This is a genomic window from Streptomyces sp. NBC_00354, assembly GCF_036106915.1.
Lineage (GTDB): Bacteria > Actinomycetota > Actinomycetes > Streptomycetales > Streptomycetaceae > Streptomyces.
The window spans coordinates 4,763,387-5,187,500 of the sequence record NZ_CP107983.1 but is presented as its reverse complement, the minus strand read 5'-3'; the positions used below and the strand labels follow the sequence as shown (position 1 = coordinate 5,187,500).

Here is a 424,114-nt window from a genome sequence, read left to right as displayed (position 1 = left end):
CGCGACCAGCTCGTCCGCCTCGGCGCCCGTCAGTCGGCGGCCGCGGCCCAGCAGCTGTTCGAGGCGGTCCCATTCCGCCCGGTGGGCCGTCACGAAGACGTCGAGATCCATCCGGTTACCGCTCCCCTGCCCCAGGACCCTGCTTCTGCTTACTCCTACCGTGGTCAGCTTGGCAGACTGGACGACCAAGGGGCGGGTCCGGTCACGGGAAAGGTGTGCAGGGTGAGCGATCTGGTGACGGGGGACGCGGTCGTCCTGGGTTTGCGGCCGGCGAGGCTGCCGAGCCGGGCGCTGGCGATCTTCCTCGACCTGCTCCTGTACCTCACCGGGTACCTGATCATCTCGATCGGGCTGACCTTCGCGACCGCCTCGCTGGACGTGGCCGCACAGGCCGCGGTGTCGGTGGCGAGCTTCGTCCTGGTGCTGGTCGGCGTACCGATCGCGGTGGAGACGCTGTCCCACGGGCGCTCGCTCGGCAAGCTCGCCTGCGGGCTGCGGGTGGTGCGCGACGACGGCGGGCCGATCCGCTTCCGGCATGCGCTGGTGCGCGGGGCGATGGGGGTCGTGGAACTACTGGGGACCTTCGGGGCCGTGGCCTGTATCGCGTCGCTGGTGTCGGCGCGGGGACGGCGGCTCGGGGACGTGTTCGCGGGGGCGCTGGTTGTCCGGGAGCGGGTGGCGGGGGCGCCGGTGATGCCCATGCCTCCGCCGCCGCCCTGGCTGGCCGGACGGTTCTCCGGACTGGATCTGTCGGCCGTGCCGGACGGGCTGTGGCTGGCGATACGGCAGTACCTGACGCGGATGAACCAGCTGGACCCGCAGGTGGGCGCCGCGATGGCGGCGAAGCTCGCGGACGATCTGGTCGCGCGTACGGGGACGCCGCCGCCGGTGGGCGTGCCGGCTGCAGCGTTCCTGATGGCGGTGGTGCACGAGCGGCAGACCCGGGACGCGGCCCGCGCCTTCGGCACCGGTCCCGGGGCGGTGGCGGGCCTGCCCGGGATGCCCCCGGGGATGCCGCCCGCGTGGGGGCACCCGGCTCCCGGGGCGTCCGTACCCCAGGCCGTACCTCAGGCCGTACCGCACGCGGGTCAGCCGTTCTTGGCCCCGGTCCCGGGCAGGGCACCCGCAGTGCCTGCCGCCCCGGTGGTGGCGCCCGCTCCGGCGGCTCCCGTGCCACCGCGGCCCGCGACCGGGTTCGCTCCCCCGGCGTGATCGCCTGGCCTGCGCAGCACTTCCCGGTCTCCGTCAGCCGCGCCCGCCTGTGGTGCCCGGAGTTCGAGAAGTCCCTCGCCTGGTACGCGAAGGAGGCCGCGCCTTCGGCGACGTGCGCGGTCGAGTGGAGCCACCCGGACGAGGATCACTGACGCGGGGCCGGGCCACGGAGCCGGGCCGGGGAGTGCCGGGCGGCTTCAGTCCTCGGGGAAGGCCGAGGGCGGGGTCTCCAGGTGTTCGAGCTCGATGCCCGGGGCCGCGAGGACCACGTCCCCGGCCAGGTGGACCGTGTGGACCTCGCCGGTGTCCAGAGCCGTGACCCGGTACTCGTCCACCACCAGCGGCCCGCTGTCCGTCGCGTGCTCGGCGCGCCCCAGCAGCGCCCAGGCCTGGTCGACCGTACGGGGTGCCAGCACCGGGTCGGTGAGTGCGACGAGCCGGACCCGGGTGGCGGGTGCGCCGGGGGTCAGGCGCAGCAGGCGGGCCGTCGCGACGAGGAAGGCCGGCGAGGTGCCGGTGAAACCCGCGGCGGGGACGTTGCCCTCGGTGGCCTCGGTGCCGGTGGGGTCCGAGCGCACCCAGGTGACTCCGTCGATGGCGGCGCCGCGGACCTGCCAGCTGGAGGCGTTCACCTCGAGGCGGATGGGGCGGCCGAGTTCGTCGACCGCCAGGTCGACCGAGCCGCGGTGGTCGCCGTCCGGGCCGGTGAGCTGGGAGACGTAGCGCCAGCCGGAGGGGCCGGGGGCGCAGTGGAAGTGCTCCTCGCCGAGGGGGGTGTGGTCGTGCGGGTCGTGGAGCGAGTAGCGGCCGCGGGGCATCGTGTCGGTCCTTGCCTGAGTACGGGGCAGGCCCCCGGCATCTCCGCCGGGGGCCTGCGTGACGTGCTGTCGCTACTGCCGTGTGGGGATCAGTAGCGGTAGTGGTCCGGCTTGTACGGGCCCTCGATCTTGACGCCGATGTAGTCGGCCTGCTCCGGGCGGAGCGTCGTGAGCCTGACGCCGAGGGCGTCGAGGTGGAGGCGGGCGACCTTCTCGTCGAGGTGCTTGGGCAGCACGTAGACGTCGGTCGGGTACTCCTGCGGCTTGGTGAAGAGCTCGATCTGCGCCAGGGTCTGGTCCGCGAACGAGTTCGACATCACGAACGACGGGTGACCGGTCGCGTTGCCCAGGTTCAGCAGACGGCCCTCGGAGAGCACGATCAGGACCTTGCCGTCGGGGAACTTCCAGGTGTGGACCTGCGGCTTGACCTCGTCCTTGACGATGCCCTCGATCTTGGCCAGGCCGGCCATGTCGATCTCGTTGTCGAAGTGGCCGATGTTGCCCACGATCGCCTGGTGCTTCATCTTGGCCATGTCCGAGGCCATGATGATGTCCTTGTTGCCCGTGGTCGTGATGAAGATGTCCGCCGTCTCGACGACGTCGTCCAGCGTCGCGACCTGGAATCCGTCCATCGCCGCCTGCAGCGCGCAGATCGGGTCGATCTCGGTGACGATGACGCGCGCGCCCTGGCCGCGAAGGGACTCGGCGCAGCCCTTGCCGACGTCGCCGTAGCCGAACACGACCGCGACCTTGCCGCCGATGAGGACGTCGGTGGCGCGGTTGATGCCGTCGATGAGCGAGTGGCGGCAGCCGTACTTGTTGTCGAACTTCGACTTCGTCACGGCGTCGTTGACGTTGATCGCCGGGAACAGCAGCGCGCCCTCGGCCATCATCTCGTACAGGCGGTGGACACCGGTGGTGGTCTCCTCGGTGACACCGCGGATCTCGGACGCGAGCTGCGTCCACTTCTGCGGGGTCTCGCCGAGGGTGCGGTTCAGCAGGGTGAGGATGTAGCCGTACTCCTCGGAGTCCGCCGTGGACGGGTCCGGGGCGGAGCCGACCTTCTCGAACTCGACGCCCTTGTGGACGAGGAGGGTGGCGTCACCACCGTCGTCGAGGATCATGTTCGGGCCGCCGGTGGGGGTGTTCGGCCAGGTCAGCGCCTGCTCCGTGCACCACCAGTACTCCTCCAGCGTCTCGCCCTTCCAGGCGAAGACGGGGACGCCCTGCGGGTTCTCCGGGGTGCCGTTCGGGCCGACGGCGATGGCGGCGGCCGCGTGGTCCTGGGTGGAGAAGATGTTGCAGGAGGCCCAGCGGACGTCGGCGCCGAGGGCGACCAGGGTCTCGATCAGGACGGCCGTCTGAACGGTCATGTGCAGGGAGCCGGTGATGCGGGCGCCGGCCAGCGGCTGGGCCTCGGCGTACTCGCGGCGGATCGACATCAGGCCGGGCATCTCGTGCTCGGCCAGGGTGATCTCCTTGCGGCCGAAGGCGGCAAGGGAAAGGTCTGCGACCTTGAAGTCCATGGGTGCTGCTCCTCATGGTTCGAGAGGGTGGGTACGGCTGAGCCGCGCATCGCCTGTGGGGACGGTGCACGGAGCACTCAGTCCGTCGGGGGCCCTCTCTCCCCTCGGCCGGTCGCGAGGACCGCCCGACCGCCATCAGCAGCGACGCCTGACACTGATGACGAATCTACACCGATCGGCGGAGCGCGCCCCAGTGGGCAGGGGAAGAAGTCGCTGCCCGGGCGGCCGCATCGACGGCCGGACGAACAGCCGCGCGAACAGGGGCCGTCCGGCGGGCGATATTCAGGTCATTCGGTCTTTTGAACCGCCTCCACCCTGTTGGACGATGCCGGAGGATCACTCGTATGCGCGTGGACGTGAAGGAGATTTCAGTGACCACTCCCGCCGACTCTCACCGCGAGATCGACTGGTAGCGCGTGCTCGCCCCGTCCGTACGCGGGAAGGCCCCCGCGGCGCATCTGCGCCGCGGGGGCCTTCCCGCGTACGGGGGCCGCGTCAGGCCTTGGCGGAGGTGTCCGACTCCGCGCGGTAGATGTCCGGCTCCAGGTAGATCACGCGGGCGATCGGGACCGCCTCGCGGATCCGGGCCTCGGCGGCGTTGATGGCGTCCGCCACCTGCGTCGCGGTGTCGTTGCCCTCGACCGCGATCTTCGCGGCGACCAGGAGCTCCTCCGGGCCGAGGTGGAGGGTGCGCATGTGGATGACGCGGGTGACGACGTCGCCGTCGACGAGAGCGGCCTTGATCTTCTCGACGTCCTCCGTGCCCGCGGCCTCGCCGAGCAGCAGGGACTTGGTCTCGGCGGCCAGCACGACCGCGATGACGAGCAGCAGGGTGCCGATGCAGAGGGTGCCGATGCCGTCCCAGACGCCGTCGCCGGTCGCGAGCGCGAGGCCGACGCCGCCGAGGGCCAGGACCAGGCCGACGAGCGCGCCGAAGTCCTCCAGCAGGACCACCGGAAGCTCGGGGGCCTTGGCGCGCCTGATGAACTGGGTCCACGTCAGCGTGCCGCGGATCTCGTTCGACTCCTTGATCGCCGTACGGAAGGAGAAGCTCTCGGCGATGATGGCGAAGACGAGCACGCCGATCGGCCAGTACCAGGCCTCGATCGGGTGCGGGTGCTGGACCTTCTCGACGCCCTCGTAGATGGCGAACATGCCGCCGACGGTGAAGAGCACGATGGAGACGAGGAAGGCGTAGATGTAGCGTTCGCGCCCGTACCCGAAGGGGTGTTGCGGCGTCGCCTCGCGCTGGGCCTTCTTTCCGCCGAGGAGCAGCAGCCCCTGGTTCCCGGAGTCGGCCAGCGAGTGGACGCTTTCCGCGAGCATCGACGACGAGCCGCTGAAGACGAAGGCCACGAACTTGGCTACAGCGATGGCGAGATTGGCGGCGAGTGCCGCCACGATCGCCCTGGTACCGCCCGACGCGCTCATGGGTTTCCGGAGTCCCTTCCTCTGTACGGCGCCCCTGCCCGGGGCGCCGCGCTACGGCGGCACATTGTTGCAGCAGTAGCCCCGGACGCCACGTCAGAGGGCGACGGTGGCGCGGAAGATCGTGCCGATTCCGGATAGTTCGACCTTTTCGCCTGCCGGGACGAAGACCGACTCTCCAGGGGACAACGTCACTTCGCCGGCCCTCGGGCGGCCGGCCGTGCAGAGCAGGATCTGCGGGGCGTCGTCCGGGAGGGTGTGCGGGGCGGCGCCGGCGGCCAGGGCGAAGCGGGAGAGCCGGAATTCGTCGATGGGGCACTCGTAGACCTCCTCGCCGTTGCCCTCCGGGCGCTGCACGGCCGGGTCACCGGGATCGAACCGCACGATCTTCAGGAGCTCGGGCACGTCCACGTGTTTGGGGGTGAGTCCGGCGCGCAGCACGTTGTCGGAGTTGGCCAGCAGTTCCACGCCGAGGCCGTCGAGGTAGGCGTGCGGGACGCCCGCCCCGAGGAACATGGCCTCGCCGGGCTGGAGTCGGACGTGGTTGAGGAGCATGGCCGCGATCACGCCCGGGTCGCCCGGGAAGTGGTGCACGAGCGAGGCGTACGGCGCGTACGGGCCCCCGAGGCGTTCGATCGCGGCGCCCGCCTCGGCCACCGTACGGGCCATCTCGGCGCGGTCCGCGGTCAGTACGGCGGTGAGCATCTCGCGCAGGGCCGCCTCCTCCGGGTGGGCCCGGAGCAGGTCGACGTACGGCACGAGGGAGTTGACGCCGAGGCCCGCGAGCAGGTCGGCGGCCTCCAGCGGCGGGCGGAAGCCGCACAGGCCGTCGAAGTGGGTGAGCGCGCAGATCATCTCGGGCTTGTGGTTGGGGTCCTTGTAGTTGCGGTGGGCCGCATCGACGTGGATCCCGCGGCGCTCCTCGTCGGCGTAGCCCTCCTTCGCCTGCGCGAGGTCGGGGTGGACCTGGAGGGAGAGCGGGGCCCCGGCCGCGAGGATCTTGAGGAGGAAGGGCAGCCGGGGGCCGAACCTGGCGACGGCGGCCGCGCCGAGCTCGCGCTCGGGGTCGGCGGCGATGACGTCCGCGAGGGTGGTCTCGCCGGCGCCGCGGTCGAGGCGGGACGGGGCGCCCGGGTGCGCGCCCATCCACATCTCGGCCTGGGGCTCCCCGGTGGGTGCGACGCCGAGGAGCTCGGGGATCGCGGTGGTCGATCCCCAGGCGTAGGGGCGGATCGTGTTCGTCAGGCGGTCCATCTTCGTCCGTCTTCCTGGATGAAGGGCCGGCACGGTGGTGTGCTCAGCCGTGTCCCCTGGTCGCCAGCGCCAGGTAGGCGGTGGCGAAATCCGTGACGGCGAGGAGTTCGGCGAGCTGTTCCAGTTCGCTGCCTTCCTCTGGTTCGAGCTCGCTGATGGCCGTGTCGTGGCTGAGGGCGAGCTCGCGCGCGGCCGGGGCGGCGGTGAGGCCGCCCGTGGGCCGGTCGCGCAGCAGGACGATGCGGGCACGGAGGGCCTGGGGCTCCTCCACCCGGTCACGGAAGAAGTCTTCGGGATCGGCGCCGGCGGCGAAGGAGCCGGCGAGCAGGACCCCGTGGGCGGGCAGCGCCTCGGGGAGGTCGGCGGCCAGTGCGGGGCGGCCGGCGAGTTCGGCGAGCGTGGCGGCGAAGCGGCGGCCGGCCGGGCCCGCGCCGGCGCCCTCGCTCCAGATGAGCGGGAGGGTGTCGGCGAGCTCGGCGGCGAGGGTCTTGGCCGGGTTGGAGTACGTGGCGATGGCCGGTCCGCAGCGCTCGGCGGTGCGGTCGAGCCGGTCGGCGACGCCCTGGAGGGTGTCCGGGGCGGCGGTGATCAGCCCGACCTTGTCGAGGAGCACGAGCAGCGGGGTCAGCAGGGCCCACAGGGCGCCGGGTCCGGCCGCGGCGGATTCGTCGTACTCCTGGTACGGGGCCTTGGCCATCGGTACGAGGAGCCCGTGCGCGCCGTCCACGGCCTCGCTCAGCGGGGAGCGCTCGGGCGCGACGGCGACGACGGTGCAGCCGCGCCGGTAGGCCTGCTCGGCGAGGACGGCGAGCCCTGGTTCGGTGCCGTCGGTGGTGGCGAGGAGCAGCAGGTCGACGGAGCCGGCCCAGCCGGGCAGCGCCCAGCGCAGGGCGCCGGCGGCGTGTGCGACGCCGGTGGGGTGCAGGCGGGTGACGGGTGCGGAGGCTCCGGCGAGGGCGCCGAGCAGGTCGGCGACGCCGGTGGCGGCGGTGCCGGGGCCTGCGATGAGGACGGCGCGCGGCCGACCGTCGGGGCGCAGGTCGGCGAGGCCCGCGTCGGTCGCGTGCCGGGCTGCGGTACGGACTCTGGCCCCGGCCTCGGCGGCGCCGCGGAGCAGGCCGCGGCGGTCGGCGCGGGCGAGTTCGTCCGGTGCGTCGAGGAGCGACTCGTCGAGCATTGCGGCCTCCGGCTGACAGCTGGTTCAGAAGGGCGGGCGACTCGGTTGCTCGGGCGCCCGGCGCTGCGACGGGCGCCCCGTGGTGCCTGTGCGGTGCCCGCGCGGCCTGGGGCTGGACGCCCCGGGTGCCGGGCGGCGGCTCAGGCGGGGCGGCGGGCCTCGTCGATGAGGAGGACCGGGATGCCGTCGCGGACCGGGTAGGCGAGGCCGCAGTCCCGGCCGGTGCAGATCAGCTCGGGAGCCGCTTCGTCGGCCGACTTGTCCTCGAGGGGCGAGTGGCAGGCGGGGCAGGCGAGGATCTCCAGAAGGCCGGCTTCGAGCGGCATGGGGCGGTTCCCTTCGAACATGCGGATTGGGCGAGGTCAGCGTACCGCCGGGCCGCACGTCGCGCGGCCCGGCGGTGACACGGTGTTGTGAGAGGCGACCTAGGGAGCGTCGTCAAAGTGGCGTCGGCCGCCCGAAGGGCGGGGCTGGCGGGGCCTGGTGCGTGCGATCGCAAGGCGGAGGAGGGAATCGACGCGGAGCGTCGGTGACCGACGACAACGCGGCGAGCGTGCGTGCCAGGCCCCGCCAGCCAGACGCGACTTTGACGACACGACCTAGGCGCGGACGAGGGCGAGGACCTCGTCGCGGACCTTGACGAGGGTCGCGGGGTCGCGGGCTTCGACGTTGAGGCGCAGCAGCGGCTCGGTGTTGGAGGCGCGCAGGTTGAACCACCAGTCGGCGGAGCTGGCGGTCAGGCCGTCGAGCTCGTCGAGGGTGATGCCCTCGGCGGTGCCGTACGCGGCCTTGACGGCGGCGAGCCGGCCGGCCTGGTCGGCGACGGTGGAGTTGATCTCGCCGGAGCCCTCGTAGCGGTCGTAGGAGGCGACCAGGTCGGAGAGCGGGCCGTCCTGGCCGCCGAGGGCCGCGAGGACGTGGAGCGCGGCGAGCATGCCGGTGTCCGCGTTCCAGAAGTCCTTGAAGTAGTAGTGCGCGGAGTGCTCGCCGCCGAAGATGGCGCCGGACCTGGCCATCTCCTCCTTGATGAAGGAGTGGCCGACGCGGGTGCGGACGGGGGTGCCGCCGTGCTCGCGGACGACCTCCGGGACGGACCAGGAGGTGATCAGGTTGTGGATCACGGTGCCGGTGCCGCCGTTGCGGGCCAGCTCGCGGGCCGCGACCAGGGCGGTGACGGCGGACGGGGAGACGCCCTCGCCGCGCTCGTCGACGACGAAGCAGCGGTCGGCGTCGCCGTCGAAGGCGAGGCCGAGGTCGGCGCCCTCGGCCTTCACGCGGGCCTGGAGGTCGACGATGTTCTTCGGGTCGAGGGGGTTGGCCTCGTGGTTCGGGAAGGTGCCGTCCAGCTCGAAGTACATCGGGACGACGTCGAGGGGCAGGCCCTCGAAGACGGTCGGGACGGTGTGGCCGCCCATCCCGTTGCCGGCGTCCACGACCACCTTCAGCGGGCGGATGCTGCTGAGGTCGACGAGGGACTTGAGGTGCTCGGCGTACCCGGCGAGGGTGTCCTGCTCGGTGACCGTGCCCGGGAGGGTGCCGTCGGCGACGGCCGGTGCGCCCTGGTCGGACCACTTCTCGACGAGCTCGCGGATGGCGGAGAGGCCGGTGTCCTGGCCGACGGGGGCGGCTCCGGCCCGGCAGAGCTTGATGCCGTTGTAGCGGGCCGGGTTGTGCGAGGCCGTGAACATCGCGCCGGGCAGGTCCAGCGTGCCGGAGGCGTAGTACAGCTGGTCGGTGGAGCACAGCCCGATCAGGGTGACGTCGATGCCGCGGGCGGCGGCGCCGCGGGCGAAGGCGCCGGACAGGGCGGGCGAGGAGGGCCGCATGTCGTGGCCGACGACGATCGCAGTGGCGCCGGTGACCTCGACGAAGGCGGCACCGAACAGCTCGGCCAGCGACTCGTCCCACTCGTCCGGTACGACACCACGTACGTCGTACGCCTTGACGATGTTCGAAAGATCTGCGGCCACTGCCTGCCCTCCTGAGGTGCTGTGCGTGGGGCAAACCTACCCTGCACGGAGAGCGACTTTTCAGACCATGTGTATGTCAGGAGTCGGGCGAACGCAGGACGCGCAGGTGTCCTCGGCGGGTCTCCCCGGTGTTGCCGCCGCCGCTGCCCTGCCGGGTTCCGCCGGCCTCGGCGGCGCGGTCGTGGGGGCGGGCCGCTTCGCGGACGGCGTTGGCCAGGGCTTCGAGGTCGTCGCCGCTCGGGCGGGACGGCGCGGAGCCGTCGGTGAGGCGCACGACGTCCCAGCCGCGCGGGGCGGTCAGGCGCTCGGAGTGCTCGGCGCACAGGTCGTAGCAGTGGGGTTCCGCATAGGTGGCGAGCGGGCCGAGAACTGCGGTCGAATCGGCGTAGACGTACGTCAGTGTCGCGACGGCAGGGCGGCCGCACGCAGTGCGCGAACAGCGACGTACAAGGCTCACGACGTTGGACGGTACCGCACTCTTGACCGGGCCGCGACGACTCTCCCGCGGGCCACTCCCCGTGTCGTGCCTGCGGCGGGGCGCGGCGGGTCCGGAAACCCCCGGGTGGGAGGGGTTGCGGGGGCTACGCTGCGGGGGTGACGGACAGCCCCCTGCCTCCCGGCCCGCCCCGCCCTGCCGAGCCTCCCGCCGAGCCGCGGCCCCGCCGTCGCGACCGGCACGGGCGCGGGATGCGCGGGCCGCTGGCCCCGCCGCAGGTGCCCCTGTCGGCGAGCCGGGCGGAGCTGTTCGGGGACCTCGTACGGGACTCGGTCGAGCGGCTGGAGCGGCGCTGGCCGCAGCTGGCGGAGGTGGAGTTCGTGGTCGCGGACGTCCCCGGGCCGCCGGGCGGTCCGGACGCCGGCTGGAACGACGAGGCGGTGCCGCTCGGGGCGCTGTCGGAGGCGGCGGGGACGGGGCGGCCGGCGCGGGTCGTGGTGTTCCGGCGGCCGGTGGAGATCCGCACGAAGAGCCGGGACGAACGGGCGCTGCTCGTGCACGAGATCGTGGTGGAGCAGGTGGCTGAGCTGCTGGGGCTGTCCCCGGAGACGGTGGACCCGCGGTACGGCCAGGACTGACGGGCCGTACCGCGGGCGCGAACTGCGAAGGAGACGACCTAGTCGGTCAGGACCGTGAGGTCCTGGGTGGCCTTGGGGACCGAGACCATCGCGTGGTCGTCCGACAGCGGCTGGATCGTGAACATCGGGGTGCCCTCGTGGGGCAGGGTCAGGGTGCGGGCCGCGTACACGGGGCCGCCGGAGACGGTCTCCACCGTCAGCGCGTAGGCGCCCTTGGCCCCGGCTGGGGCCAGTGACACCGTCTGCGTCGTGCCCGCCTTGACCGTGACCTCCTTCGAGGCCGGCTCCCCTGCCTCGGTGCCCGGCGAGGCCGTCACCTTCACCTTCGCGTCGGTTCCGCCCGCCGCCGTCAGCGAGAGCACCGTCGCGTTCTCGTCGGCCCGGTTGTCGGCGACCGTGGCGCGCGTCCCCACGGGCCCGGTCGCCGGGACGAAGCCCAGTTCCTGCTTGGCGCCGCTGCCGCGGACCACGCGGAGGGCCGCCACCACCGGCACGGCCTTCTTGTCGTTCGCCGGGGCCAGCAGGAGCGAGCCCGCCTCACCGCGGGTCACGTCCTTCAGGTCGAGGGTCGTCGTCATGCCGCCCTTGAGGTGCAGCTGCTCGTTGCCCGCCGGGCTGATCGAGCCGTTCGGCCCGGCCAGCTTGACGGTGAGGTCCGCGTCCTCCTCGCCCGGCGCGAAGGCGACCAGCCGTACGGAGGTGGCGTCCGCCGGAATCCCGGGCAGCACCAGCGAGCCCGCCGGGTCGGTGGAGGCCGGCAGCCAGTCGGCGCCCACCCCCTCCTCGCCGACCTGCACGGAGGCGCCGACCCGGCCCGCCCGGGTCGTCACATGGGCGGTGACGTCCGCGAGCTGGGCGCCGGGGGCGAGGGAGGCAAGCGAGACGGACTTGGTGGACTTGGGGTCGATCCGGATGTTCTCGCCGGTGCCGCCCTCGGACTTGACCGCCCCGTCCGGGCCGAACATCTTGATGTCGATCACGGCCGCGGTGTCGTCCGGGTTGGTGAGGTGCACGTAGTCCTCGCGCCCCTTGGCCGTACTCGCGCCGGGGAACCAGAAGTCGGTGCCGGGCGCGGTGCAGCTGACGCCGAGGACGCCGCGCGCCCGGCCGACCGAGACCTTCGTGGTCTGCTGCGCGGTCCAGCCGGGGGCCAGGATCCCGTCGGCGACACCCACCAGTGCGGGCGCCTCCGCGCCGGAGGCGGCGGCCCCGGCCGGCTTGCCGCGCTCCTTGAGCTCGAGCACCGGCTTGGCCTCCTTGGTCGCGCCGAGGAGGCGGGCCGTGCCCTTGCCGCCCCCGGCGGCGCCGGGGGTGATCGCCGTGTACGTGGTCTCCGCGATGTCCGAGGAGCTGGGCGCCGGGCAGACCAGCGCGGACCGCTCCACCGGCATCCGGGCCGCGGCCGCCGTCCGGTCGTCGGCGGCCGGGGCGGCGGGGGCGGTGAGGTATCCGACGCCGGTGACGGCCGCCAGGGCCGCGGCCACCGCCGCCAGCGTCAGGGGTGCGCGCTGCTTCACTGCTGGGGGCTCCCGTCCGGACGCGGGTCGTGCTGTCCGTAGGTGTCGTACGGCTGCTCGTACGGCGGGTAGGGGTACGGCGGCTGCTGAGGCTGCTGCGGGTAACCCTGCGGGTCGTCGTAGCCCTGCTGCGGGTAGGGGTACTGCTCGTACTCCGGGGCCTGGGCGGGCGCCGGCACGTACGGCTGCTGGGGCTGCTGGGGCTGCTGGTCGTACGCGTAGCCCTGGTCGCCGTAGGCCTGGTACGCGTACGTCTCCTCCCCGTACACCGGCTGCGCCGGGATCTCCGCGTACGGATCGGCGACCGCGCCCGAGGGCTCCTCGGCGGCGGCCTTCGCGGCAGCCGCGGACTCCGCCCCGGCACGCAGCCGGCGGGCCCGGCGGCCCTCTCCGGCCTCGCCCGCGGCGGACCCGTCGGCGGCCTCCGCCTCCTCCTCGGGCAGGTCGTCGTCGAGGCTCGCCCGGCGGCCGGGCAGGGCCATCACGAGCAGCACCAGCGCGAGCAGGCCCTGGGCCCAGTGCCAGGCGGTCCGGGTCAGCGCGTCCTCGTGGACGAGGTCGAGGCGGCCGCCGGCGGCGGGCAGTTCGAAGCCCTGCGCCCAGCCGTCGAGGGTCTTGGGCTTGAGGGACTTGCCGTCGAGGGTGGCCTGCCAGCCGGGGGCGGCCCGGTCGGCGATGCGCAGCACTCGACCGGCACCGCCCGCCTCGCCCGCCGGGATCTTGGTGTGGGCCTCGACGGGGCCGGAGGCGACCGGGATGGGGGCCTCGCCCGGCTTGCCGGAGACGATGGCGGCGCGGGCGACCTGGCGGTCCACGCGCCACAGGGCGCTGCCGTCGAGCTGGCTGAGGCGGCTGAGGCCAGGGGTGGCGTCGAGGACCTTGCGCATCTGCTGCGGGGCCCCGTCGCGGACCAGGATGTAGCGGATGGCGAAGCCGCTGAGCTGGTCGGTCTGGTCGGCGCCGGAGCCGGCGACGAGGCTGGAGACGACCTTGTCGAGCTGGGGGCTGCTGCCGGCCGCGGCAGCGAGTTCGGCGTCGCCGAGGCGGCCGCCGGAGCCGCGGACCAGGGTGTAGGAGACGGTGGCGGGCGAGGTGCCGCCGAGGACGAGGGTGCGGGCCTGGTCGCGGGTGCCGCTCTCCTCGGCGACGAACGCGGGGACCTGGACCGGGTCGCGCCGCTCCAGCGGGCCGTCGGCGCCGCTGATCATCCAGCCGGCGGCGCCGAGCAGCGGGCCGGCGACGGCGCCGAGCGCGATCAGCGCGGCCAGCGGCTGGCGCCAGCCGAAGCTGCTGGCGGCGACGCGTTCCTTGGCCCCCTCGGCGCCGACGGCGGCGGCCGCGAGGAGGGCCAGTCCGTAGACGAGGGTGGCGGGCCCGGCCCAGCCGGTGCGGTTGACGACGACGGCCAGGAGCAGGGCGGCCAGGGCGGCGGCCCAGGCGGTGCGGACGGCGAACCGGCGCTCGGCGCGCAGCAGGGCGGCCAGGGCGGCGAGGACGATGCCGATGAGCAGCAGGCCGCCGGCGGTACGGGGGCCGCCGGGGCTGATGCCGAGGAGGTCCAGGGCGGTGGCCGAGCCGGATCCGTACGGCAGGCCGGCCTCGTGCAGGAGCCGGCCGGGGTGCATGAGCAGGGTCAGGGACCAGGGGGCGAGCACGAGGAGCGGGACGGCGAGGGTGACCGGCAGCCGCAGGCCGTACGTCTTCCACTCGGCGCGGCGCAGCACGAGGGCGGCGGTGCCGAGGACGGCGGCCAGCAGCCACACGACGGGGGTGAAGGCGGTGGCCAGGGTCAGCAGGAGGGTGTACGTCCACACCGGGCGCCGGCTGCCCCGGTCGCCTTCGGCTCCTCCGAACCCGAACGCGGCGACCGCCGAGCGGGCGATGAGCGGGAGCAGGATCGCGAGGACGGCGGTGCCGAGGCGGCCGCCGGCGAGGGCGCCGGTGACGGCGGGCAGGAAGGCGTAGGCGACGGCGGCCCAGGCGCGCAGCAGCCGGGAGTCGACGAGCGGCCGGGAGGCGAAGTAGGCGGTGAGCCCGGCGAGCGGGACCGAGCAGACCAGCAGCAGGGTCAGCGCCGCGCTGGTGGAGCCGAACAGCAGGGTGGCGAAGGCGCCGAGGACGGCGAGGTACGGGGGCGCCCCGGCGGTGGAGCCGGCGGCGACGGGCTGCCAGTCGTCGGTGTAGCTGCGCCAGAGGGCGAGCCCGCTGTCGGGGGCGGGCAGCAGGGCGCCGCCCATGAGGGAGCCGCCGCCGAGCAGGGCGCGGCAGGCGATGACGGAGACGAGCAGGAGGAGGGCGAAGAGGACGGGCGCGGGGTTGCGGGCGATCCGCTTGAGGCGCGCGAACTGTTCGATCTCGAGGTAGTCGGCGTCGTCGCCGCCGGGGCCGGACTCGACGGCTCCGCCGTGCCGGCCGATGGCGGCCGTGTCGGTGTCGCGGTCGCCGCCGAAGTACCCGGCGAGCTGTTCGGCGTTGGCCCGCAGGCTCGCGCCGGGCGGCGGGAACAGGGGGCGCAGTTCCTTGGCGGGGACGGCGGGGCGGCCCCGTCTGCGGCGGGCGCCGAGGATCCGGCCGGGGCGCAGCAGGGTGGCGAGGAGGCCGGTGATCTCGTCGACGGCCTGCCCGGGGGCCTTGCCGACGAGGTAGGCGAGGGTGCGGAGCACGGTGCCGACGAGGAGGCGCAGCAGGACGTACGGCAGGGCGCGGCCGGAGCTGTTGGCGAGCACCGTGTAGACAGCGCCGGCCTTGTCCACGCGGTGCGGGCTGGCGCTCGTACGTCCGGCGCAGTCGACGGTGCGGCGTTCGCGGGCGGAGGCCTCGGCGTGCCGCAGGACGGCGTCGGGGGCGACGAGGACGGTGTGACCGGCGCTCTGGGCGCGCCAGCAGAGGTCGACGTCGTCGCGCATGAGGGGCAGGCGGCGGTCGAAGCCTCCGAGGGCCTCGTACACGTCGCGGCGCACGAGCATGCCGGCGGTGGAGACGGACAGGACGGGGCGGACCTGGTCGTGCTGGCCCTGGTCCTGTTCGCGGCGGTCGAGGCCGGTCCAGCGGCGGCCGCTGCGGGCGATGGTGACGCCGGCCTCGAGGAGCTGCTTCTTGTCGTACCAGCCGCGCAGCTTGGGGCCGATGACTGCGGCGTCGGGGTTGTCCTCGGCGACGCGCAGCAGTTCGGTGAGGGCGTCGGGCTCGGGGGCGCTGTCGTCGTGGAGCAGCCAGAGCCACTGGACGGGTTCGCCGTGGGGAAGTTCGGGGAGGTCGTAGGCGTCGTCGTGCCAGGTGCGGCTGACGGGGTCCCAGCCGCTGGGGCGCTTGAGGTACGGGAGGTCCTCGGGGCTCAGGGTGCCCGCGGTGCGGGCGGCTTCGTCGACGGCGGCGCCGAAGCCGGTGCGGCGGGCGAGGTGGAGGACGCGGTCCTCGCCGAGGGCCTCGCCGAGCAGGCGCGCGGATTCGTCGGCGCTGCCGGTGTCGGCGGCGACATGGCTCTGCGCGGGGCGTTCCTGGCCGAGGAGGCCGGCGAGCGTCCTGGGCAGCCAGCGGGCGCCGTCGTGGGTGACGAGGACCGCGGTGACCACGTGCCGGGGGAACTCGGGTGTGGCGGCAGCCTGGTGGGAGGCCGTCGACTGGCTGTGCAGGGACATCGCTCTACTGGCCCTCCGGCCTGGGGGTCCCCCCGGACGCGGTCCGGGGAGTGGGTCCGGGGGTGGTTGTGCTCCCGGAGGCTGCTGGACAGCGCCCCACACTAACGGCTGGGAACACAGCGGTCCGCCTCCTGCGGGGAAGGTGCAGGAGGCGGACCGTTTGCTCTGCTCATTGCTTTGTTCCGAAGCTTTGTTCCGGAGCTTGTTCTGCGTACCGACCGGTGTTGCCCAGCGTTGCGCTGTGTTGCTCCGTGTTGCGCTGCGTACTCAGACGGCTGCTTTTTTCAGCCGTCGGCGTTCGCGCTCGGACAGGCCGCCCCAGATGCCGAATCGCTCGTCGTTGGCGAGGGCGTACTCGAGGCATTCGGAGCGGACTTCGCAGGCGAGGCAGACCTTCTTGGCCTCGCGGGTGGAGCCGCCCTTCTCGGGAAAGAAGGACTCGGGGTCGGTCTGGGCGCAAAGAGCACGCTCCTGCCATCCGAGCTCTTCGTCCGCCTCCTCGACCAGCAGTTCCTGAAACAGCTCGGTCATGTGCGCCCCTCGCTCTGTCTGTGCGTCCCCGTGGTGGTGCCGTTACTGATCGCTACGTAACGACACGAGTGAAATTACAAGTGGGCCGCTCCAGCGCAGTCAAGCCGAGATCTGCTATTGGGCCCCTTATTCACTCTGCGGAACCAAGCGTATGCAGAAAGTGTTCATATCGCCAAAAATCGTGACACATGCCTCTGGCGTCCCACTGTGCCCCTGTTCACCCGCAATCGACGTGCCACTCCGCGGCGTGGTTGCGATCAAGCCAAAGAAGCGGCACAGATCACATTCCGGTCACGGAGCGGCGTGTCGTTGTCCGGGCGGTTCGGTGGGCTCCGGCGTGACGTGGAGCGCCACCTCCCCTGCATCGGTATGCACAAACCTTTCTCCGAGCACAGCAACCGGATCAGATGAAACTTTCGCGACAAACGAGGCATTGGGTTGACAGTCCGGCCCCCGACCCGGTCTCCTTGTCCCCATGTCAGTGACCTCAGCAGCCACCCGGACCCCCATTCGTGGGTTCCTGTGCGCTGCCCAGGTTCGCTGTTGCTGTTGCTGCTGTTGATGCCTTCGGAGCCCCGGCTCCCCTGAGCTCCGGCCACCCCCACAGCGACCGCCAGCACGACTGACATCCATCGAGGACTCCCCGATGAACACCACTCCCGTATCCGTCGAGAGCGACCTCCAGATCGCCGGCGACATCCTCTCCGTCCAGCACCTCCTGCAGCCCGCCCGCGAGCACCCGGCCACCGTCGCCGAGTTCGTCGGCCTCGCGCGCACCATCGCCGCGAACCGCGCCGAGTGGGAGCACCTGGTCGAGTACGACGCCACCACCCGCTGGTACCACCGGCTGCGCACCGGCCCCGGCTACGAGGTCTGGCTGCTCAGCTGGGTCCCCGGCCAGGGCAGCGGCCTGCACGACCACGGCTCCTCCTCCGGCGTCCTGACCGTCCTCGACGGCGAGCTCACCGAGCACGGCCCGCGCGGACCGCTCGCCCTCGGCGCCGGCTCCCAGCGCGTCTTCGCCCCCGGGTACGCCCACGACGTCGTCAACGACGGCCTCGACGGAGCGGTCAGCCTGCACGTCTACTTCCCGGGCCTGACCGAGATGCCGATGCACAACTGCTCCCCGGCCCACTCCGAGGCCCTTTCCGTCTGACGCGACCGGACCACGTCCGACCTGGCCGGGCCGCGCCTGACAGACTGCGCTGCATGCGCATTGTTGTTCTGGCCGGCGGCATCGGCGGCGCCCGTTTCCTCCGCGGACTCAAGTCGGCGGTTCCCGACGCGGACATCACGGTCATCGGCAACACCGGTGACGACATTCACCTGTTCGGGCTGAAGGTGTGCCCCGATCTGGACACGGTGATGTACACCCTCGGCGGTGGCATCAACGAGGACCAGGGCTGGGGCCGCACCGACGAGTCCTTCACCGTCAAGGAGGAGCTCGCGGCGTACGGGGTCGGACCCACCTGGTTCGGCCTCGGCGACCGCGACTTCGCCACCCACATCGTCCGTACGCAGATGCTCGGCGCGGGCTACCCGCTGAGCGCCGTCACCGAGGCGCTCTGCGACCGCTGGCAGCCCGGGGTCCGGCTGCTGCCCATGTCCGACGACCGCGTCGAGACCCACGTCGCCGTGAACGACCCCGACACCGGCGAACGCCGCGTCATCCACTTCCAGGAGTACTGGGTCCGGCTGCGCGCCTCGCTCGACGCCGAGGCCGTCGTACCCGTCGGCGCCGAGCAGGCCAAGCCCGCTCCCGGCGTGCTCGAGGCCGTCGCGGCCGCCGACCTGATCGTCCTCCCGCCGTCCAACCCGGTCGTCTCGGTCGGCACCATCCTCGCCGTGCCCGGCATCCGCGAGGCCGTGGCCGCCGCCGGGGCGCCCGTCGTCGGCCTCTCCCCCATCGTCGGGGGCGCGCCCGTGCGCGGGATGGCCGACAAGGTGCTCGCCGCCGTCGGCGTCGAGTCCACCGCCGCGGCCGTCGCCCTGCACTACGGGAGCGACCTGCTCGACGGCTGGCTCGTGGACACCTCCGACGCGGACGCGGTCGCCGAGGTGGAGGCCGCCGGGATCGCCTGCCGCGCGGTGCCGCTGATGATGACCGACCTGGCCGCCACCGCCGCGATGGCCCGCGCCGCGCTGGAGCTCGCGGAGGCCTCCCGGTGAGTCCCCCCTCCGTTCCCTCGTACGAGGTGCGTGCCGTCGCCGGGATCCCGGAGGTCCGCCCCGGCGACGACCTCGCGCGGCTCATTGCTGCGGCCGGGCCGGGGCTGCGGGACGGGGACGTCCTGCTGGTCACCTCGAAGATCGTCTCCAAGGCGGAGGGCCGGATCGTCCGCGCCGATTCCCGCGAGGACGTCATAGACGCGGAGACCGTACGGGTCGTCGCGCGCCGGGGCCCGCTGCGGATCGTCGAGAACCGGCAGGGGCTGGTCATGGCGGCGGCCGGCGTCGACGCCTCGAACACCGAGCCGGGCACGGTGCTGCTGCTGCCCGAGGACCCCGACGCCTCGGCCGCCGCGATCCGCGTCGGCCTGCGCGAGCTGCTGTCCGTCGACGTGGGCGTCATCGTGACCGACACCTTCGGGCGGCCGTGGCGCACCGGGCTCACGGACGTGGCGATCGGCTCGGCCGGGGTGCGGGTCCTGGACGACCTGCGCGGCGGTACGGACGCCCACGGCAATCCGCTGAGCGCGACGATAGTGGCCACGGCGGACGAGCTGGCCGCGGCCGGAGACCTGGTCAAGGGCAAGGCGGCCGGGCTGCCGGTGGCGGTCGTACGCGGGCTGGGGCACGTACTGGGCGAGGGTTCGACGGCGGCCGACCTGGTGCGCTCGCCGGCCGACGACATGTTCCGGCTGGGCACCTCGGAGGCGGTACGGGAAGCCGTGACGCAGCGCCGTACGGTACGGGCCTTCACGGCGGAGCCGGTGGACCCCGGCGCGGTCCGCCGGGCGGTGGCGGCGGCCGTGACGGCCCCGGCGCCGCACCACACGACGCCGTGGCGGTTCGTCCTGCTCGAGTCGGCGGCGGCGCGGCTGGAGCTGCTGGACGCGATGCGGGACGCGTGGGTCGAGGACCTGCGGCGGGACGGCAAGTCCGAGGAGTCCATCGCCAAGCGGGTGCGGCGCGGGGACGTGCTGCGCCAGGCCCCGTACCTGGTGGTGCCGTGCATGGTGACGGACGGCGCGCACGACTACGGGCACGCCCGGCGCGATGCGGCGGAGCGGGAGATGTTCGTGGTCGCGATGGGCGCGGGCGTGCAGAACTTCCTGGTCGCGCTGGCCGGGGAGCGGCTGGGCTCGGCGTGGGTGTCCTCGACGATGTTCTGCCGGGACGTGGTGCGCAAGGTGCTCGGGCTGCCGCAGGGCTGGGACCCGATGGGCGCGGTGGCCGTGGGCCACGCGGCCGAGGCCCCCCGGGAGCGGCCGGCGCGGTCGGCGGACGACTTCATCGAGGTCCGGTAGCGGGCGGCCGGTCAGAGCTTCCCGATGTCCGTCTTCCGCATCCTCGGGGCGCGGCGGGGCGGCGCGTGGCCCGCGAGGAGGATCAGGCGGGCCGCACGGTGGCGCTGGCCGGCGTACGGGGCGAGCAGCTCCAGCATGGCGGCGTCGTCCGCGTCCCGGTTCCCGGCGAGGGCGTAGCCGATGATGCCGGGCAGGTGCAGGTCACCGGTGGTGACCGCGTCGGCGGCGCCGTTGCTGCGCTGGAGGGTCTCGGCGGAGGTCCACGGGCCGATGCCGGGTACGGCCTCCAGCCGGGCGGCGGCCTGCGGGAGCTCCATCGCGGCGGCCTCCTCCAGCCGGTTCGCCACACGGGCGCAGCGGACGATCGCGGCAGAGCGCTTGGCGTCGACGCCGGCCTTGTGCCAGTCCCAGGACGGGATCAGCGCCCAGGTCCGGGCGTCGGGCATGACGTACAGGCCCTGCGGGCCGTGCTCGGGGCCGGGAGCGGGCTCCCCGTACTGGCACACCAGGCGCCGCCAGGCGCGGTACGCCTCGTCGGCGGTGACCTTCTGCTCCAGGACGGTCGGGATCAGGGACTCCAGGACCAGTCCGGTACGGGTGAGGCGGAGGCCGGGGCGGCGGCGGTGGCTGGCGTGCAGGAGGCGGTGGCGGGGGACGAAGGCGGCGGGGTCGTCGCCGTCGCCGAGGAGGGCGGGGAGGCCGTCGAGCATCCACTCGGCGCCGGGGCCCCAGGCCTCTGCTTCGGCGGTACCGGTGCCTCGGCTCAGTGCCACGCGGAGGGTGGCCGGGCCCTGGGGGGTGCGGGTGGTCTTCCAGACGGAGCCGTCGGGGGTGGTGCGGAAGGTGGGGTCGCCGGGGCCGCGTCTGAGCGGGCCGAGCGTGAGCCCGAGGTCGACGACGCCCTCGGGGGTCCAGGTTCGGGCCAGGGGCCGGGCCCCGGTCGTGGCGGGCCCGCTTTCGGCGCCGGGCCCGGCGGTGGCTGCGGGCACGGTGGTGCGGCCGCCGCGGACGGCGGTGCGGGTGAGGGGGTCGAAGCGGCCGGCCATGCCATTGAGCGTAGCCCTGCGGGGCCGGTCCCCTATCCGCCCTTCCACCTTTCCCCGGGCTCCGCCCGGACCCCGCACGGCTGCGGCGCCGCTCCTGGGGGCTCTGCCCCCGGAGCCTCCTCCAGCTACCGCTGGGGGGGATCCCCAGCGCCTCGATCGCCGGCGGGGCCGGATCTTGCTAGGGCCGGCCTTGGAGCTTGGCCGATGAGGTGCGGGTGGGGGGGAGTTGGCCGTACAGGAGCTTGCCCGGGCATTCCGTGGCGAAGCCGTCGCGGTGGCCCGAGATGACGTTCAGCTTCACGTTCGTGCCCTTCGCGAAGAGGTTGCCGCCGCCCGACTTCAGGGTGGTCTTCGCCCGCGGGTCCCGGTTGAACAGCCCGAGCTTCCACGCCGTCAGCTGGGCCACCGCCTTCACCGCGGCAGCGGGCGGCGTGGTGGTCGTGTACGTGCCGATCACCGCGATGCCCATGCTGTCCGTGTTGAAGCCCATGGTGTGCGCGCCTTGCACCGCCTTGGCGACGCCGCCCGCCCGGCCCTCGTACACCGTGCCGCACTTGTCGACGGCGAAGTTGTAGCCGATGTCGCGCCAGCCGCTGCTGACCACGTGGTAGCGGTACAGGCTGCGCAGCACCTTCGGGGCGTCCTTGCAGGTGTAGTTGTTGCCCGAGGCGCTGTGGTGGACGAAGGCCGCCTTGACCGTGCTCGTGTAGACGAACCCCGCCTCGCGCAGGGATTCGTCCGCGCCCCAGCCCAGCCGCGTGACGATCCGCGGCCGCGGGCCGATGTACGGGCGGGCCGCCGCGCTGAGGGCGCCGTCGCTGGCGAGGACCGCGTCGGCGGTGGAGTCCGCCTTGTTGAGCTCGGCGATCTCCTTCGCGCCGAGCGGGGCCAGCGGGACGTTCGCGGAGGAGGACTCCGCCGTCTCCATGGTCATGCCCGGCAGGGCCTCCACGTCGCCCTTGTCGTCGCCCTCGGGCTCGTCGGACGTGCCCGAGGTGCCGTTCTTGGCGTCGACCACCGTCACCGGGTCCGTCGCGCCCGGGTCGACGAGTTCGATCCGCATGCCGGACGGGAGCCGGGCCGCCGCGCGGGGGGCCGGGGCTCCGGGTTCCGCCTGGACGCGGACCTCGACCCCGTCGGAGTCGCCGACCCACAGCGGGGCCGTGCTGCCGCGGACCCGGCCGGTGCCGCTCTCCGCGGTGCCGAGGTCGGGGGCGTGTTCGCTGTTGTGGGTCTCGATGTCCTGCCAGTGGGACCAGGTCCCGGTCGCCACCGCGCGGGTGCGGACCTGGACCCGGCCGAACAACTGGGTGCTCGCGTCGTCCCAGACGACGCCGACCAGCGAGAACCTCTTGACCTCGCGCGGCGGCAGACCCTGGGTCTCGGGCAGCCGCGGCGAGGCGCTCATGCCGGGGGCGCCGGGGGACCGGTCGGCCGCGGGCCCCAGCGGGGCGAGCGGCAGCGACTGGGTGGACCCGGCTGGGGCCACGGGGGCGGCCGCGCTCATGGACGGCGCGGCCAGGGCCGGAGTGGAGAGCGCGAGCGGCAGGGCCAGGGCTGCGGCCGTCGCGACACCGATCGAGGAAGCAAGGAATCCATGCATGAAAGCGATGCTGAGCACACTCACCACGAAGCGCCATCGGAGAACTGACGGCCCGTCCGATCCGGGGCGCGTGTCCCTCGTCCGTACGGAGGACCCGGTTCCCGCCGTACGGGCGAGGGCCCGCGCGTAGGCTGGGGCGGGTGAACGCCACTGACCGCACCCCTGCCGACCTGCTGCGATCCGCGCTCGCCGCCGATCCGGGCCGCCCTCTCGTCACCTTCTACGACGACGCCACGGGCGAGCGCGTCGAATTGTCCGTCGCCACCTTCGCCAATTGGGTGGCCAAGACCGCCAATCTGCTCCAGGGCGACCTGGGCGCCGAGCCCGGTGACCGGCTCGCGCTGCTGCTCCCCGCGCACTGGCAGAGCGCCGTGTGGCTGCTCGCCTGCGCCTCGGTCGGGGTCGTCGCCGAGGTGGGCGGGGATCCGGCCGGCGCCGATCTGGTGGTGAGCGGGCCCGACACCCTGGAGGAGGCCGCGGCCTGCTCCGGCGAGCGGGTGGCGCTCGCGCTGCGGCCGCTGGGCGGGCGCTTCCCGCAGCCGCCCGCCGGGTTCGCGGACTACGCGGTGGAGGTGCCGGGACAGGGCGACCGGTTCGCCCCGTTCGTCCCCGTGGACGCGAACGGCCCGGGGCTGGTGGTCGGCGGCGAGGAGCTCTCGTACGTACGGATCGTCGAGCGCGCCCGCGAGGACGCGGCGAAGCTCGGGCTCGGCGAGGGTTCGCGGCTGCTGTCGGGACTCGGCTACGACAGCTGGGACGGGCTGTCGGCGGGGCTGTTCGCCGCGCTGGCGGCGGGCGGGTCCGTGGTGCTGTGCCGGAACCTGGACCGGTTGCCGGCGGACGGCCTGGCGCAGCGGATCGAGAGCGAGCGCGTCACCCACACCGCCGCCTGACGAGGTCCTGTCGCGGGGCTGCGCCGTCACCCACTCCGCCCAACGGCAGAGCCGGGCGATCTGTCACCCGCATGGCCCTAGACAGGGGCCTGCCCCCGGGCCGCCCCGACGGGCCGGGGGCACGATCGGCAGAGGCCGTGCATCCACCCGTACGGCCCGCACGTGTGACCGGCACAGCCGGTGCGGCGAGGGGACGGAACGCGAGTGACGGACAGCGCAGGCATACCGGGCGGCACCCGGGCCGGCGGAGGCTCCTCGAAGCCTCCGCGCGGCCGCCGGCGCCGTCTGCTGCGCTGGATCGGGCTCGGGCTGGCCCTGCTGGTCCTGGCCGGGGCGGCCACCGGCTGGTGGCTCTACCGCAAGCTCGACGCGAACATCACCGAGGACACGTCCGCGGCTGCCGAGCTCGAGCGCTACGAGCGGGAGCGCCCCACGCACCTCGTGGGCGACGCGCAGAACATCCTGCTGATCGGCTCGGACTCGCGCTCCGGCGAGGAGAACGCCCGGTACGGGCAGGACCGGGGCACCGAGCGCTCGGACACCGCGATCCTGCTGCACCTGCCCGCGGACCGCAGGAGCGCGACGGCGGTCTCGATACCCCGGGACCTGATGACGCGGATCCCCGCCTGCCTGACGGAGGGCGGGATCCGGACCACCGAGCGGCTCGCGCAGTTCAACTGGGCGTTCCAGTGGGGCGGGGCCGCCTGCACGATCCGTACGGTGGAGAAGTTCACCGGAATCCGGATCGACCACCACATGGTGGTGGATTTCGGCGGCTTCAAGAAGATGGTCGACTCGGTCGGCGGGGTGGAGGTCTGCCTCAAGCAGCCGATGAACGACCCCGAGGCGAAGCTGAAGCTCCCGGCCGGCCTGCAGACCCTGCACGGGGAGCAGGCCCTCGGCTTCGTGCGCGCCCGCCACAGCCTGGGCGACGGCAGCGACACCGAACGGATGGAGCGCCAGCAGCAGTTCCTCGGCTCGCTGGTCAAGAAGGTGCAGAGCAACGGGGTCCTGCTGAACCCGGGCCGGCTGTACCCCCTGCTGGACGCGGCGACCTCCTCGGTGACCACGGACCCGGGGCTGGCCTCACTCCGCGACCTGTACGAACTGGTTCGGGGCATCCGGGACATACCGGCCGAGCAGGTCAAGTTCCTGACGGTGCCCCGCCGCCCGTACGCCGCCGACCCGAACCGGGACGAGCTGGTGCAGCCGGACGCAGACCGACTCTTCGAGCAGCTGCGGACGGACAGGCCGCTGACGGTGACCCCGCCGACGGCCGAAACCGAACGGCTCCGGGAGACCGCCCGCGCCGCCGAACCCGAGGCCTCCGCACCCCCGTCGGGAACCGGCTCCGCCCCGGCTCCCGTCCCCACCTTCACGGGAACCACGGCGGGCACGGCCGATTGCCGGTAAAGCAATCCCCAAAGGCAGTGCCCGAACAGAAGGGGTTGGGGGGTTTGGCCCGTTATAAGGGGAGTGGAATTTGTCACCACCATGGTTTGCAGTTGACCTGGCCGGATAAGGTGAGCGATCCGGTGCCCCGGCCAGCAAAGAGGCCGTGCACCAGCAGCCGGATCGTTGACCGGGCGTCTTGGGGGAGGCGCGTCGCGAGGCACCGACGGAGGATTCGAGCAACCGTGGATGCGCAAAGCCGTGGGCGGGCGGACGAGATCGACCCCGCAGACCAGTGGGTGCTCAATCCCCGCACAGGCAACTACGAACTGCGACTGGACCGCTCCGCTGCGCAGCAGCAGCCCTCGGTCGCAGCGCCCCGCAGATCGTCCTCGGCCCGCCCCGGAGCGCCGGCAGCCCCCAAGGCCCCGTCCCCGGCGGTGCCCTCGCCGCGGCGCGGCGAGGGTCCGCCCGGGCGGCGCGGCGGACGTCCGCGCAAGGGCGGCGGAGGTGGTGGCCGGCGCAAGAAGATCCTGGTCGTCACCGGCGGCACCCTGGCCTTCCTGCTGGTCTGCGGTTCGGTGGGCGGGTACCTCTACTACGACCACCTGAACAACAACCTCAAGGTCACCGACGTCGGCGATGCGGGCACGGGCGGGTTCAAGAAGGACCAGCCCATCAACATCCTGGTCATCGGCACCGACAAGCGCAGCGGCGCGGGCAACGAGGGCTACGGGGACGCGGAGAGCGTCGGCCACGCCGACACCACGATCCTGTTCCACGTCGCCAAGGACCGCAGCAACGCCACCGCGCTGTCCATCCCGCGCGACCTGATCACGAACATCCCGGCGTGCCCGACGAAGCAGCCCGACGGTACGACGAAGACCATCCCCGGTGAGAAGGGGACCCGGTTCAACATCAGCCTCGGCCAGGAGGGCCGCGACCCGGGCTGCACCATGCGTACGGTGAAGGAGATCACCGGGGTCGCCATCGACCACTTCATGATGGTCGACTTCAACGCGGTGAAGGTGCTGAGCACGGCGGTCGGCGGCGTTCCGGTCTGCCTGGCGAAGGCCGTGGACGACAAGGACTCCAAGCTGAAGCTGGACGCCGGCGAGCACCGGCTGCAGGGCGAGCAGGCCCTGGCCTTCGTACGGACCCGGCACTCGTTCGGCAACCACGGCGACCTCGACCGGATCAAGACCCAGCAGCAGTTCCTGGGCTCGATGATGCGCGAGATGAAGTCGAAGGAGACGCTGACCAGTCCGAAGAAGTTCTTCTCCCTCGCGGAGGCGGCCACCAAGTCGCTGAACGTGGACTCGGGCATAGGGTCCATCGACAAACTCACCAACCTCGCCGGTGAGTTGAAGGACATGGACCTGAAGAACATCACCTTCACCACGCTCCCGGTGCTCGACAACCCGGCCGAGCCCGAGGGCAAGAAGGCGACCGTCGTCGTCGACCAGCGCCTGGCCGATCCGCTGCTGAAGATGATTCAGGGCGACGTCTCGCTGACGGAGGTCGAGAAGAAGGAGCAGGCGGCGAAGGACGCGGCCGACGCGGAGGCGAAGAGCAAGGCGGACGCCCTGCTCCAGGGCAACCGCGCACCCGCGGGCGACGTACGGGTGGACATCTACAACGGCGGCGGCCCCGGGGGCTCGGCCTCCACCACCCTGGGCTGGCTGCAGAACAGCAAGGGCGTGAACAAGGCCAGCAACCGCGGTAATGCGCCCGCGAAGGTCGACACGACCCAGCTGGAGTACGCGCCCAACCAGGCCGACCAGGCCCGGGCGCTGGCCGACATGATGGGCCTGCCGGCCACGGCACTGAAGATGGGCTCGGCGGACGCCGCGCCCAAGACCCCGATGAAGCTGACGCTCGGCGCGGACTACAAGGGGGCGGGGGTCTCGCTGACGGCGCCGCAGAAGGCGCCGGAGGACATTCAGCGGGTCGAGGCCGACAAGGCGGTCTGCGCCAAGTAGGCCGAGCAGGGCAAGAAGGCCGGACAGCCCGGACCGGCTGTCCGGCCGGGGCCGGCCTGTGCCGGTGGACCGGCACACCACGACACTAAGTGAATCTTGAGGGGGACGTGTGAGGCACAGCAGCGTGCGAGGGGAGGGGGCGCCCGCCCAACCCGGCGGTGACATATCCGGCGGCGGATCCGGCAGCAGCGGCCACAAGCGGCGGGGCCGTCGGCGCGTGGTGCGCTGGGTGTCCTCCGTGCTGTCGTTCCTCATACTCGCGACGGCGGCGGGCGGCTACCTCTACTACCGCCACCTCAACGGCAGCATCAAGACCGACGCCCTGAACCTCGGCGAAACCAAGCTGGGCGGCTCCAAGCCCAACGCCTTCGGGCAGACCCCGCTGAACATCCTCCTCATCGGCTCCGACGCCCGTGACGACGCAGCCAACCAGGCCCTCGGCGGGGCCAGGGACACCTTCGACGGCCCGCCCCTCGCGGACGTGCAGATGCTGCTGCACCTGTCGGCGGACCGCAGCAACATGTCGGTCGTGTCGATGCCGCGCGACACGATGCTGATGATGCCGAAGTGCACCGAGCCGGGCGGCAAGGTCCACCAGGCCAGCAAGGGCCTCGTCCAGACCAACGAGTCCCTCAGCCGAGGCGGGCCCGGCTGCACGGTCGCCGCCTGGCAGGAGCTCACGCACATACCGATCGACCACTTCATGATGATCGACTTCAAGGGCGTGGTGACGATGGCGGACGCCATCGGCGGCGTCCCGGTCTGCGTCCAGCAGAACGTGGAGTCGCGCACCAGGGACGGCAAGGGCTCCGGCCTGAAGCTCCCCGCCGGGACGAACACCATCCAGGGCGAGCAGGCCCTGCAGTGGCTGCGCACCCGCTACGGCTTCGAGGACGGCACCGACCTCGGCCGCACCCACGCCCAGCACATGTACATGAACTCGATGGCCCGCGAGTTCCGCAAGAACGCCAAGCTCAGCAACCCGGTGAAGCTCAACAGCCTGGCGCAGGCGGCCATCAAGGCCATGGTCGTGGACCCCGGCCTCAACAAGATCGACAAGCTGTACGACCTCAGCATGGAGCTCAAGAAGGTCCCCACCGGGCGGATCACCATGACCACCATGCCGTGGGTATACAGCACCCGCGAGGAGGGCCGGGTCGAGCCCAAGCCGGTCGAGGCCGAGGGCCTGTTCCAGATGGTCCGCGAGGACATCGCGCTCGACGGCAAGGGGTCCGGGAACCCGGCCGCCACCCCGGAGGGGCCGGCCGCCTCCGGATCTCCCGCCGCCTCCGGCTCCCCCGCGGCCCCGTCCCAGCCGGCCGCCGACCCGGCCGCACCTGCGGCGAAGATCCCGGTCACCGTGCGCAACGCGACCGGCGGCAAGGACGGCGCCCAGACCCGGGTCAAGGGCCGGGCCGACGACGTCGCCGCCATCCTGGCCGGCAAGGGCTTCACCAAGGCCCTCGCCACCACGCAGACCGCGGCCGAGGACACCACCGTGATCCGCTTCTCGAGCCCGGACCAGGCGGGTGACGCGGCGGCCGTGGCCACCGCGCTCGGCCTGCCGGCGAGCTCCGTGGAGAAGTCCGACGACGTCACCGGGATCGTCCTGTTCGTCGGCAAGGACTGGCGGACCGGCAACGCGCCGACCCCGCCGCCGCCGGCCCCGACCAAGGCCCCGGACTCGGCCCGCCCGTTCAACGGCGACGACGACAAGGAGTGCATGGCGATCCAGCCGGGCTTCACCTGGTAGCGCCTGCACGTGAAGGGGCCCGGGGTGCTGTCGGCCGACAGCACCCCGGGCCCTTTCGTGTCCTACGTACGCGGCTGTCGCCGGCCTGCTCAGACCTCGCTGGCGAGGTCGCGGCGCACCGCCGGGCGGCGGCTCGCGATGACCTTGGCCGCGAGCGAGCGCGGGCTGGTCAGGAAGCCGAAGCCCCAGGACATGTGCATGGTGGCCATGGCCACCGGGATCTGCGCCCGCGCCTTCAGGGACAGGCCCTTGCCGGCCGGGATCGAGCCGACGGTGATCGCCGCGAGGTAGCCGGCCGGGACCACGAAGCCCCACGGGCTGACGACCGCACCGGCCACGACACCGGCGGCGATGGCGCACAGGGCGGTCGGCGAGGCCAGGTAGCGCAGGTTGATCGAGCCCGAGTGGTAGCGGGCCACCACGTGCCGCCAGCGGCCGTAGTCCTTGTACTGCTTGGCGAGCGCCCGTACGGACGGCCGCGGGCGGTACTGGACCTTCAGCTCGGGCGAGAACCAGATGAGCCCGCCGGCCTCGCGGATGCGGAAGTTCAGCTCCCAGTCCTGGGCGCGGATGAACTCCTCGTTGTATCCGCCGGCCAGCTCCAGCGCCTCGCGGCGGAAGACACCCAGGTAGACGGTGTCGGCCGGGCCGGCCTTGCCCCCGGTGTGGAAGGCCGCGTTGCCGACGCCGATCTTCGAGGTCATCGCGGCGGCGACGGCGTCCTCCCAGGCGTTCTCGCCCTCGGCGTGCATGATGCCGCCGACGTTCTGCGCACCGGTCTCCTCCAGGAGGCGGACCGCGGTGGCGATGTAGTTCGGCGAGAGCATGCCGTGGCCGTCGACGCGTACCACGATGGGATGGCGCGAGGCCTTGATGGCGGCGTTGAGGGCGGCCGGGGTGCGGCCGGAGGGGTTCGGAACGGTGACGACGCGGGGGTCCTCGCGTACGAGCTCGGCGGCGATCTCGTCGGTGCGGTCCTTGGACGGCCCCAGCGCGATCACCACCTCCATCTCACCGGCGTACTCCTGTCCGAGGATGTGGCGGACGGAGTCACGCAGATGGCGCTCCTCGTTGAGCACCGGCATGATCACCGAGACTGCGGGCTGCTGGGCGGGCATGTGGTCCTTCACGGTCGGGTATCGGTGTCACGTTACCGCGTACGGGGGAAACGGGTGCGCGCCGCCTGATCGGTAGGGACAGAGGCTGATCGTATGGGCCTACTGTTCTGACGATCTGCCCGCTGTGTCTGGTTCGTTCCTGCCGGCCCCTGCTGCCCCGCGGAGGTGTCCCCCGTGCCCCAGCCGCACCGCCCCACCCGACCCGCCCGGCCCCCGCAGCCGCAGCGCGCGCGGCGCGGCGGTGGTCCGGCCCGGCACCGGACGGACCGGCCCCGGTGGGGGGTACGGCTGGCGGCCGGACTGGCCGTGGCGGTGCTGGGCTCCGGGGCGATCGGGCACGCGGTGATGACCGGCGTGGACACCGGGATCGAGCGGGTGGACCCCTTCAAGGACATGAAGAACCGGCCGCAGGCCGGGCACGGCCTGAACTTCCTGCTGGTCGGCACCGACGGCCGGGACAAGATCACCCCGCAGGACAAGCGCGAGTACCGCCTCGGCGGCGCCCCCTGCCACTGCACCGACACCGTCATGCTGGTCCACCTCTCCGCGAACCGGCAGCGGGCCAGCGTCGTCAGCCTGCCCCGCGACAGCTACGCCGAGCTGCCCGCGCACCGGGACGAGTCCAGCGGGAAGCAGCACGGGCCGCACGCCGTGAAACTCAACGCGGCGTACGCGGAGGGCGGGCCGCAGCTGACCGTGCGGACCGTCGAGAACATGACCCGGGTGAAGATCGACCACTACCTGGAGGTCGACTTCACCAGCTTCATGAAGACCGTCGACGCGATGGGCGGCGTGGAGGTCTGCACCGCCAAGGCCCTGCACGACCAGAACACCGGCCTGGACCTGCTGCCCGGCACCCACCGGCTCAGCGGCGGACATGCCCTGCAGTACGTGCGCTCGCGCCATGTGGACGGGGCCGCCGACCTCGGCCGCATGCAGCGCCAGCAGCGGTTCGTCGCCGCCCTGGTCAAGCAGGCGACCGGCGGCGGGGTACTGCTGAACCCGGTGAAGTTCAAGGAGGTCAGCTCCACGCTGCTGGGCTCGGTCCGGGCCGACCGGGGCTTCGGATCGGAACAGATGCTGGCCCTGGGCCAGGCCCTGCGCGATTTCACCCCGGCCTCCTCGGAGTTCGCCTCGGTGCCGATCGGGAACCCCTCGTACCCCGTCAAGGGCATCGGCTCGACGGTGAAATGGGACGGGCCGAAGGCCGCGAAGCTCTTCGAGGCGCTGCGCCTGGACCGGCCGCTGGCCCCCGCCGCACCGGGGCCGGGGCGGGGACAGGCGAAGACGCAGGGCGAAGGGCAGTCCGGGCGCGCGGTGCAGCAGCAGCCGGCGGTTCCGGTGGACGTGCCGCCGCAGCAGATCCGGGTGCAGGTGGAGAACGGGACCCGGATCGACGGGCTGGGCGGGCGGGTGGACACGGCACTGCGCGCCACCGGCTTCGACACCACCCGGGCCCCGGTGGGCGGCGCGAGCCGCGACGTCAAGCGCACGGTGATCGCGTACGACCCGCGCTGGGACCGCTCGGCCCGTACGGTCTCGACCGCGCTGCCCGGCAGCGAGCTGCGGGCGGTGGCGGGCCAGGGCCGGACGGTCCTGGTGATCGCCGGAGCGGACTACCGGAAGGTGGTGCCGGTCCGGCCGGAGGACCCCAACCAGGGCCAGTTCGGGGTGGTCACGGGCGACCAGGTGGTCTGCGGCGGGTAGCCCGACCGGGGGCCGGGCTCAGTCGTGGTCGAAGCCCTGGGCCGCGCGCTCCTCGCGCAGCGCCATGATCGCCCGGCGGCGGGCGAGCCGGTGCGTGCGGCGGATCTGGGCCTCCTGGTTGCGGCGCCGGTCCTGGTCGGTCTCGGGGAGCACCGGCGGGACCGTACGCGGCTTGCCTTCGGCGTCCACGGCGGTGAAGACGAGGTAGGCGCTGCCGACCTGGGTGGCGGGGGTCGACTCGTTCCACCGCTCGGCCAGGACCCGTACGCCGATCTCCATGGAGGAGCGGCCGGTCCAGTTGCACTGGGCCTTCACGTGGACCAGGTCGCCGACGCGGACCGGTGCGAGGAAGGCCATCTCGTCCATGGACGCGGTGACGGCGGGCCCGCCGGAGTGGCGCCCGGCGACGGCGCCGGCCGCGTCGTCCACCAGCTTCATGATCACACCGCCGTGCACCGTGCCGAGGAGGTTGGTGTCGTTGGCCGTCATGATGTGGCTGAGGGTGGTCCGCGAGGCCGAGATCGGCTTGCCCTGCAGGTCGCCAGCCGTCTCGCCCGGTATCTCTGTCATACGGACACCTTAAAGCCGACGCCGAGGCATCAGCTCTGCAACAGCACCGGAACGAAGCTCCGCCCGGACTGTCGTGCACCCCGTCCGGCCAGGCATCCTAGGCGGCATGAGTGAGTGGCCCCAGGGGCGCAACGACAGCGGCGACGACCGGTACGGACACGGCAGCGCACAGGCGCAGCCGGAGGGTGCCCGGCGGATGCCGCATGTCCAGCGCCGGCAGCAGCGGCCGGTGCCGCCGCAGCAGCAACCGCAGCGACCGGCGCAGCCGCCGGCCCGGCCCGGGCAGCCGCCCGCGTACGGGGTACCTCCGCAGCAGGCCCCGGGCCACGACACGTACGGCGGCTACGACAGCGGCTACAACACCGGCCAGGTCTACGGGAGCCCGCAGACCAGCCCGGCGGGTCCGGGCGGCCCTGGTGCTCCGAGCGGGCCCGGTGGCCCCGGCGGTCCCGGCGGGCCGGGCCGCCGGCCGGCCGGCCCGGCCCCGGACTGGCGCAGGCGGATCAAGATCGGCTCCATCGTGCTGGTCACGGCGCTGCTGGCGACCACCATCGGCACCTACTTCTGGGCCGACTCCAAGGTGCGCCGAGAGGTCGACCTCTCCAAGGTCATCGAGCGCCCGAAGGAGGGCGACTGCACCACGTACCTGATCGTGGGCTCCGACAGCCGCGAGGGCCTGTCCGACGAGGACAAGAAGAAGCTCCACACCGGCTCGGCCGAGGGCAAGCGCACCGACTCGATGATGATCCTGGCGGCCTGCTCCAGCGGGAACACCATGATCTCGCTGCCGCGCGACTCCGACGTGGAGATCCCCTCCTTCGTCGGCTCCCAGTCGGGCAAGAAGTTCCCGGCGCAGGGCAGGCACACCAAGCTCAACGCGGCGTACGCGGAGGACGGCCCGGAGCTGCTGGTGCGCACCGTGGAGCACAACACGGGGCTGCGCATCGACCACTACGCGGAGATCGGCTTCGCCGGTTTCGCGAACATCGTGGACGCGCTCGGCGGTGTCGACATGAACATCGAGAAGGGCTTCAAGGACGAGAAGTCGGGCGCCGACTTCAAGGCCGGCGAGCAGACGCTCAACGGCGAGCAGGCCCTCGCCTTCGTCCGGACCCGGTACGCGTTCGCCGAGTCGGACCTGGCGCGCACGAAGAACCAGCAGAAGTTCCTGGCGACGCTGGCCAACCAGGCGGCCACGCCGGGCACGATCCTCAACCCGTTCAAGCTGTACCCGGTACTGGGCGCGGGCCTGGACACGCTGGTCGTGGACAAGGACATGTCGCTGTGGGACATGGCCGACATGTTCTTCGCGATGAAGGGCATCAGCGGCGGCGAGGGCGTGTCGATGAACATGCCGATCGCGGGCGAGCGCGGCGGCAACCTGCTCTGGGACAAGGCGAAGGTGCAGCAGCTCGTCAAGCAGATCCAGAACGACGAGAAGGTCACCGTCACGGCCAACTAGCCGGACACGAAGATGCCGCCGACCTCACGTGGTCGGCGGCATCTTCGTGTGCTGTCAGCGGTCGGAGGAGAAGCGGACGGCGGCGGAGGGCAGTTCGGCCCCGCACCACACCCGCGCGCCCGCGCGCAGTTCGTTGTCGGAGCCGACGACGGCCCCGTCCCCGAGGACCGCGCCGTCCAGTACGGTGCGCGTTCCCACCGAGGCGCCGACGCCGATCAGGCTGGCGCGGACCTGGGTGTCCGGGCCGATGACCGCGCCGTCGAGCACGATGGAGCCCTCGACGACCGCGCCCGCGGCGATACGGGCCCCGGCGCCCACGACGGTGCCTCCGGAGAGCTTGGCTCCGGCCGCCACCTCTGCGCCCGGGAGCACCAGGGACTCACCGCGCGGACCCGGGACGGCCGGGGAGGGGACGACCCCGCGTACGAGGTCGGCCGAGGCCTGGACGAAGGACTCGGGCTTGCCGAGGTCCAGCCAGTACGTGTTCTCGGTGACCCCGTGGAGCCTGGCCCCGGAGGCGAGCAGGCCGGGGAAGGTCTCCCGCTCGACGGAGACGGGACGCCCGGCCGGAATCGAGTCGATGACGCTCCGCCGGAACACGTAGCAGCCGGCGTTGATCTGGTCGGTGATGATCTCCTCGGGGGTCTGCGGCTTCTCGGTGAAGGCCAGCACCCGCCCCTCGGAGTCGGTGGGGACCAGGCCGAAGGCCCGCGGGTCCTCCACCCGCACCAAGTGCAGCGAGACGTCGGCGGCGGCCGCCCGGTGCGAGTCGACGAGCCCGGCGATGTCCAGGCCCGTGAGGATGTCGCCGTTGAAGACGAGGACGGAGGAGTCCGGTCCGCCGGTCAGCCGCTGCGCGGCGTTGCGGATGGCTCCGCCGGTGCCGAGCGGCTCGTCCTCGACGACGTACTCGAGCGAGACGCCGAAGGCGGAGCCGTCACCGAAGTACGGCTCGAAGACCTCGGCGAGGTAGCAGGTGGCCATCACGATGTGCGTGACACCTGCGGCGGCGGCCCTGGCTATCTGGTGGGCGAGGAACGGAACCCCGGCCGCGCGCACCATCGGCTTGGGGGTGTTGACCGTGACGGGGCGCAGACGCGTCCCCTGCCCCCCGACCAGCAGGATGGCTTCCAAAATTGTTTTCTCCCCACCCGGTTCGGGCCCTATGTGGGTCCCAAGTTAGCCCATCCGCGTACACGGCCGCCTCGGAGCCGAACGAGAGCAGACGTGGCGGGACGGCTGGACGCGCGCGACAGATGCTTCCCAGTCGCTGCAAGTGGCTTCGGCCGCCCTCGTCGTACCCGAGCCCGCCTGGAGCAGCGTCCGGCCCGTGGTCACACGGACCGGCAGGCGGACGCGAACGACCCCCGGCAGGGTGCCGGGGGCCGGTCGTGGGGCTGCGGGGCAGGCCGGGCTACGGCAGGTTGCGCGCCATGACGATCCGCTGGACCTGGTTCGTGCCTTCATAAATCTGGGTGATCTTCGCGTCGCGCATCATGCGCTCGACCGGGTAGTCGCGGGTGTAGCCGTAGCCGCCGAGGAGCTGGACGGCGTCCGTGGTGACCTCCATGGCCGCGTCCGAGGCGAAGCACTTCGCCGCCGCGCCGAGGAAGGTGAGGTCGGCGTCGCCGCGCTCCGAGGCGGCGGCCGCCTGGTAGGTCAGCGCGCGGGCGGCGGCGATCTTCATCGCCATGTCCGCGAGCATGAACTGCACGCCCTGGAAGTCGCCGATCGGCTTGCCGAACTGCTTGCGCTCCTGGACGTAGCCCTTGGCGTAGTCCAGGGCGCCCTGGGCGATGCCGAGCGCCTGGGCGGCGATGGTGATGCGGGTGTGGTCGAGGGTCTTCATCGCGGTGGCGAAGCCGGTGCCCTCGGCGCCGATCATGCGGTCGGCGGGGATCCGCACGTTGTCGAGGTAGACCTCGCGGGTCGGGGAGCCCTTGATGCCGAGCTTCTTCTCGGGGGCGCCGAAGGAGACGCCCTCGTCGGACTTCTCGACGACGAAGGCGCTGATGCCCTTCGACCGCTTCTCGGGGTCCGTCACGGCCATGACCGTGTAGTACTCGGAGACGCCCGCGTTGGTGATCCAGCGCTTGACGCCGTTGAGGACCCAGAAGTCCCCGTCGCGCACGGCGCGGGTCTTCATGCCGGCGGCGTCGGAGCCCGCTTCGGGCTCGGAGAGGCAGTACGAGAACATGCCGTCGCCCTTGGCCAGCGGGCCGAGGTACTTCTTCTTGAGGTCCTCGGAGCCGGAGAGGATCACCGGGAGCGAGCCGAGCTTGTTCACGGCCGGGATCAGGGAGGAGGAGGCGCAGACGCGGGCCACCTCCTCGATCACGATCACGGTGGCGAGGGCGTCGGCGCCGGCGCCGCCGTAGATCTCGGGGACGTGGACGGCGTGCAGGTCGCTGGCGACGAGCGCGTCGTGGGCCTCCTGCGGGAAGCGGGCCTCCTCGTCGACCGCGGCTGCGAACGGCAGGATCTTCGCCTCGGCGAGCGAGCGGACGGACTCGCGGAGCATGTCGTGCTCCTCGGCCGGGCGGTACAGGTCGAAGTCGGCAGAACCCGCCAAGACTCTCACTCCCCAAGTGTGATGCGCGTGCGATGCGTGTGCACTGCGTGATGCTAACTACCGTTAAGTAACCCAAATCTTAGTGTCCGGCGTCATGGCAGCGATATGTACGAGGTACGTGAGCTGCGTGACAGCCGTGTCTCCTGGGGAACGTCCCCGCGGACCGGCCCGACTATGCTCAGTGGCCGCAAACGGCCCCGCACCTCTGGAGCACCCATGGCCCCCCTCAGGATCACTGTGATCGGCACCGGCTACCTCGGCGCGACCCATGCCGCGGCGATGGCGGAGCTGGGCTTCGAGGTGCTCGGGCTGGACGTGGTGCCGGAGAAGATCGAGATGCTGGCCGCGGGCCGGGTGCCGATGTACGAGCCCGGGCTCGAGGAACTCCTCGCCAAGCACGTCGAGGGCCTGCCGGGCTCCACCGGGCGGCTGCGCTTCACCCAGTCCTGGGAGGAGGTCGGCGCCTTCGGCGACGTCCACTTCGTCTGCGTGAACACTCCGCAGAAGCACGGCGAGTACGCGTGCGACATGTCGTACGTCGACTCCGCGATGCAGTCGCTGGCCCCGCACCTGACCCGGCCGGTGCTGGTCGTCGGCAAGTCCACCGTGCCGGTGGGCTCGGCGGAGCGGCTCGCTGCGAAGCTGGCCGAGCTGGCCCCGGCGGGCGCCGAAGTCGAGCTGGCGTGGAACCCGGAGTTCCTGCGGGAGGGCTTCGCCGTGCAGGACACCCTGCACCCCGACCGGATCGTGATCGGCGTCCAGGGCGACCGCGCCGAGAAGCTGCTGCGCGAGGTGTACGAGACGCCGATGGCGGAGGGCACCCCGCTGGTGGTGACCGACTTCCCGACGGCCGAGCTCGTCAAGACCGCCGCCAACTCCTTCCTCGCCACGAAGATCTCCTTCATCAACGCGATGGCGGAGGTCTGCGAGGCCGCCGGCGGCGACGTGGTCAAGCTGGCCGAGGCCATCGGTCACGACGAGCGGATCGGCGCGAAGTTCCTGCGCGCCGGCATCGGCTTCGGCGGCGGCTGCCTGCCCAAGGACATCCGGGCGTTCATGGCACGCGCCGGCGAGCTCGGCGCGGACCAGGCGCTGACCTTCCTGCGCGAGGTCGACTCCATCAACATGCGCCGGCGCGGCCACATGGTCGAGCTGGCGCGCGAGGCCGTGGGCGGGTCCTTCCTCGGCAAGCGCGTCGCGGTCCTCGGTGCCACCTTCAAGCCGGACTCGGACGACGTCCGCGACTCCCCCGCCCTGAACGTGGCCGGGCAGATCCACCTCCAGGGCGGCCAGGTCACCGTCTACGACCCGAAGGGCATGGACAACGCCCGCCGCGTCTTCCCGACGCTCGGGTACGCGGACTCGGCGCTGGAGGCGGCCCGCGGCGCGGAGGTCGTCCTGCACCTCACCGAATGGCGCGAGTTCCGCGACCTCGACCCGGTGGAGCTGGGCGAGGTCGTCACCGACCGCCTGATCCTCGACGGCCGCAACGCCCTCGACACCGACCGCTGGCGCGCGGCCGGCTGGACGTACCGCGCGATGGGCCGCCCGCGCGCCTAGGTTCTGCCGGCTTGCGCCGCCTGCGCCGCACCGAGCCGCCCTACGCCGGTCTGCGGTGCTGGGCGGCGCGGGCCGTGAATTCCACGTCGCGCAGCACCCGTTGGGCGTTGTCCCAGGTCAGCAGGGCCAAGTCGGTCTCCGACCAGCCCCGCTCGAGCAGTTCCGCGATCAGCCGCGGATAGCCCGAGGGGTCGGTCAGGCCGGCCGGCCGGGGGGTGCCCTGCTCGGAGCCGAAGGTGGCGCCGAGGCCCACGCAGTGCGGGCCCGCGACGGCCCGTACGTGTTCCACGTGATCGGCGACGGCGTGCAGCGAGTCCCCGGTCTGTTCGGCGTCGAAGGTCACCATCGCCAGACCGTTCGCCGCCCGCAGGGCCAGCAGCACCTCGTCGGTCACGTTCCCCGGATGTGGGTTCAGGGCCGCCGCCGCGGTGTGCGAGACGATCACCGGGGCCTTGGAGGCCCCCGCGAGCTGGCAGGCCACCTCCGGCGTACAGCCGGTCAGGTCCACCAGCATCGCCAGCCGGTTCATCTCCCGGACCACCTCGTGGCCGAAGGGCGTCAGGTCATGGTGGGCCCAGGGCGCTCCCGCGGGCGCGAGGACCCGTACGCCCAGGGCGTGGAACGCACGCAGGGCGCCCAGCGAATCGGTCAGCGTACGGCCGGACACGGGGCCCAGGAACGAGGCGATCCGGCCCCGGTTGCGGGCATCGGCCATGTCGTCCGCGGTCAGCGCGAGGCACAGGCCGTCGGGATAAAGGCGCATCAGGGTGAGCGCGACGTCGATCTGTTCGAGGGTGTCGGACACCATCTGGTCGGCGGCCGCGGCCGCGGCCGCGGCCTCGCGCGGCAGCAGCAGCGACCAGAACTGGGCGCCGACCCCGCCGGCGCGCAGCCGCGGGATGTCGGTGTCGACACCGCTGTCCGGGGTGTCGATGTCGTGGTACGGGCTCTGGCGCAGGGTCCAGACCAGTGTGTTGTGCCCGTCGGCGACGGGATGCACGGACAGCAGGGCGACGGCCCGCTCCAGGGCGCTGCCCGGTACCGCGGCGGGCAGGTCCTCGGCTCCGGCGGAGCCGGGGCCCGCGGGGGCCGTATCGGCGGTGTAAGCGGTGTGCGCGGTGTACGCGGCGTTCTGTTCATCCTGCAGGTCGGCCATGGCGTTCGCTCCGGTCTCGGCGGCAGCAGGGAGGGATGCTGCCACCGTGACACGCCGGACGGCCGGATCGCCCGGCGGATGTGGCGTTCGGGTGTAACCCGCAGGTCACACCCCTCGCCACAGCCGCCGGGCGGCGGCTACAGGACCGCGTTGGAGGGGCCGCGGGACGCGGAGAGCTCGCGCGCCACCGCCTCGGCGTCGCGCAGCGCCCGTACCGCATTGGACCAGGTCAGCTTGGCCAGGTCTGCGTGCGACCAGCCGCGTGTGAGCAGCTCCGCGATCAGGTTCGGGTAGCCCGCCACGTCGTCCAGCCCGGCCGGGGTGAAGGCCGTGCCGTCGTAGTCGCCGCCGATGCCGATGTGGTCGACGCCCGCCACCTCGCGCATGTGGTCGAGGTGGTCGGCCACCGTGGCGGCCGTGGCCACCGGGCGCGGACGCTCCGCCTCGAAGGCGCGGTGCAGGGCCATCGCCTCGGGCGAGGTGTCCAGGTGGTGGAAGCCGTGCGCCCGCAGGTTCTCGTCCGCGGCCAGGGTCCACTCGACCGCGGCCGGGAGGATGAACTTCGGTACGAACGTGGCCATCGCGACGCCGCCGTTGGCCGGCAGCTGCGCCAGCACGTCGTCCGGGATGTTGCGCGGGTGGTCGCACATCGCCAGCGAGGACGAGTGCGAGAAGATCACCGGCGCGGCCGAGACGGCGAGTGCGTCGCGCATCGTCGTCGCGGCGACGTGCGAGAGGTCGACGAGCATGCCGATGCGGTTCATCTCGCGGACGACCTCGCGGCCGAAGTCGCTCAGGCCGCCGTGGCGCGGCTCGTCGGTCGCCGAATCCGCCCAGTCGATCGTGTCGTTGTGCGTGAGCGTCATGTACCGCACGCCCAGCTGGTGCAGGGCGCGCAGCGTGGCGAGCGAGTTGTTGATGGAGTGGCCGCCCTCGGCGCCCATCAGCGAGGCGATCCGGCCGTCGGCGCGGGCCGCCTCCATGTCGTCCGCCGTCAGCGCCCGCACCAGGTCCGCCGGGTAACGGTCGATCAGCTGGGCGACGGCGTCGATCTGCTCCAGGGTGGCGCTGACCGCCTCGTCGCCGGCGAAGTCGGAGCGGACGTAGACCGACCAGAACTGCGCGCCGACGCCGCCGGCGCGCAGCCGCGGGATGTCGGTGTGCAGCAGGCCGCGCTGGTCGCCGGCGATGTCGCGCTGCGCCAGGTCGTAGCGGACCTGCTCGCGCAGGGCCCACGGCAGGTCGTTGTGCCCGTCGACCACCGGGTGCTCGGCGAGCAGTTCGCGGGCCTCGGCGAGGCGGTCCGCCGCCACGGACGTGTGCGCCGCGCTCACTTGCCGAACCCGAAGGACTCCGCGTTCGCGACCTTCGTCCGCAGCCGCTTGCCCTTCTCCGTGGCCTGGTCGTTGAGCTCCTGCTGGAAGTCCTTCATCCGGGCGAGGAGGTCCTTGTCGTGGGCGGCCAGCATCCGTACGGCCAGCAGCCCGGCGTTGCGCGCCCCGGCGACGGAGACGGTGGCGACGGGAACCCCTGCGGGCATCTGGACGATCGACAGCAGGGAGTCCATGCCGTCGAGGTACTTCAGCGGCACGGGGACGCCGATGACGGGCAGCGGGGTCACCGAGGCGAGCATGCCGGGCAGGTGGGCGGCCCCGCCGGCGCCGGCGATGATCGCCTTCAGGCCGCGCTCGGCGGCCTGCTCCCCGTACGCGACCATCTCGCGCGGCATCCGGTGCGCGGAGACGACGTCGACCTCATAGGGGATCTCGAACTCGTCCAGGGCCTGGGCGGCGGCCTCCATGACGGGCCAGTCGGAGTCCGAGCCCATGACGATGCCGATGACGGGACCTGCGATGGAGGTGCTCATGCCGTGATCGTTCCTCTGAGGTAGCCGGCTGCGTGGCGTGCGCGTTCCAGCACATCGTCCAGGTCGTCGCCGTAGGTGTTGACGTGGCCGACCTTGCGGCCGTGTTTCACGTCCTTGCCGTACATGTGGATCTTGAGCTGCGGGTCGTGGGCCATGCAGTGCAGGTACGCCGCGTACATGTCGGGGTAGTCACCGCCGAGCACGTTCGCCATGACCGTCCAGCGGGCCCGGGGGCGGGGGTCGCCCAGGGGGAGGTCCAGGACCGCGCGGACGTGGTTGGCGAACTGGGAGGTGATCGCGCCGTCCTGGGTCCAGTGGCCGCTGTTGTGCGGGCGCATCGCCAGTTCGTTGACGAGGATCCGGCCGTCGGTGGTCTCGAACAGCTCGACGGCCAGGTGGCCGGTCACGCCGAGCTCCTTGGCGATGCGCAGGGCGAGGGCCTGGGCCTCGCCCGCGAGCGCCTCGGACAGGTTCGGGGCGGGGGCGATCACCGTGTCGCACACGCCGTCCACCTGGACGGACTCGACGACGGGGTAGGCCACGGCCTGGCCGTGCGGGGAGCGGACGATGTTGGCCGCGAGCTCGCGGACGAAGTCGACCTTCTCTTCCGCGAGGACCGGGACGCCCGCCTTGAAGGGGGCCTCCGCGTCCTCGGGGGTGCGCACGAACCACACGCCCTTGCCGTCGTAGCCGCCGCGCACGGTCTTGAGGATGACCGGGAAGCCGCCCACCTCGTCGGCGAAGGCCGCCGCGTCCGCCGGATCGCTCACGATCCGGTGCCGGGGGCTCGGGGCGCCGATCTCGTCGAGCTTCGCGCGCATCACCCCCTTGTCGGCGGCGTGCATCAACGCGTCGGGCCCCGGGCGGACGGGAATGCCGTCCGCTTCCAGGGCCCGCAGGTGCTCGATGGGCACGTGCTCGTGGTCGAAAGTGATCACATCGCAGCCGCGCGCGAAGGCGCGCAACGTCTCCAGGTCGCGATAGTCGCCGATGACGACATCGCTCACGACCTGGGCCGCCGAGTCCTGTGGGGTGTCACTGAGGAGCTTGAATCTGATGCCGAGGGGGATACCCGCCTCGTGGGTCATGCGGGCGAGCTGTCCGCCGCCGACCATGCCGACTACCGGGAACGTCACCTCTCCAGGGTATCCGCCGGTATTCCGCCATCCGGACGTGACCCTGGCCCGTTCTGGTCGACGCGCGTAGCATTCCCGCCCCCGTGTGCCGTGCGTCGCACGGTGTGCGAAGGCACAGACGGGCCCGTGGGGCGACACTTAGCATGGCCGGGTTGACCGAAGGCGGCAGACGCCTCCGCGGACGCCCCCGAGCGGGGCGGTGACGACAGGACTGATCCATCACATGAGTACGCCGCAGCAGGGTTCCGCGCTCGAACGCGTACGGGGCCTCGCCCGCGAGGTCGCGAAGTTCGGGGCCGTCGGCGGCATCGGTGTACTCGTCAACCTGGGCGTCTTCAACCTGATCCGCCACACGACCGACCTCCAGGTCGTCCGGGCGAGCGTCATAGCCACCATCGTGGCCATCGTCACCAACTACATCGGCTTCCGGTACTTCACCTACCGCGACCGCGCCCGCACCGGGAGCTCCCGCGAGCTGCCGCTGTTCGCGGCCTTCAGCGTGATCGGCCTGGTGATCGAGAACGGCGTGCTGTACACCGCCACCTACGGGTTCGACTGGGACGGCCCGCTCGCCACGAACGTGTTCAAGTTCATCGGCATCGGCACGGCCACCGTGTTCCGCTTCTGGTCGTACCGGACCTGGGTCTTCAAGGCCCTGCCGGAACCCGCGCCGACTGCGGCCCAGGCTCCGGCCCCGGCCTCGGTGGTCGCCACGCCGCGCGGGGGGGCCGAGAGCGGCCCGAGCGCCGCACGCGCCCCCGAGCCCGCCGGCAAGTAGGCCGTACGCGCCCCTGCGGGCGCCCGGCCGGCTCGGCGCACCGCCCGCCGGCTCAGCGAACCGTCTGCTCCGGCTCCGGCCGCTCCGGCGCCGTCCGGCTCAGGAACAGCGCGAACACCGGCGGCTGCGTCTGCAGCAGCTCCAGGCGACCCCCGTCGGCCTCCGCGAGGTCCCGGGCCACCGCCAGACCGATCCCGGTGGAATTGCGCCCGCTGATCGCCCGCTCGAAGATCCGGTTGCCCAGGTCCGGCGGGACCCCCGGCCCCTCGTCCGTGACCTCCAGCACCGCCTGGTTCCCGATCACCCGGGTACGCAGCGCGACCGTGCCGCCCCCGTGCATCAGCGCGTTCTCCACGAGCGTGGCCAGCACCTGCGAGACCGCGCCCGGGGTGCCGACGGCCCGCATGCCCGTCTTGCCGGAGCGCACGATGGCCCGGCCCGCGCTGCGGTAGGCCGGCCGCCACTCCTCCACCTGCTGCTTGACGACCTCGTCCAGGTCGAAGGGGACCGCCGAGCCCGTCCGCGGGTCCCGCGAGTTCGTCAGCAGCCGCTCGACCACGTCCGTGAGCCGCTCCACCTGGGTGAGGGCGATGGTCGCCTCCTCCCGTACGGTCTCCAGGTCCTCGGTGACCGTGATCTCCTCCAGCCGCATCGACAGGGCCGTGAGGGGGGTGCGCAGCTGGTGCGAGGCGTCCGCGGCGAGCCGCCGCTCGGCGGTCAGCATCCGGCCGATCCGCTCGGCGCTGGAGTCCAGCACGTCCGCGACCCGGTCCAGCTCGGGGACCCCGTACCGCTTGTGCCGGGGCCGCGGGTCGCCCGATCCCAGCCGCTCGGCGGTCTCGGCCAGGTCGGTGAGCGGGGAGGCCAGCCGGTTGGCCTGCCGTACGGCGAGCAGGACGGCCGCCACGACGGCGAGCAGCGCCACCGCGCCGACCACGGCCAGGGTCCGTCCGACCTCGCGGGTCACCGTGGAGCGGGACTCCTCGACGACGACGATCTCGCCCTGCTCGCCCTTGGCGGTGCCGCGGATGACGCTGTCGGGGATCCGGTCGCCGACGTCCACGGGCGGCTGCCCGGGGACGGTGATCCGGGCGTAGCGGCCCATGTCCAGCTGCTCGGCGAGGGCCTGGGCGTCGATGGGCTTGTGCTCCAGGACGCTCGACTCGACGATGCCGACCAGCCGCAGCGCCTCGGACTCGATGCGGTCCTGGGCGCTGCTGGTGATCGTCCGGGTCTCCACGATCACGAGGGAGACCCCGAAGACGGCGATGACGACGAGCACCACGGCGAGCGTGGAGTTGATCAGACGGCGGCGCATGCTCCGGTGCCGCTAGCTCTTCTCGAAGCGGAAGCCGACGCCCCGGACGGTGGCGATGTAGCGCGGGTTCGCGGCGTCGTCGCCCAGCTTCTTGCGGAGCCAGGAGATGTGCATGTCGAGGGTCTTGGTGGAGGACCACCAGGTGGTGTCCCACACCTCGCGCATCAGCTGGTCGCGGGTGACGACCCGGCCGGCGTCGCGGACCAGGACCCGCAGCAGGTCGAACTCCTTGGCCGTGAGCTGGAGCTCCTCCTCGCCCATCCAGGCGCGGTGCGACTCGACGTCGATCCGTACGCCGTGGGTGGCGGGGGCCTGGGTGGCGTCGTTGGCGCCACGCCGCAGCAGGGCCCGGACCCGGGCCAGCAGCTCGGCGAGGCGGAAGGGCTTGGTCACGTAGTCGTCGGCGCCGGCGTCCAGGCCGACGACCGTGTCGACCTCGTCCGCCCGGGCGGTGAGCACCAGGATGGGGAAGCCGTGGCCCTCGGCGCGCAGCCGGCGGGCGACCTCGAGGCCGTCCATGCCGGGCAGGCCCAGATCCAGGACGACGAGATCGACGCCGCCCTGCAGTCCCGCGTCCAGGGCGGTGGGGCCGTCCTCCCGGACCTCGACCTCGTACCCTTCCCGGCGCAGGGCGCGGGCCAGGGGCTCCGAGATGGATGCGTCGTCCTCGGCGAGCAGTACACGCGTCATGTGGGTGATGGTAGTCCGCGGGGGCGATGTGGAGGGGCGCACCTGCACACCCCTGCCGATCTGGTCTTATGTCTGAGGGCGGCCTTCGAATGTGGCCAAACGGTTCCCTGCCTGCCTGTGATCCATCTCTCAAGTCCTTTCATATGCCGCAGTGTCGTGTCGTATGGTGGCGAGACGCCTGATGCACTACCTCTGAGACCTTTGCGCCGAAAAGCGAGCCGAAGGTCTCGATTCTGTCCGGATCGATCAGGGGGTCTTGACGACCTTCCTCTTCGACTTCGGTGACAGTGAATGACCTGTGGGCCGGGCCCCGCGCGCGAAGGATGCGCCTGGGGCGTGGATCCCGGTTACGGACATCCCGCTGCCCCCCTCCTCATGGGACGGGGGCAGACCCCTGGGCGTGGGGTGGGACACCCGTCGCCGGTGCCGGCCACCCCCCACCGGGCGCTGTTCCGCTCACGAAGCGAAGCGTCCCGACCAAGCAAGGATCGACGATGGCTTCCAGCCTGACGAGGGACTCGGCCGCTGCCGGCGAGAAGACCTTCCTCGGCCACCCCACCGGCCTGGCCTTCCTCTTCATGACCGAGATGTGGGAGCGCTACAGCTTCTACGGCATGCGCGCGCTGCTCGTGCTCTACCTGGCCACGAACGTGGCCGACGGTGGGCTCGGGATGAACGACGCGACCGCGGTCGCGATCTACTCCGTCTACAACGCGATGGTCTACCTGCTCGCCCTCCCGGGCGGCTGGCTGGGCGACCGCGTCTGGGGTGCCCGCAAGGCTGTGGCTGTCGCGGGTGTCGTCATCATGACGGGCCACTTCCTGCTGGCGGTGCCGGCGACCGTCTCGTTCTTCATCGGCCTGGCGCTCATCGCGGCCGGTTCCGGCGTGCTGAAGGCCAACATCTCCACGATGGTCGGCCAGCTGTACCGGGACGAGAACGACCCGCGCCGTGACGGCGGCTTCACGATCTTCTACATGGGCATCAACCTCGGTGCCTTCGTCGCCCCGCTGACCATCGGCTGGGTCGGCCAGGAGGTCAACTGGCACATCGGCTTCGCCATGGCCGGTGTCGGTATGGCCCTGGGTCTGCTGTTCTACTTCATCGGCTTCCGCCACCTGAACCCGGTCTCGAACCAGGTTCCGAGCCCGCTGAGCGCCGAGGAGAAGTCCTCGGTCGTCAAGAAGGGCCTGATCTGGCTGGGCGTCGCCGCCGCTGCCTACGCGATCATCGGCCTGGCCGGCATCTTCACGATCAACTACGCCCTGTGGCCGCTGACCATCGCCGGTCTCATCCTCCCGGCGTGGGCGATCCTGCGGATCAAGCGCGACAAGGACCTCTCGGTGGTCGAGCGGTCCCGCATGTCGGCGTACGTCTGGTTCTTCGCCGCCGCCGCGATCTTCTGGGCGATCTACGACCAGACCGGCTCCACGCTGGCCCTGTTCGCGAAGGACAGCACGGACAGCACGCTGTTCGGCTTCTCGTTCCCGGAGAGCTGGTTCCAGTCGCTGAACCCGCTGTTCGTGATGGCGCTCGCGCCGGTCTTCGCCTGGCTGTGGGTTGCCCTCGCCCGTCGCTCCAAGGAGCCGACCACCCTCGCGAAGTTCTCCTTCGCGCTGGTCATGATCGGTGCCTCCTTCGGCGTCATGATGGTCGCCCAGGGCCTGGCCGGCGGCGACGCGAAGGTCAGCCCGATGTGGCTGGTCGGCGTCTACTTCATCCAGACCGTCGGCGAGCTCACCCTCTCCCCCGTCGGCCTGTCGCTGACCACCAAGCTGGCGCCGCAGAAGTACGCCTCCCAGATGATGGGTGTCTTCTTCCTCGCGGTCACCGCCGGTGACTCGACCATCGCGCTGCTCCAGCTGCTCGGCGCCCCGACGGACACCCAGGGCTGGTTCGCCACCCAGGGCGTGCTCGCCGTCCTCGCCGGCATCGCGATCTACATGTACCGCAAGAAGGTCCAGCCCCTCATGGGCGGCGTGCACTGACGCACCCCCCGTACGCGCGCCGGCGGCCCGGCACACCTCCTGGTGTGCCGGGCCGCCGGCGTTGTACGGCGGGAGCCGATTCAGGCGCCCTTCACCTCGGAGGTGAACCCGACGGGGAACGACTTGAAGCCGCACCCGACCTTGGCCTTCGATCCCGTCGAGGTCCATCCGCTGTGGTACGTGCGGCGGACCACGTGTTCCCGCACACCCTGCACCGTGTCGCACGTGATCACGGCGCGATGCACCGCACCGGAGGTAGCCGTGCGCGCCACACCCGTACGGGGGACGTGCACGGCTTCGGCCGCTCGCGGCGATGCGGCTACCGCGTGCCGCGCAGGCGGCGCCACGGGGTGAAGGTGAAGACCGCGCCGCCGAGCAGGATCACCGTGCCCGCGACCAGGGCGAGGGCCTTGATGCCGCCCTCGTCCTCGGCGCCCGTCTCGGCGAGACCGCCCGAGGCGGTGGTGGAGCCGGTGGTGGCCGGCGAGCCGGAGCCGCCCTCCTGGGCCGTGGTGTCGAGCTCCAGCGAGACGCCGCTGCTGGCCGCCTTGCAGGGCACGTTGATCGGTGTGGCCCCCGGTGCCATCGTGACGTCGATCGTCAGCTGGTCCGGGCTCAGCGTGACCTTGCCGGTCTTGCCGGGCTTGTAGGTGCCGGTCATGTCGCTGAGGCTGACCGGGGCCTTGTCCGGGATCGGCTCCGCGTTGGCCGGGCCGGAGACCTTGACCATGCCGCTGTCGGCGCCGCCGAGCTTGACGTTCATCGAGGGCTTGAGGGCCCCCGCCGGCAGGGCCATCGGGCTGGCCATCGCGCCCTTGGCGGTCTTGACGGTCAGGTCGTAGCTGCCGCCGTTCTTCTTGGCGTTGATCGTGACCGGGGTCTTGATGCCGCCGGGGACGACCGGACCGCAGTCGAAGGCGACCTCGACGGGCTTGCCCGGGAAGTCGGTCTGGCCCCCGCCGCCACCGCTGGTGGACCCGCCACTGGTGGATCCACCGCTGGTCGATCCGCCGCTCGTGGATCCGCCGCTCGTGGACCCGCCGTTCGTCGTGCCGCCGCTGGTGCCGGCCGCCACGTCGATGGTGGCCCCGACGCCCACGTCACCCGTGGGTGCGCACTTGGTGACGAAGGTGCCGAAGGAGAAGGTGACCGCGACGTCGTACTTGCCGGGGGTCAGCGTGATCTTGCCCGGTTTGGTGAGCTTCAGCTTCCCCTTCATCGTGGACATCTGCATCGGGGCCTTCTTGGGGATCGGCGGGTTCTTCTTCTCCCCGACGACCTTCAGCTCGCCGCCCCCGCCGCCCACCGTGATCCAGCCGGTGGGCTGGACCGAGTCCTGCGGGATGTCCATCAGGTCCGTGTTGTTCGAGGCCGGCTTCACGGTCTCCCAGGACACGTCGACCTCGTCACCGACCTTCGCCGAGGCCGGAGCGCTGACCTTGGCGGTGGTCTCGCCCTCCACCGGGTCGCCGCCGCCTGCCGGCGGCACGCACTTGACGTTGAACTTGGTCTCGGCCGCCTGGGCAGGAGTGGCCCCGATGGCTATACCGGCGCCGCCGAGCAGCAGCGCGATCACGGCCGCGCTCACCCTCCGTTGGGTCTTCACAAATGTCCTTTCGTCGTCGGACTGTTCTCAGACGGTGCGGACGCCTGTGGTGCGTGTGGGGATCTCGGCCCCGGCGCGCTGTCCGGGGTGAACCACGGCAGGACCGCCGTGGGGGTCTGGGGGGATTCCGGCGCAGCAGCAGGAGCCGCCGGCCCGGACTCTGCGGCCGGGAGCGGCGCCTGCGCACCCCGGTGGCGGCCGCCGGCCGGCGCAGTACGCGGCCGGACCCTGTCCACGACGGCCATGCCGATACGGAAGACCGCGGCCGGGATCACCAGCAGGAGCAGGCCCCAGAACAGCAGCACCCCGTACGGGCGGTCCACGCCCCAGGGCTGGGTGGCCACGACCGTGTCGCCGTACTTGAGGGAGACGGTGTAGTCCCCGTGGGCCCCCGCCGCGAGGCTGACGTCCAGCCGGACCTCCGCCTTGCCGCCCGGCGGGATCGTGCCCTTCCACCGGACCTCGTCCCACAGCGGTGCGAACACCCCGTGGGCGGTGCCGAGCTGGAAGACCGGGTCCTTGACCGGGGCCGAGCCGAGGTTGCCGACGGTGACCGTGAACTTCCGGCCGGGCGGGGCGCCGAACCAGGTCAGCACCCCGTCCTCGCCCTCGAGCCGGACCCCGGTGAGCATCGCCAGGCGCGGCGTGCCGGACTCGGCCGGCAGCTCGGCCACCGGGTGGTCGGTGATCTTCAGGGGGGCGGCGACGGTGGACAGGTCCCCGTTGACGGAGGTGACGTTCACGACGCAGGGGCAGGGCTTGGGCGGTGCCACCACGGGCAGCCGGGCGGTGAAGTGCCCGTCGTCGCCGACCGAGACCGCGGTTCCGTCGGCGTTGGCGCAGCTGTTGGTGCCGCCGATCATGTTCTGCCCGCAGAGCAGCAGCATCACCAGGGTCTTGGCCCGCCAGCCGGTGCCGGTGACGGTGATCTCCGTGCCCTTGGCGGCCTCCTGGAGCGAGAGCGCCACGGCGGGCTTGCCCTCGGCGGCCACCGCGGCCGGGGCCGGGAACAGGACCAGGGCGCACAGCGCCAGCCCCGCCGCGAGGAGGGTCCCGACCCTGCCGCCGACCGTTCCGCCGACCTTGGCGCTCACCTGGATGCTCCCGTCAGCTCGTGTTCCGGTGCCCGGTTCCCCGCGGGTACGGGTTCCTCGTACGCCGCCGGCTTCCTGCGGCTGCGCCGGTTCCGTACGAGGAGCAGCGCGGCCGCGGTGACCCCGCCGAGGCCGAGCAGCCCGGCGCCGGTCCGGGCCGCGATCCCCCAGGGCACGAACCGCGCCGAGGCGGTGGCGGTGGCCGGGGCGGCGCCGGGGGCGGTGACCGTGAGGGTGAGGTCGACGTCGTCGAGGACCGGGGCTCCTGGCCAGGGCTCGGTCAGCGACACCCGCTGCCCGGGGAGCAGCTCCACCGGCAGGGCGCGGGCGGTCCGGCCCGGGACCGCGCCGAACAGGCCCTCGGCGCGAAGGGCCAGTTCGGGGGCGAGGGCCACGTTGCCGCGGTTGACCAGGGTGTACGCGACCACCGCGCGGGCGCCCTTGCCGCGTACGGAGACGTCCTCGACCGTGAGGGCGGCCAGCGTCGGGCCGCCGACGCGCAGGTCGACCCGTACGCCCACCTCGCGACCGTCCCCGGTGGCGACCACGGCGGCCGGGTGGTCGCCGGGGAGGGCGGCGGGCGGCAGGGTGACGGTGAAGGGGACCACCGCGCGGGTGCGGGGCGGGATCTTCACGGTGGCGGCGGCCCCGAAGCTGATCCAGGACCCGGCGCCGGCCGATTCGAGCACGGGGCGCACGGCGAAGGCGCCGCCGGCCGTGTTGTAGGCGTCGGCCCCGCGCAAGGTGACGGTGTGCTCCCGGTCGGAGGTGTTGGTCAGGGCCAGCCGGTCCTCGAGGACGGTGCCGGCGGGGCCCGCGAGGTAGAAGGACGGCCGGGCCGCTGCGGCGCTGCCCGCGGCGGGCTCGGCGGTCCAGCCGGGCTCGTCCGCGGCGGCGGCGCCCGGGGCCCCGAGCAGCAGGGCCGCGGCGAGCAGTGCGAAGCACAGGCGCCGGACGGAACCGATGGTGTGGAGCACGGGCATGGCCGGGGGTGCTCCGTTCAGGACCGGGCCCGCTGGCCGCGCCGGGTCAGCCAGAGCACGCCGGCGGCGCCGGTGAGCAGCACGGTGCCGCCGAGGGTGCCGAGGGCGAGGGCGGAGTCGATGGGTCCCGTCTGCGGGAGGGTGTCTTCCGGGGTGCCGCCGGACTGCGGACCCGCCGTCACCTCCAGCTCCAGGGAGGGCTTGGGGCTGTTGCCGGGGGTGCATGTGGTGGTGGTCCCCAGCGCCTTGATGGTGAGCACGCCCGCGGTGAAGGTGACCTTGCCGCTCTTCTTGGGGGTGTAGGTGCCCGAGAGGTCGGTGATCTTGATGGGGGTGTTGGCGGGCACGGCCTCGGGGTTGGGCGGTCCCGACACCGGCACGGACGCCTTCTCCGCCCCGTCGGCCATGATGACGGCGCTGGGGCTCATCGCGCCCTTGCCGAGTTCGACGGGGCTGGACGAGACGCCCTTCTGGAAGGACATCGTCAGCTTGTAGCCGTCGCCCTCCTTGACGGCCTTGATGTCGATGGGCGACACCGCCGATTTGTCCCCGATGGGGGTCTTGCAGTCGTACGCGACATCGACGACGTCGGCGTGGGCTGCGGGGGCGGCCAGCAGGACCGCCGTTCCGGCCAGCGCGGAGGCCAGCGCAAGCGCGGTGGAGCGTTTCCGGTCGGACACCTTCGTCTTCCCCTCGGGCCATAAGTTACTGACGACACATCAGATTGGTGGCTCAAGGTACGCCGGGGACCTTACGGAGGGAAGACACAGGACAGGCCTGGATCCACGGCCTTTCGGCCGCCTGGATTCAGGCCATGTCCGGGCGTACCGGCGGTCGTTCAGACGTCGTTCAGGCGGCTCGGACGCCTCGCTGCCAGACGGCGGAGACGAGCGGGACACCGGGGCGGTACGCCAGGTGGACGTGGCTCGGAGCCTCCAGGAGGGCCAGGTCGGCGCGGGCTCCGGGGGCGATCCGGCCGATGTCGGTGCGGCGCAGCGCCCGCGCACCGCCGGCGGTGGCCGCCCACAGCGCCTCGTCCGGGGTCATCCGCATGTCCCGGACCGCGAGCGCGATGCAGAACGGCATGGAACTCGTGTACGAGGAACCCGGGTTGCAGTCGGTGGACAGCGCGACGGTGGCGCCCGCGTCGATGAGGCGGCGGGCGTCGGGCCACTGGGCGCGGGTGGAGAACTCGGCGCCGGGCAGCAGCGTCGCAACGGTGGTGTCCGCAGCCTGTACGAGCGCGTCGACGTCGGCGTCGGTGAGGTGGGTGCAGTGGTCGGCGGAGGCCGCCTCCAGCTCGACGGCGAGCTGCACGCCGGGGCCGTAGGACAGCTGGTTGGCGTGGACGCGTGGGATCAGCCCGGCGGCGGCGCCGGCGGTGAGGATCGCGCGGGCCTGGTCGCCGTCGAAGGCGCCCTTCTCGCAGAACACGTCCACCCAGCGGGCGTACGGGGCGCAGGCCGCCAGCATCTCGCCGGTGACGAGGTCGACGTAGCCGGCCGGGTCCTCGGCGTAGTCGGGGGACACGATGTGCGCGCCGAGGTAGGTGACCTCCTCGGTGTGCGCGGCGGCGATGCGCAGGGCGCGGGCCTCGTCCTCGACCGTGAGGCCGTAGCCGGACTTGGTCTCGAACGTGGTGGTGCCCTGGCGGCGCGCCTCGTCGAGGTGGCGCAGCAGGTTGGCCTCCAGCTCGGCGTCGGTGGCGGCGCGGGTGGCGGCGACGGTGGTGCGGATGCCGCCGGCGGAGTAGCTGCGCCCGGACATCCGGGCGTTGAACTCGGCGGTGCGGTCACCGGCGAAGACGAGGTGCGAGTGGGAGTCGACGAACCCGGGGATGAGGGCCCGGCCCTGCGCGTCGAACGCGGAGTCGGCGGCAGGCGCGCTGCCGGCGGGGCCGACCCAGGCGATGGTCTCGCCGTCGATGACGACCGCCGCGTCCTGGACCAGGCCGAGGGGGCTGCCGTCGCCGAGGGCGGGGTCGTTGGTGACGAGGCTGCCGATGTTGGTGACGAGGGTGGTGGTCATGGTTCCTCTCGAGGTTTCTCTCCCCGCCCCGCCCTTTCTCCGAGCCCGGTTTCGGGAAGGGGCGGGGTGGGGGACGGCAACGTCAGCCGCGGAGGGCGGCGATGGACTCGGACAGGGCCGACGGGACATCCGGGACCAGGATGTGCGACCCGTCGCGGACGATGTGGCGGCCGCCCACCACCGTGTGCCGGACATCGGCGGCCGTGGCCGCGAAGACGGCCGTCTCCGCGCCGAGCCTCGGCAGCGGCCCCGCCGTACGGACGGAGTCCAGGGCGATCGTGGTGAAGTCCGCGAGCGCACCCGCCTCCAGGCGCCCCGCGTCGGCCAGACCAAGGGCCGCATGGCCATCGGCGGTGGCCGCCGTCAGCAGCGCGTTCGCCGTCCAGTGGCCCCGGGTCCGGCTGCGCAGGCGCTCGTTGAGCTCCATCGCCCGCGCCTCCTCCAGCAGGTCGATCACCGCATGGCTGTCGCTGCCCAGCGAGAGCGGGCTGCCCGCGTGCTGGAGCCGCCGGGCCGGGCCGATGCCGTCGGCGAGGTCCCGCTCCGTCGTGGGGCACATGCACGTACCGGTCGTGCTGCCGCCCAGCAGCGCGATGTCCCCGTCCGTCAGGTGCGTGTTGTGGACGCCGGTGGTCCGCGGGCCGAGCACCCCGTGGTCGGCCAGGAGCTGGGTCGGGGTACGCCCGTGCGCGGCCTGGCAGGCCTCGTTCTCGGCGGTCTGCTCGGAGAGGTGGACGTGCAGCGGGGCCTGCCGCTCCTCGGCCCAGCGGGCGACGGTGGCGAGCTGCCCGGCCGGTACGGCGCGCACGGAGTGGATCGCCGCCCCGATCAGGGCGTGCTCGCGGGGCTTGAGCGCCGAGACCCGCTCGGCCCAGGCGTCTGCCGTCCCGTCGGAGAACCGCAGCTGGTGCGGGTTCGGCGCCTCGCCGAAGCCGGACGACAGGTACGCCGTGTCGAGCAGCGTGATCCGGATGCCCGCCTCGGCGGCCGCCTCGATCAGTGCCTCGCCCATGGCGTTCGGGTCCGCGTACGGGACGCCGCCGGGCGCGTGGTGGACGTAGTGGAACTCGCCGACGTTGGTGATGCCGGCCAGCGCCATCTCCGCGTACACCGCCCGCGCGAGCGCGAAGTACGTGTCGGGGGTGAGGTTCTGGGCGACCTGGTACATGAACTCGCGCCAGGTCCAGAAGGTCCCGGAGCCCACCTGCACCAGGGAGCGCAGCGCCCGGTGGAAGGCATGACTGTGCGCGTTGGCCAGCCCGGGGACGGTCAGGCCGCGCAGCACCTCGGCGCCCGGCGGCGGGGTCTCGACCCCGCCGCGCAGGGCGGCGATCCGCCCGTCGGCGCCGACCTCGAGGGCCACGCCCGGCTCGACGTGGGTGCCGAGCCAGGCGTGTTCCAACCAGTACGTCTTCAGCGGCACGCGAGACCTTCCAGTACGTCGGCGAGGGCGAGGACGCCGGCCACGCAGTCGTCCTCGGGGGCGAACTCCTTCGGCGAGTGGGAGACGCCGGTCGGGTTCCGTACGAACAGCATCGCGGTCGGGACGGCGGCGGAGAGGATTCCGGCGTCGTGTCCCGCCCCGGTGCCGAGGACGGGGACGGAGCCGCCGAGGATCCGGTTCATCTCGTCGCGCAGGGCGTGCTCGAACTCGACGACCGGGGTGAAGGACTCCCGGACGATGGCCAGGTCGATGCCGTCCTGGTCGGCGCGCTCGCGGGCGGCCTTCTCGACGGCGGTGACCACCGCGTCGAGGGTGGCCTGGTCGGCGGCGCGGGAGTCGAGCCAGCCACGGACGAGCGACGGGATGGCGTTGACCCCGTTCGGCTCGACGGCGATCTTGCCGAAGGTCGCGACGGCGCCGGCGAGGGAGGCCTCGGTACGGGCGGCCAGGACGGTCGCCGCGTACGTGAGCATCGGGTCGCGCCGGTCCACGAGGCGGGTGGTGCCGGCGTGGTTGGCCTCGCCGTGGAAGTCGAACCGCCAGCGGCCGTGCGGCCAGATCGCGGACGCGATGCCGACGGCGTCGCCGGACAGGTCCAGGGCCCGGCCCTGCTCCACGTGGAGCTCGACGAACGCGCCGATGCGGGCGAGGCGCTCCGGGTCGGCCCCGATGGTGTCGGGGTCGTACCCGGCGGCCTCCATGGCCCGGGGCAGGCTGATCCCGTCGGCGTCGCGGAGCTCGTACGCCTTCTCCTTGGTCAGCTGCCCGGCGGCGAGCCGGGAGCCGACGCAGGCGAGGCCGAAGCGGGCCCCTTCCTCGTCGCCGAAGTTGGTGATGGCGAGGGGCCTGGCGAACTCCACGCCCCTCCTGCGGAGTTCGTCCAGGGCCGCGAAGGAGGACACCACGCCGAGGGGGCCGTCGAAGGCGCCGCCGTCGGGCACGGAGTCCAGGTGGGAGCCGGTGACGACGGCGTCACCGGCGAGGGGGTCGCCGAGCCAGGCCCACTGGTTGCCGTTGCGGTCGGTCTCGTAAGTGAGGCCGCGGGCCTCCGCCTGGGCCTGGAACCAGGTCCGGCAGTCGGCGTCGGCACCGGTCCACGCGTAGCGGCGGTACCCGCCGGAGTCGGCGTGCCGGCCGATGGGGGCGAGCTCGTTCCACATGCTGTGGAACGAGGCCGCCCCTGCGGGGTTGTCGCTCACGCGTCGTCGCCCTCGCGCATGGGGACGCGGACGCCGCGCTCGTCGGCCACCGACTCGGCGATGTCGTAGCCCGCGTCGACGTGGCGGATGACGCCCATGCCGGGGTCGTTGGTGAGGACGCGGCGGATCTTCTCGCCCGCGAGCTTCGTGCCGTCGGCGACGGTGACCTGGCCGGCGTGGATCGAGCGGCCCATGCCGACGCCGCCGCCGTGGTGGATCGAGACCCAGGAGGCGCCGGAGGCGACGTTGACCATGGCGTTGAGCAGCGGCCAGTCGGCGATCGCGTCGGAGCCGTCGAGCATGGCCTCGGTCTCGCGGTACGGGGAGGCCACCGAACCGCAGTCGAGGTGGTCGCGGCCGATGGCCAGCGGGGCGGCGAGGGTGCCGTCGGCCACCATCTCGTTGAAGCGCTCGCCGGCCTTGTCGCGCTCGCCGTAGCCGAGCCAGCAGATGCGCGCCGGCAGGCCCTGGAAGTGGACGCGCTCGCCGGCCATCTTGATCCAGCGGTGCAGCGACTCGTTCTCCGGGAAGAGCTCCAGCATCGCCTTGTCGGTCTTGTGGATGTCCGAGGCCTCGCCGGACAGGGCCGCCCAGCGGAACGGGCCCTTGCCCTCGCAGAACAGCGGGCGGATGTACGCCGGGACGAAGCCGGGGAAGGCGAACGCGCGGTCGTAGCCGGCCAGCTGGGCCTCGCCGCGGATGGAGTTGCCGTAGTCGAAGACCTCGGAGCCGGCGTCCATGAAGCCGACCATGGCCTCGACGTGCTTGGCCATCGACTCGCGGGCCCGCGTGGTGAAGCCGGCCGGGTCCTTGGCCGCGTACGCCGCCATGTCGTCGAAGTCGACGCCTACGGGGAGGTACGCGAGCGGGTCGTGCGCGGAGGTCTGGTCCGTCACGATGTCGATCGGGGCGCCCTCGGCGAGCATCTGCGGGAGGAGCTCGGCGGCGTTGCCGAGCAGGCCGATGGAGAGGGGCTTGCGGGCGTCGCGCGCCTCGACCGCGAGCTGCAGCGCGTGCCGCAGGTTGTCGGCCTTCACGTCCAGGTAGCGGTGCTCGATGCGGCGCTCGATGGCGCGCGGGTCGACGTCGATGCAGATCGCGACGCCGTCGTTCATCGTCACGGCCAGCGGCTGGGCGCCGCCCATGCCGCCGAGGCCGGCGGTGAGGGTGATGGTGCCGGCCAGGGTGCCGTTGAACTTCTTGGCGGCGACGGCCGCGAAGGTCTCGTACGTGCCCTGCAGGATGCCCTGGGTGCCGATGTAGATCCACGAGCCGGCCGTCATCTGGCCGTACATGGTCAGGCCCAGCTGCTCCAAGCGGCGGAACTCCTCCCAGTTGGCCCAGTCGCCGACCAGGTTGGAGTTGGCGAGCAGGACGCGCGGCGCCCACTCGTGGGTCTGCATCACGCCGACCGGGCGGCCGGACTGCACGAGCATCGTCTCGTCCTGCTTGAGGGTCCGCAGGGTGCGGACCATCGCGTCGTACGAGCGCCAGTCGCGCGCCGCCTTGCCGGTGCCGCCGTAGACGACGAGCTTGTCGGGGTGCTCGGCGACCTCGGGGTCGAGGTTGTTCTGCAGCATCCGGAGGGCGGCTTCCTGCTGCCATCCCAGGGTGCTGAGCTCGGTGCCTCGCGCAGCACGTACGGGGCGGGGTCCTGACATGGCGGTGCCTCCTCCGATGTTGGTCAATCTATTCACATCCTGACTTCCTGAATAGATTCAGTCAACAGCTGCGGGCCGACCCGCCGGATGATTGGCTGACGGACATGGCTGTCGAGACGCACACGGCGGCGGGCGCGGCGGACGCCGCGGCGCGCCGGGACCTGGCCGTACGGGCCGCGGTCGAGCAGGGTCTGGTGGGCGGGGCGGACGCCGCGGAGCCCCTGGTCTGCCTGCTGGACGTGACCGGGATCCGATCCTCCGCCGCCGCCCTGACCAGCGCCTTCGCGGCCGCGCTGGCGCCCGGCACCCCTGTCCTGCACGCCTTCGCGGTGAAGGCGTGCCCGCTCGTGCCGGTGCTGCGGCTGCTCGCGGACTGCGGCCTCGGCTGCGAGGTCGCGAGCCCCGGCGAGCTGGCGCTGGCCCGGGCGGCCGGGGTGGAGCCGGGGCGGACCGTGCTGGACTCCCCCGCCAAGACCGTGGCCGAGCTGCGCGAGGCGCTGGCGCTCGGGATCGCCGTCAACGCCGACAACCGGCAGGAACTGGAACGCCTGGACGCGCTGGTCGCCGAAGCTCCCACGGCGGCCCCTCTGGGGATCCGGATCAACCCGCAGACGGGCGCGGGCGCGATCGACGCCCTCTCCACGGCCACCGCGACCTCGAAGTTCGGGATCGCGCTGCGGGATCCCGGGGCGCGCGAGTGGCTCGTACGGGCCTTCCTGGACCGGCCGTGGCTGACCCGGCTGCACACCCACTCGGGCTCCCAGGGCGTGCCCCTCCCCCTGATCGCGGAAGGGGTCCGCGCCCTCCACACCCTGGCGGAGGAGATCAACGCGGCGGCCGGCCGCCGCCAGGTCGACACCCTCGACATCGGCGGGGGCCTGCCGGTGAACTTCGCATCGGACGCCGAGACCCCGACGTACGCGCAGTACGTGGCGGCCCTCCGCGAGGCCGCCCCGGCCCTCTTCTCCGGCCGCTACGGCCTGGTGACGGAGTTCGGCAGGTCCCTGCTGGCCAAGCACGGGCTGGTGCTCTCCCGGGTCGAGTACACGAAGACCACCGGGGGCCGCCCGATCGCGCTCACGCACGCCGGGGTCCAGCTGGCGACCCGTACGGTCTACGCACCGGCTGCGTGGCCGCTGCGGATCCTGCCGTACGACGCGAAGGGCACCCCGAAGACGGGCCCGCCCGTCGCCCAGGACATCGCGGGCCCGGCGTGCTTCGCGGGCGACCTGCTGGCCACGGCCCGGGAACTGCCGGAACTGGCTCCGGGGGACCTGATCGCGATCCCGGACACGGGTGCGTACTTCTTCACGGCCCACTACGGCTACAACAGCCTCCCGCGCCCGCCGGTCCACGGCTTCACGACGACCCCCGGGGGCACGGTCCACTTCACCCCGGCCCGCCCGGCCCAGTCGGCGGCAGAGATCGTGGCGGAGGCGGGGGGCGGTTTGCGGGACGGGCTGGTGTGACCGGGGTGACGGAAACCGCTGATCGGCATCGGGGATGCGGGGCGGTGCGGTGCGGCCGCCGCCCCTGCGGCACGGGCGACGCCGGCAGCCGGCAGCCAGGCGCTTCACTGACCGGGCTCCGGGGGCGGTAGCCGGTGGGCCGGCGCGGGGAATGCGGGTCGGCGCCTTCGGGGGTCGGCGGCCAACTCATCAGGATCAGAGAGGGGTTGGGGGTTTCCCGCCAGTCCCATAGTCCTTCCGGTGCGGGCCGGTCCCTCAAGGGCGCTCCTTCGTCGCGTCGCTACGCGATGGCCTGCGGCCACCCTTGACCGACCGTCCCACCCCGGAAAGACAAGGACTGCCGGGAAGCCCCCAAAAAGGCGGTCACCTGGGACAGGTGGACACACGGGCCCATCAGCGATGCAAGGGCCCGACTCCGGGTAGCCGGACCCCCACACGGGGCCCATAGGCAGGCCTTTCCGAGTCAAGGGCCGGTCTACCCGCACCAGACAGCGACGAGAAAGGCACCGGGCGCGGCCAGACGCGTCAGATCGCTACGCGCTCCTCAAATCTCGGCGTCCGGCGGCCGTCTTGGGCGTTGCTTCCCAGAAGGGCGGCGGGGCTTCCTCTTTACGGATTCGGGGAACCATGGCCGCAGGTCAGGGCCGTGTGAAAACCTGTGGTTCCGTTGGTTCACGGCTTATGTCCAGCCCAAGACGGGCCGCAGACGCTGAGATGGGGAAGCGCGTAGCGATCTGACGCGCCTCCCGGCCGCTGAGGGGCTTCTGGTCGCCGTTTGGTGCGGGTTGGCCGGGCCCCGACCCGGAAGGGGCCTGCTTATGGGCCCCGCGTGGGGATCCGGACAGCCGGGACCAGGTCCCTGCATCCCTGATGGACCCGGATGTCGATCTGTCCCAGGTGACCGTTCCTTTGGGGGCTTCCCGGCAGTCCTTGTCTTTCCGGGGTGGGACGGTCGGTCAAGGGTGGCCGCAGGCCATCGCGTAGCGACGCGACGAAGGAGCGCCCTTGAGGGACCGGCCCGCACCGGAAGGACTATGGGACTGGCGGGAAACCCCCAATCCCTCCCTGATCCTGACGAGTTGGCCGCCGATCCTCGAAGCCACCGGCGCTCCCGGGGGATCCGGGCTGACGGAACCCCTCTTCGGCTCCCGCCCCGCGGCACGCCGCGGCCCCGCGTCACCTCCGGGGGGCGGCGGGTGGGCAACCGCCGCCGTGGGGTGGGGGTGAGAAGGGGGTGAAGGCCCCGCCCCGGCAAAGCCCCTACTCCACGAACAGCCCCCGCGCCGCCGCCCGCGCGTCGAAGGCCTCCAGGCGGGCCTGGGCGTCCGGGAGGGCGTCGGCCATCGCCTCCAGCAGGACCCGGCCCAGCAGCATCGGCGCGCACGCCGTGTCGAAGGCCAGTCCCGTCCCGACGGGCGCCGGGATCAGCAGGTCCGAGGAGCGGGCCACCGGGGCGAACGCCGAGTCCGCGACCGTCACGACCTTCAGCCCGGCCGCCCGCGCGTGGTCCAGGGCCTCCGCCACCTCCCGCGGATGCCGCGGCAGCGCGAAGCACAGCAGCGCCGAGGCCCCGGCCCCGGCCGCCGCGTCGATCCGGTCGGCGAGCATCGAGCCGCCCTCGTCGAGGAGCCGTACGTCCGGGTGCACCTTGGCGGCGAAGTACGCGAACCCGCGCGCCTGCGAGGACGCCGCCCTCAGCCCGAGCACGGGCAGCGGCCTGGACGCGGCGAGCACCCGGCCCGCCTCCTCGACCGGTGAGGGGTCGGCGAGCATCGCCGACAGCTGCCGCAGGTTCTCGATCTCACCCTGGACGGCCTGCTGGTACTCGTTGTACGCGTCCTCCTGCGCGGCCTCGGCGCGCTCGGCGGGAGCCACCTCGCGCAGGTGCCGGCGCAGCGCCGGATACCCGTCGAAGCCGAGCGCCACTGCGAAGCGGGTCACCGAGGGCTGGCTCACCCCGGCCAGCTCGGCGAGCTCCACGCTCGACAGGAACGGCACGTCCGCCGCACCCCGGACCATGCAGTGGGCGATTCGCCGCTGGGTGGGCGTCAGCCGGTGCCCCTCGAACAGCTTCTGCAGCCGCGCTGCCGGGCTGTCGCTCATCCCGACCCCTCCGTCCCCATGAATATTCAGTCACCGAGCACTCTGCATGCGGTTATGCAGCACGGCAAGCCGCGGACCGCTCCGCGAGACAGCCGGGGCGAGGACGGCCCCGGGATACGGGGGCTACCCCCAGTGCCGGGGCCGGCGCCCGTTCCTACGCTGGGCGCATGGAGTCCCAGGAGCTGAAGAAGGAACTCGACGCGACGTTGGACGCCCGGCGCGAGCTGGGGCCGGACTACGAGGCCGCGCTCGTGGACTCCTTCGTGGAGAAGGTCGACACCCAGGTCCGCCGCCGGCTGGCCGAGGAGCGCCTGGCCGCCGTCCGCGGGGGCCAGGGCAGCGGCGCGCTGTCACCGCTGGACGGCAACTTCGGCGAACGCTTCGGCTTCGCGATCATCACGCTGGTCCTGGCGATCCCGCTGTCGGCCATCGGCGCCACGCAGGCGGGGTTCAAGGGCCTGCTGGTCGCCTGGGCGGGCGTCGTCGGCGTGAACTTCATCCACGCGACGAAACGCCTCCGCCACCGCTCCTGACCGCTGCACGGGCGAGCCGAGCCCGAAAAGAGGTGTGCGCGGGGACCGCCGCACCCTCGCGAGCGCGAGGGGCGGGACGACGGCGGTCCCCGCGAAGGACACGGGCCGGGTCAGGGCCGGCCGCGTCCATGGCGTCCACGCGGTCCGGGAGCCGCTCCGGAATCACGCCAACGCCGTTCGGTGGTGCCGGCCGGGGCGTTTGCGCTCCTGCCGACAACCACCACTGTGCCGGAGCCGTGTTAAGCCGGTGCTGCCGTCACATGACGGGCCCGTACCTTTTGCACGACATGCCGACACGGCGTCATCCAGCCACCGCGAGCGGCTACTTCGCGCCCTTCGCGAGGAACGCCAGCAGGTCCTGGCGGCTGACCACACCGGTCGGCTTGCCCTCGACCAGCACGATCGCCGCGTCCGCCTCGCCCAGTACGGACATCAGCTCCGACACCGGCTCGCCCGAGCCGACCTGCGGCAGCGGCCTGCTCATGTGCTTCTCCAGCGGGTCGGACAGCGAGGCCTGCTTCGCGAACAGCGCCGCCAGCAGCTCCTTCTCCACGACCGAGCCGATGACCTCGGCGGCCATCACGTCCGGGTGGCCGGCGCCGGGCTTGACGATCGGCATCTGCGAGACGCCGTACTCGCGCAGCACCTCGATGGCCTCGCCCACGGTCTCCTCGGGGTGCATGTGGACCAGGGACGGCATGGCGCCCTCCTTGTCCGCCAGCACGTCGCCGATGCGCGCCGCGGGGCCCGCCTCCTCGAGGAAGCCGTGACCGGCCATCCACTCGTCGCTGAAGATCTTGCTGAGGTAGCCGCGGCCGCTGTCCGGCAGCAGGACGACGACCACGTCGTCCGGGCCGAGCCCCTCGGCGGCCTTCAGCGCCGCGACGACCGCCATTCCGCAGGAGCCGCCGACGAGCAGGCCCTCCTCCTTGGCGAGGCGGCGGGTCATCTGGAAGGAGTCCTTGTCGGACACCGCGATGATCTCGTCCGTCACGTTCGGGTCGTAGGCGGTCGGCCAGAAGTCCTCGCCGACGCCCTCGACCAGGTACGGGCGGCCCGAGCCGCCGGAGTAGACCGAGCCCTCGGGGTCGGCGCCGATGACCTTGACCTTGCCGCCGGACACCTCCTTGAGGTAGTTGCCCGTACCCGAGATCGTGCCGCCCGTGCCGACGCCCGCGACGAAGTGGGTGATCTTCCCGTCCGTCTGCTCCCACAGCTCGGGACCGGTGGTCTCGTAGTGCGAACGGGGGTTGTTCGGGTTGCTGTACTGGTCGGGCTTCCAGGCGCCGGGCTCGCGCGCGAGGCGGTCGGACACGTTGTAGTACGAGTCCGGGTGCTCAGGGTCGACGGCGGTCGGGCAGACCACAACCTCGGCGCCGTACGCGCGCATCACGTTGATCTTGTCCATGGACACCTTGTCAGGGCAGACGAAGATGCACTTGTAGCCCTTCTGCTGGGCCACGATGGCGAGTCCTACGCCCGTGTTGCCGCTCGTCGGCTCCACGATGGTGCCTCCGGGCTTGAGGGCACCGCTCTGCTCGGCGGCCTCGATCATCCGGACGGCGATCCGGTCCTTCACGGATCCGCCGGGATTGAAGTACTCGACCTTGGCAAGGACGGTGGCCTGCAGGCCTTCGGTCACACGGTTGAGCTTCACCAGCGGGGTGTTGCCGACGAGGCTGATCATCGAGTCGTGGAATTGCACCATGTTCTCCAGGGAGGGGACTCCACGGGTTCTCCGGGAGGTCCGGCCAGAGTATGCGGAAAGGGATTGGCCGACCGGCAGTACGGGGCAGGTAGGTCATCGAGGCCAGGCAGCAAAGCGAGGTGGTTCAAGAGGTGTCCAGGGCGAGGACGGCCCGCCGGATCGCGGCGGGCGCGGCGTACGGCGGCGGCGGGCTCGGGCTGGTCGGAGCCGCCGCCGTGGGGCTGGTGCTGGCGGAGGTCCAGTTCGCCAAGCGGACGGTGGGCACCGGGCTGGGCGAACCGCCGCGGGCGGACGGGCTGTACGGAAGCGAGTTCGCCAGACCGGAGGCCGGCCCCGGGCTGGAACCGGGCACCGTCCCGCTGCGGCTCGCCATGCTGGGCGACTCCACGGCCGCCGGGCTCGGTGTGCGCCGGGCCAGACAGACCCCGGCCGCGCTGATGGCCTCGGGGCTGGCGGCGGTGGCCGAGCGCCCGGTGGAGCTGCGCAACGTGGCCGTCTCCGGGGCCATGTCCGACGACCTCGACCGCCAGGCGGGCCTGCTCCTGGACGGCGAGCTGCCGCCGCCGGACGTGTGCGTGATCATGATCGGCGCGAACGACGTGACGCGGCGCATGCCGCCGACGCAGTCGGTGCGCCACCTCACCTCGGCCGTACGCCGACTGCGGCTCGCGGGCTCCGAAGTGGTGGTCGGAACCTGCCCCGACCTGGGCACCATCGAGCCGGTGTACCAGCCGCTGCGGTGGCTGGCCCGCCGGGTCTCGCGCCAGCTGGCTGCCGCGCAGACCATAGGGGTCGTCGCCCTGGGGGCCCGTACGGTCTCGATGGGAGACCTGCTGGGCCCGGAATTCGCGGCGAACCCCCGCGAGATGTTCGGCCCGGACTCGTACCACCCGTCGGCGGAGGGGTACGCGACCGCCGCCATGGCCGTCCTCCCCACGCTGTGCGCGGCGCTCTCACTGTGGCCGGAGTCGGACCGCCTGGAGCTGGCGCGGAACGAGGACATGCTGCCGGTGGCCAAGGCCGCGTCTGCCGCTGCCGGGCAGGCGGGCACCGAGGTCACGGCCGCCCGCGGGCCGTGGGCCCTCCTCAAGCACCGTCGCCGCCGCCGGGTCCCGGCCGAGGACGTGTCCGCACCCCCAACCAACCCGGACCCCGTCCCGGGCCCCCAGGTGGCAGGCACGTAAGGGGGCGGAACAGGGCGCTGGGCGGGGGCGTTGCACCTGCGGAGCGACCGGCATCACATGCCGAAGCCGGTGACCTCGACCGTACGGGGCGGTAACTTCGCATGCGGTCCCGCAACGACGCACCCCTTGGAGTCCCGATGCCCGAAGCCGTCATCGTTTCCACCGCCCGCTCTCCCATCGGGCGCGCCGGCAAGGGATCCCTCAAGGACGTCCGCCCGGACGACCTGACCGCCACGATCATCCAGGCCGCCCTCGCCAAGATCCCCGAGCTGGACCCGCGCCAGATCGACGACCTGATGCTTGGCTGCGGCCTCCCCGGCGGCGAGCAGGGCCACAACCTGGCCCGCATCGTGGCCGTGCAGATGGGCATGGACTACCTGCCCGGCACCACGATCACCCGCTACTGCTCCTCCTCGCTCCAGACCTCCCGCATGGCGCTGCACGCCATCAAGGCCGGCGAGGGCGACGTCTTCATCTCCGCGGGCGTCGAGACGGTCTCCCGGTTCGCGAAGGGCTCCTCGGACGGCCTGCCGGACACGCACAACCCGCTCTTCGCCGACGCGGAGGCCCGTACGGGCGCCGTCGCGCAGAGCGAGGGCTCCTCCTGGCGCGACCCCCGCGAGGACGGCCTGATCCCGGACGCCTACATCTCCATGGGGCAGACCGCGGAGAACCTGGCCCGGCTCAAGGGCGTGACCCGCCAGGACATGGACGAGTTCGGCGTCCGCTCCCAGAACCTGGCCGAGGAAGCCATCAAGAACGGCTTCTGGGCCCGCGAGATCACCCCGGTCACCACCCCCGACGGCACCGTGGTCAGCACTGACGACGGCCCGCGCGCCGGCGTCACCCTGGAGGGCGTCTCGGGCCTCAAGCCCGTCTTCCGCCCCGACGGGCTGGTCACGGCCGCCAACTGCTGCCCGCTCAACGACGGCGCCGCCGCGCTGGTCATCATGAGCGACACCAAGGCACGCGAGCTGGGCCTGACCCCGCTCGCCCGGATCGTCTCCACCGGCGTCACCGGCCTGTCCCCCGAGATCATGGGCCTCGGCCCGGTCGAGGCGTCGAAGCAGGCCCTGAAGCGCGCCGGCCTGACCGTCGGCGACATCGACCTGTTCGAGATCAACGAGGCCTTCGCGGCCCAGGTCATCCCCTCCTACCGGGACCTGGAGATCCCGCTGGAGAAGCTGAACGTCAACGGTGGGGCCATCGCCGTCGGCCACCCGTTCGGGATGACCGGTGCCCGCATCACCGGCACTCTGATCAACAGCCTGCAGTTCCACGACAAGCAGTTCGGCCTCGAGACCATGTGCGTGGGCGGCGGCCAGGGCATGGCCATGGTCATCGAGCGCCTGAGCTGAGCCGGAGCGGAGGGTAGGGGTCGCTGCGAGGAACGAGCAGCGGCACCTGCCCGCAGCGGTGGCGAAGATCAGCGCGACCACAAGAGGCGAGCGCCTGAGCCAGGTACCGTCCAGGCGCCGCAAGGGATCTGCTTGATCCCTTGCGGCGTACTGACGCCGAATCTAATCCCGTCGCGGCCGACCTGTGACCGAATCTCCCCCAGGATGTGACCTTTGTCCTGGGGGTTTGCCATTTCCCCAGGTCAGGGCATATTCGCCAGCCCCCGGTGTGACCAAAGCCCTGTCCAATTCGTGACGTAATGCACTGCACGCCATTCCCAGGTCGGGACACTCTGATGTAGGAAGTCGGGGGATCGAATCAACCAGGAGTTAGTCAGTGAGCGCCATGTCTCTTGCCCTACTGCTGACCACGGCCGCCGCCGCGGCCGTGGGCGCTGCTGCGCTGCACGCTGTACACGGCCTGCGCAAGCAGGTGGCGGCCCTCCGCGGTGAGCTGGCCACGCCGGCCCACGCCCGCGGCGGTGCGGCCGTCCCGCACGCCCGCAGTGCCGTGCATTCCCCCGCCGCCGAGATACGAGCCGCCGTGGCCGAGGCCCTGGCCGAGGAGCGCGAGCGCGAGCTCGCCGAGGCGCGGGCCTTCTGGGCCGCGCAGGAGGCCCGCGACGCCGCCGACGCTTCCCCCCTCTTCGCCGGGGAGAGCCCCACCTCCCTGCTGGGCGGCCTGCCCGGGCTCGGTGAGGACGGCCCGGCCGTCTTCCTGCCCCGCCAGGCGGACCTGGTGGGTCTGGAGCCGGTGCTCGGCGACGAGGCGGCCGGAGGCACCTCCCGGCCGGAGGCCGGCGGAGACTACCCCGAGGATTCCGCCGAGCTGGCCGCCGCGCGCCGGCGCCACCCCTCGCACCCCGACTTCGTACCGGTCCAGGCCTCGGCCCCCGGCGCCGACCACGAGCGCACGGTCAGCCGCCTGGAGGAGCTCGCGGAGGCCCGTACGGCCCTCGCCGACGTCCGGCCGGGCCCGCTGGGCACGCTCGACGTGTACGTCTTCACCGACGGCACCACGCTGTGCATGACCCCGGGCCACCGGGAGACGGCGGAGCGCCTCGCCGAGGCCCTGCGCTCCGGCACCGCGCCGGTCCTGCTGGGCGGCTCGGGCATCTCGGGCGCCTATGCGCTGACCTTCTCCTGCGGTGACTCCCAGGACCCTGACAACAACGTCTACATCCTCGCGGACCGCGTCATCGCGTCGCTCTGACTTCCGCCTGCTCCACCAGCCGTAGGGCCTCGTCCAGCATCTCGGACGGGGCCTTCGCGGTTTCCGCGGGCTCCTCGGCAGCGGCGGCGCGCAGCGCCTCGGCGAGGTCCAGCCCGGCCACCGCGACCTGGTCCCCGACCACGAAGACCCCCGCGTCGGGCATGTTCCGCGCCGGAGCCGCCCCCTCGGCCTGCTCCGGCGCCTCCAGCGCCTGGGCCCGTACGGAGAGCTCCCGGGCCAGCTCCAGCGCCTCGGCGGCGGCCCCCTGCTGGAGACGGCTCTGCGGCATGGCCCGCAGCCGGTCGGCGAAACGTTCCACGGCGGCGGTCAGGGGCGAAGTATCAAGCACCCGGCCGACCTTACGCGCCGCCGCGGCACCATTGCCAACGGGCGAACTCTCCGGCACGGTGGCGTGAAGAGAACAGCACAGCACGGCGATACCTCCGGAGGCGCCCATGTCCGTAGAGTTCTCCGAGCAGACCCACCGGAACATGATCGACAGAATCCCCCTGACCACCGGTCGTGAACTCTCCGACTGGCTCCGCACCGTGGACGACGGCCCCTCCCTCGTCCGGTTCGAGGAGAAGGTCAGCTGGCTGCGCGGCGCGCACGAGCTCTCGTACGGCCAGGCCAAGGCGATCATCCACGAGTACGACCTGCGCAGGGCGGCCCGCAAGTTCGGCTGAGCCCTCCCCGTCCCGATCCCTTCGATCCCTCGTTCCCTGTTCCCCCGTTCCCGAGACATCGCTCCCGTCCCCGATCCCTGCCCCCGACCCCGTACCCCCTCCGAGACGCGGGAAGGCCCCGCGAGCGGTGAGCTCGCGGGGCCTTCCCCCTGCCGGTGACGGGCGCAGGTACCCGGTACGACTACGGGTACGACTAGTCGTCGCCGGAGAGGATCGAGAAGATCCGCAGCAGCTGCATGTAGATCCACACCAGGGTCACGGTCAGGCCGAAGGCCGCGAGCCAGGCCTCGTCGCGCGGCGCGCCGTACGCGATGCCGTCCTCGACCTGCTTGAAGTCCAGGGCGAGGAAGCAGGCGCCGAGGACGACGCCGATGACGCCGAACAGGATGCCGAGGCCGCCGCTGCGGAAGCCGAGGCCGTCGCCGCCCGCGAAGACCGAGAACAGCAGGTTCGCGACAATGAGCAGCATGAAGCCCATGGCGGCCGCCATCACGAAGCCGTAGAAGCGGCGGGTGACGCGGATCCATCCCATCTTGTACGCGAACAGCACGGCGGCGAACACGCACATCGTGCCGAGCACGGCCTGGATGACCACGCCGGCACTGAGCAGGGTGCTGGTGGCCGAGCTGAGGACGCCGAGGAAGAAGCCCTCGAAGGCCGCGTAGCCCAGGATGATCGCCGGGGAGGCCTTGCGCTTGAAGCTCTGTACGAGTGCGAGGACCATCGCGACGAGGCCGGCGCCGATGGCGATGACGTACGACTTCCCGACGTTCGCCGGGTCGACGGGCATGGCGATCCACGCGATCGTCGCCGTGAGGATGACCGTACCGAGTGTCATGGCCGTACGGCTCACGACGTCGTCCATCGTCATGACGTCGGCGCGCGCGGGCGCCTGCGGCATGCCGGTGGTCACGTCGGTGGCGTAAGGATTCGTCGCGTACGGGTTGGTCCCGGCCTGCTGGTGCTGCGCGTCAAAGCCCGCGTAGCCCCCGCTGTCGCGGCTGAACCCCCGTCGCGAGAAGACCGGGTTGCTGCTCCTCATCTCACTCCTCCATGGCCACCGTGCGCGGCCTTGCAACAAGAGTAATGCGCTCGCAAAGAAAGCACCCTACTGCTCGAGGAGGATCTTAGGAGAAGGCACGGCGAAGCGCCGGAGATATTCAGGAGGGTGCGGGAGTGCCCGGAGCCGGACTTGAACCGGCACGGCCTAAGGCCAGCGAGGTTTAAGCTCGCCGTGTCTGCATTCCACCATCCGGGCAGGGCGTAGCGGCTCCCGTACAAAAGCACTGAACGCTGCGCCGAGCCTATCCGGAACGCCCAGGTCGCCAGCGGGGTCTCTATCCGATGTTGTCTGATTTTATTGGCGCTTGAGGGGTCGTCAGGCGCGAGAACACACGGTGGGCCCGTTACGGGCGGCGATCACGCCCGAAACGGGAATGACGGGATTTCGATGGCTCGCGCCACCCTGCCCGCCACCCTTCCCGCCACCCCGGGCCACCCCGGGCCACCCCGGGCCACCCCGGGCACCCGCCCCGCCCCCGAGCAGCGCCGGGCATCCGGTCCGCCCCTGAGGACCGCCCGGCCGGCTGTCATACCAGAGGAGGAGGCGGGCCGCCCCGCGATCAGACTCCAGTGGGCCAGGGAACGGGCACCTCGGCTGATCCCCGGCGCGACCGGTGCGGCGACGATGGAAGAGTCCCGCCGATCAGCAGACCGCACCCCGGTCCGCAGCCCGAGGAGTCGCTTCCGTGACCACCATGAACTACGCCCCCCGCACCACCCAGGCCGTGGCCGCCCGGGCCACCGGCCTCTCCAAGGTGTACGGCCAGGGCGAGACCCAGGTGGTCGCCCTCGACAACGTCTCCGTGGACTTCGGGCAGGGACAGTTCACCGCGATCATGGGACCCTCGGGCTCCGGCAAGTCCACCCTGATGCACTGCGTCGCCGGCCTGGACACCTTCTCCGCCGGCTCCGTCCGCATCGGCGACACCGAGCTCGGCACCCTCAAGGACAAGCAGCTGACCCAGCTGCGCCGGGACAAGATCGGCTTCATCTTCCAGGCGTTCAACCTGCTGCCGACCCTGACGGCGCTGGAGAACATCACCCTGCCGATGGACATCGCGGGCCGCAAGCCCGACAAGCAGTGGCTGGACAACGTGATCGGCATGGTCGGCCTCTCCGACCGGCTCGGCCACCGCCCCACCCAGCTCTCCGGCGGCCAGCAGCAGCGCGTGGCCGTGGCCCGCGCCCTGGCCTCCCGCCCCGAGATCATCTTCGGTGACGAGCCCACCGGAAACCTGGACTCCCGCTCCGGCGCCGAGGTCCTCGGCTTCCTGCGCAACTCCGTCCGCGAGCTCGGCCAGACGGTCGTCATGGTCACCCATGACCCGGTGGCCGCCTCCTACGCGGACCGCGTCATCTTCCTCGCCGACGGCCGCATCGTCGACGAGATGCTCAGCCCCACCGCCGACGGGGTGCTCGACCGCATGAAGGCCTTCGACGCCAAGGGCCGCACCAGCTGAGGGACTGCCCCTCCGCCAGTCCTCCTCCGCTGACCCCCGACATCCTGGACTCCTCCGCCATGTTCCGTACCGCCCTGCGCAACGTCCTTGCGCACAAGGCCCGGCTGCTGATGACGGTGCTCGCCGTCACCCTCGGCGTCGCCTTCGTCTCCGGCACCCTCGTCTTCACCGACACCCTCAAGAAGTCCCTCTCCAACCAGTCCGCCAAGAGCTACGAGGGCGTGGCCGTCTCCGTCACCTCGTACGGCCAGGGCCGCAACCAGGCAGGCGAGAAGGAGGGCGAGCCCGGCCTCAGCCAGCAGACCCTCGACAAGGTCAAGGCGCTCCCGGGCGTCGGCTCCGTCTCGGGGCGCGTCGCCGGCTTCGCCGGCGTCGGCGACGAGAACGGCAAGCTGATCGGCTCGGGCTGGTCCAACCAGGGCGCCAACTACACGCCCGTCAAGGACGGCAAGGACCCGCGCTACTCCTTCACCCAGGGCGCCGGCCCGGCCAAGGCCGACGAGATCGCGCTCGACAGGGCAACCGCGGACAAGGGCAAGTACAAGGTCGGCGACAAGGTCCGCGTCGCCACCAACGGCCCGGTCAAGGAGTACTCCCTCGCCGGTGTCTTCACCACCGAGGACGGTGCCGTCCAGGCCGGCGGCAGCCTGGTGCTCTTCGAGACCAAGGTCGCCCAGGAGCTCTACCTCAAGCCCGGCTACTTCCAGGAGATGTCGGTCGGCGCCAAGGACGGCACCTCCGCCGACAAGCTGCTGGCCGACATCAAGCCACTGGTCGACAGCAAGAGCACCAAGGCTCAGACGGGTGCGGCGCTCGCCAAGGAGCAGGCCAAGGAGATCGAGAAGGGCCTGGGCCAGATGGGCACCATGCTGCTCGTCTTCGCCGGCATCTCGCTCTTCGTCGGCATCTTCCTGATCTACAACACCTTCACCATGCTGGTCACCCAGCGCACCAAGGAGCTGGCCCTGCTGCGCGCCGTCGGCGCCAACCGCGGCCAGGTCATGCGCTCGGTGCTCGCCGAGGCCCTGGTCGTCGGCGCCGTGTCGGCCGCCGTCGGCCTGATCAGCGGTGTCGGCCTGGCGGTCGGCATGCGCTCCCTGATCGGCTCCTTCGGCGCCAAGCTCCCGGGCGGTGACCTCGTGATCGCCCCGGGCACCGTCGTCGCTGCCCTGGTCATCGGCATCCTGGTCACGACGATCGCCGCGGTGCTGCCGGCCTGGCGCACCGGCCGGATCGCGCCGGTCGCCGCCATGGGCAGCGCCCACCTGCCGGCCACCGCGAAGTCCCTGGTCCTGCGCAACGTCATCGGTTCCGTCATCAGCGTCCTCGGCGTCGGCCTGGTCATGCTCGGCGTGTCCACGGGCGGCGACGACGGCCGCATGACCATCGGCGCGGGCGCCTTCTTCATGCTCATCGGCATGATCGTGCTGCTGCCGCTGCTCTCCAAGCCGGTCATCGGGGCCGTCCGCCCGCTGCTGCAGAAGGTGTTCGGGATCCCCGGCAAGCTGGCCTCCCAGAATGCCGTCCGCAACCCGCGCCGCACCGCCGTCACCGCCGCGTCCCTGGCGATCGGCCTGACCCTGGTCACCACCCTGTCGGTGCTCGGCATCACCGTGGGCAAGGTCGTCGACCGCATGAGCACCGAAAAGCTCAAGGCGGACTACAAGGTCTCCATGGCCGACGACATGGGCAGCCTCGACAAGTCGGTGGCCGAGACCCTGGCCAAGGCCCCCGGCATCAAGGCCGTCTCCCCGCAGACGAGTGGCTTCTTCAAGGTCGGCGAGGACTTCCGGTCGGCCTCCGGTGTCAACCCGGCCGCCATCGGCCAGCTGCTGAACATCGAGACCGTCAGCGGCTCGGTGGACTCCCTCGGCAAGGGCGAGATCATGGTCGCCGAGAAGACCGCGAAGAAGCAGAACCTCACCGTCGGCTCCACGCTCAAGGTGAAGTACGACGACGGCCAGGAGGGCACCCTCAAGGTCGGCTCGGTCTACAAGGACATGGAGGGCCTGCTCTCCCCGTACGTCATCGACAACAAGATCCTCAGTGAGCACAGCGAGGAACAGTACGTCCGCGAGGTGTACGTCAACGTCGACGGCGGGGCGTCCAAGGCCGGCCAGCAGAAGGTCGTCGACGCCCTGGGCAAGAACCCGGCCATCACCGTCGCCACCCAGCAGGACATGCGCAACGAGATGGGCGGCATGATCAACACCATGCTGAACGTCATGTACGGCCTGCTCGGCATGGCGCTGATCATCTCGGTGCTCGGTGTGGTCAACACCCTGGCGATGTCCGTCTTCGAGCGGACCCAGGAGATCGGCATGCTGCGGGCGATCGGCCTCGACCGGGGCCGGGTCAAGAACATGATCCGCCTGGAGGCCGTCGTGATCTCGCTCTTCGGAGCGACCCTGGGCGTCGGCATCGGCGTCTTCCTCGCCTGGGCGGTCGGCACCACGATGGCGAAGGCCATGCCGAACTACGAACTGATCCTCCCGTGGGACCGGATCGGCATCTTCCTCCTGCTGGCCGCCGTGGTCGGCGTCCTGGCCGCCATGTGGCCGGCCCGCAGCGCCGCCCGGCTGAACATGCTGACCGCCATCAAGACGGAGTAACCATCGCGAGGGCGAGGGACACGGAAGGGCCCCGGGGCGCGCCCCGGGGCCCTTCCCCCGTTTGCACGGAGGCCTGCCGTACGAGGTCTGCCGTACGGGGTCACGCGCCCCAGGTGCGCAGCCGCAGCGGCAGGCCCGAGCGGCCGGCCGCCGCGGACTTCACCGCGAGGACCTGGTTGACGCCGAGCCGGCCGTGCTCGAAGCCGAGCGCCGAGGCCGCCATGTACAGCAGCCAGACCCGGGCCCGCCCGGGCGAGGTCAGCCGTACGGCCGCCTCCCAGTGCTCCTCCAGCCGGGCCACCCAGGCGCGCAGGGTCAGCCCGTAGTGCTCGCGCAGCGCCTCCACGTCGCGGACCTCGAACCCGGCCCGCTCCAGCTCGCCCACCGTCGAGCCCAGCGGGGAGAGCTCGCCGTCGGGGAAGACGTAGGCGTCGATGAACTCGTCGACGCGGTACGCCTCTTCGTCCGGCTCCGGCGGGCGCGCGATCTGGTGGTTCAGCAGCCGGCCGCCGGGGGCCAGCAGGGCGTGCAGGGTGCGGGCGTATTCGCGGTAGCGGTCGGCGCCGACGTGCTCGGCCATGCCGATGGACGAAATGGCGTCGTACGGGCCGTCCTTGACGTCCCGGTAGTCCTGGATCCGGATGTCGACCCGGTCGGCCAGCCCCTCCTCCGCGGCCCGCTTGCGGGCGTACACGGCCTGCTCGCGCGAGAGGGTGATGCCGGTGACGCGGACCCCGTACTCCCGGGCCGCGTGCAGGGCCATGGAGCCCCAGCCGCAGCCGACGTCGAGGAGCCGCAGGCCGGGCTCGAGGCCCAGCTTCCGGCAGACCAGGTCGAGCTTGTCCCGCTGGGCCTCCTCCAGGGTGGAGCCGGGGCTCCAGTAGGCGCAGGAGTACACCATCGAGGGGCCGAGGACGTGCTCGTAGAACTCGTTGCCGACGTCGTAGTGGTGGCTGATCGCCTGCCGGTCGCGGCTCCTGGTGTGCAGCGGGCCGCCGCGGCGGGGCGCCTCCTCGGGCGGCGGCGCGGGCGCCGGCCACGGCCGGGCCAGGGCGACGAGTTCGCGCAGGGCGGCCCGGGCGGCCGGGTCGCGCAGCAGCGCGGCGGTCCCGGCGGCGCCCGCCGCGGCCCGCCCGGGCAGGTGGGGCAGGTGCGGGCGCAGGGCGGCGAGTTTGCCGAGCCCGGAGCGGCGGACCGCCGGCGGGGCCTCGGGTGCGGCGGCGGGATCCCGCTCCCAGAGCAGTCCGGCCACCCGGTCCAGCAGTTCGAACAGGTCACCCTCGACGGTGATGTCGCCGGCGACCCAGGCACGGGCCAGGCCCAGTTCACCCGGTCGCCACAGGACGCGCCGCAGGGCGCGCCGGTTGGCCAGCACCAGGGTGGGGCCGGTGGGCGGTCCGGCCTCGCTGCCGTCCCAGGCGCGAATCCGGACGGGCACGGGGGCGCCCAGCAGTGTCTCGGCAAGAGTGGCCAGCCGCGGCGCGGCGTCGGTCATCGTAGGCACCTCCAGAACGATCCGACCGAACGGCCTACCCATTTCCGGGGCCCGTCAATCGGACACCCCTCCATCGGACACCCCTCCATCGGGCGGACCGCCGGAGGGGCAGCCGGAGGGGCCGGCCGAAGGTCCGCCCCAGCGGCTGCCGGGAACGCCGAAGGGGCCGCCCGCACCACGGATGGCGGGCAGCCCCTTCGGGGACGTGCTGGAGAGTTGCCGGTCAGACCCGGGTCAGGAGGCCTTGGCCTTCGCGGCGGGGGCTGCCGCGGCGGCCGGAGCCGGCGCCGGCTTGGCGGCCTCGTAGAACTCCTCGCGCGGGGTCTCGAGCGCACCGAGGGAGACGACCTCGCGCTTGAGGAACATGGCGAGGGTCCAGTCGGCGAAGACGCGGATCTTGCGGTTCCAGGTCGGCATGGCCATGCCGTGGTAGCCACGGTGCATGTACCAGGCGAGCCGGCCCTTGAGCTTGATCTTCATCTTGCCCATGACGATCATCGCGACGCCCTTGTGGAGGCCGAGGCCCGCCACCGCACCCTTGTTGGAGTGGGCGTACTCGTGCTGCGGGAAGCCCCGCATGCCCGAGATGACGTTGTCGCCGAGGACCTTGGCCTGGCGCAGCGCGTGCTGGGCGTTCGGCGGGCACCAGGCGTTCTCGACGCCGGCCTTGCGGGCGGCCATGTCCGGGACCTGGGCGTTGTCGCCCGCGGCCCAGATGTAGTCGGTGCCCTGGACCTGGAGGGTCGGGGCGGTGTCGACGTGGCCGCGCGGGCCGAGCGGCAGGCCGTAGCGGGCCAGCGCCGGGTTCGGCTTGACGCCTGCGGTCCACACGATGGTGTTGGAGTCGACCTCGAGGCCGTTCTTCAGCACCACGTGACCGTCCACGCAGGAGTCCATGGAGGTGTTGAGGTAGATCTCGATGCCGCGCGACTCAAGGTGCTCCTTGCCCCAGGTGCCGAGCTTGGGCCCGACCTCGGGGAGGATCTTGTCGGCCGCGTCCACCAGGATGAAGCGCATGTCCTCGCGCTTGATGGTGGTGTAGTACTTCGCGGCGTCGCGGGCCATGTCCTCGACCTCGCCGATCGTCTCGGCACCGGCGAAGCCGCCGCCGACGAAGACGAAGGTGAGGGCCTTGCGGCGGACGTTCTCGTCCGTCGTGGACTCGGCCTTGTCGAGCTGCTCGAGGACGTGGTTGCGCAGGCCGATGCCCTCTTCGACGCCCTTCATACCGATGCCCTGTTCGGCGAGGCCGGGGATCGGGAAGGTGCGGGAGACGGCGCCGAGCGCGATCACCAGGTAGTCGAAGGGCAGCTCGTACGCCTCGCCGACGAGCGGCGTGACGACGGCGACCTTGCGGTCCTGGTCGATGCTGGTGACCCGGCCGGTGAGAACCTCTGCCTTGGGCAGCACGCGTCGCAGCGGGACGACGACGTGCCGAGGCGAGATGCTGCCTGCGGCCACTTCGGGGAGGAAGGGCTGGTAGGTCATGTACGACCGCGGGTCGACGACCGTGACGGTCGCCTCGCCATAGCGCATCTTCTTCATGATCCGCTTGGCCGCGTACAGGCCTACGTACCCACCTCCTACAACGAGGATCCTGGGACGCTCCGTGGTGCTCATGCAACGAGTATCCAGCACCCAAAGGGGTGTCGCTCGTGAGCCCCTTCACAAGGTGTCGGAAGGCCTCTGTTACACTGCGCGGCCCACGTGACGGAGGTCATGGCGCCGAACGGGAACCAGGGTGTAACGGGAGTCGTTGTTCACCCGTCCTGAACTGGCCTCCAAGCCCATAAGCGGAGTAGACCACCGGGTTGGTGGATACCTACCGACGAGGCGGGACCGCACCCTCGAAACGCACGAACGCACACGAAAAAGAGGCCTGCGAGCCCCGGGAGCCCCCCAAAGAGACCTTCCCGCGGCCCATCAGGCCCCTTTTCCTTGTGAAGAACTTCACGAACTTTCTGTGGAGGGTGGGACCTAAGGCCCCCGTAAGGGCCCCCAGAGGTCCCCGGCAGGCCCCCCGCGACCCTCGCGCGAGCCCCGCACAAGCCCCCCGCGACCCACCCGTCAGGCGACGGACCAGGCGATTCCGTCGAGGATGTCGTGCTCCGAGACCACGACTTCCGAGGCGCCGATGCGCTCCATGATCGCGAGCAGCACCAGGGTGCCCGCGCCGATGACGTCCACCCGGCCCGGGTGCAGGACCGGGATCGCCGCGCGTTCGGCGTGCACCGACGTCAGCATGCGCTCGGTGATCTCACGGACCTGCTCGTACGAGATCCGGGCGTGGTGGATCGCCGAGGAGATGTACTCCGGCAGCCCGAGGGCGATCCCGGCGACCGTGGTCACCGAGCCGGCCAGGCCCACCAGCGTGCGCGCCTCGGACAGCGGGACCGTCTGCTCCACGAGGTCCAGCGCCGCCTCGATGTCGGCCCGTATGGCGGCGATCTGCTGTGCGGTCGGCGGGTCGGTGACCGCGCCGTCCACCACCAGGTGGCGCTCGGTCATGCGGACGCAGCCCACGTCGACCGAAAGGGCCGCCCGTACGTGCTCCTCGCCGACCACGAACTCGGTCGAACCGCCGCCGATGTCCACCACCAGGAACGGCTTCTCCAGGTGGGTGGTGCCCGTCAGCTCCTTGGTGGCGCCGATGAAGGAGAACTCCGCCTCCTGGCCGCCGGAGATCACCTCGGGCTCGACGCCCAGGATGCCGAGGACCCCCTGGACGAACTCGTCCCGGTTCTCGGCGTCGCGGGAGGCCGAGGTCGCCACGAAGCGCAGCCGCTGCGCACCCAGCTCCTTGATGACCGCCGCGTACTCGCGGCAGGCCGCGAAGGTGCGCTCCAGCGCCTCCGGGGCCAGCCGGCCCGTCTTGTCCACGCCCTGGCCGAGGCGGACGATCGTCATCCGCCGGTCCAGCTCCACCAGCTCGCCGGTCTCCGGGTTGCAGTCCGCGACGAGCAGGCGGATGGAGTTCGTACCGCAGTCGATTCCGGCGACGCGGGTCACGCGTCCGACTCCTTCTGCTCCGCCTTCTCCGCGTTCTCCGCCTTCTCCGCCTTCTCAGCGCACGGGGTGACGCAGGCGCCCTTGGCCCACCACTCCGGCAGCATCGCCAGCGCCTCGTCGCCGAACGGGTTCACCCCGGGCCCGGCGGCCAGCGAGTGGCCGACCAGCACGTGCAGGCACTTCACCCGGTCCGGCATCCCGCCGGCGCTCGGGAAGCCCTGGAGCACCTCGATGGCGTCGCGGCGCCGGATGTAGTCCTCGTGCGCGGCCTGGTAGGCGGCGGCCAGCTCGGGGTCCTCGGCGAGCCGGGCCTGCATCTCCTTCATCACGCCGTTCGCCTCGAGCGTGCCGATCGCGGAGGCCGCGCGCGGGCAGGTGAGGTAGTACGTCGTCGGGAAGGGCGTGCCGTCGGGGAGGCGCGGGGCGGTCTCCACCACGTCCGGCTGGCCGCAGGGGCAGCGGTGGGCGATGGCGCGCAGCCCGCGCGGCGGGCGGCCGAGCTGCTGCTCGAACGCCTCGATGTCCGCGTCGGTCGGCTCGGTCCGGTCGGTCTGGGGCGGGGGCGTCTGCATGCCTGGAGGAAGTCTCTTCGTTCTCGTGGATGGGTGCGGTGCTCGGGTGCGGTACTCGGAGTGCCGTTGCTCGTCACTCGCCGGGGCGGTCGGCCTTGTCGACGCCGTCCCAGACGTTCGAGTACCAGGGCCGGTCAGATCCGGCCGTTCCGGTGCGGTGCCGATCGGCGGCCCCGGCCCCGGGGTCGGTCATGATGTAGCTGATCTCGCCCGGGCGGACGAAGTGCAGGTGCTTGCGCGCCTGCTGCTCCGCGTACGCGTTGTCCTGCCAGCGGGCCTTCTCGTCGCGGAGGCGTTCGAGGCGCCGGCTCGCGGCCTCGGCGGCCCGCTGCTGCTTCGCGATCTCCGAACGCTGGGAGACGTACTGGCGCATCGGATACGCGAGGGCGACGACCAGCGTACAGAGGACGAGCACCAGGAGCGCGGCCCGGCCGGTGAGCCGGCTGCGGCGGACCTGACGGCGCGTCTGCGAGCGGTAGACGTGGGCGGCGGTCCGCTCGCCGAGCTGCTTGAGCCTGGTCGCGGTGGAGAAGGTGGAGAACCGATCCCGGTTCCCGGCCATTGATCCCGCCTCCCCTTGTACGCGGTACGCACTACGCAATACGTCCCCGCACACGGTACGGGACCGAGTGCGGGGACGTACGGAGGCAAGAGCGTGGTTATCCCCTAGCCCTCAGCCCTCAGCCCTCAGCCCTTGAAGCGCGGGAAGGCGGAGCGGCCCGCGTACACCGCGGCGTCGTCGAGGATCTCCTCGATGCGCAGCAGCTGGTTGTACTTGGCGACGCGGTCCGAGCGGGCCGGGGCGCCGGTCTTGATCTGACCGCAGTTCACGGCGACGGCGAGGTCGGCGATGGTGACGTCCTCGGTCTCACCGGAGCGGTGCGACATCATGCACTTGAAGCCGTTGCGCTGGGCCATCTCGACGGCGTCGAGGGTCTCGGTCAGCGAACCGATCTGGTTCACCTTGACGAGCAGGGCGTTGGCGGAGCCCTCCTCGATACCGCGGGCCAGGCGCTCCGGGTTGGTGACGAAGAGGTCGTCGCCGACGATCTGGACCTTGGTGCCCAGCTTGTCGGTGAGGGTCTTCCAGCCGGCCCAGTCGTCCTCGTACAGCGGGTCCTCGATGGAGACCATCGGGTACGCGGAGACGAGCTCCTCGTAGTACTCGGTCATCTCGGCGGCCGAGCGGGACTGGCCCTCGAACTCGTACTTGCCGTCCTTGTAGAACTCGGACGCGGCGACGTCGAGCGCGAGCGCGATGTCCTTGCCGGGGACGTAGCCGGCCTGCTTGATGGCCTCGACGATGAGGTCGAGCGCGGCGCGGTTGGACTCCAGGTTCGGGGCGAAGCCGCCCTCGTCGCCCAGGCCGGTGGAGAGGCCCTTGGTGTGCAGGACCTTCTTGAGGGTGTGGTAGACCTCGGCACCCCAGCGCAGGGCCTCGGAGAAGGACTCCGCGCCGATCGGGGCGATCATGAACTCCTGGATGTCCACGTTGGAGTCGGCGTGCGACCCACCGTTGAGGATGTTCATCATCGGAACGGGCAGCAGGTGCGCGTTCGGACCGCCGAGGTAGCGGAAGAGCGGGAGGTCCGAGGCCTCGGACGCGGCGTGCGCGACGGCGAGGGACACGCCGAGGATGGCGTTGGCGCCGAGCGAGCCCTTGTTGTCGGTGGCGTCCAGGTCGAACATGGCCTGGTCGATCAGACGCTGCTCGGTGGCGTCGTAGCCGACGAGCTCCGGGCCGATCTGCTCGATGACGGCCAGGACGGCCTTCTCGACGCCCTTGCCGAAGTAACGGTTGGGGTCACCGTCACGGAGCTCGATGGCCTCGAATGCACCGGTGGAGGCGCCGGACGGAACTGCAGCACGGCCGGTGCTGCCATCGTCGAGGCCCACCTCGACCTCGACCGTGGGGTTGCCTCGGGAGTCCAGGATTTCCCGGGCTACGACGACGTCGATGGACGGCACGAGCATCTCCTTCTGGGATGTGACGCTGGGTGTGCGGTGGCATGTCAGGCCGTGGGATGGCCCCGCCGACTAGAGCCTAACCGGCTCCGGGCACTCGGCCAGCCGACCGCCCGCCTCCTGGGACGAAAAAGGGCCCGAATACCCGCCTTCCGGTACATAGGACTCTTGACCAAGGGGGGTCCCGGCCCGGTCCGGGGCGGGACCGGGAGGGGAACAGGAGGGGCTCGGGCCGGACAAACGCCGCCGCCCGGCGCGTGGGGGGAGACGCGCCGGGCGGTGGGGATGCTGCGTGTTGTGCTCGCTGCCGCAGTTGTTACGGCAGGGTTCAGCTGAGCTTCAGCTTCTGACCCGGGAAGATCAGGTCGGCGTCCGAGACGATGTCCTTGTTGAGCTCGAAGAGCTTCTCCCAGCCGCCCTTGACGCCGTTGGCCTCGGCGATGGTGCCCAGGGTGTCGCCGGGCTTGACCTCGTACGAGCCGTTGCCGGTCTTCGGGGCCGGGGCCTCGGAGCGCTCGGAGCGGGTCGTCGGAGCCTCGGAGCGCTTCGTCTCCTTCTTCGGCTCGGTCTTCTTCGGCTGGGTCTTCTTGGTCTCGGTCTTCTGCTCCGTCTTCTTCGGGGTGTCGGTCGTACCACCGCCGGTGTAGGAGGAGTTGGAGAGGCCGACGCCGCAGGACGGCCACGCGCCCTTGCCCTGGCCCTTGAGGACCTTCTCGGCTATGGCTATCTGCTGCGACTTGGAGGCCTGGTTGGCCTGCGCGGCGTACGCCTTGCCGCCGTACGCGGCCCAGGTGGAGGACGAGAACTGCAGGCCGCCGTAGTAGCCGTTGCCCGTGTTGATGGACCAGTTGCCGCCGGACTCGCACTGCGCGACGCGGTCCCACTCCGTGGAGGTGGCGGCGGAGGCCGAGCCGGCCGCCATGAGCGGGGCGGCGACGGCGACACCGGCGACGCCGGCGAGCGTGACGATGCGGGTGGTCCGCTGAATGGCCGTGGCGCGGCGGTGCTTGCCCTTGCCGGAAAGCAGCATGGAGTTCTCCTCACCGACGCCTGCGAGGTGAGCTGTCGGGTTCGGGCTGATGAGTGCCCGGCCGTGCGACGAGGCGCACGACTTAACCCCTAGCCGTTTCCGTGACCGTCTCTCAACGGCCGGTCCCGGCGCCTACCTTGGTTCCCCCGCTCCTGCCTTCGGCGCTTTACGCGACGACTGTTCCCTCCGGCCGCCGGCAGGATTCGGCGATGCGGTCGAAGGAGCCCGCGGTGGCGGGCGACTCAGAAGGTAGGCAGGTCTCTCCCCGATGTTCAACGAGGAACACCGGGGAGAAACGGCCCCTACTTGCGCTCCCTTTACGGCCGTTTGCGCAGGTGAGGACGGGGTTTGCGGAAGGCTCCAGGCGGGACACGCCAGTTGACCGGAAGAGACACATGTCTCACTTGCGGATAACGGACATTCAGCTCTTTATGGGTGTCCGAAGTGCCGCTATTCCTAGCTTAGATCCAGGTTCTGGCCGGGCTTGATCAGATCGGCGTCATCGCCGATGACCTGCTCGTTGGCGTGGTAGAGCGCGTTCCAGCCGCCCTTGAGCTTCTTGGCAGACGCGATGGTGGCCAGGCTGTCGCCCGCCTGGACCGTGTACGAGGGCGCCGACGCCCCCTCAGATGCGACGGGCAGCTCGAGGGCGGGCGTACCACGGTGCTTGCCGTTGCCGGAGGTGTCCGGGATGGCGCTCGGGTCGGTGGAGGCGCCCGGGGCACCCGGGGCCGCGGGGGCGCTGGGGTCGGCCGGGACGCCCGGAGCCTTCGGGTCCGCCGGGTTCCCCGGGGTCGTCGGCGCGGTGGGCGTCGTCGGGGCCGTGGGGGTACCCGGGTTCGCGGTCGGGTCGCCCGGGAGCACCGGGGCGGTCGGCGACGTGGACGGCACGTCCGGGTCGGGCATGACGGGCAGTCCGCTGTTCGGCGCGAGCGGCGCCGGCGGGAGCGTGAAGTCCGGGGCCGGAGTCGGGGTCGGGGCGCCGAAGTCCAGTGCCTTCGCTCCGGAGCCGCCCTTCGGGACCGAGTGGTCCGGGCGCGAGGGGCTCGGGGCGACGGGGCCGAGCGTGCCGGGCAGGCCCGGGTCCACGGTCGCGGCGGGGGCCTGCTGGGTCAGCCCGGCAGACTCCGAGCACTGCCCCCACGCCTGGGGGCCCTGGGTGCCCAGCACCCGCTCGGCGACGGCGATCTGCTGCGAACGGCTGGCGAGGTCGGGGCGCTCGGCGAAGTCGAGGCCGCCCGAGGAGTTCCACTGCTCCTGCGTGAACGAAAGTCCGCCGTACGACCCGCTGCCGGAGTTGGCGCTCCAGGAGCCGCCGCTCTCGCACTCGGCGACCTTGTCCCACGTGGAGGTGTCCGCCGCGCTCGCGCCGGTGGCGGCGAGCAGCGGCAGGGCCAAGGCGGAACCGGTGACTCCGGCGGTGACGACTATCGCGGGTACCTGGCGGGGGCGTCTGTGGCGGCCGTTCCCGGAACGCATGAGCTGCACCTTTCGCATAACGGCTGGGTAACGGCAGAACCTAGCCGTCTTAGCACGCTAGTAACAACTCTTGACGGGGGCTGACTTACGGTCAGGCGCCCTTCAGATGTTTCGGGCTGTGAACCTGACGGGAAGAGTGCGCAGGCCACGCATGATCAGACCCCCGCGCCAGCGAAGCTCGTTGGACGGAACAGCAAGTTCCAGATCCGGCAGACGCTTCAGCAAAGTCGCAAGCGCGGTCTGCCCCTCAAGTCGTGCGAGCGGAGCACCCAGGCAGTAGTGGATGCCGTGCCCGTAACCGAGGTGCTGGTTGTCGGTGCGGGAGAGGTCGAGGGTGTCCGGATCGACGAACCGCTCGGGGTCCCGGTCGGCCGCGGCGAGGACGACGAGCACCGGATCGCCGGCTGCGATGTCCTGGCCCCCGAGGGTCAGCGGCTCGGTGGCGAAGCGCCAGGTGGCCAGCTCCACGGGGCCGTCGTAGCGGAGCAGCTCCTCGATGCCGGTCTCCAGCAGGCCGCTCTCACCGGCGGCGAGGGAGTCCTGGAGACGGGTGCGCTGATCCGGGTTCATGAAAAGGGCATGTACCCCATTACCGATCAGATTGACCGTGGTTTCGAAACCCGCGAACAGGAGGATGAAGGCCATCGCCGTGGCCTCGGCCTCCGTCAGGTGGTCCCCGTGGTCGCTCGCGCGGATCAGGTCGGAGATGAGGTCATTGCCCAGATCATCCCTTTTGCGGTGGATGAGTTCACCGAGATAGGTCCGCATCTGCTTCACGGAGCGGGCGACCCCGCCGCGCGGGCCGCCGCCGTGGCGGATCATCATCCCGGCCCAGTCGCGGAAGTCGTCCTGGTCCTCGCGCGGTACGCCGAGCATCTCGCAGATGGCGTAGATGGGGAGCGGGAAGGCGAACTCGTGGATGAGATCCGCTTCCCCCTTGCTCACGAACTGGTCGATGAGGTGATCGGTCAGCTCCTGCACCCGCGGGGTGAACTCGGCCACCCTGCGCGGGGTGAACGCCTTCGACACCAGCCGCCGCAGCCGGGTGTGGTCCGGCGGGTCGATGTTGAGCAGATGCGTCATCAGCTCCGCCTTGCGCTCCCCCGGGATCCCGGTCTTGCCCTTGGCGTGGGCCGGCTCCGCGTGGTGCGCCGGGTTCTTGCTGAGCCGCTGGTCCGCGAGGGCCTGGCGGGCGTCGGCGTACCGGGTGACCAGCCAGGCCTCGACCCCGCTGGGAAGCTTGGTGCGGTGCACCGGGGAGTGCTCGCGCAGCCAGGCGTACGCCGGGTACGGATCGGTCGCGAACTCCCAGTCGAACAGGGTCGGACCCTGGGGAGGAGTGCTGTCTTCGGGGGCTGCGGAGGTCGGCTCGTGCACCCGCTGACCGTATCCCGCGGGCCGGCCGCCATCCCATATGGGTCGTTCGCCGCGGCTGTCCGTAGATCCGCCATCGCTTGACCTCGGGTTCCCCGGCCCTCCTACTTTCGGTTCTGTGGATGCGAGGATCTTGAAGAGCAGTTTCGCGGTGGTGGAGAGAAGGGCCGAGCACGCGGTCAAGTACTTCTACTCCCACCTCTTCTGGCACAACCCCGGGATCCGTGAGCTCTTCCCGGCCTCCGCCGAGGACATGGAACGCCAGCGCGACCGGCTCTTCGCCGCGCTGACCCACGTGGTCGCCCACATGGACGACGAGGGCCTCCTCCCCTATCTCCACGACTATCTCCACGACCTCGGCCGCGACCACCGCAAGTTCCTCGCCAGGCCCGAGCACTACGCGGCCGTCGGCTCCAGCCTGCTCGCCGCGCTCGCCCGGACCTCCGGCGAGGCCTGGACCCCGGGCGTGGAGAAGACCTGGTCCGAGGCGTACCAGGTGGTCGCCGACGCCATGATGGAAGGAGCCGCCGCGAGCGAGGACCCGCCGTGGTGGGACGCCGAGATCGTCCGCCACCTCCAGTACGGGGAGGACATAGGGGTGCTGACGCTGCGCCCGCACGCCCCGTTCCCCTATCTCCCCGGCCAGTACGTGAGCGTGAGCAGCGAGCGGGTCCCGACGACCTGGCGCACGTACTCCATAGGGAACGCCCCGCGCCCGGACGGCACCCTCGACCTGCACGTCAGCCGCATCGAGCACGGCCGGCTCAGCACCGCCCTGGTCCGCGAGGCCCGGCCCGGCGAGATGCTGCGGCTCGGCGCCGCCGGCGGGCAGCTGACCTTCCGCCGCGCCGACCGGCCGGTCAGCTTCATCGCGGCGGGCACCGGCTGGGCACCGATCCGGGCCATGCTGGAGGAGCTCGCCGGGCAGCCCCCCGACCAGGACGTACGGCTCTTCGTCGTCGCGCGGGACGCCGCCCACCTCTACGACCGGCCGCTGATCGACGAGTACGCCGCCGCCTTCGGCTGGCTCGGCGTCACCTACATCACGCCCGCCCCCGGGCAGCACCGCAACGAGGCCACCGGGCGGCTCGCGACCGCGCTCGGCCACCGGGCGCTCTGGCCCGACCAGGACGTCTACCTCAGCGGCCCGCCGCCGTTCATCGACGAGACCGCGTACCTGCTCCGGGAACTCGGCGCCCTCCCCGGCCGGATCTTGCACGACTCCGTACCCGCCGCCGGCACGGGCCACGGCCCGAACGGCCGGCCCCTGGGCTTCGGGGAGTGGTTCCTGAGCCGCCCCGCCCCGCACTGGCACAACCCGTCGGGCCGCGCGCCCCGGTAGGGCCCGTCTTCTGCCGCGGGCTACTCGCCGACGTCCTCGCCAATGCCCTCGCCGATGCCCTCGGCGGCGCGGATCGCGTCCCGGTAGACGCGGGCCGCGGCGCGCAGCGCGGTCTCCGGGTCGACGCCCGCCGCCTCGGCGCGCGCCGCCAGTTCCAGCAGTTCGTACCCGATGCCCTCGCCGCGGGGAAGCTCCACGGCCACGCCGCCCGTGCGGACCCGGCCGGCGAGCTTGGCCGCGAGCGCGAGACCGGGCTGGCCCAGCGGGATCCCGTCGGTGACCGACTCCCGCTGCTTCTCGACCGCCTTGGTGCGCTGCCAGTGCGCGCTGACGTCCTCCGGGGTCTGCGCGTCCGCGTCCCCGAAGACGTGCGGGTGCCGGTGGATCAGCTTCTCGACGAGGCTGCCGGCCACGTCGTCGATGGAGAACGGCTCGGCCCCGTCGCCGGGACGGCCTTCCTCGGCGATGCGCGCATGGAAGACGACCTGCAGGAGTACGTCGCCGAGCTCCTCGCGCAGCGCCTCCCGGTCCCCGTCCTCGATGGCCTCGACCAGCTCGTACGCCTCCTCCGTGGCGTACTTGACCAGTCCCTCGTGGGTCTGGCGCGAGGTCCAGGGGCATTCCCGGCGGACCCGGTCCATCACCTGGACGAGGTCGAGCAGGCGGGCGCCGGGCAGATCGTAGGAGCCGGGCAGCAGCTCGAGGTCGGGCATGTCGACGCGGCCGGAGCCGGCGAGCCGGGCCAGTCCGTCGGTGAGCCGCTGGTCGCCCTCGCCGCCCGGGATCACCACGACCGTGCGGCCCCCGGCGCAGGCCTCGACCAGCGCGTGCGCGTCCGGGGTCTCGTGCGCGACCTCGACGCCCGCCTCGCGCAGGTACGGCAGCTGCGGGTGGCCCGGGTCGGCGCACAGCACCCGGTCCGCGGCGTGCAGGGTCTGCCAGGCCGGCCAGGACAGCAGGCCGGGGGCGACCCGGTGGCTGGCGGTCAGCAGGACGATCCGGCCGGCGCCGGTGTCGTCGGCAGCGGCAGGATCGGCGGCGGGCACGGCGGGGGCGGGTTCGGCGGCGTGGTCATTCACCCTCCGAACCTACCTCCGGACGGGCGGCTCAGGCTCCGGCGGGGGCCTGCTCGGGCCGGGTCCGCTGGACGATCCACGGGGTGTCCTGGTCGCCGAGCACGATCTGCTGCGCGTCCCAGACGCCGTAGCGCGGGTTCACCTCGATGTGCAGCGCCTTCGCGGCGGACGCGAGCTTCTCGACCGCCTTGTCCTGGCTGCCGTAGTGGTCGAAGAGCTTGTCGCGCAGCAGCTTGAAGCGGGCGTCGGCGTCGAGCTGGCCGGGTGCCAGCTGGGCCTGCTCGAGGGCGGCCGCGGCGAGCTTCTCGCTGCCGCCGGCCTTCTCCAGCTGGGCCTTGCGGAAGTCCTGGACCTCCTTCTCGCCGACGCTCACGCCCGCCTCCTTCGCGGCGCGCTCCAGGACGACGGTCTGGATCATCTTGTTGAGCTTGACGCGCTCCAGGCCGGGTGAGGCCTGGATGAGCTGCGCGGCGGTCGGCCCGGACTCGTTCTGCGCCGCGCGGACGTCGCCCACCTGGGCCTGGAGCGCGGAGGTGGTGATCCGTTCGCCGCCGACGACGGCCGCGGTGCCGGGGCGGGCCTGACCCGAGCAGGCGGACAGCAGGGGGGCCGCCGCGAGCAGGGCGGCGGAGACGGAGAGCGCTGTGCGACGGTGCAAAGGAGCCTCCAGGGCCGGGAGATTGTGCGTCGGTGCACAAGGGCCGTGCGGTGATCGATGGTATGCAGTCAAGCTGATCCGAGCCACCGGTTCGACCAACGATTCCCGGGGTGTCGGGGTGCGCATCTGTTGATGTCACAGCCACCCGGCGGCAACCCTTTGGTCCACCGGCGCTGCCAAAGTCGGCCCACCATGTCGACACCGCACCGCTCGCCGCGCCGTCGGAGCCTGCACGGCTCGGCCCTCGCCGCCCTGATCACGGCGGTGGCCGTGTGCGCCGGGGACGCGGCCGCCCGCGTGTTCCCGTACGGGCACCGCCACCGCAGCATCAACGACCTCGGGAACCAGTTCGTCCCCTTCCACGCCCACCTGTGGGACCTCCTGCACGGGCGCGCGGAGGGCGGGCTGCTGCTCAACTGGCAGTCCGGCTACGGCACGAGCTTCCTGCCCGACGTCGGCACCTACCTCTCGAGCCCGTTCGCGGTGCTCGTCGCCCTGTTCCCGCGCGAGGACATCGACCTCGCCGTGTACGTGGTCACCGTGCTCAAGATGGCCGCCGCGGCGGCGGCGATGGCCTGGCTGCTGCGCACGCTGCACCGCGGGCCGTGGTGGGCGGCGGGGCTGCTGGCGGCCTCGTACGCGCTGTGCGGCTGGTCGGTGATCGAGGCCTCGTACAACCCGATGTGGCTGGACGGGCTGATCGCGTTCCCGCTCCTGTGTCTGACGGGTGAATGGGCGCTGCGGGGGCGCCGGCCGGCGGTCGCCGTCCTCGTGGTGGCGCTGTGCTGGACGGCGAACTTCTACACGGCCTACATGGCGACGCTGGGTGCCGCGCTGGTGCTCCTGTTGCAGGTGGTGCTGACCCGCCGGGGGGTACGGGACCGGCTGCGGGTGCTCGTCCGTGGCGCGGGGACGACCCTGCTGGGCATCGCGGTGTCCGCCCCGGTGCTGCTCCCCCTCTTCCTGAGCTCGAAGCAGGCGTACCCGGGGTGGACGCGGCAGTTCGCGCCGGTGTCCTGGCCGGACCTGTTCGCGCGGGTCCTGCCCGCGACGTACTCCTTCTCCTCGCCGGCGCTCTTCGTGGGTACGGGGACGCTGCTGCTGGTGGCGGCCCTGCCGTTCCACCGGGCGGTGCCGACGCCCGCCCGCCTGGGGTGGGCGGGGCTGACGGCGGCCGTCCTGCTCTCCTTCCAGTGGACGCCGACGCACCTGGCCTGGCACGTGTTCGCGACCCCGAACGGCAGCCCGTACCGGCAGACGTTCGTGCTGGCCGGCGTGGCCGTGATCGCCGCGTGGACCGGGCTGGCGACGGCCGGGCCGCCGGGGCCGCGGGCGCTGGCGGCGGGGGCGGCGGTGCTGGCCGCGGCGGCCGTGGCGGCGAGCGGCAGCACGCTGGCGACGACGTGGGGGTTCGCTCTGTTCTGTGGCGGGCTGGCGCTCGCGGCGGGGGCCTGGTGGTGTCTGCGCCACCGCAGGCTGGTCCTCCCGGCGGCCGGGGTGCTGGCGCTGGTGCTGGTCGGCCAGGCCGCGGCGACGACTGCGTTCGGGCACAAGGGCAAGCTGGGCGGCCTGGACGACTACCCCTCGTGGGGGGCGGCGCACACGGCGCGCGCCGAGGCCCTGGCCGGCGCCGAGGGCTGGCCGGCGTACCGCACGGACCCGAGCCGGCCGGCGCTGTCGGGCAACGATCCGCTGCTGCTGGGCGGGGAGGGCGGCGCGTACTACAGCAGCCACACCCCGGACGTGTTCACGCGGACGATGGTGGCCCTCGGGGCGGGCTGGACCTCGCGCGGACGCAACGTGCAGAGCATCGACAACCCGGTGACGGACGCGGTGTTCTCGGTCGGCGCCCGCCTGCAGCCGGACGGCACGATCGGCCGCGCGCAGGTGCCCCCGCTGATCACCATCCGTCCGCCGGGGCCCACGCCGTCGTACGCCGACGACGACGGGCCCCCGTTCGCCAACCAGGAACTCCTGCTGGGCGCCAGGGTGTACGAGGACCCCCTCTCCCCCGGGGTGTGCCGGGCGGGCACCGAGGCCTACCTCTGGGCTCCGGAGTACAACGCGACGGCCCGCCTCGCAGACGGCCCCGCCTTCCGGCTGAACGGCAACGCCCCCCGCAACCGGGCGGCCCTCCAGCCGCTGGGCGCCTCCCGGGGGGCCGCCTCGGCGCTGGTCTTCGACGCCGCCGCGCCCCCGCGCTGGGCCCTGTCCTGCCTGGACCGCGCCCACCTGGACCCGGCGGTGGCCGCGCTCCGCGCGACGGCGCCGACGTCCCTGCGGGTCGGCTCGTCGACCGTGCGCGCCACCGTCCCGGCGGGCACCACGGGCACGGCGGTCCTCTCGTCCCCGGCGATCGCGGGCTGGACCTGCAACGACCGCCCGGCCACGCCGTACCTGGGCCTGGTCTCCGTCCCCATGACCCCGGGCACCACGACGATCACCTGTACGTTCCGCCCCCCGGGCCTCCTCCCGGGCACGGCCGTCGCGGCAACGGCCCTCCTGCTGCTGGGCGCATTCCTCGCGGCGCAGCGGCGCCGCAGGCCCCGGACCGGCAGGCCGGACGTGCCGGGCGCCCGGGAGGCCGACGCCTGCGCGGAGCCCGCCGCGACCCGGGCCTGAGCCGCGGGCGTCAGCGGACCTGGCTCAGCCAGTGCAGGGTGCGGCGGACCTCCGTCGAGAAGGGGTGCGCCGGGCCGTGGACGCGCTCCGCGTCGAACAGGAGGCGGGCCAGGGTGTCGTGGGCCGCGGGGCGGTCGCCCATGGAGAGCAGCAGCTGGGCTATCCGGCGGCGGACCTCCAGCGGGAGGCCGGGGTCCGGGTTGGCGTAGTGGTTCTCGAACAGCGGGAGCAGGGAGCGGTATTCGGCCAGGGCCGCCCCGGGGGCGCCGAGCTGCTCCAGGCACTGGGCCGCGTCGTAGCGGAAGCGCAGGGACTGGGGGTCGCCGGCCGGGAACTCGTCGGCGAGGCGGCGCAGTTCGGGCAGGGCGCGGCGGTACTGGCCGTCGTCCATCAGCGTGGCGGCGTACTGCTTGCGCAGGGAGCGGACCACCGGTGAGTGCTCGCCGTGCTCGGCCGCCGCGGCCGGGAGGATCCCGCCGAGGATGTCCACGGCCTGGGTGAGGCGGCCCTGGTCCAGGAGGCTGCGGGCCTCGTCCACCGCGGCGGGGATGTCCGGCTTCCGGGGCGGCGTCGGCGGTGCGGTCGGCTGCGGCGGGATGGTGGAGGCGCGGTCCGGCCAGGGGGCGTGGGGGCGCAGGAAGGGGCGGGTCGGGTCGAGCGTGCCGGCCGGCGTGCCCTCCTTGGGCAGCAGCGATGCGAGGGCCTCGTACACGTGCTGTGCGGAGGCGGGCCGGTCCTGCGGGTCCTTCGCGAGGAGGTGGAGCAGGACCGCCTCGAGCTGGTGCGGGATCTCGGGGCGCATCCTGCGGACCGGGACCGGCGGCTCGTACAGGTGGCGGTGCAGTACGCCGAGTGCGGTGGACCCGGCGAAGGGAACGTTGCCGCTGAGGAGTTCGTACAGCAGCACGCCCAGGGCGTAGAGGTCGGTGTGGGGGCCCACCGCGCCGCCCATCGCCTGCTCGGGCGCCATGTACGCCGGGCTGCCGATCGGTGTGCCGGTGCTGGTGAGGCGGGTGGTGTCGGTGTCCATCACCGAGGCGACGCCGAGGTCGAGGACCAGCACGGTGCCGTCCGGGCGGATCATCACATTGCGTGGCTTCAGGTCGCGGTGCACGATCGGCACCGCGTGCACGGCCGACAGCACCCCGCACAGCTGGGCTACCACGGCGACCGCCCACGGCCAGGGGTACGGGTCGTGCTGGGCGAGGTGGTCGGCGAGGTCGGTGCCCTCGACGTAGCCCATGACGAGGAACAGCTCGTCGCCGTCACTGCCCGCGTCGTGGACCGTGACCAGGCCCGGGTGGTCCACCTGCGCCGTGACCCGGCATTCGCGCACGAAGCGGCGGCGCAGCTCGTCGGCGACGGAGCCGGGGCCCGCCACCTTGTCGGGGCGCAGCAGCTTGACGGCGACGCGGCGGTCCAGCCGCTGGTCGTACGCCGTCCAGACCTGGCCCATGCCGCCCTGTCCCAGGATGGAGGCGAGCTGGTAGCGCTCGCCGATGATCCGGTCGTCGTCCGTCACCGGGCCGGGCCCTCACCCTCGTTGCCGGGCGTGTTCGGGTTCGCCTGCGGGTTCGGGTGCGGGTGCGGGGTCTGCTTGCGCAGCAGTTCGCTCAGCTCGTCGAGCTCGGCGCGCACCTGTCCGATCCGCGGCGGGGTGGCCGGTGCGGGGGCCGGTGCCGGAGTCGGGGTGGGGATCGGCGTGTGCTGCTGGGCCGGCGGGTATCCGTACGCCGGCCGGGCCTGCTGCTGCGGCGGAACGTATGGCGCGGGCTGCGCCGGGTACCAGGGGGCGGTCGGGGCCGCCGCGCGGGCTCCGTAGTGCCGGATGTCGGCGACGAGGAAGTACACGCAGGTCAGGAAGCCGGTGATGATGATGCCGAAGGCGCCGGTGTTGCCCTGCCAGCCGTCGGTGTCGGGCGTCGGGTCGGCGCCGATCAACGCAATCCAGGCGACGGTGAGCGCGCAGTTGACGGCCAGCAGCCACCAGTCCCGGGGCTTGCGGGTGACGACCGCGAGCCGCAGCATCGTGCCCCAGCCCAGGAAGCCGCAGCTCAGGACGGGCAGCAGGGCGAACAGCACGCGCAGTGCCACGATTCCCCCGGTACTGGGCTGGGGGCCTTGCTGCGGCGGGAGGCCGGGGCCGTGCATCGCTGCTCCTGACGGACCGTGTCGACGAAGTTTCGGGTCTGAGCGTATACAGCGTTTCCGGCCGCCAGTGAGGGGATGCGCGCAACCGTTGCAGGGTCGCCGCACACCTCCGGCCGCCGCGGGCCGCGCCGCCCGGGCGGAAATCGTCGAGGCCCCCTGACCGGCGGCGACTACCCTCGGCAGTCGAGTTGTTGTTCCAAGGGGGAATCCACATGCGGAGCCGGACCATCGGCGTGTCGGTACTGGCCACGACGGCCCTGTTCGGGCTGACGACGGCCTGCCTGCCGGGGGGCGGGGGCAAGGCCGCCGACGTCGGCAGGGCGGCCCGCGCCGCCGAGCAGGCCTCGAACGGGGCCACGCCTTCGCCGACGGCCAAGAACAAGGACAAGAGCACGGGCGTGCTCTCCGACCTGTCGGGCGCCGAGATCCTGAGCCAGTCGTACGAGGCCATGCGCAAGGTCGAGTCGGCCCACGTCGTCGCGAAGGTGCGCGAGGAGGGCAAGCCGATGGAGTTCGAGCTGTCCCTCGACAAGAAGGGCAGCTGCAACGGCGTGATCCGGTACGAGGGCATGGGCAGGATGAACCTCGTCAAGTCCACCGACCTCATCCACTTCAAGGGCGACGAGGACTACTGGCGGGGCGCGGCTGCGCAGAAGCACACCCCGAAGAAGCAGGTGGACGCGATGGTCGCGATGCTCGCCGACCGCTGGCTGAAGGTGCCGCTCTCCGATCCCCGTGCCGCCTCGATGGCCCACGTGTGCGACCTGGGCAAGCTGACGGGCGGCAGCGGCCGGGCCAACCCGCTGGCCCGCAAGGGCGAGACGGTCACCATCGACGGCAAGCAGGCGCTGGCGATCACGACGGCGGCCAAGGAGGGTACGGAGACCGATTACATAGCCACGCAGGGCACCCCGTACATGCTCAAGTCCACCGTCTCCGGGGACGAGACCGGGGAGATCCTCTTCTCCGCGTTCGGTACGCCCGTCGACACGGCCCTGCCGGACGGCGCGGACGTCCTGGACCTGTCGAAGCTGGGCGGCGGCGTCCCCGGCGAGTCGGTCTGAGGCCGACCTCGGCGGGCGGATCCCCGGAAACGCGCGTAGCGTCGCAAAAGGGATACGGAAGGGAGCTCTCGCATGGGGATCTTCGACAGGGCCAAGGAAATGCTGCACGGCCACAGCAAGCAGGCGAAGCAGGCGTCCGACGCCGCGGAGCAGCAGATCAACCAGCGCACCGGCGGCACGTACGAAAAGCAGGTCGACCAGGGCCAGCAGCAGGTCGAGAAGCAGCTGGGCATCGACGACGACCCGAACAGGTAGCCCGCGCCCGAGCAGCCCGCGGCGCGGCCGGAGACCCGCAGGTCACCGGCCGCGCGCCTGGCCGTACGAAGACGCTTACGACCCGAGGATCGTGGTGAGGAACTCCCCGGTCCAGGCCAGCAGTTCCCGCCCGACCAGCGGCTTCCCGCCCACCCGGGCGGTCTTCGGCCGCGGGATCAGCACCTGCGAGGTGGCCGGCTTGAGCACCGCGCCCGGGTAGAGCCGCTTGAGGCGCAGCTCCTGCGATTCGCGCAACTCCACCGGCCCGAAGCGGATGTTGGGCCCCTGGAGGGTGATGTCACCGACCCCGCAGGCCCGCGCCAGCATCCGCAGCCCGGCCACCAGCAGCAGGTTCTCCACCGGCTCCGGCAGCTTGCCGTAGCGGTCGTGGAGCTCCTCGCGTACGGCCTTGACGTCCGCCTCGGAGTTCGCCGACGCGATGGACCGGTACGCCTGGAGGCGCAGCCGCTCGCCGGGCGCGTAGTCGTGCGGGACGTGTGCGTCGACCGGCAGCTCGATCTTGACCTCGAGCGGCGGCTCCTCCTCCACCCCACCCTCGACGGCCGCCCGGTAGTCGGCCACGGCCTCGCCGACCATGCGGATGTAGAGGTCGAAGCCGACGCCCGCGATGTGCCCGGACTGCTCGCCGCCGAGCAGGTTGCCCGCACCGCGGATCTCCAGGTCCTTCATCGCCACGTACATGCCGGCGCCCATCTCGGTGTGCTGGGCGATCGTCGCGAGCCGCTCGTGCGCGGTCTCGGTCAGCGGCTTCTCCGGCGGGTAGAGGAAGTACGCGTACCCGCGCTCGCGCCCTCGGCCCACGCGGCCGCGCAGCTGGTGCAGCTGGGAGAGGCCGAAGTTGTCGCCGCGCTCCACGATGAGGGTGTTGGCGTTGGAGATGTCGATGCCGGACTCGACGATCGTCGTCGAGACGAGCACGTCGAACTTCTTCTCCCAGAAGTCCACGACGACCTGTTCCAGGGACTGTTCGGACATCTGCCCGTGCGCGGTCGCGATCCGCGCCTCGGGGACGATCTCGCGCAGCTTGGCGGCCGCCCGGTCGATGGACTCGACCCGGTTGTGGATGTAGAAGCACTGGCCCTCGCGCAGCAGTTCGCGCCGGATGGCCGCGCCGATCTGCTTCTCCTCGTACGGGCCGACGAACGTGAGCACCGGGTGGCGCTCCTCGGGCGGGGTGGTGATGGTCGACATCTCGCGGATGCCGGTCACCGCCATCTCCAGGGTGCGCGGGATCGGGGTCGCGGACATGGTCAGCACGTCGACGTTGGCGCGCAGCTTCTTCAGCTGCTCCTTGTGCTCGACGCCGAAGCGCTGCTCCTCGTCGACGATGACCAGGCCCAGGTCCTTGAACTTGGTCTCCTGCGAGAAGAGCCGGTGCGTGCCGATGACGATGTCGACGGAGCCCTCGCGCAGGCCCTCCAGGGTGGCCTTGGACTCGGTGTCGCTCTGGAAGCGGGAGAGTGCCTTCACGTTGACCGGGAACTGGCTGTAGCGCTCGGAGAAGGTCCCGAAGTGCTGCTGAACCAGCAGTGTGGTGGGGACGAGGACGGCGACCTGCTTGCCGTCCTGGACCGCCTTGAAGGCGGCGCGGACTGCGATCTCGGTCTTGCCGTAGCCGACGTCGCCGCAGATCAGCCGGTCCATGGGGACGGACTTCTCCATGTCCTCCTTGACCTCGGCGATGGTGGTGAGCTGGTCGGGGGTCTCCGCGTACGGGAAGGCGTCCTCCAGCTCGCGCTGCCAGGGGGTGTCGGGGCCGAAGGTGTGGCCGGGGGCCGCCATGCGCGCGCTGTACAGCTTGATCAGGTCGGCGGCGATCTCCTTGACCGCCTTCTTGGCGCGCGCCTTGGTCTTGGTCCAGTCGGCGCCGCCGAGCCGGTGCAGGGTCGGGGCCTCGCCGCCGACGTACTTGGTGACCTGCTCCAGCTGGTCGGTCGGGATGTAGAGGCGGTCGCCGGGCTGGCCGCGCTTGGCGGGGGCGTACTCGACGAGGAGGTACTCGCGGGTGGCGCCCTGCACGGTGCGCTGGACCATCTCGATGTAGCGGCCGACGCCGTGCTGCTCGTGGACGATGTAGTCGCCGACGCCCAGGGTGAGGGGGTCGATGGACTTGCGGCGCCGGGTCGGCATCCGGCCCAGGTCCTTGGTGGCGGTGCGCTGGCCGGTCAGGTCCGTCTCGGTGAGGACGGCGATCTTGAGCGCGGGGTCGACGAACCCGTTGTCGAGGGAGCCGCACGCGACGTGGACGATCGACGGCTCCAGGCTGCGCAGATCGGCCTCGAGCCGGGCCGCGATGCCCTCGCCGCCGAGCACCTCGACGGTGCGTGCGGCCGGGCCGTGGCCCTCGGTGAGGTAGACGGTGTGCCAGCCCCCGGCGATCCAGCCCTTGGTGTCGGCGAGCGCCCGGGCCGTGTCGCCGCGGTAGGCCTCGGGGGCGTGCATGCCGAGCTTCAGAACCGCCGGCTCGTCGGCTGTTGTCGCTGTGCCGCCGGCCGCCTCGTCGGCGGCGAAGGGGGACACCGACCACCACATCATGCCCAGTTCGCGCGCGTGCTCCCGGACGTCCGCGATCCCGCGCAGCGAGGCCGCACCGACGTCGATGGGGGCCGCGCCGCCGCCGGCGGTGGCCGCCCAGGAGGCCATCAGGAACTCCTGCGAGGTCGCCACCAGGTCGGCGGCCCGGGTGCGCACCCGCTCCGGGTCGCACACCACGGCCATGGACCCGGCCGGCAGGACGTCGATCAGCAGTTCCATGTCGTCGACGAGGACCGGGGCGAGGGACTCCATGCCCTCCACCGCGATCCCTTCGGCGATCTTGTTCAGCAGTTCGCCGAGCTCGGGGTGCTCCTCGGCAAGGGCCGCGGCCCGCTCCCGTACCTCGCCGGTCAGCAGCAGCTCCCGGCAGGGCGGGGCCCACAGGCCGTGCTCGGCAACCTCCAGGGACCGCTGGTCGGCGACCTTGAAGTAGCGGATCTCCTCGACCTCGTCGCCCCAGAACTCCACGCGCAGCGGGTGCTCCTCGGTGGGCGGGAACACGTCGAGGATGCCGCCGCGCACGGCGAACTCCCCGCGCTTCTCGACGAGCTCGACGCGGGAGTACGCGGCCGCGGCCAGCGCCTCGGTGATCTCCCCCAGATCGGCGCTCACGCCCTGGCGCAGGCTCACCGGGACCAGGTCTCCGAGCCCCTTGACCTGCGGCTGGAGCACGGACCGGATCGGCGCGACGACGACGGAGACGGGCCCTGCGGCCGGGTCGTCCTTGCTCGGGTGCACGAGGCGGCGCAGTACGGCGAGCCGCCGGCCCACGGTGTCGCTGCGCGGCGAGAGCCGCTCGTGCGGAAGGGTCTCCCAGGACGGGTACTCGGCCACCTCGTCGGGCGGCAGGAACGAGCGCAGCGCCGCGGCCAGGTCCTCGGCCTCCCGCCCGGTGGCGGTGACCGCGAGCACGGTCCGCTCGGTCCTGGCGGCCAGCGCGGCGATGACGAAGGGCCGTGCGGCCGGCGGTCCGACGAGGTCCACGTGCATGCGGTTGCCGTCGCCGGCCGCGGTGACCGCCTCGGCGAGGGCCGGGTCCCGGGTGACGGCGTCGAGCAGTCCGTGCAGGCTCATGAAAGGAGACTTCCGTCCGGTGAAGGGGCAACGCGAAGGGCCCGACACGTCTCACGGGCCGGGGCTTCCCACCCTACGACGCCGCCCCCTCGCCCGCGCGAGGGATTGCGGTCACTCCGGGGAGTGACGCAGTGACCGCCGACGGCCCCGGCCGGCCCGGATGGGCTGACCGGGGCCGTCGGCCCCCCGTACGACCGCGCAGCTACTCGCTCGCGATCGCGTTCAGTACGTTCATCCGCCCTGCCCGGAAGGCCGGGACCAGTGCGGCGAACAGGCCCACGAAGGCCGACCCGGCGAAGACGCCGATGATCGTCGGCCAGGGGATCTCCAGCACCTTCAGGCCCTGGAGGGCGAGCAGCTGCTGCGCGGTGGCTCCCCAGCCCATGCCCAGGCCGAGGCCGAGGAGGGCGCCGAAGAGGGCGATGACCACCGACTCCAGGCGGATCATGCGGCGCAGCTGGCGGCGGGAGAGGCCGATGGCGCGCATCAGGCCGATCTCGCGGGTCCGCTCGACCACCGAGAGGGCGAGGGTGTTCACGACACCCAGGACTGCCACGATGATCGCGAGGGCGAGGAGCCCGTAGACCATGTTCAGCAGCTGGCCGACCTGGTCCTGGAGGGCCTTCTTGTAGTCGGTCTGGTTGCGCACGTCGTACTGCGGGTACTCCGCCAGGGCGGCCTTGACGGCCGCGTACGCGGCGTCGGGCTTGCCGTCGGCCTTGGCCAGCAGCATGAAGGGCAGCGGCATCCGGTCGGCCGGCACGAACTCCTGGGCCGTCGCGGTGCTGATGTACATCACGCCCTTGTCGATGTTGCCCTCGTCGGCGGTGATCGCGGCGACCTTCAGCTTCGCCGTCCGCCCCTCGGTGAAGGCGACCGTCAGCTCGTCGCCGACCTTGACGTGGTGCTCGTTCGCGTAGATCGAGCCGACGGACATCGCGCCCTTGCCGTACGCCGCCGCGTGCTCGCCGGCCACCATCTTGCGCCGTACGTCCTGGACGTAGGTGGGGTCGGTGACGCTGAGGCCGTCATCCTTGACGGAGCCGTCGGGCGCGGTGATCTTCGCCGCCACCTGCCGGTACGCGGTGACGTGGTCGAGGCCCTTGGTGGCGCGCAGCGCCTGCTCGGCCTGCGGTACGACCGGCTGCTGGGCCTGCGACTGGACGATGTAGTCCGCGCCGACCGACTTGTCGAGCTCGTCGGTGGCGGAGGCCACCATGGAGGAGCCGACCACCGAGAGGCAGGCGACCAGGGCCAGTCCGATCATCAGCGCGGCGGCGGTGGCCCCGGTGCGGCGCGGGTTGCGCAGCGCGTTGCGCTCGGCGAGGCGGCCGACGGACCCGAAGGGGCGCAGCACGACCCCGGAGAGCAGCCGGACCACGACGCCGGCGAGCAACGGGCCGATCACGATGAAGCCGATGAGGGTGAACAGCACGCCCAGGGCCAGCCAGAGCGAGCCGGGCGCGGCCTTGTCGGCGCCCGCGGCGAGGAACAGGCCCGCTCCGCCGATGCCGGTGAGGACCAGGCCCACGACGGCCCGGATGCGGCCGGCCTTCTTGTCGCCGGGGGTGCCGGCGTCGCGCAGGGCGGCCATCGGGGAGACCTTGCCGGCCCGGCGGGCCGGGATGAAGGCCGAGACGACGGTGACGATGATGCCGAGCACCAGGCCGACGACCGGCGTGGTCCAGGCGATCGTCAGGTCATCGGTGGACAGGTGCATGCCCATCTGGCCCATGAGCTTCATCAGGCCGATGGCCAGCCCCACACCGGCGCCGACGCCGAGGATCGAGCCGACGAGACCGAGCAGGAAGGCCTCGACGACCACGGACTTGAGCACCTGGCCGCTGTCGGCACCGATGGCGCGCATCAGACCGATCTCGCGGGTGCGCTGGGCGACCAGCATCGAGAAGGTGTTGAAGATCAGGAAGATGCCGACGAGGAAGGCGATCCCGGCGAAGCCGAGCATCACGTACTTCATGACGTTGAGGAAGGAGCCGACGCTCTTGCGGTTGGCGTCCGCGGCCTCCTTCGCGGTCTGCAGCTTGTACGTGTCCGCGCCGACGGCCTTCGCGATGTTCTGCTTCAGCTGGTCGTCACTGACCCCGTCCTTGGCGGTGACGTTGACGTGCGTGAAGAGGCCGGGGGCGCCGAGCAGCTTCTCCTGCGCGGTCGCGGTGTCGAAGTAGACGATCGCGGCACCCGGGTTGGTCACGGTGAACGTGGCGATACCGCTGATCCGGGCGCGGATGTCGCCGGTGACGGCGATGGTGCGCAGCTCGTCGCCCAGCTTCAGGTGGTGCTTCTCGGCGGTGTCTGCGTCGACCATCGTCTCGGTCGGGCCGCGCGGGGCCCGGCCGGAGGTGATCTTCATCGACTTGAGCTCGTTGTCGCTCCAGTTGCCCGCGATGGTCGGGGCACCGGTCGTCGAGCCCATGTTCTCGTTCTTGGCGTTGACCACCGTGACGGACAGGGAGACGACGCCGCCCTCGGCGCCCTTGACGCCGTCGGCCTTCTTGACCTGCTCGACGGCCGAGGCGGGCAGCACCTCGGGCTTGCCGCGGTCCGGGACGTCCTCGCCGCTCCCGGCCGCCTTCGGGGTGACCGTGACGTCGGAGTTGGTGACGGCGAACAGCTTGTCGAAAGTGGTGTTCATGGTGTCCGTGAACACCAGGGTGCCGCAGACGAACGCGACGGAGAGCATGACGGCGACGGCGGAGAGGGCCATCCGCCCCTTGTGCGCGACGAAGTTGCGCCGCGAGGTCTTCAGGACGGTGTTGCTCACGAGGTCCGCCCGCGCGCGTCGAAGTCCTTCATGCGGTCGAGGACCTGGTCGGCGGTGGGCCCGTACATCTCGTCCACGATCCGGCCGTCGGCCAGGAAGATCACGCGGTCCGCGTACGAGGCGGCCACCGGGTCGTGCGTGACCATCACGATGGTCTGGCCGAGCTCGTCCACCGAGCGGCGCAGGAAGCCGAGGACCTCGGCGCCGGCCCGGGAGTCCAGGTTTCCGGTGGGTTCGTCGCCGAAGATGATCTGCGGGCGGGCCGCGAGGGCGCGGGCGACGGCCACGCGCTGCTGCTGGCCGCCGGAGAGCTCGGTCGGGCGGTGCTTGAGGCGACCGGCGAGGCCGACGGTCTCCACGACCCGGTTCAGCCACTCGGCGTCGGGCTTGCGGCCCGCTATGTCCATGGGGAGCGTGATGTTCTCCAGGGCGTTGAGCGTCGGCAGCAGGTTGAACGCCTGGAAGATGAAGCCGATCCGGTCGCGGCGCAGCTGCGTGAGCTTCTTGTCCTTCAGGCCGGTGATCTCGGTGTCGTCCAGGTGGATCTGCCCGCTGGTCACCGTGTCGAGACCGGCGAGGCAGTGCATCAGCGTGGACTTGCCGGAGCCGGAGGGGCCCATGATCGCCGTGAACTGGCCGCGCTTGATGTCCACGTCCACGTCGTCGAGGGCGACCACGCGGGTCTCCCCGGAGCCGTAGGCCTTGACGACCTTGCGTGCCCGGGCCGCGACGGCTTCATGCCCTCCAGTACCCCCGTGCCTGGTTTCGGTCATAGCCGTTGTCACGGTGCTTCCCCTCGTTCGTTGCGTTGCTGCGCGTGTGGCCGGTTCCGGCGAGCCGGCCGGATCCTGCGTGTGGTGCCGTCGTGAAGTCTGCGGGGCGGAGGCGGCCGGCGCGCTGGTGCCCATCGCCGTATCCACCGGGGGGTTAACCCCACCCCCGCTCGTATGAACCAGTTAAGGACCTCCCGGGGCCGTCTTCCTCCTCCGCCGGGACGAAAGGCCCCTGGACCCTTGTGAGGAGCAACCCCTAGGGGTTCTCCACCCTTTGGGGGATCAGCTCTGGGGGATACCGCCGGATACGCCGTGATGAGAGGGTGTTCCCCGCAGGTACGTGCACGGTGAAAGGATCTTGGTGGGCGCGGAGGAGAGCACGGGAGAGCGCACCGGGGACGCCGCCGGAGCGGGAGCCGGGGCGGGAGCCGGGGCCCCGGCGGCACCCGGGAGCGGCACCCGGCAGCCACGCACCGCGCTCGTCGCCGCCCTCATGCTGAGCATGGCCCTCGTCGCCGTCGACAACGCCATCGTCTCCACCGCCGTCCCCCAGATCGTCGGCGACCTCGGCGGGTTCTCCGTCTTCTCCTGGCTCTTCGCCGGCTACCTGCTCGCCATCACCGTCACCCTCCCCGTCTACGGGAAGCTCTCCGACACCCTCGGCCGCAAGCCCGTCCTGCTCTTCGGCATAGCCCTGTTCATCGTCGGCTCGCTGCTGTGCGCGCTCGCCTGGAACATGGCCGCCCTCATCGCCTTCCGCATCGTCCAGGGGCTGGGCGGCGGCGCCCTCCAGGGCACCGTGCAGACCCTGGCCGCCGACCTGTACCCGCTCAAGGACCGCCCGCGGATCCAGGCCAGGATGTCCTCCGTCTGGGCCGTCTCCGCCGTGGCCGGCCCCGCGCTCGGCGGACTCATCGCCTCGTACGCCGACTGGCGCTGGATCTTCCTCATCAACCTGCCGCTGGGCGGCCTCGCCCTGTGGATGCTCGCCCGCCACCTCGTCGAGCCCGTACGGTCCCCCGGGCGCCGCGGCCCGATCGACTGGGCGGGCGCCCTCGGCGTCTTCGCCTGCGGCGGACTGCTGCTCTTCGCGCTGGTGCAGGGCGGGGTCGCCTGGCCCTGGCTGTCCGCGCCCTCCCTCGGGCTGCTGGGCGCGAGCGCGGTGCTGGCGGCCGTGGTCGTCAGGATCGAACGCCGGGCCGAGGAACCGATTCTCCCCGGATGGGTCTGGCGCCGGCGCACCATCGCCGCCGTGAACCTGGCCCTCGGCGCACTCGGCGTGCTCATGGTCGCCCCGATGGTCTTCGTGCCGACGTACGCCCAGTCGGTCCTCGGCCTCGGACCCACGAGCGCCGGGCTCGTCATGTCCGCGATGACCCTCACCTGGCCCTTGTCCGCCGCCTTCAGCCAGCACGTCTACCGGCGCATCGGCTTCCGCAACTCCGCCGCCGTCGGGATCTCGCTGGCCGCCGTGATCCTGTTCTCGTTCACGCTCCTGCCGTATCCCGCCCGGCCCTGGCAGCCCACGCTGATCATGCTGCTGCTGGGCGCCGCCCTCGGCCTCTTCCAGCTGCCGCTGATCATCGGGGTCCAGTCCACCGTGGGCTGGTCCGAGCGGGGTACGGCGACGGCCTCGGTGCTGTTCTGCCGCCAGGTCGGCCAAAGTCTCGGGGCCGCCCTGCTCGGGGCCGTCGCCAACGCGACCATCGCCGCCCGGCTGGCCGACGCCCCGATGCCCGGACTGCCGGACCACCTCGACGACGTCTCCAAGGCCCTCGACCGGCCCGGGCTGCTCCCGCAGGCCGCCGCCGACTACCTGCGCGCGTCGGTGGCCGCCGCCGTGGACCACATCTTCCTCGGCGCGACCGCCGCCGCCGTGGCGGCCCTGCTGGTCCTGCTCCTGGTGGCTCCGCGGCGGTTCCCGATACTGGCGGAGCATCAGGAGAAGTAGCGGCGCGCCCGGCTTCCGCTTGTCATGACCCCGGTCAACGGAGTACACCTCGAAGTCCGAATCCGAGATCCGTTCCGGGGGGACGACATGGTTTCCGCACTCTTCGCACTGGCCTTACTTGCCGCCGTGGCCGGGCCGATCGGCCTGCGGCTGCGCCGCAGGCCGGGCTTCGTCACGGGCCGCGACGGCCGGCTCTCCACCTCCACCACCCTGGCGCTGGCCTGGACGGTGATCCTGGTCTGGCTCCTGCTCACGATCCTCGCGTACGGGCTCACGGCCGGCGGCGGCGCCGACTGGTTCGCCGGGGAGCACGGCCCGCTGTCCTCGCTGACCACCGTGTACCTGCCGCTGCTCGGGGGCCCGTACGTGGCCCTGATCGCGGCGAAGACGGTCGTCGGCATCCGCCTCGAGAACGGCAGCATGGCCAAACCCGCCCCCAAGCCGACGGACTCCGGGAAGCGGCCGCTGCGCGAGCTGATCGCGAACGACAGCGGGCGCACCGACCTGGTGGACCTCCAGTACGTGGCGCTGAGCGCGGTCACGATGCTGTACGTGGTGCTGTTCTTCCTCTCCGACGTGGGCGGCGGGCTCCCCCACCTCCCCGCCGAGATCTGGGCGCTGACGGGCGCACCGGCCGGGGCGTACCTGGTGAACAAGATGGCCACGCGCGCGAACCCGGTGATCACGGACGTGGCGGTGCGGGACGCCGCCCTGGTGGTGGAGGGCGGCGGCTTCGGCCCCGAAGCCCGGGTGGAGCTCGACTCCACCGCCCTGGCGACCGGGTACGACCCGGCGACGGGCACCCTGACGGCGCAGCTGCCGGCCGCCGCGCCCCCCGCCTTCACGGTGGTGGTCACCTCCCGCGGCCTGCGCAGCGACCCGTACCGCCACGCACCGGCGGCTGCGGGCTCGGGACCGGCTCCGGCTCCGGCTCCGGCTCCGGCTCCGGCCCAGCGGGCGGCGGGCTAGTACGCCCGCGTCGGGGGCGGGTCAGGTCAGATCAGGTCAGGTCAGGTCAGGTCAGGTCAGGTCAGGTCAGGTCAGGTCACGGGAGCTTCGCGAGGAACTCCCCGATCAGCGGGGCGATCTCCGCGAGGTGGGTCTCCAGTGCGAAGTGCCCCGCCCCCTCGAAGACGTGCACCTCGGCATCCGGCGCATCGCGCAGGTACGCCTTCGCCCCCGCCGGGGTGAAGAACGGGTCCCCCTCGCCCCAGACGACCAGGACCGGCACCCGGGCGGCGCGCAGCCAGGCCTGCCAGGCGGGGTAGTGGGCGAAGTTCGACGCGTAGTCGAAGGCCAGGTCGGCCTGCGCGTCGGCGCGCCCCGGCAGCCCGAGGTAGTGCACGTCGAGCGTCCGGCCGTCCGGGGAGATCAGGCTCGTGTCGGCGACGCCGGTCTCGTACTGGAAGCGGGTGCCCTCCGGGGTGAACAGCCCCCGCACGCGCTCCTCGTCGCCCGGCGTCTCCCGCCGCAGTCCGGCGAACTCGCGGGCCGCGTCGGAGAGTCCCTCCTCGTACGCGTTGCCGTTCTGCACGATCAGGCCCGTCACCCGTTCGGGCCGCCGCGCGGCGAGCCGCAGCCCGACGGGGGCGCCGAAGTCGAAGACGTACAGCGCGAAACGGTCCAGTCCGAGGGCGTCGGTGAAGCCCTCCACGATGTCGGCGAGCCGGTCGAAGGTGTACGTGAACCCGTCCGGGGCCTCGGTCCGGCCGAAGCCGGGGTAGTCGGGGGCGATCAGCCGGTACGGGGTGTCGCCGAGCGCGTCCATCAGCCGGGCGAACTGGTGCGACGAGGTGGGGAATCCGTGCAGGAGCAGCAGGACCGGGCCGTCGGCGGGGCCGCTCTCGCGGTAGGCGACGCGGACCCCGTGCACCTCGGCGGTGCGGTGGTGGACGAGCTGCATCACATGCCTCCAATGGCTTGGTTTCCATTAGTCTCACCGGAGATCACTAATGGGTCAAGTGCTTCACGTACCATTAGACCCATGATGTTTCCGCTCACCGGAGAGCCCCTCGCCCTGGACCTCCTCAACACCCGGCCCGCCGGCGCAGGCGACCTGATCGCCGGCCCGGAGGGACTCGCGGCCTGGCTGGCCGTCCAGGAAGGCCGGCTCGGGCCGGCCGGGAAGGTGGGCCCGGCCGAGGTGGCAGCCGTGCACGCCGTACGGGAGGCGGCCGGCGCGGCACTCACGGCCGCACGGCGCGGCGAGCAGCCCCCGGCCGGTGCGCTGCACGCGCTGAACGAGGCCTCGGCGGGCGCCCCGGCCCACCGCGCGCTCGCGTGGACACCGGACACCGGCCTGACGGCCGCCCCGCACCGCACGGGCACCCCGGCCCGGCGGCTCGCGGCGCAGCTGGCGGACGCGGCGGCCGACCTCCTGACGGACCCCCGGGTGCAGGACGTACGGGAGTGCGAGGGGGCCGACTGCGTGCTGCTGTTCCTGCCGGCGCACCCGAGGCGGCGCTGGTGCGTGGCCTCGACCTGCGGCAACCGCGCCAGGGTCGCCCGCTACTACGCCCGCCACACATCCTGACCGGGCGGCCGGGGCCGGGCACCGGGGCCAGGCTCAGGACGCAGGGCTCAGGCCCTGCCCCGGGATCCGCCCCGCCGGGTCAGCCCTCCGCCGGGGCGCGGCCCGTCAGGGCGGCAAGGCTCGAGCGCACATGGTTCATGTGCGCCCGCATCTCGTCCTGCGCCTCCGCGTGCTCCCGCAGGATCCGGTCCGTCTCACGGCTGGTGCGCTCCTCCCGTACCCGGGCCTCCGCCAGCAGCTCCGCGGCCCGCGCCTCCGCGTCCTCCTGCCCGTGCCGCGCCGACTCCTCCGCCTCCGCGTAACCGCGCCGCGCCTCCGCCAGCCGGCCCTCCGCGTACTGCTCGAGCTCCGCCTGGCGCGCCTCCAGATCGGCCTCCCGGGCCGCCAGCTCCCGGTCCGCCGCGTCCCACCGCTCCACGTGCTCCTGCTCGCGGTCCGCCAGCAGCGCATCCGACCGGCGCCGCATCTCCGCCAGCGCCGTCTGCGCCTGCGAGCGCCACTCCGCCGCATCGTCCCTGGCCTCCGCCCGGACCGCGTCGGCCTCCCGCCCCGCCTGCAGCAGCCCCTGCCGCGCCCGGACCTCCGTCTGCTCGCGCACCGCGTCCGCGTCCTGCCGTGCCAGCTCCGCCACCCGGTCGGCGTACGCCTCGGCCGCGCCCGTCGCGTCCACCGCGTCCGCCCGCGCGTCCCGGCGCACGGCGTCCGCCTCCTCCTCCACCAGCAGCAGGATCCGCCGGGCCCGCTCGCTCAGCTCGTCGTACGTCTGCGGGGCCAGCTCCGCCACCGCCTCGCGCAGCCGCCCCGCCTCCGCCTCCATCCGCTTCGCCAGGACGGTCAGCCGCGCCACCCGCTCCCACGCCTCGTCCCGGCTGCCGGAGAGCCGGGCGAGATACCGGTCGACCTCTTCCGTGCGGTAGCCGCGACCTCGTACGGTCGCGAAACCCGGTCCGTGAGGTGACATGGGTGCAGTCATCCTGGAAGCGCCTCTCTCGGGGGGATTCCTGTCAAGGATGCGCCATTTGCTCTCAGAAGCCGGAATGGCCGGGCCGAGACCCTGTACGAGGGTCCCGGCCCGGCCACTCAACTGATCATCCGATCAGAGCAATCCGTCCCACATCTGCTCCAACAGCACCGACCACCAGCTCTCCGGCGACGCCAGCGCCGCACTGTCGAGCCCGGCCAGATTCGTCTGGAAATCGGCGGTCCAGTGCCCCGCCTGCTCCGGCGTCAGATGCTGGCGCAGACGCCACATGTGACCCAGCATCGCCAGCGAACGCGCGAACTGCGGCAGGCTCGAATTCACGAACTGCGGCGGCACCGGCGCACCGCCCGGACCGGCCTCAACCGGAACCGCCACTATGTGCGCCGTCCCGTACTGCACACACAGCGCCTTGCCGAAGTCACTGCCCACGACCAGGTACGAACCCGCATCCGACGCCGGCTGCACCTGCCGTTGCGCGGCCAGCTCCGCCAGCGTCGGCACCGGCTGGCCCGGCACCGCCTGCGCCCAGAAGAACGGCCCGAAGTCCGTCGGCAGACCCGCCCACACCAGCGTCTGCGCCACGATCTCCGGCACACCCTGGCGGGACACCGCCCGCTGGTCGAAGCGGAACACACCCTGCGGACCGAACGCCCCGGCCAGCTCCGCGCCGATGGCGTCCAGCGGAATCGCCGGCTGGAGCGGCACCTGCTGCAGCGGCGCGCGTACCGGCGCGGGGCGCGCCGGGCCGTCCGCCACCTGGTGCAGCTCACCCTGATGGGTCAGCAGATGCCGCATGCCCTGCTGACGGCCCGCATGGTCCTTGCCGTACGGGGCCACGCTCGTGATCCGGACCTGCGGCCAGGTCTCCCGGATCATCCGCGCGCAGTAACCGCCGGGCAGCTCGCACGACTCCAGCTCGGTGTGCAGTTCCAGCACCTGCTGCGGAGGCACGTTCATCGCACGCAGCTCGTGCAGGATCTGCCACTCCGGGTGCGGCGTACCCGGAGCGGAACGGCGGATGAGCTGCTGCTCGGAGCCGTCGGGCGCACGGTAGCGGAGCACCGCCTGGTAGCCCGGGCCGACCGTGGGCACACCGGCGGGCGCCGGGGGCTGCGCCGCGGGACCGCCCTGCGGCTGGGCGGGCGGGCCGGGAGGCGCGGGCGGCCGGCCCGTGACGGCCGGACCGGCCAGCATCGTCGCGGCATGGTCGAGCCCGCCCCCGGGGGCACCGGGAGCACCGGGAGCCCCCGGCGGACCGGGAGGCTGGGGTACGCCGGGACCCGCGAGCATGGTGGCGGCCTGATGGGCCGAGCCACCGGGGGCCCCGGGCGGACCGGGAGGCGCAGGCGGCTGACCGGCACCGGGCGCCCCGGGCGGGCCGGGAGGCGCAGGCTGACCCGTCACGGCCGGACCGGCCAGCATCGTCGCGGCATGATCCAGCCCACGCCCCAGCGAACCCGGAGCACCGGGCGGACCGGGAGGCGCAGGCGGCTGACCCGCACCGGGAGCACCGGGCGCCCCGGGCGGACCCGGAGGGGCAGGCTGACCCGTCACGGCCGGACCGGCCAGCATCGTCGCGGCATGATCCAGCCCACGCCCCAGCGAACCCGGAGCACCGGGCGGACCGGGAGGCGCAGGCGGCTGACCGGCACCGGGAGCACCGGGCGCCCCGGGCGGGCCGGGAGGCGCAGGCTGACCCGTCACGGCCGGACCGGCCAGCATCGTCGCGGCATGATCCAGCCCGCCGCCAGGCGCACCGGGAGCGCCGGGGGTGCCGGGAGCGCCGGGCGCCCCAGGCGGACCGGGCGGCGTCACCGGCTGCGCGCCCGGCCGGGAGACCTGGGCCTTGCTCGTCGGCGCATCGGCGATGGACCCGGAATCCGGGCCCGCGTCGGCCCCGAGGCGCAGCGCCGGCGCGATCGCCGTCTTCGGGAGCTGGCTGCCCCCGGCCATCAGGGTGGTCTTCGCCTCCGAGGCCCCGCCGGACGGCGGCGCCATGTCCTCCAGGTCCGACCCCGACAGCGGCGGCGCGAACACCGTCGCGGGCAGCGGCACGGACACGTCGTCCGCACCCGGGTTCACATCGGTCCCGGCCCACGGCGTGGCCCCGACGGGCACCCCGTCGTTGGCCGTCGGCTCGTACGGCACCTCGCGGCGCAGCGGCACCGCCTCCACCGGCCCGGGCGCGGACGCCTGAACGGGTTCCGGCGCAGGCGCCGGAACCGGAGCTGCCGGAATCGCAGACTCCGCAGCAGGGCCGGCGGCAGGGGCCGGCGCCGGCGGAATCCCCGCCCGGTCCGCCGCCTCCTGCAGCCACTCCGGCGGACTCAGCATGAACGAGGTCTGCTCCGAGTCGATCCGCGGCGAGGGCACCGACGCCTCCGCCACCGGCGCGGCCGCAGCCCCGTACTCCTCCTCGTACCGGCGGATCACCTCACCCACCGGCAGCCCGGGCCACAGCGTCACCTCACCGCTGTCCCGCGCGATGACCAGCCTCTGCCGGCCGCCACCGGACACCGGACCGGCCGCGCGGTCCTCCGCCCACACCACGAACCCGAGCCCGAACTCCCGTACGCGCACCTCCCGGTGCTGGTACGCGGGCACGTCCCCGTTGATCCACTCCTCGGCGCGCTCCTGCGCCTGCGCAAACGTCACCATCGCGCCGTCACCCCTCCACCGGTGCCGCACCCGGCCCGGCAACCGACCCGGACACGGGAACCGAGCGTGCGAATCCGCCGTCCACCATCAGACCGGCCACCGTCTCCAACTCCGGCGGGTTCCCCGCCAACCGCTCGAGGAAGGCATCGAAATCGGCACCGCACGGCAGCAACAACCGCTCCACGCGCTCCTGCACCGACCAGCCGTCCCGGTCGCGGGCGTCGTCGTACGGAGAGAACCACACCGAGCCGATCGCCTCGCCCTTCACCTTCACCGCGAGCAGACCCCCCTGGACGAAGGCCACGCACAGGTAGTCCTTCGTCAGGTGGTCCCGCAGACACTTGTTGACGTAGACGAGATCGTTGACCGCCGCCTCCTCACGCACCGTGAAGAAGGGCTGGTCCACCAGCAGACCGAGCTCCACGTCGAGCCCCACGCCCACCGGCGCACAGCCGCCCGCAGCCTTCAGGAACGCGCGGTACGCCTCCGGCAGCCGGTAGCCGAGGTCCTCCTCGACGCCCTGCACCGCCTCCTCGGACACCGACACCACCGACTTCGGCAGCCCCAGGTGCACCGGACGCACCTCCTGCAACGGCCGCGTCCCACGCTTCCCGTGGTCGACCGGTGCCGTCGCCAGCCCCGCGTGATGCCGCAGCAGCGCCTTCACCTCGACCGGGACCAGCTCCATCCGCCGCGTCTTCGCCACGTGGTGCCAGGTCCAGCCGTGCGGGGTCGCCACCGGTCCGACGGTGTCCCACAGCGCATGGCCGGCCGCACGCATCGCCGCGTTCGCGGACACGCAGTCCGTCAGCCGCAGCTCGTCCACCCCGAAGCCCTCCGGCGGCTCGGCGATCTCCACCGCCGCACGCGCATACGGGGAGAGGTCGGGATGTCCGTCCCCATCAATCCGCACACCGTGGGGATGCCGAGCGGCCCGGACCGGGTCCGGGAAATGCACGACCTGCCCCGAGTAAGCGGCGTTGGGTGGCGCGGCCTGCTGCCCGAGCCGACCTGTCGTCATGGCGGTAGCCCCCTGCTGGATCTGGCTGGTTCACCACAGCCTATGTGCTCCGGCAAGAGCGTCACCCGCCCGCAACCCCCGCGCCCGCGCGAGGGCCAGGAACATCCGAATTGATACGAATATTCGACCCCGCTTCCACACGACAGGTGACATTTGACAGGCTGTCCCCTCAGCACGGGGGCGTGCGCGACAGCGGCCACCACCGCCGCCACGGGAGGGAAGACGCGACCATGCAGAACACCGCCACACGCACAGACACGGCCGACGGCGCCTCAGGAACGGGCGAACAGGCCGCACAGGACGGACAGACGGCCGGACCCACGGGCGGTCCGGCCGGCGACCCGCGCCTGCGCTGGAGCAGCAGCGACGGCCGGCCCACCGCCCCCGTCCTGCGCTTCCGCCGCGACGGCATCCTCCCCACCGTCGCCGCAGCCCTCTCCGTACGCGGCGAAACCCTCACCGGCACCGCCGGCAAGGCCGACCAGCCACCCGCGCTCCACCCCCTCGTCCAGGACTTCCTCGACACCCTCACCAGCGGCCAGCGGGAACGCTTCACCGGCCGCTGCCCCGAGGCGATCCTGCTCTCCCGCCACCTCACCGCCACCGAAGGCGCCCGCAGCCGCCGCGCCTCCCGCAAACCCCTCACCGCGAACGAAGCCCGCCGCTCCCTCAAACACTCCAAGATCACCGCCCGCCACATCCGCGAAGACGGCGACCCGCTCCACGGCAGCTACGCACCCCCCTGCCGCTCCTGCGAAGCCCTCCTCGCCCACTTCGGCGTACGCGCCGTCGACCTCACCCCCGCGTCAGAGAAGGCCTGACCCCCGACACCATGACCACCTCCTCCGCCTCCTACGACCGCTCCTCGGCCACCCGCTTCCCCGCCGCCGTGGACACCGCCCTGCGCACCGCCGGCTGGGAGCCCGGCCGCTGGGACATCAAGCAGGCCGAGTTCTGGGCCGACGCCCTCCGGGACCACACCACCCCCGCCGGACACCGACACACCGTCTTCCCGGCCGCCGTCGAGGCCTGGGCCGAATTCGGCGGGCTCACCGTCACCGCCCCCGGCACGGGCCGCCAGATAGCGCCCGTCCCCGTGCGCCTGAACCCCCTCACCGGACTCCACCTCGCACGCACCTTCGCCGACCTCGGCCGCGCCCTCTCCACCGAGCTCTGCCCCCTCGGCGTCGACGCCGACGCCGGCTCCCACCTCGCCATCGACCGCGAAGGCCGCGTCTACGGCATCGACCACACCGGCGACTGGTACCTCGGCGGCGCCGTGGACGAAGCCCTGACCCTCCTCCTGACCGGCCTGCAACCCACCCGCCTCACAACGGCCCACTGACCCCCGCCCTGCCCGGGGCCCGGCCACGGAACGGGCGGCCGCCCCAGGGGCGGGCCTACGCCTGCCTCGCGCCGCCCGGCAGGACCGCCGACACCTTGAAGCCACCCTCGTCCGTCGGGCCGGACACGAACACCCCGCCCAGCCCGAGCACCCGCTCACGCATCCCGACCAGCCCGTTCCCGCCACTCGGCAGCCCCGGCTGCACCACGTCCGCCCCACACGGCCCGTTCTCCACCTGCATGGCCACCTCGCCCTCCCGGTGAGCCAGCCGCACCACGACCCGCGCGCCCGGCGCATGCTTGTGGCAGTTGGTCAGCGCCTCCTGCACCACCCGGTACGCCGTCTGCTCCACCTCCGCCGGATACCCCGCCCCCGCACCCCGGACATCCAGCTCCACGACCATCCCGGCCGCCCGCGACTGCCCGACCAACGCCTCCAGCTCACCCAGCGAGGGCCCGGGCCCGTCCTCGAGACCCCCCACCAGCGCAGCCACCGGCACCACCGCAGGGGCCCGCTTCGGCGACTCGGCCGCCCGCAGCACCCCCAACATCTCCCGCAGCTCCGTCAAGGCCTGCCGCCCCATGTCACCCACGAGCGCCGCATTCTTCGCCGCCCGCGCCGGATCCTTGGCCGCCACCGCCTCCAGCGCCGCCGCATGCACCACCATCAGCGACACCCGGTGCGCCACCACGTCGTGCATCTCCCGCGCGATCCGCGTCCGCTCCTCCGTACGGGCCCACTCGGCCCGCTCCTCCGCCCGGTCCGCGAGCAGCGACAGCTCCCGCTCCAGCGAGTCCGCCCGCTCCTGCAGGCTCTCCATCAGCCGCCGCCGCGCCCCTATGTACAGGCCCAGCAGCACCGGCGGCACGGTCAGCGCCACCGCCACGAACACCGACAGCACGATGACGAGCGAACGCGAGGCCCCCTGGTCCCCGCTGGTCCGCACGTACATCACCACGAAGGTCGCGGCCAGCGACAGCGAGGCCAGCGTCGCGGTGATCCGCCGCGGCACCTCGCAGGCGGCCAGCGTGTACAGCCCCACCACCCCGAGCAGGAACCCCATCGCGGCCGGCGACACGGCGATCCCCACCAGCACCACCGCGATCGGCCAGCGCCGGCGCAGCACGAGCGTGGACCCCACCAGGAGCCCGAACAGCACCCCGACCGCCACCGGCACCCCGGCCTCGCGCGCGAAGGGCACCCCCTCGACGGCGCACTCGACGGCGGACACCGCCGCCAGCCCCACATCGAGCACGGCCCCCCGCCGCCGCTCCCACCACAACGGCCCGTCGCGCCCGGCCCCGCCCTGCTCTTCCCCCGAAATGGTCATGCCGTCCAGCGTACGCAGGACCCCCAGCACACAGGCGAACGGAATTCCGGCGAACCCCGAGCATTCGCACGTCCGACTGAATCGTCCGCTCAGCGAGACCTGAATCCCGCATTCCGGACGACATTGGCGACATGACCGAAATCCGACGTCGCCCCGGCGACGGCACAGGCGGCCTCCGCACGGGCGCCGCGACCTTCGAGGACCTCCGCGAACAGGCGGTGGCCCTGCGCCGCGAAGGCCTCAGCCGCCGCCAGATCCGCGACCGCCTGGCCGTCCACAACAACGACATCCTGGGCCGCCTGTTGGACGGCGAACCGGCCCCCGAATGGACGAAGCGCCCCAACGCGAAGGACGACCTCCGCGACCGCGCCCGCGAACTCCGCCTCCAGGGCATGACCTACGACCAGATCCAGGTCGAGCTGGGCTGCTCGAAGAGCTCGATCTCCCTCTGGGTCCGCGACCTCCCGAGGCCGGCTCCGAAACGGACCCCTGGCGAGCAGGCGACGCTCGCCTCCCGTAAGCGCTGGGAACGGGAGCACGCGGTCCGGGACAAGCAGCGGACGGACGCAAAATCCGCAGCGCGCTCCGAGATCGGGAAACTCGACGACAAGGAGCTCTTCGCCGCAGGAGTCGCCCTGTATTGGGCGGAAGGAGCCAAGGACAAGTCGTACGACCGCCGAGAGAAGGTGCATTTCATCAACAGTGACCCGGGGGTCATCCGGGTGTTCATCGCCTGGCTCGATCTCATCGGCGTCGAGCGGGAGCGCATCCGCTATCGCGTGGCGATCCACGAATCGGCCGACGTGGCCGCGGCCGAGCTGTACTGGGCCGACCTCGTAGGCGTGGACGTGGCACTGTTCGCCAAGACCACCCTCAAGCGGCACAACCCCAAGACGACCCGCAAGAACGTCGGAGAGAACTATCGCGGCTGCTTGATTCTGTACGTCAGCCAAAGCGCCGACCTTTACCGTCGCATCGAGGGCTGGTGGTGCGGCATAGTAGATGCCGTCGACTCGACCGACGAAGATCAATGTCCGGTTTAGTCCAAAATAGTCCCCTGTGGTGTAATTGGCAGCACTGAGGCTTTTGGTGCCTTATGTCCGGGTTCGAGTCCTGGCGGGGGAGCTTTACAGGTTCGGGTCCTGCACCGGTCGGTCGGGGCCCGCCCTCGTTTGGGGCCCGTAACGCCCCGGTATCCTTCACGGGTCCACCACCCGAAGCCGAAGGGCACACCCGTGAGCGCCAACCGCCCGGCAGCCGTCGTCGTACTCGCAGCGGGTGAAGGCACCCGCATGAAGTCGGCCACTCCCAAGGTTCTGCACGAGATCTGCGGGCGCTCGCTCGTGGGCCACGTCGTCGCCGCCTCGCGCGAGCTGGACCCCGCACACCTCGTGGTCGTCGTCGGCCACGCCCGCGAGCAGGTCACCGCGCACCTCGCCGAGATCGACGCCGGCGTCCGCACCGCCGTCCAGTACGAGCAGAACGGCACCGGGCACGCCGTCCGCATGGCCCTCGAAGAGCTCGGCGGGACCGTCGACGGGACCGTCATCGTCGTCTGCGGCGACACGCCCCTGCTCACCGGGGAGACGCTGCAGCAGCTCGCGGCCACGCACGAGGCCGACGGCAACGCCGTCACCGTGCTCACCGCCGAGGTGCCGGACTCCACCGGTTACGGCCGCATCGTCCGGGACGGCGCCGGGGCCGTCACCGCCATCGTCGAGCACAAGGACGCCACCGACTCCCAGCGCGCGATCCGGGAGATCAACTCCGGGGTCTTCGCCTTCGACGGGGCCCTGCTCGCGGACGCCCTCGGCAAGGTGCGTACGGACAACAGCCAGGGCGAGGAGTACCTCACCGACGTCCTCGGCATCCTGCGCGAGGCGGGTCACCGTGTCGGCGCGGCGGTCGGCGCCGACCACCGCCAGATCCTGGGGATCAACAACCGCGTGCAGCTCGCCGAGGCCCGCGCGCTGCTGAACGCGCGTCTGCTGGAGCAGGCGATGCTCGCGGGCGTGACGGTGGTCGACCCGGCGAGCACGTTCGTGGACGTGACGGTGACGTTCGGGCAGGACGCGCTGATCCACCCGGGTACGCAGCTGCTCGGCGCGACGCATGTCGCCGAGGGGGCCGAGGTCGGTCCGAACACGCGGCTCAAGGACACGCAGGTGGGTGCGCGGGCGCGGGTGGACAACACGGTGGCGGACACGGCGGTGATCGGCGAGTCGGCGTCCGTCGGCCCGTACGCGTACCTGCGTCCCGGTACGAACCTGGGCGTGAAGGCGAAGGCCGGTACCTACGTCGAGATGAAGAACGCGACGATCGGTGAGGGCACGAAGGTGCCGCACCTGTCGTACGTGGGTGACGCGACGATCGGCGAGTACACGAACATCGGCGCGGCGAGCGTGTTCGTGAACTACGACGGTGAGCACAAGCACCACACCACGGTCGGCTCACATTGCAAGACGGGCTCGGACAACATGTTTGTGGCGCCCGTCACCATCGGGGACGGCGCGTACACGGCTGCCGGATCGGTGATCACGAAGGATGTGCCGCCGGGTGCGCTGGCGGTGGCCCGTGGCCAGCAGCGGAATATCGAGGGCTGGGTGGCTCGTAAGCGTCCGGGCAGCGCTGCGGCGACGGCGGCCCAGTCGGCGGTCCAGGAGGACTCCGACCCCCGTTGAGGCCTCGTTGAGGTGAACTGACCGGAAACAGGTACGCCCTGGACGGCGTACCGTGATAGGTGCACGCAATTCGGCTGGCTCACCGTGTGCGGGACGGACGCACACGGGGGCGAGCAGCTTTCAACACGTCTGAGGAGACTGTGCTGTGACCGGGATCAAGACGACCGGCGAGAAGAAGCTGATGCTCTTCTCCGGCCGCGCCCACCCCGAGCTGGCCGAGGAGGTTGCGCATCAGCTGGGCGTTGCCCTCGTGCCGACCAAGGCTTTCGACTTCGCGAACGGTGAGATCTACGTCCGCTTCCAGGAGTCGGCTCGTGGCGCGGACTGCTTCCTGATCCAGAGCCACACGGCTCCGATCAACAAGTGGATCATGGAGCAGCTGATCATGATCGACGCGCTGAAGCGCGCGTCGGCTCGCTCCATCACCGTGATCATCCCGTCCTACGGGTACGCCCGCCAGGACAAGAAGCACAAGGGCCGCGAGCCGATCTCGGCCCGCCTGGTCGCCGATCTGCTGAAGACCGCCGGTGCGGACCGCATCCTGACGGTCGACCTGCACACGGACCAGATCCAGGGCTTCTTCGACGGCCCGGTGGACCACCTTTCGGCGCTGCCGGTCCTCGCGGACTACGTGGGCGCGAAGGTGGACCGCACCAAGCTGACGATCGTCTCCCCGGACGCCGGCCGCGTGCGCGTCGCCGACCGCTGGTGCGACCGCCTGGATGCGCCGCTGGCGATCGTGCACAAGCGCCGTGACAAGGACGTCGCGAACCAGGTGACGGTCCACGAGGTCGTCGGTGAGGTCCGGGGCCGCGTCTGTGTCCTGGTCGACGACATGATCGACACGGGTGGCACGATCTGCGCCGCTGCCGATGCGCTGTTCGCGCACGGTGCGGAGGACGTGATCGTGACGGCCACGCACGGCATCCTGTCGGGGCCGGCTGCGGACCGTCTGAAGAACTCGAAGGTCAGCGAGTTCATCTTCACGAACACCCTGCCGGACCCGTCCGACCTGGAGCTCGACAAGATCACCGTCCTGTCGATCGCCCCGATGGTCGCGCGTGCGGTGCGCGAGGTCTTCGAGGACGGTTCGGTCACGAGCCTGTTCGAAGAGCAGCAGTAACCACCGGTCAAAAGATCCTTTTGGGTGCGGCCTCCGCGCCGGGTAGACTCTACGAGTTGCTCGGCGAGGGAGGCCGCACCTTTTGGTGTCGGCGCTCCGTTATCGACGCGCTCTTCGTAGCAGGCCGTTCAGGCCGGGTGACCGTTGTCCCTTTCCGTCACCCCACGAGGAGTGCGCATGTCCGAGGTCAAGATTTCCGCCCAGCTCCGCAACACCTTCGGCAAGGGCTCTGCCCGCCAGGCCCGTCGCGACGCCATGGTTCCCGGCGTCATCTACGGCCACGGCAACGAGCCGAAGCACGTCAACGTCGAGGGCCACGCCCTGGCGCTGGCGCTGCGTACCCCGAACGTCCTGCTCTCCCTGGACATCGCGGGCGAAGGTACCGAGCTGGTCATCCCGAAGGCCGTGCAGAAGCACCCCCTGAAGCGCTCGATCTCCCACGTCGACTTCCTGATCGTCAAGAAGGGCGAGAAGGTCACCGTCGAGGTCGCCGTCGTCACCGAGGGCGAGCTGGCCGCCGGCAACAACATGCTGGAGACCCTCCTCAACACGATCACGGTCGAGGCCGAGGCCACCCACATCCCGACCGAGGTCACCGTCTCCATCGCGGGCCTCGAGGCCGGTGCCTCCATCCACGCCAAGGACCTGGTCCTGCCGGCCGGCACCACGCTGGCCGTCGACGGTGACACCGCCGTCCTGCAGGTCGTCGCCCCGCAGGCCGAGGAGCCGGCCGCCGAGGCCGCCACCGAGGGCGCCGAGGCCTGAGCCTCGCTTTCCCACCTCAGCACTTGCTGAACGACCGCCGTCCGGCTCCACTGGGAGCGGGACGGCGGTCGTCCTCGTTAAGGAGCATGGATGTCGGACGACGCGGCGCCGTGGCTGATCGTCGGCCTCGGTAACCCCGGGGCGGAGTACGCGGGCAACCGCCACAACATCGGGTTCATGGTGGTGGACCTGCTGGCCGAGCGGATGCGCGGGAAGTTCAAGGCGCACAAGGCGCGGGCGCAGGTGGTGGAGGGCCGGATGGGTCCTCCGGGGCCGGCGAACCGCCGGGTGGTGCTGGCGAAGCCCATGTCGTTCATGAATCTGTCGGGCGGGCCGGTGACGGCGCTGCGTGACTTCTACAAGGTGCCGGTGGACCGGATCGTGGCGGTCCATGACGAGCTGGACATCGACTATCCGACGCTGCGGCTGAAGCTGGGCGGCGGGGACAACGGGCACAACGGCCTGAAGTCGATGACGAAGTCGATGGGGGCGGAGTACCACCGGGTGCGGTGCGGTATCGGCCGTCCGCCGGGCCGGATGCAGGTCGCGGACTTCGTGCTGAAGGACTTCTCGTCGACGGAGCGCAAGGAGCTGGACTGGTTCGTGGACCGGGCCGCGGACTCCGTGGAGTGCCTGATCGCGGAGGGCCTGGAGCGGGCCCAGTCCGCGTACAACTCCTGACGGGCTACAGCAGCTCGTCGACCCGGGTCAGGTCGATCTCCATGCGGAAGGGGACGTCGGTCGTGACCACGCCCCGCTGGGCACCCGTGTGCGCGAGGCCGGGGCCAGTGCTGTCCCATGGTGCGATCCTCGTCGCTGCCGGCTGCGGCGGAGCCCGGTATCCGCCTCCGTCATCACAAAGGGTGACGGACACGGATACCGGCGCGCGGTGTCAGCCGGTGTTGCGCAGGCCTGCGGCGACACCGTTGACGGTGAGCAGCAGGGCTCGGGCGAGCAGCGGGTCGGGGTCTTCGCCGCGGGCCGCGGCCGCGCGCTGACGGGCGAGCAGCGAGACCTGGAGGTAGGAGATCGGGTCCAGGTAGGCGTCGCGGACGGCGAAGGTCTGCTGGAGCACCGGGTTGGAGTCCAGGAGCTTCTGGCCGCCGGTGATGCGCAGGACCTCGCGGACGGTGAGCTCGTGCTCGGCTTCGATGCGGGCGAAGACGTGCTTGAGGTCGTCGGGTACGAGGGTGTCGACGTAGTGGCGGGCGATCCGCAGGTCCGTCTTGGCCAGCGTCATCTCGACGTTGGAGAGGAAGTTGCGGAAGAAGTGCCAGCGCTCGCCCATCTCGGCGAGGGCGCCTTCGCCGCCGGCTTCGCGCAGGGCCTTGAGGCCGGAGCCGACGCCGTACCAGCCGGGGACGATCTGGCGGGACTGGGTCCAGCCGAAGACCCAGGGGATGGCGCGCAGGCCGTCGAGGCCGGCGCCGGAGTCGGGGCGGCGTGAGGGCCGGGAGCCGAGGTGGAGGTCGGCGAGCTGGTCGACGGGGGTGGCGGCGAAGAAGTACGACGGCAGGTCCGGGTCCTCGACGAGTTCGCGGTACGCGGTGTGTGCGGCGTCGGAGACGGTGTCCATGGCCGCGTCCCAGCGGGCGAGGGCGTCCTCGGACTGGCGGGGGGCGGTGTGCAGGGCGGAGGCCTGCAGGGTCGCCGCGACGGTCAGTTCGAGGTTCTCGCGGGCCAGGGACGGTACGAGGTACTTGTCGGAGATGACCTCGCCCTGCTCGGTGACCTTGATCTCGCCTTCGAGGGTGCCCCAGGGCTGCGCGAGGATCGCGTCGTGGGAGGGGCCGCCGCCGCGGCCGACGGTGCCGCCGCGGCCGTGGAAGAGGCGCAGGCGCACCCCGTAGCGGTGGGCGACGTCGCGCAGGCGGCGCTGGGCGCGGTGGATCTCCCACTGGCTGGTGGTGATGCCGCCGAACTTGCTGGAGTCGGAGTAGCCGAGCATGACCTCCTGGACGTCGCCGCGCAGGGAGACGAGGCGCCGGTAGGAGGGGTCGGCGAGCATGGCGTCGAGGATGACGTCGGCGGCCTTGAGCTCGTCGGTGGTCTCCAGGAGCGGGACGATGCCGATCTTGGCCCAGCCGGCGTGGAGGTCGACGAGGCCGGCTTCGCGGGCCAGCACCGCGGCGGCGAAGACGTCGTCGGCGCCCTGGCACATCGAGATGATGTAGGACTCGATGACTTCGGGGCCGAACTTCTCGAAGGCGTCCTTGATGGCGGAGAAGACGCCGAGGGTCTTCTGGCCGGCGGCGTCGAGCGGCGCCGGGGTGGGCGCCAGCGGGCGGCGGGAGCGCAGCTCCTTGGCGAGGAGCTTCTGCCGGTAGTCGCGCGGCATGTCGGCGTAGCGCCACGACTCCTCGCCGAGGCGGTCGAAGAGCTGGCCGAGGGCGTGGTGGTGGGCGTCGGCGTGTTCGCGGACGTCCATGGTGGCGAGCTGGAGGCCGAAGGCGGCCAGCGTGCGGATGGTGCGGTCCATGCGGCCGTCGGCGAAGAGCGCGCCGCGGTGTTCGCGCAGGGAGGTCTGGATGAGGGTGAGGTCGGTGAGGAGCTCGGCGGTGCCGAGGTAGTCGCGGCCTTCCTCGTGGGCGGTGCCCTTGGCGAGGCGTTCGCGGGTGTTGACGAGCTTCTGGCGGATGCAGGTGGCCTTGAGGCGGTACGGCTCCTCGGCGTTCAGCCGCTTGTAGCGCGGGCTGATCTCGGGGAGGCGTTCGAGGTCGGCCTGGAGGGAGGAGAGGAGTTCCTCGGTGGCGCCGGTGTAGCGGATGGAGTTCGACAGCAGTCCGCGCAGGAAGTCGACGAGTTCGAGGGCGTCGGTGATGCCGTGCTCGTGCTGGAGGATCAGTACGTCGCGGGTGACGTCGGGGGTGACGTTGGGGTTGCCGTCGCGGTCACCGCCGATCCAGGTGCCGAACGTGAGGGGGCGGGTGCCTGCGGGCAGCTCGACGCCGACGCGCTGGAGTTCCGCGGCGAGGTCCTCGAGTACGTCCCCTACGGCGCCGGCGTGCAGCTCGTCGAGGTAGTAGATGGCGTTGCGGGCCTCGTCGGCGGGTTCGGGGCGCACGACGCGGAGCTCGTCGGTCTGCCAGACGAGGTCGATGTTCTCGGCGAGCCGCAGGTCGTGGCGGCGGCGCTCGCCGGCGCCGGAGACGGGCTCTTCGAGGAGGGCGGCGATGCGGCGCAGCTTGTTGAGGACGCTGCGGCGGGCTGCCTCGGTGGGGTGTGCGGTGAAGACGGGTCGGACGTTGAGGTTCCGGACCGTCTCGCGCAGGTGTTCGGGGTCGGCGTCCTTGAGCATGTCGGCGGTGCGGGCGAGGAGCCCGCCTTCGGCGGCTCGGTGGGCGCGCAGTTCCTTGCCGCGGTGTACCTGTTCGGTGACGTTGGCCAGGTGGAAGTAGGTGGAGAAGGCCCGTACGAGCTTGGCGGCGGTCTCCAGGTCGGTGTCGCCGAGCAGTGCGGCGGCGGCTTCGCCGTCGGTGCGCGTCAGGGCGCGCACTTGTTCGACGAGGTCGAGGAGGTCTTGGCCTTCCTGGCGGACGAGGGTCTCGCCGAGGAGGTCACCGAGGCGGCGGATGTCCGCCCGCAGCTCTGCGTTGGCGGCGACGGCGGTGGCCTGGGCCTTGGCCGGGGTGGAGGAGGCCTGGTCAGCACTGCTCACAGGTGCGGCTCCTTGCAGTGTTCGAGCGCTACTGGGAGGTGGGCTCCGGGGTGCGCGGGGGTGTGCGTCCCGGAATTCCTCCCCAGCCATGGCTGGGAGGGGCCCCGGGGGTCTCCCCCACCTGATGCGCAGCTCGGCTGCCCGTGCGGACCGCGCTGTCCGACGACACCAGGATAGGTGTCATCGGCTCGCGCCCCGCTAAACGTCTCACCAGGCGGCGCGCGGGGCGGGGCGGGCGCCGTCTCGAGCGCCCCGGGCCCGGCCGTGCTCCCCTTGCCCCGGGCTGTGGCTTTGCCATACTTACGATGCCGTAGGTTACGCGTCCGTAGCCGGGGCAGCCGCCCAGGGCGCCTGCCGATTCCTCACCCCCCAGGGGACCCTCATGACCACCAGTCCCGAGCTGATCGAGGACGCCTCGGCGGCCTCCGATTCCGATTCCCCCGCGCCCTCCGCGACCCTCGGAGGCGAGAGCAAACGGTCCGTCGAGCAGATCGCGCTGCTGCTGTTCATCGTCGTTCCCTTCCTGGCGCTGCTGGCGGCGATTCCGCTGGTCTGGGGCTGGGGGGTGAGCTGGCTGGATCTCGGCCTGATGGTGTTCATGTACTTCCTGGCCTGCCACGGGATCACCATCGGCTTCCACCGGTACTTCACGCACGGTTCCTTCAAGGCGAAGCGGCCGCTGCGGATCGCGCTGGCCGTGATGGGTTCGATGGCGGTGGAGGGGCCGCTGGTGCGCTGGGTGGCCGACCACCGCAAGCACCACAAGTTCTCCGACCACGAGGGCGACCCGCATTCGCCGTGGCGGTTCGGGGAGACGGTCCCGGCGCTGATGAAGGGGCTGTGGTGGGCGCACATCGGGTGGCTCTTCGACGAGGAGCAGACCAATCAGCAGAAGTACGCCCCTGACCTGGTCAAGGACCCGGCGATCCGGCGGATCTCGCGTGACTTCGTCCTGTGGACGATCGTCTCGCTGGCGATCCCGCCGCTGGTCGGCGGCCTGGTGACGATGTCGTGGTGGGGTGCGTTCACTGCGTTCTTCTGGGGCTCCCTCGTGCGCGTGGCGCTGCTGCACCACGTGACGTGGTCGATCAATTCGATCTGCCACGCGGTGGGCAAGCGCCCGTTCAAGTCGCGGGACCGCTCCGGCAATGTGTGGTGGCTGGCGGTGCTCTCGTGCGGGGAGTCCTGGCACAACCTGCACCACGCGGACCCGACGTCGGCCCGGCACGGCGTACTGCGCGGCCAGGTCGACTCCAGTGCCCGGCTGATCCGCTGGTTCGAGCTGGCGGGCTGGGCGACGGACGTGCGCTGGCCGTCCAAGGACCGCGTCGATGCCCGGCGCAGGGAAAACGCGTCGAACGCGGCATGATGGGGGACGTGGCGATCGACGGCAGCAGTTCCAGCAGCGACAAGCCCCGGCGCGGCCGCCGGGTCCGGATGACGGGCGCCGAACGGCGTCAGCAACTGCTGGACATCGGCCGCGCCTTGTTCGCCGAGAAGGGCTTCGAAGGCACGTCGGTGGAGGAGATCGCGGCGAAGGCCGGGGTGTCCAAGCCGGTGGTGTACGAGCACTTCGGGGGCAAGGAGGGCCTGTACGCGGTCGTCGTGGACCGGGAGATGCGCCAGCTGCTGGACGGGGTGACGGGCGCGCTGACGGCCGGGCATCCGCGGGAGCTGCTGGAGCAGGCCGCGTTCGCGCTGCTGGACTACATCGAGTCGTACACGGACGGCTTCCGGATCCTCGTCCGGGACTCCCCGGTCGCCCAGTCGACGGGTACGTTCGCCTCGCTGATCAGCGACATCGCCACGCAGGTCGAGGACATCCTGGGGCTGGAGTTCAAGGCGCGCGGGTTCGACCCGAAGCTGGCCCCGCTGTACGCGCAGGCGCTGGTCGGGATGGTCGCGCTGACCGGGCAGTGGTGGCTGGACGTGCGCCGGCCGAAGAAGGCGGAGGTCGCGGCGCACCTGGTCAACCTGGCCTGGCACGGGCTGGACGGCCTGGAGTCGAAGCCGCGGCTGGTGGGCCACCGCAAGAGCTGAGCCCGCGGCGGCGGTGTGTTCGACGCGACGGCGCCCCGTCACCGGCTCTCCGGTGCCGGGGCGCCGTCGCGTTGCACAGCGCTGTCGCGCAGCCAGGCGGTCGGGCAGTCAGGCAAGGGGCTCCAGGCTGTGCTCTTCCAAGAACTCGATCCGGTTGCCGACGGGGTCCTCCGAGTAGAAGCGGCGGTACCCCGGCAGGTTGTCGTCCCAGACGACCTCGGCGCCGCGCTGCGCCAGTCTGTCCGCGTACGCCTCGATCCCGGTCACCCGCAGCCCCGGGTGCGCCTTGCGGGCGGGCCGGAAGTCCTCCTCGACGCCCAGGTGCAGCTGCACCGGCCCGGCCGCGAACCAGCAGCCGCCGCGGGCGGCGAGGACGGGCGGTTTGGCCACCTCGGTCATGCCGAGGACGTGCGTGTAGTAAGCGCGGAGCCGGTCCTCCGAGCCGGGCGGCGCGGCGAGTTGGACGTGATCGACTGCGGTCAGCACGGTCAGAGCTCCTTGCGGGCGACGGCGAAGATGCGGCGGAACGGGAAGACCGTGCCGCGCGGGCCGGGCGGGTAGGCCTCGCGCAGCAGGTCACGGTACTCGGCGAGGAAGGCGTCCACGGCGCCCCGGTCCTCCCCGAGGGCGGTCAGGACGGGCCGCAGGGCGGTTCCCTTGACCCAGTCGAGCACCGGGTCCGGGCCGGCCAGCAGCTGGTGGTACGTCGTCTCCCAGGTGTCGACGGCGCAGCCCAGCTCGGTGAACCGGGCCAGGTACTCGGCGGGTTCGAGGAGGTGGATGTAGCGGGCGCCGTGTCCGGAGAGCCGGCCCCGCCAGCGCGGGGTGTCGCAGAGCTCGGCGAGCAGGGCGTGGCTGGGGGCGGAGAAGTTGCCGGGGATCTGGAAAGCGAAGGTGCCGCCGGGGCGCAGCCCGTTGATCCAGGCGGCGAAGGAGCCGGGGTGGCTCGGGACCCACTGGAGGGCGGCGTTGGAGACGATCAGGTCGTACGGCTCCTCGGGGAGCCAGCTCGCGAGGTCTCCGTGGTGGAAGTCGAGGCTGCCGCCGCCGGTGGTCTTGCCCGCGTACTCGCCGGTGGCGCGCCGGAGCATTTCGGGGGAGAGGTCGAAGCCGGTGATGTGGGCCTCGGGCCAGCGTTCGGCGAGCAGCGCGGTGACGTTGCCGGGGCCGCAGCCGAGGTCGGCGATCCGGGCGGGGCGGGTGGGGAGTTCGGGTATCCGGTTCAGGAGGTCGAGGAAGGGACGGGTTCGGTGTCCGGCGTGCCGGAGGTATTGCTGGGGGTCCCAGGTGGGCGCGGCGTGGGTGGTGGCTGTGGGGATCCTTGCCGGCGCGATATCGGAATGCATGTTCGAGCCTCCCTACTGGCGGGGCGGGCGGAAGCGGAAGCTGTTCCGGCCCCCTCCATGCCCATCGTCGCCCAAAATATATCTTGATGTCAAGATTCCCGATATCAAGATATCTATGGCCGAGATCCTCGATTTGAAGAGACTTCACGTCGACAGACCCCTTACACTGATCGGCATGGAGGACGAGGTCGACCGATTGGTTGCGGCATGGCGGCGGGAGCGCCCTGACCTCGACGTGGAGCCGCTCGAAGTACTGAGCCGCGTCAGCAGGCTCGCCCGTCACCTCGACCGCGCCCGCAGGCTGGCCTTCTCCGAGCACGGCCTGGAGCCATGGGAGTTCGACGTCCTGACGTCGCTGCGCCGGGCCGGCGCGCCCTACCAGCTCTCCCCCGGCCAGCTGCTGACGCAGACGCTGGTCACCTCCGGCACCATGACCAATCGCATCGACCGGCTCGCGAAGAAGGGCCTCGTCGAGCGGCTGCCCGACCCCAACGACCGGCGGGGGGTACTGGTCCGCCTCACGCCGGAGGGCCGCGACCGCGCCGACCAGGCCCTGGCCGGCCTGCTGGCCCAGGAGCGGGCGATCCTCGCCCAGCTCTCCCAGGCCCAGCGCGGCGACCTCGCGGCGCTGCTACGCCAGTTGACCGCTCCGTTCGACAACATCCCCGGCTAGGTCGGCCGGCCGCACCCCGGCCCGCCGGGCCAGTGCCACCGCCGCGAGCGTGGAGTGCACCCCGAGCTTGCCCAGCACGTTCTGCATGTGCGTGCGGACGGTGTGCGGGGACAGGAACAGCCGCGCCGCCACGTCCTTGCGGCCCAGCCCCGCCACCATGCAGCGCAGTACCTCGTGCTCCCGCGGCGTGAGGGACTCGACGAGCCGCTCGCTGTCCGTACGGTGCTTGCGCGCAGCGGTCAGTTCGCGGAGTACTCCGGTGAGCAGCGCGGGCGGGAGGTGGGTCTCCTCGCGCAGGACCCCGCGGATGACGGCCAGCAGCCGCGAGAGCGAGCAGTCCTTCGCCACCCAGCCGGAAGCCCCTGCCTGCAGGGCGAGTGCGGCCCGGCGCGGGTCGTCGCGTTCGGCGAGCACGACGGTACGGACCCCGGGGTGGGACACCCGCACCCCGGCGACCAGCGCGATCCCGTCCGCGCCGGGCGGTGGCCCGGAGCCCGGGCCGCGCTGGGCGGGCACGGCCCCGGCGGCGGCGCCGAGATCGGCGTCGACCAGCAGGACGTCGAAGCGGCGGCCCTCGGCCACCGCCCGTTCGAGGCAGCGCAGCGCGGCGGGGCCGCTGCCGGCCGCGGACACGTCCACGTCGGGCTCGGCCGCGAGCGCGGCTGCGAGCGATTCGGCGAAGATGCGGTGATCGTCGACCACGAGAACCCGGATGCGAACCACAAAACCCCCAAGGGTCGGGGAACGGACGACTGCGGGTACGGCGCCCGGACCGGGTGATCCGCAGCTGCCGCGGCCGCCGCCGAGACATCTCTGCACTACCCCGGACCGGACGCCGTACCCGGCGTGTCTCGACCCCTGAATCAACACCGGCCCCCACCGGTGTCACGCTTCAGCGTAGAACGGGTCGCGGCTCACGGTTGGCCGAATAGCAGAAGTTTTCCGAGCGATTTTCCGGCTGGGCTGTGACGAACGCGGTGCGGGGTGGCTTGAATTGGACGGTACGGAAGGTCTGGAAGGCGGTTTCCGACCGGCGCGTGCCACGGGCAGTTGCACGGAGGGCATTTCACCCGGCGTGTGCACGCCGGGCGCCCGCGCACCGCGCCCGCCCACGGCGCTGAGCCGCTCGCACGCGCTCCCTTCGCACTCCGCCGCACGCGCCGCGCCCCCCGCACCGTCGGGTGCGGGGGGCGCGGTGAGCGGGTGCGGCAAGGAGTCAGGAACGGTGCTTGCGCGTGAAGTTCCAGGCGTCCGTGATGATGCCGGTGAGGTCCGAGCGGGCCGGGGTCCAGCCGAGCTTCTCGTGAGCGGCGCGCGCGGAGGCGACGAGCACCGCCGGGTCGCCGGCCCGGCGCGGGGCGACGACCTCGGGGATCTCCGCGCCCGTGACCTTGCGGACCGTCTCGACGACCTCACGGACCGAGAAGCCGTTGCCGTTGCCGAGGTTGCAGATGAGGTGCTCGCCCTCGGTGGCGGCCTCGAGGGCGGCCAGGTGGGCCTCCGCCAGGTCGGCCACGTGGATGTAGTCGCGGACGCAGGTCCCGTCCGGGGTCGGGTAGTCCTCGCCGAACACCGAGATCGACTCGCGCTCGCCCAGGGCGACCTGGAGCACCAGCGGGATCAGGTGGGTCTCGGGGTCGTGGCGCTCGCCGAACTCCCCGTACGCGCCCGCCACGTTGAAGTAGCGCAGCGAGACCGCCGCGACGCCGTGCGCCGCGCACTCCCCCGCGATCATGTGGTCGACGGCCAGCTTCGAGGCGCCGTACGGGTTGGTGGGCTTGGTGACCGATTCCTCGGTGAGCAGGCCCTCGGTGGGCTCGCCGTAGGTGGCGGCGGTGGAGGAGAACACCAGCTTGCGCACCCCGGCCCCGCGCATCGCGGCGAGCAGGGCGAGCGTGCCGCCGACGTTGTTCTCCCAGTACTTGCCCGGATTGACGACGGACTCGCCGACCTGCGAGGACGCCGCGAAGTGCAGCACCGCGTCGTAGGAAGCGTCCAGGTAGCGGTCGGCGTCCTGGATCCGGCCCTCGATGAAGGCCGCGCCCGCCGGGACGCCCTCGCGGAAGCCGGTGGAGAGGTCGTCGAGGACCGTGACCTCGTGCCCGGCCTCCAGAAGGTGCGCCGCGACGACGCTGCCGACGTATCCGGCGCCGCCGGTGACCATGTACTTAGATGACGCCGTCTTGCTCACTCGCCTACTGCCTCTCGCAGGGGGATGCACGCGGGGTGCGTGCACATGCCGGTCACTGGCTTACCGGATTACGGGCCTCCGGGGAAATCGGCGGCCACCGGCACCGGCCCCGCCCGGTCCAGCAGACCGGTCCGGGCGGCCAGCGCTGCCGCCTCCAGCCGGGAGCCGACGCCCAGTTTCATCAGCACCCGCTGGACGTGCGTACGGGCGGTGCTCGGTGCGATCTCCATGCCGGCGGCGATGAGCCGGGTGTCCTCGCCCTCGGCGACCCGGACCAGCACCTCCACCTCGCGCGGGGTCAGCAGCCGCAGCAGCCGGCTGCCCTCGTCGTCGGGCTGGGCGGCGGGGTTGAGCAGCTCCGCGAAGGCCCCCTGGAGCAGCTGCGGGGAGATCGCGACCTCCCCGGCCCGTGCCTTGGCCAGCGCCCGCTCCACGCCTTCGATCCGCTCGTCGTGGCGTACGTACCCCGAGGCGCCCGCGGCGAAGGCGGCCGCGATCCCGCGCGGGCTCGGCACCGGGCCGAGGACGACGACGGCGATCTGCGGCCGCTCCCGCTTGATGCGGACGACCGGCTCGAACACCCCGGGCTCGGCGGGCGTGGCGGTGCCCAGCAAGCAGACCTCCGGCGCCCGGCTGATGACCAGTTCGGCGGCGCCCGCGGCCGGAGCGGCCGCGGCCAGCACCCGGTGCCCGCGCAGCTTGAGAGCCGAGGCCAGCGCCTCGGCCAGCAGCCGGTGCTCGTCGAGCACCATGACCCGTACGCCCATCGCGCACCCACCCCCGACCCTTCTGCCCCGGCAAGCTACACGCTTGTTCGACGGTGCGCGGCGGTTACCGCGCAGAAGCCCCCGGAAGGCGGACCTTCCGGGGGCTCGAGCCGTCTGCGGGGACCGGCCGGGATCGGCCGGGGATCAGCTGGCGCTGAAGGAGACGAACAGGTACTCGGGGTCGCCCTTGTCGGAGTACGGCTTCCTGGCCGTGGTCCGGGAGATGAAGAGCTTGCCGTTGTGGTAGCGGTATTCGGAGTAGTCGGGCGAGAAACCGGTCTCGGCGGTCCGGCTGGCCTTCTCGGCCGGGTTCTCCATGAGGACGGTCTCCTTCATCGTCGTACCGTCGATGCTGACGATCTGGCCGCCCTTGTCGTACGGGGGCTCCTTGTACGCGATGACGTTCGACCCGTCCATGCGGAGCGGGAACATGGTGTACCGCTCGCCCGCGTCGGCGCGGTCGGTGGTCTGCTTGCCGGTCTCCAGGTCGAAGGAGAGCAGCTCGTTGGTACGGCCGGCCGACGCCTGGCCCTGGTGCTCGATCGAGGGCAGGTAGAGCTTGCCGTTGCCGACCACGAATCCGGAGCACTTCTCGATCTCGGTGCCGCCGCACTTGCCGCCGAAGTTGCCGGAGGCGAGCGAGATGCGCGCCTTCAGCTCGCCCTTGGGGTCGACGACGAAGAGGTCGCTGACGCCGGTGGCGTTCTTGGCGGTCTTGCCGACGTCGGCGGCGACGATGAGGGGCTTCGTGGAGACGATGGACGCCCACTCGATGCCCGGGGAGAGCTTGTACGAGGCCGTCTGCGCGCCGGTGGCCGGATCCAGGGTCTGGGCGTACAGGGTGATGGCGTCACCGCGGCCGCACTTGCGGATCACGCCGAGGGCCTCGCCGCCGGCGTAGCCGCTGTCGTAGCAGCCCTCGCCGTCGACCTTGGGCGTCCACAGGGACTTGCCGTCGGCGAGGTTCCAGGCGGCGCCGCCGCTGGTGCCGCCCGCGGCGACGGTCTGGCCGCTGAGCGTGACCTCGTAGTAGGAGGCCGGCTTGTCACCGGTGGTGGCGCCCTTGGCGTTGGCGGACCAGAGGAGTTTGCCGGCGTTCAGGTCGATGACGCCGACCTCGGTGCACGCCGGGTACTTGGCCTCGGGCGTGGACTGCGCCGGCCGGAAGAGGACGGCCGTCTTGTTGTCGCTGACGTGCTTGGTCGCTCCGCAGATCTCGCCCGGGAACGGGATCTCCCACTTCTTGGCGCCGTCGACGGTGTTGTAGCCGACGACCTTCGACACGTCGGACTTGACGTAGGTGGAGTCGGTGAGCCAGGAGCCGGCGACGCTGACGACGTCTTCCGGGGTCGGGCTCGGCTGGTTGAACAGCGGCTTCGACTTGACGTTGGCGGGCACCTTCTCCGAACCGGGGGTGCCGGCCGCGGGCTTGCCGCTGGGGCTGCCGTCCGCGGTGGGCTGCTTGTCGTCGCCGCCGCCGTCGCCGGAGACGTACCAGAAGCCGCCCGCGATGATCAGGACGATGGCCAGCAGGGCCGCGCCGACGATCATCAGCTGGGTGCGCTTGTCGTTTCCGCCGCGCGGGCCGCCCGGGCCCGTGGGCTGGGCGGCCTGCATCGGGGCCGTGGGCGCGCCGAACTGGGGCGGGGCGCCGGCACCGGGGGCCGGCTGCTGCTGCGGGTAGCCGTATCCCTGCTGCGGCTGCGGATAGCCGTACGCCGGCTGCCCCTGCGGGGGCACGGCCGGCGCGGCCGGCACGGTCGGCGGTACGGGCGGCTGCTGCGGGGCCGCCGGCGGTACGGGCGGCACCGGCGGCGCGCCGAAGCCTCCGGTCGGCGGGACCTGCGGCGCGCCGAACCCCTGGGGCGGGGGATCCTGCGGCGCTCCGAAGCCGCCGGCGGGCGGCTGGTTGGGGGGCGGCGGGGTACTCATCGCTTGCTACTGCCTCTCGGTGGGCGGCTCGGTGGACTCGTTCACTTGCCGAAGACCATCAGGAGCTTCTCGTCCGTGCCCTTGGCGAGAAGGCGGGTTTGGGAGATGAAGAGCCGGCCGTCCACGTAGTCGATCTTCGACATGTAGAAGCCGTTCTCGATGGGAGCGGAGGGTCCCGACGGGTTGCGCAGCAGCGCGGTGGGCGTGCCGCCGGCGGCCGGGATCGAGACGACCTCGCCGCCCTGGTCGGAGGTGGCCTTGCGGTAGGCGAGCAGCTGGCCGTTCGCGGCCCCGATCGGGGTGATGGTGCGGCCGTCGCCGGCGGGGGTGCGCCACTTGACCTTGCCGGTGCCCAGGTCGAAGGCGACGATCTCGTTGGCCTTGCCGGACTCCGCGACGGTCGGCATGTAGAGGGTGTTCGCGTCCACGGCGGTGGTGGAGCAGACCGCGACGGAGACGAAGAGGCCGTTGTCGCACTCGGTGGCGAACCCACCCTCGCCGTTGACGGTGGCACGCTGCTTCCCGTCGGGTCCGAGGACCACGATGGCGCGTTCCTTCTTGTCCTGGTTGCCGATGTCGAGGACGACGGGGTCCAGCGAGTAGACGGCGGCGACCTTGTACTTCGCGGGCAGCTTGAAGGTCCAGCTCTTCTTGCCCGTGACGGGGTCGGCGCCCGACACCTCGTTGGAGAGCTCCTCGTCGTAACAGGCGGAGAGGGCGATCATCTTGCCGTTGTCCACGGTGTACGAGCCGGGCTTGCAGCCCTCGGCGGTGGCGCTGCCGAAGAGCTTGTCGCCGGTGCTGACCTTGAAGGCGCTGGCGGTGCCGCTGCGGCTGACGGCGACGGTGTCGCCGGTGATGCCCAGGCTGGGGAAGGTCATGATGTCGAAGAGGCCCTCCGAGGGGACCTCCTTCGTCCAGCCTTCCTTGCCCGCCTTGAGGTCGACCTGCTTCATCTGGTTGCAGGTGGCGTTGTCTCCGTCGCCGTCCTTGAACATGACGACGGTCTTGCTCTCGGCGGTGGTCTGCCGGGTGACGGAGCAGATGGGATTGGGGAACGCGAGCGTCCACTTCTCCTTGCCGTCGGTGACCCCGTAGGCGGTGAGGTTCTTCCAGACGCTCTTGACGACGGTGTCGCCGACGATCCACTGGCCGGCGGACTCCACACCCATGCCGGGGCCGTCGATCTTGGCGGTCCTGAGCCAGAGGGCCTTGTCCTCGCCCTGCTTGCGGCCGGCGTTGAGGTCCTCGCCCGCCTTGGACCCGTTGCCGCTGCCGTCGCCCTTGTCCACCTCGCCGGAGGGCTTGGCGTCGGCCGGGGCGGAGCTCTGCGCGACGGGCTTCTTCGGGTCCCCGTCGCTGCCGCCGGCGAAGGCGAAGTAGCCGCCGGCGGCGAGGACGAGTACGCCGGCGACGGCTGCGGCGATGAGCACGGCCGTCTTCTTCTTGGGCGGCATGCCCCCGGCCTGCTGCATCGCGGCGGTCGGCGCGCCGGGCGGCGGCGGGAGGTAGCCCTGCTGCGGCATCGGCGGCGCGGGCTGCGCCGGGTGCATCGGCTGCGTCGGGGGCTGCTGGGCGTACGGGTTCTCGCCCTGCTGCGGGTAGCCTCCCCCAGCTACCGCTGGGTGGTGCCCCCATCCGGGCTGCGGCGGGCCGGGCAGGTGACCGTAACCGGAAGGTGTGGGCGGCTGGTTCGGCGGCTTGGGCGGCTCGGTCATCAGCGCATACCTTCGGCGTCGGGTGGCGTAGGGGGATCACCTTTCTATCACTGACAGCGCTCGTACAACGGGCCGGTCCAGCCCCTGTTCCCAAGGGAGGACCGGCCCGTGACAACGCCGTTATCAGGCCAGTTGACGCCGACGGGTGTCGGGATCTAGGCCTCCTCGGCCAGCTCGAGCCAGCGCATCTCCAACTCGTCCCGGTCCGAGATGAGTTCGCGCAGCTCCGCGTCGAGCTTCGCGACCTTGTCGAAATCGGTGGCGTTCTCGGCGATCTGGGCGTGCAGATTCGTCTCGCGGTCCGCCATCTTGTTGAGCTGGCGCTCGATCTTCGCGAGCTCCTTCTTCGCCGCGCGCGAGTCGCCCGAGGCGCTCGACTTGGCGGCGGCGGCCGGGGCGGGCGCCGGGGCGGCCGCCTCGATCATCTTCTGCCGGCGCTCCAGGTACTCGTCGAGGCCGCGCGGCAGCATCCGCAGGCTGGCGTCGCCCAGCAGCGCCATCACCGTGTCGGTGGTGCGCTCGATGAAGAACCGGTCGTGGGAGATCACGATCATCGAGCCCGGCCAGCCGTCGAGGAGGTCCTCGAGCTGGGTGAGGGTCTCGATGTCGAGGTCGTTGGTGGGCTCGTCGAGGAAGAGCACGTTGGGCTCGTCCATCAGCAGCCGCAGGATCTGCAGTCGGCGCCGCTCACCGCCGGAGAGGTCTCCGACGGGCGTCCACTGCTTCTCCTTGGTGAAACCGAACTGCTCGCACAGCTGACCGGCAGTCATCTCGCGGCCCTTGCCGAGGTCCACGCGGTCGCGTACGCGCTGCACCGCCTCCAGGACCCGCAAGGACGGGTCGAGTTCACCGACCTCCTGGGAGAGGTACGCCAGCTTCACCGTCTTGCCGACGGTGACGCTGCCGGCGGCCGGCTGTACGTCGCCCTGGGTACGGGCCGCCTCGGCGAGCGCGCGCAGCAGGGAGGTCTTGCCGGCGCCGTTGACGCCGACGAGGCCGACGCGGTCGCCGGGGCCGAGGTGCCAGGTGAGGCCCTTGAGCAGGGTCTTCGGCCCGGCCTGGACGGTGACGTTCTCCAGGTCGAAGACGGTCTTGCCGAGGCGGGCGTTGGCGAACTTCATCAGCTCGGACTTGTCGCGCGGCGGCGGCACGTCCGCGATGAGCTCGTTCGCGGCCTCGATGCGGTAGCGCGGCTTGGAGGTCCGGGCGGGGGCGCCGCGGCGCAGCCAGGCCAGCTCCTTGCGCATCAGGTTCTGCCGCTTGGACTCCTCCGTGGCGGCGATGCGGTCGCGCTCGGCGCGGGCGAAGACGTAGTCGCTGTAGCCGCCCTCGTACTCGAACACGGAGCCGCGCTGCACGTCCCACATGCGGGTGCAGACCTGGTCGAGGAACCAGCGGTCGTGGGTGACGCAGACGAGCGCGGAGCGTCGTTCCTGGAGGTGCTTGGCCAGCCAGGAGATGCCCTCGACGTCGAGGTGGTTGGTGGGCTCGTCGAGGACGAGCAGGTCCTGGTCGGCGATGAGCAGCTTGGCGAGCGCGATGCGGCGGCGCTCACCGCCGGAGAGCGGGCCGATGACGGTGTCGAGGCCCTGGCCGAAGCCGGGGAGGTCGAGGCCGCCGAAGAGTCCGGTCAGCACGTCGCGGATCTTGGCGTTGCCGGCCCACTCGTGGTCGGCCATGTCCCGGATGATCTCGTGGCGGATGGTCGCCGCGGGGTCGAGGGAGTCGTGCTGGGTGAGCACGCCCATGCGCAGGCCGCCGCTCTGGGTGACCCGGCCGGTGTCGGGCTCCTCGAGCTTGGCGAGCATGCGGATGAGGGTGGTCTTGCCGTCGCCGTTGCGGCCCACGACACCGATCCGGTCCCCCTCGGACACGCCGAGGGAGATGCCGTCGAGCAGGGCACGGGTTCCGTACACCTTGCCGACTGCCTCGACATTGACCAGATTGACGGCCATCAGGAGCGCTCCAGGTGGGGGTCCCCCCGGACGGGTCCCGGGGGAGGGTGTGGATCAGCCCCCCAGCCTAACCCTCCGGGCCGCTCCGGAACGTTCCACCAGGAGCCAGCCGCCCAGTGCCATGGCGATCGCGGCGGGCGCCGTGACCGGAAGGGCGATCAAGGTGGCGCTGTGGCCTTCGAGGAGGCCGCCGAGCCCGGTCGTGGACAGGCCGAGGATGCCGAACAGGCACAGGGTGGTGCCGAGGGCGGCCAGCGGCCCGCTGCCCGGCTCGGCAGCGGTGCGCGCCGGGGCTTCGAACCTGCGGAAGAGGGCGACGAGTACGGCGGTCAGCCCGGCGGCGGCGAGCAGCCGCAGCGGCACCTGGGCCCACCAGGCGGCGGAGGCGGGTGCGGGGAGCGCGACGCCGAGCGCGAGCTGGGCCGCGTACACGGCGAGCATGGCGGTGAGGTGCCAGAGGAAGGCGGTCATGGCGATGCCGTTGGCGGCGACGACCGTGCGCCAGACCCGGGGGCGGGCGAGCCAGGCGGTGGCCGGGGCCGCGAGCAGCTGCACGGCGCCGACGAGCCACATCCCGTGCGCCAGCAGGGCGAGGGTGGGCGGGGCCATGTTGGAGACCTTCTCGCCGGGCATCCCGACCATGGACAGCGGGTACGGGCCGTACGCGACGAGCAGCACCGCGCCGGTGAGCCCGGCGGCGGCGAGCAGGCCGGGGCGGGTGATCCGGCCGTCGGCGCGCAGGAAGCCGAGCTGGTGGACGGCGAGCCAGACGAAGGCGAAGTTCAGGAACTCGACGTACGGGACGCCGAGCGCGAAGCGGAGCACGTCGACGGCGGCCGCGGACCCGGCGAGGAGGGCGAACGCCCCCCAGCCCCAGCGCTGGTGGAGCGTCAGCAGGGCCGGGGTGAAGGCGACCATGGCGAGGTAGATCCCGATGAACCACAGCGGCTGGGTGACCAGCCGCAGGGCGGCCCCGGTCAGCCGCCCGTCCCCGCCGCCGGCGAGCTGCACGGCCAGCGCCCCGGCGGTCCAGACGAGGACGAACACGAGGGTGGGGCGCAGCAGCCGCTGGAGCCGGGCCCGCAGGAAGGCGGCGTAGACGGGCCGCCCTTCGGCCTTCCTGGCGAGGGACCGGTACGACAGGGCGTGCGAGAACCCCCCGACGAAGAAGAACACCGGCATGATCTGCAGGCCCCAGGTGAGCACCTGGAGCGCGGGGACGAGGGCGAGCAGGTTCCCTATGCCGTCGCTGCTGACGGCGGCCATCAGCCAGTGCCCGAAGAGCACGGTCCCGAGCGAGGCGACCCGCAGCAGGTCGACGTACCGGTCGCGGTCGGCGGGGGTGGCGTCGGCCATGGCCCGTGCGGTGGTGGCTGTCATGGAGCTACGGTCGCCGCCGCGGGCCGTCTCCCGACAGGGCGCGGGTACTCAACTCCTGTATGAGTACCCGGCGCGGCACGGCAGCCGGCCCTGCGGGGTCAGGACGGCAGGACCGTGGCTCCGGGGGCCGGGCTGGACGCCACGCGCGTGGCCCGGCACGTGCCGGACGCGGACAGGCCCGCCGCCACCTTCTCGGCGGACTCGGCGTCCCGGCACAGGAAGGCCGTCGTGGGCCCCGAGCCCGAGACGAGCGCGGCGAGCGCACCACCGTCGGTGCCCGCCGCCAGTGTCCCGGCCAGCTGCGGGCGCAGCGAGAGCGCCGCGGGCTGGAGGTCGTTGGCCAGTGTGGCCGCCAGCGCGTCCGCGTCGCCCGAGGCGAGGGCCGCCAGGAGCGCCGGGGAGGCATCGGGCTCCGGGATCTCCGTACCCTCCGCGAGGCGGTCGAACTCCCGGAACACCGCCGGGGTGGACAGGCCGCCGTCGGCGACCGCGAACACCCAGTGGAAGGTGCCCGCCTCTACCGGGGTCAGCAGCTCACCGCGGCCGGTGCCGAGCGCGGCTCCGCCGACCAGGCTGAAGGGGACGTCGCTGCCGAGCTCCGCGCAGATGTCGAGGAGCTGCGCGTGCGGGGTGTTCAGACCCCACAGGGTGTCGCAGGCCAGCAGGGCCGCCGCGCCGTCCGCGCTGCCGCCCGCCATGCCTCCCGCGACCGGGATGTTCTTCGCGATGTGGAGGTGGACGGCGGGTTCGATCCCGGCCCGGGCCGCGAGGATCTCGGCGGCGCGCGCCGCCAGGTTCGTCCGGTCCAGCGGGACCTGGTCGGCGTCGGGTCCGGTGCAGGTGACGGTCAGGACATCGGCCGGGGTGACCGTCACCTCGTCGTACAGCGACACGGCGAGGAAGACGTTGGCCAGGTCGTGGAAGCCGTCCGGCCGCGCCGCGCCCACCGCCAGCTGGACGTTGACCTTCGCGGGGACCCGTACGGTCACTCTCGTGGTCGCGGTCACAGCGCGGGCCTCTCCTGCGCGGGCTTGTGCTCGGCGATCGCCGCGAACTCCTCCACCGTCAGCGACTCGCCGCGTGCCTGCGGGGAGATCCCGGCGGCGACCAGCGCCGCCTCGGCGCCCGCAGCCGAGCCGGCCCAGCCGGCCAGCGCGGCACGCAGCGTCTTGCGGCGCTGTGCGAAGGCCGCGTCCACGACGGCGAAGACCTCCGCCTTCGTGGCGGTCGTCTTGATCGGCTCGGCCCGCCGCACCAGCGACACCAGGCCCGAGTCCACGTTCGGCGCCGGCCAGAAGACCTTGCGGCCGATGGACCCGGCGCGCTTGACGTGCGCGTACCAGTTCGCCTTGACGGAGGGCACCCCGTACACCTTGTTGCCCGGCTCGGCGGCCAGCCGGTCGGCGACCTCCGCCTGGACCATCACCAGCGTGCGCTCGATGGTCGGGAAGCGGTCCAGCATGGTCAGCAGCACCGGCACGGCCACGTTGTACGGCAGGTTCGCGACGAGCGCGGTCGGCGCCGGACCCGGCAGTTCCGTCACGAGCATCGCGTCGGAGTGCACGAGCGCGAAGCGGTCCTTGCGCTGCGGCATCCGCGCCTCGATGGTGGCGGGCAGCGCCGCGGCCAGGACGTCGTCGATCTCGACGGCGGTGACCCGGTCGGCGGCCTCCAGCAGCGCGAGCGTCAGCGATCCCAGCCCCGGCCCGACCTCGACGACCACGTCGTCGGGCCGCACCTCGGCGGTGCGCACGATCCGGCGCACCGTGTTGGCGTCGATGACGAAGTTCTGCCCCTTCTGCTTCGTCGGCCGTACGCCGAGTACGGCGGCCAGTTCCCGGATCTCTGCCGGTCCGAGAAGGGCGTCGGGGGGCGTGCTGGTCGAAGGCTCGGGCTGCTGCTCTGCGGTGCTCACCGGTAAAGCGTCTCAGATCGGCCCGGGTTTCCTGCATGCGCTCCTCGCGTTGCGAGATCGCCTGGGAAGTGACTCGTCCGCCTCGTGGCCGCGCCCAGGCCGGTCTTGCGCCGCATCAGCCGCGGTAGAGCCGGCGGCCGCAGTGGGGCCACGGAGTCGCGCCCCGTTGTACGTAGAGCTTCTTCGCCCGGTACGTCTGTTCCGGGCCCGGGGCGTCCTGGGGGCGTCCGGAGCCGCCGAGGCTCTGCCAGGTGCGGACGTCGAACTGGTACAGGCCGCCGTAGGTGCCCGAGGCGTCGGTGGCTGCCGGGCGGCCGCCGGACTCGCACTGGGCCAGTGCCCCCCAGTCGAGGCCGTCCGCCCCGGAGACGGAGGTCGGCAGCGGCTTCGTGCCGACCGTGACCAGCTGGGTGACGGGCTCGCGGACGATCTCCTCGGCGACCTTGCGGGGCTTCTGCCGGACCCCGTTGACGGTGCGCAGGGCGTAGGTGACCCGGCGCGCTCCGGGGCGGCCCGCCCGCTCGACGACCTCGGTGCCGGCGAACAGGTCGTCGTCCTCGGTCCTCTCGGTCTCGTACGGGATGCGCTCCTCGCGGACCTCGCGGGTGCCGGTGATGCGGAGCACGGTGACGGTCTGGCCGTCGCGCGGGAAGGAGGCGGGCGGGACGGAGGTGGTGTCCTGGCCCTGGAGGGTGATCCCGGCCTGGCCGAGGGCCTCCTGGACGGTGGCGGCGTTGGTGCGGATGGTGCTCTCGCGGCCGTCCGCCATGAAGGTGACGCTGCGTTCGGTGCGGACGGCGAGGGTGAGGCCGGCGCGGGGCACGGGGGCGGTGCGCGGGGCGGAGAGGGAGGCGCCCTCGACGCGGATGCCGAACTGGCGCAGCGCGCCCTCGACGGTGCCGGCGGTGGTCCACACCTGACGGCTCTGTCCGTCGAGGGTCAGGCGCACGGGGCGGCCGTAGCGGACGACGATCTCGTCGCCGTCGTCGAGGGCCTCGCCCCGGGCGGGGGCGACGAGGTCGTGGGGGCCGACGCCGACCCCTTCGGCGGCGAGGAGTTCGTCGACGTCGTCGGCGAAGGTGTGCAGCGTCCTGGGCTCCCCGTCCACGGTGAGGCGTACCGACTTGTCGGCGGCGACGAAGGCCGTGGTGCCGCCGGCCAGGAAGGCGACGACGAGCGCCTGGGGGACGATCCGCCGCCAGGCGTCCCGGCCCGCGGCCGTCTCGGCGGGGGTGGTACGGCGACGCCGTCCGGTCCCGGCGGGGACGGAGTGGACGCCGGTGCCGGCGCCGAGGGCGGGGCCTTGTCCGGGGCCGGTGGCTGCGCCGGGGCCCCGGGGGCCGGGGTCCGGGCTGCGGCGGCGCCCGGTGCCGGGTCCGGCGGGCGCCGCGAGGTCCGCGCCCGCGGCGGGCGCGGCCCGGCGCCGCCCGGTCGGGGCGGGCGGTACTGCGGGTGCGGGGCCGGCCTCGGCGCTCCTGCGGCGCCGGGCGGCCCGCCGGTCGCCGGTGCGCGGGGCGGGTACCACGGCCGGCTCCGGGTCCGGGGCGGCCTCGTCCCCGTACAACCCGGTGAAAGGACTCTCGCTCACGACGCTCGCTCCACTGGTCCGGCCCCATCGGTTCGGGCACGGCACCCTAGCGGACGTCCGTCACTCACCAAAGTCGAGCGGCTACCCAGCGTGTCGGCTGTCTCTGCGGGCCGGGTGGTCCTCAGTAGTCGAAGGCGCGCGCCGTGTTCGCCGCCAGGGCGGTGGCCATCGCGTCCTCGTCGATCCCCCGTACCGCCGCCATCGCCCGTACGGTCAGCGGAATGAGGTACGGCGCGTTGGGCCGTCCGCGGTACGGCGCGGGGGTGAGGTACGGGGCGTCGGTCTCGACGAGCACCAGCTCCGGCGGGGCCACGGCGAGGGCCTCGCGCAGCGGCCGGGCGTTCTTGAACGTCACGGTCCCGGCGAACGACATGTAGTACCCGGCGGCGGCGCACTCGCGGGCCATCTCGGCGTCCCCGGAGTAGCAGTGGAAGACGGTGCGCTCGGGTGCGCCCTCCTCGCGCAGGATGCGCAGGACGTCCGCGTGGGCCTCGCGGTCATGGATGACCAGGGCCTTGCCCTGCCGCTTCGCGATCTCGATGTGCGCGCGGAAGGAACGCTCCTGCGCGGCCATGCCCTCGGGCCCGGTGCGGAAGTAGTCCAGCCCGGTCTCACCGACGGCCTTCACGTGGGCGAGCTTCGCCAGCTCCTCGATCTCGGCCAGCGCCTCGTCGAGCGCGGCCTCGCCGCCCCCGTCCCGCGCGCCCTGCCGGGACCAGCCGTCGGGATCCCCGTGGACGATGCGGGGGGCTTCGTTCGGGTGAAGGGCCACGGCAGCGTGGACGTTCTCGTACGCGGCGGCGGTCTCGGCCGCCCAGCGGGAGCCCTTCACGTCGCAGCCCACCTGGACGACGGTGGTCACCCCGACCGAGGCGGCCTTGGCGAGGCCTTCCTCGACGGTGCCGGCCTGCATGTCCAGATGGGTGTGGGAGTCCGCGACCGCCACCCGCAGGGGTTCGGGCAGCGGCGGCGGGGTGTCCTTCGAGGCGTCCTTGGCGGCAGTGCTCATACGGCCGATCTTATGACCGGTCTCCTGACCGCGACCCGGCGCTCATGGCCGTGACCGGGCCCCTATGACCGGCGGAAGATCCTCATCAGGCGGGAGAGCCAGCCCCCGCGCTCCTCGGCGTCGTCCACCGGGACGGGCCCGGGGGCGTCGTGCAGCGGGATCCTGCGCTGCTTCGGGGCCCGCGGGACGTTCGCGCCGGCCGGCACCGGGCCGGCGATCCCGGGCGAGATGCGGTGGTGGTAGAGCTTGTCGATCGTGCCGAGCACCGACGACACCTGGCCTTCCCGCATGATCCGCACCACGTGCCCGCCGCAGTTGTGGCAGGTCGGGTTCGACAGCGGGGAGGGCACCCGCTCGCCCTTGACCGTATAGATGATGAAGGGCTGGCCATTGCCGTCGACGTGGTGCTCGATCTCGTAGCCCTGCTCCCAGGCGTACCCGCACTTCATGCACGCGAACGAGTAGGCCTCGTGCACGGTGTGCACACCGGGCCTCGGCACGGAGGCGGGTGCTGCCGGGGCGGGTACGGGGGCGGGGACGGGTACCGAGGTGTCTGCGATCTCACTCATGCCAGCTCCTCTTGTTCCACTGGTGCCATTGCCAGTGGACGCCTCTTCAGGCGGGAGCGCATCAGGCCCTGTCTACTGTTGGACGGCCTTTGGGCGACTCATGTCCCAAAGCGCCCGGTGCGCGGTCTGAGCTTTGCTTTTCAGGTTAGCTCTTTACCGTCTTACAGCACCTTTTGAGCCGCATTCTTTGCCGCGACCACTGCGTCGAAGACCTCCCGCTTGGGTACTCCGGCCTCGGCCGCGACCGCCGCGATGGCCTCCTTGCGCCGCTCCCCGGCCTCCTCGCGCACCCGTACCCTGCGCACCAGCTCCTCGGCGTCCACGTCTCCGGGCCCGGCCGCCGGGGCGCCCTCCACGACGACGGTGATCTCCCCGCGCACGCCCTCCGCGGCCCAGGCCGCCAGCTCGCCGAGCCCGCCGCGCTTGACCTCCTCGTACGTCTTGGTCAGCTCGCGGCACACGGCGGCGCGCCGGCCGGCACCGAAGACCTCGGCCATCGCGGCGAGGGTGTCGTCGAGCCGGTGCGGGGCCTCGAAGTAGACGAGCGTGCGCCTCTCGCCCTCGACCTCGCGGAGCTTGCCGAGGCGCTCGCCCGCCTTGCGCGGCAGGAATCCCTCGAAGCAGAAACGGTCCACCGGCAGCCCCGACAGGGCGAGCGCGGTGAGCACCGCGGACGGCCCGGGCACGGCGGTGACCTTGATGTCCTTCTCCACGGCGGCGGCGACCAGCCGGTAGCCGGGGTCGGAGACGGACGGCATGCCGGCGTCGGTCACCAGCAACACCCGCTTGCCGTCCTCCAGTGCCTCGACCAGCTCCGGGGTGCGCGCCGACTCGTTGCCCTCGAAGTACGAGACGACCCGCCCGGTGGTGTGCACGCCGAGCCCCTGGGTCAGCCGGCGCAGCCGCCGGGTGTCCTCGGCGGCGACCACGTCGGCCCGCTCGAGCTCGGCGGCGAGCCGGGGCGGGGCGTCGGCGAGATCGCCGATCGGGGTGCCGGCGAGCACGAGCACGCCTGCGGTGGAGGAGGTCGAAGAGGAGGTTCCGGAGCCGGAGGGCTGGTCAGTCGTCACCGGTCCATCCTCTCAGCCGTCCCACCCGGCACACGTCAGCCTCCCACCCGGCACACGCTCCGAGGGTCCCCGGCGCTGGGGTTCGCACAGGTGCGTTCCCTACGATGACCCGGTGACCAGTACCGCGACGCCGCCGCCCAGCCCCGCGGGGGCTCCGCCCGCCCTTCCGGCGGGGCGCGAAGAACAGCCGTCCACCTGGCTGCGCCGCCTGCGCGGCTTCGGCTACGCGCCGCCCGCCGACGCGCGGCGGCGCCCGGACGTCCGCACCCGCCTGGTGCCCCCGTACGCCCGGCCCTCCGAGCAGTTGTGGACGGCGCTCGGGATCCCGCTCTCCGCGGTGGGCGCCTGGCAGCGCGTGCTGGCGTGGGCGGGGCCGGTGCTGGTGGCGCTGGTGGCCGGGGTGCTGCGCTTCGCGCACCTGGGCAGCCCGAAGGCGGTGATATTCGACGAGACGTACTACGCCAAGGACGCCTGGGCCACGATCCGGCAGGGCTACGAGGCGAGTTGGCCCAAGGACATCGACAAGTCGATCCTCGCCAACCCCGAGGGGGTCGCCCTCCCGCTGGACCCCGGCTACGTCGTGCACCCGCCGGTCGGCAAGTGGGTCATCGGGCTCGGCGAGTGGATGTTCGGCTTCACGCCGTTCGGCTGGCGGTTCATGACGGCCGTGCTCGGCACCCTCTCGGTGCTGATGCTGTGCCGGATCGGGCGCCGCCTGTTCCGCTCCACCTTCCTGGGCTGCCTCGCGGGCGCGCTGCTCGCGGTCGACGGCCTGCACCTGGTGATGAGCCGGACCGCGCTGCTCGACCTGGTGCTGATGTTCTTCGTGCTGGCCGCGTTCGGGGCACTGCTCGTCGACCGGGACCGGACCCGGGCCAGACTCGCGGACGCGCTCCCGGTGGACGAGGAGGGGCGCACCCTCCCGGACGTCGCCGTCGCCGAGACGCTGCGCCTGGGCTGGCGCCCGTACCGGATCCTGGCGGGCGTGTGCCTGGGCCTGGCCTTCGGCACGAAGTGGAACGGCCTGATCGTGCTGGCGTTCTTCGGTGTGCTGACCGTCCTGTGGGACGCGGCCGCGCGCCGCACCGCGGGCGCGGGCGCCCCGTACGCGGCGATGCTGCGCCGCGACGCGCTGCCGGGCTTCCTCTCGACGGTGCCGGTGGCCATCGCGGTGTACCTGGCGTCGTGGACCGGCTGGATCCTGTCCCCCGACAACGGCAAGGGCGGTTACTTCCGCGACTGGGCCGCCAAGAACGACCAGGGCAGTTCGCTGTCGTTCCTGCCGGAGTGGCTGCGCAGCCTGTGGCATTACGAGACCGAGGTCTACAAGTTCCACGTCGGCCTGACCTCGGGTCACACGTACGAGTCGAACCCGTGGAGCTGGCTGGTCCTGGGCCGTCCCGTCTCCTACTTCTACGAATCCCCCGACCCGGGTGCGGACGGCTGCCCGGCGACGGAGGCGGGCAAGTGCGCGCGCGAGGTGCTGGCCCTGGGCACGCCGATGCTGTGGTGGGCGGGCTGCTTCGCGCTGCTGTACGTGCTGTGGCGGTGGTTCTTCCGGCGCGACTGGCGGGCGGGCGCGATCGCCTGCGCGCTGGCTGCGGGCCTGCTGCCCTGGTTCAACTACCAGGAGCGGACCATCTTCTTCTTCTACGCGGTGGTCTTCGTCCCGTACCTGTGCCTGGCGGTCGCGATGATGATCGGCGCCCTGCTGGGCCCGTCGGGCTCGACGGAACGCAGACGCGCGCTGGGCGCGATCGCGGCGGGCGTGCTGGTCCTCCTCATCATCTGGAACTTCATCTATTTCTGGCCGATCTACACGGGCCAGACCCTCCCGATGGACTCCTGGCGCGGCCGGATGTGGATGGACAGCTGGGTCTAGCGGCCACGACGACGGGCCCGGCACCTCCTGGTGCCGGGCCCGTCGTGGTCGTTGTCGGTGTCAGTTCTGCCTGACGAGGATCCCGGTGTTGGCGAAGGCGATGAGACCGGGCCGTGACGAGTTGGTGTCGCAGCCACGGAACACAGAGCTGAAGGTCCGCGTCACGCCGCCGATGACGATGGTGATCGTCAGGTTGTCCGCCGTGACCTGGGTCATGCCGCTGCCCTTCCCCTTGCCGTGAGGGAAGGGGAAGGGGCCGTCCTGCGCATTGGCCGGAACGGCCAGTGCCACGCTCGCCACCACGGCGGTGAGCAGCGATGTGGACAGGGCCCGAAGGCCAACGGGGTGACCATCCGTCAGACTGCACCCTGACCCTCGGCCATCTCGTGGTGTCCCGGCTCCCCCTGGCGCCACCGGTCGCAGGCGTGGCGGCCGGTGCCCATGCTGAAAGGAGGACGCCCTTGGCTTCAGAAACCGGTCGTGCTGTGGAGCCCGGGCCAGGGGCACCGGAGAGGTGGTGCGTCATGCGCATACGACGACTGCTCGGCCTCGCCCTCGCCACGGCGGCCCTGGCCGGCGTGAGTGCCCTCGGCGCCGCTACGGCCCAGGCCGCGGCAACCCCGACCGTCACGTCCGCGGAGTGCACGGATCAGGGCGGAACGGTCAGGACCATCCCCTACGACGGATCCGTGTGCGTGCTCCCCGACGGGAGCAGGGTGACGGTCACCTGACCGGCCGCGGTGTTCCGGTCTGGTAACAAACCGTACGTGTCCCGTTTGCACAGAGTAAGGTCCGCACCAGAGCTTCTTTGAACGTGTTCAGAGAAAACGGGGATCTGGGGAGGAACGTACGTGAACGGGGCGGCGAAGGGGGCCATCGTCGGCGGGGTGTTTCTCGCGATGGTCGGCGGGGCTGGGTACGGGGTGTACGCGCTGGTCGGGGACGCCGGCGACAAGGAAGGCGACAAGGGCGGCGGCACCGCCGTCCAGGCAGAGAAGGGCAGCGGGCCGGTCACCGACAAGGAGGCCGCGCAGACCGCGAAGGCCTTCTTCGCCGCCTGGGCGGCCGGGGACGCGCGCGCGGCCGCCGAGCTGACGAACAACGTGCAGGCCGCGCAGACCGCCGTGGCCGACTACCGGGCGAAGGCCTACGTGTCCAAGGCCGTGATCACTCCGGGGGCGCAGACGGGTACGACCATCCCGTTCAGCGTCGCCGCGGAGGTCACGTACCAGGGCGCCGGCAAGCCTCTCGCCTACGAGTCCAAACTGACCGTCGTGCGCGGCGTGACCAGCGGGAAGCCGCTCGTCGACTGGCAGGCCTCGGTGATCCACCCGCAGCTGCAGAAGGACGAGAAGCTGCGCGCGGGCGCTCCCGCGGCTCCGCCGGTCAAGGCCGTGGACCGCAATGGCGAGGAGCTCAGTGCGGAGAAGTACCCCTCGCTGCGGCCGGTCCTCGACCAGCTGCGCCAGACGTACGGCGGCAAGGTGGGCGGCAAGTCCGGGGCCGAGCTGTGGATCGAGCCGGCCGCCCAGGACGCGCCGAAGCGGACCCTGCTGACGCTGGTGGAGGGCGAGCCGAGCACGCTGAAGACGTACCTGGACGCCAAGGTGCAGGCGGCGGCCGAGAAGGCGGTCGCCAAGTACCCGGAGTCCTCGGTGGTCGCCGTCCAGACGGGCAACGGACACATCCTGGCCGTCGCCAACAACCGCAAGGACGGTTTCAACGCGGCGATGGAGGGGCGGCGGGCGCCCGGCTCGACGATGAAGATCGTGACGGCGGCGATGCTGATCGACCGGGGCAAGGCTGCGGCCGACCAGCCCGCGGAATGCACCAAGGACGCCATGTGGGGCGGCCGCACCTTCCACAACCTGAACAACTTCGAACTGCCCGGCGCGAACTTCGCGACCAGCTTCGCCAAGTCCTGCAACACCGCCTTCATCAAGCAGATCGACAGCGTCGACGACGACGCGGCGCTGGCGAAGGAGGCCCGGGAGGTCTTCGGCCTCGGCCTGGACAACTGGAAGACGGGCATCCGCTCGACCGACGGCCAGGTGCCGGAGGCGAAGGGCGCGGAGGCGGCCGCCGAGTACATCGGGCAGGGCCGGATCACCATGAACCCGCTGAACGTCGCCTCCTTCACCGCCACCGCGCGCAGCGGGTCCTTCCACCAGCCGCTGCTCGTCTCGCCGGAACTCGACGGGCGGCCCGTCGCGCAGGCCGCGCGGCAGATGAAGCCGTCGGTGCAGCAGCAGCTGGTGCGGATGATGAAGCTGACGGCGACCAGCGGCACGGCCCAGCAGACGATGGGCTCGGTGGGCGGCTCCGACAAGGGAGCCAAGACCGGCTCCGCGGAGGTCGACGGCGCGGGCAGCCCGGACAGCTGGTTCACGGGCTTCAGCGGGGACGTGGCCGCGGCGGCGATGGTCGAGGCCGGCGGCCACGGCAGCGACGCGGCGGGCCCGATCGTGGCGACGGTCCTGAACGCCTCCTGACGCCCCGGCGTTGCGGGGGCTGCACCGGAAAGGGCGTCGCGGGGGTGGCGTGCGGGGCGTTAGCGTGCCCGCATGACGACCGGCACCCATCCCCGTTTCGCGGAAGCCCTGGCCGAGCTGGGGCTCGACGTGACCGTACGCACTTTCCCGGACGGCACCCGGACCGCCGCCGACGCGGCAGCCGCGATCGGCTGTGAGCTCGGACAGATCGCGAAGTCGCTGATCTTCGCGGCGGACGGGGTGCCCGTGGTGGTCCTGATGGACGGGGCCTCGCGGGTGGACGTGGAGGCGGTACGCCGGGAGCTCGGCGCCCGGCAGGTCACCCGGGCGGATGCGGCGCTGGTCCGGGAGATCACGGGCTACGCGATCGGCGGCGTCCCGCCCTTCGGGCACCGGATCCGGACCCGGGTCCTGGCGGACCGGTCGCTGCTGGCCCACGAGGTGGTCTGGGCGGCGGCGGGAACCCCGCACTCGGTGTTCCCGATGGCCCCGCAGGACCTGATCACCCACGCAGGCGCCACCCTGACCGACGTCCGCGAGCCCTGACCCGCGCAGCGGCGCCCGGACAGGGCCGCGGCCGACGGGTCAGAGTGCGGACTGGACGGCTCTGACCAGGGACTGGGCCCGGGGGTCGGCGGTGACCGACTTGGCGTGGGCGTTCGTCACGTAGCCGAACCCGATCCCCGCCTCCGGATCCGCGAAGCCCAGTGAGCCGCCCCGCCCCGGGTGGCCGAACGATGCCGGGGACATCAGCGGCGAGGCCGGGCTGTGCAGCATGTAGCCCGGGCCGAAGCGCGTGTTGACCACCAGGACCCGGTCGGGCCCGGACGAGAGCTCCGTACCCGCCAGCCGGGCCGTCTCCGGGGTGAACAGCCGCGTGCCGTCCTCCGTGTCGCCCAGCAGGGCCGCGTACAGGCCGGCCAGGCCACGCGCCGTGCCGATGCCCGCCGACGCCGGGAGTTCGGCCGCCCGGAACTCGGGGTCGTTCTCGTCCGCGAGCGGCGTGATGGCCGCGAACGCCCGCCGGGTCAGCGAGGACGGGTCCGCCCAGGCCTCCGAAACGTTTCGCCTGGGTCGCGTCCGAAGACCCGCCGCCGTCTGCGGCGGCGGGTCCACCGGGCCCACCCGGCCGACGCGCGCCGTCTCCGCCTCCGGCAGGCCGATCCAGAATTCCAGCCCCCGCGGGCCCGTGACCTCCTGCGCCAGCCACTGACCGATCGACGCCCCGGTCACCCGCAGCACCAGCTCCGACAGCAGCCAGCTGTACGTCTGCGCGTGGTAGCCGTGCGCGGAGCCCGGCTCCCAGAAGGCCTGCTGCCCGGCGACCGCACGCGCCCCCGCGAGCCCGTCCGCCGCCTCGGCGGGGGTCAGCGGAACGTCCAGCGCCGGAACCCCGGCCCGGTGCGCCAGCAGGTCCCGGACCAGCGCCCGCTCCTTGCCGCCCGCCTTGAACTCCGGCCAGTACGCCCCCACGGGCGCGTCCAGGTCCAGCAGCCCGCGCTGGTGCAGCAGCAGCGGTACGACGGCGGCCACGCCCTTGGTGGCCGAGCGCACCACCTGCGCGGTCCCGGCCGCCCACGGCTCGCCGCCGGCACCGCCCTCGACGTCCTTGGTGCCCGCCCACAGGTCCACGACCTTCCGGCCGTCCCGGTACACGGCCACCGCCGCGCCCCGGTCGCCGAGCACCTCGAAATTGCGTACGAAGGCGTCCCGGACGGCCTCGAAGCCCTCCGCCACCTCACCCTGGATGTTCACGAGCGGTCCAACAATCACCTGGTCGGACTTATGCCACCGACACCGAGCGCGGGTCGAAGCCGAAGGGGAGCTCCAGCCGGTGGGCCCGCATCAGCTCCTCGTCGCACAGCAGGTCCTGCGTGCGCCCGTCGGCCGCGATGACGCCCTCGCTGAGGATCACCGAGCGCGGGCACAGCTCCAGCGCGTACGGCAGGTCGTGGGTCACCATCAGCACCGTCACGTCCAGCGAGCGCAGGATGTCCGCGAGCTCGCGCCGCGACGCCGGGTCCAGGTTGGAGGAGGGCTCGTCCAGGACCAGGATCTCCGGCCGCATGGCCAGTACGGTCGCCACCGCGACCCGGCGTCGCTGCCCGAAGGACAGGTGGTGCGGAGGCCGGTCCGCGAACGCCTCCATGCCGACCTGCTCCAGCGCCTCGCGGACCCGCGTCTCCAGTTCCGCACCCCGCATCCCGGCGGCCGCCGGCCCGAAGGCCACGTCCTCGCGCACGGTCGGCATGAACAACTGGTCGTCCGGGTCCTGGAAGACGATGCCGACCCGGCGCCGGATCTCGGCGAAGTTCCGCTTCTCGACCGGCAGCCCGGCCACCGCCACCGTGCCGACCCCGCCGCCGAGGATGCCGTTGAGGTGCAGCACCAGCGTGGTCTTGCCGGCGCCGTTCGGGCCGAGCAGGGCCACCCGCTCGCCCTGTCCGACGGTCAGGTCCACCCCGAAGAGGGCCTGGTGCCCGTCCGGGTAGGCGTACGCGAGGCCGGAGACCTCGAGGGAAGGCCCATCGGTCACAGGAGTCACAGCGGTCACAGGGTCCATCCGATCAGGCAGACGGCGAGCGCCGCCGCCGGGAGTACGGCCGCGTACGCCCACTGGGCGCGGGTGGCCACGACTTCGTCGATCACCGGCATCGAGCCGGCGTAGCCGCGGCTGACCATTGCGAGGTGGACCCGCTCGCCGCGTTCGTAGGAGCGGATGAACAGGGCTCCGGCGGTCTTGGCCAGTACCCCCCAGTGCCGGATGCCGCGGGCCTCGAAGCCGCGCGAGCGCCGTGCGATCGACATCCGCCGCAGCTCGTCGGTGATCACGTCGCCGTACCGGATCATGAAGGAGGCGATCTGCACCAGCAGCGGCGGCAGCTTCAGCTGCTGGAGCCCGAGCAGCAGCGCCCGCAGTTCGGTGGTCGAGGCGAGCAGGACGGATGCGGCCACCCCGAGCGTGCCCTTGGCCAGCACGTTCCAGGCGCCCCATAGTCCGGAGACGCTGAGCGACATGCCGAGTCCGCCGATGCTGACGCTGACCCGCTCGCCCTGTGCCACGAACGGCATGAGCACGGCGAAGGCCACGAACGGGATCTCGATCAGCAGCCGCCGCAGCAGGAGGCCGGCCGGGATCCGGGCCGCGGTCGCGACCGCCGCGATCAGGACGGCATACAGCCCGAAGGCCCACACCGCCTCGCGCGGGGTGGACACGACGACCACGACGAAGGCGAAGGCCGCGGCCAGCTTGCAGTGCGGCGGCAGCGCGTGGACCGGCGAGTGCCCGTGCCGGTAGAGCTTGTGGGCGTGGCCCGCGCCCATCTCAGACCGCCGAGGTCGAGGCGGCCCCGGCGGCCGTCAGGTCTTCCGCGCGGCGGCGGCGCACGGTCCAGAAGATCCCGGTGCCGACGGCGACGGTCGCGCCGACGCCGATGACGCCGGCGAGGCCGCCGGAGAGGCGGGCGTCGTCGACGTCCTTGAGGCTGTAGTCGGCGAGCGGGGAGTCGGCGGCGGCGTGCTCCTTCACGTTCTGGTCGATGCCCTTGTCGGCGGCGACCTTCTCGAGGCCGTCGGGGCTGGCGGAGGCGTAGAAGGAGACGAAGCCGGCCAGTACGAGGGCGGTGACCAGGCCGGTGATCCACACGGGCTTCGTCGACCGGGCGGCCACGGCCGCGGGCACCGCAGCCGGAGCAGCGGCCGGCGCGTCGACCAGCACGCCGCCGACGCGCAGCTTCAGCGGCGCGGCCAGCCCGCGCGCGCCGTGCACCAGGTCCGGCCGTACGGCCAGTACGGCGCCCACGGTCGCGGCGGTGATGACGGCCTCGCCGATGCCGATCAGCACGTGCACGCCGACCATGGCGGTGAACACCTTGCCGAGCGGGACGTCGGTGGTCCCGCCGAGGGCGTAGAGGAGGGTGAACATGACGGCCGCGCCGGGCACCGAGAGCAGTGCTCCGGCGAAGGCGGCGACGGTGACCGAGCGGCGGGTGTCCGGCAGGAGCTTCAGCAGCCCGCGGAAGACGGCGTAGGCGACGACCACGGTCACGACGCCCATGGTCATGACGTTGACGCCGAGGGCGGTCAGCCCGCCGTCGGCGAACAGGACGCCCTGCATGAGCAGCACCACGGACACGCACAGCACACCCGTGTAGGGGCCGACGAGGATCGCGGCGAGCGCCCCGCCCAGCAGGTGTCCGCTGGTGCCCGCGGCGACCGGGAAGTTCAGCATCTGGACGGCGAAGATGAACGCGGCGACGAGTCCGGCGAGCGGCGCCGCCCGCTCGTCGAGCTCTCGGCGGGCGCCGCGGAGGCTGACGGCCACCGCGCCCGCGGCGGCGACACCTGCGGCGATGGAGACGGGGGCGTCGATGAAGCCGTCGGGCACATGCATGGGGCTGCTCCGCTTCCTGCGGTCTTTGAGCTGACAAAATCTTTAGCCGCTCAAGAATAGTGCCTAATTGCAAACCCTTGGCAAGAGCGTCCGGATCACAAATACGGCCTCGCAGATTCGTGGGAATGTGCGAGGCTGGGGGCAATACGGACTCATATGTTCCGATTAGAGGAGTCTTGTCGTGTCAGCCACCGCCGAGAATCCCCCCACGGCCTCAGTCGCCACCGCCACCGCCGTCGCCACCGCCGTCGCCGCCGTCGAGGAGCGCGTCACCGCCCGCGTGATCACCGACGACCCGCTCTACCGGAAGATCCCGGTCGCCCTGCGCTTCGCCCCCGCCGAGCCGCTCGCCGTACGGATCGTCTTCCCCGCCGGGCTCTCCCCCGAGGGCACCGACAACGAGTGGGTCTTCCCCCGGGCCCTCCTCGAGGCGGGCCTCCAGGCCCCGACCGGCACCGGCGACGTACGCGTCTGGCCCTGCGGCCGTGTCCAGGCGGTCGTCGAGTTCCACTCCCCCGAGGGCGTCGCGGTGATCCAGTTCGACATCGCCGTGCTGCGCCGCTTCCTGCGCCGTACGAACGCCGCCGTCACCCGGCAGGCGTAACCGGCCCGGACGGAACGGGGCCGGCCGGAACGGGCCCGGCCCCGCACCTGGGATCAGGTGCGGGGCCGGGCCGATGTGCGTCAGGGTCAGGCGTTGACCAGCTCGCGGTCCTTGTCCGGGCCCTCCGGGGAATCGGCGGAACCTTCGAGGTGCTTGCGCAGGCTCTCGCCCTCCACGTCCACGTTGGGCAGCAGCCGGTCCAGCCAGCGCGGCAGCCACCAGGCCTTGTGGCCGAGCAGGGCGAGCACCGCCGGGACGATCGCCATGCGGACGACGAAGGCGTCGAAGAGGACGGCGATGGCGAGGCCGAAGCCGATCATCTTGATCATCTGCTCGCTGGCGCCGATGAAGCCCGAGAACACCGCGATCATGATGACGGCGGCCGCCACGACCACCCGCGCGCTGTACTGGAAGCCGGTCACGATGGCCTGGCCCGGGCGCTCGCCGTGGACGTACGCCTCACGCATGCGGGTGACGAGGAAGACCTCGTAGTCCATGGCCAGACCGAAGACGACGCCCACCATGAAGATCGGCATCATGCTCATGATCGGACCGGTCTGCTCCACCCCGAAGAGCGAGCCGAGCCAGCCCCACTGGAACACCGCGACGACCGCGCCGAGGGCTGCGACCACGGAGAGCAGGAAGCCGAGGGCCGCCTTGAGCGGAACCAGGACGGAGCGGAAGACCACCATCAGCAGCAGGAACGCGAGGCCGACCACGAGCGCCAGGTAGGGCAGCAGCGCGTCGTTCATCTTCTGCGAGAAGTCGATGTTCATCGCGGTCGCGCCGGTGACCATGACGTCCTCACCGCTGCCGTCGCGGATCGTGTGGACCAGGTCCTCGGTCTGCGTGGAGGACGGACGGTCCTTCGGGATGACGGTGATCATCGAGGCGTCGCCGGCCTCGTTGGGCATCGGCGGCATGACCGCGGCCACGCCCTCCAGGCCCTTGATCCGGGCCTCGGTCTCGTCGGCGAGCTTCTTGTCGCCGTCGACGACCACCATCAGCGGGCCGTTGAAGCCCGGGCCGAAGCCGTCGGAGAGCAGGTCGTACGCCTTGCGCTGGGTGGTGGAGACCGGCTGGGCGCCGTCGTCCGGCAGGCCCATCTCCAGCTTGCTCGCCGGGATCGCGATGGCGCCGAGGCCGATCACGCCGACGAGCAGCACCATGACCGGGCGGCGCAGCACGAAGCGGGCCCAGCGGGTGCCGCCGTTGGCCTTGGGCTCGGCTCCGGCGGGCTTGCCCTTGCCGAACAGCCTGCTCTTCTTGCCCGCCGGCAGGACCTTCTTGCCCGCGAAGCCCAGGATGGCCGGGACCAGCGTCAGGGCGACGAGGACGGCGATGACCACGGTGCCCGCGGCCGCGAAGCCCATCTTGGTCAGCATCGGGATGTTGACGACGGCCAGGCCCACGAGGGCGATGACCACGGTGAGACCGGCGAAGACGACGGCGGAGCCGGCGGTTCCGGCGGCCCGGCCCGCGGCCTCGTCCCGCTCCCGGCCCTCGGCGAGCTCCACGCGGTAGCGGGAGACGATGAAGAGCGCGTAGTCGATGCCGACCGCGAGGCCGATCATCATCGCGAGGGTGGAGGTGGTGGAGCCGAGGTCCAGCACGTTGGCGAGCGCGGTGATGGAGGAGACGCCGATGCCCACGCCGATCAGCGCGGTCAGCAGCGGCAGCCCGGCCGCGATCAGCGAGCCGAAGGTGATGACCAGCACGATCGCCGCGATCGCGATGCCGACGATCTCGCCGGAGCCCGTCTCGGGGGCCGTCATCAGGGCGTCGCCGCCGATCTCGACGGTGAGCCCGGCGCTCTGGGCCGCGGCACCGGAGTCCTTGAGCGCGTCGCGCGTGTCGTCCTTCAGCTCCATGCCGCTGACGGTGTACTTGACGCTGACGTACGCGGTGGAGCCGTCCTGGCTCACCGCCTGGGCCTGGTACGGGTCGGTGACCGAGGCGACCTCGGCTTTGCCCGGGCCGCCCTTCAGGCCGGAGACGATCTTCTCGACCTCGGTCTTGTACTTCGGGTCGTTGACCGAGGCGCCCGCGGGCGCCTTGACGACAATACGGGCGGTGGCGCCGTCGGCGGCCATGCCCGGGAACTTCTCGTCCAGCACGTCGAAGGCCTTCTGGGCCTCCGTGCCGGGTATGGAGAACGATCCGGAGGTGGGTGCGGACGCCGTCGCCGCGCCGAAGCCGGCGGCGAACAGCAGTGCCACCCAGACGAGGGCGACGAGGCCGCGGCGCCGGAAGGCGCCCCTGCCGAGTCGGTAGAGGAAGGTAGCCACGGAGGCGGTTCTCCCGTTCAGGTCGTGGGATGGATCCTGGATGGATCAGGGCGTGGAAAGCCGGCCCGACGACGAGAGCGGCGTGTCAGGAGCAGCAGGAAGGAGTGCGGGCGGACTCAGACGCCGAGGGCGGGGAAGACCACGGAGTCGATGAAGTCGGCGAGGAACGCCTGGTCCACCGATCGGTCCTCCATCAGCGGCAACGCGATGAAGGCGCCGATCAGCATGTGCGGCACGAAACGGATTGCGGGGCAGTCCGGGGCGACCTCGCCCCGGTCCACGGCCCGCCGCAGGATCTCGTCGAGGCCGGAGATCTCCGGCTCCATGAGCAGCCTGCGCAAGGCCTGGTGGAGTTCGGGACTCGTGTGGACGGCGTGGGCGAGCCCCCGCAGGAGCGCGGTGTCCTTCGCCATCTGCGCGTTGTCGGAGTGCTCGACCATGCGGTGGAAGTCGCCGCGCAGCGTGCCCGTGTCGATCTCCCGGAGGGAGGCCGGCTGGGTGCAGCGCAGCGCCCTGGCGACCAGCTCGGGCTTGCTCCCCCACTGGCGGTAGAGGGTGGCCTTGCTGGACTTCGTGCGGGCGGCGACCGCATCCATGGTCAGCGCCTCGTAGCCGACCTCGCGGAGGAGGTCGAGGACCGCCTCGTGGAGTTCGGCTTCCCGCTCGGGGGTGATCCGGCTGCGCCGCGACGGTACTTCTTCGGACATCTCCGGCACCTCCCTTCCGAACGAAACTGTTTCGTACACCGATGACGATACCCCGGTCGCGAACGAAACGAAACCGTTCCGTTTCGCTGAAGGGAGTGGCGTGGATCACCTGTACGAGTTGCCAGGCCCCCCTGGCGCGGAAAGCATTGTGGGGTGAGTCACGACGGCGCGTACCTCCGCTTCCCGCACCTCCACGACGATCTGCTGTGCTTCGCCACCGAGGACGACCTCTGGGTCGCCCCGCTCGTTCCCGAGGGCGAACCCCCCGGCCGGGCCTGGCGGATCACCGTCGACCGGACCAGAGTCGGCCACCCCCGATTCTCCCCCGACGGACGCCACATCGCCTTCACCACCTGGCGCAGCCTCGACCCCGAGGTCCACCTCGCCCCGGTGGACGGCGGCCCGGCCCGCCGGCTCAGCTACTGGGGCGCCACCGACACCCGCGTCTGCGGATGGACCCCGCCCGACAAGGACGGCCACAGCGACATCCTGGCCGTGTCCTCGCACGGCCAGCCCTTCTCGTACTACGCCTGGGCCTACAGCCTGCCGACCGACGGCTCACCCGGAGGCAGGCTCCCCTGGGGCCCGGTCTCCGACATCGCCGTCCACGAGGAGCCGAACGGAGAGCGGCGCACCCTGCTGCTGACCGGCAAGCCCCCGCACGAGCCCGCCGCCTGGAAGCGCTACCGCGGCGGCGCCACCGGCCGGCTCTGGCTGCACGGCAAGCAGCTGCTGGAGCACGTCGAGGGGCACCTCGACGCCCCGATGTTCGTGGACGGCCGGATCGCCTTCCTCTCCGACCACGAGGGCATCGGCAACCTGTACTCCTGCCTGCCCGACGGCACCGACCTGCGCCGGCACACCGACCACGAGGAGTTCTACGCCCGGCACGCCTCCAGCGACGGCTCCCGGGTCGTCTACCAGTGCGCCGGGGACCTCTGGCTCGTCGACTCGCTGTCCCCCGGCGCCGCCGCGCGCAGGCTCGACGTCCGCCTCGGCGGGCCCCGCGCGGGCCGCCGTACGTACCAGGTCCCGGCCGCCAGCCACGTCGACTCGCTCTCCGTCGACGCCACCGGCCGGGCCAGCGCAGTCGTCATCCGCGGCAGCCTGTACTGGCTCACCCACCGCGACGGGCCCGCCCGGACCATCGCCGACACCCCGGGCGTGCGGGTGCGGCTGCCGGAGATGCTCGGCAGCAGCGGGCAGGTCGCGTACGTGACGGACGCGGAGGGCGAGGACGCGATCGAGATCGCCTACCTCCCGCGGGCCTCCGGGGACCGGGAGCCGCGCCGGCTGGCCTCCGGCGAGCTGGGCCGCGTACTGGAACTGCTGTCCGACCCGGACGGGGAGCGGCTCGCCATCTCCTCCAACGACGGGCGGCTGCTCCTGATCGATGCGAGCGAGGAGTCCAACGGGGAAGTCACCGAGCTGATCCGGTCCATCAACGGGCCCGTCACCGACCTGGCGTTCTCGCCCGACGGGGCCTGGCTGACCTGGTCGCACCCGGGCATCGGGCGCTCGCTGCGCCAGATCAAGATGGCCCGGATCTCCGGCCCCGGCCCGCGCTCGATCGTGGACGTCACCAACGGCCGCTTCGAGGACGACCACCCGGTCTTCACCCGCGACGGCCGCTACCTGGCCTTCCTGTCCTGGCGCGGTTTCGACCCGGTGTACGACGTGCACACCGGCGACCTGTCGTTCCCGCTGGGCTGCCGCCCGTACCTGGTGCCGCTGTCCTCGGCGACGCCCTCGCCGTTCGCTTTCACCCCCGACGGCCGCCCGGCGGCGGGCGGGCTCGACCCGGGCGAGGGAGAGGCCGCCGAGGCCACCGAGGGGGACGGCGCGGTCATGGTGGAGGTGGAGGGGCTGGAGAGCCGGGTCACCCCGTTCCCGGTGACGGCGTCGAAGTACTCGGCCCTGTACCCGGTGCACGGCGGCGGACTGGTGTGGCTGCGCTGGCCGATCTCGGGCGCGCTCGGCGAGACGTTCGCCAACCCGACCGACACCAGCGGCAAGCCCACGCTGGAGCACTTCGAGATCACCAAGGCGCGCAAGACCGAACTGGCCTCCGGGCTGGACTGGTTCGCGGTCAGCGGCGACGGCACCCGGCTCGTCGTCAACGACGACGGCGACCTGCGCGCGGTCCCCTCTACCGAGTCCGGCGACAGCGACTCCACCGTCTACCTGGACCTGCGGCGCATCCTGCACGAGGTGGACCCGGCCGCCGAGTGGCGCCAGGCCTTCGAGGAGGCCGGGCGGCTGATCCGCGCGTACTTCTGGGAGCCGGACATGTGCAACATCGACTGGGACGGGGTGCTGCGCCAGTACCGCCCCCTGGTCGAACGGGTCGCCTCGCCCGACGAGTTCGCCGACCTGCTGCGCGAGGTGCTCGGCGAGCTCGGCACCTCGCACGCGTACGTCTCCCCCGCGCGCCGCAACGAAGGCCCGCCGCACTACCAGCGTCCCATCGGGCTGCTCGGCGCCAACTTCGTGCCCCGCGAGGAGGGGTGGGTGCTCGCGCGGATCCTGCCGGGCGAGTCCTCCGACTCCAAGGCCCGCTCCCCGCTCGCCGGCACCGGCATCCGGGAGGGCGCCGTGCTCACCCACGTCGACGGCCGGCCGGTGGACCCGGTGACCGGGCCCTATCCGCTGCTCTCGGCGGCCGGGGGCACCACGGTCGAGCTGACCTTCAAGCCCGCGGAAGGCGAGGGCCGGGCCCGGCGGGTGGCGATCGTGCCGCTGATCGACGAGCGGCCGCTGCGCTACCAGGACTGGGTTTCCAAGCGGCGCGCGGTGGTCCGCGAGGTCAGCGGCGGCAAGTGCGGCTACCTGCACATCCCCGACATGGGCGGCTCGGGCTGGGCGCAGTTCAACCGGGACCTGCGGATGGAGATGTCCCGGCCCGCGCTGATCGTGGACGTGCGCGGCAACGCGGGCGGGCACATCAGCGAGCTGGTGGTGGAGAAGCTGACCCGCTCGATCCTCGGCTGGGACCTGACGCGGGGCGCCCAGCCGGTGTCGTACGCCTCCAACGCGCCCCGGGGTCCGATCGTGGCGCTGGCCGACGAGGCGACCTCTTCGGACGGCGACATGATCACGGCGGCCTTCAAACTGCTCGGGCTCGGCCCGGTGGTCGGCCAGCGCACCTGGGGCGGAGTGGTCGGCATGACCGGCCGGCACACCCTGGGCGACAGCACGGTCATCACGGTGCCGATGAACGCCGCCTGGTTCCCTGAGTACGGGTGGTCGGTGGAGAACCACGGCGTGGAGCCCGACCTGGCGGTCCTGCGCACCCCGCTCGACTGGGCGGAGGGGCGGCACGCCCAGCTGGACGACGCCGTGTACCTGGCGCTGGAGCTGCTGGAGCAGGAGCCGGCGGCGGTGCCGCCCGGCTACGCGGACGTACCGGACCTGCGGCGTCCGAAGCTGCCGCCGAGGCCGTAGGGGCCGTGGGGGCCGTGGGCATGCGGAAGGGGCGCGACCCGTCGTCGAATGCGACGGGCCGCGCCCCTTCCGGCGTACGGGCGTACGGGCGTCCGGGCGTCAGAAGTCCCAGTTGTCGTCGAGCTCGTCGTGGACCTTTTCCTTCTTCTTCTTGGCCGGCTCGGAGGCTTGCGTCCCGCGCTCGGACGCCTCGTCCTTCGCGCTCCTCCCGGCCTCCTCGGCCTTGTCCTTGAGCTGTTGCGCCTTGTCCTGGAACTGGTCCTTGATGCCCATGCTGTTCACTCCTGGAGGGGTGTGGGGGACGGGGGCTCGACCAGATTTGCACGACCGGACAAAGCTCGCATTTCGATCAATGGCGCCCGGTGCCCTGCGTGCGCTCCTTCTCGTCGGCAGCCCCTCCGGCCCCCACAAGTCCCCTGGAGACACTCGTCAGCCTGGGTTCGAAGCGCTTCATCTCCCGCTGCCCGACGGTCGCGATGATCCCGGGCAGGTAGCCGCGCACGCCCTGCATCCCGCGCAGCCACCACTGCGCGTACACGTGCGGCGAGCGCCGCTCGATGCCGGCCACGATCCGGTCCACGGCCGGGCCCAGCGGGTACGTCCGGTTCGACGGCCAGGGCAGCCGCCGGCGCAGCTCCCGCATGACCTCGTCCTGGTCGGCGCCGCGCACCATGTCGGTGTCGGTCCAGGAGAGGTAGCCCACGCCCACCTTGACGCCCTTGTAGCCCACTTCGGCGCGCAGGCAGTGCGCGAAGGCCTCGACGCCGGACTTGGAGGCGCAGTACGCCGTCATCATCGGCGCCGGCGTGATCGCGGCGAGCGAGGCGATCTGCAGGAAGTAGCCGCGGCTCTCGGTGAGTACGGGGAGGAAGGCGCGGGCGGTGACGGCCCCGCCGATCAGGTTGACCTCGATCACCCGGCGCCAGGCGTCGGGGTCGGAGTCGGCGAACGGCCCGCCGGCGGCCACGCCCGCGTTGGCGACGACGATGTCGACCTTGCCGAAGCGCTCCTTGACCTCCTGCGCGACCCGGGCCATGGCCTCGTGGTCGGTGACGTCGGCGTGCCAGTGGTCGCTGTCGGTGTGCAGCCGTTCGGAGACCTCCTTGAGGGTCTCCGGCTCCAGGCCCACCAGCGCCACCTTCGCGCCGCGTGCGGACAGCTTGCGGGCGAGCAGCTCGCCGACCCCGCGTGCGGCGCCGGTGACGACGGCGACCTGGCCTTCCAGACTCCTGCGCGCACTCACTGCGTGACCTCCTTCAAGAAGTGCGCGCTCAGCTCGCGCACGGCGTTCGTGACGGCCTCGGGGGCCTCGATCGGGGTCATGTGCCCCATGCCGGTCAGCTCGGTCAGCCCCACGCAGTGCGGCAGCGCGGCGGCGAGCCCCCTGGCGTGCACGATCGGGGTGAGCCGGTCGTTCTTGCCGCCGATGACGGCGGTGGGCACGGTGAGCCCGGCCAGGTTCGCCTCGAGGTCCAGTCCGGCCAGCACCTCGGACCAGGCGTACCGGACCCCGGTGGGGCAGGCGTGCACGATACGGGCGCAGGCCTCGACCCTGTCGGGCGCGGACCCGGGGCCCATGGTGGCGTACTTCAGCACCCGTTTGGCGACCGGCGTGACGGGCCCGAGCGGGGCGCGCGCGCCGAGTACCGCGCCGGTGATACGGGTCCGCACGCGCCCGGGGCGCATCGGCACGACCAGCGCCTCCGCGACCAGTCGGGCGCTGCCGGTGCTGCACAGCAGCGCGGCCGCCGTGTGCTCGGTGAACTCCGGCCGCCCGGCGGCGGCCATGATCGTCATCCCGCCCATGGAGTGGCCGGCGACGACCGCCCGCCGGCCGGGGGCCAGGGTGGCCCGCAGGACGGCGACCAGGTCGTCGGCGAGGGCGGTGGTGTCGTAGCGGGAGGCGGCGGGGCTGCGCCCGTGCCCGCGCTGGTCGTACGCGATGACCCGGTGGTCCTTCGAGAGCTCCCGGATCTGCGCGGCCCAGAAGGCGGTGGAGCAGGTCCAGCCGTGCGCCAGCACCACGGCCGGCGCGCCCTCGTCCCCGTGCTCCTCCACGTGCAGCCGGGCCCCGTCGACGGAGACCGCGACCAGTTCGCGCCGGGCGGCGGGGGGTGCGTACGGCCCGGAGGTGACGTGCGCCGGCCGGCTCATGCGGCGCCCTCCCCGGCGCCGGCCTGCGCCGCCCGGGCCGGGACGGGCTCGCGCTCGGCGTCCCGGAGGCGGATGACCTCGTACTCGGACAGATCCACGCTCCGCGTCTCCTTCCGGAACTCGCCGGTCGTGCCCGGCCAGACCGTCGTGTTGCGCCCCTGCGCGTCCAGGTACCAGCTGGTGCAGCCGCCGGTGTTCCACACGGTCCGCTCCATGCGGGTCTGGACCTGCCGGTTCCACTGGTTCACGGCGGAGGGCCGGGCCGCGAGCGCGACCTGCCCGCCGAGCACATGGAGCTGGCGCAGGTAGTCCGCCATGTAGTTCAGCTGCGACTCGATCATCAGGATCATCGAGCTGTTCCCGAGCCCGGTGTTCGGCCCGATGATCGTCATCCAGTTCGGGAAGCCGGCCGCCGTCGCCCCGCGCAGCGACTGCATCCCGTCCTTCCAGTGGTCCGCGAGGGTCCGCCCCTCCGCGCCCACCACCCGGTCGGCGATCGGCATGTCCGTGACGTGGAAGCCGGTGCCGAAGACGATCGCGTCGGCCTCGGTCTCGGTCCCGTCGGCCGCGATCAGGGTGTTGCCGCGGATCTCCTCGAGCCCGGAGGCGACCAGGTCCACGTTCGGCCGGGCGAGCGCCGGGTAGTACTCGCTGGACAGCAGGATCCGCTTGCAGCCGATCCGGTACGAGGGCGTCAGCCTGGCCAGCAGCGCCGGGTCCTTGATCGAGCGCGCCATGTTGGCCTTGGCCAGCGACTCGATGAGCCCGAGCTGGTTCGGCCGCTTGGTGAACGCGCTGACCTGGAGCTCCCGGATCCCCCACAGCAGCCCGCGGCGGGCGGCCCGGGTGAACGGCAGCTGGCGGTGCAGCCAGCGCTCCACGCTGCTGATGGCCCGGTCGGTGCGCGGCATCACCCACGGCGGGGTCCGCTGGAACAGCGTGAGCCGCTCCACGTCCGGCGCGATGGCCGGCACGATCTGGATGGCCGAGGCGCCGGTGCCGATCATGGCGACCCGCTTGCCGCGCAGGTCGTAGTCGTGGTCCCAGCGCGCGGAGTGGAAGACCTTGCCCGGGAACTCGGCGAGCCCGGGGACCTCCGGCATCTTCGGGTCGGACAGCGGCCCGGTGGCGGAGACGACGACATCGGCGGTGAGCTCCCCGGCCGACGTCTCGATCTCCCACCTCAGCCCGTCGGCGTCCCAGCGCATCATCCGGACCTCGGTGTTCAGCCGGATGTGCGGGCGCAGCCCGAAGGTGTCGGCGACGTGCTCCAGGTACGCCCGGATGGCCGGCTGCCCGGAGAAGGTCCGCGGCCAGTCGGGGTTGGGAGCGAACGAGAACGAGTACAGGTGGGAGGGCACGTCGCACGCACACCCGGGATAGCTGTTGTCGCGCCAGGTCCCGCCGACGGAGTCGGCCCGTTCCAGTACGACGAAGTCCGTGATTCCCTCGCGCCGCAGCCGTACGGCCGCACCCAGCCCGCCGAACCCGGACCCGATCACTGCCACTCGTACGTGTTTGCGCTCGCCCATGCCACCCATGCCCCGCCGCCTTCCGCATCCGCACCTGCAACACTGCCAGCAATCACTGGCACAATCGCGAGAGTAGAGCAGCCCCGTACTCGTGGGTAGGGGTCACGCCCGGAAAGTTACCGGCGGTCTCACGCGAAGACTCCGGCTTCGGGCTGGGATTGGAGCGCGCGGGCGCGAGGTGCCATGAATAGGCACTTCCGATCATTTCTGACGTTTGACTCCATCGCGACAAGATGCGGTCGTACGGTCTTGCGTGTGCAGCTCCGCTACAACTACCGGGTATATCCGGACGCCCGACAGGGCTCCGCATTGGCGCAGGCGTTCGGGTGTGCTCGTGTGGTGTGGAACGACTGTCTGCGTGACCGGAGGGAAGCGTATTCGGCGGGGCTGCCGTATGTACCGTCGGGGGAACTTTCGAAGGTGCGGATCACGCAGGCCAAACGCACCGAGGAACGGGCATGGCTGGCAGAAGTCTCGGCGGTGGTGCTCCAGCAGTCCCTGCGGGATCTGGATGCCGCCTTCAAGAACTTCTTCGACTCGCTCAAGGGCAAGCGCAGGGGCCCGAAGGCCTCCCCGCCCCGGTTCAAGTCGAAGAAGGACACCCGGCAGTCCATCCGGCTGAACGCCAACGCCTTCTCCCTTCAGGAGAACGGCACGGTCTACGTCGCGAAGGTCGGCCGGCTCAAGGTGAAGTGGTCGAGGCCGCTGCCGGCTGCACCCACTTCTCTGACGATCGTCAAGGACTCGGCCGGCCGATACTTTGCGAGCTTCGTCGTGGACACCTCCCCCGACGTCCTGCCCGAGCTGGACAGCGAGGTCGGCATCGATCTCGGCCTCACGACGTTCGCCGTCCTCTCCGACGGCACGAAGATCTCCTCCCCAAAGTTCCTACGACGAGCGGAGAAGAAACTCAAACGCCTCCAACGCGATCTGTCGCGGAAGGCGAAGGGGAGCAAGAACCGGGCGAAGGCCCGGATAAAGGTCGCTCGGCAGCATGCCCGGGTGGCCGACCGGCGCAGGGACTGGCACCACAAGGCTTCTACGCAGATCATCCGCGACAACCAAGCGGTGTACGTGGAAGACCTCTCGGTATCCGGCCTCGCACGTACCCGCCTGGCCAAATCCGTTCACGACGCGGGATGGATGCAGTTCATCAACATGCTGGAGTACAAGGCGGCCAAGCACGGTCGGCACTTCGGGAAGATCGGCCGGTTCGAACCGACCTCCCAGGTCTGCTCAACCTGCGGGATCAAGGACGGCCCCAAACCCCTCCACATCCGGGAATGGACCTGTAAGGGGTGCGGAACGCTCCACGACCGCGACGAGAACGCAGCACACAACACCCTGGCCGCCGGACGGGCGGACAGGCTAAACGCCTCGCGGAGCGCAGGTAAGACCAGGATGAAAGTCCCGGCACCGCGCGTTGAAGCAGGAAGCCACCCAGACGGCCGCCCAGCCGTGGCAGGAATCCCCGGCCTTGCGGCCGGAGAGCACGTCAATGCCGGTACGCCATAGGCTGCGGCTGTGGCGAAGGAAGCGACGGAAGCGAAGACAGTGCGCGAGTACCGTACGGAGGAACTGGCCGAGGCGGCCGGCATCCCCGTCCGCACCTTGCGCTTCTACCGCGAGCGCAAGCTCCTCCCGCCACCGCGCCGCGAGGGCAGGATCGCCTGGTACGACGACCACCACCTGGCCCGGCTGCGCACCATCGCCGCCCTGCTGGAGCGCGGCCACACCCTCGGCGGCATCGCCGAGCTGACCGCGGCCTTCGAGAACGGCCGCGACGTCGGCCAGCTCGGCGAGCTGCTCGGCATCGGCTGGTCCGAGGAGACCCCGGTACGCCTGACGCCGGAGGCCCTCGCCGACTACTTCGAGGGCGAGGTCACCCCGGAGAACCTGGCGGCCTCCCTCGACCTCGGCTACCTCGCCACCGACGGCGACGCGATCGTCCACGTCAGCCGCCGCCTGCTGGACGTCTCCTCGGCGCTGGTCCGCGAGGGGGTCCCGCTCTCCGCGGTCCTGGAGACGGGCCGCCGGGTCCGCGAGCACGCGGACGCCATGGCGGCCCTGTTCACGGAGCTGATCTCCACGCACCTCACGGAGGAGGCCCTGCCGCGCCTGCGCCCGCTCGCCAAGAGCGTCGTCGAGGCGGAGCTCACCATGGCGATGAACCGCCTGCAGGCGTCAGCGGCTCAGGACCCCAGCTCGTAGACCACGGTCACGGGCGCGTGGTCGGACCAGCGCTCCGGATGCGTCTCGGCCCGCTCGACGAACGCCTTCACCGCCCGGGCGGCCAGCCCCGGGGTCGCGACCTGGAGGTCGATGCGCCACCCGGCGTCGTTGTCGAAGGCCCGCCCGCGGTAGGACCACCAGGAGTACGGCCCCTCGGTGTCGGGGTGCAGGCTCCGTACGACGTCCACGTACCCGGCGGTGTCGTACACCTCCCCGAGCCACTCCCGCTCCTCGGGCAGGAAGCCGGCGTTCTTCCGGTTGGTCTTCCAGTTCTTGAGGTCGACTTCGTTGTGACAGATGTTCCAGTCACCACAGACGACAACCTCCCGCCCCTCCCCGGCGGCCCGCGCCTTCAAGTCGCTCAGATAGGGCAGAAACTCCCCCATGAACCGGTACTTCTCGTCCTGCTTCTCGGTACCGGCCTCGCCGGAGGGCAGGTAGAGGCTGGCGACGGTCACACCCGGAAGATCCACCTCCAGGTAGCGCCCGCTCGTGTCGAACTCGTCACTCCCGAATCCCACCTGCACCCGCTCGGGCTCGCGGCGCGTGTACAGCGCGACCCCGGCCCGCCCCTTGGCGGCGGCCGGCGCGAAGACGGTGTGCCAGCCCTCGGGCTTGCGGACCTCCTCCGGAATCTGCCCCTCCTCGGCCCGCACCTCCTGGAGGCAGACCACATCGGCATCCGACCCGGCCAGCCACGGGGAGAACCCCTTCTTGGCGGCGGCGCGGATCCCATTCACATTCACGGAGGTCACAGTGAGCATCCGAGCACCATAACGGGAGCGTTCCGTACGATGTTCGGATGTCTCACGGGATCCAGCTCCGCGCCGTGCCGTACGACCACCCGGACGCGGTCAAACTCAACGACCAGGTCCAGCTCGAGTACCAGGCGCGCTACGGCGGTGAGGGGGACGTCACACCCCTCGACCCGGCGATGTTCGCCCCGCCGAACGGCCTGTACCTGCTGGCGTACGACGCCTCGGACACGCCGATGGCCAGCGGCGGCTGGCGCAGCCAGGACGAGAACGACGAGGGCTACGCGGACGGCGACGCCGAGCTCAAGCGCATGTACGTCGTCCCCGAGGCCCGCGGCCTGGGCCTGGCCCGCCGCATCCTGGCCGAGCTGGAGGCCGACGCCCACGCGGCGGGCCGCACCCGCATGGCCCTGGAAACGGGCGACCAGCAGCCGGAGGCGATAGCCCTCTACCTCTCGTCGGGCTACACCCTCTCGGCAAAGTTCGGCCACTACCGCTCCTACGACTCGAGCCGCTGCATGACGAAGCCGCTGCTTCCCTGACCAGCCGGCCGCCCGCCCGTCCCAGCCCCGCCGGCGTTCGAGGCGCGGGCGTCCGGGACGGAGCCCCGGGATACGGAGAAAGGGCGGGGCTGGGAGAAGAGCCGCGCGCAGCGGCCCGGCGGGGCTACCGCGGGAGCCACTCCGCCCGGTCCGTCCCCCACCGGGACGGCCCACGCCCCCACTCCCCGAACGGCAGCGGCGACCCCGCATACCGCAGCACCCCGTACCCCGAGTCCACCTCCCGCAGCCACGGCTCCGCCGCATACGCCTTCCCCGAGGAACCGGCAGGGCCGTCCGCCGGAACCTCCCGTACGAGCCACGAGGCCGTCCCCGCCAGCGAGAACCGCAGGGCCCGGCCACCCCCCGCGGCCAGCGCCCTCAGCACGCCCGCCGCCACCAGATACCCGGTCCCGTGATCCAGCGCCTGCGCCGGCAGCACCCCCGGCGCCCCCGACACCCCACCCGCCCCGTCCCCGTACGCCGCGGCCACCCCGTACCCCGCCTGCACCAGCGAGTCGAACCCCCGCCGCCCCGCCCACGGCCCCTGCCACCCCCACGCGCACAGCTGCGCCACCACCAGCCCCGGCCACCGCTCCAGCAGCTCGTCCGCGCCGAGCCCGTACCGCTCCAGCGCCCCCGGCCGGTACCCGGTCACCACCACGTCGGCCTCGGCCAGCAGCCCCTCGAAGACGGCCAGCTCCCCCGCATCCGCCAGGTCCAGCAGCGCCGAGCGCTTCCCGAACCCCGTGTCCGCGTACGCGTCGTCCGACTCCGGCAGCCGCGGCGAGTCGATCCGGAGCACGTCCGCCCCCAGCAGCCCGAGCGTCCGCGTCGCGACCGGCCCCGCGATGACCCGGGTCAGGTCCAGCACCCGCACCCCGGCCGCGGGCAGCGAGGGGAGCGCCCCCGGCCCGAGCTCCCGCCCCGCGCCCCCGGACTCCCGTACCTCCACCAGCGGCTGCGGATCCCCGTATCCGCCCGCCACGGCGACGGCCAGCCCGCCCTCCCCGTACACCAGCTCCTGCACCTCGACGGCCCCGCGCCCCGCCACCGCGTCCCGCAGCGCCTCGGGCTTCGCGGACGGCAGTCCCAACGCCCGTACCAGGGCGGCCCGGTGATGCGGATAGTTGGCGTGCGTCCGCACCCACCCGTCCGCCGCCCGCCAGAACCCCGAGAGCGGCGCGAAGTTCACCAACTCGCGCCCCGCCACCCGCAGGTGCCGCTCGCTGACGAACGCGGTGGCCACGGCCCCCTCGTCCACCACCGGCGGCTCCACCTCGTCCGCCGCGCCCCCGGCCCGTACCGCGGCCAGCTCCGTCGCGGCCAGCGCGCACACGCCCACGGCGGCCCGCGCCAGCTCCCGTACGGGCAGCGGCCCCTCCCCCAGCCCCGGCGCCCCGCGGTACCGCACCCGCCCGGCGAGCTCCGGTGCCCCGCCGAGCGCACCCCACGCCTGCGCCGTCGCGCCATCCTGCTCACCCGTGATCGTCATGGGCCCATTCTCATGCCGCTCTTGGGATGGACAGGTCTCGTACTCCCCCGCTGCTCGCGGGCGGTTACGTCCGCGACGACAACTGATCCCGCCGCCCACGGCCGAGGGGCCCGCCCGATCGTGAGATCGGACGGGCCCCTCGGTGTTCGCACAGGTCCGTCAGGAGGTGAACCAGCCGTTCAGGTCGGCGATCACATCGGCGGAACCGGTGTTGGTACGGCAAGCAGCAGGGCACCGGAGGCAACCGCCCCCGCGGCCTCTCCCCCGTCTTCCCCGCACTCTTCTGCCGATCGGCAGCAAACTCATGAACCCCCCAGGTCAAACGGCCCGACCCGGATGACCACCACACGGGTTACGGGCAGGCGGAGTTTAACCGCCGCTTACAGGGGAGACTCAAAGGGATTAACGAACCCGGGAAGCACGAAGATCCCGCCCGATCTTGCGATCGGACGGGATCTTCATCGTCTGTGGACCTGTGGGGATTTGAACCCCAGACCCCCTCGATGCGAACGAGGTGCGCTACCAGACTGCGCCACAGGCCCTTGCGACGTGTGAAACATTAGCATCCCCGCGCGGGTGCTCCAAAACCGATACCGGGGAGCGTCCGCGCAGGTCCGGTCATTCGTTCGCAGCGCGCGGGCGGTCGTCGCTCTCGTACTGGTCGAACAGCGGTGTGCGGCCGCGGCCCTGGCCGCGCGGGCGGGCGTTCGGCTGGTGTTTCTGGTCCGGCTTCGGCTCGGCCTTCGGGGCCGGCGACGGCTGGGCGCGCAGGCGGGGGTCCGTCGGCTCGGCCGTGCTGGAGCGGGTCGCGCTCCAGGCGTCCGGGGTCGCCGGGCCGGTGGCGCGCGGGGCGACCGGGGCCGTCACGTACGTCGGCAGCGGGACCGGGACCGGCTCCCAGCTGTCACCGCGGGCGGGGCCGCGCTCGCGCTCGCGCTGCTGGTCCACCCACTCGGCGTGGTCGGTCTGCTCGACGAGCGCGCGCCGTCCGGCCTCCTGCGGGGAGACGGGTGGCGCAGGGTCCGGTTCGGATCCCGCCGCGGCCTCCGGCTCACGGCGGCGCGGGCGGTTCTCGCGCAGCTGCCGGGCGGCGGCCTCGGCGCGCCGCCGGTCCATGGTGAACTCGTAGCGGCGCCGCTCCTGGACCCGCAGGTGCACGATGTACGCGCTCAGCAGCAGGGCCGGCACGGCGGGCGCCCAGAGGTAGCCCAGGCCGCCGACCGCCGCGACGATCGCACCGAGCGTGAAGATCAGGAAGAGGAGCGCGGTGGTGCGCCGGCGGCGTGCGAGCACCTGCAGGCGCTGCTCGCGCCGGTGCCGCTCCGCCACGGCCGACCTCGACTCCGCCCTGGTCGGGGGCACGACGACGGGCCGGGCGTCGGCGTCCACGGAATTCACCGTTTCCGTCGCGGCGTCCGGGTCCGCGCGGTGCGCGGGCTCTGCCTCCTGGTCGCCGCGTTCACGCAGCCCCTTGGCGTAACGGCGCTCCATTCCCGCCCGGCCGGAAAGCAGCCGAATGGCGGTGGAGAAGCGTTCCGTCGGACGGGCTTCGTTCAGCTCGTCCTGCCTCCGGAGCCACATGGGCACCAAGTAGGCGGCCCAGGCCCCGACAATGACTGCGTAGATGAGGCCGCTGCTGCTCACACCTCACACCGTAGAGGGGCGCGGCCGGGCGGATCCGCCAATTGGACCGGTGTGTCGCACGAACTGGCTGATATCACGGACTTTTTTTGTGATTCTTCGGATCAGGTTATGGGCGAATCGGTTCCGCGACCCGATAATTCGAACAGTTATTCGTTTACCAGTCTCCCGGACCACGCTGCTACGCCGACGAGGTGCCCTGCCTGTGTCCGCGGTGCCAGCGGCGCAGCAGCCCCTCCGGGACCTCCTCCGCCGTCAGCGCGTACACGAGGTGGTCGCGCCAGGCGCCGTCGATGTGGAGGTAGCGCGGCCGCAGCCCCTCCTCGCGGAAGCCCAGCTTCTCCACCACCCGCCGGCTCGGCCCGTTCTCCGGGCGGATGCACACCTCGATCCGGTGCAGCCCGACCTTCGCGAAGCAGTGGTCCACGGCGAGCGCGACGGCCGTCGGCATCACGCCCCGGCCCGCCACCTCGCGGTCGACCCAGTAGCCGACGTGGCCCGCGCACATCGAGCCCCAGGTGATCCCGGCGACCGTCAGCTGGCCGACGAGGCGGCCCTGGTACTCGATGACGAACGGCAGCATCCGCCCCGCGTTCGCCTCGGCCCGCAGATGGCGGACCATCTGCCGGTACGTCGGCCGGTGGATCACCGGCCCCCACGGCGCGGGCGGCGGAATCGTCGCCTCCCACGGCCTGAGCCAGTCGCGATTGCGCCGGTTGACCTCGCGCCAGGCACCCTGGTCCCGCAGCTTTATCGGCCGGAGCGTGACGTCGCCGTCGGTCAGCACCACCGGCCAGGAGGGTCCGTTCAGCTCGGGCTCCCGGAGGATCTGCCCGGGGGCACGGGGTGGTCGCCGCCCCGGATCTGGTCCACGGCGTGCGGCAGGATCCGCGTGAGGACCGCGAGGCCGTCGCGGACGCCCCCGGTCGAGCCGGGCAGGTTCACGATCAAGGTGCGGCCCGCCACGCCCGCCAGGCCCCGGGACAGGGCCGCGGTCGGCACGGTCGCCAGGCCCTCGGCCCGGATGGCCTGCGGGATGCCCGGGATCTCGTAGTCCAGCACCCGCGCGGTGGCGTCCGGGGTGCGGTCGGTCGGCGAGATGCCGGTGCCGCCGGTGGTGAGGATGACGTCGTACCCGGCGGCCACGCCCGCGCGCAGCGCCTGCTCGACGGGATCCCCGTCGGGGACGACCCGCGGGCCGTCCACCGTGAAGCCGAGCTTCTCGAGCCCCTCGGCCAGCAGCGGTCCGCCACGGTCGGCGTACACGCCCGCCGAGGCACGGTTCGAGGCGGTGACCACGAGCCCGCGCAAAGCGCGCTCGGGCTCCCGGGCCGCGCCCGCGGCATCCGGTTCGGCCGCCCGGGTCCCGCCCGCCGCCGGCGGCACGGGTACGGGGACATGGCTGAAGGCGTCGCCGCCGCGCGGGGCGTTCACGCGCGCGTCCAGTCGCCGGACTTGCCGCCGGTCTTCTCCTCCACCCGGACGTCCGTGATGACGGCGCCCTTGTCGACGGCCTTCACCATGTCGATGACGGTGAGCCCGGCGACCGCCACGGCGGTCAGCGCCTCCATCTCGACGCCCGTGCGGTCGGTGGTCTTGACGGTGGCGAGGATCTCGACGGCGTCGTCGGCGACCGAGAGGTCCACCTTCACGCCCGATACGGCCAGCGGGTGGCAGAGCGGGATCAGGTCGGGGGTCTTCTTCGCGCCCATGATCCCGGCGATCCGCGCGGTGGCGAGGGCGTCGCCCTTGGGCACGCCCTCGCCACGGAGCAGTTCGATCACCTGGGCGGAGACGAGCACGCGCCCGCTGGCCCGTGCCGTCCGCGTCGTGACGTTCTTCTCCGAGACGTCCACCATCCGGGCCGCGCCGGCCTCGTCGATGTGCGTCAGCCTGCTGTGCTCAGGGGGTCCGGGGGTCGCCCCCCGGGAAAACGCTGCCATAGGTTCGTGCCGCTCCCGCTCCGGGCCCCGCAAGGGCCTGTGTGGTGCAACACGCTACCCGCACCGGCCGGACTTCAGCCGAGCAGGACCACTTCCAGCTCGGCCCCCGGCTCCACCGAGGTGACGTCCTCCGGTACGACCATCAGCGAGTCGGCGTGGGCCAGGGCCGCGATCAGGTGGGACCCCGATCCGCCGACCGGGCTGACCGTGCCGCTCTCCGCGTCGTACTTGCCGCGCAGGAACTGGCGGCGGCCCGCCGGGGAGCCCAGCGCCTCGTCGGCCTTCAGGACCGCCCGCACGCTGGGCCGGTTGACGTCCGCCAGGCCCATGAGCGCGCGGATCGCAGGGCGCACGAACAGCTCGAAGGAGACGTACGAGGACACCGGGTTGCCGGGCAGGGCCAGCAGGGGGGTGTGGTCCGGGCCGACGGTGCCGAAGCCCTGCGGCTTGCCGGGCTGCATCGCGAGCTTGCGGAAGTCCATCCGCCCGCCGTCGGGCTCGTCCTCGGCCGTGCCCACCGAGGACAGCGCCTCCTTGACCACGTCGTACGCGCCGACGCTGACGCCGCCCGTGGTGACCAGCAGGTCCGCCCGGATCAGCTGGTCCTCGATGGTGGAGCGCAGGGTCTCGGCGTCGTCGGCGACGGCCCCGACCCGGTAGGAGATCGCCCCGGCGTCGCGCGCGGCGGCGGCCAGCGCGAAGCTGTTCGAGTCGTAGATCGTCCCCGCGGCCAGCGACTCACCCGGCTGGACCAGCTCGCTGCCGGTGGACAGCACGACCACGCGCGGGCGCGGCCGCACCCGTACGGTGCCCCGCCCGATGGCGGCGAGCAGCGCGATCTGCGGCGGGCCGAGCACCGTGCCGGCGGCCAGGGCGAGGTCCCCGGCCTGGACGTCGCTGCCGCGCGAGCGTACGTGCGCCCGCGCCTCGGCGGCCCGGTGCACGCGCACCTCGCCGCCCGCGCCCTCGGGGGCCGCGCTGGCCGGGGTCATGCCGGCGGCCGCGCCGCCGCCGCTGCCGCCGTCGGTCCACTCGACCGGTACGACGGCCTCGGCCCCCGGAGGCAGCGGGGCGCCCGTCATGATGCGGGCGGTCTGGCCGGGGCCGACGGTGGGCAGCTCGCCGCTGCCCGCCGCCACGTCCCCGATGACCGTCAGCACCGCGGGGAACTCCTCGCTCGCGCCCTGGACATCGGCCGTGCGGACGGCGTACCCGTCCATGGAGCTGTTGTCGAAGGGCGGGAGGGCGACGGGCACGGTGACGTCCTCGACCAGGACACAGCCCTGGGCGTCGAGCAGCTGGAGCTCGATGGGCTCCAGCGGCCGGATGGCGGCGAGGACGTCCGCGAGGTGCTCGTCGACCGACCACAGGCGCTGGGCGCCGTGGCCGGTGTCCTGCGGTGCGCGGCTGCTCAAGGTGCTACATCTCCTCCGTGACGTAACGGTGAAGCCAGGTGCGGAACTCCGGGCCCAGGTCCTCACGCTCGCACGCGAGGCGGACGATGGCCCGCAGGTAGTCGCCGCGGTCTCCGGTGTCGTAGCGGCGGCCCCGGAAGACCACGCCGTGCACCGGGCCGCCCACGGTCTCGTCGGCGGCAAGCTTCTGCAGGCCGTCGGTGAGCTGGATCTCCCCGCCGCGGCCCGGCTCGGTCTCCCGCAGTATGTCGAAGATCGCGGGGTGGAGGACATAGCGTCCGATGACCGCGTAATTGCTGGGCGCGTCCGCCGGGTCCGGCTTCTCGACGAGGCCGGTGATCCGGACGACGTCCTCCTCGTCCGTGGCCTCGACGGCGGCGCAGCCGTAGAGGTGGACGTTGGCGGGGTCGACCTCCATGAGGGCGATGACGGTGCCGCCGGTGCGGGCGTGGACGTCGGTCATCTGGCGCAGCAGCGGGTCGCGGGGGTCGATCAGGTCGTCGCCGAGGAGGACGGCGAAGGGCTCGTCGCCGACGTGCGGCTCGGCGCACAGGACGGCGTGGCCGAGGCCGCGCGGGTCGCCCTGGCGGACGTAGTGCATGGTGGCGAGGTCGCTGGACTCCTGGACCTTCTTGAGCCGGTCGTCGTCACCCTTGGCGATGAGGGCCGATTCCAGCTCGTAGTTGCGGTCGAAGTGGTCCTCGAGTGCGCGCTTGTTACGCCCCGTGATCATGAGAACGTCGTCCAGGCCGGCCGAGACGGCCTCCTCGACGACGTACTGGATGGCCGGCTTGTCCACGACGGGGAGCATTTCCTTGGGCGTCGCCTTCGTCGCCGGAAGGAAGCGGGTGCCGAGACCTGCGGCCGGGATCACGGCCTTCTTGATCACAGGGTGCAACTGAGTCATGGGCAGAACGATAGTGGGTCGCAGAGACCACTCCGGGTTTGATTCCGGTAAATAGATCCCACTTCGCCCCGATTTGAAAGGAAATCAGAGTCAGCTGTGGTATGGAACCCGCCGAACCCTTCCGAAAAGGCCGGGCTGCGCCGAGAACTCCTGGCCGCCCGACGCGCCTTGTCCCCCGAATTCCTGCGTACGTCGGCCCTCGCGCTCTCCCGCTCCGCTCTTGAACTGCCCGAACTGGCCGATGCGCACACCGTGGCCGCGTACGTCTCCGTCGGCGCCGAACCCGGCACCCGCGATCTGCTGGACGCCCTGCGCGCGGCCGGGAAGCGGGTGCTGCTGCCCGTCCTGCTGCCCGACAACGACCTCGACTGGGCGGCTTACGAAGGCCCGGGCAGCCTCGCCGAGGCCGCCCACCCCGGCAAGATGCGGCTGCTGGAGCCGGCCGGGCCCCGGCTCGGGCCGGACGCGGTCGCCGGCGCCGACGCCGTCCTGCTGCCGGGGCTGGCCGTGGACGGCCGCGGGATGCGCCTCGGGCGCGGCGGGGGCTCGTACGACCGGGTGCTGGCGCGCCTGGCGCGCGCCGGGGCGCATCCCGCGCTGGTCGTGCTCCTCTACGACGAAGAGGTGGTCGCGCGGGTCCCGGAGGAACCGCACGACCACCCCGTTCAGGCGGTGGCCACCCCGTCGGGGGTGATCAGATTCACGGCTTGAGCGTCAGCGTCTCCGCGGTCGCCTTGTCCACGGCGTCCTTGCCGAAGGCCCAGTCCAGCAGCTCGCCCTTGGCCCACATGTCCGTCTGGTCGTAGTAGTTGTCGTGGTACGCGTGGCCCGAGGCGCCGGTCAGGTTGATCCAGCGGGACTTGTCCAGGTCACTGAGGTTCACGATCATGCGCATCGAGGGGACCCAGGTGACCCCGTACCCGCTGGAGGCGTTCCAGCCGGTCGCGTTCACGGTGGCCTCGCCGCCGCCCAGGTTCCACGGGCCGCGGTTGAGGAGCCACTGCATGAAGCCGGGGCCCTCGGTGCCGATGGTCTGGTTCTTCAGCGTCAGCTGGTGCAGGCGGCCCCAGCTCCAGGTGGACTGGTCCTTGCCGAGCTTGGCGGTCAGCTCCCAGCGGGCGTCCTTCATGGCCCGCGCGAACAGCTGGTCGCGGGTGGCGGTCGCCGGCTGGTTGCGGGCGGCGGGCGTCTGCCACCAGGCCGACTTCTCGTCCTTGACCAGGCGGCGGACCACCTCGAACCAGCGGTCGCCGCCGTCCGGCTGCGCCGAGTCGGAGTCGCGGGTACCGCACTCGCGGACCGTCTTGGCCAGGTCGTCGACCGGACCGCTGCTCTCCTCCCGGACGTTCATGCAGCTGCCCTCGATCCGCAGCTCCTTCGGCATCTTCTCGCCGAAGGACAGCTTGAGGATGTTGCGCCAGACCGCGTTGAAGTACGCGGCCGCCGCCGAGTCGGGCTCCTGCGTGTAGTTCCAGCCCTCCAGCAGCTTCTGCGCGGAGCGCACGTCGGGGTCCGAGACCTCGATCTTGGCCAGCATCGGGGTGAGCAGCGCGGCGATCTCGCTGCTGTTGTCCATCTGCATGGTGCGCATGTCGTCGGTGGAGATCTTGCCGTTGTCCTTGATCTTCGCCTCGATGAGGTCGTTGATCCGCTGGCTGCGGGCGCCGTAGCCCCAGTCGGTGGTCAGGACGTACGGGTACTTGCCCGCGCCGGTCCCGCTCTCCACGACGGCCTGGTTCGCGGTGACGATGTAGCCGCGACCCGGGTTGTAGTCGTACGGCATCTCGTCCTGCGGGATGTAGCCAGCGTTCCCGTCCTTGCCGCCCTTCCAGGCGTACTTGGAGTCCCAGCCCGGGGCCGGCATGCGGCCGTCGCCGGCGCCGCGCATCGGGATGCGGCCCGGGGCCTGGTAGCCGATGTTGCCCTTGGTGTCGGCGTAGATCAGGTTCTGGGACGGCACCTCGAAGTCGCGGGCGGCGGCGCGGAAGCCGGCGAAGTCCTTGGCCCGGTCGAGGTTGAAGACGGCGTCCATCGACTTGCCCGCGTCCAGGGCGGTCCAGCGCAGGGCGACGGCGTAGCCGTTGCCGCGGTCGGGGGCCGAACTGGAGACGGGGGCGCGGTTGCCGACCGTGCCGAGCTCGTCGCTGCGGTCGGAGATCAGCGGGCCGTTGTTGGTGGTGCGGACAGTGATCTTCTTGCTGGTGCCGCCCGCGATCTTGATGACCTCTTCACGGGTCGTGAAGGGGACCACCTTGTTGTCGTAGACGTAGCCCTCGGGCTTGACCTGCTCGAGGTAGAGGTCGGTGACGTCGGCGCCGAGGTTGGTCATGCCCCAGGCGATGTCGGCGTTGTGGCCGATGACCACGCCGGGCATGCCGGAGAAGGTGTAGCCGGCGACGTCGTACTTGCACTGGTTCGAGACCGCGCGGCAGTGCAGGCCCATCTGGTACCAGACCGAGGGCAGCTGCGGGGACAGGTGCGGGTCGTTGGCGAGCAGCGGCTTGCCGGTGGTCGTGTACTTGCCTGCGACGACCCAGGAGTTCGATCCGATGCCGCTGCCGTTGGGGCCGAGGATCGCGGGGATCTTGTCCAGGGTGGCGGCGAGCGAGGTGAGGGAGATGCGCAGGCCCGCGGTCGCGCCCTGGGCGCTCGCGTTGTCGGCGAGGCCGCTCGTGCCGGAGGCGCCGGGGGCGGAGGCCGCCGAGGCCTGGGAGCCGGAGCCCGTGCCCGTGGAGCCGGCGGCCGCGCCGCCGCCCTGCGGCGCGTACTTCCCGCCGTCGATCTTGCCGCCGTCGACGATCGCCTTGTTCCGGTCGAAGGGGTACGGCGGGTAGAGCTCGTCGATCTGCGCCTGGGTGAGCTTGTTGGACATCAGTGCGCGGTCGATCTCGTCCTGCATGTTGCCGCGCAGGTCCCACGCCATCGCCTTGAGCCAGGCCACCGAGTCCACCGGGGTCCACTGCTCGGGCTGGTAGTCGTCGCTGAGCTTGAGGGCGGCGTGCTCGACGGAGAGGTCCTTGCCGGACTTCCCCTTCAGGTACGCGTTGACCCCGTCGGCGTAGGCCTGCAGGTACTTCTTCGTCTCGGCCGAGAGCTTCGTCTCGTACTCCGCCTGCGCGACCTGGCGCCAGCCGAGCGTGCGCAGGAAGGCGTCGGTCTCGACCTGGCCGGGCCCGAACATCTCGGAGAGCCGGCCGGAGGTCATGTGGCGGCGGACGTCCATCTCCCAGAAGCGGTCCTGGGCGTGGACGAAGCCCTGCGCACGGAAGAGGTCGTCGTCGTTGTCCGCGTAGAGCTGGGGAATGCCGTGGGAGTCGCGTTTGACCTCCACGGTCCCGGTCAGGCCGGGCACCTTGAGGGTGCCGGTGGCCTGGGGGAACGAGGCGCGGACGTTGTCCATGCTCCAGTACGTCCCGTACCCGAAGCCCGCGAGGAGCGCCAGGACCAGCACGAGCACGATCAGACGGGCGCGTCGTCCCTTCTTTTTGACGGAAGGGGCGGTTTCGTTGGCGGGCATCGCTGTCCTTAGAGGGGCAGGGTGGTCCTGGGAGTGCTGGGAGCAACCATAGGCGCAGGACCGAGTCCGTTGATCCGCCAGGGGTCGAGGTGACGAGGACAGGGCCGATCAGGCGTTTCACAATGTGGTTATCGCGTAAAGGGCGCGTCAAATATTAGGTAAGGTAACGAAGTACCTGCCGATCTTGCCGGACTTGTCGCCTGGAGGAACGTTCCGCCTGGCGCCTTGAGGGAAAGGGCCGCCCGCTGACCGTCCACACGCTCAATGAGCTCCTGCTGGTCTGCTCGCTCGTGCTGCTCGTCGCCGTCGCGGCGGTACGCATCTCTTCACGCAGCGGCCTCCCCAGCCTGCTCATCTACCTCGGCATAGGCATCGCGATAGGCCAGGACGGCATCGGCAACGTCGTCTTCGACAACGCCGAACTGACTCAGGTCATCGGTTATGCCGCGCTCGTCGTGATCCTCGCCGAGGGTGGTCTGGGCACCAAGTGGAAACAGATCAAGCCCGCTCTGCCGGCCGCCATCGTCCTGTCTCTGGTCGGCGTCGCGATCAGCGTCGGCGTCACGGCGGCCGGCGCGCACTACCTGGTCGGACTGGACTGGCGCCAGGCCCTGCTGATCGGCGCGGTCGTCTCCTCGACCGACGCGGCGGCCGTCTTCTCCGTCCTGCGCAAGGTGCCACTGCCCGCGCGGATCACGGGTGTGCTGGAGGCCGAGTCGGGCTTCAACGACGCCCCCGTCGTCATCCTGGTCGTCGCCTTCGCTTCCGTCGGCCCGGTGGACCAGTGGTACGTCCTGCTCGGCAAGATCGCCCTCGAGCTGGCGATCGGCGTCGCGATCGGCCTGTCGGTGGGCTTCATGGGGGCGTACGGCCTTCGGCACGTGGCCCTGCCCGCCTCCGGCCTCTACCCGATCGCCGTGATGGCGATCGCCGTGACGGCGTATGCGGCCGGCGCGATGGCGCACGGCTCCGGCTTCCTCGCCGTCTACCTGGCGGCCATGGTGCTCGGGAACGCGAAGCTCCCGCACTGGCCGGCGACCCGGGGGTTCGCGGACGGGCTCGGCTGGATCGCCCAGATCGGCATGTTCGTCCTGCTGGGCCTGCTGGTCACCCCGCACGAGCTGGCCCAGGACTTCTGGCCCGCCGTGGTCATCGGACTGGTCCTGACGATGGTGGCGCGCCCGCTGGAGGTCTTCGTCAGCCTCCTGCCGTTCCGGCTGCCCTGGCAGGAGCAGGCGCTGATGTCGTGGGCGGGGCTGCGCGGTGCCGTGCCCATCATCCTGGCGACCATCCCGATGGTGACCGGGATCGAGGGCAGCGACCGCGTCTTCAACATCGTCTTCGTGCTGGTCGTCGTCTACACCCTGGTCCAGGGACCGACCCTGCCGTGGCTCGCGCGCAAGCTGGAGCTCGGCGCCGGCGACGAGGGCGCCGCCGACCTGGGGATCGAGTCGGCGCCGCTGGAGAAGCTGCGCGGACACCTGCTGTCCTTCGCCATCCCGGACGCCTCGCGCATGCACGGCGTCGAGGTGAGCGAGCTGCGGCTGCCGCCGGGGGCTTCGGTGACGCTGGTGGTCCGGGACGCGAAGAGCTTCGTACCGCTGCCGTCGACCGTGCTGCGGCGCGGGGACGAGCTGCTGGTGGTGGCCACGGATCCGGTACGGGACGCAGCGGAGGCCCGGCTGCGGGCCGTGGCCCGGGGCGGCAAGCTGGCCGGATGGCTCGGCACGGGCTCGAACGGGGCTTGAGCGGGGCCGGTCCCGGACTTGAACAGAGAGTTAGAGCGCCGTTCTAATTCTGTGTTTTCGGGGGTTTGCGGGCCGTTTTGCCAGGCTTTACCTCCCACGGAATGCGAACTTCCAGTTAATCGCAGGTGAAGACACACCCTGTCGCCGGAATCACAGGACACACGCCCGGTCTGCCTGTACGATAAAGGCACACCACATCGAACCAACTCTGCCTGACGCAGAGCTGGCGCGACCGCAAAGCGGCCGTGGCTCCCTCCCGCAGTGGGCGCCCAGGTATCACTCGGTTCTGCGCAAGAGGACAGCTCTCGGGGCTCCCACATGTACGGGTGCGGTCGCTCACGAGGCGGCACACCGTCCGCAGACGGGGACGCTCTACCAGGCAGCGGAAAGGCCAGGCCGTGACATCCGCGGTCACGACCGACAAGTCCGCACGCCCCGGTTACGGGCAGCTCCTGCGCACGCCCGGCGCCATCGGCTTCGTTCTCCCGGGATTCGCCGCCCGGCTCCCGTTCGGCATGCTGACCATCAGCATCCTGCTGCTCGTGCAGCACACCACCGGTTCCTACGGCAGCGCCGGCATCGTCGCCGCCGTCACCGGTGTCTCGATGGCGCTGTCCGCCCCGGTGATGGGCAAGCTCACCGACCGCCGCGGCCAGAGCGCCGTTCTGGTCCCCGTCGTCCTCATGCACTCCGCCGCCGTCAGCACCCTCGTGGCGCTCGCGCTGCTGGGCGCTCCCGTATGGGCGCTGGCCCTGGCCGCCGTCCCGGCCGGCGCCTCCGTCCCGCAGGTCGGACCGATGGTCCGGGCCCGCTGGGCGGCCAGGCTAGAGGGCTCCCCGCTGCTGCCGACGGCCGCCGCGTTCGAGTCCGTCACCGACGAGTTCACCTTCGTCGTCGGCCCGGTGCTGGCGACCGCCCTGTGCACCGGCGTCCACCCGGCCGCCGGTCTGATCACCGAGGCCGCGCTGACGCTGGCCGGCGGTCTGGTCTTCGCCACCCAGCGCGCCACCCAGCCGAAGGTGCACGCCGCCGCGGCCGGGGGCCAGAAGCACGCCTCCGCGCTGTCTTTCCCGGGCCTGCGCATCCTGATCGTGGCCTTCCTCGGCATCGGCGCCGTCTTCGGCGGCATGCAGGTGTCGCTGGCCGCCTTCTCGAACGAGATCGGCAACCCCGGTGCGAACGGCCTGCTCTACGGCGTCTTCGCGGCCGGCAACATGACGGCGGGCATCGCCTGCGGCGCCATCGCCTGGAAGATCGGCCCGCGCCGCCGGCTGCTGCTCGGCTACGCCGGCCTCACCGTGGCCGCCTCGGTCCTGTGGACCGCCCACTCGATGATTCTGCTGGGCGCGCTCGGCCTGGTCGTCGGCCTGTGCATCGCCCCGGCCCTGATCACCGGCTACACGATGATCGAGTCGCTGATCCCGGCGAACGCCCGGACCGAGGCCTTCACCTGGCTGACCGGTGCGGTCGCCTTCGGTCAGGCCACCGCCGTGACCCTGGCCGGCCGTCTGACGGACGCGCACGGGTCCTCGTACGGCTTCCTGGTGCCCATGGCGGGCACCGTGCTGGCGCTGGCGACCCTGCTCGCGCTGCGGTCGAGCCTGGCTCCGAAGGCCCCGAGCCGGATCATCAGCTCGTCGCCGGGATCGCCTGCGACTGCTGTTGCGGAGGCCCCTGGTGCGCGGGTGAACGAGCGTGGTCTCGGTCACCGCGTGCCGGTGACGGTGGACTGATCGGCCGGAATACGTCACCATGGAACGTCGTTAGCACTCATCGAGTCAGAGTGCCAGGAGGAAATTCGTGCCGACCTACCAGTACCAGTGCACCGAGTGCGGTGAGGGCCTTGAGGCCGTGCAGAAGTTCACCGATGACGCACTGACCGAGTGCCCGAACTGCCACGGACGCCTGAAGAAGGTGTTCTCCGCGGTCGGCATCGTCTTCAAGGGATCCGGTTTCTACCGGAACGACAGCCGTGGCGCTTCGTCGAGCAGCACCCCTGCCTCGAAGCCGTCGACGCCTGCCGCCCCGGCCGCTTCGTCGACGTCCAGCACGTCTTCGACGTCGAGCTCGAGCAGCAGCTCCACGTCGGCTGCCTGATCTCTGATCTCGTCCGTTCTTCACAAGGCCCCGCCGCCCCTTCCGGGCGGCGGGGCCTTGTGCATGCCCGGTTAGGGTGGCGCCATGGCTAACGCAGAGATCGGTGTCATCGGCGGCTCGGGCTTCTACTCCTTCCTGGAGGACGTCTCCGAGGTCCAGGTGGACACCCCGTACGGGCCCCCGAGCGACTCCCTCTTCTTCGGCGAGCTGGCCGGGCGGCAGATCGCCTTCCTCCCGCGCCACGGCCGCAGCCACAAGGTCCCGCCCCACAAGATCAACTACCGGGCCAACCTGTGGGCGCTGCGTTCGGTGGGCGTGCGCCAGGTGCTCGGCCCGTGCGCGGTCGGCGGGCTGCGCACCGAGTACGGCCCGGGCACGCTGCTCGTTCCCGACCAGCTGGTCGACCGTACGAAGTCCCGGGCGCAGACCTTCTTCGACGGGGAGCCGCTGCCCGACGGCACTGTGCCCAACGTCGTGCACACCACCTTCGCCGACCCGTACTGCCCGGTGGGCCGCTCGGTGGCGCTGGCGGCGGCGCGGGGCCGTGCGTGGGAGCCGGTGGACGGCGGCACGATGGTCGTGATCGAGGGCCCCCGGTTCTCGACGCGCGCCGAATCGAAGTGGCACGCGGCGATGGGCTGGTCGGTCGTCGGCATGACGGGCCACCCGGAGGCGGTCCTCGCGCGCGAGCTGGGGCTCTGCTACACCTCGATGGCGCTGGTCACCGACCTGGACGCGGGCGCGGAGACGGGTGAGGGCGTGTCTCACACGGAGGTCCTGAAGGTGTTCGGCGAGAACGTGGGCCGCCTGCGCGATGTCCTCTTCGACGCGGTGGCGGCGCTGCCGCCGACGGAGTCCCGCGACTGCCTGTGCACCCACGCCCACGACGGCTGGGACCTGGGCATCGAGCTGCCCTGACCGACCCTGCCTGCTGTCACATTCCGGAGGGCTGTCCGGTCTCGGCTGGTGAAGGACCGACGAGACCGACCGACCGTCCAGGAGGCGACCGCCATGTCGCGCATTTCGCTCACCCCGCCCCGCACCCTCCTCATGCGCATCGGCGCCTGGTACTCGCGCCGCAGGTACGGCAAGGTGCTCGACCCCGGCCAGGCGTACGGGCACAACTCGCGCGTGCTGTTCACGTACGTCCGCCTCGAGCAGCAGGCGGCGAAGTGGTACGCCCTCGACGCCGGGCTGAAGCACCTCGCGGTGATGGCGGCGGCGGCCCGGATCAACTGCTCGTGGTGCATGGACTTCGGCTACTGGGAGGGCCTGGAACGGGGGCTGTCGGCGCGGAAGATCGGGCAGGCGCCGCGCTGGCGGGAGAACCGCGAGACGTTCACGGAGCCGGAGCTGCTGGTCATGGAGTACGCCGAGGCCATGACCGAGACCGAGCCGGCGGTCACGGACGAGCTCGCCGCGGAGCTGATCGCGCGCCTGGGAGAGGCGGCGTTCGTCGAACTCACCGCGATGGTCGCGCTGGAGAACTGGCGCTCGCGGGCCAACCGCGCCTTCGGCCTGACCAGCCAGGGCTTCTCGGAGGCCTGCGAGATCCCGGCCCGGCCGTGAACCGCACAATGACGGAGTGATCAACGACAGCAGGACGATCGTCGCCCTCGACTTCGCCGGCCGCCGGGACGCCGAGGCGCTCGTCGACCGCCTCGGGGACGCCTGCGGCCACTACAAGATCGGGCTGGAGCTACTCACCGCCGCCGGGCCCGGCCTCGTCGAGGAGCTCGTCGGGCGCGGGCACGAGGTGTTCCTGGACCTGAAGCTCTTCGAGATCCCGAATTCCGTGGCGGGCGCGGTGCGCGCCGCGGGCGTGCTGGGCGCGTCGATGGTGACGGTGCACGCGATGGGCGGTACGGGGATCATGGCCGCGGCGGTGGACGCGGCCCGGGAGTTCCCCGGGCTGCGGGTGCTCGCGCTGACGGTGGTCACGAGCATGACCGGGAGCGACCTCGCCGACATCGGCATCGGCGCGACGACCGACGAGCAGGTGCAGCGGCTGGCCCGGCTGGCGATGGGCGCGGGGTGCGACGGGGTCATCGCCTCGCCGCGGGAAGCCGGGGCACTGCGGGACGTGCTGGGGCCGCGGCCGCTGATCGTGACGCCGGGCGTCACCCTGGCCGGCGGGGAGGTGGGCGAGCACGCCGCCCGGGCCGGGACGGCGCAGGCCGCCTTTGCCGCCGGGGCCTCGCACGTGGTGGTGGGGCGGTCGGTGACGCGGGCCGCCGACCCGGTGGCGGCGCTGCGGCGCGTCCGGGAGGGCGGGTAGCGGCCCCGGATCGGCCTCACTCCCCCGCGACGCGGAGCAGCAGCTTGCCGGTGGTGGTGCGGGTGTCCATCAGGCGGTGGGCCTCGGCGGCTTGGGCGAGGGGGAACTCTGCGGTGACCGGCAGTTCGACCTTGCCGCTCGCGGCGAGCCGGAAGGAGTCGGCGGCGAGGGCGCGCAGCGCCTCGGGGTCGTCCTGGGCGAGGGTGAGGACGGAGAAGCCGCCGACGGAGAGTCCGCGCGGGTTGAGCTCGGGCTGGCCGATCTGCCAGGGTGCGGCTCCGCCGGCGTTGCCGTAGGCGACGAGGCGGCCGTAGCGCGCGAGGGAGTCCAGACTGCGGCGGAAGGTGTCGCCGCCCACGGGGTCGAGGGCGAGGTCGACTCCACGGCCGCCGGTGGCGCGGAGCACGTCCGCGGTGAAGCCGTCACCGACGAACACCTCGTCGTAGCCGTACTTGAGGGCTTCCGCAGCCTTTTCGGGGCGGGAGACGACGCCGTAGACGGCGCGGGCTCCGGCGAGCCGGGCGACCTGGGCGGCAACGGTCCCGATGCCGCCGGCCGCGCTCTGGACGAGTACGGTCTCCCCGGCGCGCAGCCGGCCGACCTCGTGCACGAGCCCCTGGACCGTGGGCAGGACGGTCGGCAGGGTGGCGGCGGTGCGCAGGGAGATGCCCTCGGGGAGCGCGAAGACGGTCGCGGCGGGGGCTACGGCGACCTCGGCGTAGCCGCTGTGCGAGGTGAGGGCGGCGACCTCCTGGCCGGGGCGCAGCCCCTCGACTCCGGGGCCCACGGCCCGGATGCGGCCGGAGATCTCGAGGCCGGGGCGGAAGGGCAGGGCCGGGACCCGGTAGCCGTGGGCCCGGGCCAGGACGTCGGCGAAGTTGACTCCGGCGTAGGCGACGTCAACGGTCACCTCGCCGTGGGCCGGCTCCGGCACCGGGACCTCGGTGGCGTGGAGGACGTCGGGTCCGCCGAACTCGTGGAACTCGACTGCGTGCATGACTGGTACCCCCGGCTAGACTGTTCAACGAAAAGCGAACACTGCGGTGACGCGACTGTACGGTTTTCATCGAACATTCCGCAAGGGCGCAAGCCCGCTGCAGGGAGGATCCGCGATGGGACACCGGGCCGAACCCGAGCACACCCACCCCGACGACGTGCCGGTCCAGGCCGCCCTCGCCGCACTCGCCGACCCGGTGCGGCTGCAGCTCGTACGGGAACTCGCGGGTGTGGGCGACTGGGAGCGCAGCTGCGGCACCTTCGACGTACCCGTGGGCAAGGCGGCCCTCAGCCACCACTTCGCGGTGCTGCGCGGCTCCGGGCTGCTGGAGCAGCGCGACCAGGGGCGGGGGCGCGTCAACCGGCTGCGGCGCGCGGAGTTCGAGGCCCGCTTCCCGGGGCTGCTGGCGCTGGTCCTGCGCGAGGAGAGCGCCGAAGCCTGACGGGCACCCGCTCCTGTGGGTGACGACGTTGTCCACAGGCTGGGGATTGTCCACAGGCGCGAGCGGGATTCGGCGGGGCGGCGGATCGTGAGGGGTGTCCGGGCGATGGGCCCGGACACCGGAACTCAGCTCACTGGTGGTGGCCGTCATGTCCAGGACCTCGTGCGTCCCTTCCCCTTCGACTCCTTCCCCTTCGGCTCCTTCCCTTCCTTCCCCTCTCTCCGCTCCTTCCGCTCCCTCTACGTGTCCCCCTGCGCGCCCGGTGCCGGCCTTCCCCCCGCTTCGCGTCGGCCGGGGCGGGGACCGGCTGCGCCGCGCCGTACGGCGTCGGCGGCGGGCCGCGTCGGCCGGGCTGGCCGTCCTGGCGGCCGCGCTGGCGGTGGTGGGCGGGACGGAGGCGCAGGCTTCGCGGGGCGCGGCGCCGCAGGAGGTGAAACCGCCGCCTGCGGCAGTGCGGTGGGTGTCGGCGCCGGTGCGCATCGCGGACGCGGCGACGGTGCGGCTGCTGCGCTCCGGGGACCGGGTGGACGTGGTGGCGGCGGAGCGCGCCGGCCCGCCGAGGGTCGTTGCCGCGGGGGCCCGGGTCGTCGAAGTGCCCGACCCGGAGAAGGGCGTTGGGGACGGCGGGGCGCTGGTGGTCCTGTCGGTCCCCCGGGACACGGCGCGGGCTCTCGTGGGGGCGGGCGCAGTGGCACGACTGGCGGTGACGTTGTGCTGAATCGGACGGGCGTGCAGTCAAGTCATCACAAGCCGGGCCCCGATTGGACACGCCGGGCCCGGACTGCCGTAGCTTTCGGAACCGTTGGCTCCATGTTCGGCGGATTCGAAGAGAGGCTCAGTGGTGAGCGAGAAGAAGAAGGAGAGCGTTCTGGCAGGCTTCAAGGCCTTCCTGATGCGCGGCAACGTGGTCGACCTGGCGGTGGCGGTCGTCATCGGCGCCGCGTTCACGAACATCGTGAACTCGGTGGTGAAGGGGATCATCAGCCCGCTGGTGGGCGCCATCGGTACGAAGAGCCTGGACGGTTACACGTCCTGCCTGAAGGACCCCTGCGGCATCGACGCGAAGGGGGAGCCCACCGGCGTCAACATCCTCTGGGGATCGGTGCTGAACGCCGCGCTGACCTTCTTGATCACGGCCGCGGTCGTCTATTTCCTGATGGTTCTGCCGATGTCGAAGTACCTCGCCAAGATGGAGCAGCGCCGCCGGGCCAAGGAGGGTGTCCAGGAGACCATGGAGATCACCGAGCTGGTGGTCCTCAAGGAGATCCGGGACGAGCTGATCGCCCAGCGCAGCCAGAATGGCCAGGGCGGCCAGGGCGGCCAGGGCGGGTATGGCGGCCAGGGCGGGTATGGCGGCCAGGGCGGCCAGTACGGTCACCCCGGCTCGGGGTACTAGCTGGTCAGAGGTGGTGCGGCGGCTTCTCGTCGAGGAAGCGGGCCAGGTCGCCGGCGCTCCCGCCGGCGGGCGGCCGCTCGCCCCATCCGCGGTCGGTGTCGTCCGCGGACTGCTGGTCCAGCGGGTCGTCGAAGACGAGCCGGGGCCTGGGCTTCGCCGCGGGCGCGGCCTCGGGCCGGGATTCGGGCTGCGAGGACTGCGGGTCGGAGGCGGGGGCGGTGCTCATGCCTCCAGGGTACGGCCGCCCCCGGCCGGCCCTCCGGCCCCGCCCCGGCGCGGGATCGGCTGGGAGCCTCGGGGCCCTTGCGGGTGTGGAACCCCCAGCACACGGCCAGGCAGGTCGCGTAGAAGCCGATGAAGGACCCGAAGGTGCCGACGTAGAGCCAGGTCATCAGCCAGTTGTGCTTCCGCTTGAAGATGACCTTCTGCTGGCTGAAGGGGGCCGCTGACCCGGATGGTCAGGTGCGGGTACTTCTCCGGGCCCCTGGACCGAAGGCCCCCTCACCCGCCCATGAAAGCTTCACAAACCTCTACTGCGGTTCGGCGGGCCGGCCGGGGCGGCCGGGGCGGCCGGCTTCCCGGCGCAGGACGTCGAGCAGCCCGGGGAAGCGCTGTTCGAGGTCGGCGCGGCGCAGCGTGGCCATGTTGCTGTTGCCGCGGTTGACCTGGCGGACCAGGCCGGCCTGGCGCAGCACCCGGAAGTGGTGGGTCCTGGTGGCCTTCGACACCGGCAGGCCGAAGGAGCTGCAGTGCCGCTCGGTGCCGTCCGGCTCGGCGAGCAGGGTCAGGATCACCCTGCGGCGGTGCCCGTCGGCGAGTGCGGACAGCACTTCGCCGAGATCCATTTCTTCGGGCGCGGGATGGCCGTCCTCGTCGGGCATGCCGAACCTCCTTCACTACAGGTATGACTTGCATCGTACCTGCACGGCCGCCTACGGTGCAGGTATGACGATTACCGTACCTAGTGGCGATCGGCCGTACGCACTGGTGGGCTTCGCCCGTCCGAAGCCCGAGCGGGCGGACGAGCTCAAGGAACTGCTGCTGTCGTTCGTGGAACCGACCCGCGCCGAGGAGGGCTCCCTGGAGTACCACTTCCACGTGGACCGCGACGATCCGAGCACCTTCGTCTTCTACGAGGTGTGGCGCTCCAGGGAAGACCTGGACCGCCACCTCGCCCTGCCGCACATGAAGGACTTCTGGGAGCGGCGGATGGACTACCTGCGAGAAGACCTCGACGTCCGGTGGGTCTCCATGCAGAGCCCCTACCCGAAGCCCGTCGACGACTGATCAGGCGCCGGGGGGTGCGTGGGTCGGAGGGGTGCGTAGGCCAGAGGGGTCCGCGGCTCCGCCGGCCGCGCGCCTCGCCTGCCGACCCGCGTACGGCTGGTGTCCTGGCGGTATGACGTACGTACCGATGACCTCCCGCAGCCGGGACGAGGGCCACCGGGCCTCGACCCCTCTGGAGCTGTTCTTCGACCTCTGCTTCGTCGTCGCGGTGGCGCAGGCCGGCCGGCAGCTCGTCCACGCGCTCGCCGAGGGCCATGTCGGCGCCGGCATCACCGGCTACCTCTTCGTGTTCTTCGGCGTGTGGTGGGCCTGGATGAACTTCACCTGGTTCGCCTCCGCCTACGACGTCGACGACGTGCCGTACCGGATCGCGACCCTGGTGCAGATCTCCGGCGTGCTCATCTACTCGGCCGGGATCCCGCGCGCCTTCAACGACAACGACTGGACCATCTCCGTCATGGGCTACGTGGTGATGCGCCTCGCGCTCACCGCGCAGTGGCTGCGCGCCGCCGCCGGGGAGCAGGGTCCGGCCCGCCGCTGCGCGCTCACGTACGCGATCGGGCTGGTGATCTGCCAGGCGGGCTGGGTGGCGCTGCTCGCGGCGCCCGAGGCGAGCCGCAGGTGGCTGTTTCTGGTGCTGGTGATGGCGGAGCTGCTGGTCCCGGTGGTCGCCGAGCGCGGCTACCAGACCCAGTGGCATCCGCACCACATCGCCGAGCGGTACGGCCTGTTCACCATCATCGTGCTCGGCGAGACCATCGCCGCCAGCACGGTCGCGGTCCAGTCGGCGATCGACGAGCACGAGGCGCTGGGCGAGCTGCTGCCGATCGCGGCGGGCGGGCTGCTGCTGGTCTTCGCGGCCTGGTGGATCTACTTCGCCGTCCCCGCGCACGACCGGCTGCAGACCAACCGCCAGGCCATCCCCTGGGGGTACGGGCACATCGTGATCTTCGCGTCCGCCGCGGCCATCGGAGCCGGGATCGAGGTGGCGATCGAGCACGCGGTCGGCAAGGCCCACATCTCGACGCTCGCCGCCAACCTCTCGGTGACCGTGCCCGCGGCGCTGTTCCTCGCCTTCGTCTGGCTGCTGCATTCGCGCCACTTCAAGCGCGGTACGGCCCAGCAACTGGTGCTGCCGGTCTCGGCGCTGGTGATCCTCGCGTGCGCGTGGACCGGCGGGCAGGCGGTGCTGTGGGCGGGGCTGGTCGCCGCGGTCACCGTCGCGGTGGGCGTGACCTTGGCCCAGCGAGAGCGTTCTGGTGCGTGAGGACGGCGGGCGGCGACGGCCGCCGCGGCCCCGGCGAGCGCGTCGGCGACAGGAAGAAGAAACGATGAAGTTCCCGGTACAGCGGTACGCGGACACGGGCTCGGGCCCGGCGGTGGCGGAGTACGGGGAGCTCGCCGACCCGGCGTTCTGGCAGCAGCCTCCGGCCGCGCGGCTCGCGGCGTTCGCCCGGCTGCGGGCGCTGGAGTCCCCGGTCTACGTGCCCGAGGGGAAGGGCCGCGGCCACTGGGCCCTCGTACGGCACGCGGACGTGCAGGAGGCGAGCCGGCTCCCCAAGGTGTTCGCCAGCGCGCCCGGGGTGACCACGCCCGAGCCTGCCCGGTGGGTGCGGGCGCTGTTCGGGGACTCGATGGTCAACCTGGACGGCGCCGACCACGCGCAGCTGCGCAAGATCGTGCAGCGGGCGTTCACGCCGCGGCTGCTGGCGGCGGCCGAGCAGGACATCCACGCGGTGGCAGCCCGGATCGTGGACGACGTACTGGAGGACGAGCCCGACGAGTTCGTCTCGGCCGTGGCCTCACGGCTGCCGCTCGAGGTCATCTGCAACATGATGGGCATCCCGGAGCGCTACCGCGCCGAGATCGCCGACCGCGTCAACCACGCCTCGGAGAACATCGGCGTCGAGCGGGGCCTGGCCTCGCGGCTGCGGATGCCCGGACGCGGACTGCGGGCGCTGGCCCGGATGCAGCGCATGGTCGCCGGCATCGGGCGGGAGCGGCGCAAGAACCCCACCGACGACCTGATCTCGGCGCTGGTCTGCGCGAACGTCAACGGGGCGGCGGGCGAACAGGCGCTGAACGCCCGCCAGCTCGGCGCGTTCTTCTCGCTGCTGATGGTGGCCGGGGTCGAGACCACGCGCAACGCGATCACCCACGGGCTGACCCTGCTGACCGACCATCCCGAGCAACGGGACCTGCTGCTCGGGGACTTCGAGGCGTACGCGGACGGCGCGGTGGACGAGATGATCCGGCACTCGACGCCGATCATCCAGTTCCGCCGGACGGTGGCCGCCGAACACACCCTGGGCGGGCACCTGTTCCGGCCCGGCGACAAGGTGGTGCTGTACTACGCGTCCGCCAACCGCGACGAGGCCGTCTTCCCCGACCCGGACGCCTTCGACATCACCCGCTCGCCCAATCCGCACCTGGGCTTCGGCGGCGGCGGCCCGCACTTCTGCCTGGGCGCGCACCTGGCCCGGGTGGAGATGAAGGCCCTGTTCCGCGAGCTGCTGACCCGGCCGGTCGGACTGCGGGCGGTGGGGCTGCCGGACCTGGCGGGGTCGAACTTCGACAACCGCGTCCGCTCGCTCCGCTTCGCCTTCGAACGCCCGTAGGGCCCACAGGGCCGCGGGGAGGGGGGAACCGGCCACCGGGCAGGCTGGGGGCCCGGCGGCCGGAGCGGGGGCCCGGTCCCCCGGGGCCTGTTACTGCAGGCGCCGGACCGCGAGCACGCAGTGGGCGCTGCTCGTGAGCACGGCCTCGTCCCCGGCGAACTCCTGGAGGGTCTTCGGCTCGACCGGCTTGCCCGGGACGGCCTCCGGCCAGGCGCGCGTGGCGAAGAGGAAGTAGGCCTGGCCGCTCTCGTTCGCCGCGGCGACCCACTCGTCCGGGGCGGTGCAGGTCGCGTTCAGCCCGGGCAGGGTCAGCGCGACCTGCTTGCCCGCCAGCACGATCTGCACCGGGAAGACCGCCGGGTTGCGGGTGCCGTCCATGACCACGTCACCGATGGGCAGGCCGATCTCCTCCAGCAGCCCGCGGGCAGCCTTCTCGCCGGCCTCCCGCCCCTGCGGACCGTCGCCGAGGGTGTAGGCGAGCAGGTACGGGATGTCGTGGCCCTCGGAGGGGTCGCCGATCCAGGCGAGCACGGAAAGGGTGCCGAGCTGGGACCGGTCGATTTCGGCTTGAGTTGAAGTCATGCGCCGCACCCTAGTGGTCTCTCCCGCGCCCCTTTCAGGCCTTTCACCCGGGCGGGCTAGACGGCCCAGAATCCCTCTCCGGAATTCGCCTGCATGTTCGTGTCCTGATACTGGAGCCGCACAATGCGCGCCTTTTCCGGGATTTCGAACACCACCCATCCCTCGGCCCGCTCACCGACGGCGAGGGAATCGAAGACGAGTGGTTTGCCGGTGGTCAGTTCACCGGTCGGCACCACCGGGTGGCGACCCCCCGCGCTGTCGTACGCCCACATGCGCCCGAGGGCCCCGTACGAGGCCCCGCCGACGTTGACGAACGACATCGAGGCGGCCACCCAGCGCTTGCCCGCGGGCGGCGCGTAGTTCTTCTCCACGCTGACCGCGGGGTCGACGTACGCGGTGAGCACGGCCTGGAGGTGCCGGCCCACCTGGCGGCCGTGCACCCGTACGGAGTCACCCACATGGGCATCCTTCGAGGCGGCCTGCATCGCACCCGGGGCCGCGGCCGCCGGATCCTCCTCGGCGCCCGGTGCGCCGTCGTCCACCGGGACGGCGGGCGCCGCGGCCGGGGCGAGTGCAGCCCCCTCGGGGGCGCCGGAACAGGCCGTGGCACCGAACAGCAGGAGGGGCAGGAGAGCAGCGGCGAGGACGGAAGCGGACTGGCGCATGCGCGATCCCTTCGGGGACCTTCGGGGTGTATTCCGGTCAGTCTCACGCGCCCGAGCGGGCAATTGCACACACCGACACGGGCGTACGGAAGGAGTTGCCCGCCATCTGCCAGCACAATGCGTTTCGGTGCTTTTGTGCCGACCCACCCCCCATGGAGGATTCATGCGAGTTTCCACCCGCCGACTGGCCGTCACGGTGCTTTCCGCGCTGGCCGCGGCCACCGTATTCACCACTCCCGCAGGCGCCCGGGCCCAGGGCGATGAGATTTCCGTACAGAAATCCGGTCACATCTCCGACGACGGCCACGTCACCCTTTTCGGGACCTACACGTGCAGCCCCTCGTCACCCCGTGGAGTGCAGATCCAGGTCACCCTCACCCAGGACACCGACGCCCAGGGCACCACCCGCCTGGGCTTCGGCGGCGAGGAGGCCGTCTGCGACGGGCAGGAGCACGACTGGTCCGCGTCGGCCCCGCTGGACCTGGTGCACCTGCAGCCGGGTGCGGCCGGTGCGGAGGCCAAGCTCCAGTCCGCGAGCCTGCACTCCGGGTTCTCCCTGAGCGTGTCCTACCTGGCGAAGACGGAGCGGGAAATCTGGCTGGAGGAGAAGCACCGCTGATGCACCGCTGACGCACCCGGCCGTAGCCGGTAGCCGCCGCTACCGGCAGGCGGGCGCCACGCCGGTCATCGACATGAACGCGACGGTCCGGCAGCCGGTATCGGGATGCGGGCGCCCAGTCGTGCGGTGCGCGGCCGTCGGAACCCCGACGGCCAGCAGGAGCAGCGCGAGCAGAGCGGTCGCGGCGCCCTTGCCCGGCCGCTTGTTCAGCCGGTGCACGGCAGGATCCGTGTGCATGCGGTCGTCCGTTCCATGGACCGCATCATCACTCCACCCCCGGTACTCCACAACTCGGGGTGACCGTCCGGTCGCCCCGCGCCCCTGTCACCCCATGCTCCGGACGCTGCCCGCGACGTCGAACTCGCACCACACGGCCTTGCCGTCACCCCGCGACTCCACTCCCCAGTGCGTGGCCAGCGCGTCCACCAGCAGCAGCCCGCGCCCGGTGGTGGCGGCCTCGCCCGGGGTGCGCCGGCGTGGCCAGACGCTGGAGCGGTCCTTCACCCACAGCCGGATCCGCCGGACCGGCTCCGGCAGCACCTCCATGGTCAGCACCGCCCCGCCGTCCGTGTGCAGCAGGGCGTTGACCAGCAGTTCCCCGGCCGCCAGTTCCACGTCGTCGGCGAGCTCCGGCATGCCCCAGTCGCGCAGCGCCTGGCGCAGCGCGTAGCGGGCCTCCGAGAGGCCCTCCGGGTCCGCCTGGTGGATGTACTGGTGGATTCGCGGGGCCCGGTGGGTGCCCGGGTCGGGGGCCCGGCGCAGCACCAGCAGGGCCACGTCGTCGCCGGAGCCCCAGCGCTCCCAGAGCCGGTCCGAGAGGTGGTCGGCGAGCGCGCCCGCCTCCTGCGGCCCGCTGCGCACGGCGTGCGAGAGGGCCTCCATGCCCTGGGTGATGGCCGTACCGGGCTCCTCCACCAGGCCGTCGGTGCACAGCACCAGCGTCTCCCCGGGGACCAGGTCGAGCCGGGTCTCGGGGAAGTCCTCCTGTTCGAAGACCGAGGCCAGTCCGAGCGGCAGCCCGCCGCGTACGTTGGGCCAGCCCGTACGCCCGTCCGTGTGCCGGATCAGCGGCCCGAGATGGCCCGCGCGGACCGCCCGTACGCCGCCGGTCTCCAGGTCGACCTGTGCGTACATGCAGGTCGCGAAGCGCTCGGTGTCCAGCTCGGCCAGGAAGCGCGAGGCCCGGGCGAGCACGGTCGACGGCGGATGCCCCTCCCCCGCGTACGCCCGCAGCGCGATCCGCAGCTGGCCCATGATCGCCGCCGCGTGCGTGTCGTGGCCCTGTACGTCGCCCACGACGATGCCGACCCGGTCGCGGGGCAGCGCGATCACGTCGTACCAGTCCCCGCCGACCTCACGCCCGCTCCACGCGGAGTGGTAGCGCACCGCGATCTCGCCGCCGCTGATCTCCGGGATCCGGCGCGGGAGCATCGAGGCCTGCAGGCCGGTCGCGAACTCCCGCTCCTGGTCGAACAGGAGCGCCCGCTGGAGGGACTGCGCCACGATGCCGGCCAGGCCCAGGCACAGGTTGCGCTCCTCCGGGCTGAACTCGCTGCGCCGCCGGTAGAACAGCACGAGCCCGCCGATGGCCTTGGCCTGCGCGATCAGCGGCAGATAGGCGGCGGCGTCGAAGCGGATCCGGCGCAGGTAGTCCGCGAGCAGCGGGAACTCGCCCGCCAGCTCGGCGAGGGAGGTGACGAAGCGCGCCTTGCGGGTGAGCACCGTCTGCGACAGCGGCAGCGAGCCGTCCAGCCGGGTGAACTTCCGCTCGCTGAGGATCTCCAGCGACTCCCCGCTCAGCGCGATGATCTTGATGGCGCCGTTCTCGACGAGCCCCAGGGCCAGCCCGTCGGCGCCCAGCCGCTCCAGCGCTCCCGCCCCGGTCAGCGTGGCCGTGACGTCGTCGACGGTCACTGCCCGCGACAGGGCCTCCGTCGTCCGCTGCACGATGGTGGCCTGCTGGGCCCGCGCCGACTCCAGCTTCCGCAGGATGGTGGCGTGCGCGAGCTCGGCCGTCGCGTCCCGCACGATCCCGAGGATCCGCAGGGGCCGCCCGTCGGCGTCCCGCATGATCCGGCCCTGCGTGTGCGTCCACTGGTCGACGCCGTCGCGCCGCTGCACCGTGAAGTACGAGCCGTACGTCTCCGCGCCGCCGTCCAGGGCGGCCTGGGTGGATTCCGCCAGCCGTGCACTGTCGTCGGCCGGGATCCGCAGCCCCAGCCCGTCCGGGCTGTCGCCGAACTCCTCCCGCTCGAGGTCGAAGACCACGAGCCCGGCCTCGTCCAGCAACAGCGTCCCGGCATCCAGGTCCCACTCGAAGCTGCCCATGCCGTTGAGCGCGAGCCGCTCCCCGGGCCCGGTCACAGGGTCCCGCCGGCCCTGCTCGGATCTGTCGCGCTCCGCCGCTGCCACGAGAACACCACCTAACGGCCGGGCCAGCACGGCTGGGAGATCAGCCGCTCCCACTCCTCGTCAGGATGCCCCGGAAGGGTGCGCCCGGCCTCCTGCCAGCGCTTGACGAGGGACAGGTAGATGGTCGGCTGGTCCGGTGCCGCATGCGCGGGAGGAGGGTACGGCGAGGCGGTCCTCGGCGGGGCGGTCCTGGGCGCGGCAGGCCTGGGCGCGGCAGCCCTGGGCACGGTGGGCTGCTCCGCCCGGCTGGCGGGAATGCGCACCCAGCCACGGCCCTGTGCTCGCTGCTCCGCACTCATCGCGGACCCCTCTCGACCTCACCGCAGAGACGTCTTCGGATGCCCGGCACCGGCCCGGTCGGGCCGCACGGTCCCGGCGGAGCCCGTCGGCCTGCCCCGGGCGCCGAGGCGCTTTCGGACTCCTCCGACCAGTCTCCCCGCCGTGAACCCCGCACCGTGCACGAATCGCATGGAAGGGCCGAATGAGGGAGCCGTCAGCAGCCCCGCGAAGAACAGACCGGGCCAGGAGGACTCGAAACCGGCGCTCAGCTCCGGCGTGCCGCTGTCCCCGACGGTGTCGAGGACGGCCCGCAGCCGGGCGTCCAGCAGCTCCAGCCGGCCCAGGTGCGGGGTGAACCCGGTGGCCGCGACGACGTGCGCGACGTCCAGTACGACGGACTCCCCGGCCGCGGTGGTCAGCCCGAGCCGGGTCCGCCCGCCGACCGGGACCGCCCGGTGCAGCCGGTGCCCCAGCAGCACCGGGACGCTCCGCTCGAAGCGGTCCCGCAGCCACCAGGCCCCGGCGGGCCCGAGCGCGGTCGCGGCGATCCGCTCCCGGGCCGGCGCGGGCAGCCGGCGCACCGCCCAGGGCAGCTCCGACCACACCCAGCTGCGCCAGCCGGTGCCGAGGCCGCTGTGCGGATTGCGCAGGGCGCGCACGGCCGGGCGCTCCAGCGGCTGGGGCACGGTGTTCCAGTTCAGCCGGGACCGGCGGGCGACGAGGCAGGGCCGGGCCCCGTTCTCGGCCAGCAGGGCGGCGGTCTCCAGGGCCGCCTGCCCCGCCCCGACCACGGCGACCTCCCGGCCGGCGAACCGGGCCAGGTCGCGGTGGCCGCTGCTGTGCGAACAGTGCCCGGGGGGCAGGTCCCGCAGCGCCTCGGGGAGGTGCACGAACGGCATCACCCCGACGGCGATCGCAACCGTCCGGGCGAGCAGCGGCGGCCCCTCGGCGGTGCGGATCAGGAAGCCGTCGCCCTGCGGGCTGACCTCGGTGACCGTCACCTCCTCCACCTCGGGCGCGGCGTGCCGGGCGAACCACATGCCGTACGAGCTGAAGGTGCCGATCGGGAGCGGGCTGCCGTGCTCGGCCGCCAGCCCCCGGGTGGCGCAGTACGCGGCGAGGGTGTGCCGGCCGCCGGGCGCGGACAGGTTGGAGGACCACGGCTCCGACTTCAGGTACATGCCCTCGGGCATGTGGTCCCGCCACGAGGCCATGGGCCGCCCGAGCACCCGTACGCCGAGCCCCGCCGCCACCGCGTGCGCGGCGATCGACAGCCCGTACGGCCCGGCGCCGACCACGACGAGATCGTCCACCCGCGTCACCGCCCTCCCTCCAGTCTCATGGACACCTTGCCCGTGCCACTGCCTCCGGCGGTACGTGCGACGGGCCCTCGCGGCGCCGGAGGCGAGGACGGGGGCCGGGGCGGGGGCGGGTGGCGGGGCGTCATCGGGTCACCAGTTCGTCCGGTTCGGCGGGGGCGGTCGGCGGGGTCAGGTCGCGGGCACGCTGGCGCGGGGCGCGGACCACGGCCCGCGCCGTACGGCGGCCGTGCGCCGGGACACCGCGCAGGGCGCGCACACCCTTCCCCGCGCCCCGGCCCAGGAACGCGGCGAGCATCGCGAGGAACGGCATCGGGTCGTCGGCGGCGAACCAGGCCGCTTCCACCCGCCCCCGCTCCGCCTGCGGCGCCACCCGTACCGGCCGCGGACTGCCACCCGCGGCGCGCTCCTGCCCGGCCCCGGCGTCCTCGGGTGCCGAGGGGGACGGGAGCGGCGGGCGGGTCGGGGACCGCCGGGGGAGCCGGCGGCCGCGGAGCGACGCCAGCAGGGCGTAGTTCTCCGCGACGAACACCCGGCCCGGGCCGCCCGCGGACTCCGGTACCCGTTGCCCCGTCAGATCCAGGTACATCGCCTGGACCACGTCCAGCCCGCCCGCATCCGTGAACAGCCGGAACTGCGCGCCCGGCCGGGGGTTGAAGTCCACCAGCCGGAAACAGCCCTTCTCGTCCCGGCGGAAGTCCAGGTCCAGGATCCCCTGGTAGCCCAGCCGTTCGGCGAGCCGCAGCCCCGCCTCCTCCACCGCCGGATCCGGCAGCCAGCGCCCCACCGCCGTCAGCCCCGTCCGCACCGGCCAGGACAGCTCCTTGCGGCCCGACCCCGCGAGCAGCGGGTGCCCGCCCCGGGCGAAGGCGCCGTGGAAGAACCAGTCGGTGTCCGTCCCGGCCGGCAGGAACCGCTGGAGCAGCAGCCGGCTCCCGGCCTCTGCCGTGCGCTCGTACAGGCGGCGCGCCTCGGCGGCGGTGTGCACGAGCGTGGTGCTGCGCAGCCCGCCGCCCGGGGGCAGCAGCCAGGGCCGGCTCCACTTGGCCACCACCGGCAGGCCGAGGCGCCATGCGGCCTCCGCCGCCTCGGCCCCGCCCGCCGGGATCACCGTCTCCGGATGCGGGATGTCCCAGCGCGCGCACAGCCGCGACAGCTCGGCCTTGTCCGCCACCCGCGCCGGCAGCCCGTCGGGCTGATGGGGGATCCGGAACCGCCCGTTCAGCATCGGCGCGATCCGCGCGACGGCGATGGCGCTCAGGTCGTCCATCGCGACGAGCACCGCCGGCCTGCCGATCCGCTCCGACACCCCGACCAGGCACTCCAGCAGCGCCTCCGGAGCCTCGGGGTCCAGCCCTCCGGCCGGCCCGGGATGCACGGCGTGCAGGTAGCGCGAGCGCCCCATGGGACCTCCCCCGGCCTCGACGACGGCATGGACCTCCACGCCCCTCCGCCCAAGAGATCTGACGGCGCCGAGGGTTCCGTGGTGGAACGGATTCCGATCGAGTCTGAGCACTACAGCGGGCACATTGCTGTCGAACGCGTGCATGGGAACGGTGTCTTTCACCTAGTCGGACCAAACGGGGAGGATGCGCAGCTGCGAATGGCCTATGCAGCGGTCACCGGACAGGCCATTCGTCAGATGTGATGCCTAACGTCTTCGACAAGCACACCGATTCAGGAAAGCTCGGGAGACGCCATGCCCAGACCACACCGCCGACTGGCGAGCACCTGCATCGGTACGGTCACGGCCGGACTGCTCGCCACGGGTGCCGCGCTCGCGGCCCCCGAGAGGGATCAGCCCAAGGGCTCCGACATCGCCATGGGCGCCTTTCTCGACTCCGGTCCGCCCGGAGTCGCCCGGATCCCGAACCTGTCGCGCTGGCTGCGCGGCAAGGAGATCCGGGTCGGCCACACCTATCTGCCCGGAGACCGCTGGGCCCGCATCGAGGGCCCCGACTTCCTGGAACCGTGGGCCGAGTGGCGCCGCGCCAAGGCGGACCGGCTCTTCGTCCTGAACGTGCCCATGCAGGAGCACAACGAGGACCGGGTCCCCGACCGCCGGGTGGCCCAGCTGATCCGGGCGGGCGCGCAGGGCGAGTTCGACCGGCACTTCGCGAAGCTCGCCGAACGGCTGGTGGCCCTGGGCGTCCCGGACACGGTGATCGTGCTCGGCTGGGAGATGAACGGCGCCACGTACACCCACCGCTGCGCGCCGGACCCGGAGGGCTGGAAGGAGTACTGGCGGCGGATCGTCAACACGATGCGCTCCGTCCCCGGCGCGGAGTTCAAGTTCGATTACGCCCCCAACCGCGGGTCGGACGCGATCGGCTGGACCAAGTGCTACCCGGGCGACGACGTGGTCGACATCGTCGGCATGGATTCGTACGACCAGGCTCCCGGCAGGACCTTCGACGAGATGATCAAGCAGCCGTACGGGCTCCAGCAGCATGTGGATTTCGCGAAAGCGCACGGCAAAGAGATCTCGTACCCGGAGTGGGGGCTGTTCCGGCACGGGGACAACCCGGAGTACGTCCGGCGCATGCTGAAGTGGATCGAGCAGCACAAGCCGCTCTACCACACCATCACGGACTACTGCCCGCACGGCGTGTGGCAGTGCAAGCAGAACCCGAAGTCCACGAAGGCCTTCCGCGGCGCGCTCGCACCCCCGCGTCCGGACCCGGTCCCGACGCCCGTCGTGCCCACGCCGGTCATCCCGACGCCGGTCGTGCCGACCCCGGTCCTCCCGACGCCGGTGATCCCGACCCCGGTCGTGCCGAGCCCGCAGATCCCGACCCCCGAGATCCCCATGCCCTCCCCGGCGATCCCGTCGCCGCAGGTCCCGGAGGTCCCGGTGATCCCGAGCCCGCAGGTCCCGGTTCCGGTCCCCTTGCCGGAGACCCCGAGCACGAGCCCCGAGCCCGTGCCCGTCCCCGAGCCCGTTCCGGTGCCCGTGCCCTCGCCTGCCGTGCCCTCGCCCGAGGTCCCGGCACCCGAGAGCCCCGCCCCCGAGCCCGTGCCCTCGCCGGCGATCCCGTCGCCCGGGACCCCGGTGAACCCGAGTCCGGACCCCGTCCCGGTGCCGGTCCCGTCGCCCGAGATCCCGAGCCCGGTCCCCTCGCCGGAGATCCCGGTCCCGCTCCCCGTCCCGAGCCCGGTCGTGCCGAAGCCCGAGCCCGTCGAACCGCCCGCCAACAGCACGGAGTGGTGCGTGCCGATCAACTTCGGCGAGTGGCTCTCCAAGCAGGTCGGCAAGCAGTCGGTCTGCATCACGTTCGACTGGGGCATGGACTGGGGCATGGACTGGGGCAAGGACTCCGGCTTCTGGCCCTGGTAGACCCGTCATCGGACCCGCAGTTCGTTGAGCCGCGCCCGCCAGTCCCTGGCGGCCGGCAGGGCCTCGCGCAGCGCGTCCACCACCCGCTCGCGCCCCGTCACCTGCGATTCGTGCAGGCGGAGCAGGGGCGAGAGCGCCGTCCTGGCCAGCAGGAAACGCTGGTTGACGACCGTCTCGGGCCGCCAGTGGTTCTTGTACGGCTCGTTGCCGCGCAGGAAGCTCACCACCGGGCGGCCCTCGGCGAGGGCGCGGCCGGCCTCGTAACGCAGCAGCAGCGTCGCCACGTCCACCTTGCGGGTCCGCAGGTCCGGGTCCGCCCCGTACAGGTAGCCGCCGCTCAACGCCCCCGACAGCAGGGTGACGTTGGCCGCCACCACCTTCCCGTCCAGCCGGAACTCGGTCAGCCGGCCCTCGCCGACCCGCACCATCCGCCGGGTGGCCCGGGTCAGGTGCTCGGCAAAGCGGGGCCTCAGGTGCTCCGGGGTCACCCCGCGGCCGCGCCACTGCTTCTCGTGGAGCGCCAGCAGGGTCCGTACGGCACGCGGCACTTCCTCCTCGGTGACCTCGTGCTCCTCGATCCCGGCCGCGTCCGTCTTGCGCAGCTTGGCCCGGACCCGCTGGGCGCCGGAGGCCGGCATCCGCTTGACCAGCTCGTCGAACGGCAGCGCGGGCAGCTCCATGCAGGTGGAGTCGGCGAGCTTGCTGCGGATCCCGGGCCACTCCCCGAACAGCGCCTCGGCGGCGGCCCCGGGCCGTACCTCGCGCAGGTCGACGACCGCGCCGCGGGCGGCCCGGTGCAGGCCGCGGGCCAGCGCCGGGACGACCTGGCCGGCGTACTCGGCGGCCACCAGGACGTCGAAGTAGTCGGTGATACCGCCGCCGAGCGGCACCAGCAGCGGCAGCGGCCGGTGGACGAGCATCAGCGCACACGCACCGACGAGTTCCTCGCCGCGCCGTACGAGCACGATCCGGAGCCGCCCGTCCCGGCCGTACGAGAGCCACCAGGAGTGCAGCCAGGCGTGGCTCTGGAAGGGGGTGGCGGTGGGACAGGCCCGCAAGAGCCGGTTCCACGGCTCTTCCAGCGCGGCGAACTGCCGGGGGTCGCGGCACAGCGTCACCGACAAGCCCCCGGCGGAGCCCGAAGTCATCGCACGGACTCCTTCTCCTTGGTCTCGTTGTGGTCGCCCTGGGCGGGCAGGGAGGCGTACTCCTCGACGACCGGCTGCTCCTCGGGCCGGCGGGTGCGGCCGGGCCGGGCCAGCAGCCACAGCCCGCCCAGCAGCCCGCCGGCGCACAGCCCGACGGCCCCGCTGACGGTGGCGGACGGCGAGGCGGGCTCGCTCGGCGCGACGGCCTGGTTGAACAGCAGCAGCTGGACGCCGGTGTTCTTGGCGGCCTGATTGCTGCTCAGCGAGAGCGCGTCGGCCACGGCGTTGGCGATGTCGGCGGCCTCGGTCGGGCTCTTCGACGTGCCCGTGATGGCGATCATCGGGGACTCGGGGGAGGTCTCGGCGCGCACCTGCGTGCGGAGCCGGCGGGCGCTGATGCCCGCGCGGGGCTGGGCGTACGCGAGGGTGGAACTGCTGGTGGCGATGCGCGCGTACGCCTGCGAGAAGCCGAGGGCGGTGGCCGGCTCGGTGGTGTCGTCCGGGACGGCGACGACGTAGCTGGTGGCGGCGTACTCGGGTGCCTTGAGCACCCCGTACGCCCCGCCCGCGGCCAGCCCCAGCAGGGCGGCGACGGGCAACGGCCACCACGCGGGCGGCGGCAGCAGCCGTACCCTGCGACGACGGCGGTCGGTCTTCTTCTGATCGGCGGTGTCAGCCATCTACGTGCCTTCCTGGAGGAATGGAGTTCTTTCGGGCCCCGCGTCGGGAACCCCTTCGGCGCTGCGTGAATCAACCGGCCGGCGGCACTTCCAGCCCCGCCGCCGCCTGCGGCGCGGGGGTCGGGGCGGCGCCCCTCAACTCCGGACCCGGGGCCGAGCTCGGCCCCGCCGGTGTTTGAGGCGCGGGGTCCGGGGCTACGCCACGGGCGGACAGGGCCAGGGCGTAGACCGCGAGGAGCTGGTCCGCGCTGCGGGAGATGTCGTAGCGGCGGACCACCGGTGGCGGTGGCAGCCGCCGCGCGCCCGCCTCCATGTGCCCGCGAAGGGCGGCGACCAGCTCCTCCGTCCCGGTCCCGATCCGCCGCGCGCCCGGCGCCTGAGCCGCCGGGAGGTCGTCGATCGCCGGACAGGTGACGTGCAGGACGGGCAGCCCCGCAGCCAGGGCCTCCACGACCGCCAGCCCGAACGCCTCCTCCCGCGACGGGGACACGAAGACGTCCATCGCGGCCAGCAGCGCCGGGATCCCCGGCGTCCGCCCGTCCGCGCTGTCGCCCAGCGGGTCCCGCTCCCCCAGCAGGTGGATCCGGCTCTGTGCGCCCAGCTCCGCCGCCAGCCGCCGTAGCGCGGCCCGCTCCGGCCCGTCCCCGGCCAGCAGCAGATGCGCGCCCGGCAGCGCCGCCACCGCCCGGACCAGCGAGTCGAACCGCTTGCCCGGCACCAGCCGCCCGACCCCGCCGACCACGAACGCCCGCTCGGGCAGCCCGCTCCGGGCCCGCGTGGCCCTGCGCACGCCCTCGTCGAAGCGGAAGCGGGCGGCCTCGATCCCGTTCGGTACGACATGCACCCGCGCAGCCGGCACCCCCCAGCCCTCCAGCCGCGCCGCCACGGTGTCCGACACCGCCACGGTCGCCGCGCCCAGCCGCTCACTGGCCAGGTACAGCGCCCGCACCCCGGCCGTCAGCCGCCGGCCCTCCATCTCGCCCTCGCCGAGGGAGTGCTCGGTGGCCACGGTCGCCCCGACCCCCGCGAGCCGGGCCGCGAGCCGCCCGTACACGCAGGCCCGGTACAGGTGCGTGTGCACCAGGTCGTACTGCTCGCGCCGGATGAACCGCACCAGCCTGGGCAGCGCCCCCAGGTCCCGGTTGCCCCGCATGCCCAGGTGCACCACCCGGACCCCGTCGGCCCGCAGCCCCTCGGCCACCGGCCCGGGGTTGGTCAGCGTCAGCACGTCGCAGCGCATCGGCATGTGCCGCAGCAGCAGCCGCAGTTGCTGCTCGGCGCCGCCGACCCCGAGCCCCGTGATGATGTGCAGCGCCCGTACGGACTTCATCGGTGCACCGCCCGCCGCAGCTCCCGCACCCGGTGCCGCAGCTGCTTGATCCGCAGCCGCCCGGCCCCGTCCGCCTGGCTGACGTGGGTGCGCGGCAGGGCGTGCGGGCCGGCCAGCCGCCCGGGATCGATGGCGCACGCGTACCCGTAGCCGGCGGCCCGCGTCGCCGCGACGACCCGCTCGTCGAGGTGCCCGTACGGGTAGCAGAACCCCTCCGGCAGGGTCCCGGTCAGCTCCCGGATCAGCTCGCGGCTGCCCCGCAGCTCCTGCTGGAGGATGTCGTCGGCGGTCGCGGTGAGGTCCTGGTGGAGCAGCCCGTGCGAGCCGATCTCCTGCCCGGCGGCGGCGACTTCGCGGATGCCCTCGGCCGTCAGCAGGGACTTGCGGGGGCCCAGCGGGTCCCACACGTTGTCCACCCCGAGCCGCCCGGGCAGGACGAACAGCGTGGAGGTGCAGTCGTGGCGGCGCAGCAGCGGCAGGGCCCGGGTCAGGTAGTCGGTGTAGCCGTCGTCGAAGGTCAGCCCGACGAGTCCGGCGCCGCGCCCGGCCGCGTGGGCTCGGAGCAGTTCGCCGACGGACACCCCGCGCAGGCCCCGGGAGCGCAGCCACAGCAGGTGGGCCTCCAGCGTGCCCGGGGTGACGGTGATGCCGTACGGGTCCTCGGCGGGGTCGGTGAACTCGGCGACCGAGTGGTACATCAGGACCCACGGCGAGGCGGTCCGGCGGGCGGGGACCGTCGCGGCGTCCGGCGCCGTGCGGGTGTCAGCGGGCATTGCGGAACCTCTGGGTCATCTGGGTGATCTGGGCGGGCAGGGCGGTGATCTCGAGCGCCCGTATGGCCATGCCGCAGGCGCCGAACATGACGGGGACGAGCAGGCAGCCGAGTGCGGCGCTGAGCAGCGGGTCGGGGATCATCGGCCCGGCGATCCAGCCGGTGCCGCAGGCGCCGACGGCGGCGACGGAGAGCCGGCCGATGCTGAGCGCGACCCGGCGGACCTGGATGGCGACGATCCGCGAGCCGAGCCCGGTGAGCAGCAGGGCGGCGGCGGTGGAGATGCCGGCGGCGTTGGCGGCGGCGATGCCGTACGTGCCCCACCAGCGGACGGCGAAGGCTCCGGCCACGATGTTGACGAGGAGTCCGGCGCCCATCGCGAACGCCGGGAACCAGATGGGCCGGGCGGTCGAGAAGAAGGGCCGGGACAGCGCCCCGACGAGGCAGTGGCCGAGGAGTCCGAGGCCGTAGACCCGCATGACGGAGGCGGTGGCCAGGGTGTCGCGGTGGGTGAAGGCGCCGCGTTCGAAGAGGACCTGGATGATCTGGGGCGCGTACCCGATGACGAGGGCGCTGCCCATGAGGACGGCCAGGGAGGCCAGTGCGAGGTCCTGTTCGACGCGCCGCCGGGCCTTCTCGCGCTCGCCGCCGGCCATGGCCTGGGCGACGACGGGGAAGGTGACGGTGCAGATCATCAGGGACAGCACCATCGGCATCTGCGCGACCTTCTGCGCGTAGTTCAGGTGCGAGATGGCCCCGGGCGGCAGCGAGGCGGCCAGGAACCGCTCGACCAGGACCTGCGACTGGCGGAACACGGCGAAGAAGATCACCGGGGCGATCAGCCCGAACGCCATCAGGGTGGGCCGGTCCCGGTCGCGCTGGCTGCGTGGCGCACCCTTGGCGCGGGACGGGCCGAAGCCCACGTTCCGGATGAACGCGGGCAGTTGGACCAGCACCATCAGCAGCCCGCCGACGGCGACCCCGGCGGCGGCGGCCCGTACCCCCCACGCAGCGTTCAGCGCGACCATCGTCCCGATGATCCCGACGTTGTACGAGACGTAGATCGCGGCCGGTGGCACGAACGAGCGGTGCGCCCTGAGCGCCGCGCTGAAGTACCCCGCGATGCCGAACGACAGCACGGTCAGCGCGGTCATCCGGGTGCACTCCACGGCCAGGTCCGGGTCCGGAAGCCCGGGCGCGAGCACGGCGACGACGAGCGGCGCGGCGAGGACGAGCACGGAGGCGACGGCGGCCAGGAACACCGCCAGCCGCGGCAGGGTCGCCCCCACCAGCAGCCGTACGGGGTCCTGCGCGCGGGCCTGCTTGCGGGTGAGCCCGGCCCGGTCGGCCGCCCGCCGGGCCAGGGCATGGCTGAACGCGGGCACCATCAGCAGCGCCATGGCGTCCTCGATCAGCAGGGTCGAGGCCATCTCGGGCACGGTCCAGGCGATCAGGAAGGCGTCGCTGTCGTGCCCGGCTCCGAAGAGGTGCGCGATGGTCTGGTCCCGGACCAGCCCGAACACCGCCCCGGCGGCGGTCAGTCCCGCCGTGACGGCGGCGGCCTTGGCCAGGAACCGCCCCAGCGGAGCCGGCGCGTTCCCGCCACCGGACCCGGTCCCCCCGGCCCCGCCGACCGCCCGCGCACGGCCGGGGCCGGCCGGGGGAACCGGAGTGACCGGAGCCGGGTCGGGGTGCGGCGGACGGCCCGCAGCCGCGGCGACTTCGGTCGCCGCGGCCGCGGGCCGCCGCCAAGGCGTCGTATCGGTCACCGGCCGTCCGCACCCGGAACGGTGCGCAGTGCGGCCGGGAAGCCGGTGCGCCCTCCCGCGGCAGCAGCCTCGCCCGGACCACGTCGCGCGCCGAAGGCCGTGCGTGCCCCCGGCCGGCCGAGGCCGCCGGGAACCGCGTCACCCCCGGAGGGAGACGGCAGGGCCCACCAGGCCGCCAGGCCGATGATCACCCCGGTCAGGACGGTGGACGGCCCGCCGATGTCCGCGTACAGGAAGTCGGTGAGCTGCCAGACGAACAGCCCGATCGCGATCAGCCCGCAGTCCCGGAGCTCGGAGTCGCCCGTGACGCACCGCCGCAGTCCCGCGACCAGCAGCGCCGCCCAGCCTCCCGCCAGCGCGGTCAGCCCGACCAGGCCCTGCTCGCTCAGCACCAGCAGGTACATGTTGTGCGGGGAGAGCAGCGGCTGGCGGATGTACGCCTGCCCCGCGCCGGCGGTGTCACTGCCGGAGGAGAGCCCCAGCGAGGAGTGCCCGTCCCGGTTGGCCGGGAAGCCCTTGAGGCCCACCCCGACGGCCGGCCGCTCGCGCCACATCGACTCGGCGGCGGCCCACATCGTGTAGCGGTCGGTCACCGACTGGTCGGGGGCGCTGGAGACCTGGGTGATCGAGGTCAGCCGCTCCGCGACCATCTCGGAGCCGACCCCGAGCCCGCCCACCAGCACCACACCGGCCGCGGCCAGCGCGAGCAGCACCTTCAGGGCCCGCCGGATCCCGGCCAGCAGCATCACCAGCACCGCCGCGCCGGCGGTGGCGATCCACACGCCCCTGCTGAACGACAGCACCAGCGGCAGCACCAGCACCAGCGCCACGCCCCCGGCGATCCGCCGGACCCGCTGCGGCAGCCCCGGCGCCAGCGCGACCGCGGTCGCCACGACCAGCCCGTACGCCACCACGGTGGCCATGCCCATGACGTCACCGGGGCCGAAGGTGCCCACGGCCCGGACGTCCTGGCCCTGGTAGGAGGCCCCGGTGTGGGTCGCGAACTGCACGACCCCCACCGCCCCCTGCACCAGCGCCAGCACCACGAAGCACCCGGCAGCCAGCCGGAACTCCCCGGCGTCGCGCACCAGCAGCACGATCGCCGCCGGGACCAGCACGAACACCTGGAGGTAGCGCACGAAGCCGGGCAGCGCCACGTACGGGTCCCCGGCGGTCGCGGTCGCGACGGCCAGCCCCACGGCGGGCACGCCCAGCACCAGCACGCCCAGCGGGCTCAGCTCCCGCACCCGCCCGCGCAGCGCCTGCACCGCGCACACGAACACCAGCAGCAGCGAGGCGGCATCGGCCGGGCCGACCTTGCCGGAGGTGCTCGCGTCGCCCGCCGCGATCGGGGCGAGGAGCAGCAGGACGGTCGCGGCGAGCGGCAGCAGCGGCCAGTGCCGCCGCAGCAGCCCCGCCGCGTCGGGCCGGTACCCCACCGGGGATACGGCGAGGCTCATCAGCTGCCCCCCAGCCGGAAGCGGAAGAAGGAGGCCGCGGTGCGGGCGAGGATCCACAGGTCCTGCCACAGCGACCAGGTGTCGATGTAGTGGTTGTCGAAGCGGGCCCGGTCCTCGATGGACGTGTCCCCGCGCAGGCCGTTGATCTGGGCGAGCCCGGTGATGCCGACGGGCATCCGGTGCCGGGCCTCGTAGCCGGGGTGCACGGCGGCGAACTTCGCCACGAAGAAGGGCCGTTCCGGCCGCGGTCCGACCAGGCTCATGTCACCCCGTACGACGTTCCACAGCTGCGGCAGCTCGTCGAGGGAGGACTTGCGCAGGAAGGAGCCGACGGGGCTCATCCGGTGGTCGCCCGCGACCGTCCACCGGGTGGCGGACTCGTGCTCGTCGGCGCGCAGGGTACGGAACTTCAGCAGCGTGAAGGGGCGCCCGTACAGGCCGGCCCGCTCCTGCCGGAAGATCACCCCGGGCCCGTCGGCGACCCGTACGGCGAGCGCGCACAGACCCATCACGGGCGCGGCCGCGATCAGCGCGATCGCGGCCAGCAGCCCGTCGACGGCCCGCTTCACCCAGCGCTCCACCGGCCGGGACGGGCGGGGCAGCAGCGGCTGTACGGCGTACCCCCACAGCTGATCGGCGGGCTGCGCCACCCGCATGCCGGTCACCTTGGCGGTGCCGGCCGGGTCGGCGAGCCAGAGCCGGCAGCCGTGGTCGTGGAAGAGCCGGACGAGGGAGGCGGTGCGCTCGTCGGCCTCCGGCGGCCGGGTGAACACCGCGTGCAGGACCGAGTTCTGGATGACCGCGCGCCGGATGTCCTCGTGGGTGGCGAGCACCGGAACGCTGCTGCTGCCCTCCTCGTCGGCGCCGGTGTCCGCGAGCCCGACGGGCCGCAGCCCGTACTCGGGGCGCCCGTGCAGGGCGGCGGCGACCGCACTCGCCCCGGCGCCGGGGCCGACGACGAGGGCGGAGGCGGGCCGGAGGCGGGCGGAGCGGCGGCGGAGCCGGTTGGCGAACCCGCGGCCCGTGCACGTCAGGAGGATCTGCAGACAGACGGCGCTCAGCAGGGCCGGCCATCCCAGGGCCTGGCCCGGTGCCGCGGCGGCGACCACAGCGGCGGCCCCGCACCACAGGACGGCGGCCCGCCCGGCCAGTGCGGGCAGTTCGAGCAGCGCGGAGGGCGCGAGCCGCGGCCGGTACAGCCCGGCCTGCGCGTGCAGCGCGGCGGCCAGCACGGCGATCGGGGCCGCCGCCTCGGCAGGCAGCGCCGCCCCGGGCCTGGCCAGGGCCGTGGTGGTGAGTACGGCGGCCAGTACATCGGCGGTCAGCAGCGGGAGGACCCCGTCGCGGCGCCGGACCCGGTGCGGCCTCGCCAGGGGCCGGGCCGGGTCGGCCCTGGGCCGGCGTGGGGGGTGGATGGCGGTCACGGACCGTCGGACGGCTGCGGTGCCGCCGGTGCTGCCGGCGGGCCCCGTGCCGCCCTGCCCGGTGTGCCGGGCGGGTGCGCTGTCCATCGTCATCGGCTGATGCGCTCCTGGTTCAAGGGCCGGGGCCTGCCCAGCAGTTCGTGGTACAGACCGGTGACCGCGTCCGTGGTCCGCCGCACGTCGAAGTCGGTCCGGGCGTGTTGCTGGGCCTGCTCCCCGAGTTCGGCGAGCAGCCGCGGGTCGGCGAGCAGCCGCCCCAGGGCCTTGGCCAGCGCCGTCGGATCCTCCGGCGGTACCAGGCAGAGCCGTCCCTGGCCGGGCGGCAGGCTCTCCCGGGCACCGCTGACGTCGGAGACCAGGACCGGTCGACCGCAGGCCATGGCTTCGAGCGGGGCGAGCGCCATGCCTTCCCACCGCGACGGCAGTACAACGAGATCGGCGGCCCGAAGCCACGGTCGGATGTCGGAGGCGGCCCCCGCGAAGAGCACTCCGGGCGGGGCGGTGCGGCGCAGCCGCTCGGTGTCGGGGCCGTCGCCGACGAGCGCGAGGCGTGCTTCGGGGAGGTTGCCGAGCACCTCCCGCCAGGCCCGGAGCAGGATGTCCTGGCCCTTCTGCTGGCAGAGGCGGCCCACGCAGACGGCGAGCGGCCCGTCCCCCAGGAAGGCGGTGGGCAAGGGGAGTTCGGTACGCGCCCGGGCCCGGTCCGCGGCCCGGTCCGGGCCGCCGGGGCGGAAGTGGTCGAGGTCCACGCCGTTGCGGATCACCGACCAGTGGGCGGCGATCCCCTCGGCCTCGCCGGCCCGGCGTTCGGCCTCGCTGACGCAGAGCACCCGGTCGGCCCAACGGGCCCCGAACCGCTCCCAGCGCAGGGCGAGCGCGGCGGTGGCCCCGCCGACGGCGTCGAAGGACCAGGCGTGCGGCTGGAACACGGTGGGCACGGCCCCGCGCACGGCGAGCCGCCCGGCCAGGCCCGCCTTGGCGCTGTGGACGTGCAGGACGTCGGGCCGGATCCGGCCGATCACCCGCCGGGCACCGAGCACTTCGGCGGGCAGGTCGGGCCCGGGGGCCCGCCCGGCGCGCCAGGTGAGCACCTCGGCCCCTGCGGCGCGGGCGGCGTCGGCGAGCTGTCCGCCGCGCGGGCAGCCGACGGCGGTCCGCAGACCGGCGGCCGTCTGGGCGCGGACGAGGTCGGCGACGACGCGGGCGACACCGCCGTCGACGGGCTGGACGAGATGCAGGACGGAAAGGGGGCGGGGAATGGGGGCCTGCGCAGGGGAGGGCTGCGCAGGGGGAGGCTGTGTCGGCACGCGGAGTGGTCTCCTACGTTCAGCGGCGCGCGTCTGTCTGAACGAAGAGCACGCCGAGGAATTGACCCTGGCTTTCGCCCGTGAACCTGAAGCTCAGGCTGCGGGCACCACCGGACAGGGCGGGACTCAGGTCGAACACGTCCGCGTCATATCCGAGATTATTCACATGTTCGGGCTGTCGCACGAAAGGATGATGCCCGAATTCCGTGATCGTGGAATTCATAACATCATTAAAAGGATTTTCTGAATCATTGACGTTGACCCGGCGGCCACTGTCGGCGGTCACCGTGAGTGAGTCCCCGAGGGTTCCGCGGTCGCCGTCGTACGCGACCACCCCGGCCTTCCCCGCGGACCCGGCGGCCACGTCCAGGCCGGCGATCTCGACCGTCTCGCCGGACGCCTCGCCCGCACCCGCGGCGAGTGACTCGAAGCCGTCCCACAGCGAGATCCGGCGTACCGGCTCGTGCGGGTGCTCGTAGGCCACGACCAGCGTCCAGCCGCCCCAGGCGCCCACCTCGGAGTTGCCCATCGCGATGTTCAGCTGGGCGACCGTCCACATCCCGGCGCCACCCTTGCGTACGAGCGGGGTGACGTCGGCCGAGGCCTGGTAGGCATCGCTGCCCGCGTCCGTGCGGTGGCCGATCTCGGTGTCGGCGAGGACCTCCTTGTACGCCCCGCCCGGCTCGGCGACCAGCACCCGGCCGTTGTCCTGCGGCGGCTTCTGCTCACCCACCCGCAGGTTGCCGCCCCAGTACAGGCGGGCGTACGAGACCTTCGCACCCTCCGGGACCTTGAGCTCGGCCCGGGTGGAGTTGTAGGTGTCCGGATCCTTGTCGACCTCGCTGTAGAACATGTCGAAATCGCCGTTGACCCCGGCCGCGCCGCGGTTGACCTCGCCGCACGGCGCGGCGTCCGGCGCCTCCTCCCGGCGGCAGGCGATGGAGGAGTTGGAGGCCCGGACCAGCCCGCCGCGCTGGACGGCCTGGTAACGCTGGGTGAACGGGACCTTGGGCATCTCCCGCACGGCGGGTGCCGCGGGGCCCGGCGGGGCGGCGGTCGCTGCGGCCGCGGCCGCAGCGGGGACGTTGGCCGAAAGTACGAGGCAGGACAGCAGACCGAGCGTGCCGAGGATTCTGCGGGACGAACCCATGACCCTGTCTCCATTTTCGATCAAGGGGACAAAACAGGAGTGAACTTTGTCAGAAGTCGGGCGGGAAATCACGCCGGACTCGCTCGTACGGCCTTTTGGGCGATAGCACGCACCCTCGCAGTCGGCGGGTCGTTATGCCGTTGCGGCCATTGTTCGAACCGAAAGGAAAATCGGAGATGAAGAAGAGGCTGATGCGCGGCGCCACGATGGCGGTCGCGAGCGCTGCGGTCCTGACGGCCGGCGCGGGCCTCGCCTCCGCGGACAGTGCGGCGGAGGGCGTCGCGGCGGGGTCCCCCGGTGTGCTGAGCGGCAACCTGCTCCAGGTTCCCGTGGACGTCCCCGTGAACGTCTGCGGCAACACCGTGAACATCATCGCGCTGCTGAACCCCGCGTTCGGAAACCACTGCGTCAACGCCTGACCGTCAGCGGGTTCGTCAACCGCGCCGCCCCAAACGGCGGCATCCGGGTGAATCCACGCAACCCGAACCGGTGCCCGGGCGTTGATCCGGGTGCTCCACCACCGGGCAATCCAGCAAAAAAGGGACGACAATGATCAAGAAGATGATGGCCACTGCGGCTGCTGCAGCCTCGGTCGTGGGCATCGGTGCCGCCATGGCCCCGCAGGCGATGGCCATCGGCAACGACAACGGCATCAACACCGTGAACGGCAACGGCGCTTCGCAGATCTACGGCAACCAGGCCACGTACGGCACCATGAGCCCCCAGATGGCGCTCATCCAGGGCTCGTTCAACAAGCCCTGCATCGCCCTGCCGGCGAAGGCCAACGTCCAGAGCCTGCTCGGCGCCGTCCCGATCGGCCTCCAGGACATCAACGTCCTGTCGAACCCGCAGAACCAGCAGTGCACGGAGAACTCCACCCAGGCCAAGGGCGACGAGGCCCTCTCGCACATCCTGGACAACATCCCGATCCTGTCGGGCAACCTCTCCGCCCACAGCTGATCGCACCCCGCGCGCCGGTGAGGCCGCCGCACCCCGTTCGGGTCGCGGCGGCCTCGCCGCTTGCCGGCCCGCGAAACAGCGCGGCAAATCCGCGGCGAATTCCGGCCCGCCCGGCGTTGGGGTGAATTGCGGAACCGCCCGCGAAAACCTGCGGTTTCTTTTCCCGGACCCACTCGTTGTTATTTCTGCAGTGGACACGCCTCTGCGGGAAGGATCGAAAACAAATGACGTACAAGAAGGCAGTGGTGCTGGCCGCCGGCGTTCTGATGGCCGCCGGTGCCGCCTCCCCCGCCATGGCCGACGCGTCCGCCGACGGCAAGGCCATCGGCTCGCCCGGCGTTCTGTCCGGCAACCTGCTCCAGGTGCCGGTCAGCGTCCCGGTCAACGTCTGCGGCAACACCGTGAACATCATCGCGCTGCTGAACCCGGCGTTCGGCAACACCTGCGTCAACGCCTGACGCAGCGCTGTGCCCGCAAGGGCAAACCTCCTCGGGGTGGCCTCGGAGTGCACGGCGGTGCACTTCGGGGCCACCTTCGATTCAGCACCGGCGGAAGCGCCGGTAGACAGGGAAGGGCCCATGCGACAGGTACTGAGCCGACAGGTACTGGGCAAGGGGATGCTCACGGCGGCGGCCGCCTCGAGCCTGCTGTCGATCGCGGCCGGCGCCGCCTACGCACACCCGGGGGCAACGGCCGAGGCCTCGCATTCGCCGGGCGTGCTGTCCGGCAACAGCGTCTCGGTACCGATCACCCTCTCGCCGAACGTGTGCGGCAACAGTGTGGACGGGGGAGCAGCGCTCAACCCCTCGTTCGGGAACAACTGCGCCACCACGACCGGTTCGGACGCACACCACGCCGACCACGACTACGGGCGCTACCTCAGTCCCGAGAACGCCGAGGCCTTCGAGCGCTACCTCGAGGAGCGCCAGGGCGGCCGGCACGCGCTGCCGGAGCAGCGTCGCGAGGAGCCCCGGCACGAGGAGTCCCGCCGGCAGGTGCCGCGGCACGCGGCACCCCGGTACGAGGAGTCCCACGACGAGGACGGCTACGGCGGATCGGGCGAGAGGCACGACCGGGGCCACCACGGACCGGCCGAACACGGCGGACCGCAGGGACCGCGCGGGCAGGGCGGCTACGGCGGCTCGGACGAGGAGGAGTGCGACGACCACCCGCACGCCCTCCCGGCCCCGGCGCCGGTGGCCCACCACGCTCCCCCGGCGCCCGAGCGTCCGCAGCCGCGGCCCCGCCCGAAGCCGCTGCCGAAGCCGGAGCACCCGGCTCCGAAGCCCGCCCCGGTCCACGAGGCTCCCGCTGTGGAGACGCCTGCGCCGCCGCAGCCCGCGCCGGAGACGGTCCCCGCTCCGGCACCGCTCCCGGCTCCGGTCCACGAGGCCCCCGTAACGCTCCCCGCGCCGGCTCCGGTCGCGGAGGCTCCCCGACCGCTTCCGGCCCCCGCCCCGGTCGCGGAGGCGGGGCCCGCCCCCACCCCGCCGCACGGCAGCCAGTTCGTGGAGCACCCGGCGCCGGCTCCGGCGCCCGAGGTCGTCCGTCCCGCCGACCAGCCGCCGGCCGCCCCGGCCGGTGACATCCCCGTCCACCTGATGCCGCCGGCGCCCGTCCCCGCCCCGCCGGCCGCGCCCGTCCCCGCTCCGGCACCTGCTCCGGCACCCGCTCCCGCACACGTGTCGGCGCCGGAGCTCGCCGAGACCGGCGCGGGTCAGACCGCCGCCGCGGCGGCCCTCGCCTCGGCGCTGATCCTGGGCGGCGCCATTCTGTACCGAAGGTCCCGTATCGCCTGACCGGCAATACCGGTAATCAGAAGAAATATCGGCCGGAGAATCCCTTGTCGGACTCTCCGGCCGTTGCCGTACGCGTTTCCGTAGCGGCGGGGAATCGTTACCCAGGGCGAAAGCAGCGCGACGGTCGCCGCTGACGACTCCATCCACGAAAGAAGAGGATTTCGATAATGAAGCTCACGAAGGTCGCCGCGGTCATCGCAGGATCCGTTGCCGCGCTCGGCGCCTCCGCTCCCGCCTTCGCCGCCGACGCCCCGGCCGCGATGCCCCCCACGAGCCTGACGGGTGGGGCCACCGAGGTCTTCAACTCGCTCGCCCCGGTCACCGAGTCGCTCCCGCAGACCCTGAGCAACGGGGTGGCCGAGCAGGGCGAAACCGTCGGCAAGGTCGTGGGCACCGCACAGCGCGTCAACCAGATCCGCAACAATGCGCCGGGCGAGCTGCTCGGCGCGGCGAACGGAGTCACGCAGGCGTCCCCGCTCCTCGGCGGCGTCCACCTCAACGGCGGGGCGCACTGAGCCGGTCGAGTCACCGCACCGGGCACAAACCACTGTGGGCGCCACCGGCGAGGCCGGTGGCGCCCACAGTCAGCTGTGCCGACAGACGTCAGTCGTTGACGCAGACGTTGCCGAACGCGGGGTTCAGCGCCGCGATGATGTTCACGGTGTTGCCGCAGAGGTTGATCGGAACGTGAACCGGGACCTGGGCCAGGTTGCCCGAGAGGACACCGGGGGAGCCCACGGCCGCGCCCTCGGCCGACGAGTCGGCCATGGCGGAGCCGGCGGCACCAGCCGCAGCGAGACCGGCGGAGGCCAGGACCAGGGCGGCCTTCTTGGCAGAGTTCATGGGAAGTGCACCTTCTGTTCGATGTTCTGCCCCGACGCGGGGCTCACACCGAGCGAAACGGTTCAGACTCCCGGACGACACGGCCTCGCGCGAAATCAGACCTGTTCAGCTCAATAGTCGTAACCACGCTCGGTTTTCCGGCCATCCTCTGCCACCCTGTCTCCCCGCTACGGGAGGCCGGGGCCCTCCGGCACGATCTCCACCGGCGTCACGACCGGGTTGGCCGGCGCCGGTGCCGGGGCGGGCCGCGCCGGGACCGCGGGCACCGGAAGCGCCGGCTTGGCGACGGGCGCCGCCGGCTTGGCTACAGGTGCCGCCGGCTTGGACACGGGCGCCGCCGGCTTGGCCACAGGTGCCGCCGGCTTGGAGGCGGGGAGTTCAGGGATCTCGGGGATCTCCGGGATCTCGGGAATCTCCGGGATCTCGGGAATCTCCGGGATCTCGGGAATCTCCGGGATCTCGGGGATCTCGGGGATCTCGGGGATCTCGGGGATCTCGGGGATGGACGGGATCGGCAGTGCCGGGATCGCCGGGATCGCCGGCAGGCTCGGCAGAGTCGGCAGCTGGATCGGCGGCAGCGTCACCCCCGGCAGCAGGTTCTGGAGGGACTTCAGGAGTCCGTCCAGGGTCGCGGTGATCCCCGCGAGGAGGTCGTCGAGCGGGCCGGCCGCCGCCACGCGGCGGTCGATCTGCTGCTGGGCGGCCGCCACTCGTTTCCTGACGGCGGACGCCGCGTCACCGTCCGCGGCGCCCGCGGGGGCGGCCGCGCCGGTGAGTATGACGACGGCCAGGGCCGACGGGACGAGGACGCGGCTGCGGAACGGCTTCTTGCGGTGCATAGGGGTTCCTTCGGTGGTCGCGCAGAGGCGGACCCGAGCGATCCGCTTCCTTACCCACCGTGCGAAGCCCCTGCACGGAGCGCAACCGGAGCGTGAAGGGCCCCGGTCGGCCGTACGGGCTGTGTACGGGCTTCGCGCGCGCATCCGGAGGCGGCTCACCCGGGCCGGGAAAAAGCGCAGCCCGAGCGGGCCGTTCGGGTGAAGCCCCGGAACCAACCCCCCGGCAGGGCAGTTGACCAGGGCGCTCCACTAGCGGGCACTCGTGCGACAAAAGGACCAATGATGCTCAAGAAGATCATGACTGCTGCCGCGGTCACCGCCGCCGCCGTCGGCGCGGGCGCTGCTGTTGCCGCCCCGGCCATGGCGATCGGCAACGACAACGGGGTCACCACCATCAACGGCAACGGTGCCTCGCAGATCTACGGCAACCAGAAGACCGAAGGCGACCTGAGCCCGCAGCTCAGCCTGGTCCAGGGCACGCTCAACAAGCCCTGCATCGGCCTGCCGGTGAAGGTGAACGCGCAGGGGCTGCTCGGCGCCGTCACGGCGAACGTCCAGGACATCAACGTCCTGTCCAACCCGCAGAACCAGCAGTGCACCGAGAACTCCACCCAGGCCAAGGGCGACGAGGCCCTCTCGCACATCCTGGACAACATCCCGATCCTCTCGGGCAACGGCTCCTTCGGCAGCTGATCCCCGCTCCCCCGCCTTTTCCGGTCCGGGCCCACCCCGCCCGTGGAGCGATGTGACGAGGGCCCCGGCAGCCTCCAGCTGCCGGGGCCCTCGCGCGCGCCGGGCCGTCACCCGGTCCAGAACTCCCACCACCGGGTGAGGATCAGCATCCCGATCACGCCGATGTGCAGGGCGGGCGGGGCCCAGCCGAACTCGGTGAAGAAGGTCCGCACCGGGCCGGGCGCGGGCAGTGCACGGGTGCGGACGTTGTACGCGGTGACCGCCCAGAACATCAGCAGGGTGGCCACCCAGGTCAGACAGCACCACAGGCAGAGCGCGTTGATCTCGTACAGGGACTGCACCATCAGCAAGCTGCAGAAGCCGACTCCGAAGACGGTGCCGGCGTTCAGTCCCAGCCAGAACCAGCCGCGGTAGCGGGCGCCTGCCAGCAGGCCCGCGCCGACGCACACGACGGCCCCGTACGCGACCAGTCCCAGCAGGGGGTTGGGGAAGCCGAAGGCCGCCGCCTGGTCGCTCTTCATGACGCTGCCGCAGGAGACCACGGGGTTGAGGCTGCAGGCGGGCTTGAAGTCCGGGTCCTCCAGCAGCAGGAACTTGTCGAGGGTGATCACCCACGAGGCCAGTACCCCGGCGGCCCCGGTCAGCACCAGCAGCCAGGCCAACGCCCGCGGGGTGGCGGCCGGTTCATCCTCGTGTCGACTGTGGGGCCGCCCCTGCTGGCGGGGAAGGCCCACTGTTTTCGTTGCCATACGGCCCATGTTCCCCCGCTCCGGCACAGACCCGGGCGAACCATGCGCATCCATGCCCAAGTTGACCTGAAGGGGTGGGGGAACCCCTGATGCTTCCCGGACGTTTTACCGAACCCCGGACGTGATGTCAGAGCCAGGGGCTACGTTGAGCTTCCGCGAAGTCACTAGCTGCGACGGCCTGGAGACCCACCTTGAGCGATCCGTACGAGACAACCGAGGCGCACCTCGAGCGACTCCTGGGCCGCGCCCTCAACTCCTTCGACCTGCCGGACCGGTTGGTCGAGCGCCTCGGTACGGCGCTCGCCCACAGCTCCTCCCTGTACACCACCCACCACAGCCCGGCGGCGGGGCGCTGGCGGGAGACCCACCGGCACACGTACCTGCTGTCCGACGGCGGTTCGGCGTCCCTGTGGGAGCTGGTGTACCGGCTGGAGGGCGACCGGACGATCCGGCACGAGGTCTTCGTGAGCAAGGCGGAGACCTGCCTGGCCGTGGCCCGGCTGTTCGGCGACGCCCCGGCGGAGGCCGCGTTCGACCCGGAGCTGGACCCGGCGTTCGCCGCCGCCGAGGAGGAGCCGGACACCGACGTGGCGGTGCTGAGCGCGCTGTTCGCGGCCGGGGCGCCGGCGCACCGGCACCGGGAGTACGCGGTGGAGGAGTCCGCCGACCATGCCCGCAGGGTGCTGCGGCGCGCGGAGAACCCGGACCGGCCGGGTGAGCGGACGGCGCTGTTACTGAGATCGGCGTACGCGCACCAGATCACCCAGGCGTTCGGCACCCGGCCGTGCAGGGTGGACGGGCGGAGTGCCGGGTTCAGCCTGTACGAGCACTCGTTCGTGCTGCTGGACGGGAGCGCGGTCAGCCTGTGGGAGGTCGAGCACACGGCGACGCCGGACGGGCGGCACATGTGCGAGGTGTACGAGAGCGAGGCGGCCGCCCGCGGGGCGATGGAGCTCCGCGCGCGGGTGAGATGAGGCTGCTCCAGTGCCGCTTCACGGCGTGGCGGGGGCGGACAGGCGCAGGTCCGGGGGCGGGTTCTCGGTGACGCGGACCGCCCCGGGGCGCAGGTCCGCGGGGACCGGCATGGCGCTGCCGGGGAGCTGGACCGCGGCCGCGCCGTGGGCCAGGGCCGAGGCGAGGGCTCCGGGGCCGGTCCCGCCCGCGATCAGGAAGCCGGCCAGCGAGGCGTCGCCCGCTCCGACGTCGCTGCGTACGGCGGCCACGGGGGCGGTGCCGTGGAAGGTGCCCTCGGCGCTCACCAGGAGCTGACCGTCCGCGCCGAGGGAGGCGAGCACCGCGCCCGCGCCCCGGGAGCGGAGCTCCTGGGCTGCCCGGGCGACTTCGCCCAGGGTGGCCAGCGGGCGGCCGACCGCCTGGGCGAGCTCCGCGGCGTTGGGCTTGATCAGGTCCGGGCGGGCCTGCAGTGCGGCGGTCAGCGCCGGGCCCGAGGTGTCCAGCGCGACCTTGGCACCGGCTTCGCGGGCGCGGGCGACCAGGTCGGCGTACCACTCGGGCGCCAGGCCGAGCGGGAGGCTGCCGCAGGCCGCGATCCAGACCGGGTCTCCGGCCGCGGTACGGACGGTCTCCAGCAGGAGGCCGGATTCCTCCGCGGTGAGCTCGGGGCCGGGCGCGTTGATCTTGGTGAGGGTGCCGTCGGGTTCGACGAGCGAGATGTTCGACCGGGTCTGACCGGCGACCGTCACCGCGGTGACGTCCACGCCCTGTGCGCCCAGCAGTTCGGCGATCAGCGTGCCCGAGGCGCCGCCGAGCGGGAGGACCGCCGTCGTGAGGACTCCCGCGGCGGCCAGCGCGCGGGAGACGTTGACCCCCTTGCCTCCGGGGTCGACGCGGTCGCCGGTGGCGCGCAGCACGGCGCCACGGTCCAGCGAGGGGACCTCGTATGTCCGGTCGAGGGAGGGGTTCGGGGTGACGGTGAGGATCATACGAGCACGACCTCTGCGGATCACGCGCCCACCGTACGCCCGTTCCGCAGCAAACCAAAGCAAACGGGCATGTCCGCCAACAGAAGCGGACATGCCCGTCAGGGGGAACGGCGCGGGCTACCCGGCGGGGACGGCCTCCGGAGCGGCCGCGGCCGCGGCCTGGCTGCCACCCTCGCGCTGCTCCATCGGGACCGACTTGCGCGGCAGCACGAACATCACCCCGAAGATCACGATCAACACGGCCACGATCCACCACAGCGCACCGTGGAAGGCGTCGACGTACGGCGCACCGAAGACGCGGTCGTCGTCCATCAGCCCGAAGAAGACGACGGAGGTGAGGCCGAGGCCCAGCGCGTTGCCCATCTGCCCGGTGGTGTTGATCAGACCGGAGGCCGAACCGGCGTGCTCGCGCGGCACCTCGGACAGCACGGTGTCGTTCAGCGGCGCGACGATCAGCCCCATGCCGGTGCCCATGAGGATCAGCGGTGCAGCCATCTGCCAGGAGCTGATCTCCATGCCGTAGCGCTGCGCCTCCCAGATGTAGAGGAGGATGCCCGCGGCCATGATGAGCGCGCCCGCCTGGAGCACCTTGCGGCCGAAGCGCGGTACGAGCTTGCCTACGGACATGCCCGCGGCGGCCGAGACGGCGAGGGAGAACGGGATGCCGGTGGCGCCGGCCTTCAGGGCGCTCCAGCCGAGGCCCATCTGCATGTACATCGTCCAGACCAGGAAGAAGATGCCGGTCGCGATGCCGAAGGTCAGCTGGACGGCGATGCCGCCCGCGAAGCTCTTGACCTTGAAGAGGGAGAGCTCCACCAGCGGGGAGCCGTCCTTGCGGATCTTGTACTTCTCGTACGCGATGAAAGCGGCGAAGACGAAGGGCGAGGCGATCATGCAGACGAAGCCCCAGACCGGCCAGTCGTTCTCGCGGCCGTGCGTGAGGGGGAAGATCAGCATGACCAGGGCGAGGGTGGCCAGCACGACACCGACCACGTCGAGGCGCAGGGCCTTGGGGGCCTTCGACTCGGTGATGAACTTGCGGCCCAGGATCACGCCGGCGATGCCGACCGGCAGGTTGATCAGGAAGATCGGGCGCCATTCGAGACCGAGGAGGTTCCACTCGGTGAGCAGGGCGCCGAGCATCGGGCCGGAGACGGCGCCGAGGCCGACGACCGCGCCGAACATGCCGAAGACCTTGCCGCGCTCGTGCGGCGGGAACGTCACGTGGATGATCGCCAGCACCTGCGGGACCATCATGGCCGCCATGCCGCCCTGGAGGATGCGGGAGGCGACGAGCATGTCGGGGTTGGCGGCGATGCCGCAGAGCAGCGAGGCGGCGGTGAAGCCCGCGATGCCGAGGAGGAAGAGGCGCTTGCGGCCGTAGATGTCACCGAGACGGCCGCCCGTGATCAGGCCGGCGGCGAAGGCGAGCGCGTAACCGGCGGTGATCCACTGGATCGCGCTGGTGGAGGCGCCGAAGTCCTCGCGCATGCGGGGTATCGCGATGTTGACGATCGTGACGTCGACCAGGTCCATGAAGGCCGCGGTCATCACGATGGCGAGCGCCAGCCAGCGGCGGCGGTCGGCGGTCGAGCTGGAGGCTGCTGCTTCGTCGTGGACGGTGTCGTTCCGCTCTTCTTGCACGGGCCCGTTCTCTCTCTCGGGCAATGTCTTGGACGTCTCGGTGCTCATGGAGAGAAACCTAGACGGCATCTAGGTCAGTTGGTGTCCTATTTCACTGGCAACCTGGATTCCATGACGGACACCCCGGCACGGCTGCTCACCCTGCTCTCCCTGCTCCAGACCCCGCGCGAATGGCCCGGGAGCGAGCTGGCGGAACGGCTGCGGGTGAGCGCGAGGACGATCCGGCGCGACATCGAACGGCTGCGGGAGCTCGGGTACCCGGTGGAGGCCACGCTGGGCGCGGAGGGGGGGTACCGGCTGGTGGCGGGGGCCGCGATGCCGCCGCTGCTGCTGGACGACGAGGAGGCCGTGGCGATCGCGGTGGGGCTGCGGGCGGGTGCCGGGCATGCGATCGAGGGGGTGGAGGAGGCGTCCGTACGGGCCCTCGCGAAGCTGGAACAGGTCCTGCCGGGCCGGCTGCGGCACCGGGTGGGCGCGCTGCAGTCGGCCACGATCGCGGTGACCCGCGGGGACGGGGCCAGCGTGGACCCGCGGACGCTGACCACGATGGCGTCGGCGGTGGCGGGGCCGGAGCGGCTGCGGTTCGCGTACCGGGCGCGGGACGGGGCGGACACGCGGCGGCTGGTGGAGCCGTACCGGCTGGTGAGCACGGGGAGCCGGTGGTATCTGGTGGCCTACGACCTGGACCGGGAGGACTGGCGGACGTTCCGGGTGGACCGGGTGGCGGAGCCGTTCGCGACGGGCGCGCGGTTCACTCCGCGGGAGCTGCCGATGGAGGCGGCGGAGTTCGTACGGCGCGGGCTGCGCGGCGGGGAGACGTACCCGGTGGACGTGTCGTTCGCGGGCCCGGCGGAGGCGCTGCCGGGCTGGCTGCGGGCCGATGCCGAGCCCGTGGGCGGGGGCTGCCGGGTGCAGTTCTCGAGCGCGGACTCCCCGGAGTGGGTGGCGGCCCGGCTGGCCCTGGTCGGCATGCCCTTCACGGTCCACGCCCCGGACACCCTGGCGGCCGCGGCCCGTGCGCTGGCCGCGCGCCTGACCTCGGCGACGGCGCCGTAGCCGGGAGAGCCCGGCTCTTCCTGCCCCGCCGGGGGCAGAAAGGGAGCCCCCGGCGTCTGGGGGGGGTAGACGCCGAGGGCTCGTTCCAGGGGGCTTCGCGCGGGCCGGGTCAGGCCACGGCGTCGAAGCCCGTGTCGCGGGCCATGCGCTTCAGCTCGAGCAGCGCGTGCTTCTCGATCTGGCGGATCCGCTCCCGCGTCAGGCCGTGCTGCTTGCCGACCTCCGTCAGGGTCCGCTCGCGGCCGTCGTCGATGCCGTACCGCATCTTGATGATCGACGCCGTGCGCTGGTCCAGCTTGCCCAGCAGGTCCTCCAGCTCCTCGCTGCGCAGGAGCGACAGGACGGACTGCTCCGGGGAGATCGCGGAGGTGTCCTCGAGGAGGTCACCGAACTGCGTCTCGCCCTCGTCGTCCACGGACATGTTCAGGCTGACCGGGTCGCGCGCCCAGTCCAGGACGTCGCCCACGCGCTTCTCCGTCGAGTCCAGCTCGGCGGCGATCTCCGCGTGGTCCGGTTCCCGGCCGTTCTCCCGGTTGAACTCCCGCTGGATCCGGCGGATCCGGCCGAGCTCCTCCACCAGGTGGACGGGGAGGCGGATGGTGCGGGACTGGTCGGCGATGGAGCGGGTGATGGCCTGGCGGATCCACCACGTGGCGTACGTGGAGAACTTGAAGCCCTTGGCGTAGTCGAACTTCTCGACGGCGCGCACCAGGCCCGCGTTGCCCTCCTGGATCAGGTCGAGCAGGGGCAGGCCGCTTCGCGGGTAGCGGCGGGCGACGGCCACGACGAGGCGGAGGTTGGAGCGGATGAAGATCTCCTTGGCGCGCTCTCCCTCGGCGGCCAGCGCTTCCAGCTCCTCGCGCGCCGGCGTCTCGCCCTCGCGCTCCGTCTCGCCGTCGAGGATCTGCTGGGCGTACACGCCCGCCTCGATGATCTGCGAGAGCTCCACTTCCTTGGCCGCGTCGAGCAGCGGGGTACGCGCGATCTCGTCCAGGTACATGCCCACCAGGTCGCGGTCGGCGATCTCCCCGCCCACAGCGCGGGCGCTGCCCCTGGACTGACGACGGGCGACGGCGCGGGTTGCCATGCGTGCTCCCTTGCAATGAGTTAGGTCGCGGTGCGGCTGCTGGAACGCGGCTCCGCGTCCCTGGACACTCTCCCGAGTGCCCGCTTCCGAAGGAAACAACGACTGGAATCGGGACAGAATTCCCACGCCGGTCCCTCTTTTTCGAGATCTTGCAGTATCCTGCCCCGCCACCCCTCGCGCAGGGGGCCGTGCGGGATACCGCCGGAGCTCGAAGAGGTGCAGGTCAGGCCCGCGCTCGGGGCCGGCCCGGAAGCCTTCGCCGACCCGTACGGGCGCCGCGTCCGTGAGACCGCCGTCACACGCCGCGACACGTGCCGTGGCTGCACTCCACCCCTGAAGACGGCCCTCACCCGTTTCCGGTTGCCTGGACAACCGGCCCATTCCTAGCCGAACTGGACCGAACGCTTAGAAAGGCCCATCCAGAAGCCGTCGACCACGTCGGAGCGGCGGGCGAGGTCGCCGGAGGCGTCCGCGGCGCCGAGGGTGACGAACAGCGGGGCGAAGTGCTCCGTACGGGGGTGGGCGAGGCGGCCCGCCGGGGACTTGGCCTCGAAGTCCAGCAGCGCGTCGACGTCGGACGCGGCCAGCGCCTCGCGGCCCCACGCGTCGAACTCCGCCGACCACGACGGGACCCCGGAGCCGGTGTGGCGCAGCGCGGCCAGGTTGTGGGTGAAGAAACCGCTGCCGACGATCAGGACGCCCTCGTCGCGCAGGGACGCGAGCTTGCGGCCGATGTCCATCAGGCGGCGCGGGTCCAGCGTGGGCAGGGAGATCTGCAGGACCGGTATGTCGGCCTCGGGGAACATCTCCACCAGCGGGACGTACGCGCCGTGGTCGAGGCCGCGGTCCGGGAAGTCCTGGACGGGGGTGCCGGGGGCCTGCAGGAGGGCCCGTACGGAGGCCGCGAGCGCGGGGGCGCCGGGGGCGTCGTAGCGGACCCGGTAGTAGCGCTCCGGGAAGCCCCAGAAGTCGTGGACGAGCGGGACCGGCTCCGTGGCGCCGAGGGCGAGCGGCGCCTCCTCCCAGTGCGCGGAGACCATCAGGATCGCGCGGGGGCGGGGCAGCGCGGCGGACCAGGCGGCGAGCTCCCCGGGCCAGACCGGGTCGTCGGCGAGCGGCGGGGCGCCGTGGCTCAGATAGAGCGCCGGCATGCGGGCCGGGGATTCGGCAGGGGTCGGGATGGTCGTCACGGGGCGCTCCTCGTTCGTCAGCACGGAGCCGGACACAAGACTGACCCCGCATCGTTCAAATTTGAACGATGCGGGGTCGGCAGTCATTCCCGGGGTTCCCCGAGCCGCGTCAGTGGGCGATCACCGGGACCTTCACCTCGGCGTCGGCGCCCGCGCCGTCACCGGAGGCGACGGGGCCGCCGGCGCCCGGACGGCCGGTGTTGATCAGCGTCAGGGCGATGGCCGAGCTGGCGACGAGGATGCCGACCGCCCACCAGATGGCGCTGGAGTAGCCCTCCACCATCGCCTGGGCCTGGATCAGCTTCGCCGCCGGACCGCCCGCCGCGGCCTCGGCCGCGTGGTCGGTCAGGTACGCGGTGGTCGCCGAGGCGGCGATCGTGTTCAGCAGGGCGGTGCCGATCGCGCCGCCCACCTGCTGCGAGGTGTTGACCATGGCGGAGGCGACACCGGCGTCGGCCGGGTTCACCCCGTGCGTGGCCAGCGACATGGCCGGCATGAACGCCGTACCCATGCCGAGGCCCAGCAGCAGCTGCGCCGGCAGGATCAGCGCCGGGTACGAGGACCCGACCTCGAGCTGGGTCAGCATGAGCATGCCGGTGGCGGCGAGCAGGAAGCCCGGGCCCATCAGCAGCCGGGGCGCGACCCGGGTCATCAGGCGGGCGCCGATCTGCGTGGAGCCCGTGATCATGCCCGCGATCATCGGCAGGAAGGCGAAGCCGGTCTTGACCGGCGAGAAGCCCTTCACGACCTGGAGGTAGTACGTCAGGAACAGGAACAGGCCGAACATCGCGATGACGGCCAGGCCCAGCGAGAGGTAGACACCGCCGCGGTTGCGCTCCAGCAGGACGCGCAGCGGCAGCAGCGGGGACTTCACCCGGGACTCGACGAACACGAAGGCCGCGAGCAGCGTCGCCGAGCCGATGAACATGGCCACGGTGACCGTGTCGGACCAGCCGGCCGACTCGGCGCGGGTGAAGCCGTAGACCAGCGCGACGAGGCCGAGGGTGGAAAGGACCACGCCGGGGATGTCGAGCGGCGCGCGGTTGCGGCCGCCTGCGGGCTCACGGATGACCATCCAGGCACCGGCGGCCGCGGCGATCGCGAACGGGATGTTGACGAAGAAGGTCCAGCGCCAGTTCAGGTACTCGGTGAGGAAGCCGCCGAGGATCAGGCCGACGGCGCCACCGCCACCGGCGATCGCACCGTAGATGCCGAAGGCCTTGGCGCGCTCCTTGGCGTCGGTGAACATGACGGCCAGCAGGGAGAGCGCGGCCGGGGCGAGCAGTGCACCGAAGGCACCCTGGAGGGCGCGGGCGCCGAGCATCATCGCCTCGCCGTTGGCGGCGCCGCCGAGCGCGGAGGCCAGGGCGAAGCCGATGAGACCGACGATGAAGGCGTTCTTACGACCCCACTTGTCGGCGATGCGGCCGCCGAAGAGGAGCAGCCCGCCGAAGGCCAGCGCATACGCGGTGATGACCCACTGGCGGTTGCCGTCGGAGATGCCGAGGTCGGTCTGGGCGGACGGGAGGGCGATGTTCACGATGGTCGCGTCGAGGACGACCATCAGCTGCGCCAGGGCTATGAAGACGAGTGCCTTCCAGCGGCTGGGATCGGGAGCCGGCGCGAGGGTCGCGGCCGTTTTCGGCATGGGGATACCCATTTCATCTGCGGAATGACTGAAAAGTGACGTTCAGGATGTTCAAGATGTTTGACACGTTCAAGACGCTTAAGCCGGGTTTGCGACGCTAGCGGGCGCAACCCGCGGGCGTCACATGGTTTTCTGCCTCAGGTCCTCGAGGGTGGCCGCCGAACCGGGCAGCCGGGAGCGGGCCGGGGCCTGCAACCCGTCCAGGAACAGCTGGAGATGACGGTGGACGAACCCGTCCACCGCGGAGCAGCTGATGCCCGGCAGGGGCCGGCTGAGCTGGGAGAGCGCGACCATCAGGTCGCCGACGCCGATGTCCGTACGGATCAGCCCGGCCTCCTGGCCGGCGGTCACCAGGGTCTCGACGGCTTCCGCCAAGGCCTCGCGGGCCGCGACGAGTTCGGGGTGCTCGCTGTCGAAGTCCCCGGCGAGCATGGGGCAAAGGGCGCCGATCCGCTCGTCCGCGGCGGCGTGCGTGAAACGGCACAGCGCGGCGAAGGCGTCGGGCTCCTCGGCGAGCGAGTCCTCGGCCTGGGCCGTGACCCGGTCCATGACGAAGAGCACGACGTGGTGGACCAGGGCGGCCCGGTCGGGGAAGTGCCGGTAGAGCGTGGCGTTGCCGATGCCCGCCCGGCGGGCGACCTCGTCGAACGGTGCGCCCGAGCCCAGCTCCACGAGCACCTCGCGCGCCGCCACCAGGATCCGCTCGCGGTTGCGGACGGCGTCCGCGCGCGGACGCGGGACCCGCGTGGGAGCGGGCTCCGTGCCCGTCAGGTCCACGGCCACGGCCGCCTCCGGGACGGCCGGGGCCGCCGCGAGGGTGGTGGAGCGCGTCATTCGAGGCCTCCCTGGGCCTGGGGCTCGTACTCGCCCCCTCAAACGGGGAGCCGGTCCCCGCTTTGCGGGACTCCCGTACAAACGGGGATTGCGTCCCCGGTTATTTCACTCCCATGTGTGACCTGAGTCACATCACGGTTCCCGTTCGGACGTACCCGACGCGCGGGCGCGCCGCAGCCGACGGAGGGTGATCGCACAGAGCGCAGTCCGGGCCCGGCCGGCTGCCGCGGACCCGAAGGCGATCTCCATGCCGCAGACCCGCCACCGGATACGCACACCACGCCGTGCCTGCGCCTACATCGGCCTCACCGCGCTGGCCCTCGGTGTCACCGCCACCGCGAGCACCGGGATAGCCGACCGCAGCCGCTCCGCGGCCGGGCCCGTGGCCACGAGCGCCGAGTCCGCGCTGGCGCCCTGCCGGATCACCGGCGCGATGGGCGTACAGATGTCCGAGGGCATGCCGACCCCGCCCGGGTACTCCCGCTCGACCGGCGAGGTCCGGGCGCTGAACCTGATGATCGACTTCCCGGACGCCAAGGGCGAGGGCACGGCGCTGGACCGGCTCGCGGAGTTCTTCCCCCAGACAGCCGACTGGTTCCGCACCAGCTCCTACGGCCGCCTCACCTACCGCGCCGAGGCACCGATAAGGACCTGGCTGCGGATGCCGATGCCGTTCGCCGCGTACGGGATCGAGCGCGGCTCCGCGTACGAGCCGGGCTACCGGCAGCTCGTCGAGCACATCGCGAAGGCCGCCGACTCGGAGGTGGACTTCAGCCGCTACGACCTGGTCAACATCCTGGTCACGCCGAACGCCGGACCGTCCGCCCTGGACACCGTGCTCTCGGTGACCTTCTCCGGCAACGGCGAGGCCCCGATGGCCGACGGCGTGCCGCTCGCCAACACGTCCTTCGTCTACAGCCGCCAGGACGACGGCTCGGGCTCCTACCGGGAGACCGGCTACCGCGTGCTCCCCCACGAGAACGGGCACGTCTTCGGACTGCCCGACCTGTACACCCCGGACGGCGGGGGCGCGGTCGGGCACTGGGACATCATGAGCGAGGACTGGGGCGCCAACAACGACCTGCTGGGCTGGCACAAGTGGAAGCTGGGCTGGCTGGACGGCTCGCAGATCAGCTGCGCCTCGAAATCCGGCGTCAGCGACCACACCCTGACCCCGCTCGGGGTGGAGGGCGGCACGAAGCTGGCCTTCGTACCGGTGTCGGAGAGCGCCGGGTACGCGGTGGAGGTGCGCACCGCGACCGGGAACGACGAGGCCGTCTGCAAGCCCGGCGTACTGATCTACAAGGTGGACTCCCAGGTGGACACCGGGCGCGGGCCCGTGACCGTCTCGGACAGCGTGAACGGCAGCGGCGGCTGCACCCGGCGGCCCAACGTGCACGGGGAACTGTCGGACGCGCCGTTCCGGCCGGGCGAGACCTTCGCGGACGACAAGGCAGGCATCAGCGTCTCGGTGGTGGGCGAGCTGCGCAACGGCAGCTTCCAGGTCCGGATCACCCGCCCCTGAGTCCTGAATATCCAGTCCTGAGTATCCAGTCCTGAGTCCGGACAGTTGCAGGCCACGAGAACTTAAGGAGAAACCGGATGACGACCGGCACCCCCGAAGAGCGGCTCGCCGCGGCCGGGCTCAGCCTCCCGAAGACCCTGGCCCCGCTGGGCGCGTACGTGCCCGCCCTGGTCAACGGGCACTACGTGTACACCTCAGGCCAGCTTCCGATGGTCGACGGCGCGCTGCCGCTGACCGGCAAGGTCGGGGCCGAGGTCAGCGCGGAGCAGGCCAAGGAGCTGGCCCGGCAGTGCGCGCTGAACGCGCTCGCCGCGATCGCTTCGGTCGCCGGTGACCTGTCGGCCGTCAAACGCGTGGTCAAGGTGGTCGGCTTCGTGGCGAGCGATCCGCGGTTCACCGGACAGCCGGGCGTGGTCAACGGGGCCAGTGAGCTGTTCGGCACCGCCTTCGGCGACGCGGGCATCCACGTGCGCAGCGCGGTGGGCGTGGCGGTTCTGCCGCTGGACGCGCCGGTCGAGGTGGAGGTCGTCGTGGAGCTGCACACCCCGATGGGCGTCTGAGGCGCCGGGTCACGCGGCTCCGCCGGCCCGGTACTCCTCCCAGGTCCAGAGGAGTTGGCGGCGGGCCAGGACGCCGACGGCGTGGCGGCGGTAGCGGGCGGTGCCCCGGACGTCGTCGATGGGGTTGCAGGACGCGGCCGCGAGATCCCCGAACTGCTTCGCGATCGACGGGGTGATGACCTTGCGGGACTCCCAGAAGCCGCCCTCCTCCAGGGCCGCGGCCAGGAACTCCTCGGCCGTCTTGGCCCGGATCGGCGTGGGGGCCGCCGAGCCGATGCCCGTACGGACGGTCCGGGTCGCCGGGTGCAGGGCCAGGCCGAAGGCGCAGACGGCGATGACCATGGCGTTGCGGGTGCCGACCTTGGAGAACTGCTGGGGCCCGTCGGCCTTGGCCACGTGGACGGCCTTGATCAGCTCGTCGGGGGCGAGGGCGTTGCGCTTGACCCCGGTGTAGAACGCGTCGATCGGGATCAGCCGGGAGCCCCGTACGGACTCCGCCTCGACCTGCGCGCCGGCCGCGAGGAGCGCCGGGTGGGCATCGCCCGCCGGGGACGCCGTACCGAGGTTTCCGCCGACGCTGCCGCGGTTGCGGATCTGCGGGGAGGCGACGGTGTGCGAGGCGAGGGCCAGACCCGGGAGTTCCGTGCGGAGGTGCTCCATGATCTCCGTGTACGGGACGGAGGCGCCGAGCCGCACGACGTCCTCGCCGATCTCCCACTCCCGCAGCAGGCCGATGCGGTTCAGGTCCATGAGGTACTCCGGCCGGCGGTGGTCGAAGTTGATCTCGACCATCACGTCGGTGCCACCGGCGATGGGCACGGCGGTGGGGTGCTCGGCCTTGGCGGCGAGCGCCTCCTCCCAGCCGGCGGGGCGAAGGAAGTCCATGGGTGTCCCATGGACCGGGGCGTTCGACCTCAAACCGAATCAGGCGGAATTCCCCCGGCCATCGCGCTGCTGCGGACCTCTGTTGAACGTGATGTTGTAATCCCGGCCCTGGAAGACATTGGCGTTGTCGCGGAAGTCGCCGCCGCTGACCGTGTTCGCGATCGACGGGGTATCCCTCTCCCGCCAGCCCGGGTTCACCTCGTCCAGCAGCGCCGTGAGCTCCCGTACGGCCGCCTGATCGGCCTCCAGGACCGTCCGCAGGCGCTCCCGCCAGCCCTCTTCGAGCTGCTCCACCGCCGCCTCGTCGCCGTCGGCGCGGGCCAGCAAGAGCTCGGCGCGCGAGGAGCGGAGCTCCGCGTCCGTGCGCCCGAGGAGGCGGGCCAGTCGCCCGCTCGTATAGGTCCACGCGTCCGACGCCATCAGCCCGATGACGGTCGTCGCCCCGGCGGTCACCAGTGCCCCCACATCCATGCAGGCCAGGCTAGCCGTAGGCTGGCGGCGGCGGGGGCGGATCAGGAAAGCGGGGGGCGCTGTGCGGCTGCGGACGGAGCGGGGGCTGCCGGACCGCCGGTGGCTCACGGTGCCGGCCGGGCGCACCGTCCTCGGCGTCATCCACAACATCACCTCGGCGACGCGGCTGCTCGACGTGCTCGCCGTCTTCGAGGGCGACCCGCGGGTGCGGGTGGTGTTCGCGTGCACCGGGTCGTCGGAGCTGGACGGCGGGGTCGCGGAATTCGCCGCCGCGCACGGCCTTTTTCTCATTCCGTGGAAAGAGGCACTTGCGCAGAAATTCGACCTGGCGGTGAGCACCAGCCGCGGTGGAGATCTGGAGGAGATTTCCGCACCGCTCATCGGCGCCCCGCACGGCGCCGGATACAATAAAAAACTCAGCCGGAATCCGGAATCCGGAATCCGGAATCCGGAATCCGGAATCCGGTACAGGGGCTGGGGCCGAGGCCGGGGCTGGGGCCGGGGCGTTCGGGCTCTCCGCCGAGTGGCTGCTCCACGACGGTGAGGTCGTCCCGTCCGCCATCGTCCTCTCGCACGAGGAGCAGCACGCCCGCCTGCTCCGCGACTGCCCCGAGGCGGCCCCGTACGCCCACATAGCCGGCGACCCCTGCGCGGACCAGCTCGACGCCTCCGCGCCCTTCCGTACGGAATACCGCGCCGCACTCGGAATACGGCCCGGGCAGAAACTCCTCCTGATCACGTCCACCTGGGGCCCGGATTCCGTGCTGGGCGCCACCCCCGATGCCGTACGCCGGGCCCTCGCCGAATTGCCGTACGACGAATACCGCGTCCTGGCCGCCGTCCATCCCAATGCCTGGTACGGCCACGGCGGCTGGCAGATCCGGAACTGGCTGAAGCCCTGCCTGCGCGCCGGGCTCATCCTGCCGCCGCCCGCCGGGGAGACCTGGAAGGCCGCGATCTGCGCCGCGGACGCCTTCCTCGGCGACCACGGCTCGCTCTCGCTGTACGCCGCCGCCCGCGGGCTGCCCGGGCTGCTCGCCTCCTTCGGCGCGGACACCGTCGCCCCCGGCTCTCCCATGGCCTGGCTCGGCGAGCGGCTGCCCCGCCTGGACCCGGTCCGCCCGCTGGCCGCCCAGCTGGCCGCGGCCGTCGCCCTGCCCTCCGCCGCGGCCCGCATCACCTCGCGCCCCGGCCGCTCGCTCGCCCTGCTCCGTACCCTCTGCTACCGCCATCTCGCCCTGCCCGAACCGCAGTTCCCGTGCGTGCCGCGGCCCGTGGCAGTGCCGGAACCGGCCCCGCCAGGCACGCCGGTGGGTCCCGCGCTGTACGTCGACACCCGGGTCACCGGCCGGGAGGTGGCCGTACGCCGCTACCCGGCCGAGGCACAGCGCGGGGTCGCCGCCCACCTGGGCGCCGACGTGCACGTGGTGGCCGACGCCACCGAGCCGGATCCGCGGCTGCGCGCGCTCGCCGATGTGCTGGTGGCGCGGCCCGGGGCGGATCCGGCGGCGGTGCTCGCCCGGAACCCGGGGTGCGCCCTGGTGGCCGGGCCCGGGCCGCGGCTGGTGCTGCGGGACGGGCGGGAGTTCGGGGTGCCGGGCGGGGTGGATCGCGCGGTGGCGGCCTCGGCGCTGCTGGCCGCACTCGGCGAAGGCCTGGACCCGGAGGGGGAGTTCACCCTCCGGCTCGGCGGCGCCGTCTCAGCCCTGCGCCTGCTCCGGGCCCCCGCGGGCGAGGCGGATCCGGGCTTCCTCGGCTCGGATGCTGCGCAGTGACCCGTACAGCTCCAGCGCCTCCTGCCAGTCGGCCCGCGCGGCCGCCGGGTCGCCGAGGGCCGCGCGTACGTCTCCCCGTACGAGCACGGCGTCGGCCCGGTTGAGCGTGGGCACGGCGAAGGCCTCCAGGGCTGCCGCGAGCGGTTCGACGGCCTCCTCGGGGCGTCCGGCCGCGAGGTGGGCCATGGCCTGGCGCAGCCGGGTCTTCGCCGCGTTCCCGGTGTCCGGCTCGGTGAGCGCCAGGAAGCCGCGCAGCGCCTCGGCCAGGTGCGCGGCCGCCTGTTCGTGCCGGCCGGCCGCGCTCGCGGCGTTGCCCTGGTGGTACTCCAACAGGGCCCGGCCGCGCGGGTGTTCCAGGTCGCCGAGGGCCGCCAGGGCCTGCCCGTACAGCTCGGCGGCCGCCTGCGGATCGCCCTGCGCGACCGCGATCCGGCCGAGCCCCTCCAGGGCCGAGGACTCGGTCCGGGCGTGCCCTCCGGTGCGGCGGGCGCTCTCGCGGGCGGCGTCGTAGTGCGTGCGCGCCTCGTCGAGGTCCTCGGCGGAGCCGCGGTCGGTGAGGGCGAAGGCCAGCTCGAAGTGCATCCGGGCGAGGAGGAGCCCGTCGCAGTCGTCACTGGCGGCGTCGACGGCGAGCCGGGCGATGCGGATCCACAGCGCATGGTGGCCGCGGTCGAGGAACAGCCCGTGGACGGCCTCGGCGAGCAGGCAGAGCTGCGTCGGCTCGGCCCCGGGCAGTTCGGCGACGGCGACGAGGTTGTTCCGGTCGGGCTCCAGCGCCTCCAGAGCCTCGCCCTTGTCGCGGAACACGCCGGTGAGCGGGCCGGGTTCGGCGAAGAGGGCGCCGGCCCGCCAGCGCCCGGAGATCCGCAGCTCGGCGGCGACCGCCCGGCGCAGGTACCAGTCGATGACGCGCGGCACGTCGGAGGGATCGGGGGCGGCCAGGATCTGGGCGTGGCCGTGCACGACCCCGTTCAGCCGGGAGCGCCGCGGCCCGGACCGCTCCAGCAGCCCGGCCGCGTAGAGGGGACCCCGTACGCCGGGTGCCAGCTCGTCGAGCAGGGCGTCGGCGAACTCCGGGGTGGGATGGACGCCCAGGAGGCGGAATCCGCGCTGCACCTGCGGATCGAGGGCCTCGTACGCGAGGTCGAAGAGACGGCGGGGCATCTCGAGCGCCTCCAGGATGTTCTCCCGTGCGATCCGGGCCGCCAGCCCCTCGACCCCGTCCGACGCCGGATCGGCGGCGCGGGCCGCGGCGATGCGTACGACGTACGGCAGCCCCGCCGACGCCCGCAGCACCGTACACAGCGCCTCCCCGGCCGGTACGTCCTCCCCCGCGACGGTGCGGAACAGCTCGGCGCACGCCTCCTCGTCCAGCTCCGGCACCGCGAGCCGCACCGGCAGTCGCCCCTCGATGGCACCGAGCCGGAACCTGCTGGTCAGCACCACCATGCTGGCCGGATGGCCGGGCAGCAGCCGCTCCACGTCCACCTGGGCGGCGGACAGGACCCCGTCGAGGACGACGAGCGAGGGCAGCCCGGCGCTCAGGCTCCGAAACCGCGCGGCCAACGCAGCTTCGGTGGCGGGGAGTTCGGAACGGGGCGTGCCGAGCACCCCGATGAACGACTCGAGCACGGCGGCGGTTTCGGTGGGGTCCCCGAGCCCCTGGGGACTCATGTCGGCGTAGAACACCCCGCCGGGGAAGGCGTCCTTGCGCTGCTGCGCCCAGTGCAGGAGCAGCCCCGTCTTGCCGACCCCGACGGTGCCGTGCAGCAGCACCAGCAGCGGCGCCCCCTGGCCGTCCCGCCCGGCGAGCAGCCCGTCGAGCCGGTCCCGCAGGACCTCGCGGTCGACGAACCCGTCGGGCCCGAAGGGCAGCATGCGGGGCACGGGCGGAACCATGGGCCCATGGTGGGCCACCCGGGAATCCCGGCCCATGAAGACGGGGCCGTAGAAGGTGCCGCCGGAGATGTTGCTGCTCACCGAGTCGTCCACGGCCCGCAGTCTCCCAGCACCCCCACCGGAACGCCCCGCTCCCGCCGGATCATGGCCGATAACCGCCCCCGGACCACCCGTTGGCCTCAGACCTCATCGCGAAGTCAGGCCTTTTCCCAAGGTGCGGGATTCGGGCGACGGCGCCACCACCAGCCGACCGCGGCCTGGTCTGCGGAGACACCCGCCAGGTCGGTCCGGTCGGCCCCGCGCGCCCGGGCTCGCACCTCGACGCGGGAACGGGTCCCGGCGCGGCCCGTCACGGCCTGCGCCGTGCGGCGGGCACGGCTCGCGCACGGGCAGGCGTCGAGCCTCGCTTATGGGGGCGCATCCGTGGAGCACGATCAGCTAGGCTGTCGGAGGTCAGGCCTTCGTAGCTCAGGGGATAGAGCACCGCTCTCCTAAAGCGGGTGTCGCAGGTTCGAATCCTGCCGGGGGCACGCGACTGCAGGGCCGGTTCGGAGGGGTGATCCTCCGAACCGGCCCTTTCGCATGCGTGCAGCAGCTTCTCGCGGGTGGTACCGACTGCCTGACGGGCCATGGGCTCGGTCACGGAGTTGCCGAGCGGCAGCTCCTGCGTCTGCGCGGGACGGCCGGTCAGAGGGTCAGGTCGGCGTAGAAGATGATGTTGTTCGTGCGGTGGCCGTCCTTGATCTCGCCGCCGCAGGTCAGCAGGCGGAGTTCGGGGCGTTGCGTGTCGCCGTAGACCTTGCCGGTCGGGAAGTCCTTCTTGTTGACGTCCTCGATCTCGCGGATCTTGAACTTGGCGGTCTTGCCGTCCTCGCGCGGCACCTCGATGAGATCGCCCGGCTTGATCTTCTTGACGTCCTTCATCAGGGCCGGGCCGTGCCTGGTGTCGAAGTGCGCGACGAGGACGGAGACGCCCTTCTCGCCGGGGGTGACGCCCTCGGTCCACCAGCCGGGGCTGTTCGCGTCCGTGTCGGCGTTCGGCACGCCGAGCTCGCCGGTGGCTGCGTCCACCTTGAGGTCGACCATCTTCTTGGCGTCCACGCCCGCCGCGTCGATCTTCATGCCGGTCGGTTTCGACGGGGGGAGGGCCGTGGTGGTGTTCGCGACGGGAGCCGCGGAGGTGCTGCCGACCTTGGGGTCCGGGGGGAGCTCGGCACCGCAGGCGGTCAGGGCGGCCGTGACGGACGCCGCCAGGGTGGTCGTCACGATCACGCGGCGCGTGCGCGGCATGAGGTTCACGGTGCGCAGCGCCTCGCCCTCGATCGGCTTGGCCGCGGTGGACGCGGGCGGAGGAGGCGGAGGGGCGGCACCGGCGGCGACGGTCGCGGTACGGAAGGTGGCGCGCATGGGTGGTTCCCGTCGGGTCGGAGTCGCCTCTGGTCTCGGTCCGGGCCGACCGCCCTTGGTGCGGTTCGCCCTGGCGACGACCCCGACGCTACGAGGGGCATGTTTTGGCCATCCGTCGGCAATGTAACAGTTGTCCGGATCCTCGCCCGCAGCCCCGTAAAGGACCGAAGCCCCTGGTCGGAGACGTACGGAAGCCCTCCCGGCCGGAACCGGAAGGGCTGACGTCCATCGACTGGCGACGTGGGCGTGGGGGCGTGGGATCAGCTCAGACCTCTGCTGCGTTCGCCGATGCGGTCACCCTGCGGAGTGCCGGCCCGCTTGAGGGCCGCCTTCGTGTGCGCTCCGCCCTTGACCTTGCTCCGCACCAGACCTTCGAAGCCGTGGCCTGCCGGGCGCGGCGGCCGATCCGGCTCCTGCACCTGGTAAGCCTCTCGGAAATCCTGCTTCTGCTGCTCTTTGCTCATCCCGTCGTCAACTCCCTCGGGAAGCACCCAATCGGACTATTGGGATCGTATGCAGATATACGGAGCAACGCACCCGGACCGTACGTAAAAACTCCCGATCCGCCCTCCCGGTCCGCCCGTCTCGCTTCCCGATCAGGGACGCTGCGCCGCCCCCGCCGCCCAGCGGGTCAGCTCCTCCGGGCACGGCGTGCCCCGCGGCAGCTGGTATTTCGCCGCCACCCGGTACACCCCGGGCCCCGGGGCCAGCAGCTCCGTCCACACATCGCCCGCGGTGTCGGGAGCGGCCTTGAACAGGCACCCGGCCGTGTTCGCGTACTCCTTCGGCAGCGTGCCCGAGCCCGAGCCGCCGCCCCCGCTGCGCGCCTTCGAAGCAAACGTCTCCTGCGGCGGCGGCACCGGCTTGCCCGCGCCGTCCACCAGCCCCAGCCACGGCGAGTGCGGGATCCGCACGAGCACCCGCCCGGCCGCCTTCACGTCGACGACCAGCTGGTCCGCGCCCGCCCGCACCACCGTGGCCTGCCCGGACACCAGGTCCGTCGGCGCGTCCACCTTGAAGAGCCGCCAGTTCGCGTCGCCCCACACCTGCTGCAGGTACGGGAGCCCCCCGCGCACCAGCTTCGCCTCGTCCTCACCGCCCGAATCGGGTTTGTCGGCCGGCAGCACCACGTAGTGCACGGCCCAGCGGTCCAGCCACTCCCGGTAGCTGTCGGCCGTGAGGGTGTCGTCGTAGAAGAGCGGGTTCCGCTCGAGGTCCGCCTGCCGGTTCCAGCCGCGCGCGAGGTTCACGTACGCGGGGAAGGCCGAGGACTCGCGGTGGCTGCTGGCCGGGACCACCTCGACCCGGCCGCGGTCGGCGCCCGCCTTCTTCAGCTGGTCGACCAGCGGGGCCAGCTCCCGGTTCCAGGCGGCCACCGGGGTGGTGCGCACGATGTCCGTGATGCTGTTGGCGGTGATCCAGATGTTGATCCCGGCGAACGCGAGCAGCACCGCGTACCAGTGCCGGGTGCGCGGGACCGTGTACGGGACGGCGGCGAGCAGCACGGCCCCGCCGAACAGCATGACCAGCCGGGTGACGTTCGAGCCGACCTGCGAGTCGATCGCCCAGGTCAGCAGTACCCCGAAGGCGTAGACGGCGGAGGCGATCCGGACGGTCTTCCACCGCTTCGGTACGAGGAACAGGATCGCCAGCCCGAAGAGGAACGGCGGCGCGGCCGAGCCGAGCTTCATGGGCTGCGTCCCGGAGAACGGGAACAGCCAGGCCGACAGCCCGACCACCGCCGCCGGGGCCAGCCCCAGCGCGTACGCCCCGGGGCGCCGCCCGGACAGGAACAGCGCGGCCGCGATCACCCCGAGGAACAGTCCGGCGACGGGGCTGGAGGCGGTCGCGAGCGCGGCCAGCGGGGCCGCCACCGCGGCCTTGGCCCAGCGCCGCTCCGCCCATTTGCGGGGCCAACAGAAGACGGCGGCGACGGCACCGAGCGCGAACATCGCGCCGAGGCCGAAGGTCACCCGGCCGGACAGGGCGTTGCAGAGCAGCCCGTACACCCCGGCCAGGGCCGGCCACAGCGGCTCGCGGACGGTGCCGCGGCAGCGGGTCAGGATCAGCGCGAGCAGCCCGGCCGAGACCGTGCCGGCGACCATCATCGTGGTCCGCACGCCGATCATGTACATCACGTACGGGGACACCACGCTGTACGAGACGGGGTGCATGCCGCCGTACCAGGCGAGGTTGTACGCCGAGTCCGGATGGCGGCCGACGAACTCGGCCCAGGCGTCCTGCGCGGCCAGGTCGCCGCCGCTGTTGGCGAAGCTGAAGAACCAGACGACGTGCAGGACCGCGGCGAGCACGGTGGCGACCAGCACCGGGTGCCGGCGGGCCCAGCCGAGGGCCCCCGGGGTCCCTATGCCGCCGGGCGCGGGAGCCGGGACGGAGCCGGAAGCGGAACCTGAGCCCGAGCCCGAGCCGGCCTCGGGCACACCGGATCCACCGGCGGCGGCTGGCGCACTCCGGCTCTGGCTCTGGCTCTGCTGTTCAGCAGTGGTCACTGCCGTGCTCCCCGGACTTCCCGGCACATCGATCGAACATCTGCGGCCCCTTCTCGGGTCCCGTTCCCGGGTCGCTAGACGCGAGACGGCGCCCCGGGGTTGCCCGGGGCGCCGAATCACGCGGTCAGCTCACCGATACCGGCGATCAGCCGACACGGGTCAGTTTGCTGCCGATGCCCGGCGCGGCGAGGTCGCTCTGCAGCGCCACCGGCACCTTCACCTGGCTGGCTCCTTCGCCGACGGTCAGCACGCCGATCTCGGTTCCCGCCTTGGCGGTCTGCGGGAGCTTGGCGTCCCCGTCGGCCAGCTTGATGTCGACCGTGAGCGACGGCCAGCCGACCGCCTCCACGTCAGCGGTCGCGATGACCGGGGTGTGCCCGCCGAGTCCGTCGTCCACGTACCCGACGGCATCGCCCTTCTTCACGACGGGCGCGTTCACCAGCATCTTCTGCGTGGCCAGCATGACCTGCTTGCTGGCCGCGATCGCCGTGTCGAGGATCGGGACGCCGTACTGGCCGAGCACCGCACCGACGATCAGCTGCCTGGTGTTGCCGACCTGCTTCTCGGCGGCGAAGAGCAGGTTGCCTCCGGCCTTGGTGGTGGAGCCGGTCTTGATGCCGAGCGCGCCGTTGCCCGGGATGAGGGTGTTGTAGTTGCGCCACTTCTTGCCGTACTGGTCGGTCCATTCCGGCAGCTTGGTGATCGCGACCAGCTCCGGCATCTCCACGACCTTGAGACCGAGCTTGACCTGGTCCTCGGCGGTGCTGACCGTCGCCGCGTCCAGACCCGAGGGGTCGGTGTACGTCGTGTTGGTCATGCCGAGTTCCTTGGCGGCGTCGTTCATCTTCTTGACGAACGCCTCCTGGTCGCCGCCGGAGTCCCAGCGCGCGAGCAGCCGCGCGACGTTGTTGGCCGAAGGGATCATGATCGCGGCGAGGGCGTCGTACTCATTGATCTTGTCGCCCGCCTTGAGCGTGCCGACCGTGGACTCGCCCTCGGAGCTCTTGGCGCCGTCGTCGACCGCCGTCTTGTCGATGTCGATCAGCGGACCCTTCTCCCCCTTCTTGAGGGGGTGGTTCTTCAGGATCACGTACGCCGTCATGGTCTTCGCGACGCTGCCGATGGCGACCGGCTTCTGCTCGCCGAAGCTGCCGACGGTGCCGAGGCCCGCGGCGGCCATGTAGCCCTGGCCCTCCTTCGGCCAGGGCAGGACCGGGTTGCCGCCGTCGAAGGTGTACGAGGACTTCGCGGTCATCGTGAGCTTCGGCTCGGGCAGCGGGCGCACGAGCTGGACGACGGCCAGGATGATCGCGAGGAGCGCGACGAGCGGGGCGTAGATCTTGAACCGCCGGACGGCCGTGCGCATCGGGCTCGGCGGCGGGGGCGGGTTGTTGGTCAGGTCCGCGAGCATGTCGAGCGGCGGCTTGGGCGGCAGCGGCTGCTGCGTGGTCCGCTCGGTGTGCTCGGGGACGACCGGCTTCGGGGCGACCGGCTTCGGGGCGGCGGGCGCCGGGGCCTGGGCGGCCGCCGATGCCGAAGCCGATGCCGAAGCCGCGGGCTTGGCCGCCGGGCCCTCGTCCTTGCGCAGCGGCACGTACGTACTGGCCCGCTCCCCGCCGACCGCCTTCGGCGGGGCAGGGCGGGAGGCGGCGGGCTTCTCCGGGGCCGGAGCCGATGCCTTGGGCGACGCCTTCGCGTCCGGAGCCTTCGCTTCCGGAGCCTTCGCGTCGGGCTTCACGGCCCGGAAGACGGCGGTGCGCTCGCTGTCGCCCGGCTCCTCGGCGGGCTTCCCGGCAGCAGCCGGGGCGGCCTTCGCGGCGCCCGAAGCGGAATCCAGCTTCGGAGCCCGGAAGACGGCCGTGCGCTCGCTGTTCGCCGGCTCGTCGGAAGCCTTGCCGGCTGCGGGGGCCTTCGCGGCGCCCGAGGCGGAATCCAGCTTCGGAGCCCGGAAGACGGCGGTGCGCTCGCTGTCCCCCGCATCGGCGGGGGCCGCGCCCTTGGCGTCACCGGAAGCGGAACCACCGGCAGGGCTTCGGTCACCGTCGACCGGCTGCTCGGCGCCGGACGCCGAGGCACCCGTACCGCTCCCCGGCTTCACGGCGCGGAAGACCGCAGTGCGCTCGCTGTCGGCCGGCTTCTCGGCAGCAGCCGGCTTGTCCGCGGCCGGCGCCGAACCGGAACCTGCGCGCGCGGCTTTCGCAGGCTTGTCCGCGGCGGAATCGTCCGAGCCGCCCCGGACGGGAGCCGAGGACGGCTTCCCGGCCGACGCATAGGCGGCAGCCGGCTTCGCAGCGGCGGAAGCGGAGGCCGAACCCGCGTTCGGGGCGCGGAACACCGCGGTGCGCTCGCTGTCGTCCGCCGGCCCACCCGCGGAAACGGAAGCCGAGCCCGACTTCTCGGCCGGTGCATCGGCAGCCGCCGGCTTCGCAGTCGCGGACGCGGGGGCATCCGTACCGCCGTTGGCGGAGGCCGACTCCGGGCGCGGCTTCTCGGCGTCCGACGACTCGTCCGCAGAAGCGGAATCCGAGTCGGAAGCGGAATCGGCGGCGGGAGCGGAAGCGGAGTCGGCATCGGAGACATCCGCCGGCTTCGGTGCGCGGAAGACCGCGGTGCGCTCGCTGTCGGCCGCGGGCTCGGCCGCGGGCTCGGAGTCCACCCGTCCGGAGGACCCGGCGCCCGGCTTCGGCTCCGCGGCGGAGCCGTCGGCTTCCGCGTCGGTCGTCGCCACCCACGCCGCCACCGCCTCGCGCAGCGGATCCCGGCTCTTGCCCTCGCCGGAGCCGGAGCCGGTGCCGGAGCCGGTGCCGGAGCCGGTGCCGGAGCCGGTGCCGGAGGCAGAGGCGGTCCCGGACTCGGGTTCCCGCGGCCGGAACACAGACAACCTCGGGTCACGCTCCGCGGAGGACATCGCCGCCCCCGACGCTCCTTCATCAACCGACTTGTCGGGGGACTCGCCCGCCACCAGTTCCTCCTCGATCGCCACCACGTCCGGCTGTCCGAATGTCTAACAGTGTCCCGTCTAGGGAGCATCGCCCCCGCGCTAGACGAGAACGACATAGTTGCCGGTTCCCCCACAAAGCGACCAGGCGCTCTCGACAGATGAATGTGAGAGGCGTCACCCTGTCACTCATCCACGCGGGGAGGCATGGATGGGCAGGAGCCGCAGAACAATTCCGGAGGAGCTTCTGCTGCTCGCTTTGGACCCGACCACGGGTACCACGGCGCAGCCGCAGTCGCTCGACCTCGGCCTGGCCGGGGCACAGCTAGTAGAGCTGGCTCTGGCAGGACGGATAGCCCCTGACGGGGATCGTATCGCCGTGGTGATGCCACGGCCGACAGGAGATCCGACTCTGGACTCCGCACTGGAACTGCTGCGCAGGCGCGGCAGCCCGGTACGGGCCGTCCACTGGATCGGTGGACCCCGGTTGGGGCTCCGCCAGATTTACCTCGCTCATCTGGAGCGTTGCGGCATGGTGCATGCCGTCGCGGGACAGATGTGCGGAGTGCTGCCGACGACTCGCTACCAGGCGACCGACACGGCGATCAGCCGGGAGATCCGTGCCCGGCTCGACAGTGCGATCCGCACCGGCGTACCGCCGGACCCGCGGACCGCGGCGCTCGCCGCACTGGCCCACGCGGTCGGACTCGGCAAGCACCTGTACCCCGGCAACGAGGGGCGGTCGTCCAGGTCCCGGCTGCGGGATCTGATCCGGCACGACCCGATGGGCGGACTCGTGGCGCATGCCGTCATGGACGTCCAGAACGGTGTGGCTGCGCAGCCGCGCCGTGACCGCGCACCGGCGGCACCGCCGCCCGCCCGGGCCACGGCGAACGGCGTTCCGCTGCAGGCACGCCGGACGGGCGCGATGGCCCGCGCGGCCGCGCACTGATCCACGGCTTCACCGATTCACGGATTCACAGATTCACGGATTCACGGCACTACGGATTCACCGCTCCACCGAACCGCCATCGCCACAACCGGCGTCCCCGATGACCCGGTTCGGGAGCCGCCAGCGCGCGGGATGGCGAGGCCGGTCCGCCGGCCCCGCCGTCCCGCGCGTCTGCGTTTCCGGGCCGTTCTCCGGCGCCGCCCCGCCCTTCGGTGGCAGTCTGCTCACCATCAGACACGCAGAGAGACAGAACCAGAAGAAGGCGGAGGTGCCGTTCAAGTGGCGTCCAATGTCAATCCCACCGTCCGACGCCGCCGACTGGGCATGGAGTTGCGCAAGCTCCGCGAAGACAAGGGCATGACGGCCGAGCAGGTCGCCGAGCGCCTGCTCGTCTCCCAGTCGAAGATCAGCAGGCTGGAGAACGGCCGCCGTTCCATCAGTCAGCGCGACGTCCGCGACCTGTGCGACGTGTACGAGGTCGAGGACCGCCGGCTCGTCGACTCCCTCATGCAGATGGCCAAGGACTCCCGCCAGCAGGGCTGGTGGCACGCCTTCGGCGACATCCCGTACAGCGTCTACATCGGCCTCGAGACCGATGCCGCGAGCCTGCGCACCTACGAACCCCAGATGGTGCCCGGCCTGCTCCAGACCCCGGAGTACGCCCAGGCCCTCATCCGCGGCGCGCTGCCCGAGACGGCCCCGGTCGACGTGGAGAAGCGCGTCCAGGTGCGGATGCACCGGCAGAAACGGCTCTCCGAGACGGACAACAACAACCCGGAGGTCGGGCCGCTGCGGCTGTGGGCGGTCATCGACGAGGCCGCGCTGCGCCGGCACGTGGGCGACCCCCAGCTGATGATCAGGCAGCTCGAGTACTTGATAGAGCAGTCCGAGCAGCCGTACATCACGGTGCAGGTGATGCCGTTCTCGATGGGCGCCCATCCGGGCGTGAACGGCCAGTACGCCATCCTGGAATTCCCGGATGCGTCCGATTCGACGGTCGTCTACATCGAGGGCGTGACGAGCGATTTGTACCTGGAGAAGGCCAACGACGTTCAGAAGTACAGCGTGATGTACGAGCACCTGCGCGCACAGGCGCTCAATGTGGAACAGACACGCCAGTTCATCGGCGAGATCATCGGCCAGTATGCGGGCAAGGGGAAGTAAAAGCGGAGGCAGCGGACACCGCGTTGACGGGCAGGTGGCGAGGGGGGCCGGTACGGTACACCGTCGCTCCCCGGCCACAGAAGTCCTGAATGGAATATGCCACTCGGTCGGGTGAATGACCCCTTCAGCCGTCGGAAGGTGCCGGTAGCGTCGATCACGTCGGTCAGGGAAACCGAAATGACCGACACATCACTGGCACAACTCGCTGAACCGGAGAGAAACATGGCTATTCGTCAGGGCGCCACGGACAACTGGACCAAGTCCTCCTACTCCGGCGGAAACGGCGCTTGCGTCGAGGTCAAGTCCCCCGTCATGGAGGCCATCGCGGTGCGCGACTCGAAGGTGCAGGACGGTCCGTCCCTCACCTTCGCGCCGGGCTCCTGGACCTCGTTCGTGGCCGACGTCACCGAGGGCCGGCTGGGGCGCCTCGCCTGAACGTCACGGCGTACGACCCCACCGATCCTCTCTCTGCACCACGCGCAACAACTGCGTTACAGGAACCACCTGCACCACCTGCACCACTGACTGAAGCCCTCTCGACTGGCCCGCCGTCCCGGCCGAGGGGGCTCGGCCATGTCCGGGTCCAGCTCCGGGTCCAGGTCCAGCTCCGGTTCCGGTTCCACTTCCGGCTCGTCTCCGCCTAGCGGAGCTCGTTCACGTACCGGTCCGTCCCCGGCACCGTCGGGATGAACGGCGCCACCAGCTCCACCCGCCCCAGCCCGGCCTCGGCGACCTCGGTGTCCAGCCCCCGGAACCCGTCCCAGCAGGTGCGCGGATCGGCCTCCAGGAACCACAGCAGCGTCAGCCGGGTGTCGACCCCCTCGACCTGCTTGACGTACGTCATCCGGTCGCCGGGCAGCGGGGTCGGCCGGAAGACCGTCACCATCGCGGCCGGCGAGCCGTGCAGCCGCTTCGGCAGGGCGCGCGAGCGCAGCCACTCCAGCAGCTCCTCCCGCTGTTCGGGCCCGTCGGCATCGACGACCTGGACGACGAGGCCGGCGTACGGGTGGTCGAGGGCGTGGAAGTCCCGCGGGCCGGCGGCCCCGTCGCGGTAGACGGTGGCCTCGTGGTCCTGGAAGGACGTGAAGACGTGGGTGCGGTCCTGGTAGACGCGGCCGTCCCGGTTGAGCCGCTTGTTGATGCCGACGGTCCACTTCATGTGTTCGTCGTAGCGGCCCTCGGTGACCCAGTACGTGGAGATGTAGCACCCGGCGGTGACGGGCTGGGCGACGGCCGACTTCTCCGGGTAGCGCAGTTCCCGGAGTTCGCGGGTGGCGACCCAGCGGCGGCCCGCGTACATCCAGGGCATGGCCATGGCGCCGGCGTAGTAGTGGTCGTCCTCGTACCAGCGGTTGTACGCGTACTCGTGGCCCGGGTGCGGTTCGACCATGGTGATCAGCGCATGGCCGGGCCGGACGCCGTAAGGGCCCACGGCCGCCAGCTCGGCGTAGGTGTCGGGATGGGTTTCCTGGCTCTCTCGGTTCTCCGTCGTCATGGGGAACGGTCTAGCTGATGCCACGTCAGATGGGGAGGGGGTGCGCCGCGTTCCACTCCCTGACATGTAGGTGCCGTATGCATCTTTTCGTGGCTAGGATGCGCCCACTCGCCTCCCCCGAAGGAGTACCCGTGCCGTCCACCGCCGCCGCCCCGCACTCGCCGCCGCCCGCCTTCGCCGCCCGCGCCCGCGCCGTCGCCGGCTCGCCCATCCGCGAGATCCTCGCCCTGACCGCACGCCCCGGGGTGATCTCCTTCGCCGGCGGCCTGCCCGCCCCGGAGCTCTTCGACACCGAAGGCCTGCGGGCCGCGTACGACGCCGCCTTCGCGGTGTCGGCGAGCCGGGCGCTGCAGTACTCGACCACCGAGGGCGCGCCGGAGCTGCGGGAGGCGGTGGCCGCGCGGGCGACGGCCCGGGGGCTGGAGACCACCGCGGACGACGTACTGATCACCACCGGGTCCCAGCAGGCCCTCGCGCTGATCACCTCGACGCTCGTCGAGCCGGGCGACGTGGTCCTCGTCGAGAACCCGACCTACCTGGCGGCGCTCCAGTGCTTCGGGATGGCGGGGGCGCGAGTGATCCCCGTCCCCTGCGACGACCAGGGCATCCGGCCCGATGCGCTGGAGGAGATCGTGGCGCGGGAGCGGCCCAAGCTGCTGTATTCGGTGCCGACGTTCCAGAACCCCACCGGGCGCACCCTGCCCGGCGCCCGGCGGGCCGCGGTGGCGGGGATCGCGGCGGGGCGCGGGCTGTGGCTGGTGGAGGACGACCCGTACGGAGACCTCCGGTTCGAGGGGGCCGAGGTCCCGTGGCTCGCGGCGCACCCGGGGGCGGAGGACCGTACGGCGCTGCTCGGGAGCTTCTCGAAGATCATGGCTCCGGGGCTCCGGCTGGGCTGGCTCCGCGCGCCGGCCGCGCTGCGGCGGGCGGCGGTGGTGACCAAACAGGCGGCGGACCTGCACACGTCGACGGTGGACCAGCTGGCGGCGGCCCACTACCTGCGCGAGGTGGACCTCGACGCGCACGTCGCCACGGTGCGCACGGCCTACCGGGCCCGGCGCGACGCCCTGCTGGCGGGGCTGGGCGCGGCACTTCCGGCGGGCTCGGCCTGGAACCGTCCGGAGGGCGGGATGTTCGTGTGGGCCCGGCTGCCGGAGGGACACGACGCCACGGGCCTGCTGAAGGAGGCGATATCGCGTGACGTGGCATTCGTTCCGGGAGCACCGTTCTACACGGGCACGCCCGATCCTCGTACGTTGCGCCTGTCGTTCACGACGCACACGCCGGAGGAGATCGAGGAGGGCCTGGCCCGCCTGACGCAGGCAGCAGCTGCTTCCGGCTGACCCCCGAAGCGGCCCTCCTCGATGCCGGGCGGACGTGCCGCCCCCCGGAATCGGCTCCGGGGACCGTCCCGTGCGGTGCGGGCGCGAGGCCTCACGCCCGCACCGCACGCGGATCGGCCGGGACTAGCTCACCCAGGCGATCCGCTGCACCGTGTCGTTGTAGCCCGACGGCTCCTCGAGCTTCTCGCCGGCTTTCAGGATGCGCTCGCCCTTGCCGATCAGCTTCACGTCACTGTCCGTCAGGTTGACCCACGATGAGACGTTCTTGGACATGCTGCCCCCGCCGGGGATGGGCAGCTGGGCGAGGTCGACGTCGAAGCCGGCACCGATTCCATAGCCCGGGCCCTGGCAGCTGTAGTGCTGGTACAGACCGAGGGTCTTGGGCGGACACGGCGAACCCTCGGGAAGGATCTGGACTACGCCGGGCGGCAATTGCGACATGGCTCTCTCCGTTCTTCAGCCCCGTCGGCGTCTCCGGCGGGGATCGGTGCCGCAAACGTTCCACCTGCGGACGGCTCGGACCGACCTCCACACGAGGCTTGATCGTTACTGCAATGAACATGACCACCCGGATGGCCGCCAGGGAGGCCGCCGACGGGCCACCGTCACGTCGGCGCGATCCGGGCTGACCGCCCCTTCCCTCCGGCGCCCTCCCGCCGTAGCCTGACGCTCCGTCAGATACACCCCTGCGCCGGGAGGCCACGCGCATGCTGCTGCAAGGGAAGACCGTCATCGTCTCCGGCGTCGGGGCCGGGCTCGGGCATCAGGTGGCTGCGGCTGTGGTCCGGGACGGGGGGAATGCCGTGCTCGGGGCGCGGACCGAGGCCAATCTCGCCAAGTCCGCCGCCGAGATCGACCCCGAGGGGATGCACACGGCATACCTGCCGACGGACATCACGGACGAGGGCCAGTGCGCGGCCCTGGCCGAGCTGGCGCGGGCACGGTTCGGCGGGATCGATGCCGTGGTGCACGTCGCCGCCTGGGATTCCTATTTCGGCGGGCTCGAGGACGCCGATTTCGGGACGTGGTCGCAGATCATCGACGTCAATCTGCTGGGGACGCTGCGGATGACCCGGGCCTGCCTGGGGGGCCTCAAGGTGGCGGGCGGGTCCGTCGTCATCGTGGGGACGCAGTCTGCCGTTGCTGCGCCCAACGAGGTGCAGCAGGCCGCGTATGCCGCCTCCAAGGGGGCGCTGACCTCCGCGATGTACTCCATGGCCCGCGAGCTCGGCCCGCACCGGATCAGGGTCAACACGGTGCTGCCCGGGTGGATGTGGGGGCCGCCCGTGCAGGCGTTCGTGACCTTCACCGCGCACACCGAGGGAGTCCCCGAAGCCGAGGTGCACGCCCGGCTCACCGAGCGGATGGCGCTGCCCGACCTTGCCACGGACGGGGACGTCGCCGACGCCGCCGTGTTCCTCGCCTCCGACCGGGCGCGGGCGATAACCGGCCAGTCCCTGCTGGTCAACGCCGGTGAGCTGATGCGATGAGGCACCTCGCGGCCGGGGCATCGGATCGTATGCTCACCGCATGACGACTCCGACCGAAAACGCGATGCGCCGCGCGCTCAAGCGAGCCCGCGACGGCGTCGCGCTCGACGCGACCGAGGCGGCCGTACTCCTCCAGGCGCGCGGCGCGGACCTGGAGGACCTCGCCGCCTCCGCCGCCCGGGTCCGCGACGCCGGCCTCGCGGCCGCCGGGCGGCCCGGCGTCATCACGTACTCGAAGAGCGTGTTCATCCCACTGACCCGCCTGTGCCGTGACAAGTGCCACTACTGCACCTTCGCGACCGTCCCCGGCAAGCTCCGGCGGGCGGGGCACGGGATGTACATGTCGCCCGACGAGGTGCTCGACATCGCCCGCCGGGGTGCCGCGCTGGGCTGCAAGGAAGCACTCATCACGCTGGGCGACAAACCCGAGGAGCGGTGGCCCGAGGCGCGTGAGTGGCTCGAGGCGCAGGGGTACAGCGACACCGTCTCGTACGTGCGGGCCATTTCAATCCTGATCCTGGAGGAGACGGGGCTCCTGCCCCATCTGAATCCGGGTGTGATGTCGTGGGCCGACTTCCAGCGGCTCAAGCCGGTCGCGCCCTCGATGGGCATGATGCTGGAGACCACGGCCACGCGTCTGTGGTCCGAGCCCGGCGGCCCGCACTTCGGCTCCCCCGACAAGGAGCCGGCCGTACGGCTGCGGGTGCTGGAGGACGCCGGGCGGTCCTCCGTGCCCTTCACCTCCGGGCTGCTCATCGGGATCGGCGAGACGTACGAGGAGCGCGCCGAGTCGCTGTTCGCGCTGCGCCGGGTCTCGCGCTCGTACCACGGCGTGCAGGAGCTGATCATCCAGAACTTCCGCGCCAAGCCGGACACGGCGATGCGCGGTATGCCCGATGCCGAGCTGGACGACCTCGTCGCCACGGTCGCCGTCGCCCGGCACATCATGGGCCCCTCCGGCTGCCTCCAGGCGCCGCCCAACCTGGTCGACGGGGAGTACGCGCGGCTGATCCGCGCCGGCATCGACGACTGGGGCGGCGTCTCGCCGCTGACCCCCGACCACGTGAACCCCGAGCGTCCCTGGCCGCAGATCGACGTGCTGGCCGAGCAGTCCGCGGCGGCCGGCTTCGCGCTGCGCGAGCGGCTCTGCGTGTACCCGGAGTTCGTGCAGCGCGGCGAGCCGTGGCTGGACCCGCGGCTGCTGCCGCACGTACGGGCACTGGCCGATCCCGAGACCGGCCTCGCGAACCCCGGCGCCGAGGTCGTCGGCCGTCCGTGGCAGGAGCCGGAGGAGGGCTTCGCCTCGTACGGTCGCACCGATCTGCATTCCGGCATCGACACCGAGGGCCGGACCTCGGACCGGCGCGAGGACTTCGACCACGTCTACGGGGACTGGGAGGCGCTGCGCGAGGCCGCGGCGCCCGGCATGGTCCCGGAGCGCATCGACACCGATGTGCGGGCGGCGCTCGCGCAGGCCGCCGACGATCCGACGAAGCTGAGCGACGCCCAGGCGCTGGCGCTGCTGCACGCGGACGGCCCCGCGCTGGACGCGCTGTGCCGGATCGCGGACGACCTGCGCAAGTCGGTGGTCGGCGACGACGTCACGTACATCGTCACGCGGAACATCAACTTCACGAACGTCTGCTACACCGGCTGCCGCTTCTGCGCCTTCGCGCAGCGCCGTACGGACGCCGACGCGTACACGCTGTCGCTGGACCAGGTCGCCGACCGGGCCGCCCAGGCCTGGGACGTGGGCGCGGTCGAGGTGTGCATGCAGGGCGGCATCCACCCGGACCTGCCCGGGACGGCGTACTTCGACATCGCGCGCGCGGTGAAGCAGCGGGTGCCGGGGATGCACGTGCACGCGTTCTCGCCGATGGAGGTCGTCAACGGCGCGACGCGGACGGGGATGTCCGTACGGGAGTGGCTGACGGCCGCCAAGGAGGCCGGGCTGGACTCCATCCCGGGCACGGCGGCGGAGATCCTGGACGACGAGGTCCGCTGGGTGCTGACCAAGGGGAAGCTGCCGACGGCGGACTGGATCGATGTCATCACGACGGCGCACGAGCTGGGGATCCGGTCCTCGTCGACCATGATGTACGGGCACGTGGACCAGCCGCGGCACTGGCTGGGGCACTTCCGCACGCTGGCCCGGATCCAGCAGCAGACGGGCGGTTTCACGGAGTTCGTGACGCTGCCGTTCATCCACACCAACGCGCCCGTGTACCTGGCGGGCATCGCCCGGCCGGGCCCGACGGTCCGCGACAACCGTGCGGTGACGGCGATGGCCCGGATCCTGCTGCACCCGCACATCACCAACATCCAGACGAGCTGGGTGAAGCTGGGGGCCGAGGGCGCGGCCGAGATGCTGCGGTCGGGAGCCAACGACCTCGGCGGCACGCTGATGGAGGAGACCATCTCCCGGATGGCGGGATCGAGTTACGGCTCGTACAAGTCGGTACGGGACCTGATCGCCGTCGCGGAGGCCGCCGGGCGGCCCGCGAAGGCCCGTACGACGCTGTACGGGGAGGTGCCGCAGGAACGGCAGCAGGCGGCGCGCGCCTCGGACGGGCACCTGCCGGAGCTGCTGCCCGTACTGGACTAGGGGTACGGGAACGGCCCGGCCGGGAGCGATCCCGGCCGGGCCCTCGTCGCGGCGGGGTCAGCCGACGAGGAGGTCCTTCTTGAGCTGCTTCAGCTCGCGGGCGTCGATGCCGAGCCCGTCCTTCAGGTAGCGGTCGAAGGTGCCGTACTCCGCCTTGACCTCGTCGTAGCCGGAGTTCAGGTACTCGGGGCGCACGTCGAGCATCGGCTTGTACACGGCGGCCTGCGGGGCCGGCAGGTGCGACAGGATCGCGTCGTTGGCGGCCTTGCGGTAGTCGTTGCTGGCCAGGTAGTCGGCCATGACGGTGTCGCTCGGCACGCCGAGGGCGGTCAGCAGGGTGGCGTTCGCCCAGCCGGTGCGGTCCTTGCCGGCGGTGCAGTGGAAGAGGACGGCGCGGTCGCGGTCGCGCTCCAGGCCCTCGAAGACCTGGTTGTACGCCTTCTTGCCGCCCTCGCCGCCGACCATCGACTTCTCTGCGTCGACCATGGCCTTGACGGCCTCGTCCGGCGACTTCGGCATGACCTGGAAGGAGCCGGAGCCGGCGAAGACGTCGGCGACGGTGTACCTGGCGCCGACCGGGACCTTGTCGGGGTCCGTGGTGCGCTCGGTCTCCATGCGGAGGTCGAAGACGGTCTTCACGCGCAGGCGCTGGAGCTTGGCCAGGTCGGCCGCGGTCAGCTTGCTGAGGGCGTCGGAGCGGTAGACCTCGCCCATCTTGACCCACTGGCCGGTGGTGGTGCGGTAGCCGCCCGCGTCGCGGAAGTTGACCGCCCCCTCCAGCTTGATCAGGCGGTCGGCGAGGCGCAGACCCTCGCCGCGGTCGGGCTGGAAGTCGAACCACTGGCGGTCGGCGGCGGGCAGCCCCGACACCACGGCGGTACCCTCGGCGCCGCCCTTGGCGACGACCTTGCCGTTCGCCTTGATCTCGACCCGCTTGATCCCCTGGGCCTTCCACTTCAGGGTGAACGCACCGTCGGCGCCGGCGGTGACGGTGGCCTCGGTGAAGGGTATGGCGGTGCGGCTGTGGTGGTGGCCGCTCCAGGGGAGGTCCCAGCCGGTGGCGGCCGGGGCGGCGGTGGCGGCGGGGGCTGCGACCAGGGAAGCGGTGAGCGCGGAGGCGACGACGGTCGCGGCGAGGAGTGCCTTCTTCATGCCCTTGAGGCTGTTGGCTGCCGAAGAACTCTGCATGAACGAGACATGGCCGAAACCGACCGGCTCCAAGGCGAGTGACAAAACGTGCCACTTGTCGATCAAGGCGCGCTACCTGCGCTTCTGTCGACCCTTTCGGACCGGATGTGAACGAGATGTCTGCAGGTCCCTGCGCGCATTCCGGCCTTTCTGCTCGCACATACGGGCCGCTGGACCGCCTCCCTCCGGATCCGATCGGACGTGTCCATTACAGTGCGCGCCAGAGCATGCGGAGGCGGTGCAGGGGGATCGCGATGGACCACACGACGACCGAGAAGCCGGCCGAAGAGCACACGGCACCGGCCGGGCCCGGCACCGGGGCGCGGGCCGACGCGACGCTCGGCGGGCGCTCCGGGACACTCGGCGGGCGGTCCGGCGCGACGCCCGGCGGGCGGTCCGGGGCGGCCGTCGGGCTCTGGGGGCGCGCGGAGCAGCAGGACTTCCGCAGCCGCGTCCGCGGCACCCTCCTCGGCTCCGCCCTCGGCGACGCCTTCGGCGCCCCCCTGGCCGACCTCCCCCTCGACGCCGTACGCGAGGCGCACGGCCCGCAGGGCCTGACCGAGCCCGCCCCCGCGTACGGGCGCCGCGGCACGGTCACCGCCGCCACGCAGCTGACCCTGTTCACCGTCGACGGGCTGATCCGGGCCCACGTACGCCGGGACACCGGCGCCTGGCACCCGCCCACCGACATCCACCGCGCGTACCTGCGCTGGGCCGTCACCCAGCACGACTGGGGCCCCGACGAGCGCCGCAAGGACAACGGCTGGCTTGCCCGGCAGGAGTGGCTGTACGCCCGCCGCGGCCCCGGGCGCGCCTGTATGACCGGCTTCGCCGACGACGTCCTCGGCACCCTCGACCAGCCGAAGAACCCCACCGCCCGCGACGCGGCCGCCGCCACCCGTTCGGGACCCTTCGGCCTGCTGGTCGGCTGGGATCCGGCCCTGGTCCTCCAACTCGCCACCGAGTGCGCCGCGCAGAGCCACGGCCACCCCGCCGCATACCTCTCCGCCGGGGCCTTCGCCGTCATCGTCCACGGCCTCACCCGCGGCGACTCCCTCGACGCGGCCATCCAGCGCGCCCTCGGCCTGCTCGGCGCCCGCCCGGGCCACCAGAACGTCACCGACGCCCTCCAGCGCGCCGTCGCGGCGGTCCCGCAGGGGCCGCCCTCCCCGGAGGCCGTCGCATCCGTCGCCGCGGGCGAGGGCGGGGGTGGGGGTGGGGGCCTCGGCGCCGAGGACGCCCTCGCCGTCGCCGTCTACTGCGCGCTGGTCGCCGAGGACGTCCCGCACGGCCTGCGCCTCGCCGTCAACCACGACGGCGACTCCACCGCCGCCGGCGCCCTCTGCGGCGCGCTGCTCGGCGCACTCCACGGCGAGACCGCCCTCCCGGGCGCCTGGCTCGCGGACCTCGAAGGCCGCGCCACCCTGCTGGAAATCGCCGACGACTTCGCCCTCGAGATGACCCAGGGCCCCACCCTGCACGGACCGGCGGTCCCCGCCTCCGGCTGGCCGGCCCGCTACCCCGTCGGCTGACGCCCCCTCAACAATCCGACCCGCAGGCCGTAGCGTGACCTCCGCCGGTCCCGGGCGCCACGGACCACCCGTACGCCAGGGGCAACCCGCAAACCCGGACAGCCAGAAGAGCCACGGAGGTGCCCTCAGCCATGCGGATCGCCACGACCATCTTCCTGACCGACCACACCGTCTCCCCCGTCCGCCTCGCCCGCTCCCTCGAGGAGCGCGGGTTCGCCGGGCTCTACCTCCCCGAGCACACCCACATCCCGGTCAGCCGCGACACCTCCGCGCCCATGGGCGGCGAGCTCCCCGAGATGTACGGGCGCACCCTCGACCCCTTCGTCGCCCTGGCCCAGGCCGCCGCCGTCACCGAGCGCATCACCCTCGGCACCGGCATCACCCTGGTCGCCCAGCACGACCCGATCGACCTCGCGAAGCGGATCGCCACCCTGGACCACCTCTCCGGCGGCCGCTTCACCCTCGGGGTCGGCTACGGCTGGAACGTCGAGGAGGCCGCCGACCACGGCGTCGAGTGGCGCACCCGCCGCGAACTGGTCCGGGACCGGATGGCCCTGATGCGCGCCCTGTGGGCCCCGGAACCCACTGCGTACGTCGGCGAGTTCTCCTCCGTCCAGGCCAGCGCCGCCCACCCCAAGCCGGTCCAGCCCCCGCGCGAGCTCGGCCCCGGCCACCCCCTGCACGGCCCCCGCACCCTGATCGGCGGCGCGGCCGGCCCGAAGCTCTTCGCAGCCATCGCCGACCACGCCGACGGCTGGCTCCCGATCGGCGGCGGCGGACTCTCCGAGTCCCTGCCGGTGCTGCGCCAGATCTGGGAAACCGCGGGCCGCGACCCGAAGAACCTCCAGGTGGTCCCGTACGCGGTCCACCCGAACCCGGGCAAGCTCGCCCACTACGCGGACCTGGGCATCGAGGAGGTCGTCCTCCAGCTCCCGTCGGCCGAGGAGGCCGAGATCCTCCGGGTCCTGGACGACTTCGCGCAGTACCTGTAAATCGGTCGACGCAGGCGCACGGGCGGCCGGACCATGGCCTCCGAGAGGGGGCTGATCCACATGCCGGGCCAGCGCAAACGCAAACGCAGCAGGGAGCGGGCCCGCCGCCGGGCGCAGGACGTACCCGGCCGCTGGGAGCCGCTGTTCTCGACGCAGGAGCAGGCGGAGATGAAGGAGTACGTCCGCCGCCTCATCGCCGAGGGCAAGGTCACCGACCCCGAGCTCCTGCGGATCGACCAGTTCTGCGGCCGCCTCGTCCACCCGACGTCCTACCGGGTGAGCCTCTTCGTCCCGGAGGGATCCGCCTGACCGACCGGTCCGCGCTCAGCGCCGATCGGTGGCTCGCGGATGCCCGGTACCCGCCGGTCGATTCCAGGACTGTTACAGACGGAGGCCTACGCGCGCGCCCAGGCGGTGATCGAGCGGCAGACCGGCGGAGCGGAGGTCACACGGGAGCAGATCGACCACCTGTTGGAGTGCGCGAAACTGCCCAACGTCGACATCCAGATCATGCCGACGATCCAGCCGCTTCACGCGGGCACTGATGGCCCCTTCCGGCTCCTGGAAACCGAGGACAACGAGTGGCTGGGCTATAGCGAAGGGCAGAAGACGGGCTTCGTCATCTCCGACGCAAAAGCCATCAGCGTGCTCCATCAGCGGTATGCCAAACTTCGCATCCAGGCCCTCAACCCCGCCGATAGTGCGGGCCTGTTGATGCGAATGCGAGGATCCCTGTGAACAGCTCACCGTTGCGATGGTTCAAGAGCAGCTACAGGGGCAGCGAGGGCGACGACTGCGTGCAGGTCGCCCTCTCCTGGCACAAGTCGACGTACAGCAGTGGTGACGGCGACAGCTGCGTCGAGGTCGCCGCATGCACCGACGCCGTCCACATCCGGGACTCGAAGCTCACGGCGAGCCCGGAACTGGCCGTGCACCCGACGACCTGGACGGCTTTCCTCGGCGGGATCACCGGAGCCTGATCTCCGGCCCGACGGCGTCGGAAGAGGTGCTGGGGGCTGCCCGCCAGTCCACTGTCCTTCCGTGTCGTGCCGGCCCCTCAAGGGCGCTCCTTCGTCGCGTCGCTACGCGATGGCCTTCGGCCACCCTTGACCGACCGACCCGCCCCGGAATGCCATAAGACTGCCGGGAAGCCCCCGAAGGAACGGCATGGGGGACAGATAGGCACACGGGTCCATCAGAGATGCCCGGCCTTGGTCCCCTGCTCATCAGCACCCAGCCCACCAGGACCACCAAGCCGGGCCAGCGACGGGCCCGTGGGAGGGGCACACCTCCCTCAAGGGCCCATAGGCACCCTTTCCGGACCAGGGCAGGGTCAACCCGCACCAGACAGCGACCAGATGCCCATGCCGGTAGGCCTGGGCCCGCAGGCGCAGCAAATCGCTACGCGCTCCTCTGTGTTTGGCGTCCTCACCCCGCCTCTGGCGATCGTGTCCCCCTGTCGTGCTGTAGGGGATCAAGGCGGTGAGCCTGGGTCGGTGCGCCCTGCAGCGGCCATCGTGCAACGCTCCGGGAAAACGGCTAAGTCCAACCCGGGGAGTGCACGATGGCCTTGTCCCAGTTCCCCTCCATCGCGGCAGGGGGACCCGACCGACTAAGAGCACCTAACAGAAAGCCTGGTCGTAGCCATATCCCCCTCCTGGCTGAGTCGGCAGTGCTGCGGGAGGCGCTCGGGCCCGAGCTGTACGAGGCCGTACTGGCCGTCCGCCGCGCGGAGGCGGAGCCGTTCGCGATGTTCACCGACGCGGACGTCATCGAGGCCGTCCGCTGGCGGTATTGACTGGCTACTCCTCGGGCTCCCAGGCGATCAGCTGCTCGAACACCTGCTGGTCGCCCTCGGTCTTCAGGTCGCTCAGCGTGAGGCGGCCCCAGACGAAGAGGAGCAGCTGCTCGGCCGTGCCCGTGGCCGAAGCGGAGGCGGGCGCGGCGTCGTCCGTGAGGGGTGCGGGCCAGGCGCCGGTGCCGTCCAGCGCGAGGAGCCAGGAGCGGCCCTCGGTGGCGTGGTAGTGGATGGTGGCGGCCTCGTGCGGCCAGGCCGCCGGGGTGGAGTTGCAGGTGTCGAGAAACTCGGCCACGCCGTCGATCGCGATGTCCGCCGGCATCGGCTGCACGGCGCCTGCGGCGAGCTGGGCGTCGTAGGTGTGCACCAGCACCTCGTGCACCCGGCGCCGGGCAACGCCCCAGGCATTCGCCGGCGACACGCCGGCGCTCCACCACGCCCAGCACTCGCGCTCCGGGCCAGCCTCGCGCAGCGCACTCAGCAGCAGCTCGTTCGACTCGGCGTGCCAGGCCAGCAGCGCCTCGAGCTCGCGCGGCACCTCCGCCGCATCCTTGGCCGGCGGAGCCTCGGCCGGGCCCGCGGCGACGATCGCGGCCCACCAGCGCTGGCCCGTACCCAGGTGCTGCACCAGATCGAACAACGTCCACTCGGGGCAGGACGGCACCGGCGCGTCAAGGCTGGGCGCGGCCGCAACCGCACTCCGGAACGCGGCCGACCGCTCGTCGATCAGTTGCAGCAGGGCGGAATACTCAAGACTCTCTGTCACATCGCTTACCTATCACCCCAGCTCAGCCGACCGCACCCTATTTTCCAGGCCGTCAGCTGCGGGAGTTAAGACCACTCATGTGCGATGCCGGACCATGTGCAGCTCACCCGGCCGCGCGGCAACCGGGTCAACTCGCCGGGCTGGTCAGGACGCAGTTCGGATAATCGTTGTCCGGATCACCGACGGCGACCCAGAGCTTCAGGACCTTGCCTCGCCTCAAGGCGGCGTAAGAGGCGGGCTCCCGCTCAACCGTTGTGGGGTGAGCGGCGTCGAAGCCCACCGGCTGAGCGTCGTCGAAGGTAACAGCGAGGAAGCTTTGCTTCGTGTTGGAGCCTTGCTCCCAGGTGCCTGTTCCGGACCAGGCCAAACTGTCGTACCAGCTGACGGCGACGCAGACTTTATCGGCGATGAACGTCCCGTCCTGCTTCAGCGTGAGGGTGCCGCCGTCGGCATCGGTCCACGTGGACGCAAGTTCAGCCGGCTTCAGAACGACCGGTTCACCCTCGGGCGGCGGCATGACGGTGAGCCTGCCGCAGGCCGTCAGGGCGAGAGCCATGGCGACCAAGATCAGCGCAGTACGACAGGAACGCAACACACTCCACCCCTAGCGGGTTCCGCAGGCCGCGTGCGCGACCGATGGGCTCAAGAACTCATGCCGCACCCTGACACAGGGATTGAACACGTTCAAGTTGCAGGCGGCCACTCGTCGCGAAGCACCGCAACCACAGCGGCCGATCGCGGTCGGGCCGCAAGTAGCCCATGGATCACCTTCTTCACGTTCCTGGCCCCGCGCACCCGACGGTCCATGCCATCACCACTTGACGCGACGGGCACCGCAAACAGGTTGCCCCCGCCTTTCGCCCCAAATGGCGTGCAGACGCCCGAAAACCCGCCCATGGGAGGCGTCTGGGCGGCCTATGTCCGGCCCCAGACGGCCGCCGGACGCCAAGCAGAGAGAAGCGCGTAGCGATTTGGGGCGTCCACGGCCCAACCGGCACCGCATCGTCATCTCATCGCTGTCTGGTGCGGGTTGACCCTGCCTGGGTCCGGAAAGGGCGCCTATGGGCCCTTGAGGGAGGCATACCCCTCCCCGCGGCCGTGTCACCGACCCGGCTCGCTGCTCCTGGTGGGCTGGGTCCGGATGGACAGGGGCCGCCGGGCGGCATCTCCGATCTGGGCAGGTCGGAACCCTGAACCCCCCGGCCATCCTTCGGGGGCTTCCCGACAGTCTGTTGTCTTTCCGGGGCGGGCCGGGCAGTCAAGGGTGGCCGAAGGCCATCGCGAAGCGACGCGACGACGAAGGAGGAGCGCCCTTGACGGCCCGGACCGCACCGGAAGGACAGTGGACTGACGGGACGCCCCCGGACGCTCTCCCGACGCCGAGTACACGGACCCCGACCCCGAGGCCCCGCCCGACCCCTCCGACGCCGAGCACACAGACCCCGCCACCCCCACCCCCACCCCCACCCGCCCCCCGTACCCTCCCCCCATGATCACTTCAGGCACCCACGTCCGTATCGCCCGTCCCTCCCTCGACCTCGCTGCCGCCGAGCGGTTCTACGTCGACGGGCTCGGGCTCGGCGTCCTGTGGCGGAGCACCGACATCGCGCCCGGGGAGCACGAGCTGCTGATGGTCGGTCCCGCCGGCGGGGGCTGGCACTTCGAGCTCACCCGGGACCCCGAGAACCCCGTCGCGCCCTCCCCCACCGTCGACGACCTGTTCGTCGTCTACCTCGGCGAGGCCCCCGACGAGGCCCTCGTCCAGCGGCTCGTCAAGCACGGCGGGACCCGGGTCGCCGCGCACAACCCGTACTGGGACGAGTACGGGGTCACCGTCGCCGACCCCGACGGCTACCGCCTCGTGCTCTGCTCCCGCACCTGGGGCTGACCCTCTAGGAGGCGGGCCAGAACTGGGCCAGCGCCGCCTCCTTGTACGGGGCCGGGGTGACACTGAGCTCCCCCGCGAAGGGGCGGTCCAGCGCCATCACCAGCAGCAGGCTGAAGCCGATCAGCGCCGCCACCGCCGAGACGAACAGCAGCTGCATCTTCAGGCTGCGCAGACCGAACAGGAACGTGAGCGGGAGGATCACCAGCGCGCCCCCGTACACGAGCACCTGGAGCAGCACCGGCAGGGACGTTTCCGCCATCGTGACGCGGGCCCGGCGCTGGGCTGCGACGTCGTTGAGGCGGCTGGCGGCCTCCCCGTAGAAGGTCTCGCTGCGGGTGCCGGTGGGCTCGTACGCCTGGAGTGCCTGGTACATCCCGTGCGTCTGCTCGGAGGTGGCCTCGTAGCTCGGCTTGCCCACGCGCATGAGCGGCCACTGGACGTCGACGACGGCGTGCACGTAGTCGCCCACCGCCCGCTCCACGCGTGCGCGTTCGGCCGGCGGGAAGGCCTCGGCGCTGCGTACGACCAGCGCGAGGTCGGTGGCCTCGGTGGCGACGACTGTCTGGGTGTTCTCCAGCTGGGTCCAGAGCGTGACGACGACGAAGGCGAGGATGATGCCGTAGATCGCGCCGAACATGCCGAGGGCGACGCCGACCATCTCGTTGTGCTCGCCCCCTGCCAGGTGCGGGAAGCGGCGGCGGGCGGCGAGGCTGCCACCCACGGCGAGGGCGACGAAGCCGCCGACGAGGAGGATGCCGAGGGTGAACGTGCTGAAGGTGTTGAGCAACCAGAGGATCATGGGCTGTTCAACGATCAACTCCCGCTGAGGGACCGCCCGAAGACCTGGTTCACGGCCCGGCCGCGAGCCCCGCCTCCCGGGCGTCGATGAGCTCGTCCCAGTGCTCGCGCGTCCACTCGCACGCCGCGTCCAGCGGGCCCAGGAGGCCGCGGCCGAGCGGGGTGAGGGCGTACTCGACACGGCGCTCCGGCGGCGCCTGCTCGGCCCGTACGACGAACCCGTCGCGCTCCAGGGAGCGCAGCGACTGGGTGAGGGACTTGGACGTGATGCCGCGCAGCGGGGCCTTGAGCTCCGAGAAGCGGCGGGGCCCGTCTTCGAGGCAACGCAGGATCATCGAGGCCCACTTGTCGCCGATCCGGAACGGGACCAGCGGGGAGGGGCAGACGGGGTCGAACATCTCCGGGTCCAGCGGCTCCTGTTCCAGCTCTGGTTCGCGCATGATCCACACGTTAGGCCGGTACCCGTTCGGTAACCAGGCCCTTTTCTATGGTCGCCCCATGACGAGGAACGAGAGCGGAAGCAAGGTCATCGTGTTCGGGGCGAGCGGGCGGGTCGGCCGGGCCGTCGTCGCCGAGGCGCGGGCGCGCGGGTACGAGGTCACGGAGGCGGGGCGCGGCGACGGGGACGTCACCTCGGCGGCCGATGTGGCGCGGCTGGCGGCGGGGCACGATGCGGCGGTCGTGGCGGTGTACGACGCGCAGGCGGCACCGGGGGTGTTCTTCCCGGCGGTGGCGCGGGCGCTGGCGGCGGGCCTCGGGGAGGCGGGGGTCGGGCGGCTCCTGTCCGTCGGGCTGGCTTCCGTACTGGCCACGCGGTCGGGGGCTGCGCTGATGGACACACCGGGGTATCCGCAGGAGTGGCGGGAGTTCTACGTCGGCCACGGCGCCGGGACCGATGCCCTGCGGGCGGCGGCGCCGGCGGGGCTGGACTGGGCGGTGCTGAGCCCGGCCGGGGACTTCGCTCCCGACGGGGAGCCGGGCGGTGGCTACGCGTTCGGCCCGGCCGACGCCGCCGGCCGGATCACGCACGCCGACTTCGCCCGGGCGGTACTGGACGAGGTCCGGGCCCCGACGGTCCACCGCGCCCACACGGGGGTGACGGCGGCATGACGGTCGATCCGGCCCGCCCGGTCGGCGCGGCCACCGACAGCCCGAACCCCTGGGTCGCCGAGCACATCCGCCGTTTCGAGGAGACCGCCGGGCGGCCGCGGCCCGGGATCTCGGACCTGCTGCTGACCACGCGGGGGCGGCGGTCCGGGCTGCTGCGGCGCACGGCGCTGGCCTACGTCCGGGACGGGGAAGGGGGCGGGGACAAGGAGGCGGACGGTGCCGCATACGTCCTGACGGCGTCGAACGCGGGCGCCGACCGGCACCCCGCGTGGTACCTGAACCTGGCGGCCGACCCGGCCGTCACGCTCCAGGTCGGGACCGAGACGTTCCCGGCGATCGCGCGCCGGGCCACCCCGGCCGAGGCGGATCGCCTGTGGCCGTTGGTGGTGGCGGCGATGCCCTCGTACGCGGCCTACCGGGCGGCGGCGGACCGCGAGATCCCGCTGGTGCTGGTCACCCGTACGGGCACCTAGCGGGGTCAGCGGACCGCCGGGGTCTTCGGGAGCCCCTGCAGGGCGGTGCCCGCGCCGGAGAGCGAGGCGTCGGTGGCCTTGGTGGCGGACCCGGCGGCGGAGGCGGTCACGCCCACGGCGGTCTTCGTGTCCTGCACGGCCTGGCCCGGGTGGTTGGCGATGTCGCCGACGCGGCGGGCGAGCGGGGCGGCCGCCTCGAGGGAGGGCCCGTCGGCGTGGGCGGCGACGGGGGTCAGGGCGAGGGCGCCACCGGAGAGGACCAGGGCGGCAAGGCTGCGCTTCATGGCGTTCATACCGTGCAGAACGACCCGCCGGCGCCCCGGTCACCGGGCACCCCCACTTTGGGGTGACGGTCCGTGCTCCACAGCGTCCGTGCTCCACGGCGCCCACGCTCCACAACGCCCGCGGCCCCGGATCGGGGGACCGGTCTGGGGCCGCGGACGTTGCGCAGTGGTTCGGGCGCGGGGTCAGGCCTCGGCGAGCAGGGCCGGGGTGGACTTCGTGAGGATCTCGCCGCGGAAGAAGGCCGGGCTGCGGCGTTCCGTGACCAGCATGATCACCAGGCCGAGGGCCAGCAGGCCGACGCCGATGACGAAGACGCTGCCGACGCCGAGGACGGTGGATCCGGAGCCGTACGACGGGTTCCACATGTCGATCAGCGTCTTGAAGAAGACGGCGGCCAGCAGGAGGCCGCCGAGGACCGGGAAGACGCCCTTGAAGAACAGGTCCCGCGCGGAGCGGCGCAGCTCGCCGCGGAAGTACCAGGCGCAGGCGAAGGCCGTCAGCGAGTAGTAGAAGCAGATCATCAGGCCGAGCGCGAAGATCGTGTCGGTCAGGACGTTCTCGCTGACCAGGGTCATCACGGTGTAGAAGGCGCCGGTCGCGACGCCCGCCATGACGGTGGCGCGGCCCGGGGTCTTGAAGCGCGGGTGGACCTTGGCGTAGGAGGCCGGCAGGGCCTCGTACGTGGACATGGCCAGGACCGTGCGGGCGACCGGGATGAACGTGGTCTGGAGCGAGGCGGTCGCCGAGGCGAGGACCGCGACGAAGAGCAGGATGCCGAGCAGCGGGCCCATGACCGGGCCGGCGAGGGCGGCGAAGACGTTGCCGGAGGTCTCCGGGTTGCCGAGGCCGAGGCCGGTGGTGCCGGAGCCGACGGCCATCTGGGCGGCGATGCCGGTGGCCAGGTACGAGCCGACCAGGACGACCATCGCGATGAGCGAGGCGCGGCCGGGGGTCTTGGCGGAGCCGGTGGTCTCCTCGTTGGTGGCCAGGCAGGCGTCCCAGCCCCAGTACATGAAGATCGAGAGGGAGAGTCCGGCGGTGAAGGCGCCCATGGACTCGACCGCGAAGGGGTTCATCCACTGCCAGGAGAAGTCCAGGCCGGTGTCGAAGGCGCCGGTGCCGGCGCCGGCGCCGGCCGAGGCCTTCTGGAAGGCCATCGCCACGAAGATGGCGAGGACCGCGAGCTGGAGGCCGACCAGGGTGTACTGGACGCCCTTGGTGGCGGTCATCCCGCGGTAGCTGATGGCGGTCGCGGCGGCGATCAGGGTCAGGCAGGTGGCGATGTGGACGATCTTGTTGTCGTCCAGGGCGGCGATCGACGGATTGCCGGTGATCTCGCCGGCCAGCAGCCAGAAGTAGGAGGTGGCGACGCCGGCCAGGTTGGAGAGCACGATGATCGTGGCGATCACCAGGCCCCAGCCGCACATCCACCCGATCCGCGGGCCGAAGGCCTTGACGGTCCAGGTGAAGGAGGTGCCGCAGTCCGGCACGGCCTTGTTGAGCTCGCGGTAGGCGAAGGCGACGAGCAGCATCGGCAGGAAGCCGGCCAGGAAGACCGCCGGCATCTGGACGCCGACCTCGCCGGCGGTGGAGCCGAGGGTCGAGGTCAGGCAGTAGACGGGGGCGACGGTGGAGATGCCGATGACGGCACTTCCCACCAGGCCGACGGAGCCCTTGCCGAGGCCCTTGCCGCGTACGTCGCCGCTCGCATCGGTGCCCGCTCCGGCGCCCGCATCGCCGGAAGCGCCGCCTCCGGCGACGCCTCCTACCGTGTCTCCGACCCCGGGCCGAACGTCCAGCTGTGTCATGCCAAAGGACGTTAGAGGCTGCGATTTCCATGTCCGGAAGGATTAGATCCGGATCTCGCCGCGCCGAACCGCCTTTGAATCCCGAGGCGGGGGCCGTTCATATAACCGCAATGCAAGGTCCGCGTCGGATGTCACCCCCGGTTCGCAGGACGCGGACGTGGTGTTCCGATATGCGGAAACCGCAGGTGCGTCCCTTTTGCCCCTTTCGAAAGTTTCCCGTGTGACTTTCCGGAGCCCCGTTTGGCGCGAACATGACGATCGCTCTAGAGTCCCGACGATCAAGGTCATCGACACGGGGGACATCCGCGCATGCGCATCAGAACGGTCATCGCCACCGCCACCACGCTCACCGCACTCCTCACCCTCACCGCCTGCGGGAGCGACGACGGCGCCTACGCCGGGGACATCGCCTCGGTCGGCGGCATCGGCGCAGGCGGCGACGGCAACGGCAACGGCGGAGCGCCCAAGAAGGGCAACGGCCTCGGCATCAAGGGGCTGGTCAAGGCGGGCTCCATGGCCGAGGCCACCCGCATCGTGGGCCGGTACACCAAGTGCACCGAGGTCTCGAAGGCCCAGGAGGGCTACGACCTGGGAGAGGGCCCGGACGACAAGTACGGGTTGGCGTACTCCGTGACCGAGCGCGGATGGTGCAACGACCGCGGTGACACCGGGATCTTCCTCATCAAGGACCCGAAGGCCTTCCAGACCGCATTCAAGGCCGACGTCGACAAGGAGTACGCCAAACACCCGAACCGGCACGTCAACATGGGCTTCGTCATCGGCCAGGACTTCGCCGTCGGCTCCCAGAGCACGGACACGATGACCGCCATGCTGAACGCGAAGAGCGGGATGGTCGTACTGAACTGCCACCCGGCCTTCAACCCGCCGAGCGGCTACCGCAAGGAGCCGGCCCTGGTGAAGGGCTGCGTCCTCACGGACTACCTCTCGGAGGAGTGAGGCGCGGGGAGTGAGGCGCGGGGAGTGAGGCGCCCGGGGGACGTGCGCGGGCGCGCGGCCGGGCCCCCGTGCCCGTGCCCGTCCTCGCCCCCACTCCCACTCCCACTCCCACTCCCCCTGCCCCCGCTCCCGCTCCCGCTCCCGCTCCCGGCGGTCCGGCTCAGCCCGCCCAGACGATCGACTGCATCTCGCTGTACGCGTGCAGCGCGTACGAGCCCACGTCCCGGCCGACGCCCGAGCGCTTGAAGCCGCCGAACGGGGCCTCCATGTTCCGGCCGATCGTGTTCACACCGACCCCGCCCGCCCGCAGCCGGCGCGCCACCCGGAAGGCCCGCGCCGCGTCCCCGGACCACACGTAGCTCAGCAGGCCGAAGTCGCTGTCGTTGGCCAGGGCCACGGCCTCGTCCTCGCCCCCGTCGAAGGGGACCACCACGACCACGGGGCCGAAGATCTCCTCCCTGACCACCCGCATGTCGTTCGTGCAGTCCACCAGCAGCGTCGGCGCCACGTAGAAGCCGCGGCCGTCACCGACCACCGGCCGCTCACCGCCGTACGCGATCCGCGCACCCTCCTTGCGACCGAGCTCGACGTACGACTCCACCCGGTCCCGGTGCGCCGCCGAGATCACCGGTCCCACCACGGTGCCGGCCACCGCCGGGTCGCCGACCTTCATGAAGGCCAGGTAGCCGGTCAGCTTCTCCACCAGCTGCTCGTACACCGACCGGTGCACGATCACCCGGGTCGGAGCCGTGCAGATCTGGCCGGAGTAGAAGGAGAAGGTGGTGCCGATCCCCATCACGGCCGCGTCCAGGTCGGCGTCCTCGAAGACGACCGCCGCGCCCTTGCCGCCGAGCTCCATCAGCTGCCGCTTCATCGAGCGGCCGCAGACCTCCGCGATGCGCTGCCCGACGCCCGTGGAGCCGGTGAACGACACCATGTCCACGTACGGGGAGTCCACCGCGGCCTCGCCGACCTCGGCCGAGGCGCCGCAGACCACGTTCACCACGCCGGCCGGGGCGCCCGCCTCGTGCAGGGCCTCGGCCATCTTGAACACCGACAGCGGATCCTGCGGGGCCGGCTTCACCACCACCGTGTTGCCCATGGCCAGGGCCGGAGCCACCTTGCCCGCCGGGTTCGCCCACGGGTTGTTGTACGAGGTGATGCAGGTGACCACGCCGACCGGCTGGCGCACCTCCAGCGCCCCCAGGATGCTCGCCCTCCCCATCGGCCCGGCCTCGGTGACCTGCGGCGGCAGCCCGCGCTCCACCGGTTCGAGGGCGCCCTTCGCGTACCGCCGGAAGCGCGCGACCCCGACCCCTACCTGCATCCCGCGCGCGATGCCGGTCGGTGCGCCCGTCTCGGCGCGGGCGAGGGCCGACCACGGCTCGTACTCGCGCTGCATGATGTCCGCGGCCCGGTCCAGGACCGCCGCCCGCTCCTCGGGAGCCGTACGGGACCAGCTCTCGAAGGCCTCCGCCGCCGCCCGCGCCGCCTCCCCGACCTGGGCGCGCGAGGCCTCGGGCGCGAGCCCGACCACCGATTCGTCCGCCGGGTTGACCACCTCGTAGTACCCGGCGGCGGGCTCCACCCACTCCCCGCCGATGTACAGCTTCTGCCGTACGGGCTCGCTCATCGGGTGCTCACCGTCCTGGTGTCGCGGCCCGAGCGGAGCACGATCCCGGGGATCGCCCCCGTCACCTCGTCGTCGCGGATGGTCTCCACTCCGTTGACGCGTACGGACACGATCCCGATCGCGCGGGCGTCCAGCCGCGGGCTGTCGCCGGGAAGGTCGTGCACGAGCGTCGCCGGACCGGCTTCGATCCGCTCCGGGTCGAACAGCACCAGGTCCGCGTGGAACCCCTCGGCGATCCGGCCGCGCTCGCGCAGCCCGAACAGCTGGGCCGGGTCGTCGGTGAGCATCTTCACCGCCTGCTCCAGCGGCACCAGCTTGCGGCCGCGCAGGCAGTCCCCGAGGAAGCGGGTCGTGTACGGGGCCCCGCACATGCGGTCCAGGTGCGCGCCGGCGTCGGAGCCGCCGAGCATGACGTCCTCGTGCTGCCAGGTCTCGGCGCGCAGCGCCCAGCTCGCCGGGTCGTTGTCGGTCGGCATGGGCCAGAGCACCGTACGCAGGTCGTCGTTGGCGCAGATCTCGACCAGGCACTGGAAGGCGTCCTGGCCGCGCTCGGCGGCGATGTCGCCCACGACCCGGCCGGACAGGCCCTCGTTCTCCTTGCTGTACGTGTCCCCGATGACGTAGCGGCCGAAGTTGGCGAGGCGCCGGAAGACCCCGGCCTCCTTGCTGTCGGCGCGGCGCAGCATCTGCGCCCGTACGTCGGCGTCGCGCAGCTTCGCGATCCGCTCGGGCACGGGCAGGCCGAGGATCTCGCCCCAGCCGGGGATCAGGTTCAGCGCGCAGAAGGTGCCGAGGGACATGTTCATGGGGGTGAGGATCGGCATGGTCAGCGCGACGATGCGGCCGCCGGCCTTGCGGGCGCGCTCGCTCGGTATGAGCTGGCGCGGCACCCGTTCGGGGACGGCGGCGTCGATGGTGAGGACGTTCCAGTTCAGCGGGCGGCCGGCGGCGGCGCTCATCTCGACGAAGAGGTCGATCTCCTCGTCGGCGAACTGGTCGAGGCAGCCGGCGACGATGGCCTCGAGCTGGGTGCCCTCGTGTTCGGCGACGGCCTTCGACAGCGCGATGAGCTCGGCGGGCTCGGCGTGGCGGGAGGCCACGGGGGCGCCGTCGCCGTCCGAGTGGGTGGCGGACTGGGTGGTGGACAGGCCCCAGGCGCCGGCGTTCATGGCGTCGTGGAAGAGGTCGAGCATCTGCTGCATCTGCTCGGGGGTGGGCCGGCCGCCGACGGCGTCCGCGCCCATGACGTGCCGGCGCAGTGCGCAGTGGCCGACCATGAAGCCGGCGTTGACGGCGATCCGCCCTTCGAGGGCGTCGAGGTACTCGCCGAAGCCGGACCAGGTCCAGTCGACGCCTTCCTCGAGGGCCTTGAGGGCCATGCCCTCGACCTTGCTCATCATGCGGCGGGTGTAGTCGGCGTCCTCGGGGCGGGCCGGGTTGAGCGGGGCGAGGGTGAACCCGCAGTTGCCGCCGGCGACGGTGGTGACGCCGTGGTTCATGGAGGGGGTCGCGTACGGGTCCCAGAACAGCTGGGCGTCGTAGTGGGTATGGGGGTCGACGAACCCGGGGCACAGCACGAGCCCGTGCGCGTCCTCGCTGGTCCGGGCCTCTTCCGTGACCGCGCCCGGTTCGCCGATGACGGCGATCCGCCCGTCGCGCAGACCGACGTCTGCGACGCGGGCGGGGGCGCCGGTGCCGTCCACGACGGTGGCACCCTTGATCAGGTGGTCGAGCATGACGTCCCCTCTGCCGGTGTTCGTGTTGCTGGCCGTCGTCCTGGCCTCCGCCCCGGACCCCCGCGCGCCCCGGCCGGGGGCCGCCGGGCCGGCCGCGGCCTCGGCATGACCTCCGGCCGGGGCCGGTGCGGGGCGGCGGTCCGGGAAGACGCCGCCCCCGTTCCTCCGCCGGGTCAGACGGCCTGGCGGAAGCGGGTGGTGCGGTGCACCGGGTCCGTGTCGATCTTCGGGATCACGTGCTCGCCGATGAGCTTGACGGTGGTCATCGTGTCCTCGTACGAGACGCCGGTCGGCAGGCCGAACGACAGCTGGTCGGCGCCCGCCTGCTCCCAGCGCTTGCACTGCGCGAGCACCTCGGACGGGTCTCCGCAGATCAGCAGTTCCTCGGCGATCAGCAGCTCGATGATCTCCGCGTTGTACTCGGGCAGCGTCTCGGGCCACTGCGGGATCGCCTCGGGCCGCGGGAAGGTGTCGTGGTAGCGGAAGACCAGCGACTGGAAGCGGTTCATGTTCGCGTTGACCGCGATCTCCACCGCCTTGTCGTGCGTCTCGGCGCATATCGCGGTGGAGGTGACCATCACGTTGTCGTTGACGAACGCGCCGATGGCCTTGGCCTCCTGGATGGCCGTCTTGTACTGCTCCAGCACCCACTCCATGTCGGAGACCTTCTGGACGCTGAACCCGAGGACGCCGAGGCCCTTCTTCGCGGCCATCGCGTACGAGGAGGGGGAGCCGGCGGCGTACCACATGGCCGGGTGCGCCTTGCCGTACGGCTTGGGGAAGATCTTCCGCGGCGGCAGCGACCAGTGCTTGCCCTGGAACCCCTCGTACTCCTCCTGGAGGAACATCTTGGGGAACTCGGAGATGGTCTCTTCCCAGATCTCCTTGGTGGCGTTCATGTCCGTGATGCCGGGCAGGAATCCGAGGATCTCGTGGCTGCCCGCGCCGCGGCCGGTGCCGAACTCGAAGCGCCCCTTGGAGAGGTGGTCGAGCATGGTGACCTTCTCGGCCACCTTGACCGGGTGGTTCACGGGGGCGAGCGGGTTGAAGATGCCGGAGCCGAGGTGGATGCGCTCGGTGGCGTGGGCGAGGTAGGCGAGGAACACCTCGTTCGCCGACAGGTGCGAGTACTCCTCCAGGAAGTGGTGCTCGGAGGCCCAGGCGTACTTGAAGCCGGACTTGTCGGCCTGGATGACGTACTCGGTCTCCTCGACCAGCGCCTTGTGCTCTGCCTCGGGGTCGACCTTGGACCGCGCCTCAGGCACGTATCCCTGCACGAAGAGCCCGAATTCCAAGGGGGTTCACCGTCCTTTGATTTCTGACGTGTCGTCAGATTTGATGAGTCGACTGTTCCACCGCGGAAGCGGGAGCGTCAATACCTGACGCTCCATCAGATGAGGTGGGCGGGAGATCTAGAGGATGCTGACGCCCGCCATCCAGCCGCCGTCGATCACGAAGGGCTGGCCGGTGATGTACGAGGAGTCCTCGCTGCTCAGGAACAGGGCCAGCTTGGCGATCTCGTCGGGCCGGCCCACCCGCCCCATCGGCACGACCCGCCGGTAGAGCTCCGCCATCGCATCCCGGGCCTCGTCTCCCATGTTGGCCGGGTCCAGCAGGCCGGGATTGGCCATCGGGGTGTCCACGGCGCCCGGGCACATCGCGTTGACCCGGATTCCCTTGGCGGCCAGCTCCAGCGCGGCCACCCGGGTCAGGCCGACGATCGCCGCCTTGGTCGCCGCGTACGAGCCGACGTACGCCATGCCCGTCAGGCCGGTGTACGAGGAGGTGTTGACTATGGTGCCGCCGCCGGCCGCCTCGATCTCGGGGGCGACCGTCTTGATGCCGAGGAAGGCGCCGACCTGGTTGACCTGGACCAGCTGCTGGAACTCCTCCAGCGGGGTCGAGACCAGCTCGTTGAAGCGCAGGATGCCCGCATTGTTGACCAGGCCGTCGATCGGGCCGAAGGCCTCCTTGGCTGCCGCCACGGCGGCCGCCCAGTCCTCCTCCCGGCTCACGTCCATCCGTACGTACCGGGCACGGTCCTCGCCTATCTCCTTGGCGACGGCGGCGCCCTGATCGTCCAGCACGTCACCGAGGAGCACCTTGGCGCCCTCGGCGGCGAAGAGGCGGGCCTCCTGCTCGCCCTGGCCGCGCGCCGCACCGGTGATGACGACGACGCGCCCGTCCAGCTTGCCCATGCCCGTACTCCTAGTCGTTGAGAAGCGGGCCGACCTCGGCCCCGAAAGCGGTGATCTGGTCGGTCAGTTCGGCGCGGTCGCGGCTGCGGAAGCGGACCTGGATCTGGTCCACGCCGAGCGCCCGGTACGCGCGGAGGGACTCGGCGAGCGCCTCCGCCTTGCCGGTGAGGGTCCGGCGGCCGGTGTCCCAGCCGGGCTCGCCGACGTACAGCGCCTCGGTGATCGCGCCGAACTCGATGGGGTCCGCGACCCCGGCCGCGGCGCGGAGCTCCTTGATCCGGGCGATCTGGCCCGGCAGCTTGTCGCGCGGGTCGCCCTGCGGGAGCCAGCCGTCGCCGCGTACGGCGGCCCGGCGCACGGCGGCGGGCGAGGAGCCGCCCACCCAGACGGGGATGCGGGCCTGGGCGGGGCGGGGCAGCTGGCCGAGGTCCTTGAAGGAGAACAGCCCGCCCTCGAACTCCGGGTACTCCTCGGGCCCGAGGGCGGCGCGCAGCGCGTCCAGGGTCTCGTCGAGGACTGCGCCGCGGCGGGCGAAGTCGGCGCCGAGGACCTCGAACTCCTCCTGCACGTGGCCCGCGCCGACGCCGAGGATCAGCCGGCCGCCCGAGAGGTGGTCGAGGGTGGCGTACTGCTTGGCGCTGAGCAGCGGGTGGCGCAGGCCCAGGATCGCGACGTGGCTCAGCAGCCGTACGCGCTCGGTGATCCCGGCGAGGAAGGCGAGGGTGGCCACGGGGTCGTACCAGACGGTGCTCATGGGTCCGGCGAGCCGGCGCGGGATGGCGACGTGGTCGCAGGTGGCGACGTACCCGAAGCCGGCCCGGTCGGCGGCCCGCGCCACCTCGGCCAGGTCGACGGCGGTGGCCGAGGCCTCCCAGGGCTCGGCGTAGATGGTGCTCTGCGACTGGATCGGGAGCTGCATCCCGTAGACCAGCCGGCCCTCCGCAAACACGCGCGCCATGCCGCCACCGCCTCCGCTTCGTCTGTCGCCCACGTCTTCGGCTGCCGATTCGCGTCCCGCCGGCGCCGGGGGCCATCGTCGTAGCTGACGGTCCGTCAGGCAAGGGGTTCGACCCGGTCACGCGCCGGGTGACAGGTGCCCGGGGGATGTGCCGGGAGGGGTGCGTTGGCTAGGGTGCCCTGCGTGGATCTCTTTCTGACGCTGGTCAGCGGGGTGGCGTGGACCGTCGTGTACGTCGAGGCGATCCGGGTCGGGCTGCGGGACCGGACATATGCGATGCCGGTGGCCGCGCTCGCGCTGAACTTCGCGTGGGAGGTGATCTACGCTGCGGGCGGGTTCACGAGCGGGGTCTCCGCGCAGGGGATCGTCAATGTCGTGTGGGCGGTCGCCGACATTGCGATCATCTGGACGTACCTGCGCTTCGGGCGGGCCGAGCTGCCCGAGTTCGTGACGCGGCCGCTCTTCGCGGCATGGAGCGCACTGGTGTTCGGCGCCGGCTTCGCCGTGCAGTGGCTGCTCCTCGCCCACTTCGGGACGCACGACGCGAGCCGGTACTCGGCGTTCCTGCAGAACCTGCTGATGTCCGGGCTGTTCATCGCCCTCTACGCCGACCGGCGCGGGCCGCGCGGGCAGTCCCTCGTCATCGCCGTCGCCAAATGGCTGGGGACGCTCGCCCCGACCCTGCTCTTCGGGGTCGTCGAGGACTCGCCGTTCATCCTCGGGCTCGGCATCATGTGCAGCGTCTTCGACCTGGCGTACATCGGGCTGCTGCTGCGGGGGCGGCGGGCGGTCGCCGCGCCGGCCGCCCGGGAACCGGCCGGTGCGACGGTCTGACGCCGGCCGGCCGGAAGCCCGTCAGCCGGACACCGGCCGGTCAGAAGCCGGCCGGCCCCATCACGATGACCGGCTTCGCCGCCGGGTCCAGGGTGGTCAGGAGCTTCTTCATGGCCTTCTTCGAGATGCCGATGCAGCCCTGCGAGGGGCCGTTGTGGTCGACGTGGAGCCAGATGCCGCCGCCTTTGTCCTCGCCCTCCGGCTTGAACAGGTCCAGCGGGGATACCCCCGTCCGGCGGTTGTAGTCGATCGCGATGACGTATTCGAACGCACCCGCGAGGGACTCGCCGTTCACGCCCCGGCCGGTGGGAACGAAGAGCCGGTTGCGGTCGTACGGGAACTTCGTGCCCGGCGGCTTCTCCAGCAGACCGCCGGCGTCGTTCAGGGTGAACACGCCCACGGGGGTGGTGAGGTCCCCGTCCTCGCGTTCGCCGGAGTTCCAGCCGCTGGCGCCGTTGTGCGCGGGCCAGCTCTCGGTGGCCCGGACCCAGTCGGCGCCGGCCGCCGGCCGGGTGTAGAGGGTCGCCGTGGACTCCGAGGAGTCCCTCGCCTTGCCGGCGACGAGGAGGAGCTGGCGGGCGGTGGCCGGGATCCTGGCCCGGGTCTCGTCGCTGACGTCGGCCAGGCCTTGGTCGGGGTCGTCCGGGGCTGCGGTGGCGCCTGGTGCGCCTGGGGCTCCGGAGGCTGCCGGCGCTCCGGGGGCGCCGCGTACGCCGCGGGTGGCGCGGGGTACGCCTGCGGGGCTGGTGGGGTTGGTGGGCTTGTTGGCGCCGGCCGCACCGGCCGCTTCCCCCGGGCGGTCGCCGGTCCGGGCCTGGGCCGTGGCGCCGGAGTCGTCGTCCTGGGCCGTGTAGGCCCATCCGGCCCCGAATGCCAACAGGCCCAGGGCGGCGGCGACGGCCACCCGTCGGGGCGAGCGGACGGCGCGGGACGTGCGGGGACTGCGGGAGCGGGCGCGGGGGTGCTTGCTCATGTCTCCGACGGTACACATGGGAACATTCAGGACTCCTGAAGCGGCGGCCGGAGCGGCGCGGGTCCCACCGGAAAGCGGACCCTGACGGTCAGTCCGCCGCCCGGAGCGGGATTGGCCCGCGCCACCAGCTTCGCGCCGTGCGCCCGCGCGATCGAGGCCACGATGGAGAGCCCGAGGCCCACGCCCTCGCCCGCGGTGTGCTGCCGCTCGGCCCGCCGCCGGAACGGCTCCAGCAGCCGCGGTACGTCGGCGGGGTCGATCACCGGGCCGGTGTTGGACACCGTCAGCACCCCGTCGGCGGAGGTCGCGACGCCGATCCGGCCGCCCGGCCGGTTGTGGCGTACGGCGTTGCCGAGCAGGTTCCGCACCAGATGGCCCAACAGAGCCCGGTCACCGGTCACGGTCAACGGCGCAAGGTCCCGCACTACGGCGGGCCGCCCGGCGGGCGGGGCGGCGCCCCGGGCGGGCTCCGCCCCGGCCTGGGCCGCCTCGGTGAGTTCGGTCTCGGCCAGGGCCGCCAGGTCCACCGGGGCGGTGGCCTCCAGCCCCTCCTCCGATACCGCGAGCAGCAGCAGCGACTCGATGAGGTGCTCGCTGGAGTCGGCGACGCCGATCAGCTTGGAGCGGATCCGGGCCACCTTCTCCGGCGGCGGGTCCCCGGCCAGCCCGATCTCGGCGGCCGCCCGCTGGACGGCGAGCGGGGTGCGCAGCTCGTGGGCGGCGTTCGCGGCGAACCGGCGCTGCGCGCCCACCAGGCTCTCCATCCGGTCGAGCATGCCGTCGAAGGTGTCGGCCAGCCGCTTGAGCTCGCCGGGCGGGGCCTCGAGGCCGATCCGCTCGTGCAGGTTCTCCCCCGAAAGGCGGCGGGCCGTCTCGGTGATGACGCCGACGGGGCGCAGCACGCGGCCCGCCATCCACCAGGCCAGCCAGATCGACGGTACGGCGAACACCACGAGGGCGATGAGCGAGACGATCAGCAGCTCGTGGAGGGTGGCGGACTCGACGGCGGTGGAGAGGTTGCGGGTGGCGGCCCACGTCCGGAGCTGCTCCTGGGTGGGCGTGGCGGCGCCGGGCGGGAGCCGCTGGGCGGGGACGGCGGGGAGCCGTTGGCCTTCGACGGCGGCGCGTTCGAACGCGGTGCCGGGGACGGCGGTGGTGACGGCTCCGCTGATGCGGGTGTAGAGGCCGCCCCGCAGCAGGATGTTGATCAGCGCGATCAGGCCGCCGCCGGCGAGGACGAGCAGCGAGCCGTAGAGCGCGGTGAGACGGGCGCGCTCGGAATGGAGCACTGCTCTCATCGCGGATCGGCGTTCGCATCGGCGGACCCGCCCGTCGCCGGACCCGTGATCCGGTAGCCCGCGCCCGGCACGGTCTCGATCAGCGGCGGCTCGCCCAGCTTGGCCCGCAGCTTGCTGAGGGTCACCCGTACGGCATTCGTGCTGTACGAGGTGTCCTCCTCCCACACCTGCTCGATCAGGTCGTCGTTGCCGAGCACGGCCCCCTCCGCCCGCAGCAGCGCCTCCAGCACCGCGAACTCCTTGCGCGACAGCGCGAGCCGGTGCCCGTCGCGGGTCGCGCTCCGCCGGGCCGTGTCGACGGCGATCCCGCACCGCTCCAGCACCGGCGGCAGGGCCGGCCGGGCCCGCCGGCCCAGCGCCAGGACGCGGGCGAGGAGCTCGTCGTAGGCGAAGGGCTTGGTGAGGTAGTCGTCGGCGCCGAGGCCGAGCCCCTCGACCCGGTCCCGTACGGTCCCGGAGGCGGTCAGCATCAGGACGCGGGTCAGCAGCCGCTCGCGCACCACCTGCCGGCAGACCTCGTCGCCGTGCAGGCCGGGCAGGTCGCGGTCGAGGACGAGGACGTCGTACTCGCCGAGGCGCAGGCGCCGCAGGGCCTCGAGGCCGTCGCCCGCCTCGTCGACGGCGAGCGCGTCGCGGCGCAGCCCGTCGGCGATCATCTCCCGGAGGAATTCCTCGTCCTCCACCACCAGAACTCGCATGCCGCCCTCTTTACCGGAATCTCGCATTTCCTCGTCATAAGCAAGATCGGAGAGGGAAGCGAAACCCGCCTCTCGTGCAGGGTCGGCCGCATGAATCGATCCATGACCATGACCACGGCCGCGGCCCTCACCGGGCTGACCCTCTTCGTCACCGCGTGCACGGGCGGTGTCGGTTCGGACGGCAAGGACGGCAAGGACGGCAAGGACGGGAGGAAGGGCGACTCCACCAAGAACAACGCATCCGGCGGCGGCGGTACCGGAACGACCGGCGGCGCCGACGCCGACAAGGCGCTCAAGACGCGCAAGTGCCTGCGCGAGCACGGCATGGACGCACCCGACCCGGAGCCCGGCCAGGACCCGCGCGGCATGACGCTCGGCTCGGGCAGCGAGGACCCGGAGGCGCTGAAGAAGGCCTTCGAGGCGTGCGGGATGCAGGCCCCGGGGACCGGCCAGATGTCGCAGGAGGACAAGGACAAGGCCCTGAAGTGGGCCAAGTGCATGCGGGACAACGGCGTCAACATCCCGGACCCGACCTTCAACGGGAACGCGATGAGCGCGACCAAGATCCCCGAGGGCCAGGAGCAGGCCTTCCAGGACGCCCAGAAGAAGTGCGAAGCCGCGTGAGGCGGCGCGGCAAGTGGCTGCTGGGCTCGCTGGCCGTCGTACTCGCCGTCTCGGGCGGCGGGTACGCGGTGACGGCCCAGCCGCGGGGGGACTCCGACGGTTCGAAGGACCGGCGCGCGGACGGGCTGCCGCAGCAGACGGCTCCGGTCACGCGCGGGGACCTCAGCTCCGGGCTCACGGTCGAGGGCACCCTCGGCTACGCGCAGGAGCGCAAGCTCGCCGCGGGCGGCCCCGGGGTGCTGACCTGGGTCGCGGGCGCCGGCACGGCGATCGAGCGGGACGGGAAGCTGTACGAGGTCAACGGCAAGCCGGTGCGGCTCATGTACGGGAGCACGCCCGTGTACCGGCCGATGAAGACCGGGGACAAGGGCGAGGACGTCAAACAGCTCAAGCGGAACCTCCAGGCCCTCGGGTACGGGACCGGCCTCGACCCGGAGGACGGCACCTTCACGGCGGGCACGGCGACGGCGGTCAAACGCTGGCAGAAGGCGCACAAGGCGGCGGAGACGGGCGAGGTCGGCAAGGACGAGATCGCCTTCGCGGCAGGTCCGCAGCGGGTGCAGAAGAACGACACGGCGGTCGGCGACGAGCCGGCGCCGGGCAAGCCGGTGCTGACCCTGACCGGAACCGAACGGATGGTCCGGTTCCAGTTGGACGTGGCCAAGGCGGGCGCGACGAAGACCGGCGACAAGGTGACCGTGAACCTGCCGGGCGGCGGCACGGCGACCGGGAAGATCGACTCGGTGGGCAGTACGGCCAACCCGGACGACCCGAACGGCGGCGGGGGCGGGTCCGGAGGCGGCGGTGGCGGTGGGGGCGGTGGCGGTGGCGGGAAGCCGAAGGTCGAGGTGAACGTCTCCCTCGACAACGCATCCGAGATCAAGGGCCCGGACCGGTCCCCGGTGTCGATCCGGCTGACCGGCGAGACCCGCAAGGGCGTGCTCTCCGTACCGGTCAACGCACTCCTCGCGCTGTCCGGCGGCGGCTTCGGCGTACAGGTCGTCGAGAACGGCGCGGTCCGTGACGTCCCGGTCGAACTCGGCATGTTCGGGCAGGGCCGCGTCGAGGTCAAGGGGGACGCCCTCAAGGAGGGCATGCAGGTGGGGATCCCGAAGCAGTGACGACGACAGTGGCCACTGCAGAGAACCGGCACGCACGCGCCGTCGTGGAGCTGGCGGGCGTCACCAAGGAGTACCCCGGCGGGGTCAAGGCCCTGCGCGGGGTGGACCTCACCGTCCTGAACGGCGAACTCCTCGCCATCGTCGGCCCGTCCGGCTCCGGGAAGTCCACCCTGCTGCACATCGTCGGCACCCTCGACCGCCCGAGCGCCGGCGCGGTCGCCATCGCCGGGCACGACATCGCGACCCTCTCCGACCGCGCCCTGTCGGCGCTGCGCTCACGCCATGTCGGCTTCGTCTTCCAGTCCTTCCACCTCGTACCGGGCATCGGCGCGCAGGCGAACGTCGCCGAGGGGCTGCTGTACTCCGGCCTCCCGCGCGCCGAGCGCGGCCGCCGGGCGGCGCGGGCGCTGGAGCGGGTCGGCCTCGGCGACCGGATGGAGCACCGGCCGCACGAGCTGTCGGGCGGGCAGAAGCAGCGCGTGGCGATCGCCCGGGCGGTGGCCGGCGAACCGGACCTGCTGCTGGCGGACGAGCCGACGGGTGCACTGGACTCGGCGTCGGGGCAGTCGGTGATGGAGCTGCTGCACGAGCTGAACGGGGACGGGGCCACGATCGCCGTGATCACCCACGACCAGGAGATCGCGGCGAGCCTGCCGCGGCAGGTGCGGATACGGGACGGGGAGATCGTGGCCGACGTATGGAACACGGCGGGGGCGAGGGAGCAGTGAGGGCCTCGCGAAAGCTGACCCCGTCCCGCCTCGGCCCCCGGGACGTCCTGCACGTCGGCTCGGCGGGGCTGCGCTCGCGCCCGATGCGGGTGTTCCTGTCCGCGCTGGGGATCGCGATCGGCATCGCGACGATGATCGCGGTGGTCGGGGTGTCCTCGTCCAGCCAGGCCAAGCTCCTGCGGGAGCTCGACAAGCTGGGCACGAACATGCTGGTGGCGACGCCGGGCCAGTCGATGTTCTCGGGGCAGGACACGAAGCTGCCGAAGGAGGCCCCGGACATGATCTCCCGGATCGAGGGGGTCGAATCGGTGGGTACGACCGGCGACGTCGCGCAGTCCGTACGTCGCTCGGAGAACATCCCGAAGGAGGAGACGGGCGGGATCGGTCTCAAGGCGGCGAAGGACGACCTGCTGGAGGTGCTGCGCGCCCGGATGCAGAAGGGGACGTGGCTGAACGGGGCCACCGGACGCTATCCGTCGGTGGTGCTCGGAAACGTCTCGGCGGAGCGGCTGGGCATCACCGAGCCGGGGCAGCAGGTGTTCATCGGCGGCCGGTACTTCACGGTCATCGGCATCCTGGACCCGATCCCGCTGGCCCCGGAGATCGAGCGCTCGGCGCTGATCGGCTGGGAGGCGGCGGAGCAGTTGCTCGGCTTCGACGGCCACCCGACGGCGGTGTACGAGCGCTCGGCGGACGACCGCGTCGCGGCGGTCCGCGGCCTGATCGCCCCGACGGCCAACCCGCAGTCGCCGAGCACGGTCTCCGTGACGGACCCGTCGGCGGCGCTTCAGGCGAAGGCGGCCACGGAAGGCGCGTTCAGCACGCTCCTGCTGGGCCTGGGCGGGATCGCCCTGCTGGTGGGCGGGGTCGGCGTCGCGAACACCATGATCATTTCGGTCCTGGAACGCCGCCACGAGATCGGCCTGCGCCGCTCGCTGGGCGCGACCAAGGGCCAGGTGTGCATCCAGTTCGTCACGGAGTCCCTGCTCCTGTCGGGCCTCGGCGGCCTGGCGGGCATCGCCCTCGGCGCGGCGGCCACGGCGGCCTACGCCCGCGCGGGCGACCTCCCCTGGGTGGTCCCCCTCTGGGCGGTGACGGGCGGCTTCGCCTCAACCCTGGCCATAGGCACCCTGGCAGGCCTCTACCCGGCAGTCCGCGCAGCCCGCCTGTCCCCGACGCTGGCACTGCAGGCGGGGTGAGGGGGGCGGGGTCGGGGGTCGGGTGGCACCATCCAGTCATGGCACCCGACTCCAGCGACACCACTTCCGACGCAGGCCGGTTCGAGGCGGGCCGGACGGGCCTACTCGTGAAGATCCCCGAGGCCGAACCAGCCGTTCGCGCATGGCGCGAACGGCTGGACCCCTCGGCCATCGCCGGGGTCCCGGCGCATGTGACGGTGCTCTTCCCGTTCCTCGATGAGCACCTGATCGACGCCACCGTCCAGGCGGCGCTCGCCGAGACCCTGGGCAGCCACCGGGCCTTCGACGTCCGGTTCGCCGAGAGCCGCCGCTTCCCGGAGGTGCTGTACCTGGCCCCCGAGCCGGACACGCAGCTGCGGCTGCTCACCCGCGCAATCACCGACCGCTGGCCGCAGGCCCAGCCGTACGGGGGCCGGTTCGCGGACGTCATCCCGCATCTGACGGTCGCGCAGCGACAGGAGGCAGACGTACTGGACGAGATCGAAGCCGACCTGGCCCGCTCACTCCCCCTCACGACCCGCATCTCGTCGGTCGACCTCATGGTCCACGACGGCGTGGCATGGCGGGACCGGGCGTCGTTCGCACTGCGGGGGTGAGGGGCGGGGGGCACTCGGCGGCGAAGGAAAGGGCCGGTTGGGACCTCCGGGGCGGGTCTTGGACTCCGCGTCGGAGAGGCGGGCCGGGACTCCGGGGTCCCCAGGACACTCCACCGACCCCGAGTACAAGCAGTTCAAACCCCGTCGCCCCGCCCCCTCCCCGTCGTACGCTGATCTGATGAGAACTCCCAGGCAGGCAGCCCGCATTGTCATCCTCTCCCCGACCGGTTCGGTGTTCCTCTTCCGTGAGAACAACATCGAGGTCGGGATCCACTGGCTGCCGCCCGGCGGGGGGATCGATCCCGGGGAGACCCCGGAGGAGTGCGTGCGGCGGGAGCTGCGGGAGGAGACCGGGTGGACCGACCTCGAGCCGCAGCGGCTGCTGTGCACCTGGGAGCACGACTTCACCCACGAGGGGATCCCCGTACGCCAGCACGAGCACATCTACGTCACCACCGGCCCGCGCCGTGATCCCGTCCCCGAGTCGCCCGACGCGCACTGGCGCTGGCTGTCGCAGCAGGCCCTGGCCTCGCTCGGGGAGCCGCTGTGGCCGCCGCGGCTCGCGGACCTGCTGGCCGGCGCGCCGGCCGAGCCGGTCCACCTCGGGCTGGTGGTCTGACACCGGAAAAGCCGCGCGACACCCCGCCAACGAGGACAGGAACCGTCCTACTTGGTGTCTAGAGTCCTGGCAACTGCCATCGACAACGAGCTGGGGAGCGTCCATGCTGCGAGGTCTGACCACCGTCAGTTTCTGGGCCGCCGATCTGGACGCTGCCAAGGCCTGGTACACCGAACTCCTCGGCACCGGCCCCTACTTCGAGCGGCCGGGGTACGCCGAGTTCCGGCTCGGTGACTACCAGCACGAGCTCGGGCTGATCGACCGCCGCTACGCTCCCGCCGGCGCGCCCGCGGAGCCGGGCGGGGCCGTCGTGTATTGGCACGTCGACGACGTCGACGCGACCCTCGAGAAGCTGCTGTCCATGGGCGCGAAGCAGTACGAGCCGCCCACTGAGCGCGGTCCGGGCTTCGTCACCGCCTCGGTGGTCGACCCGTTCGGCAATGTCCTGGGCTTCATGTACAACGCGCATTATCTCGACGTGCTCGGCGAGCGCCCCTGAGCCGCGCGCGGCTCAACGGGCCGCGGAGGCCGCCTTCGCGTACAGCGTCGCCGCGTACTCGCCCAGGATCGTGCTCGTCGATACGTCGTCCGTGTCGCCGCCCGTGAGGATGCCGATGATCTTTCCGTCCTTCGCGAGCCAGGCGCTGCCGCTCGTGCCGCCCGGGAAGTCCGCGCAGTCGAAGCGCTGCTCCGTCTCGGTCTCGCGGATCGCCGATGCCGTGCACGTGCGCGGGACCTTGCGGTCCGCCGGGTAGCCGGTGACGGTGATCTCCTCGCCCGTGCGGCCCGTGGTGTCCAGGGTGGCCGCGCCCGTGACGTCCTCGATGTTGCGGCCGGCTGCGTCCGGGGCGAGGCGGGCGAAGGCGAGGTCGTAGTCGTCGTCCGTACCCTCGGCCCAGCGGGGGTCCTCGAAGACCTCCTCGATCGTCCAGGCTCCGTACGGGGCTCCGCCGTTCGCGTACGCGGGTGCGAAGACCGCTCCCCCGTCGCCGGTCTTCCCGGCGATCAGGCAGTGCCCGGCGGTGACGATCAGGTTCTTCCCCGGGCTGTGCACCACGGTGGCGGTGCAGAAGTGGTCACCCTGCACGCCGCCTTCGAACAGGGCCCCGGTGAAGGCGGCGGCGCTGCCCGGCCGGGGCGTGCCCGAGGTGTTCAGCTGCGGCTGCTTCGCCGCTTGCGATCGTGAAGACGGGCTCGGTGAAGGCTTCGCCGGGGCCGCCGCCTTGACGTGCGTGGCCGACCCGCCCTCCTCCGAGGCCGGCACCACCTTCGTCATGGCAGCGGACGCGCCCAGCGCCGCCACCGCGCACAACACCCCGGTCACCACGGTCCGCTTGTCCACCGCCACCGCCCCTCCCACTTTGCTCCGGCGAAGCATGCCTTGATTTTCACCTTCGCCGCAAGGGGACCCCCGGGCTCCCGCCTACGCGCCCGCCCACAGGCCTTCCGGCGTCAGGCCGAGGAGGTCGATCGCGTTGCCGCGCACGATGCGATCCACCACGTCCGGCGCGAGGTGGGACATCTGGGCTTCCCCCACCTCCCGCGACTTCGGCCACGTCGAGTCCGAGTGCGGGTAGTCCGTCTCGTAGAGGACGTTGGCCACGCCGATCGAGTCCAGGTTCTTCAGCCCGAAGGGGTCGTCGAAGAAGCATCCGAAGACGTGCTCCGCGAAGAGCTCCGACGGCGGGCGCAACACCTTGTCCGCGACGCCGCCCCAGGCGCGGTTCTCCTCCCAGACCACGTTCGCGCGTTCCAGGATGTACGGGATCCAGCCGATCTGGCCCTCCGCGTACATGATCTTGAGGTTCGGGAAGCGTTCGAACTTGCCGCTCATCAGCCAGTCGACCATCGAGAAGCAGCAGTTGGCGAAGGTGATGGTGGAGCCGACCGCCGGCGGGGCGTCCGCCGAGGTGGACGGCATGCGCGACGAGGAGCCGATGTGCATGGCGATGACCGTGCCGGTCTCGTTGCACGCCTCGAGGAAGGGGTCCCATTCGTCGGTGTGGACCGAGGGCAGCCCCAGGTGCGGGGGTATCTCGGAGAAGGCGACCGCGCGCACGCCGCGCGCCGCGTTGCGGCGGACCTCGGCGGCGGCCAGCCGGGCGTCCCACAGCGGGATGAGGGTCAGCGGGATGAGCCGGCCCCGCGCCTCGGGGCCGCACCACTCCTCCACCATCCAGTCGTTGTACGCCCGTACGCCGAGCAGCCCGAGCTCGCGGTCCTTGGCCTCGGTGAAGGTCTGGCCGCAGAAGCGCGGGAAGGTCGGGAAGCAGAGCGCCGACTGGACGTGGTTGACGTCCATGTCCGCGAGGCGCTCGGGAACCGAGAAGGACCCCGGGCGCATCTGCTCGTACGTGATCACCTCCAGCTTGATCTCGTCGCGGTCGTAGCCGACGGCGGTGTCGAGCCGGGTGAGGGGGCGGTGCAGGTCTTCGTAGACCCACCAGTCGCCGATCGGACCGTCGTCTCCCTTGGCGCCCATCACGGGGGCGAACTTGCCGCCAAGGAAGGTCATTTCCTTCAAGGGAGCGCGGACGATCCGGGGGCCGGTGTCCTGGTACTTGGACGGGAGCCGGTCCCGCCAGACGTGGGGAGGCTCAACCGTGTGGTCGTCCACCGAGATGATCTTCGGGAAGGTCTCCATGGTTCCCACGGTAGCGTCAATCTGACGAACCGTCAGCTAGTTGGACGGCGATTGGGAAGTGATCGGTCCGACACGGGCTGACGGGTAAGCGCAACACAGGGCAGACTGGCCCTTACACCGACGGAAGGCAGGGGGGACGACAGATGGACGGCATACCGGCCATCCCGCACCAGCGGAACCACCCCGAGGCAGCCCGGCGCCACCCCGCTGCCGCGCCGGACGCCACGGCGGGGGTCCGGCCCGGCAGCCCCGCCGACCCGCCGGACACCGCGGGCGGCGCCGATGCCGGTACTCCGGCCACCGCTTCGGCCGGCACGCCGGATGCCGCGGCCGACGCCACGGACACCGCGGCCACCCCGGACTCCGCAGCCACCGCGGCCACCCCCGCCCAGGTCTCCGCCCAAGCCCCCGCCGCCGCCGCCGGGCCGGACGTGACCGGCGCCGCCGACGCGTACCCCGCTTCCGCCCGCACCGGCACCCGCTTCGCCGTCCTCGGGCCCATCCGCGCCTGGCGCGGCAGCGAGGCGCTGCCCTCCGGCACCCCCCAGCAGCGGGCCCTGCTCGCCGCGCTCCTGCTGCGCGGCGGCCGTACCGCCACCGCGCCCGAACTGATCGACGCCATCTGGGGCGAGGACCCGCCGCAGCAGGCCCTCGCCACCATCCGTACGTACGCCTCCCGCCTGCGCAAGGTCCTCGCGCCAGGCATGCTCGTCAGCGAGTCCGGCGGCTACGCCATCCGCACCCCCACCGGCACCCTCGACCTCGGCATCGCCCGCAGCCTCGCCGCCGACGCCGACCAGGCCCGCACCGCCGGCGACCGCACCCTCGCCCGTACGCTGCTCGCCCGCGCCCTCGACCTGTGGGACGGCGAACCGCTCGCCGGCGTCCCCGGACCGCACGCCGAGACCGAGCGCACCCGGCTCGCCGAGTGGCACCTCCAGCTGCTGGAGACCCGTCTCGACCTCGACCTGGAGCTCGGCCACCACGCCGAGGCCGTCTCCGAACTGACCGCCCTCACCGCCGCGCACCCGCTGCAGGAACGGCTGCGCGAGCTCCTCATGCTCGCCCTGTACCGCAGCGGCCGGCAGGCCGAGGCCCTCGCCGTGTACGCCGACACCCGGCGGCTCCTCGCCGACGAACTCGGCGTCGACCCCCGGCCGGAACTCTCCGCGCTCCAGCAGCGCATCCTGCGCGCGGACGCCGAACTCGCCCGCGCCGAAGACCCGGCCCCGGCCGCCGCGCCCGCACACGTGAGGCCCGCCCAATTGCCCGCCACCGTCGCCGACTTCACCGGCCGCGCCACCTTCGTCAACGAGCTCGGCGAGATCCTGTCCGGCGTCGGGGGCCAGGTCATGGCCGTCTCCGCGCTCGCCGGGATCGGCGGCGTCGGCAAGACCACCCTCGCCGTGCACGTCGCGCACGCCGCCCGCCCGCACTTCCCCGACGGCCAGCTCTACGTCGACCTCCAGGGCACCGAGCCGCGGCCCGCCGAGCCCGTCGCCGTCCTCGGCTCGTTCCTGCGCGCGCTCGGCACCCCCGACACGGCCATCCCGGACACCGCCGCCGAGCGGGCCGCGCTGTACCGCTCCACGCTCGACGGCCGCCGCGTCCTGGTCCTGCTCGACAACGCCCGCGACGCCGCGCAGGTCCGCCCGCTGCTGCCGGGCACCGCGGGCTGCGCCGCCCTCGTCACCAGCCGGGTCCGCATGGCGGGCCTCGCCGGGGCCCATCTCGTCGACCTCGACGTGATGAGCCCCGAGGAGGCCCTCCAGCTGTTCACCCGGATCGTGGGCGCGGAGCGGGTCGGCGCCGAGCGCCAGGCCGCCCTCGACGTGGTCGGCGCCTGCGGGTTCCTGCCGCTCGCCATCCGCATCGCCGCCTCCCGGCTGGCCGCCCGCCGCACGTGGACGGTCTCCGTCCTCGCCGCGAAGCTCGCCGACGGGCGCCGCCGCCTCGACGAGCTCCAGGCCGGCGACCTCGCCGTCAAAGCCACCTTCGAGCTCGGCTACGGCCAGCTCGAGCCCGCCCAGCAGCGCGCGTTCCGCCTCCTCGGCCTCGCCGACGGGCCCGACATCTCGCTGGCCGCGGCGGCCGCCGTACTCGACCGGCCCGAGCACGACACCGAGGACCTCCTCGAGGCTTTAGTGGACTGCTCCCTCCTCGAATCGGCCGCGCCCGGCCGCTACCGCTTCCACGACCTCGTACGCCTCTACGCCCGCGCCTGCGCGGACCGTGACGAGCAGCCGCCGAGCGGGCGGGACGCCGCCCTGGACCGGCTGCTGGACTTCTACCTCGCCACCGCCTCGGCGGTGTACGCGGTGGAGCGCCCCGGCGACCGGCTCCCCGCCCACCTGTCCGCCACCCACTACCCCGGCCTGCGCTTCGCCGAGCCGCGCGCCGCCCTGGACTGGCTCTACGCCGAGGCGGACCCGCTGCTGGCCTGCGTCCGGCAGGCCTCCGTACGCACGACCGGGCAGGCGGACGTACTGCGCCGGGCCGTCGACCTCCTGTGGGCGGCCAAGGACCTCGCCGAGTCGGGGGCCAACTCCAAGCAGTACGAGTCCGCCGCCGTGGCCCTGCGCGACGCCGCGCACGCCGCGAAGGATCCCCACGCGGAGGGCCGGGCCCGGACCACGCTGACCAACGTCCACCTGGTCGCGGGCCGGTTCGACGAGGCCGACGACGAGGCCCGGCAGGCGATGGTCCTGGCCCGCGAGGCCGGCGACCCGCTGCCCAGCTGCTGGGCGCCGAACGACCGCGGGATCATCGCCCTCTACCAGGGCCGGCACGCCGACGGCGAGCGGTACCTGCTGGAGGCCATCGAGAACTTCCGCGCCGACGGCAACCACATCGGCGAGGCCAGCGCGCTGTGCAACCTCTCCCGGATCCATGTCGAACTGGGCCGGCTGACCAGCGCCATCGACCTCGCCGAGCAGGGCATCGCCATATACGACCGGATGGGTCTGACCCTGCGCCTGGCCAACGGCCGCTACGCGCTGGGCATCGCCCTCACGCAGGCCGGGCGGCTCGGTGAGGCGCAGACGCAGCTCACCGAGGCGCTCTCCCTGTTCCACGACAACCGGCAGCCGCTGTGGGAGGGCGTGACGCACTTCCGGCTCGCCGTGGCCCACCTGGCCGCGCACCGGCCCACGCTGGCCGCCGCGCACGCCGAGCAGGCCATCGCGCTGCGCGGCATCGGCGGGGAGTGGCGCCGGGCGACCGTGCTGACGGTGCTGGGCAAGGCGCTGCGCAGGCTGGGGCAGCGGGACCGGGCGCGGGTGTGCTGGCGGGATGCCGAGGTCGTCTTCAAGCAGCTGAAGTCGGCCGAACTGGCCGAGGTCCAAGCCCTGTTGGCTTCCGAGATAGCGGCCTGAGCTGCACCGATCGGCGGATGAACGAGGCATTCATCGTTCGTTTATCGCCGACCGCCACGATAGGTACATCGACTCACCGCGTCGGGGGGCGCGAGAGTCGGCTGGAGGACCACCCGTTCGGCGGTCCGCGGGGGAATCGCCGAACGGGCCCGACCCATCCATCAGGAGAACCGATGACGACGAACGAGAACATCCTGCCGAACGACGGCGACATCAAGCCGATGGACAATCACGCGTCCGGCATCGAGATCAAGCCGCTCGACGACAGCCTGGCACCGGGCGTCGACATCACGCCGATGGACAATCACGCCTCCGGCATCGAGATCAAGCCGAAGCCGCAGGACAACCACACTTCGGGCGAGGACATCGTGGCGATGGACAACCACGCGTCCGGTCCGCGTCCGTAAGACGTCCCACGGGGGATACGGGGGACGGGGGGGGGACGGTCCCACGGGGGATACGGGGGACCGGGACCAACGGAGGGACCACGGGGGATACGGGGTCCCGACGGAGGTCACGGGGGGACCGACGGGGGAGCACAACCAACGGGGGAGCACAACAAGGACGGCGGTCGCGGTGGCCCGGAGGGGGAGCCACCGCGGCCGCCGTCGCATGCGTTCCCCACCGGGCCGGGCCCGTGTCACTAGGCTGGGCTTGTGTTCACCTCCCAGGGACCGACCGTCCGCGAGCTCGCCGTGCAGGCCCTCTCGTCCGTCGAGCGCGGGTACGACCTGCTCTCGCCCAAGTTCGACCAGACCCCCTTCCGCACCCCGGACCGCATGCTCGACGCGGTCGAGGAGACGCTCGCCCAGCACGAAGGCTCCTTCGGGGACGGGCTGGACGTGTGCTGCGGGACCGGCGCGGGGCTGGGGATGCTGCGGCGGCTGTGCCGGGACCGGGTGACCGGGGTGGATCTGAGCGCGGGCATGCTGGCCGAGGCCGCGCGGGCGCACCCCGACGAGCGCATCGACCTCGTACGGGCCGACGCGCGGGCGCTGCCGCCCGAGCTGGCCGGCTCGTACGACCTGGCCGTCAGCTTCGGCGCCTTCGGGCACTTCCTGCCGGCCGAGCGGCCCGCCCTCTTCTCCGGCGTCCACGCCGCCCTGCGCCCGGGCGGCCTGTTCGCGTTCCCGATCGGGGCGCCGATCCCGCCCGTCTCGCCCGTGTGGTGGGCGGTGGCGGGCTTCGATGCCGCGATGCGGCTGCGCAACGCCGTGTGGCGGCCGCCGTTCGTCATGTACTACCGGACCTTCCCGCTCGGCGGCGTCCGCGCCGACCTGCTGGCGGCCGGCTTCACGGTGGAGACCCTGCCGCTGGAGCCCTTCGGCCGCCGCAACGACGGCACACCCCGCTGGCGGCTGCTCCTGGCCCGGAAGCCGGCCTGACGGATCAGCCGCGCCGAGCACCCGTACACAAGGGTGCGGCCGAGCGCGTCGGTGTCGAGGACGAGGAGGGCGAGCCCGTCGTCCACGTCTACGAGCTGGACACGGTCACCCGGACGTACGTCCCGACCGGGATCCATCGCGACCGGCTCAAGGTGGCGGTCCCGTTCCCCGCGGACATCGACCTGGGCACGCTCACCCCTTGATCAAGCGGGTCCGGGTGGCGGCGGGGCTCAGCGGGCGCGCAGTTTCCGCTTCAGGACCTTGCCGCTCGCGTTGCGCGGGAGTTCGGTGACGAACTCGACCTCGCGCGGGACCTTGTAGTTGGCCATCTCCCGGCGGGACCAGGCGATCAGGTCGTCGGCGGTGAGGGTGGAGCCGGGGCGGCGTACCGCGTAGGCCTTGCCGACCTCGCCCAGGCGCGGATCGGGGACTCCGACGACGGCGACGTCCGCGATGTCCGGGTGCAGGCCGAGGAGTTGCTCGATCTCGGCGGGGTAGGCGTTGAACCCGCCGACGATGAACATGTCCTTGATCCGGTCGGTGATGCGCAGGTTGCCGTCGGTGTCGAGGACCCCGACGTCGCCGGTGCGCAGCCAGCCGTCGGGGGTGACGGCCGCGGCGGTCTCGGCCGGGTCCTCGAAGTAGCCCTGCATGACGTGGTGGCCGCGGACCCACACCTCGCCCGCCGTGCCGGCGAGCTGGGCGTACCCGTGCTGGTCGGCGATCTTCACCTGGGTGTCCGGGATGGCCCGTCCCGAGGTCGAGGCGATGATCTCGGCCGGGTCGCCGCGGCGGCACATCGTGACGATGCCGCTGGCCTCGGAGAGCCCGTACGCGGTGAGCACGGTGGAGATGTGCAGTTCTCCGCGCAGCCGCTCGACGAGCTGGAGCGGGACGACGGCGGCGCCGGTGACGACCAGGCGGAGGGCGGACAGGTCGTGGTGGTCGCGCTGGGGGTGGTCGAGGAGCGACTGGTGGAGGGTGGGCGGGCCGGGGAGTACGGAGATCCGCTCGGCGGCGATGTTGGCGAGGACGGTGTCCACGTTGAAGACGGGCTGCGGGACCATCGTGGCCCCGCGCATCAGGCAGGCGATGATGCCGGCCTTGTAGCCGAAGGTGTGGAAGAAGGGGTTCACGATCAGGTAGCGGTCGCCCTCGCGCAGGCCGGCGAGCTCGCTCCAGACGTCGTAGCAGCGCAGGGACTGGGCGTGGGTGATCACGGCGCCCTTGGGACTGCCGGTGGTGCCGGAGGTGAAGATGATGTCGGAGGGGGCCTCGGGGCGGATCGACTCGGCTCGCTCGCGCACGGTCTCGGCGCTGATGTCGTCCCCGCCGGCCAGGAAGTCCTTCCAGGTGCGGAAGGACTGGGGGGCGTCCTCGGCGAGGACGACGACCTGCTCGAGGTGCGGCAGTCCGGGCAGCGGGCCGCGGCCGCCCTCCCCTTCGGCGGCGGCCCTGCGCAGGGAGGCGACGTACGAGGTGCCGAGGAAGGTGCCGGTGACGAAGAGGAGCCTGGCCCGGCTGCGCCGCAGGACGTACGCGGCTTCCGAGCCTTTGAAACGGGTGTTGAGGGGGACGAGGACGGCGCCCGCCGAGACGGCGCCGAGCGCGGAGACGATCCACTCCAGGGTGTTGGGGGCCCAGACGGCGACCCGGTCCCCCGGCTCGACCCCGGCGGCGATGGCGGCGGCCGCGGCCCGCTCGACGCGCTCGCCGAGCTGCGCGTAGCTGATGCGGACGCGTCCGTCGACGACGGCCTCGCGGTCGGCGTACTGCCCGGCCGCCGCGCGCACCAGTCCCGCGATGCTGCCCCAGCGCAGATCCCCCCGCACGTCTTCGCTCATCGCACACCCCTCCCAGTAGCTGACTATCCGTCAGATTAGCTGTAGCCTTCGCGGCTGTCAGTACTGGTGCAGCCCCGGAGGTGGCGATGGCGGCAACACTCAAGGACGCTACGGCGATAGTCGGGATCGGCCAGACCGCCTTTGCCAAACGGCTCCCCGAGTCCGAGAAGGAACTGGCCTGCCGCGCGATCCTGGCCGCCCTCGCGGACGCCGGGATCGCCCCGGCCGAGGTCGACGCCTTCTCCTCCTACACGATGGAGGAGACCGACGAAGTGGAGGTCGCCAAGGCCATCGGCGCCGGCGACGTCACCTTCTTCTCCAAGATCGGCTACGGCGGCGGCGGTTCCTGCGCCACCGTCGGCCACCTCGCGGCAGCCGTCGCCACCGGCCAGGCGAGCGTCGGCGTCGCCTGGCGCTCGCGCAAACGCGGCTCCGGCCCGCGCCCCTGGAAGAACACCGCCGTCCAGCTGCCCACCCCCGGCCAGTGGACCCGCCCCTTCGGACTGCTGCGGCCCGCCGACGAGATCGGCATGCTGGCCCGCCGGTACATGCACGAGTACGGCGCCACCCGCGACCACCTCTTCAACGTCGCGATGGCCTGCCGCAACCGGGCCAACGAGAACCCGGCCGCGATGATGTACGAACGCCCGCTGACCCGCGAGATGTACATGACCGCCCGCATGATCAGCGACCCGCTCTGCCTCTTCGACAACTGCCTGGAGACCGACGGGGCGCTGGCCTGCGTGATCGTTTCCGCCGAGCGCGCCCGCGACTGCCGGCAGAAGCCCGTGTACGTCCACTCCGTCGCCCAGGGGCTGCCCGCCCAGCACCACGGCATGGTCAACTACTGGAACGACGACCCGCTGTCCGGCCCCGCCTGGACCGCCGCCCGGCACCTGTGGAAGCAGGCCGACTTCGGGCCGCAGGACGTGGACGTGGCCCAGATCTACGACGCCTTCACCCCGCTGATCCCGCTCTCCCTGGAGGGCTACGGCTTCTGCGGGCGCGGCGAGGGCGCCGCGTTCACCGAGGGCGGCTCCCTGGAGATCGGCGGCCGGCTCCCGATCAACACCGGGGGCGGCGGACTGTCCGAGGCGTACGTGCACGGCTTCAACCTGATCAACGAGGGCGTCAAGCAGCTGCGGGGCGTCTCCACCGCCCAGGTGCCGGACGCCGCGACCTGCCTGGTGACCGCGGGCGAGGGTGTTCCGACGTCCGCGATCCTGCTGCGAGCCTGAGGAGCGAGCGACCATGACGACGACCCCGGCACCGGCAACACCTCCGGCCACGGACCCTGCCCCTGCCCCGGCAACCGCCACGGCGGACCAGCTGCTGCTGCCCGTTCCCGACGAGGACGGCGCCCCCTTCTGGGAGTACGCCGCCCAGGGCGAACTCCGCGTCCAGGCCTGCACCGCGTGCGGCCGGCTCCGGTTCCCGCCCAGACCCTGCTGCCCGCACTGCCAGTCGTTCGACTCGGAGTGGCTGGCGATGAGCGGCCGCGGCCGCATCTGGTCCTACGTACGGCCGCACCCGCCGCTGCTCCCCGCGTACGCCGCGCAGGCCCCGTACAACGTGATCCTCGTGGAGCTCGCCGACGCCCCGCACATCCGCCTCGCCGGGAACCTGGTCGCCTCCCCCGGCGCCCCCCTGAACTCGGTGGACCCGGCCCGGCTGCGCATCGGCGCCCGGGTCCAGGTGGTGTTCACCGAGACCGGCGGGATGACCGTGCCGCGCTGGGTACTGGAGAAGCCATGACGGTACGGGTGGAGCGGGACAAGGCGGGCGGGGTCGCGGTCGTCACCCTGGACCGGGAGCGCAAGCACAACGCGATCGACCTGGCGACGGCCGCTGAACTGGCCGAGGTGTGGCGGGAGTTCCGGCATGCGCAGGACGTCCGCGCAGTGGTGCTGACGGGGGCCGGTCCGGCTGCCTTCTGCACGGGCATCGACCGCGGCGTCTGCGTACCGCAGCCCGCCTCCCCGTACTCGGTCGACGACCCGCTGCTGTCCGTCGGCCCGAAGGCGAACGACCTGTGGAAGCCGGTGGTCGCCGCCGTCAACGGCATGGCGTGCGGCGGGGCGTTCTACCTGCTGGGCGAGTCGGAGTTCATCGTCTCCTCCTCGGCCGCGACGTACTTCGACCCGCACACGGCGTACGGGATGGTCAGCGCGTACGAGGCCGTGTACATGGCGCAGCGGATGCCCTTCGGGGAGGCCGCCCGGATGTCCCTGATGGGGACGGCGGAGCGGCTCTCCGCGCAGCGGGCGTACGAGATCGGCCTGGTCTCGGAGCTGACGGCGCCCGAGGAGCTGCTCCCGGCGGCGCTGCGGGCGGCGCAGACCCTGGCCGGGTACCCGACGGAGGCCGTGCAGGGCACCGTACGGGCCCTGTGGTCGGCGAAGCAGGCGGCGCTGCAGCAGGCGCTGGCCCAGGCCCCGGCGCTGATCTCGCTGGGGAACCTCCCGCCGGAGCGGCAGGCGGACCTGTTCACCGGGCGCCGGGCGGCCCCGGAGCCGCGGGTGCGCTGAGCGGCGTCGGCGGCGTCGGCCACGCCAGGCGCGCCGGCGGCTAGTCGATCCGGCCGACGGCGCAGGTCTTCACGTCCGCGGCCTTGTCGTCGTGGACCATCGGGGCGGTGACGGTCTGGGTCTCGCGGGCCTTGAGCGTGACGCGGACGGAGGTCCGGTCGACGACGCCGTTCGCGCCCTCGAAGGTGAGCGGGACGTCGACGGTGCGCTGCTTGTCCACGTCGGAGGTCACCCTGAGGACGGCCTTCGGGCTGCCGGGGCCGGCACAGGAGACGACCTGGGCGTGTGCGGGCGGGCCGGCGCTCTTGGTGGGCGACGGCGTCGACTTCCCGCCACCGTTGCTGTTGTTGTTGCTGTTGTAGCTGCTCTTCTTCTTGGAGCTGGAGCATCCGCCGCCGCTGCCGCTGCCCTTGCTCTTGCTCTTCCCGCCATGCCCGCCGGACGAGAAGCCCGTGAGCGCGAAGACGACGGCGACGAGCACGGCGGTAAACCTGATACGACGTCCAGCCACCATGGCTCAATCCCCTCCCTGACAACGGCGGGCCACGCTATCACCGCCGTCCGCGCCGGGACACAGGGTGCGCATGGCGCGCCATGCGCAGGAAACGTGAGGGCCCACCCGGTGCTTGGCCCGCTCACAGTTGCCATGCATATGATCAAAGCCGGCCAACGGGGAGGCGCACCATGTCCGGTTCCTTGCGGCGCAGTTGAACGTGAAGACGCTGTGGAAGCTGTGAGGGGATCCGGTGCTGACCTACTACGAAGTCATAACCACGGACCTGGGCCTGCTGACGACGGCCGCCGCCAAATGGGAGGAGATGGCGGGCGAGCTGAAGAAGGTCGAGACCCGCTACGCCGACTCCGTGCAGAAGATCACGCTCGGCGGGGAGACCTGGAACGGGGTCAGCCAGCAGACCGCCCATACGAACTTCGCGGCGACCCGCTACGAGTACACCGCCGCGCAGTCCCAGGCCAAGGCGATCGGGAGCCTGCTGCGCGACGCGCACGAAAAGTTCACCGATCTGAAGAAGAAGCTGGAGAGCGCGCGCGACGACGCGATAGCCGCCGGCATGACCGTCTCCGAGCAGGGACGCGTCGCGTTCGACTACGCGAAGCTCACGCCTTCCGAGCGCAGCGCCTACCACCACGACCCCGACGGCCAGAAGACGATCAGCGAAGCCGTCGGCAAGTGGCAGCAGCACATCGACGACCGGGTGAAGGCCGTCGCCGAGCTCGACCAGAACGTCAAGACCGCCCTCAGCGCCGCCGTCATCGACAGCAACCGGGACGCCTTCGGCAAGGGCAACGACGAATCGCTCACCGGGTTCAACCGCTACGCCGAGGGCGACCTGGACAAGGCCCCCAAGAAGCTCGACGACGGATCCGGGGACAAGCCCAAGGAGGACGACGGCTTCAGCTTCACCGGACCCGATGCCGGCATGAAGCTCACCGGCACCAAGTACGGCAAGGAGGGGTCGATCAAGCTCTACGCCGACCTCTTCCACATGACGTACAAGGGTGAGTACAACAACGGGGCGCTCACGCTCGGCGGGCTCGACGACATGTACCTGGGAGCCAGGGCCACCGCGAACTACGGCTTCACCAACAAGGGCCTCACCGGCAAGGTCGAGGCGTCCGCGGGCATCCGGGCGATGCTGGAGGGGCACGCCAACTACGGGGTCGTCGGCGGCTACGGGCGCTTCGAGGGATTCGCGGGCGGCGAGGCCTCCGCCAGCCTCACGCTGGGCAAGGAGGGCTTCAACGGCGGCTTCAAGGCGTTCGCCGGCGAGAAGGCCAGCGTCGCCGCGGGCGGGGAGGTCGCCGGGCTCGGCGCCGGCGCCACGGCCGAGGGCTGGTACGGCGCGGGCGCAGAATTCAAATGGGACTTCGGCAAGGGGGAGGACGGCAAGTACCACTTCGGCGGCAAGGCGGGCCTCGCCCTCGGGCTCGGCGGCGCCGTGGGCGGCGAGTTCACGGTCGACCCGGGCAAGGTCAAGGACGCCGCGGGCGACGCGGCCGACTGGGTGGGCGACACGGCCGGCTCCGTCAAGGACGAAGTCACCAGCTGGTTCGACTGATCGACTGATGTACTCCCCCTGTGGAAGGAGGGCCTGAAATGCCCACGACCCTGCCGGTGCCGATCGAGTTCAGCCTGCCGGAAGGCTGGCAATCCGCCCCTCCGGACGAGGTGGGCGCTCCGGGCGTGGCGTTCATCGCGCTGCACTCGCAGCCGGATGCCGGGTTCACCGCCAACATCACCGTCGACGGCGACTTCCGGCCGGACGCGGCGACGCTGGCCGACATGGCCGAGGAGTCGGTGGAGCGCGTACGCCAGGTCGCCGAGTCGGTGGTGGTGACCAGCCGCCGCGAGCTCGGCTCCGAGGCCTCGCCGGGCCTGGCCCAGAGGCTGACCCTGTCGGCCGTCGCGGGCGGCGTGCGCCGCGACCTCGTCCAGTCCCACGTCTACCTGGCCGTGCTGGACCTCGAGAACCCGCACCGGCGTGCGGTGATCCGGCTGATCCTGACCTCGACCGCGGCGCAGGAGGACAGTGTCGTGGGCGACTACCGGGATTTTCTGCGCACCGTCAGCCTCGACACCGGGGAGGAAGCCCGCTGATGGGCCGCCTCTGGGACCGGTACATGGGCACGGTGCGCGCCGACAGCGGCGTTACGGCGATCCCCACCACGGAACTGCGGGCCGCGCTGCTCGCGCTGAACGGCACGGGCGTGGTGTTCGGCGTGCGCGAGGCGGGCGGCGGGGGCGCCGACCTGGTGGCGGACTGGAAGGTCATGGAACCCGCCACCGGCTCCGGCATGAGCCGCCGGCAGGTGGAGCGGACCTTCAAGATCTGGATGCGTCTGGTCCCCGGGGAGCGCGTGGTACGGGCCATGGACGAGCAGTGGGCGGTCACGCGGGCCGGCAACCCGCCCGGCCGGACCGTCCAGCGCGAGCACGGCCGCGGGCCGATCCGCCTCCGGCACAAGGAGTGGACCTTCGAGCGCGACGCCGACGGCCGCCGCCGGAAGGTCGAGTCGTTCCGCCTGGACTCCCGGGACCTGAAGGACCCGCTGCGCACAACGGTCCTCGGCGCGGGCTGGTCCTGGCACGGCGTACGCAAGCTCTGACGCGCCCGGACGCGGACATGGCGGCGGCCCCGGCCCCCGGTGAGGGGGCGGGGCCGGCCGGCCGGGTCAGGCAGTGGTGCCGACGGGGATCAGACCGCTTCGACGACGCCCGAGGCCGCGATCTCGATCTTGCCGCGAGTGGCGCCCGAGGGGGTGCCGAGCTTCTCGATCTGGTCCACGATCTCGGAGCCCTCGACGACCTCGCCGAAGACGACGTGCTTGCCGTCGAGCCACGGGGTGAGGACGGTGGTGATGAAGAACTGCGAGCCGTTGGTGTTGCGGCCGGCGTTCGCCATCGACAGCAGGTACTTGCGGTCGTGCTTCAGCTGGAAGTTCTCGTCCTCGAACTTCTCGCCGTAGATGCTCTTGCCACCGGTGCCGTTGTGGTTGGTGAAGTCGCCGCCCTGCAGCATGAACTGCGGGATGACGCGGTGGAAGCCGGAGCCCGCGTAGCCGAAGCCGTTCTGGCCGGTGGCCAGCTCGCGGAAGTTCCGGGCCGTCTTCGGGACGACCTCGTCGAAGAGGGTGAAGACGATGCGGCCGGCGGGCTTGCCGTCGATGTTGATGTCGAAGTAAACGTTGCTCATGGGGTCCATCCTGTCACTCCCGGTACCGCACGCGACCCGGAGGGGCCCGAAAACCCTCACCCGGCCGTACGGGTCCCCGTTCCCTTGGCGGCGTCCAGGGCATACACGCAGCGGTCCTTGCTGCACGCATAGACCACACCCGCCTCGGCCACCGGGGCGCCCGTGATCTCCCCTCCCGTGGCCAGCTTCCAGCGCAGCTGGCCGCCCGCCGCGTCCAGGGTGTACAGGCAGTGGTCGGCGGAGCCGAAGTGCACGCGGCCGTCCGCCACCGCCGGCGGGCCGGTGATCTCGCCGCCCGCGGCGAACCGCCACTTCGGGGTGCCGGTGACGGCGTCGAGCGTGTACAGCGCGCTGCCCGCGCCCAGGTGGACGTTGCCGTTCGCGACCAGCACCGGGTCCGAGGAGGGCCGCGGCTCGGTGGCGATGCGCCAGCGGTCGTTGCCGGTGGCCGCGTCCAGGGCGTAGACGGTGCCCAGGTAGTCGGCGAGGTAGACCCCGCCGCCCGTGACCGCCGCGCCGGGCGCGAAGGCCGGGGCGGCCAGGAAGACCGCGGGGGCCTCGAAGTGCCAGCGGACCCGGCCCGAGGCCCGGTCCACGGACAGCACGCGGGTGCCGGCGGCGACGTAGACGTTGCCGTCCGGGGCCGGGGTGACCCGGACCGGGACGTTGCCGCAGGAGGCCGCGTCGCCCACCGGGTACGACCAGGCCTCGCGGCCGCTGCGGGCGTCCAGGGCGCGCAGCCGCGCGTCCTGCCACACGTACACCGTGCCCTCGTGCAGGACGGGGGCCGCCTCCGGGGTCTCGAAATCGCTCTGGGCGCCGGTCAGCTCCCACAGCTTCTGGCCGCTGGACGCCTCCCAGCCCTGTACGCCGCCCCCGCGCGTGGCGGTGACGACCGTGCCCCGGTCGGCGCGCAGGGCGTACACCCAGGCGTCGGTGTTCAGCCGCCACCGCTCGGAGCCGTCGGAGGCGTCGAGCGCGTAGAGGGAGGGGCCGTCGGAAGCGTGGATACGGCCGTCCGCGACGGCCATGGACCAGGCCACGTCGCGGGTCTTGAACTGGCGGCGGCCGCTGGCCACGTCCAGCGCGTGCACCTCGAAGGAGGTCACGTAGAGCAGGTCTCCGGCGACGGTCGGGGTCCCCCAGACCTCGTTCGACATGCGAAAGCGCCACGGCCGCCAGCGGCCGCTGTCCGGCGCCGGGCCGGGGGACGGCACCACGGCCGACGCGGCGGAGGAGGCCTGGGCCGGGCCCGAGGCGGCCGCCACACCGCCCGGCGGGCGGACCCAGCCGGTCGCCGAGTCCGCGGCGGACGCGTGCGCGGCGGGCGCCGAGGCGCTCGCGCGCGGCCCGGGCCCGATCGGCACCGGGGAGCTCCCGAGGCGGACCGGCTCGCCGGACAGCGCAGCAGACGGCGCGGGGGACGTCGGCCTGGGCGGGTGCTGCGGGCGCTGCGGGACGGCCTGGCCGGTCCGCGGGTCGACCCACGGGTCGGCGCCGCCGCGCGGCTCCCGGCGGTGCGTGGCGGCCTCGGCGGCGCGCCCGGCAGGGCGGCCGGGCGCGGGGACGGGCGCGGCCGCCGTACGCTGCCCCGCCCGCCGGGCCTCGATCATCGCGACGGCCCGGCCCGGCAGCCACGCCGAAGCGGTACCGCTGTCGTCGCCGCCGTCGAAGAGGTGCGGGGCGAGCTGCGCCTGGAGGTCGGCCGGGGTCGGGCGCTGGGTGGCGTCCATCTGCATGCAGGAGTCGATCAGCGGCCGCAGCTCGTCCGGGAGCCCCTCCAGGTTGGGCTCGTCGCGCAGCAGCATGAACACCGTCTCCACCGGGTTGGCCCCGTGGTACGGCGGATGCCCGGTGGCGGCGAAGACGAGAGTGGAGCCGAGCGAGAAGACGTCGCTGGCGCCCTTGACGCTGCGCGAGTCCTTCGCCTGCTCGGGCGACATGTACGCGGGCGTGCCGACGGCGACGTTCGTCATGGTCAGCCGGGTGTTGGAGACGCCGCTCGCGATGCCGAAGTCGATCACGCGCGGGCCGTCCTCGACGACGAGCACGTTGGACGGCTTCAGGTCGCGGTGGACGAGGCCGGCGCCGTGGATGGACTGCAGGGCCTCGGCGATGCCGGCGGCGAGCCACCGTACGGCCTGGGCGGGCATCGGCCCGCACTCGTTGACGATCTCCTCCAGCGAGGGCGCCGGGACGTACGCGGTCGCCAGCCACGGCACGGCGGCCCGCGGGTCGGCGTCGACCACGGCCGCGGTGTAGAAGCCGGACACGGCGCGCGCCGCCTCCACCTCGCGGGTGAAGCGGACCCGGAACAGCTGGTCCTCGGCGAGCTCGGTCCGCACCGTCTTGATCGCCACCCGGCGTCCGGATGCCGACCGCGCGAGATAGACCAGCCCCATGCCGCCGGCGCCGAGCCGTCCCAGCACCTCGAAGGGGCCGATCCGTCTCGGGTCGTGCTGCGTCAGCTGCTCCACCACTCGCCTCACAATCCCCGTACGGGCCCTTGCCGGGCCCGTTCCCACCTGCACGCGCGCCGGCACGGCGGTCGGCCCCGTGCAGCGTCTCACCCCGGGCGCCGCCCGGGGTCGCGCAACCCCGATTCTGTCAGGCCCGCGCCGGGGCCGTGTCGTCACAGTCCGGGCGGGGCGGACAGACGTACGGCGGACGGACGACGGACGGCAGACGTACGGGCGGACGACGTACGACGCGGCGGAGGCCCGGCCTTCCCCTGCCCGGCGGCCGCTAGCCCATCGGCCCGGTACGGGGCTCCGAGAGCAGCGCGAACATCGCGCCCTGGTTGTCGGCGACGACCGCGATCCGCCCGTACGGCGTGTCGAAGGGGTCGGCGGTGACGCGGCCGCCGAGCCGCTTCACCATCGCGACGGACTCGTCGCAGTCCGGGACGGCGAAGTACACGAGGAAGTGCGCCGGCATGATCTCCGGGAACGCGTCGGTGATCAGGCTGCGCCCCATCACGGCGGTCTCCGCGCCTGGCCGGCTGCCGGGCGGGGACCACAGGCGGTACTCGACGCCCGTGCCCGCGTCGTCCTGGTCCTCGGGGACGTAGCCGAAGACGTTGGCGTAGAACACGTCGACCGCGTCGCGGGCCCGCGTGTAGACCTCGCTCCAGCAGTACGTGTACGGCTCCTGCTGGGCCTCGAAGCCGTGGTGGGTGCCGGGCTGCCACAGGCCGAAGACGGCCCCGCCGGGGTCGGCGGCGAGCCCGGCGGCGCCGTACGGGCCCACCGGCTGGGGGTCCATGACCATCTGGCCGCCGGAGGCGCGGATGCGGGCGGCGCACGCGTAGGCGTCGGAGGTGTAGAGGTAGATCCCCCAGACGGTGGGCATGCGGCCATCGGGTTTGGGGGCGAGGGCGGCGACGTTGCGGCCGCGGCTGTAGGCCTGGGTGTAGCCGCCGTACTCGGGGCCGGCGCTGCCGCTGAAGGTCCACCCGAAGAGCTCACCGTAGAAGCGCTTGCCCGCCTCGACGTCCGGAAGCGAGGCGTCCACCCAGCAGGGTGTGCCCTCCGCGAATGCGGCCATGGCCCGTTTCCTTCCGTTTTGCCCTTTGCCCCGTGCCCCTCAGCCATGATCTGCCCGAAAACTTGTCCACAGCCTGTTGATAAGACTAATCGGGGGATACCGAGAGGAAGCGGTCGGGTCACCCGGGCGGGCGTCCGCTCGGATTTCGCACAGGATCCGCCCCGGATCCGCCCGGGACGTACCCGGAACCGGCACCTCCTCGGGGCCTCGCCCGCCCGTGCTCCGGGCGGATTCCGAGCGGATCCCGGCCGGAAACGGCCACCCGGCAGGGCCCGGGGTGCGGGCTTCGCCCAGGCCAGGTGTCGCGTAACCCCATTTGCAGGCGGCCGAATCGCGCGCAGATCACCCCTCGGTAAGCTGACGGCATGACAGGACAAGTACGCACCGTCGACGGCCGCGTTGCCGGCCGGCGCGGTCAGGCGACGCGGCAGAAGCTGCTGGACTGCCTCAGCGAGATGCTCAGCTCCTCGCCGTACCGCGACGTCAAGGTGATCGACGTCGCGCGCAAGGCCGGCACCTCCCCCGCGACCTTCTACCAGTACTTCCCGGACGTCGAGGGCGCCGTCCTGGAGATCGCCGAGCAAATGGCCACGGAGGGCGCGCAGTTGACGGCGCTCGTCGAGGGCCGCAGCTGGGTCGGCAAGGCCGGCTGGCAGGCCGCCGAGGAACTCGTCGAGGGATTCCTGGACTTCTGGCGGCGCAACGACGCGATCCTGCGGGTCGTCGACCTCGGCGCGGCCGAGGGCGACAAGCGCTTCTACAAGATCCGCATGAAGATCCTGAACTCCGTCACCAACTCCCTCACGGAGTCGATGAAGGAGCTCCAGGCCAAGGGCAAGGTCGACAAGGACCTCAGCCCGGCGGCGATGGCGGGTTCGCTGGTCGCGATGCTGGCCGCGGTGGCCTCGCACCAGAAGGGCTTCCAGACCTGGGGTGTCAAGCAGGCCGAGCTCAAGCCGAACCTGGCGCTGCTCGTCCACCTGGGCATCACGGGCAAGAAGCCGACCAAGTAACGGCGGACCCTCCCCGGGGTCCGCCGCCCTCTCCAAGCCGCTCTCCCCCTCCCCCTCCCCTTCCCCTCCCCTTCCCCTCCCCTTCCTCCCCCTTCCCTCCCCCGGCTGGCGGCCGACCGCCCCGATCAGCGACGCTCCAGGCGGAACAGCCGGATCTCGCGCTCGATGCGCGCCTGGTACGTCGCGTACGGCGGCCAGAACCTCAGCACGGCCTGCCACGCCGCCGCGCGCTCCTCGCCCTCCAGCAACCGGGCCCGTACCGCGATGTCCTGGCCCTTCCAACTCACGTCCGCGTCAGGATGCTTGAGCAGGTTCCCGGTCCACGCCGGGTGCCCGGGGCGGCCGAAGTTGGAGCCGATGAGGAGCCAGCTGACGCCTCCCTCCTCCGGCATGCAGGCGAGCGGCGTGGTGCGCGGTTCGCCCGTCCTGGCGCCCTTGGCGGTCAGGATCACGCCGGGCAGCATCTGCGCACTGAGCATGACCCTGCCGCGGGTCAGCTTGTGCACCGCCTTGTCCATGGCAGGGATGAAGTGCGGTGCGATCTTGGCGAACAGCATGGTCGAGGAGACCTTCTGCATCAGCTTGACGCCGGCTGCCACGGCCATCAGACGGCCACCTTCTCTTGTGGGGTGGTGAACAGGCCCGCGCGGTGGGCGGCGTGCGCCCGCAGGCGGTGGACCGGGCCGAACAGCAGCTCGTCGGCCGCCGCCCGCTTGAAGTACAGGTGTGCGTCGTGCTCCCAGGTGAAGCCGATGCCGCCGTGCAGCTGGATCGCCTCGCCGGCCGTGACCCGCAGGGCCTCCAGGGCCTGGGCGAGGGCGAGGCCGCCCTGCTGCGGGTCCCAGGCGGCGTAGTAGGCCGCCGAACGGGCCGCCTGTACGTGTACGTAGAGGTCGGCGAGGCGGTGTTTGACCGCCTGGAACGAGCCGACGGGCCGGCCGAACTGCTCGCGCCGGCGTACGTACTCCACCGTGCGGGCCAGCGCCTGCCCGGCCGCCCCGACCGCCTCGGCGGCGAGGACGGCGGCTGCGGTACGCCCGGTGGCGGCGAGCGCGGCGAGGACGCCGCCGTCGGCGCTGCTGCCGGTATCGGCTCCGAGCAACTCTGCCGGGGTGTCGCGGAGTTGGATGCGGGCCTGCGGCCGGGTCTCGTCCAGGGTGGCCTGCCGCGACCGGACGAGCCCGGGGGCGTCCTCCCGTACGAGGAACAGCAGGGTCCGGCTCCGGGCGAACCCGCCGGTGTGCGCGGCGACCAGCAGCAGGGAGGCGCTGTGCCCGTCGAGCACCTGGGCGACCTCCCCGTACAGCCGCCAGCCGCCGTCCTCACCGGCCTTGGCCTGGACCCCGCCGGCCCGGCCCCCTCCGGCCCACTCCCCGGGGGCGTTCTCGCCGGTCAGCGCGAGGGCGGTGGACAGCACCGGGCCGGGGACGGCGAGGGCCGCGGTGAGCCCGCCGGCGGCGAGCGGCCGGAGCAGTGCGGAGCACTGGGCCGCGGTGCCGAGGGCGGTGATCAGCGGCACGGCGAGCACGGCGGTGGCCAGCAGTGGCGAGGGCAGCAGCACCCGCCCGGTCTCCTCGCAGGCCAGCGCCAGGTCGGCGGGGGTGCAGCCGACGCCCCCGTACTCCTCGGCGACGGCGATGCCCGGCAGGCCGAGCTGCGCGGAGAGCTGCTGCCACAGCTCGCGGTCGTGTCCGGCGGCGGTGCGGACGGCGGCTTTGACCTCGTCCGGGCCGCAGCGTTTGCCCAGGATCTCGCGCAGGGTACGGCGCATCTCGTCCTGCTCCGCGGTGAAGGCGGCATCCATCGTCGGGCTCCTCCCCGTATCTGACGGGCCGTCATGTTAGGGCGGGCGGCGACAGATGCACAGGGGGCGGGGGGCTCGGGTGTCGGGCGGGCCGGGTTGCACGGACTAGAAACTGACGGTACGTCAGATGTACGGTCTGGTGCATGCCTGGACCCACGCCTGAACCTCGCAACGGACGCCGCCGGGTCGCCGTCGTCGGCGTCGCCCTCTCGGACTGCGGCCGGGTGGACGGCCCCACCCCGTACGCCCTGCACGCGCAGGCCGCCCGGCGGGCGCTGGCCGACTCCGGCCTGGACCGCTCCGTCGTCGACGGCTTCGCCTCGGCGGGCCTCGGCATCCTCGCGCCGGTCGAGGTGGCCGAATACCTGGGGCTGCGCCCCACCTGGGTCGACTCCACCTCGGTGGGCGGATCGACCTGGGAGGTCATGGCGGCGCACGCGGCGGACGCGATAGCGGCCGGCCACGCCAACGCCGTACTGCTCGTCTACGGCTCGACGGCGCGGGCCGACATCAAGGCCCGGCGGCGCACCTCGAACCTCTCGTTCGGAGCGCGGGGGCCGCTGCAGTTCGAGGTGCCGTACGGGCACACACTGATCTCCAAGTACGCGATGGCGGCCCGCCGCCACATGCACGAGTACGGGACGACGCTCGAGCAGCTCGCCTCGGTGGCCGTCCAGGCGCGCGCCAACGCCGCAACGAACCCGGACGCGATGTTCCGCACGCCGCTCACGGTGGACGAGGTCCTCTCCAGCGAGATGATCGCGGACCCGTTCACCAAGCTGCACTGCTGCATCCGCTCGGACGGCGGCTGCGCGGTGCTGCTGGCTGCGGAGGACTACGTACCGGACACCGCCAAGTCCCCCGTGTGGATCCTGGGCACGGGCACGTCCGTCTCCCACACCACGATGTCGGAGTGGGAGGACTTCACCGTCTCCCCGGCGGCGGTCTCGGGCCGCCTGGCCTTCGAGCGGGCGGGCCTCACCCCGGCGGACGTGGACCTCGCGGAGATCTACGACGCCTTCACGTACATGACCCTGGTCACCCTGGAGGACCTCGGCTTCTGCGCGAAGGGCGAGGGCGGGGCCTTCGTGGAGAAGGGCCGCCTCCTCCGGGACGGGGAACTGCCGGTCAACACCGACGGCGGCGGCCTCTCGGCCTGCCACCCGGGCATGCGCGGCCTGTTCCTGCTGGTCGAAGCGGTCCGCCAGCTCCGCGGCGAGGCAGGCCCGACCCGCCAGGTAACCAAGCGCGGCGGCCGCCTCCCGGAGGTGGCCCTGGCATCGGGCACGGGCGGCTGGTTCTGCTCGTCGGGGACGGTGATCCTGGGGCGGGGGTAGGGGCGGACTGCGCACGCTCGGGCGCGGGGAGGCGGGCGGGAGCCCGGGGGGCGGCCGACTCGGGGTCGGGAGGGTCGTTCGGGACACCCGCGGCGGGGTCCGGGCACTCGGGGGCGAAGGTGGATCGGGAGGTCCGCGGCGAGGTCCATGCATTCAGCGCCGGACGGTAGATCGGGAGGCCCGCGGCGAGGTCCACGCACTGGGGGGGGCGGGAGGGCCGGTCGGGACATCGAGGGGGGCCGCACACTCGAGGACGGAAGAGGTCGCCCGGGAGGCCAGGGGGCGGGGTCCGTGTACTCCGCGTCGGAGGAGTGTCCGGGGGCGTCCCGTCAGTCCACTGTCCTTCCGTGTCGCGCCGGTCCCTCAAGGGCGCTCCTCCTTCGTCGTCGCGTCGCTACGCGATGGCCTACGGCCACCCTTGACCGACCGGCCCGCCCCGGAATGCCATAAGACTGCCGGGAAGCCCCCGGACACACACCGACACCGAGTCGGCAGACCCCGCCCCCGGCCTCCCGACCGACCCCTCCCGCCCCCGACCCCCGATCCACCCTCCCGACGCCGAGCACACAGACCCCGAGCACACCGACCCCGCCCCCACACCCCGGCCGACAGCAACGGCGCTCAATCACTCAACACGAAGCGTGGCGCGTCGCTCAGTACTGCCAGCGGGGTTGGCTGCCGTCCAGGCGGCAGTGGATCAGGCGGCCGTTCTCGGCGTGGGTGGACCTGCCCAGGTCGGCCTTGCGGCAGAACTGCCCTGCCTTGTAGCAGTTCCCGGCGTTGGAGACGATCTCGCACGTGCCGCCGGCGGGCGGGGTCGCCTCCTTCGTCGGCGCCTTGGTGGCCGGCGGCTTCGGTGCGCTGCCGCTCCCCCCGGTGGAGCCGGACGAACCGGACGAGAGCGTACGGGTGGGGGCCGGCTTCGCGTCGGGCGTCTGCGCGGGCGGCTCGGCAGTCGTGGCGGCGGGTGTCGGGGTGGCGGACGGGGAGGGCGTGGGCGTCGGGGAGGGAGACGGTGTCGGGGAGGCCGATACGCTCAGCGAGGGGCTCGGCGGCAGCGATACGGCAGGGCCGCCGCTCTCCGCCGGGCCGCAGGCCACCGCCGTGCAGGCCACCAGGAGGGCCACCGCCATGCGGCGGATCGCTCCGCCGCGCCGTCTGCCGCGTATCGCGCCCGTACCGCTCGCGCCGCTCGCTCTGCTGCCGCCGTTGTGCATGATGAGCCCCCACCTCGAGTCGTTGAAGGCTGCACATCATAGGAACGACAGGGGCTCCGGATCCGGCGAATGCCGAAGCCGGGTCCCGTGGTTCGATGGGCGGCATGACCCGCGAGATCAGCAGCTCCGAGATGGATGACATCGAGGCGTTCCACGCCACCCTGCACTCCCTGCGCGTGTGGGACGGCCCGCTGCCCGGCTTCGATCCCGAGGCCGCGCCCGCCGAGCCGTTGGCGCTGTTCCGGGAGTGGTTCCTGCATGCCGCCGAGGCGGGGCAGGCGGAGCCGCACACGATGAGCCTCGCGACGGTGGACACCGACGGGCGGCCCGACGTACGCATCCTGATGCTGCACGACGCCGACGGGCACGGCTGGCACTTCGCCTCGCACGCCATCAGCGCCAAGGGCCGGCAGCTGGCCGCGCACCCGGACGCAGCGCTCGGGTTCTACTGGCCGGCCGTGGCCCGGCAGATCCGGATCCGCGGCCGGGTCACCGCCTGCGGGCCGGAGGAGAGCCGGGCGGACCTGGCGGTCCGCTCGCGGGGTGCGCTCGCGGCGGCGCTGACGGGGCGGCAGAGCGAGGTGCTGGGTTCGGTGCAGGAGCTGGCGCAGGCCTCGGCGGTGGCGTGGGAGCGGGCCGGCACCGAACCGGATGCCCCGGCCCCGACCTGGACCCGGTACGTCCTGGACGCCGATGAAGTCGAGTTCTTCCAGGGTGACGCGGCCCGCCGGCACGTCCGGCTGCGCTACCGCCGCAACGGGGACGGCGGCGGCTGGATCCGCGAGCTGCTCTGGCCCTAGGTCGTCTCTCCCGGATCTTGCCGGTTGAGCCCGCGTCGTCCGGTGCCGTGCATCGCAAGGCGGAGAGGCTCGCGATTACTGGACGTCCTCGGGTGCCTCGACAACGCGGCGAGGTGCGGTGCCGGGCGGCGCGGGTCAGGCAAGATCCGGAAGAGACGGCCTGGCGGTGGACGAGGGCGGGAGGGGGCGCACATCAGCCCTCTTGGGACCCGTTGGGCCCAATGGGGGCTGTCTGGGCGTCCGCCTCCCCGTCCCGTCAGGAGTTCCCGGGGCGGAACACCGCTACGTGGATCCCCTCCGCCGCCTCGCGGAACGTCACCCGGAGCGGCATCCCGATGCGCAGGTCTGCCGGGGCGCAGTCCACCACCTCGGTCATCATCCGGGGGCCCTCGGCCAGGTCGACCACGGCCGCCGCGTACGGGACGCGCGCGGCGAACGGCGGGAGGTCGTTCCGGTGGATCACCGACCAGGTGTAGAGGGTGGCGCGGCCGCTCGCCGGCTCCCAGGCCACCCGGTCCTCGCTGGCCCAGCAGAACGGGCAGAACTCCCGCGGGTAGTGGTGGGCCCGCCCGCAGTCGGCGCAGCGGCGCAGCAGGAGCCGGCCCTCGGCGGCCGCGTCCCAGTAGGGGCGGGTGAAGTCGTCGATGTCGGGGAGGTCGTAGCGGGTGCTCACAGGAAGAGTCCCGTCGCCGCGTCGAGGGACCAGGTCTGCCAGGACATCGCGAAGAGGGCGACGAGCGAGATGAGGGCCATCATCGCGTTCTGGCCCTGCTCGGCCCAGTCGTGGATCATCAGGATCAGGTAGAGCAGGTTCAGGAGCAGGCCGCCGACCAGGGCGATGGGTGTGAGGAAGCCGAGGACCAGGCCCAGGCCGAGGGCGAGTTCGGCGTAGACGACGATGTACGCCATCAGCCGCGGGCGCGGCTGGACGACCTTCTCGAAGCTGCCCTTCACGAACGGCCAGCGGTGCTTGCCTGCGACGTCGGCGGCCCAGGCGATGCCGGTGCCGCGTTCGAACCAGCCCTTCTTGTCCTTGTGCCGCCAGCTCTCCAGCCACCACAGGCCGAGGCCTATCCGGAGCACGGCGAGCCATTCGGCCCCACTGAGCCAGACGGTCTGCATCGGGCCCTCCTCCCTTGATCTGACGGTACGTCAGTTCAGCGGATCCGGGGCGATCCCGCAAGGGTCCCGCCCGGGCCCGGAAGCCGTCCGTGATCGATCCGCAACCGATTCCCTCCTTGTCCGAGACCCATCAACGCTGTGTGTCGATACGATCACTCCTCATGCCCGGAGTCCCCACATCCCCCGACTTGACCACCCAGCCTCGCCCGGTGTACGTGATCGGAGCCGGCCCCGGCGGCCTCGCCGCAGCCGCCGCACTGCGCGCCCGCGGGGTCCGCGCGGTGGTCGTCGAGAAGTCCGACGAGGTCGGCACCTCCTGGCGGAACCACTACGACCGCCTCCACCTGCACACCACGCGCCGGCTCTCCGCCCTCCCCGGGCTGGCCGTGCCGCGCCGCTTCGGCCGGTGGGTCTCGCGTGACGACGTGGTGCGGTACCTCGAGAGGTACGCCGAGTTCCACGAGCTGGAGCTCGTCACCGGCGTCGAGGTGACCCGGATCGACCCGGCCCCCGGCGGGGACGGCTGGCTCCTGCACGCCACCGGCGGGCGGGTGCTCGACGCCCGGGCCGTCGTCGTCGCCACCGGGTTCAACCACACGCCCGCGCTGCCCGACTGGCCGGGCCGCGACGCGTACGCCGGGCAGCTGCTGCATGCCCGCGACTACCGCAACGCCGAGCCCTTCGAGGGCCGGGACGCGCTCGTCGTCGGCACCGGCAACACCGGCGCCGAGATAGCCGTCGACCTGGCCGAGGGCGGGGCCGCGCGGGTGCGGCTCGCCGTGCGCACCGCCCCGCACATCGTGCGCCGCTCCACCGCGGGCTGGCCCGCACAGCGCACCGGGATCCTGGTGCGCCGGCTGCCCGTACGGCTCGTGGACCGGCTCGGCGCGCTCGTCGCCAAGGCCTCCGTCCCCGACCTGACGGCGTACGGGCTCCCCCGCCCCGGCGCCGGCCTGTACAGCAGGGTCAAGGAGGGCGCGATCCCGGTCCAGGACGTCGGCCTGATCGACGCCGTGCGCACGGGCAGGGTCGAACCGGTCGCCGCCGTCGCCTCCTTCGAGGGCGCCGAGGTGGTGCTCGCGGACGGTTCGCGGATCACCCCGGACGCGGTGGTCGCGGCCACCGGATACCGCCGCGGCCTGGAGGGCCTGGTCGGACACCTGGACGTGCTCGACGGGCGCGGGCGGCCCCGTACGCACGGCATCCGCACGCCCGCGCAGGCCCCCGGCCTGTACTTCACCGGCTACACCAACCCCATCAGCGGCATGTTCCGCGAGATGGCCCTGGACGCCGAGAAGATCGCCAAGGCCCTGTCCCGCCGGCTCGGCCCCCGAACGGGCCTCCCGCCGGCCGAGCCCCTGCCGGACACGGGCCTGCGCCCGGTCGACCCCCTCGCGTAGCGGCCGGGCCGCGCTTTCCGGTCGCCTTCTCCCGCCTCCCGCAGAACAGGCCGAATCCGGTCCTGGACCCGTCCCGCCGGGATCTGGGACCGTTCCACACATCACCTCCACCAGCTTTCCTACGCAGCACTGTTCCTGACGGCACGTCAGTTCAGTAATCTGACTACGCGTCAGTTATTGAGGTTCATCGAGCAGGAGCGGGCGGAACGATGCTTGGATCTACTCACGGCACCCTCACCACCGACTTCCGCGCACGTGTCGAGGCCTGCGGGGAGTCCCCCAGGACGGCCGTCCACTCCACGGCGGCGCCGTCCGCCGCGGACACGGTCGCGGTGGACGTCAGCGGACGGCCCCTGCATGCCGATGTCCCCGACCTGGACCGGTTCTTCCGGCCCGAGTCCGTGGCCGTCATCGGCGCTTCCGACGCCGAGGGCAGACCGAACACCGGCATCACCCGCCAGCTCATCGCCTGGGCGGAGCGCGTCGGCGCCCGGATCCACCCCGTGCACCCCACCCGCCCCTCCGTCTTCGGGCTGGCCTGCCACGCGTCCGTGGCCGACCTGCCCGAGCAGGTGGACCTCGCCGTCCTCCTCGTCGGCGACCCGCTGCCGGTGATCGAGGAACTGGCCGAGGCCAAGGTGAAGTTCGCCGTCGCCTTCGCCTCCGGCTTCGCCGAGACCGGAGACGCCGGAGCCGCCGCCCAGGCCCGGCTCGCCGCCGCGGTCCGGCGGTCGGGCCTGCGCCTCCTCGGCCCCAACACCAACCTCAACGCCTTCGAGAAGTTCCGCGACGACCTCGACGGCCCGGCGATCGCCCTGATCACCCAGTCCGGCCACCAGGGCCGGCCCGTCTACACCCTCCAGGAGCTGGGCATCCGGCTCTCCCACTGGGCTCCCACGGGCAACGAGGCCGACCTCGAGACCTCCGATTTCATCTCCTACTTCGCCGAGCAGCCAGAGGTCGGCGCCATCGCCTGCTACGTGGAGGGCCTCAAGGACGGCCGGTCCTTCCTCCTGGCCGCCGACCGGGCCGCCCGGGCGGGCGTCCCCGTCGTCGCCGTCAAGGTCGGCCGCACCGAGACCGGCGCCCGGATGGCCGCCTCCCACACCGGGAAGCTGACCGGCGCCGACACCGTCGTGGACGCCGCGATGCGGCAGTTCGGCGTCATCCGCGTCGACGGGCTGGACGAGCTCCAGGACACCGCCGCCCTGCTCGCCCGGGCCCGTAAACCGCTGGCCGACGGGGTCGTCGTGTACTCCATCTCGGGCGGCACCGGAGCCCACTTCTCCGACCTGGCGACCGAGGCCGGGCTCAGCCTGCCGGCCCTCTCCCAGGCCAAGCAGAACGAGCTCCACCAGTGGATCCCGGAGTACCTGAACGTCGCCAACCCCGTCGACAACGGCGGCCACCCGGTCGGCGACTGGCGCGGCCGGAAGATCATCGACGCGATCCTCGCCGATCCGGCGGTGGGCGTGCTGATATGCCCGATCACCGGCCCCTTCCCGCCCATGAGCGACAAGCTCGCGCAGGACCTGGTGGACGCCGCCGAGGCCTCGGACAAGCTCGTCTGCGTCATCTGGGGCTCCCCGGTCGGCACCGAGGAGGCCTACCGCACCACCCTGCTCGGCTCCTCCCGGGTCGCCACCTTCCGTACGTTCGGCAACTGCATCACCGCAGTCCGCGCCTACCTCGGCCACCACCGGTTCACGGCCGCCTACCGCTCCCCCTTCGAGGACGCGCCGCGGACCCCGTCCCCCTCGTACCGCAAGGCGCAGGCGCTCATGCGCCCGGGCCAGCAGCTCAGCGAGCACGCGGCGAAGCAGCTGCTGCGGGCCTACGGGATACGGGTCCCCCGCGAGCAGCTCGTGACCAGCGCGGCGGCTGCGGTACGGGCGGCCGGCCTGGTCGGCTACCCGGTGGTGATGAAGGCCTCGGGGCCGCAGCTCGCCCACAAGACGGAGCTGGGCCTGGTGAAGATGGGCCTGACCTCGGCGAGCCAGATCCGCGACGCCTACCGGGAGCTGACGGACATCGCCCGCTACGAGGACGTCCCGCTCGACGGCATCCTGGTCTGCCAGATGGTGGAGCGGGGGGTGGAGATGGTCGTCGGCGTCACCCAGGACGACCTCTTCGGCCCGACGGTGACGGTGGGCCTGGGCGGGGTCCTGGTGGAGGTCCTCCACGACGCGGCGGTACGGGTCCCCCCGTTCGGCGAGGACCAGGCGCGGGCGATGCTGACCGAGCTGCGCGGGCACGCCTTGCTGGAGGGGGTCCGCGGGGCGCCGCCGGCGGACGTGGACGCGCTGGTCGAGGTCGTCCTGCGGGTGCAGCGGATGGCGCTGGAGCTGGGCGGAGTGCTGTCCGAGCTGGACATCAACCCGCTGATGGTGCTCCCGCGCGGACAGGGAGCGGTGGCGCTGGACGCGCTCGCCATCTGCCACTGACGCCGCCGCCGGCCCCGCCGCTGCGCGGAGCCGTCTCCCCGCCCCGTCCCTTCCCGAAACCGGGGGCAAGCCCCCGTACCCCCGAACGGGAGTTCACCGTATGACCGGCAGTCCCGCCGACGAAGTCCTGCACCGCATCGAGAGCGGCGTCTCGTGGATCACACTCAACCGCCCCGAGGCCATGAACGCCGTCACCTGGGACCAGCGTGAACGCGTCATCGCCCTCCTCGCCGGGGCATCGGCCGACCCCGCCGTGCGGGCCGTCGTCGTCACCGCCACCGGCAAGGGCTTCTGCGCGGGCGCCGACCTGCGCGGCGCCCCCGCCGCAACAGGCGAAAGGGTCGCGGGCGACGTCGCCCGCATGATCCGGCTCGGCGCGCAGCGCCTGATCACCGCCGTGCTCGACTGCGAGAAGCCGGTCCTCGCCGCCGTCAACGGCACGGCCGCCGGCATCGGCGCCCACCTCGCCCTCGCCTGCGACCTCGTCATCGCCGCCGAATCGGCGCGCTTCATCGAGGTGTTCGTCCGTCGCGGCCTGGTCCCCGACGGCGGCGGCGCCTACCTGCTCCCGCGCCTGGTCGGCCCGCAGAAGGCCAAGGAGCTGATGTTCTTCGGCGACGCCGTCCCGGCGGCCGAGGCCGAGCGGCTCGGTCTCGTCAACCGGGTCGTTCCGGCCGAGGAGTTGGAGACCACCGCCCGGGAGTGGGCGGAGCGCCTCGCGCAGGGCCCGACCCGCGCCCTCGCGCTGACGAAGCAGCTGGTCAACGCCTCGCTGGACGGTGGCCGGGCGGCCGCACTGACCGCCGAGGCCACCGCTCAGGAGATCAACATGAGCACCGCCGACGCGAACGAGGGCGTGGCGAGCTTCGTGGAGCGCCGCGCCCCCAAGTACCTCGGGCGGTAGCCGGCGCGCCGCTCACATCTCGGGGTTGGGCTTCAGCAGGGCGAACACCGCGCCGTACGGGTCCGCCACCCACGCGATCCGGCCGACGTCGGGCACGTCCGCCGCGGGCATGAGCACCGACCCGCCGTTCCCGCTCGCCGCGGAGACGGTGGCGTCGACGTCCGCGACATTGAAGTACGGCACCCAGCGCGGCTTCTCGACGCCGCCGCCCGCGCCCTCGCCCATGGGCGCGATCCCGCCGAACGAGGTCTGCTGCTGGTCGCCGTCCTTGAGGCTCAGCACGCGGTAGGTCATCCCGGGCGCCTCCATGTCCTGGCTGCGCCAGCCGAACACGCCGTTGTAGAAGGAGACGGCCGCGGCCGGGTCGGGTACGTGCAGCTCCGCCCAGACCAGGGTGTTCTCGGCGGAGGCCAGCCCGAACCCGGCGGTCTTCCCGGGCTGCCAGAGGGCGAACTCGGCGCCCTGCGGGTCGGTGGCCTGCGCGAGCCAGCCCTCGCCCGTGACGTCCATGGGCTCCATCCGGATCTTCCCGCCGCCGGACTGGACGGCCTTGACCGTGGCCTGTACGTCCGGGCTCATGAAGTGGACCATCCAGGCGGTCTTCGCCCCCTCCTCGGTGAGCGGCCCGAGCGCGGCAACGGTCTTGCCGTCCACCTGGAAGAACCCGTACCCGCCGGCATCGGGCCCCAGGTCGCTGAACGCCCAGCCGAAGACGGAGGTGTAGAAGGCAACGGCACCGGAGGTGTCGGGGCTGCCGAGGTCGAGCCAGACGGGCGATCCGATACGGAAGTCGGTGCCGAGCATGCGGGTCCTCCTGGAATACGGGTGGATCGGGGCCGGGGGCCACGATGCCGACCTCCCGCGGGGCTGTCCGGCGTAAGGGTCCCGGGAGGGCAGTGGTTCACCCGTACGGGCGAACGGCGCGGCCCCGCCCTCCCCGTGCCCCCGCCCCGCCCCCGCCCCGCCCCGCCCGCGCTACACGCGGTGCAGCGTGACGGCGTAGCGGGGGTGGAGGTCCTCCGGATCGCCGATGACGCAGAACAGCTCGGGCCGTTCCGCCGTGCCGGCCACCTGCCAGTCGCGCATGCGGCCGCAGCCCTCGATCGAGAGCGTGACCCGGTCCCGCGGCCCGCGGTGGAAGAGGCCGCCGGATTCGCGCCGCGGCTCGAACGTCCACGTCCCGGTCCCCGAGCACGAGTCCCACAGCCCGTTCCGCTCGACCAGCGGCATGCCGTCGGCCACCGCCTCGCCGTTCTCACCCAGCTTCAGCTTCCGCGCGCCCCCGCCGCCGATCCAGTCCCCGACGTACTGGTCCCGCTCCAGCCCGGGCGGTTCGTACGCGGCGAACCCGGTCCGCCCCTGCAGGAACGCGCCGAGCGCGCAGACGAGCAGGGCGATCCCGGTGACGGCGCCGACCCGGGCCACCATTGCGGTCCACCCCAGCGACCGGTGGTGCGCGTAGGAGGCGGCCACCACCGGGAGCACCCCGGGGCCCGCGATCCACAGAACCGTCCAGCCGTACGGCAGGTCCCAGCCCGAACTGGCCCACCCCGCGTAGGCCGCGGCGATCGCGGCGGCCCACGGAACCGCCCACCACCGGCTTCCCAGCGCTCGCGCCAGCGCCATCACCGGCAGGGTGAACAGCACCCGGTGCAGGTACGCGGCCAGGACCACCGCGAGGAGCAGCACGGGAATCGCGGCGAAGACACCGGAGTCGATGCCGAGGCCGTGGTCGTCGCGCAGGCCGGAGGTGGCGAGGAAGACCGCTCCCGCCACGATGAACTGCGCCATGAAGGCCAGCTCCGACCCGGTCGCCAGCGGCGACCGCCTCCCGCCCCGCTCGGCCGGCCCCTCGTGCACCTCTGGCAACACCATGGCGCCCCACCCCCCACTGCAATTGAACACGTTCAATCGATGGGGACGATACGCCTCTCCGCTTTCCGAGTCACCCGCCCGCACCCCTTCCCATCTGACGGACCGTCAGCTTCAATCGTTGACGTGATGGGACACGCAGGGATGGCGGCCACCGTCGTCCGATACCTCAGGTCAGTCGGCTCCCCCACCTCCGCCCCGTCGGAGCAGGACCCGGATACCGGCCACGTCGATGCGCTGCCGCGCCCAGAGCTGCGGGCCGTCGGCGACGACGAGCGCGCGCCCGTCAGCCCCGCCGAGTTCCGGGCCGTGCTCGGGAACTTCGCCAGCGGTGTCACCGTCATCACCGCCCCGCCCGCCGACGGCGAGGAGGGCCCGGCCGGCTTCGCCTGCCAGTCCTTCGCGTCGCTGTCCCTCGACCCGCCCCTGGTCACGTTCATGGTGGCCCGTACGTCGACCACCTGGCCGCGGATCGCCCGCGCCGGGGTGTTCTGCGTCAACATCCTGGGCGCCGAGCAGGGCGGGCTGTGCCGGGCCTTCGCCGTCAGCGGCGCCGACAAGTTCGCCGGGATCGCCCACACCCCCGCCCCCGTGACCGGATCACCGCAGCTCGAGGCCGTGCCCGCCTGGATCGACTGCCGGATCCACGCCGTGCACACCGGCGGGGACCACCTGATCGTGGTCGGCCGGGTCGAGGCCATGGGCGCGGCCGGCGAGGGCGAGCCACTGCTCTTCCACAAGGGCCGCTTCGGCCGCCTCACCGCCGAGTAGCCAGATCTTGTGCTCCGGCCGGTCGCCGGTGTCGTAGTTGACGTGGAAACTCGCGCCGCCGTTGTTCTCGAGCGCCTTCGGCACTCCGGCGTCGAGGTCGACGTACGTCAGCTGCACACCCCCCGACCGGACGGGCTCCGTGTCCTGGACGGCCGAGGGTGAGATCTGCGGGGCCTGCGCCCGGAAGCCTGCGCGTCAGTGCGGCTGCCGCCGGACGGTTCGGTCATCGCTCGGTGATGTGCTGGTCCCGCCCCGCCTGGTACACGCGGGCGTTGTCGCTCGCCCGCGCAATCATGCGTACCTCACCCACGTCGGCTCCCCGCGCCGCCGGCGACCCCCCGACCTCGTCCAGGAGTGCCCTGAGCGCCCCCGCGATCTCCGGATTCTCGACGAGCAGGCGACGCACGCGTCCCTGCCACTCCGCGCGCAGCTCGGCCTCGGACAACTCGTCGCTTCCGGCCCGGGCGGCGAGCAGATCGTCCCGGCAGGCGTCGAGGTCGGCTCCCACCGCCTCCGCCCGCTCGGGATACACGCGCCTCCACACCGCGACGACCCCGTCCCGCAGGCGCGGCCACGCATCCAGTGAACCTCGTTGGACCTCAGGGCGGCCGAGAGCCGCGGTCAGCGGCCACGCCTCAGAACGTGAGCACGCCCCTCGCCACCCGGCCGTGCCGGGCGTCGTCCACGGCCTTCGCGAAGTCCTCGATCGGGTAGGTCTCCGTGACGAGTTCGTCGAGCAGCAGCTTCCCCTGCCGGTAGAGCTCGGCGTACAGGGCGATGTCCCGCTGCGGGCGGGAGGAGCCGTACCGGCAGCCCATGATGGTCTTGTCCAGGTACATGGACGAGACCTGGAACGAGGCCTCCTCCTTGAAGCCCGGGACCCCGAGCAGGATCGCCTGTCCGTGCCGGTCCAGGAGGTCGACGGCCTGGCGGATCAGCTTGACGTTGCCCACGCACTCGAAGGCGTGGTCGGCGCCCGTCGGGAGGATCTCGCGGACCGCCGCCGAGGAGTCCGCCACGGCCGAGGCGTCGATGAAGTGCGTGGCCCCGAACTGCCGGGCCACCGTCTCCTTCGCCGGGTTCGCGTCCACCGCCACGATGGTGGTCGCGCCCGCGATCCGGGCCCCTTGCAGCACGTTGAGCCCGATGCCGCCCGTGCCGATGACGACCACCGATTCGCCGTGGTCCACCCGGGCCCGGTTCAGTACGGCCCCCACGCCGGTCAGGACACCGCAGCCGATGAGCGCCGCCGAGGTCAGCGGGATGCCGGCCGGGATCTTCACCGCCTGGACGGCCTTGACGATCGTCCGCTCGGCGAAGGCCGAATTGGACGCGAACTGGAACAGCGGCTTCCCACCCCGCGAGAACGGCTGCCCCGGCATCCCGATCGCCTTGCGGCACATGGTCGGCCGCCCCCGGTCGCAGTCCGCGCAGGCCCCGCAGTTCGCCAGGGTCGAAAGGGAGACGTGATCGCCCGGCGCCACGTGCGTCACTCCGGACCCGACCGCCTCCACCACCCCCGCGCCCTCGTGCCCCAGCACCACCGGCGGCGGGAACGGGATCGTCCCGTCGATCACCGACAGGTCGCTGTGGCACAGCCCGGCCGCCGTGATCGCGACCAGCACCTCCCCCGGACCCGGGTCGCGGATCTCGAGGTCCTCGACCACCTGGGCCTGCTTGCCGTCGAACACGACGCCTCTCACCTGGGCTCCTTAGGCAGGCCGAGCACGCGCTCGGCGATGATGTTCCGCTGGATCTCGTCCGAGCCGCCGTAGATCGTGTCGGCACGGGTGAACAGGAACAGGCGCTGCTCCTCGTCGAGTCCGAGTTCGTACGGGAGGCCGGGCGCCCACGCCGCCGGCCCGGCGGAGGCCGCGGCTCCGCGGACCGCCACCGCCAGCTCGCCGAGCCGCCGGTGCCAGCCGCCCCACAGCAGCTTGGCCACGCTCGGCGCGCCCGGGTCCGCGGCGGTGCCCAGCGTCCGCAGGGCGTTCCAGCGCATCGTGCGCAGCTCGGCCCACTGCCGTACGAGGCGCTCGTGCAGTACGGGATCCCCCGGGCCCGGGCCCGAGCCCGGGCCCGGGGCCGGGGCCGCGTTCGGGGCCGGGGCCGCGTTCGGGGCCGCGCCCGCCGCCACGTAGGCCCCGAGCACGCGCTCCAGCTCCGCCGCGAACCCGATCTGCTGGACCAGGGTGGAGACCCCGCGTTCCAGGGCGAGCAGGCCCATGGCCACGGTCCAGCCGTTGCCCTCCCCGCCGACGGCCTCCGCCGCCACCGCCCCGTCGAAGAACACCTCGTTGAACTCCGAGGTCCCCGACATCTGGCGGATCGGCCGGACGTCGACCCGCCCCGGCTGGTCCATCCGTACGAGCAGGAAGGACAGCCCGTGGTGGCGCCGGGAGCCGGGCTCGGTGCGGGCCAGCACGAAGCACCAGTCCGCGTCCCGGGCCAGCGAGGTCCAGATCTTCTGCCCGGTGACGCGGAACAGGCCATCGGCCGCGTCCCGTACCGCCGTCGTACGGATCCCCGCGAGGTCCGATCCGGCGCCCGGCTCGCTGTACCCCTGGCACCACAGCTCCTCGCCGCGCGCGATGCCGGGCAGGAAGCGGTCCCGCTGCTCCGGGGACCCGTACGCGATCAGGGTCGGCGCGAGGAGGTTCTCGCCGATGTGGCCGACCCGGCCGGGGGCGCGCAGCGCCGCGTACTCCTCGGCCCAGACGACCTGGCCCGTGAGGGAGAGCCGCCTGTTGCCGTAGCCCTCGTCCGGTCCCGTCTCCCAGCCCTGGCCGATCCAGCCGCCGCGGCCCAGCTCGCGCTCCCACGCGCGCCGGACGTCGACCCCCTCGTGCTCGCTGCCGGGCCCGCCGAGGCCGAGTGCGTCCGCGTACGGGCCCACGAGGTGCTCGGTGAGCCAGGCCCGGGCGCGGGCGCGCAGTTCCTCGTCCTCGGCGCCGAAGCTGAAGTCCATGTCGTCGGGGCTCCCCTACGCGTTGGGGCGGTCCTTGGCGGCCGCCGCCTTGGCCATGGCCTCCAGCTGCGCGAGCATCGGCATCGGGTCGGTGCCCACCGTCCCGGGCAGGAAGTCGGCGATCTTCTCGGGCGTCCAGGAGCCCTCGGCGTAGCCGGCGCGCAGCTCGCGCGGCTGCGCCCAGACGGCGATCTTCGGACCGGCGATCGTGTAGACCTGCCCGGTGATCTTCTCGCCGGCGACGGCGACGGCCTTGTCGGAGAGCAGGTAGGTGACGAGCGCCGCGACGTCCTCGGGCTCGCCGATCTCCTTGAGCTCCATGGGGACGTTCGCCGACATCCGGGTGCGGGCGACGGGTGCGACGGCGTTGGCGGTGACCCCGTACTTGGCCAGCCCGAGCGCGGCGGAGCGGACGAGGGAGATGATCCCGCCCTTGGCGGCGCTGTAGTTGGCCTGGGCGACGGAGCCCTGGTGGTTGCCGCTGGTGAAGCCGATGAGGGTGCCGGAGCCCTGGCGGCGCATGACGGCGGACGCGGCGCGGAAGACGGTGAAGGTGCCCTTGAGGTGGGTGGCGACGACCGGGTCCCACTCCTCCTCGGACATGTTGAACAGCATCCGCTCGCGCAGGATGCCGGCGACGCACACGACGCCGTCGATGCGTCCGTACCGGGCGAGGGCCGTGTCGACGATGCGCTGGCCGCCCGCCATGGTGGAGATGTCGTCGGCGACGGCGACGGCCTCGCCGCCGGCGGCCTGGATCTCCTTCACCACGCCGTCGGCGATCTCGCTCGTCGGCTCCCCGCCCTCGATGCCGACTCCGTAGTCGTTGACGACGACCTTGGCGCCCTCGGCGGCCGCGGCGAGTGCCACGGCCCGCCCGATGCCCCGGCCCGCGCCGGTGACGGCCACGACCTTGCCTGCCAAGAAGTTCCCCACGCCCGACCCCTTCCCGCGTTTTCTGACGGACCGTTAGATTCTATGGGCAGTCAGACACGAGAGCACAAGCCCCAGTTCGTCTCGCATCCACAGGGAGCTGATGAGATCCATGGGCATGCCCCCCGAGTTCCACGACATCGCCAAACGCGTCAACAACTGGGGCCGCTGGGGCGCCGACGACGAGATCGGCACCCTGAACCTGATCACCGACGAGGTCGTGAAGGCGGCCGCGGCCGAGGTCCGCTCGGGCCGCCGGATCCCGCTGGCGCTGCCGCTCAAGGAGGACGGGGTCCAGGCCGGCCTGATCCCGGGCCGGATCAACCCGCTGCACACGATGGTGCAGATCAACCAGGAGCTGTTCGGGCCGGGCACGGTGGCGTGCAGCGACGACGCCGTGACCATGGGGCTCCAGGCGGGCACCCACTGGGACGCACTCACGCACGTCTCGCACTCTGGGAAGATCTACAACGGCCGCCCGGCCGGCACCGTGACGGCGCACGGGCGGGCCGAGTTCAGCGGCATCGACAAGGCCGGGCACATCGTCTCGCGGGGCGTCCTGCTGGACGTGGCCCGCGCGAAGGGCCTGGACCGGCTTCCCGGGGGCCACGCGGTGACCCCCGAGGACCTGGCGGCGGCCGAGGAGTTCGGCGGGGTCACAGTCCGGGCGGGCGACATCGTCCTGGTCCGCACCGGCCAGATCCAGTTCTACCTGGCGGGCGACAAGCACGGCTACGGTTTCCCGTCGCCGGGGCTGTCCGTCCGTACGCCGGAGTGGTTCCACGCGCACGACGTGGCAGCGGTGGCGAACGACACCCTGACCTTCGAGATCTTCCCGCCGGAGATCGACAACCTGTGGCTGCCGGTGCATGCGCTGGACCTGGTCGAGATGGGCATGCACCAGGGCCAGAACTGGAACCTCGAAAAGTTGTCCACAGCCTGTGCAGAAGAAAACCGGTACAGCTTCCTGCTCTCGGCCATGCCCGAGCCCTTCGTCGGAGGCGTCGGCACCCCGGTCGCCCCGGTGGCCGTCCTCTGAGCGCATTCAGCCGTACGGCCCGATTCGGCCGGTGGGGGCCGGGTAGGGACCGGGCCGTCCATCCCCCATCGGCAGCCCCGGAGGCATCCGTGCCCGAAATGAACGGCCCCTACCAGGCCGGCACCCCCTGCTGGATCGACCTGATGGTCCCCGACCAGCAGGCCGCCCTCGACTTCTACCGCGACCTGTTCGGCTGGCAGGGGGAGGTCGGCCCGGCGGAGACCGGCGGCTACTCCGTCTGCACCCTCAAGGGCAAGCCGGTCGCCGGGATCATGAAGGCCATGAACCCCGACGGGACGGTGCCGGACCCGATGCCTCCGACCGCGTGGACCACGTACCTGGCCACCGACGACGTCGACGCCACCCTGAAGACGGTCACCGACGCGGGTGGCGCGGTGATGATGCCCCGGATGGACGTCATGGACCTCGGGCGGATGGCCGTCATCACCGACCCGACCGGCGCCGCGGTCGGCCTCTGGCAGTACGGGACCTTCCCCGGCGCGGGCATCGTCAACGAGCACGGCGCGCTGATCTGGAACGAGCTGAGCACCGGCGACACCGACGCCGCCGCCGCGTTCTACTCCGCCGTACTGCCGATGGGCACGGCGACGTCGCAGATGCCGGGCGCCGAGGGGTACACGGAGTTCACGGTCGCCGGTCGCGCGATCGGCGGGATGATGGACCTCGCCTCGATGCCGACCGGGCTTCCGCCGCACTGGCTGCCGTACTTCGCCGTCGACGACGTCGACAGCATCCAGGCGGCCGCGGAGCGGGCCGGCGGCAGCGTCAAGGCCCCGGCGTTCGACATGGCGGCCGGCCGGATGGCGGTCCTCGCCGACCCCCAGGGCGGCACCTTCGCGGTGATCACCGGGGCCGGACCGGAGTAACCCGCCCGAGCGCTGACGGTGGTTGCCCCGGCCCGATGGCCGGGGCAACGAACCGGCAGTCGGGGCGACCGAAGGGGCAGTCGGGGCGACCGAAGCGGGTCGCGACAGGGGGCGCATTCGGTGCCGCTCTCGCCTCGGCCGGAACCGTCGCCGCCCCCGCGCCCGCCGAAGCGGCCACCCTCACCGGTCCGCCCGCAGCCGGTGCCTCAGCGGTAGCGGGCTGCGGCTGCTGCGAAGGCGGGGGCCTCGGCGGGGGTCAGGGCGGCGACGGCGACCCAGGAGAGGTCGGCGAACTCGATGTTCATGCGGCCCAGCTGGAGCAGGCCCGTCGCGTTCGCGCGGACGACGGTGATCGCCGATCGCGGAACCTCCCAGTACTGCCGCATCTCGGGCGTCGACTGCCACAGCGGCGAGACGTCCGTCAGGGCGAACCAGCGCCGGTCCGTCACCACGAGGACGTCCGTCGCCGAGCCGTGCGCGTTGGCGCGGCCGATCAGGAACCGGCCGGCCGCGCTCTGCCAGCCGCCCTCCATGCCCTTGCCGTCCGCCGGGCCGGGGACGCGGTCGGCCGAATCCCGGCGTGGATCGTGCGCGCGGGCCTTGAAGAGCTGCTGGAGGGAGCGCGGGAGCTTCTCCTCGATCCGCCGGCCGAGCGCCGCCGGCTCCGGCGGCGCGAGCAGGTCCTCCGGAGGGCTCGGCACGCCCGGACCCGGTTCGCAGGCACATACGGCGATCAACTGCTCGTCGGGCTGCAGGAATTCCTCGGCCTGGCGACGCCTGTCCTGATTCAACGCGCTTGCTCCTACTGCTGAGTAACATCGGTGCGTCCCCAATTGTCCTCGAAGCGGAATGCCTCGTTACCACCGGGCCCCACACCCGCCCGCGGGATGCATCCCGCAGGCCGATGCCACTGCCGCGCACGGTCGCTAGGGTCGCGGCATGAACACCTCATCAGGGCAGATGGGCAGGGGTCGGCCCGCCTTCCGGTGGCAGACCTCGGCCCTCTGGGCGGGCGCCGGGCTGGGCACCCTCGTGCTGTCGAACCTCGCGTTCCGCGTGCCCCTCGGCACCGGGGACCGGATCTTCGAAGTGGGGCCGCTCCTCGCGATCACCGGCGTGCTGACCGGCGCCCTCCTGGTGCGGCGGGCGCCGCTCACCACCCTCGGCCTGATGCTCGTCGGCACCTACCTCATGCTCTTCCTCGGCCACACGCCCGCACTCACCCCCGCCATGGTGCTGCCCGCCGCGGTGGCGCTCGGCGTGGTCGCGGCCACCCGGTCGCGCCGGGTGACCCTGTCGGCCGTGAGCATCACCGTCCTGCTGCTGCTCACCGCCCAGTTCGCCCTGCCCGTGACCGGCTCCGCCCGCATCCTCACCCAGAGCCAGCTGCCGATCGTCGTCCTCGCCTGGCTGATGGGGGACTCCGTACGGCGCGGCCGCGAGTCCGCCGCGCAGGCGCAGGCACGCTCCACCGAGCAGGCCCTCACCGACGAGCGGCTGCGCATCGCCCGCGAGTTGCACGACATGGTCGCCCACAGCATCGGCGTGATCGCCATCCAGGCCGGAGTCGGCAGCCGGGTCATCGAGACGCAGCCCGCGCAGGCCCGCGAGGCCCTCCGGGCCATCGAGGCCACCAGCCGCGAGACCCTCGCCGCCCTGCGCCGCACGCTGGTCGCCCTGCGCCGCAGCGAGCCGGTGTCGGCGGCGCCCGCGCCGGGCCTGGACGGCATCGAGCGGCTGGCCGCGACCGCCGCGAGCGATACGGGCGTACGCGTGGACGTGGTGTGGGCCGGGGAGCGGCGGCAGCTGCCGGCCGACATCGAGCTGGCCGCCTTCCGTATCGTGCAGGAGGCCCTGACCAACGTGGTCCGGCACGCGCACGCCGACGGCTGCCGGGTGGGCATCGTGTACGGGCGCCGGGAACTGGCCCTGGAGATCACCGACGACGGGCGGGGCCTCCCGGAAGACGGCCCGGCCGGAGCCGGATTCGGCCTCACGGGCATGCGGGAGCGCGCCGCCCTGCTGAACGGCCGGTTCGAGGCCGGGCCGCTCCCGGCGGGGGGCTTCCGGGTGGCGGCGGTCCTGCCCCTCGAACAGCCGGAGCAGCCGGAGCCGGAGCCGGCCGCAGTACGGGAACGGGAGGAGAAGCGATGAGCGGCAGCAGCAGCGTCCGCGTCCTGCTCGCCGACGACCAGCCCCTGGTGCGCTCGGGACTGCGCGTCCTGATGGCCGACACCCCGGACCTCGAGGTCGTGGGCGAGGCGGCGAACGGCGCCGAGGCGGTCCGGCTGACCGCCGAGCTCGCCCCCGACGTCGTCGTGATGGACATCCGGATGCCGGAGATGGACGGCATCGAAGCCACCCGCCGGCTCACGGCCGCCCCCGGCGCCGCCCGCGTGCTGATCCTGACCACCTTCGACGAGGACGACCACGTGTACGGGGCGCTGCGCGCCGGCGCGAGCGGATTCGCCGTGAAGGACATGGCGCTGGACGACATCCTCGCGGCGGTGCGCGTGGTCGCGGCCGGCGACGCCCTCATCGCGCCGGGCGTGACGCGCCGCCTGATAGCCGACTTCGTCGCGGCGCCGGCGCCCGCCCCGCAGCGCGCCCCGGCGATCACGAGCCGGGAGCAGGAGGTGCTGACCCTGGTGGGGCGGGGCCGGTCGAACAGCGAGATCGCGCAGGACCTGTTCATCACGGTGGCGACGACGAAATCGCACGTGGCGCGGCTGCTGACGAAGCTCGACGCCCGGGACCGGGTGCAACTGGTGATCAAGGCGTACGAGATGGGGCTGGTCACGCCGCCCCGGTGAAGGCGGCGCGGTCCAGCGGGTGGCGGCGCGCGGTCGTGCACGCCCCGAGCGCGGCACGGCAGCCGCCACCCCACGACCCGCACTCGTCAAGGTCTGCCCTTGGCGTCCCCTCGCGTCGAATCGCTCAGTACAAGGGTGATCAACAGTTGACGAACCGTCAACACCTCGTTAGAGGTACACGCGCGGTTCCCGCGTCGACCCGCATACTCTGTTCGAGCCTTCACCCCGCTCGGGTGCGCAGTCCGCGGGCTTGTCGGCGCGGTCGATCTCGCACCAGATCCGCTTGCCCGCGCCCTCGTGCTGCCAGCCCCAGCGGTCGGCCAGCCCGTCCACCAGCTCGAGCCCGCGCCCGCCCGTGTCGTCCCCGGCGGCCTGCCGCCGGGCCGGGCCGCGGGAGCTGGCATCGGCGACCTCGACGCGCACCCCGGGCTCCCCGAACAGCATCCGCAGGACGGCCGGGCAGCCGGTGTGCACGACGGCGTTGGTGACCAGCTCGGAGATCAGCAGGATCAGCGTCTCGGCGAGCGGTTCGTCGTCCCCTATGCCCGACCCTGCCAGCCGGGACCGCGCCCAGCGGCGGGCCCGGCCGACCTCGGCGGGATCCGGTCCTACCTCCAGCTGAACCTGAAGCACCTGCACCGCTCACACCATCCGAACCGGCGGACACTTCGCCTCGCGACAGGATGGGATCACCGAGTGTGATCCCCTTGCGGAGCAGCATGGTTGACATACAGTCACCACAACAAGCGCTTCGGGCATATTCCAGCGCGAAGGAGTAGGCGTGGTGCATACTGCGCGACGCTCGCGCCGCTCAACCGCTCGCATTCCCGGGAGCGTACCGGAGCAGGCCCCCGACTCCGGGCCGCAATGAGGCGGGCCAAGGACACAAACCGATATCAACTCTCCGTAATCGGACATGCGTCCCGGTTCGTCCCGACCGTGCCCTGTTCTGCCCCGTTCGTGACAGCGAGCTACCCCCCGGCGGTCAGCAGCTCGGCCGCGAGGAGCTCTTCGGCGAGGAGTTCCTCCGCCTCCCCCGCCGTCCGCCACTGCTCGGCCCGCACCCAGGCCCGCTTGAGGTGCAGATGGACATCGGCCTCCCACGTGAAGCCCATCCCGCCGTGCACCTGCAGGCAGTCCCGGGCATTGCGCACGGCTGCCCCGTCGGCCAGCAGCTTGGCCCCGGCCACCTCCGCCGGGTCCGCCGTCACCGCCGCCGCGTAGACCGCCGTACGGGCCACCTCGGCCCGCACCAGCATCTGCGCGCACAGGTGCTTGACCGCCTGGAACGCCCCGATCGGCTGGCCGAACTGCTCTCGCTCCTGCGCGTACCGCACCGCCAGCTCCACCGTGCGCAGCGCGCTGCCCGTCTGGAGGGCGGCCGTCAGCAGCGCGCCCTCGTCGCGGTACATCGCAGCCGCGCTCCCCGGCGCCGCCACCCGGTGCAGCGGCGTGAGGGGGTCCGCCGAGCGCACCGGCTCACCCGAAGGGAGCAACGGGGTACCGAGCACCGCGTCCGCGTCCGCGAGGTGGGCCACCAGCGGCCTGCCGCCCCCGCGCAGGTCGCCCAGGTCGAAGGCAGTGACCACCGCGGTCCCCGCCGCCGCCCCCGGTACCGTCCCGGCCGCCAGGTGCGTGGCGACCAGCGGCCCCGGCAGCAGCGCCCGCCCGGCCTCCTCGAAGACGAGGACCGCCTCCGGCAGCCCGAGCCCGACCCCGCCGTCCGCCTCCGGGAGCCGCAGCGCGAAGAACCCGGCCTCGCCGAGCTCCCGCCACAGCGCCCGGTCCAGGGCTCCGCCCGAGTCCACGCAGGCCCGCAGCGCCTCGCGCCCGTACCGGCCCGCCAGCAGGCCCCGTACGCCGGCCTGCAGATCCTGCTGCTCCTGCGTCAACCGGAAGTCCACGGCCCTCACCGGCCCTTCGGGAGGCCGAGGATCCGCTCGGCGACGATGTTCTGCTGGATCTGCGAGGTGCCCGCCGCGATGGTGTACGAGAGGGACGAGAGCCGGTCGAGCACCCATTCCCCGTCCAGCGCGAGGGAGTCCGCCCCCAGGACCTCCGCCGCCGTGTCGTACAGCTCCTGCCGCGCGTGCGAGTAGGCGAGCTTGAAGACGGACCCGCCGGTGCCGGGGACCCCGCCGGTCCCCTCGGACTCGCTGACGTTCCACTGGGTGAGCCGCCACAGGGCGCCGAACTCCCCGTACAGCCGCCCGAGCCGGCGCCGCAGCACCGGATCGTCCCACCGGCCGTTCGCCTTCGCGGTGCGCGCCAGCTCGCCCAGGGTGCGGCGGCAGGCGACGACCTCGCCGACGAAGGCCGTGCCCCGCTCGAAGGAGAGGGTGACCATGGTGACGCGCCAGCCGTCGTTCTCCGCCCCGACCCGGTTCGCGACGGGCACCCGGACCTCGTCGAGGAACATCTCCGCGAACTCCGTGGACCCCGCGAGGGTGCGCAGCGGCCGGACCGTCACCCCGGGGGCGTCCATGGGCATGGCCAGCCAGGAGATCCCGCGGTGTTTCGGGGCCGCCTCGCTGATGGGGGTGGTCCGTACGAGCAGTTCGCACCAGTCGGCGACCTCCGCGTGCGAGGTCCAGATCTTCGAGCCGGTGATCACGTAGTCGTCGCCGTCGCGCACGGCACGCGTGCGCAGCGAGGCCAGGTCGGAGCCCGCGTCGGGCTCGCTGAACCCCTGGCACCACACCTCGTCCCCGCGCAGTACGGGCGGCAGCCAGCGCGCCCGCTGCGCCGCTGTGCCCTCGGCGGCGATGGTCGGTCCGGCGTGCAGCAGTCCGACGAAGTTGGCGCCGACGTACGGGGCCCCGGCGCGCTCGGTCTCCTCCAGGAAGATCAGGTGCTGGGTCGGGGTGGCGCCGCGCCCGCCCGCGTCGACCGGCCAGTGCAGCCCGGCGTACCCGGCGTCGTACAGCCGGCGCTGCCAGCCGGCGTCGTACGCGCGGCGGCCGGGCCAGTCGTCGGGGGACGGCCTGGCGGGCAGCTCGGGCAGCGCTTCGGCCAGCCATGCGCGCAGCCGGGCGCGGAACTCCTGCTCCTCGTCGGTGTAGGCCAGATCCATCAGACGAGGTCCAGGCCGAGCATGCGGATGGCGTTCCCGCGCATCAGCTTGTGGACCGTCTCGTCGTCCAGCCCCTTCACGTGGTCGAGGGCGACCTCCTTGGTGTGCGGGAAGGTCGAGTCGACGTGCGGGTAGTCGGTCTCGAAGGTGGCGTTGTCGCGGCCGACGACGTCGAGCGAGGCGATGCCGTGCTTGTCGCGGAAGAAGCAGCAGAACATCTGCCGGTAGTAGTACGTGGACGGCGGCTCGGGGATCAGGTCGCGTACCCCGCCCCAGGCGCGGTGCTCCTGCCACACGTCGTCGGCGCGCTCGAGGGCGTACGGGATCCAGCCCATCTGGCCCTCGCTGTACGCCAGCTTCAGCGTCGGGAACTTCACCAGCACCCCGCTGAACAGGAAGTCCATCATCGAGGCCATGGCGTTGTTGAAGCTGAGCGAGGCCTGGACGGCGGGCGGCGCGTCGGGGGAGGCGGCCGGCATCTGGGAGCTGGACCCGATGTGCATGTTGACGACGGTCCCGGTCTCCTGGCAGACGGCGAAGAAGGGGTCCCAGTAGCCGGAGTGGATGGAGGGGAGCCCGAGGTAGGTGGGGATCTCGGAGAAGGTCACGGCGCGCACCCCGCGGGCGGCGTTGCGGCGGATCTCGGCGACGGCCAGGTCGATGTCCCAGAGCGGGATGATGCACAGCGGGATCAGCCGGCCGCCGCTGTCGCCGCACCACTCCTCGACCATCCAGTCGTTGTACGCGCGCACGCAGGCGAGGGCGACCTCCTTGTCGTGGGCCTCCGCGAAGGTCTGGCCGCAGAAGCGCGGGAACGTCGGGAAGCACAGCGACGCCTCGACGTGGTTGAGGTCCATGTCGGCGAGGCGGGCCTTGGGGTCCCAGCAGCCGCGCCGCATCTCCTCCCTCGTGATCCCCTCGAGGGTCATGTCGTCGCGGTCGAAGCCGACGGCGGCGATGTTGCGCTTGTACGGGAACTTCAGGTCCTCGTAGATCCACCAGTCGGTCGGCGGGCCGTCGGGGTCCATGGAGATCACGTACTTGCCGCCCGTGTACTCGAGCTCGCCGATGCCCGCGGTGAGCGCCTTGGGCCCGCGGTCTCGGTACTTGGCCGGCAGCCAGACGTCGAAGAGGTGCGCGGGTTCGATGACGTGGTCGTCGACGCTGATGATCCGAGGCAGTTCCATGGTGTCCCCTCGCCGCAAGCCGATGGATCCGGACCGGAATCCGAACCTGAATCCCGATCCGGATCCGAAGCCGAATCTGATGGATCGTCAGAAACAAGCTAGCTCCGCCACCCCTGGACCGACAAGCGCCGGAGCCCTACGCTCTCCGCTTGATCTGACTCACCGTCAGCTACGGGAGGCTGGGATGGCGGACAGCAGGGACATCGCGATACGGCTCGGCCGGTCCCCCACCCTCTGGGAGCTGGTCGTACGGCGGGCCGGGCTGAGCCCCGGCGCCACGGTGCTGATCGAGGCGGCCGACGACCCCGCCGACGACCGGACGCTCACCTTCGCCGAGCTCCGCGACCGCTCCGAGCAGGTCGCGGCAGGGCTGTACGGGAGGGGCGTACGGCCCGGCACGGTCGTCGCCTGGCAGCTGCCCACCCGGATCGAGACGGTCCTGCTCTCCCTCGCCCTCGCCCGGATCGGCGCCGTCCAGACCCCGGTGATCCCCTTCTACCGGGACCGCGAGGTGGGCTTCGCGCTGCGCGAGTCCAAGGCCGAGTTCTTCGCCGTACCGGGCGCCTGGCGGGGCTTCGACCACACGGCGATGGCCGAGCGGCTCGGTGCGCGCGGCGTCTTCGAGGCGTACGAGGCCCTGCCGACGGGCGATCCGGCCGTACTGCCCCCACCGCCCGGCAACGGGACGGACGTCCGGTGGATCTACTGGACCTCCGGCACCACCTCGGACCCCAAGGGCGTCCTGCACACCGACCGCTCACTGATCGCGGGCGGCTCCTGCCTGGCCCACGCCCTGCACCTGAGCCCGGCCGACGTCGGCTCGATGGCCTTCCCGTACGCACACATAGGCGGCCCGGACTACCTGGTGATGCTGCTCCTGTACGGCTTCCCCGCGGTCCTCTTCGAGAAGTTCGCGATGCCGGACGCGCTGGCCGGCTACCGGCGCCACGGGGTCACGGTGGCCGGCGGTTCCACGGCCTTCTACTCGATGTTCCTCGCAGAACAACGCAAGGACCCGGGCGTACGGCTCATCCCCACCCTGCGCCTCCTCGCGGGCGGCGGCGCCCCGAAGCCGCCGGAGATCTACCACGCGGTCGTCCGTGAACTGGGCTGCCCGCTGACCCACGGCTACGGCATGACCGAGGTCCCGATGATCACCATGGGCGCCCCCGACGACACCCCGGAGCACCTCGCCACGACGGAGGGCCGCCCCCCGGCGGGCATGTCGATCCGCATCACGACCCCGGACGGGGAGGTACTGCCCCCGGAGACGGACGGCGAGGTCCGGCTGCGCGGCGAGGCGGTCTGCCAGGGCTACCTCAACCGGGACGCCCCGGCGGACGCGTTCGACGCCGACGGCTACCTGATCACCGGCGACCTCGGCCACCTGACCCGGGACGGCTACCTCGTCCTCACCGGCCGCAGCAAGGACGTGATCATCCGCAAGGGCGAGAACATCTCCGCGAAGGAGATCGAGGACCTCCTGCACCTGCTCCCGGGCGTCGGCGACGTGGCCGTGATCGGCCTCCCGGACCCGGAGCGCGGCGAACGCGTCTGCGCGGTGGTGGAGCAGCCGGCGGGCGCGGCCCCCCTGACACTGCCGCAACTGACGGCACACCTCCGCGCCCAGGGCCTGTCCCCCCACAAACTCCCCGAACAACTGGAACTGGTCGACGTCCTCCCCCGCAACGACGCCCTGCGCAAGGTCCTGAAGTACAAACTCCGCGAACGCTTCGCCTAGGCAGTGTCTCCGGGGCCGGCCTCGGGCCTGACCTCGGGGCATGGCCTCGGGGCCTGACCTCGGGGCATGGCCTCGGGGCATGCCTTCGGACCGCCGTGCGGCGCACCGGCCGCACAGTGGTCCCGGTTCCGGACGTGCCGGCTACGCGTCCGGCGCCTCGACCCCGCAGTAGCCCGCGAAGGCCGACAGGATCTCCTCCTCCGAGATGCGGCCGTCGCCGTCGCCGTCCAGGGCCGTCGCCACCCGGCCGGCCAGTTCGGCCGGGGTGCCCAGGACGCGCAGGACGCGGGCCGCCGCGTCCGGGGTCGGGCCGCGGCCGTCCTCGTCCGCCACCGCGATCACCGCGTGCAGGAACGGCCGCGCGATCTCCGCGAACCGCTGCGGGTTGTCCCGCAGCCGCTTCGCCGCCCCGGTGATGAACTCCTCCCGGGTCACCCGCTGGTCCCCGTCGACGTCCGCGATCCCGGCCATCCCCTGCCAGAACGCCTCCGCACCTGCGAAGAGGGCCTGGCCCTTGTCCGACCGCGCGGTGGTGCCGAATTCGGCCAGCACCGCCTTCGCGGCCGCGCTGAAATCCTCCCGGTCGATATATCCGTTCCCGTCCTGGTCGAAGGTGGCGAATCGGGCGGCGATCTTGCGCTCGTATTCTGCGCTGTCCATATTCGGCGTTCCGCCTTCACATGTGCGGTGGGGTGCAGTTCAAGACAAGGCAGGAGCGTAAGGCCTACGTGGCCTGCCCGTTAAGCGAAGTCGTCAAGCAGGTGGCCGCATCGAACCCGCGCACGGGGAGCGTGGTGGGGCGCGCACACCTGTGCCCATGTGCCGCGGCCCGCCCCACCGTTCACACCCCGCGACCCGACTATCACGCAGGGCACACTTCCAGGTCCCGGTTCCCCCAAAACGGGCGCGAACCCGCCTGTGCCCATTACATTCGATGCGTCGACACACGGCTGGGGGCAGTTATGCCGAAGGACGTACCACCGCGCTGGGACCGCCGCATGCAGCAGCGCCTCGCCCGCGGCGAGGCCGCCGCGCTCGGAGAGCTGTACGACCGCTTCGCCTCGCTCGTGCACAGCCTGGCGCACCGGGTCCTCGGCGACGAGAAGGCCGCGGACCGGATCACGCGCGAAGTGTTCGGCTACATCTGGGAGAACCCGGACGCGTACGACCCCAAGCAGGGCTCCATGCGGTCCTGGGTCGCCCGGATCACCCAGGGCCAGGCCGTGGCCAGGCTGCGCCAGGCCGAACTGGGCCGCGGCTCGCGCGAGGAGCTCGAGCAGAAGGTGCGCAGCGCCAGTGCGGCCGCCCGCGCGGACTACATCGTCACGTCCATGCCCGCACCGCTGCGGGCCGCGCTGGAACTCGCGTACTTCAAACGCCGCGACTACCGGCAGGCCGCCGCCGACCTGCAGATCAGCGAGGACGAGGCCCGGCGCCGGCTGCGCCTCGGGCTGCAGCTGCTGTCGACCGCCAACGCCCTCCCGCAGGAGGACGCCGCACCGCCCGGATACGGCCCGCCCGGATATGGAACGCCCCGATGAACGGCCCCGCCGACCCGCCCGACGACGGATACGACGAGCAGCGCCCCGCCGGTCCGCCGCGCATACCGGGTCCGCGCGGGGCCGCCGACGACCTCGACCCGCGGCACGCACCGGAGCTGCTGCCGCAGCCTCGGCCGGCGGCTGCGCCGCTGCCGCCGCCGCGGTCGCACGCCGTGCTGAAGTCCCTGCTCGGCGCATGGGCGCTCGCGGCGTGCTCCGCCGAGGAGACCCAGGCGGTGGAGGACCACCTCACCGAGTGCGCGCCCTGCGCGGAGGAGGCGCTGCGGCTGCGTGACGCGGTGGGCCTGCTGCACCCGGAGGAGAGCCTGGACCTCAAGCCGCTGCTGCGGTCGCGGGTGCTGGAGGACTGCCTCGGCAAGCGGCCGGCCCGGATCCCGGTGCCGGTGTGGGCGAGCCCGTACGACACGGAGACGGCGCGGCTCGACGCGCTGCTGCGGGACTTCGGCGACTCGGAGTGGCAGACCCCGGTACGGCTGAAGTGGTTCGAGGAGGAGCGGCGCCAGTACCGCCGGACGACGGTGGCCGGGGTGATCGGGCACCTGCTCACGGTGGACGGGATGGTCGCGACGGCGCTGGGCCTGGACGATCCGCTGGGCCCGGATGCGCCGTCGGACGCGACGGGCCGTACGGAGCACTACTGGAACTCCGCCGTGCAGCCCCTCACCCGGCAGATCCGCGAGCCGTGGCGGGAGCAGGGCCACACGCTGGTGCGGACGGTGTCGTTCGCGGGGCGGGGCGTGGGCCAGCTGTCGGTGGACTACGGGGCCTTCGCGCTGCCGCTCGGGGACGCGTTCCTGGAGCGGGCCTTCGAGTGCTGGGTGCATGCGTGGGACATCGCGGAGGCGGTGGACTACCCGTACGACCCGCCGTCGGGGCCGCACCTGAACCGGATGATCGACCTGGCGGCGCGGCTGCTGCCGAGTGCGCTGGCCCACCGGCGCCGGGCGGGGCTGGCGGCCCCGGCCCGCGGCCTGGTCGCGGCGGGCGCCCCGGGCCGGACCCTGCACCTGGAGATCGAGGGCGCGGGCGGCGGCAGCTGGGACATCGCGCTGGACTCCCCGGCGGCGAAGCCGTCGCCGGAGCACACGGTGGCGCAGATCGCACTGGACGGCGCCGAGTTCTGCCAGCTGGCCGCGGGCCACATCTCCCCGGAGGAAGCCGCGGTGGGCCAGCACGGCGACCGCGAAGCCATCCGCGACGTCCTCTTCGCAGCAGCCTCCCTGAGCCGCCTCTAGGCCCCGCCGCCACAGCCCCGTCGGCGCGCCGACGGGGCTGGATCCGGCTACGCGAAGACGACCGTGCGGGTGCCGTTCAGGAGTACGCGGTGTTCGCTGTGCCACTTCACGGCCCGCGCCAGCGCCTGGCATTCCACGTCCCGCCCGATCGCCACCAGCTGGTCCGGCGTCACCTCGTGGCCCACCCGCTCGACCTCCTGCTCGATGATCGGGCCCTCGTCCAGGTCGGCCGTCACATAGTGCGCGGTGGCGCCGATCAGCTTCACACCGCGCGCATGCGCCTGGTGGTACGGCTTCGCGCCCTTGAAGCTCGGCAGGAAGGAGTGGTGGATGTTGATGATCCGCCCGCTCAGCTCCTTGCACAGGGTGTCCGACAGCACCTGCATGTACCGCGCCAGCACCACGAGCTCCACGTTCTCGGCCCGCACCAGCTCCAGCAGCTGCGTCTCCGCGGCCGCCTTCGTGTCCTTCGTCACCGGGATGTGGTGGAAGGGGACGTCGTACGAGCGGACCAGATCGGCGAAGTCGGTGTGGTTCGAGACCACCGCCGCGATCTCGACCGGCAGCGCGCCGATGCTCGTACGGAACAGCAGGTCGTTCAGGCAGTGCCCGAACTTCGACACCATCAGCACGATCCGCATGCGGTCTTCGGAGCGGTGGAGCTGCCACTCCATCCGGAAGGAGTCCCCGATGGCGGCGAAGCTGGCCCGCAGCTTGTCCAGCGTCACCGGAGCGTCGGCCGAGAAGTGGACCCGCATGAAGAAGAGGCCGGTGTCGTGGTCGCCGAACTGACGGCTGTCCTCGATGTTGCATCCGGTCATGAACAGATAACTGGACACGGCATGCACGATGCCCTGCTTGTCCGGGCAGGACAGGGTCAATACGTACTGCTGGGGGGCCTGGGGCTGCGGGTCGTCGCTCATGACCCCACAGCCTTTCACACCGCGCGGGTCAGGATCCTCAGCAGTTCCAGCGACTGGGGCGCAGCGTCCGGTTCGTCCCCGTCCGCGGTCGCGAGCCGTACGTGCGCCTCGCGCGCGGCGCGTACCGCCTCGGGCCAGGCGTGGTGCTCGAGGAAGGCGGAGACGGGGGCGTCGGGCCCGACCTGGTGCAGGATCCGCAGCACCCGCAGCACCGCGAGGTCCACGAGCGTGGCCTCCTGGGAGTCGCGGAAGATCGTGCCGACGTACTTCTCGGCGGACCAGCTGTCGAGCCAGGTGTCCTCGACGAGCCGGTACACGGCGTCGGTGACGTCCCCGTACCCCTCGACACCGGCGAGCCAGGTCCCCTCGTGGAAGACCGGGTCGGAAAGCATGTGAAGCGCCGAGCGCACGTTGCTGCGCCAGCGCCACCACGGCATGTCGTTCAAGGGCATGCCGCCCATGGTGGAGGAGCGGCCGCCTCGGCGGGAAGAGTTCTTCGAACCTTGGGCGAATGTCACGCTTTCGATCGTACGTTCACGGCCGGCGCGATCTTGAAGCGCCTGTGCGCAACCAATCCCCTGCAATTCACCTTCGCGTCACTCTTTGTTGTGTCCATCTCATTTTCCAGTTACCCGTGGGGCGGAAGGGTGCATGGACATGACCGAATGGCGACGCACGGCATCCTTCTCCCGCACTCTGCTGGCAACGGCGCTGGGCACGTGTCTCGTCGCCGGATGCGGGGTGCTCCCCGGAGGCCCGGGGGGCTCCGGGGGCACCATCACGGTCATGACCTTCGCACCGCAGGGCACCCAGGCGACCAACATGCCCGGAATGCCCGGCATGGCCAAGGCCTATGAGGCCTGGGTCAACTCCAAGGGCGGCATCAACGGTCACAAACTGCGCGTACTGACCTGCAACGAGAAGAACACCGCGAACGGCGCCGCCGACTGCGCCCGCAAGGCCATCAGCGAGAAGGCCGTCGCGGTCGTCGGCTCGTACAGCCAGCACGGGCGCGCCTTCATGGCCCCGCTGGAGGCGGAGGGCATCCCCTTCATCGGCGGGTACGGGGTCTCCTCCGAGGAGTTCCAGAGCCCCTTCTCCTACCCCGTCAACGGCGGTCAGCCCGTGCTCCTCGCCGGCGCCGGGCACCAGCTGGGCCGGGCCTGCAGCCAGGTGGCCGTCGTCCGCCCGGACACCCTCGCGGGCGACTCCATGCCGCTCCTGCTCAACGCCGGGCTCAAGGCCAACAAGATGCCCGACGCCAGCGACATCCGGGCCGCCGAGGACTCCGCGGACTACACGCCGCAGGCCCGCGAGGCGCTCGCCAACTCCTCCGGCGGCAAGGACAAGGGCTGCGTCGCGGCCGTCCTCGGCGAGCGCACGGAGACGTTCTTCGACGCCTTCCGCCGCGTCGACGACAAGCACAAGAACCCGCAGATCTCCTCCGTGCTGGGCAGTGTCAGCCAGGCCGTGGTCGACCGCACCGGCGGCAAGGAGAGCCCCTTCGAGGGCGCGTACCTCACCAGCTGGTACCCGGTGTCGACCGATCCGTTGTGGGAGCAGATGCGGAACGTGATCTCCGATCACGCGTTCGGCAACGACGCCGTGGACGCGGACGACAGCGGGACGCAGACCACCTGGATCGCGTACACCGTGCTCAGCGAGACGCTGAAGCGGTTCAAGTCCGGCGAGGACGTCACGGCGCGCCAGGTGGCGCGCGCGCTGAACCAGTCGGAGCCGGTGAAGACCGGCGGGCTGACCCCCGACCTGAGCTGGCGCTACAAGGACATGCGCGCCGTCGCCGGCTTCCCGCGCATGGTGAACGGGCGGGTCAACTTCCAGGTCGTCCAGGCGGGCCGGCTCGTCGCCCAGCAGGGCGAGCAGTCGATGGACATGACCCAGACCCTGGAGCAGGCGCCCCGCGCGGCGTAGGGGCCTGCTGCTCCCGGCTCCGGCTCCCGGCTAGAGCTGGGACTTGTCCCGCTTGGTGAGGCTGTACTTGGCCGCGACCGTGTTCCACAGGGTCGCGGCCGACTCCTTCGCCTTCGTCGCCTCGCCGCTCGCCTTGTTGCCGTCGGCGGCGTTGTCGGTGTTCCTGGCCTGCCCGTCCTTGCAGCCCTTCTTGTCGCCGGCGCTGTCGTCCGCCCAGGCCGCGTAGCTGTTGTCGGCGGCCGCGGAGGACTGCCAGGCCTTGGTGAGCGAGGCGGTCAGCTTCGCGTTGTCGGGGAGCTGGTCCAGCTTCAGGTCCTGGAGACGGGTGACGAGCTCCTCGCGCTGGCGGGCGGCGTCGCGCAGGTCGGTCGCCGCCTGGCCGAGGTTGCGGCAGCCCTTGATGTCGTCGACGGACCGGATCACTGCGGCGCGGCTGTCGTTGCTGTCCGCGAGGAGCTTGTCCAGCTGGACGGCCTGCGCCCGGGCCGGGTCCACGGGCGCCTCGCCGGCGGCCGCGGCCGAGCTGCCGGCGCTGGGGGTCGCCGCTGCCGCAGCGGGGTCGTTGTTCTGCACCTTGCCGTCGCTGAGCAGCGCGCCGACGCCGAGCCCGACGACGGCCAGGCCGATGACGACGGCGGCGATCACCCCGGCCGGCACGCGCCGGGGCGCCTCCGGCGGGGGCGGGGGCGGCGCGTACTGCGGGTGCTGCTGGAACTGCTGAGGCTGGGCCTGAGCCTGGGGCGGTACGGGCCGCTGCCCGCGCGGCGGATAGCCCCGCGGCGGCGGCTGCCGCAGCACGGGCTCCTGTACGGGCGGCAGGTGCTGGGTGTGCCCGGCGTCGGCACCGTCCCCGCGGAACAGCGCGTCGAACCCGTCGGTGACGGGCGGGATGTACTGGGTCGCCGCCTCACCGTGCGCAGGCCCGGCCGGGACCGGCGGAATGTACTGGGTGGCCCCTTCATCGGCCGTGGGCGCGGCCGGGACCGGCGGGATGTACTGCGTCGCCGCCTCACCGTGCGCAGGCGCAGCCGGGACCGGCGGAATGTACTGGGTGGCCCCTTCATCGGCCGTGAGCCCGGCCGGGACCGGCGGAATGTACTGGGTGGCCCCTTCATCGGCCGTGGGCGCGGCCGGGACCGGCGGGATGTACTGCGTGGCCGCCTCGGGCAGCGGCGGGTAGCCGTACCCGTGCGGCTCCCCCGGCCCCTCGTAGCCGGGCCCCACCACATGCCCGGGCGCCGGCTGCACCGGCGCGGCCGGGTACCCGTACCCGGCCTGCCCCGACGGCTGCGGGCCCTGCGGCTCCCCCGGCTGGGGCAGGCCCGGCGCCGGGGGGTAGCCGTACGCCGGCCCGCCCGGCTGCGGGGTCGGCGGGTAGTCTCCCCCGGCTTCCGCCGGGAGGTGCCCCCCTGCGGGCTGCCCCGGGCTCTGCGGCTGCTGCGGGTACGCCGGGCCGGGGCCCCACGGCGCACCGGCCTGCGGGGCCGCCTGCCGGCCGCCGCCCTGTCCGCTCTCCGTCACCGGGACTCCTTCGCCGACTACTCCGGTATTCCGAATCGTCGGCTCACGCTACCCGGTCACCCCCCGTTCCCGGCAGGCACACCCGTCCCGTCCTCTACGCCACCACCTCCAGGCGGGCCGTGAACTCGCGGGCCGCCGGCTCGTCGCGGTACGGGGCGAGGCGGGTGCGGAAATCGTCCAGGTACTCCGCGCCCCGGTTCGAGCGGAGCCCCGACAGCAGGTCCGCCGCCTGCGCGGCGGTCTGGCAGGCCTGCTCCACCTCACGCTGCTGCACCTGCGCCGACGCCAGCAGCAGCAGCCCGATCGCCCGGCGCCGCGCCTTGCCCGCCGGAAGGCCCCGCAGGGCGTCCTGCGCCTGCCGGGCCGCCGCGTCCGCCTGGCCCAGGTCCCGGTGGCAGTGCGCCAGCTCGTCCGCGAGGTACGCCGCGTCGAAGTGCCGGATCCAGACCGGGTCGTCGCCCGACTCCGGCTCCGCCCGCTCCAGCGCGGTCACGGCCCGCGAGGACAGCACCGCCGTCGCCCGGGTGTCGCCCAGCAGCGCGTGCCCGCGCGCCTCGGCGGCGTAGAACATCGCCTCCACCCGTGGCGTGACCTGCCCGCGGGTCCCCTCCTGCGCGGCCCGTGCGAGCTGCGCGATCTCCCGCGGATTGCCCAGTTCCGCCGCGAGGTGGCTCATCGACGCCGCGAGCACGTAGCCCCCGTACGCCCGGTCCCCCGCCGCCTGCGCCAGCCGTAGCGCCTGGATGTAGTAGCGCTGCGCCAGGCCCGGCTGCCCGGTGTCCACCGCCATGTAGCCGGCCAGCTCCGTCAGCCGGGCCACGGCCGCGAACAGCGCCCTCCCGACCGGCTCCCGGTACGAGCCGCCGATCAGCCCGGAGACCACGGAGTTGAGGTAGTGCACGACGACGGGCCGGACGTGGCCGCTGCCGAAGCGGTGGTCGAGGTCCTTGAGGGCGTCGGTGGTCGCCCGTACCGCCTCCACGTCCGGCATCCCGACGCGCGAGCCGCCACTGCGCGCCACCTGCGCGTCGGCGCCGGTGATCAGCCAGTCCCGGCTCGGTTCGACGAGCGCCGACGCGGCCACGCTCGACCCGGACAGGAAGTCGCGGCGGCCGACATCGCTCCGCCACAGCTCGCTGACCTGCTCGATGGCGCCGATGACGGTCGGGGAGAACTGCAGGCCGATGCCGGAGGCGAGGTTCTTGCCGTTGGCCATGCCGATCTCGTCGATGGTGACGGTCCGGCCGAGTTTTCGCCCCAGCGCCTCGGCGATGATGCCGGGCGCCCGGCCGCGCGGCTGCTGGCCGCGCAGCCAGCGGGCCACGGAGGTCTTGTCGTAGCGGAGATCGAGGCCGTGTTCGGCCCCGCACATGTTGACGCGCCGGGCGAGCCCGGCGTTCGAGCACCCGGCTTCCTGGATGAGCGCCTGTAGCCGTTCATTCGGCTGGCGCGCGACGAGAGGCCTGGCTGCCATGAAAACCCCCAGTAGCCGCGGGTGATCGTTGGAATGATCACTTCCCGCCTGAGTTGCGGAGAATCATCCGCTCTGCGTCGTGTCGCTACCCAACTCCGGCGCCCCGACCTCCTACGCGCCCCCGTGCGTGCTCCAGTGCGCCCCGTATGCAGGATCGATGCTCCGCCCACCGGCCGGTTTACGCCCGTAACCCCGGGTGACGCCGGGAGTTGTGATGGGCGTGGAAGAGACCATCACAGTCACGGAGACCGCACCCATCCCCAAGCAGCGCGGCGAGCAGCTGCTGGACCATGCCGTGCGGTACGCGGAAGAACGGCACTGGGACGTCTTCGCCGGCACCTGGCTGGAGTCCGCGGACGGGCGGGAGCTGTGCTCCTGCGGGGCGCAGGACTGCCCGGCGCCGGGCGCGCACGCCACGGTGAAGGACTGGGCGGCGCTGGCCACGGGCAGCGCGGTCCAGGTGCGGCGGATCTGGGCGAAGCGCCCCGAGGCCTCGATCCTGCTGCCGACGGGCCGGACGTTCGACGCGCTGGACGTGCCGGACTCGGCCGGGTTCCTGGCGCTGGCGCGGCTGGAGCGGATGGAGCGCACCCTGGGGCCGGTCGCCCTCACGCCGGACCACCGGATGCTGTTCTTCGTCCTGCCGGGCGCCGGGGCGAAGGTGCCGGACCTGGTGCGCAAGCTCGGCTGGTCGCCGGCCTCGATCGACCTCGTCGCGCGGGGCGAGGGCGAGTACGTGGCCGCGCCGCCCACCCGCTTCGGCGGCCGGGGCTCGGTCCAGTGGGCGCGCCGGCCCACGCCGGCCAACCGGTGGCTGCCGGACACGGAGGAGCTGATCGCCGCGCTGGCGTACGCATGCGGGCGCGAGGCCGCAGCGGACCGGGACCGCCGCAGCTCCTGACCCGCGATCCGGAAAGGCCTCCGGAACGTCGCAGGTCAGGACAGGGACATTCCTGTACGGAAACTCATGACATAAGTAACTGCCCCGCCTCACCCCGCCCTCCTATCGTGAAGAACGCAGGACCACGGGGAACACAGCGAGAGGCAGGCGCATGCCGGACCAGGCAGATGCGACGGGTGGGACGTACGGACCGGACGGCGCGCGAACCGCGCCGTCCGCCGGACGGGCGGCGGTACGGGTAGAGGGCCTGTGGAAGCGCTTCGGCGACCAGGTCGCGGTCGCGGGGATCGACCTCGAGCTGCCCGCGGGGCAGTTCATCGGCCTCGTCGGCCCGAACGGCGCGGGCAAGACGACGACGCTGTCGATGGTGACCGGACTGCTGCGCCCCGACATGGGGCGGGTCCTGGTCGCCGGGCACGACGTGTGGAGCGACCCGGTCGCGGTCAAGTCGCGGATCGGCGTTCTGCCGGAGGGGCTGCGGCTGTTCGAGCGGCTGTCGGGGCGCGAACTGCTCGGCTACATGGGCCGGCTGCGCGGGCTGCCGGGCGAGGAGACCGACAAGCGGGCCACGCAGCTGCTGGAGGTCCTGGACCTCGCGGGCTCGCAGCACAAGCTAGTCGTGGACTACTCGACGGGCATGCGGAAGAAGATCGGCCTGGCCGCCGCCCTGCTGCACAACCCCGAAGTGCTTTTCCTGGACGAGCCGTTCGAGGGCGTGGACCCCGTGTCGGCGCAGACCATCCGCGGGGTGCTGGAACGGTACACCTCGTCCGGCGCCACGGTCGTCTTCTCCTCCCACGTGATGGAGCTGGTCGAGTCGCTGTGCGACTGGGTCGCGGTCATGGCCGCCGGCCGGATCCGTGCCGCGGGCCCGCTGGCCGACGTACGGGGCGACGCGCCCTCGCTGCAGGCCGCGTTCCTGGAGCTGGTCGGCGCGGGCGGGCGCGACGCGGGCGACTCGCTGGACTGGCTCGGCGGGCAGGCAGCCCGATGAGCGCCGCATCCGCATCCGCCTCCGCTCCGGCGGCCGCCACGGCCGCGGCGCCGGCCGCGGCCGGCGCGGCCGACCTGACCGCGGTCTTCGTCCGCCTCAAGCTGTCACTGCTCCGCAACGGGCTCAAGGGCTCGTCGAAGCGCAAGGCCGCCTACTTCTCGTCGCTGGCGCTCGCGCTGGTCGTGGCCTGCTTCGCGATGCTCGGCCTGGCCGTGCTGCACGGGAACGCGCATGCGGGCACGGTCGTCGTCCTGCTCGCCGCGATCCTGGCACTGGGCTGGACGTTCATGCCGCTGTTCTTCCCCAGCGGGGACGAGACGCTCGACCCGAGCCGGCTGGTCATGCTGCCCCTGCGCCCGCGTCCGCTCGTACGGGCCCTGCTGGCCTCGTCGCTGGTCGGGATCGGCCCGCTGTTCACGGTCTGCCTGGCTGTGGGCTCCGTGGTGGCCGTCGCGCGGGGCGCGGCGGGCATCGTGGCCGCCGTGCCGGCCGTACCGCTCCTGGTACTGGGCTGCGTCACGCTGGCCCGCGCGGTGGCCACGGCCAACGTCCGGCTGCTGACCAGCCGCAAGGGGCGTGACCTCGCGCTGCTCAGCGGCCTGCTGATCGCGGTGGGCGCGCAGGTGGCGAACTTCGCCAGCCAGCGTCTGTTCCAGTCGGGCGGCCTGGCCCAGCTGGAGCCGGTCGAGGCCGTGGTGCGGTGGCTGCCGCCCGCGACGGCCGTCGGCATGGTGGACTCGGCGAGCAAGGGCTCGTACGGCGTGGCGGCGGCGCAGCTGGCCGTGACCGTCCTGGCGCTGGTCCTGCTCCTGCGGTTCTGGGAGCGGAGCCTGACGACCCTGATGGTCACCCCGGACGGTTCGACGATCGCGGCCTCGAAGCCGTCGGCGAAGCGGGAGTCCGCGGGCGGCGCCGGCGTCTGGTCGTTCCTGCCGGGCGGGCGGGCGGGCGCGGTCATGCAGCGCACGCTGCGGTACGCGGTCCGCGACCCGAAGACGAAGTCGGCCTGGGTGACGGCGCTGGCGATCGGCCTGATCATCCCGGTCTTCAACGCCCTCCAGGGCACGGGCTCGTTGTACCTGGCCTGCTTCGGCACGGGCATGCTCGGCATGCAGATGTACAACCAGTTCGGGCAGGACACCTCGGCGTTCTGGATGGTCGCGCAGACCATTTCGACCCCGCGGGAGGCGTTCGCGGAGCTGCGCGCCCGCGCGTATGCCCTGGCCCTGGTCACCGTCCCGTACACCGTCGTGGTCACGGCGGTCACCGCGGCGCTGGTCCACAACTGGGGCGGGTTCCCGGCGGCGCTCGGGGTGGGGCTGGCCCTGCTGGGCTCGATGCTGTGCACGGGCGCGCTGGCCTCGGCCCACTTCCCGTACTCGATCCCGACGGAAGGCGCCTTCAAGAACGTCGTCCCGGGCCAGGCCGGCCTCGCCTGGGCGGGCATCTTCGGCGGCATGCTCGCGTCGGCGGTGATCTGCTCCCCGGTGATCGTCCTGGCGGTCTACCTCAGCGTGGCGGACCACTCGTCGCTCACCTGGATCCTGCTGCCGCTGGGGACGGCCTGGGGCACCCTGGCGACCTGGGCGGGCCTGCGCCTGGCGGCGCCGACGGTGGCCCGGAAGCTGCCGGAGATCCTGCTGGCGGTCAGCAAGGGCTGAGCCGCGGGTCCCGCGTCCGCACGGGGGACGGACGCGGGCGGGAGGGGACGGAGGGGGTGACGGGCGACTGCCCGCCGCCCCCTCCTTTCGCGCGTGGCGTACGGGGTGTACGTGGCGTACGGGGCACTGTCAGGCGTACGGGGCGCCGTCAGGTCGCGGCGGCCCTGACCTGGTCCAGGAAGGGTTCCAGGGCGGCGCGCAAGGCCGTCGGCTGGTCGTAGTGGAGGTAGTGGCCCGCGTCGGGGATCTCGGCGTACTGGCCGGCGGGGAGGACGCGGACCATCTCCTGGGCCTCCGCGCGGCCCAGTTCGCCGTCCAGGCCCCGGACGACGAGGGTCGGGCAGCGGACCTGGGCCAGCTCCTCCCAGTGCGCGTCGTGGACCCAGGTCTCGCGGGCCCTCAGCATCTGGCGGCGGGAGAACAGGGGGCGCCAGCCGTCCGGGGCCTGGTGCATCACCTCGGCGAAGAAGGCGCCGCGGCCGGGGTCGGGGCGTTCCACCCGGGGGTCGTCCTCGCCGAACCAGCGGCGGGCGGCGTCCTGCGTGGGGAAGGGGACGGGCCAGCGGTGGAACCATTCCTCCCATTCCTGCTGGGAGGCCTCGCCGAGGGCGGAGGCGCGCATGTCGCAGATGACCAGGGCCTCCACCAGGTCGGGGCGGCGGGCGGCCAGCTGCCAGCCGGTGAGGGCTCCCATGGAGTGGCCGATCACGGTCACGGGCCCCAGGCCGAGCTGCTCGATGACGGCCTCGGCGTCGGCCACGAACGCCTCGCGCCCCAGATTGGTCGTGGCGCCCGGGCCGGCGGAGGGGCGGTCGCTCTGGCCGTGGCCGCGCTGGTCGAGGGCCACGACGCGGCGGTTCCCGGCGAGCCAGCGGGCGGTGCCCGCCCAGTGGAAGGCGCGGCCCATCAGGCCGTGGAGTAACAGCACCCGGGGCGCGTCGGGATCCGGGGGCGCAGTGGCGGCGGATTCCCGGAACTCCCAGGCGGCCAGGCGCACACCGTCGGCCCCTGTCACATCGATGCGCTGTACCACGGCAGATGCACCCCCTTCGCTCACGGCCAGACTATCGAACCCGTATTCGAAAACCGGGTTCTCGCCTTCAACACCGCTCTTTCGAGTGACCTTGCTCAAGGATTGGCCGCCGCTGCCGATGGAGATCCTTTCAGCAGGGAGGCGGGCCGCTCGGGGAAGACGGTCCGAGGGGATGACCTTGAGAGCTCGGGGCTCCAGGTCAACAAAGGGGAGGACCGGTCCCGGCGCCGCAAGGCGCCGGGACCGCCCACTTCCACCACCCTCGAACGCCGCGTGCGTCCGGTCAGCGCTTGGCCACGAACACGTGCGAGGCGATCTCCGCGTCCAGTTCTGCGGCCTCGCCGCCGCTGCCGACCAGCACACCACCCGGCGACTCGGTCACGCTGACCACCGAGCCGGGCTGCACGCCCGCCCGCCGCAGCGTGTACATCAGCTGGGCGTCCGTCTGGATCGGCTCCCCGATCCGGCGCACGACCACGGTCTTGCCGTCCGCGCCCGGGTCCAGCTCCGACAGGCTGACCATGCCGTCCTCCAGGAACGGGTCCGCCTCGGCCTTCTCGCCCAGCTCCTCCAGCCCCGGGATCGGGTTCCCGTACGGCGACTCGGTCGGGTGGCGCAGCAGCTCCAGCACCCGCCGCTCCACCGCTTCGCTCATCACGTGCTCCCAGCGGCAGGCCTCGGCGTGCACCTGCTCCCATTCCAGGCCGATGACGTCGACGAGCAGGCATTCCGCGAGCCGGTGCTTGCGCATCACACGCGTCGCCAGCCGCCGGCCCTCCTCCGTCAGCTCCAGGTGACGGTCGCTCGCCACGGCCACCAGGCCGTCCCGCTCCATGCGCGCCACCGTCTGGCTCACCGTCGGGCCGCTCTGGTCGAGCCGCTCGGCGATACGGGCGCGCATGGGGACCACGCCTTCCTCTTCCAGCTCGAGGATGGTGCGGAGATACATCTCCGTGGTATCGATCAGTCCGGACATTCGTGCCCCTCGGATATCGTGCGCTGGCCCTGCCCCCAATTCTGACGCATCGCGCGGACAACCGTCCCGTGCCGGACGCCAAGCCCTGCCCGGGACATCCATTGACGTTCGTATTGACACGCCCTTGGTCCAGACCGCACGGTGAGCGGCGGACACGGACGAACCCCACCTCTGGAAGGGCCATCGGCGTATGAGCGAGAGCAAGCTGGCCGGTCAGTTCCTCGACGCCGCGATCGGGCTCCTGCAGCGGGTGCGCGACGAGGAGGCCGCGCCCATCGCCGAGGCCGGCGCCGCCATCGCCGACGCCGTCGCCGCCGGGAACCGGCTCTTCGCCTTCGGCGCCGGCCACTCCTCGCTCCCCGCCCAGGACGTGGTCTACCGGGCCGGCGGACTCGCCCTGGTGAACTTCCTCGCCGTCCCCGGCACCGTCGGCATCGACGTCATGCCGGCCACCCTCGGCAGCGCCCTGGAGCGGGTCGACGGCCTCGCCGGCGCCGTCCTCGACAGCAGCCCGGCCGCCGACGGCGACGTCCTCGTGATCATCTCCCTCTCCGGGCGCAACGCCCTGCCGGTCGAGATGGCCATGAACGCCCGCGCCATCGGCCTGAAGGTCATCGGCGTGACCTCCGTGGCCTACGCGACGGAGACCAAGTCGCGGCACGTCTCGGGCACCTTCCTCAAGGACCACTGCGACATCGTCCTCGACAGCAAGATCGCGGTCGGCGACGCCGAGCTGAGCCTCGACGGCATCGACGCGCCCTTCGCGCCCGCCTCCACCGTCGTGACCAGCGCGATCATGCAGGCCGTGATGGCGGCGGCCGCCGGCGAGCTCGCCGCCCGCGGGATGGAGCCCCCGCTGCTGCGCTCGGGCAACGTCGACGGCGGCCACGAATGGAACGGCCGCGTCCTCCAGGAGTACGGCGACCGGATCTTCTTCCGCCACTGAGCGGCGGAAGGCTAAGGGCTGTCCCGTAATCCCCCGTCGGAGGTGCGGGGCCAGGCGGCCAGGTCGAGATCCGCCGCGACCCGGGCCGCCACCTCCTCCGCGTACGCCGCGTCCGCCTGCTCGAAGGCGGCCCGCGAAGCGCCCCGTACGAAGGTCAGCGCCCCCAGGGTCCGCCCGCGGCTGCGCAGCACCGTGCACAGCACGTGCGCCGCATCCTCCGGCCACTGCCGGTCCCTCGCCCAGCCCGCGGCCGCCTCCCCCCGCGGGGCACTGGTGCGCACCGAGCCGATCCGGTCCAGCGCCTGCAGCGCCGGATGCCCGGGCTCGTACCGCGCTTGGCCCGCCCCCGCCCCGGGCAGCACCGGCGGCGAGGCGGCCACCCGTACGAGGCGCTGGCGGTCCGGGTCGGCCGACTGCTCCAGTACGTCGAGCAGCGCGTGCTCCGCGAAGCCGGCAAGGGCGAAGTCCAGCCGTACGGCGGCCGCCTCGGCCGGGTCCTCGCACTCGGCGGCCGCCCGGCCCGAGCGATGCAGCTGACTGGAGCGGAACCGCAGCTGCGCCGTGTCGAGCGAGGCCTGCCGGGCCTCGGTGATGTCCTGGAACAGCCAGCCGACCCCGAGCGGCACCGGCTCCTCCGCCAGCGGGGACCCCAGCCGCAGGAACCCGGACCGCCAGCACCGCCGTCGCACCCCCTCCGGCGTGCGGACGGACACCCACAGCTCCACGGGCGCCGGCGGGGACCCGTCGGCGAGCACGTGCTGGAGCGCACCCTCCAGCTCCTCGACACCCTGGACCAGCAGCTCCCCCAGCGGCCGGCCGAGCAGCGCGGTGCGCCCCGATCCGAAGGCGCGGGCGGCGTGCGCATTGACCACGGCGGGCCGCAGATCCACATCGACGAGAACGACACCCCACGAGGCGTCGTCCATCAGCGCCTCGCTGAGCGCGATGGACCGCTCCAGGTCGATCTGCGCGTGCACCTCGCTGAAGGCGCAGTACACCCCGGCGGGCTTCCCGTCCGCCCCGGGCACCCCGGCGGACTGGGTCCGTACGAGCACCCGCCCGCCCTCCTTGGTCAGCAGCGCGAACTCGTGCACCTGCCGCCCCGGCACGTCCTGGGCGGCCATCAGCCGCTCCTCGACGTCCTGCGCATCGGCGGCACGCACGGCCCACCCGGCGAACCCCTTGCGCCCGACCGCCTCGGCGGGGGTCCAGCCGAGGATCCGCTCGGCCTCGCGGTTCCAGTGCGTGATCACGCCGTCGGCGTCGAACGCGCACAAGGCCGCGTCCATCCCGTCCAGCAGCGCTGCGAGCAGATCGTCGGTGGTCTCACTCCGTCCGAAAGCACTCACCTGGCACCCCCTGCAGGTGTTCGCGTGTGCGGCACGTCAGATCATTCAACTGGAACGTGACGCAGCCCACACCGCATTCCCCGGAATCAGTCTCTGGCAGAAGGAACGGCAGGGGAAGGATCGGGACGGGCAAAGCAGAGGGACCGCTGGTCAGTGCGCGCAACGGTCACTCGTTCGGGTGGGTCGTCGGGGATCACGGGAGAGCAGCGACTTGTGGCTCTACGTTGGCGTCATGGCGGCAGTGGGCAATGGTGGGGAGGTCGGGCATGCCCGGTACACCTTCCGGCTGCGCGTATCGTCCGCCGCCCACACGGCACTGCTGTCGGAGTGGGACCGGTGCCGCTGGGTGTGGAATCAGTGCGTTGCCGAAGCGCGGGCGGCGCACGAGGCCGGAGAGAAGTGCGGTCCGGCATCCTTGGACGGGAAGCTGACCGGCTGGCGCGCATCGCATGCGTGGCTGCGTGACGGCAGCAGCGTGACGCAGCAGCAGATCATTCGGGACTTCGCCAAGTCCCGCGCCAAAGGCTTGAAGGACATCAAGGCCCGGCTGCCGGTGAGGCGGCAGGCGGGGATGCCCCGGTTCAAGAAGAAGGATCTTGCTGACCCAACCCTCAACTACACCCGTCGTGGTTTCCGGCTGAAGGATGGTCGCTTACACGTGGCGGGTGGCATATCACTGACGCCGGTATGGTCGCGTGCGCTGCCTGCAGACCCGTCCAGCGTCCGCGTCTACCGCGACAGCCTCGGCCACTGGTACGCCTCCTTCGTCATCCCGATCGTTGCGCAGCCGCTGCCCCAGACCGGCGCAGTGATCGGTATCGACTGGGGTGTGAGGGAAACGGCGACCACGACCAGTGACCACCATGACCTCCCGCACCCCGAGCACGGGCGAAAGGCGGCCGGGAAGCTGGCCGGGTATCAGCGGATGATGGCCCGGCGGAAGCCCCAGCGAGGTCAGGCGCCCTCCAAGGGATATCGCAAGGCGAAGCGGCAGGCCGCGAAGGTGCACAAGAAGATCGCCCGGCAGCGCCAGGACACCGCCCGCAAGTGGGCCAAGCGGGTCGTGACGGACTTCGGCCACCTCGCGGTAGAGGACTTCCGGCCGAAATTCCTTGCCAAGTCCACCTTGGCCCGCAAGGCGGCCGACGCGGCGATCTCCGCCACCAAACACGAACTGATCAACATGGCGCGCAAGCACGGCCTGGACCTACGCCTCGTGCACCCCGCGCACACAACCATGGACTGCGGACGCTGCGGAGCGAGAACCAAGCACGCACTGCCGCTGTCGGAACGTACCTACACGTGCACCGCGTGCGGAGTCGTCTCACCCCGAGACAAGAACTCCGCACATGTGATGCTCGTCCGGGCTGGTCTCAACCCGGCTGGCGCCGATCGCGGAAGACCTTACGGACCGCCGGTCCGCCGGGCAGCGTGAGCCAGGAATCCCCCACCTTTTGGCGGGGGAGGACGTCAATGCAGGAGAGAAACCCCGCGAGCGCGACCCCGCGCCGCCGCCCCCGACCAGACTCTTCACTGTCTCTCTCACCGGCACCGCCGGCTGCCCAACCGGCGGACTGGTACGCGTACGGATTCGTCGGCGAAATTCGGTTGAGGGACATCTGTAGCCGTGCCTACAGTGGCAGAACACTGAAAGGAGGTGATCCCGGAAATGTATGAACTCCGGACGCGTGAGGTGACTGCGGGCTGACGCCCGTCGTCCACGCACCAGTGCGTTGCCGACATAGCGTCGGCCAATCCCAAGCAGTCACCCGACCCGCGGGCTCGCCGGTACGTCCGGCCGGCTTCTCGCCTTGTAGGCGAGAAACCCGAGCCCGCGGGTCGTCTGCGTTTTCCAGCCCCGGCCAGTGGTGCGCGGGGCCGCAACGGCCCACCCCCGCCCGGCCCAGCCGGCCCGCCCGGCGCCGCGCGGCTACGGGCAGAGTCGCTCGAGGCGCCACTTCCCGTCCTCGAGGACGTAGCGCAGCCGGTCGTGGAGCCGGTTCTCGTGGCCCTGCCAGAACTCCATCGCGTCGGGGACGATCCGGATGCCGCCCCACTCGGGCGGGACGGGGACCTGCTCGCCCTCGGGGTAGCGCTCCGCGAGTTCCGCGTAGCGGCGGTCGAGCTCGGCACGGGATCCGATCACCCGGGACTGCTCGCTGGCCCAGGCGCCCAGCTGGGAGCCGTGCGGGCGGGAGCGGAAGTACGCCGCCGTCTCGTCGCGGCCGATCCGGGAGGCCGTGCCGGTGACGATGACCTGGCGGGCGATGGGGTGCCAGGGGAAGAGCAGCGCGACGTGCGGGTTCGCGTCGATCTCGCGGCCCTTGCGCGAGCCGTAGTTGGTGTAGAAGGCGAAGCCCCGCTCGTCGAACTGCTTCAGCAGCACCGTGCGGGAGCTGGGGCGGCCGTCGGGGGTCGCCGTCGAGACGACCATCGCGTTCGGTTCGAAGAGGTGCGAGTCGGCGGCCTGCTGGAACCACTCGGCGAACTGCCGCATGGGGTCCTCGGCGAGGCTCTCCTCGTGGACGATCTCCGAGCGGTACTGCTTGCGCATCGTGGCGGGGTCATTGTCCTGGTCGGTCACGCCAGCCATCCTGCCGCAGGAGTGCTTCCGGCAGTGTGCCGTATGTCACGCTTCCGCCTGCCATCCGGAACCGCCAAAATCTTGGGGCCGGTCCGGAGGTCCCCACACGGGTGACCGACGGCCGTGCCGGGCATCAACGGGGATGACCGCGCCGGACCGCGAGTCACGCCGGGAGCCGCGCGTGTTCGCACTATCTGAGGAGCCGCCTGATGTCCGACTTCGTACCCGGGCTCGAAGGGGTCGTCGCGTTCGAGACCGAGATCGCCGAACCGGACAAGGAGGGCGGGTCGCTCCGCTACCGCGGGGTCGACATCGAGGATCTCGTCGGGCACGTCTCGTTCGGCAACGTCTGGGGCCTGCTGGTCGACGGGGCGTTCAACCCCGGCCTGCCCGCCGCCGAGCCCTTCCCGATCCCGGTGCACTCCGGTGACATCCGTGTCGACGTGCAGTCCGCCCTCGCCATGCTCGCCCCCGTGTGGGGTCTGAAACCGCTGCTCGACATCGACGAGCAGACCGCCCGCGACGACCTCGCGCGCGCCGCCGTGATGGCGCTGTCGTACGTCGCGCAGTCCGCGCGCGGGCAGGGCCGGCCGATGGTGCCGCAGAGCGAGATCGACAAGGCCGAGTCCGTGGTCGAGCGGTTCATGATCCGCTGGCGCGGTGAGCCGGACCCGAAGCACGTCAAGGCCGTCGACGCGTACTGGACCTCGGCCGCCGAGCACGGGATGAACGCCTCGACGTTCACCGCGCGGGTGATCGCTTCGACCGGTGCGGACGTCGCCGCCGCCCTCTCGGGTGCCGTCGGCGCCATGTCCGGGCCGCTGCACGGCGGTGCGCCGTCCCGCGTCCTCGGCATGATCGAGGAGATCGAGCGCAGCGGCGACGCCGTGGCGTACGTGAAGAAGGCCCTGGACAAGGGCGAGCGGCTGATGGGCTTCGGGCACCGCGTGTACCGGGCCGAGGACCCGCGCGCCCGTGTGCTGCGGCGCACCGCCAAGGAGCTGGACGCGCCGCGCTACGAGGTGGCCGCCGCGCTGGAGAAGGCCGCGCTGGAGGAGCTGCACGCGCGTCGCCCCGACCGGGTGCTGGCGACGAACGTGGAGTTCTGGGCCGCGATCATGCTGGACTTCGCGGAGGTCCCGGCGCACATGTTCACCTCGATGTTCACCTGCGCCCGGACCGCCGGCTGGTCGGCGCACATCCTGGAGCAGAAGCGCACGGGCCGCCTGGTGCGCCCGTCGGCCCGCTACATCGGTCCGGGTCAGCGCAACCCGCGCGAGATCGACGGGTACGCCGACATCGCCGAGACGGCCTGAGCCTTTCCTTCATGGGCCGTGAGGGCGCCGCATCCCGCGGTACGGGGTGCGGCGCCCTCCGCGTTCCTCAGCCGAGGGTGTCGTCCAGGATCCGGGACCACTGGGCGACCACCCGGGCGCGGCGGGCCGTGTCGTCGGTGAGGACGTTGGCCAGGCCGAGGCCGCGGGCCATGTCGAGCAGGCCCTGCACGGTCTCGCGTACGCCGGGGACGGACTCGTCCGCGCCGAGGAGCTCGACGGCGATGCGGTGGGTCTCGCGGCCCACGCGGGCCTCCAGTTCGGTGACCTGGGGGCGCAGCTGCTCCTCGTTGGAGGCGGCCACCCACAGCTGGAGGGCGGCCCGGAAGAGGGCTCCGGTGTAGAGGTCGACGATGGCTTCGACCACGGCGGGGCGGGCGGCGGGTCCGGCGTGGAAGAGGTCGCGCAGGGCGGCGGAGCGTTCCTCGGCGACGTAGGCGACGGCGGCGGTGAACAGGTCCTCGCGCGTCGGGAAGTGGTACTGGGCCGCGCCTCTGGAGACACCGGCGCGTTCGGCGACGACGGCGACGGTGGATCCGGCCCAGCCCTGTTCGGCGAGGCAGGAGACGGCCGCTTCCAGGAGGTGGCGCCGGGTGACGCGGCTGCGGGCCTGCTTGGGGCCGGGCTGGGTGTCCTGCGCGGGGCCGGCGTCGGTCACAGGGCCCATGACGGGTCCCGGCGTTCGAAGCGGGCGCTGATGCCCTCGCGGGCCTCGGCGGAGCCGAAGTGGTGGGCGGACAGCTCGGTGAGCGTGGCGCCGTCGCGGGCGAGGACGGCCCGCACCGGGGCGGTGAGCAGTTCCTTGGTGGCGGCGAGGGCCTGCGGGCCGGCCTTGCGCAGGCCGGTGAGGACGGGGTCGAGGACCTGGTCCACGTCGTCGCCGTGCAGGGTGAGCAGGCCGATCCTGGCGGCTTCGGCGGCGTCGAAGGACTCGGCGGTCAGGAAGTACCGGGCGGCGGCGCGCGGGTCCAGGCGCGGCAGCAGCGGTGCCGAGATGACGGCCGGGACCACGCCCAGGTGGGTCTCGGTGAAGGCGTACGTGGAGGCCGGGCCGGCGGCGGCGATGTCGCAGACGCCGAGGAGGCCGAGGCCGCCCGCCCGGACGTGGCCGGTGACGCGGGCCACGACCGGCTTGGGGAGTTCGGCGATCTCGCGGAGCAGGGCGAGGAAGTCGGCCGGGTCGCACGGGGACTTCAGGTCGGCGCCGGCGCAGAAGGTGGTGCCGGTGTGGGTGAGGACGACGGCCCGTGCCTCCGGGTCCGCCGCCGCGTCGGCGAGGGCCGTGCGCAGCTCGCCGACGAGGTCCGCGGAGAGTGCGTTGCGGTTGGCCGGGGAGTCGAGCGTGAGGGTGGTGACGCCACGCGCTCGCGCGGCGCCGACTGGGCGGGTCATGCCATGTCCTCCGGAGGTTGTGCGGATCGTGGGCGCCCCTGCGGCCCGGCGGGCCCGGGTGCCGGGGGCGGTGCCGGTGCCAGTGCGGACGGGGTCGGGCGCGGCCGGGGGTGGTGCCGGGGCGGGGTGGTGCCCGGGGCGGGCTTCGATGTTCGGCGCCTGAGGGCGTCCGGCTGGAGGACGGGACCTTGCGCCGAAATCATCTCGTTTCAGCCCCGGACACCACCCCACCCCGTCCCCACCCCCGGCCGGGGAGCTCCGGCTGCCCAGGTTAGTAAGACTTGGGGAGGCCCAGGGTTTGATGGGAGACGAAGTTCAGGATCATCTCGCGGCTGACGGGGGCGATGCGGGAGACCCGGGAGGCCGTGATGAGGGCGGCCAGTCCGTACTCGCGGGTGAGGCCGTTGCCGCCCAGGGTGTGGACGGACTGGTCCACGGCCTTCACGCAGGCCTCGGCGGCAGCGTACTTGGCCATGTTCGCGGCCTCACCGGCGGCCATGTCGTCGCCCGCGTCGTAGAGGTGGGCGGCCTTCTGCATCATCAGGCGGGCGAGTTCGAGGTCGATGTGGGCTGCGGCGAGGGGGTGGGCGATGGCCTGGTGGGCGCCGATCGCCTCCTTCCAGACCTGGCGGGTCTTCGCGTAGTCCACGGCCTTGGCCAGGGCGTAGCGGCCCATGCCGATGGCGAAGGCGGCGGTCATGATGCGCTCGGGGTTGAGTCCGGCGAAGAGCTGGAGCAGGCCCGCGTCCTCGTCGCCCACCAGCGCGGATGAGGGCAGTCGCACCTCGTCCAAGGTCAGTTCGAACTGCTTCTCCGCCGCCTGGAGTTCCATCTCTATGACGGAGCGCGAGAAGCCGGGGGTGTCGCGCGGAACGATGAACAGGCAGGGCTTGAGGCTTCCGGTTCTGGCGTCTTCGGTGCGTCCGACGATGAGTGTCGCGTCGGCGATGTCCACGCCCGAGATGAAGACCTTGCGCCCGGTCAGCACCCACTCGTCACCGTCACGGCGGGCGGTGGTGGTGATGCGGTGGGAGTTGGAGCCGGCGTCGGGTTCGGTGATGCCGAAGGCCATGGTGCGGCTGCCGTCGGCGAGACCGGGGAGCCAGGCCTGCTTCTGGGCGTCGGTGCCGAAGCGGGAGATGACCGTGCCGCAGATGGCGGGCGAGACGACCATCATCAGCAGGGGGCAGCCGGCGGCGCCCAGTTCCTCGAGGACGATGGAGAGTTCGGCGATGCCGCCGCCTCCGCCGCCGTACTCCTCGGGGAGGTTGACCCCGAGGTAGCCGAGCTTGGCGGCGTCGGCCCACAGCTCGTCGGGGTGGCCGCCCTCGCGGGCGACCCGGGCGAGGTATTCGCGTCCGTAGCGCTGCCCGAGGGCGGCGACGGCGGCGCGCAGGGCCTTGTGTTCTTCGGTCTCGACGACAGCGCTGGTGGCGGGGCTCATGCGGGCGTTTCCTCCTGGACTACGGCGAGCAGGGCGCCGAACTCGACCGTGTGGCCGAGGGTGGCGTGGAGCGCGGTGAGCGTGCCGGAGGCGGGCGAGACGATGCGGTGCTCCATCTTCATGGCCTCCAGCCAGAGCAGGGGCTGCCCGGCGGTGACGGCGGAGCCGGGGGCGAGGCCCTCGGCGACGCGGACGACGGTGCCGGGCATGGGGGCGAGCAGGGAGCCGGGTTCGGTGCGGTCCTGGGGATCGGCGAACCGGGGGACGGGGGTGAGGGTGTGCGCGCCGAGCGGAGAGTCGACGTAGGTCTCTGCCGCTCCGGCCCCCGGCCCCTCGGTGTTCGATTTCTGTTTCACGTGGAACATCCGGCGGACGCCCTCGACTTCGAGGGTGACGCGGCCGGGCTCCGCGGCCAGGACTCGAACGCCGGGATGGTCCACGAGCTCCGGGGGTCCGCTGCGGGCGGGCCGGTAGCGGACCTCGCACTCGGCGCCGGCCGCGCTGTAGCGGCGGATCTGCGGCTGGGAGCGGAGGTTGCGCCAGCCGCCGAGCCGGGCGGCGAGCGGGGCGTCCGGGGCCGGCGCGGCATCCGCGAGGGCGGCTGCGACCGCGGCCAGGGTGGCGTCCGGGCTGCCTTCGGTGAGGGCTCCGAGGTGGCGCTCGTAGAACCCGGTGTCGAGCCGCGCCTCGGCGAACTCCGGGTGTCGCAAGGAGCGTACGAGGAGCTCGCGGTTCGTGGTGAGGCCGTGGATGCGGGCTCCGGCCAGGGCGTGGGCGAGGGTGCGGACGGCCTCGGCCCGGGTGGGGGCGTGGGCGACGACCTTGGCGAGCATCGGGTCGTAGTGGACGCCGACGCTGTCCCCGTCGGCGAATCCGGTGTCCACGCGGACTTCGCCGGGGACGGCGAGGGTCTGCAGGACTCCGGTCTGGGGGCGCCAGTCCTGGGCGGGGTCCTCGGCGTACAGGCGGGCTTCGACGGCGTGGCCGGCGGGCTCCGGGGGCGTCAGTGGCAGGGCCGCGCCCTCGGCGATGCGCAGTTGCAGGGCGACGAGGTCGAGGCCGAAGACGGCCTCGGTGACGGGGTGTTCCACCTGGAGGCGGGTGTTCATCTCCAGGAAGTACGGGCGTCCGTCGGCGGCGACGAGGAACTCGACCGTGCCCGCGCCCTGGTAGGAGACCGCGCGGGCGGCGGCCACGGCGGCCTCGTGGAGGCTGGTGCGCAGCGCCTCGGGCAGTGCGGGCGCCGGGGCTTCCTCGATGACCTTCTGGTGGCGCCGCTGGAGGGAACAGTCGCGGGTGCCGAGGGCCCAGACGGTGCCGTGGGAGTCGGCGAGGATCTGGACCTCGACGTGGCGGCCGCGCTCGACGTAGGGCTCGGCGAAGACCTCGCCGTCGCCAAAGGCGGAGCGGGCCTCGGCGGAGGCGGCCTCCAGCTCCTCCTTGAGGGTGTCGAGGTCGCGTACGACGCGCATGCCGCGGCCGCCGCCGCCCGCGGCGGCCTTGAGCAGGAGGGGCAGGTCGGCGGCTGTGGCGTCCGCCGGGTCGACGGGGTCCAGGAGCGGGACGCCGGCGGCGCGCATCAGCTCCTTGGCCCGGGTCTTGGAGGCCATGGCCTCGATGGCCTCGGGCGGCGGGCCGATCCACGTGAGTCCGGCGGCGACGACCTCGCGGGCGAATCCGGCGTTCTCGGAGAGGAACCCGTAGCCGGGGTGGACGGCGTCCGCGCCGGCGGCGAGGGCGGCCTTGATGACCAGGTCGCCGCGCAGGTAGGTGTCGGCGGGGGCGGCGCCGGGGAGGCGCACGGCCGCGTCGGCCTCCCGTACGTGCAGGGCGTCGGCGTCGGGGTCGGAGTGGACGGCGACGGTGGCGAGGCCGAGGGCGCGGGCGGTACGGAAGACACGGACGGCGATCTCGCCGCGGTTGGCGACCAGGAGGGAGGTCAAAGGCCGCTGGGGAAGGGGCTGCTGGGTCATGTGCGGGCTCACATCCGGAAGACGCCGAAGCCGCCGCGGGCGCCCTCGACGGGGGCGTTGTGGACGGCCGACAGGCACAGCCCGAGGACGGTACGGGTGTCGCGCGGGTCGATGACCCCGTCGTCGTACAGCCGCCCGGACAGGAACATCGGCAGGGACTCGGACTCGATCTGCGCCTCCACGAAGGCGCGCATCCCGGCGTCGGCCTCCTCGTCGTACGGCTGCCCCTTCGCGGCCGCGGACTGGCGGGCCACGATGGAGAGCACGCCGGCGAGCTGCTGGGGGCCCATGACGGCGGACTTGGCGCTGGGCCAGGCGAAGAGGAACCGCGGCTCGAAGGCGCGGCCGCACATGCCGTAGTGGCCGGCTCCGTAGCTGGCGCCGATGAGGACGGACAGGTGGGGGACGCGGGAGTTGGAGACCGCGTTGATCATCATCGAGCCGTGCTTGACGATACCGCCCTGCTCGTACTCCTTGCCGACCATGTAGCCGGTGGTGTTGTGGAGGAACAGGAGCGGGATGTCGCGCTGGTTGGCGAGCTGGATGAACTGGGCGGCCTTCTGCGACTCGGCGCTGAACAGCACGCCCTGGGCGTTGGCGAGGATGCCGACCGGGTAGCCGTGGAGGGTGGCCCAGCCGGTGACCAGGCTGGTGCCGTAGAGGGGCTTGAACTCGTCGAAGTCCGAGGCGTCGACGATGCGGGCGATGACCTCGCGGGGGTCGAAGGGGGTCTTGAGGTCGGCCGGGACGATGCCGAGGAGTTCCTCGGGGTCGTACGTGGGCTCCTCGGCGGGCTGGGGATCGGGGCGGGGCTTGAGGTGGTTCAGGCGGGCCACCACCCGGCGGGCCTGGCGGATCGCGTCGTGCTCGTCGAGGGCGTAGTAGTCGGCGAGGCCGGAGGTGCGGGCGTGCATGTCGGCTCCGCCGAGGGACTCGTCGTCGCTCTCCTCGCCGGTGGCCATCTTGACGAGCGGCGGACCGCCGAGGAACACCTTGGAGCGGTCCTTGATCATGATGGTGTGGTCGGACATCCCCGGGATGTACGCGCCTCCGGCGGTGGAGTTGCCGAAGACGACGGCGACGGTGGGGATGCCGGCGGCCGAGAGCCGGGTCAGGTCGCGGAAGACCGCGCCGCCCGGGATGAAGATCTCCTTCTGGGAGGGGAGATCGGCACCGCCGGACTCGACGAGGCTGATGCAGGGGAGTCTGTTCTGGCGGGCGATCTCGTTGGCCCGCAGGGCCTTCTTGAGCGTCCAGGGGTTGGAGGCGCCGCCGCGGACGGTGGGGTCGTTGGCGGTGACCAGGCACTCCACGCCCTCGACCGTGCCGATGCCGGTGACGATGGAGGCGCCGACGGGGTAGTCGCTGCCCCAGCCGGCGAGCGGGGACAGCTCCAGGAAGGGCGTGTCCGGGTCGAGGAGCAGCTCGATGCGCTCGCGGGCGAGGAGCTTGCCGCGGTCCTTGTGGCGGGCCGTGTACTTCTCGCCGCCGCCGAGGAGGGCCTTGGCGTGCTCGGCGTCGACCTCGGCGAGGCGTTCCTGTGCGGTGGCGCGGGCGGCGGCGAACTCGGAGGCGTACGGGTCGACGGTGCTGGTGAGTCGGGTCATGGGCCGGTCCCCTCCGGGGCGGGCAGCAGGTGGGTGGGGATGTCGAGGTGGCGGGCGCGCAGCCATTCGCCGAGGGCCTTGGCCTGGGGGTCGAAGCGGTGGGCGGAGGCGACGCCGGCACCGAGGATTCCGGCGATCGTGAAGTTGAGCGCGCGGAGGTTGGGGAGGGCGTGGCGGGTGACGGGGAGGCCTGCGGTCTCGGGGAGCAGGGCCTGAAGGGTCTCGACGGTGAGGGTCCGGTCGAGCCACGCCCAGGCCTCGTCGGATTCCACCCACACCCCGATGTTGGCGTCGCCACCCTTGTCGCCACTGCGGGCGCCGATGAGCCGGCCGAGGGGTACGCGGGCGGTCGGCCCGGCGGGGCTCTCCCCCGCCCCGCCGGATGCGTCCGGCCCCGCGGGCTGCGGGTCGGAGGCGAGCGGCGGTGCGGGCGGCCGCGCCGGAACGGGGTGGCGGGTGCCGTCGGGGAGGACTGCCACGTGGGGGACCGAGGTTGCGGGGATCGTCGACGACGTGAAGACGCCGTACGGCTGGGCCGGGCCCGGCGGGGTCGTGACGTGGAAGCCCGGATAGCTGGCCAGAGCCAGCTCGATGGCCTCCGAGGTCAGCACGCGGCCCACCCGGTCGGCGGAAGGGTCCCGCACCACCAGGCGCAGGAGCGCGCTCGCCGTCTCCTCCGTCGGGGCGTCCTCGTGGTCCGTACGGGCCAGGGTCCAGTCCGCCGTGGCCACCTGGGACAGGGCATCGGCCAGCTGCGCGCGGACGAGCGCCGCCTTCGCCTCGATGTCCAGCCCGGTCAGGACGAAGACCACCTCGTTGCGCCAGCCGCCGATGCGGGTCACCCCCACCTTGAGGGTGGGGGGCGGGGCCTCGCCCATGACGCCCGTGATCGCTACGCGGTCGGGTCCCGCCGATGCGAGGCGGACCGTGTCCAGGCGGGCCGTGACGTCGGGGCCCAGGTAGCGGGGGCCCTGGGTCTCGTACAGGAGTTGGGCCGTGACGGTGCCCGTCGAGACGACCCCGCCCGCACCCGGGTGCTTCGTGATCACCGACGAGCCGTCCTCGGAGATCTCCGCGAGCGGGAACCCGGGGCGGCGGACGTCGTGCGCCGTGAAGAAGGCGTAGTTGCCGCCGGTGGCCTGGGTTCCGCACTCGAGGACATGGCCCGCCACCACCGCCCCCGCCAGCCGGTCGTAGTCGTCCGGCGCCCAGTCGAACCACCAGGCCGCCGGCCCGCTGACCAGGGCCGCATCGGTGACCCGGCCCGTGACGACCACGTCCGCGCCCGCCCGCAGGCAGGCCGTGATGCCGGCGCCGCCGAGGTAGGCGTTCGCGGTCAGCGCGCCCTCGGCGAACGGCATCAGGTCGTCGCCCTCGACATGGGCGACCGACACCGGGACCCCGGCCTTGGCGGCGAGCGCGCGGATCGCGCCGGCCAGTCCCGCCGGGTTCAGGCCGCCCGCGTTGGCGACGATCCGTACGCCCCGCTCGTGGGCGAGGCCGAGGCCCTCCTCCAGCTGGCGCAGGAAGGTCTTGGCGTAGCCGAGGTCCGGGGTCTTCAGCCGGTCGCGGCCGAGGATCAGCATGGTCAGCTCGGCGAGGTAGTCGCCGGTCAGCACGTCCAGCGGGCCGCCGGTCAGCATTTCCTCGAACGCGCTGAAGCGGTCCCCGTAGAACCCGGAGGCGTTGCCGATGCGCAGCGGCCGGCGGCCGGTCATCGCGTGGCCCCCGGGGCGCGGCCGGGGCCCGCGGGGCCTGCGAAGGCCTGGGCGATGTCCAGCCAGCGGCCGGCGTCGGGGCCGGTCGCGGTCAGGGCCAGGTCCGCGCGGTGGGCCCGCTGGGTCACCAGGAGGCAGAAGTCGAGCGCCGGGCCGGTGATCCGGTCCGCCGCGTCCTGCGGGCCGTAGGCCCAGGGCTCCCCGCCGTCCGGGGGTACGAGTTCCACCCTGAACTCCCCGGCGGGCGCGGGCAGTCCCCGTACGGCGAACGCGTAGTCGCGGGCCCGTACGCCGATCCGGGCCACGTGCCGCAGCCGCGCGGTCGGGGTGCGGCGTACTCCGAGGGCGTCCGCGACGTCCTGGCCGTGCGCCCAGGTCTCCATCAGGCGGGCGCTCGCCATGGAGGCGGCCTTCATCGGCGGCCCGTACCAGGGGAACCTGGCGTCGGGCGAGGCCGCGGCGAGCGCCTCGTCGAGGGCGGCGCGCCCGGCCCGCCAGCGGTCCAGCAGTTCGGCGGGCGGCAGCGCGGCGCCCTCTGCGGCGCCCTCGTCCACGAAGGAATCGGGGGACTTGACCGCCTCTTCGACCAGGGCGGCGAAGCCTTCGGCGTCGGTGAGGGAGACCAGCGCGGCCCGGTCGGTCCAGTGCAGGTGGGCGATCTGGTGGGCGACGGTCCAGCCGGGCGCGGGGGTGAGCCCGGCCCATCCGGCGTCGGGCAGGTCCCGTACCAGGGTTTCGAGTTCGAGGCCTTCCTCGCGCAGATCGGCGAAGACGGCGACAGCTGACGGATCGAGCACGGCGGGCTCCCCTTTCGGCGTGAGGGGAAGACTGGCAGCCGCCGGTAAAACAATCAAGCATGCTTGCATGATTTGGTCATCGGGTGCCGCCTTCGCGCCATCGCCTCCAACCAGCAGCCATGGACGGGTATTTGCAGCCCGCCACCGACCCCGGGCAGGTCCGGGGCCTCGGGTGCCGCGGGCCCGGAGGGGGCGATTCAGGCCGTACGTCGGAAAGCACCGAAAGATCACCGGATGTCGCATCGATACTGAACGCTTCGTCCCCCGCTCCGCGAAGAATTCACTCGACGAAGAGGATGAACCGACGTGATCCCAGCCTCTTTCTCCCTCTATCCCGAACTCGACGCGACCACCCTCACCGCCTTCGTCACCGCCCTCGAGACGGGCGACGTCACCGGCCTCGCCCCCGCCCGCGCAGCCGAGGTCGCCGACACCCGGTCCGTCGCCGTCTTCAGCCGCGCCAAGGTCGCCGGCGCCGACGGGGATCTGCTCGACGCCGCGCTGTGGCGGCACAACGGGGTCCAGCCGCGGCCGGTGATCGTGATGCCCTCGCCGTGGACGAACCACGGCTGGCTCCCGTACGCCGTCCAGGCCAGCGTCTTCGCTGCGCGCGGCTACAACGTCCTCGCCTACAGCACCCGCGGCTTCGCCGGCTCCGAAGGCCAGGTCGACGTGGCCGGCCCGCTCGACGTCGCCGACGGCAGCCGGGCCCTGGACCACCTCATCGAGCGCACCGCCGGCCCGGTCACGAGGATCGGCTTCCTCGGGGACTCGTACGGCTCGGGCATCAGCCAGCTCGTCGCCGCGCACGACACCCGCGTCGACGCGGTGGTGGCGCTCAGCACCTGGGGCGACCTCGGCGAGGCCTTCTACGAGAACCGGACCCGGCACGTGGCGTCGGTGGAGGCGCTGCTCAAGGCCGCCTCCAAGGCCCGGCTGAGCCCGCAGACGCAGAGCGTGTTCGAGAACGTCCTCGCGGGCCGCGACATCCGGGGCACCCTGCGCTGGGCCGAGCCGCGCTCGCCGTTCAGCCACATCAAGGAGCTCAACCGCCGCCAGGTCCCGGTGTACTTCTCACACGCCTGGCACGAGACGCTCTTCCCCGGCAACCAGACCCTGAAGATGTTCAACGAGCTCACCGGCCCCAAGCGCCTCGACCTCTCCATCGGCGACCACTCCGGGCCCGAGATGACGGGCATGATCGGCCTGCCCAACCGGATCTGGACGAACGCCCACCGCTGGTTCGACCAGCACCTCAAGGGGATCGACAACGGCATCGCCGACGAGGGCCAGATACTCGGCGAGGTCATGTGGGGCCAGGCCCTGGAACCCCGCCCCACCTGGCATTCCGTCACCGAAGAGGTGCGCCGGCTGTACCTGGTGAGCGGCGGGGAGCTCGCCGAGCGGCCCGAGGCCGGCTGGAGCGCGGGCGTCCTGTGCGGGGTGGACACCCCGGCGACCGTCGCCGACGAGATCGTGCGGTCGGGGTACGACGAGATCGCGGGCCGCCCGAAGGCCTACCGGACCGGCGACATCGACCGCACCGTCGCCGCCGTCTGGGCGACGGACCCGGAGGCGGAGACCACCCGGCTGCGCGGCACGCCCCGCCTGCGCGTCACCTACCGGGCCGCGAACGCCAAGTCGTCGTTCGTCGCGTACCTGCTCGACGTGGCGCCCGACGGGACGGCGCACATCGTCACGCACGCCCCGTACTCCGACCTCGACTCGCCGCCCGACAGCCTGGTCAGCGCCGACATCGAGCTCCAGGCGACGGCGTACGACGTTCCGCGCGGGCACCGGCTGATGCTGGTGATCGACGCCCGCGACCCGTTCTACGGGGACTCCAACCTGCCCCGCGCGACGCTGGCCTTCACCTCCCCGGAGGCCACGCCGTCGTACCTGGACCTGCCGCTGGGATGACGGCCGGATGAGGCCTTCACCGCGGGTGGGGCCTTCGCTGCGGGTGCGCCCGCCCCGCCGAACACCCCCGTAGCCGGCGGGGCGGGCGCGTTCCCGGACTCGACGAACTCGACGGCCTCAACGGCGTCAGACGGGCTGCGCGGTGCGCCGCGTCAGGTCCATCGTCCAGTTGAGGAGCCAGGTCGCGCCCTCGTCGAGGGAGAAGTACTGCTCCCAGCGGGCGGAGTCGGCCCGGATGTCCTTCCACACGAACCGCGCCCGGACGGCCTTGCCTGCGTGGGTGTCCTCGCCCTCGAAGATGCCGGTGCCGTCCGTGAACCGGCCGGCGACCGGCGGGAAGAGGGTCCCGGTGCGGCGGCTCGCCCAGTACAGCGACCACTGCCCGCGCTCCGGGTCGTACAGGCGCAGGGTCAGGCCGGCGAAGCCCTTCGTCGGGAACTCGATCTCGTCGAAGCTCGCGGCGCCGTCGAAGTGGCGGGAGGCCTTGGACAGGGCCGGGAACTCCTCCCAGCCGCTGTCCGGGTCGAGAAAGTCGGTACGCCAGCGGTTGGCGACGTCCCAGGTGCCGAGGAGAAAGTCGAAGTCGTTCATGCAGCGCACCGTAGGAGCACTCCACTGACATCCTGTGTCAGTGAAAGCCGGCCGATTGCTGTCGATCCTGCTGCTGCTCCAGACCCGGGGGCGGATGACCGCCGCCGAGCTCGCGCAGGAGCTGGAGGTGTCCGTCCGTACGGTCTACCGCGACGCGGAGGCGCTGGCCGCGGCGGGCGTCCCGCTGTACGGGGACGCCGGGCACAGCGGCGGCTACCAGCTGCTCGCCGGCTACCGGACCCGGCTGACCGGGCTGAGCACGGGCGAGGCGGAGGCGCTGTTCCTGAGCGGAATGCCGGGTCCCGCGGCGGAACTCGGGCTCGGGCAGGCCCTGTCGGCGGCCCAGCTGAAGCTGCGGGCGGCGCTGCCGGCGGAGCTGCGGGAGCAGGCGGACCGGATGCGGCTGCGGTTCCACCTGGATGCGCCGGGGTGGTACGCGGAGCACGAGGAGACCCCGTACCTGGCGCAGGTCGCGGACGCGGTGTGGCGGGGGCGGGTGATCGAGGTCCGCTACCGGCGGTGGAAGGAGCCGCAGGAGGTGGACCGGCGGCTCGAGCCGTACGGGCTGGTGCTGAAGGCGGGCCGCTGGTACCTGGTTGCCGCCCCGGCGGGGGCGGCGGGGGAGGCGGATGCAACGGGGCCGCGGACGTACCGGGTGGACCAGATCCTGTCGGTCCGCGAGACGGCCCAGGAGTGCCAGCTGCCGGAGGGCTTCGAGCTGGCGGCGCACTGGCGCAGGACGCAGGAGGAGTTCCATGCGCGGCTCCACCCGGAGGAGGCGCTGGTACGGCTCTCCCCGCGGGGCGCTGCGCAGCTGACGGGAGCCCAGGCGCGGGCCCTGGCCGCCGGTGGAGCCCCGGACCCGGAGCTGGCGGGGTGGACCCGGGCGGTCCTGCCGATCGAGTCGCAAGAGCAGGCGCAGGCGCAGTTCCTGGCCCTGGGCCCCGACGCAGAGGTCCTCTCCCCGCCGCCCCTGCGGGCCCGGATCCGAGCCACCCTGGCGGCGATGACGTCCCGCTACGCCTGAGTCCCCGCGGATCGCCAGTGGACTGGCTGAGCCCCTGACCGTCTTACGCGTCCCGCCCCGGAACCCTCTTAGGACAGCCCGGCTCGTGAACCGTCACCCCGCCTTCCGGCCCGCCGATCGGCAGCGGCTGAGCACCGCAACCCGGGCACGACGGTGGTGGGCCGGCCCATCGGCCGGTCGGATAGCCGGGCGGAGTCGTCACGTGCTGATTTCCATGGCGCGGCGGAAGGCCTTGACGACCCGGGCCAGTGCGCGGACATGGTTCCAGATGCCGAGAGGTGAGTTGTCGGGACCGCGGCTGGTGAGGGTGTGCCAGTCCTCCACCGCGGCGGCAGCAACATCGGCCTTCCCCAGGCGGACGACGTCGCTGCGGAGGCGTTCACCGTGCCGTGTCAGATCGAGGAGGAGCACCAAGATCTCCTCGTCGCCGGGCTTCAGGTTGTACGGGACAAGGGCGCGCGCGACGAGGGCGGCTTCGGCGACAGTCATCGCCTCGGCGCCGGAGGTGTTCGCAGGAATTTGGCCCACAACAGATCACTCCTCACGAAGAAGACCGGAGACACTCAATCTCCCTAGGGAGATTTCAGCAGATCTCCCTAGGGAGGTCAAGATAGGTGTGCGGGTGCCCCGCGAGTGGATCCACAGCAAAAGGGCCCACCGAAGTGGGCCCTCGCATGGTGAAGCCGTCAGCTGGTGAAGTCGTACTGCATCACGTACGACCCGGCATCCAGCAGCATGTGATTCACCTCGACCGGCTTGCCCTCTGCTGTCATCGCGGTCCGGTAGATCTCGACCACTGGGGTTGCCGGCAGCAGAGCGAGCAGTTCGACCTCGTCCGAACTGGGCATACGGGCCCGGAGTTCCTCCGTGAAGTCGGCGGGAGCCATGCCCAGATCCGCCAGCCGGGCGTACACGCCGCCGGGGCCGGGATCGGGCTGGGCGATCGGGGTGTCACGGACGGAGTCAGCGGCGAAGTAAGAAGTTGCCTGCTGCACGGGAGATCCGTCCACAACGTACCGGCGGCCACGGATGAGGACCGACTCGCCCTGTTCGAGATGGAGGGCGCGCGTCACCCAGTGTGGCGCGGTCGCCGTTTCGTAGACCTCGATGTCGACGACCTCCATCGCCCGATCGCTCACATCCGCAGCCCAGACAGAGCTCCCGGACGACCACTGAGACCGGGACAATCGTCGCGTGGCCACGCGACGGATCGGCGTGAAGTCACGGACGTATGTGCCGGATCCGGGGCGCGCGTAGGCCGCCCCTTCCGTGACCAGAAGCTTCAATGCGTTGGCGGCGGTCATCTTCGCCACGCCGTACTGCTTGACGAGTGCCGGCTCTCCCGGGAGACGAGCACCAGGGCCGAACTCACCGGAGTCGATGCGCGCCCGCAAATCGTCGGCGATCTGACGCGCCGTCTCGGGCATGACCGGCCTCCATTGCTCCCTAGGGTGGCACCAACTTAGTCAACGCCCAGCAGCTTCGCTAAGCGGCGGGGTGGGCGGAGGGGGCGGTTACGTACAGATGGGGCCGGGGGGCGCCGATGCCGTGGCGTGGAGGAGGTCGCGGAGCAGGGGGAAGTCCACCGCCGACGGGCGGCGGAAGCGGAGGCAGGCCTTGCCCATGTCGTGTCCGGCCAGGCGGTCCGCGAAGGCGTCCCGGATGTCCGTCCGCAGCAGGTAGAACGAGATGTACTGCTTCTGGTTCGCCCAGGCGATCTCCCCCGCCTCCGCCCCGGCCCGTACGTACGCCGGCATGCCGTACGCCATGACCTCCTCGAAGCCCGTCAGCTCCGCCAGGCACAGCTCGCGCAGCCGCGTCAGCGCCTCGCGGCGGGCCTCCGGCGCCTCGGCCAGGTACGCGTCGACCTCGTCCGTCGCCGCCATCAGGCGGCCGCCTTCCGGGTCTGGGAGCGGACCGCGCCCATGCTCGCCGCGATGACCAGCGCGATCGCCAGCGCGTCCGGCGCCGACATCGCCTGGTTCAGGAGCAGGAACCCGGCCGTGGCCGCGATCGCCGGCTCCAGGCTCATCAGGACCGCGAACGTCGGTGCGGGAAGGCGGCGCAGCGCCAGGAGTTCCAGGGTGTACGGCAGGACGGAGGACAGGACGGCGACACCGAGCCCGAGGGCCAGGGTGCTCGGGGCCAGGAGGTCGGAGCCCGCTTCGATCACGCCCAGCGGGAGGGACAGCACCGCCGCCACCGCCATGGCGAGGGCCAGCCCGTCCGCCTGCGGGAAGCGGCGGCCCGTACGCGCGCTGAACACGATGTACGCCGCCCACATCGCGCCCGCTCCGAGCGCGAAGGCCGCGCCCAGGAGGTCGAGGCCGCCGAAGCCGCTGCCGCCGCCGTGGCCGGCCAGCAGGGCGACACCGGCCAGGGCCAGGCCGGCCCACAGCAGGTTCACCAGGCGGCGCGAGACGACGACGGAGAGGACGAGGGGGCCGAGCACCTCGAGGGTGACGGCCGGGCCGAGCGGGATCCGGTCGATGGACTGGTAGAAGAGCCCGTTCATGCCGGCCATCGCCACGCCGAAGGCGACGACCGTGCCCCAGTCCGCGCGCGAGTACCCGCGCACCTTCGGGCGGCACAGGACCAGCAGCACCAGCGCGGCGGCCGCCAGCCGCAGCGTGACCACGCCCGCGGCGCCCGCCCGCGGCATGATCATGACCGCGAGCGCGGCGCCGAACTGCACCGAGATCCCCGCCGCGACCACCAGTGCGACCGGGCCGAAGCGCGACGGGCCGGCGGCCGTCGGGAGAGCCGGAGCCGAGGGGGCCGAAGTCGCGGGGCCGGTGGCCGCCGGGGTGGGGGCGGATTTGGGGGAGGGTGCGGGCATTCATCCAGACTAAGGGGTAGGTAAGGGCCATCGGGCCGTGCGTTGCCTTACAGGCCCTCCGCCAGCAGTTCCGCCAGGTGGCGGGCCCGGCTCCCGTCGTCGCCGGAGAGCTGGGCGATCTGGGTACGGCACGAGAACCCGTCCGCCAGGATCGCGGCGCCGGGCGGGGCTGCGCGCAGGGCGGGGAGCAGCTGTTCCTCCGCGCAGGCGACGGAGACCTCGTGGTGGCCCGGCTCGAAGCCGAAGTTCCCGGCGAGGCCGCAGCAGCCGCCGCTGAGCTCGCCGGTCAGCCCGGCCCGCTCGCGCAGCCGGCGGTCGGCAAAGTCGCCGAGGACGGCGTGCTGGTGGCAGTGGGTCTGGCCGACGGCCGGGCGGTCGAGGCGGGGCGGCTGCCAGTGGGGGGCGTGCTCCTCGAGGGTCTCCGCGAAGGTCCGGACGGCGCGGGCCAGGCGCTCCGCGCGGGGGTCGTCGGGGAGGAGGTCGGGGAGGTCGGTGCGCAGGGCTGCGGCGCAGCTGGGTTCGAGGACGAGGACGGGGTCCTGTTCCTGTGGATCGCCCACGGCGTCGAGGGTGCGGCGGAGGACTTTGCGGGCGCGGTCGAGCCGGCCGGTGGAGATGTAGGTGAGGCCGCAGCAGACTCCCGCCGGGAGGACGGATACGCCGAGGCCGGCGGCCTCCAGGACCGTGACGGCAGCTCGTCCCACCTCCGGGGTGAGGTACTCGGTGAACGTGTCGGGCCAGAGCATGATGCGGGGCCGGGCGGGGCCCTGCTGGCGGGCTTCTCCCCCACCCCGCCCCTTCCCGAAACCGGGGCTCCGCCCCAGACCCCGCGCCTCGGACGCCGGCGAGGCGGGATCTTCCGGGGCGCCGCCGGACGGCCCGGCGCCCGGCGCCGGGGGCAGGGGCCCCGACGGCGGCGCCGCGGCCGGGCTGCCGGGGGCGAGCCCGGACGAACGGCCGAAGGGCTCCGCGTTCCGGCCCGTGCGCCGCCACCAGCGGGTGAAGGGCACGCGGGCCAGCGCAGGCAGCGGGCGTTCGCTCGCGAGGCCCGGGATGCGGACGTGGCGGGCCGCCGCGTTCGCGGGGGCTGCCGCGCGGAGTGCAGCGATGAGGCGGAGCCAGGCCGGCAGGCCGCCCAGGGTGTAGTGGGCCGGCGGGCGGATGCGGCCCGCCCAGTGGCGGTGCAGGAACTCCGCCTTGTACGCGGCCATGTCCACGCCCACCGGGCAGTCGCTGCGGCAGCCCTTGCAGGCCAGGCACAGGTCCAGCGCCTCGGCGACCTCCGGCGAGCGCCAGCCGTCCGTCACGATCTCCCCGGCCAGCATCTCGTGCAGCAGCCTCGCCCGGCCGCGTGTGGAGTGCTGCTCCTCCCCCGTCACCCGGTACGAGGGGCACATCACCCCCTGCCCGGGCACATCCGTCGAGCGGCATTTCGCCACGCCCACGCAGCGTGCCACCCCGTCCGACAGGCCCCCGCCCGGCAGCACCGCGAAGCGGAGGTTCTCGTCCAGGCGGGCCGGGCGGACCAGCATCCCGGGGTTCATCCCGCCCGCCGGGTCCCACACGTCCTTGTACGCGCCGAAGAGCCGGACGACCTCGTCCCCGTACATCCTCGGCAGGAGCTCGGCCCGCGCCTGGCCGTCCCCGTGTTCCCCGGAGAGGGAGCCGCCGTGGGAGACCACCAGGTCCGCCAGATCGGACGAGAACTCCCGGAAGCGGGCGATCCCTGCCTCCGACACCAGGTCGAAGTCGATCCGTACATGGACGCAGCCCTCGCCGAAGTGCCCGTACGGGGTCCCGCGCAGCCGGTGCGCCGCCAGCAGGGCGCGGAATTCCCGCAGGTACGCGCCCAGCCGGGCCGGCGGCACCGCACAGTCCTCCCACCCCGGCCAGGCCATCGAACCGTCAGGCATCCGCGTCGCCGTGCCCGCCGCGTCCTCGCGGATCCGCCACAGCGCCCGCTGCCCCGCCGGGTCCGTGATCACGACCGGGTCCACCGCGTCGGCGGCCCGTACGAGGGACCGGGCTGCGCCCTCGTCCCGCATCTCGACGAACAGCCAGGCTCCCCCGCGCGGCAGCCCGGCCGCGCCACGGACCAGGTCGGCCGCCATGCCCTCCACCGTCAGCGGCCCGAACCCCAGCAGCCCCGCCGCCGCATCCGCCGCCGCGCTCTCGTCCGCGTACCCGAGGACCGCGAGCGCCGGCGCGCGCGGCGCCTCCACCAGGCGTACGACGGCCTCGGTCACCACCCCGAGCGTGCCCTCGCTCCCACAGAAGGCCCGGGCCACCTGCACACCCCGCTCGGGCAGCAGCGCGTCCAGCCCGCCGTATCCGGAGATCCGCCGCGAGAAGCCACCGGCCCCGGACCCGGCCATGCCCGTACGCAGCACCGCCAGGTTCTGCGACACCAGTTCGCGAAGGCCCGCCGGAGCTCCCGGCCAGCCCGTGCCGAGCCGGTACGAGGCGCCTCCGTACGCCGTGACCGCCAGCTCCGCCACGTTGTCCGCGGTGGTCCCCCAGGCCACCGAGTGGGCCCCGCACGCGTTGTTGCCGATCATGCCGCCGAGGGTGCAGCGGGAGTGGGTGGAGGGGTCGGGGCCGAAGGTCAGCCCGTACGGGCGCGCCGCGTCCCGCAGCCGGTCGAGCACCAGGCCCGGCTGGACCACGGCCGTGCGGGCCTCCGGGTCCAGCGACACCAGGGCGTTCATGTGCCGGGTCAGGTCCAGCACCACGCCGACGCCCGTGGCCTGCCCGGCGATGGAGGTGCCCCCGCCACGCGGGACGACCGGTACGCCGGCGTCCGCGCAGATCCGCAGCGCGGCCGCCACGTCCTGCGCGTCGCGCGGGGCGACCACGCCGACCGGGACACGCCGGTAGTTCGAGGCGTCCATCGTCGCGAGGGCGCGCGCCGCGGCCCCGAAGTCCACCTCCCCGCGCAGGTTCCCCCGCAATGTCCGTTCGAGTTCCCCGGGTGACGTCACGGCCCCACCCTCCCACCGGACGGACTCGTCTCATCGGGTGGACGCGCCTCCAAGGCGTGGACCCTGACCGGATACGCTCCGCTGGTGGCCGAGATCCAGATTCCCGCTGACATCAAGCCCGCCGACGGACGCTTCGGCGCGGGCCCCTCCAAGGTGCGGACCGAGGCGCTGGACGCCCTCGCCGCCACCGGTACCTCCCTGCTCGGAACCTCGCACCGCCAGGCCCCGGTCAAGAACCTGGTCGGCTCGGTGCGTCAGGGCATCCGGGACCTCTTCTCCCTCCCCGAGGGCTACGAGGTGATCCTGGGCAACGGCGGCTCCACCGCCTTCTGGGACATCGCGACGCACGGGCTGATCGAGCAGAAGTCCCAGCACCTGACCTTCGGCGAGTTCTCCTCCAAGTTCGCCAAGGCCGCGAAGCTCGCGCCGTGGCTGGACGCGCCGACCGTGATCTCCTCCGAGCCGGGCACGCACCCCGAGCCGGTGGCCGAAGCGGGCGTCGACGTGTACGCGTACACGCACAACGAGACCTCGACGGGTGTGGCGGCGCCGGTCAAGCGCGTCGCGGGCGCCGACGCCGGGTCCCTCGTACTGGTGGACGCGACCTCGGGTGCCGGCGGTCTGCCGGTGGACATCACCGAGTCCGACGTCTACTACTTCGCCCCGCAGAAGTCCTTCGCCTCCGAGGGCGGCCTGTGGCTGGCGGCGTTCTCCCCGGCGGCCCTGGAGCGCGCGGCGCGCGTCCACGCGTCCGGCCGGCACATCCCGGAGTTCTTCTCGCTGCCGACGGCGATCGACAACTCGCTGAAGAACCAGACGTACAACACCCCGGCGCTGTCCACCCTCTTCCTGCTGAACCAGCAGCTGGAGTGGATGAACGGCCAGGGCGGCCTGGAGTTCACGACCGGCCGTACGGCGGCCAGCGCGCGCAACCTGTACGGCTGGGCGGAGGCGTCGAAGTACGCGACCCCGTTCGTCGTGGACGCCGACAAGCGCTCCGCCGTCATCGGCACGATCGACTTCTCGGACGACATCGACGCGGCCGCCGTCGCCAAGGTGCTGCGCGCCAACGGCATCGTGGACACCGAGCCGTACCGCAAGCTCGGCCGCAACCAGCTGCGCATCGCGATGTTCCCGGCGATCGACCCGGCGGACGTGCAGGCGCTGACCGCGTGCATCGACTACGTGATCGAGAAGCTCTGACACTCGATCACCAGCTCACGCGCGCACGCACGGCAGGCGCTCGGCCGGGGTTTCCCGGCCGGGCGTTTTGCGTGCGTCAACCATCCGGTCCGGGCCTCCCAATATCGAGTAGGTGGATTTTCAGTCACCGATTAGGGTCACGCTGATCGTCTTTTGTGTGACCGGGGAGGGCTCATGACCATGCAAAACACCAGGCCGGGGGGCCGGGCGGGCGGCGTGCCCAGACGCGCGCTGTCGCTCGTCCTGGCAGCGGGCACGGTGACGACGGGGCTCATCGCCCTGGCGCCCGCGTCCGCCGCCGCCGACACCGCCGCCGCCGCCGGCACCGTACGAGCCACCGCCGCGGGCAGCAGCACGGTCCTCGGCGCCGTCGAGAACTGGACCCGGGTCTCGCAGAGGCACCCGAACTCCGCCTACTGGAAGTCCGCCGACGCCCTGCGCGCCGGCAACGAGGGCGGCGCCCAGGGCCTGTCCCGCTCCTTCCTCCAGCTCGGCACCGCGAACCTCAAGGGTGCCGACGTCACCGCCGCCACCCTGCGCGTCCGCAACACCTCCGCCGCCACGTGCACGGCCAAGCCCGTCGAACTGTGGAGCGTGGACCCGGTCTCGGCGACGACGACCTGGAAGAACCAGCCCGCCAAGGGCGCGAAGCTGGCCACGGTCACCGCCGCCAAGGGCCGCCCCGGCTGCGCCGCCGGGGACCTGGAGTTCGACGTCACCGCCCTCCTCAAGGACGCCGCGGCCAAGAACCGGACCGCCGTCACCGTCGGCCTGTTCGCCGCCGACGAGAACGACACCTCCGCGTGGAAGCGCTTCGACCCGAAGAGCGCCGTCCTGGAGACCACCGTCGCCCCCGCCGTCCCCGTCACCCCCGCACCGGTCGTTTCGGGGCTGGGCACCTCCCCCGCCACCGCCTGCACCGGCGGCCTCATCGGGAACACACGGGTCAATCTGTTCGCCACCGTCGACGGCGCGGCGACCGGCGCACTGTCCGCCGAGTTCCAGGTCTTCCGGGCCGACACCGGCGCCCTCGTACGGACCGTGTCCGTGCCCGCGATCAAGGGCCGGCCCACCACCCTGGCGGTCCCCGACACCGACCTGCCCACCGGCGACTACACCTGGAACGTGCGCGGCGTCGCCGAAGGCGCCCCGGCCTCCGCCTGGTCGCCGAGCTGTGCGTTCTCGGTGGACCGTACGCGCCCCAGCGCGCCCCCGGTGATCAGCTCGGCCGAGTTCCCCTCCGGGGAGAACGGGTGGCCCGCGCACACCGGCGCCGCCCGCACCCCCGGCACCTTCACCTTCGCGGGCGGCGGTGAAACCGACCTGGCGGAGATCGTCTACTGGACGACCACCGACCCGATCTACCGCTCCGTCGCGCCCGGCGGCAGCGCCGTCATCACCCCGCTGACGGTCGGCCCGCAGAGCGTCCACGCCTACAGCGTGGACAAGGCCGGCAACCGCTCCGACACCGCCAACTACCTCTTCTACACGAACCGCGCCCCGAAGCCCGACGCGGCCGGAGACCTCAACGGCGACGGACACCGCGACCTGTGGACCCTCGACGCCGCCGGCCGCCTCCAGTTCCGCGCGGGCAAGGGTGACGGCACCTTCGCCGCCCCCACCGACGCGGGAGTGACCCTGCCCGTCGGCTCGCAGATCGTGGCGAGCGGGGACTGGAGCGACGACGGCTACAACGACCTGGTGGTACTGGCTCCCGGTGACGGCGGCCGGAAGCTGTGGGTCTACCCGAACACCGGGCTCGGGGTGGTCGACACCGTCAACCGCACCGAACTCTCCGTCTTCGACGAGGCCAACGCCCACTGGTCGGACGCGGACCGGGTGGCCTCCGCCGGCGACGTCGACGGCGACGGCTTGCCCGACCTGCTCGTGCGGCAGGGCGCGCAGCTGTGGCTGTACTACGGCAGCGCCATGGGATACCTGGACTTCACCACGCCCGTCGCCGTGGGCGGCGCGGCCGGCGCCGGCTGGGAGGGTCTCACCGTCGTCGCCCCGGGCGACACCGACGGTGACGGCCTCGCCGACCTGTGGGTACGCGACGACGCCACCGGCGAGCTCTTCGCCGTGCGCGGGAGCGCGGGCGCAGGCGGCACGCTCGACACCGCCGGCTGGGGCTCCGGCCCCCGCACCGCGATCGGCTCCGGGCTCACCGGCGCGGCCTACCCGACGCTCGGCACCCCCGGTGACCTCACCGGTGACGCACGCGCCGACCTGACGGCCACCACCGCCGACGGCGCCACCGTGTACTTCCGCGCCACCGGCACCGGCATCGAGAGCGCCCCGGTCACCCTGGGCTGACCGGATCCACCCGCACGACAGGCGCTCGGCCGGGGTTTCCGGCCGAGCGTTGTGCGTGTCGGCGCAAAGAGCCTGCAAACGGAGAACCACTGCGGCGGCGACCTCGCCGCGGACCCGCCACCGGGACTCCGGCGTCGTCGTGTTCGCGCATCTCACCGGCCGGGCGCAGCCCGTGGCCCGGCTCGGGCCCGGCCGCTCCGACTGCCGGGGTCCGCACGCGATACCTTCATGGCCTCGGCATTCGGCACTCGGTGAATGCGGTGCAGTGCAGGACAGCTTGGAGGCAGCGGCGTGAGCGTGCGAGTGACGGCGGCCCAGGGCGGCGTGGACCCCTTCGGCACGGCCCGGCTGCGGCGCGGGGTGCTCGACGCCTGGGGTGCGGGCCCGGCCCGCTTCCGGGAGGACGCCAACGCCGAGGAGGACCTGGCCCTCGGCGGCTACCGCGACCGGCTCGTCGTCGAGCTGGCGCAGAACGCAGCCGACGCCGCGGCCCGGGCCGGGGTGCCCGGCCGGCTCCGGCTCACCCTGCACCCCGGCGACGGCGGGCACGCGGTGCTGGCCGTCGCCAACACCGGTGCCCCGCTGGACGCGACGGGCGTGGAGTCGCTGAGCACCCTGCGGGCCTCCGCGAAGCGGGAGCCCGCGGGATCGGCCGGCACGACCGGCACGACCGGCTCCGCCGACACCGTGGGCCGCTTCGGCGTCGGCTTCGCGGCCGTCCTCGCGGTGTCCGACGAGCCCGCCGTACTCGGCCGCCACGGCGGTGTCCGCTGGTCCCTGGCCGAGGCCCGCGAACTGGCCCGCGACGCCGCCAACGGCAGCCCCGGCCTCGGCGACGAACTGCGCCGCCGCGACGGGCACGTCCCGCTGCTGCGGCTGCCGCTGCCCGCCGAGGGCACCGCCCCCGACGGGTACGACACCGTGGTCGTCCTCCCGCTGCGCGACGCCGCCGCCGGGGACCTGGTGCAGCGGCTGCTGGCCGGCATCGACGACGCGCTGCTGCTCACCCTCCCCGGGCTGGCCGAGATCCTCGTGGAGACCCCGGAGGAGGGCACCCGCACGCTCCGCCGCCGCGACGAGGGCGCGTACACCGTCATCGAGGACTCGGCAGGAGGCACCGGGGGCGAGACCCGGCGCTGGCGCACCGTCCGCCACAGCGGCCCCATCGAGCGGGCGCTGCTCGCCGACCGGCCCGTCGAGGAGCGGCTGCGGCCCGTCTGGACGGTGTCCTGGGCCGTGCCCGTCGACACCGACGGCGCCCCCGTACGCCCGGCCACCGCAAGCGTGGTGCACGCACCGACCCCGACCGACGAACCGCTGGGCATCCCCGCCCTGCTCATCGCGACGCTGCCGCTGGACACCGCCCGCCGGCACCCCGCGCCGGGGCCGCTGACCGACTTCCTGGTGGAGCGCGCGGCCGACGCGTACGCCGAACTGCTGGGCGCCTGGGACCCGGTGAGCACCGCGCTCGTGGACCTCGTACCCGGGCCGCTCGGCCAGGGCCCGCTGGACGGGGCGCTGCGCGCTGCCGTGCTGCAGCGGCTGCCCCGTACCGCCTTCCTCGCCCCGGCGGCTCCCGCCGAGCACGCGGAGGAGCGGTCCGCCCTGCGCCCCTTCGAGGCCGAGGTGGTGGAGGGCGCGGGCGCCGACACCGTACGGGTCCTCGCCGAGGTCCTGCCGACCCTCCTCCCCGCCGGGCTGGAACGCCGGCCCGAGCTGCGCACCCTGGGCGTGGGCCGGCTGCCGCTGGGGGACGCCATCGAGCGGATCGCGGGCATCGAGCGCACCCCGGACTGGTGGCACCGGCTGTACGACACCCTGGCCGGGGTGGATCCGGACCGGCTCTCGGGCCTGCCGGTGCCGCTGGCCGACGGGCGGACCACGATCGGCCCGCGCCACGTGCTGCTGCCCGACGCGGACACCCCGAAGGACCTGGCCCGGATGGGGCTGAAGGTGGCCCACCCGGACGCGGCGCACCCGCTGCTGGAGCGCCTCGGTGCGCTCCCGGCCACGCCCCGCGCGGTCCTGACGACCCCGCAGGTACGGGCGGCGGTGGCCGCCTCCCTCGACGCCGGGGAGATCTGGGACGAGGACGCCCTCGATGCGGACGAGCTGGCCGAGGTGGTCCTGGGCCTGGTCCGGGAGGCCGACCTGGCGCCGGGCGACGAGCCGTGGCTGGGGGCGCTGGCCCTCCCGGACGAGGACGGCGAGCTCACGCCCGCGGGCGAGCTCCTGCTGCCGGGCTCCCCGCTGGCCTCGGTGATCCGCGAGGACGAAGTCCCGTACGTGGACGCCGAACTGGCCGACCGGTGGGGTGCGCAGCCGCTGACCGCCTGCGGGGTGCTGGCCGAGTTCCAGCTGGTCCGCGCCACCGATGTGGTCCTCGACCCGGACGAACTGGAGCCCCGCGAGGGGGACTTCGCCGAGCCCGACGACGCGGGCCTGCTGGACGCGGTGGACGTGTGGTGCGAGGACGTCCTCGACCAGCTCCCCGACACTCCGCTGCCGCCCGTGGCCACGGAACTCGTCGCGGTCCGGGACCTCGACCTGGTCGACGACGACTGCTGGCCCCAGGCCCTGGCCATGCTCGCGCAGCCCCCGCTGCGCGATGCGCTGACCCAGCCCGTACGGGTCCTGCTGCCGGACGGCACCACGCAGTCGGTGCGCCCGTACACCGCCTGGTGGCTGCGCGACCACCCGGTGCTCGGCGGCCGCCGCCCGGCGGGCCTGCGCGCGGCGGGCGGCGACCCGCTGCTGGCGGGCCTGTACACCTCGGCGGACGCCACGGGCTTCGAGGACGAGCAGGTCCTGCGGGCCCTCGGCGTACGCACGACCGTGCCGGCCCTGCTGGAGGAACCCGGCGGCGCCGCCGAGCTCCTGGGCCGGCTCGCCGACCCGGACCGCGAGGTGTCGGACCGCCAACTGCACGCCCTGTACGGGGCCCTGGCCGATCTGGACCCCGAGCAGGTCACGCTCCCGGACGAGCTGCGCGCGGTGGTGGACGGCGAGGTCGTCGTGGTCGACGCGGCGGACGCGCTGATCACGGACGCCCCGGACCTGCTGCCCCTCACGGCAGGCCTCCCCCTCCTGCCGGTGGCCCCGGCCCGCGCGGCCGACCTGGCGGAGCTCCTCCAGGTCCGCCGCCTCTCGGAGACGGTCCCTGCGGAGGTGACGACCCCGGGCGAGGAGCACGAAGTACCGGAGTCGGTGCTCCTCCTGCTGGGCCCCTCGACCCCGGAGACCTACCTCGAGCACGAGGAACTGATCGCGGGCGGCGTGGAACTCGACTGGCGCCGCACCCCGGACGGCACCCTGCACGCCTCCACCCTCGAGGGCGTGGCGGCGGGCCTGGCCTGGTCGGCGGGCCAGTGGCCCCGCCGCTTCGAGGTGGCGGCCCTCCTGGAGGACCCCTCCCGCACGGCAGAACTGGCCCGCGACCGCTGGTTCGACTGACGGGCCCGGCCTGCGCTTCCACCCGTGGGGGTACCGCGGTCAGCAGCGGCGGGTCTGGTACGGGACGGGGGTCGGCGTCGGCGTCGGTTCGGGTGGGGCCGGGCAGCGGGTCAGGGCCGTGAGGAAGGTCAGGGCGATGCCGCCCGCCACCACGAAGAGGGCGGTGCTGATCCCCTCGGCGGTGGCGGCGCGGAGCCGTTCGCCGGAGAGGTCGCCGAGGCCTGCGGTCGCGATCAGGACGAGGACGGCGAGGCCGACGGCCGCGCCCACGCCCGAGCCGGTGGAGGCGATGCCCGAGGCGGTGCCCTGGTCCCGGTCGGGGACGCCGGTGGCGGCGGTGATGAACATGGTGGTGAAGACGATGCCGTCGCCGATGCTGAGCGCCACCAGGCCGGGGATCAGGTCGGTGTACGAGCCGTCCGGCGCGATGGCGAAGCCGAGGGCGACGGCGCCGAGTGCGCCGACGGCGAGGGCGGCGGTCAAGGTGGCTCTGAGGCCGAACCTCGTCACCAGCCGGCCCGCCGTCGTCGAGCCGGCGACCACCACCGCCGTGGGGACGAGGAAGCCGGCGCCGGTCTGCAGGGCGTCGTAGCCGAGGACTTCCTGGAAGTAGAGGGACAGGAAGTAGAGCACCGAGCCGAACGTCGCCATGAACATGAACGCGATGACGACGCCGGTGACGAGGTGGGGGTTGGCGAGCAGCCGGGGCGGCACGAGCGGGTCGTGGCTGCGCCGCTCGATGACGGCGAAAGCGGCGATCAGCAGCAGGCCCACCGCCGCGCTGCCCAGAAAGCCCGCCGAGAGCCAGCCCAGTGCGGGGCCCTGGACCAGGGCGAACACGATCAGGGTGACGCCCACGGTGACGCTGAGCGCACCGGGCAGGTCGAACGTGCGGCCCCTCTCGCGCGGGCCGTCCGGCGGGATCACCACGAAGGTGAGCAGCAGCGCGGGTCCCGCCAGGGCGACGTTGACCAGGAACACCGCCTCCCAGCCGAAGGCCTGCGTCAGGAAGCCGCCGAGCAGCACCCCGATCACGAGTCCCGCCGCACCGGCACCGCCCCAGATGCCCAGGGCGCGATTGCGCATCCGGCCTTCGGCGAACGTGGTGTTGACGAGGGCCAGGGTGGTGGGGAAGACGAGGGCGCCTCCGAGACCCTGGACCGCGCGGGCGGCGAGCAGCATCCCGGGCCCGGTCGCGAGGCCGCCCGCGAGCGCCGCGGCGGTGTACAGCCCGAGGCCGGTGGCCAGTACGCGTCGGCGTCCGAGCAGGTCGGCGGCGCGGCCGCCGAACAGGAGGAAGCCGGCCGAGGTCACCGCGTAGGCGCTGATGACGGACTGCAGCGTCTGCGCGGAGTAGCCGAGGTCCCGGGCGATGTCGGGGAGCGCCACCACCACGATGTACTGGTCGAGCGAAACGACCAGCATGGCGAAGGACAGCAGCGCCAGGGTCGCCGTCCCACGGTCCCGGCCCATGTCGGCCCCGGCCTAGGCCGGGAACTTCCGGTCCACCCAGCGGAACGTGAACTCGATCAGGACGGACGCCCCCGCCGCGATGGCGACCGCCGTCCACGGCATCTGGGTGCCCACCAGCTTCAGCTGGAAGAAGTCCTGGAGCCACGGGACGACCAGGACGATCAGGAACGCCGCGCCCATCGCGCCGACCAGGGCCACCCGCCACCACGTGTACGGGCGGGCGATGATCACCAGGACCCACATCGAGGTCAGGAACAGCGTCAGCGTCGCCGCGCTCGTCTCGGCGTTCAGGGCGTCCGGGCCCGTGTAGTGGTGGCGGGCGACCAGGTACGTCGCGAAGGTGGCCAGCGCCGCGATCACGCCGCCCGGGATCGCGTACCGCATCACCCGTTTCACGAAGTGCGGCTTCGCGCGCTCCTTGTTCGGCGCCAGGGCCAGGAAGAACGCCGGGATGCCGATGGTGAGGGTGGACAGCAGCGTCAGATGGCGCGGCAGGAAGGGGTACTCGACCTGGAAGCAGACCACCAGGATCGCCAGCAGGACCGAGTAGACGGTCTTCGTGAGGAAGAGGGTGGCGACCCGGGTGATGTTGCCGATGACCCGCCTCCCCTCGGCGACCACCGACGGGAGGGTGGAAAAGCTGTTGTTCAGGAGGACGATCTGCGCGACCGCGCGGGTGGCCTCGGAGCCCGAGCCCATGCTCACGCCGATGTCCGCGTCCTTGAGCGCCAGGACGTCGTTGACGCCGTCGCCCGTCATCGCGACCGTGTGGCCCTTGGACTGCAGTGCGCCGACCATGTCGCGCTTCTGCTGCGGGGTGACCCGCCCGAAGACGGCGTTCTCGTCGAGGACCCTGGCCATGTCCGCCTGCTCGGTCGGCAGCCTGCGCGCATCGACCGTGTTCTCGGCGCCCGGCAGGCCGAGCTTGCCGGCCACCGCGCCGACGGAGACCGCGTTGTCGCCGGAGATGACCTTCGCGCGGACCTTCTGGTCCTCGAAGTAGCGCAGGGTGTCGGCGGCGTCCGGACGCAGCCGCTGTTCCAGGACGATCAGGGCGGTCGGCCGGGCACCGGCCCCGACGGCCGGGTCGTCGAGCTCGCCCGCGGCCTTGGCGAGCAGCAGGACGCGCAGTCCCTGCTCGTTGAGCTCGTTGATCTCGTCGAGGGCCGGGTCGCCGGGCGGGAGGAGCACGTCGGGGGCGCCGAGCAGCCAGGTGTTGTTCTCGCCGTCGCCCTCGCTGAAGCTGGCGCCGCTGTACTTGCGGGCGGAGGAGAAGGGCAGCGATTCGGTGCAGCGCCACTCGGCGCTGACGGGGTAGGCGTCGATGATCGCCTGGAGGCTGGCGTTGGGCCGCGGGTCGGATTCGCCGAGCGCGCCGAGCACCTTCTTGACGTACGTGTCCTCCGCGCCGCCGAGCGGGCGGAGCGCGGTGACGTCCATGCCGCCCTCGGTGAGGGTGCCGGTCTTGTCGAGGCAGACCACGTCGACGCGGGCGAGGCCCTCGATGGCCGGCAGTTCCTGCACCAGGCACTGCTTGCGGCCGAGCCGGATGACGCCGATCGCGAAGGCGACGGAGGTCAGCAGGACCAGGCCCTCGGGGATCATCGGGACGATGCCGCCGACGGTGCGGGCGATGGCGTCCTTGAGGTTGTCGTCCTTGACGACGAGCTGGCTGATGATCAGGCCGATCGAGGTCGGGATCATCATCCAGGTGACGTACTTGAGGATGGTGGAGATGCCGGAGCGCAGCTCGGAGTGGACGAGCGTGAAGCGGGTGGCCTCTTCGGCCAACTGGGCGGCGTAGGCCGCGCGGCCGACCTTGGTGGCGGTGAACGCGCCGCCGCCGGCGACGACGAAGGATCCGGACATGACCGGGTCGCCGGGCTTCTTCAGGACGGGGTCGGCCTCGCCGGTGAGCAGGGACTCGTCGATCTCCAGCCCGTCGGCCTCGCCGACGGCGCCGTCGACGACGACCTTGTCCCCCGGCCCGAGCTCGATGACGTCGTCGAGGACGATCTCGGAGGTGGAGATCTCGGCGGTCCGGCCGTCGCGGCGGACGCTGGGTTTGGCCTCGCCGATGACGGCGAGGCTGTCCAGGGTCTTCTTGGCCCGCATCTCCTGGATGATGCCGATGCCGGTGTTCGCGATGATCACGTAGCCGAAGAGGCTGTCCTGGAGCGGCGCGACGATGAGCATGACCACCCAGAGCACGCCGATGATGGCGTTGAACCGGGTGAAGACGTTGGCGCGGACGATGTCGGCGGTGGAGCGGCTGCTGCGCACGGGCACGTCGTTGACGGCTCCGCGCGCGACGCGTTCGGCGACTTCGGCGGTGGTCAGGCCGCCGGGCTTGAACCGGGGCGCGGGTGGCCGCATCGGGTGCACCGGGTCGAGCTCGGCTCCGGCGTCGATGGCCGCGCCGCCGGGACCGCCGCCTACCGGCTCGGAACCGTTGGGTTCGATCTCTGCCCGCTGCGTCATGCAATCGACGGTAAAGGGGGTTTCCTCCGTTCACCCGCCGAGCGGCGTGAAGATCCGACTTCGGGATGACCCGAATCGTCCCCCGGTCGGGCACGCACCGGACGCCCCTGCACCAAGGCGGGGCCCGCATGCCGGCGCGGCCGGCCCGGCTGCCGTCAGCCGGTGCGCGGCGCCGGGCCGGCGCCGCCTTCCTCGTCCCGCGCGGCCGGCGCAGCTGCGGCGTGCCGCTTGAGCGCCGCATCCCGGCCCCGTACGTACCAGACGCCGATCAGGCCGAGCACGCCGCCGGCCGCGCAGCACCAGACCCACCACAGCAGGTCCCGCTCGGCGAACCAGCCGTAGAAGGGGAGCTGGACCAGGAACAGGGCGAACCAGATGATCGTGCCGCCGGTGACGGTCGCGACGATCGGGCCCTCAAGGGGCTCGGGCGCCTCGTGCTTCGCAGTCCATTTCGCCATGCCCTCAAGTCTAGGCGCGCGGAAACGGGGTCTACGCGCGGAGATGGACGGGCTTTCGTTCATGTGTTCATACTGAAACGGTGTGGGCATGGCCCATTTTCTTCGTATGAATCCCCGAATGCCCCCGCAATGAGGACCCAGAGGACCGCATGAGCACGTCGGCTCCCGCCCCCGCGCCCACCCTCCCGGAACCCGCCCCCCGGGGCACGTCCGGCCTGGACGGCTACTTCAAGATCTCCGAGCGCGGCTCGACGATCGCCCGCGAGGTCCGCGGCGGTTTCGCCACCTTCTTCGCGATGGCCTACATCATCGTGCTGAACCCGATCATCCTGGGCAGCGCGAAGGACATGTACGGGCACCAGCTCGACAGCGGCCAGCTCGTCACCGCCACCGTCCTGACGGCGGCGTTCACCACGCTCCTCATGGGCGTCATCGGCAACGTCCCGATCGCGCTCGCCGCCGGCCTCGGCGTGAACACCGTCGTCGCCCTCCAGCTCGCCCCGCGCATGAGCTGGCCCGACGCCATGGGCATGGTGGTCCTGGCCGGCTTCGTCGTGATGCTGCTGGTCGCGAGCGGCCTGCGCGAGCGGGTCATGAACGCCGTCCCGCTCGGCCTGCGCAAGGGCATCGCGATCGGCATCGGCCTGTTCATCATGCTGATCGGCCTGGTCGACTCGGGCTTCGTCACCCGCATCCCGGACGCCGCGCACACCACCGTGCCGCTCCAGCTCGGCACGGCGGGCCACCTGCACGGCTGGCCGGTGCTGATCTTCATCGTCGGCGTCCTGCTGACCCTCGCCCTGCTGATCCGCAAGACGCCCGGCGCGATCCTGATCTCCATCGTGGTCATGACCGTGATCGCCGTCGCCGTCCAGCTGATCGCCGAGCTGCCCGACTCGGGCTGGGGCCTGACCGTCCCCGAGTGGCCGGGCAACCCGGTGGCCGCGCCCGACTTCGGGCTCGTCGGCCAGGTCAGCCTGTTCGGCGGCTTCGGCAAGGTCGGCCTGCTGACCGGCATCCTCTTCGTCTTCACCGTGCTGCTGTCCTGCTTCTTCGACGCGATGGGGACGATCCTCGGCGTCGGCGACGAGGCCAAGCTGATCGACAGGAAGACCGGCGAGTTCCCCGGCATCAACCGCGTCCTGCTGGTCGACGGCCTGGCCGTCGCGTCCGGTGGCGCCACGTCGTCCTCGGCGACCACCTGCTTCGTGGAGTCCACGGCCGGCGTCGGCGAGGGCGCCCGTACCGGTCTGGCGAACGTCGTGACCGGCGGCCTCTTCGCCGTGGCGCTGTTCCTGACCCCGCTCGCCACCATGGTCCCGTCCCAGGCGGCCACCCCCGCCCTCGTGGCGGTCGGCTTCCTGATCCTGGCGGGCTCGGTCAAGGACATCGACTGGAGCGACTTCACCATCGCCGTGCCGGCCTTCCTGGCCATGGTGATGATGCCGTTCACGTACTCGATCACCAACGGCATCGGCTTCGGCTTCATCAGCTTCTGCGTGCTGCGGCTGGCGACCGGCCGGGGCCGCGAGGTCCCGGCGGCCATGTACGTCGTGTCGGCGGTCTTCGTCTTCTACTACGCGATGCCGGCCCTCGGCCTCACGTAAGGCCGCCCGACCCTTCCGGTCGGCTTCCGGCCCCGTCCTCCCCGGAGGGCGGGGCCGTTGCCGTCGCCGGCGGCCCTCGCGCCGGGTCGTCCCGTCCGGCACCGCCGACTGAGCGGGGCGGCAGGGCGGACGCCCGTGTCGGCGACCGGCCGGGGCCGCGAGGTCCCGGCTGCCGTGTACGCCGTGCGCCTCACGTGAGCCCGTAGAACTTCTCCGTCTCGTCGACGGCCGCCTTGAAGCGCTCGTCGAAGTCATCGCGAATGAGCGTCCGGAGGACATAGTCCTGGACGCTCATTCCGCGTTTGGCGGCATGAGTCCGGAGGCGGTCGAGCAGCTCCCCGTCTATGCGCATGCTCAGCACGTGTGTCCCCATGCCGAAAGGGTCGTGGCACGGGCCGTGGACGCGTGTCACTTTCCGCTGCCGACTCACCCGTACGAGTGATTCGATTAAGTGGCGTTCCTTAGCGAGAGTAATGAGGTAATCTAAAGAGATGCTCGACCTTACCCATGGCGACGACGCCGCCGCCGTGAACGACCTCCGCTCCGCCGTCATGCGGCTGGGCCGGCGCCTCAAGCACCAGCGCGTCGACGAATCGCTGAGCCCGACCGAGATGTCGGTCCTCGGCACCCTCGCCCGGTGCGGCCAGGCCACCCCCGGTGAGCTGGCCCGTCGCGAACACGTCCAGCCGCCGTCGATGACACGCATCGTCGCGCTGCTGGAGGCCAAGGGACTGGTCAGGCTGCAGCCGCACCCGGACGACCGCCGCCAGAAGGTGGTCACCCAGACCGAGGAGGCCGAAGCGATGCTCGAGGAGAGCCGTCGCAAGCGGAACGCCTTCCTGGCCGGGCTCGCGGCCGAACTCACCGAGGACGAGTGGGCCAAGCTGCGCGAGGCCGCGCCCGTCCTGGAGAAGCTCGCGCACTTGTAGGAGACGACGCCAGGAGGCGAACGCTTTTGAGTACGGGAACCGGAGCAGACTCCGCACCCGGCCATACATCCACCACTAGCACCGCGCGCACGACGCGCGCCGCGGGCGAGAACAACTCGATGTTCAGCTCGCTGAAGATCCGGAACTACCGGCTCTTCGCCACGGGACAGGCGGTGTCCAACACCGGCACCTGGATGCAGCGAATCGCCCAGGACTGGCTGGTCCTGTCCCTGACCGGCTCGGCTTCCGCCGTCGGCATCACCATCGCGCTGCAGTTCCTGCCGATGATGGTGTTCGGCCTCTACGGAGGCGTACTCGCGGACCGGCTGCCCAAGCGGCCGCTGCTGATCGCCACGCAGTCCCTGATGGGCCTGACCGGTGTCGCGCTGGCCGCGCTCACCCTGGCCGGACACGTCCAGGTCTGGCACGTGTACCTCGCGGCCTTCCTGCTCGGCCTCGTCACCGTCGTGGACAACCCCGCACGGCAGACGTTCGTCTCCGAGATGGTCGGCCCGGAGCAGCTCGCCAACGCCGTCAGCCTGAACTCGGCCAACTTCCAGTCCGCGCGGCTGGTCGGCCCGGCGATCGCCGGTGTGCTGATCACCGCCGTCGGCTCCGGCTGGGCCTTCCTGCTGAACGGGCTGTCCTTCGCCGCGCCCGTCGCCGGCCTGCTGCTGATGCGGACGCGCGAACTGCACCCGATCGAGCGGCAGCCGCGCGCCAAGGGGCAGCTGCGGGAGGGCCTGCGCTACGTCGCCGGGCGCCCGGAGCTGATCTGGCCGATCGTGCTGGTGGGCTTCATCGGCACCTTCGGGTTCAACTTCCCGATCTTCCTGTCGGCGTTCGTCAGCGACGTGTTCCACGGGGACGCGGGCACGTACGGGCTCTTCAACACGCTGATCGCCGCGGGCTCCCTGGCGGGTGCGCTGCTGGCGGCGCGGCGGGGCAACTCCCGGCTGCGGCTGCTGGTCGCGGCGGCACTGCTGTTCTCCGTACTGGAGGTCGTGACGGCCTTCGCCCCCGGGTTCTGGCTGTTCGCGGCGCTGCTCGTGCCGATCGGGATGTTCGGGCTGACGGTCAACGTCACCGCCAACGCGAGCGTCCAGATGGCCACCGACCCCGAGATGCGGGGGCGGGTGATGGCCCTGTTCATGATGGTGTTCACCGGCGGCACCCCGATCGGTGCACCGGTCGTCGGCTGGGTGACGGACACGTACGGGGCCCGGATCGGCATGGCCGCGGGCGGCCTCGTCTCGCTGGCCGCCGCCGCGACGATCGCGGTGATCCTCTCCCGGGTCGGCAACCTCCGCCTGAGCGTGAGCCGCAACGGGGTCACGTTCGTCCCCTCCCCCCGCCCCCGCGAGCTGGTCGCGGCGGCGTAGCGGGTCAGGAGCTGCGGGGCTTCCGGCGGAAGAGGCGCTTGACGCCGAAGACCAGAGCCGTGCCCACGGCAAGGACGGCCGCGCCCTTCGTGAAGCTGCCCCCGCCCTGCTCGCCGGCAGGGCCGGGGGCCCCGGCGGCCGGAGTCGCGCCCGGCTTCGCGGGAGCCGGGGCTGCGGAGCCGTCGGACGCCGCCGGTTTCACCGGAACCGCCACCACCCGGCTCGACTCCCCCTCCGAGCCGAACATCAGCGTCGACCCGTCCGCCGAGTACGTCACCGACTCCGCCTGCCCCTGCCACGGCGCGTCCACCCGCTCGCCCTCGCCCTCCGGCCGCCCGTCCTTCCACGGGTACGTCCGCGCGAAGAAGTAGCCGCGCAGCGTCAGCCGGCCACCGTCCGGCGAGAACGCCCCGTCCGTGACCCACGGCAGGTCCACCACGCGCCGGAACACGTTCGTCCCCGACGCGGACAGCTTCTCCGGCCCCTCGTACAGCCCGCCCTTGTCCTCGCTCTTGCTCGCGATGTACACCCGGCCCGTCACCGGATGCACCATCAGCGCCTCCGCGTTGCGCGCCCCGTCCGCGTACCGCACGGTGAACTGCTCGGCCTTGACCGTGACATCGGCCAGCTGCTTCGGCTCCGGGAAGCGGTAGATCCAGACGTGGTCCCAGCTCCCGTTCAGGTTGTCGCCGATGTCCCCGACGTACAGCTGCCCGTCCGGGCCCAGCGATATCGCCTCGACGTCGCGCGGGGTCCCGACCCCGGCCAGCGTCACCCGGGCCACGGTCCTGCCGGTCGCCGAGTCCACGGCGTACACGTACGGACCGTCGTCGCTGTCGTTGTGCGTCCAGTACACCCCCGGGTGGATCCGGCTCGCCGCCAGCCCGCTCGACTCCTTGATCCGCGGATCGGCGATCGTGAACCCCGACGCCACGGAGGCAGAGGTCCGGTCGGCCGCGGCGGCCGAACCCGGCAGCACGACAAGGGCAATGACGGCGGTCAACGGCAGCAGGCGCATACCCCCAAGCGTGCCAGCCCGCCCCGCGTGTCCGGCATCACAGGGGCTCCCGGCGCGTGATCCGCGATGATGACCGGATGCGTTTCATGTTCGTCGGCGACTCCATGACCATCGGACGCGCCGGCGACTACACCTGGCGTTACCGGATGTGGCAGCACCTCGATGCCACCCTCGGCGGCCCGTACGAGATCGTCGGCCCGCGCTGCGAGCTGTTCGACACCTCCGCGAACGAGCCGGCCAGCCACGCGTACGCCGACCCCGGCTTCCCGGAGCACGCCCGCCGCCACCTCGCCGGCTGGGGCGAGGGCTGGCAGCACATGGCCCCGCTCATCGGCCCCGCCGTGCGCTCCGGCGAGGCCGACATACTCCTCGTCTCCCTCGGCCTGATCGACCTCGGCTTCTACACCGGCGCCGAGGAGACCGCGGCCAATGCCCGCCGCTTCGTCGCGGAGGCCCGCGCCGTCCGGCCCGGCATCCGGATGATCCTGCTCCCGGTCATCCCGAACGTCCGGGCCGAGTCCGACGCGCCCTTCGCGGCCGAGGTCGCCCGGTTCAACGAGCTCCTCGCGAAGGCCGTCGCCGACCTGTCGACCGAGGCCTCGCCGATCCTGCTGGCCGCGCGCCCGGCCTCGTACGAGATCGCGCACGACACGTACGACGGCACCCACCCCAACGCCTCCGGCGAGCACCGCCTGGCCGGGGAGTTCGCGGCGGTCCTGCACCAGGCCTGGGGCATCGGCGGCCCCTACCGGACGTTCTGACACTCCGTAGGGCCGTACCCGGCGTTCCCGCCGTGACCCGCTCCCCGTGCGTATCGTTGTACTACGCGGCTGCCCGCGACTGCGCGGCAGCGGGGAGGAGCGCCACGATGACCGTCGTAGAGACCGACAGGATCGAGATGGCCGACATCAGCAGCGAGCAGGCCTTGGACCAGATGTTCGAGGCGCTTGAGCCCGTCCCCGAGGGATTGAAGGTCGAGATCGTCGAGGGGACCGTCTACATGTCGCCGCAGCGGGACACGCACTGGGAGATCATCCGCAGGATCGTCCGCGCACTGGAAGACGAGTTCGGCATGGGAGTGAAAGCCCTCTCGGACGTGCGCATCGACTTCCCCGGCCGGCTGAACGGGTTCGCGCCGGACGTCGCGTTGCTCGGTGCCGATGCCACGAAGGACGATGCGGCGCACTGGCGTCACGAGGACGTGGAATTCGTCGCCGAGGTGATCTCCAAGGGCACCGCGGCGAACGACTACGGCCCCAAGAAGGCCGCGTACGCCACCGCCGAAGTGCCCGCGTACCTCATCGTCGATCCCTACACCCGCCGCTGCGTGCTCCACACCCAGCCCAAGGACGGGGACTACGCCACGGAGACGAAGATCGCCTTCGGGGACGAGATCGACCTCACGGACACGGTGGAGGGCCTGAAGCTCGACACCTCCGAGTTCCCCCGCGACTGATCCCCGCCCCGGTCCGCGCCCCGCACCAGGGGCGCGGACCGGTCGCGCCGTCACCTCGGCCGGATCACCAGGCGAAGGCCTCCGGCGAGGCGCCCGGGCCGGGGAAGATCTCGTCCAGGCCGGTGAGCACCTCGTCCGACAGCTCCAGCTCCAGCGCGCGCAGCGCGCTCTCCAGCTGCTCCGCCGTACGGGGACCCACGATCGGGCCCGTCACCCCGGGCCGGGTCAGCAGCCATGCCAGCGCCGTCTCGCCGGGCTCCAGGCCGTGCTTGTCGAGCAGGTCCTCGTACGCCTGCACCTGCGCCCGTACGGAGCTGTTGGCCAGGGCGTCCGCGGACCGTCCGGAGGCACGCCGGCCGCCCTCGACCTCCTTCTTGATGACACCGCCGAGCAGCCCGCCGTGCAGCGGGGACCACGGGATCACCCCGAGCCCGTACTCCTGCGCGGCCGGGATGACCTCCATCTCGGCGCGCCGCTCGGCGAGGTTGTACAGGCACTGCTCGCTGACCAGCCCGACCGAGCCGCGCCGGGCGGCCGTCTCATTGGCCTGGGCGATCTTGTACCCGGGAAAGTTCGACGACCCGGCGTACAGCACCTTGCCCTGCTGGATCAGCACGTCGACGGCCTGCCAGATCTCCTCGAAGGGGGTCCGGCGGTCGACGTGGTGGAACTGGTAGACGTCGATGTAGTCCGTCTGGAGCCGCCTGAGGCTGGCCTCGACGGCCCGGCGGATGTTCAGCGCCGAGAGCCGGTCGAAGTTGGGCCACGGGTCGCCCTCGCCGGCCATGCTCGCGTACACCTTGGTGGCCAGCACGGTCTTGTCCCGCCTGCCGCCGCCCTGGGCGAACCAGGTGCCGATGATCTCCTCGGTGCGGCCCTTGTTCTCACCCCACCCGTAGACGTTGGCCGTGTCCACGAAGTTCAGACCCGAGGCGAGCGCGGCGTCCAGGATCGAGTGGCTGGTGCGTTCGTCTGTCTGCGGACCGAAGTTCATCGTGCCGAGTACAAGTCGGCTGGCCTTGAGTCCGGTGCGTCCCAGCTGTGTGTACTTCATGACCCCCAAGCCAACTGCTTGGAGCCCACTCGAAGCAAGGGCCCGCGCGGGCAGGGGCTACTGGCCCACGGCGGCTGCCACTGCCACGACGACGAACATCAGCACGAGTACTCCGGCCATTACGCGGTTTCGGGTCTTGGGATCCACCCGTCGAGCGTAACGCGGTCCTCCGGGGTTCCCGTACCGAGGGTCAAGCGCCCAGGGGCCAGGCCTCGAGGACCTCGTAGCGGGGCTGCTCCCCGGGGACTCCACCGGTCGGGAGGTTGCTGCGGACCAGGCTGAGCTCCCCGACCTGCCAGGGCGTGCCCTCGAAGCCGGCGAGGGCCTCCAGGTACGGGTGCAGGTCGGTGCCGCCGTGGCTGCGGGCCAGGGTGAGGTGGGCGGTGTACCGGCGGTGCTCGTCCATCGGGATCCCGGCCCGGCGGGCGGCGGCGTCCGCGCGCTCGGCGAGCATCCGCATCTGGTCGAGCCCGCCGGCGGCGCCGACCCACAGGGCGCGCTCGCCGAAGTGCCCGGAGCCGTGGATGCGGAGGGGGAACGGGTCGGTGCGGTGGGCGGCGCGCGCCAGGCGGGCGTACAGGTCCGGCAGGACGGGGTCGCGTACCTCGCCCATGAAGGCGAGCGTGAAGTGCCAGCCCGCTTCCCCGGTCCAGCGGAGCCGGTCGTGCCCGACGGGCCGGTCCTGCGCGACCGGCGGGGCGTCCCGGGCGGCCTCGACGGCCTCGCGGAGCTCGTCGACGGCCTCCCGGGGCGGCATCACCGCGGCGAACAGCCTCATGACAGCCTCATGGGCGCGAGCCTAACCCGTGTGGGTCAGGCTCGCGCCGGACGGGTTACGCCTCCGCGATCGGGATCTGGTGGGACGAGGAGGCCGCGCTGCCGTTCACCGGGGTGGTGCCGGGGGCGGTCCCCGGGGCGGCCGGCTGGGACATCGACGCGAGCACCTGGCGGGCCAGGCCCAGCCCGGTGCCGCCCATGGTCAGCGCCTTCGCGAACATCTCCGACATGCCCTCGGCCCCGTTGAGGAGCACCATGTGCTCCACGTTCCCGAAGGCCCCGGCGCCCGCCTCCACGATCGCCGGCCAGTTCTCGGCGAGCTGCTGGGCGACGACCGCCTCCTGGTTCTCGGCCAGTGCGGCGGCCCGCGCCTTGATCGCGTCGGCCTCGGCGAGGCCCTTCGCCTTCGCCGACGCCGCCACCGCGAGGCCCTTCGCCTGGGTGGCCGCGGCCTCGGCCTCACCGGTCGCCCGGGTGGCCTTCGCGGCCGCGAGCCCCCGCGCCTCGGTGGCCGCCGCGTCCGCGGTCGCCGCCGTCGTCACGCGCGTGGCCTCGGCGGCGGCCGCCAGCTCCGTCTCCTTGGCCTTGGCCTGCGCCGCCGAGATGCGGGCGTCGCGCTCGGCCTCGGCGCGGGTGCGGGTCTCGTACGCCGCCGCGTCCGCGGGCTTGCGTACGTCGGCCTGGAGCTGCTGCTCGCGCCGGTGCGCCTCGAGCTCGGCGACCCGCGTCTCCTGTACGACGACCTCCTGGCGGGCCGCCGCCTCCGAGAGCGGGCCCGCCTGGCGGGCGGTCGCCGCGGCCTTGTCGCGTTCGGCCTGGTAGCCGGCCTGGAGGATCTCGCTGTCGCGGGTGGCCTCCGCCATCCGCGCGAACGCGGTCTGCTCGGCCTCGGTGGCCAAACGGTTCGCCTCGGCCTGCGCGATGCGCGCGTCCCGCTGGACGGCGGCCGCGTGCGGCATCGCCAGGTTCTTGATGTAGCCGGTCGGGTCCTCGATCTCGTGGATCTGCAGCGAGTCGACGATCAGGCCGAGCTTCTCCATCTCCGTACCGCAGGCCGCCCGGGTCTGCCCGGTCAGCTTCTCCCGGTCGCGGATCATGTCCTCGACCGTCAACCCGCCCACGATGGACCGCAGATGGCCGGCGAAGACGATGTGCACCCGTTCGGGCATCATCTTCTGCTGGTCCAGGAAGCGGCGTGCCGCGTTCGCGATGGACACGAGGTCGTCGCCGATCTTGAAGATCACGACGCCCTTCACCCGCAGCGGGATGCCCTGGTGGGTCACGCAGTCCACGTTCAGCTGGGTCTCGTTGAGGTCCAGCGAGAGCTTCCGCACCGCCTGCACACCGGGGACCACGAGGGTTCCGCGCCCGGTGACGATCCGGAACCCCATGCCCTCGCCGATGCCTTCGGTGCGGTGCGTGGAGCCGGAGATGACGAGTGCCTCGTTCGGTTCGGCCACCCGCCACATGAGCTTGAACAGGCCGATCAAGGCCAGGATTGCGGCGAGAACGATTCCCGCCACGACGCCGATAGCCATCGGCAACGCCCCCTTATCGCAGTGCCGTTCGACACTGACGAAGGCGAGTGTGCTCCTGTGCGGGGCCGTTAAGAAGACGCCGGCGGTTTCTTGTCGCCATCTTGATACGAACCACATCCGCGCAGGTGGCGACGGGGCTCAGTTGTCGTACGCCGCCATCACGTACACCGTGCGCGGCGGCAGGTACTCGACGACGGTCACCACCGTTCCGACCGGCAGCCGGCCCGTCCCGTGCGCCGGGTGCGCCAGGAAGTGCTCCGCGCCGCCCCGGATGCGGACGATGACCTCGCCCACCAGGCCCGGGCCCACCGTCCCGGTCACCCGGCCGTCCAGCCCCACCATGCCGTCTTCCCCCATGCGCCGAGGGTACGCCGCCGGGGCGGGGCCGTCGCCCCGCCGTGCGGCTCGTGCTCCTCGCCGCGTACGGCTACGAGTGGCCGAGGTCCGCGGCCGGGAGGTCCGTCGAGGGCACCGAGCCCGTGTCGGGGGCCGGGCGCAGCGTGAACTCGTCCGAGGCCATCGAGTCGAGCACGGGCGGCGCCGGGCGCAGCGGCTTCGGCATGACCGCGGCCTCGGAGTGGCCGCCGCAGCCGTACGAGAGGGAGACGAGGTGGCCGTCGGCCGGGCCGAACTCGTTGGCGCAGATGCCGAAGGCCTGGCCGAGCGAGCCGCCGATGGCGACGAGGAACCCGCAGGAGACGCAGGAGGCGGGTGCCGCCTGGGCCATCGGTGTCTTGGCCCCGAAGGACTCGTCCCAGCGGTCGGCGGCGCTGTGCAGCCCGTAGCGGGACAGGACGCGGGCGCGCCGCATGCCGAGTTCCTCGGCGACGGAGGCGATGGAACCCCGTACGGGTACCACGGTGCGGTCGGTGACGTCGGCGTCCTCGGCCTCGACCAGTTCGGCCATCTCGGTGGAGACGACCGAGTTCGGCGGCGGTACGTCCTCGCCCGACCAGCCCTGCTCGAGCCGCAGGTCCTCGGCGTCGGTGGGCAGCAGGTCGCCGGGGCCCATGTCGCCCGGGCGCAGCCGCTCACTCCACGGCACCCACTCGGGGGCCAGGAGGGCGTCGTCGCCGGGGAGCAGCACCGTTTCGTCGAGGGTGACGTTCTTGGCGCGGGAGGCGCGCGTCACGGTGACGGCCCAGCGCCAGCCCCGGTAGCCGGGGTCCTTGCACTCGAAGAAGTGAGTGACGACCCGGTCGCCCTCCGCGACGGCGGAGACGTGCTCGCCCACCACTCCGGGAGCGGCGGCTTCCTCGGCCGCCGCGCGGGCGAGGTCTACCGCCTCGGCGCACAGGCGGTCGGGGGTACGGCTTCGCGTCGTCGCAGCACTCACAGGTCTCGTTCTCTCCTACGCCGTCTCACGAGTGCGCCGTCCGTACTGTCGTCCACAACGACCCGTCGGTCCTGTCCGTACGTGGCGCGGGCGGAGCGGACCAGAGGGCCGCGTCGACGTCCGCACCCGATCGGCCTCGGGCGCACCTACCTGCTATCCATTCTGCGGGATCGCGAAGAGGCGCGCGGCCGAGAGCAACCGCCGGTGGCGCGCTACGCACGCTACCTCCTCTGAAGCCTTGGGCCCACATGCAAGGTCCGATTCGCGGACAAGCCCGCGCGCCGACATCGCTCCTACACCCTCCGGACGACGCCCGGACAGCGGCCCGACCACAGCCCGACGGCGACCTGACGGGCGCCCGTAACGCGCCGGGACGGGACCCGGCGGGGTCCGTGGGGCACTATGTCGAGTGTGGCACCCGTACGGTCGTCCCGTGACGGCTCGGGACCGGCCAGGCGGGCCGGCCGGGCCGTCGGGCGCGCCCTGCACCGCCCCTTCACCGGTACGGCCCGCGGGATCCGGCGGGCCACGCACGCGCACGGGGCCGGCGAATCGGGTCTCGGCAAGCTGATCGAGCTGCACGCCATCAACGGCGCCGGCGATGTGATGATCACCGTGGCGCTGGCCTCGACGGTGTTCTTCTCGGTCCCCACGGACGAGGCACGCGGCCGCGTCGCCCTGTACCTGGCCATCACCATGGCCCCCTTCACCGTGCTGGCCCCGGTGATCGGCCCGGCGCTGGACCGGCTGCCGCACGGGCGGCGGGCCGCGATGGCCTGCGCGATGCTCGCGCGGGCGCTGCTCGCGGTGATGATGTCCGGCGCGGTGGCCACGGGCGGGCTGGAGCTCTACCCGGCGGCGCTGGGCGTGCTCGTCGCGTCCAAGGCGTACGGGGTGGTCCGCAGTGCGGTGGTGCCGCGGCTGCTCCCGCCGAAGTTCTCACTCGTCAAGGCGAACTCCCGGGTCACGCTGGCGGGCCTGCTCGCCACGGCGGCGGCCGCGCCGGTCGCGGCGGGGCTGCACGCCATCGGGCCGCCGTGGCCGCTGTACGGGGCCTGCGCCATCTTCATCTGGGGCACGTTCGCGGCGTTCACGCTGCCCCACAAGGTGGACGAGGCGAAGGGCGAGCGGCGGGCCCGGCTGTCCACGCACGAGCCGCACTCGCGCAAACCGGGGCTGCGCACGGTCAGCCCGTCGGTCATGTGCGGGCTGCTGGCGAACGCGTCGATGCGCGCACTGTCCGGGTTCCTGATCTTCTTCCTGGCGTTCCTGCTGCGGGAGTACCCCCTCGCCGGGCAGAGCGCGGCGGTGTCGCTGGGCATCGTGGGCGTCTCGGCGGGCGTCGGGAACGCGTGCGGGACGGCGGTGGGCGCCTGGCTGCGGGCCCGGGCGCCGGAGACGATCATCGCGGCGGTGCTGTCGGTGACCCTCGGGGTCGCGGTCCTGGCGGCGGTGTTCTTCAGCGGGCTGTTCATGGCGGTGCTGGGGGCCACGGCCGGGTTCTGCCAGGCGCTGGCGAAGCTGTCGCTGGACGCGATGATCCAGCGGGACGTGCCGGAGGCGGTGCGGACGTCCGCGTTCGCCCGTTCGGAGACGCTGCTCCAGGTGGCGTGGGTGCTGGGCGGTGCGATCGGCATCGCGCTGCCGCTGAACGGGGTACTGGGGATGGCCGTGGCCGCGGCGATCGTCGCGGCGGGCACCACGATGGCCCTCCGCGGCGTCCTCACCTCCCCCCGCCACCGCCACCCGGGCTCCTCCCGCCCCCGAGTGGCGTAAGGCCTTGACCGGCCCCCGGCGGGAGGCCCGCGCGCCGCGCGGCAGGCCACGGACACCCCCGTGCGGCGGTGGAGCCGGGTGGCCCGATAGCCTTCGGCTCATGACCGCACCGCTTTTCTCGGGTAGGGGCCGCCGCAGCGTCGCGGCCCTCGGAGCCGTGTCCGCCGGCCTCCTCCTCCTCTCCGCCTGCGACAAGCCGACGCCGCTGGCGACCGTGACGGTCGGCACGTCGTCGGTGTCCACCGAGGCCGCCTGCTCCGATGACAAGGAGCTCTCCATGGACAAGGTCCAGGAGTGCCTCACCGACATGAAGGACGCCAAGACCATCGAGTACGGCCGCGGGGACACCCTGCGCCTCGGTGTCGAGCCGGAAGTCGTCGAGGACGGCAAGCGGTGGCAGGCAGTCCTGGACGGCCAGCCGATCACCGAGCCCTCCTCCAACACCTACCGCAGCTTCCCCGGCGCCGACCTCTTCGCCACCGGTGGCCAGGGCGAGGCCCCGTCCTCCAAGAAGCTGAACATCGTCCAGGTGGCCGAGGACGGCAAGCCCCTCGCCGTCTGGGCCTACAACGTCAAGCTCAAGTAGCCACGTACCGACGGTGCGCGCGCTCATCGTGACCGCGGTGGCGGCGGAGGCAGACTCCGTCGCCGCCGGTCTCACCCCTCATGCGGACCCGGTGACACCGGAGCCGCGCGCCCTTGCCGGCAGGTACCTCCTCTCCCGGCGGGATCTGCCCGGCCTCGCCGCCGACGTGCTCGTCGGCGGGGTGGGGCCGGCCGCCGCCGCGGCCGCCACGGCCACCGCGCTCGCGCTGGCCGACTACTCCCTCGTCGTCTCCGCCGGCATTGGCGGCGGGATCCTGCCCGCCGCCCCCGTCGGCTCCCTCGTGGTCGCCGATGCCGTCGTCGCCGCCGACCTCGGGGCCGAGACCCCCGACGGCTTCCTCGACGTACAGCAGCTCGGCTTCGGGCACAGCGTGCACCTGCCGCCCGCCGAGCTCGCCGCCCGCGCCGCCGAGGCCACCGGGGCGCTGCTCGCGCCCGTGCTGACCGTCTCCACCGTCACCGGCACCGCCGAGCGCGCGGCCCTCCTCGCCGCCCGGCATCCGCTCGCCGGGGCCGAGGCCATGGAGGGCTTCGGGGTCGCGGAGGCGGCCGCCGCACACGGGCTACCCGTGCTGGAGATCCGCGCCGTGTCCAACGCCGTCGGCCCCCGCGACCGCGACGCCTGGCGGATCGGGGACGCGCTGGCCGCGCTCACCGCCGGATTCCGCGCCCTGGGGCCCGTACTCGTCCATTGGGGAGAGCACCGACATGAGTCGTGAGCCGAATCCGGCGGTCAAGATCGCCTATTCGCCCTGTCCGAACGACACCTTCGTCTTCGACGCCTGGGCCCACGGGCGCGTCCCGGGCGCGCCCGGCCTCGACGTCACCTTCGCCGACATCGACATCACCAACGGCATGGCCGAGCGCGGCGAGCTGGACGTGCTGAAGGTGTCGTACGCCGTGCTGCCCTGGGTGCTGGAGGAGTACGCGCTGCTGCCCTGCGGCGGGGCGCTGGGGCGCGGCTGCGGGCCTCTTGTGCTGGTGAAGGATCGCGGCCTGACCCGCGAGCCGGGCGTGGACCTGGCCGGGAAGACCGTCGCCGTGCCGAGCGAACGCTCCACCGCCTACCTGCTGTTCCGGCTGTGGGCGGCGGACGTGCTGCCGGAGGGCGTCGGCAAGGTCGTCGTACTGCCGTTCCACGAGATCATGCCGGCCGTCCGCGACGGCCGGGTGGACGCCGGGCTGGTCATCCACGAGGCCCGGTTCACCTATCAGGACTACGGGCTGCACTGCCTGGCCGACATGGGCGAGCACTGGGAGTCCACGACCGGGCTGCCGATCCCGCTGGGCGCGATCATCGCCAAGCGCTCGCTGGGCGCCGAGACCCTGCACGCGCTGGCCGAGTCGGCCCGTACGTCGGTGCGGATGGCCTGGGACGACCCGGAGGCCTCGCGCCCGTACGTCCGCGCCCACGCGCAGGAGCTGGACCCGGCCGTCGCCGACCAGCACATCGGGCTGTACGTCAACGAGTTCACCGCCGACCTCGGCGATGCCGGGTACGCGGCGGTGCGCGGGCTGTTGACGCGGGCCGCGGCCGAGGGTCTGGTACCGGCCATCGCACCGGATGCGCTGGCCTTCCCGTAAGGCCGTTCCAGGCGGATACGACGGTGCCCCGGCCCTCTTGCGAAGGCCGGGGCACCGTCGTGCGTACGGGCTCAGACGTCGAGCTGGTCGGCCACCGCGCGCAGCAGACCGGCGATCTTCGTGCCGTGCACCCTGTCGGGGTAGCGGCCGCGCTCCAGCATCGGAGTGATGTTCTCCAGCAGGGTCGTGAGGTCCTGCACGATCGAGGCCAGCTCGTCGGGCTTGCGGCGCTGCGCGGCCGCGACGGAGGGCGCCGGGTCCAGCACTGTCACGGAAAGCGCCTGGTCACCGCGCTGTCCGGCGACGACGCCGAACTCGACGCGCTGGCCGGGCTTGAGTGCGTCGACCCCGGCCGGGAGCACCGACGAGTGGACGAAGACGTCACCGCCGTCGTCGCGGGAGAGAAAGCCGAAGCCCTTCTCACTGTTGAACCACTTGACCTTGCCGGTAGGCACGTCCGTCCTCTGTCCTTGTGCTCGTCGGGGTCCGGTACGCCGCACAGCGGGTCCGGACAACAGCGCAGCGGGTCATGGTGACCCGCTGTATCCAGGCTAGTGGGCGATCGACTGGTGACAAGACGTTCCCCGGTCCTTCGCCGGCTCTTCGCTGTGGGCTGCGCTGTCGGCTTCTTCGGCCAGGGAACTACCCTGGTGGGGTGACTGTTACTCCTCATTCCGACGAAGCTCGGCCCGGCGACGGCCTGGTGCGCGCGGGCGGCATCGTGTTCATCGCCGGCGCCGTGGCCACCCTCGTGACGATGGCCCCGCTGTTCCTGCACACGGACCCGTTCCCGTCGTACGCGTGGGCCGTTTGCATGCTGATGGGCGTCGGCTTCGCCATCTCGGCGGCGGGTGTGCTGCGCTCGGCCGCGGCCCAGCGCCGGGCCGCCCGCGCCTCGCAGGCCTAGCCCGCCGGATCAGACGGTCTGCGTGCGGACGTATTCCGCGAGCCACTGCGGCAGCGCCGTGAGGTCCGGCAGCACCACGTCCGCGCCCGCCTCGCGCAGTTCCGGCTCGAGGCACGGGCCGGTCGGGACCGCCACCGACAGTGCGCCGGCCGTACGGGCGCCGCGTATGTCGCCCACGTGGTCGCCGACGTAGACCTGCGCCCCGTACTCGCGCAGCGCGCCCGCCTTGGCCTCGGCCCACAGCCAGCCGATGACCGCGTCCGGCTCGATGCCGAGGTGCGCGAGGTGCAGCCGGGCGTTGGGCTCGTGCTTGGCCGTGACGACGATCGCGCGGCCGCCGAGCGCCTGGACGGCCTCGATCGCCTCGCGGGCGCCGGGCATCGCGGGCGTCGGCTCGATGGCGTATGTGGGATAGATCTCCCGGTAGCGGTCGGCCATGGCGGGGATCTCCGCCTGCGGGAACCAGTACGCGAGCTCCTCGTCCAGCGGCGGACCGAGCCGCGTGACCGCCTCGTCCGCATCGATGAACGTGCCCGTCTCGGCGGAAAGTGCCTGGTAGGCGGCCTTGATACCGGGGCGCGAATCGATGAGGGTCATGTCGAGGTCGAAGCCGACGGTCAGCTGGGCGGACGCGGCGGGCACGCTGGGGGTCTCGGAGCTCATACGTCCATTGTGCCGAGCCGGGGCGTACGGCCGGGAACGTAGACTTGGCCTCGCCTTACCAGACAGTGAAATTTGGTGACATGTCAGCGCCCGTCCCCGTGGAGCCCGTCCGCGTAGCGGCTCAGCGGCGGCGGGAGCGCCAGGCCAGGTAGAGCGCGGAGGCGACGGCCGCGGCCCTGGCCAGCCAGGGCCACATGCCCTGGAAGACCCCGCCGAGGCCCTCGTCCGTGAGCGGCGCCCCCCAGCGCCCCTCGAGCCGGCCCCAGAGCCACACCACCGCGCCCGCGAACACGGCCCCCGGCAGCCCGAACACGACCACCTTGCGCTCCGTCGGCCCCAGCACCCGCGAGGCGTACGCCAGCAGCCAGCCGCCGATCAGCAGCAGCCAGGACCCGGTGACCGCGCCCGCCACGAGCACGACCGCGGCCAGCAGCAGGAAGGCGTGCGGCTTCGGACGCGGGGCGGCGGCCGCCCCGGGCGCCTTCTGCGGATCCGCCGCGGCCGCGGCCGACTTGGCCTGCCGGCGCTGCTTCAGGAACCGGACGAGGCCCCGTACGCCGGACGTCTCTTCGGCGGCCGCCGCGCCGGCCGGACCCGCCGCGGGCGCCGGCTTCCCCTCTACCGGCTCCTTGAACAGCTCCGGGATCTCCACCCCGCCCGCGAAGCCCTCCACCTGCGGCCCGGCGCCGTACGGCCCCGGTGCGACCCGCCACCAGTCGGGTTCCGCCCCGCTGTCGGAGCCGAGTTCGTCGAGCCCGGCCAGGTGCGGCGGCGCGGGCGCGCCGTCCGCCGGGCGCGGCGGCGGCACCGTCTTGCGGCGCAGCCGGCCGGGCCCCCGCTGGGTCGGCACCGCCGGTGCCCGGTCGGGGGTGGCGGCCGGCGTCACCGGGGCGGGGGACGCGCCCATGCCGTCGAGGATCTCCTCCGGCGTGCCGATCCGCTCCAGGATGCGGCGTACGGCCGCCGGCGTCTCCGGCTCGTACTTGGCGCGCCGACGGTCGATCTCGTCCCGCAGCCCCGCCACCAGCCGCATCCGGTCCCCGGAGGACAGCTGCCGCCGCTGCGCCAAGTCCCCGACCCGGCTCAGATATTCGTAGACCAGATGGTCGCTCTCGATCCCCACGCCCCGCTCCTCCCGTACCACCCTCTCGAAAGGTAGCGCGTGCGCCCGTGGAGCGGCCGAGGGCGCAGCGGATACCGTTGGCCGGATGGGGACCGGCCGACGCGACCATGGAGGCGACCGTGCCTGAGCCAAGCAGCGCTGCGGGAAGCGCCACAGCGAGCAGCGCCCCGCGCTCCCTCGCCGAGGCGCTGCGCGCCCGCGACGACGCATCGCTCGCCACCCTGCTGCACGCCCGCCCCGACCTGCTCGGCCCGGTGCCGGGCGACATGACCCAGCTGGCCACCCGGGCCGGCACCCGGGCCTCGGTGGTCCGCGCGCTGGACCGGCTCGACCGGTTCGCGCTGCAGACCGCGGAGGCCCTCGCGGTGGCCCCGGACCCGTGCCCGTACCCGGTGCTGGAGTCGCTGCTGGCCGGCGAGCACGGCTCCACGGGCGAGGACAACGGCGCCCGCGCCGAACTCCCGCGCGCCCTGGCCACCCTGCGCGACCAGGCGCTGGTCTGGGGCGACGACGAGCGGCTCCGGCTGGTCCGCACCGCCCGCGAACTGCTCGCGCCGTCCGCCGGCCGACCCTCCCCCACGGGCCTCGGCCCGACCGTCGCCGAGGCCACCGCCGGGATGTCGCCGACCCGGGTCCAGGAGATCGTGGCCGCCGCCGGGCTGCCCGCCACGCACGACCCGGTGTCCGCCGTGACCGCGCTGACCGGCCTGTTCGCCGATCCGGAGCGGATGTCGGCGCTGCTGGACGAGGCTCCGGCGGAGGCCCACCAGGTACTCGGCCGGCTCGTGTGGGGGCCGCCGTACGGGGAGGTCACGCCGAACCCGACCGCGCCCGTGCGCTGGCTGCGCGACCACGGGCTGCTGCTCCCGGCGTCGGCGCGGACCGTCGTACTGCCCCGCGAGGTGGCGCTGCACCTGCGCGGCGGCCTCGCGCACCGGGTGACGGAGCCGGTGGCCCCTGCGGTGCCCGCGGACCGCGAGCACCGTCCACAGCTTGTGGACGCCAATGCGGCCGGCCAGGCGCTGGCCGCGCTGTCCACCGTCGAGGAGCTGGTGAAGTCCTGGGAGCACACCGGGCCGCCGGTGCTGCGGGCCGGCGGGCTGTCCGTACGCGACCTGAAGCGGACCGCGGCCACCCTCGACGCCACCGAGGCGACGGCCGCGTTCTGGATCGAACTCGCCTACGCGGCCGGGCTGCTGGCCAGCGACGGGGAGGCGGACGAGCGGTACGCGCCCACCCCCGCCTTCGACGACTGGCTCGAACTCCCGCCCGCCGAGCAGTGGTCGGCCCTGGCCGCGGCCTGGCTGCCGGCCACCCGCACCGCCGGCCTGGTCGGCGATCAGGACTCCAAGGGCCGCACCCTGTCCGTGCTGGGCCCCGAACTCGACCGCTCCGCCGCCCCCGAGGTGCGCCGGCGCGTCCTCGAACTCCTCGCCGCCCTGCCCGAGGGCGGCTCCGCCGCCCCGGACGCCCTCCTCGCCCGGCTCGCCTGGGAGCGCCCCGTACGGGGGACGAGCGGGCTGCGCGCCCGCCTCGCGCAGTGGACGCTGACCGAGGCCGAGGTGCTCGGCGTCACCGGCCGCGGCGCGCTCGCCGCGCACGGCCGCGCGCTGCTGGAGCACCGCGACCCGGCGCCGCTGCTGGCACCGCTGCTTCCGGAGCCCGTGGACCACGTACTGCTCCAGGCCGACCTGACGGCGGTGGCGCCCGGGCCGCTGCGCCGGGAGCTGGGCGATGTGCTGGCCGTGCTCGCGGACGTGGAGTCCAAGGGCGGGGCGACCGTCTACCGCTTCACGCCCGGCTCGGTACGCCGGTCCCTGGACTCCGGGCGGACCGCCTCCGACCTGCACGCCTTCCTCGCCGAGCACAGCATCACCCCGGTCCCGCAGCCACTGGCCTACCTGATCGACGACGTGGCCCGGCGGCACGGGCACCTGCGGGTCGGCGCGGCGTCCTCGTACGTGCGCTGCGACGACGACAGCATGCTGAACGAGATCCTGGCCGACAAGCGGTCCGCCGGGCTGGGCCTGCGGCGCCTCGCCCCGACCGTCCTGGCGGCGCAGGCCGAACCGGGCGCGCTGCTCGACGGGTTGCGGGCGATGGGCTACGCGCCGGCCGCGGAGTCCCGTACCGGCGACGTGCTGGTCGCGCGGGCCGACGCCCACCGCACCCCGGCGCGTTCGGCGCCGGTCCCGGTGCCGGACGGCCCGCCGGTACCGGACCCGACGCTGCTGGGGGCGGCCGTACGGGCCATCCGCGCGGGCGACCTGGCGGCGACGGCGGTGCGCAAGGAGCCGGTCGCGGCATCCGCCGTCCCGGGCGAACTCCCGCGCACGAGCCCGGCGGAGACCCTGGCCACGGTGCAGGCGGCCGCGCTGACCGGCTCGGCGGTGTGGATCGGGTACGTGAACGCGGACGGCGCGGCGAGCCAGCGGGTCATCGACCCGGTGCGGGTCGAGGGCGGCTTCGTCACGGGGTACGACCACACGGCGGACGAGGTCCGGACGTACGCGCTGCACCGGATCACGGGGGTCGCGGAACTGGCGGAGGAGCACCTGTAGCGCGGTCCGCCGGTGGAAAACGGCTCGCAGCGCGGGGTTTCCACCCCGCACCCTGGCCTCATGCAGGAAACGAAGAGGCCGCTACCGGTCCCGGACCGGCAGATCCGCGCGGCCCACACCGACACCACCGTCACCGTCTACCAGGCGTACGCGCCCCGGCTGGGCGTGCCCGCGGCCCGCGACGGCCGGTTCCCGCCCGCCTGGAAGCGGGAGCGCATGACGTGGATCAAGCCGTCGTTCCTGTGGATGATGTACCGCTGCGGCTGGGCCGCCAAGGCCGACCAGGAGACGGTGCTGGCCGTCGAGATCACCCGCGAGGGCTTCGACCACGCGCTGCGCCACGCCTGCCTGTCCCACTACGAACCCGGCACGCACACCGACCGGCAGGCCTGGCAGCAGGCCCTGCGCGACTGCCCCGCCCGCGTCCAGTGGGACCCGGAGCGCGACCTGCACCTGAACCCGCTGGCCCACCGCTCGCTCCAGCTGGGCCTGTCCGGGCCGGCCTCGCGCGCGTACGCCGACGAGTGGACGATCGCCATCCGCGACGTGACCCCGCTGGCCCGGGAGATCCACGGCCTGGTCCGGTCGGGCGACGAGGCCGCGGCGCGGGCTCTGCTGCCCGTGGAGACCCCGTACGAGGCGGGCCCGCTGGCGCACTTGGGCGCGTAGCGGCCCGTAGCGCGACAAGCGGAATGCGAAGCATCGTTTTCGCAGCTCAGAGGGGCTGAAGCGCCCCTCCGGTCCCTGTTGCACAGCGGTGACACACGGGCGATGGATTGGTGATCCGCGATGTGTGAAGATCAGTTCATCGCAGCAAGCGGCCGAGGAAGTAGAACCGGCGCCGGAGCGAAAACCCGCACCACCCGCCACCGGCGCTCTGCCGCGGCACCTCGCACGCCTCTTCCGTCTGCTCTGCCGGCTGCCACCGCTCTGCGCTGCTCGCCTGCCTTCGTGATTCCTTGGGGGGAGTCCACCATGTCCGCTCGCACCGTCACCCGCACCACCCTCCGCTCCGCGGCCGCCACCGCCGTCGTCGCCGCCGTCGCCGGTACCGTCCTGATGCCGCTGTCGGCGTACGCCGCCCCGGCCGCCGAGAACCTGCACGCGCTGAAGATCACGATGGGTGCCCCCGCGCCGAGCGGCCCGCTGACCCGCGGCGGCGCGACGGAAACCTTCGAGCTGACGGTCGCCAACCCCTCGGACAAGGCCCACTCGTACCACCCGTGGATGATCGGCACGCCGGCCGGCGCGAGCCCGCTCCAGCAGACCGACGTGACCTTCAAGGTCGAGGGCGTGACCGCGCCGGCGACCGAGTCCTCCATCGGGCAGCAGGACGGCGAGTGGCAGGGCATGTTCCACCCGGCGGGCAAGGCGGCCTCGGAGGGCTTCGAGATCCCGGCGGGCGGGAAGCTGACCTGGAAGGTCACGATCGGCCTCGGCAAGAACTACCCGACCAACGACGGCGACTTCGAGCTGCGTGCCACGAGCTACCAGAACGAGGTGGCGGAGGGCGGCGCCCCGTCGCTGACCTTCAAGACGGACCCGGCGGTCAAGGCCGGCAAGCTGGAGACCTCGTTCAAGAACGTCGGCGACTGCAAGGGCGTTCCGGCGCTCCAGTGCCGGGAGATGGACCTGAGCTACCGGGTCACCGGCGACGGCGAGTTCAACTCGGCGCTCTACTCCTGGCTGGACCTGAAGTTCGGCTCCGACGCCAAGGTGCCCAACCTCCAGCTGTGGGCGCAGGTCGACGGCAAGTGGGAGGGCCTGAGCACCGCCGACCCCTACAACTTCATGCTGCCGACGATCCCGAAGGGCTTCAGCGCGGCCTCCGGTGAGCGCATCGTGCGCCTGCGGGCCTCGTTCGGCCCGAACACGGACTTCAAGAAGGCCACCGACGTCACCCTGCACGCGGGTGTCGGCCTCGCCGAGGGCAACACCTACGAGTTCTCCGGCGCCGACACGAAGTTCCAGCTCACCCCGCCCACCGCGTCCACGTCGCCGTCGCCGACCCCGAGCAAGTCCGCCACGACGCAGCCGTCCGCGAGCGCGACGCCCTCGGCGTCCGCCTCCACCACCGCCGCCGCCGCCGGCAACTCCAACACCAAGGCCACCGGCTCCACGGGCACCCTCGCGAAGACCGGCGCCGGCTCCAACACCGTTCTGTACTCCGGCCTGGCCGCGGCCCTCGTCGTCCTCGGCGGGGCCGCCGCCTGGCTCGGCGCCCGTCGCCGCGCCACGCGCGTCTGATCACCCGCATCACCCGGAAGGGGCCCGGCACACCACGTGCCGGGCCCCTTCCGCGTTCACCGGGCCGCGTAGTCGATCCGGTCGGCCTCGAAGGGCCACACCTCGGCCAGCCAGCGCGTGACGGCGGCGTACAGGACCTTGTCGAGCGGGGCCCGGTCGGCCCGTACCCAGGAGCTGACGCTCACCCGCTCCGGCGCGTCCTTCCCCGGGTAGATGTAGAGGCAGCCGATGACCTCGTCACCGTCCAGCACGCTGTACGTGAACCCCTTCCGGTCCGCGAAGTCCCGCGCGTGCCGCGCCAGATCGGCCAGATTCGCCTCGGCGGACATCCCCTCGACCGGCGGCCACCCCCGCCCCTGGAACCCGGGCGTGGCCCGCACGTGCGCGATGCTCCCGCTCCAGGCGGCGAGATCCCGCGCGTTGTGCGCCTCCCCGAGCGGCTCCAGCCGGAACCCGTCCCCGTCCAGCCCGAGCGGCACCTCGAACCCGTCCGGCACAAAGCAAAGTCGATCATCCATCCCCCGACCGTAGGCCGAACTCATACCGTTGGTCATATGACCGGTACGGACGACAGGCGCGGCAGCCACACCCGCAACGACATCAGCGGCGGGGTGTACTTCAACACCGTGGTGCAGGGCGCCAACGTGACCCTCCAGCTCCCGGCCACCATCCCGGCCGCACTCACGGGCATGCCCGCCCCTTCCCCCGCCTTCACGGGCCGGGAGCCGGAGGAGGACGCCCTGCTCACGGCGCTCGGGCCGGACCCGTCGTCGACCGCTGCCCGTCAGGTGATCGCCGGGCTGCCGGGGGTGGGCAAGACCGAACTCGTCCTCCAGGTCGCCCATCGCGCACTCGGCACAACCGGTCTGCTGCCGGGCGGAGTTCTCTTCATCGACCTCTTCGGCTACGACGAGCGGCGGCGGGTCGGCCCCCACCGGGCCCTCGGCTCGCTGCTGCGCGCCCTGGCCGTCCCGGACGAGTGCGTCCCGGAGGACGTGGAGGGCCGGGCGACCCTGTACCGGTCCGTCCTCGCCACGTACGCGGCAGAAGGGCGGCGGATCCTGCTGGTCCTCGACAACGCGATGGACAGCGCCCAGGTCCGTCCGCTGCTCCCGGGCGATCCGGGCCTCCCCGTACTGATCACCTCCCGGCACACCCTGAGCGACCTCGGGGCCCGCGTGCTGGACCTGTCCGTGCTCGGGCAGCAGGCTGCGGTGGAACTCATCGGACGGAACCTGCGCAGCGTCGTGGGTCCCGCGGACACCCGGGTGGCGGGCGAACCGGCGGCGGCCGCCGAGCTGGCGGCCCTCTGCGGCCGGCTGCCCCTCGCGCTGTCCATCGTCAGCGCCCTGCTGGCCGACATCCCCACCCGGCCGCTGTCCTCCATGGCGACGGCCCTGAACGACGCCCGGCGCCGGCTGGGGCGGCTCAGCCGTGAAGACCTCGCCGTCCGCGCGGCCTTCGACCTCTCCTACCGGCACCTGCGGCCGGACCAGGCCGGGCTCTTCCGGCTGCTGGCCCTCAACCCGGGTCCCGACCTGGCCACCGAGGCCGTGGCCCGGCTGGCCGGTACGGCGCCCGAGGACACGGAGGAGCTGCTGCTGCCCCTCGCCCGCGGGCACTTCGTCGAGCCCGGACCCTCGTACGGGCGCTGGCGGATGCACGACCTGATGCGCCTGTACGCGGACGAGCTGTGCCGTGCGGAGGACGAGCCGCACGAACGGGAAGCGGCCACGGACCGTTTGTACCGGCACTACCTGGGCAACGCGCACGCCGCCGACACCCACGTGGACGCCGGGCTCCCGCCCGCCCCCCTCTTCCCCGGCCGGGACGCGGCCCTGGCCTGGCTGGACGCCGAACGGCACAACCTGCGCGCCGCCGCCCTCGCCGCGCCGGGGCTGGGACGGCCCGAGGCGCTGGTCCGACTGCAGTCGTCCTTGCTCGAATTCCACTCCTTGCGCCGGTACTTCGACGAGTTCGCCGAACTGGCGGGCGCGGCGCTGGTGGCCGTCCGCTCCTCGGACGATCCGGTACTGCGGGACACCGAGGCGAGCATCCTGAACAACCTGGGCACGGCCCGGCGCGAGCTGCGCCGCTTCGACGACGCGTCGGCCTCGTACCGGGAGGCCCTGGCCCTGCACGAGCAGGACGGGGACTCCTTCTCGGCGGCGGCCACTCTGACCAATCTCGGCCTGACCTACCAGCAGATGAACCGGCCGGAGGAGGCGGCCGACATGCTCCGGGAGGCCCTGGACCGCTACCCGCCGGAGGCCGACCCCCGCGCCCGGGGCATGGCGTACAACAACCTCGGCAAGGCCCTGCACGACCTGCGCAGACTCCCGGAGGCCGCCGAGGCCTTCGCCGAGGACATCGCCATCTGCCGGACGGCCGGCGACCGCAGGGGCGAGGGCATCGCGCTCAACAACCTGGGGATGGTGCTGCGGGACATGGGGCAGTACGGCGCCGCCGTCGAGGCCCATGAAGACGCACTGGCAGCCGCCGAGGAGACCGGGGACCTGCACAGCGCGGGTCTCGCCCTGTCGAACAGCGGGCTGGCCCTCGCCATGGACCGGGACGAGCGCGGCCCCCGGGAGGCGATCGACCGACTCACGAGGGCCCGGGACATCCTGGAATCGCTGGGCGACGAGCACATGGCGGCTCTGGCACAGAGCCACCTCGGCCTCGTCCTGATCCGGGCCGGCCAACCCTCGGAGGCGATCGCCCCGCTCACGTCGGTGGTCGAGACGAGCCGCAGGGCCGGCGATCCGTACACCGCGGCGATGACGCTGACCAACCTGGGCACGGCGCTGGAGCTGAGCGGCCGGTACGAGGACGCGGTGCGGGCCCAGACGGAGTCCGTCGCCCTCTACCGGCAGCTGGGCGAGCGCCACCACGAGGCGAAGGCCCTGCTCAACCTCGGCCTCGCCCTGCGGCGCACCGACGACCTGGCCGCGGCGCAGGACGCGTTCCGGGAGTCCGCCGCCGCCTTCCGGGAAACCGGCGACGAACAGCTCCTCACCCAGATCCTGCGGCTCCACGACGAGACCGGGAGAATGCGGACACGGCAGCTGCCCGGGTGGCTCCGGCGATCAGGGCCCCGGACACCGGGCCCCTGATACGGCAGACTGGAGGTTTGGCCGTCCGCGCCCGGGCGGCCACCCCCCGCAGGAAAGGGACGTTTGTGAACGGGCCTCTCATCGTCCAGAGCGACAAGACACTCCTCCTCGAGGTCGACCACGAGCTCGCCGGTGCCGCGCGCCGGGCCATCGCCCCCTTCGCCGAGCTCGAGCGGGCCCCCGAGCACATCCACACGTACCGGATCACCCCGCTCGGCCTGTGGAACGCCCGGGCCGCGGGGCACGACGCCGAGCAGGTCGTCGATGCGCTCGTCGAGTTCTCCCGCTACCCCGTCCCGCACGCGCTGCTCGTCGACGTCGCCGAGACCATGGCGCGCTACGGCCGCCTCACCCTCTCCAAGCACCCCGTCCACGGGCTGGTCCTGACCAGCACCGACCGGCCGGTGCTCGAGGAGATCCTGCGGTCCAAGCGGATCGCCCCGCTGGTCGGGGCCCGGCTCGACCCCGACACCGTCGCCGTGCACCCCTCCGAGCGCGGGCAGATCAAGCAGACGCTGCTGAAGCTGGGCTGGCCGGCCGAGGACCTCGCCGGGTACGTCGACGGCGAGGCGCACGCCATCGACCTCGTCGAGGACGGCTGGGCGCTGCGGCCGTACCAGCAGCAGGCCGTCGAGGGCTTCTGGCACGGCGGCTCGGGCGTGGTCGTGCTGCCCTGCGGCGCCGGCAAGACGCTGGTCGGCGCCGGGGCCATGGCGATGGCCAAGGCGACCACGCTGATCCTGGTCACGAACACCGTCTCGGCCCGGCAGTGGAAGCACGAGCTGGTCAAGCGGACCTCGCTGACGGAGGAGGAGATCGGCGAGTACTCCGGCACCCGCAAGGAGATCCGGCCGGTCACCATCGCCACCTACCAGGTCCTGACGACGAAGCGGAAGGGCATCTACCCGCACCTGGAGCTGTTCGACTCCCGGGACTGGGGGCTGATCCTCTACGACGAGGTGCACCTGCTGCCGGCGCCGGTGTTCAAGTTCACCGCCGACCTGCAGGCGCGGCGGCGGCTCGGTCTGACCGCGACGCTGGTCCGCGAGGACGGCCGCGAGTCGGACGTGTTCTCGCTCATCGGCCCGAAGCGGTTCGACGCGCCGTGGAAGGAGATCGAGGCGCAGGGCTACATCGCCCCGGCGGACTGCGTCGAGGTCCGCGTGAACCTCACGGAGTCGGAGCGGCTCGCGTACGCGACCGCCGAGACGGAGGAGAAGTACCGCTTCTGCGCGACGACGGCGACGAAGCGGAAGGTCACCGAGGCGCTCGTCGCCAAGCACCGGGGCGAGCAGACGCTCGTCATCGGGCAGTACATCGACCAGCTCGACGAGCTCGGCGAGCACCTGGACGCGCCCGTCATCAAGGGCGAGACCTCCAACGCGCAGCGGGAGAAGCTCTTCAACGCGTTCCGCGAGGGCGAGATCAGCGTGCTGGTGGTGTCGAAGGTCGCGAACTTCTCCATCGACCTGCCCGAGGCAACGGTCGCGATCCAGGTGTCCGGCACCTTCGGCTCCCGGCAGGAGGAGGCCCAGCGCCTGGGCCGCGTGCTGCGCCCGAAGGCGGACGGCCACGAGGCGCGGTTCTACTCGGTCGTCGCGCGCGACACGATCGACCAGGACTTCGCGGCGCACCGCCAGCGCTTCCTCGCCGAACAGGGCTACGCCTACCGGATCATGGACGCCGACGAACTCCTGACGACCGACTGACCGGCCGACTGACCGACTGACCGGCCGGCTGACCGACTCCGGGCGTGGTGCCGGGCGCGACCCCCTACACCGAGCTGTCCCAGTCGACAGGGCCCGGCGAGCAGGATCGCGAGATCCGGCTGACCTCACAGATCGTGGCCGAGTACATGGTGTCGCGCGGGCGCCTGCTGCTCGTGGTGCTGCGGATCTTCGACGACGCGGACATCCTGCTGCCCGAGGGGTGACCTTCGTACGGGGACCAGGACGAGGCCGGGCTTCGGGGCCGGGCGCCAGGACGTCGCCGACCGGGTCAGGAGGGCGAGCAGGGGGACGGACCAGACCCACAGGTGCGGCCAGTCCAGCAGCAGGGCCCGGCCGGAGGCGGGCAGGTGCCGGGCCCAGAACTCCGCGGAGGCCTGCGGGAGGACGAGCAGCCCGAGCAGGGCGGTACCGGCGAAGGCACCCAGCGCCGTCAGCGCGGCCCGGATCCGGCCGGTCAGCAGCAGGTACGGGATGAACAGCGCCGGGGTCAGGGTGATCCCCGCGGCCGTGCCCAGCGCGAAGCCCTTGCCGAGCGCGGCGCGGGGCCGGCACAGGTCCCACAGGACCAGGCAGGCGAGCGCCAGGTTGACCTGCCCGGCGAGCAGGCTCTGGAACAGCGGTTCCGCCCACAGCCCGGCGATGGTGGCGGCCAGGACGGGCCCGGGCCGGGCCCGCAGTCCCGCGAGGCGGCAGGACATCAGGATCAGCAGGGCGAGCAGGCAGGCGTTGCCGAGGGCGAAGACGGCCTTCAGGACGCCGACGGGCAGCCAGGCGGCCGGTGTGAACAGGATCGCCGCGAACGGCGGGTACGCGGCGGGAGGGCGCCACTCGGCGGCGCAGAACCCGTCGACGAGGCCGTCGGCGATCGGGATGCGCAGCGCAATGCCGAGCACGCCGAGCACGAGGAGCGGGCCCGTGACCAGCACGCCGGCCCAGGGCGACGGCGGGGGGCTGGGATGGTGGCTCCGGGTCACGCGCGTGACCCTAGTGGATCACCGCGCCCCCTCCGCCGCTATCCGGCCAGCCCGCTGCGCGGCGCAGCCGGGCCGCTGGTCAGCGGCGTATGACGCCGGCGTCTTCGCCGTATTCGCCCAGGACGATGACGCTCACCGCCGCCGCGGCGAAGACCTTCGCGGCGCGCAGGGCGTTGCCCACCACGTGGCGGGGAGGGGAGTCGGAGGTGGCGGTGGCGCCGCTAGGGCGGCCGCCCCGGATCGGGGTGAAGGTTGCGGTGCTCATGTATCCATGGTGCGCTTCCGCCCCGGTCGGCACATCGCCCTGGGGGCGGAACCGCAGGCCCTCCCGCCTACTCCTCCGGGCCCATGCCACCCCCTAGTGGCCCTGCCCAAGGTCTGACACTCCCAGGTATGACACCCGTACGGACGTCCCGCCCCGGAGGGACTTCCGCCCCGGTATTCCGTTCGCGCCCCGCCTGCACGGTGACTACAATCTCCGCTCTTGCCGCCTCCCGCCGCCGTTTCGGGGAGAGCCGCCCGCCGGCCGGAAACCGGCGGGCATCGTTCCGTACCGATCAGCAGCTGGAGGCATTTCCGTGTCCGCGCACGCCCCCGAGACCGGCATCGACCACGACCACGACGGCGACAGTGACAGCGACTGGGCCGCCCACCCCCTCGCCCGCGAGCAGGCCCACCTCACCGCCTCCCGCGCCGCTCTCCGCGCCATGCGCGAGGACGTCGAGGCCCTCGACATCCGCGACGTCACCGCGAACTGGGTCAACGCGATCGTCCTCCAGGCCCAGATCGACGACCGGATCAAGGCGCTGGCCGACCTCGCCCACACCCCGCTCTTCTTCGGCCGCCTCAACTACCTGCACGCACCCGGCGCCGAGCTCGCCGAAGGCGCGGAGGGCGAGCAGTTCTACATCGGCCGCCGCCACGTCCACGACGCCGACGGCGACCCGATGGTCATCGACTGGCGCGCGCCCGTCTCCCAGCCGTTCTACCGGGCCTCCAAGAACGACCCGCAGGACATCGCGCTGCGCCGCCGCTTCGGCTACACGGGCGGCGAGCTCACCGCGTACGAGGACGAGCACCTCTCCGACCCCGCCGAGGCGGCGGCCGTCAGCAAGCTGCTCCAGCAGGAGATCGAGCGCCCGCGCGTCGGCCCCATGCGCGACATCGTCGCGACGATCCAGCCCGAGCAGGACGAGATCGTCCGCTCCGGCCTGTCCGGCTCCGTCTGCGTGCAGGGCGGCCCCGGCACCGGCAAGACGGCGGTCGGCCTGCACCGCGTCGCGTACCTGCTGTACGCCCACCGCGAGCGGCTCGCCCGTACCGGCACGCTCGTCATCGGACCGAACCGTTCCTTCCTGCACTACATCGAGCAGGTCCTCCCGGCCCTGGGCGAGCTCGAGGTCAAGCAGGCCACCGTCGAGGACCTGGTGGCCCGCGACGGCCTGGAGATCCGCGGCGCCGACGCCGCCGCGACCGCCGTCGTCAAGGGCGACGCCCGGATGGCGCAGGTGCTGCGCCGCGCCGTCCGCTCGCACGTCGCCACGCCCGCCGAGCCGCTGATGGTGGTGCGCGGTTCGCGCCGCTGGCGGGTTCCGGCGTACGAGCTCGAGGAGATCGTGGCGGAGCTCCTCGACCGGGACATCCGCTACGGCGCCGCCCGCGACGCGCTGCCGCAGCGGATCGCGCACACCGTGCTCGTACGGATGGAGCAGGCGGGCGAGGCGCCCGACGACCGCGTCCAGGACTCGGTGGCCCGCAATGCCGCCGTGAAGGCGGCGGTCAAGGCGGTGTGGCCGGCGGTGGAGCCGGCGAAGCTGGTGCTGCGGCTGCTGTCGGACGCGGAGTTCCTGGCGGAGCACGCGGAGGGCGTCCTGTCAGACGAAGAGCAGCAGCTCCTGCTGTGGCCCAAGCCGTTCCGGAGCGTGAAATCGGCCAAGTGGTCGGCGGCGGACCTGGTCCTGATCGACGAGGCGGCGGACCTGGTGGAGCGCACGCACTCGCTGGGCCATGTCGTCCTCGACGAGGCGCAGGACCTGTCGCCGATGCAGTACCGGGCGGTGGGCCGGCGCTGCACGACGGGCTCGGCAACGGTCCTGGGCGACCTCGCGCAGGGCACGACCCCGTGGGCGACGCGCAGCTGGGACGAGGCCCTGGCGCACCTGGGCAAGCCGGGGGCGGCGCTGGAGGAGCTGACGGCGGGCTTCCGTGTGCCGCGCGAGGTGATCGCGTACGCCTCGCGGCTGCTGCCTTCGATCTCCCCGGGGCTGGCCGCGGTCTCCTCGGTCCGTGAGACGCCGGGCTCGCTGGTCGTCGCGCCGACGCCTGACCTGACGGCGTCCGTCCTGGACGCCTGCCGCGCGTCCCTCGCCCACGAAGGCTCGATCGGCCTGATCGCGGCCGACGCCCGGATCCCGGAGCTGGCCGAGGCCCTGCGCGCGGCGGAACTGCCGTATCTGGCGCCGGGCGAGGAGACGACGGTGGAGGCCCGGCTGACGCTGGTGCCGGCGTCGCTGGCGAAGGGTCTCGAGTACGACTACGTGGTGCTGGACGAGCCCGCCGCGATCGTCTCCGGCGAACCCGACGAACGCACCGGCCTGCGCCGCCTCTACGTGTGCCTCACCCGTGCCGTCTCGGGTCTGCACGTCCTGCACGCCGCCGCGTTGCCGGCGGCCCTCGGACCCGCCTTTCCGTAGCTCCGGTGGACACGGCCGGTCGGCGGCAGGACGATGGACGTGTTCACACCTCCCCGGGCCCGGTTCTTCCATGTTCCATCCGAGGGAAGGACGAACGATGAAGCCCCGTATTCGACTGGCCGTGCTGGCGTCTGTGGTCGTGTCCTCGCTGGCACTCGGGTCGGCACCGCTCCTGGCGGCTTCCGCGCAGGCGGCAGCGGTGCCTTCCCTGACGTGCAGCGTGAAGAAGACCCCCAACGCCGCCGGGAAGTACGACGTCACGGCCTCAGGAGGGCAGCCGGGAACGACCATGACCTTCCTCGGCGGTACCGCGACCAACCAGTTCAGCGCCGAAGTCACCGTCAACGACGGCGGGACGGCCACCACCAGCGGATTCATCCCGGTCGGCAAGGTGACGGCCTCGAACCAGGACGAAAAGGTCAGCTGCGGCACCGTCAAGGAGGCCGAACAGCAGGACGCCCAGGCCCAGTACCGCGCGGGCTTCAGGAAGGGCCTCGCCGACACGAAGGAGGACTGCAAGAAGAAGCCCCAGAACCAGAACCTCACGCAACTGGACCCGAACTTCGAGAAGGGCTACAACGCGGGCGCGGCGGCCGCGCTCAACAGCAAGGCCTGCCAGGAAGGCTGATCACCCGTCACCGAAGCGGCTGCGAAAGGGCCGTACGCCACTGCGCAACCGCCGACGCCGAGACCGGGGCGTCCCACCCCTGCGGCCGGGCCGCCCCGCCGATGTGAAAGGCGTCGATGCCCGCGGCCCGCAGCCGCGGCAGGTGCGCCAGGGTGAGGCCGCCGCCGACCAGGATCCGCGCCGCGTACCCCGGCTCGCCCCGCCGCGCCGCCTCGGAGAGCAGCACGGGAAGGCCCGCGTCGACCCCGTCGGCCGAGCCCGCCGTCAGGTAGGCGTCCAGCCCCGGCAGGTCGGCGAGGGCCTTGCGCGCCTGGTCGCGGTCCGCCGCCCGGTCCAGCGCCCGGTGGAAGGTCCAGCGGCAGCCCTCCAGCTCCGCCAGGACGGCCTCCACGGCGGCCAGGTCGGGACTGCCGTCCAGGGTCAGGAAGCCGAGGACGAACTCCTGCGCCCCCTCCGCCCGCAGCGCCCGCGCCTGCTCCACCAGCAGGTCGACCGGCCCGGCGGCGAACCCGTCCGTCCGGCGGATCATCACGCGCAGCGGGATGTCGACCGCCGCGCGGATCGCCGCGAAGGTCTCGCGCGGCGGGGTCAGCCCGTCGGCGGCCATGTCGGTGACCAGCTCCAGCCGGTCAGCCCCGCCGGCCTGAGCCGCGACCGCGTCTCGGGCATCGAGGGCGATCACCTCCAGCAGCGCTTGGTTGCTCATTCGATGCCATCCTTCGGATACGGAAATAGGTCTAGTCCAATATGAAGGGTACGGGCCCGCGCCCGCGCATCACCAGCACAAACACGCCACCCCCACAATGTGCCCATGACCTCCGACCTCCGCGACCGCTGGCACGCCACCACCACCGCCGCAGGCGCCGCCCCCGACCGGGACCCCGCCCCCTACGCCGACCGGCTCCTGGCCGCCTGGGCGGAGCCGCAGCGCCGGTACCACACCACCGCGCACCTGGCCGACGTACTCGCACGGATCGACGTACTCGCCCCGCACGCCGCCGACCCCGCCGCCGTCGAGCTCGCCGCCTGGTTCCACGACGCCGTCTACCGCCCCGACCGCTCCGAGAACGAGGAGCGCAGCGCCGCCCTCGCCGAGCGCGCCCTGCCCGAGCTCGGCATCGACGCCGCCCGCACCGCCGAGGTGGCCCGCCTGGTCCGGCTCACCGTCACCCACGACCCCGCCCCCGGCGACACCAACGGCGAGGCGCTCTGCGATGCGGACCTGGCCGTCCTGGCCGGCGGCCCGGACGCGTACGCCGCGTACGTCGCCGCCGTCCGCGCGGAGTACGGGTTCGTCCCCGAGGACGCCTTCCGCGCCGGCCGGGCCGCCGTACTGCGCCAGCTGCTCGCACTGCCCCGCCTCTTCCGCACCCCGCACGGCAGCGCGCAGTGGGAGGCCCCGGCCCGCCGCAACCTGGCCGCCGAGCTCGCCGTCCTGAGCGCCGGGGAATGAGATCCGCGGCGCGCAGGTTCGTACGGAACGTGCCCCCAGCCCCCGCCACCGCCCCCGCCACCTCCCGCATGCCCGTCGCCGTCTACGTACTCGGCCTGGCCGTCTTCGCGCTCGGGACCAGCGAGTTCATGCTCTCCGGGCTGCTGCCGCCCATTGCGGAGGACATGGACGTCACCATCCCGCAGGCGGGCCTGCTGATATCGGCCTTCGCGATCGGCATGGTCGTCGGGGCGCCGCTGCTGGCGGTGGCCACGCTGCGGCTCCCGCGCCGCACCACCCTCATCGCGCTCATCAGCCTCTTCGGCCTCGGGCAGGTGGCGGGTGCGCTGGCACCCTCGTACGAGCTCCTCTTCGCCTCCCGCATCCTCGCCGCGCTCGCCTGCGCCGGTTTCTGGGCGGTGGGCGCGGCCGTCGCCATCGCGATGGTGGAGAAGGACCAGCGGGCCCGCGCCATGGCCGTCATGATCGGCGGCCTGTCCATCGCCAACGTCCTCGGCGTCCCCGCCGGCGCCTTCCTCGGGGAGCACCTGGGCTGGCGTTCCGCGTTCTGGTCGGTCGGCGCGGCCTCGGCGGTCGCCCTCGTCGGCATCCTGGCGCTGATCCCGGACATCCCGCTGCCCGCCGTACGGCCCACCCTGGCGCGGGAGCTGCGCATCTACCGCGACCGGCAGGTGTGGCTGTCCATCGGCGTCACGGCCCTGGCCGCGGGCGGGGTCTTCTGCGCGTTCAGCTACCTGTCGCCGCTGCTGACGGAGGTCGCCGGGCTGGATGCCGGCCGGGTGCCGTGGGTGCTGGCGCTGTTCGGGGTCGGCGCGCTCGTCGGCACGACGATCGGCGGGCGGGTCGCGGATGCGCACCTGTTCGGGGTGATGCTGTGGGGCATCGCCGCGTCCACGGTCTTCCTCGTCGCGCTGGCCCTGCTGGCGTCGGCCGGGGTATCGGCGGTGGGGCTGTCGTTCCTGCTCGGCGTCTCGGCGTTCTTCACGGCGCCGGCGCTCAACGCCCGCATGTTCAACGTCGCGGGCGCGGCCCCGACGCTGGCCGGGGCCACCACGACGGCGGCGTTCAACCTGGGCAACACGGGCGGCCCCTGGCTCGGCGGCACCGTGATCGACGCCGACTACGGCTTCGCCGCCACCGCCTGGGCAGGCGCCGCCATGACCGTGACGGCGATGGCCCTGACCGCGATCGCCCTCCGCCTCCACCACCGCACCCCACCCGCCCCGACCCGGGTGATCGCCTCGTCGGCTGCGACCGCACCGGCCGCACCGGCCGCACCGGCCGCAGCCGGACAACCCGCCGCGAACTGACCCCGGCCGACGCCGGCCCGGCCGGGCTCCGCTACGCCGGCCGGCCCTTCGGGCGGCGCAGGCCCGCGGACGTCAGGCGGCGGACCAGTTCCTTGCTGCCCACCTCCACCGCGCCCGCCCCCACCGCATCCGCGTAGCGGTGCGACGGCACGTCGTAGTGGTCGCGCTCGAAGGCCCTCGGCGGGCAGCCGATCGACGCCGCGAACGCGTGCAGCTCCTCGTACGAGACGTCGCTGACCAGGTGCGACCACATGCGGCCATGGCCCGGCCACGTCGGCGGGTCGATGTAGAGCGTCACCGGCGGCTCACCGGCCGGCGCCGAAGACGGGCGCGAGGCCGCCGACCGCGGCGACCTTCACTCCTGCCTTGGCGCACACCCAGTGCGGGTCGGGTCCCAACTCCGGCTCCACGTCCAGCGCGTGCGGATCGCCGTGCGAGCAGACCGGGCACAGCGGCCAGCGCCCGTACTTCTCCAGCAGCGCGTCCTGCACGTCCTGGGCGACGAGTCCGGGAAGGTAGTCGACCCCCTCCGGCCACTGCTCCACCCACCACCGGCGGTGCGTGACCGAGTCCTCGACGAGGGAGACGACATCGGCCTCGGCGACCTCGCCCGCGGCGAGATCGGCGAGAACAAGTGCACGGGCGACGTGCAGCGCCTGTTCCAGGGGGGTCGCGTGGTCCATGCGCCCATTGTGAACCCGTACGGGCCAAGTGGCGAAGACCCTTCTTCGCCGGTGCCGAATGGCGCCTTGACCCCCACCCCGGCCGAAAATAGATTTCAGAAATGAGCGACGACCCGAAAGTAACTTTCAGCGAGGGGGACGGGGGGACCGAGGGCACCGGCTCCGGCGTGCCGCTGCGGGCCCGCGTCCGCAGTCTCGGCCCCTCCATGACCCGCTCCGTGCAGGCCGTCGCCGAGACCGTCGCCGCCGACCCCGCCGGCTGCTCCCGCCTCACCGTCAGCGCGCTCGCCGCGCGCACCGGCACCAGCGAGGCCACCGTCGTCCGCACCGCCCGCCTCCTCGGCTACCCCGGCTACCGCGACCTGCGCCTCGCCCTCGCCGCGCTCGCCGCGCAGCAGGAGTCCGGCGCGGCCCCCGCCGTCACGGCCGACATAGCCGTCGACGACCCGATCGCCGACGTCGTCGCCAAACTGGCCCACGAGGAGGCGCAGACCCTCGCCGACACCGCCGCCGGACTCGACCTCGCCGCGCTCGCCGCCGCCGTCACCGCGCTCGCGACCGCCCGCCGCATCGACATCTACGGCGTCGGCGCCTCCGCCCTCGTCGGCCAGGACCTGGCCCAGAAGCTGCTGCGCATCGGCCTCGTCGCCCACGCCCACAGCGACCCCCACCTGGCCGTCACGGGCGCCGTGCAGCTGCGCCCCGGAGACGCGGCCGTCGCGATCACCCACTCCGGCGCCACGGGCGACGTGATCGACCCCCTCCGCACGGCCTTCGAGCGCGGCGCCACCACCATCGCGCTCACCAGCCGCCCGAACGCCCCCGTCGCCCACTACGCCGACCTCGTGCTGGCCACCTCCGCCGCCCGCGAGACCCGGCTGCGCCCGGCCGCCATGTCCAGCCGGACCAGCCAGCTCCTCGTCGTCGACTGCCTGTTCGTCGCCGTCGCACAGCAGACGTACGAGACCGCCGCGCCCGCGCTCGCCGCCTCGTACGAGGCACTCGCCCCCCGCCGAACCGCCAGGAGCCCCCGCCCATGACCGCGTCGTACGCCGCACTGCGCGCCCAGCTCGACACGCTGACCACCGAGGCCTTCCGGCCCGAACTGGCCGAGATCGACCGGCTGTCCACCCTCGAGATCGCCCGCACCATGAACGCCGAGGACGCCGGCGTCGCGGCCGCCGTCGCCACGCAGCTGCCGCACATCGCCGCCGCGATCGACGCGATCGCTCTGCGGATGGCCCGGGGCGGGCGGCTGGTCTACGCGGGCGCCGGCACCGCCGGCCGCATCGGCGTCCTGGACGCCAGCGAGTGCCCGCCCACCTTCAACACCGACCCGGCCCAGGTCGTCGGCCTGATCGCGGGCGGCCCCTCCGCCCTGGTCGAAGCCGTCGAAGGCGCCGAGGACTCCGCCGAAGCGGCCGCCGCGGACCTGGCCGCCCTGGAGCTGACCGCCGACGACACCGTCATCGGCATCTCCGCCTCCGGCCGCACCCCGTACGCGATCGGCGCCGTCGCCTTCGCCCGCACGCGCGGCGCGCTCACCGTCGGCCTGTCCTGCAACGCCGGCTCGGCGCTCGCCGCGGCCGCCGAGCACGGCATCGAGGTCGTCGTCGGGCCCGAGCTGCTGACCGGGTCCACCCGGCTGAAGGCCGGTACCGCGCAGAAGCTCGTCCTGAACCTCGTCTCGACCATCACGATGATCCGGCTGGGGAAGACGTACGGGAACCTGATGGTCGACCTGCGCGCCTCCAACGAGAAGCTGCGCGCCCGCTCCCGGCGGATCCTGGCGCTGGCCACCGGCGCGCCGGACGGGGAGATCGAGGCCGCGCTCGACGCCACCGGCGGCGAGGTCAAGCAGGCCGCACTCGTGCTCCTCGCGGGCGTGGACGGCCCGACCGCGGCCGGGCTGCTCACCGCCTCGGACGGCCACCTCCGCGAGGCCCTCGCCCGTACGGCGGCCGCCACCGAGTGATGCCACCGACCCGCTGACGTGCTGACGTGCTGACCTGCTGACCTGCTGACTGCCCCGTTCCCCCGACGCAAGGCGATCACCACATGTCCACTGACAAGAACCGCGCCACGGCCGCAGCGATCCTCCCCCTGGTCGGCGGCCCGGCCAACATCAGCTCGATCGCGCACTGCATGACCCGCCTGCGCATCGCGCTGCACGACCGCTCGCTGGTCGACGACGCGGCCCTCAGGGCGCTGCCCGCGGTGCTGGGCGTCGTCGAGGACGACGACACGTACCAAATCGTGCTGGGGCCCGGGACCGTCGCCCGGGTGACCCCGGAGTTCGAGGCGCTGGTCGAGCAGGGCCGCTCGGCCGGGCACCCGCCGCGTACGGCCGTCACGCCGGCCTCGGCGGCCTCGGCGGCCTCGGCGGTCACCGCCGAGGAACTCGCCGCCCGGGGCGCCGCGTTGAAGCAGGCGCAGAAGGCCCGGAACAGCACCCCGGTGAAGCTGTTCCTGCGCCGGATCGCGAACATCTTCGTCCCGCTGATCCCGGCGCTCATCGGCTGCGGCATCATCGCCGGCCTGAACGGCGTGCTGCTGAACACCGGTTGGCTGCCCGCCGTCGTCCCGGCGCTCGCCGCCATCGCCTCGGGGTTCATGTCGCTGATCGCGGTGTTCGTCGGCTACAACACGGCCAAGGAGTTCGGCGGCACCCCGATCCTCGGCGGCGCCGTCGCCGCGATCATCGTCTTCCCGGGCGTCGCGAAGATCGATGCTTTCGGCCAGCACCTGTCCCCCGGCCAGGGCGGCGTACTCGGGGCCCTGGCGGCCGCGTTCCTCGCCGTCCGGGTGGAGAAGCTGTGCCGCAGGTGGGTCCCCGAGTCGGTGGACGCGCTGGTCACCCCCACCGTCACCGTCCTGGTCTCCGGGCTGGTGACGATTTTCGGCCTGATGTTCCTCGCCGGCGAAGTCTCCACCGCCATCGGCTCCTTCGCCACCTGGCTGCTCGCGACCGGCGGTGCCTTCGCCGGGCTGGTCCTGGGCGGCCTGTTCCTGCCGCTCGTGATGCTGGGCCTGCACCAGGCCCTGATCCCGATCCACACCACCCTCATCGAGCAGACCGGCAACACCGCCCTCCTGCCGATCCTCGCCATGGCGGGCGCGGGCCAGGTCGGCGCCGCGCTCGCGGTCTACTGCCGGCTGCCGCGCAACCGGTCGCTGCGCACGACCATCAGGTCCGCGCTCCCGGCGGGCTTCCTGGGCGTCGGCGAACCGCTGATCTACGGGGTCTCGCTCCCGCTGGGCCGCCCCTTCGTCACCGCCTGCGTGGGCGGCGCGGCGGGCGGGGCGTTCGTCGGCCTCTGCAACCAGCTGGGAGTCGCGTTCGGCGCGACGGCCATCGGCCCGTCGGGGTGGGCGCTGTTCCCGCTGCTGGAGGGCCCGTCGGGGATGGGCCTGAACCTCGCGATCTACGCGGGCGGCCTGCTGGTCGGTTACCTGGTGGGCTTCGCCGCCACGTATTTCTTCGGATTCACGCGGCCGATGCTGATCGAGCTCAACGCCGACCAGGCGCCAATTCCGGCCACCGCCCCACCGGCCACGGAGCCCGCTATGGCGTAAATAGAGGTCGGCCGGGGAGACTGCGCGAATGCAGCTCCCCGCCGAAGCCGTTGCCGCCACCGCTGTCGTCGAGGTCGTACGCCTCTCCGCGCGCCCCGAGCGCTACGGCGACCCCATGACCGGCCCGGTCGTCTCCCGCTGGACGGGCCGAGAGGCCGCGGACTCGCTCGCGCTGATCTCGTCGATGGCGCCGGGTGAGCCGCGCATCTGCTTCGCGCCGGGCTGGGGCCTGCGGGCGTACGACGCCGTGGACGAGCCCCTGTTCGAGCTGATCTTCTGCTTCAGCTGTCACCACACCTGGCTGTGGGGGCAGGCCGTCCCGCCCGGCACGGGCTTCGACACCATCTCGGGCAGCACCGCCGACGCCGAGGCCCTGCTGGCCCACTTCCGGGACGCGGCGTGACCCTCGCCCCGGTGGTCCCGCCGGGCCGGATGGCAGCCCTCCCCCAGCCGGTGCTCGACCTCCCGGGCACGCTCCACCTGCGCCCGTGGACCCCGTACGACGCCCCCGCGCTGGTCGAGTCCTGCCACGACCCGGAGATCCGCCACTGGAACCGCCCGCCGATGCTGTCTCCGGCCGAGGCCGTGGCCCGGATCGAGCGCTGGCAGGAACGCTGGCACGCCGAGGAGGCCGCGATCTGGGCGGTGGCCCCGGCTCTGGGCGGCCTGCCCGTCGGCCTGATCGGCCTGGCCGACCTCGACCTGGCGGGCGGGAGCGGCGAGTTCCTGTACTGGCTGCTGCCCGCGGGCCGCGGCGGCGGTGTCATGGCCGAAGCCACGGCCCGGGTCAGCCGCTGGGCCTTCGAGGAGCTCGGGCTGCACCGCCTGCGCATCACCCACTCGGTGGCCAACCCGGGCTCCTGCCGCATCGCGGAGAAGGCCGGCTTCCCCCTGGAGGGCACCATGCGCGGCGCCCTCCTCCACGCGGACGGCTGGCACGACGAACACCTCCACGCCCGCCTCCGCACCGACTGACGGGATGCGGTCCCAGGCGCGCCGAGTCGCGGCTATGGCACCGAGCCCTGTTCCACGACCCACTCCACCGACTGTCCCGTAACCTTTGCGATCCCGTCATAGTCCGCGTCGTAGTGGAGGACCACCGCCCCGTGGCGCTCAGCCGTGGCGGCGATCAGCAGGTCTGCCAGTGAGGCACGCCGGTGATCACCGCTCTGCGCCAGCAGCCCCTGCACTTCGATGGCCCGCTCCCCCACCTCATCGGTGAGGGGTAGCCAGGCGAAGCCTCGCCGGACGGAGCGACCGCGCGCGTGGTCCTCCGCATTGCGCGCGCTGTAGAGGATCTCCAGGTCGACAACTGCGCACGTCGCGAGCACACCACGCTCCAAGAGCGGCATCAGCCTGTCCCGGACGGCTGGCACATGCATCCGAGCCCACGCACTCTTGTCGACCAGGTACATCGTCACCGCCATGCCCCCCGCATCACTTCCGGGTCGCGCAGATCATCGAAGACGCCTTCATCCATCAGCTCCACGAAGCGCCGTCGCCGGGCTGCGGCCACGAATTCCGCCAGTGCTCCGTTGATCGTCGCCCGTTTCGTGGTCGTCCCCAGTATTTCTGCGGCCTCAGCGAGAAGTGCATCATCCAGGTCCACCATGGTGCGCGACATTGAGTCCTCCAGGCATATAGATCTGGTCGATTTATATGCCATCCTACAGCTCGGCTCCGACGGCGGCCCGCTCATGCCACGTACGGGGCGGGTTCCGCCCCAGCCGCCGCGCTCAGGAAGCGGACGAGATCCTCCACCGAGTAGCCGAGCCGCGGCGCCCGCTCGGCGGCCATCAGGAGCAGCTGGCCCACGATCTCCGCGCCCCAGCCGTCCGTGCCGTCCGCCGACCACTCCCACAGCTTCTCGATCCCGAGGTCGGTCATGAGCAGCCCGTGCCCGGTCCGGATCTCCCCGCACAGGTCCGCGACCGCGTCCAGCAGCCGCGGCCCCGGCCGCTCGCACCGCAGCCCGAAGCGACCGCCGATCTCCTCGACCGTGCAGCCCTGCGGCGGCCGCGCCTTCAGCCCGTCGTAGCGGGCATCTGCGAACCGCGCGCCCTCCCCCACCGGCCAGTGGATCAGCGTGAACCGCTGCACGCCCGGCGCAGGCTGCTGCGGCTGCCCCCTCTTCACCCCGAACGCCTCCCGGACCAGCGCGGTCGCCTCGGCCTCCGTACCGGCCGTACGGCTCTCCCGCCGCTGCCCGTCGTCCCCGACGGCCGTCCACACCCCGTCGCCCTGCTCGCACCGCACGCGTACGGAAAGCCCCGTGCCCGGGCGCTTCCATCCGCCGCCGAGGAGGGCGTGTTCCAGTCCCCGCAGCTTCCAGCCGAGTTCGAAGCCCCATTCGGCGGCGGCGTCCCCGATCACGGGTTGGCCCGCTCGTGGAGCACGGCGGCCAGCCGGAGCGCGGTGTCGAGGTTGCAGCGGCCGAGGTCGACCAGCGGCAGGCCGTACGTACCGGCGGCCGAGACCCGCTCCACGTCCAGCGAGGGGAACAGCACCCCCACCCCGGCCAGGGACTCCTTCAACTGCCGGACGGCCTCCTCGGCCGCCTGCATCCGCTCCTGCGGAGAGAGCACCATGACATGTCACCTTTCTACTCTGAGTGTTCAGCTTCGACACACAGAGTGGCGGCGGGCTCGCTAGCCTTTCCATACGGACACCGCAACAACGGCACGTGTTGCCAGGAGAGTTGTCATGGCAGGTAAGAACCTCGACCCGTCCTCCTCACCCCGCGCGCTGCTCGGCGCCGAACTCCGCGTGGCCCGCGAACGCGCGGGCCTCAGCCAGGCCGAGTTGGGCGAACCCCTCTTCGTCAGCGGCTCGTTCATCGGCCAGCTCGAAGCCGGTACGCGACGCATGCACATCGAATTCGCCCGGCAGATCGACGAGATCCTCGGCACGGACGGCTTCTTCGTCCGCAACTGCGGCGCGGCGGCCAAGTCCAAGTACCCGGACCACTTCGCGGCGGCGGCGGAAGCCGAGGCTCTGGCGAAGGCCATCCGCGAGTACGCGCCACTCATCATCCCGGGTCTGTTGCAGACGGAGGCGTACGCACGCGAGGTCTTCCGCGCGTACCAGCCGACGGCGACGGAAGAGACCATCGACGAGCTGGTCACGAACCGACTGGCCAGGGCCGCCCTGCTCAGGATCCAACAACCCCCCTGTTTTGGTGCGTGCTTGACGAGGCCGTTCTGCGCCGGGCGGGCGACAGCAAGGCTGTCCTGGCGGAGGCCCTGCGACACATCGCGAGCCTGATCCAGTCACACCGCATCATCGTGCAGGTGCTGCCGTTCAGCGCCGGTCTGCACGCAGGCCTCTTGGGCTCCCTCAAGTTGATGTCCTTCGAGGACGCGCCTCCACTCGCCTACGTCCAAGGCATGGGCACGGGGCAGCTGTTCGACGATCCGGCCACGGTCACCCACCACACCCTGACCTACGATCTCCTCACGGCCAACGCGCTGTCACCGCGCAAGTCCCTGGCCTTGATCGAGTCGGTGGCGGAGGAATACGAAGATGACCAGCACGCCTGAATACGACCTGTCGGCAGCCGTCTGGCACAAGTCCAGCTACAGCGGCGGCGACGGCGGCGATTGTCTGGAGATGGCCACTTGGCGGAAGTCCACCCACAGCGACGGCAGCGGCGGCAGCTGCCTCGAAGTCGCCGACGGCCTTCCCGACCTCGTCCCCGTCCGGGACTCCAAAGTCCCGGACGGCCCGCACCTCGCCTTCAACGGCCCGGCCTGGACGGCGTTCGTCGCCAGCCTCTGACCCGTCGAACTCGCGGGTCACACCATTGGGCTAACCATCTGTGCCCGGACGGACACGGCTCGGCATATGCCTCTAGCGCATGCCGAGCCGTAGCTGAACGGAGTCACACATGGCGCTTCACAGGGTCCTTCGCCGGGCGTGCAGGGCACCATGGAGTCGGGGAGGCGATCCCATGTCCGCTCGCTCCACCCGGCGTCCCCAGATGACCCTCGATGACTTCGAAGCACTTGAGCGCGGCGCACCCGAAACCGTGACGCTCGAATTCATTGCGGGAAAGCTAGAGGTCAAGCCAGTACCCGACGGTGACCACGGAGCCATCTTCATGTGGCTGCTCCGCCAGTGCATGCAGCAGCGGCCCGAACTCGACCTACACCCCGAGCAGGGTCTGGTAGTCGAGCATTACCGCGCCGGACGTGCCCGCCCCGACGGCGTTCTCGCACCCGTCGCGCACTTCGCCGGCCAGGGGGAGTGGGCCGACCCCACAGGCGCCCTGATGGTCGTGGAGGTGACCTCCCACGATGCGGACACCGACCGGCATGACCGCTGGGAGAAGCGCGACGGGTACGCGGCGGTCGACATCCCGGTCTACCTGCTCATCGACCGGCAGAGCTGCACGGTGGCCGTCCACAGCGATCCCAGCGGTGGCTCGTACCGCGAGAGCCCCTCCTTCCCGTACGGCGAAACGGTCAAGATCCCGGACCCGGTCGGCATCACGCTCAGGACCGAGGCCCTGAAGGACTACGCGGCCTGACTCACCAGCCGATCGCCGGGGTCACGTCGAAGATCGGCGGGAGGCGGCCGTTGTCGTCGAGGTTGACGAACGTCCTGCCGTAGAGGGCGAACGACTCGCCCAGCCGGAGGCGTCGCAGGACCGTCGACTCGCCGAGCGGCTTCCCGCTGCCCGGGTCGAGGTGCCAGAGGTGGATGTACCCGCCCTCCGTGACCACGGCGATCCGGCCGGTCCGGTCGGCGGCCAGGGTGCGGATCCGCCAGTCGTTCTCGAAGGCGCGGGTCCACAGGTGGCGGCCGTCCTTCAGGGAGAACGCCGCCAGGACCTCCCGCTCCTCCCGTTTCGGGACCGACGCGTACAGCACGTCGCCCGCGACCAGCCACTCCGTCTCGCCCGTGGTCGGGACGTACGGCGCCTGCGACTCGGCGTTCGGGCGGCCCGCGTCGTCGAACACCAGCAGGCGTCCGTCACCGACGGCGGCGGCCGGGGAGGCCGACACGATGCGCGGGGGCTCGTACCCGACCGGCATCGCGAACCGCCAGGCGACGGCACCGGTGCGGGCGCCGAGCGCGAACAGCTCGACACCCTGGTCGGTCCGGGCCAGGAGCAGGACCCGGTCGGGGCCGGCGGCGACCTCCATGGCGACGGCGCCCGCGGGCAGCGGGGAACGCCACAGCTCGGCACCGGTGCCCAGGTCGTGGGCGAGTACGGCGTCCGCGGTCGCGGTCACGGCCAGGGAGCCGCCCGCGGACGGCTTGCCCACGAGCTTCGGGATGTCCTTGGTCCAGCGCTGCTCGCCGGACGTGACGTCCACCGCCACCAGGCGGTTGCCGCAGGTGCTCTCCGCGGTGGTCAGGGTGAGCAGGCCGGTGCCGGAGGGGGTGTCCCCGCTCATCGCGCACACCGCGCCGCCGGCCGGGGCGCGGAAGCTCCAGCCGTGACGGCCCTCCCCGTCGTAGCCGGTCACGCCGTCCGCGCGGGCCCGGACCACGACCCCCGACGCCGGGCTCCCCGCCCAGGAGCCGATCGGCTTGTCCGCCCCCGGGCCGTCCGGGACCTGGTACGAGAACAGGTCCATGTGCGGGCCGCGCAGCCACGAGAAGCCGAGCCAGCCGGGCCACAGGGCGCCGAGCGCGACGGCGACGGCCAAGAGCCAGCCGACGGCGGAGCGGTACCCGCGGCCCTTCACGGCCGACCACCACAGGCCGCCCGCGGCGAGCCCGGCGACCAGCGCCCACAGCGCCAGCGGGCCCAGCCCGCGCGGACAGCCGGCGGTATATCCCACGCTGCACACGATGTGGGACATGTCCGCGGTCAACTTCAGGCACAGGACGGCGTACAGCACTGCGACGGCGCTGAACGCGCAGGCCGCGGCGAGCCGTACGTGGTCCCGGAGCCGCTTCAGGAGCGGCGATGGCGTGTCCATGATCCCCCTCGGCCCGCAGCCTATCCGCGAACGGGCCGGGGCCGAGCGGGTCGGAACCTCTGAGCGTCAGAGGCCGCCGGTGTTCAGCAGCTGGTTGGGCGTGCCCTTGCTGACGCTGGTCAGGACGTCCTTGGTGGACTCGTCGTCCAGGAACTCGGCGATCTCCGCCGGGGCGGCGGTCGGGTGCGCCTGCTTGTAGAGGGCGGCGACACCGGCGACGTGCGGTGCGGCCATCGACGTCCCGTCGAGGGCCACGCTGCCACCGCCGAGCTTCGCGGAGACGATGGCCTGGCCGGGGGCGTAGAGGGTGACGCACGTACCGATGTTGGAGAAGGCGGTCTCCTCGTCCCACTGGTTGCTCGCCGCCACCGTGACCACGCGCGCGGCCGACGCGGGCGAGACCGTGCACGCGTCGATCGCCGAGTTGCCCGCCGCGATGACCGGCAGCACGCCCGCGTCGGAGAGCGCGGTCGCCGCGTCGTTGACCGCCGTCGACCTGTCCCCTCCCAGGGACCCGTTCAGCACGGCCGGCTGCTTGGCGTTCTTGGCCACCCAGTCCATCCCCGCGATGATCCCCGACCAGGTGCCCTTGCCGTCACAGCCGAGGACGCGGACGCTGACCAGGTTCGCCTTGCGCGCGACCCCGTACGTCGCCCCGGCCACCGTGCCCGCCACGTGCGTGCCGTGGCCCTGGCAGTCCAGGCCGTTGCGGCCGTCGCCGATGGCGTCGTAGCCGGCCTTCGCGCGGCCGCCGAACTCGGAGTGCCCGTAGTCGATGCCGGTGTCGAGGATGTACGCGGTCACCCCGGCGCCGTTGCCCTCGGTGGTGAAGCTGTCATCGAGCGGCAGTTGCTTCTGGTCGATCCGGTCCTGGCCCCACGAGTTCGACGGCGCCCGCATGCCGGGCGTGCTGGTCGGCGTCGGTACGGACTGCACCGCGGCGTCCTCCTCGACCGACTTCACCCCGAGGCTGACCCGGACGATCTGAAGCTGGAGCGGCGTCAGCGGGACCGCGAAGCCGTTCAGCGCCGAGGTGTAGACGAAGGACGGCTTCAGGCCGAGCTTCGTCGCGGCCTTCGCCGCGTCCACCCCCTTCTCCAGCGTCACGATGTACTTGCCGGGCACGGCGTTCGCGGAGGTGTGCAGCGGTACCGGGGTCGGCTCCGGGGTATCGGCGGCGGCCGTGCCGGCCGCGACCGGGGGCACGGTGAGGAGGGCGGCGGCCGCCAGGCGTGCGAGCAGGCGCATGGAAGGAACTCCCTGAAGGGGGCGGGACGGAAGGCCGGCATGAATGAGCCGCCCCGACGAGGACGAGTGCCTCTGCGGGGGCGGCCTTCCGTTCCATCGGTGCCACCCCGGCGCGTCCTGAACCGCCGCCCCCCGCCCGGCCGATCCTCCGGCGCCCGCGTCAACACGTGCTGTCGCACAAGCTGCAGAAAGGGCTATCCCCTGCGGCGTCAAGCCCGTGCCGCACGCGGTCCCGGCCCGCACGGCCGACGGGCCACCAGCAAGATCACCCGTATGGCCCGCCCCCACACTAGGGAGCACACGGCCGGTGCGCCCCTGGTGCCCCCGCCACCCCGGCGGACGTCGTTGACCTGCGCCGTTGTACGTGATGGCGTCGCCCCATGCGCACCCGTCCGAGCCGGGCCCTGCCCGCAGCCGTCGCCGTACTGGCCGTGTTCTCCGCCCTGCCCGTGTCGGCGGCCGGCGCCACCGTGCGCGAGCCCGCGCCGTACACGGCGCCCGTCGACCACCCCTCGTACATCGTCACCGTACGGAGGGACCTCGACCCGGCCGACGTGGCGCGGCTGGTCGGCGTCACCCCGGTCCACGTGTACCGCACCGCCCTGCACGGCTTCGCCGCCCGGCTCAACCCCGGCCAGGTCGCGGCCCTGCAGGCGCTGCCGGGCGTCGAGACCGTCGAGGAGGACGGCACCGCCTCGGCCGGGGCCGCCTAGCCTGGTCCGGCCGGTCACTGCCTTGTTCAGCTCACCGGGCGGCGTCCGTCGGCTCGTACCAGAGGCTCGTCATCGGGGAGCGCGTGGTCCAGCCGAGCGAGGAGTAGAGCGCCCGGCCCTCGGGCGTGCCGACGAGGAGACCCGTCCTTGCACCGGCCTCGTACGCGGTGCTCTGCAGCGTGCGCATCACCAGGCCGCCGAGGCCCTTGCGCCGGTGCTCGGCGGCGGTCTCGACCTGGTCGACCACGACATGGGTGCCGGCACGGGCGATCTGTCCGCGGGCGGCGAAGTGCCCGTCGCGCGTGCGGACCAGCACTCGGCTGACGCCGCCCCGGGTCCAGCTGGTGCGCGTGTAACCGGCCGGCAAATCAGGGCTCTCCGGCGCAAGATGACAAGTCATCAGAAAACCCGGGCTGTCGCACCGCCAGCCCGGCCCGACCCAGGGCAGGACCGCCTGCTCCTCGGCGAACAGCTTCAGCCACGTCCCGGGCGCGCTCGTAGCGGCGACGATCTTGCGTACGTCGGCCTCGGTGGGCTCCGGCAGCACGTGCCGGGCCACGTGCTTGGGCTGCCCGACGTCGATCGTCCACCCCCACGGCTCGTCGATCGGGTCCGAGCTGCCGCGGGAGACGACCCAGCCGTCGATCCACATCCGCACGAGCTCACCGAGCCTGGTCTCCGGCATCGCCGCCCGCCCCCTTGAATGGTAATAGGTGATACTGCCAGGGGAACCTTACGCGACAGGGGCGGGATCTGACCATGGGAGCCGTTCCCGGAGAAAGCCGACCAGAGCTCCGACCACAGGAAGGACAGGCCCTAACTTGATCTTTAACCTGTGCGGCGTGGGCGAGGGGCAACCGGCCACGGGGCGGTCAGCTGATCGCCCGGACGCGTCCTGGTGCCCTGGGTGCCCGGTCAGCCCCGGGCGGCCTCGATGAAGGCACGGATCAGGTCGGGGGACTTCACCCCGCGCTCCCGCTCCACCCCGCTGGACACGTCCACGCCCCAGGCGCCGGTGGTCTCCACGGCCTCCCGGACGTTCCCCGGGGTCAGTCCGCCGGCCAGCAGCCAGTGGCCCCCGGGGGCGGTGAACTCCTCGGAGCCCCAGTTCCACGGCTTGCCGGAGCCGGGGTCGGGCGCGTCGAGCAGCAGCAGGTCCTCCCCGTACTCCCCGCAGCGCTTCACGTGCTCGGCGGTGGCCCGCAGCAGGATCCGCCCCTCAGCGCGCAGCGCCTCGTAGTACTCCGGGCCCTCGTCCCCGTGGAGCTGGACTCCCCGTACGCCGCTCTCCTCGGTCAGCCGCCGGACCTCCTCGACCGGCTGCCCGCGGAAGACCCCGACGGTCAGCATCCCGGCCGGCACCCGCGCCGCGAGCTCCCGCGCCGCGGCGGCGTCGATCGTGCGGGGACTCCCGGCGGCGAAGACGAACCCGACGGCATCGGCCCCGGCGGCCACGGCCACGTCTACGTCGTTCGCGGTCTTCAACCCGCAGATCTTCACGAACAGCTCGCTCATCCCCCCAGTCAACCAAACCGCCCTGTTGGGTGGTGATCCGTCTCGCCACCCGGGCGCGGCCACCCGCGCGCCGCTAGCCTGGAACGGGGCTCACGCCCAGTGCACGGCACGCCACGCGGAGGACAACGGTGACGATCATGATTGAACGGGCCACACCGATAGAGCAGGCGGCACCGCCGACATTCGAGACGCTCCTGCGCACGGTTGCGGAGATGAACACGCCAGACGGCTTCAAGGCCGAGCTCATCCGGGGGAAGATCATCGTGTCGCCGTTCTCCAAGCTGCGCTACTCGCGTCGCATGCGTTTGCTGCGCGAGCAGCTCCAGGCCCATGTCCCCAAGGGACACTTCGCAGACACGTCACCCTTCCTCTTCCGGTTCCCGGCAGCGGAGCGCGGCTACGGACCCGACCTGTACGTCGCGGATGAGGCGGCCTTCGAAGAGGAGGGGCTGCACGCGGACGGAGCGGCGCTGTCGCTGGTCGGAGAGTTCACGTCCGTCTCCACCAGGGACGCGGACTGGAACGAGAAGCTCGACGTGTACGGCCGGCTCGTGCCCGTCTACCTGGTCGTCGACATGCAGGACTCGGAGATCACCTGCTTCTGGGACCCCTCCCCGCACGGATACCGCTCCCGTACGACGGTGTCCTTCGGCAAGCCCCTGCACGTCCCGGAGCCGTTCGACTTCGCGATCGACACCACCGGCTTCTGAAACCGTCCGGGAACGCCCGAGGGCGGCACCCCCCTGTACGGGGAGTGCCGCCCTCGGTCGAAGAACAGCCGATCAACCAGAGGTCGATCAGAAGTCCATGTCACCACCCGGCATGCCGCCGCCCGCGGGGGCACCGGCCTTCTCGGGCTTGTCGGCGATGACGGCCTCGGTCGTCAGGAACAGCGCGGCGATGGACGCGGCGTTCTGCAGGGCAGAGCGCGTGACCTTCGCCGGGTCGATGATGCCCTCGGCGATCATGTCCACGTACTCGCCGGTCGCGGCGTTCAGGCCCCAGCCGACGGTCAGGTTGCGGACCTTCTCCACGACGACGCCACCCTCGAGACCACCGTTGACGGCGATCTGCTTGAGCGGGGCCTCCAGGGCGAGCTTCACGGCGTTGGCGCCGGTCGCCTCGTCACCCGACAGGTCGAGCTTCTCGAAGACCGCGGAGGCCTGGAGCAGGGCCACGCCACCACCGGCGACGATGCCCTCCTCGACGGCAGCCTTCGCGTTGCGGACGGCGTCCTCGATGCGGTGCTTGCGCTCCTTGAGCTCCACCTCGGTCGCGGCGCCGGCCTTGATGACGGCCACGCCGCCGGCCAGCTTCGCGAGGCGCTCCTGGAGCTTCTCGCGGTCGTAGTCCGAGTCGGAGTTCTCGATCTCGGCGCGGATCTGGTTGACGCGACCCTGAACCTGGTCGCTGTCACCGGAGCCGTCGACGATCGTGGTCTCGTCCTTGGAGATGACGACCTTGCGGGCGCGGCCGAGCAGGTCCAGGCCCGCGTTCTCGAGCTTGAGGCCGACCTCCTCGGAGATGACCGTGCCGCCCGTGAGGATGGCGATGTCGCCGAGCATGGCCTTGCGGCGGTCGCCGAAGCCCGGGGCCTTGACGGCGACGGACTTGAAGGTGCCGCGGATCTTGTTGACGACCAGGGTCGACAGGGCCTCGCCCTCGACGTCCTCGGCGATGATCAGCAGCGGCTTGCCGGACTGCATGACCTTCTCGAGCAGCGGAAGGAGGTCCTTCACGTTGCCGATCTTGGAGTTGACGATCAGGATGTACGGGTCGTCCAGGGACGCCTCCATACGCTCCATGTCGGTGGCGAAGTACGCCGAGATGTAGCCCTTGTCGAAGCGCATGCCCTCGGTGAGCTCGAGCTCCAGACCGAAGGTCTGCGACTCCTCGACCGTGATGACGCCTTCCTTGCCGACCTTGTCCATGGCCTCGGCGATGAGCTCGCCGATCTGGGTGTCGGCGGCGGAGATGGAGGCGGTCGAAGCGATCTGCTCCTTGGTCTCCACGTCCTTGGCCTGGTCGAGCAGGGCGGCGGAGACGGCCTCGACGGCCTTCTCGATGCCGCGCTTGAGGGCCATCGGGTTCGCACCGGCGGCCACGTTGCGCAGGCCCTCGCGGACGAGCGCCTGGGCGAGAACGGTGGCGGTGGTCGTACCGTCGCCGGCGACGTCGTCCGTCTTCTTGGCGACTTCCTTGACCAGCTCGGCGCCGATCTTCTCGTACGGGTCCTCGAGCTCGATCTCCTTGGCGATGGAGACACCATCGTTGGTGATCGTGGGGGCGCCCCACTTCTTCTCAAGGACGACGTTGCGACCCTTGGGGCCAAGGGTGACCTTGACGGCGTCGGCGAGCTGGTTCATCCCGCGCTCGAGACCGCGCCGGGCCTCCTCGTCGAACGCAATGATCTTGGCCATCTGAAGTGGTCCTCCAGGACTGGGGTTCCCCCTGCGCCGCCGGCGCGTGGGGAGGGTTGGATTGCTCCGGACCGCGCCCGCGCCCGCGACGGACGGCCTGCGTGCCCGGCGGTTCCTTCCCGCCGGACCCTGCGGGCCTCACCGACCCGGTCCTGTGTAGTAGCACTCTCGGCACGAGAGTGCTAACGCCAATGATTAGCACTCGACCCCCTCGAGTGCAAGCGGCTTGAGGGAACGCCGGGCCCCGGCACGAGGGGCGGCACGGGGGCAGCACGGGGCGGCACGGGGGCAGCACGGGGCGGCACGGGGGCGGCACGGGGGGCAGCACGGGGCAGCACGAAGGGCCCGCATCCCTCCTCAAGGATGCGGGCCCTTCATGTGTATGCGTCGGTGGTCGATCGCGCCGGGGCTAGACGGCGAGCTTGACCATGTCCGCCTGCGGACCCTTCTGGCCCTGCGAGATCTCGAACTCGACCCGCTGACCCTCTTCAAGGGTGCGGTACCCGTCCATCTGGATGGCGCTGTAGTGGACGAACACATCCGCACCACCGTCGACCGCGATGAAGCCGTAGCCCTTCTCCGCGTTGAACCACTTGACGGTGCCCTGAGCCATGCCTAACTCCCCTATTACTGGCCCTTGCGCAGGACCGCACTTCGCGGTCCCGGGTCAGAACTTGCGCCGGAACGCCTCGACCGGGGCTGAATGTATCTGCACCGCTGCTGTCTGCAACAGGTCAATCCGACGAGAAATCTGGACACGGGGATACATTGAAATAGAGTGAAAATTTGGCATATTGCCGGGCAACTCGGACCCGGCATATCTCGCCAAAGCCCCATACCGCACTTGCATATTGACTCAATGTCAACCCTCGCTCGACCCGCTCATATGCGGCTGGCAAGAACAGCGGAGGGGACTTCCCCAACCCTACCGCGCCCAACCAAGCAGAATTGCCCCCTCCGCTTTTAGCGGAGGGAGCAATTCTGGGCTTTCGCGTATCAGCAGCCGCCGGCGACGGCGGGAATGATCGAGACGCCCGCGCCGTCCGGCGTCACCGCGTCCAGGCCGCCCTCGAAACGCACGTCGTCGTCGTTGACGTAGACGTTCACGAAGCGGCGCAGCTTGCCCTGGTCGTCCAGGACGCGCGCGGAGATGCCCGGGTGGTTCGCCTCCAGGGACGCGATGACCTCGGAGAGGTTCGCGCCCTCGGCGGTGACCTCGGCCTGGCCGCCGGTGTAGGTGCGCAGGATGGTGGGGATGCGGACGTTGACGCTCATGGGCGCTACTGCCTTTCCGGGTGTCAGGGGGAGATCAGGCGAGGTTGGCGGCGCGGAACGCGTCCAGGCTCGGGCGGATGGTGGCGGTCTGTCCGCTGTCCGCGGCCACCGCCTCCAGGGTCTTGAGGCCGTCACCGGTGTTCAGGACCACCGTGGTCAGCGCCGGGTCGAGCTGCCCGTTCTCGATGAGCTTCTTGGTCACGCCGACGGTCACGCCGCCCGCGGTCTCGGCGAAGATGCCCTCGGTCTGCGCGAGGATCTTGATCGCCTCGACGACCTGCTCGTCGGTCACGTCCTCGACGTAGCCGCCGGTGCGGCGCGCGATGTCCAGGACGTACGGGCCGTCGGCCGGGTTGCCGATGGCCAGCGACTTGGCGATGGTGTTCGGCTTCTGCGGGCGGACCACGTCGTGGCCGGCCTTGAACGCGGTCGAGACCGGGGAGCAGCCCTCGGCCTGGGCGCCGAAGATCTTGTACGGCTTGTCCTCGACCAGGCCGAGCTTGATCAGCTCCTGCAGACCTTTGTCGATCT

The 424,114-nt window shown here is 72.4% G+C and carries 385 protein-coding genes, 4 tRNA genes, 3 pseudogenes and 1 riboswitch (2 of these 393 cut by a window edge); of the genes and pseudogenes, 167 read left to right on the top strand and 225 right to left on the bottom strand.

Going from position 1 to position 424,114, the window contains the following annotated elements; all coding sequences use genetic code 11:
* Positions 1-111 carry the 5' end (the start) of a stage II sporulation protein M gene (locus tag OHT74_RS23740; RefSeq protein WP_328621320.1) on the bottom strand. The gene continues 897 nt to the left of window position 1, outside the view, so only the first 111 of its 1,008 coding nucleotides appear in the window; it begins with the start codon at positions 109-111; its stop codon lies off the left edge, out of view.
* Positions 112-222: 111 nt separating this feature from the next.
* Here OHT74_RS23740 and OHT74_RS23735 point away from each other — a divergent pair, with 111 nt between their 5' ends.
* Positions 223-1,212, top strand: a complete 990-nt coding sequence (locus OHT74_RS23735) for an RDD family protein (protein WP_328621319.1) — start codon at positions 223-225, stop codon at positions 1,210-1,212.
* On the top strand, positions 1,209-1,364 hold the full coding sequence (locus tag OHT74_RS23730; protein WP_328621318.1) for a hypothetical protein: 156 nt from the start codon (positions 1,209-1,211) through the stop codon (positions 1,362-1,364). Before OHT74_RS23735 ends, OHT74_RS23730 begins: the two co-directional genes overlap by 4 nt.
* A 45-nt stretch (positions 1,365-1,409) precedes the next feature.
* On the opposite strand, the gene OHT74_RS23725 is transcribed toward OHT74_RS23730, so the two are convergent.
* The 8 genes from OHT74_RS23725 to OHT74_RS23690 all read right to left on the bottom strand — a co-directional run bounded on the left by OHT74_RS23725 (position 1,410) and on the right by OHT74_RS23690 (position 9,842).
* Positions 1,410-2,030: a hypothetical protein gene (locus tag OHT74_RS23725; protein WP_266666504.1), complete on the bottom strand. Its 621-nt coding sequence runs from the start codon at positions 2,028-2,030 to the stop codon at positions 1,410-1,412.
* 89 nt (positions 2,031-2,119) lie between these two features.
* Entirely contained in the window at positions 2,120-3,556 is a 1,437-nt protein-coding gene (ahcY, locus tag OHT74_RS23720; RefSeq protein ID WP_328621317.1) for an adenosylhomocysteinase, read from the bottom strand.
* Between the two features lie 495 nt (positions 3,557-4,051).
* A complete protein-coding gene (locus OHT74_RS23715) occupies positions 4,052-4,987 on the bottom strand; it encodes a cation diffusion facilitator family transporter (protein ID WP_266666500.1) in 936 nt (311 codons plus the stop codon).
* 93 nt (positions 4,988-5,080) lie between these two features.
* The gene (gene manA, locus OHT74_RS23710; RefSeq protein WP_328621316.1) at positions 5,081-6,238 is read right to left on the bottom strand and encodes a mannose-6-phosphate isomerase, class I; all 1,158 of its coding nucleotides are present in this window, start codon (positions 6,236-6,238) and stop codon (positions 5,081-5,083) included.
* Between the two features lie 43 nt (positions 6,239-6,281).
* Positions 6,282-7,415, bottom strand: a complete 1,134-nt coding sequence (locus OHT74_RS23705) for an SIS domain-containing protein (RefSeq protein WP_266666495.1) — start codon at positions 7,413-7,415, stop codon at positions 6,282-6,284.
* A gap of 140 nt (positions 7,416-7,555) precedes the next feature.
* Positions 7,556-7,741, bottom strand: coding sequence for a Trm112 family protein (locus OHT74_RS23700; protein ID WP_266666493.1), 186 nt, complete (start codon positions 7,739-7,741; stop codon positions 7,556-7,558).
* Between the two features lie 273 nt (positions 7,742-8,014).
* A complete protein-coding gene (locus OHT74_RS23695; RefSeq protein ID WP_266666491.1) occupies positions 8,015-9,385 on the bottom strand; it encodes a phosphomannomutase/phosphoglucomutase in 1,371 nt (456 codons plus the stop codon).
* 76 nt (positions 9,386-9,461) lie between these two features.
* On the bottom strand, positions 9,462-9,842 hold the full coding sequence (locus tag OHT74_RS23690; protein ID WP_266666489.1) for a DUF3499 domain-containing protein: 381 nt from the start codon (positions 9,840-9,842) through the stop codon (positions 9,462-9,464).
* Between the two features lie 137 nt (positions 9,843-9,979).
* Here OHT74_RS23690 and OHT74_RS23685 point away from each other — a divergent pair, with 137 nt between their 5' ends.
* Entirely contained in the window at positions 9,980-10,459 is a 480-nt protein-coding gene (locus tag OHT74_RS23685; protein WP_266666487.1) for a metallopeptidase family protein, read from the top strand.
* 38 nt (positions 10,460-10,497) lie between these two features.
* Here the strand turns inward: OHT74_RS23685 and OHT74_RS23680 are convergent, their stop codons facing one another.
* The 3 genes from OHT74_RS23680 to OHT74_RS23670 all read right to left on the bottom strand — a co-directional run bounded on the left by OHT74_RS23680 (position 10,498) and on the right by OHT74_RS23670 (position 16,145).
* Positions 10,498-11,976, bottom strand: coding sequence for a DUF5719 family protein (locus OHT74_RS23680; RefSeq protein ID WP_328621315.1), 1,479 nt, complete (start codon positions 11,974-11,976; stop codon positions 10,498-10,500).
* Positions 11,973-15,614, bottom strand: coding sequence for a glycosyltransferase family 2 protein (locus OHT74_RS23675; RefSeq protein ID WP_266666483.1), 3,642 nt, complete (start codon positions 15,612-15,614; stop codon positions 11,973-11,975). Before OHT74_RS23675 ends, OHT74_RS23680 begins: the two co-directional genes overlap by 4 nt.
* Positions 15,615-15,881: 267 nt before the next feature.
* On the bottom strand, positions 15,882-16,145 hold the full coding sequence (locus OHT74_RS23670) for a WhiB family transcriptional regulator (RefSeq protein WP_003983763.1): 264 nt from the start codon (positions 16,143-16,145) through the stop codon (positions 15,882-15,884).
* Between the two features lie 646 nt (positions 16,146-16,791).
* Here OHT74_RS23670 and OHT74_RS23665 point away from each other — a divergent pair.
* The 3 genes from OHT74_RS23665 to OHT74_RS23655 are packed head-to-tail and all read left to right on the top strand — an operon-like array spanning position 16,792 to position 19,615.
* A complete protein-coding gene (locus OHT74_RS23665; RefSeq protein ID WP_266666481.1) occupies positions 16,792-17,301 on the top strand; it encodes a cysteine dioxygenase in 510 nt (169 codons plus the stop codon).
* Positions 17,302-17,354: 53 nt separating this feature from the next.
* Positions 17,355-18,314, top strand: coding sequence for a 2-phospho-L-lactate transferase (gene cofD / locus OHT74_RS23660; RefSeq protein WP_266666479.1), 960 nt, complete (start codon positions 17,355-17,357; stop codon positions 18,312-18,314).
* Positions 18,311-19,615 carry a coenzyme F420-0:L-glutamate ligase gene (locus OHT74_RS23655; protein ID WP_266666477.1) on the top strand — a complete coding sequence of 435 codons (1,305 nt, stop codon included), beginning with the start codon at positions 18,311-18,313 and terminating at the stop codon, positions 19,613-19,615. The genes cofD and OHT74_RS23655 overlap by 4 nt, the downstream gene beginning before the upstream one ends.
* 11 nt (positions 19,616-19,626) lie before the next feature.
* On the opposite strand, the gene OHT74_RS23650 is transcribed toward OHT74_RS23655, so the two are convergent.
* Positions 19,627-20,661 carry a DNA-3-methyladenine glycosylase family protein gene (locus tag OHT74_RS23650; protein WP_328621314.1) on the bottom strand — a complete coding sequence of 345 codons (1,035 nt, stop codon included), beginning with the start codon at positions 20,659-20,661 and terminating at the stop codon, positions 19,627-19,629.
* Between the two features lie 178 nt (positions 20,662-20,839).
* Complete coding sequence (locus OHT74_RS23645; protein ID WP_328621313.1) at positions 20,840-22,264, bottom strand: peptidoglycan recognition protein family protein; 1,425 nt, start codon at positions 22,262-22,264, stop codon at positions 20,840-20,842.
* A 140-nt stretch (positions 22,265-22,404) separates the two neighbouring features.
* On the opposite strand from OHT74_RS23645, the gene OHT74_RS23640 reads away from it, so the two are divergent.
* The 4 genes from OHT74_RS23640 (at position 22,405) to OHT74_RS23625 (ending at position 28,284) form a co-directional block, all read left to right on the top strand.
* Positions 22,405-23,157 (top strand): TIGR03089 family protein, encoded by a 753-nt coding sequence (locus OHT74_RS23640; protein WP_328621312.1) that lies wholly within the window; start codon positions 22,405-22,407, stop codon positions 23,155-23,157.
* 204 nt (positions 23,158-23,361) lie between these two features.
* The gene (locus OHT74_RS23635) at positions 23,362-24,570 is read left to right on the top strand and encodes an LCP family protein (RefSeq protein ID WP_266666469.1); all 1,209 of its coding nucleotides are present in this window, start codon (positions 23,362-23,364) and stop codon (positions 24,568-24,570) included.
* Between the two features lie 224 nt (positions 24,571-24,794).
* The gene (locus OHT74_RS23630; RefSeq protein WP_328621311.1) at positions 24,795-26,531 is read left to right on the top strand and encodes an LCP family protein; all 1,737 of its coding nucleotides are present in this window, start codon (positions 24,795-24,797) and stop codon (positions 26,529-26,531) included.
* A gap of 109 nt (positions 26,532-26,640) precedes the next feature.
* On the top strand, positions 26,641-28,284 hold the full coding sequence (locus tag OHT74_RS23625; protein WP_266666467.1) for an LCP family protein: 1,644 nt from the start codon (positions 26,641-26,643) through the stop codon (positions 28,282-28,284).
* Positions 28,285-28,373: 89 nt separating this feature from the next.
* On the opposite strand, the gene OHT74_RS23620 is transcribed toward OHT74_RS23625, so the two are convergent.
* A complete protein-coding gene (locus OHT74_RS23620; RefSeq protein WP_266666466.1) occupies positions 28,374-29,402 on the bottom strand; it encodes a glycosyltransferase family 2 protein in 1,029 nt (342 codons plus the stop codon).
* Positions 29,403-29,576: 174 nt separating this feature from the next.
* Here OHT74_RS23620 and OHT74_RS23615 point away from each other — a divergent pair, with 174 nt between their 5' ends.
* Positions 29,577-31,109: an LCP family protein gene (locus tag OHT74_RS23615; protein WP_328621310.1), complete on the top strand. Its 1,533-nt coding sequence runs from the start codon at positions 29,577-29,579 to the stop codon at positions 31,107-31,109.
* A gap of 18 nt (positions 31,110-31,127) precedes the next feature.
* Here OHT74_RS23615 and OHT74_RS23610 read toward each other — a convergent pair whose 3' ends face one another.
* The gene (locus OHT74_RS23610) at positions 31,128-31,679 is read right to left on the bottom strand and encodes an acyl-CoA thioesterase (RefSeq protein ID WP_266628720.1); all 552 of its coding nucleotides are present in this window, start codon (positions 31,677-31,679) and stop codon (positions 31,128-31,130) included.
* Positions 31,680-31,785: 106 nt separating this feature from the next.
* Between OHT74_RS23610 and OHT74_RS23605 the strand changes: the two genes are divergently transcribed.
* Complete coding sequence (locus OHT74_RS23605; protein ID WP_328621309.1) at positions 31,786-33,141, top strand: LCP family protein; 1,356 nt, start codon at positions 31,786-31,788, stop codon at positions 33,139-33,141.
* Positions 33,142-33,195: 54 nt separating this feature from the next.
* Here the strand turns inward: OHT74_RS23605 and OHT74_RS23600 are convergent, their stop codons facing one another.
* Together OHT74_RS23600 and OHT74_RS23595 are read right to left on the bottom strand one after the other, a co-directional pair.
* Entirely contained in the window at positions 33,196-34,278 is a 1,083-nt protein-coding gene (locus OHT74_RS23600; RefSeq protein ID WP_266672993.1) for an NDP-sugar synthase, read from the bottom strand.
* A gap of 277 nt (positions 34,279-34,555) precedes the next feature.
* Positions 34,556-35,713: an acyl-CoA dehydrogenase family protein gene (locus OHT74_RS23595; protein WP_266666458.1), complete on the bottom strand. Its 1,158-nt coding sequence runs from the start codon at positions 35,711-35,713 to the stop codon at positions 34,556-34,558.
* A 216-nt stretch (positions 35,714-35,929) separates the two neighbouring features.
* Between OHT74_RS23595 and OHT74_RS23590 the strand changes: the two genes are divergently transcribed.
* Positions 35,930-37,273 carry a UDP-glucose dehydrogenase family protein gene (locus OHT74_RS23590; protein ID WP_266666456.1) on the top strand — a complete coding sequence of 448 codons (1,344 nt, stop codon included), beginning with the start codon at positions 35,930-35,932 and terminating at the stop codon, positions 37,271-37,273.
* A 40-nt stretch (positions 37,274-37,313) separates the two neighbouring features.
* On the opposite strand, the gene OHT74_RS23585 is transcribed toward OHT74_RS23590, so the two are convergent.
* The 4 genes from OHT74_RS23585 to OHT74_RS23570 all read right to left on the bottom strand — a co-directional run bounded on the left by OHT74_RS23585 (position 37,314) and on the right by OHT74_RS23570 (position 41,432).
* Entirely contained in the window at positions 37,314-38,429 is a 1,116-nt protein-coding gene (locus tag OHT74_RS23585) for a dipeptidase (protein ID WP_328621308.1), read from the bottom strand.
* A gap of 137 nt (positions 38,430-38,566) precedes the next feature.
* Positions 38,567-39,763: a dipeptidase gene (locus OHT74_RS23580; RefSeq protein ID WP_266666452.1), complete on the bottom strand. Its 1,197-nt coding sequence runs from the start codon at positions 39,761-39,763 to the stop codon at positions 38,567-38,569.
* Positions 39,760-40,296 carry a 5-(carboxyamino)imidazole ribonucleotide mutase gene (gene purE, locus OHT74_RS23575; protein ID WP_266666450.1) on the bottom strand — a complete coding sequence of 179 codons (537 nt, stop codon included), beginning with the start codon at positions 40,294-40,296 and terminating at the stop codon, positions 39,760-39,762. Before purE ends, OHT74_RS23580 begins: the two co-directional genes overlap by 4 nt.
* Complete coding sequence (locus OHT74_RS23570) at positions 40,293-41,432, bottom strand: 5-(carboxyamino)imidazole ribonucleotide synthase (RefSeq protein WP_266994901.1); 1,140 nt, start codon at positions 41,430-41,432, stop codon at positions 40,293-40,295. Before OHT74_RS23570 ends, purE begins: the two co-directional genes overlap by 4 nt.
* Before the next feature lie 223 nt (positions 41,433-41,655).
* On the opposite strand from OHT74_RS23570, the gene OHT74_RS23565 reads away from it, so the two are divergent.
* Positions 41,656-42,210, top strand: a complete 555-nt coding sequence (locus tag OHT74_RS23565; RefSeq protein WP_266666446.1) for a GtrA family protein — start codon at positions 41,656-41,658, stop codon at positions 42,208-42,210.
* A 52-nt stretch (positions 42,211-42,262) separates the two neighbouring features.
* Here OHT74_RS23565 and OHT74_RS23560 read toward each other — a convergent pair whose 3' ends face one another.
* Complete coding sequence (locus OHT74_RS23560; RefSeq protein ID WP_328621307.1) at positions 42,263-43,528, bottom strand: ATP-binding protein; 1,266 nt, start codon at positions 43,526-43,528, stop codon at positions 42,263-42,265.
* Between the two features lie 12 nt (positions 43,529-43,540).
* Positions 43,541-44,218 carry a response regulator transcription factor gene (locus OHT74_RS23555; RefSeq protein WP_030865957.1) on the bottom strand — a complete coding sequence of 226 codons (678 nt, stop codon included), beginning with the start codon at positions 44,216-44,218 and terminating at the stop codon, positions 43,541-43,543.
* A gap of 494 nt (positions 44,219-44,712) precedes the next feature.
* Between OHT74_RS23555 and OHT74_RS23550 the strand changes: the two genes are divergently transcribed.
* Positions 44,713-46,206: a peptide MFS transporter gene (locus OHT74_RS23550; protein ID WP_266666441.1), complete on the top strand. Its 1,494-nt coding sequence runs from the start codon at positions 44,713-44,715 to the stop codon at positions 46,204-46,206.
* Between the two features lie 80 nt (positions 46,207-46,286).
* Here OHT74_RS23550 and OHT74_RS23545 read toward each other — a convergent pair whose 3' ends face one another.
* From OHT74_RS23545 to hutU, 9 genes are all read right to left on the bottom strand, one after another.
* A complete protein-coding gene (locus tag OHT74_RS23545; protein WP_328621306.1) occupies positions 46,287-46,412 on the bottom strand; it encodes a hypothetical protein in 126 nt (41 codons plus the stop codon).
* A gap of 113 nt (positions 46,413-46,525) precedes the next feature.
* Entirely contained in the window at positions 46,526-47,794 is a 1,269-nt protein-coding gene (locus OHT74_RS23540) for a hypothetical protein (RefSeq protein ID WP_328621305.1), read from the bottom strand.
* A gap of 14 nt (positions 47,795-47,808) precedes the next feature.
* Positions 47,809-48,906: a hypothetical protein gene (locus OHT74_RS23535; protein ID WP_443047483.1), complete on the bottom strand. Its 1,098-nt coding sequence runs from the start codon at positions 48,904-48,906 to the stop codon at positions 47,809-47,811.
* Positions 48,903-49,889 carry a COG1470 family protein gene (locus OHT74_RS23530; RefSeq protein ID WP_328621304.1) on the bottom strand — a complete coding sequence of 329 codons (987 nt, stop codon included), beginning with the start codon at positions 49,887-49,889 and terminating at the stop codon, positions 48,903-48,905. Before OHT74_RS23530 ends, OHT74_RS23535 begins: the two co-directional genes overlap by 4 nt.
* A gap of 17 nt (positions 49,890-49,906) precedes the next feature.
* Positions 49,907-50,569: a peptidase gene (locus OHT74_RS23525; protein WP_266666426.1), complete on the bottom strand. Its 663-nt coding sequence runs from the start codon at positions 50,567-50,569 to the stop codon at positions 49,907-49,909.
* Between the two features lie 169 nt (positions 50,570-50,738).
* Positions 50,739-51,917: an imidazolonepropionase gene (gene hutI, locus OHT74_RS23520; protein WP_266666424.1), complete on the bottom strand. Its 1,179-nt coding sequence runs from the start codon at positions 51,915-51,917 to the stop codon at positions 50,739-50,741.
* Between the two features lie 82 nt (positions 51,918-51,999).
* Positions 52,000-53,340 carry a formimidoylglutamate deiminase gene (locus OHT74_RS23515; protein ID WP_266666422.1) on the bottom strand — a complete coding sequence of 447 codons (1,341 nt, stop codon included), beginning with the start codon at positions 53,338-53,340 and terminating at the stop codon, positions 52,000-52,002.
* The gene (locus tag OHT74_RS23510; protein WP_266672991.1) at positions 53,331-54,521 is read right to left on the bottom strand and encodes an allantoate amidohydrolase; all 1,191 of its coding nucleotides are present in this window, start codon (positions 54,519-54,521) and stop codon (positions 53,331-53,333) included. The genes OHT74_RS23515 and OHT74_RS23510 overlap by 10 nt, the downstream gene beginning before the upstream one ends.
* A gap of 35 nt (positions 54,522-54,556) precedes the next feature.
* Positions 54,557-56,221 (bottom strand): urocanate hydratase, encoded by a 1,665-nt coding sequence (gene hutU, locus OHT74_RS23505; protein ID WP_266994921.1) that lies wholly within the window; start codon positions 56,219-56,221, stop codon positions 54,557-54,559.
* Positions 56,222-56,325: 104 nt separating this feature from the next.
* Here hutU and OHT74_RS23500 point away from each other — a divergent pair, with 104 nt between their 5' ends.
* Entirely contained in the window at positions 56,326-57,690 is a 1,365-nt protein-coding gene (locus tag OHT74_RS23500) for a diaminopimelate decarboxylase (RefSeq protein ID WP_328621303.1), read from the top strand.
* A 1,260-nt stretch (positions 57,691-58,950) separates the two neighbouring features.
* Here OHT74_RS23500 and OHT74_RS23495 read toward each other — a convergent pair.
* A complete protein-coding gene (locus OHT74_RS23495) occupies positions 58,951-59,793 on the bottom strand; it encodes a MurR/RpiR family transcriptional regulator (protein WP_266666416.1) in 843 nt (280 codons plus the stop codon).
* Between the two features lie 167 nt (positions 59,794-59,960).
* Between OHT74_RS23495 and OHT74_RS23490 the strand changes: the two genes are divergently transcribed.
* Positions 59,961-60,326: a hypothetical protein gene (locus OHT74_RS23490; RefSeq protein WP_266666414.1), complete on the top strand. Its 366-nt coding sequence runs from the start codon at positions 59,961-59,963 to the stop codon at positions 60,324-60,326.
* 322 nt (positions 60,327-60,648) lie between these two features.
* Here OHT74_RS23490 and OHT74_RS23485 read toward each other — a convergent pair whose 3' ends face one another.
* Entirely contained in the window at positions 60,649-62,031 is a 1,383-nt protein-coding gene (locus OHT74_RS23485; RefSeq protein ID WP_266672989.1) for a cystathionine beta-synthase, read from the bottom strand.
* Between the two features lie 134 nt (positions 62,032-62,165).
* Between OHT74_RS23485 and OHT74_RS23480 the strand changes: the two genes are divergently transcribed.
* The 3 genes from OHT74_RS23480 to OHT74_RS23470 all read left to right on the top strand — a co-directional run bounded on the left by OHT74_RS23480 (position 62,166) and on the right by OHT74_RS23470 (position 65,828).
* Positions 62,166-63,218, top strand: a complete 1,053-nt coding sequence (locus OHT74_RS23480) for an SGNH/GDSL hydrolase family protein (protein WP_266666412.1) — start codon at positions 62,166-62,168, stop codon at positions 63,216-63,218.
* 137 nt (positions 63,219-63,355) lie between these two features.
* Positions 63,356-64,576, top strand: coding sequence for an acetyl-CoA C-acetyltransferase (locus OHT74_RS23475; RefSeq protein WP_266666410.1), 1,221 nt, complete (start codon positions 63,356-63,358; stop codon positions 64,574-64,576).
* Between the two features lie 385 nt (positions 64,577-64,961).
* Complete coding sequence (locus OHT74_RS23470; protein ID WP_266672988.1) at positions 64,962-65,828, top strand: hypothetical protein; 867 nt, start codon at positions 64,962-64,964, stop codon at positions 65,826-65,828.
* Here OHT74_RS23470 and OHT74_RS23465 read toward each other — a convergent pair.
* A complete protein-coding gene (locus OHT74_RS23465; RefSeq protein WP_328621302.1) occupies positions 65,812-66,177 on the bottom strand; it encodes a hypothetical protein in 366 nt (121 codons plus the stop codon). The two genes, OHT74_RS23470 and OHT74_RS23465, sit on opposite strands and share 17 nt — an antisense overlap.
* Before the next feature lie 106 nt (positions 66,178-66,283).
* On the opposite strand from OHT74_RS23465, the gene OHT74_RS23460 reads away from it, so the two are divergent.
* Positions 66,284-66,514 (top strand): DUF4287 domain-containing protein, encoded by a 231-nt coding sequence (locus tag OHT74_RS23460; protein WP_214958001.1) that lies wholly within the window; start codon positions 66,284-66,286, stop codon positions 66,512-66,514.
* A 193-nt stretch (positions 66,515-66,707) separates the two neighbouring features.
* Here OHT74_RS23460 and OHT74_RS23455 read toward each other — a convergent pair whose 3' ends face one another.
* On the bottom strand, positions 66,708-67,556 hold the full coding sequence (locus OHT74_RS23455) for a Bax inhibitor-1/YccA family protein (RefSeq protein WP_328621301.1): 849 nt from the start codon (positions 67,554-67,556) through the stop codon (positions 66,708-66,710).
* Between the two features lie 135 nt (positions 67,557-67,691).
* Positions 67,692-67,772: transfer RNA gene (locus OHT74_RS23450), tRNA-Leu, on the bottom strand.
* Between the two features lie 490 nt (positions 67,773-68,262).
* Here OHT74_RS23450 and OHT74_RS23445 point away from each other — a divergent pair.
* Positions 68,263-69,036 (top strand): ABC transporter ATP-binding protein, encoded by a 774-nt coding sequence (locus tag OHT74_RS23445; RefSeq protein ID WP_266666402.1) that lies wholly within the window; start codon positions 68,263-68,265, stop codon positions 69,034-69,036.
* A gap of 59 nt (positions 69,037-69,095) precedes the next feature.
* The gene (locus OHT74_RS23440; RefSeq protein WP_328621300.1) at positions 69,096-71,648 is read left to right on the top strand and encodes an ABC transporter permease; all 2,553 of its coding nucleotides are present in this window, start codon (positions 69,096-69,098) and stop codon (positions 71,646-71,648) included.
* Between the two features lie 100 nt (positions 71,649-71,748).
* Here OHT74_RS23440 and OHT74_RS23435 read toward each other — a convergent pair whose 3' ends face one another.
* From OHT74_RS23435 to OHT74_RS23395, 9 genes are all read right to left on the bottom strand, one after another.
* Positions 71,749-73,143, bottom strand: coding sequence for a cyclopropane-fatty-acyl-phospholipid synthase family protein (locus OHT74_RS23435; protein ID WP_328621299.1), 1,395 nt, complete (start codon positions 73,141-73,143; stop codon positions 71,749-71,751).
* Positions 73,144-73,377: 234 nt separating this feature from the next.
* On the bottom strand, positions 73,378-74,763 hold the full coding sequence (locus OHT74_RS23430) for an NAD(P)/FAD-dependent oxidoreductase (protein WP_266666397.1): 1,386 nt from the start codon (positions 74,761-74,763) through the stop codon (positions 73,378-73,380).
* A gap of 447 nt (positions 74,764-75,210) precedes the next feature.
* Positions 75,211-76,152, bottom strand: a complete 942-nt coding sequence (locus OHT74_RS23425; RefSeq protein WP_328621298.1) for a Ppx/GppA phosphatase family protein — start codon at positions 76,150-76,152, stop codon at positions 75,211-75,213.
* The gene (locus OHT74_RS23420; protein ID WP_328621297.1) at positions 76,149-76,724 is read right to left on the bottom strand and encodes a DUF501 domain-containing protein; all 576 of its coding nucleotides are present in this window, start codon (positions 76,722-76,724) and stop codon (positions 76,149-76,151) included. Before OHT74_RS23420 ends, OHT74_RS23425 begins: the two co-directional genes overlap by 4 nt.
* Before the next feature lie 73 nt (positions 76,725-76,797).
* A complete protein-coding gene (locus OHT74_RS23415) occupies positions 76,798-77,286 on the bottom strand; it encodes an FtsB family cell division protein (protein WP_266666391.1) in 489 nt (162 codons plus the stop codon).
* A 125-nt stretch (positions 77,287-77,411) separates the two neighbouring features.
* Positions 77,412-78,698, bottom strand: a complete 1,287-nt coding sequence (gene eno, locus OHT74_RS23410; protein WP_037793436.1) for a phosphopyruvate hydratase — start codon at positions 78,696-78,698, stop codon at positions 77,412-77,414.
* Positions 78,699-79,017: 319 nt separating this feature from the next.
* Positions 79,018-79,719, bottom strand: a complete 702-nt coding sequence (locus OHT74_RS23405) for a transglycosylase family protein (RefSeq protein WP_266666387.1) — start codon at positions 79,717-79,719, stop codon at positions 79,018-79,020.
* Positions 79,720-79,721: 2 nt separating this feature from the next.
* Positions 79,722-79,893, bottom strand: a riboswitch (cyclic di-AMP (ydaO/yuaA leader).
* Positions 79,894-80,175: 282 nt separating this feature from the next.
* Positions 80,176-81,198: a LysM peptidoglycan-binding domain-containing protein gene (locus tag OHT74_RS23400; RefSeq protein ID WP_328621296.1), complete on the bottom strand. Its 1,023-nt coding sequence runs from the start codon at positions 81,196-81,198 to the stop codon at positions 80,176-80,178.
* A 102-nt stretch (positions 81,199-81,300) separates the two neighbouring features.
* A complete protein-coding gene (locus OHT74_RS23395) occupies positions 81,301-82,575 on the bottom strand; it encodes a cytochrome P450 family protein (RefSeq protein ID WP_328621295.1) in 1,275 nt (424 codons plus the stop codon).
* A 130-nt stretch (positions 82,576-82,705) separates the two neighbouring features.
* Here OHT74_RS23395 and OHT74_RS23390 point away from each other — a divergent pair, with 130 nt between their 5' ends.
* The gene (locus OHT74_RS23390; RefSeq protein WP_328621294.1) at positions 82,706-83,914 is read left to right on the top strand and encodes a globin domain-containing protein; all 1,209 of its coding nucleotides are present in this window, start codon (positions 82,706-82,708) and stop codon (positions 83,912-83,914) included.
* Between the two features lie 20 nt (positions 83,915-83,934).
* Here the strand turns inward: OHT74_RS23390 and OHT74_RS23385 are convergent, their stop codons facing one another.
* Positions 83,935-84,960, bottom strand: coding sequence for a nucleoside triphosphate pyrophosphohydrolase (locus OHT74_RS23385; RefSeq protein WP_328623376.1), 1,026 nt, complete (start codon positions 84,958-84,960; stop codon positions 83,935-83,937).
* A 61-nt stretch (positions 84,961-85,021) separates the two neighbouring features.
* A complete protein-coding gene (locus OHT74_RS23380) occupies positions 85,022-85,648 on the bottom strand; it encodes a SurA N-terminal domain-containing protein (protein WP_266666379.1) in 627 nt (208 codons plus the stop codon).
* A gap of 192 nt (positions 85,649-85,840) precedes the next feature.
* Here OHT74_RS23380 and OHT74_RS23375 point away from each other — a divergent pair, with 192 nt between their 5' ends.
* Positions 85,841-88,270: a YfhO family protein gene (locus OHT74_RS23375; protein WP_328621293.1), complete on the top strand. Its 2,430-nt coding sequence runs from the start codon at positions 85,841-85,843 to the stop codon at positions 88,268-88,270.
* Positions 88,271-88,280: 10 nt separating this feature from the next.
* On the opposite strand, the gene OHT74_RS23370 is transcribed toward OHT74_RS23375, so the two are convergent.
* Positions 88,281-89,792: a serine/threonine-protein kinase gene (locus tag OHT74_RS23370; protein ID WP_328621292.1), complete on the bottom strand. Its 1,512-nt coding sequence runs from the start codon at positions 89,790-89,792 to the stop codon at positions 88,281-88,283.
* Entirely contained in the window at positions 89,789-90,364 is a 576-nt protein-coding gene (locus OHT74_RS23365) for a hypothetical protein (RefSeq protein ID WP_328621291.1), read from the bottom strand. The genes OHT74_RS23370 and OHT74_RS23365 overlap by 4 nt, the downstream gene beginning before the upstream one ends.
* A gap of 269 nt (positions 90,365-90,633) precedes the next feature.
* Here OHT74_RS23365 and OHT74_RS23360 point away from each other — a divergent pair, with 269 nt between their 5' ends.
* Both OHT74_RS23360 and OHT74_RS23355 read left to right on the top strand, forming a co-directional pair.
* Positions 90,634-91,485, top strand: coding sequence for a hypothetical protein (locus tag OHT74_RS23360; protein WP_266666373.1), 852 nt, complete (start codon positions 90,634-90,636; stop codon positions 91,483-91,485).
* Positions 91,486-91,557: 72 nt separating this feature from the next.
* Positions 91,558-91,740: an antitoxin gene (locus OHT74_RS23355; RefSeq protein ID WP_328621290.1), complete on the top strand. Its 183-nt coding sequence runs from the start codon at positions 91,558-91,560 to the stop codon at positions 91,738-91,740.
* Positions 91,741-91,815: 75 nt separating this feature from the next.
* Here the strand turns inward: OHT74_RS23355 and mfd are convergent, their stop codons facing one another.
* The 3 genes from mfd to OHT74_RS23340 form a co-directional block, all read right to left on the bottom strand.
* Positions 91,816-95,370, bottom strand: coding sequence for a transcription-repair coupling factor (mfd, locus tag OHT74_RS23350; RefSeq protein ID WP_328621289.1), 3,555 nt, complete (start codon positions 95,368-95,370; stop codon positions 91,816-91,818).
* 202 nt (positions 95,371-95,572) lie between these two features.
* A complete protein-coding gene (locus tag OHT74_RS23345; protein WP_328623375.1) occupies positions 95,573-98,095 on the bottom strand; it encodes an ABC transporter permease in 2,523 nt (840 codons plus the stop codon).
* 53 nt (positions 98,096-98,148) lie between these two features.
* Positions 98,149-98,925 (bottom strand): ABC transporter ATP-binding protein, encoded by a 777-nt coding sequence (locus OHT74_RS23340; RefSeq protein ID WP_443047479.1) that lies wholly within the window; start codon positions 98,923-98,925, stop codon positions 98,149-98,151.
* A 361-nt stretch (positions 98,926-99,286) separates the two neighbouring features.
* Here OHT74_RS23340 and OHT74_RS23335 point away from each other — a divergent pair, with 361 nt between their 5' ends.
* Entirely contained in the window at positions 99,287-100,876 is a 1,590-nt protein-coding gene (locus OHT74_RS23335) for an MFS transporter (RefSeq protein WP_328621287.1), read from the top strand.
* An 87-nt stretch (positions 100,877-100,963) separates the two neighbouring features.
* The gene (locus tag OHT74_RS23330; RefSeq protein ID WP_266666366.1) at positions 100,964-101,845 is read left to right on the top strand and encodes a hypothetical protein; all 882 of its coding nucleotides are present in this window, start codon (positions 100,964-100,966) and stop codon (positions 101,843-101,845) included.
* A gap of 76 nt (positions 101,846-101,921) precedes the next feature.
* Here OHT74_RS23330 and OHT74_RS23325 read toward each other — a convergent pair whose 3' ends face one another.
* The gene (locus tag OHT74_RS23325) at positions 101,922-102,779 is read right to left on the bottom strand and encodes an alpha/beta fold hydrolase (protein WP_328621286.1); all 858 of its coding nucleotides are present in this window, start codon (positions 102,777-102,779) and stop codon (positions 101,922-101,924) included.
* A gap of 81 nt (positions 102,780-102,860) precedes the next feature.
* On the opposite strand from OHT74_RS23325, the gene OHT74_RS23320 reads away from it, so the two are divergent.
* Positions 102,861-103,409 (top strand): CGNR zinc finger domain-containing protein, encoded by a 549-nt coding sequence (locus OHT74_RS23320; RefSeq protein ID WP_328621285.1) that lies wholly within the window; start codon positions 102,861-102,863, stop codon positions 103,407-103,409.
* Between the two features lie 79 nt (positions 103,410-103,488).
* On the opposite strand, the gene OHT74_RS23315 is transcribed toward OHT74_RS23320, so the two are convergent.
* The 3 genes from OHT74_RS23315 to OHT74_RS23305 form a co-directional block, all read right to left on the bottom strand.
* The gene (locus tag OHT74_RS23315) at positions 103,489-104,370 is read right to left on the bottom strand and encodes a cellulose-binding protein (RefSeq protein WP_328621284.1); all 882 of its coding nucleotides are present in this window, start codon (positions 104,368-104,370) and stop codon (positions 103,489-103,491) included.
* 135 nt (positions 104,371-104,505) lie between these two features.
* A complete protein-coding gene (locus OHT74_RS23310; protein WP_328621283.1) occupies positions 104,506-107,049 on the bottom strand; it encodes an SUKH-4 family immunity protein in 2,544 nt (847 codons plus the stop codon).
* Positions 107,050-107,056: 7 nt separating this feature from the next.
* Positions 107,057-108,070 (bottom strand): SMI1/KNR4 family protein, encoded by a 1,014-nt coding sequence (locus OHT74_RS23305; protein ID WP_328621282.1) that lies wholly within the window; start codon positions 108,068-108,070, stop codon positions 107,057-107,059.
* 230 nt (positions 108,071-108,300) lie between these two features.
* On the opposite strand from OHT74_RS23305, the gene OHT74_RS23300 reads away from it, so the two are divergent.
* Positions 108,301-108,891, top strand: coding sequence for a YwqJ-related putative deaminase (locus tag OHT74_RS23300; RefSeq protein WP_328621281.1), 591 nt, complete (start codon positions 108,301-108,303; stop codon positions 108,889-108,891).
* Positions 108,892-108,902: 11 nt separating this feature from the next.
* Positions 108,903-109,415: an SUKH-3 domain-containing protein gene (locus OHT74_RS23295; protein WP_328621280.1), complete on the top strand. Its 513-nt coding sequence runs from the start codon at positions 108,903-108,905 to the stop codon at positions 109,413-109,415.
* A 55-nt stretch (positions 109,416-109,470) separates the two neighbouring features.
* Here OHT74_RS23295 and OHT74_RS23290 read toward each other — a convergent pair whose 3' ends face one another.
* Positions 109,471-110,745: a sensor histidine kinase gene (locus OHT74_RS23290; protein WP_328621279.1), complete on the bottom strand. Its 1,275-nt coding sequence runs from the start codon at positions 110,743-110,745 to the stop codon at positions 109,471-109,473.
* 131 nt (positions 110,746-110,876) lie between these two features.
* Between OHT74_RS23290 and OHT74_RS23285 the strand changes: the two genes are divergently transcribed.
* The 6 genes from OHT74_RS23285 to pth all read left to right on the top strand — a co-directional run bounded on the left by OHT74_RS23285 (position 110,877) and on the right by pth (position 115,995).
* Complete coding sequence (locus OHT74_RS23285) at positions 110,877-111,788, top strand: hypothetical protein (RefSeq protein WP_328621278.1); 912 nt, start codon at positions 110,877-110,879, stop codon at positions 111,786-111,788.
* A 10-nt stretch (positions 111,789-111,798) separates the two neighbouring features.
* Positions 111,799-111,870 (top strand) — tRNA-Gln (locus OHT74_RS23280).
* A 110-nt stretch (positions 111,871-111,980) separates the two neighbouring features.
* Entirely contained in the window at positions 111,981-113,426 is a 1,446-nt protein-coding gene (glmU, locus tag OHT74_RS23275; RefSeq protein WP_266666357.1) for a bifunctional UDP-N-acetylglucosamine diphosphorylase/glucosamine-1-phosphate N-acetyltransferase GlmU, read from the top strand.
* Positions 113,427-113,571: 145 nt separating this feature from the next.
* Complete coding sequence (locus tag OHT74_RS23270; RefSeq protein ID WP_030297029.1) at positions 113,572-114,549, top strand: ribose-phosphate diphosphokinase; 978 nt, start codon at positions 113,572-113,574, stop codon at positions 114,547-114,549.
* Between the two features lie 177 nt (positions 114,550-114,726).
* Positions 114,727-115,314, top strand: a complete 588-nt coding sequence (locus tag OHT74_RS23265; protein ID WP_328621277.1) for a 50S ribosomal protein L25/general stress protein Ctc — start codon at positions 114,727-114,729, stop codon at positions 115,312-115,314.
* Between the two features lie 90 nt (positions 115,315-115,404).
* Positions 115,405-115,995 (top strand): aminoacyl-tRNA hydrolase, encoded by a 591-nt coding sequence (pth, locus tag OHT74_RS23260; RefSeq protein ID WP_266666353.1) that lies wholly within the window; start codon positions 115,405-115,407, stop codon positions 115,993-115,995.
* 4 nt (positions 115,996-115,999) lie between these two features.
* Here the strand turns inward: pth and OHT74_RS23255 are convergent, their stop codons facing one another.
* Both OHT74_RS23255 and ppc read right to left on the bottom strand, forming a co-directional pair.
* Positions 116,000-116,188 carry a hypothetical protein gene (locus tag OHT74_RS23255; protein WP_328621276.1) on the bottom strand — a complete coding sequence of 63 codons (189 nt, stop codon included), beginning with the start codon at positions 116,186-116,188 and terminating at the stop codon, positions 116,000-116,002.
* Positions 116,189-116,206: 18 nt separating this feature from the next.
* The gene (ppc, locus tag OHT74_RS23250) at positions 116,207-118,972 is read right to left on the bottom strand and encodes a phosphoenolpyruvate carboxylase (RefSeq protein WP_266666349.1); all 2,766 of its coding nucleotides are present in this window, start codon (positions 118,970-118,972) and stop codon (positions 116,207-116,209) included.
* Positions 118,973-119,354: 382 nt separating this feature from the next.
* Here ppc and OHT74_RS23245 point away from each other — a divergent pair, with 382 nt between their 5' ends.
* Both OHT74_RS23245 and OHT74_RS23240 read left to right on the top strand, forming a co-directional pair.
* Positions 119,355-120,341, top strand: a complete 987-nt coding sequence (locus OHT74_RS23245; protein ID WP_266666347.1) for an acyl-CoA desaturase — start codon at positions 119,355-119,357, stop codon at positions 120,339-120,341.
* A complete protein-coding gene (locus OHT74_RS23240) occupies positions 120,338-121,012 on the top strand; it encodes a TetR/AcrR family transcriptional regulator (RefSeq protein ID WP_030297040.1) in 675 nt (224 codons plus the stop codon). Before OHT74_RS23245 ends, OHT74_RS23240 begins: the two co-directional genes overlap by 4 nt.
* A gap of 108 nt (positions 121,013-121,120) precedes the next feature.
* Here the strand turns inward: OHT74_RS23240 and OHT74_RS23235 are convergent, their stop codons facing one another.
* Complete coding sequence (locus OHT74_RS23235) at positions 121,121-121,498, bottom strand: VOC family protein (RefSeq protein ID WP_266666345.1); 378 nt, start codon at positions 121,496-121,498, stop codon at positions 121,121-121,123.
* A gap of 2 nt (positions 121,499-121,500) precedes the next feature.
* Complete coding sequence (locus OHT74_RS23230; protein WP_328621275.1) at positions 121,501-122,358, bottom strand: trans-aconitate 2-methyltransferase; 858 nt, start codon at positions 122,356-122,358, stop codon at positions 121,501-121,503.
* Positions 122,359-122,533: 175 nt separating this feature from the next.
* Here OHT74_RS23230 and OHT74_RS23225 point away from each other — a divergent pair, with 175 nt between their 5' ends.
* Complete coding sequence (locus tag OHT74_RS23225) at positions 122,534-123,031, top strand: MarR family winged helix-turn-helix transcriptional regulator (RefSeq protein ID WP_030297045.1); 498 nt, start codon at positions 122,534-122,536, stop codon at positions 123,029-123,031.
* Here OHT74_RS23225 and OHT74_RS23220 read toward each other — a convergent pair.
* The 13 genes from OHT74_RS23220 to rsmI all read right to left on the bottom strand — a co-directional run bounded on the left by OHT74_RS23220 (position 122,990) and on the right by rsmI (position 139,125).
* Complete coding sequence (locus OHT74_RS23220; RefSeq protein WP_266666340.1) at positions 122,990-123,754, bottom strand: LuxR C-terminal-related transcriptional regulator; 765 nt, start codon at positions 123,752-123,754, stop codon at positions 122,990-122,992. The two genes, OHT74_RS23225 and OHT74_RS23220, sit on opposite strands and share 42 nt — an antisense overlap.
* Positions 123,755-124,247: 493 nt before the next feature.
* Positions 124,248-125,195: a UDP-glucose 4-epimerase GalE gene (galE, locus tag OHT74_RS23215; RefSeq protein WP_328621274.1), complete on the bottom strand. Its 948-nt coding sequence runs from the start codon at positions 125,193-125,195 to the stop codon at positions 124,248-124,250.
* Positions 125,196-125,290: 95 nt separating this feature from the next.
* Positions 125,291-125,989, bottom strand: a complete 699-nt coding sequence (locus tag OHT74_RS23210) for a response regulator transcription factor (RefSeq protein ID WP_266666338.1) — start codon at positions 125,987-125,989, stop codon at positions 125,291-125,293.
* Positions 125,990-126,133: 144 nt separating this feature from the next.
* A complete protein-coding gene (locus tag OHT74_RS23205; protein ID WP_328621273.1) occupies positions 126,134-127,921 on the bottom strand; it encodes an outer membrane protein assembly factor BamB family protein in 1,788 nt (595 codons plus the stop codon).
* 41 nt (positions 127,922-127,962) lie between these two features.
* Positions 127,963-129,639, bottom strand: coding sequence for an outer membrane protein assembly factor BamB family protein (locus tag OHT74_RS23200; protein WP_328621272.1), 1,677 nt, complete (start codon positions 129,637-129,639; stop codon positions 127,963-127,965).
* Positions 129,640-129,794: 155 nt separating this feature from the next.
* Positions 129,795-131,594: an ABC-F family ATP-binding cassette domain-containing protein gene (locus tag OHT74_RS23195; protein WP_266666332.1), complete on the bottom strand. Its 1,800-nt coding sequence runs from the start codon at positions 131,592-131,594 to the stop codon at positions 129,795-129,797.
* A gap of 54 nt (positions 131,595-131,648) precedes the next feature.
* Complete coding sequence (locus tag OHT74_RS23190) at positions 131,649-132,974, bottom strand: acyltransferase family protein (RefSeq protein ID WP_328621271.1); 1,326 nt, start codon at positions 132,972-132,974, stop codon at positions 131,649-131,651.
* A gap of 98 nt (positions 132,975-133,072) precedes the next feature.
* Complete coding sequence (locus OHT74_RS23185; protein ID WP_328621270.1) at positions 133,073-133,981, bottom strand: 4-(cytidine 5'-diphospho)-2-C-methyl-D-erythritol kinase; 909 nt, start codon at positions 133,979-133,981, stop codon at positions 133,073-133,075.
* Entirely contained in the window at positions 133,978-134,889 is a 912-nt protein-coding gene (gene rsmA, locus OHT74_RS23180; protein ID WP_266666327.1) for a 16S rRNA (adenine(1518)-N(6)/adenine(1519)-N(6))-dimethyltransferase RsmA, read from the bottom strand. The genes OHT74_RS23185 and rsmA overlap by 4 nt, the downstream gene beginning before the upstream one ends.
* Positions 134,890-135,004: 115 nt before the next feature.
* Positions 135,005-136,477: a ubiquitin-like domain-containing protein gene (locus tag OHT74_RS23175; protein ID WP_323139589.1), complete on the bottom strand. Its 1,473-nt coding sequence runs from the start codon at positions 136,475-136,477 to the stop codon at positions 135,005-135,007.
* 121 nt (positions 136,478-136,598) lie between these two features.
* Positions 136,599-137,486: a TatD family hydrolase gene (locus tag OHT74_RS23170; RefSeq protein ID WP_328621269.1), complete on the bottom strand. Its 888-nt coding sequence runs from the start codon at positions 137,484-137,486 to the stop codon at positions 136,599-136,601.
* 62 nt (positions 137,487-137,548) lie between these two features.
* Positions 137,549-138,055 (bottom strand): hypothetical protein, encoded by a 507-nt coding sequence (locus OHT74_RS23165; RefSeq protein WP_443047477.1) that lies wholly within the window; start codon positions 138,053-138,055, stop codon positions 137,549-137,551.
* 161 nt (positions 138,056-138,216) lie between these two features.
* On the bottom strand, positions 138,217-139,125 hold the full coding sequence (rsmI, locus tag OHT74_RS23160) for a 16S rRNA (cytidine(1402)-2'-O)-methyltransferase (RefSeq protein WP_443047476.1): 909 nt from the start codon (positions 139,123-139,125) through the stop codon (positions 138,217-138,219).
* 112 nt (positions 139,126-139,237) lie between these two features.
* Between rsmI and OHT74_RS23155 the strand changes: the two genes are divergently transcribed.
* Positions 139,238-141,007 carry a dolichyl-phosphate-mannose--protein mannosyltransferase gene (locus OHT74_RS23155; protein ID WP_443047474.1) on the top strand — a complete coding sequence of 590 codons (1,770 nt, stop codon included), beginning with the start codon at positions 139,238-139,240 and terminating at the stop codon, positions 141,005-141,007.
* A gap of 60 nt (positions 141,008-141,067) precedes the next feature.
* Here OHT74_RS23155 and OHT74_RS23150 read toward each other — a convergent pair whose 3' ends face one another.
* The gene (locus OHT74_RS23150) at positions 141,068-141,298 is read right to left on the bottom strand and encodes a hypothetical protein (RefSeq protein WP_328621268.1); all 231 of its coding nucleotides are present in this window, start codon (positions 141,296-141,298) and stop codon (positions 141,068-141,070) included.
* 233 nt (positions 141,299-141,531) lie between these two features.
* Here OHT74_RS23150 and OHT74_RS23145 point away from each other — a divergent pair, with 233 nt between their 5' ends.
* The 3 genes from OHT74_RS23145 to OHT74_RS23135 all read left to right on the top strand — a co-directional run bounded on the left by OHT74_RS23145 (position 141,532) and on the right by OHT74_RS23135 (position 144,045).
* Complete coding sequence (locus tag OHT74_RS23145) at positions 141,532-141,738, top strand: hypothetical protein (protein WP_328621267.1); 207 nt, start codon at positions 141,532-141,534, stop codon at positions 141,736-141,738.
* Between the two features lie 120 nt (positions 141,739-141,858).
* A complete protein-coding gene (locus OHT74_RS23140) occupies positions 141,859-143,499 on the top strand; it encodes a penicillin-binding transpeptidase domain-containing protein (RefSeq protein ID WP_328621266.1) in 1,641 nt (546 codons plus the stop codon).
* Between the two features lie 72 nt (positions 143,500-143,571).
* Positions 143,572-144,045: a YbaK/EbsC family protein gene (locus OHT74_RS23135; RefSeq protein WP_328621265.1), complete on the top strand. Its 474-nt coding sequence runs from the start codon at positions 143,572-143,574 to the stop codon at positions 144,043-144,045.
* Positions 144,046-144,084: 39 nt separating this feature from the next.
* Here OHT74_RS23135 and OHT74_RS23130 read toward each other — a convergent pair whose 3' ends face one another.
* From OHT74_RS23130 to OHT74_RS23115, 4 genes are read right to left on the bottom strand one after another with little or no spacing between them, the layout of a single operon-like run.
* Complete coding sequence (locus OHT74_RS23130; RefSeq protein ID WP_328621264.1) at positions 144,085-145,254, bottom strand: serine hydrolase domain-containing protein; 1,170 nt, start codon at positions 145,252-145,254, stop codon at positions 144,085-144,087.
* A 28-nt stretch (positions 145,255-145,282) separates the two neighbouring features.
* Positions 145,283-146,062, bottom strand: a complete 780-nt coding sequence (locus tag OHT74_RS23125; protein ID WP_266666313.1) for an energy-coupling factor ABC transporter ATP-binding protein — start codon at positions 146,060-146,062, stop codon at positions 145,283-145,285.
* A complete protein-coding gene (cbiQ, locus tag OHT74_RS23120) occupies positions 146,050-146,823 on the bottom strand; it encodes a cobalt ECF transporter T component CbiQ (RefSeq protein WP_328621263.1) in 774 nt (257 codons plus the stop codon). The genes OHT74_RS23125 and cbiQ overlap by 13 nt, the downstream gene beginning before the upstream one ends.
* Before the next feature lies 1 nt (position 146,824).
* Positions 146,825-147,892: an energy-coupling factor ABC transporter permease gene (locus OHT74_RS23115; RefSeq protein ID WP_328621262.1), complete on the bottom strand. Its 1,068-nt coding sequence runs from the start codon at positions 147,890-147,892 to the stop codon at positions 146,825-146,827.
* Positions 147,893-148,073: 181 nt separating this feature from the next.
* On the opposite strand from OHT74_RS23115, the gene OHT74_RS23110 reads away from it, so the two are divergent.
* On the top strand, positions 148,074-148,496 hold the full coding sequence (locus OHT74_RS23110; RefSeq protein ID WP_266666307.1) for an SsgA family sporulation/cell division regulator: 423 nt from the start codon (positions 148,074-148,076) through the stop codon (positions 148,494-148,496).
* Positions 148,497-148,582: 86 nt separating this feature from the next.
* Here OHT74_RS23110 and OHT74_RS23105 read toward each other — a convergent pair whose 3' ends face one another.
* Together OHT74_RS23105 and OHT74_RS23100 are read right to left on the bottom strand one after the other, a co-directional pair.
* Positions 148,583-150,784, bottom strand: a complete 2,202-nt coding sequence (locus OHT74_RS23105) for an MMPL family transporter (RefSeq protein ID WP_328621261.1) — start codon at positions 150,782-150,784, stop codon at positions 148,583-148,585.
* Positions 150,785-150,900: 116 nt separating this feature from the next.
* Positions 150,901-151,491 (bottom strand): TetR/AcrR family transcriptional regulator, encoded by a 591-nt coding sequence (locus tag OHT74_RS23100; RefSeq protein WP_266666303.1) that lies wholly within the window; start codon positions 151,489-151,491, stop codon positions 150,901-150,903.
* A gap of 153 nt (positions 151,492-151,644) precedes the next feature.
* Here OHT74_RS23100 and OHT74_RS23095 point away from each other — a divergent pair, with 153 nt between their 5' ends.
* A complete protein-coding gene (locus tag OHT74_RS23095; RefSeq protein ID WP_328621260.1) occupies positions 151,645-154,935 on the top strand; it encodes a S41 family peptidase in 3,291 nt (1,096 codons plus the stop codon).
* A gap of 99 nt (positions 154,936-155,034) precedes the next feature.
* Here OHT74_RS23095 and OHT74_RS23090 read toward each other — a convergent pair whose 3' ends face one another.
* The 4 genes from OHT74_RS23090 to OHT74_RS23075 form a co-directional block, all read right to left on the bottom strand.
* Positions 155,035-155,208 carry a hypothetical protein gene (locus OHT74_RS23090; RefSeq protein ID WP_328621259.1) on the bottom strand — a complete coding sequence of 58 codons (174 nt, stop codon included), beginning with the start codon at positions 155,206-155,208 and terminating at the stop codon, positions 155,035-155,037.
* Positions 155,209-155,284: 76 nt separating this feature from the next.
* On the bottom strand, positions 155,285-156,178 hold the full coding sequence (locus OHT74_RS23085; protein ID WP_328621258.1) for an SDR family oxidoreductase: 894 nt from the start codon (positions 156,176-156,178) through the stop codon (positions 155,285-155,287).
* Positions 156,175-157,089 carry an alpha/beta fold hydrolase gene (locus OHT74_RS23080; RefSeq protein WP_328621257.1) on the bottom strand — a complete coding sequence of 305 codons (915 nt, stop codon included), beginning with the start codon at positions 157,087-157,089 and terminating at the stop codon, positions 156,175-156,177. The genes OHT74_RS23085 and OHT74_RS23080 overlap by 4 nt, the downstream gene beginning before the upstream one ends.
* Positions 157,086-158,621 carry a flavin-containing monooxygenase gene (locus tag OHT74_RS23075; RefSeq protein ID WP_328623374.1) on the bottom strand — a complete coding sequence of 512 codons (1,536 nt, stop codon included), beginning with the start codon at positions 158,619-158,621 and terminating at the stop codon, positions 157,086-157,088. The genes OHT74_RS23080 and OHT74_RS23075 overlap by 4 nt, the downstream gene beginning before the upstream one ends.
* Before the next feature lie 255 nt (positions 158,622-158,876).
* Here OHT74_RS23075 and OHT74_RS23070 point away from each other — a divergent pair, with 255 nt between their 5' ends.
* Positions 158,877-160,136, top strand: a complete 1,260-nt coding sequence (locus OHT74_RS23070) for an RNA-guided endonuclease InsQ/TnpB family protein (protein WP_328621256.1) — start codon at positions 158,877-158,879, stop codon at positions 160,134-160,136.
* Between the two features lie 9 nt (positions 160,137-160,145).
* Positions 160,146-160,832 (top strand): MerR family transcriptional regulator, encoded by a 687-nt coding sequence (locus OHT74_RS23065; protein ID WP_328621255.1) that lies wholly within the window; start codon positions 160,146-160,148, stop codon positions 160,830-160,832.
* Here the strand turns inward: OHT74_RS23065 and OHT74_RS23060 are convergent.
* Complete coding sequence (locus OHT74_RS23060; RefSeq protein ID WP_328621254.1) at positions 160,814-161,617, bottom strand: exodeoxyribonuclease III; 804 nt, start codon at positions 161,615-161,617, stop codon at positions 160,814-160,816. The two genes, OHT74_RS23065 and OHT74_RS23060, sit on opposite strands and share 19 nt — an antisense overlap.
* 38 nt (positions 161,618-161,655) lie before the next feature.
* On the opposite strand from OHT74_RS23060, the gene OHT74_RS23055 reads away from it, so the two are divergent.
* Positions 161,656-162,150 carry a GNAT family N-acetyltransferase gene (locus OHT74_RS23055; RefSeq protein ID WP_328621253.1) on the top strand — a complete coding sequence of 165 codons (495 nt, stop codon included), beginning with the start codon at positions 161,656-161,658 and terminating at the stop codon, positions 162,148-162,150.
* 124 nt (positions 162,151-162,274) lie between these two features.
* Here the strand turns inward: OHT74_RS23055 and OHT74_RS23050 are convergent, their stop codons facing one another.
* The 8 genes from OHT74_RS23050 to galU form a co-directional block, all read right to left on the bottom strand.
* Positions 162,275-163,642 carry a CoA transferase gene (locus OHT74_RS23050; protein ID WP_328621252.1) on the bottom strand — a complete coding sequence of 456 codons (1,368 nt, stop codon included), beginning with the start codon at positions 163,640-163,642 and terminating at the stop codon, positions 162,275-162,277.
* A 468-nt stretch (positions 163,643-164,110) separates the two neighbouring features.
* A tRNA-Ala gene (locus OHT74_RS23045) sits at positions 164,111-164,184 on the bottom strand.
* Between the two features lie 76 nt (positions 164,185-164,260).
* Complete coding sequence (sepX, locus tag OHT74_RS23040; protein WP_266666281.1) at positions 164,261-165,286, bottom strand: divisome protein SepX/GlpR; 1,026 nt, start codon at positions 165,284-165,286, stop codon at positions 164,261-164,263.
* A gap of 178 nt (positions 165,287-165,464) precedes the next feature.
* Entirely contained in the window at positions 165,465-166,073 is a 609-nt protein-coding gene (locus tag OHT74_RS23035; protein ID WP_266666279.1) for a GNAT family N-acetyltransferase, read from the bottom strand.
* A 17-nt stretch (positions 166,074-166,090) separates the two neighbouring features.
* Positions 166,091-166,717: a molybdenum cofactor biosynthesis protein B gene (locus OHT74_RS23030; protein ID WP_399242426.1), complete on the bottom strand. Its 627-nt coding sequence runs from the start codon at positions 166,715-166,717 to the stop codon at positions 166,091-166,093.
* A complete protein-coding gene (gene moaC / locus OHT74_RS23025) occupies positions 166,714-167,226 on the bottom strand; it encodes a cyclic pyranopterin monophosphate synthase MoaC (protein ID WP_328621251.1) in 513 nt (170 codons plus the stop codon). Before moaC ends, OHT74_RS23030 begins: the two co-directional genes overlap by 4 nt.
* Positions 167,227-167,300: 74 nt before the next feature.
* The gene (gene glp, locus OHT74_RS23020) at positions 167,301-168,641 is read right to left on the bottom strand and encodes a molybdotransferase-like divisome protein Glp (protein WP_328621250.1); all 1,341 of its coding nucleotides are present in this window, start codon (positions 168,639-168,641) and stop codon (positions 167,301-167,303) included.
* Between the two features lie 4 nt (positions 168,642-168,645).
* A complete protein-coding gene (gene galU / locus OHT74_RS23015; RefSeq protein WP_266666273.1) occupies positions 168,646-169,548 on the bottom strand; it encodes a UTP--glucose-1-phosphate uridylyltransferase GalU in 903 nt (300 codons plus the stop codon).
* Between the two features lie 96 nt (positions 169,549-169,644).
* Here galU and OHT74_RS23010 point away from each other — a divergent pair, with 96 nt between their 5' ends.
* A complete protein-coding gene (locus tag OHT74_RS23010) occupies positions 169,645-170,259 on the top strand; it encodes a 5-formyltetrahydrofolate cyclo-ligase (RefSeq protein ID WP_266666271.1) in 615 nt (204 codons plus the stop codon).
* Here the strand turns inward: OHT74_RS23010 and OHT74_RS23005 are convergent.
* On the bottom strand, positions 170,249-173,065 hold the full coding sequence (locus OHT74_RS23005; protein WP_328621249.1) for a penicillin acylase family protein: 2,817 nt from the start codon (positions 173,063-173,065) through the stop codon (positions 170,249-170,251). The genes OHT74_RS23010 and OHT74_RS23005 overlap by 11 nt on opposite strands.
* Before the next feature lie 200 nt (positions 173,066-173,265).
* On the opposite strand from OHT74_RS23005, the gene OHT74_RS23000 reads away from it, so the two are divergent.
* The 6 genes from OHT74_RS23000 (at position 173,266) to pyrF (ending at position 179,188) form a co-directional block, all read left to right on the top strand.
* Entirely contained in the window at positions 173,266-174,813 is a 1,548-nt protein-coding gene (locus tag OHT74_RS23000; protein ID WP_266999437.1) for a potassium/proton antiporter, read from the top strand.
* 398 nt (positions 174,814-175,211) lie between these two features.
* Positions 175,212-176,546, top strand: a complete 1,335-nt coding sequence (locus OHT74_RS22995; protein WP_328621248.1) for an MFS transporter — start codon at positions 175,212-175,214, stop codon at positions 176,544-176,546.
* 67 nt (positions 176,547-176,613) lie between these two features.
* On the top strand, positions 176,614-176,910 hold the full coding sequence (locus tag OHT74_RS22990) for an FmdB family zinc ribbon protein (protein WP_078613644.1): 297 nt from the start codon (positions 176,614-176,616) through the stop codon (positions 176,908-176,910).
* Between the two features lie 84 nt (positions 176,911-176,994).
* A complete protein-coding gene (locus OHT74_RS22985) occupies positions 176,995-177,828 on the top strand; it encodes an S-methyl-5'-thioadenosine phosphorylase (RefSeq protein WP_266666264.1) in 834 nt (277 codons plus the stop codon).
* 93 nt (positions 177,829-177,921) lie between these two features.
* Positions 177,922-178,479 carry a carboxymuconolactone decarboxylase family protein gene (locus OHT74_RS22980; RefSeq protein ID WP_328621247.1) on the top strand — a complete coding sequence of 186 codons (558 nt, stop codon included), beginning with the start codon at positions 177,922-177,924 and terminating at the stop codon, positions 178,477-178,479.
* Positions 178,480-178,495: 16 nt separating this feature from the next.
* Positions 178,496-179,188 carry an orotidine-5'-phosphate decarboxylase gene (pyrF, locus tag OHT74_RS22975; RefSeq protein WP_266666260.1) on the top strand — a complete coding sequence of 231 codons (693 nt, stop codon included), beginning with the start codon at positions 178,496-178,498 and terminating at the stop codon, positions 179,186-179,188.
* A gap of 16 nt (positions 179,189-179,204) precedes the next feature.
* Here pyrF and OHT74_RS22970 read toward each other — a convergent pair whose 3' ends face one another.
* A complete protein-coding gene (locus OHT74_RS22970; protein ID WP_266666258.1) occupies positions 179,205-180,185 on the bottom strand; it encodes a quinone oxidoreductase family protein in 981 nt (326 codons plus the stop codon).
* 115 nt (positions 180,186-180,300) lie between these two features.
* Between OHT74_RS22970 and OHT74_RS22965 the strand changes: the two genes are divergently transcribed.
* The 3 genes from OHT74_RS22965 (at position 180,301) to mscL (ending at position 182,023) form a co-directional block, all read left to right on the top strand.
* Positions 180,301-180,627, top strand: coding sequence for an ArsR/SmtB family transcription factor (locus tag OHT74_RS22965; protein WP_266666256.1), 327 nt, complete (start codon positions 180,301-180,303; stop codon positions 180,625-180,627).
* A 148-nt stretch (positions 180,628-180,775) separates the two neighbouring features.
* Entirely contained in the window at positions 180,776-181,345 is a 570-nt protein-coding gene (locus tag OHT74_RS22960; protein WP_328621246.1) for a hypothetical protein, read from the top strand.
* Between the two features lie 123 nt (positions 181,346-181,468).
* Positions 181,469-182,023 (top strand): large conductance mechanosensitive channel protein MscL, encoded by a 555-nt coding sequence (gene mscL, locus OHT74_RS22955; RefSeq protein ID WP_328621245.1) that lies wholly within the window; start codon positions 181,469-181,471, stop codon positions 182,021-182,023.
* A 4-nt stretch (positions 182,024-182,027) separates the two neighbouring features.
* Here the strand turns inward: mscL and OHT74_RS22950 are convergent, their stop codons facing one another.
* Complete coding sequence (locus OHT74_RS22950; protein WP_266666250.1) at positions 182,028-182,249, bottom strand: hypothetical protein; 222 nt, start codon at positions 182,247-182,249, stop codon at positions 182,028-182,030.
* Between the two features lie 304 nt (positions 182,250-182,553).
* A complete protein-coding gene (locus OHT74_RS22945; RefSeq protein ID WP_328621244.1) occupies positions 182,554-182,904 on the bottom strand; it encodes an ArsR/SmtB family transcription factor in 351 nt (116 codons plus the stop codon).
* Between the two features lie 64 nt (positions 182,905-182,968).
* Here OHT74_RS22945 and OHT74_RS22940 point away from each other — a divergent pair, with 64 nt between their 5' ends.
* From OHT74_RS22940 to OHT74_RS22930, 3 genes are all read left to right on the top strand, one after another.
* The gene (locus OHT74_RS22940; protein ID WP_266666246.1) at positions 182,969-183,310 is read left to right on the top strand and encodes a putative quinol monooxygenase; all 342 of its coding nucleotides are present in this window, start codon (positions 182,969-182,971) and stop codon (positions 183,308-183,310) included.
* A gap of 112 nt (positions 183,311-183,422) precedes the next feature.
* Positions 183,423-184,577: a low temperature requirement protein A gene (locus tag OHT74_RS22935; protein ID WP_328621243.1), complete on the top strand. Its 1,155-nt coding sequence runs from the start codon at positions 183,423-183,425 to the stop codon at positions 184,575-184,577.
* Between the two features lie 64 nt (positions 184,578-184,641).
* Entirely contained in the window at positions 184,642-185,928 is a 1,287-nt protein-coding gene (locus tag OHT74_RS22930; protein WP_328621242.1) for a cytochrome P450, read from the top strand.
* A 90-nt stretch (positions 185,929-186,018) separates the two neighbouring features.
* Here OHT74_RS22930 and OHT74_RS22925 read toward each other — a convergent pair whose 3' ends face one another.
* The gene (locus OHT74_RS22925; RefSeq protein WP_328621241.1) at positions 186,019-186,510 is read right to left on the bottom strand and encodes a DUF5949 family protein; all 492 of its coding nucleotides are present in this window, start codon (positions 186,508-186,510) and stop codon (positions 186,019-186,021) included.
* A 56-nt stretch (positions 186,511-186,566) separates the two neighbouring features.
* A complete protein-coding gene (locus tag OHT74_RS22920) occupies positions 186,567-187,175 on the bottom strand; it encodes a hypothetical protein (protein WP_328621240.1) in 609 nt (202 codons plus the stop codon).
* A gap of 163 nt (positions 187,176-187,338) precedes the next feature.
* Here OHT74_RS22920 and OHT74_RS22915 point away from each other — a divergent pair, with 163 nt between their 5' ends.
* Positions 187,339-187,794, top strand: a complete 456-nt coding sequence (locus OHT74_RS22915; protein ID WP_266666236.1) for a DUF6299 family protein — start codon at positions 187,339-187,341, stop codon at positions 187,792-187,794.
* A 39-nt stretch (positions 187,795-187,833) separates the two neighbouring features.
* On the opposite strand, the gene OHT74_RS22910 is transcribed toward OHT74_RS22915, so the two are convergent.
* The 5 genes from OHT74_RS22910 to OHT74_RS22890 all read right to left on the bottom strand — a co-directional run bounded on the left by OHT74_RS22910 (position 187,834) and on the right by OHT74_RS22890 (position 193,209).
* Positions 187,834-188,031: a hypothetical protein gene (locus tag OHT74_RS22910; protein WP_328621239.1), complete on the bottom strand. Its 198-nt coding sequence runs from the start codon at positions 188,029-188,031 to the stop codon at positions 187,834-187,836.
* Positions 188,032-188,118: 87 nt separating this feature from the next.
* On the bottom strand, positions 188,119-190,206 hold the full coding sequence (locus OHT74_RS22905; RefSeq protein WP_266666232.1) for a SpoIIE family protein phosphatase: 2,088 nt from the start codon (positions 190,204-190,206) through the stop codon (positions 188,119-188,121).
* A gap of 11 nt (positions 190,207-190,217) precedes the next feature.
* On the bottom strand, positions 190,218-190,505 hold the full coding sequence (locus OHT74_RS22900) for a hypothetical protein (RefSeq protein WP_266666230.1): 288 nt from the start codon (positions 190,503-190,505) through the stop codon (positions 190,218-190,220).
* A gap of 18 nt (positions 190,506-190,523) precedes the next feature.
* Positions 190,524-191,798 carry an NAD(P)-binding domain-containing protein gene (locus OHT74_RS22895; RefSeq protein WP_328623373.1) on the bottom strand — a complete coding sequence of 425 codons (1,275 nt, stop codon included), beginning with the start codon at positions 191,796-191,798 and terminating at the stop codon, positions 190,524-190,526.
* 130 nt (positions 191,799-191,928) lie between these two features.
* On the bottom strand, positions 191,929-193,209 hold the full coding sequence (locus tag OHT74_RS22890; protein ID WP_328621238.1) for a carboxylate--amine ligase: 1,281 nt from the start codon (positions 193,207-193,209) through the stop codon (positions 191,929-191,931).
* Between the two features lie 294 nt (positions 193,210-193,503).
* Between OHT74_RS22890 and OHT74_RS22885 the strand changes: the two genes are divergently transcribed.
* Positions 193,504-195,141, top strand: a complete 1,638-nt coding sequence (locus OHT74_RS22885; RefSeq protein ID WP_328621237.1) for a glycoside hydrolase family 26 protein — start codon at positions 193,504-193,506, stop codon at positions 195,139-195,141.
* Between the two features lie 5 nt (positions 195,142-195,146).
* On the opposite strand, the gene OHT74_RS22880 is transcribed toward OHT74_RS22885, so the two are convergent.
* The 9 genes from OHT74_RS22880 to OHT74_RS22840 all read right to left on the bottom strand — a co-directional run bounded on the left by OHT74_RS22880 (position 195,147) and on the right by OHT74_RS22840 (position 206,253).
* Positions 195,147-196,289, bottom strand: coding sequence for a GNAT family N-acetyltransferase (locus tag OHT74_RS22880; RefSeq protein ID WP_328621236.1), 1,143 nt, complete (start codon positions 196,287-196,289; stop codon positions 195,147-195,149).
* Positions 196,286-196,969 (bottom strand): lipopolysaccharide biosynthesis protein, encoded by a 684-nt coding sequence (locus tag OHT74_RS22875; protein WP_328621235.1) that lies wholly within the window; start codon positions 196,967-196,969, stop codon positions 196,286-196,288. Before OHT74_RS22875 ends, OHT74_RS22880 begins: the two co-directional genes overlap by 4 nt.
* A 70-nt stretch (positions 196,970-197,039) precedes the next feature.
* Entirely contained in the window at positions 197,040-198,299 is a 1,260-nt protein-coding gene (locus tag OHT74_RS22870; RefSeq protein ID WP_328621234.1) for a glycosyltransferase, read from the bottom strand.
* Complete coding sequence (locus tag OHT74_RS22865) at positions 198,296-199,072, bottom strand: polysaccharide deacetylase family protein (RefSeq protein ID WP_328621233.1); 777 nt, start codon at positions 199,070-199,072, stop codon at positions 198,296-198,298. The genes OHT74_RS22870 and OHT74_RS22865 overlap by 4 nt, the downstream gene beginning before the upstream one ends.
* The gene (gene murJ / locus OHT74_RS22860) at positions 199,062-200,840 is read right to left on the bottom strand and encodes a murein biosynthesis integral membrane protein MurJ (protein WP_328621232.1); all 1,779 of its coding nucleotides are present in this window, start codon (positions 200,838-200,840) and stop codon (positions 199,062-199,064) included. Before murJ ends, OHT74_RS22865 begins: the two co-directional genes overlap by 11 nt.
* Positions 200,837-202,300 (bottom strand): O-antigen ligase family protein, encoded by a 1,464-nt coding sequence (locus tag OHT74_RS22855; protein ID WP_328621231.1) that lies wholly within the window; start codon positions 202,298-202,300, stop codon positions 200,837-200,839. Before OHT74_RS22855 ends, murJ begins: the two co-directional genes overlap by 4 nt.
* Positions 202,300-203,817, bottom strand: coding sequence for an exopolysaccharide biosynthesis polyprenyl glycosylphosphotransferase (locus OHT74_RS22850; RefSeq protein ID WP_443047471.1), 1,518 nt, complete (start codon positions 203,815-203,817; stop codon positions 202,300-202,302). The genes OHT74_RS22855 and OHT74_RS22850 overlap by 1 nt, the downstream gene beginning before the upstream one ends.
* Complete coding sequence (locus OHT74_RS22845) at positions 203,814-205,031, bottom strand: glycosyltransferase (RefSeq protein ID WP_443047469.1); 1,218 nt, start codon at positions 205,029-205,031, stop codon at positions 203,814-203,816. The genes OHT74_RS22850 and OHT74_RS22845 overlap by 4 nt, the downstream gene beginning before the upstream one ends.
* Positions 205,032-205,050: 19 nt before the next feature.
* Complete coding sequence (locus tag OHT74_RS22840) at positions 205,051-206,253, bottom strand: DUF3344 domain-containing protein (RefSeq protein ID WP_328621230.1); 1,203 nt, start codon at positions 206,251-206,253, stop codon at positions 205,051-205,053.
* Between the two features lie 119 nt (positions 206,254-206,372).
* On the opposite strand from OHT74_RS22840, the gene OHT74_RS22835 reads away from it, so the two are divergent.
* The 5 genes from OHT74_RS22835 to OHT74_RS22815 all read left to right on the top strand — a co-directional run bounded on the left by OHT74_RS22835 (position 206,373) and on the right by OHT74_RS22815 (position 209,455).
* A complete protein-coding gene (locus tag OHT74_RS22835; RefSeq protein WP_266999441.1) occupies positions 206,373-206,600 on the top strand; it encodes a chaplin in 228 nt (75 codons plus the stop codon).
* 130 nt (positions 206,601-206,730) lie between these two features.
* A complete protein-coding gene (locus OHT74_RS22830; protein WP_328621228.1) occupies positions 206,731-207,141 on the top strand; it encodes a rodlin in 411 nt (136 codons plus the stop codon).
* A 224-nt stretch (positions 207,142-207,365) separates the two neighbouring features.
* Entirely contained in the window at positions 207,366-207,599 is a 234-nt protein-coding gene (locus OHT74_RS22825) for a chaplin (RefSeq protein ID WP_328621227.1), read from the top strand.
* Positions 207,600-207,719: 120 nt separating this feature from the next.
* Positions 207,720-208,940, top strand: a complete 1,221-nt coding sequence (locus tag OHT74_RS22820) for a chaplin (protein WP_328621226.1) — start codon at positions 207,720-207,722, stop codon at positions 208,938-208,940.
* Between the two features lie 167 nt (positions 208,941-209,107).
* Positions 209,108-209,455, top strand: a complete 348-nt coding sequence (locus OHT74_RS22815) for a hypothetical protein (RefSeq protein ID WP_266995088.1) — start codon at positions 209,108-209,110, stop codon at positions 209,453-209,455.
* Between the two features lie 88 nt (positions 209,456-209,543).
* Here OHT74_RS22815 and OHT74_RS22810 read toward each other — a convergent pair whose 3' ends face one another.
* Both OHT74_RS22810 and OHT74_RS22805 read right to left on the bottom strand, forming a co-directional pair.
* Complete coding sequence (locus tag OHT74_RS22810; RefSeq protein WP_266995090.1) at positions 209,544-209,783, bottom strand: chaplin; 240 nt, start codon at positions 209,781-209,783, stop codon at positions 209,544-209,546.
* Between the two features lie 167 nt (positions 209,784-209,950).
* Complete coding sequence (locus OHT74_RS22805; protein ID WP_328621225.1) at positions 209,951-210,622, bottom strand: hypothetical protein; 672 nt, start codon at positions 210,620-210,622, stop codon at positions 209,951-209,953.
* Positions 210,623-210,904: 282 nt separating this feature from the next.
* On the opposite strand from OHT74_RS22805, the gene OHT74_RS22800 reads away from it, so the two are divergent.
* A complete protein-coding gene (locus OHT74_RS22800) occupies positions 210,905-211,315 on the top strand; it encodes a rodlin (RefSeq protein WP_328623371.1) in 411 nt (136 codons plus the stop codon).
* Between the two features lie 107 nt (positions 211,316-211,422).
* Here OHT74_RS22800 and OHT74_RS22795 read toward each other — a convergent pair whose 3' ends face one another.
* Positions 211,423-212,064 (bottom strand): vitamin K epoxide reductase family protein, encoded by a 642-nt coding sequence (locus OHT74_RS22795; protein WP_443047468.1) that lies wholly within the window; start codon positions 212,062-212,064, stop codon positions 211,423-211,425.
* 191 nt (positions 212,065-212,255) lie between these two features.
* Here OHT74_RS22795 and OHT74_RS22790 point away from each other — a divergent pair, with 191 nt between their 5' ends.
* Positions 212,256-213,038: a DUF6227 family protein gene (locus OHT74_RS22790; RefSeq protein ID WP_266995092.1), complete on the top strand. Its 783-nt coding sequence runs from the start codon at positions 212,256-212,258 to the stop codon at positions 213,036-213,038.
* 18 nt (positions 213,039-213,056) lie between these two features.
* On the opposite strand, the gene pfkB is transcribed toward OHT74_RS22790, so the two are convergent.
* Together pfkB and OHT74_RS22780 are read right to left on the bottom strand one after the other, a co-directional pair.
* A complete protein-coding gene (pfkB, locus tag OHT74_RS22785) occupies positions 213,057-214,007 on the bottom strand; it encodes a 1-phosphofructokinase (RefSeq protein ID WP_266666208.1) in 951 nt (316 codons plus the stop codon).
* Positions 214,008-214,124: 117 nt separating this feature from the next.
* Entirely contained in the window at positions 214,125-215,699 is a 1,575-nt protein-coding gene (locus OHT74_RS22780; RefSeq protein ID WP_328621223.1) for an MFS transporter, read from the bottom strand.
* A gap of 63 nt (positions 215,700-215,762) precedes the next feature.
* On the opposite strand from OHT74_RS22780, the gene OHT74_RS22775 reads away from it, so the two are divergent.
* Positions 215,763-216,707 carry a helix-turn-helix transcriptional regulator gene (locus OHT74_RS22775; protein ID WP_328621222.1) on the top strand — a complete coding sequence of 315 codons (945 nt, stop codon included), beginning with the start codon at positions 215,763-215,765 and terminating at the stop codon, positions 216,705-216,707.
* 109 nt (positions 216,708-216,816) lie between these two features.
* Here OHT74_RS22775 and OHT74_RS22770 read toward each other — a convergent pair whose 3' ends face one another.
* From OHT74_RS22770 to OHT74_RS22755, 4 genes are all read right to left on the bottom strand, one after another.
* On the bottom strand, positions 216,817-217,794 hold the full coding sequence (locus tag OHT74_RS22770) for a sigma-70 family RNA polymerase sigma factor (protein WP_266666205.1): 978 nt from the start codon (positions 217,792-217,794) through the stop codon (positions 216,817-216,819).
* A gap of 383 nt (positions 217,795-218,177) precedes the next feature.
* On the bottom strand, positions 218,178-218,945 hold the full coding sequence (locus OHT74_RS22765; protein ID WP_328623370.1) for a dioxygenase family protein: 768 nt from the start codon (positions 218,943-218,945) through the stop codon (positions 218,178-218,180).
* 148 nt (positions 218,946-219,093) lie between these two features.
* Positions 219,094-220,632, bottom strand: coding sequence for an MFS transporter (locus OHT74_RS22760; RefSeq protein WP_328621221.1), 1,539 nt, complete (start codon positions 220,630-220,632; stop codon positions 219,094-219,096).
* A 120-nt stretch (positions 220,633-220,752) separates the two neighbouring features.
* Complete coding sequence (locus tag OHT74_RS22755) at positions 220,753-221,403, bottom strand: TetR/AcrR family transcriptional regulator (RefSeq protein ID WP_266672954.1); 651 nt, start codon at positions 221,401-221,403, stop codon at positions 220,753-220,755.
* Between the two features lie 310 nt (positions 221,404-221,713).
* On the opposite strand from OHT74_RS22755, the gene OHT74_RS22750 reads away from it, so the two are divergent.
* Together OHT74_RS22750 and OHT74_RS22745 are read left to right on the top strand one after the other, a co-directional pair.
* Positions 221,714-222,991, top strand: coding sequence for a M6 family metalloprotease domain-containing protein (locus OHT74_RS22750; protein WP_266672952.1), 1,278 nt, complete (start codon positions 221,714-221,716; stop codon positions 222,989-222,991).
* 77 nt (positions 222,992-223,068) lie between these two features.
* Positions 223,069-223,551, top strand: coding sequence for a RidA family protein (locus OHT74_RS22745; protein WP_266995104.1), 483 nt, complete (start codon positions 223,069-223,071; stop codon positions 223,549-223,551).
* Between the two features lie 9 nt (positions 223,552-223,560).
* On the opposite strand, the gene OHT74_RS22740 is transcribed toward OHT74_RS22745, so the two are convergent.
* Both OHT74_RS22740 and OHT74_RS22735 read right to left on the bottom strand, forming a co-directional pair.
* Positions 223,561-224,436 carry an FAD binding domain-containing protein gene (locus tag OHT74_RS22740; protein WP_328621220.1) on the bottom strand — a complete coding sequence of 292 codons (876 nt, stop codon included), beginning with the start codon at positions 224,434-224,436 and terminating at the stop codon, positions 223,561-223,563.
* 39 nt (positions 224,437-224,475) lie between these two features.
* Positions 224,476-224,907 carry a hypothetical protein gene (locus OHT74_RS22735; RefSeq protein WP_266666201.1) on the bottom strand — a complete coding sequence of 144 codons (432 nt, stop codon included), beginning with the start codon at positions 224,905-224,907 and terminating at the stop codon, positions 224,476-224,478.
* 61 nt (positions 224,908-224,968) lie between these two features.
* Here OHT74_RS22735 and OHT74_RS22730 point away from each other — a divergent pair, with 61 nt between their 5' ends.
* Both OHT74_RS22730 and OHT74_RS22725 read left to right on the top strand, forming a co-directional pair.
* Positions 224,969-225,451, top strand: coding sequence for a hypothetical protein (locus tag OHT74_RS22730; protein ID WP_328621219.1), 483 nt, complete (start codon positions 224,969-224,971; stop codon positions 225,449-225,451).
* A gap of 217 nt (positions 225,452-225,668) precedes the next feature.
* Positions 225,669-226,682 (top strand): hypothetical protein, encoded by a 1,014-nt coding sequence (locus OHT74_RS22725; RefSeq protein WP_328621218.1) that lies wholly within the window; start codon positions 225,669-225,671, stop codon positions 226,680-226,682.
* On the opposite strand, the gene OHT74_RS22720 is transcribed toward OHT74_RS22725, so the two are convergent.
* Entirely contained in the window at positions 226,608-228,674 is a 2,067-nt protein-coding gene (locus tag OHT74_RS22720; protein WP_328621217.1) for a tetratricopeptide repeat protein, read from the bottom strand. The genes OHT74_RS22725 and OHT74_RS22720 overlap by 75 nt on opposite strands.
* 364 nt (positions 228,675-229,038) lie before the next feature.
* Here OHT74_RS22720 and OHT74_RS22715 point away from each other — a divergent pair.
* Positions 229,039-229,111 (top strand) — tRNA-Arg (locus tag OHT74_RS22715).
* 157 nt (positions 229,112-229,268) lie between these two features.
* Here the strand turns inward: OHT74_RS22715 and OHT74_RS22710 are convergent.
* The 4 genes from OHT74_RS22710 to OHT74_RS22695 all read right to left on the bottom strand — a co-directional run bounded on the left by OHT74_RS22710 (position 229,269) and on the right by OHT74_RS22695 (position 235,484).
* Positions 229,269-229,988, bottom strand: a complete 720-nt coding sequence (locus tag OHT74_RS22710) for a sortase domain-containing protein (RefSeq protein ID WP_328621216.1) — start codon at positions 229,986-229,988, stop codon at positions 229,269-229,271.
* 260 nt (positions 229,989-230,248) lie between these two features.
* Positions 230,249-230,452 (bottom strand): hypothetical protein, encoded by a 204-nt coding sequence (locus OHT74_RS22705; protein ID WP_328621215.1) that lies wholly within the window; start codon positions 230,450-230,452, stop codon positions 230,249-230,251.
* Positions 230,453-230,584: 132 nt separating this feature from the next.
* Positions 230,585-232,498: an MFS transporter gene (locus OHT74_RS22700; protein WP_443047467.1), complete on the bottom strand. Its 1,914-nt coding sequence runs from the start codon at positions 232,496-232,498 to the stop codon at positions 230,585-230,587.
* 145 nt (positions 232,499-232,643) lie between these two features.
* Complete coding sequence (locus tag OHT74_RS22695; protein WP_328621214.1) at positions 232,644-235,484, bottom strand: D-alanyl-D-alanine carboxypeptidase; 2,841 nt, start codon at positions 235,482-235,484, stop codon at positions 232,644-232,646.
* Positions 235,485-235,647: 163 nt separating this feature from the next.
* On the opposite strand from OHT74_RS22695, the gene OHT74_RS22690 reads away from it, so the two are divergent.
* From OHT74_RS22690 to OHT74_RS22680, 3 genes are all read left to right on the top strand, one after another.
* Positions 235,648-236,388, top strand: coding sequence for a GOLPH3/VPS74 family protein (locus OHT74_RS22690; protein WP_030302629.1), 741 nt, complete (start codon positions 235,648-235,650; stop codon positions 236,386-236,388).
* 279 nt (positions 236,389-236,667) lie between these two features.
* Positions 236,668-237,552 (top strand): helix-turn-helix domain-containing protein, encoded by an 885-nt coding sequence (locus OHT74_RS22685; protein WP_266666183.1) that lies wholly within the window; start codon positions 236,668-236,670, stop codon positions 237,550-237,552.
* A 222-nt stretch (positions 237,553-237,774) separates the two neighbouring features.
* Complete coding sequence (locus OHT74_RS22680; RefSeq protein ID WP_133897754.1) at positions 237,775-237,987, top strand: DUF397 domain-containing protein; 213 nt, start codon at positions 237,775-237,777, stop codon at positions 237,985-237,987.
* A 205-nt stretch (positions 237,988-238,192) separates the two neighbouring features.
* Here OHT74_RS22680 and OHT74_RS22675 read toward each other — a convergent pair whose 3' ends face one another.
* Positions 238,193-239,047: a hypothetical protein gene (locus OHT74_RS22675; RefSeq protein ID WP_328621213.1), complete on the bottom strand. Its 855-nt coding sequence runs from the start codon at positions 239,045-239,047 to the stop codon at positions 238,193-238,195.
* Positions 239,048-239,145: 98 nt separating this feature from the next.
* Here OHT74_RS22675 and OHT74_RS22670 point away from each other — a divergent pair, with 98 nt between their 5' ends.
* A complete protein-coding gene (locus OHT74_RS22670; protein WP_328621212.1) occupies positions 239,146-240,390 on the top strand; it encodes an aminotransferase-like domain-containing protein in 1,245 nt (414 codons plus the stop codon).
* 123 nt (positions 240,391-240,513) lie between these two features.
* Here OHT74_RS22670 and OHT74_RS22665 read toward each other — a convergent pair whose 3' ends face one another.
* Positions 240,514-240,831, bottom strand: coding sequence for a hypothetical protein (locus OHT74_RS22665; protein WP_266666180.1), 318 nt, complete (start codon positions 240,829-240,831; stop codon positions 240,514-240,516).
* Positions 240,832-241,097: 266 nt separating this feature from the next.
* Between OHT74_RS22665 and OHT74_RS22660 the strand changes: the two genes are divergently transcribed.
* Complete coding sequence (locus OHT74_RS22660; RefSeq protein WP_328621211.1) at positions 241,098-241,880, top strand: SDR family oxidoreductase; 783 nt, start codon at positions 241,098-241,100, stop codon at positions 241,878-241,880.
* Between the two features lie 40 nt (positions 241,881-241,920).
* Positions 241,921-244,485, top strand: a complete 2,565-nt coding sequence (locus OHT74_RS22655) for a bifunctional FO biosynthesis protein CofGH (protein ID WP_266666178.1) — start codon at positions 241,921-241,923, stop codon at positions 244,483-244,485.
* A 57-nt stretch (positions 244,486-244,542) separates the two neighbouring features.
* Here the strand turns inward: OHT74_RS22655 and OHT74_RS22650 are convergent, their stop codons facing one another.
* Entirely contained in the window at positions 244,543-245,637 is a 1,095-nt protein-coding gene (locus OHT74_RS22650; protein ID WP_328621210.1) for a tyrosine-protein phosphatase, read from the bottom strand.
* Positions 245,638-245,927: 290 nt separating this feature from the next.
* On the opposite strand from OHT74_RS22650, the gene OHT74_RS22645 reads away from it, so the two are divergent.
* The 6 genes and pseudogenes from OHT74_RS22645 (at position 245,928) to OHT74_RS22620 (ending at position 249,995) form a co-directional block, all read left to right on the top strand.
* Positions 245,928-247,205: an ADP-ribosylglycohydrolase family protein gene (locus tag OHT74_RS22645; protein WP_328621209.1), complete on the top strand. Its 1,278-nt coding sequence runs from the start codon at positions 245,928-245,930 to the stop codon at positions 247,203-247,205.
* A gap of 131 nt (positions 247,206-247,336) precedes the next feature.
* Entirely contained in the window at positions 247,337-248,197 is an 861-nt protein-coding gene (locus tag OHT74_RS22640; RefSeq protein ID WP_266666175.1) for an LLM class F420-dependent oxidoreductase, read from the top strand.
* A 33-nt stretch (positions 248,198-248,230) separates the two neighbouring features.
* Complete coding sequence (locus OHT74_RS22635; protein WP_328621208.1) at positions 248,231-248,506, top strand: hypothetical protein; 276 nt, start codon at positions 248,231-248,233, stop codon at positions 248,504-248,506.
* 54 nt (positions 248,507-248,560) lie between these two features.
* A pseudogene (locus OHT74_RS22630) lies at positions 248,561-248,935 on the top strand (DUF5753 domain-containing protein); the annotation flags it as partial.
* Entirely contained in the window at positions 248,932-249,177 is a 246-nt protein-coding gene (locus tag OHT74_RS22625) for a DUF397 domain-containing protein (protein ID WP_328621207.1), read from the top strand. The pseudogene OHT74_RS22630 and the gene OHT74_RS22625, both read left to right, overlap by 4 nt.
* Before the next feature lie 692 nt (positions 249,178-249,869).
* Entirely contained in the window at positions 249,870-249,995 is a 126-nt protein-coding gene (locus OHT74_RS22620; RefSeq protein ID WP_328621206.1) for a hypothetical protein, read from the top strand.
* Between the two features lie 4 nt (positions 249,996-249,999).
* Here the strand turns inward: OHT74_RS22620 and OHT74_RS22615 are convergent, their stop codons facing one another.
* Together OHT74_RS22615 and OHT74_RS22610 are read right to left on the bottom strand one after the other, a co-directional pair.
* Positions 250,000-250,761 carry a maleylpyruvate isomerase family mycothiol-dependent enzyme gene (locus OHT74_RS22615; RefSeq protein WP_328621205.1) on the bottom strand — a complete coding sequence of 254 codons (762 nt, stop codon included), beginning with the start codon at positions 250,759-250,761 and terminating at the stop codon, positions 250,000-250,002.
* A 127-nt stretch (positions 250,762-250,888) separates the two neighbouring features.
* Positions 250,889-251,317 (bottom strand): hypothetical protein, encoded by a 429-nt coding sequence (locus OHT74_RS22610; protein ID WP_328621204.1) that lies wholly within the window; start codon positions 251,315-251,317, stop codon positions 250,889-250,891.
* Between the two features lie 933 nt (positions 251,318-252,250).
* Here OHT74_RS22610 and OHT74_RS22605 point away from each other — a divergent pair.
* Complete coding sequence (locus OHT74_RS22605) at positions 252,251-252,649, top strand: VOC family protein (protein ID WP_328621203.1); 399 nt, start codon at positions 252,251-252,253, stop codon at positions 252,647-252,649.
* 4 nt (positions 252,650-252,653) lie between these two features.
* Here OHT74_RS22605 and OHT74_RS22600 read toward each other — a convergent pair whose 3' ends face one another.
* Together OHT74_RS22600 and OHT74_RS22595 are read right to left on the bottom strand one after the other, a co-directional pair.
* Positions 252,654-253,448 (bottom strand): bestrophin-like domain, encoded by a 795-nt coding sequence (locus OHT74_RS22600; RefSeq protein ID WP_266666170.1) that lies wholly within the window; start codon positions 253,446-253,448, stop codon positions 252,654-252,656.
* A gap of 49 nt (positions 253,449-253,497) precedes the next feature.
* Positions 253,498-253,887 (bottom strand): winged helix-turn-helix transcriptional regulator, encoded by a 390-nt coding sequence (locus tag OHT74_RS22595; protein ID WP_328621202.1) that lies wholly within the window; start codon positions 253,885-253,887, stop codon positions 253,498-253,500.
* A 58-nt stretch (positions 253,888-253,945) separates the two neighbouring features.
* On the opposite strand from OHT74_RS22595, the gene OHT74_RS22590 reads away from it, so the two are divergent.
* A complete protein-coding gene (locus OHT74_RS22590) occupies positions 253,946-254,557 on the top strand; it encodes an NAD(P)-dependent oxidoreductase (protein WP_328621201.1) in 612 nt (203 codons plus the stop codon).
* Positions 254,554-255,030 carry a nitroreductase/quinone reductase family protein gene (locus tag OHT74_RS22585; protein WP_328621200.1) on the top strand — a complete coding sequence of 159 codons (477 nt, stop codon included), beginning with the start codon at positions 254,554-254,556 and terminating at the stop codon, positions 255,028-255,030. The genes OHT74_RS22590 and OHT74_RS22585 overlap by 4 nt, the downstream gene beginning before the upstream one ends.
* A gap of 5 nt (positions 255,031-255,035) precedes the next feature.
* Here the strand turns inward: OHT74_RS22585 and OHT74_RS22580 are convergent, their stop codons facing one another.
* Complete coding sequence (locus OHT74_RS22580) at positions 255,036-255,323, bottom strand: hypothetical protein (protein ID WP_266666166.1); 288 nt, start codon at positions 255,321-255,323, stop codon at positions 255,036-255,038.
* Between the two features lie 174 nt (positions 255,324-255,497).
* Complete coding sequence (locus tag OHT74_RS22575; protein WP_328621199.1) at positions 255,498-257,123, bottom strand: APC family permease; 1,626 nt, start codon at positions 257,121-257,123, stop codon at positions 255,498-255,500.
* Positions 257,124-257,432: 309 nt separating this feature from the next.
* Between OHT74_RS22575 and OHT74_RS22570 the strand changes: the two genes are divergently transcribed.
* Positions 257,433-258,080, top strand: a complete 648-nt coding sequence (locus OHT74_RS22570; RefSeq protein ID WP_328621198.1) for a hypothetical protein — start codon at positions 257,433-257,435, stop codon at positions 258,078-258,080.
* Positions 258,081-258,240: 160 nt separating this feature from the next.
* On the opposite strand, the gene OHT74_RS22565 is transcribed toward OHT74_RS22570, so the two are convergent.
* The 5 genes from OHT74_RS22565 to OHT74_RS22545 form a co-directional block, all read right to left on the bottom strand.
* Complete coding sequence (locus OHT74_RS22565; protein ID WP_328621197.1) at positions 258,241-259,713, bottom strand: aldehyde dehydrogenase family protein; 1,473 nt, start codon at positions 259,711-259,713, stop codon at positions 258,241-258,243.
* Complete coding sequence (locus OHT74_RS22560; RefSeq protein ID WP_328621196.1) at positions 259,710-261,449, bottom strand: N-acyl-D-amino-acid deacylase family protein; 1,740 nt, start codon at positions 261,447-261,449, stop codon at positions 259,710-259,712. The genes OHT74_RS22565 and OHT74_RS22560 overlap by 4 nt, the downstream gene beginning before the upstream one ends.
* A 173-nt stretch (positions 261,450-261,622) precedes the next feature.
* Positions 261,623-262,744: an LLM class flavin-dependent oxidoreductase gene (locus OHT74_RS22555; protein ID WP_328621195.1), complete on the bottom strand. Its 1,122-nt coding sequence runs from the start codon at positions 262,742-262,744 to the stop codon at positions 261,623-261,625.
* Between the two features lie 117 nt (positions 262,745-262,861).
* Entirely contained in the window at positions 262,862-263,647 is a 786-nt protein-coding gene (locus OHT74_RS22550) for an SDR family NAD(P)-dependent oxidoreductase (protein ID WP_328621194.1), read from the bottom strand.
* Between the two features lie 10 nt (positions 263,648-263,657).
* Entirely contained in the window at positions 263,658-264,605 is a 948-nt protein-coding gene (locus OHT74_RS22545; RefSeq protein WP_328621193.1) for an LLM class F420-dependent oxidoreductase, read from the bottom strand.
* A 183-nt stretch (positions 264,606-264,788) separates the two neighbouring features.
* Between OHT74_RS22545 and OHT74_RS22540 the strand changes: the two genes are divergently transcribed.
* Positions 264,789-265,439 (top strand): transmembrane-type terpene cyclase, encoded by a 651-nt coding sequence (locus OHT74_RS22540; protein WP_266666158.1) that lies wholly within the window; start codon positions 264,789-264,791, stop codon positions 265,437-265,439.
* Positions 265,440-265,479: 40 nt separating this feature from the next.
* On the opposite strand, the gene OHT74_RS22535 is transcribed toward OHT74_RS22540, so the two are convergent.
* The 3 genes from OHT74_RS22535 to OHT74_RS22525 are packed head-to-tail and all read right to left on the bottom strand — an operon-like array spanning position 265,480 to position 268,408.
* Positions 265,480-266,412, bottom strand: a complete 933-nt coding sequence (locus tag OHT74_RS22535; protein WP_328621192.1) for a L,D-transpeptidase family protein — start codon at positions 266,410-266,412, stop codon at positions 265,480-265,482.
* A 26-nt stretch (positions 266,413-266,438) separates the two neighbouring features.
* Positions 266,439-267,710, bottom strand: coding sequence for a sensor histidine kinase (locus OHT74_RS22530; protein ID WP_328621191.1), 1,272 nt, complete (start codon positions 267,708-267,710; stop codon positions 266,439-266,441).
* Positions 267,707-268,408, bottom strand: coding sequence for a response regulator transcription factor (locus OHT74_RS22525; protein ID WP_266666155.1), 702 nt, complete (start codon positions 268,406-268,408; stop codon positions 267,707-267,709). Before OHT74_RS22525 ends, OHT74_RS22530 begins: the two co-directional genes overlap by 4 nt.
* A gap of 102 nt (positions 268,409-268,510) precedes the next feature.
* On the opposite strand from OHT74_RS22525, the gene OHT74_RS22520 reads away from it, so the two are divergent.
* The 7 genes from OHT74_RS22520 to OHT74_RS22490 all read left to right on the top strand — a co-directional run bounded on the left by OHT74_RS22520 (position 268,511) and on the right by OHT74_RS22490 (position 273,794).
* Positions 268,511-269,032: a hypothetical protein gene (locus OHT74_RS22520; RefSeq protein WP_328621190.1), complete on the top strand. Its 522-nt coding sequence runs from the start codon at positions 268,511-268,513 to the stop codon at positions 269,030-269,032.
* Entirely contained in the window at positions 269,029-270,153 is a 1,125-nt protein-coding gene (locus tag OHT74_RS22515; RefSeq protein WP_328621189.1) for a peptidoglycan-binding protein, read from the top strand. Before OHT74_RS22520 ends, OHT74_RS22515 begins: the two co-directional genes overlap by 4 nt.
* The gene (locus OHT74_RS22510; protein WP_328621188.1) at positions 270,150-270,881 is read left to right on the top strand and encodes an ABC transporter ATP-binding protein; all 732 of its coding nucleotides are present in this window, start codon (positions 270,150-270,152) and stop codon (positions 270,879-270,881) included. The genes OHT74_RS22515 and OHT74_RS22510 overlap by 4 nt, the downstream gene beginning before the upstream one ends.
* Entirely contained in the window at positions 270,851-272,080 is a 1,230-nt protein-coding gene (locus OHT74_RS22505; RefSeq protein WP_328621187.1) for an ABC transporter permease, read from the top strand. The genes OHT74_RS22510 and OHT74_RS22505 overlap by 31 nt, the downstream gene beginning before the upstream one ends.
* 38 nt (positions 272,081-272,118) lie before the next feature.
* Complete coding sequence (locus tag OHT74_RS22500) at positions 272,119-272,676, top strand: 2'-5' RNA ligase family protein (RefSeq protein ID WP_266666150.1); 558 nt, start codon at positions 272,119-272,121, stop codon at positions 272,674-272,676.
* 178 nt (positions 272,677-272,854) lie between these two features.
* Positions 272,855-273,295 carry an NUDIX hydrolase gene (locus OHT74_RS22495; RefSeq protein ID WP_266666149.1) on the top strand — a complete coding sequence of 147 codons (441 nt, stop codon included), beginning with the start codon at positions 272,855-272,857 and terminating at the stop codon, positions 273,293-273,295.
* A gap of 103 nt (positions 273,296-273,398) precedes the next feature.
* Entirely contained in the window at positions 273,399-273,794 is a 396-nt protein-coding gene (locus tag OHT74_RS22490) for a VOC family protein (protein ID WP_030304284.1), read from the top strand.
* Positions 273,795-273,806: 12 nt separating this feature from the next.
* On the opposite strand, the gene OHT74_RS22485 is transcribed toward OHT74_RS22490, so the two are convergent.
* Both OHT74_RS22485 and OHT74_RS22480 read right to left on the bottom strand, forming a co-directional pair.
* Positions 273,807-274,637: a trypsin-like serine peptidase gene (locus OHT74_RS22485; protein ID WP_328621186.1), complete on the bottom strand. Its 831-nt coding sequence runs from the start codon at positions 274,635-274,637 to the stop codon at positions 273,807-273,809.
* Between the two features lie 81 nt (positions 274,638-274,718).
* Positions 274,719-275,939: an amidohydrolase family protein gene (locus OHT74_RS22480; RefSeq protein WP_328621185.1), complete on the bottom strand. Its 1,221-nt coding sequence runs from the start codon at positions 275,937-275,939 to the stop codon at positions 274,719-274,721.
* A 143-nt stretch (positions 275,940-276,082) separates the two neighbouring features.
* Here OHT74_RS22480 and OHT74_RS22475 point away from each other — a divergent pair, with 143 nt between their 5' ends.
* The 4 genes and pseudogenes from OHT74_RS22475 to OHT74_RS22460 all read left to right on the top strand — a co-directional run.
* Positions 276,083-279,313 (top strand): AfsR/SARP family transcriptional regulator, encoded by a 3,231-nt coding sequence (locus tag OHT74_RS22475; protein ID WP_328621184.1) that lies wholly within the window; start codon positions 276,083-276,085, stop codon positions 279,311-279,313.
* Positions 279,314-279,486: 173 nt separating this feature from the next.
* A complete protein-coding gene (locus OHT74_RS22470; RefSeq protein ID WP_328621183.1) occupies positions 279,487-279,720 on the top strand; it encodes a hypothetical protein in 234 nt (77 codons plus the stop codon).
* A gap of 249 nt (positions 279,721-279,969) precedes the next feature.
* Positions 279,970-280,698: a class I SAM-dependent methyltransferase gene (locus tag OHT74_RS22465; RefSeq protein ID WP_328621182.1), complete on the top strand. Its 729-nt coding sequence runs from the start codon at positions 279,970-279,972 to the stop codon at positions 280,696-280,698.
* Positions 280,699-280,751: 53 nt separating this feature from the next.
* Positions 280,752-280,901, top strand: a pseudogene (locus OHT74_RS22460) (Uma2 family endonuclease); the annotation flags it as partial.
* 27 nt (positions 280,902-280,928) lie between these two features.
* Here OHT74_RS22460 and OHT74_RS22455 read toward each other — a convergent pair.
* A complete protein-coding gene (locus OHT74_RS22455) occupies positions 280,929-282,542 on the bottom strand; it encodes a FadD3 family acyl-CoA ligase (RefSeq protein WP_328621181.1) in 1,614 nt (537 codons plus the stop codon).
* An 86-nt stretch (positions 282,543-282,628) separates the two neighbouring features.
* On the opposite strand from OHT74_RS22455, the gene OHT74_RS22450 reads away from it, so the two are divergent.
* The 3 genes from OHT74_RS22450 (at position 282,629) to OHT74_RS22440 (ending at position 285,070) form a co-directional block, all read left to right on the top strand.
* Positions 282,629-283,780: a lipid-transfer protein gene (locus OHT74_RS22450; RefSeq protein ID WP_328621180.1), complete on the top strand. Its 1,152-nt coding sequence runs from the start codon at positions 282,629-282,631 to the stop codon at positions 283,778-283,780.
* 91 nt (positions 283,781-283,871) lie between these two features.
* The gene (locus tag OHT74_RS22445) at positions 283,872-284,297 is read left to right on the top strand and encodes a Zn-ribbon domain-containing OB-fold protein (RefSeq protein WP_266672944.1); all 426 of its coding nucleotides are present in this window, start codon (positions 283,872-283,874) and stop codon (positions 284,295-284,297) included.
* Positions 284,294-285,070: an enoyl-CoA hydratase/isomerase family protein gene (locus tag OHT74_RS22440; protein ID WP_266666140.1), complete on the top strand. Its 777-nt coding sequence runs from the start codon at positions 284,294-284,296 to the stop codon at positions 285,068-285,070. The genes OHT74_RS22445 and OHT74_RS22440 overlap by 4 nt, the downstream gene beginning before the upstream one ends.
* 40 nt (positions 285,071-285,110) lie before the next feature.
* On the opposite strand, the gene OHT74_RS22435 is transcribed toward OHT74_RS22440, so the two are convergent.
* Positions 285,111-285,584 carry a hypothetical protein gene (locus OHT74_RS22435; RefSeq protein WP_328621179.1) on the bottom strand — a complete coding sequence of 158 codons (474 nt, stop codon included), beginning with the start codon at positions 285,582-285,584 and terminating at the stop codon, positions 285,111-285,113.
* A gap of 232 nt (positions 285,585-285,816) precedes the next feature.
* Here OHT74_RS22435 and OHT74_RS22430 point away from each other — a divergent pair, with 232 nt between their 5' ends.
* The 3 genes from OHT74_RS22430 to OHT74_RS22420 are packed head-to-tail and all read left to right on the top strand — an operon-like array spanning position 285,817 to position 288,196.
* Positions 285,817-287,148, top strand: coding sequence for a hypothetical protein (locus OHT74_RS22430; RefSeq protein WP_266666138.1), 1,332 nt, complete (start codon positions 285,817-285,819; stop codon positions 287,146-287,148).
* 38 nt (positions 287,149-287,186) lie between these two features.
* Complete coding sequence (locus OHT74_RS22425) at positions 287,187-287,687, top strand: hypothetical protein (protein WP_328621178.1); 501 nt, start codon at positions 287,187-287,189, stop codon at positions 287,685-287,687.
* On the top strand, positions 287,687-288,196 hold the full coding sequence (locus OHT74_RS22420; RefSeq protein WP_266666136.1) for a hypothetical protein: 510 nt from the start codon (positions 287,687-287,689) through the stop codon (positions 288,194-288,196). The genes OHT74_RS22425 and OHT74_RS22420 overlap by 1 nt, the downstream gene beginning before the upstream one ends.
* 89 nt (positions 288,197-288,285) lie before the next feature.
* On the opposite strand, the gene OHT74_RS22415 is transcribed toward OHT74_RS22420, so the two are convergent.
* The 3 genes from OHT74_RS22415 to OHT74_RS22405 all read right to left on the bottom strand — a co-directional run bounded on the left by OHT74_RS22415 (position 288,286) and on the right by OHT74_RS22405 (position 292,329).
* On the bottom strand, positions 288,286-288,783 hold the full coding sequence (locus OHT74_RS22415; RefSeq protein WP_266666135.1) for a peptidylprolyl isomerase: 498 nt from the start codon (positions 288,781-288,783) through the stop codon (positions 288,286-288,288).
* A gap of 56 nt (positions 288,784-288,839) precedes the next feature.
* Complete coding sequence (locus tag OHT74_RS22410) at positions 288,840-291,263, bottom strand: serine/threonine-protein kinase (RefSeq protein ID WP_328621177.1); 2,424 nt, start codon at positions 291,261-291,263, stop codon at positions 288,840-288,842.
* A 265-nt stretch (positions 291,264-291,528) separates the two neighbouring features.
* Positions 291,529-292,329 carry a VOC family protein gene (locus tag OHT74_RS22405; RefSeq protein ID WP_266666133.1) on the bottom strand — a complete coding sequence of 267 codons (801 nt, stop codon included), beginning with the start codon at positions 292,327-292,329 and terminating at the stop codon, positions 291,529-291,531.
* A gap of 365 nt (positions 292,330-292,694) precedes the next feature.
* On the opposite strand from OHT74_RS22405, the gene OHT74_RS22400 reads away from it, so the two are divergent.
* A complete protein-coding gene (locus tag OHT74_RS22400; protein ID WP_328621176.1) occupies positions 292,695-293,342 on the top strand; it encodes a TetR family transcriptional regulator in 648 nt (215 codons plus the stop codon).
* Positions 293,343-293,467: 125 nt separating this feature from the next.
* On the opposite strand, the gene OHT74_RS22395 is transcribed toward OHT74_RS22400, so the two are convergent.
* Positions 293,468-293,947 (bottom strand): nitroreductase family deazaflavin-dependent oxidoreductase, encoded by a 480-nt coding sequence (locus OHT74_RS22395; RefSeq protein WP_328621175.1) that lies wholly within the window; start codon positions 293,945-293,947, stop codon positions 293,468-293,470.
* The gene (locus OHT74_RS22390) at positions 293,947-295,146 is read right to left on the bottom strand and encodes an acyl-CoA dehydrogenase family protein (RefSeq protein WP_328621174.1); all 1,200 of its coding nucleotides are present in this window, start codon (positions 295,144-295,146) and stop codon (positions 293,947-293,949) included. The genes OHT74_RS22395 and OHT74_RS22390 overlap by 1 nt, the downstream gene beginning before the upstream one ends.
* Before the next feature lie 143 nt (positions 295,147-295,289).
* On the opposite strand from OHT74_RS22390, the gene OHT74_RS22385 reads away from it, so the two are divergent.
* Entirely contained in the window at positions 295,290-296,483 is a 1,194-nt protein-coding gene (locus OHT74_RS22385) for a thiolase C-terminal domain-containing protein (RefSeq protein WP_266995237.1), read from the top strand.
* Positions 296,484-297,136: 653 nt separating this feature from the next.
* Here the strand turns inward: OHT74_RS22385 and OHT74_RS22380 are convergent.
* On the bottom strand, positions 297,137-297,700 hold the full coding sequence (locus OHT74_RS22380) for a hypothetical protein (RefSeq protein ID WP_266666130.1): 564 nt from the start codon (positions 297,698-297,700) through the stop codon (positions 297,137-297,139).
* 104 nt (positions 297,701-297,804) lie between these two features.
* On the opposite strand from OHT74_RS22380, the gene OHT74_RS22375 reads away from it, so the two are divergent.
* Positions 297,805-298,500: a pyridoxine/pyridoxamine 5'-phosphate oxidase gene (locus OHT74_RS22375; RefSeq protein ID WP_328621173.1), complete on the top strand. Its 696-nt coding sequence runs from the start codon at positions 297,805-297,807 to the stop codon at positions 298,498-298,500.
* A gap of 256 nt (positions 298,501-298,756) precedes the next feature.
* On the opposite strand, the gene OHT74_RS22370 is transcribed toward OHT74_RS22375, so the two are convergent.
* Positions 298,757-299,173 carry a Zn-ribbon domain-containing OB-fold protein gene (locus tag OHT74_RS22370; protein WP_328621172.1) on the bottom strand — a complete coding sequence of 139 codons (417 nt, stop codon included), beginning with the start codon at positions 299,171-299,173 and terminating at the stop codon, positions 298,757-298,759.
* Complete coding sequence (locus OHT74_RS22365) at positions 299,170-299,622, bottom strand: DoxX family membrane protein (RefSeq protein ID WP_328621171.1); 453 nt, start codon at positions 299,620-299,622, stop codon at positions 299,170-299,172. Before OHT74_RS22365 ends, OHT74_RS22370 begins: the two co-directional genes overlap by 4 nt.
* Positions 299,623-299,783: 161 nt before the next feature.
* Here OHT74_RS22365 and OHT74_RS22360 point away from each other — a divergent pair, with 161 nt between their 5' ends.
* The 3 genes from OHT74_RS22360 to OHT74_RS22350 all read left to right on the top strand — a co-directional run bounded on the left by OHT74_RS22360 (position 299,784) and on the right by OHT74_RS22350 (position 304,370).
* A complete protein-coding gene (locus OHT74_RS22360; RefSeq protein WP_328621170.1) occupies positions 299,784-301,022 on the top strand; it encodes a flavin-containing monooxygenase in 1,239 nt (412 codons plus the stop codon).
* A gap of 209 nt (positions 301,023-301,231) precedes the next feature.
* Positions 301,232-303,466, top strand: coding sequence for an acetate--CoA ligase family protein (locus tag OHT74_RS22355; RefSeq protein WP_328621169.1), 2,235 nt, complete (start codon positions 301,232-301,234; stop codon positions 303,464-303,466).
* 100 nt (positions 303,467-303,566) lie between these two features.
* The gene (locus OHT74_RS22350; RefSeq protein WP_266666124.1) at positions 303,567-304,370 is read left to right on the top strand and encodes an enoyl-CoA hydratase/isomerase family protein; all 804 of its coding nucleotides are present in this window, start codon (positions 303,567-303,569) and stop codon (positions 304,368-304,370) included.
* A 12-nt stretch (positions 304,371-304,382) separates the two neighbouring features.
* Here OHT74_RS22350 and OHT74_RS22345 read toward each other — a convergent pair whose 3' ends face one another.
* Positions 304,383-305,174, bottom strand: a complete 792-nt coding sequence (locus tag OHT74_RS22345; RefSeq protein ID WP_328621168.1) for a VOC family protein — start codon at positions 305,172-305,174, stop codon at positions 304,383-304,385.
* 171 nt (positions 305,175-305,345) lie between these two features.
* A complete protein-coding gene (locus OHT74_RS22340; protein ID WP_328621167.1) occupies positions 305,346-306,245 on the bottom strand; it encodes a hypothetical protein in 900 nt (299 codons plus the stop codon).
* Positions 306,246-306,386: 141 nt separating this feature from the next.
* Between OHT74_RS22340 and OHT74_RS22335 the strand changes: the two genes are divergently transcribed.
* Positions 306,387-307,013: a flavin reductase family protein gene (locus OHT74_RS22335; protein ID WP_328623369.1), complete on the top strand. Its 627-nt coding sequence runs from the start codon at positions 306,387-306,389 to the stop codon at positions 307,011-307,013.
* A gap of 223 nt (positions 307,014-307,236) precedes the next feature.
* On the opposite strand, the gene OHT74_RS22330 is transcribed toward OHT74_RS22335, so the two are convergent.
* The 4 genes from OHT74_RS22330 to OHT74_RS22315 form a co-directional block, all read right to left on the bottom strand.
* Entirely contained in the window at positions 307,237-307,545 is a 309-nt protein-coding gene (locus tag OHT74_RS22330) for a hypothetical protein (protein WP_328621166.1), read from the bottom strand.
* A 103-nt stretch (positions 307,546-307,648) separates the two neighbouring features.
* The gene (locus OHT74_RS22325; protein WP_266666121.1) at positions 307,649-308,716 is read right to left on the bottom strand and encodes a Zn-dependent alcohol dehydrogenase; all 1,068 of its coding nucleotides are present in this window, start codon (positions 308,714-308,716) and stop codon (positions 307,649-307,651) included.
* Positions 308,713-309,981 (bottom strand): acyl-CoA dehydrogenase family protein, encoded by a 1,269-nt coding sequence (locus OHT74_RS22320; protein ID WP_328621165.1) that lies wholly within the window; start codon positions 309,979-309,981, stop codon positions 308,713-308,715. Before OHT74_RS22320 ends, OHT74_RS22325 begins: the two co-directional genes overlap by 4 nt.
* 15 nt (positions 309,982-309,996) lie before the next feature.
* Positions 309,997-310,917 (bottom strand): SDR family oxidoreductase, encoded by a 921-nt coding sequence (locus tag OHT74_RS22315; RefSeq protein WP_266666119.1) that lies wholly within the window; start codon positions 310,915-310,917, stop codon positions 309,997-309,999.
* Between the two features lie 109 nt (positions 310,918-311,026).
* Between OHT74_RS22315 and OHT74_RS22310 the strand changes: the two genes are divergently transcribed.
* The gene (locus OHT74_RS22310) at positions 311,027-311,953 is read left to right on the top strand and encodes a cyclase family protein (RefSeq protein ID WP_328621164.1); all 927 of its coding nucleotides are present in this window, start codon (positions 311,027-311,029) and stop codon (positions 311,951-311,953) included.
* 98 nt (positions 311,954-312,051) lie between these two features.
* A complete protein-coding gene (locus OHT74_RS22305) occupies positions 312,052-312,840 on the top strand; it encodes a VOC family protein (protein WP_328623368.1) in 789 nt (262 codons plus the stop codon).
* A 206-nt stretch (positions 312,841-313,046) separates the two neighbouring features.
* Here the strand turns inward: OHT74_RS22305 and OHT74_RS22300 are convergent, their stop codons facing one another.
* Positions 313,047-313,631, bottom strand: coding sequence for a hypothetical protein (locus OHT74_RS22300; protein WP_266666117.1), 585 nt, complete (start codon positions 313,629-313,631; stop codon positions 313,047-313,049).
* Between the two features lie 148 nt (positions 313,632-313,779).
* On the opposite strand from OHT74_RS22300, the gene OHT74_RS22295 reads away from it, so the two are divergent.
* A complete protein-coding gene (locus tag OHT74_RS22295; protein ID WP_328621163.1) occupies positions 313,780-314,994 on the top strand; it encodes a sensor histidine kinase in 1,215 nt (404 codons plus the stop codon).
* Complete coding sequence (locus tag OHT74_RS22290) at positions 314,991-315,653, top strand: response regulator transcription factor (RefSeq protein ID WP_328621162.1); 663 nt, start codon at positions 314,991-314,993, stop codon at positions 315,651-315,653. The genes OHT74_RS22295 and OHT74_RS22290 overlap by 4 nt, the downstream gene beginning before the upstream one ends.
* A gap of 168 nt (positions 315,654-315,821) precedes the next feature.
* Here the strand turns inward: OHT74_RS22290 and OHT74_RS22285 are convergent, their stop codons facing one another.
* From OHT74_RS22285 to OHT74_RS22270, 4 genes are all read right to left on the bottom strand, one after another.
* Positions 315,822-316,292, bottom strand: a complete 471-nt coding sequence (locus OHT74_RS22285; protein WP_328621161.1) for an ATP-binding protein — start codon at positions 316,290-316,292, stop codon at positions 315,822-315,824.
* A gap of 332 nt (positions 316,293-316,624) precedes the next feature.
* Positions 316,625-317,557 carry an acyl-CoA dehydrogenase family protein gene (locus OHT74_RS22280; protein WP_328621160.1) on the bottom strand — a complete coding sequence of 311 codons (933 nt, stop codon included), beginning with the start codon at positions 317,555-317,557 and terminating at the stop codon, positions 316,625-316,627.
* 5 nt (positions 317,558-317,562) lie between these two features.
* Positions 317,563-318,726 (bottom strand): acyl-CoA dehydrogenase, encoded by a 1,164-nt coding sequence (locus OHT74_RS22275; protein ID WP_328621159.1) that lies wholly within the window; start codon positions 318,724-318,726, stop codon positions 317,563-317,565.
* Entirely contained in the window at positions 318,726-319,913 is a 1,188-nt protein-coding gene (locus OHT74_RS22270) for an amidohydrolase family protein (protein ID WP_328621158.1), read from the bottom strand. The genes OHT74_RS22275 and OHT74_RS22270 overlap by 1 nt, the downstream gene beginning before the upstream one ends.
* Positions 319,914-320,097: 184 nt before the next feature.
* Between OHT74_RS22270 and OHT74_RS22265 the strand changes: the two genes are divergently transcribed.
* Positions 320,098-321,654 (top strand): class I adenylate-forming enzyme family protein, encoded by a 1,557-nt coding sequence (locus OHT74_RS22265; protein WP_328621157.1) that lies wholly within the window; start codon positions 320,098-320,100, stop codon positions 321,652-321,654.
* 141 nt (positions 321,655-321,795) lie between these two features.
* Here OHT74_RS22265 and OHT74_RS22260 read toward each other — a convergent pair whose 3' ends face one another.
* Positions 321,796-322,314 carry an EF-hand domain-containing protein gene (locus OHT74_RS22260; protein WP_266666108.1) on the bottom strand — a complete coding sequence of 173 codons (519 nt, stop codon included), beginning with the start codon at positions 322,312-322,314 and terminating at the stop codon, positions 321,796-321,798.
* Positions 322,315-322,616: 302 nt separating this feature from the next.
* Here OHT74_RS22260 and OHT74_RS22255 point away from each other — a divergent pair, with 302 nt between their 5' ends.
* Both OHT74_RS22255 and OHT74_RS22250 read left to right on the top strand, forming a co-directional pair.
* Positions 322,617-323,195, top strand: a complete 579-nt coding sequence (locus OHT74_RS22255) for a sigma-70 family RNA polymerase sigma factor (RefSeq protein ID WP_053786492.1) — start codon at positions 322,617-322,619, stop codon at positions 323,193-323,195.
* Positions 323,192-324,451 carry a zf-HC2 domain-containing protein gene (locus tag OHT74_RS22250; RefSeq protein ID WP_328621156.1) on the top strand — a complete coding sequence of 420 codons (1,260 nt, stop codon included), beginning with the start codon at positions 323,192-323,194 and terminating at the stop codon, positions 324,449-324,451. Before OHT74_RS22255 ends, OHT74_RS22250 begins: the two co-directional genes overlap by 4 nt.
* A gap of 47 nt (positions 324,452-324,498) precedes the next feature.
* Here the strand turns inward: OHT74_RS22250 and purU are convergent, their stop codons facing one another.
* Positions 324,499-325,374: a formyltetrahydrofolate deformylase gene (gene purU, locus OHT74_RS22245; RefSeq protein ID WP_266666106.1), complete on the bottom strand. Its 876-nt coding sequence runs from the start codon at positions 325,372-325,374 to the stop codon at positions 324,499-324,501.
* A 14-nt stretch (positions 325,375-325,388) separates the two neighbouring features.
* A complete protein-coding gene (locus OHT74_RS22240) occupies positions 325,389-325,835 on the bottom strand; it encodes an SCO4402 family protein (RefSeq protein ID WP_266672935.1) in 447 nt (148 codons plus the stop codon).
* 196 nt (positions 325,836-326,031) lie between these two features.
* Between OHT74_RS22240 and OHT74_RS22235 the strand changes: the two genes are divergently transcribed.
* On the top strand, positions 326,032-327,306 hold the full coding sequence (locus tag OHT74_RS22235; protein WP_443047462.1) for an ABC transporter substrate-binding protein: 1,275 nt from the start codon (positions 326,032-326,034) through the stop codon (positions 327,304-327,306).
* Positions 327,307-327,336: 30 nt separating this feature from the next.
* On the opposite strand, the gene OHT74_RS22230 is transcribed toward OHT74_RS22235, so the two are convergent.
* Together OHT74_RS22230 and OHT74_RS22225 are read right to left on the bottom strand one after the other, a co-directional pair.
* Positions 327,337-328,827: a hypothetical protein gene (locus OHT74_RS22230; RefSeq protein ID WP_328621154.1), complete on the bottom strand. Its 1,491-nt coding sequence runs from the start codon at positions 328,825-328,827 to the stop codon at positions 327,337-327,339.
* A 94-nt stretch (positions 328,828-328,921) separates the two neighbouring features.
* The gene (locus OHT74_RS22225) at positions 328,922-330,301 is read right to left on the bottom strand and encodes a transcriptional regulator (RefSeq protein ID WP_266666103.1); all 1,380 of its coding nucleotides are present in this window, start codon (positions 330,299-330,301) and stop codon (positions 328,922-328,924) included.
* A 220-nt stretch (positions 330,302-330,521) separates the two neighbouring features.
* Here OHT74_RS22225 and OHT74_RS22220 point away from each other — a divergent pair, with 220 nt between their 5' ends.
* From OHT74_RS22220 to OHT74_RS22210, 3 genes are all read left to right on the top strand, one after another.
* Positions 330,522-331,202: a bifunctional DNA primase/polymerase gene (locus OHT74_RS22220; RefSeq protein ID WP_266672934.1), complete on the top strand. Its 681-nt coding sequence runs from the start codon at positions 330,522-330,524 to the stop codon at positions 331,200-331,202.
* Between the two features lie 151 nt (positions 331,203-331,353).
* Complete coding sequence (locus OHT74_RS22215) at positions 331,354-332,196, top strand: ABC transporter ATP-binding protein (RefSeq protein WP_266995295.1); 843 nt, start codon at positions 331,354-331,356, stop codon at positions 332,194-332,196.
* Positions 332,193-333,857 carry a transporter gene (locus tag OHT74_RS22210; protein WP_328621153.1) on the top strand — a complete coding sequence of 555 codons (1,665 nt, stop codon included), beginning with the start codon at positions 332,193-332,195 and terminating at the stop codon, positions 333,855-333,857. Before OHT74_RS22215 ends, OHT74_RS22210 begins: the two co-directional genes overlap by 4 nt.
* Positions 333,858-334,005: 148 nt before the next feature.
* On the opposite strand, the gene OHT74_RS22205 is transcribed toward OHT74_RS22210, so the two are convergent.
* A complete protein-coding gene (locus tag OHT74_RS22205) occupies positions 334,006-334,890 on the bottom strand; it encodes an alpha/beta fold hydrolase (RefSeq protein WP_266666100.1) in 885 nt (294 codons plus the stop codon).
* A 283-nt stretch (positions 334,891-335,173) separates the two neighbouring features.
* Positions 335,174-335,866 (bottom strand): metal-dependent transcriptional regulator, encoded by a 693-nt coding sequence (locus tag OHT74_RS22200; RefSeq protein ID WP_030156851.1) that lies wholly within the window; start codon positions 335,864-335,866, stop codon positions 335,174-335,176.
* A 190-nt stretch (positions 335,867-336,056) separates the two neighbouring features.
* Here OHT74_RS22200 and OHT74_RS22195 point away from each other — a divergent pair, with 190 nt between their 5' ends.
* Positions 336,057-336,812 carry an SIS domain-containing protein gene (locus tag OHT74_RS22195; protein ID WP_266666099.1) on the top strand — a complete coding sequence of 252 codons (756 nt, stop codon included), beginning with the start codon at positions 336,057-336,059 and terminating at the stop codon, positions 336,810-336,812.
* A gap of 11 nt (positions 336,813-336,823) precedes the next feature.
* On the opposite strand, the gene OHT74_RS22190 is transcribed toward OHT74_RS22195, so the two are convergent.
* A complete protein-coding gene (locus OHT74_RS22190) occupies positions 336,824-338,101 on the bottom strand; it encodes a PAS domain-containing protein (protein WP_443047723.1) in 1,278 nt (425 codons plus the stop codon).
* Positions 338,102-338,393: 292 nt separating this feature from the next.
* On the opposite strand from OHT74_RS22190, the gene OHT74_RS22185 reads away from it, so the two are divergent.
* A complete protein-coding gene (locus tag OHT74_RS22185) occupies positions 338,394-339,596 on the top strand; it encodes an RNA-guided endonuclease InsQ/TnpB family protein (RefSeq protein ID WP_328621151.1) in 1,203 nt (400 codons plus the stop codon).
* A gap of 495 nt (positions 339,597-340,091) precedes the next feature.
* Here the strand turns inward: OHT74_RS22185 and pdxH are convergent, their stop codons facing one another.
* Positions 340,092-340,754, bottom strand: a complete 663-nt coding sequence (gene pdxH / locus OHT74_RS22180; protein WP_328621150.1) for a pyridoxamine 5'-phosphate oxidase — start codon at positions 340,752-340,754, stop codon at positions 340,092-340,094.
* Positions 340,755-340,954: 200 nt separating this feature from the next.
* On the opposite strand from pdxH, the gene OHT74_RS22175 reads away from it, so the two are divergent.
* Positions 340,955-342,061 carry a citrate synthase 2 gene (locus OHT74_RS22175; RefSeq protein ID WP_266666095.1) on the top strand — a complete coding sequence of 369 codons (1,107 nt, stop codon included), beginning with the start codon at positions 340,955-340,957 and terminating at the stop codon, positions 342,059-342,061.
* A gap of 67 nt (positions 342,062-342,128) precedes the next feature.
* Here OHT74_RS22175 and OHT74_RS22170 read toward each other — a convergent pair whose 3' ends face one another.
* The 7 genes from OHT74_RS22170 to OHT74_RS22140 all read right to left on the bottom strand — a co-directional run bounded on the left by OHT74_RS22170 (position 342,129) and on the right by OHT74_RS22140 (position 351,010).
* Entirely contained in the window at positions 342,129-342,746 is a 618-nt protein-coding gene (locus OHT74_RS22170) for a TetR/AcrR family transcriptional regulator (protein ID WP_266666094.1), read from the bottom strand.
* Entirely contained in the window at positions 342,734-343,471 is a 738-nt protein-coding gene (locus OHT74_RS22165; protein WP_266666093.1) for an enoyl-CoA hydratase family protein, read from the bottom strand. The genes OHT74_RS22170 and OHT74_RS22165 overlap by 13 nt, the downstream gene beginning before the upstream one ends.
* 271 nt (positions 343,472-343,742) lie before the next feature.
* Positions 343,743-344,915 carry an acyl-CoA dehydrogenase family protein gene (locus OHT74_RS22160; protein ID WP_266666092.1) on the bottom strand — a complete coding sequence of 391 codons (1,173 nt, stop codon included), beginning with the start codon at positions 344,913-344,915 and terminating at the stop codon, positions 343,743-343,745.
* Positions 344,912-346,888: an ATP-binding protein gene (locus OHT74_RS22155; protein WP_328621149.1), complete on the bottom strand. Its 1,977-nt coding sequence runs from the start codon at positions 346,886-346,888 to the stop codon at positions 344,912-344,914. Before OHT74_RS22155 ends, OHT74_RS22160 begins: the two co-directional genes overlap by 4 nt.
* A gap of 8 nt (positions 346,889-346,896) precedes the next feature.
* Complete coding sequence (locus tag OHT74_RS22150; RefSeq protein WP_328621148.1) at positions 346,897-348,495, bottom strand: acyl-CoA carboxylase subunit beta; 1,599 nt, start codon at positions 348,493-348,495, stop codon at positions 346,897-346,899.
* A complete protein-coding gene (locus OHT74_RS22145; RefSeq protein WP_328621147.1) occupies positions 348,492-350,213 on the bottom strand; it encodes an acyclic terpene utilization AtuA family protein in 1,722 nt (573 codons plus the stop codon). Before OHT74_RS22145 ends, OHT74_RS22150 begins: the two co-directional genes overlap by 4 nt.
* Positions 350,210-351,010, bottom strand: coding sequence for a TIGR03084 family metal-binding protein (locus OHT74_RS22140; protein ID WP_328621146.1), 801 nt, complete (start codon positions 351,008-351,010; stop codon positions 350,210-350,212). Before OHT74_RS22140 ends, OHT74_RS22145 begins: the two co-directional genes overlap by 4 nt.
* 306 nt (positions 351,011-351,316) lie before the next feature.
* On the opposite strand from OHT74_RS22140, the gene OHT74_RS22135 reads away from it, so the two are divergent.
* Positions 351,317-352,930, top strand: coding sequence for an alpha/beta fold hydrolase (locus tag OHT74_RS22135; protein ID WP_328621145.1), 1,614 nt, complete (start codon positions 351,317-351,319; stop codon positions 352,928-352,930).
* Between the two features lie 126 nt (positions 352,931-353,056).
* Here OHT74_RS22135 and OHT74_RS22130 read toward each other — a convergent pair whose 3' ends face one another.
* Positions 353,057-353,521, bottom strand: a complete 465-nt coding sequence (locus tag OHT74_RS22130; protein ID WP_328621144.1) for a hypothetical protein — start codon at positions 353,519-353,521, stop codon at positions 353,057-353,059.
* Positions 353,522-353,561: 40 nt separating this feature from the next.
* Here OHT74_RS22130 and OHT74_RS22125 point away from each other — a divergent pair, with 40 nt between their 5' ends.
* Complete coding sequence (locus OHT74_RS22125; protein ID WP_328621143.1) at positions 353,562-354,548, top strand: helix-turn-helix transcriptional regulator; 987 nt, start codon at positions 353,562-353,564, stop codon at positions 354,546-354,548.
* A gap of 198 nt (positions 354,549-354,746) precedes the next feature.
* Here the strand turns inward: OHT74_RS22125 and OHT74_RS22120 are convergent, their stop codons facing one another.
* From OHT74_RS22120 to OHT74_RS22100, 5 genes are all read right to left on the bottom strand, one after another.
* The gene (locus tag OHT74_RS22120) at positions 354,747-355,076 is read right to left on the bottom strand and encodes a DUF6415 family natural product biosynthesis protein (RefSeq protein ID WP_266666084.1); all 330 of its coding nucleotides are present in this window, start codon (positions 355,074-355,076) and stop codon (positions 354,747-354,749) included.
* A gap of 158 nt (positions 355,077-355,234) precedes the next feature.
* The gene (locus tag OHT74_RS22115; protein WP_266666083.1) at positions 355,235-355,975 is read right to left on the bottom strand and encodes a GntR family transcriptional regulator; all 741 of its coding nucleotides are present in this window, start codon (positions 355,973-355,975) and stop codon (positions 355,235-355,237) included.
* Positions 355,976-356,062: 87 nt separating this feature from the next.
* Positions 356,063-356,434 (bottom strand): iron chaperone, encoded by a 372-nt coding sequence (locus OHT74_RS22110; protein ID WP_328621142.1) that lies wholly within the window; start codon positions 356,432-356,434, stop codon positions 356,063-356,065.
* The gene (locus OHT74_RS22105) at positions 356,434-357,387 is read right to left on the bottom strand and encodes an EamA family transporter (RefSeq protein ID WP_328621141.1); all 954 of its coding nucleotides are present in this window, start codon (positions 357,385-357,387) and stop codon (positions 356,434-356,436) included. Before OHT74_RS22105 ends, OHT74_RS22110 begins: the two co-directional genes overlap by 1 nt.
* 47 nt (positions 357,388-357,434) lie before the next feature.
* Complete coding sequence (locus tag OHT74_RS22100; protein WP_328623367.1) at positions 357,435-360,278, bottom strand: FAD-binding and (Fe-S)-binding domain-containing protein; 2,844 nt, start codon at positions 360,276-360,278, stop codon at positions 357,435-357,437.
* A 174-nt stretch (positions 360,279-360,452) separates the two neighbouring features.
* Here OHT74_RS22100 and serC point away from each other — a divergent pair, with 174 nt between their 5' ends.
* The 3 genes from serC to OHT74_RS22085 all read left to right on the top strand — a co-directional run bounded on the left by serC (position 360,453) and on the right by OHT74_RS22085 (position 367,340).
* The gene (serC, locus tag OHT74_RS22095; protein WP_266666080.1) at positions 360,453-361,571 is read left to right on the top strand and encodes a phosphoserine transaminase; all 1,119 of its coding nucleotides are present in this window, start codon (positions 360,453-360,455) and stop codon (positions 361,569-361,571) included.
* Between the two features lie 174 nt (positions 361,572-361,745).
* Positions 361,746-363,887, top strand: coding sequence for an FG-GAP-like repeat-containing protein (locus OHT74_RS22090; protein ID WP_328621140.1), 2,142 nt, complete (start codon positions 361,746-361,748; stop codon positions 363,885-363,887).
* 255 nt (positions 363,888-364,142) lie between these two features.
* Positions 364,143-367,340 carry a sacsin N-terminal ATP-binding-like domain-containing protein gene (locus tag OHT74_RS22085; protein WP_443047460.1) on the top strand — a complete coding sequence of 1,066 codons (3,198 nt, stop codon included), beginning with the start codon at positions 364,143-364,145 and terminating at the stop codon, positions 367,338-367,340.
* A gap of 39 nt (positions 367,341-367,379) precedes the next feature.
* On the opposite strand, the gene OHT74_RS22080 is transcribed toward OHT74_RS22085, so the two are convergent.
* The 3 genes from OHT74_RS22080 to OHT74_RS22070 all read right to left on the bottom strand — a co-directional run bounded on the left by OHT74_RS22080 (position 367,380) and on the right by OHT74_RS22070 (position 371,752).
* Positions 367,380-368,813, bottom strand: a complete 1,434-nt coding sequence (locus tag OHT74_RS22080) for an MFS transporter (RefSeq protein ID WP_266666078.1) — start codon at positions 368,811-368,813, stop codon at positions 367,380-367,382.
* Positions 368,814-368,825: 12 nt separating this feature from the next.
* Positions 368,826-371,294, bottom strand: a complete 2,469-nt coding sequence (locus OHT74_RS22075) for a cation-translocating P-type ATPase (protein WP_328621138.1) — start codon at positions 371,292-371,294, stop codon at positions 368,826-368,828.
* A gap of 155 nt (positions 371,295-371,449) precedes the next feature.
* A complete protein-coding gene (locus tag OHT74_RS22070; RefSeq protein ID WP_328621137.1) occupies positions 371,450-371,752 on the bottom strand; it encodes a DUF2530 domain-containing protein in 303 nt (100 codons plus the stop codon).
* Between the two features lie 149 nt (positions 371,753-371,901).
* Between OHT74_RS22070 and OHT74_RS22065 the strand changes: the two genes are divergently transcribed.
* Positions 371,902-373,359, top strand: a complete 1,458-nt coding sequence (locus OHT74_RS22065; protein WP_328621136.1) for an NCS2 family permease — start codon at positions 371,902-371,904, stop codon at positions 373,357-373,359.
* Positions 373,360-373,549: 190 nt separating this feature from the next.
* Here the strand turns inward: OHT74_RS22065 and OHT74_RS22060 are convergent, their stop codons facing one another.
* Positions 373,550-373,732, bottom strand: a complete 183-nt coding sequence (locus OHT74_RS22060; RefSeq protein WP_266666074.1) for a ribbon-helix-helix protein, CopG family — start codon at positions 373,730-373,732, stop codon at positions 373,550-373,552.
* Between the two features lie 118 nt (positions 373,733-373,850).
* Here OHT74_RS22060 and OHT74_RS22055 point away from each other — a divergent pair, with 118 nt between their 5' ends.
* Together OHT74_RS22055 and OHT74_RS22050 are read left to right on the top strand one after the other, a co-directional pair.
* On the top strand, positions 373,851-374,288 hold the full coding sequence (locus OHT74_RS22055; protein WP_030156888.1) for a MarR family winged helix-turn-helix transcriptional regulator: 438 nt from the start codon (positions 373,851-373,853) through the stop codon (positions 374,286-374,288).
* Positions 374,289-374,314: 26 nt separating this feature from the next.
* Positions 374,315-375,670, top strand: a complete 1,356-nt coding sequence (locus tag OHT74_RS22050; protein ID WP_328621135.1) for an MFS transporter — start codon at positions 374,315-374,317, stop codon at positions 375,668-375,670.
* A gap of 4 nt (positions 375,671-375,674) precedes the next feature.
* On the opposite strand, the gene OHT74_RS22045 is transcribed toward OHT74_RS22050, so the two are convergent.
* Complete coding sequence (locus tag OHT74_RS22045; protein WP_328621134.1) at positions 375,675-376,688, bottom strand: WD40 repeat domain-containing protein; 1,014 nt, start codon at positions 376,686-376,688, stop codon at positions 375,675-375,677.
* Between the two features lie 77 nt (positions 376,689-376,765).
* On the opposite strand from OHT74_RS22045, the gene OHT74_RS22040 reads away from it, so the two are divergent.
* Positions 376,766-377,449 (top strand): GDSL-type esterase/lipase family protein, encoded by a 684-nt coding sequence (locus OHT74_RS22040; RefSeq protein WP_328621133.1) that lies wholly within the window; start codon positions 376,766-376,768, stop codon positions 377,447-377,449.
* Between the two features lie 107 nt (positions 377,450-377,556).
* Positions 377,557-378,144 (top strand): Uma2 family endonuclease, encoded by a 588-nt coding sequence (locus OHT74_RS22035; RefSeq protein ID WP_266666070.1) that lies wholly within the window; start codon positions 377,557-377,559, stop codon positions 378,142-378,144.
* Between the two features lie 64 nt (positions 378,145-378,208).
* On the opposite strand, the gene OHT74_RS22030 is transcribed toward OHT74_RS22035, so the two are convergent.
* The 5 genes from OHT74_RS22030 to OHT74_RS22010 form a co-directional block, all read right to left on the bottom strand.
* Complete coding sequence (locus OHT74_RS22030; protein WP_328621132.1) at positions 378,209-379,198, bottom strand: aldo/keto reductase; 990 nt, start codon at positions 379,196-379,198, stop codon at positions 378,209-378,211.
* Between the two features lie 190 nt (positions 379,199-379,388).
* Complete coding sequence (gene thpR, locus OHT74_RS22025; RefSeq protein ID WP_266666068.1) at positions 379,389-379,976, bottom strand: RNA 2',3'-cyclic phosphodiesterase; 588 nt, start codon at positions 379,974-379,976, stop codon at positions 379,389-379,391.
* Between the two features lie 55 nt (positions 379,977-380,031).
* Positions 380,032-381,519, bottom strand: coding sequence for a flotillin family protein (locus OHT74_RS22020; RefSeq protein WP_266666067.1), 1,488 nt, complete (start codon positions 381,517-381,519; stop codon positions 380,032-380,034).
* 132 nt (positions 381,520-381,651) lie between these two features.
* The gene (locus OHT74_RS22015; RefSeq protein WP_030156898.1) at positions 381,652-381,870 is read right to left on the bottom strand and encodes a hypothetical protein; all 219 of its coding nucleotides are present in this window, start codon (positions 381,868-381,870) and stop codon (positions 381,652-381,654) included.
* Between the two features lie 70 nt (positions 381,871-381,940).
* Positions 381,941-382,849, bottom strand: a complete 909-nt coding sequence (locus OHT74_RS22010; RefSeq protein WP_266666066.1) for a DUF3027 domain-containing protein — start codon at positions 382,847-382,849, stop codon at positions 381,941-381,943.
* Positions 382,850-383,251: 402 nt separating this feature from the next.
* On the opposite strand from OHT74_RS22010, the gene OHT74_RS22005 reads away from it, so the two are divergent.
* The 4 genes from OHT74_RS22005 to OHT74_RS21990 all read left to right on the top strand — a co-directional run bounded on the left by OHT74_RS22005 (position 383,252) and on the right by OHT74_RS21990 (position 386,815).
* Positions 383,252-384,625: an MFS transporter gene (locus OHT74_RS22005; RefSeq protein WP_266666065.1), complete on the top strand. Its 1,374-nt coding sequence runs from the start codon at positions 383,252-383,254 to the stop codon at positions 384,623-384,625.
* 100 nt (positions 384,626-384,725) lie between these two features.
* Complete coding sequence (locus OHT74_RS22000) at positions 384,726-385,211, top strand: DUF2771 domain-containing protein (protein ID WP_266666064.1); 486 nt, start codon at positions 384,726-384,728, stop codon at positions 385,209-385,211.
* Positions 385,212-385,224: 13 nt separating this feature from the next.
* Positions 385,225-385,950, top strand: a complete 726-nt coding sequence (locus OHT74_RS21995; protein ID WP_328621131.1) for a futalosine hydrolase — start codon at positions 385,225-385,227, stop codon at positions 385,948-385,950.
* On the top strand, positions 385,940-386,815 hold the full coding sequence (locus OHT74_RS21990) for a 1,4-dihydroxy-6-naphthoate synthase (protein WP_328621130.1): 876 nt from the start codon (positions 385,940-385,942) through the stop codon (positions 386,813-386,815). The genes OHT74_RS21995 and OHT74_RS21990 overlap by 11 nt, the downstream gene beginning before the upstream one ends.
* A gap of 71 nt (positions 386,816-386,886) precedes the next feature.
* Here the strand turns inward: OHT74_RS21990 and OHT74_RS21985 are convergent, their stop codons facing one another.
* On the bottom strand, positions 386,887-387,270 hold the full coding sequence (locus OHT74_RS21985; protein ID WP_136225748.1) for a cold-shock protein: 384 nt from the start codon (positions 387,268-387,270) through the stop codon (positions 386,887-386,889).
* Positions 387,271-387,470: 200 nt separating this feature from the next.
* Here OHT74_RS21985 and OHT74_RS21980 point away from each other — a divergent pair, with 200 nt between their 5' ends.
* Complete coding sequence (locus OHT74_RS21980) at positions 387,471-387,722, top strand: hypothetical protein (RefSeq protein ID WP_266666061.1); 252 nt, start codon at positions 387,471-387,473, stop codon at positions 387,720-387,722.
* Positions 387,723-387,731: 9 nt separating this feature from the next.
* On the opposite strand, the gene OHT74_RS21975 is transcribed toward OHT74_RS21980, so the two are convergent.
* The gene (locus tag OHT74_RS21975) at positions 387,732-388,385 is read right to left on the bottom strand and encodes an HAD family hydrolase (protein ID WP_328621129.1); all 654 of its coding nucleotides are present in this window, start codon (positions 388,383-388,385) and stop codon (positions 387,732-387,734) included.
* A gap of 121 nt (positions 388,386-388,506) precedes the next feature.
* Complete coding sequence (locus tag OHT74_RS21970) at positions 388,507-389,508, bottom strand: hypothetical protein (protein WP_266666059.1); 1,002 nt, start codon at positions 389,506-389,508, stop codon at positions 388,507-388,509.
* A 107-nt stretch (positions 389,509-389,615) separates the two neighbouring features.
* Between OHT74_RS21970 and OHT74_RS21965 the strand changes: the two genes are divergently transcribed.
* The 3 genes from OHT74_RS21965 (at position 389,616) to OHT74_RS21955 (ending at position 394,316) form a co-directional block, all read left to right on the top strand.
* Positions 389,616-392,069 carry a helicase-associated domain-containing protein gene (locus OHT74_RS21965; RefSeq protein ID WP_443047722.1) on the top strand — a complete coding sequence of 818 codons (2,454 nt, stop codon included), beginning with the start codon at positions 389,616-389,618 and terminating at the stop codon, positions 392,067-392,069.
* Between the two features lie 60 nt (positions 392,070-392,129).
* The gene (locus tag OHT74_RS21960; protein ID WP_328621128.1) at positions 392,130-392,738 is read left to right on the top strand and encodes a DUF4291 domain-containing protein; all 609 of its coding nucleotides are present in this window, start codon (positions 392,130-392,132) and stop codon (positions 392,736-392,738) included.
* Between the two features lie 306 nt (positions 392,739-393,044).
* Entirely contained in the window at positions 393,045-394,316 is a 1,272-nt protein-coding gene (locus tag OHT74_RS21955; protein WP_328621127.1) for a hypothetical protein, read from the top strand.
* 56 nt (positions 394,317-394,372) lie between these two features.
* Here the strand turns inward: OHT74_RS21955 and OHT74_RS21950 are convergent, their stop codons facing one another.
* Complete coding sequence (locus tag OHT74_RS21950; protein WP_328621126.1) at positions 394,373-394,834, bottom strand: N-acetyltransferase; 462 nt, start codon at positions 394,832-394,834, stop codon at positions 394,373-394,375.
* Between the two features lie 36 nt (positions 394,835-394,870).
* Between OHT74_RS21950 and OHT74_RS21945 the strand changes: the two genes are divergently transcribed.
* Both OHT74_RS21945 and OHT74_RS21940 read left to right on the top strand, forming a co-directional pair.
* Positions 394,871-397,432 (top strand): tetratricopeptide repeat protein, encoded by a 2,562-nt coding sequence (locus OHT74_RS21945; protein ID WP_328621125.1) that lies wholly within the window; start codon positions 394,871-394,873, stop codon positions 397,430-397,432.
* Between the two features lie 65 nt (positions 397,433-397,497).
* Complete coding sequence (locus OHT74_RS21940) at positions 397,498-399,141, top strand: DNA repair helicase XPB (protein WP_266666053.1); 1,644 nt, start codon at positions 397,498-397,500, stop codon at positions 399,139-399,141.
* A gap of 125 nt (positions 399,142-399,266) precedes the next feature.
* On the opposite strand, the gene OHT74_RS21935 is transcribed toward OHT74_RS21940, so the two are convergent.
* Positions 399,267-400,136, bottom strand: coding sequence for a glycosyltransferase family 87 protein (locus OHT74_RS21935; RefSeq protein ID WP_328621124.1), 870 nt, complete (start codon positions 400,134-400,136; stop codon positions 399,267-399,269).
* A 79-nt stretch (positions 400,137-400,215) separates the two neighbouring features.
* Positions 400,216-400,401, bottom strand: coding sequence for a hypothetical protein (locus tag OHT74_RS21930; RefSeq protein ID WP_030298679.1), 186 nt, complete (start codon positions 400,399-400,401; stop codon positions 400,216-400,218).
* A gap of 442 nt (positions 400,402-400,843) precedes the next feature.
* Between OHT74_RS21930 and OHT74_RS21925 the strand changes: the two genes are divergently transcribed.
* Both OHT74_RS21925 and OHT74_RS21920 read left to right on the top strand, forming a co-directional pair.
* The gene (locus OHT74_RS21925) at positions 400,844-402,829 is read left to right on the top strand and encodes a HelD family protein (protein WP_328623366.1); all 1,986 of its coding nucleotides are present in this window, start codon (positions 400,844-400,846) and stop codon (positions 402,827-402,829) included.
* Positions 402,830-402,926: 97 nt separating this feature from the next.
* Entirely contained in the window at positions 402,927-403,457 is a 531-nt protein-coding gene (locus OHT74_RS21920) for a hypothetical protein (protein WP_328621123.1), read from the top strand.
* A gap of 7 nt (positions 403,458-403,464) precedes the next feature.
* On the opposite strand, the gene OHT74_RS21915 is transcribed toward OHT74_RS21920, so the two are convergent.
* Complete coding sequence (locus OHT74_RS21915) at positions 403,465-404,163, bottom strand: copper homeostasis protein CutC (RefSeq protein WP_328621122.1); 699 nt, start codon at positions 404,161-404,163, stop codon at positions 403,465-403,467.
* A 105-nt stretch (positions 404,164-404,268) separates the two neighbouring features.
* Between OHT74_RS21915 and OHT74_RS21910 the strand changes: the two genes are divergently transcribed.
* Entirely contained in the window at positions 404,269-404,910 is a 642-nt protein-coding gene (locus tag OHT74_RS21910; RefSeq protein WP_328621121.1) for an HD domain-containing protein, read from the top strand.
* Positions 404,911-404,978: 68 nt separating this feature from the next.
* Entirely contained in the window at positions 404,979-406,220 is a 1,242-nt protein-coding gene (locus tag OHT74_RS21905) for a Cmx/CmrA family chloramphenicol efflux MFS transporter (protein WP_328623365.1), read from the top strand.
* Positions 406,221-406,251: 31 nt separating this feature from the next.
* On the opposite strand, the gene OHT74_RS21900 is transcribed toward OHT74_RS21905, so the two are convergent.
* Both OHT74_RS21900 and OHT74_RS21895 read right to left on the bottom strand, forming a co-directional pair.
* On the bottom strand, positions 406,252-406,518 hold the full coding sequence (locus tag OHT74_RS21900; protein ID WP_266666049.1) for a DUF4031 domain-containing protein: 267 nt from the start codon (positions 406,516-406,518) through the stop codon (positions 406,252-406,254).
* A 7-nt stretch (positions 406,519-406,525) separates the two neighbouring features.
* Positions 406,526-406,903 carry a hypothetical protein gene (locus tag OHT74_RS21895; RefSeq protein WP_266666048.1) on the bottom strand — a complete coding sequence of 126 codons (378 nt, stop codon included), beginning with the start codon at positions 406,901-406,903 and terminating at the stop codon, positions 406,526-406,528.
* Between the two features lie 101 nt (positions 406,904-407,004).
* Between OHT74_RS21895 and OHT74_RS21890 the strand changes: the two genes are divergently transcribed.
* The 5 genes from OHT74_RS21890 to OHT74_RS21870 all read left to right on the top strand — a co-directional run bounded on the left by OHT74_RS21890 (position 407,005) and on the right by OHT74_RS21870 (position 411,454).
* Positions 407,005-407,943, top strand: coding sequence for a MurR/RpiR family transcriptional regulator (locus OHT74_RS21890; protein ID WP_328621120.1), 939 nt, complete (start codon positions 407,005-407,007; stop codon positions 407,941-407,943).
* Entirely contained in the window at positions 407,940-408,878 is a 939-nt protein-coding gene (gene murQ, locus OHT74_RS21885) for an N-acetylmuramic acid 6-phosphate etherase (protein WP_328621119.1), read from the top strand. Before OHT74_RS21890 ends, murQ begins: the two co-directional genes overlap by 4 nt.
* Before the next feature lie 83 nt (positions 408,879-408,961).
* Positions 408,962-410,479, top strand: coding sequence for a PTS transporter subunit EIIC (locus tag OHT74_RS21880; protein ID WP_328621118.1), 1,518 nt, complete (start codon positions 408,962-408,964; stop codon positions 410,477-410,479).
* A 28-nt stretch (positions 410,480-410,507) separates the two neighbouring features.
* Positions 410,508-410,882: a hypothetical protein gene (locus tag OHT74_RS21875; RefSeq protein WP_266666044.1), complete on the top strand. Its 375-nt coding sequence runs from the start codon at positions 410,508-410,510 to the stop codon at positions 410,880-410,882.
* A gap of 29 nt (positions 410,883-410,911) precedes the next feature.
* Positions 410,912-411,454, top strand: coding sequence for a GNAT family N-acetyltransferase (locus OHT74_RS21870; RefSeq protein ID WP_328623364.1), 543 nt, complete (start codon positions 410,912-410,914; stop codon positions 411,452-411,454).
* Positions 411,455-411,486: 32 nt separating this feature from the next.
* On the opposite strand, the gene OHT74_RS21865 is transcribed toward OHT74_RS21870, so the two are convergent.
* The 4 genes from OHT74_RS21865 to OHT74_RS21850 form a co-directional block, all read right to left on the bottom strand.
* Positions 411,487-411,906, bottom strand: coding sequence for a PIN domain nuclease (locus OHT74_RS21865; protein ID WP_266666043.1), 420 nt, complete (start codon positions 411,904-411,906; stop codon positions 411,487-411,489).
* Complete coding sequence (locus OHT74_RS21860; protein ID WP_266666042.1) at positions 411,897-412,103, bottom strand: type II toxin-antitoxin system VapB family antitoxin; 207 nt, start codon at positions 412,101-412,103, stop codon at positions 411,897-411,899. Before OHT74_RS21860 ends, OHT74_RS21865 begins: the two co-directional genes overlap by 10 nt.
* A 71-nt stretch (positions 412,104-412,174) precedes the next feature.
* A complete protein-coding gene (locus OHT74_RS21855) occupies positions 412,175-412,852 on the bottom strand; it encodes a hypothetical protein (protein WP_328621117.1) in 678 nt (225 codons plus the stop codon).
* On the bottom strand, positions 412,849-413,067 hold the full coding sequence (locus OHT74_RS21850) for a hypothetical protein (protein WP_030156956.1): 219 nt from the start codon (positions 413,065-413,067) through the stop codon (positions 412,849-412,851). The genes OHT74_RS21855 and OHT74_RS21850 overlap by 4 nt, the downstream gene beginning before the upstream one ends.
* 115 nt (positions 413,068-413,182) lie before the next feature.
* Here OHT74_RS21850 and OHT74_RS21845 point away from each other — a divergent pair.
* From OHT74_RS21845 to OHT74_RS21835, 3 genes and pseudogenes are all read left to right on the top strand, one after another.
* Positions 413,183-414,018: pseudogene (locus OHT74_RS21845) on the top strand (helix-turn-helix domain-containing protein).
* Positions 414,002-414,256: a DUF397 domain-containing protein gene (locus OHT74_RS21840; RefSeq protein ID WP_328621116.1), complete on the top strand. Its 255-nt coding sequence runs from the start codon at positions 414,002-414,004 to the stop codon at positions 414,254-414,256. Before OHT74_RS21845 ends, OHT74_RS21840 begins: the two are co-directional and overlap by 17 nt.
* Before the next feature lie 172 nt (positions 414,257-414,428).
* Entirely contained in the window at positions 414,429-415,007 is a 579-nt protein-coding gene (locus OHT74_RS21835; protein WP_328621115.1) for a Uma2 family endonuclease, read from the top strand.
* A 1-nt stretch (position 415,008) separates the two neighbouring features.
* Here OHT74_RS21835 and OHT74_RS21830 read toward each other — a convergent pair whose 3' ends face one another.
* Positions 415,009-416,412, bottom strand: coding sequence for an outer membrane protein assembly factor BamB family protein (locus OHT74_RS21830; RefSeq protein ID WP_328621114.1), 1,404 nt, complete (start codon positions 416,410-416,412; stop codon positions 415,009-415,011).
* 66 nt (positions 416,413-416,478) lie between these two features.
* Entirely contained in the window at positions 416,479-417,660 is a 1,182-nt protein-coding gene (locus tag OHT74_RS21825; protein ID WP_328621113.1) for a S8 family peptidase, read from the bottom strand.
* 380 nt (positions 417,661-418,040) lie between these two features.
* Here OHT74_RS21825 and OHT74_RS21820 point away from each other — a divergent pair, with 380 nt between their 5' ends.
* Positions 418,041-418,373 (top strand): protease inhibitor I9 family protein, encoded by a 333-nt coding sequence (locus OHT74_RS21820; protein ID WP_328621112.1) that lies wholly within the window; start codon positions 418,041-418,043, stop codon positions 418,371-418,373.
* Between the two features lie 31 nt (positions 418,374-418,404).
* On the opposite strand, the gene OHT74_RS21815 is transcribed toward OHT74_RS21820, so the two are convergent.
* Entirely contained in the window at positions 418,405-419,058 is a 654-nt protein-coding gene (locus OHT74_RS21815; RefSeq protein ID WP_328621111.1) for a GNAT family N-acetyltransferase, read from the bottom strand.
* Positions 419,059-419,288: 230 nt separating this feature from the next.
* Entirely contained in the window at positions 419,289-419,888 is a 600-nt protein-coding gene (locus tag OHT74_RS21810) for a phosphoribosylanthranilate isomerase (protein WP_328621110.1), read from the bottom strand.
* 212 nt (positions 419,889-420,100) lie between these two features.
* On the opposite strand from OHT74_RS21810, the gene OHT74_RS21805 reads away from it, so the two are divergent.
* Positions 420,101-420,598 carry a Uma2 family endonuclease gene (locus OHT74_RS21805; RefSeq protein ID WP_266666031.1) on the top strand — a complete coding sequence of 166 codons (498 nt, stop codon included), beginning with the start codon at positions 420,101-420,103 and terminating at the stop codon, positions 420,596-420,598.
* An 87-nt stretch (positions 420,599-420,685) separates the two neighbouring features.
* Here the strand turns inward: OHT74_RS21805 and groL are convergent, their stop codons facing one another.
* From groL to thrC, 4 genes are all read right to left on the bottom strand, one after another.
* Positions 420,686-422,308: a chaperonin GroEL gene (gene groL, locus OHT74_RS21800; protein ID WP_266666030.1), complete on the bottom strand. Its 1,623-nt coding sequence runs from the start codon at positions 422,306-422,308 to the stop codon at positions 420,686-420,688.
* A 409-nt stretch (positions 422,309-422,717) separates the two neighbouring features.
* On the bottom strand, positions 422,718-422,921 hold the full coding sequence (locus tag OHT74_RS21795) for a cold-shock protein (RefSeq protein WP_005315736.1): 204 nt from the start codon (positions 422,919-422,921) through the stop codon (positions 422,718-422,720).
* A gap of 383 nt (positions 422,922-423,304) precedes the next feature.
* The gene (locus tag OHT74_RS21790) at positions 423,305-423,583 is read right to left on the bottom strand and encodes a MoaD/ThiS family protein (RefSeq protein ID WP_266666029.1); all 279 of its coding nucleotides are present in this window, start codon (positions 423,581-423,583) and stop codon (positions 423,305-423,307) included.
* A 34-nt stretch (positions 423,584-423,617) separates the two neighbouring features.
* Positions 423,618-424,114: the 3' portion of a threonine synthase gene (gene thrC / locus OHT74_RS21785; RefSeq protein ID WP_266666028.1), read on the bottom strand. 778 nt of this gene lie beyond the right edge of the window; only the last 497 of its 1,275 coding nucleotides appear in the window; its start codon lies beyond the right edge, outside the window; its stop codon occupies positions 423,618-423,620.

What these genes read in the sequence shown, in the direction of transcription:
- OHT74_RS23725 (WP_266666504.1), bottom strand. Translation starts at nt 2,030, where the DNA reads ATGCCCCGCGGCCGCTACTCGCTCCACGACCCGCACGACCACACCCCC.
- ahcY (WP_328621317.1), bottom strand. Translation starts at nt 3,556, where the DNA reads ATGGACTTCAAGGTCGCAGACCTTTCCCTTGCCGCCTTCGGCCGCAAG.
- OHT74_RS23715 (WP_266666500.1), bottom strand. Translation starts at nt 4,987, where the DNA reads ATGAGCGCGTCGGGCGGTACCAGGGCGATCGTGGCGGCACTCGCCGCC.
- manA (WP_328621316.1), bottom strand. Translation starts at nt 6,238, where the DNA reads ATGGACCGCCTGACGAACACGATCCGCCCCTACGCCTGGGGATCGACC.
- OHT74_RS23705 (WP_266666495.1), bottom strand. Translation starts at nt 7,415, where the DNA reads ATGCTCGACGAGTCGCTCCTCGACGCACCGGACGAACTCGCCCGCGCC.
- OHT74_RS23700 (WP_266666493.1), bottom strand. Translation starts at nt 7,741, where the DNA reads ATGCCGCTCGAAGCCGGCCTTCTGGAGATCCTCGCCTGCCCCGCCTGC.
- OHT74_RS23675 (WP_266666483.1), bottom strand. Translation starts at nt 15,614, where the DNA reads ATGTCCCTGCACAGCCAGTCGACGGCCTCCCACCAGGCTGCCGCCACA.
- OHT74_RS23670 (WP_003983763.1), bottom strand. Translation starts at nt 16,145, where the DNA reads ATGACCGAGCTGTTTCAGGAACTGCTGGTCGAGGAGGCGGACGAAGAG.
- OHT74_RS23665 (WP_266666481.1), top strand. Translation starts at nt 16,792, where the DNA reads ATGAACACCACTCCCGTATCCGTCGAGAGCGACCTCCAGATCGCCGGC.
- cofD (WP_266666479.1), top strand. Translation starts at nt 17,355, where the DNA reads ATGCGCATTGTTGTTCTGGCCGGCGGCATCGGCGGCGCCCGTTTCCTC.
- OHT74_RS23650 (WP_328621314.1), bottom strand. Translation starts at nt 20,661, where the DNA reads ATGGCCGGCCGCTTCGACCCCCTCACCCGCACCGCCGTCCGCGGCGGC.
- OHT74_RS23645 (WP_328621313.1), bottom strand. Translation starts at nt 22,264, where the DNA reads ATGCATGGATTCCTTGCTTCCTCGATCGGTGTCGCGACGGCCGCAGCC.
- OHT74_RS23620 (WP_266666466.1), bottom strand. Translation starts at nt 29,402, where the DNA reads ATGCCCGCCCAGCAGCCCGCAGTCTCGGTGATCATGCCGGTGCTCAAC.
- OHT74_RS23610 (WP_266628720.1), bottom strand. Translation starts at nt 31,679, where the DNA reads ATGACAGAGATACCGGGCGAGACGGCTGGCGACCTGCAGGGCAAGCCG.
- OHT74_RS23605 (WP_328621309.1), top strand. Translation starts at nt 31,786, where the DNA reads ATGAGTGAGTGGCCCCAGGGGCGCAACGACAGCGGCGACGACCGGTAC.
- OHT74_RS23590 (WP_266666456.1), top strand. Translation starts at nt 35,930, where the DNA reads ATGGCCCCCCTCAGGATCACTGTGATCGGCACCGGCTACCTCGGCGCG.
- OHT74_RS23585 (WP_328621308.1), bottom strand. Translation starts at nt 38,429, where the DNA reads ATGGCCGACCTGCAGGATGAACAGAACGCCGCGTACACCGCGCACACC.
- purE (WP_266666450.1), bottom strand. Translation starts at nt 40,296, where the DNA reads ATGAGCACCTCCATCGCAGGTCCCGTCATCGGCATCGTCATGGGCTCG.
- OHT74_RS23565 (WP_266666446.1), top strand. Translation starts at nt 41,656, where the DNA reads ATGAGTACGCCGCAGCAGGGTTCCGCGCTCGAACGCGTACGGGGCCTC.
- OHT74_RS23560 (WP_328621307.1), bottom strand. Translation starts at nt 43,528, where the DNA reads ATGCGCCGCCGTCTGATCAACTCCACGCTCGCCGTGGTGCTCGTCGTC.
- OHT74_RS23555 (WP_030865957.1), bottom strand. Translation starts at nt 44,218, where the DNA reads ATGACGCGTGTACTGCTCGCCGAGGACGACGCATCCATCTCGGAGCCC.
- OHT74_RS23550 (WP_266666441.1), top strand. Translation starts at nt 44,713, where the DNA reads ATGGCTTCCAGCCTGACGAGGGACTCGGCCGCTGCCGGCGAGAAGACC.
- OHT74_RS23530 (WP_328621304.1), bottom strand. Translation starts at nt 49,889, where the DNA reads ATGCCCGTGCTCCACACCATCGGTTCCGTCCGGCGCCTGTGCTTCGCA.
- hutI (WP_266666424.1), bottom strand. Translation starts at nt 51,917, where the DNA reads ATGACCACCACCCTCGTCACCAACATCGGCAGCCTCGTCACCAACGAC.
- OHT74_RS23510 (WP_266672991.1), bottom strand. Translation starts at nt 54,521, where the DNA reads ATGTGGAACGAGCTCGCCCCCATCGGCCGGCACGCCGACTCCGGCGGG.
- hutU (WP_266994921.1), bottom strand. Translation starts at nt 56,221, where the DNA reads ATGTCAGGACCCCGCCCCGTACGTGCTGCGCGAGGCACCGAGCTCAGC.
- OHT74_RS23500 (WP_328621303.1), top strand. Translation starts at nt 56,326, where the DNA reads ATGGCTGTCGAGACGCACACGGCGGCGGGCGCGGCGGACGCCGCGGCG.
- OHT74_RS23495 (WP_266666416.1), bottom strand. Translation starts at nt 59,793, where the DNA reads ATGAGCGACAGCCCGGCAGCGCGGCTGCAGAAGCTGTTCGAGGGGCAC.
- OHT74_RS23490 (WP_266666414.1), top strand. Translation starts at nt 59,961, where the DNA reads ATGGAGTCCCAGGAGCTGAAGAAGGAACTCGACGCGACGTTGGACGCC.
- OHT74_RS23475 (WP_266666410.1), top strand. Translation starts at nt 63,356, where the DNA reads ATGCCCGAAGCCGTCATCGTTTCCACCGCCCGCTCTCCCATCGGGCGC.
- OHT74_RS23470 (WP_266672988.1), top strand. Translation starts at nt 64,962, where the DNA reads ATGTCTCTTGCCCTACTGCTGACCACGGCCGCCGCCGCGGCCGTGGGC.
- OHT74_RS23460 (WP_214958001.1), top strand. Translation starts at nt 66,284, where the DNA reads ATGTCCGTAGAGTTCTCCGAGCAGACCCACCGGAACATGATCGACAGA.
- OHT74_RS23455 (WP_328621301.1), bottom strand. Translation starts at nt 67,556, where the DNA reads ATGAGGAGCAGCAACCCGGTCTTCTCGCGACGGGGGTTCAGCCGCGAC.
- OHT74_RS23440 (WP_328621300.1), top strand. Translation starts at nt 69,096, where the DNA reads ATGTTCCGTACCGCCCTGCGCAACGTCCTTGCGCACAAGGCCCGGCTG.
- OHT74_RS23435 (WP_328621299.1), bottom strand. Translation starts at nt 73,143, where the DNA reads ATGACCGACGCCGCGCCGCGGCTGGCCACTCTTGCCGAGACACTGCTG.
- OHT74_RS23430 (WP_266666397.1), bottom strand. Translation starts at nt 74,763, where the DNA reads ATGAGCACCACGGAGCGTCCCAGGATCCTCGTTGTAGGAGGTGGGTAC.
- OHT74_RS23420 (WP_328621297.1), bottom strand. Translation starts at nt 76,724, where the DNA reads ATGCAGACGCCCCCGCCCCAGACCGACCGGACCGAGCCGACCGACGCG.
- OHT74_RS23415 (WP_266666391.1), bottom strand. Translation starts at nt 77,286, where the DNA reads ATGGCCGGGAACCGGGATCGGTTCTCCACCTTCTCCACCGCGACCAGG.
- eno (WP_037793436.1), bottom strand. Translation starts at nt 78,698, where the DNA reads ATGCTCGTGCCGTCCATCGACGTCGTCGTAGCCCGGGAAATCCTGGAC.
- OHT74_RS23405 (WP_266666387.1), bottom strand. Translation starts at nt 79,719, where the DNA reads ATGCTGCTTTCCGGCAAGGGCAAGCACCGCCGCGCCACGGCCATTCAG.
- OHT74_RS23400 (WP_328621296.1), bottom strand. Translation starts at nt 81,198, where the DNA reads ATGCGTTCCGGGAACGGCCGCCACAGACGCCCCCGCCAGGTACCCGCG.
- OHT74_RS23375 (WP_328621293.1), top strand. Translation starts at nt 85,841, where the DNA reads ATGTCGACACCGCACCGCTCGCCGCGCCGTCGGAGCCTGCACGGCTCG.
- OHT74_RS23360 (WP_266666373.1), top strand. Translation starts at nt 90,634, where the DNA reads ATGCGGAGCCGGACCATCGGCGTGTCGGTACTGGCCACGACGGCCCTG.
- OHT74_RS23355 (WP_328621290.1), top strand. Translation starts at nt 91,558, where the DNA reads ATGGGGATCTTCGACAGGGCCAAGGAAATGCTGCACGGCCACAGCAAG.
- mfd (WP_328621289.1), bottom strand. Translation starts at nt 95,370, where the DNA reads ATGAGCCTGCACGGACTGCTCGACGCCGTCACCCGGGACCCGGCCCTC.
- OHT74_RS23345 (WP_328623375.1), bottom strand. Translation starts at nt 98,095, where the DNA reads ATGGCCCTCTCCGCCGTCGCCGTCATGCTCTCCGTCGCGTTCGTCTGC.
- OHT74_RS23340 (WP_443047479.1), bottom strand. Translation starts at nt 98,925, where the DNA reads ATGACCGAAACCAGGCACGGGGGTACTGGAGGGCATGAAGCCGTCGCG.
- OHT74_RS23330 (WP_266666366.1), top strand. Translation starts at nt 100,964, where the DNA reads ATGGTTTCCGCACTCTTCGCACTGGCCTTACTTGCCGCCGTGGCCGGG.
- OHT74_RS23325 (WP_328621286.1), bottom strand. Translation starts at nt 102,779, where the DNA reads ATGCAGCTCGTCCACCACCGCACCGCCGAGGTGCACGGGGTCCGCGTC.
- OHT74_RS23320 (WP_328621285.1), top strand. Translation starts at nt 102,861, where the DNA reads ATGATGTTTCCGCTCACCGGAGAGCCCCTCGCCCTGGACCTCCTCAAC.
- OHT74_RS23315 (WP_328621284.1), bottom strand. Translation starts at nt 104,370, where the DNA reads ATGTCACCTCACGGACCGGGTTTCGCGACCGTACGAGGTCGCGGCTAC.
- OHT74_RS23310 (WP_328621283.1), bottom strand. Translation starts at nt 107,049, where the DNA reads ATGGTGACGTTTGCGCAGGCGCAGGAGCGCGCCGAGGAGTGGATCAAC.
- OHT74_RS23305 (WP_328621282.1), bottom strand. Translation starts at nt 108,070, where the DNA reads ATGACGACAGGTCGGCTCGGGCAGCAGGCCGCGCCACCCAACGCCGCT.
- OHT74_RS23300 (WP_328621281.1), top strand. Translation starts at nt 108,301, where the DNA reads ATGCAGAACACCGCCACACGCACAGACACGGCCGACGGCGCCTCAGGA.
- OHT74_RS23295 (WP_328621280.1), top strand. Translation starts at nt 108,903, where the DNA reads ATGACCACCTCCTCCGCCTCCTACGACCGCTCCTCGGCCACCCGCTTC.
- OHT74_RS23290 (WP_328621279.1), bottom strand. Translation starts at nt 110,745, where the DNA reads ATGACCATTTCGGGGGAAGAGCAGGGCGGGGCCGGGCGCGACGGGCCG.
- OHT74_RS23285 (WP_328621278.1), top strand. Translation starts at nt 110,877, where the DNA reads ATGACCGAAATCCGACGTCGCCCCGGCGACGGCACAGGCGGCCTCCGC.
- OHT74_RS23265 (WP_328621277.1), top strand. Translation starts at nt 114,727, where the DNA reads ATGTCCGAGGTCAAGATTTCCGCCCAGCTCCGCAACACCTTCGGCAAG.
- pth (WP_266666353.1), top strand. Translation starts at nt 115,405, where the DNA reads ATGTCGGACGACGCGGCGCCGTGGCTGATCGTCGGCCTCGGTAACCCC.
- OHT74_RS23245 (WP_266666347.1), top strand. Translation starts at nt 119,355, where the DNA reads ATGACCACCAGTCCCGAGCTGATCGAGGACGCCTCGGCGGCCTCCGAT.
- OHT74_RS23240 (WP_030297040.1), top strand. Translation starts at nt 120,338, where the DNA reads ATGATGGGGGACGTGGCGATCGACGGCAGCAGTTCCAGCAGCGACAAG.
- OHT74_RS23230 (WP_328621275.1), bottom strand. Translation starts at nt 122,358, where the DNA reads ATGCATTCCGATATCGCGCCGGCAAGGATCCCCACAGCCACCACCCAC.
- OHT74_RS23225 (WP_030297045.1), top strand. Translation starts at nt 122,534, where the DNA reads ATGGAGGACGAGGTCGACCGATTGGTTGCGGCATGGCGGCGGGAGCGC.
- galE (WP_328621274.1), bottom strand. Translation starts at nt 125,195, where the DNA reads ATGGTCACCGGCGGCGCCGGATACGTCGGCAGCGTCGTCGCGGCGCAC.
- OHT74_RS23210 (WP_266666338.1), bottom strand. Translation starts at nt 125,989, where the DNA reads ATGGGCGTACGGGTCATGGTGCTCGACGAGCACCGGCTGCTGGCCGAG.
- OHT74_RS23205 (WP_328621273.1), bottom strand. Translation starts at nt 127,921, where the DNA reads ATGAGTACCCCGCCGCCCCCCAACCAGCCGCCCGCCGGCGGCTTCGGA.
- OHT74_RS23200 (WP_328621272.1), bottom strand. Translation starts at nt 129,639, where the DNA reads ATGACCGAGCCGCCCAAGCCGCCGAACCAGCCGCCCACACCTTCCGGT.
- OHT74_RS23195 (WP_266666332.1), bottom strand. Translation starts at nt 131,594, where the DNA reads ATGGCCGTCAATCTGGTCAATGTCGAGGCAGTCGGCAAGGTGTACGGA.
- OHT74_RS23190 (WP_328621271.1), bottom strand. Translation starts at nt 132,974, where the DNA reads ATGACAGCCACCACCGCACGGGCCATGGCCGACGCCACCCCCGCCGAC.
- OHT74_RS23170 (WP_328621269.1), bottom strand. Translation starts at nt 137,486, where the DNA reads ATGAGCACTGCCGCCAAGGACGCCTCGAAGGACACCCCGCCGCCGCTG.
- OHT74_RS23165 (WP_443047477.1), bottom strand. Translation starts at nt 138,055, where the DNA reads ATGAGTGAGATCGCAGACACCTCGGTACCCGTCCCCGCCCCCGTACCC.
- OHT74_RS23145 (WP_328621267.1), top strand. Translation starts at nt 141,532, where the DNA reads ATGCGCATACGACGACTGCTCGGCCTCGCCCTCGCCACGGCGGCCCTG.
- OHT74_RS23135 (WP_328621265.1), top strand. Translation starts at nt 143,572, where the DNA reads ATGACGACCGGCACCCATCCCCGTTTCGCGGAAGCCCTGGCCGAGCTG.
- OHT74_RS23125 (WP_266666313.1), bottom strand. Translation starts at nt 146,062, where the DNA reads ATGGACCCTGTGACCGCTGTGACTCCTGTGACCGATGGGCCTTCCCTC.
- cbiQ (WP_328621263.1), bottom strand. Translation starts at nt 146,823, where the DNA reads ATGGGCGCGGGCCACGCCCACAAGCTCTACCGGCACGGGCACTCGCCG.
- OHT74_RS23115 (WP_328621262.1), bottom strand. Translation starts at nt 147,892, where the DNA reads ATGCATGTGCCCGACGGCTTCATCGACGCCCCCGTCTCCATCGCCGCA.
- OHT74_RS23100 (WP_266666303.1), bottom strand. Translation starts at nt 151,491, where the DNA reads ATGTCCGAAGAAGTACCGTCGCGGCGCAGCCGGATCACCCCCGAGCGG.
- OHT74_RS23090 (WP_328621259.1), bottom strand. Translation starts at nt 155,208, where the DNA reads ATGGGCATCAAGGACCAGTTCCAGGACAAGGCGCAACAGCTCAAGGAC.
- OHT74_RS23080 (WP_328621257.1), bottom strand. Translation starts at nt 157,089, where the DNA reads ATGAGCCGGCCGGCGCACGTCACCTCCGGGCCGTACGCACCCCCCGCC.
- OHT74_RS23075 (WP_328623374.1), bottom strand. Translation starts at nt 158,621, where the DNA reads ATGGGCGAGCGCAAACACGTACGAGTGGCAGTGATCGGGTCCGGGTTC.
- OHT74_RS23060 (WP_328621254.1), bottom strand. Translation starts at nt 161,617, where the DNA reads ATGCTCACTGTGACCTCCGTGAATGTGAATGGGATCCGCGCCGCCGCC.
- OHT74_RS23055 (WP_328621253.1), top strand. Translation starts at nt 161,656, where the DNA reads ATGTCTCACGGGATCCAGCTCCGCGCCGTGCCGTACGACCACCCGGAC.
- OHT74_RS23050 (WP_328621252.1), bottom strand. Translation starts at nt 163,642, where the DNA reads ATGACGATCACGGGTGAGCAGGATGGCGCGACGGCGCAGGCGTGGGGT.
- moaC (WP_328621251.1), bottom strand. Translation starts at nt 167,226, where the DNA reads ATGGCAGCGTTTTCCCGGGGGGCGACCCCCGGACCCCCTGAGCACAGC.
- galU (WP_266666273.1), bottom strand. Translation starts at nt 169,548, where the DNA reads ATGACTCAGTTGCACCCTGTGATCAAGAAGGCCGTGATCCCGGCCGCA.
- OHT74_RS23005 (WP_328621249.1), bottom strand. Translation starts at nt 173,065, where the DNA reads ATGCCCGCCAACGAAACCGCCCCTTCCGTCAAAAAGAAGGGACGACGC.
- OHT74_RS22985 (WP_266666264.1), top strand. Translation starts at nt 176,995, where the DNA reads ATGGCTAACGCAGAGATCGGTGTCATCGGCGGCTCGGGCTTCTACTCC.
- OHT74_RS22980 (WP_328621247.1), top strand. Translation starts at nt 177,922, where the DNA reads ATGTCGCGCATTTCGCTCACCCCGCCCCGCACCCTCCTCATGCGCATC.
- OHT74_RS22970 (WP_266666258.1), bottom strand. Translation starts at nt 180,185, where the DNA reads ATGCACGCAGTCGAGTTCCACGAGTTCGGCGGACCCGACGTCCTCCAC.
- OHT74_RS22965 (WP_266666256.1), top strand. Translation starts at nt 180,301, where the DNA reads ATGGGACACCGGGCCGAACCCGAGCACACCCACCCCGACGACGTGCCG.
- OHT74_RS22960 (WP_328621246.1), top strand. Translation starts at nt 180,776, where the DNA reads ATGTCCAGGACCTCGTGCGTCCCTTCCCCTTCGACTCCTTCCCCTTCG.
- OHT74_RS22950 (WP_266666250.1), bottom strand. Translation starts at nt 182,249, where the DNA reads ATGAGCACCGCCCCCGCCTCCGACCCGCAGTCCTCGCAGCCCGAATCC.
- OHT74_RS22945 (WP_328621244.1), bottom strand. Translation starts at nt 182,904, where the DNA reads ATGCCCGACGAGGACGGCCATCCCGCGCCCGAAGAAATGGATCTCGGC.
- OHT74_RS22940 (WP_266666246.1), top strand. Translation starts at nt 182,969, where the DNA reads ATGACGATTACCGTACCTAGTGGCGATCGGCCGTACGCACTGGTGGGC.
- OHT74_RS22935 (WP_328621243.1), top strand. Translation starts at nt 183,423, where the DNA reads ATGACGTACGTACCGATGACCTCCCGCAGCCGGGACGAGGGCCACCGG.
- OHT74_RS22930 (WP_328621242.1), top strand. Translation starts at nt 184,642, where the DNA reads ATGAAGTTCCCGGTACAGCGGTACGCGGACACGGGCTCGGGCCCGGCG.
- OHT74_RS22925 (WP_328621241.1), bottom strand. Translation starts at nt 186,510, where the DNA reads ATGACTTCAACTCAAGCCGAAATCGACCGGTCCCAGCTCGGCACCCTT.
- OHT74_RS22920 (WP_328621240.1), bottom strand. Translation starts at nt 187,175, where the DNA reads ATGCGCCAGTCCGCTTCCGTCCTCGCCGCTGCTCTCCTGCCCCTCCTG.
- OHT74_RS22915 (WP_266666236.1), top strand. Translation starts at nt 187,339, where the DNA reads ATGCGAGTTTCCACCCGCCGACTGGCCGTCACGGTGCTTTCCGCGCTG.
- OHT74_RS22910 (WP_328621239.1), bottom strand. Translation starts at nt 188,031, where the DNA reads ATGCACACGGATCCTGCCGTGCACCGGCTGAACAAGCGGCCGGGCAAG.
- OHT74_RS22900 (WP_266666230.1), bottom strand. Translation starts at nt 190,505, where the DNA reads ATGAGTGCGGAGCAGCGAGCACAGGGCCGTGGCTGGGTGCGCATTCCC.
- OHT74_RS22890 (WP_328621238.1), bottom strand. Translation starts at nt 193,209, where the DNA reads ATGGGGCGCTCGCGCTACCTGCACGCCGTGCATCCCGGGCCGGCCGGA.
- OHT74_RS22885 (WP_328621237.1), top strand. Translation starts at nt 193,504, where the DNA reads ATGCCCAGACCACACCGCCGACTGGCGAGCACCTGCATCGGTACGGTC.
- OHT74_RS22880 (WP_328621236.1), bottom strand. Translation starts at nt 196,289, where the DNA reads ATGACTTCGGGCTCCGCCGGGGGCTTGTCGGTGACGCTGTGCCGCGAC.
- OHT74_RS22875 (WP_328621235.1), bottom strand. Translation starts at nt 196,969, where the DNA reads ATGGCTGACACCGCCGATCAGAAGAAGACCGACCGCCGTCGTCGCAGG.
- OHT74_RS22870 (WP_328621234.1), bottom strand. Translation starts at nt 198,299, where the DNA reads ATGAAGTCCGTACGGGCGCTGCACATCATCACGGGGCTCGGGGTCGGC.
- OHT74_RS22865 (WP_328621233.1), bottom strand. Translation starts at nt 199,072, where the DNA reads ATGCCCGCTGACACCCGCACGGCGCCGGACGCCGCGACGGTCCCCGCC.
- OHT74_RS22855 (WP_328621231.1), bottom strand. Translation starts at nt 202,300, where the DNA reads ATGAGCCTCGCCGTATCCCCGGTGGGGTACCGGCCCGACGCGGCGGGG.
- OHT74_RS22850 (WP_443047471.1), bottom strand. Translation starts at nt 203,817, where the DNA reads ATGACGATGGACAGCGCACCCGCCCGGCACACCGGGCAGGGCGGCACG.
- OHT74_RS22835 (WP_266999441.1), top strand. Translation starts at nt 206,373, where the DNA reads ATGCGCGGCGCCACGATGGCGGTCGCGAGCGCTGCGGTCCTGACGGCC.
- OHT74_RS22830 (WP_328621228.1), top strand. Translation starts at nt 206,731, where the DNA reads ATGATCAAGAAGATGATGGCCACTGCGGCTGCTGCAGCCTCGGTCGTG.
- OHT74_RS22825 (WP_328621227.1), top strand. Translation starts at nt 207,366, where the DNA reads ATGACGTACAAGAAGGCAGTGGTGCTGGCCGCCGGCGTTCTGATGGCC.
- OHT74_RS22820 (WP_328621226.1), top strand. Translation starts at nt 207,720, where the DNA reads ATGCGACAGGTACTGAGCCGACAGGTACTGGGCAAGGGGATGCTCACG.
- OHT74_RS22815 (WP_266995088.1), top strand. Translation starts at nt 209,108, where the DNA reads ATGAAGCTCACGAAGGTCGCCGCGGTCATCGCAGGATCCGTTGCCGCG.
- OHT74_RS22810 (WP_266995090.1), bottom strand. Translation starts at nt 209,783, where the DNA reads ATGAACTCTGCCAAGAAGGCCGCCCTGGTCCTGGCCTCCGCCGGTCTC.
- OHT74_RS22805 (WP_328621225.1), bottom strand. Translation starts at nt 210,622, where the DNA reads ATGCACCGCAAGAAGCCGTTCCGCAGCCGCGTCCTCGTCCCGTCGGCC.
- OHT74_RS22800 (WP_328623371.1), top strand. Translation starts at nt 210,905, where the DNA reads ATGCTCAAGAAGATCATGACTGCTGCCGCGGTCACCGCCGCCGCCGTC.
- OHT74_RS22795 (WP_443047468.1), bottom strand. Translation starts at nt 212,064, where the DNA reads ATGGCAACGAAAACAGTGGGCCTTCCCCGCCAGCAGGGGCGGCCCCAC.
- pfkB (WP_266666208.1), bottom strand. Translation starts at nt 214,007, where the DNA reads ATGATCCTCACCGTCACCCCGAACCCCTCCCTCGACCGGACATACGAG.
- OHT74_RS22780 (WP_328621223.1), bottom strand. Translation starts at nt 215,699, where the DNA reads ATGAGCACCGAGACGTCCAAGACATTGCCCGAGAGAGAGAACGGGCCC.
- OHT74_RS22775 (WP_328621222.1), top strand. Translation starts at nt 215,763, where the DNA reads ATGACGGACACCCCGGCACGGCTGCTCACCCTGCTCTCCCTGCTCCAG.
- OHT74_RS22770 (WP_266666205.1), bottom strand. Translation starts at nt 217,794, where the DNA reads ATGGCAACCCGCGCCGTCGCCCGTCGTCAGTCCAGGGGCAGCGCCCGC.
- OHT74_RS22765 (WP_328623370.1), bottom strand. Translation starts at nt 218,945, where the DNA reads ATGCCGGCGCTCTATCTGAGCCACGGCGCCCCGCCGCTCGCCGACGAC.
- OHT74_RS22760 (WP_328621221.1), bottom strand. Translation starts at nt 220,632, where the DNA reads ATGCCGAAAACGGCCGCGACCCTCGCGCCGGCTCCCGATCCCAGCCGC.
- OHT74_RS22750 (WP_266672952.1), top strand. Translation starts at nt 221,714, where the DNA reads ATGCCGCAGACCCGCCACCGGATACGCACACCACGCCGTGCCTGCGCC.
- OHT74_RS22745 (WP_266995104.1), top strand. Translation starts at nt 223,069, where the DNA reads ATGACGACCGGCACCCCCGAAGAGCGGCTCGCCGCGGCCGGGCTCAGC.
- OHT74_RS22740 (WP_328621220.1), bottom strand. Translation starts at nt 224,436, where the DNA reads ATGGACTTCCTTCGCCCCGCCGGCTGGGAGGAGGCGCTCGCCGCCAAG.
- OHT74_RS22735 (WP_266666201.1), bottom strand. Translation starts at nt 224,907, where the DNA reads ATGGATGTGGGGGCACTGGTGACCGCCGGGGCGACGACCGTCATCGGG.
- OHT74_RS22710 (WP_328621216.1), bottom strand. Translation starts at nt 229,988, where the DNA reads ATGCGCGCCACCTTCCGTACCGCGACCGTCGCCGCCGGTGCCGCCCCT.
- OHT74_RS22705 (WP_328621215.1), bottom strand. Translation starts at nt 230,452, where the DNA reads ATGAGCAAAGAGCAGCAGAAGCAGGATTTCCGAGAGGCTTACCAGGTG.
- OHT74_RS22690 (WP_030302629.1), top strand. Translation starts at nt 235,648, where the DNA reads ATGGGCAGGAGCCGCAGAACAATTCCGGAGGAGCTTCTGCTGCTCGCT.
- OHT74_RS22680 (WP_133897754.1), top strand. Translation starts at nt 237,775, where the DNA reads ATGGCTATTCGTCAGGGCGCCACGGACAACTGGACCAAGTCCTCCTAC.
- OHT74_RS22675 (WP_328621213.1), bottom strand. Translation starts at nt 239,047, where the DNA reads ATGACGACGGAGAACCGAGAGAGCCAGGAAACCCATCCCGACACCTAC.
- OHT74_RS22670 (WP_328621212.1), top strand. Translation starts at nt 239,146, where the DNA reads ATGCGCCCACTCGCCTCCCCCGAAGGAGTACCCGTGCCGTCCACCGCC.
- OHT74_RS22665 (WP_266666180.1), bottom strand. Translation starts at nt 240,831, where the DNA reads ATGTCGCAATTGCCGCCCGGCGTAGTCCAGATCCTTCCCGAGGGTTCG.
- OHT74_RS22660 (WP_328621211.1), top strand. Translation starts at nt 241,098, where the DNA reads ATGCTGCTGCAAGGGAAGACCGTCATCGTCTCCGGCGTCGGGGCCGGG.
- OHT74_RS22655 (WP_266666178.1), top strand. Translation starts at nt 241,921, where the DNA reads ATGACGACTCCGACCGAAAACGCGATGCGCCGCGCGCTCAAGCGAGCC.
- OHT74_RS22650 (WP_328621210.1), bottom strand. Translation starts at nt 245,637, where the DNA reads ATGAAGAAGGCACTCCTCGCCGCGACCGTCGTCGCCTCCGCGCTCACC.
- OHT74_RS22645 (WP_328621209.1), top strand. Translation starts at nt 245,928, where the DNA reads ATGGACCACACGACGACCGAGAAGCCGGCCGAAGAGCACACGGCACCG.
- OHT74_RS22640 (WP_266666175.1), top strand. Translation starts at nt 247,337, where the DNA reads ATGCGGATCGCCACGACCATCTTCCTGACCGACCACACCGTCTCCCCC.
- OHT74_RS22635 (WP_328621208.1), top strand. Translation starts at nt 248,231, where the DNA reads ATGGCCTCCGAGAGGGGGCTGATCCACATGCCGGGCCAGCGCAAACGC.
- OHT74_RS22610 (WP_328621204.1), bottom strand. Translation starts at nt 251,317, where the DNA reads ATGGCTCTCGCCCTGACGGCCTGCGGCAGGCTCACCGTCATGCCGCCG.
- OHT74_RS22605 (WP_328621203.1), top strand. Translation starts at nt 252,251, where the DNA reads ATGATCACTTCAGGCACCCACGTCCGTATCGCCCGTCCCTCCCTCGAC.
- OHT74_RS22600 (WP_266666170.1), bottom strand. Translation starts at nt 253,448, where the DNA reads ATGATCCTCTGGTTGCTCAACACCTTCAGCACGTTCACCCTCGGCATC.
- OHT74_RS22595 (WP_328621202.1), bottom strand. Translation starts at nt 253,887, where the DNA reads ATGCGCGAACCAGAGCTGGAACAGGAGCCGCTGGACCCGGAGATGTTC.
- OHT74_RS22590 (WP_328621201.1), top strand. Translation starts at nt 253,946, where the DNA reads ATGACGAGGAACGAGAGCGGAAGCAAGGTCATCGTGTTCGGGGCGAGC.
- OHT74_RS22585 (WP_328621200.1), top strand. Translation starts at nt 254,554, where the DNA reads ATGACGGTCGATCCGGCCCGCCCGGTCGGCGCGGCCACCGACAGCCCG.
- OHT74_RS22580 (WP_266666166.1), bottom strand. Translation starts at nt 255,323, where the DNA reads ATGAACGCCATGAAGCGCAGCCTTGCCGCCCTGGTCCTCTCCGGTGGC.
- OHT74_RS22575 (WP_328621199.1), bottom strand. Translation starts at nt 257,123, where the DNA reads ATGACACAGCTGGACGTTCGGCCCGGGGTCGGAGACACGGTAGGAGGC.
- OHT74_RS22570 (WP_328621198.1), top strand. Translation starts at nt 257,433, where the DNA reads ATGCGCATCAGAACGGTCATCGCCACCGCCACCACGCTCACCGCACTC.
- OHT74_RS22565 (WP_328621197.1), bottom strand. Translation starts at nt 259,713, where the DNA reads ATGAGCGAGCCCGTACGGCAGAAGCTGTACATCGGCGGGGAGTGGGTG.
- OHT74_RS22560 (WP_328621196.1), bottom strand. Translation starts at nt 261,449, where the DNA reads ATGCTCGACCACCTGATCAAGGGTGCCACCGTCGTGGACGGCACCGGC.
- OHT74_RS22550 (WP_328621194.1), bottom strand. Translation starts at nt 263,647, where the DNA reads ATGGGCAAGCTGGACGGGCGCGTCGTCGTCATCACCGGTGCGGCGCGC.
- OHT74_RS22545 (WP_328621193.1), bottom strand. Translation starts at nt 264,605, where the DNA reads ATGGCGCGCGTGTTTGCGGAGGGCCGGCTGGTCTACGGGATGCAGCTC.
- OHT74_RS22535 (WP_328621192.1), bottom strand. Translation starts at nt 266,412, where the DNA reads ATGAGCAAGCACCCCCGCGCCCGCTCCCGCAGTCCCCGCACGTCCCGC.
- OHT74_RS22530 (WP_328621191.1), bottom strand. Translation starts at nt 267,710, where the DNA reads ATGAGAGCAGTGCTCCATTCCGAGCGCGCCCGTCTCACCGCGCTCTAC.
- OHT74_RS22525 (WP_266666155.1), bottom strand. Translation starts at nt 268,408, where the DNA reads ATGCGAGTTCTGGTGGTGGAGGACGAGGAATTCCTCCGGGAGATGATC.
- OHT74_RS22520 (WP_328621190.1), top strand. Translation starts at nt 268,511, where the DNA reads ATGACCATGACCACGGCCGCGGCCCTCACCGGGCTGACCCTCTTCGTC.
- OHT74_RS22505 (WP_328621187.1), top strand. Translation starts at nt 270,851, where the DNA reads ATGGAACACGGCGGGGGCGAGGGAGCAGTGAGGGCCTCGCGAAAGCTG.
- OHT74_RS22500 (WP_266666150.1), top strand. Translation starts at nt 272,119, where the DNA reads ATGGCACCCGACTCCAGCGACACCACTTCCGACGCAGGCCGGTTCGAG.
- OHT74_RS22495 (WP_266666149.1), top strand. Translation starts at nt 272,855, where the DNA reads ATGAGAACTCCCAGGCAGGCAGCCCGCATTGTCATCCTCTCCCCGACC.
- OHT74_RS22490 (WP_030304284.1), top strand. Translation starts at nt 273,399, where the DNA reads ATGCTGCGAGGTCTGACCACCGTCAGTTTCTGGGCCGCCGATCTGGAC.
- OHT74_RS22480 (WP_328621185.1), bottom strand. Translation starts at nt 275,939, where the DNA reads ATGGAGACCTTCCCGAAGATCATCTCGGTGGACGACCACACGGTTGAG.
- OHT74_RS22475 (WP_328621184.1), top strand. Translation starts at nt 276,083, where the DNA reads ATGGACGGCATACCGGCCATCCCGCACCAGCGGAACCACCCCGAGGCA.
- OHT74_RS22470 (WP_328621183.1), top strand. Translation starts at nt 279,487, where the DNA reads ATGACGACGAACGAGAACATCCTGCCGAACGACGGCGACATCAAGCCG.
- OHT74_RS22455 (WP_328621181.1), bottom strand. Translation starts at nt 282,542, where the DNA reads ATGAGCGAAGACGTGCGGGGGGATCTGCGCTGGGGCAGCATCGCGGGA.
- OHT74_RS22450 (WP_328621180.1), top strand. Translation starts at nt 282,629, where the DNA reads ATGGCGGCAACACTCAAGGACGCTACGGCGATAGTCGGGATCGGCCAG.
- OHT74_RS22440 (WP_266666140.1), top strand. Translation starts at nt 284,294, where the DNA reads ATGACGGTACGGGTGGAGCGGGACAAGGCGGGCGGGGTCGCGGTCGTC.
- OHT74_RS22435 (WP_328621179.1), bottom strand. Translation starts at nt 285,584, where the DNA reads ATGGTGGCTGGACGTCGTATCAGGTTTACCGCCGTGCTCGTCGCCGTC.
- OHT74_RS22425 (WP_328621178.1), top strand. Translation starts at nt 287,187, where the DNA reads ATGCCCACGACCCTGCCGGTGCCGATCGAGTTCAGCCTGCCGGAAGGC.
- OHT74_RS22420 (WP_266666136.1), top strand. Translation starts at nt 287,687, where the DNA reads ATGGGCCGCCTCTGGGACCGGTACATGGGCACGGTGCGCGCCGACAGC.
- OHT74_RS22415 (WP_266666135.1), bottom strand. Translation starts at nt 288,783, where the DNA reads ATGAGCAACGTTTACTTCGACATCAACATCGACGGCAAGCCCGCCGGC.
- OHT74_RS22405 (WP_266666133.1), bottom strand. Translation starts at nt 292,329, where the DNA reads ATGGCCGCATTCGCGGAGGGCACACCCTGCTGGGTGGACGCCTCGCTT.
- OHT74_RS22400 (WP_328621176.1), top strand. Translation starts at nt 292,695, where the DNA reads ATGACAGGACAAGTACGCACCGTCGACGGCCGCGTTGCCGGCCGGCGC.
- OHT74_RS22395 (WP_328621175.1), bottom strand. Translation starts at nt 293,947, where the DNA reads ATGGCCGTGGCAGCCGGCGTCAAGCTGATGCAGAAGGTCTCCTCGACC.
- OHT74_RS22390 (WP_328621174.1), bottom strand. Translation starts at nt 295,146, where the DNA reads ATGGATGCCGCCTTCACCGCGGAGCAGGACGAGATGCGCCGTACCCTG.
- OHT74_RS22385 (WP_266995237.1), top strand. Translation starts at nt 295,290, where the DNA reads ATGCCTGGACCCACGCCTGAACCTCGCAACGGACGCCGCCGGGTCGCC.
- OHT74_RS22380 (WP_266666130.1), bottom strand. Translation starts at nt 297,700, where the DNA reads ATGCACAACGGCGGCAGCAGAGCGAGCGGCGCGAGCGGTACGGGCGCG.
- OHT74_RS22375 (WP_328621173.1), top strand. Translation starts at nt 297,805, where the DNA reads ATGACCCGCGAGATCAGCAGCTCCGAGATGGATGACATCGAGGCGTTC.
- OHT74_RS22365 (WP_328621171.1), bottom strand. Translation starts at nt 299,622, where the DNA reads ATGCAGACCGTCTGGCTCAGTGGGGCCGAATGGCTCGCCGTGCTCCGG.
- OHT74_RS22360 (WP_328621170.1), top strand. Translation starts at nt 299,784, where the DNA reads ATGCCCGGAGTCCCCACATCCCCCGACTTGACCACCCAGCCTCGCCCG.
- OHT74_RS22355 (WP_328621169.1), top strand. Translation starts at nt 301,232, where the DNA reads ATGCTTGGATCTACTCACGGCACCCTCACCACCGACTTCCGCGCACGT.
- OHT74_RS22350 (WP_266666124.1), top strand. Translation starts at nt 303,567, where the DNA reads ATGACCGGCAGTCCCGCCGACGAAGTCCTGCACCGCATCGAGAGCGGC.
- OHT74_RS22345 (WP_328621168.1), bottom strand. Translation starts at nt 305,174, where the DNA reads ATGCTCGGCACCGACTTCCGTATCGGATCGCCCGTCTGGCTCGACCTC.
- OHT74_RS22340 (WP_328621167.1), bottom strand. Translation starts at nt 306,245, where the DNA reads ATGGTGTTGCCAGAGGTGCACGAGGGGCCGGCCGAGCGGGGCGGGAGG.
- OHT74_RS22335 (WP_328623369.1), top strand. Translation starts at nt 306,387, where the DNA reads ATGGCGGCCACCGTCGTCCGATACCTCAGGTCAGTCGGCTCCCCCACC.
- OHT74_RS22320 (WP_328621165.1), bottom strand. Translation starts at nt 309,981, where the DNA reads ATGGACTTCAGCTTCGGCGCCGAGGACGAGGAACTGCGCGCCCGCGCC.
- OHT74_RS22310 (WP_328621164.1), top strand. Translation starts at nt 311,027, where the DNA reads ATGGGCATGCCCCCCGAGTTCCACGACATCGCCAAACGCGTCAACAAC.
- OHT74_RS22305 (WP_328623368.1), top strand. Translation starts at nt 312,052, where the DNA reads ATGAACGGCCCCTACCAGGCCGGCACCCCCTGCTGGATCGACCTGATG.
- OHT74_RS22295 (WP_328621163.1), top strand. Translation starts at nt 313,780, where the DNA reads ATGAACACCTCATCAGGGCAGATGGGCAGGGGTCGGCCCGCCTTCCGG.
- OHT74_RS22290 (WP_328621162.1), top strand. Translation starts at nt 314,991, where the DNA reads ATGAGCGGCAGCAGCAGCGTCCGCGTCCTGCTCGCCGACGACCAGCCC.
- OHT74_RS22275 (WP_328621159.1), bottom strand. Translation starts at nt 318,726, where the DNA reads ATGGATCTGGCCTACACCGACGAGGAGCAGGAGTTCCGCGCCCGGCTG.
- OHT74_RS22270 (WP_328621158.1), bottom strand. Translation starts at nt 319,913, where the DNA reads ATGGAACTGCCTCGGATCATCAGCGTCGACGACCACGTCATCGAACCC.
- OHT74_RS22265 (WP_328621157.1), top strand. Translation starts at nt 320,098, where the DNA reads ATGGCGGACAGCAGGGACATCGCGATACGGCTCGGCCGGTCCCCCACC.
- OHT74_RS22260 (WP_266666108.1), bottom strand. Translation starts at nt 322,314, where the DNA reads ATGGACAGCGCAGAATACGAGCGCAAGATCGCCGCCCGATTCGCCACC.
- OHT74_RS22255 (WP_053786492.1), top strand. Translation starts at nt 322,617, where the DNA reads ATGCCGAAGGACGTACCACCGCGCTGGGACCGCCGCATGCAGCAGCGC.
- OHT74_RS22250 (WP_328621156.1), top strand. Translation starts at nt 323,192, where the DNA reads ATGAACGGCCCCGCCGACCCGCCCGACGACGGATACGACGAGCAGCGC.
- purU (WP_266666106.1), bottom strand. Translation starts at nt 325,374, where the DNA reads ATGAGCGACGACCCGCAGCCCCAGGCCCCCCAGCAGTACGTATTGACC.
- OHT74_RS22240 (WP_266672935.1), bottom strand. Translation starts at nt 325,835, where the DNA reads ATGGGCGGCATGCCCTTGAACGACATGCCGTGGTGGCGCTGGCGCAGC.
- OHT74_RS22235 (WP_443047462.1), top strand. Translation starts at nt 326,032, where the DNA reads ATGACCGAATGGCGACGCACGGCATCCTTCTCCCGCACTCTGCTGGCA.
- OHT74_RS22225 (WP_266666103.1), bottom strand. Translation starts at nt 330,301, where the DNA reads ATGGCAGCCAGGCCTCTCGTCGCGCGCCAGCCGAATGAACGGCTACAG.
- OHT74_RS22215 (WP_266995295.1), top strand. Translation starts at nt 331,354, where the DNA reads ATGCCGGACCAGGCAGATGCGACGGGTGGGACGTACGGACCGGACGGC.
- OHT74_RS22210 (WP_328621153.1), top strand. Translation starts at nt 332,193, where the DNA reads ATGAGCGCCGCATCCGCATCCGCCTCCGCTCCGGCGGCCGCCACGGCC.
- OHT74_RS22200 (WP_030156851.1), bottom strand. Translation starts at nt 335,866, where the DNA reads ATGTCCGGACTGATCGATACCACGGAGATGTATCTCCGCACCATCCTC.
- OHT74_RS22195 (WP_266666099.1), top strand. Translation starts at nt 336,057, where the DNA reads ATGAGCGAGAGCAAGCTGGCCGGTCAGTTCCTCGACGCCGCGATCGGG.
- OHT74_RS22190 (WP_443047723.1), bottom strand. Translation starts at nt 338,101, where the DNA reads ATGGACGCGGCCTTGTGCGCGTTCGACGCCGACGGCGTGATCACGCAC.
- OHT74_RS22185 (WP_328621151.1), top strand. Translation starts at nt 338,394, where the DNA reads ATGGCGGCAGTGGGCAATGGTGGGGAGGTCGGGCATGCCCGGTACACC.
- pdxH (WP_328621150.1), bottom strand. Translation starts at nt 340,754, where the DNA reads ATGGCTGGCGTGACCGACCAGGACAATGACCCCGCCACGATGCGCAAG.
- OHT74_RS22175 (WP_266666095.1), top strand. Translation starts at nt 340,955, where the DNA reads ATGTCCGACTTCGTACCCGGGCTCGAAGGGGTCGTCGCGTTCGAGACC.
- OHT74_RS22170 (WP_266666094.1), bottom strand. Translation starts at nt 342,746, where the DNA reads ATGGGCCCTGTGACCGACGCCGGCCCCGCGCAGGACACCCAGCCCGGC.
- OHT74_RS22165 (WP_266666093.1), bottom strand. Translation starts at nt 343,471, where the DNA reads ATGACCCGCCCAGTCGGCGCCGCGCGAGCGCGTGGCGTCACCACCCTC.
- OHT74_RS22160 (WP_266666092.1), bottom strand. Translation starts at nt 344,915, where the DNA reads ATGAGCCCCGCCACCAGCGCTGTCGTCGAGACCGAAGAACACAAGGCC.
- OHT74_RS22155 (WP_328621149.1), bottom strand. Translation starts at nt 346,888, where the DNA reads ATGACCCAGCAGCCCCTTCCCCAGCGGCCTTTGACCTCCCTCCTGGTC.
- OHT74_RS22150 (WP_328621148.1), bottom strand. Translation starts at nt 348,495, where the DNA reads ATGACCCGACTCACCAGCACCGTCGACCCGTACGCCTCCGAGTTCGCC.
- OHT74_RS22145 (WP_328621147.1), bottom strand. Translation starts at nt 350,213, where the DNA reads ATGACCGGCCGCCGGCCGCTGCGCATCGGCAACGCCTCCGGGTTCTAC.
- OHT74_RS22130 (WP_328621144.1), bottom strand. Translation starts at nt 353,521, where the DNA reads ATGAACGACTTCGACTTTCTCCTCGGCACCTGGGACGTCGCCAACCGC.
- OHT74_RS22115 (WP_266666083.1), bottom strand. Translation starts at nt 355,975, where the DNA reads ATGCCCGAGACGGCGCGTCAGATCGCCGACGATTTGCGGGCGCGCATC.
- OHT74_RS22110 (WP_328621142.1), bottom strand. Translation starts at nt 356,434, where the DNA reads ATGGCGGCGACGGACGAGGTCGACGCGTACCTGGCCGAGGCGCCGGAG.
- OHT74_RS22105 (WP_328621141.1), bottom strand. Translation starts at nt 357,387, where the DNA reads ATGCCCGCACCCTCCCCCAAATCCGCCCCCACCCCGGCGGCCACCGGC.
- OHT74_RS22100 (WP_328623367.1), bottom strand. Translation starts at nt 360,278, where the DNA reads ATGGACGCCTCGAACTACCGGCGTGTCCCGGTCGGCGTGGTCGCCCCG.
- OHT74_RS22090 (WP_328621140.1), top strand. Translation starts at nt 361,746, where the DNA reads ATGACCATGCAAAACACCAGGCCGGGGGGCCGGGCGGGCGGCGTGCCC.
- OHT74_RS22085 (WP_443047460.1), top strand. Translation starts at nt 364,143, where the DNA reads ATGCGGTGCAGTGCAGGACAGCTTGGAGGCAGCGGCGTGAGCGTGCGA.
- OHT74_RS22080 (WP_266666078.1), bottom strand. Translation starts at nt 368,813, where the DNA reads ATGGGCCGGGACCGTGGGACGGCGACCCTGGCGCTGCTGTCCTTCGCC.
- OHT74_RS22075 (WP_328621138.1), bottom strand. Translation starts at nt 371,294, where the DNA reads ATGACGCAGCGGGCAGAGATCGAACCCAACGGTTCCGAGCCGGTAGGC.
- OHT74_RS22070 (WP_328621137.1), bottom strand. Translation starts at nt 371,752, where the DNA reads ATGGCGAAATGGACTGCGAAGCACGAGGCGCCCGAGCCCCTTGAGGGC.
- OHT74_RS22065 (WP_328621136.1), top strand. Translation starts at nt 371,902, where the DNA reads ATGAGCACGTCGGCTCCCGCCCCCGCGCCCACCCTCCCGGAACCCGCC.
- OHT74_RS22060 (WP_266666074.1), bottom strand. Translation starts at nt 373,732, where the DNA reads ATGGGGACACACGTGCTGAGCATGCGCATAGACGGGGAGCTGCTCGAC.
- OHT74_RS22055 (WP_030156888.1), top strand. Translation starts at nt 373,851, where the DNA reads ATGCTCGACCTTACCCATGGCGACGACGCCGCCGCCGTGAACGACCTC.
- OHT74_RS22045 (WP_328621134.1), bottom strand. Translation starts at nt 376,688, where the DNA reads ATGCGCCTGCTGCCGTTGACCGCCGTCATTGCCCTTGTCGTGCTGCCG.
- OHT74_RS22040 (WP_328621133.1), top strand. Translation starts at nt 376,766, where the DNA reads ATGCGTTTCATGTTCGTCGGCGACTCCATGACCATCGGACGCGCCGGC.
- OHT74_RS22035 (WP_266666070.1), top strand. Translation starts at nt 377,557, where the DNA reads ATGACCGTCGTAGAGACCGACAGGATCGAGATGGCCGACATCAGCAGC.
- OHT74_RS22030 (WP_328621132.1), bottom strand. Translation starts at nt 379,198, where the DNA reads ATGAAGTACACACAGCTGGGACGCACCGGACTCAAGGCCAGCCGACTT.
- thpR (WP_266666068.1), bottom strand. Translation starts at nt 379,976, where the DNA reads ATGAGGCTGTTCGCCGCGGTGATGCCGCCCCGGGAGGCCGTCGACGAG.
- OHT74_RS22015 (WP_030156898.1), bottom strand. Translation starts at nt 381,870, where the DNA reads ATGGGGGAAGACGGCATGGTGGGGCTGGACGGCCGGGTGACCGGGACG.
- OHT74_RS22005 (WP_266666065.1), top strand. Translation starts at nt 383,252, where the DNA reads ATGTCGAGTGTGGCACCCGTACGGTCGTCCCGTGACGGCTCGGGACCG.
- OHT74_RS22000 (WP_266666064.1), top strand. Translation starts at nt 384,726, where the DNA reads ATGACCGCACCGCTTTTCTCGGGTAGGGGCCGCCGCAGCGTCGCGGCC.
- OHT74_RS21990 (WP_328621130.1), top strand. Translation starts at nt 385,940, where the DNA reads ATGAGTCGTGAGCCGAATCCGGCGGTCAAGATCGCCTATTCGCCCTGT.
- OHT74_RS21975 (WP_328621129.1), bottom strand. Translation starts at nt 388,385, where the DNA reads ATGAGCTCCGAGACCCCCAGCGTGCCCGCCGCGTCCGCCCAGCTGACC.
- OHT74_RS21965 (WP_443047722.1), top strand. Translation starts at nt 389,616, where the DNA reads ATGGAGGCGACCGTGCCTGAGCCAAGCAGCGCTGCGGGAAGCGCCACA.
- OHT74_RS21960 (WP_328621128.1), top strand. Translation starts at nt 392,130, where the DNA reads ATGCAGGAAACGAAGAGGCCGCTACCGGTCCCGGACCGGCAGATCCGC.
- OHT74_RS21955 (WP_328621127.1), top strand. Translation starts at nt 393,045, where the DNA reads ATGTCCGCTCGCACCGTCACCCGCACCACCCTCCGCTCCGCGGCCGCC.
- OHT74_RS21950 (WP_328621126.1), bottom strand. Translation starts at nt 394,834, where the DNA reads ATGGATGATCGACTTTGCTTTGTGCCGGACGGGTTCGAGGTGCCGCTC.
- OHT74_RS21945 (WP_328621125.1), top strand. Translation starts at nt 394,871, where the DNA reads ATGACCGGTACGGACGACAGGCGCGGCAGCCACACCCGCAACGACATC.
- OHT74_RS21930 (WP_030298679.1), bottom strand. Translation starts at nt 400,401, where the DNA reads ATGAGCACCGCAACCTTCACCCCGATCCGGGGCGGCCGCCCTAGCGGC.
- OHT74_RS21925 (WP_328623366.1), top strand. Translation starts at nt 400,844, where the DNA reads ATGCGCGAGGACGTCGAGGCCCTCGACATCCGCGACGTCACCGCGAAC.
- OHT74_RS21920 (WP_328621123.1), top strand. Translation starts at nt 402,927, where the DNA reads ATGAAGCCCCGTATTCGACTGGCCGTGCTGGCGTCTGTGGTCGTGTCC.
- OHT74_RS21915 (WP_328621122.1), bottom strand. Translation starts at nt 404,163, where the DNA reads ATGAGCAACCAAGCGCTGCTGGAGGTGATCGCCCTCGATGCCCGAGAC.
- OHT74_RS21910 (WP_328621121.1), top strand. Translation starts at nt 404,269, where the DNA reads ATGACCTCCGACCTCCGCGACCGCTGGCACGCCACCACCACCGCCGCA.
- OHT74_RS21905 (WP_328623365.1), top strand. Translation starts at nt 404,979, where the DNA reads ATGCCCGTCGCCGTCTACGTACTCGGCCTGGCCGTCTTCGCGCTCGGG.
- OHT74_RS21895 (WP_266666048.1), bottom strand. Translation starts at nt 406,903, where the DNA reads ATGGACCACGCGACCCCCCTGGAACAGGCGCTGCACGTCGCCCGTGCA.
- OHT74_RS21890 (WP_328621120.1), top strand. Translation starts at nt 407,005, where the DNA reads ATGAGCGACGACCCGAAAGTAACTTTCAGCGAGGGGGACGGGGGGACC.
- murQ (WP_328621119.1), top strand. Translation starts at nt 407,940, where the DNA reads ATGACCGCGTCGTACGCCGCACTGCGCGCCCAGCTCGACACGCTGACC.
- OHT74_RS21880 (WP_328621118.1), top strand. Translation starts at nt 408,962, where the DNA reads ATGTCCACTGACAAGAACCGCGCCACGGCCGCAGCGATCCTCCCCCTG.
- OHT74_RS21875 (WP_266666044.1), top strand. Translation starts at nt 410,508, where the DNA reads ATGCAGCTCCCCGCCGAAGCCGTTGCCGCCACCGCTGTCGTCGAGGTC.
- OHT74_RS21870 (WP_328623364.1), top strand. Translation starts at nt 410,912, where the DNA reads ATGGCAGCCCTCCCCCAGCCGGTGCTCGACCTCCCGGGCACGCTCCAC.
- OHT74_RS21865 (WP_266666043.1), bottom strand. Translation starts at nt 411,906, where the DNA reads ATGGCGGTGACGATGTACCTGGTCGACAAGAGTGCGTGGGCTCGGATG.
- OHT74_RS21860 (WP_266666042.1), bottom strand. Translation starts at nt 412,103, where the DNA reads ATGTCGCGCACCATGGTGGACCTGGATGATGCACTTCTCGCTGAGGCC.
- OHT74_RS21850 (WP_030156956.1), bottom strand. Translation starts at nt 413,067, where the DNA reads ATGGTGCTCTCTCCGCAGGAGCGGATGCAGGCGGCCGAGGAGGCCGTC.
- OHT74_RS21840 (WP_328621116.1), top strand. Translation starts at nt 414,002, where the DNA reads ATGACCAGCACGCCTGAATACGACCTGTCGGCAGCCGTCTGGCACAAG.
- OHT74_RS21835 (WP_328621115.1), top strand. Translation starts at nt 414,429, where the DNA reads ATGTCCGCTCGCTCCACCCGGCGTCCCCAGATGACCCTCGATGACTTC.
- OHT74_RS21830 (WP_328621114.1), bottom strand. Translation starts at nt 416,412, where the DNA reads ATGGACACGCCATCGCCGCTCCTGAAGCGGCTCCGGGACCACGTACGG.
- OHT74_RS21825 (WP_328621113.1), bottom strand. Translation starts at nt 417,660, where the DNA reads ATGCGCCTGCTCGCACGCCTGGCGGCCGCCGCCCTCCTCACCGTGCCC.
- OHT74_RS21820 (WP_328621112.1), top strand. Translation starts at nt 418,041, where the DNA reads ATGCGCACCCGTCCGAGCCGGGCCCTGCCCGCAGCCGTCGCCGTACTG.
- OHT74_RS21815 (WP_328621111.1), bottom strand. Translation starts at nt 419,058, where the DNA reads ATGCCGGAGACCAGGCTCGGTGAGCTCGTGCGGATGTGGATCGACGGC.
- OHT74_RS21810 (WP_328621110.1), bottom strand. Translation starts at nt 419,888, where the DNA reads ATGAGCGAGCTGTTCGTGAAGATCTGCGGGTTGAAGACCGCGAACGAC.
- OHT74_RS21805 (WP_266666031.1), top strand. Translation starts at nt 420,101, where the DNA reads ATGAACACGCCAGACGGCTTCAAGGCCGAGCTCATCCGGGGGAAGATC.
- groL (WP_266666030.1), bottom strand. Translation starts at nt 422,308, where the DNA reads ATGGCCAAGATCATTGCGTTCGACGAGGAGGCCCGGCGCGGTCTCGAG.
- OHT74_RS21795 (WP_005315736.1), bottom strand. Translation starts at nt 422,921, where the DNA reads ATGGCTCAGGGCACCGTCAAGTGGTTCAACGCGGAGAAGGGCTACGGC.
- OHT74_RS21790 (WP_266666029.1), bottom strand. Translation starts at nt 423,583, where the DNA reads ATGAGCGTCAACGTCCGCATCCCCACCATCCTGCGCACCTACACCGGC.